Raw genomic sequence first — 342,326 nt, forward strand, 5'->3', positions numbered from 1 at the left:
ATCACCGCCGCGGCCAGCATTCTCGTGGCTAGTCTGGTGGGGAGCGTGCATTGCGCCGGCATGTGCGGTGGCTTTGTCTGCTTCTACGCCGGATCGGCCAAGGGCAATGAACCGGCCGCGCTGCGGGCCCATGTGATGTACAACGCCGGTCGCCTGGGCTCGTACCTGCTGCTGGGGGCCCTGGCCGGACTGGCGGGGGCACAGGTTACGCAGGCTGGCACCCTGGTCGGGATCAGTCACGCCGCCGCCATAGTGGCCGGAGTGCTCATGGTGGGGTGGGCCCTCAGCACCATCGCGGCGCAACGTGGCGTCACCATTGGCACGCTGCACGCGCCGCAAGCGTGGCAGCGCGCTCTCGGGCGTGTGCTGCACTCGGTGCGGGAACAGCCCATTGGCGTGCGCGCCCTGCTCACGGGCCTTTTTACCACCCTGCTCCCCTGCGGCTGGTTGTATGTCTTCGTCGCCACGGCCGGCGGGACCGGCAGTGTGCAGGAGGCCATGCTGCTGATGGCCATCTTCTGGGCCGGTACGGTCCCGGCACTGATTGCTGTTGGTCTTGGGGCCCAAACGCTGCTGGCACCGTTCCGACGCCGCTTGCCGGCCTTCAGCGCCGCGGTGGTCCTTGTGATGGGGCTGCTCTCCATGTCCGGTCGGCTCACGCCGTCGTTGCACACCACCATGTCACACGACCGGCCCACGCCGATGTCATCCGCCGAAGCGTCGCATGTCCACTGAGGCGCTGCGCTTTGCGGCGGCGGCACCGACGGCCACGGACACTGCCTGTACGCACTGCGGCCTCGCCGTACCGGAAGGACTGGTCGATGCGCAGAGCGACCGACAGTTCTGCTGTACCGGTTGCCACACGGCGTTCACCATTCTGCACGAGCACGGGCTCGATTCGTATTACGGATTCGCCGAGCGTCGCGAGGCGCCCGTCCGCGCATCCGGACGCAGTTACGAGGAATTCGATCATCCGGCCTTCGCACAGTTGTATGTGACGACCACCGCCGAAGGGCTCGCGCGCACGGAACTGTATCTCGAAGGCGTGCACTGCGCCTCGTGCGTGTGGCTGGTGGAGCGCATTCCGTTACTGCAGTCGGGGGTGGTTCGCGCCGAGCTCGATGTGCGACGGTCACTGGCCGTGGTGGAATGGGACGCCAGCGTGGTGCCGTTGTCCACGGTGGCCCGTTCCCTCGACCTGCTGGGCTATCCGCCGCATCCATTTCGCGGCGTAGCCCGCGACGACATGCGGCGGCGCGAAGATCGCGCCATGCTGGTGCGTATCGGTATGGCCGGCGCCATTGCAATCAATGTGATGCTGGCCGCACTCGCGCTCTACGCCGGCGAAGTGAACGGCATGGAGTCGCGCTTCACCACCTTCTTCCGGTGGGTGAGCTTCGCCATCACGGTACCGGCGTTCATCTGGCCCGGGCGTGTGTTTTTCACCGGGGCGTGGGCTTCGCTCCGCACGAAGTCGCTGCACATGGACCTGCCCATCGCCATCGCGCTGGCGGCAGGGCTGGTGCGCGGGTCCATCAACACCTTCACGGGCGAAGGCCCCATCTATTTCGATGGCCTCGCGATCCTGATTTTTGCGTTGCTGGTGGGACGGTTCCTGCAACAGCGGGGGCAGCGCATGGCGGCGGACGCCGCGGAACTGTTGCACGCCATTGCGCCATCGACCGCGCGCATCGTTGAGCAGGACATCATTCGGGAAGTTCCGGCCGAAGCGTTGCTGCCCGGCATGGTGCTGGATGTGCGCGCCGGCGAAACGTTCGCCGCCGACGGCCTGGTGCAGGCTGGCGCCTCCAGCGTGAACGCCGCCCTGCTCACCGGGGAGTCGCGCCCCACCTCCGTCGTGGTGGGCATGCCCGTGTTCGCCGGCACGCTCAACATCGAAGCGCCGCTGCGCATTCTGGTGGAGCAGGCAGGAGAAACGAGCCGCATTGCCAAACTGCTGCGGCAGGTGGAAGACAGCGCCAAGCGGCGCGCGCCCATTGTGCAGATGGCCAACCGGCTCGCCGGCATCTTTACGGCGGTGGTGCTGGTGGCGGCGCTGGCCACCTTTGTCATCAAGACGCAACTCAACGCACCGGCTGCGTTGGATGACGCCATTGCGCTGCTCATTGTGACCTGCCCCTGCGCACTCGCGCTGGCGACCCCGCTGGCCATTACCGTGGCGGTGGGACGCGCGGCCGGCAATGGGATGCTGATCAAGGGAGGCGACGCGTTGGAGTTGCTGGCCACCCCGGGGACGCTGGTGCTCGACAAGACCGGCACCATTACGGAGGGGCGCACGGCGCTCACGTCGTGGGTGGGGCCGGAGTGGGTAAAACCGCTGGTGCTCGCTCTCGAAGAGGGCTCGTCGCATCCCCTCGCGGATGGCTTCCGCCGCGCCTGGCCCGGGCTGGACACCCCTCCGGTGGAGCGCTCACAGCATGTGGTGGGGGGCGGACTGGAAGGCGTGATCAACGGGCAGATCATTCGTGTGGGCTCGCCGCGCTTTGTGGCGCAGACCCTCACGGAAACGCCCGACCACCTGCTCGCCGCGATCACGGCGCTCGACCCCACACACACCCCAGTGCACATCGCAATCGATGGCGTGCTCGTTGCACTGGCTGGTCTTGGCGATCAGATCCGCGAGGATGCACTCGCCTCACTGCAGCAGTTACGGGCACGCGGGTGGCGGACCGTAATGCTGAGTGGAGATGCAACGGATGTCGTGGCGTCGGTGGGTCGGGTGCTTCAGTTTGATGCGCAAGATGCCATCGGCGTCGCGTCGCCGGAGGACAAGCTGGCGTTCATTGAGCGGTGCAAAAAGGCCGGAACGGTCGTCATGGTCGGCGACGGTGTGAACGACGCCGCCGCGATTGCCGCCGCCAGTGTGGGCATTGGCGTCCACGGCGGCGCTGAGGCGTGTCTCGCCACGGCCGATATCTACCTCACTCGGCCGGGGCTGTCCGCACTGGTGGAGCTCACCGAAGGCGCGCGCCGCACCATGCGGGTCATCCGTCGCAACATCGCGTTTTCGATCGGCTATAATCTCATTGGCGCCGGCATGGCGATGGTGGGGCTGTTGACCCCGCTCATTGCCGCCGTGCTCATGCCCACCAGCTCCATTACGGTCGTGTTGGGAAGCTGGTACGGTCACACTTTTGCCCGTCGCCCCCGGGGCGCTGCGGCTATTTCGGAGAACGTGGCATGAGCGTGCTGTTCCTGGTCCTCCCGCTGGCCCTCATCGTGGTCGGCGCCGCCGTGGCCGCCTTTGTCTGGAGCGCCCGCAGCGGGCAGTACGACGACCTCGATACCCCGGCCGTCCGCATGCTGCGGGACGAAGGGCGGTAATAGTCAGAGTTGTTGAACGGCGACGAGCCTCGAAATAACTGCATAACGAGGACTGCTCCGATTGGGCGGACGTGTCGTTCAAACGAGGACTGTCTCCGGCATGGGCGGGCCGCGTACCGCTGCGTCGGAGCTGTTCATTTCTTTGATTTTTCGATCCTGCGGTGGTGGTGAGTGTGTGTCGTATTCACCGTCGCAGTCCTCGTCCAGACGCCCTATCGTACTCCACGGGCCAGTCCTCGTAATGCTGTTCCCGCCAAGCTCGCTGCCGTTCAACAACGCTGGCCCCTTGAACACCGCAGCAGCGCACGCTTCGGTATGGCCTCCATCAACTGCGCGAACACCGTTCGTGCAACGTGCACAGGCCCCCCGCCGGTATGGGATAGCCTTGGGCTTAGCGCCCCGATTTCAAATGGATGTACGCCAGAAACACCGTTAAGAGCGTATCGGCAACAACTTCCCGACCTTCTGCCGGTGGGTAACCGGACACGCCTGCCCCGAAACTGATCAGTTCCGGGTCGTGAGGTTGGGTAACGAGTTCGGGTTTTCGTGATTTCCACGGGGCGGGATCAAATCCGCCCCTTTCGCTGTGAGCCGATCTGGCTGACATTTTCCCCCATGACCGGATCAGCCCGCATACCCAGTGGCGTGGAGCGTCGCGCCAACCCACGCCTGCGCGAGCTTGTGGACGAAATGCTTGCGTCCATTCGCATTGCGGCGAATGCCGAACTCTGGACCCCGGATGAACGGGCCCGCTACGAAGCGGAGATGGCGCGCATCATGGATAGCGTGCGGCAGCAGGCCATTGGCGGCCCGGCCGCCCGCGCGCGCCTCGAATAGCCGTCGGCGCCCCTGTCCCGGCGCAATCTGTATCGCTTGCTCCATGTACAACCGGATGCCCCACTCGAGGTCATCCGGGCGGCGTATCGTGCCCTGATTGTGCTGCATCACCCCGATGCCGGGGGGAGCCATGAGCGTGCCGTACTCATCAATTCGGCATGGAGCGTCCTGAGCGACCCGGACGCCCGGGCCCGCTACGACGCCACCTTGCCCCCCAGGCGAGGGGTACCCGTCTGGCCATCGAGCATGGCCGCCCCACCGGATGCGGGGCCGCTCAACCGCTGCCTGTTCTGCCACGACACGGTTCCAACGGACACTGTGCGTTGCCCGCGCTGCCAGGCACCACTGGCGCGAGTGGCCCCCGTGCCACGCCCGGCGCACACCCCTGCCAACCCGGACGAACGGCGTCGGTTACGACGCATCGACCGGGCCGACTGGGGACGCCTGTACCTCTCGCCCGCCGATGAGGGCATCGATATCCGCTTGCGCGATCTCTCCCTCGATGGCGTCAGCCTGTACATCGGTCAGCCGCTGACGGTTGGCCAGCGGCTCCGGGTAACGGCCGCACGATTCGACGCCGTGCTCGACATCGTCGGCTGCTGGGCACGTGCGAACATCTGGGTCGCCAGCGGGCGCTTTGTCACGGTGGATCTGAGCGGCGCCCACTAGCCCACTCGGCTACTCCAGCAGCACCCAGGTCTGCCCTCCCTCATGGGCAATACGCAGCAGCTGGTCGTGTCCCTGGCCATCCTGAACCAACTCCACCAGCTGGCACCCCTGCACCTGGTGCGACAGGTGCCGACCCGCCTCTGACGACGGGCCGAACATGAGCGTGATGACGTGCCCCTCGCGTTCGTACGTCAGCCCCGCCAGCGCAAGGTGATGGCCGATGACATGCGCACCGACATCGCGCTGATTCACCTCTACGGAACAGGCCCGTCCACGGTGCCGGGCGCTGAACGCCCCCAGTTCCGCATCGAGTGTGGCCATCGGCAGCTGCCGCGTGCTGTCGTGAAGCGCGGCAGCCTGCGCCCGCGCCGCCGCCAGCGTGCGCGCCGACCCGGGCACGCAGAGCACCGAACACGGGGCCGACCGCACCAGCTCCGCCGTCACACTCCCCAGCATCATGCGACGCAGGAAACCGTAGCCGTGTGTGGCCGAGACCACCAGATCCGCCGGATGTGTTCGCAGATGATCCACCAGACGCGTGGACGCGTTCCCTTCCAGCAGGGTCGTCTCGAAGACCAGCCCGGGACGCTGCAACCGATCCACCAGCGCCGCGAAGCTGACCTTCACCTGCTGACGGTACTCCGCCGCGAAGTCGCGCATCACCGGCCCCACCTCGCTCAGACTGGGCGCCACGTGCACGAGTTCAATGGTGGCCTGCGGCGCCACCAGCCCCAGCGCGACCTGCGCCGCGTACACGCTGAACACGCTGAAGTCCGTGGCTACCACCACGCGCTTCGGCAGCGACTCCAGCGTGGACTCCACCGCCAGCACCGGCGTGTCTCCGAGCTGCAGCATGCGCAGCACCGACTCGCCGCCCAACACGCGCTCCAGCATGCCGTGACGACCGCGGCCCACAACTACCAGCCGCGCATCCAGCGCCTTGGCCCGCTCCACGATCTCGCGCACCGGATCACCGGTGCGCACCACCACCGGCCACGGGGCCACGGCGGGGACCAGGCGCTGCATCTGCTGCGACACCAAGGACGCCCGACCGTCCAGCATGTCGGGGGTGGGGGCCACCGGGTACGGCACGGCGTCAAACGCGTAGGTCGGCATCGCGTTGGGCCGCAGCGCGCTGATGACCTGCACCGCCGCACTCGTCTGCCCCGCCAGGACACGCGCCATGGGGAAGGCCGCGTCGGAGGCCGGACTCGTATCACTGGCGACCAGAATGGGACCACTGGGCACCTGCACGGGCGCGAAACCGCTCAGCAACTCACTCATGGTGTGGCTGGCAGACATGGCAAGATCCTGTGAAGAGGATGCCTGTAGTGTGGGGTGAATGGTGGAGGTCAGCAAGACGGAAACTCCCGACATGGTGTGGGGAGTCGTCCGGCTAGCGGTCTCTGCGTTCAGGGCGCCAGTCGGCAACCTCGTAGGTCGTGGAGACCCCCAGCGCGGCGAGAAAACGGGCATCGTGCGACACCACCAGCAGCGCGCCGCGCCATGATGTCAGCGCCTGTTCCAGCGCCGCCAGGCTCTCGAGATCCAGGTGGTTGGTTGGCTCATCCAGCACCAGACAGCGAGGCGCGTCATCACCGCTCAAGGTCCCCAGCGCGCACGCGAGTGCCGCGCGAACGCGTTCGCCGCCGCTCAGGGTATCGATGCGCCGCCCCACCAGATCGCCGCGAAAACCGAAATGAGCCAGCAACGCCCGCGCCTGGCCCTTGGCATGCTCTCCGGTCCACTGCTGCGCCGCCGCGTGCGCCTCCAGCACGGTGTGCTCCGGGTTGAGCAGCCACGTGTGTTGATCCAGCCAGGCCCAGTCAGCACGCGGGACGCCACGGTACACCGTACCCGCCACCACGGGATGCTCACCGACGAGCATGCGCAGCAGCGTGCTTTTCCCCACGCCGTTCGGACCGCGGAAGGCCACCCGTGCGGCGCCACGTACCGCGAACGTCACCTGACGCAGCAGCGGGACCCCAGGGGCTGCATCAATGGCGACGTCGGTGCACTGCACCACACAGCTCCCCTCGGCGATACGCCCTGCCGGCATGACGATCTGTATGGGATCGCGCTCATCCAGCGCAGCACGGGCCTGCCGCCACCCCTCACGGGCCTCCTGCTGCAAACGAGCCGTGGTATCGCGTAGTCGTGCACTGGTGCCTTCGCTGCGCTCGCGCTGCGCATTCAGCAACAGTTTGGATTGACTGCCCGTGTCACGTTCCCGGACGCCGTGCGCATCACGCCGAGCCTGTCGCTCGCGGACCACCTGCGCGTGTCGGGTAACGCGTGCCAATTCCGCCTTGGCCTGATTGGCGTGGGACCGTCGGCGCTGGGCGTCCGCTTCCTCAGCCTCTGCCCACGCGGCATACCCGCCACCAAACGCGCGCAGCTGCGTCCGCTCTATGATGAGCAACCGATCCATACGGTGCAGCAAATCGCGATCATGCGACGCCACCAGTACGCCACCACGCCATTGGGCGAGCAGATCGTACAGTGCACCGCGCCCCTGACTATCCAGGTCGTTCGTGGGCTCATCCAGCAGCAGCACATCAGGGGCCGTGAGCAGCTGCGCCGCCAGCCGCAGGCGGGAGCGCTCTCCACCGCTGAGTGAAGTCTGTTCGCGTTGCAGAACCGCCGGAGCGAACGCCAGTGATGCCAGCAGCTCGTCGAGCTGCTGGCGCAGCTGCCACCGATCGCCAATGCACGTGAGATCCTGCGCGGTACACTCGCCCCGGTCGCACCGTTCGAGCGCCTGAAGCACGTCCGCGACCCCCAGCAGCTCGGCGACAGTTCCACCCGGGGCAGAAGGCCGGTGCTGTTCGAGAAGCGCCACTCGACCACGGGACACGACCTCGCCGCGGGCGGGACGTTCGCGATGAGCGAGGACCCGCAGCAAGGTACTTTTGCCGGCCCCGTTGGGACCAATCAGGCCAACGCGCTCCGCGCCAAGGCTCAGCGAAATGCGTTGAAGGAGCGGTGTGCCGTCAGGGGTGGTGACGGTGAGATCGTGCGCCGCCAGCAGGGGCGGAATTGCCGATGGCAGAGGCATAAGCACTCCGGACAGAGACCGGCGCGTACCCGAGTGGCCGCGCGCATGCAGAAGTCCGGTCGTGCTCCATGTCGTCCTCTCTTCCAGTGTCAGCGGGGTCGCCGGCGGTGTGTACTGACCACGCGGGCGACAGGATAGTACTGCGTACGATACCGCCGGCGCGCGCTTAGTTCGCCGACTTCTTACCGGCGTTCATGCTGAGATATTCCACGGCCACACTCGCCATGGTGCGCACACCAGTCACAAGCGCCCCTTCGTCGGCAAAGAACAGCGGCGAATGATTCACCGCCACCTTGGACAGGTCAGTGCCCTTGGGAGTCACCCCGAGAAAGAAGAACACGCCGGGAATCTTCTGCGCGAAGACCGGGAAGTCTTCCGAGCCCATGACCGGATTGATGAACGCCACGTTGCCGTTGGCAGCCCGGCGCAGCGTGGGCAGCATGCGATCGGTGAGCGACGAATCATTCGACGTGACCAGCCCACCCTTGTCGATTTCCACAATGGCCGTGGCGCCGCCTGAGCGGGCAATGTCTTCCGCCGTACGCTTGATGCGCATGGCAATGTCTGCCCGCATGTTGTCGTCGAACGTGCGCAACGTGCCCACCATCACCACACTGTCGGGAATGATGTTGCTGCGATTGCCACCGGCGATCTGCCCCACCGTGAGCACGCTGGGCAGATACGCCACGTTCACCTGACGGCTGGCAATCGTCTGCAGTCCCAGCACGATCTGCGAGGACACCACAATGGGATCGACGCCCGACCACGGCTGTGAGCCGTGCGTCTGCCGGCCCTTCACAATGATCTTGAAGTTTCCGGCCGCCGCCATGATGGGGCCCTGACGGATGGCAATCTGCCCCACTTCGTTGGGCCAAACGTGCAAGCCGAACACCGCGCTCGGCGCCGGGTTCGCGAGTGCGCCATCGGCCACCATGGCTGCCGCTCCACCCAGCCCTTCTTCGGCGGGCTGAAAGAGAAACTTGATCGTGCCGGGAATCTGTGCCTTCATGCCGGCCAGCACTTCAGCGGCGCCCATGAGAATGGCCACATGATTGTCATGCCCGCAGGCGTGCATGACACCGACCTCCTGCCCCTGCCACTGCGTACGCACCTTGCTCTTGAAGGGCAAGTCAACAAGTTCCGTCACGGGAAGACCATCCATATCGGCGCGCAACGCCACGACCGGACCCGGCTTCCCTCCACGCAGAATGCCCACGACGCCTGTTTTGCCAATCGGCGCCTGCACTTCAATCCCGAGAGCACGCAAATGTTCAGCGACCAGCGCGGCCGTGCGCTTTTCTTCAAAGCTCAGCTCCGGATGCTCATGGATATCCCGACGCCACGCCACGACCTTGGGCATCACGGCGGTCAGCTTGGTTTCAATGAGCTTGGACAGTTCCGTCGCGGGTGTCGTCTGGGCCGAGGCCGACTGGCTGAGCAGCAAGGACGCTGCCGTGACGGCAAAGAGAGAAAGGCGCATGGGATCCTGAGAGATGGAGTGGTGGGCGCACGTGACCGGCGCGCATTCCGCAAAAGTACGGCGAAACTCCGTGATGTGCTGCTTTTCACTGTCTGCAGCGTGCTGCTCCTTGCCTGCGACCGTTCATCAGGCACCAGCACAGCCGCCGCCGCGCCCGCGGCCCCCGCCAAGTACCTGTACGTCTTTGCCGGCTTTGGCGACCACTCCCACGGCCTTGCCGGGCACGCCGCCGATTCCACCGTGCCCGGTGACTTTCTGGCCGTGATCGACGTGGACAGCAGCAGCCCGAGGTACGCACAGATCGTGGCACACATGACCACCGGCGCCTCGGCAGGCATGCCGCACCACACCGAAATGATCATGCCCGATGGCGGATATCCCTTTGTGGCCAACGCCTACATGGCCAATAGGTCGTACCTGATTGACGTGTCGTCTCCGACCGCACCGACCGTCGCCGGGCGTGTGGACAGCGTGTCAGGGTACGAGTTGGCGCACAGTTTCGCGCGCCTGCCGAATGGGGACGTGATCGGCACACTGCAATACAGTACCACTGGCGAGGCCGGCCGCCCCGGCGCGATTGCACGCTTTGCGCGCGACGGGAAGCTCCTCAAGGTGGGCAGTGCTGCCGACCCGGCATTCCCGGGCGGCAACATGCGCACCTATTCCCTCGATGTCAGTCCGGTCGCCGATCGCGTGCTCACCACCAGCGTGGCCATGGACCCGGCCGAAACCAACTCGGCTGACGTGATTCAGTTGTGGCGGCTTTCCGATCTCTCCCTGCTGCGCACACTGCCGCTGCCGCCAACCACCACCGATTCCACGTCGCGCTATCCGTTCGAAGTGCGCTTTCTGCCGGATGGACGGTCGGCGTTGTTGAATACCAACTACTGCGGCTTTTATCTGGCGTCAGGGCTGGACACCGACACACCTGCGCTGGAGTCCGTGCTCGCGCTCTCGCACCCGCGCCATGTCGGATGCGGTGTGCCGCTCCTTATTGGGCGGTGGTGGATCATGCCCATCGCCTCGACGTTCGAGTTCGTGGTGTACGACGTATCGAACCCGCGCACCCCCCGTCGCGTCGGCGCGTTGCACGCCGACAGTTCTTTTGTGCCACACTGGATCTCGCGTGATCCCGGCAGCGACCGACTAGTGTTCACCGCCGAGGGCCCTGAGCCGGCGGTGCGGCTGGCCCGCTTTGATACCACCAGTGGTGCACTGCGCTGGGATGAGCGCTTCCGCGAGCGCGCCGGCGGACCGTTGGGGGTGTCGTTCAATCGTGAGGACTGGCCCGGTGGCGTTCAAGGGCGAACCGCGCCGCATGGCGCCATCTTCTCGCGGCAGTAACGCTGCGGAACAGCACCAGCGGAACAACACCAGCACCGCGGATAGTAACAGAGGGATCCGTGTTCCATCTGTGCCCCCTCAGTTCCTATCCGTGGTGCTGTTATCTCACGTCGGCGACCGCAAAACGACTACCGCCGCTGTGTCCCGGCCGTATCGGTTAGGGCCCGCATAAAGACCACCAGCGCACGCTGTTCCGTTGCTGACAGATTGAGCGGGTCAGGCGGCAACGTCTGGTTATCCAGCGTTATGCCAATGCCGGCGCCACCACCACGATTGTAGAAGTCCACAACCTGCTCCAGCGTCTGATACACACCGTTGTGCATGTACGGCGCCGTGAGCGCTACGTTGCGTATGGACGGCGTGCGGAAGGCGTATTTATGCGGTGCCGCGCGCGACAGGCGATACCGACCCACATCCGGATCTACCGTGGCGCGTCGTGTCACCGCCTGCACCGGGGTTCCGAGCACCTCCACGTCTGACTTCTGATAGAACGGCGGGACGGTACCGTTGGTTAACGGCAGGAAGTGGCAGGTGGCACATTTGCCCTTTCCGACAAACACGTTGAAGCCAATGCGGGCGCTGTCATTCAAGACGGCCACGTTGCCTCGCAAGGCCTGGTCGACCGGTGAATCAAGTCGAGTCAGACTACGCTGGTACGCGGCCAACGCTGTCCGAATCCGCGCCGCGGAAACCATTGTGTCGCCACGCGCGGGCTCGTCGAAGAACGCCATTCGGAACTGCGCCGCCAGCGACGAATCGCGCCCGAGCGAGAGTGCAATCGCATCCAGACTCCCGTGCATCTCGTCGACATTCTCGACGACATCGGTCACCTGATCTTCGAGATAGGTGGTGCGCAGATCGGAAAAGACGCCAAGCTGCAGCCCGCTGTTGATGACGGTAGGCGTGTTGCGCGCCAACGGCGCGCCGCCGCGGGACCGATTGACCTTCAGGCCATCGGTAAACGCCTTCTCGGGCAAGTGGCAGGTGCTGCAAGCACGTCGATCATCACCCGAAAGGCGCGTGTCATGAAATAGCCGACGACCAAGCTCCACCTGTGCGGCGGTCGCCATCTTGGCGTCCAGCGGAGCGAAGGCCAGAAGGTCAAACGCCGCTGAATCGAAGAGCGTTACGGCGTCCATGCGGAAAGCCCGCCGCTCGATGGGCGTACCAATCCCAAGCGAGGTCCGAACGGCGCGCACCGCGCGAGCGAGCGGGTTGGCGTGGTCGACAATGAAGGTGAAGTGATCGAACGACTCCCGATCCGTTGTCGTCCGCAGCATGACCCTCGCGTCAGTCAGCGCGGAATCAAGCGTGCCCCATGCTGATGCCGACGTACGATACGGCGTGAGTGATCGTGCCACCCCTTCAAGCGCGTCGTCCGCTTCGGCCAGTGAGAGCCCCGCCACCGGCGAATCGAAGCCGGTGATACCGAGCGATACGATACGGGCAATCTCGAGCTTGATGGCATCCCAGACACGGTCGTCGGTCACGACTTGTGTCCGCATGAGTGTCTGGACGCGCGCAAGGATCTGGCGCAATGTGCGCGTTTCCTGCACCAGCGCGTCACGCTCAGCAAGTGGCTCGTCACCAAAGAGCCCTTCTTCGATGACCTGGAAGCCGGTAGGCGCAAACACTGCCTCAGGCCCGTCGTTCTCCTCGACTTCAGGGAGCGCCGGGCCGTTCATCTCACGTGTCGACGTGGCGGCGTAGTATTCAAGGCCGAGCTCGGCGTGCTTGAACGCCCGTCGGGCATCCACGAATACCGCGCGGGCCTGCGCAATCGATGCCGGTGACGACATGGCAGCGAGCGCGGAGTCGAGCTGCTCGACGCGTGAGGCCAAGGAGTCGAGATCGGCGCGCCAGATGGCGGCGACTTGCATGGCTCGCGGATCGCCGGACGTTGTCGTCGCCTGGTCGGAAGTGGAGTCGGCGCAGGCGGTCAACAGCAGCCCGGCGAACAAGAGTGAGGTTACGCGATTCGTGTACATGGGTATTGGAACGACGCCGGCCCGGAACGCTGTCCCGGGCCGGCGTGCTGTTTCAGAGGGTGGCGCTTAGCGGGGCAATCCCTTCACGATGACCATCATGCTGGCCTGGTTTTCGTTCGGACGGAGAGTGCCGCCGTCAATGCCGCGGTACTTGTCGGCGCGCCACGAGTGCGGCTGCAACGCAATCACGAACGTATTGTTCTGCCCAAGCTCCGTTGACACATCAAGCATCGCACCGAACTCCCAGCCGGCCTTGCCCGCGGGACGAGCGCCCACCGCGTTGTACAGCGCGGCATCGGCCTCCGTGCGGCGGTGGTCCATTTCCAGTACCGGCTTCAGCTCACGCGTCGCGATGTTGTACTGGTAGATGTACGCGTCGTGCGTCTCGTCGCCGTAGCCGTTGTCGTCTTCCTGGAAGTACGCGAAATTGGTGCCAACATACACGTTATCGAGGTTCTGGAAGATACGCGCAGCGTTCGTGGGCGACTTGTCATCGCCATCAGCAATCACTTCCAGCGTTCCCACCAGCGGATTGTTGGCGTCGAGGCGCAAGCGGTACGCGCGGCCGTACTTGCTGCGGCTATAGTCGGCGTTCACGCCAGTGTTGTTCTGGCCCGTGGCCACGAAGTAGATCTCGCGATTGTTGGCCGCTGACCCCTTGCGGTAGTCGAGGTCTTCAACACGAGCAAAGCGGATGGCATTGAGCGTGACGCTGGCCTGCTGAATCTGACGGCCGCTGAGCGACTTCTGGTTCTCCACCTGCCGAAACTGCACCTGATACGTCTGGCCAACCACCATATCACGCTCGCGGATGTTGTTGTCCGTGCGCGCCAGCACATACAGGTTGCCGTTGTCCAGATCGCCAACGGTGTTCGACAGGTACATCGCGACCTGTCCGCCTTCCGTGCCCGAGTCGTCATCACCAATCACCACCACGGTGCGATTCGGGAAGGCTGCTTTGGAAAGTGGTACAGCGTTCTCCGCACTCCAACGGCCCATACCCGTAAGGTACCGCGGCGTATTGGCCGGGCCCGTCGGATCCACGGCGAGAATCTGTGACTCTTCACCACTTTCACCAGCGGTGAGGAAGGCACTGAAGCCATGCTCTTCCACGGTCGCCAGCGAGGCTGAGCAGAGGCGGTACCGGCCAGCAGTGGAGTTCACGACATAGTCGCCGGAGATCGGCTTCAAGTCCTTGTCAAAGCGGATGCGAGATACCGCAAAGTTGTCTTCGTGATTCGTCAGCATGGTAAACGTGCCGTCTACATTGCGGATGAATCCCGCGCCATCGGCCGAGCCACCGAAACGGAACGAAGGAGAGCCCGTGAGCTGGTCGTCAGAGCTGACGAGGCTATAGATCTCCACACCCGACACCAGCGACTTGAGCAGCGCCGGCGTGACGGACTGATTCTTGAGCGCCACCGGAGCAATCACGGGCGCTTCAGTAGACGAGGAGTCATCGCCGCAGGCGGCGAGCAACGCACAGCTGGCGGCGGCCAGCAATGCAGACGAAAAGCGGACAGTACGCATGGAATGGTCTTGCGTCGATGTGAATGGAGCACGGCGGCGTGCCGTGGACGCAGGACATACGCGGGACATCATGACGGAACGCGCACCGCACGGTCACCGCCATGTCACGTCGACGCAACAGAACGGCTCGTCGTCTACGGTCTGGACCGTGTTGGTCGATACTCACGTGATTCACTTCGCTATCCGTGACCGTCCAGTGACAGTCGGCGTCTTGGTACGCGCTTTGCGGCGACACACGTTGCCATCATGACATCCGTTCATCGTCGCGAGGCGCTTACCCTTGTCGCCGCGTGCTGCATCTGCCCCGGGCTACTGGCCTGTGCGGCCTCGCAGGATGCCCCAACCCAACCGGCGCCGACCGACGACAATGACGACGCCCTGACCATTACCCCCACTACGGTACAGGTGCGGGTAGATCTCGTGCCACGGCTTACCCAACCTGAAGGCGTCGCCATCTTTCTCGTGGCCGGAGTGATTGTGGTGCGCGAACGCATTGACAGCTTTCAGGCGTTCTCATCTGTATGTCCGCATGCCGGCTGTGGCGTCTCTGTACTCAATGGGCGGCGTCTGGAATGCCCCTGCCACGGTTCCGCGTTCGATCTGGCGGGCGCCCGACTCGAGGGGCCCGCCCCGTCGGGTCTTGCGCGGCTCGCCAGCTCGTTCGACCCAGCACGGCAGGTGCTTTCGATAGACCGTCGTATCCTGTAGCCGCCCAGTGCTGGGTCCGGTCAGTCGAATTCACCGTCCCCTGTCAGGTTTTCTCCGTTTGCGGGGCGGGAGTCCGGGGCGCACCGTCAGGCAGTCGCAAAAGACACCCACCACCCAGGCTGGTCCGCTCGCTTCCCGTCCGGGAAGAGGAGGAAGTACATGTCGGTCGTAATGCCCACCCCGGAGCCCGGAGTCGTAACCCGGCTTGCCAGCGGCGATGAAGACGCGCTCGTAACGCTGTATCGACAGGAATACGATACCCTGCTCGCCGCCGCGGGCGAGACGCTGGGGCACGAGCTCGCCCACTTCCGCGGCCGCGTGACGCATAAGGCGATGCTTGATGCCTGGCAGGCACGGGCGCGCTTCCTCAATCCAACGGCGTTCACCGCCTTTCTTGAAGAAGCCATTCGTCAGGAGTCGGATATCCAGCGGCGAAAGCATGCCGCCCTGCATCGACGGGAGGGGCAAGGACAGGCCCATGTGACGATAGCGACCGTGGATGAGGCCGTGCGGGCACTGCTGGACGAACTGCATGCGCCGGCCGCTGATCATGCGAAGGCCGCCGAGGAAGCACGGGCCGTCAAGCGGGCCCACACCATGGAGCACGTGGAACGCGTGGCACAAAAACCCAAATGGCTGCTATACGGTGCCATTGGCGTGGTGGCCGTCATTGCCATCGTGGGCGCGCAGCGTATGCTCGACAAAGCCGGCACCGAAGTCGCCGTGGATCGCGCCTTCAAGGGTGACGACGTACAGAACCTGTCATCCAACAAGGGGCAGCGCGGTACCCTCACGCTGCGTGATGGCACCAAGGCCACCATGGGCAGTGAGACACGGATGCGCGTGCCGGCCGAGTTCAGTACCACGCAGCGGACCATTGAGTTGGAAGGCACCGCCACCTTTGTGGTGGCACCGTCCACCAATCCGCAGGGGCCGGCGTTTGCGGTTCGTGCCGGGAATACCACCGTCACTGCCACCGGCACCGTCTTTACCGTACGCAACTACCCCGAAGATTCGGCGGTCGTTGTGCAGGTCACCGAGGGCGTCGTCGAGTTCAAAGATCGCACCACCGATGCCGTGCAGTCGGTCAAGGCCGGAGAGGCGGTGCGGTATGCCAACGGAGCCATGAGCCCGCTGGAAGGGGTGGCGCGCGACGTGGCGCTGGCCTGGACCCGTGACAGCATCGTCTTTGACAACGCGCCGCTCAAACGGGTGATCCCCGAGCTCGTCCGGTGGTTTGGTCTCAACGCCGCCCTCGTTGACGAGTCGGCCGGCGACCGCCCGGTGTCCATGCGCATAGCGCTCAATTCGTCGGGGGAGGCCACGCAGGCGCTGACCAAGGCAGCCAACCTGTCGCTGTCGTTCGGCAAGGATGATCGACTGGAGTTCAGCGCGGCACCGGAGACGGCGACGACGAAGAAATAGCGCCGCTTACCGGATCACGACCGATACGCCGACGGGGACATACGTGTACAACCACGACAAGTCTCCGTCGGCAAGTCGTATGCACCCGTGCGTGGTATTGGAGCCAATGGACAACTGATCCGTGGTGCCATGCAGCATGTATCCGTTCCCGAGATCCAGCGCGTGGCGCCCCAGTTCTCCCTGCAGTCGTCGATTGCGCGTGGCGATGGGCGGAATGAAGAGCGTCCCGTCGAAGACCAGATGTTCGTTCACCGGCAACGGCAAAAACGCCGTCCGGCCGCGCCGGATGACGCCCACTACGGAATCCCGGACCAGTAAACGGTCTCCGTTGCGCAACGGGACCGCCGTCCGCAGCTGGGCCAATCGGAGCCCGTGCTGCTGTGCGACTTCGGCGTAATGCCAGTCGGGGGGGAGCCACACGGGGTTGGCGCGTTTTCCCAGGACCACGAGCCGCCCCCGCGGTGTCGCGAAGCGCCATGTCCGTCCGGCGTACACCAGATCCCGGCCGGACGCGACGGACACCGGCGCCGTATGCAGGGTGTCGGGACCGGCAATGACCCACAGCCGCCGCGCCGCCACCGAGATGACGAGCCGTACGTTGCGCGGGGTCAGCACGAAACGCGGCGCGCTGATGACCGGGACCGTGGCCGATGGCAGCAGCGCAGATGCCGCCGCCATGTGCGGCGGCGGCGGGGCAAGGGTATTGACACTCGGTACGCTGGCGGCGGTGGCGCACCCGGAGGTGGCCACCACCAGCAGCAGACAGTATCGCATCAACACCTTCAGCGGATTTTCACACCGAGTACAATCGGTACCCAGCGCAACGATCCACTGCGGTCACCAAAGAAATCACGGAAGGCCACGTTGTCGTCGCGATCCGCAAAGACATTCACCACGCGCGACTCCAGATAGATGGAGGAGGTGCCCACCGTCCAATCAAGACCGGCGCCACCCTGCGCGCCCAGCTTGTTGCGCGTGGATTTGTTGCTGGCTTCGTTGTTCTCCAGCACATCGTTCCCCAGGAAGGCCCCGAGCGCCGAATTGCCGCCGAACGACCGGAAGTGATACAGGCCGGCACCGGCCACTCCGTACAGCCGCACATTCCGCAGCAGCGAGAGCGGCGTGGCCAACGTCACGTTCATCGTCGCACTCAACACCTGCGGATTCGGGTTCTGCAGCGTTACCGCCGAGCCCACCGGGGCATCATTGGTGAAGGTGCGCCCGCTGAAGCGGTTGTACGACAGATCCATCCGCAGCCCCAGCGCCGAATTGGGACGGTGCCAGCCAATGGGCACGTGCACGTTCAGACCGCTGTTGTAGCCGAGATGCTTGAAATCGTTGGTGGGCACGGAAAGACCACCGCCAATGCCGACGTACCACCCGTTGTTGCCCAGGCGATAGCGCTCCTGTTCCTTGCGCCAGGCTTCCGCAGCGGCGGTAATGGAATCGGCCCGCGTGACGCTGTCGCGACGGAATGCTTCGGCACGAGCTACGGAATCGGCCCGGAGGCGTGCAACGGCAGCCATGGAATCCATTCGTGCGCGATCTGCGGTGATCAGGGAGTCACGGGTGTATTGCTGGGCGCGGCTGACCGAGTCCGCCCGGGCCCGCTCCGCGGCCGCGAGGGAATCGGCGCGCAGATCCAGCGTGCCGGCCGCTTCTCCCTTTTGCACCCGAATGCGTTGCTGGGACGTGGCGCGGGCCTGTCGGGCCGCATTGGCGCGTTGCGTGGAGTCCTGCGCGCTCGTCGATGAACGCATCGGCATCCGCATGCTCGTGTCTGTCTGCGCCAGCAGGAACTGCGGAGATATGAGGGCCGCTGAGCAGGCTGCGGTAATGATTACTCGTCGTATGGTCATGGTACTCCTGGACGGTGGCGTGAGCCGTATGGCGCGCCCCAAGGGCGCTCCCTGCATGCAGTGCAAGAGCCGTGCGCCAACTGGCGTGCTCAGCCCACACCGTGTGACCTGCGGCGCGAACCGTTTTCCCTACTTGTGCGTAGAGCTTTTCGGACGCCGTGCTCATGCGGCGTCGGCTGTGCTCGTCATTTCAGGTCGCGTCCCTCCGTATCCGGCTGCCCTCCGCGGCTGGTCCCGTATTTCATACAGCATCAACATGTCTTTTCCTTTACTCGCCGCGGCGCGCCATATGGCGTATGCCGTGGCTGTGGCCGCCCTCTCCGTCTCCTCGGTTGTGCACGCGCAGCCGGTGGGCCAACCGCCAGTGGGCGGTGGGCGTGGTCGCCCCGGGGCGCCGCCGGTGGCACCCACCGTGCTTCCCGACAGCCTGCTCCAGACCTCGCTCCGGGTGTTTCTCGACTGTCAAGGTGGCGTCCGGGGATGCGACCGCACGTTTTTTGTGCAGGAGATGGGGTACGTGAACTGGGTGCGCGATCGCTTTGACAGTGATGTGCATCTGCTGCTCACGTCGCTCAATGCCGCCAACGGCGGACGCCAGATTACTGTCAACTTCCTTGGACAGAAGGCGTACACCACCAAGGTTGACACGCTCACCATCACCACGCTCCCCAACGATGCGGATGATGTGGTGCGACGCGAATTGCTGCGCACCTTTCAGCTCGGGTTGGCGCCGTATGTGGCCCGCACGCCCATCGCGTCGCGGTTGCGGGTGGGGCTCATGAATGGCCTGGTGGCGCCACAGATGAACTCGCGCGCCGTCAAGGATCGCTGGAACCTCTGGCTCTATCGGATCGACGGCAATCTCAATGCATCAGGTGAACAGCTGGTCAAGACCACCAACCTGTCCACCTCACTCTCGGCGGCGCGCACCACGGAAAAGTGGAAGATCAATCTGGGCGGCACCGGCAGCTACAACGAACGGGATTTCAAGGTGTTCGTGGCCAATCAAGCCAACCCGGCCATCCGCGACACGGTATCGGTGGTGGTGCTGCAGCGGGCGGCCAACACCAATGCGCTGTTCGGGCGCACCATCAACGCTCATTGGACGGCGGGGCTCAAGGTCTCGGCCGGGTTCAGCGAAGTCCTCAACCAGAAGATGGCGCTGCGGGTCTCGCCGGCGCTGGAGTACAACTACTTCCCCTGGAGCGAGGCCACGCGGCGGCAGCTCACCGCCCTGTATTACGTGGGTCCCAACTACTACCGCTATTACAACACCACCGTCTTCGAACGGGATGAGGAGACGCGGGTCAACCACACGCTGCTGTTGGCGCTCACGCAGCGGCAGAAGTGGGGCAACACCAACCTCACACTCGAAGGCTCGCAGTACCTGCACGACATGCAGCGCAACCACGTCACCCTGTCGGGGTTCGTGGACCTGCGCCTGGGACGTGGGTTCTCGCTCAACTTCCGCGGCTCGGCCTCACGCGTGCGCGACCAGATCTACATTGCCGCCAACGCGCAGTCGGAGCGGGATATCCTCACGCAGCGTCAGCAGCTGCAGACGAACTTCCGCTACAACGTGAATGTGGGCATGGGTTATACCTTCGGCTCCATCTACAACACCGTCGTCAACCAGCGCTTCGGCAATCTGGGCGAGCTCGGACGCCGCTTCGGTTTCTTCGGCGGGTAATGTCCGGCGCACGTGTGGGCTTCGGCGGCGCTGTCCCTACGCGGTCAGCGCCGCCGTGTCATTTGTCCGGGCCCGGTGGCGCGCAAAGGCCGCCACCAGCTGATCGCGCAGTGCACAGAGCAGATCACGTGAGGTGTCCGTGGTCTCCACCGATTCCATGGTGCTGTCAAAGTACAGACAGCCAATGAGCTTTGCCTCCAGCACCAACGGCAGCAGCGCAAAGTGACTGGGGGCCAGCTCCTTCACCAGACGATCGCGCCCATACAATCGCGCATCGGCCCCGGTGAGCTCGATGAACAGATCACTGCGCAAATGCAACGCGGCTCCCAACGGGCCGAACGCCGGCGTCGGACGCAGGAGAAAGTTGCGCGCCAGCTCCGTACTGCCGCGCCCAATGCCCATCCGGCCACGAATGAGCTTGAAGTCTTCGCTGCTGATCCCCAGCACGCCACGCTCGTAACCAGCGGCACAGGCCGCCCGCAGGGTGGAGTCGGTGACACTCCCCACGCTGAAACCGGACGTCTCCTGCTGACGGTGGTTGACCAGTTGGCGCACCGCCTCGCGCAACTGCGCCTCGCGCGGCGTGTCATGGTCGTATACCGCAAGGCGGTCGCGAATGCCCTGCAGAACCTCCTGCTCCACATCTTCAGGCGATTGCGCCACCAGCGGAACGGCGTGGAACACGCCGTGCTGCGTATCCGTCTGGCGCGCACGCGCCGCGGCCATGGAGTCCGCATGCCCCGCCAGCCACGCCTCGAGATCCACCTGCATGCTGGAGAGCGTGGGACGGGCCTCCGTGAGTGCCGGCGCCACGCATTCCGTCATCCCTTGCACATCGAGGCCAATGGCCTTGGCGTACTGTTCGCGGATGCTCTCCACGGTCACACCGCGGGGCGCGGGAACGGCACCGTACAGGCAGCGGGCGATATCGACACTGCACTGCGTAATGGCATGCAGCGGATCGCCTTCCAGCGATACGCCGCGAAAGGCGCGCATGGTGCGCACCACGCCGTTGGGCATTCCCCACCGACGGGCCAGCGCGCCCCCCACTTCCTCAAAGGTGAACTGGAAGTGCGCCGCTTCCGCGCCGTCGTGGGCTGAGCCCCCGGCGAGTACATGCTGCAGCCAGGTGTGATAGGGGCGCGGCCGATAGCAGGCCACCACCACTTCGCCCAGTCGGCGAAAGAGCGCACACAAATACGCCTGTTCCGGGCGATCGTAGCCGACCGCCAGCGCCAGCTGCAGACCATGGTTGGCCGCCAGCACACTCTCCACCATCAAGTCCCGCACCGACGGCGCGTCCTGTTCGAGCTTCTCGAACACACTCGATGCCATCGAGAGATGCTGCACCCGATCGTACCCGAGCAGCATGATGGCCTGCTTGATGGACTCGATGGAGGCCCCCGGGCCAGCCGTGGCGAGCGCGACGGAATTGGCAATGCGCAGGATGCGCGCCGTCAGGGCCACGTCCTGGATAATGGCGTCTTCCAGCAGCGCCACGCGCGCATCCAGATTCTGCGCGACCGACCCAATAGCCCGCACATTCCGCACAAAGGCCGGCAGATCGGTGGCCGCCCCCACGGAATTGACGAAGGCTTCTGCTTCCGGCGAAAGGCTTCCTGCGGGCGCCGTGGGGCTATCTCCGGAGACGGTCACGAATGCCCCGCCACCTGATCGAAAAGCAGCTGGCGCAGCGGATGCACGCCCTTGCGGCGCAGAAAGGTGGCCACGGGCGAACTGGCCTCAAACCAGCCAAGCACGGTTGCCAGCGACACATCGCTCCACACCCGCGGCTCCTGCCCGAAATAGCGGGCAAAGACCAGCCCGGCATCAACCCGGACCTCCAGGGGGCCCCCAGCCACGCCGCTCACGCGAAGGACATCTCCGCGCTCGTCAAAAGTGGCACCCGTCGTGGGCACGGCAATATCGATGGGCATTCCCAGCATGACCAATCCGAAGACCGAAGGACCGCAGGAAGGCCGCAGCGCCATCCGTGCCTTCAGAAGCATCGGCTGATCCCAGCCAACACTCAAACGTCGGAGCGCTAGCTGAGCCCGAACTCCTCGCGGGCCTGTCGGCGGGCCATCGCTTCCGCCGCCGTCTCGGGGAGCCCGCCCTGCCCCGTGTGCACCAGCGCCAGCGCATCCTCGCGGCGCTTGAGCAATGTCCAGAACTCGCCCGCGTCCGGATCGGCACCCTCGTCGGCGGGGAGCAGCGCGTACATGGCCTTGTACATCATGCTGAACGCAAAAAACAACGCCAGCATGTCGGGGAGCACCAGTACGATGCGCGTGATGGCGTTCACATTGGCCACCTGATCATTGAACGCCGGCGTGTTGAAGGGCGCCGTGACCATGCGGTAGTTGATCAGGTAGTTCACACCACCGGCCGCCAGGTTGGTGATGCCAATGAGCAGCGCCGATTGCTTCATGGCGCGCACGACGCTCGACTCATCGAGCAATCGCTGCATCTGCTCCGTACGCTCGGGGGTATCCGGATCAAGCCCCTGCAGCGCAATACTGCGGGTGACCGGTGTGCCCACCAGCGCCGTCAGTCCGAAAATGATGAAGGCCAGCAGATAACTGGCGCTGTCCTTGAACGCGAAGAGGGCACCGTCCACATACCAGAACGCCAGCGCGCCGCGCATGATGGCGGAGGCGCCGCCGTAGGTGGTAATGAAGTTGAAGCGACGACTGATGACGAACAGGTCGATCAACACCCACGCCACGGGCACCAACGCCGCGGCCAGGTACGCAGGAAGCGTCCCCAGAGGCGCGGTGCCGTACTTCAGGATCAGGACCGGGGCGGCAGCCCCGATCAGGATATCCAGCGTGAGTTTGAGCGACTTCGACATGGGCGGAATCTACACGAGGCCTACAACCGGCTCGTATGGGGCCTGAGCCCGAGCGCCAGGTTGAGCCAGCGCACAAACGGGGTCATGGCACGAAAGTGCCTGGCCAGAAGTATCGGCAGCTTGGGGCTCAGCACCTCATCATCCGTGAGCGGCGTCCCGGCAGTAAACGACTGGTAGCGCAGCCAGTCCCCAGCGGGATGATCCACCGCATAGCCGCGGGGGAGCCGTGTGAGCATCCCCTCCTCATCCAGGTCGCCAAAACGCCGGCGAAAGGCCTTGTCGCCCACGATGGCCTCCCACCCCTCCAGATCGTCCACCAGCGCCTGCCGGATCTTGTTCAGTGCCGGCCGCGGGGGCATCCAGATGCCGCCCCCGCAAAAGCACTCGCCCGGTGAGACATGCAAATAGAAACCGGCGCCCCCGTGCACCGCATCGCTCTGCATGCGGGTGCCGATATCCCGGTGAAAGAACCAGCACGCCACATGAGTTTTGTACGGCGACTTGTCCTTGCTGAAGCGCACATCGCGGTGAATGCGAAACGCCGATTTCTTGGGCGACCCCACAATCTCCGGGGCCACCGTAGCCAGCTGCACGTCCATCTCCTCAATCAGCGCCGCCAACGGCGCCTTGAGCTCCTGTTCGTACTGCGCACGATGCGCCTCAAACCATTCCTTGCGGTTGTTCTTCTTGATGCCGCGCAGAAAGGTGAACGCCTTGGGCGTAAACTGCGTGAAGCTGTCCATGGGTATGCAAGCCAGACGTGAAACAGCAGGACCGGTCAGCGCGAGGCCGGAAAAAGAAAACGCAAAAACAACCCGGTCCGTTCGCCCCACGCCCGTTCGTCGTGCAGGGCCCCCTCGGCTTCCATGTAGTGCAGGTCGGCCCCCACCCGCCACCCCTGCCGCAGCAGCATGCGATAGAGCAGACGTGTGCCCTTGAGCATGCGCTTCTCGCCGGTACCCACATCCAGCCAGATCTTCAAATCAGGACGGCGATGCCCGTCCACGAGCAATTGCCGGACAATCCAGCGGTCGTCCCACCAGACGCTCGGACTCAGCAGCCCGATCTTGCCAAAGACCGCGGCATGAGTGAGCCCCAGATGCAGACTGAGCAACCCGCCGAGCGAACTGCCCGCCACCGCGGTGTCCGTCGCGCCCCGACGGGTGCGCCACGTGTGATCAATCCACGGCTTGATCTCGTAGACGAGCATCTGGCCGTACCGATCGGCCATCCCGCCCGCGTCATGCATGTTGTCGCGGGTGGGCGTGTACTCGTCAATGCGATCACGCCCGGCATTGCCAATGGCCACGATGATCAGCGGCTCGATCACCCGGGCGTACATCAGAGCGCGCGCCGTCGTGTCTACCCCCCACTGCACGCCAAAAGGCGACAGCGGCAGGTCATCAAACACATTCTGCCCGTCGTGCAGATAGAGGACGGGGTACCGCCGGGTGGGCGACTCGTGATACTCGGGCGGCAGGCACACCATGACGTCGTGCGCATGCGGCAAAAAACGCGAGCGGATATCCGGGAAATGCAGAATCGACCCCGCTGGCGTGGCAACGGGAGGGACGGCATGCAGCGTGGGGTCGAGACCGGCGGTGAGCACCTGTGCAGTCTAACGACCTCCGGGGAGCCTCGGCCACCGTCACCATACGGTGGCCCAAGGTCCCGGGTGTTACACCACGCGGTCAGGGAGCGGCAGCCCGGCCACAAACGCATCCACGTTCTGCAGCGCGCGCATCCCCATGTTGGTGCGCGTTTCAATGGTGGCACTGCCCAGATGCGGCACCAGTACCACGTTTTCCAGTTCCTTCAACTCCGCCGACACGCTGGGCTCAAACTCGTAGACATCCAGCCCCGCCCCGGCAATGGCGCGTGCCTTGAGCGCTTCGGCCAGCGCGGCCTCATGAACCACATCACCGCGAGCGGTGTTGATGAGGTAGGCGTGCTCCGGCATGAGCGCGAGCGTCTCGGCGTTGATGAGATGGCGCGTTTCCGGCGTCGCCGGACAGTGCAGCGAGACGACATCGGCCCGCTGGAGCAATTCCTCCAGCGTACCGGCGCGCTCCGCACTGACCGGTCCGGCCGTGGCCGGATCGTCGATTTTCGGATCGCGCGGCGCGTGCCACAGGATCTTCATGCCGAACGCGTCGTGCGCAATGCGCGCCACGGCACGACCAATGCGCCCGTAGCCAACGATGCCCAGCGTCTTGCCACGCAAGGTACGCCCCAGCATGAACGTGGGACGCAATCCGCCCCACGCACCACTGCGCAAATGCCGCTCCCCTTCGCCCAGCCGCCGCATGGCCATGAGCATCAGGGCAATGGCCACATCGGCGGTGTCGTCGGTCACCACATCGGGCGTATTGCTTACTGCAATGCCGGCCCGGCGCGCCGCTTCCAGCGCAATGTGATTCACTCCCACACCCACGTTGGCCAACAGCTTGGTCCGAATGCTGGTGGTGTCAAAAATGCCGGGGTGCCACTTGTCGGTCACGGTGGTGATCACCACGTCCGCCTGCTGCAGCACCTGCACCAGCTGATCGGAGGTGAGTGCGACATCGGTGCGATTGAAGAGCGCGTCGTACCGCTCGGAAATCACCGCTTCCACCGGCGCCGGCATCTTGCGCGTCACCACGACGCGCACGTCGCTGGTACTCACGCCTGCACCCGCCACTCAGCCAGCGCCGCGCCCACACCACTGCCCAGCGTGATGGGCACACCCGCGTCGAGCAGCGCCATCTCCACACCGGCCAGTGCACCCGCCAACGTGAGCGCATTCATGTCGCCCAGATGACCAATGCGGAACACCTTCCCCGCCACCTCGCTGAGTCCCGAGCCCAACGCGATATCGTAGCGCGTGAACGCGATCTCGATGACCGTACGAGCATCGATCCCTTCCGGCACCACGATGGCCGTGAGTGAATCGCTGGCAATCTCGGGCCGCTTGGCACACTCGCGCAGCCCCCACGCCTTCACCGCAGCGCGCACACCACGCGCCAGCCGCTTGTGGCGCGCGGCCACGTTGTCCATGCCTTCGTCCAGCAACATCGTGAGCGCTTCATCGAGGCCGTACAACAGCGACAGCGCCGGCGTGCTGGGGAAGTAGCCCTGCGCGTTGTTGGTGCGCATCGCGCGCAGATCGAAGTACGCGCGAGGGGTGGTGCAGCTGTCCACACGCGCCAACGCCTTCTCGCTGGCGAACAGCATGCCCAGCCCGGCCGGCAGCATGAACCCCTTCTGCGAGCCGGTAATGGCGCAATCCACGCCCCACGCATCGAACTGAAAATCCAGACTGGCAATGGAGCTCACCCCATCCACAAACAACAGCGCCGGATGACCAGCCCGATCCATCGCCGCCCGCACGTCGGCCACGTTGCATGTCACACCCGTCGCAGTCTCGTTGTGCACGAGCAGCACACCCTGAATTTGATGCGTGGTGTCGGCCATCAGCGCGGCCTCGATATGCGCCGCGTTGGCCGCTTCACCCCACGGTTCTTCCAGTACGTCCACCTGATACCCCAGGTTGCGCGCGGTTTGGATGAACAGGTGCGAGAACTGCCCAAAGCGCGGGGCCAAAAGACGAGCCCCCGGATTGACCGTGTTTACCAGCGCCGCTTCCCACATGGCCGACCCGGTGGCCGGAAAAACGAACGCCTCACCTTTGGTCTGGTGCACGACCTGCGGCAAGCGCGACAGGATGGACCGGGTGAAGGCCGGGAACGCCGAGGACCGATGATCCTCCATCTGGCGGTGCATCGCCCGCTGGAGCCGATCGGGGACGGGCGTGGGCCCGGGAATTTGCAGGAAGTGACGACCAGCCATACGTGTCGTGGGGGGTGGGCGGTGGGGGAGGGCGTTGGGCTCAGGCCAACGTGTCGGTGACAGGCACTGACGGGTCTACGTCGTCGTCCTCGTCGTCGCTGTCGTCGTCGCTGTCGTCGTGGTCATCGTGGTCGTCATGCTCGTCATGCTCGTCGGCTTCGGCGGTGGAAGGCTCGCCGGACGCCGCTGCGGTGGCCGCCGTCTCCGGCGCCACATCATCGGGGGCCAGCACACGCAGCAGCCTCCCACACAGACGGGAGAGCCGCGACTTCTGCTCGCCGCTCAGCTCGCGCATGAGGGCGACAATGGCGTCGGTGCGGGCCGGCCCCACTTCGGCCAGCAGCACGCGACCAGCTTCAGTGAGATAGACGGAGATAAAGCGCCGATCGACGGCGTGACGCTCCCGGCGCACCAGCTCGCGCGCTTCGAGGGCGTCAATAATGGCCGTCATCTGTGCCTTGCTGCGTCCCAGCGCTTCGGCCAGCTCCTGCTGGTGGACAGGGCCACGCCGCTGCAGCGTGTCGAGCACCCCGTACTGCGATGCCGACAGGCCGAACGGCTGGACCGCGTCATCCACGAGCGCCGCCGACAGCGCCGCCGCGCGCTGGAGTGCGGCATAAGCATCGAGTGCGCGCCGTCGTTTTTTCTCGCCCTTGCTCATCGTCGTGCCAGGATGGAGTAGTGGGTGAATGCGTCGTACTTCAACAACCGGAGATCGCTGCAGGTGACGCGGTTGCTCGCCACGCTAGCGCAGCAGACCGGCGTGTCGTTCGGCCATGCGCTCCGCCAGGACGGTGGAGACCGCCATGATGGTTTCCTGCGGATTGACACCAAGTGCCGTGGGCAACGCAGCGCCATCGGTAATGTACAGGCCCCGAACCCCGTGGCGCTCACCCTCGGGTGTCGCGCCCGATGTGGCCGGATTGGTCCCCATCCGACAGGTCCCGTTGACATGCGCGGAAAACAGCGCCATACGGTTCGGCGCCACACTAACGGTGGCGAGAGCCCCCACATCACGTGGAGACCGGATGGTGACCGGTGTGGCGTGCATCGTACTCACCTCCTGCGCCCCCATGGCAAAATGCAGCCGGGCCAGCGCCGGCAACGACGCCCGCACGCGGCGTTCGTCCTCCAGTGTCAGTCGATAGCGTATGGAGGTCTCACCGCGCCGGTTCACCTGCACGCTCCCGCTCGACACCGTCGTTTCGGCGCCATCACGGGTGAGACTGATGATGACCCCCAGCTGGTTGAACCGCGCCATCTGCTCGGCGTGTCGCCTTCCTGCGCCCGGCAAAGCGGCCGCCGTAAACGACGGATGCATGGGTGGCGTCTCAATCCAGAAGCCGTAGTCGGTGCCCTGCCACCGCAGGAATTGATCACACATGGTGGTGAGCGGAATCCCTGTGCTGGTGGCAATGTCGTGGTCGTAGCGGGCATACACGGCGGTCGTGGGGTGCAACCGCAACCATTGCCCCACGCCGCCCCCGCCCAGCCCCGACTGCTGCAGCAAGACAGGAGTGCCCACCGCACCGCCAGCGACGACCACAATGGGCGCGTCGATGGTGAGCGTGTGCGACGTGCCCTGCTGCCGGTTGCGCACGGTGGCCTGTACCCGCTTGAGCGGCGGGGTACCGGAGCCGGTGTCACGCTCACGCAGCTCAATGCGTTCCGCCCGCGCGTCCGTGTACAACTGCGCGTTGGCCGCCAGCGCGCGCGGAATGTAGGTGAGCAGCGTGCTCTGTTTGGCGTTGTGCCGGCACCCGGTCCCGCAAAAACCGCAGCGCACGCACTGCAGCGCATTGATGCGTCCACGTTCCACCCGCCACCCCAACCGCCGCGCACCATCGAGCAGCAGGCGGTTGTTGGCCGAGTGCGCGTCTTCCGGCACTTCGGCGGCGTGCACTTCCCGTTCGATACGCTCGAACACCGGCGCCATTTCACGTGGCGACATGCCGGCCACCCCACTCTCCCGTGCCCATTGCTCCAGCACATGGTCGGGGGTGCGCAGCATGATCATCCAGTTCACCGTCGTGCTGCCGCCGGCGGTATCGCCCTGCACCAGCGCAATGGAGCCGTCGTCGGTGGTGCGCAGGCAGCCGTCGGCGTACAGCCGCTCAGTGAGTGCGGCTTCGTCGTCGGTGAAATCACTGCGGGTATGCCACCCGCCCGATTCCAGCATCACCACCTGATAGCCCGCCTCGGCCAGCCGGGCGGCGGTCACCGCGCCGCCGGCGCGCGGTACCAATGACCACCACATCGGCGGTGCGCTGTACGTTGCCGGTGACCTGGTGGCCCGGCACCACGCCCACCGGCACGGGGTCCGGGTCGATGATGTTGGGGAGGATGACCCGTCCGCGGGCGACCGGCTCACCGGGCACCGGGGAAGTGCCTTCGGGGAGCGCGCCTTCCCACGGGTGCAGCGACTGCCGCAGCCGAAACGGGCCCCCGTAGCCAATGGCCGCTGCCACTTCGGGGCGGGCATAGTGCACCGACAGCACCAGCCGCCGTACGGATTGCCACGCCGACCGGATGGGCGGCAGCGAAGAGTCGGCCCAGGCGGCGACGCAGCGCGCCTGATCAACGGGCGCGAGCTGGGCAAAGGGGCGGACCCGCTGAATGGCGAGGGCGACTGTGGCACCAGAGCCCAGTACGGAGAGCGCCGTACCGACCAGCTGGCGCCGATGCGGCGGCAGCGACCCCAAACGGGCTTCGCAGCGCGCCGCCAGCTCCGGGATGGACTCGGCGGCCGGAGGCGCCCCATCAATAATGGCCGTGGCCAGGGCGGCCAGTGCGTCGCGTTGGGCGGGAGAGAAGGACACCCCCCAACACTACGCCCCAAACACCAGCGCGGGCAACGCTGCATCATGCAACGTTGCCCGCGCGTGGTCCTGACAGGGTCGCCCGCGTGGCGACCCGAGCCGCGTCAGGAGTTGGCGTTGAACAGGTCCTTGGTTTCCTGGTGGGTAAGCACCCAAATGGAATAGCCACCAAAAAGCGTGCCCCACGGCCACCGGAAGAGACGCAGCGCCGAGACGACCAGCACGACATAGCGGGCCCAATTCTGGTGGTTCAGCAGCGCGACACCGGCAATGAGGCCGAAGATACTCATGGCGCCAATCACAATGCCCATAACCACCCCGGCCACACTCCCCACCACCATGGCGACGGGATTGAGCGTGGCAAGCGATCCGAACACGGTGCCAAAGAGCGCTCCCAAGGCGGCGAGAACGCCCAGAGCACTGTAAAGCAGATTGACCAGGCCAACGACTTTGATATGCGTGCGCACTGACGGACTCCGTGAAGTAAGGGGACACTATCCCGTACGGGTGGGGGTCCGGCGCGTTTCAACAGGGCGTGTGTGGGTGCATTCGACACACGGGCGGGGTCAGCTGGCGATGGCTTTCCGACGAGCGTCCACCAGGCTCACCAGCGCCACGCCGCCCACAATGACGGTCATGGCCACCCAGGCCATTCGGGGTAATCGCTCGCCCCCCAGCGCCACGCCCAGCAGGACCGCAACCAGCGGATTCACGTAGGCGTAGGTACCTACAGCGGCCGGGCTCGCCACCTTGAGCAACCACATATAGGTGGAGAAGCCAATCAGTGACCCGAAAGTGATCAGATACAGTAGCGACAGTAGCGAAGTAAGCGACACCGTAGACGGGTGCACGCGGCTCCATTCGCCCATCACCAGCGACAGTACCGAAAGCAGTGTGCCACCGGTCAGCATCTGCATGGAGATGGCCAGCGCGGCCGGTTTGGCCTGGTGGGCGGTGCGGGAATAGAGCGACCCCACCGTCCAGCTGAGGGAGCCCAGGGCCAGCACGGCGGCGCCCATGGGGTCAACGGCAGCGGTGCGACCGGCGGCCGAGGCGGCCGAACTCGCGGCGGGGAGCACCAGCAGCCCCACACCAACCAGTCCAATGAGCACCCCCACCACCTGCATCACCCGTGGCCGTTTTCCCTGATAGGCTTCGCACAGCACCAGCCAGAGCGGCACGGTGGCCACCAGAACGGAGGTGAGCCCGGAGTTCACCCGCTGGCTGGCCCACGACACGGCGCCATTGCCCACGAACAGCAGCAGCGTGCCTACGATGGCCGAGTCGCGCCACTCGGCGCGGGTGGGTTTGGCCGCCCCGCGCCAGCGCGTGAAGGCGTACAGCGCACTACCGGCAATGAGAAAACGCACCGCGCCCATGAAGAAGGGCGGGATGGTTTGCACCCCCCACTTGATGGCGAGGTACGTGGAGCCCCACACCACATAGATGATGAGAAACGCACCCAGCAGCTGCCACCGGGGGACCGCAGACGGCACAGTGTTGGCGGTGGAAGAAGCGGCGTTCGGGCTCACGACGTCGGGCTGGTGTGGACGGCGTCGGGGCGAATGGCCCGGAGCGCGGCGTTCCCGGCGGCGATGCCGCCAATGAGGATATAGAGATAGAACGTATAGAAGCGCCACCAGAGTAGTGCGGCGGCAAAGATGCCCGCCGGAATGGCGCTGGCGAGCGTGGCGGCAAAGGCCCCTTCAATGAACCCGCCGCCGCCGGGGGCCGGTACGACCACCCCGCCGTAGAAGAGCGCGAGCGGCCAGAGGACGAGCGGCGCCAGCGTGTCCATGGACAGGGCAAAGGTGGGGTCGCCGAGAAACACCAGCAGTGGCAGCGTGGCCACCTTGAAGAGCACATGCAGCACCGAGCCGCCAAAGGCGGCCAGCATGAGCCCCGGGTTGGCCCGGCGCAGCGACTGCACGGCGTCGCGCAACGAGCGCAGCAACCGCTGCACCGCCCGCCAGCGACCGGCGTGCACTCCCAGTTTGGCGAGCCACTGAGGCGCCGGGCCGTTGGCGTTGCGGCGCGACAAGAACCATCCCGCGGCCCCGGCCCCCAGCACCACGGTGCTGTACCCGCCCACCAGGGCCAGCAAGCCGCTCACGCTCGCGCCGCGTCCGCGAAAGGCCACCGCCAGCACCGTGCACACCAGCACCAGCGACCACATCTCGAGAAAGAGCTCGAGAAAAAGCACCAGCACTCGCGCTGCCGCCCCGGTACCGCTTTCAGCGAGCACCAGAAAGCGCGCCGGCTCGGCCCCCGACCGCGCGGGGGTAATGGCAGCGGCAAAGTCGCCGGCCAGGCAGACGCGTAGCGCGGTGCCGAAGCTCAGCGGAATGGCACAGGCCCGAGCCGACAGCTGAATTTTGAGCGCCCGCGTGACGATTTCGGCCGTTACCGTGGCCAACGCCGCGACGTGCACCGGCCAGGCCAGCCAGGGCATGCCCTGCGAAGGCCAGTAGCCCGACACCACCCAGGCGGAGGTGCCGAACATCAGGCTGAATGAAAGAATGGTCACGAGCCAGCGGCGCCAGAACATGGGGGCAAGATAGTTCAGGGGAACTTCATGACGAGGACGGCTCCGTGGACTGGCTTGGGTTGGAACTGCATTACGAGGACTGCTCCGATGTTGCGGACAGGGCGTGCAAGCGAGGACTGGCTCCGGCAAGGGCTGGCGTCGTACTGCTGCCGCCAGACATCTCATTTTTGATTTTTGGATCTCGAAGTAGTGGAGAGTGCCTGTCGCATTCACCGTCGCAGTCCTCGACTGGACGCCCTGTCACAACACACGGGCCAGTCCTCGTAATGCCGTTGCAGTTCCCCAGCCAGTAGTTGGAACAGACTGGCGCCATCGCGTTCTGCATGGTCCATTCATGAGGATTGCTGTACCGAACCTTCCAATAGCCTCGAGGTTCCCGTGAGCACCCTGTCCCGTCGTGAGTGGCTTCGTACAACCGGTGTGGGACTGGGCGCCAGTGTGGCGCTCCCCGGTCTGCTCCCCGCGTCCGAGATGTCACGCGTACTGGGTGGCGGGCTGCCGTATTCGGCGCTGCTCAATCAGATGGAGCGCGACGTGACCACCGCGCGTCGGGCGGCCGGGCCGATACGGCTGAACTTCAACGAAAACCCGTTCGGCATGTCGCCCAAGGCCAAGGATGCGCTCATGGGCAACTGGGCGCAGCACACCTGGTACGTGCCGCCCATCCGCGAAGAGGTCGCGGCCACGTTCGCGAAGCATGTGGGCGTCCCGGTTGATCACGTGCTGGTCACGCAGGGCTCGAGCGAAGTGCTCTCCATTCTCGCGCTGGCCTACAACATGAATGGCGGCGAGATCGTGGCGCCGTGGCCCACGTTCGAAGATCTGCCGCGCTGGGGCGAAACACTCGGCGCCAAGGTGCACAAGGTGCCGCTCGATCACCGTCTGGATCATGACCTCTACCAGATGGACCAGAAGATCAGCGGCAACACCAAGCTGGTGTTCGTGTGCAACCCCAATAACCCCACGTCCAACCTGGCCGACGACCAGGCGCTGCGCGACTTCGTGTCCAACGCCGCCAAACGTACGACCGTGATCGTGGACGAAGCGTATTACGACTTCGTGGATATGCCGGGGTACAAGAGCATGACCGATCTCGTGCTCAAGGGCGAGAACATCATCGTGTCGCGCACCGCGAGCAAGATTCACGGCCTCGCCGGTCTGCGCGTGGGCTTTGCCGTGGCGCGCCCCGACATCATCAAGAAGCTGGGGCAGTACGTGAGTGGCGACCCCAACGTGTTCGGCCTCACCGCCGCCAACGCCTCGCTCATGGACACGGAATATCAGGCGTTCGTGAAAGCCAAGAACACGCAGGGGCGGCAGATGCTGCTCGACGCCGTGGCCAAGCTGGGCAAGAAGGCCGCGCCGTCGCAGACGAACTTCGTGTTCTTCGAAGCTGGCAAGCCCGTGGAGCAGATGCAGAAGCACTTCGCGAGCAAAGGCTTCACGATTGGCCGTGCCTTCCCGCCGTACACCGACTGGTGCCGCGTCTCCATCGGCACGCCGGATGAGATGAAGCAGTTCGTAGAGGTGCTGCCGGGGGCGTTTTAGCTGAGATCTGAGGTCTCAGAGTCCCGATTCGGAAGTGCGAGCGTTGGGACGATCGAGGTGCGATGGATATCGATGTCGGACATCCGATGACAGCGAGTTGAGAGGTCCGAGCACTTCGTCCGCGCGTATGTGCCCCATACGGGCCTCGTTAGGCAGCGGGGACGACCGCTGTTCCAGCGGCGTCCGTGCGGGGCACTCACGTGCCGACGCCAGCACTCGGACCTCTCAACTCGCTGTCATCGGGCCTCTCACACTCGATATCCATCGCAACTCGATCGTCGCAACGCTCTCACCTCAGAGTCGCGATTCTGGGAACTCAGATCTCCCACCGCGGGCACTAGGTGCCTCGCGGTTTCGCCCGTCTCGTCGCCGTTGCCGTGAGCGGGTCGTCTGGCCACGGGTGCCTCGGGTACCGTCCGCGCAGTTCCTTGCGCACCTCGAAGTAGCTCGACTTCCAGAAGCCCGCGAGGTCTCGCGTCACCTGAACCGGTCGCTGCGCCGGTGAGAGCAGATGCAGTGTGAGCGGTACGCGCCCGTCAAAGAGCATGGGGGTGCTGGTCCAGCCGAAGACTTCCTGCAGCTTCACCGCCAACACCGGCGCGGTGGGGTCGGTGTAGTCGAGCGTGATGCGCGAACCGCTGGGCACTTCCATGTGCGTGGGCGCCAAGCGGTCCAGCGCAGCCCGCTGATTCCACGGCACGAGGCTGAGCAGCGCCTCGTGCCAGTCCACCTGCTCCAGCTGCGCCCATGTGCGCACACCATCGAGATACGGCGCCAGCCACTCGGGCAGTGTGGCCACCAGTGCCTCGCTGGACACATTGGGCCACGACGCATCCTGCGCGTGCAGAAACGCCAGGCGCTCCCGCAGGTGCAACGCGCCTTCGCGCCACGGCCATGTGTCGGCGCCGAGGCGCACCAACTGCGCACACAGCGCGGCACGCACGCTCTCCGCATCAGGGGTCCGCTGCGGCTTTTCTTCCAGCGTAATCGCGCCCAGCGACACCCGCTGCACCGCCTTCACACTGCGTGTACGCTCGTCCCACTCTACCACATCCGCACGCACGATCTGCTCACCGAAGTCTGTGCGAATGTCCTCCAGCGACAACGGCGCCCCGCGCACGATGCGATACTCCGGCGGTTGCCCTTCCAGCTCCGCCACGGCCAGATACGGCTCGTCGTACAGACTGTCGCCCTTCACCAGCGCCGCCCCGCTGCCGTTGCGCAGCAGATAGCGCCCCTCGCTCCCCGCACGGCGTTGTGCCACACGATCGGGAAAGGCCAACGCCAGCAGCGCGCCCACATCGTCGGTTGGCTCGCGGCCAGCGGCAGCCTGCACACCCGCGCCGGCCACGCGTCGCTCAATATCGATGGCGCTCTGCTTCACCCGCCGCACACCGTCACGATCGGCGCGCGCACCGTACATGCCCAGCGCTCCGCCATCGCCCCCGCGTTGCAGCAGCTCGGTGCGCAGACGCAAATCGGCCGGTGGACGCGCGAACCCTTCGGCGCGAATCACATCACGCTCCTCCAGCAATGCGGCAATGGCCGCCCCCATGCTCAGCGCACCACGCTCGGCGGCCACCAACACCAGATGCGCCAACCGCGGCGCCAGCGGCAGCGCCGCCATCCGGCGTCCGTGCGCCGTAATGCGGCCGGTGGCATCCAGAGCGCCCAACTGCAAGAGCAACGTACGCGCCTGCGCAAAAGGCCCGGCGCGCGGCACATCGAGCCATCGCAGGACGGTCGGGTCGCTGATGCCGGCGTCGGCCAGCTCCAGCGCCAACCCCGACAGGTCGGCATCAATGATCTCGGGACGCGAACTGGCCAGAAAACCATGTTCTTCGTGTACATCCCACAGTCGGTAGCACACCCCCGGCGCCACACGTCCGGCACGTCCGCGGCGCTGATCAGCCGAGGCACGACTCACGCGAAGGGTGTGCAACCGCGTGAGCCCGGCGGTGACATCATGGCGAGGTACACGCGACAGGCCGCCATCGACCACGACGCGCACGCCTTCCACCGTGAGGCTCGTTTCGGCCACACTGGTACTGAGCACCACTTTGCGCATCCCTGGCGGGGCAGCCGCGAGCGCTGCGTCCTGCTCAGCCAACGGCATGGTACCGTGTAACACATGTACGCGCACATTGCCGGCCACAGAGCCAACAAGACGCTCCTCCACGCGACGCTGTTCCCCCATGCCGGGGAGAAACACCAGCACATCCCCTTCGCATTCGGTGAGCGCATCGCGCACCACCCGACTCACGGTGGCTTCCAGCTTCTCGTCACTTCGTGGTGGCCGGTGATGCGTGACGATGGGGAACATGCGCCCACTGCTGCGCACCACCGGTGCAGGGCCCGCCTCGGTGCGCAGCAGCTCGGCCACGGCATCGCCATCCAGCGTGGCCGACATGACCAGCACACGCAGGTCATCGCGCACCTGCTGCGTTTCCAGCACCAGCGCCAACCCCAGATCGCCCTGCAGTGAGCGCTCGTGATACTCGTCAAAGAGCACGGCGCCGTAGCCGTCGAGTGTGGCGTCGGCCGACAGCAGGCGTGACAACACCCCTTCGGTTACCACTTCAATGCGCGTGCGGGCACTCACCCGCGTCTCGCCGCGCACGCGATAGCCTACGGTGCCACCCACCTGCTCGCCCAGCTGTTGCGCCATGTAGTGCGCGGCGGCGCGCGCCGCCAGACGGCGCGGTTCCAGCATGACCACGCGCTGCCCGTCCATCCACGGCTCCTGGAGCAGCGCGAGCGGCACACGCGTGGTTTTACCGGCACCCGGTGGCGCTTCCAGCACCGCCGACGAGCACGTACGCAACGCCTCCCGCAGCGCGGGAAGCGCGTCATCTATTGGCAACACCATCGAAGTACGGACCAACAGTCGTGCCGGTTAGCGCCGACGTGACGCGCGCCCATCCAACTGCTGCGCCAGCCACTCCTGCGCGCGCTGCAACACTTCGTCGGTACCGTTGCGATAGCTGCGCAGCGTGAGGCGCGCGTCAATGAGTGGGGTGAGCCCCACCCGCTGCCACTGCGAGCCATCGCTGCGCCGCAGCTCGGCAGCCGGCACCGTGACCGTCAATCCACCCGGCAACGGAATACTCACGGCTTCGGCCGGTGAGCCGGCCGATGTGCTGCCCACGAACGTGACGTCGGTGGTGGCTTCCAGCGTGAGCGCCAGCCGTTCCATGGCCCCACTCGTCCGCTCATCAACCAATGCCACCAAACGGCCGGTGTAGCGACCGGTGGTATCCCCTCGCGACACACGTGAGCGCACCTCACGCTCATCGGGACACTGCTGCGCGGCATCGCGCAACGTTTCCACCAGACACGGCGCCGACTGGTAGCGGTGCAACTCACGTGCCACCACCGCCACCGCCCGCGCACGGACCGTACGCAACACGGTGGCTCCCACGACGCCGCTATCTGACAGCGAGCCACGCAAATCAAGCACCCACGCGCGCGCGCTGCGATGCTTCTGCAGCTCGGCGTCTACCGTTTGATCGGTGAGGCGATTGAGATCGAGGTAGGCTATTCCGTTGGGTAGCGACAGCGATGCCGACTGCCACGGCCGCTCCGCCTGCGGTTGCAGCGCGACGTACGCCGCCGAGCGCGGCACATTGAGCTGACGCTCCCGATTGGTCACGTCGCGCAACCGGAACAACGAACTACCCGGTGTACCACGCGCCATGAGCATCGCCAACTGTTGCTGCCGCGACCAATCGTTGGGCGCCGAGATACTGCGCCGATGTTCCTGCATCCAGGCTGGAATGGGATAGCCATCGGCGGCCACGACTTCCTGCCCCGCGACAATGCCCAACGCGCGCGTCGTGGAATCGGCAATGACATCGGTGATGATGGCACGCCCGTCCGCCCAGCGCACCCGAAATGGCACCGTGGCCATGCCTCGCACGGTGTCCACCGTCGCTCCCTGCAGCGACACCTGGGCGTCGTCGAAGGAGCTGGCAAAGCTGAGCATCGTGGATGCGTATTCGGTGGCGTAGCGCGCGGACTCCAGTCGCGGCAACGCCCGCTCGAAGACGGCGTCTATGTCATCGTCGTACAAATCCCGGTGCGCGTGCCGCGCCCGCATGGCGCTCCATAGCCGTGCGCCGCCCAGTACCCGTGATCCCATGTAGGGATACGGATCCGCGTCGTAGTACCCGGGCAATACCGCCCGCGCCCGCACCGGCGCCAGCCGCGAGGCGCGCACGAAGCGCGAGGTCCGCAGCATGGCGAGCGCCGCCTTCACGGCCGGTGCACTGTCGGCGGGAGTGGCGGCACGTGACACCAGCGTGTCAATCACAATGCCGCTACTGCCGTCGGCGTGCAGCAGTTCGCCGGTGCGCAGTCGCACGAAGAGTCCTTCGCCCACCGCAATGCGCACGCTGGGCACTAGCGCATCATCAGGCACCACCTGTTCCGCCACCAGCGTGGCGCGGCCACTGGCCAGCAGCCCCAGTACGCCACGCGGCAATACCGTGTTGGCGTTGGCCAGCACCACCACGCGGCGCGGCGCCGCATTGATGGGCGCCACCAGCGCCCCATCGCGCCCGAGCCAGCTGTCATCGTAGCGCCAGGCGCCAGCCAATTCGCGTGCGCCACCCACCCGTCGTACGCGCACACCACTGAGCGTAAAGGGCACCGACGCCAGTCGCTCCACCAGCTGCGTGCGTGCCACAAAGGCATCTACGCTGTCGGCCAACGCACCGGGAGCACTGGTACGCAGGTCGAGCACCACGCGCGCCGGCACGGCAGCGAGCGCCTGTCGTACGCCCACCGCCGCGCTTTCCTCGTAGCGCGTGGCCGAGGGGACCTGCAGCACCAGAATGCTGTCGCGGGTGCGTTCGGCGTTGATGGTGGTCACCGCCGGGAGCGACGCGCCGCTTGTGGTATCGCCCCGCTCCACGCGGGTGAGCGGATCGTTGAGCGCCGCCAGGAAGCGCGCATACGCCACATCCAGATCGGCGGGGGTGGTGGCACGGCGTACCAGCGTGACCGCGCGGATGAACGCCGAATCGAGGGGCGCGCCGCGGACCGCCACCGCCGGGTGATGCAACGACGCGAGGTGCCACACGTACGACAGCCGCAGCAGGCGGGACACGCCCGCCGAGTCGGAGGCCTCGGGCGGCGGCTCGGAATCGGCGGGTGCCGGCGGCATGGCGACTACCGCACGGGGGGCATCCACTTCCCGCACCGACGGGCCCAAGGGCACCGGCGCCGGCGCAACCGGCACGCAGGAGGCCAGCAGCGCTGCCACGGCGGTGGCCGCCAGCAACGGCGGCAGAACTCGCGTCATATTAGACGTCATGGCGCACAAGATAGCCACGATTCCCCTCTCCACCGAGTCTGGTCTGGCATGAACAGCAATTATTCCGGCGACGACACCGATCGGCTGTACTACGACGACGCCACGTTGGCCCGGTTCAGCGCCACCGTGACCGAGGTCGCCAATGACGGGCGGGTGGTGTATCTCGACCGGTCTGCCTTTTACCCCACCTCTGGCGGACAGCCGCACGACCTGGGGACCATCGCCGACGTCGCCATTACCGATGTGGTGGACGAAGAGGTGCGCATTGCCCATCACCTTGCCCAACCGCTGGGCTTGCCCGCCGGGGCCATGGTGGTGGGACAGGTGGACATGACCCGCCGCGTCGATCACATGCAGCAGCACACCGGCCAGCATCTGCTCTCGGCGCTGCTCGCCGATGAATACGGCTGGCCCACCGTGAGTGTGCATTTTGGCGACGAGAGCAGCACGGTAGACGTGACTGCCGAGGGTGTATCACCCGAACAGCTGGAAGCGATAGAACATCGCGCGAACATGGTGGCGTTGCAGAATCACGCCGTGACCGTGAGCTACGAGGACGCCGCCAGCGCCACGGATTTGCGCAAAGCGAGTGATCGCGACGGTACGTTGCGCATCGTGACCATTGCCGGCCTGGATCGCAGCGCCTGTGGCGGCACTCATGTCTCGCATACCGCCCAGATTGGTGCGGTGTTGCTGCGACGCGCTGAAAAGACCCGTGGTAACGTGCGCATTGAATTTCTGTGCGGGCATCGTGCCGTGACCCGCGCACGCATTGATGCGGATCTTTTATCGCGTACCGCGCGACCGCTGTCGGCAGCACCGGCTGACTTGCCCGTGTTGGTGGAGCAGCAACAGTCGCGACTGGTGGAGCTTGAACGTGAGCGCAAACGGTTGCAGAACGAACTGGCACAGTACGAAGCGCAGCAGCTGTGGCAGGCAGCGCCGGTCGACAGTGCGGGAATTCGCCGCATCACCACGAGCGTGAATAGTCCCGTGAAAGAGGCGGAGGCGCTGGCGCAGCACCTGATGAAGCTCGGCGAATGCGCGGTGCTTGTGACAAATGCCGCCAACGGGGGAGTACTGCTCGCAACGGCCCCTGATACGGGACTTGATGCCGGTCAGCTTTTGCGCGCGGCACTGCACGCAGTGGGTGGCCGCGGCGGAGGTGCACCGCGTCTCGCGCAAGGGGCCGTGTCCACTCCCTCATCGCTCGGTGCACTCGCCGTCGCACTGGGGTTCTGAGGCTCGCCCGAACCCGTGTTGCAATGGAGTTCCTATGCGTCGTCATGCTGTTGTTGCCGGTATTGCGCTGTTGCTCGCCACTTCCGCTGGCGCGCAGGGGCGCGGGCCGATTCGTTTTGGCTTCCTTGCCGGCGCCAATCTCAGTTCCGTTTCGGATATCGATCAGGGCCTCGACGAGGGACTGGGGAACACGCTGCTGGAGACTCAGCACCGCGGTGGGGCGCAGGCGGCGCTCTACGCCACCATTCCCATTACCTCGCGCTTTTCGCTGCAGCCCGAATTGCACTACACGCAAAAGGGCGGCAAAGCCTCATTTTCCGTGGAAGGCGATCCGGAGTCGTTGGCCCTGTTCGCCTCCGATCGCATGACGCTTGGCCTGCGTCTGTCCTACGTGGAAATTCCGGCGCTGGCCCGCATGGATCTGGGCAGCCGCAACTGGCGTCCGTTTGTTCTGGCCGGTCCGTCGCTGGCCCTGCGTACGTCCTGCAAGGCCTCCACCAGCATTGGTGATCTGTCCATTTCTGGCAGCTGCATTAGCGAGTCGTTTCTCCCCGACGAAGATGGGCCCACGGCGGGAGAAGATCCCTTGAACAAAACCGATGTGAGCGCCATTGGCGGCGTGGGTATAGCCGGGGCCTTTGTGGGACGTGCGTTCTCCGCGCAGCTGCGCTACAGTCAGGGACTCACCACCATTGCTCGTGAAGCCACCCCGGGCGTTTCACCCAAGAACCGCGGCTTTTCGCTAGTGCTGGGGCTCGGGTTCTAAGTCACTTTTTCAATCAGGGTCATGTCCATTCGCCGCCCCCTTCCTGATGAACACGCGCCCTACGCGCTGACCTACATCAACGCCACCGATGCCGCGCTCACGGCGCACGGCACAACGGACCTGGTGCAGCTGCTCGCGGCCCAGCGCGGCGAATGGCAGCTGCTGCTGACCAACGTGCCGCAAGCGACCGCGTCGTTCAGGTACGCCCCCGGCAAGTGGACGCTGGCCGAACAGCTGGTGCACGTGAGCGACACGGAGCGGGTCTTTGCCTACCGCCTGCTGCGCGTCGCCCGCGGTGACCGGACCCCGATGCCGGGCTTCGAGCAGGATGATTGGGTCCCCCAAAGCCGCACGTCGCGGCGCAGCCTATCGGACATTTTGTCCGAAATGCTGGCCATTCGGGAGGCCACCCTCACGCTGGTCTCCTCGCTCGACGACGAAGCCCTCGCCCAGCGTGGGGTCGCCAGCGGCGTGGAAGTCTCGGCCCGGGCCCTGATCTGGATGATTGCCGGTCACATGGCCCACCACCTGACGCTGACGCGTGAGAAGTACCTCGGCTGAGGCCCCGATTCGCACGGATTTCGGCTAGATTTCAGGGCTGTGGCGCGCCGATCGCGCCCGCCCTTGCCGACCCTCCCGGAGCGTTTCGTGTCCGCTGCGTCACCCCTTGCTGGTTCCGCGTCGCCCGAGACCGTGCGTCTCGCGATTGATACCGTTCGTACCCTCGCCATGGACGCGGTGCAGGCCGCGGAGTCGGGACACCCCGGCACTCCCATGGCGCTCGCCCCGCTGGCGTACGCGCTGTACACCAAGCACCTGCGCCACGACCCGGCCGCCCCCGATTGGGCCGACCGCGATCGCTTTGTGCTGAGCGTTGGGCACGCGTCCATGCTGCTGTACGGGACGCTGCACTTGGCTGGCTACGATCTCCCGCTCGAAGAGATCAAGAACTTCCGCCAGTGGGAGAGCCTCACGCCGGGGCACCCGGAAGTGCACCACACCAAGGGCGTGGAAACGACCACTGGCCCGCTGGGTCAGGGTGTGGCCAATGCGGTGGGCTTTGCGGTGGCCGAGGCGCATCTCGCCGCCACGTTCAACCGCGACGGGCACAACATCGTCGATCACTACACGTACTTCGTCGCCGGCGACGGCTGCCTCATGGAAGGCATCTCGCACGAAGCGGCGAGCTACGCCGGGCACATGAAGCTCGGCAAGCTCATCGGCTTCTTCGACGACAACGGCATCACGATTGACGGCAGCACCGCGCTCACCTGCAGCGACGACGCCACCAGGCGCTTTGAAGCGTATGGCTGGCAGGTGCTGCATGTGCACGACGTGAACGACATCGCCGCTATCGACGCCGCAATTGCCGAAGCCAAGGCGGATACCGCGCGTCCCACGATGATTGTGACCAAGACGCACATCGGGTTTGGTTCGCCGAACCGGCAGGACACCGCCAAGGCGCACGGCGAACCATTGGGCAAGGACGAGATTGCGCTCACCAAGCAGTCGTACGGGTGGCCGTCCACCGAACCGTTCTTCGTGCCCGACGCCGCGCTGGCGCATTGGCGCGAGCGCACGGCGCAGCGTGCGCAGTCGCACACGGAATGGAACAGCAAGTGGCAGGCGTACGCGAGCGCGCACCCCGAGCTGGCCGCTGAATTCGAGCGGCGCATGAAGGGCGAACTGCCCGCTTCGCTCGACGCAGCGTTCCCGGTGTTCGATGCCAAGAGCGGCAACGTGGCCAGCCGCGCGGCCAGCGGTGTGGTGATCAATGCCATCGCCAACACGGTGCCCGAACTGCTGGGCGGCAGCGCTGACCTCACCGGCAGCAACCTCACCAACGTGAAGGGCGCGTCGGGCTTTGGTGCCGACAATCGCACTGGTCGCAATTTCCACTTTGGTATTCGTGAACACGCCATGGGCGCGATCATGAATGGCATGGGGTTGCACGGCGGTGTCATTCCGTATGGCGGCACCTTCCTGGTGTTCAGCGACTACATGCGTCCCGCGGTGCGCCTCGCGGCGCTCATGGGCGTGCAGGCCATTTACGTGTTCACGCACGACTCCATTGGCCTGGGCGAAGACGGTCCCACGCACCAGCCGGTAGAACACTTGGCGGCATTGCGTTGCATTCCCAACCTGCTTGTGCTTCGCCCCGCCGATGCCGACGAAGTGAGCGAGGCCTGGCGCGTGGCGCTCAGGCATCGCCGTGGGCCGAGTGCCATTGTGCTCACGCGTCAAAAGCTGTCGTACTACAACGAGCCCGCGCGTGCGCGCGAGGGCGTGAAGCATGGCGCGTACATCGTGGCCGATGCGGCCGGTCACGTGCCCAACGTGGTGCTCCTGGCCAGCGGCTCTGAGGTGGAAATTGCGTTGGCCGCCCGCGAGCAGCTGAGTGGTCATGGTATTCACGCGCGTGTGGTGAGCTGCCCCAGCCTCGAGCTGTTTGCGCAGCAGCCGGTGGAATACCGCAACCACATTCTGCCCGCCGGTGTGCCGCGCGTTGCGGTCGAAGCGGCGCACCCCATGTCGTGGTATCGCTGGGTGGGTGAGCACGGCGCCATTGTGGGTATTGAGACCTTCGGTGCGAGTGCGCCGGCACCGGTGCTGTACGAAAAGTTCGGCATCACCGCCGACAAGGTAGCCAAGGCGGCGAAGGGGCTGCTGCAGTAATCGCTCCCTCGCCACTCAGGGCGTTACCAAACAGAGCGGGCCCCGGCAACTGCCGGGGCCCGCTCTGTTTTCACTACCGCCACTGTGTCGAACCGATCACAGGTTCGGGTTCGCGCCAATCTCTTCGAGGCTGATCGGGACACAGGTGCTGCGCCCCTGCAGTGTGGTGTTGCGTCCACTGGCGAGCCAGCGGCGAAGATCCCACAACCGACGCCCTTCCAGCCACAGCACCGCCCCACGCTCACGCATGAGGATGGTCCACGCGGCATCAACCGTGGTGGCGGTCAATGCCGGCAACGTTGACACCGCGCGCGCCTGATTGATGAACAGCATGGCGTTCGTCACGTCGTTGTTGCGCAGCGCCGCCTCGGCACGGAGCAACAGCATCTCGCTCCCACGGGCCAACGCCACCGGATCGCCCAGCGTGGTGTACTTGCGCTGGCGGAAGAAGCGCGTGGCGCCGTCCTGACCGGTCTGGAAACCACCCGACGAGGTACGTACCGTGTCATAGGGTACCCGCGGATCCCGGTCAGCCACCCACACCGTATTGAACACGGTAACTTCACGGCGATTGATCGTCTGGTTGGCCAGATCGAGGTTTTCGCGTGTTGTGTTGATGGAGAATACCGCGTTATGGCGGAAGGCTGCCGGCACGAGCGCCGCATCAGCTACCGCGGCATCCCACTTGTTCTGCCACGCCAAGACCTGCGCTCGGCCAGCCAGTGCGGCGTTTGTCAACGCCGTGTTGTTCTGCGCCCGCGCCAGCGTGAGTGCACGCGTGAACAAACTCTCGGCGCGCACAAAGTGCTCCGAGTTGGGCTGTTTGGCACCGCCATCAATGGTGGTTTCGCACAGATTCTCACCGAGGAAGCGGTTGGCAAACCCTGCATAGAGATACGCCCGGATGGTGAGCGGGTTGGTTTCAAATCCTGCGCCCAACACCGACTTCATGCGCACCAATCCGTTTTCGGCGACCCACCGGGAGGTGTGCATCCGGGCCCAATCGCCATTTACATCTTCCGGGCGGATGACGCCCGTGGCGAACTGACGTTCGGCGGCAAAGTTCCCCGAATGCCGGACCTCAAACGCGGCCAGAGCGCCACGGGTGAGATAGGTACCCATGGCGTTGGAGAGATCGCCACCCATGCCGTTCACCAGTGCGGGCATGGCCGACACGCTATTCAGGTCTTCGTCGAGCAGCGGTCCCGGATTGGTGACCGTGAAGTCGCAGGCACCCAGCACGAGGCTGGCACCTACGGCCGCGCCAATGGCACGTCGGGTTTTCGTGAGGAGTGTAGGCATCAGAAGTTCGTCCTCACACTGAAGAGGAACGTGCGGTAGGGCGGAAAGTTGTAGTAGTCGCGACGCGAGAACGTGCTGGTGGCCTGGTCGGCGACTTCCGGATCGGTGCCGGTGTAGTTCGTGCTGCGGAACAGGTTGCGACCGGCGAAGGTGACAGTCATGCTGCGGGCACCGGGCGTAAAGCGCTTCGGCACGTCGTAGGCAACGGAGATATTGCGCACCTTGAAGAAGTCGGCGCTTTCCACCCAATAGCTGTAGTCGCGTTGCGAAGCGACGATGGAGCAACGCATGCGATCCCTGGCGTTCACCGTGGCCAGCGCCGAGGCGTCACCATTGGCGGCGGCGCGCAGCGCCTTCTGGGCGGCAAAGCACGGCTGCCAGATCCCCAAGCCGGCGTTCTGGAAACCGTTGGCATTCAGCAGATGTCCACCGCGCTGAAACTCACCAACCACTTCGAACGACAGATTGTTGAACAGCGACAGCGTCAGCGAGGGGTTGATGATCTTGTCGGCGAACGTCTGGCCGAGGAACTCCCCTTCCACGATCACCGGTGTTTCAAAGGCGTCCGGGTTCTGCACCTTGCGACCCACGTAGGCGGGCAGCGGCAGCCCTTCCTGCACATAGCTGCGAGACAGCGCGTCGATGGTAATGATGCGTCCACCCAGATCCACAGCTTCGCCCTGCATCTTGGTGAATTGCACACGCGCTTCCAGCTTGGCCCAGCTCGTCAGGTCAAGGTTCGTCGTGGCCTGCACTTCAAAGCCGGTGTTCTTGATCGACCCGACGTTCTCGGGCTGATTGGCGCTAAAGCCATTCGACGGCGGATAGGCGACGTTGATGATCGCGTCGTTGGTCCGCGCGTTGAAGTAGGTGAAGACGAGGCCGAACCGGCCGTTGAGCAGACCGGCATCGAAACCCACTTCCGTTTCGCGTGTGCGCTCGGGGCCGAGGTTGGCGTTGCCCAGCTGTCCCGGCGTGAACGCCGACAGCCCGCCTTCGGCGGCAATCGGGTTCCAGGTCCGGGTCGCGTCGAAGGCGCCTGGCGCCTTGCCCGACTCACCAATCGCGCCGCGCAACTTGAACGTTTCAATGAGCGACGTGGGCCAGAACGATTCTTCGGAGAGCACCCAGGAACCGCTCACCTTGGGATACGTCTGCAACCCGAAGCTCTGTCCGAACGCGCTGTTGCCGTCCACGCGGGCGCCGGCGGTGATGAACACCCGATCGCGCCAGCCGATCATCTGCTGGGCAAACAGACCGGCGTTGATCACGCGCTGCTGATTGACGTCGGTGATCTGACGCAGTGACGCTGACACGAGCGTGGGGATGCCCGGTCCGGCAAAGTTGTCGCCGCGCAACTCGGTGGAGTTGAGACGGCTGTCGAACAGCTGGGCGCCGAACGACGTGGTGCCGACGAAGTTCTTCGAGTACGTCTGCTTCCACGTGGTCGCGTAGTCCACCGTGATGAGCTGACGATTCCACAACGTTTGGAAGTACTGCCCGGTGGGCGTGCGCGGATACCCGAACGGGTTGACCGTGCGCTGGTCGGTGCTGTTGTAGTCAATACCGATGGCGAGACGATTGGTCAGCTTCTCGAACGGCGTCCACGTGGCGGTGCCGCCCACAATGAAGTGATCGCCGCCAATGGTGTTGGCCTTGGAGAACATCGTGTCGTTCACCACGCAGGTCACCGTGGTGGTGCTGCAGCCACTGCCGCGGAAGTTCGATCCGGGGCCGCGCGAGATGTTGAGCAGAATGGCATCGGCGCTGTTGCCGTCGGAGATCATCGCCGTGTTGCGACGCTGCCAGCTGCTGTTGAGGGCCAGCGTGATGGTCTTGGACGGGGCGAACCCGATATTGGTACGGAGGCCACCCGTGCGGTTGCTGCCCACGCGGAGCACACCTTCTTCATTTTCGAGATTGCCCGAAATGGCGTAGTTGATGCCACCGCTGGCGCCGCGCACACCCAGGGAGTAGCGGCCCAGGAAGCCGTTCTGCAACCACGAGCCGCTTTCCGGGCAGGTGGCATCTTCGAAGGGCACACCGGCCGCGTCCACCATGTTGGGGCCACGGCACTGCTTGAGGAACATGCCGGTGGGGTCCGACGCCGGGCCGAACTCGCCCATGCTGTTGATACCGCCCGAGGCATCGAGCGTCCACGACGCCGCGCCATCACGGCCGCGCTTGGTGAAGATCTGGATCACACCACCGGAGGCTTCCGTGCCGTACAGCGTGGTCGCCGCCGGCCCCTTTACCACTTCAATGCGCTCGATGTCCGAGGCCGGGATGTCGTTCAGTGGCGAGACCGACTGACGCGAGGACACGCCCGTGGGAGAATTGCCATTGAAGATACGAATGCCGTCGACGTAGATGAGCGGACGATTGCCCTGCGTAATGGAGTTCACACCACGCAGACGAATCGTGCCGCCGGCGCCCGGTGTGCCGCCGTTCTGCAGCACGGTGACGCCCGTCGAGCGTCCCTGCAGAATCTGCTGCGTGTTGCCAGCGCCCGCCTTTTCGAAATCGGCCGCGCTCACCGTGGTTACCGCATTGCCCACTTCCTTCTTGCGCTCTTCACCGGTTGCCGTCACCACGACACCCGCCAGCGACACGCTGCTGGTGGCCAAGGAGAAGTTCACCGTGACCGGTGCGCTGGCCGACACCGCCACGCTGCGCGATTGCTGCTGATACCCGATGCGGCGGACCACCAGGACCTGTGTCCCCGTCGGGATGGCGGTCAGGGTGAAGCGACCATCTTCACCAGTTGCACGGCCCAGGGTGGTGCCGTTCACGGTGATCTGGGCGGCGGCGATGGGCTGGCCGTTGACGGCGTCGACGACGCGGCCCGTGACCGTGCCGGTCGCCTGCGCGTGCAGAGCAGACGCACTGCTGGTCAGTAAGACGATCGCCGGCACCACAGCATGGGCCAACGATCGCCACGCGCCAGGGCGGCGCATGAACGATGGGATCACAGGAGGAGGGATTGAGAGAAGGGAGGACAGGCTCAACATCAGAGAATCACGCCATACTACCAATGTTGACGTCTCCCGAGCGCGAAGTGAAGCGGCGACCCTAGAATCCATTCAGGCCCCCGTGATGACCGTGTCAGTCGCTGGGGGAGGTCGACCGGACCGATGTCAGGGCCTGGCGGATCGCCACGATGAGCTGGGCTTCACTAAATGGCTTGGCCACAAAGGGCCCTTCCGGGGCATCGGGTTCGTCCGTAAAGGCATCAGCCTCGTACCCCGACATATAGACCACGGCCAGTTGGGGATCCCGGGCGCGGAGCAATCGGGCGAGGGTCCGGCCATTGTCCCCGGGCATCACGATATCCGTCAGCAATAGCTGCACCGGCATGGCTTGCGAGGCATGGAGGCTCAAGGCCTCTTCAACATCCCCGGCGTCCACCACCTTACAGCCGGCCTTTTGCAGCAGACGGACCGCGACTCGGCGAACGAGAGGATCGTCATCAACGACCAGCACACTGATGTTGGCAAAAGACGCCGTCGGGAACAGCACCACGGGATGCTCCGCGGTTTCGCCCGGGTCAACCAGCGGCAATTGCAGCTCAAAACGCGACCCCTTCCCGGGAACGCTGTGGACCTCAATCTCCCCCTGGGCCTGGGTCACAGCACCATACAGGATGGAAAGCCCCAGTCCGGTCCCTTGGTCGGGCCCCTTGGTGGTAAAGAAGGGTTCGAAAATGCGCCCGCGAACGGCATCGTCCATCCCCACCCCGTCGTCCTCCACCGTCAAACGCACCGCCGCTCGGCCGGACAGCAGGACCGGCGATCGCGCCACGGACAACCGAATGCCCCCATCGTCAGGCCGAACGGCGTCGCGGGCGTTGAACACCAGATTGATCACCGCCTGATCCATGCGATCCGGATCTGCCCGGATGAACAACGCCTCGGTGGGGAGTTGCACCTCGAACCGGATGGAAGGGTCCAGCTCGCGGCGCAGATACTCGCTCACCTTGCGCACTCGGGCCACAAGGTCAAAGCGTACGGGCTGGACCCGCTCGCGGCGCGCAATCGCCAGCAATTGTTTGGTCAGTGCCGACGCCCGCGTCGCGGTCGTCTCAATTTCATCGAGTTCTTCGACGGGATCTTCCGCATCGTGTACGCGCATGCGGGCCAGCTGCGCGTTGCCGAGAATGCTGGTAAGCATGTTGTTGAAATCGTGCGCCACTCCACCAGCCAGACGCCCCAGACTATCCAGATGGTCCCGCGCCTGAAGCTCCGCCTCCAGCCGCCGCTGTTCGCGCTCGGCAAGCACCGAGCGCTGGCGGAGTCGATCAAACAGGAGCACAATCGAGCTCATGGCCACCAGAACGAGCACAATGTTCTCGGTGACGGCAGACGCGGCGGCCTCGGGGGGGCCCTCCCGCACGAAGGCCGTAAGGTTCCAGACCTGTTTTATGGCGTAGGCGCCAAACCCCACCGCCGCCAATTGCCGTGCGGACGTGACGTCGTCGGCAGGAAGGCGGACGAGCCGCCAGGCGATGTACCCGAACACCAGGGCAAAGGATACGGTGCTGGAGAAGAGCAACACCGCCAGACGAAGAATGTCTGGTGCACCCGGGGTGGTTGCCAGCAACGACAGCACCATGAAGAGACTGGCGAGACCAAGACTCCAGCGGCTGGGAGAGGCTCCCGCATCTTCGCCTTTTGCCAGTCGAATGGTACCAGCCAATAGGTACGGCAACGTCCCCAAGGCCAACCCAACGCCCATCATGGTCAACAGTCGGCGCTGCGGGGACCCCGGCGGCTCGCCCATCGTTCGTAGGGCCGCGGAGTAGCTCACCACCACCATGCGCATGGTCCACAACCCCCATCCGACGGCCAGATCCCGCATGGCCTGCAACCGGTAGGTACGCCACAGCCGGTAAAGAATGAGTGCCATGAGCGCCGTAAACGGCGCCTGCAGCTGCAGCGTCGTCACGACTGTTGCGAAAAAGGAGGGCATAATAGGAAGTGACACCCGTTATCGCTTCCGCAACGCCTTGCCCGCCATTGCGTTGGTGGCGACCCCCTCTTGCACCGCCGGCACGCCATTCACCAACACCCAGCGCATGCCGCTGGCCAGCTTCCGTGGCTCGGTATAGGTGGCCTCCTCGCGCAGTGCCTGCGGATCAAATACCAGCACATCGGCAAAGGCACCGGCGCGCAGTTCACCACGGTCCACCAGTCCATACGTGGCCGCGACCTGACCGCTTGCTGAGGCAATCATGCGCTCCATGCTGATCACTGGCTTGTCCAACACATAGCGCCGAATTTTGCGCGGATACGTCGCGTACAAGCGTGGATGTCCATCCGACCCGTCGCTGCTGGTCATGATGAACGGGTCACGCATGAACCGTTCAATGTCGGCTTCAATCATGTTGAAGCTGGCCACGCCCATATCAATGCCGCGCAGCACCAGATCGAGGGCCGCATCCACCGCCGGCGTTCCGGCGGCCTGTGCCACCTGCTTGAGCGTCTTGCCAATGTAGGGCGCCGCTTCGGCGTTGCCGTTAATGAGCAACAGCGTGGAGTCTCCCCCGCGACGACGCAGATTTTCGCGCATGTCGGCCAGCAGGCGCGCCCGCTGCACCGGGTCCGCGGCCCTCAGGCGTAGCGAGTCCCGCCCGCCCGCCTGCGCCCAGCGTGGCATGAGTGCGGCACTCAGCCCCGTCCCGCTGGCTGTCCACGGATACTGGTCGCCCACCACCGTACACCCGCGCGCCCGCGCCTCGCGCATGATGTTCAGCACACTGTCCGCCTTGCCCCACATATCCACACCGAGCGCCTTGATGTGGCCAATGTTGGTCGTCAGCCCCGATTCGCAGCCAATACGAATGGCCTCGCGCGTGGACGCGAACAGCCCAATGGAGTAGCTGCTTTCATCACGCTGGTGCGTATCGTACACGCCGCCAAACGGCTTCGCGGCCGACACCACCTGCAACACCTCATCGGTGGTGGCGTACGTCTGCGGCACGTAGAACAACCCGGACCCCACACCAAAGGCCCCTTCTTCCATCGCCTTGGCAATCAGTGCCCGCATCGTCGTAATCTGCTCGGCCGATGCCGGCGCCGACGAGTTGCCCATCACCTTGCTGCGCACCGTGCCAAAGCCGGTAAGGGCGTAGGTGTTGGTGCCCAGTCCTGCCGCCTGCGAGGCCTCCAGCACCGCCTTCACCTCCAGCGGACCGCGACCGTCAGCGCCGAGCACCACGGTGGTGATTCCCTGCATGAGCGACGACAGATTGCGGCGCCGCTCGGTATTGAGTCGCGGCAACCCTTCGTAGGCGTGCGTGTGGGGATCGATGAACCCCGGCGTGACAATCTGCCCGCGCGCATCAATGCGTTGCCGCGCCACGGTGCCCGCCGGCACCTCGCCCACAAACACAATGCGATCGCCGCGAATCCCCACCGCGGCGTCGCGCGGTGTGCCGCCGCGGCCGTCGTACACCCGACCGCCGGTAATGAGCACATCGAGTGAGTCCTGTGCCGTCAGCGCAGGCGCGCAGCAAACCGCGCACAGGAGGCCAGTCATGGCCATGGCGCCGCGCCAGGCTGTCATCATCAGGACGTTCCGGAAGAAGCGTGAGAGGTGTCGTGTATGGACAGCGCGAGCAGCGCGCCGGCCAGATCTTCCAGCGCGTGTCCCACCGACTTGAACAGCGTGATATCGCGGGGGTCCTGTCGCGCCATGATTTCGCCGCGCAACAGCGCCCCCAGTTCGCCCACCACCGCCTCGCGGGTAATCACCCCGTCTGCCAGCGGCTGCACCAGATCGCCCGCCTCCTTGAGCGCGCTGTCCAGCGAATCCACCACAATACGCGAACGGGCCGCCGCCTCGTTGTCCACTTCGCGCATGCCGGGGGTAAACCCGCCCACCAGATCCACATGCACCCCCTCCTGCAACCAGTCCCCGAACACCACCGGGGTACTGGCCGTGGTTACGCAGGACACGATATCGGCGGACTGGACCGCGCCCCGCAGCGCCTCGCCGGGGGAGAATGGCTCACCAAGTACCGGGCTGGCCGGAATGCCCTCCGCGAGCAACGCACCCGCCACACGCGTCGCCAGAAGCGGGTCCCGCCCCCAAATGAGCACGCGCTGCAACGACGGAAACAACGCGCAATACGCCCGGGCCATCCATGGCGCGAGTCGCCCGGTCCCGACCACCAGCAGCGTCGTGGGATTGGCGTTGGCCATCGCCCGCGCCGCCAACGCTGACGTGGCGGCCGTGCGCCGCACGGTAAGCGCTTCGCCGTCCAGCAGCGCGCGCGGTGCACCTGTCTGGCGGTCCATGAGGAGATACGACGCATCCACCGTATGCCCGCCATGGGCGATGGCCGTGGGAATGACGGTGACCAGCTTGATGCCAATGGCGGTGGCGTTCCACGCCGGCATGAGCAGCAGCGTATCGGCCGCCGACATGGCATGGGCGGTGCGCACCGGCGCCACCGGAGGCACGGTAAAGGCCGCGGTGAGCGCCTCAAAAAGGGCCGGCCACGGCAGCGCCGCGTGCACCTGTTCAGCCGAGAGTTGAGGAAGCACGTTTGTCAGCACGGTAAAGGACACGGTTTTCCGACGCGGGCAGCACGGGTGTGCCCCTGCGCAGATTTTACCACCCTCTTGGCAGCTACGCAGGACTCTCTCGCATGCACAGCAGGCAATCGTGGGAAACACGGGAATGGCAGCGGCCCATGCACGTGGTCATTGTGGGGGGTGGCGTCATGGGCGCCGCCACCGCGTGGTTCCTCACCCGCGAGCACGGGGTGCAGGTCACCGTGCTGGAACGCGACGCCTCGTACGCCACGGCATCCAGCGCCCTGTCGGCCTGCGCCATTCGGCAGCAGTTCTCCACGGCCATCAATATCCGCATTTCGCAGGACAGCCTGGCGTTCTATCGGGCCATCGGCACCGAGCTCGCCGTCGGTGACGAGGTGCCGAACATCGGCCTCGTCGAGCCGGGCTACCTCTATCTCGCGGGGACCCCCGCCGGCGCCGCAGTACTGCGCGATCAGCACACGCTGCAGGAAAGCCACGCGGTCCATACGGCGCTGCTGTCGCCCGACGAGCTGACAAAACGCTTTCCCTGGATCAACACCGACGGACTCACCCTCGGCTCACTTGGCCTGTCGACCCCGACCAGCGGCGAAGGGTGGTTTGATGGTTACGCCGCAATGCAGGCGTTCCGCAAAGCCGCCACCGCCATTGGCGTGCGCTTCCTCGAAGAAGAAGCGATCGACTTTGTGGTGGAGCACCACGACGGCCCGCCGCAGGTGCGCGCCGTGCACACGGCCAGTGGGCAATCCATTGCCGCCGATGCCGTGGTCATTGCCGCGGGGGCGTGGTCCGCACGGGTGGCCGACAAACTGGGCATCGCGCTTCCCGTGCACGCGCGCAAGCGGGATGTGTTTGCCATTGAGGCCAACGTGGATGCCGAGAGCGCGCTGCAACAGGCTCCGCTGGTCATCGATACCACAGGCGTCTGGTTCCGGCCAGAGCTGGCCGCCGGCCAGTTCTTGTGTGGGGCACCGCCGCGTGGTGAAGACCGTGACGATGTCCCCCTCGATCAGGTGGACCACGGACTCTTCGAAGAAGTCATCTGGCCGGCGCTCGCCGCGCGTGTGCCGGCCTTTGATGCGCTGCGCGTGACGTCCAGCTGGGCGGGCTACTACGAGATGAACAGCTTTGATCACAATGGCCTTGTGGGGCCGTTGGGCGCGTACACCAACGCCTACACTGCGTGCGGCTTCTCCGGCCATGGCCTGCAGCAGGCGCCGGCGGTGGGACGCGGACTGGCTGAGTACATCGCCACGGGCGAGTACCTCACACTGGATCTGTCGCCGCTGCGAGTGAGCCGGATTGATGAGGGGCGGCCCCTCCTCGAAAAGAACGTCATCTGAGGGAAGGGAGCAGGTGGCAGAAAGCAGGGGGCAGTGGGAGCGCTTCCTGCTCCCTGCTTCCTGCGTCCCGCTACCTCCTCTCGTTTCTCGCCACCACCGCCACCGTCACCGCCCCCGCCACCCCGAGCGCGGCCAGCGTGAGAAACGCCGCGGCCGAGCTTCCAGTCGCGGTGCGAACGCGCCCAATGAGATCCGGCCCAAAGTGGCCGCCAAGGTTCCCAATGCTGTTGATCCACGCAATGCCGGCAGCGGCGGCCGTACCACGCAGATAATTCGTGGGAATGGCCCAGAACGTACTCATGCTGGAGAGTACCCCTGCGGCTACCAGCGAGAGCGCGACCAGCGAGGGCACCACCTGGGTGCCCGTCACGGCAAGCAAGCCGAGCCCCACTGTCGTGACGACCATTCCGCCGGTGACATGCCAGCGACGTTCGCCGGTGCGATCGGAGTGTCCCCCCCACAGCAGCATGGTCACCCCGGCCACTCCCCACGGAATCATGGAGAGCAGGCCGATCTGCAGATACGCGGTGCGGTCGAGCCCGAGCTCCTGGATGATGGTGGGCATCCAGAAGTTCACGCCGTAGAGGGCGACCGCCATGGTGAAGTACACAAAGGCCAACGCCCACACGGTGCCGTTGAGCAGCGCCGCGCGCGCGGTGCGTGGTGCAGTACCACCGTGCACCGCCGCCTCACGCTCCCCCTGCAGATCCGCCAGCACCTGCGCACGATCGCTCTCGGAAAGCCAACGGGCCTGCGCCGGTCCATCGGGGAGAAAGAGCAACACCAGCACCCCCATGACCAGCGACGGCGCGCTCTCCAGCAGAAACAGCCAGCGCCATCCGCTCCATCCGCCACTGCCATTGAACGTGTCCATGATCCATCCGGACAGCGGGGCGCCCAACACATTGGCGACCGCCACCGCCGTCATGAACTTGGCAAAGGCGCGAGCGCGTCGCGTGGAGGGGAACCAGTAGGTGAGATACAGGACGATGCCGGGAAAGAATCCGGCTTCCGCCATCCCCAGCAGCAGACGCAGCGCATAGAAGCTGAACTCGGTGCGCTCGAGCCCGAACCACCCCGGTAACGGCCCCACGGGGAGCACATCCACAAACGCAAAGGCCGCCGAGACCAGCGCCCACGTGATCATGATCCGCGCAATCCAGCGCCGCGCACCCACCCGTTCGAGCAGCAGGTTGCTGGGCACTTCAAACAGGAAGTAGCCCACGAAAAAAATGCCGGCCCCAAAGCCGTACGTGGCATCGGACCAACGCAGCTCCGTCACCATCTGCAGTTTGGCGAACCCCACGTTCACGCGGTCGAGATACGCCACGATGTAGCACACGAAGAGCAGCGGCAGCAGACGCCACGCAATACGGGCGTAGGCCGCGTCCGTCGAGGGGCTGGAGTGGTGAGGCAACGCCGGTGATGTCATGCGGCGAAGATACGCCGCGGCCACCTCGCCGGACACCCGTTTCGCGAACTGGCCCCACCTGCCAACTTGCAGTCATGCCGCGCTCCTCCGTGACCAAAACCACCAAAGCCCTCACGCAATCATTGCGGACCCAGGCCACCACGCTGGGCACCACACTGGGCGCGTTCTGGCTCACCTTCGTGGTCAACAGCGCCCTCGGCGGCGCGCTCACGTCGTTCGGCATCATTCCGCGCTCCATCACGGGATTGCGCGGCATCGTGTTTGCGCCGTTTCTGCACGGCAATCTCAATCATCTCATTGCCAACACCATTCCGTTTGTGGCGTTGGGATGGATGGTCATGCTGCGCGACGCGCGTCACTTTCTGCCGGTCACGCTCTTCTCCATGCTCGGCGCCGGCCTCATGGCCTGGACATTCGGTGCACCGGGATCCGTGCACATTGGCGCCAGCGGCGTGGTCTTCGGGTATCTCGGGTTCCTGCTGCTCGCCGGCGTGTACACCCGCAGCTTCGGGAGCATTCTGCTCAGTCTGGTCACCGCCGGCGTCTGGGGCGGCCTCGTGCTCGGCATCGCCCCCGGTCAGGTGGGGATCAGCTGGCAGGCCCACCTAGGTGGGTTCATCGGGGGCATTCTGGCGGCGCGGTTTTTCCGCAAGCGGTAGGACTGCCGGAAGAACTCACCACTCACAACTCCAACTCAACACCCGAAACCGATCAGTTCCGGGTTCTGAGTGAGAGTTTCGGGGTTGTGAGCTTTTCCGTTTACCCGTGCCGCCGCCGCCCAATCGCGTCCACCACCAAGTCGGCAATCGACTTGGTAAAACGCACGGTGGCCCGGTCGGGCACGGCCCCACTCAGCCGGTCGCAGTAGAGGCAGCCGACAACCTTGCCCAGCACGATGAGCGGAAACACGCCGAACTGCGGAATGCCCATCTGCTGCGTCCAGCGCAACTCGGCGGTGGTGAAGCTGCGGTCGGCCGGCAGATACGCCGCTTGCCGTTGCTGGGTAATGGCGACAATCGGACCACCACGCACACTCACGGGAAACTCGAACTGCGGGATGAGCGCTTCCACGCCCTCCCCCAGTCCGGTACGCGCCACCAGCGATTGACGATCGGCGGTGAGAAAGCAGGCCAGCACGCGCTCGTATGGCCCACCACGCACGATCGCTTCCAGTGACTGCAGCAGCACTGCGCCAATGGAAGCGCCCGACGTCGGATCCACGATCTCTTCCAGTTCGGCCCGCAGCCGCGCCCGTAACGTCATCTCGGTGGGCGCCTGATGTGCCGACTCGGCCTCCGTTTCCTGCGCCGTCACGCTGTCGCCCAATGCAGAACGCGCGGCGGTCGCCAACTGTCGAAAGCGCAGGCGATCAGTGGCGATGGCAGGATTGACGAACAGCTCTCGCGTTTCCTCGAGCGCGTCCGTCACCACGCCGCCCACCTGATCGCGTGTCAGCTTCACCTTGGCGCCATGCTGCGCCAGCAGCGTATCGACCGCGGCGTTGATCTCGGCGGGTGTGGCGTCGAGTTTGTACAGCGCTTGCGTGAGATCATGACTGAAGGCCGTTACCGCTGCCACCTGTGACGCCGACGCGGCAGCACGCGCGCGCATTCCTTGCACCACCGCATCGGGGAGCCCCCAATGACGAGCCACTTCGGCGCCCAGATCGGTGTAGGGAAAGCCGAGCACCATTTTCACGGCCGCCGTCTCGCTGCGGCCGTCATCCTTCATGAGCGAACGAATACGGCGGTAGTCGTCGGGAAAGTGTCCGGCGATGAGCACTTCGCCGAGGTTGCGGAACATGCCGCACAGGTGTGCCTCTTCCGGGTCCTGCAACTGCAATCGCGTGGCCGTGGCGCGCGCGTGATTGGCGGTGAGCAACGACAGCAGCATGAGCTCTTTGAGCTCCGGCGATTTGCGCGAGTAGTTCTCGAACAGCAGCAAGCTGCCTGCCAGCTGCCGTACGGTGCGGGCGCCCAGCATCATCATGGCGTGGGTGGCGCTCTGGATGGGGCGCGCCCCGCGACGGTAGTGCACACTGTTGGCGGTCTTCACCACGCTCAACGTGAGACTGTATTCGCGCAGTACCACGTTGGCCAACCGCTGCAGCGAATTGGCATCATCATCGAGCGCGGACAGCGTGTCGATGATCTGCTTGGAGAGCGCAGGAAACTCCGCCCCTTCCAGGATGCGCGTGAGGCGCGCCCGGACGGGGGGGACATCGGCTGCGGTCGCCGCTGGCGAGAGGTCGGTGGGAGCCATCTCTGTGAATATCGGCCGCCCCCGGCGGTATCTTACCGGGGCGCTGCGCATTTTGGGGCGCCACCACCCTGCCACTCCCACCACACCACACATGCCGCGTTCCACTGCTGCCAGCCCCAACGCCCCCAAGGCCATCGGTCCGTATTCACAGGCCACCTGGGCCGGCGATCTACTCTACTGCTCGGGGCAGACCCCCATTGACCCTGCCGTTGGTCAGTTGATTGATGGCGACGTGGAAGCGCAGACGCACCGCTGCTTCGACAACCTGCAGGCGGTGGTGGAAGCCGCCGGGCTGACCATGGACGATGTCATCAAGTGCAACGTGTATCTCACCGACATGGCCAATTTTCAGGCAATGAACCGGGCCTACGGGACGCGCTTCAGCGAGCCGTATCCGTCGCGGACCACGGTGGCGGTGGCCGGACTGCCGCTCAACGCCGCAGTGGAAATTGAACTCATCGCCAAGCGGTCCTGAGCGATTGGCGACGGCCGGCGCACGCTGTTGGTGCGCCCGGCCGCGTCCAGTCAGGGAACACGGGGCGAAGGATCAACGCTCAACAGCGTTCGTACCGCCGTCAGCAGGCCAGACACGGAAAAAGGCTTGTCCAGAAATCCATCGAGCGGCTCGGCCTTCTCCACCAGATTGTCCTCGTCGGCGTAGCCGCTCATGTAGAGCACGCGCAGGTCGGGGCGCAGCACCCGGGCCGCGTCGGCCAGTGTGCGACCGCCAAAGTCGGCCATCACGACATCGCTCAACAGCAGGTCAATGGGCCCCTCGTGCAGTTCCACCACCGCCAAGGCGTCGGTGCCGCACATCGCTTCCAACACCGTGTACCCGGCATTTTTGAGAATGCGGGTTACTAACTGACGGACCCCCGTTTCGTCTTCCGCGACCAGGATCACTTCTGTGTTGTGTGTGGCACTCAGTCGTGAGACTACGGCTGGCTGGGACACTCTCGGCTCGGGCTGATCCACCACGGGCCACAGGATTTGAAAAGTAGAGCCGTGGCCCAGCTCGCTCTCCACGAGGATTTGTCCGGCCCCCTGCTTCACGATGCCATACACGGTGGACAGCCCCAACCCGGTGCCTTGGTCGGGGAGTTTTGTGGTGAAGAAGGGCTCGAAGATCCGCGCCTGGATCTCGTCGCTCATCCCTACCCCCGTGTCCGTGACCCGCAGCTCCAACCGCTGGCCTTCTGCATGCTCGACATTGCAGGTGCCGATCGTGAGCACTCCACCGTGCGGCATGGCATCCCGGGCGTTCACCGCGAGATTGAGCAACACCTGACGCAGCTGCCCCACGTCGGCCCGAATCCAGGGGTGGGCGGCCCGCAGGTCCACCGAGAGGTGCACCTGCTCTGACAGCAGCCGCTGCAGCATGTTCACGGTCTCACCGATCACCCCGTGCACATCCAGCGGTGCGAGCTCAATGGGGGCGCGCCGGCTGAACGAGAGCAATTGGCGCGTGAGTCCGGCGGCGCGTTCCGCCGCATCGCGTATGGCCTGCACCGTGTGGCGGCGCTCATCCGTGGCGTCGAACGTGTCATGCAGACAGTCGGCGAACCCGCCAATGATGGTGATGAGGTTGTTGAAATCGTGTGCCACCCCACCCGCCAACCGGCCGATCGCTTCCATTTTCTGGGCGTGCCGCAGCTCGTCTTCCGCCTTCCGCTGCGCCGTGATGTCGAGACCGTAGCCCAGCACATGCTGGACGTTCCCGTTGGCGTCGCAGACCGGGGACACCATCCGGCGATAATGTAGGGAAGTCCCGTCGTGAGAACGCAGGGTTTCCTCAAAGGTCAGTGACTCGCCCGACTCGGCAACCTGGCGAATCGTCTGGAGTCGCTGGCTGGCCACCTCCGGGGGAAAGCCCCGACTTTGTGCATACTCCACGTCGGTCTTCCCCACAATCCATTCGCGCACCGCGGGATTGGCAATGGCGCTGGGGGTGACATACTCGTAGTGGCCTTCGGGGGAAAATACCGCCAGCTGCGCCGGCATGGCTTCCAGGATGCGCCGAAAAAACGCCTGTACCACCACCAGATCATCCGCCCTCAGGGGCGGCGGTTCCGTTGGAGCTGCTGCACCTGAAGGAGGAGTGGACGCGGAAGACTGCGGGGTTTTCGTCATGGCATCGTCGCCAAAGAATGAATCAACATGCAGGAGGTTACGGCAGAGCCTGCCGTGCGTCCAGCGATTCCACAATGAAATTCAGTTTTCACATTCTCGTATGTGAAATACGTAAATTATTGCCAATCCACGTGTTATTGGATTCCATCGGCGTGGGAAGCCTGACGCGCGAGCGGAAGCCACACGCGAAAGGTGCTCCCGTGGCCAATGGCTGACTCAACGGAAATGTGCCCGCCGGCGGCGGCGACCCGGTCGTACACAATCGATAATCCGAGCCCGGACCCCTTCCCCACATCCTTTGTGGTATAAAACGGTTCGAAGAGCCGCCGTTGCGTTTCTTCGTTCATGCCGGTGCCGGTGTCACCGACGTGCAGCTCCACCCACGCCGGCGAATCTTCAGCGGTATCCCGATGCGAGTACCGTGTGGCAATGCGCATCTTTCCCCCCGTCGGCATCGCGTCCTGGGCATTGATGATCAGGTTGAACAGCACCTGATCCACCTGCGACGCACTGAGGGAGACCTCGATCTGTTCCGATTCCAGCGTCAGCTCCACTGCGACATCCGAACGCATGAGACGCTGAGCCAATTGCAGGGTCCGCCTGATGCATTGATGCAGATCCGCTGAGCGCTGGGTGGCGGTATGGTCCCGGCGCCCCGATGCCAGCAACGACGCACTCAGCGACCGGGCCCTCCCGGTCGCTTCCAGAATCCCGGCCAGCATGGCCAGGTTCTCCGGGTGCTCGGTGGTCTGCTCCAATTCGGTTACATAGCTCTCAATGACCGTAATGAGATTATTGAAATCGTGCGCCACACTGCTGGTGGCGAGTGTGGAAGAGGACGACCCCGGCTCGACGGCAGGCTCTTCTGACATTCACTTCCCGGTGAGGATGTGATTCACTTCATGTAATAGTTCGCAGCGGCATTGTGATTAGCAACCGAACTTAACTATACGAGACAGTATCAGTTTTATGACGACCGGCGCGCGGTAATGGCGTCCACCACCAGATCCGCCACCGACTTCACGTAGCGCACCGTGGCCCGATCGGGGGAGGTGACCGGACCCGTTCGGTCACAGTAGATGGCGCCGAGCAATTTTCCGTGAACAACCAGCGGAAAGACGCCGAATTGCGAGACCCCGTGTTGTTGCGCCCACCGCAGCTCCTGCGGCAACGGGACCCGGTCGGTGGGGACGTAGATCGGTTGGCGCAGCTGGGTCAGCGCGACCACAGGCCCACCACGCGATGACACGGGGAAAACGAAACGAGGCAGCAGCGCATCAATCCCCTCCCCCAACCCGGTGCGCGCCACGAGTTGCTGACGGTCGGCCGTGAAAAAGCACACCAGCACCCGATCAAATGGCCCTCCCCGCACAACGGCCTCGAGGGCGTGCAACAGAAACGCCCCAATGGTCGCCCCGTGCTGGGGCACCACCATTTCCTGCAGCTCCTGGCGCAATCGTGCCCGCAAGGTGAGATCGAGCGGGGACTCCACCACCGTCACATCGTCGAGGGGGAGTTCCAGTCGCGTCCCGAAGGTCGTCCGCGCCACCTGCGCCAGATCGCTAAGCCGCAGACGTGTTTCTGCGGTGCCGGCGTGCGACAACAGTTCGCGCATTTCCGTCAGGGCGCCCGACACTACCCGCCCCACCACAGGCGCCGTCAGGCGCATGGACGCCGGTGCGGCCGCGAGCAATGCCTCCACCACCTGCCCGGTGGCCGCGCCTTTGGCGGGAAAGTACAACGCGCTGGTCAACGCGTGGGCAAAATGGGTCGCCTGAACGGTGGGAGCCATCCCGTGGGCGGCCGCCAGCGTGTCGGCGGGCGTCCCGCCAGCGGTACGCAGCATGGTGTGCACCGTCTCGGGGAGCCCCCAGGCGCTGGCCACTTCCGCACCAAACTCGTCGTAACTGAAGCCCAACACCATGCGCAGCGCGACTTCCTCGGTGCGTCCATCCTCGGCAATGATGGAGCGGATACGGTCGTAGTCGTCCTGGAAATAGCCGGCCACCAGTACCTCTCCCAGTGACCGGAACATGCCAGCCAGGTAGGCCGCTTCCGGGTCGTCGCAGCCCAGGTGTTCGGCGGTCACGCTGGCATGGTAGGCGGTCAGCAGCGACCGCAGCATGAGCTCGCGTAGCACGGGCGAGCGCTTGCGGAAGTGCTCAAAGAGCACCGTGGCGGCGGCCATCTGCCGCACCACCTGCGCCCCCAGCATCATCATGGCGTGGGTGACGCTCTGGGTGGGGGCCGCCCCACGGCGGTATTGGGCACTGTTGGCCAGCCGGAGCACGCGCAACGTGAGGCCGTACTCGCGCAACACCAGATTGGCCAGTCGCTGCAGCGCGTCCTCATCACCGCTATTGGTGATGGCGTCCACCACGGACTGCGACAAGGCGGGGAAATCGGCCCCGTGCATGATGCGCGCGTACCGTGCGCGCAAGGCAAACGCCTTGTCGGTATCGGTCCCTGCGTCAGGGGGCAGGGCCTCAGGTATCGTGGTGAGCTGGAGCAGCGACATGTCGGGGAGTATCGACCGGACTGCCAGCGAAATGAGCCGGACACGCGAAGGCGGTCGGCCGCAGGGAGTGCGCGCCGACCGCCTTGGAGTAACGGGAGCTTCCGGTGAACGTCAGGTGAAGTTCACATCACCATAAAGGGTCGATCAGATGCTGGCGGGAGGCGCACCGGCCTTCTTGATCCGGTACTCCTTATGTCCATCGCGCTGCTGCCCCTTCATGGCGTCGTAGATGGCGGCTGCCTCGGCGTTTTTTCCGGCCTTGAGCGCCGCACGCATCTTCTCCACGGTCACCAGAAACTCCTTCATCCCCGCCTGGTACCCCGCGATGAACTTGGCCTGCTGCGCAGTCGGCACCTTGGCCTTCTTTTCCGGCTCGAAGGCGAGCGCCGCCTTGGCGTTGGTCTCAATGGTGGCCAGCTGCTCGAGGGTGTTGGCATTCTTGCTCGGGTCTTCGACCTGACGCCCCACCGCCTTGAAGGCCGTGTTCATGGCGCTCATCTTCTTGCCAAGGGGCGTCTTTTCCTCGTCCTGCTGAGCGGACGCGGTGCTTGAAAGAGCAAGCGCCAAGACACACGCGGCACCAAACTGGCGGAGATGCGGAAACGTACGCAGAGACATGGGCGGGAAAGGAGCAGGGGTGGGAAAGAAGGCGCACTTCCGGCTGGCTTACGGAGGCACCCTACCATAAGGCTACGCGAAACGCGGAATGTTCGCTGACATACCACGGAAGAGCCAGCAAAGTGCCGGTCCGGCGCGTACAATCCCCTATCGGCCGTGGCTGCGCGGGGCGGCATCGTCGCCCCCGGCCCTCGCCCCCCGCCTTTTCGCCCATGTCAGACACCAACCACGCGCCCGACCGGCGCAACTTCGTCACCAAGGCCGCCGCGGTTGTTGTGGGCGGCCTCATTTCGGTGGTGGCGCCCGTCGCGGGACTGTTTACCGTTTTTGATCCGCTCCGGCGAAAATCCGATACCCGCGGCCTCGTGCGCGTCGCGTCGCTGGCGTCTCTCCCCGAGAGCGGCGAGCCCCGCAAGTTTCCGGTGCTCGACACCCTCATCGACGCCTGGAACAAGACGGAGAACGTGCCCGTGGGGTCGGTCTACCTGCAGAAAACCGGCGACAATACCGTGCGCGTGCTCAACTCCGTCTGCCCCCATCTGGGGTGCTCGGTGGGGTACAACGCCAGCAGCCACGGCTATTTCTGCCCCTGCCACCGCAGCAGCTTCGCCCTCGACGGCGCCATTGCCGACCCCAAGAGCCCCAGCCCGCGGGGCATGGATGAGCTGGAGGCGATCGTGAAGGACGGCGAGGTCTGGGTGAAGTTCCAGAATTTCCGCAAAGGCTCCCCCGACAAGATCCCCGTCTGATGGCCGAACCGTCGAACAACAGCCGGCCCGGCCTCGGCGCCTGGCTCGACAACCGGACGGGATACAAGGGGCTGCTGCACGAAGTGCTGTTCGAGAACGTCCCCGGCGGAGCGCGCTGGCGCTACGTGTGGGGCAGCACCCTCTCGTTCTTCTTTGTCGTGCAGGTCATCACCGGGCTGTTCCTGTGGATGTCCTACAGCCCCAGCTCGCAGACGGCCTGGGAAAGCGTGTACTACATCCAGCACCAGATGCTGGGTGGCTGGTTCCTGCGCGGCCTGCACCATTTCGTGGCCCAGGCCATGACGGTGTTGCTGGTGCTGCATCTCATGCAGGTCATCATCGACGGCGCCTATAAAGCGCCGCGCGAAGTGAACTACTGGTTTGGCGTGGTCCTGCTGGTGCTGGTGTTGGCGCTCTCGCTCACCGGCTATCTGCTGCCGTGGGATCAGAACGGCTACTGGTCCACCGCCGTCTCCACCAACATCGTGGGCATGAGTCCGGGACTCGGACAGCCCATGCAAACGGTAGTGGTCGGCGGCGCCAGCTACGGGCACCACACCCTCACCCGCTTCTTTGCGCTGCACGCCGGCATCATTCCGGGGCTCATCATCGTGTTCATCGTGGGACACGTGTATCTGTTCCGAAAGCACGGCCTTACCCCCAAGCAGCCGCTCAAGGGCCCTGATCAGGGCTTCTGGCCGGAGCAAGTGCTGCGCGACGCGGTGGCCTGCCTCGCGGTGCTGGTGGTGGTGCTGTTCTTTGTCGTGCGCGAAGGTGGCGCGCCGCTGGGTGCGCCGGCCGATCCGGCCGAACAGTTCTCGGCGGCCCGCCCCGAGTGGTACTTCCTGTTCCTGTATCAGCTGCTCAAGTACTTCCCCGGCAAAACGGAAATCATTGGCGCCATTGTGCTCCCCACCCTGTGCATGGCGGTGCTGGTCGCCATCCCGGTATTGGGGCGCTGGAAGCTGGGGCACCGCTTCAACCTCGGCTTTGTCGGCGCGCTGCTGTTTGGCGCCGCGCTGCTCACCTGGCAGGCCGTGGCCGAAGACAGAAACGACGCCGAGTACCAGGTGGCCAAGGTGGTCTCCAAGCGGGATGCGGAGCGGGCAGTGGTCCTCGCCAATGGCGGCGTGCCCATTACCGGCGCGCTCACGCTCATGCGCGACGATCCGTACACGCAGGGACCGCGCATCTTCTCACGCAACTGCGCCTCCTGTCATCGCTTTGATGGCCACGACGGCATGGGCAATGCGCTGCCGGCCGACTCCATCTCCGCCTCCGACCTGAGCGGCTTCGGGTCACGCGAGTGGGTGCAACGCTTCCTCAACGCCGACTCCATTCTGTCGCGCAAGCATTGGGGCGGCACCATTCACGCCGAAGGCGACATGGCGCTCTGGCTCGCCGATCACATCCCGGAGAGCGACGAAGAAAAGGTCACGCGCCGCAACGTCGTGCTGGCGCTGTCGTCGCAAGCCAAGCTGGCGGCGCAGGCAGAGCTCGACCGCACGGACAGCGTGCAGATTGCGCTCGGCATTCAGTACATGCGCAACACCAGCAGCGGCTGCGCGGAGTGCCACAAGTTTCAGGACGTGGGCACCGACAGCCCTGAGCTCACCGACTGGGGCTCGCGCGAGTGGATGATTGCCTTCGTGAACGACCCCACGCATCCGCGCTTCTTCGGGCGCGACAACGATCGTATGCCCAGCTACGGCACGGAGAAGAGTCTGTCGCAGCGAGAAATCGAGATGGTCGTGGACTGGATCCGGAAGGAGTGGTACAGACCCAAAGTGAAGGCGGAACAACGGTGACGGCGTTGCGCAGTTAGTCAGAACTTCCGGCTGTAACCTACGCGCACCACCTGCGTCTCCAAGTAGTCGGTGCTGACGACGGTGAAGTTGCTCCCGCGAATGGTGCGCTCCACTTGCATGGTGTTCAGCAGGTCGGTGGCGTTGGCCACGATTTCTCCCTTGCCCTGCTGCACGGACTTCTTGAGTCCAAGGTCGAGGGAGAAGCGGCTCCCAATGAATCCCTGCGGCAGCAGGTCGCGGGCGAGATAGATATTGGAGATTTGTGCCTGCCACTCGTACGGCAGCCGGAGCGCCGCATTGAGCTTGGCTGATCCTGAGGTGAGTTGCTGAGGTGCCGCAGTGAAGGTGGTGGGCACCGGGTACTGGTTGACCACCGTGAAGGCATCCTGCGATTTGCGATACACATTGGCGTTCGCGCTGAGCGAGATGCGCGGAGTCAGGGTCTGCTGCCACACCACTTCGGAACCAGTACTGGCGCTGCGCCCGGCGTTCTGAAACACGTTGTACAGCAGCACGCTCCCCGGGACCTGCGTGGCAATGCGGGTGATGGTCCCATCCACGACGCGGTGATAGGCCGCTGCGTACAGATTGCCGCTGGACCAGCTGGTCTTGTATCCCACTTCGGCCGACGTGGAGAATTGGGGCTGCAGCGCCGGATTTCCCACCTTGATGAGCTCCGGTTCGTCGTACTTGGGGAAGATGCGGATATCCACTTCGTTGGGCCGGTCCACCCGTCGATTGAAGAACAATGACAGTTTGTTGGACTCGTTGAGCTTGAGCGCCGCGCGCACGTTGGGAAATGGACGGATATACGTGTACCCGTCGCTCTTGTACGTGTTGTGGTCCGGATTGACCTCGTAGTCCACCTGCACACTCTCCAGGCGCATCCCCCCTTCCAGCTCCACCCGCTCCGTCTCGAAGACGTAGTTGGTGTAGAGTGCCGGAATGGTTTCGCGGTACGTGGCCCAGCCGCCGGCTCCGGTATCGATGGGGGAGTTCTGCCCCGCGAAGAACTGCATGTTCACCGGGATTGAGCGATAGCGTCCCTTGAACCCCGCTTCCACACGCCCGTGTCGCAGCGGCTTGGTGTAGTCGGCATTGAGGTCCACGACGTGTTCATCAGACAGCAGCTTGAACGCATCCTTGCCGGTAAACGCCGGGAGCGTATTGGTGAAAAAGTACTGTTCGTCTTCGCGATGGAACGAGTAGTTGCCGGTAAATGCCAGGACATGCCCGGGCTGTGAAAACCGATGCGTAAACACGGCGGTGCCAAAGGCCGTGTACTTCACTTCGTCTTCGAGGAACTGCCAGAGCCGATAGCGATTCTGCAGCGTGCCATCGAAGTACGGATTGTCGCCGTTATCCAGAATCTTTTCGCGGTTGAAGAGTCCGGAGACATTCAGGGTATTGCGGTCATTGAACGCATGGTCTACCCCCGCACTGATGGTGGCATAGTCGGTGCGCCGGTTCCGCTTGACCTGCTGCACAATGACCTGCCCATCGTCGTAGGTTCGGGTGGCAAATTCATTCTTGTTGAGCGTGGGTGCGTAGAGCCAGTCGGCTTGCACAAAGCTGTTGGTGGCCCCCTCGCGATAGTTGAGCCCCAATGACGGATTGAACTTGGGCGTGCCCTGAAATTGCGGACGAATCGTCGGCAAATTCTCTCGGCGCTCCCATAGTGCGCCTGCTCCGCCCATCAGCCCGACTTTGCCGTTGAAGCCGTTCTGCTCCTGTTTCTTGAACACCAGATTGATGATGCCGGCACTGGCGTTGGCATCAAAGCGGGCCGAGGGATTGTTGATGATTTCAATACGCTCGAGCGCCGACGCGGGCAGGTTATCCAATCCGTTCTGTGAGCCGTAGCCCGTCAGCGCGGTCTGCTTGCCGTCAATCAGAACGACCACCTTGTCGCTGCCCCGCACGAGCACCTTGCCGTCCTGCGACACGGTCACCCCGGGTACGGTGGACATCGCCTGCAGCACCGACCCGCCGGTCTGACTGATGTTGTCCGCCACGGCGAAGGTCTTCTTGTCCAACGTTGCAGCCACGGCATCGGTGGCGGCCGTCACGGTGACCTGCCCCAAGGCCTGTGCTTCCTTGACCATGCCAATCGCGCCAAGATCAAGGAACGTGCTTAGTTCGCCAATCAGGACCCGTTGGCGATTGGGAGCGTAGCCAACGGCGCGCACCAGCAGGATGTAGACCCCCCTCTTGAGGCCGGTAAAGGTGAACGCCCCGACCTCGTTGGTCAGTCGCCCGCTCACAAAGGCTCCGTCTTTGTCCGCCAGCAGCTGCACCGTGAGAAACGGCAGCGGCGCTTTGTTCTGCGCATCCTGTACTCTGCCAAACACGGTTGCACCGGTAGCCGGGGGCTGTGCCGCAGCGACGGCAGCGAGGCACGTCGAGGACACGCACAACAGCAAAGCACTGGCGAGGAGGCGGAAAATCACAAGTGGTGATAAGGGGTTGGTAAACGGAGTACTGGGCGCAGCACAAACGTAGCTGCGGAGTATGCTGGTAGGCTGTATGATGGGACGAGTCGCACGTGGATGGGAAATCATCTTTCGAGAGTCCGGACATGACAACGACACTTCTGGGCAGACGGCTCGGACTGGCAGGGGCACTTGGATTGGTGTTTGCTATGGCAGCCTGCGGCGATGCGCCGCCGGAGGCGGGCAAGCGTGAAGATCCGCGCCCCAACATCGTCTTCGTCCTGCTGGACGATGCGCGCTACGACGATCTCATTGATCATCCGTTTGCCGCGCTCCCCAATCTGAAGCAGCTGGCCGCCGAAGGCGCGTCGTTTCAGCACTTCTATACGGCGGCCCCTCTCTGCTCGCCCAGTCGGGCGGTGTTCATGACCGGGCAGTATCCGTATCACAACGGGATCACCGACAACGGCGAACGGGCCGAGCGCAGTCATCAGATTGTTACCTTCCCCAAGTTGCTGCACGATGTGGGGTATCACACCGGCTTCTTCGGGAAGTGGCACATGGGGCACGAAGATGATTCTCCGCGCCCGGGCTTTGACCGGTGGGTGAGTTTTGTGGGGCAAGGTGTGTACTTCAACCCCGATCTCAACATTGACGGGGTCCCGGCCAAGGCGCAGGGGTACATGACCGACATCCTGACCAACGAAGCCGTGTCGTTCATCAAGGCAGCGCCCGACAGTCAGCCGTTTCTGGTGTTCATGGCGCAGAAGGCGGTGCATCCGGAGATTCACCCCAACTATGTGCGCTCATTTCCGCCGGCGCCGGGTGATGAGCAATTGTATGCGCAGGACACCGTACCGCATGGCCCCAGCTGGCGTGCCCCAACCACCGGCAAGCCGGCGCTCCAGCGACCCCATGATGCCAGCGACCCGCGCAGCCCCAAAGGCGGTCTCCCCGATAGTGTGGTGAAAGATCGCCTGCGCATGCTGAGTGCGATTGATCGCAGTCTGGGCGTACTCATTGCCGCCCTCAAAGCGCGCGGCGTCTACGACCAGACGGTGTTCGTGGTGACAAGTGATCAGGGGTTCTTTTACGGAGAGTTTGGCCTCGCCCAGGAACGCCGGCTGGCGTACGAACCCAGCATTCACATCCCGCTGATTGTCCGACATCCAGCGCTGGCCAAGGCGGGAGCGACACCACGCGCGCTCTCCAGCAACGTGGACATTGCTCCCACCCTGCTGGCCATTGGCGGCGCCGCCATCCCCGCGAGCATGGACGGTCGCTCTCTCCTCCCTGCCCTCGCCGCCGATACCGCCACCATCCGGCAGGACATGCTCATTGAGTATTACTCCGACAAGGAGTTCCCGCGTCTGCAGGGCATGGGCTATCAGGCCGTGCGCACCGATCGCTACAAGTTCATTCGCTACAAGGAACTGCAGGGAATGGACGAACTGTACGACCTGCAGAACGATCCGCATGAACTGGACAACCTACTCCCAAACCGCGCGCCAACCGCAGTACTGCGCGAGATGACGGTCCGGTTGAATGCGCTCACATCGGGGAAACAGCAGTAACGGCGTTATGGGTCATGGGTTATCGGGTGACCGAGTAACTGCGGTAGCTGCAGTTACCGCAGTTACGGGATAACCCGGTAACCCATAACCCATAACGCCTTTACAAAAGAATCCGCCCCTCTGTGCTCGCCGCCAAAAAGCTGTCCACGTCCGCCTCGCTCATGTCGCGCCAGCCTGGGGTCACGTTATCCAGCTTGCCGGCTTTCATCCACGCTTCGAGTGTGCCCACCTGCTCGTACAATTGCTCGAAGTCGTCCACAATGAACAGCAGTGGCTGGTAGTGATCAATTTCGAAGTGCTGATTGATGACCCACTCCAATTGCAGCGGATAGCGCTGCACACTGTCGCTGGTCACGCTGTGCACGATCTCGCCATAGCTGGAGAGCAGTCCTGAGCCGTAGACGGTGATGTCATCATGGGTGCCGCCGCGCATGAGCCCGAATTCCACGGTGAACCAGAAGTAGCGCTGCAGCGCGTTCTGAATGCTCGACAATCGGCGCCGCTGTTCGGCCCGGTCGGTCATGCCACTCACCATCTCGGCGGCCAGATGCGCGCACGCCCCAAAGCGCACCAGCGTTTCGGCAAAGGCCGGGTCGGTGTGCATGGGCACGTGCCCGGCAATGTCGTGAAAGATGTCCGGCTCGGGGAGATAGTCGAGCGACTGCCCGTCACGAATGGTGATCGTGGTGGGAAACTCGCGACGGCTCAGGCAATCGAAGAAGTTGAACGCCGGCACGAACCCACTCACGGCCTTGGCGCGAAAGCCCGTGCGCGGCGCCATGAATCGGTTCACGTCTTCCAAACGCGGCACCTTGGTGGCCTCGAAGCACAACGTATCCAGCCCATCGAGAAAACGGCGATTGGCGTGCCGCTGCCACAACCCCTGCATGCGCGCATACAGCCGCTGCCACGTGTCGTGGTTCTCCGCCGAATACAGCTCGTACGGCTGCGTGATATACATCTCGCCATTGGCCACCGCCTGCTCAATGTACGGAGCCTTGGTCGTAGTGAGCCCGATGCCATCCGCAAGAACCTGAGATACCGCCATAAACCTGCCCTCAATGCAAGGAAAAGCGTAACCGCGTCATGAGTCATGGGCTATCGGCGTACCGAGTAACCGCGGGAACTGCTACCGCAGTTACGGGATGACCCGATAACCCAGGATCCATAACGCCGTTACGCCGTTCCGCCGTTCCAAATGTGATCTCTCCCCGTCACAGCGCCGGTGCGGGTAAACACACTGTGCGAGGACTGCGCACGCCGGGCCTTTGCTGCCGCATCATGCGCGGCACACCATGCCATTCCAACCTCATCGGATTCGTGAATGGCATTCGTCTTGTCCCTCGCTCGCGCGTCGTTTGCGGGCGCGCTGCTGCTGGCGCCGCTGGTCTCCGCCGGTGCGCAATCCCCCCCGTCCGCGCGTTCGTCCGCTCCCGCAGAGCCCACGGTGCGCGGGGCCGTTGCCCATCTCGCCACCAAGCATGGCGCGTGGCTCTCGCTCGGCGGCAGTCGCGGTGGTGCCGACTTGTTCTGCGACGTCTGCACGCAGGACCCGACCTACGCGTGGGGACTCGACGCCGCGGTTGGCGTGCGACTCACGCCGTCGCTGTTGCTGGGCGTGGAGACCGTGGGCTGGTTTGACGTGTTTGGTGACGCCAACCGCACCATGCGCAGCACCACCCTTTTGCTTCGCAGCTACGCCTTTGGGCGATCGCGCCTGTTCGTGCAAGGCGGCGCCGGTCTGGCGCGTTATCGCGTGCGTGACGGAAACGCCGGTTTCCAGACGCAATCGCCAGCGCTCTCCTTTGGCGTCGGACAGGACCTGCGCATTGGTTCGGCCACCGTCACCCCCAACGTGCACGCCGTCGTCGCCGTGGGTGGCAAGCTGCAAAGCCAGCGCACCGACAATGCCATTGATCCCAACGCGCAGGTGGCCATGGTGCGCACCGGGCTCACCCTGTCGTGGTTCCGATGACCCTCGCCCGAGACCTGTCCATGCGCGCATCCGCAACGGCCCTGCTCTTCTCCTTCGCTACGGTGCTGGGCGCGTGTCAGAGCACCACCGATGGCCCCACGCAACCCTCCCGAGACGCCATTGCCGCGGCGGCGCCAGCCAAGGCCTATGGCATCTGGACACCGTCGCGCTCCGATACCTGCTCCCCCGACGTACACAACGCCTTCGCCACGCTGGGGCCGGACGGCAAGAAGTATCCCACCTGGCATCCGCCGGTGGACCCGGTGAGTGGGTGCACCTTTGGCCACGAACACGGCCGAGATCCGCGGGGCTCGGCGCTGTACAAGGAGGTGGGCGATCTTCCGTTCGGGTACGCCAACGAGCAACTCGATGGTGCCAATCTTGGCATGCAGCGCCACGAAGACCATGTGGGGCACAAGGTCGAGTGGGAAAACGACATCCGCATCGTTCCCGGTGGCAGCGGGGGCGTGCTGGAGGTGAGCTGCGATGTGCTGGTGAAGCTGCATCAGGGCACGCATTCGCGTGATGCGTTCACCAACAATCTGCACGAACTCAATTATCACATTCGCTGCAACGATCGTACGGAGATGCATGTCACCATGCTCAGTGCAATCGGACGGGCCGGGGAGTTCCAGAGTACCTGCGGCGGCACCGTGCTCGCTGGCGTGGGCAATCCCGCCAACGCACCGGCCGGTGGCGGACACCGTCGCATTCCCGACGCGGCATGCGTGCTCAATCGCATTCTGGTCGACCCGTCGCGCGGCTCCGACTTTGGCAGTCTGCACGAAAGCTGGGAAACGTCCAACGAAATCAAAACGGCCAATGGCAAACGGTTGGCGTTCTTTAATCCGTACTTCCAGGTCTTCCGCCCGAGCCGCTTCTTCGATCCTGCCAACCCCGCCGTGGTGGGCCGTCCGGTGGCCCTCTGCGCCACCAGTCTGGGCGATCGCCGCGCCCGCGGCAACGAATGCGCCGGTCTCACCAGCACCGTGAACGGCACGCTGCTCAGCGTGGACTTTGATGACCCGCGTTCGCCGTTCAACGGCGCGCGCCGGCAGGTGGATATCAACGACAACATCATCAGCAATACCGGCGGCCCCGAGGTCTGGTACACCGATCCCTTCGGGCGGAACGGTCGCTCTGCTCCGTTTCCCGGCAGCATCAGACAGGTCATTGCCACGATCAACAACAACTACGGGGTAGGGGTGAACGGCCCGGTCATCGGCGGAAACCGGAGCTACGGCGGCACCGGGACGCGCGCGCCCAACTGACCACGGCGGGAACCGCCTCGACCGCACCGCCCGTTTCGCTAGCGTACGTGCGGTGCGTGTCGTTTGGCCCTTTCTCGCGAGTCCCTATGCGTTCCCCCGTTGTGCTGGGTTTGGTGGTGCTGTGTGCCGTTGGCTGTGCCGACAAGACTCCGTCGGCCCAGAAGCCCGTGGGCAAAGCCGGCCTCGTGGCCGTGGCGCCAGGCGGCACAATCACGGGGACGTTGCTCGAGCAGATTCCGGTGGACCCGTACAGCTACGTGCGTCTGGAGACTCCGGGCGGTGAGGTGTGGGCGGCGGTGAATCAGGACTCGCTGACGGTGGGCCAGTCGGTCACGGTGTACAACGTCATGCTCATGGAGCAGTTCGAGTCCAAGACGCTCAAGCGCACCTTCGGGCGCATTTACTTTGGCGCGCTGGAACCCCCTGCCTCCGCGCCTACGGGCCCGGGCGACGCACCGCCCGCTGGTCGTGGCGGCGAATCGGTGGGCGCGCCGCCAGCGTCTGACGCCAACGTGGGCACGGTGGCGCGCGCCACGGGCGCCAACGCCTTCGCCATTGGCGAACTGTGGGCGCAGCAGGCGCAGCGTACCGGCACCACCGTGTCCGTTCGCGGGGTGGTAGTGAAATACAACGCCGGCGTCATGGGGAAGAACTGGATTCACCTGCAGGACGGTACCGGTAGCGCGGCCAGCGGCACGCACGATCTCACAGCCACCTCCATGGGCACCGCCGCGGTAGGTGACACCGTCACCGTGACAGGCGTGGTGCGCCGCAACCGCGACTTCGGCGCGGGTTACACGTACGCGCTGCTGCTCGAAGACGCGACGGTGGTGAAGTAGCACGTACGTGGCGGGGCCTCGCGCAGCGGCCCTGCCACGTAGTCCTCTACTTACTCCGCCACGCGCCCGAAGAGCGCGCGCACCGACGAGAGCCGGAGTTCACCCAGCGCAACAATCAGCGCGCCCAGCGCGGCACTCAACAGCACCAGCTTGGCCACGGTGGGCGCAGCGCCAGTCACCGGCCACTCCCGTGCAACGACGTACGCGACCACGGCGAGCACCGCGCCCACCAGCATGGAGCGCGTTGGGCAGCGTAGTGCCACCACACGCGTCGTGATGATCATCGACGCCGCGGCCCCACCGGTGGCGGCCACCAGCGCGGCCACCGCCGCACCCGTACTGCCGTAGCGCGGAATGAGCACGACCGCCAAAAGGACCAGCCCCGCCAGCATTGGGGTGCTGATGGCCACCACCGACCACCCCCGATCGGCGGCCACCAGAAGCACGGTCGTGACCGACACCACCAGCAACACGCCGGCGCTGACCAGCAACAGGCTGAATGGCACCGCCGCGGCCGCGAAGCCCGTCCCGTAAATCGTTTGCAGAATTTCCGGCGCCGATCCGGCCGCCAGCGCAGTAAAGGGCAACGCCAGAAACGGCAACCGCAGCGCATCGGCGGACACACGGAGCGCCCCGGCTTCATCGCCCTGCAGCCGAAGCTTTGACACCGTGGCCAGCACCGCCGGCGACACCGACGACGCGACAATGGACACGATCACCGTGAGATTCTGCGCCGCACCGTACAGCCCCAGCGACGCCGCATCGGTGCCCATGATCGACAACAGCAGCAAGTCGGCGCGGTCGAAGGTGCGCAGTCCAATCGCCGCCAACGCCACCGGTGCCACCACCGTGAACAGCGCTCGACGAATCCGTGCGGCCTCATCGGCCGACGCCCGCACCAACGCCCCCACCCGCCAGCGCCCCACTACCAGTTCGGCGACATTCGCCGTCATGATCCCCAACACCGCACCCGTTACCGACCAGCCAAGGCTCACAAACCCCACAATAGCCACCAGTCGTATGATCCATCGCGCAGCGGTCGCGGCCGCCCAGGTGCCGTACTCATTGCGCCCAATGAGCACATTGCGGTAGGCAGCGGCCAGCGCGAATACCAGCACATCCAGCGCGAGCAGACGCAGCAAGCCGGTGACCGATGGTTGCTGCAGCACGTGCGCCAGCGGCGAGGCGCCCACGAACAGCGCGGCACCCACCAGCCCGCCCACCTGCACATGCAAGCGCACCACTTCGGCCGCCACCGGGCGCCACGTCGCGGCCCCCGCCACCTGCCGGTGCGCCGCCCGCGCCAGCATGGAGTTGGTAACCCACTGCAACCACCCCACCACGGTGGCGAGCAGCGTAAACACCCCGTACCCTTCGGCGCCCAACTGCCGCGTGAGGAACCCGGCCGTAATCAGCCCGGTGGGCACCAACAGCAGTTCGGCGGCGAACACCAGCGACGAACCAGTCCACACGCGGGGCAGTGACGGGCGCGCGTTCATTGACACGCGCCAGGGAACAGGCCGATCACGCCGATCACGCCGTGGGCGCCGGAATCACGCGCCGTGCCAGACGGCCGGCCAGCCGTCGGGCCACCCACGGGCCAATCATGGGCGACAGCAGCACGGTAGGTGCCAGACACAACGCGTGAACCAGCGGCGCAATGGCCCGCAGCGGCGAACCGGTGGTGCACTGGTCTTCTGCGTCATCCACCAACCGGACCATGTGCCGGATACGCAACGCCCGCCGCCACGAAGACCGGGGGAGCTCGCGAATGGCACGACGCGCCACCGCATCGCGCAGTCGCCGAATGTTGGGCGGACGCCACTGCGCCGGGGTAATGCGGTAGATCACCACTGTCTCCGGACAAAGCACCACCGGACCGTGCTGCGTGACGCGATGCATGAAGTCACGGTCGTCGCAGGGCACCATGTCAGGATGATAGCCATCCACCGCTCGCACGACTGCGGCCCGGAACAACGTCTGGCTGGGAATCGCCGACCATCCCGCCAGCAACGCATCGGTCACATCACGCACGCGGGTGACCCGCGGGTGCACATCGCGCCGCCGATACCCCTGCGCGGTAAACCAGTCCTCACGTGCGCCAACTGCCGCCACGGCCTGCGGCGCCGCATCCAACGCCGCACTCAGCAGCGCGAGCGCGCGTGGGGTCATCTGATCGTCGTCGTCGAGGAACAGCAGGTAGCGGCCACGGGCGAGGGGCACCGCGCGATTGCGCGCCACCGCCTGTCGCTGCGACTGCTCCTGATGCAACGCCGTCACCCGCGGGTCGTTGAGTTGCTGCAGCCATGGCCACGTATCGTCGGTGGACGCATCGTCCACCACGATCGCTTCCCACGTTATCCCTTCCTGCCGCCGCAGACTCTCCAGACACTCGTCCAGCAGCGCTCGCCGGTTATGCGTGGGGATGATGATCGTGACATCGGGCGTACGGTTCACCGCACTGCCCTCGCCAGTCGGGCGTCCGCTTGCGCCATTGCTGTGGCATAGGCGGCCAGATGGGCCTGCATTGCCGGTTCAACGGCAAACCGTTCCGCGACATAGGCGTACCCGGCCTCACCACGAGCACGCCAACGCTCGTCGGCGAGCAACCACGCCAACGCCGATTGCATCTGCCCTTCCTCCGCCCGCGCCCCATAGGCACTGGCAAAGTGGTCAGGGTCCGTGACACTCAGCACGGCCGTGCGATGGGCCGCCGCTTCCAGGAAGGTGGTGGGGAGCCCTTCGCGCAACGAGGTGTTCACCAGCACCCAGCTCTCCCCCATCACCCGGCTCCACGCCGGATTGCTGAACTGATCAAGTACGCCGGGCATCTGCAGGTTGGGCAAACCGCCGTACTGGGCCCGCAATGCCGCATCACGCTGCGCATCGCGCGCACCACCCACCGCAATACAGGTGACGTGCGGGTTGGCAGCCGCGAGTTCGAAGAACTGCTCGATACGCTTGCGCCCTTCCCACCGCCCGACCCAGCAGACCGTGGGACACGAGGCCTTGGGTACGACCACCGGTGGCAAATCCACCGGCGACGGGAGCAATGCCGGTGTGTCAGGCAGCCCGAAAATGACCTGCGCCTTGGGGCCAATGAACTCGGCGGCGCCATAGCGTCCATCAGCCTTCCGCACGGCTCGCGTAACCAACGGATTGCCAATGAACTGTTTGTACGTCCACCACCCGGCTTTCGGCATGCCGGCATGATCCGTTTCAATCTGCCAATCCAGCCGATCCATGGGATCGCGAAACGTCACCACATGCGCGGCCCGGGGACACGCGAGACGTGCCAGCGCCGTCAGCATCGACGTGTCCTGCGAGTGGTAGACATCCGCGCGAATGGTGCGAAAAAGACGGAGCGCCTGGTCCGCGCGGGACGGTGCCACCTGATGCACCGTCATCCCATCCAGCTCATAGCAGTCCGGCCGGTCGGGGGAGCGACGAGACACCACGACCGACACCTGCACGCCACGACGCGCCAGCTCGCGCCCAATGAAGCGCGTCGCGCGCCCGAATCCACCGTAAATCGAATCACCGAAAAACTCGATGCACATAAGACAGATGTGCATCGTCAGCGCTCACTGGTGTTCGAAGACGACAGCGTCTCGACGACGGCCTGCCAGGCAAAGCCCACGGCATTGGCCAGCTGCCATACCCCAAGCAGCGCCACGACCGGCACCCACTCGGTGAATGGCACGCGCGCGAGGGGCGCGCGCACATAGCGTGGCAACCCCGTGTGCAACCGAAGATCGTCTGCCATGCGTCCGCTGCCACGCGCGCGTCGCAGGCGATGATAGCGCCAGGCGCCGCGCCCGTAATTCACATACTGACGCACAAAACCGCGCAGCGAACTGCGGTGATCGTGATGCACGTACGTGCGTGCCACGTATACCAGCGTACCGCCAGCGACCTGCCACCGGTCCACGAAGTCGCGGTCTTCGGCCGCCAGACGACCATAGCGAGCATCGCAGCCACCAAGGGCCAGATACGCCTGTCGGTTGAGGGCGAAATTGAGTCCCGGCAGAAAGCGCGGCGTACTGTGGGGCGCGTTGAAGAATGCATCAACCGCTTCGGTAATCACCTGCCCCGCGGTGGCCACGACCGTGTCTGGCGCCTCGTGTACCACGCGCGCCGCCACCAGTGCGTCAGGGCGCTGCTCCACCACATCCGTGAGCGCCGCCAGCCACTCGTGGTCCGCTCGGCAATCGTCGTCCAAAAACGCCAGCACCGTACCGCGCGCCCGGGCGGCGCCCGCATTGCGATTGGCGGCAACACCGCCATTCGGCACCACGACATGCACGATCTGCAGCTGTGCCGCGAACTCCGCCAGGACATCGGTTACTGGCGGCGTGGATACATCCACGACCACCACTTCGAAGGCGTTCGTGGACAACGTTTGGGCTGCCAGGGAGACCAGACACCGCCGCAATGCCGCCGGTCGGTTGAACGTCATGGTCACAACCGAGACACGCGGCGCTTGTGTACCATCAGCGTCCTGGTCGTGTTGCTCGGTGTCGTTCCCAGCGAACATCAGGATCAGGAAAGCGGTCGTGAGATGAGGTCGCCGGTTATCGTGGCTGAAGTATAGAGGCCCGGCCCTATATTTCCACCATGCCTATCTCACTTGGAATGGGTCGTTCCACGCGCACGCTGCGTGTCGCCCTTGCCGCCGCCAGTCTTTCTGCCGCCGCCACATTATCCGCGCAGAATGCTCCGGCACCGGTAAGCCGAGCGGATCTCGCGTGGCGTTACCTGCTCATGGACGCCAACTACGCAACGGCCGACTCGGCTGGCCGACTCAGCGACAGCACGCGCGCGGCGCTCAACCGCATCTTCGATCGCTCCACGCTGAGTTTCTTTGGTGGGCGGTTTACGATGACGGCGGCCATGATGGATACCGCCATCACCATGGCGTCGCCCTCGTATCGCTACGAGCGACGCGTGCTGCCGGCCGCCGTCATGATCGACCGGCGGCCGGCGCGTGCGGTGCGCGAAGGGCTGACCGCACGACTGAGCCGCCTGGATAGCGCCGGTCCGCTGGCCCAAGCCATTGTCTCCGCAAAGGCGCGCGCCGCGCTCCTGGTGGACACCGTTTCGGCTGAACGCAGCGCCGAGTTTCTTACCGAACCCGCGGCCCTGGCCAAGGCCGTGGGTGCCGAGGTGGCGGCCCTCGAAAAGGGGCGCAATCCGTACGCCAAGGCGGTTGGCGATCTGTGGCGCACGTACAGGGGCGCCAACGGGTCGCTGGTGCCCCTCCGCGTCATTGCGCCGCGCGCGGCCGCAACACAGCCGGTGGGGGTGCTCATTGCGCTCCACGGCGCCGGTGGAGACGAGAACATGTTTGCCAGCGGCTACGGGCAGGGAATCGCCGCACGGCTGGCGCGGGAGAACGATCTGCTGTTCGTGTCACTGGCCACCACGCCATTCATGACGAGCGCGGTGCAGTTCGATTCGCTCATGGCGGTTCTGGGGCGCGACTACCAGCTTGACGCATCACGCGTATACGTCATTGGGCACTCCATGGGTGCCGGCGCCGCGGCGCGACTGGCGCAGGAGCGGCCGCAGGCACTCGCGGCGGTAGTCTGCCTCGCTGGCGGGGCACCGGTCACGGTTGCCGGAGCACCGCCGGTGCTGTTCATTGGCGCGCAACTCGATCCCATTATTCCGGCGGCACGCGTAAAAGCGGCGGCCGCCGCCACGCCAACGGGCAGCTACGAAGAGCGGGCCAACGAAGGACACACGCTCATGGTGCGCGGTGGGGTATTGCGTGGAGTCCCGTGGATGGTGCTCAAGCGACGCCTGCCATCTTCCCCATGAACAACAGAAAGAGCACGAGAAAGAGTAATCCTTCCCAGCGTGATACCCGCTTGTCTTGCGTGAGCAGGTAGAAAAGCAACGAGCTCGCCGCCACGAATGGCAGCGCAAAATTGCGCAGGTCAGGCGGTACCAGAATCCCGCCCGCTACCGCTCCCGCACCCGTAACCGTGAGCGCATTGAACACGCAAGAGCCCAGAATGTTGCCCACCGCCAGCGACGCCATGCCACGACGCGCCGCGGTGACACTCACCGCCAGCTCCGGCAAGGTCGTACCGATGGCCAGAATGGTCACCGAGGCCACGGCGGGGGATATGGCGAGATCGCTGGCGACCCGTTCAAGTGCCGATATGGTTTGATCGCCCGCCAGATAGATGGCGACACCGCCAGCGGCAAGCACCAGCAGATCGCGCCAGATCCTGGTACTCTCATCAGGGAGCCCCTTCTCCACGGCGCTCTCCGCCGTTCCGGTACGGCCTTCAGCCAGCAGATAGGCCACATATACCGCATAGGCCAGCAGGAGCAGCACCCCTTCCACACGCGTGACTTCACCGTCGGCCATGGCGGTCCCCAACGCGAGTGTGGCGCCAAGCAGGAAATGCAGATCAATGAACAGGTATTGTTCACCCAGCAGGAGGCGCCCCGAGGGCACCACCACACTGACGGCGCCCAGGATGAGCAACAGATTGGCGGCATTGGCGCCCAGCACATTGCCCGCCACGATTTCGGACGTGCCATTGGAGACGGCAATCAGCGAGGCCACCAGCTCCGGCAGCGACGTGCCGATCGCGACAATGAAGACCCCAACGACAAATGGGGACATCCCAAACGCGAGACCTAGCCGCTCGGCGGCACCGCTGAAGTAGTGTGCCGCCACCAGCAGGGCAGCGAGAGCAAGGGCAAAGAGCAGGAGCGGAGGGAAAGCCATGGAAGTACAAGATGGGGACGCGGTACACTGGCGGCGATTCCTGCTGGCGCCGTATGCTATCCCAATTCGCGCTCAAAGCACACCTCACCGCGCCCACCCGCCGCCTCATGCGCTCTCTTCGTTCGTGGTGTCTCGTTACTGGACTGCTGGTGGCGATGCCTTTGGCTGCGCAGAAGCAAGACAAGCACTACTACCAGACCGACTTTGCGGCACAAGAGTTCATGGCCCGCCGCTCACAGGTGTACGACGCCATTGGTCGGCAGAGCATTGCCGTGATGCAAGGTGCCAGCGGAGTACCCGGGTTCAGTGTATTCCGACAGTCCAATGATTTCTACTATCTCACCGGCGTTGAGTCGGCCCACGCGTATCTCCTGCTCAATGGGCGTACCCGGTCGGCCACGCTGTACCTGCCGCACCGCGACGAAGGGCGTGAGCGCAATGAAGGCAAAACCCTGTCTGCCGAAGACTCCACACTGGTCAAGCAACTTACCGGGATAGAGCAGGTCCGCGGCATTGAGCATCTCTCCAGCGACTTGATCGGGGCCGATCTCATTCGCCCACCCGCGCTGGCGTTGTACACGCCGCTCAGCCCCATGGAGACAGGCAACGACAGTCGCGACGAACTGCTGGCCGCTCAGGCACGCCGTGCCAGTGACCCGTGGGATGGTCGTCCGTCGCGGGAAGCGGAGCTGGTCCGGCACATTCAGGAACGCTTTCCGCAGTTCGAAGTGCGCGATCTTTCGCCCACGCTCGATGCGATGCGCACCATCAAGAGCCCGGCCGAAATTGCCCTCATCCGCGAAGCCACTCGGCTCGCCGGGCTGGGCATCATGGAGGCCATGCGCTCCACGCGCCCCGGCGTGTACGAGTATCAGCTCGACGCCGCGGCCAAATACGTGTTCTACGTGAACGGTGCGCGCGGTGATGGCTACGCGTCGATTATCGGAGGCGGCACGAACGCCTTTTTGGGGCACTACTTCCGCAAAACCGATGCGCTGCGCAGCGGCGATCTGGTGCTCATGGATTACGCCCCGGACTACCGCTATTACACCAGCGATGTCACGCGCATCTGGCCCGTGAACGGCACGTTCACTCCGGCACAAACCGCCCTGTATGCGTTCATTGTGGCGTACCGTGACGCGCTCTTTCGGTACATCAAGCCGGGTGTGACCGCCGACGAGGTATTGGATCGCGCGGCCGCCGACATGAAGCAGTATCTGATCGGCAAGACATTTGCATCCCCGGCGCATCTGCAGGCGGTCCAAGAGGGGCTGGCTTTCCGCGGCCACTTCCAGCATCCCGTGGGCATGGCCGTGCACGATGTGGGGCGCGTCCGCGGTGTGCCGCTCAAGGCCGGCATGGTGTTTACCATCGACCCCATGATCTGGATTCCCGAGGAACGGCTCTACATTCGCATTGAAGACATGGCGCTGGTCACGGAAACCGGCGTGGAGAATCTCAGCGGCTTTGTACCGTCGGCGGTGGCCGATGTGGAGCGCGTCATTGGCAAGAGTGGCGTTGTGCAATTCCGCCCCCCCGTATCGATCACCCCAACGGTGCCACCGCGCGCGCCGGGAGGCCTCCGTCAATGAAATCGCCATTCCTCACGGCTGCGCTGGTTTGGGGCGGCGCCGTCATGTCGTCGTCCTCGGCGGCTGCGGATACCTACCCCAAGAACCCCAACATCGACGCACTCAACTACGCCTTCACGCTGGAGCTGAGTGATACCACAGACCGTATTGCCGGCGAGCTCGCGCTCGATGTGCGCTTTGTGGGGCCCGGTGTGCGCGCGGTGCGTCTCGATCTCATGGGAGCCACTTCCGCGCTGGCCGGGAAAGGCATGACCGTGTCGGCCGTGACCGTCAACGGCGGCGCCGTGGCATACACGCACACCGACAACGAGTTGCTGGTCCCACTGGCATCGACGCCGGCGGTCAATACGCGGGCCCGCGTGGTGGTACGCTACAGTGGCATTCCGGCCACGGGGCTCAAGATTGGCAATAACCGGTACGGGGAGCGCACCTTCTTCAGCGACAACTGGCCGGACAAGGCGCGGCACTGGCTCCCCACCATCGATCATGTTGGCGACAAGGCCACCAGCGAGTTCATTGTGTCGGCGCCGGCGCACTATCAGGTGGTGTCCAACGGTCTGCAACTGGAGAGCACCGACCTGCCCGGCGGACGCCGCCGCACGCACTGGAAGAACTCGGTGCCCATCTCACCGTGGCTTTATGTACTGGGCGTAGCCCGCTTTGCCATGCAGCGCGTGGACACCTTTGAGGGCAAGCCCATTGAAACGTGGGTCTACGCGAAAGACCGTGACGCCGGCTTTGCCGACTTTGCCACCCCCACCAAAGATGTGTTGGCGTACTACAGCGACTATGTCGGGCCCTTTGCCTACGAGCGACTGGCCAACATTCAGTCCAACAGCGTGAGTGGCGGCATGGAAGCCGCGTCGGCCATTCTCTATAGCGAAGGGTCCGTGTCGGGCACCGGCAGCGTGCGCTGGCGCAACGTGATCATCCACGAAATTGCCCACCAATGGTTCGGCAACGCCGTCACCGAGGCCGACTGGGATGACGTGTGGCTCAGCGAGGGTTTTGCGACGTACTTCACGCTGCTCTACATCGAACACGCGTACGGCCGCGATGAGTTTGTGCGCGGTTTGCAGAGCAGTCAGAACACCGTCCGCAGCTTTGCCGCAAAGAACCCGACGTACACCATCATTCACAAGAATCTGAGTCGCATGGAAGATGTGACCAGCTCCCACACGTATCAGAAGGGGAGCTGGACGTTGCACATGCTGCGCGGTGTGGTGGGCTCGGCGGCGTTTCAGCGTGGCATTCGGGCGTACTATGCCGCGCACTTCAACGGCACCGCCACCACCGCCGATTTCCGTCGCGCCATGGAAGAGGCATCGGGGCAGGAGTTGGGCTGGTTCTTTGACCAGTGGCTCTACAAGCCCGGCAATCTCAAGGTCGACGGTAGCTGGACCTACGATGCCGCGGCGAAACAGGTCCGCATCACGCTCAACCAGACACAGACCGACGGTAGTCTCTTTGCCATGCCCATTGAGGTGGGCGTGTACAGCAAGGGGCAGCCAACACCCGTCGTGGAGCGTGTGCGCATCACCGGCAAGACCAATGTGTTTACGATCCCGGCGCCGGTGGCGCCAGATAGCGTGCGCCTGGACCCGAATATGTGGGTGTTGATGGATGCCACGTTTGCGAAGAAGTAACACCGTGACCATTCACCGTCTTGTCGTACGGCGTTCGCTGCGCGCGCTCCTGCCCGGCGTACTGGCCGCCTGCACGACGGTCAGCGACACCACACCGGCCGCGGATCTCATTCTGCACAATGGCCGCGTCTACTCCATGGCGTGGCCTGAGCCGACCGTGAACGGAGTGCCGTCGGCGCAGGCGCCGTATGATTCCGTCAACGGCTGGCGCCATGACGCAACGGCCGTTGTCGTGCGCGAGGGGCGCGTGGTGTTTGTGGGCAACGATTCGGCAGCGCTCGCGCTGAAGGGGCCTACCACGCGCGTGCTCGATCTCAAAGAGCACGTGGTGCTCCCCGGCCTCGTGGATGCCCACACGCATGTGGCCGAACTGGGGCAGTCGCTGGATCGGGTCAATCTCACCGGCGTCGCCACGGAAGCCGAGGCCGTAGCGCTCATTGCCGCACGCGCCGCCACCACCCCCAAGGGCGAATGGATTCTGGGGTACGGGTGGGACGAAGGCGCGTGGGCCAATCGCTATCCCGACAAGACGCTGCTCACCGCGCGCGTCCCCGATCACCCGGTCATCCTGCGCAGCCTGCACGGCTTTGCGGCATGGGCCAACGAGCGGGCGCTCACACTGGCGGGCATTACGCGGAATACCCCTGTACCCACTGGCGGCGAGATTCGTCTCGACGCGAAGGGTGAGCCTACCGGGCTCGTGCTCAATCGTGCCGTGCCCCTGTTGGACAACGCGGTGCCCCTGCCAACGCCAGCGCAGCGCGACGCACAGGTGCTGCGCGCGTTGCACGTCATGGCGCATGCTGGCTATACCGGCGTGCACGAAGCGGGGGTGGCCCCCGACGTCATGGATAGCTTCGAGCGTCTGGCGCTGCGCGATTCCTTGCCGCTGCGCGTGTACGCCATGCTCAGTGCGCGCGATTCATCGCTGATCAGGCAATGGATTACCCGCGGCCCGTTCACCAGCGCCAACGGCATGTTGTCGGTGCGAGCCGTGAAGGCCTACTACGATGGTGCCCTTGGTTCACGTGGCGCCCAGTTGCTGGCGGACTACGCCGATCAACCCGGGCACCGCGGTGTCAGCGGCGGCTCGTACGGTTTTGATCAACGACTGGTCGCCGACATCATGAGCGTCGGTTTCCAGGTGGGTATTCACGCCATCGGCGACGCCGGCAATCGCGCCACGCTCAACTTTATCGATTCCGTGATGCGTGCCGCCCCCAAAGCGCGTGGGTTGCGCCACCGGGTGGAGCATGCGCAGGTCGTTTCGCCGCCGGATCTCGCGCGCTTTGCCTCTCTGGGGGTGATTGCCTCGGTGCAACCACCACACGCGGTAGAAGACAAAGGCTGGGCCGAGACGCGCCTTGGCGCCAATCGTATTGGTGGCGCCTACGCCTGGCGCACCCTGCGGCAGGCCGGTGCCGGCCTGGTCTTTTCGTCTGACCTGCCCGGGTCTGACTGGAGCCCTTTCTACGGGCTGCACAGCGCCATCACTCGGCAGGACACCAGCGGTACGCCGCCGGGGGGCTGGTATCCGGCGCAGCGCATGACCCCGGAAGAAGCGGTGCGCGGCTATACCGTGTGGAGCGCGACCGCCGGTTTTGATGAAACGCAGGCCGGGGTCATTGCGGTGGGCAAGCGGGCCGACCTGACGGTGATGGATGTGGATCCATTTCGGTCGGAGGGACCGGCCTTGCTGAAGGGACGGATCATGACGACCGTGTCGCGCGGGCGGGTGGTGTACCTTCGGACGCCATAGCGTCCATCATCTCCGCATAGTGATACGTCCCGCTTACCGTCGGCTGCGTCTTCGCCGTTGCGATCATGGCCTGCGCGATCTGCTCCACCGTAATCGAGCGGTAGCGCGCCGGCGTGATGAACGAGAACAGCGGGAGCAGTTGCGCCAGCAGCCATGGCGTATGCCTGGAGCCGAGAATCATGGCGGGACGAAACACACTCACGACCGCTGGGCCCTCGGCGCGAACCGCTTCTTCCGATTCGCCCTTCACCCGATTGTAGCGCGGCATGCCGGCGGCGCCGGAACCGGTGGTTTTTGCCTGCGGGTCCGCACCAGCGGCCGACATGTAGCACAGGTGCCGTACCACGCCCGATGCGCGAAGCCCGCGCGCAAAGGCGGCGTTGAGCGCAACATCGATGGCGCGGTGTTCTTCAAGTGTGATGTTCGCGGTGCCGGCACTAATACCCAGCACACTGAACCCCACCACGTCACCCTCAAAGCCCTGCAGCGCCGCAACGGTGGCGGCCTCGAGTGCGGCGGGGGTCATCTGGGCGACCAGCTGCTCGCGCAGCGCACGCCCCTCTTTACGAGCCAGCGTCACTGCGTCCGGGAGAGAGCGACGGCCGAGGGTGATGACCGTATCAAACGCCGCATCGCACAGCAGCGAATGCAGCAGCGCACCGCCCACTGAGCCGGACGCGCCAAGCACAATGGCGGTGCGCGTCGTCGTCATACGCGCACCCGTTCTTTGCGGAACGCCAGCATGGCCAGGCTCAGGAGGCACGCGAAATCGACGCCATGGCCGCGGCAAGATCCGTCTCATCCGTACTACCCATTACCACTCCACCGCCCTGCAGCAACAGCTCGCTGGCGCGCGAGGTGTGCGGAGCATCGACGAGTGCCACCAGCATTGACGAATTGGTGGTGAGCCCTTCGCCCATCTGCTTCAGTAATGCATCGGGAAAGCCGAGATCGATGAAGTAGGCGGCCAGCGCTCCACCGGCGGCAAGCGTCAGGGAACCAACCCCTGGCAAAATCAGGCCGGCCACGGCGCCAACGAGCGCACTCTTGCCCACGCCCCAGTCCTGCGACTCCGTAAAGTCTACGGTACCGCTTCCATCGCGCGTGATGATGGCGACGTTCCCCAACCCGATAGCGGCGGCCTTGAGCATGTCGGCACCGCTCGTGGCGCCGTTGGGGGTATTGAAGCTGGCGATCAGTATCTGACGGGCAATCGCGTCTGGCATAACGACTCCTGAGGATTGGGGTGACCCGGAAGAATAGGGGCAAGAACAGCGCCACCGGCAATGTGCGCCCGGTTCGCGGGCTTCGACAGGGACTCGCCCGCTGCTCGCGTGGTCGGCGGGCGCATGGTATTCTCCTTTCGTCCCCGAACTCGATTCCTTTCTATTGCGAACATGAACGCGAAGAGTGTGCTGGACCGGCTGTCGTCGTCGCTGGCAGAGCGCTATGCGTTGGAGCGCGAGATCGGGCAGGGGGGGATGGCCACCGTATTTCTCGCGCGCGATCTGCGGCACGAGCGTCGGGTGGCCATCAAGGTGCTCCATCCGGAGCTGTCAGCCATGCTCGGCCCCGATCGCTTCCTCAGCGAGATCAAGCTCACGGCCAGCCTGCAGCATCCGCACATTCTCCCGTTGTTTGATTCCGGGGTCGCCGACGGGCTGCTGTATTATGTCATGCCCTTCGTGGAGGGCGAGACACTGCGCGCGCGATTGGAGCGCGAGCGACAGCTCCCCGTCGCCGACGCGATACGGCTGGCCCGGGAGATTGCCGATGCCCTGCATTACGCGCACGAGCGTGGCGTGGTGCATCGCGACATCAAGCCGGAGAATGTCTTGCTGCAAAGTGGCCGCGCCGTCGTGGCCGACTTTGGTATTGCGTTGGCGGTACAGCAGGCCGGCGGCACGCGCATGACGCAGACCGGCATGTCACTGGGCACTCCGAACTACATGGCCCCCGAGCAGGCCATGGGTGAGCGCAACGTGGATGCGCGGGCCGATGTCTATGCGCTGGGCGCCATGACGTACGAGATGCTGGCCGGTGAACCGCCGTTTTCCGGACCAACGGCACAGGCCATCGTGGCGCGCGTCATGACCGAGCGCCCACGGTCATTGCACACCATTCGCGATACGGTGCCGGAGCAGCTGGAGACGGCTGTCAACACGGCGCTGGAAAAACTGCCCGCTGATCGATTCAGTACCGCCGCGCAGTTTGCCTCGGCGTTGGAAGTGGCCCTGACTGCACCGCACACATCGGGAGCGCGGCAGGCGTCGGTACCGCCATCGCGTACACGGGGGGCGCGGGTGGCGCTCGTAGGTGCCATGGCCCTGGTGGTGGGTGCATTGCTTGGTGCCTTCGGCATGTCGCAGCGCAGTGGCTCTACCGCGCGTGACGCTGCCCCGCCGCTCAAGTTTGCCGTGGTGCCGCCAGACTCGGTGGCGCTCCGGCTCATCTGCTGTGGACAGCTCTTTGCCATATCACCCGATGGGCGTTGGCTGGTCATGCAAGGCACGCAGCAACAGGCCGGCAGCGACAGCGCGAACGCCGTCAGTCGCTATTCCCTGTATCTGCGTGACCTGACGGAGTTGAGCACCCGCAAGCTTCCCGATACGGACAGCGCGACCTCGATATTTTTCTCCCCCGCGGGTGATGAGATTGGATTTGTTCGCGGCCGACAGCTGTACCGGTTAGCGCTGTCGGGCTCAGAAGCACAGCCCGTGGCCGAGGTGCCGGAAGGCTTTGTCGCGGGCGGTAGTTGGGGGAGCGATAACCAGATCGTAGTAGCCGTCAGCAGTCGCATGCTGCAGGTGCCGGTGTCGGGCGGGACCCCCGCTACGCTGTTCACCTCCGAGTCGCCTGACATACAGCTGGGCGGACCGCAGCGGTTCTCGCCCGAGAAAGTCCTGCTGTACACGACTGGTGGCTACAGCCACGAGCCGCAGATCGTGTGGCGATCGCTGGCCACAGGCAAGTCACGTGTGGTGGTCGCTGGCGCGACACCCACCTATCTGCCGGAGCAGCGTGCGCTACTGGCGGTACGGAACGATGGCGCCCTGATGCAGTATCCGTTCAATCTGGCAACGGGCGACACGACCGGCCCCGGGGTGCGCATTGCCTCCAACGTGACGCGCCGTTCGCCCATTGTGATTCACGGCGAGTACAGCGCATCACGAACCGGCACGGTTATCCTGGCCACGCGAGGCGACGAACGGCTCAACGCCGGCGCGATCCTGGTGGATCTGTCACGCGGCGCACCGACCAAACGTATTCTCCCCGAATTCACGGCATTTGGGGATGCCTATGTCGATCCGACCGGAAAGCGGGTCCTGGTTACCGCTTCCACGGAACGGGGCGCACCACGGGTCCCCTACGTCTACGACATCCAACGTAACGTCGCAACGCGTCTTTCCTTCGAAGGGGCGGTCACATCCATCGCCTGGACGCGTGGCGGTGATTCGGTGTTGTATTCCGCCAGTTCCACGGAGATCTTTGCCATGGCGCTCGAAGGCGCTCGTGCTCCGCGATCATTACTGCAATTGCGCGGATGGAGCACGTCCGGGGCGCGCATGAGTGCGTGGGGCCCGTGGATCGCCTTTACCGGGGCCCAGCAGGGCGATTCCAACCGGGTGACCTCAATTGGCATCGTCCATCGCGATTCGTCCGGCGTAGTGCGCCGCCTCGATCCGTCACGATTCACTCAGTATGAACCGTCCATCTCACCGGATGGACGGTGGATTACCTACATCTCCAAAGAGAATGGGCGCGACGATATCTTCGTGAGCCGCTTCCCTGTTGCGGACGGCAAGTATCTGGTCTCGCCACGCGGGGGGACGTACCCCAGCTGGTCCACTGACTCCCGCACGATCTTTTTTCAGTCCGGTACGCAAATCATGGCCGCGACGGTGGCGGCTCCCAGCACATCGCCCAATGCGGCGCCGGTCATTGACGCACCGCGCGTGCTCTACAGTCGGTCGCCGTGGGCGCTCTTCGATATCACACCCGACGGCAAGAGCCTGCTCTTTGTCGATCGGGTTCGCGAGGGCGATCCCAAAACGCTGGTGGTTTCGCTGAACGCGGTGGCGCGGCCGTAGCACGTAGGGCGCTGGTTGGCGGCCTGGGCAAAGGCGCGCGAGATTGAGGGATCTCCAATCCCAGACATTCCAGGAGCATCGATGCGCACCACCCTGATGGCCCTGATCACCATTTCGTTGCTGGCAGCAGGCGCTAACGCCCAGACAACAGGGAGTGGTGGCACTGGCAATGCCGCGCAAGCCGCGCAGCGACAAGCCAACGCGAACAAGCCGCGCACCATTGAGGGCATCAACACAGTGTGGCTTGAGGAACTCACGCAGCCCGAGTTCCGCGACATGATCAAGGACGGCTACACCACCGTACTCATTCTTACCGGAGGCGTCGAGAACAACGACGGCAACCTCCAGATGAACAAGCACAACATCAACAACAAGCTGCTGGGCGAGATGATCGCGCGCAAAATGGGGAAGACGCTCGTGGCGCCGCTGGTCACGCTGGAACCCGGCAATGCGGGCCCAAACATTCAGCCCGGCCGTGCCGGCCCCATGCTGTCACAAGCCACGTATGCCGCGCTGTTGTTCGACATGGGTAATTACCTGCGCAGCATGGGCTTCAAGGAGATCTATTACCTGGGCGACAGCGGCGGCAATGCGCGCGGCATGCAGAGCGCGTCGGATTCACTCACGAAGCTGTACGCCGAGAGTCCCGACAAGGTGGTCTTCAAGCACATCCCGGAGTACTACAACCACACCAGCGTGGTGCAACCGTACATCCAGAACGAGCTCAAGATTCCCGAAGGGATCAAAATTGGTGCGAGCTCCGGCACCAGCGGGCTGCACGAAGAGCTGGGCATTGACGCCACCATGGCGCTCGTCGATCCGCAGTCCATCCGCTTTGCGCAGCGCGTCAAGGCCGGCCAGGCCGAAATCAACGGCATCAAGTTCGAATCACTGGCATGGCTGCAGGAGCTCGGTCGCAAGGTGGCGGAGCTGCGGATGAATACCACCATCAAGGCGATTGAGGCGTATCGGGCGACCTGGCGTTGAGTGCCAACGCGTTGACCGACACATACCCGCCCCCTATGACGTGGGCGGAATGACGGCCTGTGCCATGCCGACGTTGAACGGATCGCACCAGATGATCACGTGGGTGTAGCGCACGCCGGCCGGCACCTGGAAGGTATACCGCTGAGCGCCCGTGCGAGCCCGCAAGGCGGCAACGCGCAGCGGCTGTCCACGATTCGGATTGGCATCGGTGTTGAGATACACAAACGGCCCCGGCGTGCTGGCAATGGTAAAGTCGGGGGAGAAGTCGAGTTGCGCGACGCCTTTGTCAATCACCAGGGTTGCGGTGCCTGTCACGTTGTAGCCGGTTCGCGTGAAGGACGCCGTGACGCCAGTGCCGTTCGGCAGAGAACCATCGGGTGCAACAGGAGTGGCGTTGGGCGCCATGGGAGGTTCCGCGTTGCTGCAGGCGGCCACGACACCGAGTGCCAGCGTACCGATGGAGCGAATCAAACGCATTGATCATGTCCCCGTGTTGAAGTGAGTGCCGTGAAACGGTGCCGGTACGACAACAGTGTGCAGCGGGTCAGTCGCTGGCGCTCGCGCCAGCCGCAGTGGCCCGGGTTACCGCGTCCATCACCTGCCCCGGCGTGAGGACCGCCGACAACACCTCCGCCTGGGAATTGGCCGCCGACGGGTACATCACATACAACGGCACGCCACTCCGCCCGAACGTCGCCAGCAGGCGGGTAATTTCCGCGTTGCGCGAGGTCCAGTCGGCACGCAGCAACACGACCTTCCCATTGGCAAAGGCCTGCTGCACGGCGTCGGTATGCAGTACCACGCGCTCGTTTACCTGACAGCTCAGGCACCAGGCGGCCGTGAAGTCCACGAACACGGCGCGCCCGGCTGCCCGTGCCTCCGCGACCCGCGCCGCCGACCACGGCTCCCACCCAACGGGCGTGGGGGCCGCCACCGGGGCGACCACCGGTTGCGAAGCCACCGCAAAGCCACCGCCCGCAATGGCCAGCCCTGCAAACGCCAAGGACACCACGCTGCGGCGCGCGTGACCGGCCAACTGAGCGCGCCCAGCCATCCATCCGGCAAACGACACCACTACGCCAACCAGCAGGGCCAGCGACAGCTGGTCGGTACCCGCCTGTCGCCCGAGCACCCACAGCAGCCACACCACGGTCGCATACAACGGGAAGGCCAACAGCTGCTTGAATGTTTCGAGCCACGGACCCGGGCGCGGGAGCCGGCGCAGGAGCGATGGATTGCTGGCCAGCACCATGTACGGAGCGGCGAGCCCCAGCCCCAGTGAGGTAAACACGGCAAGACCAATTGCCGCGTGCTGCGTGAGCGCGTAACCAAGCGCGGCGCCCATGAACGGCGCCGTGCAGGGCGTGGCCACTACCACCGCCAGCAGTCCGGTGAGGAACGAGTCAACGTAGCGCTCACCGCCGCCCACAGCGCCCAAACGCGTGAGGCTCATGCCCATGGTGAAGACACCACTCATGTTGAGGGCCAGCGCAAACACGACCAGCGCAAGCACGGTCACCACCGCCGGTGACTGCAAATGGAACCCCCACCCCAACTGTGCCCCGCCAGCCCGGAGGGCATACAGCGACCCGGCCAACACCCAGAAGGTGGTCAGTACACCTGCGGTAAAGACCATCGCGTGCTGCCGACCGGCATTGCCGTTCCCGTCGTCTCCGCCACGCTCAACGAACGACAGGATCTTTATCGACAGGACCGGGAAGACACACGGCATCAAATTGAGCAGCAGCCCGCCAACAAACGCGAGTCCGATGGCCAGCCACATACCAATGCGTGCCCCTTCGGCCAAACCCTCGGACTCCGCAACCGCACTCGTGCCCGTCGTCGCACGGGTGGCAGCATCGGCCACCGCGCCGCCCGTGCCCACCGCTGTGGGGCCGTCCAGACGAGCCAGCACCGTGGCAGCGCCAGCGGGAGGCGCCGAGAGCACGCGGGCATCCAACTGTGTCCCCACCGCGGAGGTGGCCACGTCGTGGACCAGCACACCGGTCACCCGTGACGCCGTGTCGGACAATGACTTGTCAACGGTCATCGCCAGAATCAGCGTGTCGCCCACCAGCACCACGCGCTGTTCCGCGGCGTGTTCCAGTACGCCGGTGGAATCGGGCACCAGATAGGCAGCGCGCAGTGTGCCACGTGCGGCGTCGGGCACTCGCGCCACCAACACCAACCGCGAGCCGTCGCGCCAGATGCGCGTGTCCCATCCAGTAGATGGGGTGGTCAGACGGGCGCGCGTATCCGCAATAGCCGATGCCCAGGTGGAGGGCATCGTGCGCGCAGCGGCTGGAGCGGTCAGGGCGACGTGCCCACTGGCCGGCAAACACACGTCAGCACAGACCAGAAAATCCACGTCGGCGGCGATGTTCAGCGTGGTGCCAACGGGCACCGACGACGCCACCGTCAGGTCGGCCAGCACCAGCACCTCGCGCTCGTAGCCGTAACTCATGAACGGCGGTTGCGGCAACACGTGCGGAACGGGATAGCGCAACGCCGACACCGTGACACCGGACGGCAGCGTCCAACTCGCATGGAGCGGCAGCCCGGCGTCGCCCGGGTTGGTCCAGTAGGTATGCCAGCCGGGCTCCATCGTGATCCGGAACGCGACGGTTGTGCTCGAGCCCGGCTGGAGCCCGCTCCGTTCGGCCACCAACGCAATGTCACTGTTCGGCGACAGGTCCTCAGTGGCGTCTCGACCTTGCGCCTCGACCCGCACTGTCCCAAACAGGACGGCCAGTGAGAGGAGGAACGCGGCAAGGCGTGAGGACATGGGCGGTAACCGGTCGAACGTGAAAGGGTGCAGCGGGGCCATTGCAAGGAAAGAGACCGAACCGCCTGCAAAAGTTCCGCGGGAACCAAATCCGTGTGCATTGTCTAACTCACTCGTGCCCCTTTCCCTTGCCCCAGGTGAATATGTCATTGGACCCCCGCCGTTCCCCGCGCCCGCTGTGGCGCCTGGTGCTCCCCCTCGCTCTTGCCGCCGCCGTTGCCACTCCCACCGGCACCGCCCACGCGCAGGCCGCGATGCTCGGCCCCGTGGATGGGAAGGAGTTGGCCCCCACCGACATCGAACGGATCGTAGTGGGCTCAACGGCCCCCGACTTCGCCCTCGGCAAGTTTGGCGGTGGCACGGTGACGCTGTCGTCACTGCGCGGGGCGAAGAACGTGGTGCTGGTGTTCTATCGTGGCTTCTGGTGCCCGTATTGCGTCGCGCAGCTCAAGGAGATGCGTACGTTGCTCACCAACGAACTCAAGAAGGACACGGAGCTGCTGGTCGTGTCGGTCGACGATGACGCCGGTACCCAGAAGGCCATCGACCGCATTGCGGCCGACGGCACGAAACCGGACTTTACCTTTCTTTCCGACCCCGACCATACCGTCATCGCGCGCTACGGTATCTTGAACCCGGCCGGCACACGGCGTGGCATTCCGCATCCGGCCACGTACGTGATTGACAAGAAGGGCGTCGTGCGCTGGCGCGACCTGCAGACCGATTACAAAATTCGCCCCACCAACGCGGCGGTCCTCACCGCGGTGCAGGCGCTTCGCGCCCGCTGAGTCGGCATCGCGCGGCCGCTCTACCTGGCCGCGCGAAGATTCAATGTCCAGTCGTACTTCGTATCGACCCAGGTAAAGGCACCGCTGCGCAACAGATCGCGCGCGGTGCCTTCGGGTAGGTAGCGCGCCCAGAAGGCCCCCACACCGGCAAGCGTACCGCCAAAGTCGTCACGGTACCAGGTGAAGATGGGCGAGCCGTACACGGTGCGCGCCGGCACATCCACCCGGTTCTTCGTCGTCTGCGCAAGAAAGCGGCGCGCCTGCTCATCAAGCTGCGCGTCAATTCGACTGCCGACATATGCTTCCGTGCGCAGCGGCGGACACCCCTTGGCGGCACACACGAGGGCCACGTGAATGCGTGGATCACGATACGTGGGGCGGATGATGTTGTGCTCCACGTCGTCCAGCGTCAGGGTGCGACCACCGGCTTTTACAATGGGTTCCGCCCAGGGACTCTTGAACGTCACCCCGAAGCGCTTGTTGATGTCGCGAATGGAACGTCGTTCCTTGCGACTGTTGATCAGCGCAATCGTGTAGGCGTTGTAGGTATTGATCCAGAAGGCGAGTTGATCGGCGCGCGCCATGCGTTCAGGGTGTGCGGCGGCGAGCGACGCGAGATACCGTGTGAACTCGGGCGATCGCGCAAAGGCATCATAGTCCACCATGCCGTCGGTTACCCAGGCCTGCAGCATGCGGTCGAAGGGGACATGATCCACCACCTCCCCGGGCGCCGGCGCTCCGCCCTGTGCCTGCAGCGTATCAGGTAAGGGCGACGCAACGCCAAGGAGCGCGGCCGCGGATAACCACCCGACGCGTTTGGCAAGCGCCGGCAGGAAGGAGAGTGCGACCAGCAGCCCGCCGGCAACGGCGACACGCAGCAGCGCCGCTTCGCGTGCGCCGTCAACTCCGGCCAGCAGCGCGTCGGCAAAATAGGTATAGACCATGGTACCGGGAATGATGCCAAGAGCCGTCGCCAGCACGTAAGAACCGGGGCGCACCCCGGCCAGTCCGGCCCCGAAATTGATGCCGTTGAATGGAATGATTGGCAGGAGCCGCAGGCGGAGCAGGGCGCCAAACGCCTGTTCTCCCGCAAAGCTGTCGAGTGCCGCCGCGCGCGCGCCCAGCAACGACCGCACCGCCTCGCGTCCAAGAGCGCGGGCGAGCAGATAGGCACCCGTTGCCCCGAGCGTCGCGCCTATCCAGTTGAACAACGAGCCGAACCACGGCCCGAACACCGCGCCGCCCATCAGCGTCAACGGTGTTGCCGGCAAGCCCACACTTGAGGCAATCGCGTACGTGGCCACGAAGGCAGGCGCCGCCCACGCGAACTGCCGCACCTCGCGCACGAGCCCGGGGAGCCGTTCGATCTGCAGTTGGGCCAATACACCCGTTGAGCGGGCCGTGAACCAGGCACCCAACAGAACCAGCACGAAGAGCGCCAGACGAAACCAGGCGCTGCGCAGGATGGAACTGGTCATATCGATCGCGGGAGAGGACGCGTCGTGAGCAACGTCACGGCAGCGCCGGTAAGGAAGATGAGAGGAATGCCGTAGATCGCCCACGGCCATGTGTAGCCACCCGCCTCACCCACGACGAGATAGCAGCCGGTCCCCCACAGGACGCCCACCGTCATGCTGGCCCATGCGGCCGTCGTATTGGCGCGCGGCCAGTGAAAGCCCGCCAACAGCGCGAAGGAGAGCGCGGCAATGGGGATGTTGGCGAGAATGAGCCGGTCGAGAATGCGATCCACCAGAAACGTGGCGCCCAGCCAACTGGTGAGCGCCAGCACCACCAGCAGCCCGCGCTGTGCGCGTACCGTGCGCCACGACTGCGACCCGAAGTCGGTGGCAAGCATGGTAGCCATGGCGCTCCACACACCAGCGAGTGTCGTCAGCGCAGCGCCAAAGAGCACGGCCAGTCCCAGCCCGCGAACCCCCGCGGGAAACCAGCGTAACATCATGGTGGGAACGGCCAGCTGCGCATCTGGCAGATTGGGCTGATCCACGCGCAAATGCGCCGCCGCCAGCACCACCACGCCGTACAAGACGAACACGAGTACGGCGCTGATTGCCACCGCACGCACTGCGACCCGCGGACTGCGCGCCGCGAAAATTTTTTGCCCGTACCAGGGGGCCGCGATGTACGTGAAGCAGGTGAGCACCACGAGTGTGAGCACGAAGCGCAGCGACAGCGCCGGGTCGTTCCACTGCACCGCCGGATCAAACGACCGCTGTGCCTGCGTAAACACGCTCGCCAATCCGCCCTTGGCGGCAGCGGCCTGCACACCAAACCAGAGCAGCAGCGGCAGCAAGACGATCGTGGCCACAAACCCCACGAGATCTGCCCGCACCACCGAGAGCAACCCGCCCGGGAGTACGGCGGCTAGCACCACGAGTGTGAGCACCAGAGCGAGTAACGGCAAGGGGACCGCGGCTGGCGCGAGCGGTGCAAACAGCAGCGCGAGCGACTTGACATACGTGGCCGTGAAACCGGTCATGGCAAGCAACAGCAGCGCCGACGCCGTCCGGCCCACGGCGGGAGAATACCGTTCCGCGAAAAGCTCGGCCACCGACAAGCGGTCGAATGTTTTCCAGGCGCGTGCGACGGTGAGTGTGTAGAACACGAGCCCAACCAGAAAGACGGCCGGCAGCATGAGCGCCACCGGACCAGCCGCGTACCCGGCAGCGGCAAAGGCCATGAGCGTGCTGGTATTGAACTCTGTCATCACCAGGGTGGCCACCAGCGGCAGCAGCCCAAGGTCGCGCGATGCCACGGTAAACGACGAGGAGGACGTGGTACGCCGCCAGCCCACGACGGCCAGCGTGGTGACCAATCCAAGGAACGCGAACACGTCCAGCACAGCAGGCATGCAGCAGGGAATGAGAGTCAGCGGTGGGTGGGAACTTACGCGCCAGGTCCCGTCTTACTGACCCGGTCGGCGGTTCCTCGTACATCAGCAAGACGGCATGTCCATGAATAGTTTCACCCCCCGCACCTTGCAGCGGGTACTCCTCGTCGTAACGGTTGTCGCCGGTACCGCGACGGCCCACGCTCAGGTGCGCCCCGACTCGGTGGCGCGTGACTCGGTCAGCAAAGCGCGCCCCTTGCTCGACTCGGTGCGCGTGACCGCCAACAAGCCCCGCGCGTTGCTCGATCAGCGGGCAGCGGGACTGGGCGGAGCCATTGAGGCACGGGAGCTCACCGCGCTGCCAACGGACGCGCGCGACCCCATCAGCCTCCTGTACAACATTCCCGGCATTACCCAGGCAACCGGCTTCTTTGGCGATGCCCCGCGCCTTTCCTTTAATGGCGGCAATGCCCTCTACTCGCAGTACCTGCTGGATGGGCTCGACAATAACGAAGGGTTCCTCGGTGGGCCGCGCGTGGAGGTGCCGCTGGGCGCCATTGCCCGAATGGACGCCCTGGTAAACGGGTACACGGCGGAGTTTGGCCGGAGCCCCGACGGCGTGGTCAATGTGACATCACTCCCCGGCAGCAGTACGCGGGGCGGCGACGTGTTCCTCTACCAGCGGCCCGGTCGTCCCCTCGACGCCCGCCTTCCCGTGACCTTTGGCGCCGTTCCGCAGGCGCTCAATCGTCGACAGGAAGGCTTTGAGCGGCTGCAAGCTGGTGGCTCCTACCGCACCGCTGCGCACAATGGGCGCACCCTGGCCGCCACGGCGCTGGAGTACACCAACGAGCAGGAAGACCGGATCGGCTCCACCGCGCTCGCGCAATTTCTGGGCACCGAACGTCGCCAGACAGTAAAGGGCTATCTGCGACTCGATCGCGGCTGGTCGCCAACACAAACCACCACGCTGCGCTTTGCCGGCAGTGGCGTGGATCGGGCCGGCAACGGCAGTGGGGTCGTTACGCCGGAGGCTGACATCAGCACCCGACGCATCGGCACGCTCAGCGCCCTGACCCATCGCTCCACGCTGTCTGGCGGACGGGCGTCGAACACGGCGTCGTTCCAGTACGGCACCTACCACTGGTACTTTCCCCCGGTCCGCAGCGATTTCTCGCAGCCGCAGGTCACCATTGTCGCGCCTGACCGCGCTGTGCAGGCGGTGGTTGGATCCAGCAACTTCGTCTTCGACGAACGCGAAAAGCAGTTCCAGCTGCGCGACCTGTTTGAGCGTGAGCTCTCGACCACGCACCGGCTGCGCGCCGGTGCCGATGTCATTCACGCCCGGTTTGCATTGGCCGCCGCGAGTACGAATCCGAATGGCTCGTACACCGTGGTCAACGAGGGCAACATCAATGCGCCCGTCGGTCGCACACTCTCCATTCGCGATGTGCCCTCAACGGCCCGTGTGCTGTCGTATACCATTGACGCGCGTCCGCAGCAAGTGAATCTCACGCAGACGACGTATGGCGCATTCCTTGAAGACGTGTGGACGCCAACCTCACGCGTGCGTCTTACGACCGGGCTGCGCTGGGACTACGACGACCTCACGTCGCGGGGCGAGAGTGCTCCCGATCTCGACAACATTCAGCCGCGAGTCTCGGCCACGTGGCTGCGGAGCGCGCGCGATGTGGTGCGGGCCAGCGTTGGTCGCTATGCCGGGCGCTTCCCGTATGCCATCTACTCCGATGCCATTCAGCTGGGCGCCGCCGGAAATGCCGTACTCACGTACGAAGGCACGTCGGCCCCGACGTTTGGGGCGGGCAAGTTGCCCTCGCAGATTGATGCGTCGGAAATTCAATCGGTGCCGCGCGAAGTCTTCCGGACCTTTGCCCTGGGCCTTGAACAACCCATGAGCTGGCAGTCCACGGTCGGTTATCAGCGCATCATTGGCAGCCGCTGGTCGGTGAGCGCCGATGTGATCTGGAGCGAGACGCGCAATCTGCCCTGGCTTGCCGACCTCAATCCCATTGGTACACGTCTCACACCGGGCGATACCACACCTGTCGTCTGTGCCAGTGCCTTCAGCTGCCCCGGCGATGCGAGTCGGCCCGCGTCGCCTGCAGCCACCGGGTTTCGGCGCGTAAGTACCGCGCAGTCGGGTGGGGAGGCACGTTATCGAGCGCTCTACGTTGCCGTGCGACGGGCCCTCTCCGACCGCTGGACGGTCGATGGCAACTGGGTATGGTCGCGCGCCGAGAACAATACCGAAGACATCAACTTCTCCGCCACGCAGGGAAACTGCTTCTCGCGCAATCAGATCGACGCGGTGACCGGCGCGGCCTGCACGAGCAACGAATGGGCCGACGCCAACAACGATCGTCGACACCGCGTGACCGTGCGCACCACCATTGCGCCACACCGCAGCGTGTCGTTCGGCGTTGTGGCCGACGCGCAAACCGGCGTCCCCGTCAATCGCCTGGCCGGAAGTGTTGATGCCAACGGCAGCATCACGCGATTCGATCTGCTGGGCAGCGGTCCCATCCGCGGCAATGGCTTCATTGGCAACGGTGATCGCTTTCCCGGTGTGGCCCGCAACGCGGAGCGGTTGCCGGGGAGCGTGACGCTGGGATTGAGCACCATCGTGCGACCGTTACGCTCGCGAGCGCCCGGACTCGAGGCGCGTCTCGATATCTTCAACGCCCTCAACTCGCTCGTGTGGGGCGGCTACGCGAACGGCACAGGTGGTGGTGGCAGCCGCACACAGTTTGGCCGGCCGGGCAGTCCCATCAACCTGTACGCCGCGGCGCCACCACGACAGTTTCAGCTGTCGCTGCGCTACGCATTTGGCAGCAGCACCAGCACGCTCACTCCCTGACCTCCGTGCATGATCGACGAGCCATTCCGGCGGTGGCTGGCGCGCTATGCGGCCGCGCCAGTACCCCTGCTCCACCGCCTCGGCATCACGCCAGGTGCGCTCTCGTGGACCGGAATCGTACTGGCCCTGGCCGCGACCGCTCTGGTCGCGCGCGGCGCGCTGGTGCCGGGGGTGCTCGTCTGGCTGGTCAGTCGTCTGGCCGACGGGTACGACGGCATGCTGGCGCGTCATACCAACGCCAGCTCGCTCTTTGGTGGCTATCTCGATCTCACGCTGGATATGCTGGCGTATGCCGCCATGGCGTGCGGATTTGCGTATGCCATGCCCGACGACCGCATGCTCTGGCTGCTGGTACTCGCCGGCTACATTCTGGCCATCACCACCACGCTGGCGCTCTCGTCGCTGGCCGAGCGAGCCGACCGGCAGCTGGGGGGCAACCGCTCCATCCAATTTACGCCGGGTATTGCGGAGGCTGGCGAAACGACTGTGGTGTACGCCGCCGTGGCGCTAGTGCCGGTCTACAGCCGCGCCATACTCGTGGTGTGGGTGGTGCTTCTGTTCGCAACGTTCGTGCAGCGAACACGGCTGGCGCACCGTATTTTGCGCCCATGACTGAGGAATCGGGTGTTCGCCTCCCCTTCGACGAAGAAGCCATGCACTGGCTATCTGATGTCATGCGTTTTGCGTTGTCGCTCACGCGCGATCGCAGCGAAGCGGAGGATCTCGTGCAGGACACATATCTGACCGCGCAGAAGGCGTGGCATCAGCTTCAACCGGGGACCGACACCAAGGCGTGGCTGTTCACCATCGCCCGGCATCGGTTCTACCGGATTACGGAACGGGCGGAACGCCAGGTGGCCACGGACGCGCCCGAGCTGGAGTCACTCGCCGCCGCCGCGTACACCATCCAGCACGGAAGCACACTGGCCGACGAGTTGGAACGACAGGACATGCGTGACGCTGTACGCGCGAGCATGTATGCCCTGCCGGAGGTGTATCGCGAGGTCGCCATTCTGGTGGATTGGCACGATCAGCCGTACGACTCGGTCGCGCAGATTCTCGGCATCCCGGTCGGCACGGTACGCTCCCGGCTGTTTCGGGCCCGCCGACTGCTGCAGGAGCAATTGACCGCCTACGCGGAAGATCTCGGCATTACGGGTCGTTCCACACCACAGGAGGCTCGCCGGGTATGAGTCCTTCCATGTCCAACGACCCGGGCGCCGGCAACTCCATGGGCGCGATGAACGGCATGAATGGCATGAACGGCATGGACGCCATGCTCGACTGCGAGGCGGTCATGCGGCAGTTGTGGGACTATCTCGATCAGCAACTGACGCCAGACACCATGCAGGCCATCCATGGGCATTTGGAGCAATGTCAGAAGTGTCGTCCTCAGGCGGAGTTCCGGCGGGCGTTCGAGCGCGCCGTCGTCGGTGCGCGCGAGGACGCCGGTGATACCGATGCCCTGCGTGACCGTATTCGCGCTGCCTTGCGCAACGCTGATCGCTCGATCGGGTAGGCTGCACAGTGGCTGATGCCAACACGGTCATGGCCGCCCGGCTACCCATCGCGCTCACGGTACTCGCGCTTCTGGTGCTCTGGGAGTCCGTACACCCGTTCCTGCCACTGTTTCGCGGGGAGCGGGCCGCGCTGATGCGCGTACAACACGGTGCCGCCAATGTTGCGCTCGGTGTGCTGAATGGCCTGGTGGTGCGCTTCGGCTTCCTCGGCGCATGGGCAGCGGTGTCAACATGGAGTGAGACGCAGGCCTTCGGTGTGCGCGTGTGGATCGGGGGCCCGGCGTGGGTACAGTGGGTGGTCGTGCTGCTGTTGCTCGATGCGTGGACCTACACCTGGCATCGACTCAACCATACGGTTCCCATCTTCTGGCGCTTTCACCGTCTCCACCATTCGGATGCACAGATGGATGTGACAACGGCCAGTCGCTTTCATCTCGGGGAAATCGTGCTCTCCTCGATTTTTCGCATTCCGGTGCTGGCGCTGGTTGGTGCCAGCGTTCTGCAGCTCGCCGTCTACGAGACCATTCTCTTTACGGTGGTGCAGTTCCATCACGCCAACATCGCGCTGCCCGAGTCCATCGACCGTGTACTCCGGGCGGTCATTGTCACGCCGCACTTGCACAAGGTGCATCATTCCGTCCGTGTCGATGAGCAGAACGCCAATTTCAGCTCGGTGCTGACCTGGTGGGATCGTGCGGCACGCACGCTTACCGTCTCGCCGCACCTGGCACAGGTGGTGTTTGGCGTCGAGGAGCATTCCTGATGTTGCCGCACGACAGCGCGCCAGGTGACTGGCCGTCCGATATAGCACTCCGGCCGTTTGATGCGGCCAATGCGCAACTGGTGCGCACCGTAGCGCCCAAGGGCTGGCTACCGCCCGTTCCCAAAGATCGCTACCACCTGGTGGTTGTCGGGGCTGGTACGGCCGGACTGGTAAGTGCCGCCATTGCCGCCGGTCTCGGAGCACGGGTCGCGTTGGTCGAGCGGCATCTGTTTGGTGGCGATTGCCTCAACTTTGGCTGCGTACCGTCCAAGGCGGTCATCCGCGCGGCCCGCGCCTGGCATGACGCACGACGGGCCGCGGCGGAATTTGGCGGACCGCAGGTGAGTGGGGACGGAGATTTTGGGGCGGTCATGGCGCGACTGCGTCAGCTGCGCGCCGCAATCAGTCACGTGGACGGGGTTGAGCGCTTTCGTTCGTTGGGGATCGACGTGTTCCTCGGCGAGGCGACGTTTACCAGCCCCGAAACAATCCAGGTGGGAGCGGCCACGCTTCGATTTCGGCGGGCCATCATCGCCACCGGTGCACGAGCAGCACGTCCACCCATTCCCGGACTGTCGGATACGCCATACGACACCAACGAGTCCATCTTTTCCGTGACTGAGCGGCCAGGTCGCCTGGTTGTTGTGGGCGGTGGGCCTATTGGCGTTGAACTGGCGCAGTCGTTTGCGCGCTTCGGGAGCCAGGTGACCATCGTGCATACGCATGCGCACCTGCTCCCCCGTGAAGACCGTGATGCCGCCGCAATCGTCGCCGCCTCGCTGGCGGCAGACGGCGTGCAGCTGGTGAACGAGGCCAGGATTGAACGCATCACGCACAACGGGTCACAGTTTACGGTGCACCTCGCAGGGAACGGTGAGGGCTCACGCATTGAGGCTGACCGTCTGCTCGTTGCCACCGGGCGCACACCCAATGTTGAGGGACTGGGCCTCGAAGCCGCTCAGGTGCAGTACACCCCGCAGGGCGTAACCGTGAACGATCAGCTGCGCACGACGAACCGGCGCGTGTATGCCATTGGTGACGTGTCCTCGAAGCTGCAGTTCACGCACGTTGCCGATGCGCAAGCACGGCTGGTGGTTGCCAATGCGCTCTTCTTCGGCATGGGTGGCGGGCGGGCCAGCACGCTGGTCGTGCCTCGCGTGACGTATACCGATCCCGAAGTTGCGCATGTGGGCATGACCGTCGATGAGGCCGCTGCTGCTGGTCAGGCTGTTGAAACCATTCGGGTCAACCTGGATGACAACGACCGCGCGCGACTCGACGGCGACGCGCATGGCTTTCTCAAGGTGCACCTGGCCGCCGGGAGCGACCGGATTCTCGGGGCAACGCTGGTCGCGTCACATGCGGGGGAGATGATCGGGGAGATGACGGTGGCCATCACCCATCGCCTGGGTCTTGGCGCCATCGGCAAGACCATCCATGCGTATCCCACGCAGGCGGAGCTGTTCCGTCGTGCAGCGGATGCCTGGCGCAAACAGTCATTCACCCCCCGGGTCGGTCGGCTGTTTGCCTGGTGGTTTCGGCTTGTTGGCTAACGGATCGCGCAGAACGCTCAACCGGACGGGAGCAGTTTCGATGAGCGAACGGTGAGAAAGGTCTAATGCAGCGGGGCGAGCGCGTGGCGGCGAGCAGACTACCCGTGTCACCTCCACCGGATGGGTTGGTGATGCCACCATTGCTCTGGAGCCACTCCATGTCACGTTCCGCCACATCCCTGCTCGCGCTGTCGGCGATCCTCCTGGCCGCCTGTGAATCGACCACATCGGTCGCTCCCGTCAGCGAGCCCGTGCTCGCTGCCAGCCCGAATGCGGCCGCAACGCACCGGTACGAAGTCACGGTGACCAACCTCACCACTGGCCAGCCACTCTCGCCGGCGGTTGCAGTGACGCACACGCGCGACTTCCGACTGTTCTCCGCCGGTACAGCGGCCAGCCTCGGCATTCAGGCGATCGCGGAAGATGGCAACCCCGGCGTGTCCGCCGCAGAGCTGCAGGGACGCGCCGGCGTCTTTCAGGTCGTTACGACTGGGGCGCCCATTGGACGCATTGGTGGCATGCCGTTCCCCAGCACCCTCCGCTTTGAGATCGAGGCGGCGGCAAACGCGAACTACTTCTCCTTTGCCACCATGTTGATCTGCACCAACGACGGATTCGGCGGCGTCAACGCCATCCGTTTGCCGCACGGCGCCACCACAACCATGGTGTACGCGGCGGCCTACGATTCGGGGACCGAGGTGAACGACGAGAAAGCCGGGTCCATTGTCCCACCCTGCTTCGGTATCGGTCCGGTGGTGCTCGCGGGTGGTGGTGGGAACCGCACCGCAGAAGGTGGCGTCGTGCGCATGCATCCCGGCGTCGCGGGCGGCATTGGTGACCTGACGGCCGCGCATGCGTGGACCGGCCCCGTTGCCAGCGTCTCCATTCGTCGCATCCGTTAAGTTTCGATATGGCCAGCCGGGTACTCCTCGTCGAAGACGATCGCAACTTGCGCGGATTCCTGCGGAAGGCGCTGCGAGAGGAAGGGTACGTTGTGGACGTTGCCGCAACGGGAGACGAGGGGTTCCCCATGGCCGAGGCGTCGGCCTATGATTGCATCGTGCTCGACCGCATGTTGCCCGGACTCGATGGGCTCTCCTTTGTGCGGGAGTTGCGCCGCAAGGGCCTGTATTCGCCCGTCCTCATGCTGACGGCACGGGGCGAACCGGGTGAACGCGTTCGCGGGCTCGAGTCTGGTGCCGATGATTATCTGCCCAAGCCCTTTGATCTCGCCGAACTGCTGGCGCGTATTCAAGCGCTCATTCGTCGGGCGCGCATGGTGCCCGCCGAACAGCTCCTGACCGTCGGTCCCATCTGCGTCGATCGGGTCAAGCGCCGCGTCACCGTGCACGGACGGGTTCTCGACCTCACGCCACGTGAATACGAACTGCTGGTGTTCATGGCCGAACACCGTGGTCGCACACTGTCTCGCTCGCGAATTGCCGAATCGGTATGGCACTATCAGTTCGACAGTGAAACCAATGTGGTGGACGTGTATATCAACTACCTCCGAAAGAAGCTCGGCGTTCTTGCCGACGGCACGGAGATTGTCACAGTGCGTGGAGTCGGGTATCGACTCGAGGAAGCCTGATGGAGCGTAGTCTTCCGCATGTTCTTACCAGGCACACCAGTGGTGTGCTGTGGCGTTCGCTTGGTGGCTTCGCCGTAATCATGATGGCAGCGGTCGTCGCCGTGTCTTGGTGGTCGGTTCGGCAGACGCTGGAGCGCACGGCAGACGTGGTGGAGTCGTTGCTCGGTTTGTACGCCGATCCCACCGGTGAGCCCACCACCGTAGCGCCGGCCATGCTGGTGGATCAGCTGGCCGGCGTTGGCGCGCGGTTTTTCATCACGCGGCGCATGACAGACGGGAATGCCCAGCGTCGCGCCTACTTCCTGACCCCGCAAATGCCGGCCAGGGAGATCGCCGGGATCTCCCCCAACGCGGATAACGAGGAGATCGCCGGTGCGCTGCGGGCCGGACTGGCCGGTCGGCAGCTGAACTTCGCCATTTTGCATCGCGCTCGTGGCTCCTTCGACATTTTTGTTGCCCTCGATCGCACGCCGTATCTCTTTGCGGTGGGCGGACTCTTGGTCGCCACCGTCGTGCTGCTGCCAATCAGCGTATTGGTGGCGAGGCGCGCCACGCGACAACTTGTGCAGGACAGTCTGGCACCGGTGGAACAACTCCGGGCGGAGATTGCCGCCATTACCCCCGCCGCCTTGCAGGAACGCGTCACGACACCAACCGGGTGGCGCGAGACGACCGAGATTGCCGACACCGTGAACGGGTTGATTGATCAGGTGGATCAGGCCCACCGTGCTCTGGCAGCGTTTACCGCCGATGCAAGCCACGAGTTGCGGACACCCCTCACCTTTGTGCGTGCGCAAGCGCAATGGCTGCTCGACCGTCCCCGTTCCGCGCAGGACATGCGTGAGGCGGTCGCGCTGATGTCGGATGAAGCCGAACGGATGCACCGTCTGGTTGAGCAGCTCCTGCTCCTCGCGCGAGGCGACAACAATGACCTCGAAACGCCCGAGTCACACGTTGATGTGGCCGCCATTGTGCACGAGGTGGCAGAAGTAACCACCGGCCTCGTGGCGCAACGCCCCATTGCAGTCGTGACCGACATCAAGGAACCGCTGCAGGTGCGCGGCGATGCGGGTCAGCTGCGCCAGATTCTGCTCAACCTGGCCTCGAACGCGGCCCGATATACCGACGCGGGGACCATTGCGTTGCGGGGGCGTCAGGTCTCAACGGGCATCGAGTTGGATGTTGCCGATACCGGCATCGGCATCGCACCCGCGCACGTTCCTCGGCTGTTCGAACGCTTCTTTCGCGCCGAATCGTCTCGGAGTCGCGCCTCTGGTGGCGCCGGTCTCGGATTGGCCATCGTGCGCATGCTGGTGGATCATCACGGTGGCGAGATCACAGTATCCAGCGAAGCCGGTCAGGGCAGTTGCTTTACGGTGCGAATCCCGACCGCCTAGCCCCCCTACCGCAGGCGATATAGTTCGCCAGTAGGTTCAAAGGGGCGGTCGTCGAAGACGTGCACCACGTCCCCACGCAGCATCAACGCCTTGGCCACGCCCACGGCGGCGGACTCCGTCAGCATGAACCGGGTACGCAACCACTCATGCAGCGCTCGTCCGGAGAAGCAGCTTTCGTACCAGAGCCCATACCGACGGCATCCGCCAATGAGAATCCCTTCGCGCTCACGGAGCTGTTGAGCGACGGCGTCAAGCTCCGGCAGAGCATCGTTCGAGTGTGCCGTGGCGTCGTGTTCGGCTCCGACAAAGCGAAAGAAGAGATAGGCGTCGGCAAAGTCGTGCTCGGACACCACATGCTCGATGTATCCGAGCGCCGTGAGCCGTTCGCCAAGACGCACCGCGACCGCTCGCGACACTGACCAGCGGTTGACCATCCACGTCACGGCATCCGCGGCAACAAAGCACTGCGGATAGCGACGCAGATGATGATGGCGATCCCGCACTTCGATGCCGTCCAGTCCGCGCATCTCGTCGAGCAGTTGCTCGTTGGTCAGCTGGGGAAGCCCTTCGCCGGGCGATTCGGTCAGTGGCTTGAGCCCCTCGGAGATGCGCGCCGAGCGACGCGGTGTCGGCACGCCGGAGGAGGTGGGCTCCGCGATGTCCGCATGGTAGGCGTCAATCCAGCGGCGAAAGTCCTCGATCGCCATGGGCCGGGCTACAAGATAGCCCTGCACGTATTGCACGCCACGCGTTGCGAGGTAGTCCCATTGGGCATCGGTCTCCACCCCCTCGGCAATCAGGGGAATTTGCAGCGTATGCGCCAGCGCGATGATCGTGTCCAGTACCGGCCGCTCAGTCGTGGAAGCATCGATCTGCCGTACGAACTCCCGATCGATCTTGAGTCGGTCAATGGTGAGACGCTCGATGGAAGCGAGGCTGCTTTGCCCGGTGCCAAAGTCGTCGAGTGCCAACTTGTAGCCAGCCTCCCGCAGGGCATGCAAGACCGCCTCGGAGCGGGCGTCCACCACGTCACGCTCCGTGACCTCCAGCAGCACATACTGCCGGGGAACCGATGCGGCGTCAAAGATCCGGGCGAGCGTTTCGTCGAAGGCTGGAGTACGCAGCTGCGCCGGCGTGATATTGAAGGAGAAGTACAGATCGCGGTGCGTTGCAATGATCGAGGCAAGCCGGTCGCGTGCCTTGGCCATGACCAGGTTGGACATGGGGACAATGAGGCGCGACTCTTCGGCCAGACCGATGAACTCCATTGGCGGGAGTACGCCACGAGCCGGATGCACCCAGCGCATCAGAATTTCCCCGCCTACGCACCGCCCACTTCGGGTATCGACGATCGGTTGTACATACGGCTCGAAACGCCGCTTGCGGAGTGCCACTTCAAGCCGCCGCTGGGGGTTCGCTCGATCGCGAAGCTGCCCTTGAATCCAGCTCATCGCGGCAATGGCGAGCGCGGTGGTCAGCAGCAGCAGCACGAAGAGGTTGCGCCGCACGCGAAACAACAGGTGATCGACCGTGATCGATTGCGTCAGGCTTATGCGACGCTCGGGTGACCACGACGTGCGCTGCCACAGTGCGCCGGCTGGTTCGGCCGGTTGTGGCACATTCATCCATGGCACGGGCGTGCCTCGTCCCGTTCCGACATGGCGGTCCCATCGATTGGCATTGGCCGACACGGGAAGGGCAAGCCGCGACAGCACGTTCGGATCGAGTTCAGCCACCAAGGCCGCGCCTCCCCGAGTGGAGAGCGTGCGCAGACCACGGGATCGGATGGACGGCTCGAGGTACAGGAGTACGTCTCCATCGTTGGGGAGCGGCGGCAACGTATACAGACGCCGCACCCCGAGCGGTCCGCACCACGGGGCGCTGGCGGCCGGGCGCAGGAAGTAGGCGCGAGCCACCTCGCTGGTGAAGCTCACACTGACGATGCGCCGAATCGTCGCCTCGTCACAGCTGGCCGGAGTACGCTCGAGGAGGCGGGAGAAATCCTTCTCAATGGCAAGGATGGTTGAGTCCCAAAGTGCACCAACGAGCTGGGCTTCCTCGCGCATATCACGGTCATCACGGCCCACTTCGATGGCTGACCACGTGGCGGCGACGCACAGGAACGAAATGCCAAAGACCATGCACCAGGCCAGCAGCCCCGGACGGGCATTGCGCGTCCGTGTCCACAACACGGTCGCGCCGGTCGTGTCATTCGATGGGGATGTTCTGCCGAGCCAGGCCTTCAGCATGCTGCGGGCATTGAGGTGCGTTTGAGGTCGCGTGTCAGGCAGCGGTAGACAGTCGTGTTGCTTATTCGCGCCAGACGAATGCACGAATATGGGCTTCCGCTGGCGCTCCCGTCTGATCGGTGTCCTGCATCATTCCCACGGCGAGAATGCGACCCTCGTTCCAGCCACAGTCTCGTGCCGCATCGTTCGCTGGTGATACGACGAACGACTGCCACGTCAGGGTACGGGATTGCGGCACACGAATGTCACACACGGTGTTTGTGCGCTGTACGCGCACACCGCTGTTCACGGTTCCCATTGAGTACATCACCAGACGTGTACCGGGCAGCAGTCGCCGCGGACTTTCCAGCACGAAGTACAGGCGCAACGCCGCATCGGATTGGTCGCGTACCGTGAGGTCGCTACCGGCAGGGACGACGGGGAGGCGGTACTCCAGGTGCGCCGTGCCACCGCGGGCGAGCGGCTGGCGCCTGAGGTCGAGCGCAAACCACGCCGCCTGACGCTCGCCATTGATGGACAGAAACCGACCACTCCCGTCTTCACGAATGGCGGAGGTGGGTGATGTGGATCCTCGAACCGCGCGCCGCTGCCAGAGGGGAGGGAGCGAGTCGCTGGCGGTTGCCGCGGAGAGCGTGAGCAGGTCACGCTCTCCGGGGTTCTGCTGGGCGCCATGCGCCGCCATCGCCACTGAAACCGCCAGGGCAAAGGGAAGCCGAGTCATTGCGAGCGGATGGGATGGGCAAGCCGTTCCGCGATGACGGCCAACGCGGGATAGGCAATGAACGAGGCCTGCTCCTCAAATAAAGAGCAACGGCAACCGTTTGGTTCACGAGAATGCAGCGTGGCCAATTGGAGGAACTCGCCGGATCGCCCGCACCTATGCAGATAGGACGTCTTGCCGTACCTTCTCCCGACGTTGCTCTTCTGCCAGCCCCCTGCAAGGATCGTTGTCATGACCGAATCACAGATGAAGTCAGCGGTGCAGTCGTTCAGGACGATGGACTTTCAGGCCCTCAAGGCCAAGATGGAGTTCATGCTGGACACCCATGCATCGGACCACATCACGCCGACACACACCAATCTGGACGCGGACCGCCCCAAGAGCTTCTACATGAAGCGCAAGATGGTGGACGAACAGCAGGGCACAAAAATGGGCAAGATCAACTGGACCCAGATGGGCGAGGTCAAGAACATCGTGCAGGTACCCGGTGTCGTGGCGGCCACCAAGGAGGATGAAGCCACGATCCTCCAGCTCGCGTTGCGGCAGAGCACCGACTACAAAGTCGTATCGGCCGATGACAGTGTGGGCCAGAAGTGCCTGCTCATCACCGGGATCCCGACAGGCTATGCCGGTTTCAGCTACCCCACGAAAAGAGAATCGGGGCTGGGGGCCTCCGGGGCATCCACTGCGCTGCCCATGGAGGTGTACTACAACGTGATCTGCATACGGGCGGGCGGAAACACCAAGCTGCTCTCCACGTATCCCGCGTCGCAGTCATACATCGACAGCCTGGGGCCAGGGTTCATCGGCTGACGCCTTTCCAGCGTCTGCACTCATAGCCCCGTCGAGCTCAGGCCGCTCGTTCGCTCGATGGCTTTTTTGACGGAAACGCGAGGCGATGCAGATGGTCAGGAGTCCCATATCATGGGGGTTCGCGCGAAACCATCACGCGAACTCAGCCAACGCGTGCGCCGCGCAGGTCAACGGCGAGTGCTTCCTGGCCATCGGGGAGCACGTTGAACATGCGAAACGTGAAGGCGTCCGGGTCGCACCAGTCAAGGACAATGCGCCAGCCCCAATCCGGCGACCCATCCCCCGCGGGATAGGTACCGTACAACGCAACGGCGTGGCCTTGGGTGTGGCCATGCAGAACCATCGGCTTCACCGAATGGAACGTGTCGGTGAAGTCGCCTCGGCACGAGGCCCTTGGTCCGCGAAGCACCAGCTCGCCTTCCTTTGGTGTGCCCTCGTGCGCCCAACTCACGGACACGCGATCTGCGGAAACGACGAGCGTGCCGTCCGAGAGATGGGCCGGTGTGCCCGGCATGAACCAGAGCCGGTTGGGACCGGCGAAACGGCCGTGATGGGAGGTAGGAATCATGCTGCGATCCTACACACCGCTAAAAAGAGCGCAAGCCCATCCATAATCCGGCACGGGGCGTTGCACCAGCGATGGGCACGTGGAGCGGCCACGGAATTGGCCGCACCATGTGGGGCGTGAGCAGAACTACTTCGCTTGTGCGAACACATACGCAACAATCGCGTTGGCATGTCCGTGCCCCAGCCCGTGCTCTGCCTTCAGCCAGCTCACTACCTCCATGTGCTTCATGCCGGTGCGGCTGCGCACAAGATCGAGCCAGAATTCCATTGGCTTTCCGTACTTCTTTTCGATGGAGGGGAAGTAGGACGCCGGGCCCTTGGGGGATTGATCCGATTGGTTCCCACTCATCGATCCATCCCTTCCAGTAATGGCAGCAACCGCGAGTCCTCGATGGCCGCGAGGCGGTGACCAAGGCCCGTCAGGTAGGCCTCATTGGAGGCGAACGCTAGAAACGCCTCCGGGCTGGCCTGCCGCACGAGCATGGCGGCGTCCCAACGTTCATCAGTGGGGCCGATGAGAAACGGTCCCCCTTTGCCGAAGAACAGGAGCTCACCACCTGACGCCTCGAGATAGGGCTGAGTGTGTTGCATGTACAACTGGTAGGCGGCCTCCCCGGAAATTGCGCTCTCCGGTGCCAGCGCAGGCGTGGCCGAATAATCCGCAATGGCGCGAAATCGCAGCAGATTGAGCATCACGACCGGGCCGGTGATGCCACGAGTAAAAAATTCGCGTCCGGCGTCCTGCGTGGGCTCCAGATAGGTTTTCATGCGAGTCTCCTTCGTATGATATGAGAGGGTGGGGGCCAACCAATACGGTCAGTCGCCTGTGTACGAGAATGGCGGGAATGCCACGCGCTCAAACCCCAGCGCGGCGATAGCCCCCGCAGCGTACATGACGAGATCGAGTGGGTCAAAGGTGCGACCGAACACGGCAAGGCCACGGTACTGCATCAGCTAAACGACCGCGCCGAAGAGGATAACGGCTGTTGCCCGTAGCGCCGGCCGGCGAAGCGTTGGCGAATGCTCAGCCCCCACGCCAAGCAGCAATACGAGCGAGAACGGAAGCACCAGATCAATCAGATAGCCGGTAACGAATACGCGCCACGGTCCGCAGTAGTCGGGCCCGGTGATGAGATGCAGCGCCGCTACCGTCAGGCAGATGCCCACGACCACCGGCTTGCGGGGAAGGTTGAGTGAAGGCATCAGAAGCGGCGCTGACCTGTCACCGACGTATGAATTTCTGCACACGACGACCACCACCCACCTCCGACGTGTATACGTTCCCGCGGGAATCGACCGCCACGTTGTGGAGGAATACAAACTGCCCGGCGTACCGGCCTATGCGGCCAAACGATTGAACCTCCTGCAGCGTTTGCCGATCAAACAGGCGGATCCGCCCATTCCCCGCGTCGGCGATATAAAGGTAGCGCTGCTCCGCATCCTCGGAGAATGCGATGGAAAATGCGGTGCCGAGCAACTTCGTGCGCCGCTCAATGAAGAATTCGCGTTCGAACTTCCCCTGCAGTGAGAAAATCTGAATGCGATTGTTCAGGCGATCTGCCACATAGACATGCCCGTCATTTGACACGCGGATGCCATGTACCGTGTTGAACTGCAACGCTCCTGCCCCGGTTGGCTGCTGCATATTCGAGACCTGATCATCGGGACGATTGCCGTAGGCCCCCCACATGCGCTTGAACGTACCCGCGTCGGCGTCGTAGACGATGACGCGACGGTTCACATAGCCATCCGCGACAAACAGTTCGTTCGTTGGCGGATACACGAACATGTCCGCAGCATTGTTGAGATTCACAGTGTCGAGACTCCCCCGACTGGCCCCGCGATGCCCGATTTGCAGCAGGAATTTGCCGTCCCGTGTGAACTTCAGCAGTTGATTCTCGGTCTTCTGGGGGAGCCGGGGCCCGCCGGCCGAGGACAGCCAGACGTTTCCCTTGTAATCGACGTGGAGACCATGCTCGTCGGCTGGCCACTCAAACCCAGTGCCTGAGCCGCCCCACCCACGGACGTACTCCCCCTCCGGCGTGAACTCCATCACTGGTGGCGCGGCCGTACAACACTCAGCCTCAGCATTCAGCGCCACTTCGTCCGTGCCTAGCGACCACGGACGCTGCAGAATCCACACGTGGTCCCGTTCGTCAATAGCAACCCCCGACACTTGTCCAAGGGTCCACTGCTTGGGGATCTTTGGCCAGCTGGGATCGACCTCGTAGGTGGGAGCCCGGGGTCCCGCCGGAGTGACCGCGCGGGCAGCGAGTCGCTCGGCAAGAACGACACTCACGAGGGCCGCAACGTAAAGTGTGGCAGTGGTACGCGATGGCATACGATCTGACGAAAGAGGGGCGTTGTTGAACAGCCGGAGTCACAGCAATGATTGGCACGTCGGGCGTGCGTACACCCCTTGGGGGAACGACCGCCCGACGCACCGCTGAATCCATCCGCAAATGACGCCGTCACACGAGGGGTGGTGCGCTAATATGCGTCGAACGGAAGAGTGGGGGCGAGCCTCGCACTCGCCAGGAACGTGGACCTGATGGTGGGCCATTGGCGCTGGCTCGCTGTAGCTCGCGCGGCGCCTTAGCTTCCTGCCCAATGAGCCCCACCCCCGACCGCCTCGCCGCCGCACTGGCCGACCGCTATCGCCTTGAGCGTGAGCTGGGGCAGGGCGGGATGGCCACGGTGTATCTCGCCGAGGACCTCAAGCACAAGCGCAAGGTCGCGGTGAAGGTGCTCAAGCCAGAACTCGCGGCCGTGCTCGGGGCCGAGCGTTTCGTGGTGGAGATTACGACGACCGCGGCGCTGCAGCATCCGCATATCCTGCCACTCTTCGACAGTGGCGACGCCGACGGGTTCCTGTACTACGTGATGCCGTTCATCGACGGCGAGACGTTGCGCAGCCGCCTCGACCGCGAGCGGCAACTCGGGGTGGAGGAGGCGGTGCGCATCGCTACCGAAGTCGCCGATGCGCTGCACTACGCGCACAGTCGCGGCGTGATTCACCGCGACATCAAGCCGGAGAATATCCTGCTGCAGGGCGGGCGAGCACTGGTGACCGACTTCGGGATCGCCCTCGCCGTCACTGCGGCCGCTGGCGGGCGCATGACCGAGACGGGGCTCTCGCTTGGCACGCCGCAGTACATGAGCCCGGAGCAGGCAACGGCGGAAAAGGAGATCAGCGCGCGCAGCGATCAGTTCGCGTTGGCGATCGTGCTGTACGAGATGCTGACCGGCTCACCGCCGTACGCGGGGGCAAGTGCGCAGCAGACCATCATGAAGGTCATCACCGAGCCGGCGCCTGATGTATCCACGGTGCGGCGCACGGTACCGCCGTCGGTTGCCAATGCAGTAGCGCGCGCGTTGGAGAAGCTGCCGGCTGACCGCTTCGCAAACGTTGCGGCGTTCGCTGCCGCGATGTCGGCGAACGAGGCGGCACCAATGCGCACGCACACTGGTGGCGGCGCACGCAGCGCGCCTGGAACGGGGGCGACCCGCACGTGGCGCGCCGTCGCGATCGCGAGCCTGGTGGTTGCCGCCGGCACAACGGCGTGGGCCTTCCGCGCGTCCACTGCGCACGAGACGGGGATCACCGAGCGCGTTGAGTTCGCCTATCGTCCCATCCTCTCGCAGTCCGACTGGCCAAACGTCGCGATCTCGGCCGACGGTCGCCGCATCGCCCAGGTCGTGCGTGATGATGACGGCGTTGATCGAGTCATCCTGCGCGAGCTCGGCCGGGCGGTAATGGCCCCGGTTGCAGGAATGGAAGGAGCGCGCGACATCGACTTCTCCCCCGATGGCGCCTCGCTCTACTTCAGCTCGCGGGGGAAGTTCCTGCGTGTGCCCGTGGCCGGCGGTCCGCCCACGGTGGTCAGCGACACCGCCAGTCCTCTGGGCTTCACCATCCTGCCCGACGGTAGCGCAATCGTTGTGCGGAATCGCGTCGGGCTGCAGCTCATTGATGCGGCTGGTCGGTCGGTACGTAGGCTGACGACGCTGGATACCGCACGCGGCGAGTTCGGACACTGGTACCCGCAGGCGTTGCCCGGCGGTCGCGCGGTGCTCTTCAACAGCTACGCCACACCACTCGCTCGCTCGCGAATCGAAGTGGTGGACCTCGAGAGCGGCAAGCGCACCGTGCTCGTGGAGGGCGCCATCTTCCCGCGCTACGCCGACAGCGGTCACCTGCTCTACGCGCGCGACAACACCGTCTTCGCCGTGCCGTTCGACGTGAGCTCGCAGCGGGTCACCGGGGCAGAGGTGGTGGTGCTGGAAGACGTCGCCATGAACGTCACGAACGGCACCGCAGGCTATGCTGTTTCGCGCACCGGTACGCTTGCCTACGTACGGGCCTCAGAGTGGCGCGCGGAGAGCCGCGTAGTATGGGCCGACCGCGCCGGGCGCATCGAGCCCGCCATCGCCGAGGTGGGCGGCTGGGCAGAACCTCGCCTCTCCCCCGATGGCCGCTGGCTGGCCGTCACACGTCTTGATCCACAGCGTCAGGTGTGGCTGCATGACAACGCGCGACGTGTGCTCTCGCAGCTGACCCGTGCGGAGGGGGTGTCGTTTTCGCCGGTGTGGATGGCGGACAGCCGGTCGCTGCTGCTCGCACGCGAAGTGCCGCAGTACGATCTGTACCGGCAGCCGATTGACGGAACGGCGGCCTCGGTTGCGCTGACGTCACCCAACGACAAGGTCCCTCTCGCCGTGTCGCCCGACGGGCGCACGGTCGCCTACGCACAGATCGGCATGAACAGTCAGCTCCTGCTCGGCGATCTGATGCGCGGCACGGAGCGGCCCGTCGAGACAGGCGCCGTCGAGCAGCGCACGGCAGATATCTCTCCAAACGGCCGCTGGCTCGCCTGGGGCGAAATGAATCCCACCGGCACCTTCGACGTCTTTGTTCGAGCACTCGACGGCAGTGGCGGTCGCCGCCAGGTGTCGGCCAACGGCGGCGACCAGCCGCGCTTCACGAAGGGTGGGCGTGAGCTCGTGTACCGTAAAGGCTCGGCCGTGTACGCGGTGCCGTTCGAACCCGCCAGCGGTGAGGCGGGCGCTCCGGTGCTGCTCTTCCGCCTCGCCGACGCCGGGCGCACATCACAGGGGCGCACGGTGGGCTACGACGTGGCGCCCGATGGCTCGCGCTTCCTGCTGGTCACCCCGATCGAGCGCCTGGAGGCGACGCCCAACGTGGTGGTGCTGAACTGGTTCGACGAGCTGCGCCGGCGTGCGCCCAAGTGATGTGGCTCCCATGCGATTTCACTTGCCAAGGGCAAGCGCCAACCACTCCGCCGTCTCTGGTGTTGTTGTAGCCGCAATCATCGCAAGCACCGCAGGCGTTGTGCGCAGCGGACGTGTCATGAACTGCACCAGAATTTGCTCCATGGCCGGCGTACCAATGCGCTCTTCGAGTGTGGCAAGCAGCAGCGGCGCCTTGCCGTACGCCGCGTTGGCTGTTGGACGCTCCCTGGCGGAGGGGCTCCATACCACGCCGGCACGCGCCGCTCGCGTTCGCCACTGCGCCTGCACCAGCGCATACGCGCTGTCGCCACGCAGTGTCCGCACGGCTCGCCCTGATACGAATTCGGCGAACCCTTCATTCAGCCAGTTCTCGGGGCCGTTGGCCACTGCACCGGAGCTCCAGTAGTGCGCCAACTCGTGGCAGACAAAGCTGGTCTGCCGCTCAGCACGCGCGGCCGCCTCGCTGGCGGCACCCTGCCACTCGCCCACCGGCACCACGATATAGTGCTTGCGCGCGTAGCCAGGCCCGATCCTCGGCGGGAGCACGATGGTCACTGCGGGCATGGTCTGCCCGGCACCGTAGCGCGACACCAGGTAGTCGGCACAGTCGGTTGTCACGTTGAGCAGGGCCCGCACCAGCGACGTGTCGGCCGTCGAGGTAACCGCGCGCGCTCGCGTGGCACTTACTATTGCCAGTGACTTCGCCGCGACAAACGCGAAGTCGGGCAGCGGTACTGTGCTGGTGATGGACGTGGTGCGCCACCCACGGCGCGCGGAAGCTGCCCGCAACACCGTACCGCTAGCCACGATCTCCAGTGATGCCGGCAGCGTGAGCTGCAGTTCGCCGGTGATGTCGGGAAAGCCATCGAGCACCGGAAACCAGAAGCTGTCGAGGCTGAGCTCCGTATAGCTGGTGGATACTGAATTGATTCCGTCGTCGTCCAGCTGCAGTGTGCCGTCCGCCACCACGTCGAGGCGGACATCACGGGGTGTTGGCGATGAACGCAGCGCCACGTGCAGACGGCGCAGCCCGCGCGCCGTGTCAACGGTGAATCGTACCACGTCATCTCCGGTTACGCGAAGCGTACCGAACCCCGAATTGAAGAGGAGCACCACACTGTCAGCCGCATGCCGCGTGAGGTGCAGCGCCCAGCGACTGCTCAGGGCCCCTGAGGACGGGTCCAGTTGAACAGCGCCCCGGTACGTCGCAGCCACCACCGGCGGCGATCCTGAGTGGGCGGTCTGCGACGAGACGGACGTGGACCAGATCGAAATCAGGGCAACGGCGGCGAACCGGCGGACGGGGCAGAGGGTGGCGTGCATCCCGGGTAGACACCACGTGGCGTCGAATGGTTGTGCAGGCATCAGCGACGGCGTCCTTGTTCATCTGATGTGATATGCTACTCCTTGGCTACGACGGGTATCGAATCGGCAAGCCGTATGGGCTCGCGTCAGCCTTCGGAGTTGCAAGCAGCAGGCCATTGGATGCCAGCTGAGCCCTCGTGTATCACCATAGCCGGTACCAATCACACCGCCGTCATGTCGTACGCGAGGTCGTAGAGCATGACATCGACCAGCGCAATGAATACCTGCAGAAAGAGCGCCCCGCTAAAGGCGAGTCCGCCAGCGAGCCCCACCAGCGGCATCGTGCTCGAAATGGGGATACGCAATAGCGACGTCACACCAAGGGTGGTCAGGATGGCGGCGGCTGGCAGAAGCGCCAACGCGGCAAGCTGCGCAATGGCCATCGTCGCAAAGGCACGTTTGGGCATTATCTCTGCCATGGCATCCAGCCGCTCGGCTGGGGTGCGCACACCGCCGTGCCGGAAGTGATCGACAAAGGTGAGCATGTTCTTCACGCCGTTGCCTTTGGTGCTGCGACTGGTGGCGAGATACAGGCGAACCGCCGTTGCAACCCACGCCAGATAGAGCGCGACGTTCCCGCGGAGCTCACGATGCTTGACATCGCCGATGACGCCGCGTGCCACACCCTGCCACGTTACGGTGACAAAGGGCCGCTCGCGGAGATCGCCGAAGATGGCTGCAATGCCCGCCATCGCCACTGGCGTCGCGAGAAGCATCGCTGCGAGCAGTACCATTGTCCAAAGCAGGGGCTGTACGAAAATCAGCAGTGGCGTTCCAAGCAGACCAATCGCAGTCGCGGCCAATCCGGGGAGCGCAAAGCAGCCACCAAGCACGGAAAGCTCCGGCATTCGTTCGGCGAACATGACCAGCGCTCGGCGCATGCTCTCGCCAAATCCGGACGCGTGCGCGCGGAGTGCGGCGGCAAACGGTAGCGCCGACGCAAAGCGCTGCGTCGGATCTTTGGCCAGCGCACGCCGCACCACCGCTTCCACCTCTGCTGGTACCCCCGCCTCGGCTGGAAACGGTGGGATTTCCGCGACAAAGTGTTGCCGAAGCAACGCCATGGTGTCCCCGCGAAATGGCAGGGCACCAGCCAGCATCTGGTAGACGACCACCCCGAGGCTGTAGATGTCGCTGCGCTGGTCTACGTCATCACCAACGCACTGCTCGGGCGACATGTACGCGGGGGTCCCAATGGACTCGCCAACTTGTGTGGCTGTACTTCCCGGCTCGTGCGACGCCGCGACCGGTGACAGGCTCGGCTCGCGTTTCGCGAATGTATCGTCGCGCAGCTTCGCAATCCCGAAATCGAGCAGCGTCACGTGGAAGCCGCCCCGCGCATCTGGCGTCAACCAGATATTGGCCGGTTTGAGATCGCGGTGCACCACACCGCGCCCGTGAGCGGCCGCGAGCGCAGCCGCAACTTGTTCGACAATATCCACCACCTGTGGCAGCGGGAGACGACGGCGCGCCTCAAGGACCGCCTCCAGAGTTTCGCCGTGGAGCTGCTCCATGACGAGATACGCCACGTCGTGACCATCCACTCGGTCAACCCCAAAGTCGGTCACGTTGACCACGTGGCGATGCTGAATACCACCGGCCGCCCGCGCCTCGCGGACGAATCGTTCGGCGGCGGCAGGATCGGCCAGCAGGTCCGGACGGACTACCTTGAGCGCGACCGCGCGTCCGATGCCCACATGTTCGGCGAGAAACACCGCCCCCATGCCGCCTTCGCCAAGCTGTGCCCCGACACGATACTTGCCATGAAGTACCGCGCCAGTCAGCCATTCCCCCTGCCATGCGTTTTGTGACATGCGCAAAGCTAAGTCGGCGCGCCACCATTATCTTGGCCCCGTGCCCCACACCCCCACGCCCTCGCGCACCATCCGCGTTACCTACCCCGCCTCGCAGGGCCAAATCGCCCTCCGCACCGAGGCGGACTGGGACCTCACGCTGCTTCCGGTCCGGGTGGAGCAACACACGTCGTGGTTCACGGTCCCCGCTACCGCCCCCACGTTGGCCATGAAGCCGGTGCTGCTCCGCGACTCGGCGCTGCACTGGGCCAAGGGGGGCAACACCGTGGTGAGTGCCTACGAGCCTGACCCCGAGCTCCGGCCTTACTTTTTTGCCGACGAACGCGGCCGCATTACCGACATCGAGCACGTGACCTTCGAGGGCGGCACGCTGGCCGTGCGCATCTACCTTCCCGCGGGCTACGACGAGAACACCCTGCATCGCTACCCGGTGCTCTACATGCAGGACGGGCAGAATCTCTTCTTCCCCAACGAGGCGTTCAGCGGCAACGAGTGGCGCGTGGACGAAACCATGGATCAGCTCGACCGCATGAACGCGGTGGGCGAAACCATTGTTGTGGGCATCGCCCCGGCCGACCGCATGCGCGACTATACCCACCCCGGGTACGACGCCTACGGACGGTGCGTGGTGGAGCAGCTCAAGCCCCGCATCAATGCCGCTCTGCGCAGCTACACCGATGCGCGGCACACCGCCGTCATGGGCTCCTCACTTGGCGGCGTGGCATCCCTTTATCTCGCCTGGCAATACCCTGAGCACTTCGGCATGGCCGGCTGTCTTTCCAGTACCTTCGGCCTGCTGGACGATCTTTTTGTGCGCATTGCCGAGGAGCCTCGCCGCGACATTGCCATTTACCTCGACAGCGGTTGGCCACGCGATAACTTCGACGCCACCAACGCCATGCGTGATCTGCTGCTGCAGCGCGGCTATCAGCTGGGGGTCGATCTGCTGCAATTCAGCTTCCCCGATGGCGTGCACCACGAACACTCGTGGGCGGCGCGCCTGCACCTGCCGCTGCAGTTCTTCTTCGGGAGCGCGTGGGCGGCGCCGCGACACCGTATCCCCAACGATTCCCGGCTCACAGACAGCTGAGCCGCTGTTCGAACACCACGCATTCCGCTCCTGCCACCTTTTGGCCAGCTCACACGAACATCGGGAAACAGGTGCTGCACTACTGGTTCACCATCGGGCGCATGCTTGTGTCGCGGTACACACTGCCGCGGGTGCGCTTTCACGACACCATTCGGCGCACCTTCCGTGTGCGCCTGTTCGACTGCGACGGCCTCCGGGTCATGACCGCGGCGAAGTACCCCATGTACATGGACTTCATCCGCTGGGAAATGATCGCGCGCTCGGCGCTCTTCGAGGCCATGATGCGCCGAGGACTGGCGCCCACGCTGGGTTCACAGAAGCTCATTTACCGCAAGCCGCTCAAGGTGTGGACGCGCTTTTCGGTGGAGCTCGAGCTGGCCGGGTACGACGACAAGTGGATCTACCACATCCACCGCTTCGAACAGCGTGGCGAGCTGCGCGCGCTGGGCATTACGCGGGCACTCATCTGGAAGCGTGACGTACCCATGGCGTTGGCGGAGCTGCTGCAGGAGATGGGCGCCACCGGCCCCATGCCCGCGCCCGAGTGGGTCACCGCACTCTTCGTGAACGACAAGGCGTTGCTGGAAGCCAACGCGGCCGGAGCGTAAACGGGCCGTTCAGTCAGCCCGCACGTCGAGGCCCATGGCCTGCACCAACGACAGCGCTTGCTGCAGGTCGATGATGGCCCCCTTGAGCCGGACGCGGGCGGGATCAAGGGTACTCACATCGCTGCCACGCAAATCGCAGTCGGTGAAATCAGCGCCGTCAAAATCGGCCCCCGACAGATCGGCGTCGCGGATGGAGCCCTCCTGACAGCGCACGCGCGAGAAGTCGGCTTCGCGCAACCGCGTGCCGCGCACGATCGCGCGCGTGAGGTCGGCGCCGGACAGCCCCACATGCGACCAATTGCCGCCCACCACCTGCATGAGGTCAAAGGTGCAGCGGTCGAAATTGCTGCCCACGAATTTGCACTCGGTGAAGCGCGTGTCGAAAAACGAGCAACCGGTGAACGTGCAGTTCACGAACGCCGCGTCGGTGTGCACCGAGCAGTTGAAGGTGGACCGCTGGAAGGTGCAGTCGGTGAAGGTGGCACCGCGATTCACTACTTCGGTGCAGTCGAGGTCCGTGAACGTCACGCCGCTGTGGGTCTGCCCGGAGATGTCGTGTCCTTCCCAGTCGGTTTTGGCCATGTCGAGTGAGAATAGCGCGGGGTAACGCGCGAGTCCATGCGGCGGGAGGAGGCCGCACAGTGGCACACGAGCAAATCTGGCCCCACATTCGGTACATGCGCACTCGCCCCTATACCCTCCTGTTCGCCCTGCTCGCCGTCACCGGCGTGCCCGTCGCATCGGCGCAGTCGGCCGACTCGCTCCGCGCGCGCATCGAATCGCCCCGCATCGCGGGCGATACCGGTGTTGCCGGACTCACGCTGGACGAACTGCTCGCGCGTGCCAATACGCCGGGCATCAGCGTTGCGGTTATCCACAACTTTGCCGTGCACTGGGCCCGCGGGTACGGCGTGGCTGATGCCGCCACTGGCCGGCGTGTCGATGCGCGCACGCGTTTTCAGGCGGCCTCGATCAGCAAGCCGGTGACCGCACTCGCCGTCATGCGACTGGTGCAGGACGGGAAAGTCTCGCTCGATGACGACATCAACGCCACGCTCCGGTCGTGGCGTGTCCCCGATTCGGAGTTCACGCGCTCACAGAAGGTCACGTGGCGCTCGCTCCTGTCGCACACGTCGGGCGCCGACGATGGGTTGGGATTTCCCGGCTACGATCCCGGCGCGCCGCGCCCCACGTTGGTGCAGATCCTCAAGGGTGAAGGGCCCACGAATGTCCGTGCCGTTACCTTCGCGCGGGCGCCGTACGCGCGCTTCAAGTACTCCGGGGGCGGAAGCACCATCGTGCAGCTCGCCCTCACGGACCTCACGCAGCGCGACTTCGCCGGGTGGATGCGCGACATGGTGCTCGCCCCCCTGGGTATGAACAACAGCGGCTTTGAACAACCCGCCCCCGATTCCCTGCACGCTCGGCTCGCGCATGCGCACAGTGCGCAGGGCCGCCGCATGGGTGACGTTCCGTGGCATGTATATCCCGAACAGTCGGCGGCGGGACTCTGGACCACCGCGGAGGATCTCGCGCGATTCGTCATCGAAATTCAGCGCGCCGCGCGCGGACCTCAAGGAGCGGTACTCACTCAGGCGGCGGCTCGCGAGATGCTGACGCCAGTCGGCACCGGCGCGTTCGGCGTCGGTCCAATGCTGAGCTACCGCGGTGAGGGCTGGTACTTCCACCACAGCGGCGGCAACTGGGGGTTCACCGCCAACGTCGAGGGACACGTGCGCCACGGCTATGGCCTCGTGGTGATGACGAACGGGGGTGTCGGTGGCCGGGTCATCGCCGAGCTCACGGAACGCGTGGCGCGGGCGTACGGGTGGGACCGCGTAGTGGAGCCGCTGCGGCGCTAGGAACCCGATTCCCCAGCTAGCGGGCTCTTCAATTTTGAATGCGGTTTGATTCGGTATGACCAAGGCCGCCAAGATCGCCATTACCATTCCGCCGGAGGAGCTCGCGGCGGCCGATGCGCTGGCCACCACGCTGGGGCGGTCGCGGAGCTGGATCCTGAGCGAAGCGCTCCGGCGTTTCGTGGCACACGAACGGCTCAGCCACGACCTCGACGCCTCGCGGGCGGCCCAGCTGCGTCGGGACCTCGCACTCACCGCCGAGGAGCGCCTGCGTGAGGCGGAGCGTGAGCTGACCGCCCATGGTGATGTCGCACCCGTGCGCATGGAGCAGCCCCTGCGTTCTGCGAGCTACGACGATTTTGTTGCCTGGCGACGCGAGCGGGCCAGTGGTGACTGAACCCACCACGGTGGAGGGCATTCCCATCCCGACCGCCTCGCTGCAGACGCTGATTGCATCGAAGCGCACCGGACGCCCTCAGGACGCCGCCGATATCCTCGTGCTGGAAGCGATGCCACAAACGCGCGACGAAGCATGAGAACCCGCGTGCGATGACGCGACACACACGCCCACTCGCATCACGACGGACTCCGTCGAGTGGCGACGAGACGATAACCGCCCGGCCTCCAGGTGATGGCCCCGTCAAGCGACACCTCGGTGCGGATCTCGAATCGTCGGGTTTCAATAGCGAAGTAGATCTCCCGCTTGACAATGGGCGCACCATCGGGCGCGCGAGACTGGGTCGTCACCACCATGTTGTCGCCTGCACGCACCGATTCGTTCACATACCAGGCGCCTGGTGTCGGTACGTACAGGTTGTGACCATCCCACGTGCGAGTTTCGGGGTTGAACGATCGCAGTTCGATGCCGGTGGAATATGGGTCGCGCCACTCCTGCATGAGCACGTAGCCGTTGGCAATCCAGCAATTGCGCCACGTCGCCTGGTATACCAGCGGTTGACCACCCGACCTCGGCATCGTGACCGTCACGTCCCAGTCGCCCACGAGAAAGTCGTACTGCGACAGTTCGGTAGGGCCGGCGGCGCTGCGACCGACGCACTCACGGTCCGCCGAGACTCGACTCGCTGCGCCTTGCGCGTACGCCTGCGGGCCAAGCAAGAGACCACCCAAGGGCACGGCCAAAGCGGCCGTTGCAATCATCAGCAACCAGCGGTGAGTGTGGCATCTGGTCATACAAGAGTTCTCGAATGCCGATGGCACGGGAAATCGCCGGAATGAGAAGACGGAGTCACCGCTGCGCCATCGAATCGCGCAGGTGCGCGACGTATCGCTCGCTGACCGGAACGCGAGCGCCGCTCATCAGCTTGAGCGAGTAGGTTCCGTCGCCGGTGACCGACAACGACTTACACTCACTGCGCCGCACGATCGCGCGACGATGTACCCGAAGGAACACGGACGGATCGAGCCGCGCCTCAAGCGCCGCAAGTGTCACGCGGTGCAGCAGACTTCGCCCCTCCAGATGCAACTCCACATAGTTGCCCGCGGCAGTGATCCAGCGCACGTCCAATACCCGGACCAGATCGAGACGACCGACCGACTTGACGCTGAACTGCTGCAGGTACCGCTCACCGGCAAGTACGCCATCGGTCGGAAGCGGTGAGTCAGGTCCTTCGTCCGCAAGAAAGCCGCGGAGCGCGACGGCATACGCCGCCTCGGCCCGGAGATCGAGCAGTGATTCAATGCGTTGCAGTCCCATCGACAGTCGAGCATCGTCAAACGGCTTGATCAGGTAGTCAAGCGCGTGAAGCTCGAATGCCGCCACCGCGTAGTTCTCGTAGGCCGTCACAAAGACGACTAGCGGTGGCGCAGGAAACTCCGAAAGCCGCCGTGCCAGGACCAGCCCCGAGGTGCGCGGCATGCGGATGTCGAGAAAGACGACATGCGGCATCTCGCGAGCGACTTCCGTGAGGGCACTCTCCGCGTCTGCGCAGGCTGCCTGAACACGCCAGCGGGGGAACGCCGCCAACGCACGTAGCAGGTTGAGCCGCGCGAGTGGCTCATCATCCACAATCAGTGCCCGAAGTGGCGTGCTCGATGCCCCGACAGCGTCCAGTCGCGCGTCAGTCATCGTGGGGAACTGGCAGGGTCAAGCACACGTCAAAGCGGTCGGGCATTACCGTGGTCTTCATGGATGCGCGCCCCTTGTACCCAACGTCGAGGCGGTCGCGGAGCGTGCGCAGCCCTACGCCGAGACCCGGATTGGGCGGGGCGCCAGCCGGCACGCTGTTGGATACGAGCACCGTCGTTCCGCCAGTGTCCCCGGCAACGCGGACGAGTATCTCCGACACTGTGTCGCTCCGCTCCACCCCGTGGCGAATGGCATTCTCGGCGAGTGGCTGCAGCAACAACGCCAGCGATTCGTGATCAGCGCTCACGCTCTCAAGACCATCGTAGGTGACCACCAGTCGGTCGCCGAAGCGCAACTGTTGCAAGGCGAGATATTCCTGCAAGAATCCGATTTCGTCGCTGAGCGGGACCCAGTCGCGCGATACGGCGGTGGTTGCGTATCGAAGCAGACGGCTGAGCTGCTGGAGCGCGGTAAGCGCGAGCCCCCGGTCGTCGCCGCGCACCAGACCGCTGATGGCATTCAGCGCGTTGTAGAGAAAGTGCGGCTCGAGCTGCGCGCGTAGTCCGTTCAGGCGCTGCTCCTCGAGCGCCAGACGGAGGCGAAGGTTATCGGCTAGCAGGCGTTGCTCCTGAGCGTCCGCCTCGCGTTGCGTGCGAATGGCCACGATGGCGTACACCACGGCGTTCGTCGCCAGGAGCAGGGCCAGGTCAATCAGGCGAAAGATCATGGGCATCTCCCAGAGCGCTGCCGCAACGCTCGCTGGCCTGAGGTCTGCATCCCGCGCGATCAACCACGCCTGATATACGAGCTCAACGCCGAAGAACGTGCACGACAGGAGCAGGACCCCTCGCCACGGCGGTCGCACGCGTTTGTGCAGGATATGGAGCGTAGCGCTGAACAGCACCCACGGTGCATACGCCAGCACATAGTCTCCGAACAGCTGCGACAGATCCGGCGTGCGACTGCGACGCAACGCGTCACTCCATACCGAGGCGGCGTGCACCGTCGCGACGGCAGCCCACGCCGCGAGGTGCACCGGCAAGGCTCGGAGCACTGCGGCGAATGAGGCAGACATCGTGGTCGGCGGCAGCGAGGAGGCGGAGGTCATGGGCTGTGCGGATAAATATGCGCTCAGCGCCTCCGCAGGCGCGCGAGGGCCGAGTCCAGCGCCATCGCTGCTGGCATCGCTTTGGTCGGCGCAATTCCGACCCCTTCGATGCGTCCCATACGCGTCGAGTGATAGTCGGCGATTGGGACCCACAGCTGCGAACCTGGCAACACATCGAACACCCGCTGCGACAGCATCGCCCCGGCCGTTCGTTCGCCGAGAACGGTGACCCTGTCGGCGGCCAGCATGGCATCGACCGCCATCTCGGTCGCGCTGGCGCTGCGGCGGCTCGTCAGGACCATGACCGGCCCCCCGAAGCGCGGGGCCATGGGCGCGAAGCGGATACGCAGAATGCCCGACGACTCAATGTCACCCCAGAACCGCGCGAGTGACCACCCTGTCCACGCTTCGATTGCAGCGAGCTCCACTTTCGTGGGAACTCGGTCGTGTTTGTCGGTCCAGAGTCGGCCGAGGAACACCCCGCCCTCTACCGGTGCGGAGAGCAGGTGCCCGACGAGCGGCACGACCGCAAACGCCCCACCATCATTCTGTCGCAGGTCGATGATCAGCCCCTCGGCACCGCGTGCCACGATCTCCGCAAACGCTTCACTGATGCGCTCGCGCGTGTCCTGGCCATTCATCGTGCGAACCTCGAGGATGGCAATGCGACCATCCCAGCGCAGCGCCATACCCTGGGCGCCGACCCGCATGGTGTCAACAAACGCTGTCATTGCCGCCGCGCTCATCGTTGCCGGGGCGAGTCGCACGTGCGACGTCGGTCCACTCGCCCAGAGACGGTTGAACCCCGTGAAGAACTCGCGGCGAGAAGTTACGACCCGTGCCAGCGAGTCCACGGCACGCGACGTCGCCAGACCCGCCGGTGATGCGAGGACGCGCGGGTCGAACAGGTGCGTGCGCAGCGTTGCGGTAATGGCCGCTGGTGCTTGGCGGATGTCGGCGAGCGAGTCGGTCTGCGCCTCAGCGAACACCGGAACGAGCGTAGCGAGCACCAGGGAAATAACACGGAGCGCCCTCATGACAGCGGCCGCCGGCACATCTGCTGCTCCAACGGCTGCGTCCACTCACCGCTGCCGCGACCGGTCTCCACCACCCACATCCAGCAACCTTCCTGCTTGGGCGTGAAACGCATGCGATTGAAGACTTTGGCACCCGCCGCGTCCAAGTAGTGCGTGCCCGGCTCCACATTCGAAAGGACCAGCGATCCGTCGGCCTCGAGCGCGCCCACAAAGACGTCGAGGAGTCCGGAGATCTGATCGCGGGACACGACCCGATAGCGCCGTTGCACGTGGTCGTACGAGAACGTCAGCTGATAGCGGTAGCGTGATGTCTCCACGGTCGCGTCTAGATAGAGACCACCAAGTCCGACCGTGATGTCGCCGATGTCGTAGTGGCCAGCGAGGAACAGCAACGGACGCATCGCGTCCCGCACGGCGAGGGTCTGCGGCGGCGTGCGGCGGGTCGAGTCGGCAATGAACGCCGCGATCGTGGCGGGCAACTCGAACCGGGCCATCCCAACGGCACCAACGCCGTAGTCACCGCGCTCGGCCGTCTGGAGCGCCGTCAGCAGCAGCAGCTGACGCTTGGCCGGCGGCGTGAGATCCCCGTTGGGTGCGCGATTGGCCGGATCCGAGCCCACGAGCGCAACGGTCGCGTGCAGGCGGCGCACTTGGTCGAGATTGTCGGCAACGGTGCGATCCAGCGGCCGCGGGCCATAGTGACCGGCGTACGCGGTCATCTTCCCGGGATGGTCGGCGAGCACCCGCGGGAGCGCCGTCAACGCATGTTGCGCGTTCTCGGTCCCGACATAGAACGATGCCCCGTGTACGGTTGCGTCGCCGGTGAACACGGCGTTGAGCTCCGGCACGGCGATCACGCTGTTGTTCTGCGCTTCCAACGGCCCGTAGTCGCGGACGATGAACGTGAGGCCTGCCATGCGCAGGGTATCACCGGAGTTCACGATGCGATCGGGGACCAGCAACGTGCTGTCGTATTCGGTGCCGAGCGCCCGGAGCCAGCCGTTGGAGGCCATCCCTTGCTCGTGTACGACGCGCATGCCGTTGCTGGTGGCACGCGTCGCGACAATGGGAACCCCCGGGTACGCGGCACGAACGGTCGAGAGCCCGCCAAAGTGATCGGCGTGTCCGTGCGTGATGAACACCGCGCGCAGCGGCTTTCCCGTGGTCCGGAGCGCAGCCACCAACGCACGTGCATCAGACCGCAGCATCAGCGCGTCGATCAGCACAAGGTCGTGTGCCGTTTCAATCCACCACGCGTTGGCATCGTAGCCGTTCGCTGTCGCCACCGCGCGATGAAGAGTGCCGATTGGCGGAGGTGGCGGCGGCGGCGGGGCGGCAACCGTCTGCGCCATGCTGGGGCGCACATGGGCAGTGAGCAGTGCCAGCGCGATCGTGACGATCGCGCGGCAATTTGACAGGAAGGGAGATGGAACTGACGTCGGCATAGGAGGCATCCCGGCGGTAGAGGTCACATGCGCTGACCTACATTGCGTCCTTCATGGCGCGTGGTGTCGCGCATGGGATGGACGGCCGGAGCGATGACGCCAATGCACGGCTTGACGTTGGGTGAAGCCCTTGTGGGCACGGCGATCGGCTGCCGCACGACGTTCCGGTCGCCAACCTCCTCACCAACGATCGCCACGCGGTCTGGGGACGTCTGCTTTTCGAACGTCTCCGCCTCTCTCGCACATCGTGTCAAAGCCAGAGGATCTCGCGGCGGCCAATGCATTGGCCGCCACGTTGGGGCGGTCACGGAGCTGGATCCTGGGCGAAGCGCTGCGGCGATTCGTGGCGCACGAAGGGTCGTAAAGGCTCCCCCAGTGAGATTCGCTGTACGGCTAGCTCTGGTGGGTAGACGCCAGTACGTGACGACCAAAATTGTCGAGAATCGCCTGCCACCCGGCACGCTGCTGCTCTTCCGAATGCGTGTCTTCGCCATCGAAGGCGACCGTCACGGTCACCCCTTCCGATCCTTCCGTGAATACCACCTGACCGAATCGCCCGCCGAATTCGTATTCGATGAGGTTGGGTGCTTCCACCTTGGTATACTGACCGGCAAAGTCGAAGCCGAAGGATCCATCCTTCGCTTCCATGCGCGATGAGAACGTGCCACCAACGCGAAGGTCCACCGTAGAGGCGGTGGTGTGCCAATCCGGAGACGCGGTGTTCCACACCTTGATGTCTTCGGGTGAGTTGTAGAAGCGCCAGACCTCAGCGATTGGAGCCTTGATGTCGGTGGACACAGTAATCTTCATGGATGCGGTGACTGAGGGTGGAGGTTGATTTATGCGACGTTATTGGGGAGAACGGCAACGCCCCCCTCGACCAGCGTACGATTGCGCGACACCCACGCCAACTGCGCGAGCATGGCCAGCCCCGTCCCCACGAGCAGCCACTCGATACGCACCACTTCGGCCAGGGGACCAAAGAGGAGCATGCCCAGTGGCATCATGGACGTTTGCAGCATGCTGAACACCCCCATCACGCGCCCGATCATGGCTGGGTCCGACTGATCCTGTACCAGCACCATGGCGGCGGTGTTGTAGAACGGCAGCCCGATGCCGAACACACCCATGGGCACGAGATACACCCAGAATGTTGGCATGACGCCGAGTAGCACCGTGCACGTACCCATGATGCCGGTGGCGAGAAACATGGTGTACACGCGGTTGGTGAACCCGCCCCACGTGGCAATGATGGCGCCGCCGGCCATCATGCCCACCGAAAACACCATTTCAATCGCCGTCAGGCGCCACACTTCGGGCCCGAACGTGCGCGTGACCTGCAGCGGCGTGAGAAAGGCCGCCGGCGCCACAAGCACCAGCAGCCCCGCCATGTAGGCGAAGTACGACACGAAGAACTTATGCGCGCGAACGTACGCAAAGCCGGCGCGCAAATCGTCAAAGTACGACACCGTCTGCGTAGTGCCCGCCCGCTCGTGGGGCGGAACCCGCACGAACAACACCAGCAGCGCAATAGCCACCGTGGCTGTACCCACATCCAGCAGGAACACCCACTGCAGGGGCCACACCGACATCAAGAACCCGGCCAGCACCGGCGCGGTAAAGAAGGTGACCGACTGAATGGTGCTGGAAATACCGTTCACCTTCGTGAGCTGGTCGGCCGGGACGAACTGCGGGAGAAAGGCGCCCACTGCCGGCAGCTGAATGGCCTGCCCCACTGCCCGCACGGCCGCCGTGATCATGATGAGCGTGAGTGACTGCCCCCCGGTCTGCAGCACCAACGCCAAGACGAGCGTGACCACGGCAATGCTGCCATCAGACAGCATGAGCACGCGCTTGCGATCATGTCGGTCGGCCCACACCCCCGCAAACGGCGACACCAGAAAGGCCGGCACGAAGCCCGCCAGTATGTACACCGTCATGAGCACGCCCGACTTGGTCGTCAGCGTGACGTGCCACATGAGGGCGTACTGTACCAGCGCCGTGCCAAAGAGCGACAGCGCCTGACTGGTGAGGAAGATCGCCGCTGTCTGTTTCCAAGGCATGGGCAAGAGGATGCTACATCGCTGTCATGTCGTACGCGAGGTCGTAGAGCATGACATCTACCAGCGCAATGAACACTTGCAGAAAGAGCGCCGCCGTAAAGGCGAGCCCGCCAAACAGTCCCAGGACCGGCAATGCGCTGGACGGAGAGATACCTAATGTCGAGGTCACACCAAGCGTCGCCAACACGGCGGCCGCTGGCAGGAGTGCCAACGCGGCAAACTGTGCAACGGCCATGGTTGCAAAGGCGCGCGTTGGCAGGACCTCCGCCATCGCATCCAGCCGCTCGGGTGTATTCCGCGCGCCACCGTGCCGGAAATGGTCGACAAAGGTGAGCATGTTCTTCGTCGCGTTCCCCTTGGTGGCGCGACTCGTGGCCACATACAGCCGAACCGCCGTACCCACCCACGCCAAATAGAGTGCGACTGAACCGCTTGCCTGCTGCCCCCTGTCTTTACCGATGACGGCGCGTGCGACCCCCTGCCACGTAATGGGCACAAAGGGACGCCCACGGACATCGCCAAAGATGGCCGCAATGCCCGCCATCGCCACTGGTGTGGCAAGCAGCAACGCAGACAACAGTACCATGACCCACCACATCGGCTGCACGATTCCAGGGAGTAGTGTACCCAGCACGCCAAGTGCGGTCGCGGCCAACCCGGGAAGCGCAAAGCAAGCACCGAGTACGGACAGTTCCGGCATCCGTTCCGCAAACATGACCAGCGCCCGTCGCATGCTCTCGCCAAAGCTGGACGCGTGTGCGCGCAGTGCTGCGGCAAACGGTGGCGCTGACGCAAAGCGTTGCGATGGATCCTTGGCCAGCGCGCGTCGCACCACCGCTTCCACCTCCACCGGTACCCCCGCCTCGGCAGGGAACGGTGGAATTTCCGCAACGAAGTGTTGCCGCAGCAGCGCCATGGTGTCGCCGCGGAATGGCAGCGTGCCGGCCAGCATCTGGTAGACCACCACGCCGAGGCTATAGATGTCGCTGCGTTGGTCCACGTCATCACCAACGCACTGCTCCGGCGACATATAGGCAGGGGTGCCAATGGATTCGCCAACTTGTGTAGCCGTACTCCCGGCGTCGTGCGTCACGGTCGAGGGTGGCAGACCTGGCTCACGCCGCGCAAAGGTGTCGTCGCGCAGTTTCGCAATCCCGAAGTCGAGCAGGGTGACGTGAAAGCCGCCCCGCGCATCAGGAGTCAACCAGATGTTGGCTGGCTTGAGATCGCGATGCACAACGCCGCGCCCGTGTGCCGCGGCAAGCGCGGCGGCAACCTGTTCAACGATATCCACCACCTGTGGCAGCGGGAGACGGCGCCGCGCCTCAAGCACCGCTTCAAGCGTTTCGCCGTGCAGCTGCTCCATGACGAGATACGCCACATCGTGGCCAGCTACACAATCGATGCCGAAATCCGTGACGTTGACCACGTGGCGATGCTGAATGCCACCAGCGGCGCGGGCCTCGCGTACGAAACGATCCGCTGCCGTGGCGTCCGCCAGCAGATCCGGACGGACCACCTTGAGCGCCACGGCACGCCCGATGCCCACATGTTCGGCGAGATACACCGCGCCCATGCCACCCTCGCCAAGCTGAGAACCGACGCGGTACTTGCCATGAAGCACCGCGCCAGTCAGCCATTCTCCCTGCACTGCGTTTTGTGACATGCGCAAAGCTAACGCGCTGTTGCAGGGCCCATCAACAAAATGCGGGCAGTATGCCCACCGAGAAGTCGGACCGCCCCCGGCGCTACGGCACGATCGCCCTTGGCGGCAGGGTAATCACGTGCGGTGTCCCCGCCAGCAGCTGGTTGATCTTCGCCACCCGCGTGCGCACGATGTTCTCCAATCGACGCTGCGCTACCACCGACTCGTCACGCAGTTCCGTGCTGCGCAGCAGTTCCCCCTCACTCGGTGGGCCGAACGGCTGCGTGATCATGCGCGACACCGACTGCACTTCTTCCCGCAACCGCGGATACTGGCGATACCCGAGCCCCGCCATCGGGCGCGCCATCACGCTGTCGCGGAAATGCTTGAGATCGCCAATCGTCCCCGTGATTTCGGTCAGCACCGGAGCGTACGCCGCGGCCCCTTCGCCACCGGGCAACGCCGGCGCCGCCCGCAGCTGCCCCTGCAGGTTCGTCAGCTGCCGGGCAATGTTATCAATCGCCTCGATCGTCTGATTCACCTCGGCGCTCACCGTGCCCATGCGCTGTGCCGCCTCCGCCTGCGCCACCAGCTGCGCACTCGTCATCTCCGACCGCGGATCGTTGCGCACCTGTACGGTCTTGGTGTGCGTAGTGCCGTTCACGCGAAGCGTCACGGTATACACACCCGGCAACACGGCCGGCGCCCCACCGCCGCCGCCACGACGCCCACCACCGCCAGCGGGCGGACCCCCTGCTCCCTCACCGCGCAGATCCCACGCCACACGGTTCACACCGGCCACGTTGGACGGTCGCGCCAGTCGGCGCACCACCTTCCCGCTCGCGTCGGCAATCTCAATGGCCGGCGCGGTCGCCGCCGCCGCTTTGAGATAGTACGAAATGAGCGCCCCCTCCGGCGGATTATCCCCAGCCCAGATCTGCTGACCAAGATCGCCGTCCTTGCTCCACGTGACCCAGTTGGTGGCTAACCGGATATCAAAGAGCGTCGCGTCGGTGCGCATGGCGGCGCCGAGCTGCTGCAGCGGCGCAAGATCGTCGAGGATGTACACTCCGCGACCATGCGTGGCCACAATGAGATCGTTGTCGCGCAGGTGCACCTTGATGTCACGCACCTGCACCACCGGCAGTTCGTTGCGCAGGCTCACCCAGTGCGCGCCCTTGTCCCACGACGCCCACAGCCCCATCTCCGTGCCCAGGTAGAGCAGGTTGGGGTTCTTGGGGTCCTCGCGAATCACGTGTGCCCATCCCGCGTTCGCCGGCAAGTCGCCACGAATGCTCGTCCACGTTTTGCCGTAATCGGTGGTCATGTACGCGTACGGGGCGTAGTCGTCGTCCTGGTGATGATCGGCCACCACGTACGCGGTGCCCAGGTTGGCGTGTGACGCCTCAATGGTGGGGAGCCACGCGAACGGTGCCAGCCCCGGCACGTTCTTGAACACATTGCTCCAATTCTTTCCACCGTCGCGCGTGACCTGCACGTTGCCGTCGTCGGTGCTCACCCAAATCACATTCTCGTCCAGCCGCGATGGGGCAATGCTCAGCAACGTCGTATGGAACTCGGCGGCCGTATTGTCCACCACAATCTCGCCGCCGCTGTTCTGCTGCTTGCTCGGATCGTTGGTGGTGAGGTCGGGCGAAATCACTTCCCACGACTGCCCGCGGTTGCGGCTCCGAAAGAGCACATTGCCACCGAAGTACACCGTGCCCGGGTTCTGCGGCGAAAGCTCAATGGGGGAGTTCCAGTTGAAGCGATACTTGTGCCCCAGCATCGCGTCACCCACCGACCCAATGCGGTTGGGATACGGGTAGATCATCTTCTGCGACCCCGTGCGACGGTCGGTCACATAGATCATGCCGCCCTGTGCATCGGAGTAGATGATCCACGGCCGTTCGAGATCGGGCACTCCCGAGAATCCGTCGCCGCCGCTCACGTTGTACCAGTCGCGCATCATCACGCCGGCCGGGCTGAGCGAGTTGGAGGGGCCGCACCACGTGCCGTTGTCCTGCAGGCCGCCGCAAATGAAATACGGTTCCTGATTGTCGTAGTGAATGTGATAGAACTGCGTGAACGGAAAGCTCTTGATCACCTCGAAGTTCTTGCCGCCGTCGTAGCTCACCTGCCAGCCGCCATCGGAGCCTTCGAGAATGCGCCGCGGGTCAACCGGGTCAATCCACATGGCCTGGTGATCGCCGTGCACACCACGACCAATGGTGGTGAAGTTGCGGCCGCCATCATCGGAGAAGTACAGCCCGCCCGACAACGTCCACACGCGGTTGGAGTTCTTGGGGTCCACGCGAATGTCCGCGTAGTAGAACGGCCGGAAGTTGATGTTGCGGTCGTTGTTGATCATGCGCCACGACTTGCCGGCATCGTCGGTGCGCCACAGCTCCCCTTCTTCGCGCGTTTCGGTGAGCACATACACCACGTTCGGCTCACTGGGGCTTACGGCAATGCCAATACGGTCCATCGCCGTCTTGGGGAGCCCCAACGTGCGATCCTTCCCCGAGAGACGCTCCCAGGTGGCGCCACCGTTCACCGACTTGTACACCGCCGTGTTGCCGCCGCCGCTGTTCAGGTTCCACGCCTTGCGCAGATACGTGTACATGCCGGCGTAGATGATGTTGCTGTTGTTCGCATCGGTGGAGATGTCGGAGCAGCCGGTCTGCGCATCCACATACAGCACCTTCTTCCACGTGGTGCCGCCGTCGGTGGTCTTGAAGACACCGCGCTCCTCGTTGGGCCCCCATTCGCGGCCAATCGCGCAGGCGTACACAATGTCGGCGTTCTTTCCGTCCACAATGATGCGCGCAATCTTGTCCGACTTGGGGAGCCCAATGTGCGTCCAGTGATCGCCGCCATCCACGGACTTGTACATGCCGTCGCCCACCGACGCGTTGTTGCGCGGATTCCCCTCGCCTGTACCCACGTACACCACGTTGCGGTCGCTCGGGGCCACGGCAATCGCGCCAATCGAAATGGCGGTCTGCCCATCAAAGATGGGTTCGAAGGTGACGCCGCCATTCGTGGTGCGAATCACGCCGCCGTTGGCGCCGCCCACGAAGTACGTGTACGGATCGCCGGGGATGCCGGCGATCGCCGAGATGCGCCCCACCTGATTCACCGGCCCCAGCGATCGCCAGCGCAGGGCCTTGAGCGCCACCGCCTCGGCGCTGGGCGCGGGCGTAGTAGCGGCGGCGCTGTTGGTAGCCGCCACCTGGCGGGCGGGGGTGGCGGCACGCTGACCGGAGGCGGGCGCGGCCAAGGCGGCAGACGCGACCAGCAGCGAAAGCGCAGTGCGGGAGGGGGAGAGGGGCATCACGGCACGTCGGGGTGGAAGGAGGGGGACGCGTTTTGTCCCTCCGGGTTATCCCCAATTCGCGCGGTTCGCAAGGTTTTGGCCCAGCGAGATTGCCCGCACCCCGGGCGTGGGCGACCCCGCGTGAGTCGCCCACGTCGTCAAAATCTCAGCGACCGATCAGAGGTTCAGGTCGAGGGAGAGGTTGCGTGACTTGACCAGCGGGTCCGGGTCGTCGAACAGCACGTTGCACGTAGTTCCAGTCGAGCAGCGACCGGTGGCGTCGAACCAGCGGAATATCGACAACGTTTCCAACTTGAATACGGCCGTCGACCCGCGCCGCTGGCTCACTCGGCACAACACCAACAGGCCAAAGTCTCTGGAGGAGGAATACTCACAGACACCGCCGGTGTCCAAGCGAGTTAATCCCAGCGGGTCGGAGGTGACTTTGGCGACGGTACCCGAGAAGAAATTCACCATCCGGATTTGCACGGTCACGGTGAAGGTCGGTGGACGGACGATGATCGAGAGCACCCTCGTCGCGACTTCCCCTCCGGCGCTCGCTTGAACCGTAAAGGTGAACGTGCCGATCTGCGTCGACTTGCCGGTGAGCTCCCCGATGCTGCTGAGCGATATGCCGTTCGGCAACGCCCCGGACACGATACTCCACGTCGGTGCAGCACTCGCGCCGATCACCCGCAGCCGCTCGTAATACACGGCGCCCGAGTCGGTGGCAGGAAGCCCCGACGAGATGATGGTGAGGGCCGGATCGATCCTGATGCCGTAGCTGCGGAACGTGCTCTCCCCCTCGCTCTCGGCCATGATGCTGACTGAGCGTGATGTGGCGTCGGTGGGCGTACCACTGATCAACCCGGTCCGCGCATTGATCGTGAGCCCGGCCGGCAACGTTGCATTGGGGTTGCTCCAGGTGATCGGGCCGGTGTTGTTGATGGCTGCCATCTGCGCGGAGTACGGCACGCCGATCTTCCCGCGTGGCAGCAGCTCCGTCGTGATGCGGAAAGATACGCAGTCGGTTCGGACGAGGCGGTCGCTGCCGATGGCGAGCTCCACCTTGGAGTCTTTCGCGTCGAGAACCGTGCCGTCCTGCGCGATTTTTGCGAGCTCAACGACGTACTCCGAACGATCTGTAACCGGCACAGTGAGCACGACACGCGCATCGCCTGCCGGGGCGATCACTTCCTTGGTGTAGGCCCCGGCGGTCTGCACGACGCGGATCCGCAATCGCTCGCCGACACCGAGCGTACAAAGATCGGTGGCGATATGAAGATCGGCCGAGCGCACCAACGCGGGGAGTTCCTGCGAGGTGTAGAGTGGGTCGTCGAACAGACGCTGCATCACCTCGAGATCGGTGAGGTTGGCGCGCGCGAGCGAGGCCGGCATCACGGCGCGGTCATTCGGCGAGATGATGCCGTCGCCGTTGAAATCGCCGCGGGCGAAGACATTTTCCTCTGCGGGCGTCTTCACGAGACCATCCCCATTGAGATCGCGCTTGGGATGATCGGCGCGCCCATCCAGCGACAGCCCCGCCGGATTCTCGGCCTGCAGGAGCCAATCGCGCCACCGCCGGAAGTCCTGCATGTCAATGCGGCCATTGCCGCCCATGACACCACCCAGATCTTCCGCACCGTTGGCGAGGTTCACACGCGTATTGCCGTCTTGAGTTCCGTCATCGATGTCGAGCAGCCCACGCAGCGCGCGGGTACCACCCATGACACGATCGGCGTCGAGCGCTGTGGCGAAGGCATCAACGCGTGGCGCCGTGCCGAGGGCGACGGCGACGCTGTTGGCCTGCAGCAGTTCTCGAACGGGATTCGAGGAAGTGGTGGGGGCCGGCAGGGCCGGATAGAGGGAGTAGAGATAGCTCACAATACCCGTTACGAATGGTGCGGCGAACGATGTGCCGGACGCGAAGGCATATCCGTTGGAGTACGTGGCCACGAGTACGCCTGCCCCGGGGGCCGACAGCGCTCCACCAACGGACGAAAAGCTCGAACGGACTATCGCTCCACCAGGTTGCTGCGCGAGCGCTTCGATCGTGAGGATTGCCGCGACGCCATGGACGAGCGAGGCGTTCTTCATTGCCCCGGCATACTGTGAGGGATTCAATACACCATCTTTGCTATAGTTCCCGGCGCTTGCCACGAAGATTGGCAAGCGACGGCCCAGCAACTCCAGCGCAAAGAGTACATCGGAGATCACACGTCCATGCTCGTCGGCAATGGCCGTAATCTCCGGCGCGGTAGACGCTGGTTTCCCTTTCAGGTAGTCCAGCCCCCAGCTGGTGTTCACGACGCGGAGACCTGAGTTCACCCATGTATCAAGTACCGTGGCGGTGAGACTGAGCGGCATCGCATCACTCGCATCACTAAGGCCGTGTGTACCAGTAACGAGCTGGACGAACGGGGAGACGCCGTCCATTCCGCCATTGTTGTGGGTCGCCCCAAGGATTGAGGCGACGGCAGTTGGGTGGTCGTCGTAGTCGCCGTAGGTGGACGGTAGCCATTCGGCAGTTGGAAGGTCATTATGACCCGGTCCGGTATCAATTTCCCAGACGCCAGTGCGTGTCGAAACGCCTTCGCGCGACACGATACCGTTGAAATGCCACATTTGCGGCACACGCGCGACCTCGAGCCCCCAGTTACCACCGCCGGGACCGGTACTCGGTAGCTCCCAGGTCCAGTCTTCCGGGATGGGAAGTTCCCCGCTTCTCGGGAGCGCCTCCGTTTGCTGGAGCACATCCGGACTCACGCCGAGGACAATCGCGTACCCGCGCAGTTGCGCGATGCGCTCGGCCAGTGCGGCGTGGGTCGTTGTCGGGAACCGCAGCACCAGCAGGGCCGGCGCGCGCTCAGCAACACCGCGTGCTCCGCCAATCAGGGAGGCACCAACCTGAGCCAGCATCGCATTGGTCTCGCCCACCGTAGCCGTTGGTGCGAGCCGCAGCATGACCGTGTTGAAAGACACGTCGATACCAACGAGGATTGGATGGCCCTGCGCGAAGTCCTCACGTCGAACGGCTGACTGGCTGTCCGGCACCACATCGGCCGCCGGTGCGTCGGAAGGACCGGACAGCGCGCCCCCTGCCATGCTCGTGATCCGGAACTTGATCAGGATCGGCTTGCCAGCCACGACCGCCACACCGGGCGCAGTAATCCGATTCGCATCCTGCGTGGTGCGTGCCACCAAGAGATCGGCGCGGCCGATGATCTGTGCACCATCGAGCACCTCGAGGCGATACGTGCCACCACCAATCGCCAGTGACGACGGCACGCGCCAGAGCACCGCATAGCTCTCGTCGGCGGCGTCCACGCGAATGCCGTCCGAGCCGGGTCCCATGGCGAACGTGGCCACCGTTGGACACGACGGCCCGCTCGGCGCGGTGCACACCACGCGCACCGTGGGCTTTCGCGTGGCATCGAAGGTGCCAGGCACCGGCGCCGGATTCTTGACCGTCGGCGGCAGGAAGCCAAAGCCGGTGATCGTGGCCGTGCTGGTCGACGTAGCGGAAGTGCGTGCGTCGGGGTCGGGACCGGCGGTGCCAGTCGGTACATCAGAGCAGGCACCCGTGACGAGTGTCAGGAGTGCGAGCAAGCGCAAACGTGATAGCGGTTTCATGAGAGGAGGCGGCAAGAGGTGTGAAATGCCTACGTGCGTGGTTACGCACCGCCTCGCCGGAGATTCTCACCTTCACCAAAACCGCGCCCATTCTGTTGCGTGCAGCCCACACGTTGTACGCAGGGCGGCGTGTTCGCTGCGAGCTTTTGCGCGTCGCGTCAGCGCTGATGGATTACGGCATCTTCACAATGACTTTGCCGCGTGATCGCCCCGCCTCCTGATACGTCACCGCCGCCGGTAGCTCGGCGAACGCATACTCACGATCAATAACCGACCGCAGTGTGCCGCGCTGCATCCAGTCGCGCAGCATGACCAAGTCGGCCTGGTTCTCGTTGGCGGTGAACGTAATGAAGGTGGCTTTGAGCACCGGTGCCGCCAGGATGGCCGCGGCCGAGCGGGTGAGCGGCCCAAGGTACGCGTTGTCATTGGGGCCACCCACGATGATCATGCGCCCACCGGGCGCGAGCACCGCATCGAGTGCGCGCAGCTCATGGTTGCCCACCATATCGATAATGGCATCGTATCGCTCGGCGCCTTTGGTGAAGTCGTCTTTCGTGTAGTCAATCACGCGGTCGGCACCGATACCCTGCACCATGTCTACGTTGCGGGTGCTCGCCACGCCCGTGACGTGGGCGCCGTAGATCTTGGCGATTTGCACGGCAAAGGTGCCCACGCCGCCCGACGCACCGTTGATGAGTACGCGTTGACCTTTGCGCACCAGTGCCTGATCGCGAACCGCCTGCAGCGCCGTGGTGGCCGCCACGCCAATGGCTGCGGCCTGCTCGAACGAGGCGCTGTGTGGCATGCGAGTCATGGCGCCGTGCTCAGGGACCACGACGTGCGTACCAAAGGCGCCGGTGCGCGACCCGAATACCCTGTCGCCAACCTTGAACTCAGTCACGCGCGCGCCCACTGTCTGCACCGTGCCGGCGAAGTCGGCGCCAATACGCTCTTCGGTGGGCGCGCCCATGCCTGAGAGTATGCGCATGATGTAGGGTTTGCCGCGCAGGAAGTGCCAGTCGAGCGGATTCACCGACGCCGCATGCACGCGTACGAGCACTTCGGTATCACCCGGCGTGGGCGTGGCGATAGTCTTGAGGCGCATCACCTCAGGGCCACCGTAGCAGCTGTAGCTGTACACCTGTGCAGCGGTGGTGTCGTTCGCCGCGGGCGTGGCCGCAGCGTCTGAGCACGGCGACTCGTGGCTGAGTGCCAGCGCCCCGCCGGCGCCAGCGGCGCTCACGAGCACCACCAGTATTCCAACCCACTTCGTTTTGCGTCCCACGGTACGCTCCCGGCTGTCAGACAGTGCCTACGCGTTAGCGCGCGCACACGTATGCCGTGGGGGTACGGACGGGCGGGGGTGGGGGTTTCAGGGGCGAGGTTTGGCGGGCATTTACCGCGAGTCGGTTAACGCGCCTGCGGCCACGCCTCTCGGGCTTCGCGGATGCTTGTGTAGCCGTAGTCGAAGAACTGCAGCACACCAGTCGCCTCGTCGCGGCGGGCAATGCAGTACACCGCGCGCAGCGGAGCCCCGTCGGCATCGGACACGCTGATGGTGGCCTCTTGGCCTTCGAAGCTGTCGACTTCGACGATGAAGAGTTCTCGGTCGGTCATGGTTGGTAATGGTCGAAGAGGGGTCTGACATTTCAGGCGCACCTCCCGCGACGACTTCGAAATCCGCTTCGCACGTTTGCAACCGAAGTGCGCACGGTCAGTGCGGCAGAACCCTGGACGAACCCCGCCTAGCGTCGTACCATGCCCGGGAGGAAAGTTTTCCGATTGCTTGAATCCTGCGCCCATTTTTCCGTACGCTAATGACCCGACTTACCCGCGGACTCCACGAGCGACTCGTCACACGTCTGTTGGAGCGCGACCTTGAGACACTCGAGTCCCATCTGAGTGCAGACCGTACCGCTCTACGCGACGCCGACGCGGCCGATCGGCTAGCCCTCCACCTGTCGCGGGTCGTAGAGCGCGCCATCGATACGCTCCCCGAGAAAGAGCGGGCCGCCCTCGGCGCCGATCTTACGCGCCGCCTCATTGCGGAGCTGTCACGAGAAGGTGCACTGGTCGAGTTCGCCGGCGAAGAGCCTCTCACTCCGCCCGAGTCGCTGCGCGCAATCAACGCCGCGCTGCCTGATGGGCGTCCCGAGCAGATCCCGCAGCCACTCATCCCACTGCTTGATACCACGTTGCTCACCAATGCTCCGGGTGAGCCGAATGTGGGGCATCAGTTGCTCGCCGAAGTGGCGTCCGCCGATCGCATTGACCTCGTGATGGCGTTCATTCGCCGTACGGGGGTGCGGCCGCTGCGCGAGGTGCTCAAACGGCACGTCGAGGCGGGACGGGGTCTACGCGTGCTGACCACGGTCTATACCGGTTCCACAGAGGCCGATGCGCTCGAGATGCTGCAGGACCTTGGGGCGGATGTGCGCGTGTCGTACGACACCACCGGCACCCGTTTGCACGCCAAGGCGTGGCTGTTTCACCGGGAGAGCGGCTTCTCCACGGCGTATGTGGGGTCGTCCAACCTCACGCACAGCGCGCAGGTGAGCGGGCTCGAATGGAACGTGCGGGTCTCCGGGGCCCGAAACCGTGGGGTGATTGAGAAACTGTCGGCGGTGTTCGAGAGCTACTGGCAGCAGCCAGACTTTGAGCCGTACGACCGGGCGCGGTTCGATAGTGCGACGAACCACGAGCGCCCTGCTCTCACGCTGCACCTCCCGCCCACAGAGATCCGACTCGAACCCTTCCAGGAGCGTCTGCTAGAGCAGATCGCCCTCGCTCGTGAGGAAGGCCGCCACCGCAACTTGCTCGTTTCGGCTACTGGTACGGGCAAGACCGTGATGGCGGCTGTGGACTTCGCGCGTCTCCGAGCCCGCCTGCCTCGAGCGCGCCTGCTGTTCATCGCCCACCGCGACGAGATTCTGTCGCAAGCGCAGGCCACGTTCGCTCATGCTCTACGGGATCCATCGTTCGGCGAGCGGTGGGTGAGCGGCGAACGTCCCAGTCGGTGGGAGCATGTGTTCGCGTCTATCCAGTCGCTGAATACGAACAGTCTTGAGCAGCTGGACCCAGCGCACTTTGATGTGGTAATTGTGGACGAGTTCCACCACGCCGCGGCGTCGAGTTACGAGCGTGTGCTGGCGCGAATTCAACCGCAGCAGTTACTAGGGCTTACGGCCACTCCTGAGCGAAGCGACGGGCTGTCCATTCTGCACTGGTTCGACAATCGAATATCCGCTGAGCTACGGCTATGGGATGCCATTGATCAGCACCGACTGGTGCCGTTTTCGTACTTCGGAGTCACCGACTCACTTAATCTCACCGACATTCCGTGGACGCGCGGTCGAGGATACGACACGACGGCACTGACTGACGTGATTACCAGCACCGACGTGTGGGCGCGGCAGGTGCTTAAGCAGTGTGCGGAGTACCTCGGCCCGCTCAACAAGGTCCGGGCGCTGGGATTCTGTGTGAGCGTGCAGCACGCGCACTACATGGCGCGGATTTTCGCCGAGCACGGCGTGTCGGCACGCGCCGTTGACGGTACTACACCGGCGGCCGAGCGAGAGGAGGCGCTGCGGGCGCTTGCCAACGGCACCGTGAACGTGGTGTTCTCGGTGGACCTGTTCAACGAAGGCGTGGACGTACCAACCGTTGATACGCTGCTCATGCTGCGACCCACCGACAGTCCGGTGCTGTTCGTACAGCAGCTGGGGCGCGGGCTGCGCAAGGCGATAGGCAAGTCGCTGTGTACGGTGCTCGACTTCGTGGGTCAGCACCGCCGTGAGTTTCGCTTCGACCATCGACTGGGAGCACTGCTCGGCGGGAGCCGTAAGCACATCAAGCAGCAGGTTGAGCTTGGCTTTCCGTTTCTTCCAGCCGGGTGCCAGATGCAGCTCGAGCCCGTGGCGAAAGAGCGTATACTGGCAAGTATCAGTCAGAGCATGCCGACACGTCGCGCCGAGCGGGCGCGTGAGCTGGCAGCGCTGGCCGCGCAGCGTCCGGACATTACGCTGGGTGAGTTTCTCGAGGAGATGGGCCTCGAACTCGAGGAGTTCTACGCCAGCCCGAGTGACTCATGGACCGGGCTCCGCGTGGCTGCTGGACTGCCCATTGGTGAGCCGGGGCCGCAGGAAAATGCGTTGCGCAGAGCTATGGGTCGACTACTGCACGTGGACGATCACGAACGACTCGATGCATGGCGTCGCTGGCTGAGTGCCCCCGATTCGGGCGATGTGGAGGCCGCCACACGTGCTGCCTGTCTGGTACGTATGCTGCTCGCGCAGGTACTGGAAAGCGTAGCGGATGATGCGATGTCGTTCGCCGCCGGCGCTCAGCTGTTGCGCGATCACCCAGCCGTTTGCGCTGAGATCGGAGAGCTATGCGATGTACTGGCGCAGCGCGTAGCTCACCTGTCGGTGCCACTGGATGTCTTTACCGAGGTGCCGCTGCGGGTTCACGCCCGATATACCCGCCGGGAGATTCTAGTGGCCAGCGGCGAGAGCACCGACGTGAAGGGCAGCACCTGGCGGGAAGGCGTTCGTTATGCGGATCACCTGCCGGCTGACCTGTTTGCCTTCACCCTCGACAAAACCGCCGGACAGTTCTCCCCCACGACGCGCTACCGCGACTACGCGATCAGCCGCGAGCTCATTCACTGGGAGAGCCAGTCTACCACGCGCGCTGCAAGCCCCACGGGCCTTCGGTATCAGCAGCATGTGGAGCGTGGCAGCCACGTATGGTTGTTCGCGCGGCTCAACTCCGAAGAACGCGCATTCACGTTTCTCGGCCCGGCGTCCTATGTGTCTCACGCCGGCGAGGCGCCGATGGGGATTACCTGGCGTCTGCAGCACTCGTTGCCTGGAGACTTGTTTCAGGCGTTCGCGGCGGCGGTGGCATAGCGGGACCATTGCCGTTTGTGGTCAGATGACTCGTTCCATTTACGCGGGCTTCTTTAGCGGGCGATCAGATAAATGCGAGCGCAGCGAGCTACCAAGCCGCCCGACTGCAGCAAGTATCGTTATGCTGGCATACTGAGCACGAAGAATGTCGCATCGCGATAGTTTAGAGCGCCAACGCGGTGATCTTACGCAGAGATCTCGAGTCTTTAGTCGATCGGAGTGGGCGGCCCCATTCGTTTTGCGAAGATGATCTTGTCGTCGCCGACGCTGTAAAAGTCCGGCACACGGCCACACTCGACGTAGCCTCTCTTGGCGTAGAACGCTCGCGCGCGGGCAAGAGGGGGGAGCGCGCTCGTCTCAATTACTAAGACTCGACCAGCTTCGGCCATGACGGTCGCTTCCACGGCATCGAGAAGTGAATCGCCCCCGCCGCGACCGTGATCCTCTGGACGGACACCAATCCACCACAGATTCCACACGCCATCGGCGTGTGCATCCGGGGCGTAGTAGACCCACCCAGCGGGTGCGCTTTCGTCGTTGGGCGCCCAAAACTGCGCGGCATGCCCTGGCCCGAGTTCGTCAGCGTGAAGCGCGTCGAGTACTCCCCCTAGAAGTGCACTTGCATCAGCAGGTTCAAAAAGGCCTGTCGCGCACGCGACAGAAAGCAGCGTCGGTGTATCCGAGGGACGGACAGAACGAATCATGCGATACTCTCTCAAGCTTGATGGGCGAGGTACTCACAACTTGGAACCTGTTGGTACACGTAGCCATACAGGCCAAGAATCGTTCCTCCTCACCAATGAGCCCTTATCCTTAACTCGCGCTTCATTGATTGGACCGTCTGATCGGCATAACGCCGCGTTCTGCTTTAAAGGCTCTCATAAATTAGCTGTGAACGAAGCAGGGCGGAGCCCTGCGCAGTTACACAGCGTACCGCCTTGCCTTTGTCTGCAGCAACGCTCGTTATGTGGCGCCCCGCGACGACCCGGTCACTGGCCGGGCGGCTCGTCGAGCAACAGCGCGCGCCACGTCTTGCGACGAATGGCAACTTCGACGGTCGTCACCACGCGACTGCCCTGAAGCACGGATACTCCAAGCGCCTGCGCGTCGGCACCTCGCGGCGGTCGGTCGAACAGAACATACGGCCGGCCGGGAATGTCGCAGACGTAACCGAGCGACCACGGATGCGCGCGATCATAGTCGTAGAATGGTGGATCGTGGTGATACCCATGCGCGAGGACCCATTTTGTGGACGAGTCGGGGCCGACATAGCGTCCCCACCAAAGCACGAGATAGCTCCGGCCGCCGGCAGGCGATAGTGCAAGGACGCGCCAGGCTAACAAATGCGCTTCAACCAGTGCACCGGGCGGCTTAATCGTCGGACCGCAAAACCCAAGCGGCGCCGTGAGCAGAGAACGCGAAGGCTGCCAGTCCCACGCTGGCAGGGTGTCATCAACAGCGAGCACGCTGGCGGTCTGCGCGTGGACCTGACTCGCGCTGCCGAGGTGTGATGCGCCGACGAACAACAATGCCAGAAATGTTCGAGTCATCGAGGCTTTAGATGAAGCCACATAACGCCCGCTAGCATGCAGGAAACTCTTGCAAGGCGGCCGTTATATGGGCAATTCGCTGCAAGATAGCGGAATCATCCCTCTTCGCCGCTAACCGCACAAGTAACTGTTTCACAAGAACTTGCCACAACGCATCGCCACGAAGTTCCAGCTGTTCTCTTGCAAGCGCTGCAAGATAAACGGAAATCGTACAGAGAGACGCGCTGGCGAGGCCGAGCCGCCGCTCGGTAATCCGAGCGCCTGCGACAACCCGCCCCACCAAACCAACGCGGCGCACCCACTCCCATCGAGTGAATGCGCCGCGCTGTTCTACAACCCACGGGTAATCCGCCGCGTTCAGTTCCCCGGCGGCACCACCAGCGTCACGCCGTTCGCCGCCAGCAGCGCGCTCATCGCCCGCGCCTTGGGCATGAACGCCGCCGCCTCGGTCACCGCGGCTTCCAGCGCAGTCTTCGCCGCGGCTGCCTGCTTCACCAGCGCGTCACTCGGCGTTTCCCACACGGCCAGCATGTTGCTCTTGGCGGTGCCCACGCGCCCCAACACGTTCGTATCTGCACCGGCGGCGCCACCACCAAAGCCACCGCCGCCACCAAACCCACCTGCAGCGGGAATGGCGCCCACACCAAACTTGGCGCGCAGTGCGTCGTAGTCCTTACGGAACGCGGCGAACTGCGTCTTCACGCTGTCCGGCAACGTGGGCGTGCTGTCCATCTTGGCCGCCGCAGTCCGCACCCCGGCTACCATAGCTGCCAACGGCGCGGCTGCGGCAGCACCCGCGTTCTGCGCCGCGTGCAGCTCCATCGCCTTGGCGTTGTACGCCACGCGCTGATCAGTCGTGAGCGTTACCGCGGGGTCCATGACAATGGTGAGCGGCTTGCGCGCCACTTCCTTGCCATCCACCACCAGCGCCACGGCATAGCTACCCGGCAGTACCTGCGGCCCCACGTTGCCACCGCCACCAAAGCGGAACCCGCCACCACCACCCGCGCCACCAGCCGGCGCACACGGGTTCTCCGGCAGATACCCCACCGTGGGCAACGGCTCGGGATAACCAGGAATGGCGCGCCGCGGCGCCGGCGGCTGCACACCACCACCAGCCCCGCCGGCCGGCGCAGCGGCGTTCACTTCACGCACCGGCTCCACACGCTGGTCCCAGCACACGGTCTGCATGCCGGCCACGTTCTTTGCCGCCGGCACCGCCAACTCGCGCACCAGCGCCCCGGCCCCGTCAAACACGCGCAGCACCGGGTTCTTCACCGGCGCCTTGAAGTGCAGCTGCAGCACGGTCTCCGTGGGCGGGTTCTCACCGGTAAAGAACTGGTGCCCCCAGAACTCGTCGTTGCGATCGTCCTTGTTCTTCCACTGCAGGCTCAACCCCGGCGTGAACAGCGTCGCATCGGCCTTGAGCGCCGCCGCATACTCCTGGATGGGCTCGAGATGATCGAGAATCCACAGCGAGCGCCCGTGCGTGGCCACAATGAGCGCGTTGTCGCGCGGATGAATGGTGAGCTCGTCCACCCGCACCGTGGGGAAGTTGGCCTTGAGCCGTTTCCACTGCTGCCCACGATTCACACTCACGAAAATGCCGGTCTCCGTACCCACATACAGCACGTCGGCATTCCTGGTGTCTTCGGTGAGCGTCTTGATCACTTCACCCTGCAACCCGTTCACCAGCGACACAAACGTCGCGCCAAAGTCACGCGACATCCACACGTACGGCGCGTAGTCGTTCTGCCGGTGGTTATCCACCGTGATGTACACCGTACCCGCCTCAAACCGGCTCGGCACCACTTCACTTACAAACGCGTACCCCGCCGGAAAGCCGGGCAGGTTCTTCGTGATGTTCTGCCACGTCTTGCCATCGTCACGCGTCACGCTCACCGTGCCGTCGTCGGTGCCGGTGTAGTACACGCCCGCCTGCTTGGGGCTTTCCCCCAACGCCACAATGGCCGGCCACTGCGAAATGCCGTCGTGACGGGCAATGGTGATGTCGCTCCCCTTGAGCCCCATGGTCACGATGCTATCGCGCGAGGCGTTCTGCGTGAGGTCGGGGGAAATGGCTTCCCAGCTGTCACCACGGTCGCGCGAACGGAACACCTTGTTGGCCGCGGCCAGCAGCACACCGGGATCGTTGGGGCTCAGCATGAGCGGCGTGTCCCAATGGAAGCGATACGCCTCACGCGGCTGCGCATTGGTCACGTTCTGCGCCGTGGGGCGAATCTGGCGCGACTCACCGGTCACCTTGTTGCGCCGCACGATGTTGCCGTCCTGCGACTCGGTGTACACAATGCGCGAGTCACGCAGGTCGGGAATGGCCACGAAGCCGTCGCCGCCAAGAATCTGGAACCAGTCGTAGTTGAAGATGCCGCGGTTCATGTGCGACGCGCTGGGGCCACACCAGTCGTAGTTGTCCTGCATGCCGCCGCACACGTTGTACGGGAACTCCATGTCGTAGCTCACATGGTAGAACAACCCCACCGGCAGGTTGGGCAGGAACTGCCACGTACGACTCAAATCGTACGAAACGCCAATGCCACCGTCACCACCAATGAGCACGTGGTCGGGGTTCTTCGGGTTCACCCAGATGGCGTGAATGTCGTCGTGAATGACCAGCGCGGCGTCGGTTTCCCACGAGCGGCCGCCATCGACGGTCATGTGCAACCCCACGCCGCCCATGTACACACGGTCGGGGTTCACCGGGTCCACCTTCAGGTTGCTGAAGTACATGGGGCGCGGATTGGTGCTGCTCATCTTGCTCCACGTCGCGCCGCCATCGGTGCTGCGATACACACCCGTCGCGCCGGCGTTCTGCCCGCCACGCTGTGGGGTGTTGGCCATCTCCGCCGGCGGCACCGGCGCCGCGCCACGCGCCGCCGTAGGTGCTTCCACCGTGGCATACACAATGTTGCCGCTGTTGCGATACACATCCACCGCAATGCGTCCCAGCGAGCCGGTGGGGAAACCCGTGCCCGTCACCTTGGTCCACGTGTCGCCACCGTCGGTGCTCTTGAACAGCGCGCTGCCGGGGCCACCGCCGTTCATGCAGCAGGCCGTGCGACGGCGCTGATACATGCTGGCAAAGAGTACGCTGGGGTTGCTGGCCGAGATGGCGACATCGTTGGCGCCGGTATCGTCGTCGCCCTTGAGCACCTGCTTCCAGGTGAGGCCACCGTCGGTGGTCTTGTACACGCCGCGATCACCGCCCGGGCCAAAGAGCGGCCCCGTAGCCGCCACCCACACGATGTTCTCGTTGGTGGGGTGCAACACAATGCGGTTGATGTGCTTGCTGTTGGGGAGTCCAACGAGCGCAAACGTTTTGCCGCCGTCGGTGCTCTTGTACAACCCGCCGCCCCACGAGGTGCTCTGGCGGTTGTTGCTTTCGCCGGCGCCCACCCACACCACATCGGGGTTGATCTGCGACACGGCCACATCGCCAATGGCAATGAGCCCCTCATTTTGAAACAACGGCGTGAAGGTGGTGCCGTTGTTCACCGTCTTCCACACGCCACCGTGCGCGGTGCCTACGTAATAGATGGCGGGGTTGTTCTCGAACACCGCCAGGTCGGCAATACGCCCCGACATGGTGGCGGGGCCAATGCTGCGGAAGTGCAGCTTGTCGAATTCGGTGGCCACCATGGGGGCCACGGGGCCGGGCTGGCTGGCGACGTTCTTGGCGCGCTGAGCGCTAACGGCCAGCGGCAGCGCCAGCGAGAGCAGGTAGCCCTTGGCCAGGGTACGCAGGGGGAGGGACATAGTCTGTGGGCGGAGGGGGACGTAAAGCGTCACCCCCATAACGTGCGCCACGGCAGAGCGTTGGGCGAGGATCAGCCCACCAAAACTCCCTACCTCTCCACCTCCCCACCTCCATCATTCAGGCACACACCCGCCTGGCGGCACAAACCCACTGGCCACGCACTATACTACAACCACCCTCTCAGGAGACCGCATGAGCGACGACAGCATCACTCGTGAGTACCCCGGCCAGGAGCTGGTCGTGGAATGGCGTCAGGGGCTGTGCGCCCACAGCGGCAACTGCGTGCGCGCCAATCCGCGCGTCTTCAATCCGCGCCGCAGCCCCTGGATTCAAACCGACCAGGCCAGCGACGACGAGATCCGCGAGGCCGTGGGCCGCTGCCCCAGCGGCGCGTTACGCATCCGCTAGGGCGTATCCATTTAGGCCGCGTGCGCTGAGGGTCAGCCTCAGCGCATCCAATGACAGGTGTACCCGCCCGGATTCTTCTTCAGATAGTCCTGATGGTACCCCTCGGCGCTCCACCACGTCGCCTCCGGCACGATTTCGGTGGTGATGGGCCGGTTCCACAACCCGCCCGTCGCCACCCGCGCCTTCACCAGCTCGGCGGTCTCGCGCTGCGCCTCGGTGGTGTAAAAAATGGCGCTGCGGTACTGCGTGCCAATGTCGTTCCCCTGACGGTTGAGCGTCGTGGGGTCGTGCATGCGGAAAAAGTGGTGCTCCAGCAGCGTCTCGAAGCTCACCACCGTGGGGTCGAACTCAATGCGCACACTTTCCGCGTGCCCGCTCTTGCTGTCGTGCGTATCGTCGTAGCGCGGGTGCTCCAGCCAGCCGCCGGTGTACCCCACGTCGGTATCGAGCACCCCGGGGATGGCGCGCAGCAGCTCCTCCATACCCCAGAAGCAGCCGCCGGCAAGAATCGCTACCTCGCGCGTGGGCGTGTTGGCCTCAGCCATGCTTCCCGCCCTCCGCAAACAACGGTAGAAACTCCGCGTACCCCTGCCCTTCCAGCTCGGCCACCGGGACAAAGCGCAGCGACGCCGAATTGATGCAGTAGCGCATGCCGCCCGCATCGCTCGGCCCGTCCGGGAAGAGGTGCCCCAGATGCGAGTCGCCGTGCTTGGAACGCACTTCCACGCGCCGCATGCCGTACGACCGGTCTTCGACTTCCGTGATGTTGGGCGCAATGGGCCGTGTAAAGCTGGGCCAGCCGGTGCCCGACTCGAACTTGTGCACGCTGGCAAAGAGCGGCTCACCGCTCACCACGTCCACGTACAGCCCGGGCTCATGGTTGTCCCAGTAGGCGTTCCGGAACGGTGGTTCGGTACCGCACTGCTGCGTTACGGCGAACTGCTCAGGGGTGAGCGTACTGCGCAGCTCGTCGGCCGCGGGCTTGGTGTAGCTCTTGTCGGTGGAGATGATCGGATCGCTCATGCTAGTACTAGGCACAAACGCCGGGCGGGGTTCCCGTTTCCACTTGAAAAACATCGCCACTCCCTCCGTTACTTGCAGTCGGGATTGGCAGCCGGGCCGATGTACTTCACCACCTCCAGCACATCACGCTCGCGGGCCCCTTCCATATCATCCGGGCGAGCCAGGAAGCGCGCCTGCACCTCCACCTGCTGGGCGCTGCCGGGCGGCAGCTTGGCCGACGTGAAAGCCTTTTCGAGCGCCTTGTAGCCTCCCTTCATGAGCACCGGGTACGTCTGCCCCGACGCGCACTCGCGGAAGGTGGGGGCGTCGGCCATGTACATGAAGGCGCCGGTAAACGTGGACGGCTCGCGCAGCGCGTTCACACTGGCGTCACGCACCAGGGCATGGTTCTGGGCCGAATCAATGGGCTTGCCGCTCTGGTTCAGCAGTCGCAGCGTATCGCTCCCCGCAGCGGCAAAGCGCACCGTGCGTCCCAGCCCCTCCAGCACAATGGCGCCCCCGTCCTGCTTCCAGCGCCCCATGCTCACCGCCGGGGCGCCGCCCTTGCCCTCGTACACTTCGCGCAGGCGATACGTGGTGTCCGAGAAGAGCGCCACCGTGGTGGCAATGCCACCGCAGTCGGCGCAGGGGAGCGTTCCGGTGTACGAATTGGGGGCGAACGCCGCCACCGTAATGGTGGGGACCGACGGAATGGTCACGACACTGTCCTTGAGCGGGCCCGACTTGCCGTCGGCCGCATCCTTGTTGCCACCGCACGCCGCCAGCACGGCCAGCGACGCGGAGACCATCAGCGCCGCACCGGCGCGCCGCCCTGCATACTCAACAAAGCTCATGGGGGTCGACCTGTTGGACGGGGATCTATGTTTCACGATGTGACCATGTTCATTGCCCAGAACGAAGCACCGGATGTCACCTTCGACAACCGCTTCGTCGCCGAGCTTCCCGGGGATGGTGAATCCTCGAATACCCGAAGACAAGTGCTGCGCGCCGCCTGGAGTGCCGTGCAGCCCACCCCCGTGGCCAATCCACAGCTGCTGGCCCACGCCGCCGACGTGGCCTCGCAGGTAGGGTTCACCGAGGCCTTTGTGCAGTCGCCCGCCTTTGCCAACGTGTTTGGTGGCAACGCGCTACTGCCGGGCATGCACCCCTACGCCGCCTGCTACGGCGGCCACCAGTTTGGCAACTGGGCCGGTCAGCTGGGCGACGGCCGTGCCATGACGCTGGGCGAAGTGGTGAATGCGGAGGGGGAACGGTGGGAGCTACAGCTCAAGGGCGCCGGCCCCACGCCGTACTCCCGCACCGCCGACGGCCGCGCCGTGCTGCGCTCGAGTATCCGCGAGTTTCTGTGCAGTGAAGCCATGCACCACCTGGGGGTGCCCACCACGCGCGCGCTCAGTTTGGTGAGCACCGGCGACATGGTGGTGCGCGACATGTTCTACAACGGCAACGCCGCCCCCGAGCCCGGCGCCATTGTCTGTCGCGTAGCGCCCAGCTTCATCCGCTTCGGCAACTTCGAGATTTTTACGGCGCGCAACGATATCGCCAATCTCGAGCGCCTCGTGGACTTCACCATATCGCGCGACTTCGCGCACTTGGTTGATGCCCACGCCGACGTGACGGCACGTCGCGCCGCGTGGTACGCCGAGGTGTGTGAGCGTACCGCGCAGATGATTGTGCACTGGATGCGCGTGGGCTTTGTACACGGCGTGATGAACACCGACAACATGTCCATTCTCGGGCTCACCATCGACTACGGCCCGTACGGCTGGCTCGATAATTTCGACCCGCACTGGACCCCCAACACCACCGACGCGCAGGGGCGTCGGTATCGCTTTGGGCAGCAGCCCGCCATTGCGCAGTGGAATCTCACGCGACTGGCCGACGCCATTGCGCCGCTCTTTGCCAACGAAGCCGATCTGCAAGCAGGGCTCGACAGGTTTTCGCAGGTTTACATTGCCGAATACGAAGCCATGAACGCCGCTAAGTTCGGCTTCGTGCAGCGCGGCGACGCCGAGCAGCAGCTCATTCGTGAATGCTTCAAGCTGCTCTACGACGCCGAGGTGGATTACACGCGCTTTTTCAGGGCGTTGGGGGACATTCCCGATGCGCTCCCCGAGCACGATATGCTCTGGCTGCTGGGCGATGTGTTCTACGACAACGCCAAGCGCGACACGCACGCCGACGCGCTACGCGCGTGGCTGCTCCGCTGGCATGTGCAGGTGCTGCAGCACGGCCGAGGCTTCGAAGCGCGCCGCGCCGCCATGCACGCCGTGAACCCGTGGTTCGTGCTGCGCAATTACGTGGCGCAGCAGGCCATCGATGCCGCCACCGCCGGTGATCCGTCGCTGGTGCGTACGCTGCTCACGGTGCTGCGGGATCCGTATACCGAGCAGCCGGAGTATGCCGAGTTTGCCGGGCGGCGCCCGGAGTGGGCGCGGCACAAGGCCGGGTGCTCGATGCTGAGTTGTAGTTCGTGAGGAGAAACTGAAAACTGAAAACTCCAACTGACGACTGAAAACTTGTACTGAGAACTGAGAACTTCTTGGCAGCTCAGGAGTTGTCAGTTTTCAGTTGGAGTTGTCAGTTCTCAGTCGGAGTTGTCAGTAATCAGTCGGAGTTGTCCGTGGAATAACTGAAAACTGAAAACTCCAACTGACGACTGAAAACTTGTACTGAGAACTGAGAACTTCTTGGCGGCTCAGGAGTTGTCAGTTTTCAGTTGGAGTTGTCAGTACTCAGTTCAAGTTTTCAGTGCTCAGTTCAACGGCTCAGCGGGCCGCAGACTCAAGCCTATTCTGCCGCGACACCACCGCCTGCACAAACTGCAGTGCGTCGACCTGCGTAAACACCGCGCCGTCCCGGCCGTCGCCGACCTCGAACATCTTCATGCCGAAGCCTTTGATATCAAAGCGCAGTCGGCCTTCGGCGTACTTCACATTTTCCACGTAGGTCACCGGCACACTGATCGTGCTGTTGGCCATGAAGACGTGTACGGAGTCCGACACCACCTCAATGGCGACGGTCCGGTCGAGACTCACCATCTGCACGTCGTCGGGCCCCAGGGTTCGGGTAGCGCGGGCCACCTTGGCCGCCGCTTCGGCCACCTTGGACTCAGCGTCCTGCGCACATCCGGCCAGGAGCAGGGTAGCAACCAGGGAGACGGCGGCGGAGGCAACGGGGGCGAGGCGCACGGAGACCATGACGGAGCGGGGGAGGAGAAGAGGGTGCTGCCGCCGCCTGTCTCGGCGTGGCATCTTGGAAATATGAGACGTCGGACCTTCCTCTTGGCAGGGCTGGGGGCCACTGGTGCCCTTTTTGTGGGCTGGTCGCTCCGCGCTCCGCGCCAGCGGCTGCACCCCTCCCTGCGACTGGACGTTGACCCCGGCAGCGTGCCCCTCAACGGCTGGCTGGCCATCCACCCCAACGACCGGGTCACCATCATCTCCCCCAAGGCGGAGATGGGTCAGGGCATTCATACGGCCCTGGCCATGCTCGTGGCCGAGGAGCTGGACTGCGACTGGGCGCAGGTGGACGTGGTGTACAGCGGGATCGACAAGATCTACAACAACGTGGCGGCCGTGGTGCACGGGCTCCCCTTTCATGAGGACCTCGAAGATCACCCCGGCGTGCGCGGCGTGCGTTGGTTCACCGCCAAGGCCATGCGAGAGGTGGGGGTGATGCTCACCGGCGGGTCCTCCAGTGTGCGCGATGTGTGGGAGGTGGCCCGCGAAGCCGGCGCCACCGCCCGCGCCGCACTGGTAGCCGCCGCGGCCGCACGGGCCCGCGTTGAACCATCATCGTGCACCACCGAACGGGGCATGGTGATTGCTGGTGGGCGGGAGTACCGCTATGGCGCGCTGGTGCGCGAGGCCGCACAGCAGCGCGTCTCCAACGTGACGCTCAAGACGCCCGATCGCTTTGTCATCATTGGCAAAGACCGCTCGCGTCTCGATACCGACGCCATCATTACCGGCGTGCCGCGCTTCAGCATGGATGTATCGCTGGATGGCCTGCTGTACGCGGCCGTGCTTATGCCGCCCACACTGGAAAGCACGGTCACGCGGTTTGACCGCGCGGCGGCGCTGAAAAAGCCCGGCGTGCGTGCGGTGGTGGAGCTCACGGGCAGTCGATTTGGTGATCCACCAGGACTGGCCATTGTGGCGGATAAGTGGTGGCAGGCCAGGCAGGCGCTACCGGCACTGAACGCGCAGTGGAGTGTCAGTCCGCACGCCACGCTCTCCACCAACGGCATCATGCAGACGCTGCGCACTGCGGCGGCGGGCAATGACGGCATACCGTTTCGCAGTGATGGCGATGCCGAAAAGGTGTTGGCGGCTTCTGCGCGCACGCTGGAGCGCACATACGAGTCGCCGTATCTCGCGCACGCCACCATGGAGCCCATGAACGCGACGGTGCGCGTGAATGTATCGGGTGCGGAGTTGTGGGTGGGCACGCAGGTCCCGGGGTTTGCGCGCGCGGCCGTGGCCATGGCCGTTGACGTCCCCGACGATCTCGTCACCGTGCACCAAACGCCGCTGGGTGGTGGCTTTGGGCGCCGGCTTGAAGCCGACTACGTGGCGCAGGCGGCGGCCATTGCGAACGCGTTGCCCGGTGTGCCGGTGCAAACCATCTGGAGTCGTGAAGACGATATGCGTCACGACTTCTATCGACCGGCCGGCGTATCGCGCATGCGCGCGGGGCTCAACGCCGCCAATGAAGTCACGAGCGTGGTGGTGCACTCCGCTGGCCAAGCTCCCTTCCGCGCGCTTGGCGCTCGACTGGGGGTCAGTCTCGTGACGGATGGCCCCGACAAGAGTACCGTCGAAGGCACCTTCGATCAGCCGTATGAGTTTCCGGCCATGCGTGTGTCGAACGCCGATGTGGAGTTGCCGGTGCCGGTGGGGTCGTGGCGCAGTGTGGGGCACTCGTTCAAAGGCTTCGCCATGGAAAGTTTTGTGGACGAGCTGGCGTACGAAGCCAAGGTGGATCCGCTGCGCTACCGACAGCTGCTGCTGCAGAAGCATCCCCGCGCACGCGCGGTGCTGGACCTGCTGGCCACGCAGAGCAGCTGGTACACACCGTTGGAGCCACTCCCCAACGGGCGAACGCGCGCGCGTGGTGTAGCGCTGCACTGGAGCTTCGGGTCGGTGGTGGGGATGGTGGCGGAGGTCTCACTCAACGATGCAGGCACCATTGCGGTGGAGCGGGTGGTGTGCGCCGTGGACGCCGGCCTGGTGGTGAATCCGTTGGGCGCGCGGCAGCAGATCGAGAGCGCGGTGGTGTACGGATTGTCGGCCGCGCTGTACGGCGAAGTGCTGGTGGACAACGGCCGCATTCGCCCCGGCAACTTTCACGAGTATCGACCACTGCGCTTCAGCGAGTGCCCGGTGATTGAAACGCATTTTGTGCCCAGCACACGTCCGCCCTCGGGACTGGGCGAGCCCGGGGTGCCCGTGGTAGCACCCACAGTAGCCAACGCCCTGTTTGCCCTTACCGGCACACGCCTGCGCACCTTGCCGCTGCGCGCGGAGGCACTGGCATGAGTGCATCACAACCGGGGGGCGTGCTCCCCAGTCAGCCCAACCGAGTGCAGCGCGGCACCACCCCCGCCGATGGTGATCTGCCCACGCTCGAGGTGAACGGTACCGTGGTGGAAGTAACCGACAGTACCGACACGCCCCTGCTCTGGGTACTGCGGCAGAGTCTGGGCATGCCGGGCACACGCTTTGGCTGCGGCATGGCGCTGTGCGGCGCCTGCACCGTGCATGTGAACGGCGAACCGGTGCGCTCGTGCGTGACGCCGCTGTCGGCGGTGATGGGCAAAAGCGTCACGACCATTGAAGGGATCAACGGCGCCGTCGTGGACGCGCTGCGTGGCGCCTGGACCTCGGTGGATGTGCCGCAGTGTGGCTACTGTCAGTCGGGACAGCTCATGAGTGCCGCCGCGTTGCTGGCGAGCAACACATCGCCTACCGACGACGAGGTCGCAACAGCGATGGATGGGAACATCTGTCGGTGCGGCACGTATCCGCGCATCAAGGCCGCCATCCGGGCGGCCGCCGCGCAGCTGAACGCGGCCCGCGCTGCCGGAGCCAATTAGTCCCGTCTGCCCGGCACCGTGTACCACTTGGTAGATTGCAGATGTTCCCCACCTCATCCCCCACCGCTCCGCGCATGTCTATCGCAACTCAGCTGCTGCGCCGCTCCCTGCTCGCACTGGTTCCGGCGCTCGTCTCTGCCACCACCGTGTCGGCGCAGGCCGGTGCGCCCATCATTGGCCGCTGGGATCTCACGGTGCAGGGCACCGATCGCAGCTATCCGTCGTGGATGGAGGTGTATCTCTCCGGTCACAGGACGCTGGTGGGCAAGTTTGTGGGCGGCGGCGGCAGTGCCCGCCCCATTGCCAAGGTCACCTATGCCAACGGCACCGTGAGCTTTGCCATTCCACCGCAGTGGGAAATTGAGCAGAGCGACATGCAGTTCACGGGCACGCTGACCAACGATGCGCTCACGGGTACCATCACCACGCCCAAAGGCGAGAAGCACAGCTTCACGGGCAAGCGCGCGCCCACCATGCGTCGCGCTGCGGCGCCGGTGTGGGGCGCGCCCATCGCGCTCTTTGCCGGCACCAGCATGAGCGAGTGGGAGCCGCTCCCCGGTGGCGAGAGTCAGTGGAAGGTGATCAACGGTCTGCTCACCAACGTGAAGTCGGGTGCCAACCTCGCCACCAAGCAGAAGTTCAGCGACTTCAAGCTGCACCTCGAATTCCGTGTCCCCAAGGGTGGCAACAGCGGCGTCTATCTGCGTGGGCGCCACGAAGTGCAGGTCGAAGACAGCCCGCTGGGCGAGCCGCTCTCCACGCATCTGGGTGGCGTATACGGCTTTTTGGTGCCCAACGAGCAGGCGCACAAGGGCGCCGGCGTCTGGCAGACGTTCGACATCACGCTCATTGGTCGTCGCGTTACGGTGGTGCTGAACGGCAAGACCATCATTGCCGACCAGACCATCCCCGGGATCACCGGTGGGGCACTCGACAGCGATGAAGGCGCGCCGGGCCCCATCTATCTGCAGGGCGACCACACCGCCGTGGAGTATCGCAACATTCGCATTACGCCGGCCAAGGCGCCGTAATCGTTTGGACCGGTGTCGTCGGTGATGATCGATTCCCTGCTCAAGACGGCGCACATACTCGGCGCCATCCTGTTCGTGGGGAATGTGATTGTCACCGGCATCTGGAGCGCGATCTTTTTTCGTGCCCGGCACACGCATGATTTTCAGCGCGCCGCTCGCGCCATCGTGATCACCGACTGGTGGTTCACCGTGGGGGGCGGCGCGCTGCTTTCCACGACGGGCATTGTGCTGGCGCTACGCCGCGGCCTGCCGCTCTGGGAGACCACGTGGATTCGCTGGGCGATACTCGCCCTCACGCTGAGTACCGTGATGTGGCTGGTGGTGCTGGTGCCGGCGCAGCGGCGCATGGTACGCTACGACCGTGCTGTGCATTCCGACGCCGAGCTCGTCGGGGCCTACACTCGCTGGAATGTGGTGGGGTGGCTGGCTACGGTGCCGCTGGTGTTCAGTGTGTGGTGTATGGTGGCGAAGCCGGTGTAGACCTTTGGTGGGGTTGAACAACTCTCACAGAGGTCACAGAGGATATGGAGGTCACAAAGCCTACTCGGCGAGCACTGAGGAGTAGGCTCTGTGGCCTTTGTCTTTCTTGGCTGCCTCTGTGAGAGCTTTTCAACCCAAGCCAGCCATCACGTGCCGCCAAACCACTCGTATCCCTTGCTGCTCCAGTAGCCGCCATTGGGCGCCGACATGAAGGTGATGCGCGTGAGATACTTGGTATTCTTGTACCCCAACTTGATGGGGGAATGCACACGCGCCGGCGCACCGTACGCTGGCGACAGCGCCTGACCATCCTTGGCCACCACGACCAGCGTTTGTGGATGCATCGTGCTCTCCACATCCCAGCTCTCGTGGTAACCACTGTCGAATGACGAGAAGTCGACAAAGCCCGCGTCGGCCGTGGGCTTTACCAACCGCGCCAGTTGTGTGAAGGGAATGCCCTGAAACTGCGCGGCAGCGTTCCACCCCTCTACGCAGTAGTGCTGCACCGTATGACTGCGCGTGGACAGCCGGCGCACCTCATCCCACGTAAAGGTGCGCGGCGCTTGCACGGCACCATCCACGGTGAGCGTCCAGTTGCCCATGGTGGCAGCGTCCCACACCGGCATCTGGCGCGACACGAAGTACGACGGAAAAGCGTTGCCGGCAATGGGCACACCGCGCGGCACGCGGTCTGACGCGTTGGCCGTTTTTAGCAGCCAACGCTCCAGCCGTTCGTTGTTCTTTTCCGCACTCTTGAGCAAACGTTGCGCGCCCTCGCTCCCCGGCAAACCGCAGGCAGTCACCAGCGGCGCCACCACGCCAAGCGACATCAGCCGCATAAACCCACGACGGTCCAACGCGCCGCTCTCCCGCAACTGCTCGGCCGCCTGCTCTACCCGTTGGGTAAGGATACGCTTCACCATCCGGTTCATTGATCCTTCCGCGGCCAGAGGTTGAACAACGGGCGCGCGTTGCGCGCTTCGGGAGACCAATGCTCGTCGTCGTACTTGCCGGTGGTCATGGCGCGTATGGCGTAGGGATCGACGGTGAACACCATGATCACATGCACCAGTACCAGCAGGGCGAGCAGCAGCATGGCACTGAAGTGCCACCAGCGCGCGTAGGCATAGCCACCCAACAGTCGCGTGATCCATCCCAGCGTGACCGGCTTCCAGATGGCGAGGCCGGAGACGACGAGCAGCGCTCCGCAGGCCAGCATGGTGGTGTAGGCGTACTGCTGCAGCGCGTTGTGCTTGCCCTGAATGGGGTGATCCTTGCGCACGAACAGATAGAAGCGCGCCATCTCGATGGCATCACGCCAGGTGTTCACCCGCGGCACAATCGTGCGCCAGCGCCCGCGGTGATACAGGTGCACCAGGTACACCAATGCGTTGATCACCAGCACCCACATCATGGCAAAGTGCCAGTGGCGTGCGCCGCCCAGCCAACCACCAAAGGTGGCCCAGGCAGGCGCACGCATGCCCTCGAAGGGCCACCAGGGCCACGCACCGGCGCCCTTGGGTGAGAAGGCGGGGAAGGCATTGAAGATGCGCAACCCGGACATGGCCATCACCGTGACTGCGATGGCACTGATCCAATGCGTCGCGCGGGCGATGGGGTGGTGGCGGGGAGAAGCGGAGGGAGTGGTCATGCCGCCACGTAGACACGAACCCGTGCATGAGTTCCCGAGTGTCAATCTCGGGTCATCGGGAACTCTTTGACGACATGCTGTCTAGGTGGGGCAAGCGTTGCATACACCGCTGTGTGTCACGCTGCCATCCACGATCTCCGCCGGGTCTCCATGCCGCTACCTGATGTCGCCGAGCTGCTCAAGTCCAATCCGCTGCTGGCGTATCCGGTAGTCTTTGCCGGTGGATTGCTCACCAGTTTGACGCCCTGCATCTACCCCATGATTCCCATTACGGCAGCCGTCGTGGGTGGGCAGCAAACAGCGCCGTCTGGTGCACGCTCCAGCGCCCCGGCGTGGCTCATGACCGGCGCATATGTGACCGGGCTGGCGCTGGCCTACGCCATGCTGGGCCTTATTGCCGGATTGAGCGGCGAAATCTTCGGCAGCATCAGCACCAACAAATGGATGTTGTTGGGCATGGCCAATCTGCTGCTGCTCTTCGCGCTCATGATGTTCGATGTCATTCCCGTGCCGGTACCGCAGGCACTCATGGCGCGTGCGGCGGGAATGAACACCGGCGGTCGTGTGCTGGGCGCGTTGGGCATGGGCGCCGCCTCGGGTCTCGTGGCCGCTCCCTGTGGTGCGCCGGTCATGGCCACCCTGCTCACCTGGGTGGCGGCCACCCACAGCGCGTGGCGCGGCTTCTCCTATCTGTTCGTCTTCTCGCTCGGCATGTCGGCGCTGCTGGTCGCTGTTGGTCTGACCGCCGGCAATCTCTCCAAACTGCCGCGCGCCGGTCTTTGGATGGTTCGGGTGAAAACGTTCTTTGCTGTCGTGATGCTCGGCGCCGCTGAGTACTACCTGCTCCAGGCCGGACAGGTCTGGTTCTAATACTGCCATCATTCAGGAGATACTTATGTCGTTCTCTCGAACACTGAAGCACACCGCCGCTGCCGTTGCCGTGGCCCTCGCGCTCCCCGTGGTCGGCGTACAACAGGTGCAGGCGCAGGTTGGTGGCATTGCCGTGGGGTCCATGGCGCCGACCGCCATGACGGTCCCCACGTTGGACAATACGTCGTTCGACTTTGCCGGGGTGGTGGGCAAGCAACCGGTCGTCATGGAGTTTTGGGCCACCTGGTGCCCGCTCTGTCGCAAGCTGGAGCCGGCCATGGAAGCGGCCAAGGCCAAGTATGGCAACCGCATTTCGTTCATTCATGTGGGCGTCCCCGAGAATCAGTCGGCCGAGCGTCAGAAGGCGTATGTGCAGCAGAAGGGACTCAAGGGCATGTTTCTGTTTGATCAGGACAACAAGGTGAGCAAGGCGTATCAGGTTCCGCATACCTCATTCATCGTCGTTCTCGATGCCAAGGGTGCGGTGGTGTACACTGGTGTTGGTGCCGAGCAGGACGTGGATGCCGCCATTCGCAGAGCGCTGCCCAATTCATGACCGCAGACAGCTTCTCTGACGGGTTGGTGCCTGGCTCGCCTGAACGTGACGCCGCGTTCGAGCGGGAAGCGCTGGCGTGTCTACCGCATGTGGCTCGCTTTGCGCAGTCGCTTACGCGCAACGCGTCGGAAGCGGATGATCTCACCCAGGAAACATTCCTGCTGGCGTACCGCGGCTATGCTACGTTTCAGCCTGGTGGCGATGTGAAGCGCTGGCTGTTCAGCATTTGTCACCATGCGTGGCTGCGCATCTCACAGCGTCAGCAGCGCATGGTACTCACCGCGGAGGGCGATGATGCGGAACTCGAAACGATGGGTGCGGTCATGGGCCACGTGGCCGCGCAGCGCAGCGGGATTGACCGCTTTGTGACCAGCATTGACCTGGGTCCCGCCATTCGGGAGGCGGTGTCCCAGTTGGAACCGAACTACCGGGCTGTGGTGCAGCTGGTCGATGTGGACGGATACGCGTACGACGAAGCCGCCGCCGTGCTGGAGATTCCGGTTGGTACGGTACGGTCCCGTCTGTTCAGAGCCCGTCGGTTGTTGCAGGAGGCTTTACTGGAGTTTGCGCGCGACGCTGGCGTTGCGCGGGTGCCATCCATTTCGCGTCAGGATCAGTCCTCATGAATACATCATCCGGTACGCCCATTCGTGCCATCGACTGCGACACCACTGTGCGTCGGCTCTGGGATTATCTCGATGAAGAACTCGAGAGCATGCCGTACGCCGAGGTGGAGGCGCATCTGCGCGACTGCGTGCACTGCGCCGAGCACTTTTCGTTCGCGCAGGCGTTCCTGGGGGCGGTGAATACGTCGCTGCAGCAGCCACAAGAAGCCGGTTCGCTGCGTGAGCAGGTACTGCAGACGCTCAAAGCCGAGGGGTTCCGGGCGGCGTGAGGCTTTGCGGCCGCTTAGGCAGGTGTGTTGGCTGGCTTGGTATGAACCGATAGCACGAAGGCATCCAAGACATCAAAGGCATCCGAGGGAGCAGTGCTCCTATGCATGCTTCAGAGCGTACCGCAATCTCTGTCAAGTTCTTGGATGCCTTGGCTGCCTCGGTTGCCTTCGTGTAATCGGTTCAGACCAACTCGATCAATCACCGGTGGCAGTCGCGTACATCCGTTCACGGCCCACGTGGCACTTTCGGCGGCCCGCCCGCGGCAACGCCGGCCACTCGCGCGGCGCGGCGGCCAAAGAAGATGCCGTGCACTCGACGCGTGAAGAAGACGAAGAGCAGCAGTACCGCGACCAGTGTGAGCACGGGCACGAATATCGCCAAGGCACTCGTTGCCACGGCGGCAACCAGTTCTGCCGTACTCACCACCGGGTTGCCTACGCCACCGGTGAGCGTGGTGCTCTTGAAGCGGGTGAACACCGTGGCCCCCTGCGTGACGCCGGCCGCGCCACCGGCCAGCAAGACCGCGCCCCACTTGAGCACGGGCGGCAAATCCACCACCACGCTCGCCGCGGCCAGCATGCCGGCCAGCATGGCCGCCGGCGTGGCGATGATATCCAGCAGCTGGTCGAGCCACGGTACAGAATAGGCGCCCACTTCCAGCACCGTGGCCGTGCCCAGCGCCGCGAGCGCCGGGGTGGTGGCCAGCCAGCTGAATCCTGGGGAAAGCGTCAGCACCCCCGTCTTGGCAGCAATCGCGGCGGCCAGCAACGGGACGAACACGCGGAAACCCGCCGCGGCGGCCAGCCCGAAGCCCACAGCAATGCCCAAGAGGGCCTCGGCAGTCACAGGGAACAGCTCCATGCCACAGAGATAGCGCCTTCCCGTTCCGCATGCGAACGCCGGGCGCTACCCTGTGAGTATGTCGCGCGCCCTTTCCTGGCTCTTTGTGGCCACCCTGTCACTGATTCTCCTGCTGCAGTTGCGAGGCCTTGATGCCCCGCTGGCGGCGGTGACGCCGGGGGGGATTGTCGCCTACGAACTCGCCTTTACCGTCGAACGTGCCCGCGGGATCCTCGACATCTGGCGGAGTGCCGGCGTCACCGAACAGGCGCGGGTCAGTCTTGGTGTAGATGTGGGCTTCCTGCTCGTCTACCCGTGGTTCTTCTGGCATACCGTACGCCTGCTGCGTCGCCCAGGGTTCAGTACCCCGGGAACGGCGTTTGATCGTGTCGGCCACCTGCTCGGTGTTGCGGTGCTGGCCTGCATGCCGCTGGACGCGCTCGAGAACTGGCTGCTCTGGCGCATGCTGGAAACCGGCGCCTCCAGCTCCGGCGCTGCGCTTGCTGGCGGGGCGGCAACGCTCAAGTTCCTGTTGGTGCTCCTCACCACCCTGTGGTGTCTCGCCGCACTCTCCCGTCGGCTCACCCGTTCCTCCAGCTCTCCCTCGCATGGCTAATGGCCCAGGATTTGGCGGCATCGCGGCGCGCACAGTTGCCGCGCTCGTGCTCGTGTTCGCGACCTACAACCCCGAGCGCTGGTCGTATTTCCACTGGGCTGTCGCGCCGCTGCGTAGCGGAGAACCCACCGCCGGACCGGCCTCGCTCAAGTTCCTGTTGGGGCTCGCGCTGCTGGGGGGGTGGGCCATCTTCCTCAACGCCACCCGTCGTTCCATTGGACTCGGGGGCGCCTTGCTCGTGCTCGCGATGTCCGGAGGGCTGGTCTGGTTGCTCATCGACTTTGGCGTCGTGAGCGCCGGGTCCGCGCGGGGCATCAGCTACGTGGTGCTGGTGTGCACGGCGCTGTTGCTCGCCGTGGGGATGAACTGGTCGCACCTGTCCCGCAAGCTGAGTGGACAGGTAGACATCGACCCCACCGACTGACCCAGTCGGTCACGGGAGTAGCACGACGAGCGGCGCGTGCACAGGAACCGCGCCGCTCGCCCACCCGTTTCGCCAGCGTGACAGCAACGACACTGGCGTTTGTAGCGCCCTGGGAATGTTCTCGCGCGGTGGCCAATATCCCGCGTGAGCCACGCGAAGATGTGGTCGTGGTGCTCCTCGAGTCGGTCGCCAAGGGCGCCTCGCTGCCGTGGCACCGGCAGAAGCTGGTGCTCATTCTCTCCGCCATGCGCCACTTTGCGGCGTCGCTGGAGAAGGCCGGCCACCGCGTGGTGCTTCGCAAGGCGCCCACCTATGCCGAGGGGCTGGCCACGCTGGCGCAGGAGTTTGGCGCCACGCGCGTGGTGGCCACCGAAGGGCGCGAGCAGGATATGGTGGACGAGCTCGAGCGCGCACGCACGCAACTCGACGCGCTGGGGGTGTCGCTCGTATTGCGCGAAGACCGCGGCTTTCTGGCGACGCGCGAGGAGTTCGCCACCTGGGCGCGCGGGCGCAAGGAACATCGCATGGAGTGGTTCTACCGTGAGATGCGGCGCAAGCACAACATTCTCATGGAGCCCGACGGCACGCCCAGCGGCGGCGACTGGAACTTCGACGCCGACAACCGCAAGCCGTGGCCCAAGGGACGGGAGGTGCCACCACTCTGGCGCACCGAGCCCGACGCCATCACACGCGAACAGATGGAACGCGTACGTGGCTGGTCGAACCGTTGGGGCACGGTAGACACCTTCGCACTGCCCGTCTCACGCGCCGACGCCAAGGCGTGGCTGGAACGGTTCATCGTCGAACGATTGCCCGAGTTTGGCCCGTACGAAGACGCGCTGGTACACGGCGCGCCCGACTTGCTGCATTCGTCGCTGTCGTCGCTCATCAACGTGGGGCTGCTGCACCCGCTCGAAGTGGTGAAGCGCGCCGAACGTGCGTACCGCGAGGGGCACGTGCCCATCGCCTCCGCCGAAGGCTTCATTCGACAAATACTCGGCTGGCGCGAATACATTCGCGGCATGTACTGGCACCTCATGCCTGGGCTGCGCACCGCCAACGCGCTCAACGCGCCCCTGCCGCTGCCGCAGTGGTTCTGGGCCCCCGATGGCGAGGCGTACAACGGCACCACCGGCGGCGCCTGTGAGATGCGCTGCTTGTCGGACACCATTCGCCAGGTGCGCGACTACGGGCGCACGCACCACATTGGCCGTCTCATGGTGCAGTGCAACTTTGCCACCATGCTCGGCGTGCAGCCGGCCGCGTTGTCGCGCTGGTTCTGGGCCGGCTTTACCGACGCCTACGAATGGGTGGAGCTCCCCAACGTGGCCGGTATGGGCACCTGGGGCGACGGTGGTGCGCTGGCCAGCAAGCCCTACGTAGCCAGTGGTGCGTATGTGAACCGCATGAGCAACTACTGCGGCGGCTGTCGCTACAACGTCAAGCAGCGCACGGGGCCCGATGCCTGTCCCATGAACTTTCTGTACTGGGATTTCATGGACCGCCATCGTGAGCGCTTCGCCAAACACCCGCGCATGCGCATGATGACCAAACATCTCGACGGCATGGACGCCGACGAACTGGTTCAGATCCGTACCCAGGCCCAACAGTTCCGCGAGTCGCTGTCGTACGACGGCTAGATCGTGTTTTGGGTGCGCGCGAGACGCCCCCGGCTGGCTCCCGCCTCCCCGCCGCGAGTCTGTTCGGGGGTGGCCGAGCGCTGCGCGCCGGCGTCACCCCCTCACGGACTCGCTTGCGCTGAGGCGGGGCCGCCGGAGGCTGCAACGGTGCGGGGATTGCCGCGCGCAGTACTCCGCGTCGGGCTTCACCCGCGCTTGTAGGAGCGCGTAAGAGCGTGCACCTAGGCGCAGTTACCCGCAGTTGAGCGCAGTTACCCGCAGTTGAGCGCAGTTACCCGCAGTTACAGTGCGCGCCCACACGCGATGCAGCCCGGGCGGCCCCGCCGCCTCGTGAGCGGATCCCTGAGGCGGTGACGCCGGCGCGCCAGCGCACGGCCACCGCCGAAGAGAGCAGCGAACGAGGTGAGCGGGGCAGAGCGGGCGTGTTCACAGCCCCAACACCGCGTCCACCGCCGAAGAGAGCAGCGAACGAGGTGAGCGGGGCAGACAGGGCGTGTTAAACCGCCGAGCCCAACCCGCGGGTACATTTGACGCATGAGTTTGGAGCCCGCACCCCGGTTACATACGAAGCCGCCGCAAACCACGCCTGCGCATCGCAAGCAGTTGCGCGCGCTCGTGCGGGCCGGGGTGGAGAACAGGCCCGGGGTGTACCGCATGCTTGGCCCCACCGGCACCGTGATTTATGTGGGGCAGTCGCGCGTATTGCGCACCAGACTGCTCAGTTACTTCCGGGCCACCGGACGCCGCAACAAAGCCGCGCGCATTTTGCGGCACGCGTTCCAGATCGAGTGGGAGTACACCAACACCGAGTTTGGAGCGCTGCTGCGCGAACTGCGGCTCATCAAGCAGTACCGGCCCCACTTCAACACCATGATGGTCATGGACGAGTGGCCGCGAGCCTACGTAGCGCTCACCGGCGGCACCGTGCCCGGGCTGCGTGTGGTGGCCCGCTCCGACGACCCCGGCGCCGTGGCGCTCTTTGGTCCCTTCCGTCGCGTGGCCCATTTGCGTGAGGCCGTGCGTGCGCTCGCCGAAGCCACTGGCCTTCGCGACTGCACGCTCGAGGATACCGTGCGCGGCAGTGGCAGTCAGCGCGGCAGCGCGCTCTGGTTCAGCGACGATCCCGCCACCCGACCCAAAGCTGTGCCCCGTTCGCGTGCCCCCGGCTGCTTGCGCCACGACCTCGGCACCTGCGCCGGCCCCTGCATTGGCCAGGGACAGTCGGCAGCGTACCGCACCGCTGCGCTCACCCTGCGCGAATTTCTGGACGGGCGCAGCGACGGGCCGGTACAGCAGCTCGAGCAGGCCATGCAGCAGGCGGCCGCCGAGCTCGCCTTTGAAAAGGCCGGCATTCTGCGCGATCGGTTGGCCCTCGTGCGCTGGCTGCATGAGCGCGTGCAGCACTTTCACGCCAACGTGGACCGGCTCACCTTCCGCTATCACGCGGTGGGACACGCCGACGCCGAATGGGTATATCTCATTCGACGCGGCACCGTGCGCGCTGAAGTACGGGCGCCGCGCACCGCTGAGGAGCAGGAAGCGTTCGAAGCGCTGGTGACGCGCATTTACGACGGCACCGATCCCACCGGCGCCGACATTCCCACGCACGACCTCGACGAGTTCTATCTCGTGGCCAGCTGGTTCCGCCGGCGCGCCGAAGAAAAGAAACGGACCCGCCATGCGCATACTCGTCGTTGAAGATGATCCGCGGCTGCAGGCACTCATCGCGCGTGGGCTGCGCGAAGAGTCGTACGCCGTGGACACCGTGGAGAATGGCCACGAGGCCATCACGCAGGCGGCGGTGAACAGCTACGACGCCATTGTGCTGGATGTCATGCTCCCCGGGCTCGATGGACTGCAGGTGGTGCAGCGGTTGCGCGAGCGACGCATTCATACGCCCGTACTCATGCTCACCGCCCGCGACACCGTGGCCGACCGCATTGCCGGGCTCGATGCAGGCGCCGACGATTATCTCGTCAAGCCATTCGATTTTGGTGAACTGCTGGCTCGACTCCGCGCCCTGTTGCGTCGGCCGGAAGCGGTACAGCCCATGCGCGTGCAGGTGGCCGACCTCGAAATCGATATGCAGGCGCACAGCGTGCACCGCAGCGGCGTGGCCCTCACGCTCACCGCCAAGGAATACGCACTGCTGGAGTTGCTGGCGCGACACGCTGGGCACGTGGTGTCGCGGGCGGACATTGTCGCGCATGTCTGGGACGACAATCACGATCCGTTCAGCAACGCCGTAGAGGTGTATGTGAACCGGCTGCGTGGCAAAATCGATCGCGAGCCGTTCACGCCGTTGCTGCACACACGCCGCGGCGCCGGGTATATCCTCACCGACACGCCTCCGGTCTGAGACGCGCATGACGACCCCGGTGCGCATGTCCATCCTGCTGCGCTTCACGCTCTGGAACGCGAGTGTGGTGGCGCTCATACTCGTCACCTTCGCGGCGGCGGGGTGGTTCACGTTCGAGCGCGTGGTGCAGCAGCGGGCCGCCACGGTGGTCCGTGAATCGGCACGGGCTGTTGCGGGAGCCATTCTCGCCGAGCGGCGCGCCGCGGCCGCACGTGGTGAAGTGGAATCGGTGCGCGGTGAACATGAGCAAGCCGTCCTGCGCGAACTGCGCGTGGGCGACCTCGACATCATCATTACCGACGAGGCCGAGCAACTCATGGCCGCGCAGTCGGATGTTGTCTTGCCCGCGGCGGTGCGCACTCTCATGGCCGAGGTCCGTGCCGCGCGCGACGCGGGTCGGCTGACCGACTCGGCGGTGGTGGTACGTCCGGTGACACTGCCAGCGGGCCCGGCACGCGCCGCCCTGCTGCGCATTGAGCCGGAAGCAAATGACGAAGAAGAACCGGCGTTGCTCATTACCGCCATTCGTCCGGATATGGACGACCTCCAGCTGCTTCGGCAGGTGCGGACGACCATCTTCTTTGCCATTCCCATGGCCCTGCTGGTGTCGATCGTAGCCGGATTTCTGCTGGCGCGGCGTAGTCTGGCGCCGCTGGAAGCCATTGTGAGTCGCACGGCGTCCATTACCGCGCAGAATCTCGACAGCCGACTGAAGGTGGTGAATCCGCACGACGAGCTTGGCCGTCTCGCGCAGATCATCAATGACCTGCTGGGGCGCGTGGACGATGCGTTTCGCACCCAGCGGCAGTTTGTGGCCGACGCGTCGCACGAGTTGCGCACACCCATTGCCATCATTCGCGGCGAAGCCGACGTGACGCTCCGGCGGGCCGAGCGGTCGCCGCAGGAGTATCGTGAATCACTTGGCGTCATTCACGAGGAGTCCATTCGACTTTCGCGCATTGTGGACGACCTGTTCCTCCTGGCCCGTGTGGATGCCGCCGGTCACGCCGTACGCCGCGAAGATGTAAACATCTCCGACCTGGTGACGGATGCGGTGCGCAGCGTGCGTACCCTCGCCGATTCGCAGCAGGTGACGCTGCTGGCAGCGGAACAGCCCACGGCAACCGTGCGCGGCGACGCCGTCTTGCTGCGCCGGCTGCTGCTGAATCTGCTGGACAACGCGCTCAAGCATGCGCCCCCGGGAAGTACCGTGCAGGTGCAGCAACAGCGGGTGGGGAACGTCGTGCATGTCTCCGTGGGCGATCAGGGACCCGGTATCCCGGCCGACCAACGGGAGCGGGTCTTTGAGCGTTTTGTGCATGGTGTTCAGGGCAGCGGAAACGGTGGCCCCGGGGCGGCACACAGCTCGGCCACTGGTGCTTCCGGTGTGACCGGTACCGGCGCCGGACTCGGGCTCGCCATTGCGCAGGCCATTGCCCACGCTCACGAGGGACAGATCACGTTGCTCGATGCACCGCTGGGTGCCACGTTTGATGTCGCGTTGCCGCTCCTTCCCGTTTCCGGAGATGCTGTATGATGCCGCCGCTTTCACGCTGGTCGCGCACAGGTGCTGCCCTTGTTGCGCTGAGTGTCCCCGCGCTGCCGGCTGTGCTGCCGGCGCAGGCACGTGCCGCCACCGCCGATACCGTGGCGCTGACCGAATGGGATGTGCCATGGGGCGCCGCAACCCGACCACGCGATCCTTCGGTGGACCCGCAAGGGCGCGTCTGGTTTGTGGGACAGGAAGGCAATTATGTGGCACGCTTCGATCCCAAAACCAAGAAGTTCGAACGGTTTGAGATTGACCCCGGCACCAATCCGCACACCGTGAATGTGGACCCCACGGGTGACGCGTGGTACGCCGGCAATCGCAACGGCATGATAGGGCGCATCGATGGTAAGACGGGCAAAATCACGCGCTATCCCATGCCCGAAGCGGCGGCGAAAGATCCGCACACCATCACCTTCACGCCCAAGGGCGATCTGTGGTTCACGCTGCAGAACAGCAACATGGTGGGCTTTCTCGACAAGCAGAGCGGCGCGGTGAAAGTCATTCCCATGCCCACGCCGCGCTCGCGCCCTTATGGAATAGTTCTCGACAAGAGTGGCCGCCCCTGGTTCAATCTCTTCGGCACCAACAAGCTGGGCACCATCGATCCCACGTCGCTGCGCGTGCGCGAGTATGTGCTTCCCGATGAGCGTGCCCGCGGCCGTCGCATTGCGCTCACCACCGATGGCGCCGTGTGGTACGGCGACTACTCACGCGGCTACGTGGGTCGCCTCGACCCGGTGAGCGGCGCCGTAAAAGAGTGGCCTCTCCCCGGTGGCGGCACCAGCATGCCCTACGCCATGACCGTCGACGACGCCGACCGCCTCTGGCTCGTGGAAACCGGACGCCAGCCCAATCGCCTCGTCGCCTTTGATCCGCGCAGCAACAGCTTTGTCGCCCAGATCGACCTCGGCCCCGCCGTACCCAACACCGTGCGACACATGGTGTTCGACAAGACCACACGCAGCATCTGGTTCGGCTCGGACCGCGGGACCATCGGGAGAGCGGCCGTGCCCGCGCCGGGAAGGAAGCCAATTGGGTGACGTCTGGCCTCTGGTGACTGAGATCTGCGATCGCCGATCTCAGATCTGGACGGTGAGAGCGTTGCGATGCCCGAGGTGCGATGGATATCGAGGGTGAGAGGCCCGATGACAGCGAGTTGAGAGGTCCGAGCAGTTCCTCCGCATGGGGAGTGCCCCCCACGGACGCCGCTGGAACAGCGGTCGTCCCCGCTGTTTCCCAATGCCTGTGTGGGGCACGGCAGCGCAGACGCCAGCACTCGGACCTCTCATCGTCGTGGTTATCGGATGTCTCACCCTCGATATCCATCGCACCTCGATAGTCACAACGCTCTCACCTCCAAGTCCCGCCTCGGCAATCGCAGATCTCAGATGTCAGATAGCAGATAGCAACGCTCAGCTGACCTCGCTCGGCCATGTGCATTCTCGTCCTATTGCCCGCGCCACCGCCTGCACCTGCTGCATCAACTGCGTGAATGCACTGAATTCGAGACTCTGCTCGCCGTCGCTCTTGGCGCATTTGGGGTCGGGGTGCACTTCTACAATGAGGCCGTCGGCACCCGCCGCCACGGCCGCGAGCGCCAGTGGCGTGACCAAGTGCGCACGACCGCCGGCGTGTGAGGGATCCACAATCACCGGCAAATGCGTCTCGCGCTTGAGCACGGGAATGGCCGCCACGTCCATCGTGTTACGCGTCGCGGTTTCGTAGGTGCGAATACCACGCTCACACAACATCACATCGCCGTTTCCCTGCGCCAGCACATACTCGGCGGCCATCAGTAACTCGGTAATGGTGCCGCTGAGTCCGCGCTTGAGCAGCACCGGGCGCTGCACTTTTCCCACTTCACTCAGCAGCGGAAAGTTCTGCATGTTGCGCGCGCCAATCTGCATCACGTCGGCGTAGCTCGCGACCAGCTCCACCTGCCGCGGGTCCATCACTTCCGTCACAATGGGCATGCCGGTTTCCGCGCGCACATCGGCGAGAATCTTGAGGCCGTCTTCGCCCATCCCCTGAAACGCGTACGGGCTCGAGCGCGGCTTGAACGCCCCGCCGCGCAACAGTCGCGCGCCCGCCTGCTGCACCGCCCGCGCGGTATCGAACATCATCTCGCGCCCTTCCACGCTGCACGGCCCCGCCATTACCACCACATCGCGGCCGCCAATCACCGTGTCGGCCGGGTCGCCCAGTCGAATGGCGGTATTCCCCACCGAGAACTCGCGCGACGCAATCTTGTAGGGCTTGAGCACGGGCATCACGCGTTCCACGCCGTCCAGCTGCGTAAGCCCATGTTCGCTGAGCGCCCCTTCGTCGCCAATGCACCCCACAATGGTGCGTTGCTCGCCGCGGGACACGTGGGTGCGCAGCCCCGCCGCCTCCACATGTTCAATGATGCGGTCGAGCGCTTCGGGGGTGATGCCGGCGGTAGTGACGATGATCATGTGCGGTCCTCAGGAGTGGTGGTCAATGAGCCACCGAGGAACCCGCCCCGCCCAGCCCCCGGAAACAACCGAGGCCCGTGCGGTTGCACGGGCCTCTCGGTTGGTCGGGAGCGTCAGCCTGTCAGCTGCGCATGCCAATCATGCCGGAGCCCATGCGGGTCGGCACGTAATAAAATCGGCAGGCGAAGAAGTGACGCGTCATACCACGGAGGCTACGCCAGGGCGTTCTGTGTGTCAATATGTATGTCACCATGACTGGGACAGCCTCCGAAACCGTGACCGAATCCGACTCACCGCGCGTCGCTTTTCAGGGCGAACTTGGCGCGTTCAGCGAAATGGCCATCCGGCAGCAGTGGCCCAGCGGCGCGGTAGCCGTGCCCTGCCTCACCTTCCCGGAGGCGGTGGCTCAGGTCATGGATGGACGGGCCCATTTCGGCATCATCCCCGTGGAAAACGCCATCGTCGGCCCCGTCAAAGTGGCCATGGACGCGCTCGCCGCCGCGGGGGACGCCCTGGTTGTGCGGGCCGAAACCCGGGTGCCGGTGCACCTCTGTCTGATGGCGCCGGCGGGAGCCACCCTGGCCGAGCTGCGGGAGATTCACAGTCACCCCGTCGCCCTCGCCCAGTGCCGCATCTTCTTCGCGCGTCACGGCTGGCTGCAAAGTGCTCCCCACGCCGACACCGCCGGCGCCGCTCGCGACGTGGCCCAGCGGGGTGACCGCACCCAAGGGGCCGTCGCCAGCGAAATGGCCGCCGAACGGTACGGCCTCGAAGTCATTGCCCGCCGCATCGAAGACGTGGCCGCCAACTGGACGCGGTTCGTGGTGGTGAGCCGGGCGGGGTGATGAACCACGGCCCTCGGGGCCGGCACCGCAGAACAGCATTACGAGGACTGGCCCGTGTGTTCTGACAGGGCGTCTGACGAGGACTGCGACGGTGCAGGCGACGAGCAACGCCCACCTCCGCGAGTTCAACATTAAGGAATGGAAGGGCCTGTCCGCAGCTGTACGCCGCTAGCCCATGCCGGAGCCAGTCCTCGTTTGCACGCCCTGTCCGCCACATCGGAGCAGTCCTCGTAATGCTGTTCCAACCCAAGCCGGCAACACAAACCGAACTCTTGAGTCGCCCAACGCGGCTGTACAGAACGCCCCCCACCCCCGAAGTTCGGGCATGACTCTGCCCGTGACCCCTCGCCGCGTGCTAGCAGCCGCCGCCGCCACGCTGTTCGCCACCGAACTGACCGCGCAGTCGGCCGCCACGCCCGCCCCGTTTGCCCCCATCACGCAGGCGGTGCACCGCGACGTCAACGGCGACCGCGCATTCACCACGGTGGACTTCGTGCAGCGCCGCTTCCGGCTCCCCGGCAACGAGGGGTTCGATCTCGCCATCGATACCGTCGCCGCACTGCTGCGCGCCGCTGGCTATGTCAATGAGACGGAGGCCAAGCCCACCGATCGCCTGGTCTATCGCATTGAATCGCGCGACATGCCCAACGAGGCGTGGACGCCGCACGATGCGCGCATCACCATCGCCGGCCGCTCGACGCCACTGCAGACGCTCGCCGGCAACCTCAACATGATTGCCATCAACTCGGTCTCCACGCCGCCCAATGGCGTAACCGCCGAGCTGGTGGATGTGGGCGCCGGGTCTGATTCGGCCTTCAAGGCCAACACCGTGGCCGGGCGCATCGTGCTCTCCACCGGCAACGCCCGCCTCGTACTCCCACGCGCGCAGCGCTACGGCGCCCTCGGCGTACTCAACACGCAAACGCTCCCCGCCTACAACCAGCAAGGCAAACATCCGCGCGCCATTCAGTTCACCGGCATCGCGCGCGACACCATCCGCCCGGGGTGGGTGCTGTTTGTGTCGTCGGTAACACGCGATTCACTGCAGGCCGCGCTCAAGCAGGGCGCGGTGCAGCTGCACGTCCTGATCAACACCAGCTTCGCCCGTCGCCCCGAACGTACCCTCGTGGCAGAAATCCGCGGCACCACCGCCCCCAATGAACGCTTCGTCTACTCGGCGCACGTGCAGGAACCCGGCGCCAACGACAATGCGTCTGGTGTGGGCACCCTCGCCGAAATGGCGCGCGTCGCCGCCTCACTTGTACAGCGTGGCATCGCCCAGCCCAGGCGCACCCTCACCTTTCTGTGGGGCGACGAGATTCGCAGCACCGACCGCTATCTCAAGGAAGACAGCACTCGGCGCGCCGGCGTGAAGTGGGGCATGTCCCTCGACATGGTAGGTGAGAATACCGCCCTCACCGGCGGCACGTTTCTCATTGAGAAAATGCCCGACCCCTCTGCCGTGTGGGTTCGCGGCGACGATCAGCACAGCGAATGGGGCGGCAAGCCTATCCCCGAGAATGAGATCAAGGCGTACTGGTTCAACGATTTCGTGCGCAACCGCTGCCTTGATCGCGCCCGCACCACCAAATGGGTGGTAAAGGCCAATCCGTTCGAAGGCGGCAGCGATCACACCCCGTTCCTGAATGCCGACATCCCCGCCGTGCTGCTCTGGCACTTCACCGATGTGTTCTATCACACCGATCTCGATCGCATTGAGAACGTGAGTGCCACCACGCTCGCCAACGTGGGCGCTTGTGCACTCACCACGGGACTCTTGCTCACGCAGGGCACCCCGGTCATTGCCCGCGCCGCGCTCGAAGAGCTCACCGTCACCGCTCAACAGGCGCTGCGAACGCAAGCGGCGCTCAGCCGCGATACGCTCGCCCGCGGCGGCAATGTGCAGTACGAGCAGCACATTCTGAATGTGTGGCGCGACTATTACCTCGCGGCCCTCGACCGCGTGGCCGACATCGCGGTAGGTCCCGTAGACCTGCGTACCGCGCTGGCCAACGCGAAGCGCCGAGTACGCGCCGCGACGGTCACGCTGCAGTGAATCCCGCCAACCCCCCTATTCACATGCGTATAGGTATGTAAAGCAATTCCCGACCAGCCCGACGCATTTTGCCGACTGTAGGGCGATGTCCCCATCGGCACCCTGTGAGTGTCTTTTTACCCATTCACAGCGGGAGCGGCGATGAAGCTGGTCTTTGTACAGCCCAATTATCATGCAGGTGGTGCGGAAATCGCCGGCAACTGGCCCCCGGGCTGGGTCGCTTACATTGGCGGTGCCCTCAAGCACGCCGGCTTCACGGACATCACGTTCGTGGACGCGATGACCAACCACATCGATGATGAGTCGCTGCGCCAGCGTCTCATTGAGCTCAAGCCTGATGCGGTGCTGGCCACGGCCATCACCCCCATGATCTATCAGGCGCAGCGCACCCTGCAGATTGCGCGCGAAGTCGCGCCGCAGGCGCATACGATTCTGGGTGGCATCCACCCCACCTTCATGTATCAGCAGGTGTTCAACGAAGCGCCGTGGATTGACTACATCGTGCGCGGCGAAGGCGAAGAAATCATCGTTGAGCTCATGCAGCACCTGCGCGACGGCACCGCGCTCGCCACCCGTCGCGACATCCGCGGCATTGCCTTCGTGGAAGATGGCCAGGTGGTGGCCACACCGGCGCGCCCTCCCATTGCCAACCTCGACGACCTCACGCCCGACTGGTCGCTGCTGGAGTGGAACAAGTACATCTACATTCCGCTAAACTGCCGGGTGGCGGTGCCCAACTTTGCGCGCGGCTGCCCGTTTACCTGCCGCTTCTGCTCGCAGTGGAAGTTCTGGCGCAAGTATCGCACGCGCGATCCCAAGAAGTTCGTCGACGAAATTGAAACGCTGGTGCGCGATCACAAGGTGGGCTTCTTCATTCTGGCCGACGAAGAACCCACCATCAACAAGAAGAAGTTCATCGCGCTCTGCGAAGAGCTCATTGCCCGCGACCTGCCGGTACACTGGGGTATCAACACCCGCGTGACCGACATTCTACGCGACGAGAAGGAACTGCCCCTCTACCGCAAAGCCGGTCTGGTGCACGTATCGCTGGGTACCGAAGCCGCGGCGCAGCTCAAGCTCGATCGCTTCCGCAAGCAGACCACGCTCGAGCAGAACAAGCGCGCCATCAAGATGCTGAAAGACGCCGGCATGATTGCCGAAGCGCAGTTCATCATTGGGCTCGAAAACGAAACGCAGGAAACTATCGAGGAGACGTACAAGTACTCCCAGGACTGGCAGCCCGATATGGCCAACTGGAACATGTACACCCCGTGGCCCTTCGCCGAACTGTTCCAGGAACTCGGCGAGCGCGTGGAAGTACGCGACTACGCCAAGTACAACTTCGTCACGCCCATCATTCAGCCTGACGAGATGACACGCGATCAGGTGCTGAAAGGCGTTCTGCGCAACTACGCCCGCTTCTACGCCAAGAAAGCGTTCCTGTCGTATCCGTGGCAAAAGGATCCGTTCAAGCGCAAATACCTGCGCGGTTGTCTGCGCGCCTTCGCCAAGACCACCATCAACAAGAAGTTCTACGACCTGGAGCGGCTCAAGTTCAACGGCACCGGCCTCGAGTCGGACTTCGGCTTCGACGAAGACAAGGTGTTCACGCGCGAAGAGCTGCGCACCATGTCCGAAGCGCGCCCCGAGTTTGCCGCCGATGTGGACTTCTCCGGTAGCGTCCCCGTACTCGGCCATGCCGCCGTTCGGCCGCAGGAAGAGGAAGCCGTCCGTGCCTGTTGACCTGCAGGTCCCTGATGTGTCGCCGGCGCTGCTGGCGAAGTACGACATTCCCGGTCCGCGCTACACGAGCTACCCCGCCGTCCCCGACTGGCGGGGGGCCTTCGATGCCGATGCCTGGGCCGGGCACCTCGGGGTGCTCGGCACCACCGACGCGCCGCTCGCGCTGTACGTCCACCTCCCCTTCTGCGCGTCACGCTGCTTGTACTGTGGCTGCAACGCCACCGTGACCACGCGCAGCGAAATTGTCGATCGCTATCTCACACGGCTCTACCGCGAGCTGGAGATGCTCGCGCAGGCTATTGGCAGCGCTCCGCGTGTGGTGGAGATGCACTGGGGAGGCGGCACTCCGAACTTCCTCACTGATATGCAGGTGGAACGGTTGTTCAGCCGCCTGCAACAGACGTTCGGCATAGATGCGCGCACGGAATGCTCGGTGGAAGCAGACCCGCGGCTCGTGACGCGCGACCAGCTGCGCACCTTCCGGCAGTTGGGCTTCTCGCGCATCAGCTACGGCGTGCAGGATGTGGATACAGAAGTGCAGGAGGCCATTGGCCGAGTGCAGCCCGTGGACATGGTGCGCAACTGTGTGGAGATGGCGCGGGAGGAAGGCTTCGCCGGACTCAATCTCGATCTCATCTATGGGCTCCCCCAGCAGACGCCCTCCAGCTTTGCCAACTCCATTGAGACGGCGCTTTCGTTCAACCCCGATCGGGTGGCCTGCTTTGGCTATGCGCATGTCCCATGGATGAAGTCGCACCAGAAGCGCATTGACGAAAACGCACTCCCACGCGCGTGGGACCGTTTCAGACTCTTCCAGCAGGCCGTGCAGCGGTTCACCGACGACGGCTATCGCTGGATTGGCATCGATCACTTCGCGCGCCCTGAAGATCCGCTTGCGCTGGCCGCTGACGCCGGGCGCCTGCATCGCAACTTCATGGGCTATACCACCCGCAGTGGCGATCATCTGCTGGGCATTGGGACCAGCTCCATCTCCGAAGTGGACGGGTGGTTCGGGCAGAACGCCGCCGACCTGGGACCGTGGCAGCGGGATATTGATGCCAACCGGCTGCCACTGTCCCGCGGGCATGTCCTGAGCGACGACGATCGTGCGCGAGGTGCCGCGGTCTCGCACCTCATGTGCAACGCCGAACTGCCCTTCGACCTGTTCGTGGGCGACATCGATGACTTGGTGGACCGCTACGAGCAGTTCGCCGCCGATGGACTGGTGATGTTCGAAACCGACCGGATTACCGTGACGCCGTTGGGTCGGTTCTTCCTTCGCAATCTTGCCTTCCCCCTCGATGCTTATCGTGGAGCCACCGACGGCCCTCGTCGGTTCTCGCGGGCTGTCTAATACCGCTGGTCTTGCCGCCATGCGCGCCGTCCAGCCGGCACGCATTGGTCCCAACACCATCATTCAGATCGCGCAGGTGCTGCGTGACCGGTTTGGCGAGAGCACCGCAGCAACCCTGCTCTTTGAAAGCACCGGCTACGCCATGGGCGCCCTGCCGGCGGCCATGGTGGACGAACGTGAGGCGCAGGCGTTCGTCCAGACCGTCATGCGCTCGCTGGGGGAGGATCGTGGAGCACGGGTCCTCCACGAGGCTGGTCATCGCACGGCCACCTATCTCATGGCCAACCGCATTCCGCATGCAGCGCAGTGGGTCATGAAGCTGCTGCCAAAGCGGGCCGGGCTGGCGGTGCTGCTCAAGGCCATGCAGGCCAACGCCTGGACCTTTGCCGGCAGTGGCTCCTTTGGCGTGAAGCGCACCCCCAAGGGGGCGGAGCTCACCTTCCATGCCTGCGCCATGTGCCGTGACATGCACAGTCACGGGCCAGTCTGTGACTTTTATGCTGGCACCTTTGAGCATCTCATCCGCTCACTGGTCTCGCCGCGGGCCACAGTACGCGAGGTGGAGTGCCAGGCACTGGGCGCACACTGCTGTCGCTTTGAGGTCCTCGCGATACATTAGGCGGCATGGCTGCCTACTATCTCTGGATCAAAGCGTTTCACGTTATCGCTGTCATTGCCTGGTACGCCGGGCTGTTCTACATCTTCCGTCTGTACGTGTACCACGTGCAGAAGCGCGGTGAACCGTCGGTCACCGCCACACTGGAGGTCATGGAGCGGCGGCTGCTGCGCGGCATCATGATGCCCGCCATGGTCGTCTCCATCGGCCTTGGCTCGTGGATGGTGTACCTCAATCCGTCGCTGCTGCAGATGCCGTGGATGCACATGAAGCTCGGCGCCATTGCGCTGCTCCTGGGCTACCACGGCTTCGCGTCGCACACGCGCAAGCGCTTTCTCGCCGGCGACTACTTTTTGAGCGAAACCGCCTGCCGCTGGATCAACGAAGCGCCCACTGTTCTGCTCTTCTTCATCGTCATTGGTGTCATTGTGCGCAAACCATGACCGCGTTCATTTCGGAGCAGCACATCGATGGGGTTCTCCAGCAGCTGGGGGGAACCACCGCCCCCGTACGGCGCGCAGGCGTACGCGAGGCCCTCACCTTCTTCGAGCGCTTTATGCCGGAGAAGAGCGCTGCCAACCGAGTGAGCTACCTCAAGGCCATGGACCTCAGCAAGCCGGTGTCCATGGTCGATTTGCTTCCGGGGGAAATCGTGGTGGCCTTCCGCCACCATAGTGCGGACTGGGGCGAATTTCACACCCGCGCCGGCAGCGACCCGGGCAAACTCGGCATCACGCTCGACGACCGGCAGTACCGCAAGTTCGAGGTCGTTCAGCGCTGCGTGGCGCTGCAGTCCACCACATCGGCCTTCATGAGCATGTCCCGTGGCAGCGGCGGTGCGCTGCAACTGGTCATCCCGCAGGCGTTTCGTTTTTTGCGCGTGACGCAGCGCGGAACCACGACCTGGTGAGTTGTGGTGAGTGGAAATGAACAGATTGCAGGAAGGCATCCGAGGCATCTAAGGCATCCCCGAGTGTTTAGCCAAACGGCTGAATCACTTCGAGAATTGCTCGAACGTCTTGGATGCCTTGGTTGCCTCGGATGCCTTTGTGTGGTCGGTTCTCCACACCATCCACTGATCAGTTTCGAGTCTTGAGTGAGAACTTCGGGTTGTGAGTTGAACAACCCTTACCGCAGTACGCGTACCTGCCGCAGCATCGTCGTCTCGCCGAGCATCGTTTCTATTTGCAGCACCACGCCGGTCTGCTTGCTCACCCACACCACGGATTCACGGTTGCGGGCGAGGGTGAGAATCACCACGTGCGTCTCCTCGCCCTGTACCGTGGTGCTTCCGGTAACCGCCAGGCGATACTCACGCAGCCCGCCGTCCAGGTCGTAGACCGGAAAGCGCACACTGAATCCCTTCTCCAGCGGGAGCGCGCGCATGAGCAGCTCCCAGTTGCCGGCGTCAAAGGGCACCACGCGCAGTGTGGTGTCAAAGGGTACCGGCGGCGCATCGAGCGGAGCGAGTGCGCCTTTGATGCGGGCGCCATTGAATTCCAGCAGTACGCGGCGGTTCTGCTGCAGGGCGCGGCGCACGCGCGGCGCCAGGGTCCGCGCATCGGTAACGGTGGAATCCACCAGCTGCATGGTACCCCGCTGCAGTTTCAGCACACGGCGCACCACCGGTACGCCATTGATCGTGTCCGCGCGCAACGCCTCCACCAGACGCCCCACCGGGATCTCGTCGGCGTCGCGAAACATCGTGAGCGCGTAGCGCACCGAATCACCGGTGACAACCAAGGGGCGCAACAGGGTATCGCCCGGGAGCAGCAAGCGGGGGAGCACCGATGCTGGCGCCGAAGGCGGTGGAACGACGGTCTGTGCCTGCACGGATCGTGGGGCCCAGAGCAACATCGCGGCTAGTCCCACATTGCGTAACACCGTCCAGCGGCTTCGTCCCTGCAATCGGTTCATGCTGAATGCTCGCGTATTCCCGCAGCCGGTGTCAATCCGCAACAGCATGGGAGAAATGCCCGCCATGCTGCAACCATTTTTGCCCAACCAACGTCGTATTCGGCATGTCTCACACCCCAAAACTCTTGCTATACGTCTGCGCGGCGGTGCGCCACACGACGCGTCGTTATCTCACCTGTGCCGTGCTCCCCGCTGCGATTGCCCTGCTCGGACTTCCACGGCTGCTCTTCGCGCAAACCGCCGACATCGTACGCGGTCGCGTCATTGACGACTCCGCCCGCGTGGTCGTGGGCGCCGCCGTGAACATCACCCGCGGCCCCGACCGGCTGGTCCTCAGTACCGTGACCGACTCCACCGGGCGCTACAGTCTGCGCTTCGACCCCGGCACCGGCGACTACCTCGTGCACGTGGCCTTTGCCGGATTCCGACCGGCTCGCCGCCGCGTAGAGCGCGCCGGCAGTGAGCGCGAACTGGTGGCCGACTTTACCCTCGGCCGCGACCTCACTCTGCTCGCCGCCGTGAAGGTGAAGGCCAGCAAACCCGAACGGGCCGAGGCGCAGGTGGCCAGCCCCTATGAACGTGAAGTGGGGGCCACCGAACAATACGATCAGGGGGTGGAGGGGCGCGTGAGCCCCAACGCCGCTGGTAACCTCAGCATGATTGCCGGTACCATGCCGGGCGTGACCATGACGGCCAGTGGCCCCAGCATGCTCGGCGCGAGCCCCAGCTCCAACCTCACCACGCTGAACGGCATGGCGCTGCCGGCAGGCGGATTGCCGCGCGCCGCCCGCGCCGATGTACGCGTGAGTGGCGCTACCTTCGACGCCACCCGCGGTGGCTTTGCCGGCGCCAACATTGACGTGCGGCTCGGGGCCGGTGATCGCAACTACCAGAATCGTCGTGCGTATCTCACGCTCAATGCCCCACAGCTGCAGGCCACCGATGCCGTAGGTCGCTCGCTGGGCATTACCAACCAGGGGTTCCGCGCCAGCGTGGGCGCCGACGGCGAGCTCATTCGGCAGGCGCTTACCTATAACACCGCGCTCGATGTGAGCCGTACCACCAGCGATCCCGCGTCACTGGTTGGCAGCAACGCCGATGCCTTGCTCCGTGCCGGCCTCGCGCCCGACTCCGCCCGGCGTGCGCAGGATATTGCCGCCAGCGTGGGGCTGCCGTTGACCGGTGCCGGCATTCCCGCGTCGCGCGTGCAGAACAATCTCACCTGGCTGGGCCGTCTGGACGATGTGCGTGACACCCTGCGCACCTTCACCCTTACCACCTTTGCCTCGCGCAGCAACGAAGGCGCGCTGGGCTTCGGTCCACTCAGTGCCCCCGGCAACGGTGGCGAGCAGTCGCAGAACACCATGGGCGCGCAGCTGCTGCAGAGTCGGTACGTTGGCCCCGGCTTTTTCACGCTCATGCAGAACCGGCTCGCGGCCAGCCGGGTGCGTGATCGCACGACGCCGTATCTGAACATTCCCGGCGCCACCGTGCTGGCACGATCGGCCAGTGATGCGGCCACCAGCGATGTGGTGGCGCTACAGCTGGGCGGCAATCCGTTCATGGCGACCGACGACTCGCGGTGGACCGTCGAGGGCGCCAACGAAATGGTCTGGAATGCCGGTGGCCGCAAGCATCGCTTCAAGACGTCAGCATGGGTGCGTGGCGACGGCCTCACGCAAGAGGGACTCCCCAACGCGCAGGGGTCGTACACGTTCAACTCGCTGGCCGATCTCGCGGCCAATCGCCCCGCGTCCTATCAGCGCACCATCACGCAGCCCGCGCGGAGTGCCACGTCGTACAACGGCGCGCTGGCGTTCGCGCATCAGTGGAACCCCACCCGCTACTTCAGCATGCTTTCCGGTGCGCGTGTGGAGGGGAGCATGTTTGGCGAAGCACCGCCGGAGAATGCGGCGCTGGAGCAGGCGTTGGGCGTGGAGACCGGTGTCGCTCCACGTCGTCTGCGAGTGTCACCACGGGTAGGCTTTACCTACACCTATTCGCGCTCTCGTGAAAACGGCAACGGGCAGATGAGCACCAACACGGGCTCGTGGTATCGCAACACCATGGGCATCATCAAGGGGGGCATTGGCGAATTCCGCGATCTGTATCGCCCCGGTACACTGGCCGATGCCATGGTGGGCGCCGGCATCCCCGGCAGTACGCTCGCCCTGTCGTGCGTGGGTGCTACCGTGCCCACCCCCAACTGGAGTGGCTTTGCCGCCGGTTCGGCCCCTATTCCCAGTAGCTGCGCTGACGGTAACGGCGCGCTGGTAGAGCGCGCGCCGAGTGTGACGCTGGTGGACCCCAGCTTCGATGTCCCGCGCAGCTGGCGTGCCGCACTGGGCTGGGCCTCCAGCATGAAGGGGGTCATGCTCAAGGTGGATGGGCTCGCGTCGTACGACCTGTCGCAGCCCAGTACACTCGACGCCAACTTCCGCGGAGCTACCGTTTTTCGCTTGGCATCGGAGGGTAACCGCCCAGTGTTCATGCAGCCGCTCTCCGTTGATGCCGCCTCCGGCGCCGTATCTCCGCGTGATTCGCGCATTGCCAGTGACTTTGGGCGGGTGTCACTGCGCACCAGCGATCTGCGCGGCTATGGCAGTCAGCTCACGACCACCATTCAGCCAGAGATCTTCCGGGGAGCCAAAGGGCCGCCACCGGTGATGTTCTCGGTGGGCTACACCATTCAGCAGGTGCGTCAGCAGTACCGCGGTTTTGACGGCGGCAACTTTGGTGACCCGCGCGACAAGGAGTGGGCGGCCGGCATGAACGACGCACGCCATGCCTTCGTGATGCAGGCCGGCGTAGGCATCCCCAAGGTGGGCACACTCACCCTGTTCACGCGCCTGCAGTCTGGGATGCCGTTCACCCCGCTCGTGCGCAGCGACATCAATGGTGACGGTCGCGCCAACGACCGGGCGTACGTGCCCAATGTCGCCGCCGAATCCAACGCCGCCACGCGCGCACAGATGCAGGCGCTGCTGGCATCAGCACCGGCCAACGTGCGCGACTGTCTGTCCTCGCAAGCCGGTCAGGTGGCCAGCCGCATGAGCTGCCGTGGCCCGTGGACACAGCAGATGAATCTCGCGCTGCAGCCCAACATTGGTCGCGTTCGCGGACGCAACGCGCAGGTGAACGTGGTGTTCGAGAATCCGCTGGCCGGTATCGATCAGATGCTGCACGGTGCCAACGGGCTGCGCGGCTGGGGCTCGCAGGCTCAGCCCGATCCGGTACTGCTCATTCCCAACGGCTTTGATGTCAACGCCCAGGCGTTCCGCTACGACGTCAACCCGCGCTTCGGTGATACCCGCGCCTTCCGCACGCTGTCGCGTATTCCCTTCCGCGTCGTCATTGATGTCCAGATGGACCTGTCGGTGCCGTATGACCTGCAAACGCTGCGTCGTGCCCTCGAACCGGTGAAGTCGCGCGACAGGGACTCCCGCAAGATCACCTGGGCGCGTCGTGGGGCCGACTCCATTGCCGCACTGTATCTGAGCCGCACCTCCAACCTGCACCGCATGCTGTTGGCCGAGAGCGATTCGCTGTTCCTGACCAAGGAGCAGATTGGTCAGCTCCTTGCCGCCGACAGCCTGTATTCGGCCAAGGTACGTGCGCTGTACAAGCCGCTTGCCGAGTTCCTCGCGGCCCAGGAAGACGGTGTGGCGGGTAAGGCGGCGCTGGACAGCGTGAAGGCCACCACCAAGTTGTACTGGCCGCTCTTCTGGGAGCAGGTGGATGCCGTGCAACCTATTGTGCAGCCGCAGCAGCGCGAGCTGCTGCCGTTCCTCGTGAGCATCAGCGGCGTGAGCAAGGAACAGCGCAAGAACAGTCAGTGGCAGTTCGGCTTCCCGGTGCCGCTGGTGCACAACAGGCCGCGCGTGGGTGGTCAGCCGGAGGGGTCGTCGCAGCGGTCCATCAGTGTTGACGGGTAAGTGAAAAACCCGAGCCCGTTACTCTAGCCCACGACCCGGAACTGATCAGTTCCGGGTCGTGGGTCGTGCGTTGTCGCTACTTCCGCGGTCCTGTCCAAAACAGAATCACCCCGCAGCCACTCAATGACGTGAACTGGGCCGGAACCGTCTGCGGGTTGGCGTACACTTCCACCGCCCGCATCTCGTCCGGCTGCACCATGTTCTCCACGCTGTTGAATCCCTGCATGCGAATGCCATCCACCCATACATCGGGCGTGCACCAGGCGTTGAAGTTCAGCCCGCGCATCTGAATGCGCTCACCGTAGGTGGCGGGCACCACACGAACCCCCGGCACCATGCGCAGTATGTCACCCGTGCGCGTGGGGGGCCGCTTGGCGAGATCCTCCGGACCGAAGAACCGACCCGTTGCACCGGTACGTCGTCGCTCTTCAAAGTCCGCCAGCTGGCGCTGCATCACGGTCGTACGCCCAGCCTGCACCCGCACCGTGTCGAGCGTCATGGTCCGCACCATGGACACCGTCACCGCGCCACTGTCCCCCGGCACAATGTCCACCACCTGACGGGCAGCGCGATATCCCAGCACGCGCACATCCAGCATATGCGTACCCGTGGGCATCGTGGGAAGCACAAAGCGGCCGCTGTCCGACGTCGTGGCCTGCACACCAGTACCCCACACCGTGATCTGGGCATTGCTCAAGGGACGCCCACCGGCGCCGTCAATGCGCCCGCGCACCACGCCCGGTCCGCGCAGCACGTCAACGGCGAGACTCGTGGTATCCCCACCACTGTCAGGCGCCATCACGATGCGTTCGCGACGGACCCGCCCGGTGTACAAATCGCGCAGCACGATCCCCAGCTCGGTGGTCAGCAGCTCGGCAATTCCGGTAGAATCGGCGCCGCTCCACGCGCGCACCTGCACATTGTCGTTGGCTGGCACTCCGCACAGTACATACACCCCCGCCGAGTCGGTGCGCGCCTGAATCGTTTGCATCTCGCGCTTCACCGCGAGCCCATCCATGCTCAACGCCTGCCACTCGGCTTGCACCGTGCCGACGCGCGTTGCTCCCGGTTGTTCAGCATCGCGCAGCATGCCGCGCAGATACCCAACTCCGCGCGCGGCGCTCTCCGCGCCGCACACCTGCGACACCAGCGTACGAGCAGAAGGGATAGCCAGCGAGACGCGCTCGTTGTCCGTGCCCACACTGGCCCCGCGCGAGAGCTGCTGAATACCCAGCGAATCAAGGCGCGGGTGATACACCACCACGGCGTAGTCGCCCGACTCCAGTGAATCGAGCCGGAAGTTGCCGCGCGCGTCAGTGGTTGCCGTGCGCAACCGCGTCGGATCGTCGGCGCGCACCGCCTGAACACTCGCGCCGGCCAGTGGCGCCGCCAGCGTGCTGTCCCACACCGCGCCGTTCAGGCGGAGGCGCGCGGTTGATGACGCAGCCTGTGCCGCCCCTTCACGCGCCAACCCCAAGCCCAGCATTCCCACGAGCAGATGTTTCCACATAGCCGAGCGAAGCGAAAGGTGACGGATTCCCGAACTCAAAACCCGGAACTCCAACCCATAACCCGAAACTGATCAGTAAAAGCCCGTCACCGCCGCCCCACCCCCTCCGGCGTACGCGGCCCGGTCCAAATCACCACCACACCACACCCCGAGACCGTCGCGTACATCGGTGGCACACTTCCGGCGCTGGCATAGATCTCCACCGCGCGGATCTGTTGCGGCTGCACAAAGGAATCCATGGTGCCGTCGTCAGAGATACGATAGCCATCAAGCCAGATATCCGGAGTGCAGAACTGGCTGAAGCCAATGCCTCGCATCAGAATGCGGTCGCCAGACACTCCATTTGACACCACGCGAACGCCAGGTATCCGCTCCATGAGCGTGGCTACGCGCAGCGGGTCCAGCGCGATCATGTCTTCGGGTCCAAAGTAGCGCCCGGAGCCCGTCTTTCGCCGTTGCTCGAAGTCGATCATGTCCTGACCCATGGCGATGGCGCGAAACGCCCGGATCTCCACTTTATCCAATACGACCGCTTTGGACATGGCGAAGGTCGTTACCGGAGCTTCGTTCTCGAAGATGTTGATCGGAATGCGCAGCGGTTCAAAGCCAATGGCGCGCACATCGAGGAGTTGGGTACCGGTGGCCACGCCGTTCAGATCAAATCGACCGGTCGCGCCGGTTCGCTGTGTCTGTCCACTTCCCAAAATGGCCACCACCGCACCGCTGATCGGCTTGTTCTGCGCATCGGAGATCACGCCACTCACCCGCCCTTCACCGCGGCGCAACACCACCGTCGCCAGGCTATCACCCACCGCCGCGCTATCCAGCGTCTGTTGCACGTATTGGGTGCGACCAACGTAGAAGTCGAGCCTGGCAATCGGCGCCGCTGAAAACGCCACGTCTATAACGCCGGTGGAATCGGTACCACTCCATGCCTGCACGACCGCTGCGGTCGAGGTCGGAATACCGCACAGCAGGTATTGCCCGGAGGGGGAGGTCCGGCCAACAACCGAGACAGCCTGTCGGACCAGACGACCGTCGTTCACCGCCAGTTCAGTCCACGTAATGCGGACAGCCCCAACCGCGGGGCCTCGATCACCATCGGCACGTCGCAGGTGGCCGCTGAGATACCCGGTCGAGTCCCGCGCATTCACGCCACACAGTTGACGACTCAGGCTGCCCAGCGAGGGAAGCGTCAGGTTGGCCCGTGACGTCCCACCCGGCGCAACGGGCACGCGCAGGACCAGCTCATCAACGCCCAACGTATCGAGTCGCGGATGCACCGCCGCCAGCACCCACACGCCCGCCTCGACCGTGTCGAAATTGAACCGCCCAGCGCTGTCCGCCACCGTCGATCGCGGTGTCGCCAGCCCTTCCGCGTGCACCATCTGCACCACACTGCGTTTCAGAGGTGCCGCACGCGTACTGTCCCACACGGTCCCCACGACCCGCCCACGCTCGGAGGAGCCTGCGCCCTGCGCAAGGCACTCACGCGACCACCCGCAGCACAGCACTCCCAATAGCAGAATCTTCCACATGGTCGCATGGTAACGCGGGAAACGCAAAACGCGCCAGCACGATCTCCGTGCCAGCGCGTTCCGCTTCCTGCTCCCTGCAACCCGCAACCTGTCGTTTAGTACTTGTAGTGGCTCGCCTTGTACGGCCCTTCCAGCGGCACGCCAATGTACGACGCCTGATCCGCCGACAGCACCGTCAGCTTCACGCCCAGCTTCTCAAGGTGCAAACGCGCCACCTTTTCGTCGAGGTGCTTGGGGAGCGTGTAGACCTTCTTCTCGTACTGTTCGGCGTTGGCGTGCAGCTCGAGCTGCGCCAGCACCTGGTTGCTGAAGCTCGCGCTCATCACGAAGCTCGGGTGGCCCGTGGCGCAGCCAAGGTTCATGAGACGGCCTTCGGCCAGAATGAGAATGGAGCGGCCGTTCGGCAGTACGAACTCGTCGTACTGCGGCTTGATGTTGATGCGCTTCATCCCTTCGACCTTCTTGAGACCGGCCATGTCGATCTCGTTGTCGAAGTGACCGATGTTGGACACGATCGCCTTGTCCTTCATGCGGCTCATGTGCTCAACCGTAATCACGTTCTTGTTGCCCGTGGCCGACACGAAGATGTCCGCCTGGTCCACGATGTCTTCGAGCGTGGTGACCTGGTAGCCTTCGAGCGCCGCCTGCAACGCGCAGATGGGATCGATTTCGGTGATCACGACACGCGCGCCCTGACCCTTGAGCGCCTGCGCGCACCCCTTGCCCACGTCGCCGTAGCCCAGCACCACGACAATCTTGCCGGCGAGCATCACGTCGGTCGCGCGGTTCAAGCCGTCGACGACCGAGTGACGGCAGCCGTACAGGTTGTCGAACTTCGACTTGGTGACGGCGTCGTTCACGTTGATGGCCGGGAAGGCCAGCGTGCCAGCGCGCTCCATTTCGTAGAGGCGATGCACACCCGTGGTGGTCTCTTCCGACACACCACGAATGCCGGCCAGCACCTTCGTCCAGCGTCCCGGGTTCTTCGCCTGCTCGGCGCGCAGCAGATCGAGAATCACGCCCCACTCTTCCGGCTCGTTGTCGCTATCGAAGCCCGGGATTTCGCCGGACAGTTCGTACTCGGTGCCCTTGTGCACGAGCAACGTGGCGTCACCGCCGTCATCGAGCAACAGATTGGGACCCGTGCCGTCGCTCCACATGAGCGCCTGCTCCGTGCACCACCAGTACTCTTCCAGCGTTTCGCCCTTCCAGGCAAAAACCGGCGTGCCGTTCGGCTTCTCCACCGTGCCCGTCGGGCCAACGGCGACAGCCGCCGCCGCATGATCCTGCGTGGAGAAGATGTTGCACGACACCCAGCGCACGTCGGCGCCCAGTGCGACGAGCGTTTCAATGAGCACCGCCGTCTGCACGGTCATGTGCAGCGAGCCCATGATCTTGGCGCCCTTGAGCGGGAACTTGCCCGCATGTTCCGCGCGAAGCGCCATGAGGCCCGGCATTTCCTGCTCGGCCAGACGGATTTCCTTGCGCCCCCACTCCGCGAGCGACAGATCGCGCACGGCAAAGGCGGGACGTTCGGCAGAGGTCAGATCGACGACGCCGTGCTCGGTCATGATTGAAGTTGCCATACAGTTGGTCTCGGAGAGTCTGTTGTGAGGCTGCAAGAAGTTTTCAGTTTTCAGTCTGAGTTTTCAGTTTTCAGTTTGAGTAATCAGTACTCAGTTCGGGTTGTCAGTTTTCAGTTACTGTTTACTGAATACTTCAACTGACAACTGGGTACTCCAACTCACAACTGAAAACTCACCCGGTACTGCCACCATGTCCGCCGTAGCTGACATCACACCACCATCAACGGCCGCGGCATCGCCACCGCCGTACAACTGAACAACGCGGGCCCGCTGGCCTCTGCATCCACGGGTATCGGCACATAGCGCACGCGATCAAAGCCGGCCTCGTGCAGCCACGCGCTCAGCACCGCTTCGGAGAAGCCCAGCCACACATGCCCCATCTGCTCGCGATACCGTTCGTGCGTGTGCGGGCGCATGTCGGTAATGAGCAAGCGCCCCGCCGGACGCAGCACCCGATGCACTTCCCGCAACGCGCGCGCCGGGTCGGCCACGTGATGCAGCACCAGCGTGAGCAGGGCCACGTCGAGCACGCCAGTCTCCAGGGGCAGCGCTTCGAGCGTGCCTTCGGTGACGGACACGTTGTCAAACGCACCCAGACGTGTGGCAGCGGCATCCAGCATGGCCGGCGACGCGTCAATGGCGTGCACGTGGCCCACATGAGGCGCGAGCGCGGCCGAGAGCGAGCCGGTGCCGCACCCCAGATCGCCTACCACGAGGTCGGGATCGAGCAGCGCAAAGGTGGCGGCAAGATCCGCGCGCGCGCCAAACATGTCGGTGCGTAGCGCATCCCACTCGGCGCTGGCCGTCGCAAAGAACGCCTGCGTCACCGACCGACGGGTGGCAATCACCGCGTCGATGCGCGCGTCATCCTGCAGCGCCGCCGGAGTGTTGGCCATGGCGCCACGCACCAGCTCCCACAGCCCCAGCATATCGGCATCGAGCAACGGATTCCGCCGGTACCACCGGCTGCTCCCTTCCGCGCGCGACGACACCCAGTCCTGATCGGCCAGAATGCGAAGATGCCGGCTCACCGTGCTCTGCGGCAGCTGCAGCGCCGCGGCGAGCTCCCCCACCGTGAGCTCTTGCCGCTCCAACGCCGCTAGCAGCCGACACCTGGAGGTGTCGGCGAGCTCAACCATACGGTCGTGAATAGACAGGCGAGGGGCGGTCATGGAATTAATATATCCGCTCATCCGGATGAATGGATAGTCCCCCTTCGTCAACCAGACGTTTAGGTACTCGGAATGTGCCGTCAAGCAGCATTACGAGGACTGCTCCGATGTGGCGGACAGGGTGTCAAGACGAGGACTGGCTCCGGCATTGGCCAACATCGTTCTGCTGCGGCCAGGCTGTTCATTTCTTGAATTATTGAACGTGAGGAGGTGGAGAGTATTCGTCGTATTCACCGTCACAGTCCTCGCCTGGACGCCCTGTCCGACACCACGTCCAGTCCTCGTAATGCAGTTGCAGTTTGCCCCCCAGCCATTCCCCGCGAATCGCCCCATATCCCCTCAGGCTGTGCGGTTTTCCCTCTCGCGGGAGGCCCCGGAGGCGATACCATTCCTTGTACATGCTCTCCTATACGTTGGCGCTCGATCTCCTGGTGGCCGCACTCGTCGGGATGGCGGTGGGAGTGGAGCGCGAGTGGTCGGGGCACACCTCCGGGCCCGATGGCCGGTTCGCCGGCGCCCGGACGTTTACCCTGCTCGGCGCCATTGGCGGGTTCGCCGGCTGGTTCATGCGGCTCGACCAGCCAGTGCTGGCGGCGATCATCGCCGCCGGTGGGATTCTCATGCCCGTCGTCGCCTACTGGACCGCCATGAAGCGCCCAGGCACCACCACCGACAGCACCACCGAAGTGGCGGCCGTGCTGGTGGTTGTCCTTGGTATGGTCTCCGGGCTCGGACACCGCACCCCCGCCGCCGCTGCGGTAGCGGTCATGGTGATCCTGCTAGCCGAAAAGAGCTGGGTTCAGCAAACCCTGCAGCGAGTAGACGCCAGGGAACTGCGCGCTGCCGCCCAGTTTGCCGTCCTGGCGCTGGTCGTTCTCCCCATTCTCCCCGACACCGCCTACGGTCCCTACGAGGCCTTTCGGCCGCGGCAGCTGTGGGTGGTGGTGCTCATTTTTTCGGCGCTCAACTTCGCCGGCTACATCGCGCGCCGGCTGGTGGGCGAAACCCGCGGACTCGGCGTCACCGGCCTGCTGGGCGGGATGGTCTCATCCACCGCAGTGGCGCTCACCTTCAGCCGGCGCAGTCGCGAGGAGCCGCTGCTCGCTTTGCCGCTGGCCCTCGGGGTGGTTGCCGCGTGCACGGTGCTCATTCCGCGCATCCTGACGGTCACCGCCATGCTGCGCCCCGCCCTCGCGTGGGCTACGGTCCCCTTTTTGCTCCCGCCTCTGCTCGCCGGACTCTCGCTCATGGCGGTGGCCCTCTGGCATGAACGCGATACCCGTCCCTCCAGCAGCGGCGACTTTCTAGCCGTTGCGCCCGCCGACACGCAGAACGGATTGGGCACCAACCCGCTGGGACTCGCCTCCTCTCTGCAGATGGCAATCGCCTTCCAGGTCGTGCTTTTTGCCATTGCCTGGGTACAGCGCAACGCTGGTGACACCGGGGTGATTGCGTCCGCCACGCTGCTGGGACTTACCGACATGGATGCCCTGACGCTTTCAATGACCCGCTACGGCGCCGAGCCCGCGACACAGCAGATTGCCGCCGCCGCCATTGGCGTAGGCGTGCTCTCCAACACCGCCCTCAAGGCAGCGCTGGTGCTGGGCATTGGTGCCCCACGCTTTCGCCTGCGCGCCGCCGGCGGTCTTGGCGTTCTGGCCCTCGGCAGCGCGGTAGGACTGCTGATTGGATGGCCCCGGTAACGCCCGCACCCATGAACCAGATCATCAGCAGCATTGGCCGCGTCACGCGGAGACTCTTTGAACCCGTCGGCACCGGCGCGCGCTTTGTGGCCGATGTGGCGCACGCGGCGCGCGACGTGCGCAGCTGGATGCCCGAGGTCAGCACGCACGCGCGCATTCTGGGTGTCGAGTCGTTGCCCATTGGCATCTTCATCGCCCTCTTCACCGGTATCGTGCTCGCGTTGTTGGCCAGCTACAGCGTGGGCAGCATCGTACCGCCGTATTTCGTGGGCACCCTGGTGCAGAAAACCGTGACACTCGAGCTGGCGCCGGTGCTCACCGGCCTCGCGCTCGCCGGCCGGGTAGGGGCCAACATTGCCGCCGAGCTGGGCACGATGCGCGTGACAGAGCAGATCGACGCGTTGGAAACGCTCACCTTCGATCCCATGAGTTATCTCGTGGTGCCGCGCGTGGTGGCATCGGCGGCCATGTTTCCGGTTGTCGTGGGCATGGCCATGCTGGTGGGCATGCTCTCCGGATGGGGCGCGTCGGTCTTTCTGCTCGACATCAGTACGCCGCAGTTTCTCAAAGGGGTGCGCATTTTCTTCACCTCGTTCGACGTGCGCTACGGGCTCGTGAAATCGGCCAGCTTTGGCGCCGCGGTGGCCCTCATTGGGTGCCGAGCGGGTCTCAGCACGTCCGGGGGCGCGCAGGGGGTGGGACGCGGCGCCACCCGCGCCGTGGTGATTTCAGCCGTGATGATTCTCGTGCTCGACGCCTTCTGGGCCATGGTTTGGCTCACCAACCGCACGATCAAGTGATGCCCTCATGACACGCATTCGTTTGCGGCGTTCACAGGAAAGCCCGCTATGACCACCACCAAACGCACCAGCGATTTTGTTGTCGGCCTCACCGTCATTGTGGTGACCGTCGTACTCATTGCCGGGACGCTCTGGCTGAACCAGGCCGATCTCGGCGGACGCACGCGTCATCTCGTGGTCCGCTCGCGCGACGTGGGGGGCGTGGCGCTGGGCAACCCGGTCGTCATTCGTGGTGTACGCGCCGGTCGGGTGGAAGCCATTGCGCTGGGCGACAACAACTGGGTGGTCCTCAAGCTGGGGCTCGACCGCGAGGTGGAGCTCCCCAATGATCCCGTGGTGCTGTTGGCCGCCTCGAGTCTCTTTGGTGAGTGGCAGGCCACCGTGACCAGTCGCGATGGCGTGCCCGGCGACCGCGAACTGCGTGCCGCGGTAGACGAAGCGCGCACTACCGGCGACACGCTGGCCGGCGCGGTGCTCCCCGACATTGCCCAGCTGACCGCCGTGGCGGGGCGCATCAGTGGTGACGTGGCCGAAGTGGCGGAGCGCGTGCAGGTAGCCTTTGACGATCAGGCCGCCAAGGAGCTGCGCGAAAGCATTCGCAACTTTGCCACCCTGTCGGCGGATCTGGCGCGCACGGTGAATGCGCAATCGAAGAACCTCGATCGCATCAGCACCAATGTGCAGACCGGTCTCACCACCATCAACGCGGCCGCGGCGCGGCTCAATACGTTTTCCGGTCGGGTGGACTCCGCCACCAGTCGTGGTGAGCTGCAAACCATTGTGACCAACTCACAAACCGCCGCTCGCGAACTGGTGGATGCCGCGCACAACCTCCGCGAACTCACCGATCGACTGGACAAGACCGAGATCAATCTCTCCCGCGCCGTGGCGCGCGCCGATTCGGTGTTTGCGAAAGCCAACAGCCGCAGCGGGACGCTCGGTCTGATGATCAACGATCCTGCGCTCTATCAGCAGAGCGACTCGCTGGTGCGGGAACTGCGCGCGCTGGTGGCGGATATCAAGAAGAATCCGCGGCGGTATGTGAATGTTCGGGTGTTTTGAAGCAGGGAGCAGAAGGCAGGGAGCAGGGAGCAGGAGGCAGAAAAGCGAAGCAGGCCGCATCACTGCGACCTGCCCCCTGCTTCCTGCCTCCCGCCTGTTTCTAGTGCTCTCCCTGCCCCGGCACCGCCAACACGCCCACGCGCGCGGTCCGCAACACCCGGGTGGCGACCGAGCCCACCACCAGCCGCTCAAACAGTGAATGCCGCTGGGTGCCCACCGCAATCAGTTCGGCGTTGACCTGCTGCGCGTACGCCAGCAGCGCCGGCGCCGGATCGCCACGCACCGTCACGGTATCCACCGTGAGGCCGGCCGGGACATCGAGCTGCGAGACCACCTGATCGAACAGCGGCGGCAGCGTGCGGCCGTAGTCCGCATCCCAGGACTGCCAGTCGGCGCTGGGATGTTCAAAGCGGGGGCGCACGTGCACCAGCGTGAGATGCCCCCCCGGACCGAGCAACCGCATGGCTAGATGCGCCGCCTGAATACTGGCCAGGCTGAAGTCGAGCCCCACCACTGCCCGCGACGGGGCAGCGGGGAAATGCGGTCCCACCGCCAACACCGGCACGTGGGATTCGCGCAGGGTGGACAGCGTGGTTTCGGTACCGAACAATCGATCCAACGGATTGTGTCGACCAATGCCCATGACAATCATCGCCGCGCCCCGCTGCTCCGCCTCCGCCGCAATGGTGCGTGGCGGCGAGCCAATCACCACCGTAATGGGCCACTGCAGATCGCCCGCCGCCGCAATGCTCACGGTGCGACGTAGATCGTCGAGCATGGCGGCGCGGCGCGACTCATCCAGCTCCGCGGGAACCGGTAGGACATCCATCCCGGCTGCCACCCCGGGGATGGGTTCACAGACGCCTATCACCTCGAGCGCGCCCCCCAGCGCCGACGACACCAGACGGCCGGCGTTGAAGAGCGCTTCGTGGGACACCGCTGAGCCGTCGCTGGCCACGATGACGGGCCCGCCGACAGCCAGTGAGAAATGGCTCGATGTGGACAATGGACTGTGAGCGATGGCAGACATATACGACCTCCGGGCGAAGCGCGCCGGTTCCAGTGTCGGCGGTATCGGTGTTCAACCTTCGAACCCGATGTGGCGCGTGCCGCGACACAGGAAAAAGGGTCGCACAGTGAGAGCGTCTACTCTATCGGGGAGGACTCCCGTTGGAGTCAGGGAATCCCGCACATCGAGATGCGGAACTTTACGCCCCGTCATTCCGCAAAGGGGAAGCCTCGCGCCTTACAGAGCCCAGCGTAACGCACGGGCCAGACGGTCCAGCAGACGATGTCCAATCGTGCGCTGGCGCCACGACTCGGCGGTGATTTCAACACTCCCCTCGAGGTCCGTTTTGAATGCGCGCTCCAGTGCCGCACTACTCGCCTCATCGAACAGCAACACATTGCATTCCGCATTCAGCCAAAATGAACGGAAATCGAGGTTGGACGACCCTACTATACCCGCGTAGCCGTCGACCACCACGGTTTTGGCGTGCAGCGTGGCGCGCTGGTATTCGTACACGCGGACTCCGTGCTGCAACAGCCGCTGATAGGTCCCATGCGCCGCGTGACGCACCAGCGGCACATCGGTACGCGCGCTGGGAAGCAACAGGCGTACATCCACGCCGCGACGGGCCGCCGCCGCCAGCAGCTCCAGCGCCCGCGTGGGCGGTGCGAAATAGGGCGTGGTAATCCAGAGCCGTTCGCGCGCGGCCCCCACCAGGGCCACCAGCACCGACAGCATTTCCCGCTGTCCTCGCCCCGGACGCGGGTCCAGCACCGCGACCCCGGGCATGTCATCCCCCGCCGGCTCGGCCTCGCGGCGTACCTGGCGTCCACGCTTCCGATCGCGGCGTCGCCCCAGCCGCCTGGTGAGCTGCGCTTCCAAGCGCAGCGGCAGCGCAAACGCGCGGCGCGTGGTTGGTGGGTGCACGACTCCCTCGCTCCAACTCACATACTCCAACCCCGGCAACGCCGGCCCGCGCGCCCTATCCCACCCTTCCGCGAAGACCGCGGCCAACTCCCGCGCCACGGAGCCGCGCAGCTCGATGAACGTGTCGCGCCACGCGTCTCGGTGCCGACGAATACTCGACCCGTATTCGTTGCCGATGTTCATGCCGCCGGTAAAGCTCACCGTGCGGTCAATCACCAGCAGTTTGCGGTGATCACGCCGCAACGCTTCAAAGGGATGGTGCCAAAACCGATGGAAGTGGCGCACCGTAACGCCCCCCGCTTCCAGCGTCTCCCAGAACTCATCCCGCGTAAAGAGGGAGCCTACCGCGTCGGCCAGCACACTCACCCGCACCCCGCGCTGCGCGGCGGCAATAAGCGCCCCCTGCATGGACTCCCCGAGGGTATCGTCGCGCAGGATGTACGTCTCCAGCAGCACCTCCTCGCGCGCGTCGCCAATAGCCTGCTGCATCCGCGCAAAGGCCTCCGGGCCGTCGGGGAGAAGCCGAGCCGGCGGCAGCAGATGCACCGGGCTGCCATCGATACGCTGCACCAGCGCCCGGAACCCCGGGTCACGCACCCCGTCGGCAAGCCCCCGGGCCAGGCCATACGCCCGCCGCGGCCGAATGGCCGGCGGCCGGTCGTTCCCGGCCGCGGGACCAGGTCCCACGGAAGTTTCCCTGAACGTTGACACGCCGCACGTTGGCAGCTCCCACGGGCTTCCGCCAGCCGTACCCCGCATGCATCGTGTGGGCATGCATCTGCTGCTGCGCTTGCTCATCAATGCCGTCGCCCTCTGGTGCGCGGCCCGATTCATTGACGGAATTCAATACACCGGCAGCACCATGGGGCTGCTGGGGCTCTCGCTGGTCTTTGGCGTGGTCAACGCCTTCATCCGCCCCATACTCGAGTTCTTCTCGCTCCCGGTGCTCATTCTCACGCTGGGACTGTTTGCGCTGGTACTGAACGCCGGCATGCTGCTCATCACCAGCGCCGCCGCCACCCGTCTCGACATCCCGTTCCACGTGGATGGCTTTGGCGCCGCCATCCTGGGCGCCCTGCTCGTGAGTATCGTGGGCACCGTCCTGGGATGGGTGCTCATTCCCAGCGAACAGGACAACGACTGAACGCTGGTCGATGGTTGTGCGACCTCACACCGGGAGGTCGCTCGCCAGCAACTCATCCAGCACCGCCACCACCCGGTCGCGAATGTGGGCGGGCCGTACCACCACCGCGTCGGGGCCGTACTGCAGCACCTGGCGCACCGCCCACGCTTCATCGGCCAGCGGATACGTCACCTCCAGCCAGCCATCGTCGCCCACCGTGAGCGACAGGCGCTCCGCAATCCAGCGCGCCACCTGCGGCGAATAGCGCACCACCAGCGTCTCGTCTACGCGCTCCTCGCGCTGGAACACATGCCCCTGCTGCAGGACGTGCGCGATGGAGAAATCGGCCGGTACCGTATAGCGATCGGTCGTGGCCGTGGCCTGCACCACGCGGTCCAGCCGGAAGACACGCAGCGCTGTGGCCCGCTCGCAGTACGCCACCAGATACACGTTGGCGTCGGCCCGCAACAGCGCGTACGGACGCACCCGACGCTCCCCCGGTGCCGCTTCGTTGGGACGCTGATACACCAGCGTCACCACGCAACACTGCTCGAGCGCCTGTTGCAGCACCGCCAGCGAGGCCAGCTCGGGTTCACGCGCCGCTTCCACCGCCAGCGCATCATCACGCCGGGCAACGTCACCTTTGTGGGCATCGGTGACACTCACCGCCCGTCGCACCGCCAGCGCCTGCAGCTGCGTGCGGGTGCGCGCTATGAGCTCCCGCTCGTCAATCGGCAGTTCATGCTGCAGCATCCCCAACCCCAAATCGAGCGCGAGCATCTCCGGGCGATTGAGCTTCTGCGGGCGTTTGAAGTGCGACGATTGCATGGAGGCGCGTGTGCCATCGATGAGCACCTGCACCGTATCCACCCACCCCGCCGGCGTATCGTACCGCTCAAGCGAGGCGAAATCCTTGCGCAAGATCTTCGTTGTGGTGCCAACGCGCTCGGCCACATCATCCAACGTGAGCTGCGGTTCGTCGGCCATGAGCGGGAAGGCCAGGAGCAACCGCTGCAGTCGTTCGTCGGCGCGAATCATGCTACGTCTCCGGTGGAGCTCACGGCCTGCTGCGCGGCACGCGCCGAGGTAAGGAGCGCGCGCCATTCGGCCACCGCCTCCGGTGGGGAGACCGGTCGCGCGTCGCCCGCAAATGACAGCAACCAGCGCAAAAACGTATCGCGACGGCGCACGCGAAAAGTGCGCAACGCGTGCGTGGCGGTGAGCGCCTGCAACGCCGCATCCAGCGGCGCCGGTGCATCCTCCCCCAGCTGGCGCCCCTGCGCCACCAATCCGGAATCCCCGCGGAACGCGACCAGCACATGCGCATGATCGCCGTTGCCAATGTCCCACGCCTGACGGGACGCGGCATACGCCGACAAGTCGAACCCGGCGGGGATCTCAAAATCCGGATGCTGTCGCTTGGTGTTGCCCATGGCCGCCTGACGGATGCGACTGACGCGAAATTGCCGTAACGCATTGGCCGGTACATCGCGCGCCACGAGATACCAATGCCCCGTCAGAAACACGAGCCCGTACGGATCCACTTCACGCGCGGCCGTTTCGTCGCGCCCCATGCTGTGGTACGTGAAGTGCAATCGCTTGCGCAGCGCCACCGCGTCACTCACCACATCAAACACGTCGCCGTCCACGCGCAGCACCGCCGCGGCCGGCAAACCGCTGGCAAAATCTTCGATATCAAACTGCAGTTTGCGCAATGCCGCCGATGCATCCTGCGTAAGCTCCGGATGCCCCAGCACCGACACCCGCGCCGCCGCCCGTCGCAACGCATGACATTCATCGGGGGTGAGCACCAGCGCCGGAATGCCACTGCTGCCCGTGAGCGCACCGCGCCGCGGCTGTTGCCGCAACTCCGCCTGCGCCGGCAGCAACGCTTCACACACCGACAACAGCGGCAAATAAAAGTCCGCCTTCTTGAGCTGATACTTCACCACCCCGTCGCTCTCGGCCACGGTATCAATCACCACGCCCAGCTCACGCAGTTCGTCCTTGTCGCGCTCGAACATGCGCAGGATGCTCCCCTCGTTTACATCGGGGTCATCGTATCCGGGCACATCACGGCGCAGATCGGTGAGCGAGACGGCGTAGCGCCGTCCCAACAGCGCGGCCAGCAGATCGAGCCAGCGGTGGAGTTTATCAGTGGCAGACATGAGCGGGATTCTATGAGCACCCGCTGACAATTGCGGGTGAACGGGAAGGCATTCGGCGCGGCGGGGAACGCGCTACACCACAAAGAAGGGCACAAGAAACTGCGCGAACAGGGCGCCGGCAATACTCATGGCAAAGCCCCACAGCAGCAGCTGCCGGAACAGCACCTTGGTGTTCTCCCCCTTGGGGACGGCGGCAATACACAGCCCCCCAATGGTGGAGAGCGGAGACACGTCCACCAGCGCCGCGCCTACGTTCACACTCAGCGCAATCTCCAAGGGATTTCCTCCCCCCAGCTTGGCCACCAACCCCGGAATGGCAGGGAGAAAGGCCGGATACACCACCCCCGACGTGGAGCTGTAGGTGGAGATGAGACCGGTCACCCCGGCAATCACGCCGTTCACGGTGGCGGGGGTCGCCAGCTGCGACAGCAACGTGGTGAACAGCTCCATGCCGCCGGTTTTGTCGAGCACGCCAATCAACACGCTCACGCCGCACACCATGGTGAGCACCGGCCACGGTACCTGACGCAGCATCTCGCCATCGTTCCCCAGCCCGGCCAGCACCAGCACGGTGGCGGCCGCAAAGGCGGTGAGCCCCGGAGGTGCCTTGAACACCAATACGCCCAACACCCACACCGCGAGCACCGCCAACGTGATCAGGTGCGCACGGGTCAAGCGCACCAGCGATACACTCTCCGCGCTCAACGGCCGCGCGTGGCGCAGTGCCGGCCCGCCAAAGAGCGCCCACGCTCCGGCCGCCACCAACGCATGCGCCACGAAATTGGCCCCAAACACGGCCAGCTCGTGGCCACCCAGCCCCGCTTTGTCCATGAGCGACAGCACCAGCACCCCAATGGCGCTGATGGGCGAGAGATTCCCGGCGTTGGCCCCGTTGCCAATCATGAGCGCCGCCAGCAGCATGGGCACCCGCGCCTGATGGGCGAGTCCCATGGCCAGCGGGGCCAGCAACGCGGTGGTGGCAATGGCCCCCGGTCCGGTGGTGCTGATCACACACGCCAGGGCAAAGAGCAATACCGGTAGCAACGCCACACGCCCGTGCAAGACGCGCAGCCCGCCGTGCGTGAGCGCTTCCATGGTGCCGTTGGATTGCGCCACGCCAAAGAGCAACGTCACGCCCAGCAAGGTGAGAAAGAGCGACGACGGAAACACGGCCATGACCTGATCGACCTTCCACCCTGCCGCGAAGACACCAATGGCCCAAGCCAGGGCCACCGCCAACACCCCCACGTTGAGACGCGAGGTGAGGCTCACTGCCACCACCAGCAACAGTGCCAGCAACGACAGCGCGGCCGCACTCATGCGCGAATATCCCGTAGCCTACTCATCAGGCCGGCGTCCACGGTGGCAACAGATGGCGCTGCACCTTGCCCAGCGCCGTGCGCGGCAGGGCATCCACGCGCACCACACCACGTGGCACCTTGAACGAAGCGAGCTGCGTCCGCACTTGTGCCACGACCTCGTCCAGCACGACGCGTTCGTCGCACACCACGTACGCCACCGGGACCTCGCCCCGCACCGCGTCTTTCACGCCCACGACGGCGGCTTCCCGAATGCCGGGCAGCTCCGCCAGCAGCTCTTCAATTTCGCGCGGGTAAATATTGAATCCCCCCGAAATAATCAGATCACTGCGGCGTCCTTCCAGCGTGATATATCCATCGGGTCCCCGCACACCTACATCCCCTGTGCGGAACCAGCCCTGTACAAACGCCGAGGCCTCGGCGTCAGGGCGCTTCCAGTAGCCCGCGCACACGTTGGGGCCACGCACCAGCAGTTCACCGCTGGTACCATCGGCCACGTCTTCCAGTGCGTCGTTCACAATGCGCACGCTGGTCATGGGCATCGGAAAGCCCACGGTGCCGGCGCGACGTTCACCATGATACGGATTGCTCACGTTCATGAGCGTTTCCGTCATGCCGTAGCGCTCGAGAATGACGTGCCCGAAGCGTTGCGCAAACGCGTCCATGACCGGGGCCGGCAGGGGCGCGGATCCGGAGACGAACAGTCGCATGGAGGCGCCAATGCGCTGCGCGTCGTCGGGCGGCAGTTCCAGCAGCCGCACGTACATGGTGGGGACCCCGAAGAACAGCGTGGGGCCATACGTGGTGAACCAGTGCGGCGCGCGTTCCTGCTCAAAGCGCTCCACCAGCTTCATGTGACAGCCACTCAGCAGCCAGACATGCAACCCGTTACCCAGGCCGTGCACGTGAAAGAGTGGCAGTACGGCGAGGTAGCGGTCGGCGGCGGTGATTTCCCATGCCTGCACCAGCGCCAGCGCATTGGCGGCGAAGTTCCCATGCGTCAGAATCGCGCCTTTGGACGTGCCGGTGGTCCCCGAGGTATACACCAGCGCCATGGGGGTGTCGGCGTGCGCGGGCACCGTCACCCGGTGCGGGGACGCGGCGGACATGTCGGCGGCCAGCGTCTGCACATCCCACCACGGCGTCCCGGTGGGGAGCAGCGCCGACTGCGCGTGTGTGGTAATCACCGCCACCGGCGCCGCGTCCTGCACGATGTGCGCAATTTCGCGCTCACGGTACAGCACATTGATGGGCACCACGATCACGCCGCGCTTCACGCAGGCCAGCCAGAGATCCACGATGGCCGGCTGGTTGACCAGGTAGAAGGCCAGCCGATCGCCGGCGCGCACGCCACGCGCATCAAGCACGGCGCCCAGCTGATTGCTGCGGGTTTCGAGCGTCCCGAAGTCGTAGCGGGTGACCGTCCCGGTCGCCTCTTCAAATTCGAGCGCCGGGTGCGTGGCGCGCCCCAGCAGCGAGCGGTCGAACAGTCCAAGCAGTGACATGGCGCGGAAGGTACCGATGGGGGTACCCCCGCGCCATGTATCGCCGGGCTCGCTCACCCGGCGATGTGCATCGCTCTGCTCAGTGCGTCACCAACGCCAGCAGGACCGATTCGTCAAATCCTTCACGGCGAAGGTCGTCCAACGAACAGCCGGTGTTCGAGACGACATCCTGCAACAACGTGACCAGCCGCGAAAAGCGATCGAGCTCACAGGTGGGACGCTGCAGGTTCAGCAACGGCGCATAAGTGCCGCCGCCGGGCTGCACGGCACGGGCCAGCGTAGAGAGCGCCAGCGCATGCTCCAATCCACCGGCAAAAGCGCCGAAGGGGGTGCGAAGAGCAAGGGACATCGTATGCCTCCTGAGAACCCGTTGGCGGATTCGGTGGTGACTGCGCCAGGATGACGTGCTGCCGTGTCGCTCAACCTCTGCATCATCGGTGCCGATACCAATTCAGCGGAAGTGTGTCCGTCGTCACGCCTTGGTCACGGTCACCCCCCGCCTACCGGAGGCCGAACTCCTGCGTGAGCGCGCGCACGCCGGCCAGCGAGAGTCCGTCTTCTTCAAAGACGATGACGCCCATCAGCGCCCGGCTGACATCGTCGGGGAGGCGGTCGGTACGAAAGACCTGAATGACCGGTCCCGTGCTCATGGCATCGCCCAGTCGGGTACAGGCCCATCCGGCGGCCAGCGTGGGTTCACTGTCGTAGCCATGGGCGAGGACGGCCTGCAGACGCACCGCCGACACGCCGCGATAGGCCAGCGCAGGGTGCTTCGGCCCCAAACTGCGCTCAAACAGCGCCTGCCACGCCATGGGACGGGCGCCCTGATCCCGTCGCCCGCTGGCCACAATCACCTGTGGCGAACGGGAAAGCACATGCATGCGTTCTACGGCATCCTGTAGATCTTCGAGGATGCGTGCCTGTCGGTCCGGCGCGCCGGTCCCTGTGGTATCCATGGGATCGTTCATGCTTCAATCTTCGTGTGCACACGCCCCCCGGCCACCCCCACGTGTTTACGCTTTTTCTCGTCGTTTTTCTCGATCTGGTCGGCTTTGGCATGATCATCCCGGTGTTTCCGTTCTACGCGGAGCGCATCGGGGTCTCGCCATCGTCGGTGATCTTCTTTCTGGGGTTGTATTCGGCCGGTCAGCTCGTTGGCGCCCCGCTCTGGGGAAGCCTCTCCGACCGCATCGGGCGGCGGCCGGTACTGCTCTTCACCCTGCTGGCCAACGCCGCCTCCACCTGGATGCTGGCCTACGCTGATACCGGGGTGACGCTCGCACTCTCACGTGTGCTCGCAGGGCTCGCGGCTGGCAATATCTCTACCGCCTACGCCTACACGACCGACATCACCACCGACGCCACCCGCCCCAAAGCCCTCGGGTTGCTGGGATCGGCCTTTGGGATGGGCTTCATTTTGGGCCCGGCGCTCGGTGGCCTGCTGGCCGGGACTGACGGAGAGAACGGCTCGTCGCTCGTGCAGGTCGCCCACGCGGCGGCCGTGCTGTCGCTGGTGGCATTCGTGCTCACCTTCCTCCGCCTCCCCGAATCGCTTCCGCCCGAAAAGCGCCGTCAGGCCAATACAAAGCGCACCAGCATGAAGGTGTTCTTTTCCCGTCCGGTGCTGCGCGGCTTGCTTGTGGCCACGATTGTGGTGGTGGCTGCCGTCTCCCTGCTGCAAAGCACGCTGGCACTGTTCTCCGCCGAACGATTAGCCGTTGGCCCCCGGACGTTGGGGTGGATTTACGGCTTCACCGGGGTCATTTCGGTGGCGGTCCAGGTGGGGGGCATTGGCAAACTCACGGCGCGGTTTGGCGCTCGGCAGCTGGCCATGGTGGGCATTGTTCTCACCGCCATCGGCATGGCCGGCGTACCATTTGCTCACGGCATGGGGTTCCTGCTCGCCACGCTGTCGGTCTTTGCCGTGGGGTCGGCGCTTTTCAACCCCAGCATGAGCGGGCTGGTGGCCGCCTCGGCCGACCCGCACGAACGGGGCGGCGTCCTGGGCGCCTACCAGGGCGCCGCGTCGCTGGGCCGAGTGATTGGCCCGGTGGTGGGGAGCGGCGTGGCGAGCGTGGTGGGCCTCAGTGGCCCTTTCGCCGTGGGCGCCGCCGTCTGTCTGGTGGGCACCCTGCTGCTCTCCCAGAAGCGGCGCTGACTGCAGCCGCAGGCACCGCTGTCGAGGCGGGCACCGCTGAACTGCGTGACGAGGACTGGCCCGTGTGTTCGGACAGGGCGTCCAGACGAGGACTGCGACGGTGGAGGCGACGGGCACTCTCCACCTCCGCGAGATTCAAAATCAAAAAAATGTACGACCTCACCGCAGCAGTACGCCGCTCGACGCATGCCGGAGCCAGTCCTCGTTGGACGCCCTGTCCGCCTCATCGGAGCAGTCCTCGTAAGGCCGTTGCAGTGCAACCCAGCCAGTCACTGGCTCCGGCATAAGGCGGGCACCGCTGAACGGCATGACGAGGACTGGCCCGTGTGTTCGGACAGGGCGTCCAGACGAGGACTGCGACGGTGGAGGCGACGGGCACTCTCCACCTCCGCGAGATTCAAAATCAAAAAAATGTACGACCTCACCGCAGCAGTACGCCGCTCGACGCATGCCGGAGCCAGTCCTCGGTGGACGCCCTGTACGCCCGCACGGAGCAGTCCTCGTCATGCAGTTCCAACCCGACCCGCCACAGGCACTGATGTTGGGTGCAACTCGAGAGCCGCCCTACCGTCCCAGCCCCCCCACCACGCGCTTGACCAGCATCCCCTTGGGCAGGGTGGTGCCCGCCTCGATCCCGTTGATCACGTAAATCGTTTCCGCCGACACCGAGCTCGGGTACCGCTGTACGAACTGCTGCCCGGTCATGGCCTGCTCGAGCGTCACCAGCTGCACCCGCGCCGGCTGCACTCCCAGCGCCGCGGCCTCGGTAAGCGGACGGAATGACCGCAACGACGCTTCAACGGCCGGACCCTGCTGCGCGGCAACTTGCGGCACCGTCAACCCCAGCAGCAGATACGTGGAATTGCCGTACGACAACGCCAGCGCCAGCCCGTTCAACGTGCCCTGCTGCAGCTGCGCATCGAACGACGCGATGACCGCCGGTATGCCGTTCACTGTCGTCTGCCCCGACTGCCGTACCGTAATGCCCTGCTGCTGCAGCAACCCCTGCAGCGCCTGCGCCGGCGTACCCTGCCCCGGCACCAGCTGAATCTGCGCGCCGTTGTCGGGACTCACCGCCACCACGGCGTCCGGCTGATTGGCCGTCTTCCATCCCTGCGGGAAGTCCAGCTGGAAGCGCAAATCCGGATGCAGAAACCGGGTGCCCGTGAAGTAGCCGTTGCGGGGATTCTCCCCGAACACCATGCCGTTCACGATGCGTAGATACGCGTCACGATTCACACGGCTCGCCGCCAGGGCACTGGCCGGGACCTGCGTCAGCCGTTGCTCTGCGCGCTGGATGCGGTTGCCCGGATCCGGGTGCGTACTCTGCCACTCCGGAACACGGCCGCTCCCGCCGCTCAAGCGACCCAGCGTGGTGAACACCTTGGGGGCCTCGCGCACGTCATATCCCTGCGCCAGCGAGTACTGAAACCCCAGCGCATCCGACTGCAACTCATCGTCACGGCCAAACTTGAGGAAGAGCAACGAGGCACCGCCGCCCAACAGATCACCGTATTTCGCAATCGTCGGCGACAGGATGCTGGCGCCCACCAGACCAATCTGCGCCAGCTGCTGCTGACTCATGGCCGCCACCGTGTGCTTGGCCGTGACATGACCAATCTCGTGGCCCACGACTTCGGCCAGCTCCGCTTCGCTGTTCAGATACGTCATGAGCCCGCGCGTTACGAAAATGAATCCGCCGGGGTACGCGAACGCGTTCACCGCCGCATCATCGAGCACGTGGAACTCCCACGGCAACGACGGACGCTCCGACTTTGCCGCCATCTGGCTGCCCATGCGCCGCACCAGCGCCTGCGCCTCGGCACTCGGGGCCGCCCCCACCCGCCGCAGATCGTTCTGCGACGCCTCACGTCCCATCTGAATTTCCTGCGCCTCGGAGATGAGCGACAGCTCCCGTCGCCCCGTCACCGGGTTCGTGGCACAGGCCGTCAGGGCGGCGACGGTGACCATGGTCACCAGAAAATGGACGCGCATACGCATGGACTCTCCAGAAGACAGTGTGACCCTCTGGTCACAGTCTGGGCAAAGGGTGTGCCCCATGAAGGCAGCTTTGCTTGATTCTACTTCATACACACCACACATTCGCCGGCACGCACGCTGTTTTGAGCGTTGGTCATCATAGCGCGTGTGTCTGTCCGTGGTGCCCAGCTCGTCACCACCTCCCCCGACCGTGCTCTCAATGACCATGCGCCCCCTGCGCATATCCGCCCACCGCTCGCCGCACTGGCCAGTGGCGGTCCCCGTGCTCGCCTGGCTGCTCGGTGCCTGCAGCAGCGCCCGTCCAACACCCGGCCCGGTCTCTGCGGCCGATAGCGCCAGGGTCGCGGCACTCGCCGCCGAACAGGGGGGCACCGCCGTGCGGGGCACCGTGGGCATTCCCCCCTTTGCCACCGTGGGCAATCGTGACACCACGCTCACGCAGCTCGCCTACGCCCTCGCCGACCTGGTCTCCACCGACCTCTCGCGCAGCAAGCAGGTAAAGGTGGTGGAGCGTGCGCGCTTCAGTGAAGTGCTCCGCGAACTCAACCTCGCCTCCACCGGTCGCGTGGACTCGGCGACCGCGCCGCGCGTGGGCCGATTGGTGAGTGCAGAACGCCTGGTGTTCGGCAGTGTGCAGTCCATGCCCGACGGCCGCACGCTGCGACTCGGCGCGCGCGTGGGCGATGTGGAACGCTCCACCCTCTCGCGTCCCATCGACGCCAGCGCACCGCTGGCCGAAATCCTTGCCGCCGAAAAGGCCCTCGTGCTGCGCCTCTTTGAATCGCTGGGCGTGCAACTCACGCCGGCGGAGCGCGCCGAGGTGGAGCAGCAACCCACCAAGAGCATTGGCGCGCTGCTGGCGTATGGGCGCGGCGTGCAACGGTACTACGAAGGCGATTTCAAGGGCGCTTCGCGCTCGTTCCGCGACGCCACGCGCCTCGATCCCAACTTCCGCGCGGCTCGCAGCCGAGAACTCAATGTGCGCTCCCTCAGCGCCATTGGCACCGCCACGCCCGTCATGATTCCCGGGGTGCGGGCCATTGATGGGGCCATCTCCAGTACCATCGATCGCCTCAATCGACCGCTCGATCTCGTGACCAATGTGTCGCGCGCCGTGAGCACCACGCTCGATCCGTCGTTCCCCACATCGCAGTCGGGGACCATCATCATCACCATTATCAAGCCATGATGACACCGCGTCGCTTCGCCGGCCGCGTGACATCGCTGGCCGCTCTTGCTCTCACGGTGCCGTCTGCCCTCGCGGCCCAGGACCGTCTCATTGGCACCGGCGCTGCCGGCGCCGGACTCACCGTGGAAACCGTGCGCTTCGGTGGCGACGGATTCCGTCAGCCCAGTCTGGTGGGCGGCGACTCGGTCAAACTGCGTAGTATCCGGCAGTACTCCGTGCCGCTCACCGTGGCCATTCCCTTGGGCACGTCGTGGACGGTAGACCTGCAGTCGGCGTGGGCCTCGTCGGAAATCACCTTCGACGATCGCACCGGCGCCAAGCGCACCGCCTCACTCTCCGGCCCCACCGATGTGCGTCTGCGGGCCACCGGCCGCCTCTTCAATGATGGCGTCGTGCTCACGGCCGGCGTGAATGCGCCCTCGGGGAAAACCGAACTCACCGTGCGAGAGCTTACGGCGCTGCGTGCGGTCGCCGCGCCCGCGCTCGGCCTGGGTGCCCCGCCGGTTGGCGCCGGCCCCAGCGGCACCATGGGCATGGTGCTCGCGCGCCAAGTGGGCGGGTGGGCCGTGGCGCTGGGCGGGTCGTACGAACTGCGAGGCACCTACCAGCCCGTTGCGGCCATTACCGCCGGCTCGCCATCCACCGACTTCCAGCCCGGCAATGTCGTGCGTGGCTCGTTGGGTCTGGACCGACTGGTGGGCGCCAACCGTCTCAGTATCACGGCCGCCGCCGATTTCTATTCCGACGACGTACTGCAGGCGCCGGGTGCCAGCACGCGTATTGCCACCATCAAGCTGGGCCCCATTTACACGACAGACGTGCAGCTGCAGGTGGCGGCCCCGCGCGTGAAGGAACTCGCCTTCTGGGTCTCCAACCGCTTTCGCACCAACTATACGCGTGATGGAAACGAAGTTGACGGTACCAGCGGCGTGTATGTGGACGGTGGGGTGCGTACCAGCGTACCGCTGTCGTCGGTGACCGATCTGTTCATCACCGGTGATGGCCGGTATCACTCCGGGCTCGAGATAAACCAGGGCATTGCCACTGCTGGCGTTGTGAGTGCCGGTGCGACTTTGGGGCTGTCGCACACCGCTGGCAGCTTTTCGCTGCAACCCTACTTCCGCGCGCAGGCCGGTTCCCTTCGGCCGCGCACGTCGGGCACTGCCTCGTCCACATCGTTTGTGGGCGGATCGGCGGGTCTCGTCATCGTGACCCGCTTTTGAGGCCCCTCATCATGACTTCCCCAGTATTCACACGGGCGCGCCGAGTGGCGGCCGCCGCCGGTACCGCCCTGCTCGCCCTCGTTGGTGCCTGCAGCAGCGATACCCCCACCGACGCCTTCGCCCCGTTGGCGCCGGCACGCCTCGCGCTCGACGCCAGTGTGCGTTTCCAGACCACCGGTTCCGCGTCGCTGCGCGTGCGCTCCAGTTACGTACGCACCGATCTCACCCGACCACCGCTGGACTCGCAGAACATCAGCCTCACCGATGCGCCGTCGCAGCAGGTACCCATCACCATTGACCTCGGGCCCTGTCTCAGCGATCCGCTCCGTGGCAGCGCTACCGGTGGCACCCCCGCCGCCGATGAGTGTCTGGTGTGGGTTGAGCTCGCGTTGCTCACCAACGGCGTCGTGGTCGATCGCGATACGCTCAAGAACATCTCCATGCGCCCGGGGCAAACGGCATCCGCCCCGGCCAGCATCACCCTCGACGAAGTGGGCACGGTGCGCCTGCTGCCTCCGAGCGCCAATGTCGTCTCGCCGGGCGCTCCGCTGCGCCTCGAGGCCACGCGCACCATGACCATTGGGGCCGAGGTGCTTGACGGGGCCAACCGCCCGCTCACGCGCCCCGTCACTTGGAGCACGGCCAGCGCCACCATTGCCACCGTCACGAACGCCGGGGTGGTTACCGGCGTGGCGCCCGGCACGGTGCGCCTCACCGCGACCGTGGGGTCCAGCACAGCCTCGGTTGACGTTCGCGTGGTGCCCCTGCCGCAAGCCGTCACCATTACGGCCGGCACCGGCTCGTCGGGCACCGGCACCGTGGTATCGGTACCGGCCGGGCTCAATTGCGCCATCTCGGGGACCACCACCAGCGGCACCTGCACCGCCAGCTTCCCTGGTGATGCCAGTGTGAGCCTCACCATGACCACCGGCAGCAGCACGTCGTTTGTGGGCTGGGGCGGCGATTGCAGCGGCGCGAGCGCCTGCACCTTTGCCACCTCGCAGCCACGCGCCGTGAGCGCCACGCTGCGCGCGTTCCGCACGCTCACGGTCACCGGCATTGGTCCCGGCAACGGCAGCATTACAGCGCCCGGTAACGTGATCAACTGCACGTGGCAGTTCGGCTCAACCAGCAGCGGCCCCTGCACCGCGCAAATTCCCGACGGCACGCAGATCACGCTCACCGCCGCGGCACAGGCCAACAGTCGCTTTGCCGGCTGGCGTGGAGACTGCGCCGCCGCCACGGGCCTCACCTGTACGCTCACCATGTCCGCCAACCGATCCGTGCAGGCGGACTTCGGACAGCTCGCGGTGTATCGCATCTCCGCCGGGACGGGCACCGGGAACGGCTCCGTGCTGTCGTCGCCGGCGGGGATCAACTGCACCGTCACCGGCACCGCGGTGTCCGGCACCTGCTCCATGGCTGTGCTCCCCGGCACTGTGGTGTCACTGAGCGCACAGGGGAGCGGTGGCAGCACCTTCCGTCAGTGGGGCGGCACCTGCGGTGGCGCCACGGCGGTGTGCGTGCGCAGCAATACCAACGGCGGTGACTTCCCCAGCACGGTAGCCTTTGACAATGCCGTCGCGCTGAACATCACCCCCGACCCGCGCTCCACGGGTACCGGTCAGCTCAACGGCACCTCGTTCTTCTTCTGTACGATCTCGGCGACAACCGTCACGTCGGCGCCCTGTGCCAACACCTATCCCATCGGGACGACGGTCACCATCGACGCCTTCACCACGGGCTTCACCGATTTCGTCGCCTGGGGCGGCGCCTGTGCCAGCTTCATCGCGTCGCGCTGCACGCTCACCATGAACAGCAGCACTGCGGCCACCGTGCGCTTCGAAGCGGTACCCACCGCACGCTTGCGCCTCCAGCTGGACTCTGACCGGGGATCGGTCCAGGTGTCGCAAGCGCCGTATCTGGGACAGCAAACGTGCGTGCGGAGCACGGCGAACCAAGCACCCACCATCTGCGACATTACGGTCGCCCGCAATCGTCAGATGGTCATCACCATCGTGGACAGCCCTCCCATTTTCGGGTCCTTCAACGAGATCGGCGTCTGCGCCCTTGCCTCCTCGCCCTGCGTCACATCCATCAACGCGGACGCTCAGGCCGACATCTTCTTCTTCGACAGCCAAGCTTTGATCATGAATCGGTCAACCGGCTCGCAGCCGGCCGCGCAGCCATCACGACCAAGCCCCGTGAAGCGAAAAGGCGCCGCGCGCCAATAGCGCGCGAACCGTCTCGGTGATCTCCGCAGAAAACGGGGGCGCGATCATCAGATCGCGCCCCCGTTTCCTGCTTCCTCTGTTGCCCTACTTCGTCCCCCGCTCCAAACTCGCCAGCAGCGTCTTCGCTCTCGCGTTGTCGGGATTGGCCACCAGCGATTCCTTGTACAGCGCAATCGCCTGCGTGGGGTTCTTGCGGTCCTGCTGCTCCAGCGCCCGGCTCAGCAGCATCATGCTCTTGAGCTGGTTGGGCCCCTTGGCACCCACCGACGCCCCTTCGCGGACCCCCGCCGGCACCGCCGGCAACTTGAGCCCCTCGTTGAGCTTGGTCCCCAGCTGCGACAGCAGCTCCAGCATGTTGTCGGCCTTGCCACTCACCGTGGTGGCAAACTCCAATTCCGACGTCTCGGTGTTGATGGCGCGGACATCCATGCGCATGCGCTCCTTGGGATCAATCACAAAGCTGCCCATGAGCATGTGCAGGGCACCCAGCACCTTCCCCGCCTTCACCGCCGTCGCCTGATCCACCCGCCCCGCCGTGGCCAGGTTCTGCTCTTCCAGCAGCGCCTGTACCCGGTCACGCTCCACGACGCGGATGTTGGTGTTGGCCGACAGCTCCGTAATGAGCATCTCGGCCAGCCCCTTGCTCAGTGGGGCATATTCCTCCGCCTTGCCCAGCGCCCCGTTGGTGAAGTACATGATGGCCACGGTCGGCTTGGAAGACGCGGTGCCCTGCGCCTTCAGCGCGGCCGGGAGCAGGCAGAGCGCCGCCACCGGACCAGCCACCAGCGTGGCGGTCAGGGTCCGGCGGGTACGGCGGACAAGCGAAGCAACAGGCATTCGGGTATTCTCCGGAGGGTGTTAGTCCGGGAAGATACCGCCAACACCCCCATTTCGTTCAGTTCCAAGCCGGCCCCGTTCGTTTCACGTCTCGTTCCGCCCTGATCCGCATGCCCAAAGTTTGTCCCGTCTGTGGCGCAAGCTATTCCGACGCCAACGTCTTCTGTCCGGCCGACGGCAGCACCTTGCGTGCGGCCGACTCCGACGGTGACCTCATTGGCTCCGTCGTCGCCGACCGATACCTCGTGACCGACCTGCTCGGGGAAGGGGGTATGGGCAAAGTGTATCTCGCGCGCCATGTGCGACTGCCACAGCAGGCCGCCATCAAGGTGCTGCGCGCCGAAATGCTCAAAGACCCAGCCGCCGTGGCGCGCTTCAACCGCGAAGCTGCCAACGCCTGCCGCATTGAACATGAACGCGTGGCGCGTGTCTTCGACTTCGGTGAAACGAGTGAAGGGCTCGTGTACCTCGCCATGGAGTACGTCCCCGGCGATGCCCTCAAGGATGTGCTCCGTAAAGACGGGCCGCTCCCGCTCGCGCGTACCGCCACCATCGTACGGCAGATCGCCGACGGGCTCGACGCCGCGCATCGACTCGGCATTGTGCACCGCGATCTCAAGCCCGACAACATCCTTGTCACCAAAGACGAGGTGGACGGCAGCGACAAATGCAAAGTGGTGGACTTCGGTATCGCGAAAGCCATGGGCGGCAACGAAAAGGAGTCGGGGCTCACCAAGACCGGCTTTGTGGTGGGCACGCCCGAGTTCATGAGTCCCGAACAGCTGCTCGGCACCGAACTCGATCAGCGCAGCGATGTGTACGCACTGGCACTGGTGGCGTATCAGTGCCTCACCTGCGATCTGCCGTTCGACACCAACACCCCTGATCGCGGGATGACCGCACGCCTCATGTCGGCGCCGCGGACGCTCGAAACCGTCAAGCCCAATCTCTCCTGGCCCCGGGAGCTGCAACGCGTCTTTGACCGGGCGCTCGACAAGACGCCGGCCAAGCGCACTGCCACCGCCGGCACCTTTGCGCGGGAGTTTGAAGCGGCCATCACGACGCCGGCGGCGCAAGCCACTCCGGCGGCGGCGACACCGGCGCTCGACCCGTCAACGCCCGGTGCAGCGCGCATGATTTCGACCTTCGACAAGTCGTTGGCTCCCAAACCGGCCAAACCCACGCCGTCGAAGCCCAAGAAGGTCACGGCACCTACGCCCAGACCCTCCAAGGGCACGCCGGCGGTGACCGCTCCCGTGGACGATGAGCCGCGCGCCACGCGCAGCTTTCGCCTGCCGAGGATTCCGCTCCCCAGCCTCGGTCTCGTGCTGGTGGCGGCCGCCGGCTGGTGGTGGTTTACCAAGCAGCGCGCACCACGGCCCAGTGACCTGAACAGGCTGCTCAACAGTGCGACGCAGACCGCTGGGTCGGTCATGAACAGTGCGCAGAACGCTGCCGACGCCGCCTCCAATGCGGTAAGCACCGTGGGCAGCGAACAGGCCGGTACCATACCTGCCGGCACCACGCCCGTACCAGGAGCACCTGCGGCCGGCGGGTCGCCGGCCGCGCCTGCTGGCCCTGCGGCCGGTGCGACCACCGCCCCGGCGCCAACAGGATCGACACCCGCCGGCACACCGTCTGGCGGCGCCGTATCACCAGGCGCGGCGTCGGCCCGTACGACGCTCGACAGCATCACCAAGTCGCTCGATCCCACCGACTCCAGCGATGAACAGGCGCGCGCCGCCATCAGCACGCTGCGCTCCATCATACTGCGGCTCCCCACGTCCACCGACAGCACGTGGGCGTACATCCGCATTGCCGAAGCCTATCTCATTGTCGATGAACTCAAGCCGGCGTGTGCCGCGTTACGCTCCGCGCGCGGCGTGGCCCGCAGCATGAACCAGGCGGAAGTCATCAATCGCTACTTCGGTACGATGGGCTGCGCCCAACAGTAATCACGTGCACCACCCCGCACGCACGAGGCCCCGTTCGACGTCCTGTCGAACGGGGCCTCGTGACGTACCGACCGCTCCGGTTACTTCGTGACCTGCGAGACGCAGCTCATGCGGCCCATCCAGCCGCGCGTCAAGACATTCGCCGCCTCACGACGCAAGGCTTCAAACTTCAGCATCACCGGCTGTGCGTCCTTGCCAGTGGCGTTCCACGTCACGTTCTGCCCTTCAAACTGGTCGGCGTTCGCCACCAACCGGAAGATGGCCCAATCGCCAACGGCCGAACGGACCTTGATCGGCTTGTTCTTCTTGAATTGGGCCTGCAGTTCCGCGTCGCGGCCGTTGGTCGCTGGCCACACCACTTCGTTCTTGAACGACCGCTTGTCAAAGCGCGCTTCCTTGCCGTTGTTGCGCAGAATGAGCAAGGGGGTGTTGTCGGTAATCACCCCGCTCGCCAGCCAACGCACCATGGGCGTAGCGGGGTCTTCGGCAAAGAGCGCGTTCGAGACATCGGCGGCGCGATTGAAGAAGTCCACGAAGCTCTTCGAGAGCTCCACCTTGCCGCCCCCTTTCGCCACCCAGGCGTTCCCCTGCTTCTCAAGGTACGGCGCCAGACGCTCCTGCTGGAACACCCAGAGTTCGCCGTTCCCCGGAGCCAGGATGGCTTTGATATCGGCCACGCTGGCGTCGCTGGTGGCTTCCGGATTGAACGGGAAACGCGAGGTGAGCTGATCAACACGCGAGCACAAGGCGCGGCCCCGTTCGTTCAGGATGGCCGCTTCCGCCGCCGTTCCCGCCGCCGCACCACCACCGCCACCGCCACCGGCCGCTACCGGAGCTGCCACCGGCGGCGCGGGCAGCCGCTTGGCCGGGGGACGCTGCGACGCGACCGTCTTCAGTACGGCTTCCGCCCCGGTTATGGGGGCCAGCAACAGCTGCTCTACCGGCGTGGCCAGCGCTCCGCCGGCGCCGCTCACATCAAAACTCTGCGACACCCGCTTGGCGGCCACGCGCGCCTTCGTCACATCGCCCGCGGCAAGCTGCGCCGCCTGCACCAATGCCTGCGTGCTGGGCGTATCCACCGCCGGCGGCATGTTGGCCACCTGCAGCAACACGCCCTGCAGCCCCAGCAGGCCATCCATGTACGGCTGGTTCTTTTCCGACACGAACTTGTCGGTGATCTCCGGCGGCGTCACGGCATGCACTGGCTGGAAGTCCATGCGCATGGTGGAATCCACCGCCGTGTTCATGGCCACCGTCCGCAGCACCTGCAGCAACGGACTTTGCACACCAGCCAGCACATCCAGCTTGGTAGCGGCATCCTTCACCGTCGAGCCGTTGATCACCTTGGCGCTTTGTACCACCTGCGTCCACGTGCGGCCGTAATCGTCGCGATAGCGGGCCCGCAGCGACGCCACCACCGAATCGCGGTTCAACGACTTCGCGGCCGTCACGTCACCCACCACCCAGGTTTCGCCCTGGAAATACCGGTCGGCGTTGCGGAACGCATCGCTCATGAATGCAGCACCCTTGCTGCTGAAGGCGCCCTGCACTTCGGCGGTCGCCATCAGAATGCCTGGCGACTGCGGAATCTTGACCGGCGGCACCGCCGCGTTGGCCGCGCCCAGCATGTTGAGGTAGATCTGCTCGGCCCCGGTAAAGCGGGAAAGAAAGTCCCGCGCGTGCGACACCACCGCGGCATCGGCGGCTCGCGGATACGGATTCACCGTGGGCAATGCCGAGGCGTAGTACTCGAACTGGCGACGCGCCAACGCCGTGACATCGGCGTCAGTGGTCATCCCCCGCTGCCAGCTTGAGAGCAGCACCGGCGCCAGAAAGGCACTCGTGCTGCTGTCGGGCGACGTGGTGGTAATCAGATAGGCCTTCAGCCAACCATACGATTCGCCGTAGTCATTGCTGGCACTCGGCACATCGGGCAGCGACTTGAGCGAATCGCTCATTGCCGTCCAGGCATCGGTGAAGAGCTGCTTGCGGAAGCCGTCAAACCACACCGGTCGCGCGGCATCCAGCAGTGCCGCGCCGCGCCACAATCCGAAGCGCAGGCGCAGCGGTGGCCCCTCGCGTTCGTAGGCGCCCAGCGTATCCAGCTGCGACCGCAACGCGTCGAGCCGCGACAACGCTTCCACACTGGGAAACGCCACCGTACCGGGAGCCGACTGTACGGTGGGCAGCGCCGACACTGCCTGCGCGGCTTCCTGCACGCGCGACTGCAACGCGCGATTCCCCAGCCACGACACCGTCACCATGATGAGCGCCAGCACGCTGGCCGCAATCCCGCTGCCAAACATCACGCGACGGGCGCGCTGCACCCGCACCCCACCGCGCGCCACCGACGCCGCCCCGGTATCGGCCAGCACCACGTCGCGCAAAAAGCGATCGAGGAACACCCACTCCGGTACCTTGCGCGACACGGCCGCCGACGCCACGGGCGCGCTGGGCATCGCCGCCTGACGGAAAAGCCCCGTCGCGTCCGACGTCACCGCCTGTGCGGCGGCGGCCGGGGCCGCGCCCACGTCCGTAACCACGACCGGACGTGCACCGGTGAAATAGAAACCGCGCAGCTGCGGGCTGGCCCCCAACTGCGTGGGGCGACACAGCTCCACCAGAAACTGCGAGACGGCCGCCTGGACCTTGCGGAATTCCCGCGGCAGTTCGTAGGCGCTGTACCGTCGATCCAGCTGCGTCTCACGACCCAGCACTTCGACGCGCCGTGCCCCCAGCGTTTCACTGATCTCGCTGAACGCCTGAGTGAGCCGCGGCGCGAGGCGTTCGGCGTAGTTCCCCGTGTCAGCCTGCGTATCGAACGCCAGCGTAGCACCCAGCGGCGCCCGTAATTCGTCCTTCGTGAAAACACTGGCCCACGCTTCGAAGTACGGCACGCGGTCCATCTTGGTGAACATCACATACACCGGGACCGCGAGCCCCAACTCCTTGGCCGCTTCGGCCAGACGCAGCCGCATCGCTTGCGCCAGCGTCTGCAGCTGTTCACCGTTGGCGCCCGCATAGAACAAGTCGCAGGGGACGCACACCACCACCGCGCGTGCGGCCGCCTCCCCCTTGCCAACCGCCGCCGCCACGCGCGGCGCGCGCAACGCCCGGACCACCTTGGCAAAGCGAGGCGCATCGGTGAGCAGCTTGCTCGACAGTTCGGCGATCACGCCGTGCTGCATGGCCCACACATTGGCCGTCTTGGTGCTTGGTGGCACGTCGTTGGCCCCGGCGGGCACATCACCGGCCAGCAGCTCGGGATCGCCTCCCGAGCGTGCCACCATCGTGGACTTGGCACTCCCTTCCGGCCCCAGCACCAGCACCAGCGTGCGCGAGGCGAATCCGCCACGCGGCAACCGCGTGCGCGCCGATCCAATGGCCAGCAGCACATCGTCACCCGGGTCGAGCACCGGCTCGGCGTCCTGCGGACGCAAGTACCAGAGCACGGCCCCCGCGGCAATGAGCCCCAGCAGCAGGAAGCCGATACGCACCACCCACGTGGCGGTCGTATCGAGCGTCATCGTCTTTTCCAGCACGACAATGAGCGCCACGGACACGAGGAGAATGACCGCGGCGATGATCCACCGGAGTGACTTATTCTGAATTGCCATAGTGGTGGTCCTCAGCGCGTGGTGGCGGTGGCCGTGACGGCTGGCGCCAGCGCGCGCACCGAGTCCGTGCCACTGCGAAGCGTGAACGCGTAGGTGCCCCAGAGCGCGAAGAGCAGGATGACCGCGCCAATCGCCCCGATGGCCAGCGGCTTGAGCAGCGGATCCGTGGCATCCACGCGGTCGGCCGGTGGCTGCCAGTGCGGCGCCAGATCAGCCCCCAGCCGACGGATGCGCCCCAGACGTTCCGCAATGCGTTGCGTGGTGGCCTGCAACTGCCCGTTGTCTACCGCGCCGTACTTGCCGCGGAAACCCAGCAGCAGACAGAGCTGATAGACCTCCAGCAGCTCCGGCAATTCCGGGCCGTCGGGGCGGGCGAGCAACTGATCCACATGCTGAAAGAACCACTCGCCGCCCATGTGGCCGCCAAAGAGTTCGTCCTGCAACGGACGGCGCGCCCACTCGGCCAGCACCGGATTCCGTGCGTTCAGCACGGATTCATCGAGAAAGGCCACCACGGCAAAGATGGCCAGCCGGGCGTCGGCGGTACTGAACCCCAGTTGCAACGCATCCTGTTCGGCACGGGCCAGCAGTTGCATGATCTGCGCGCGAAAGGCCGTCGCGTCGGACACCGTCTGCCGTTCGGCCCGAAGGCGAACCACGGCGGTGAGTGATTCCTGCAGGGCACTGGCCAGACGACCCGGAATGGCAGGCGTCGATACGGACACAGTAAGTCCTCGGCGGGGAGCGAGAAGAGAAAACGCTGTCGTGACGCGTCAGGCATGTCACGATAGCGGGAGCTGGCAGAACGATTACTTCGGGAGCAGGATGGCCAATTCGAGATAGGCCCCGGGCAACGCATCGGGGACATACACCCCGACCTCACGACTCTCCTGAATGCTGAGCGCGCACGGGCCGGACATGGTGAGCTCGAAGTAGGTAAAGTCGGGCTTGGGCGCGAGCGCCGAAGGCGGCATGGGCAGATGCTCCGTGGGCAACCCGTTGAAGGCGCGCCGCACCAGTTCCAGCACGAACTTCGTGGCGCAGGTCTTGGTGAGCCGTTGCACCCGGTCCACCAGATCCGCCGCGCCAACGTCGGCCCGCACGGCGAGGAACCAGCGAACACCTGGTTCAAAGCAACGCGGATCGGCAATGGGCGACGCATGCAGCACATCACTCACCCGCTGCAACGGCACAATAAGCGCCCGCGCGGAGATGACGACATCCAGATGCTGCCGCAATTGCCGCTCGAGGGTGTCGAAGGTGTCGGTCGCGGCGTCGTGCGCGTAGAGCGGTACATCGCGCGGGTGACTGGTCATGGAGAAGGTGCACAATGCCCCGGCAAGGCGGGCCAGCTCCGTGTACAGCCGTTCCGGTGTCGCCTTGCGTGTCAGCAGCAGGTGGCGGAGGGGCGCATCGGATGAACGCACCGCATGCAACAGCCAGCGCGTGGCCAGTTCATTGCCAACGTACCCGGCCGCTCCTCCGGTGGCGGTGGCCGTGGCCTGCGACAACGAGGCCACCAGCGAACTGCCTTTGGCCTCCAGCAGGCTCACGACCTGTCGCGTGAGATCGAGCAACCGTTCACTGGCGCCAATGTGCAGCACGGGGGGAACGAACGACGCATCAAGGCCGAACTGCCCACGACCGTCTCGACGAACGCGGGCAATCGGCATTGCAATCACCTGATCGGTGAGCTCTTCATCGAACAGCAGCTGCAGGTTGCTGGCCGCCAGTTTGACGGTCAACGGATCGGCGCCGGTGGATTCATCAACCAGCACTTCTTCCCGCACCTGAAAGCGGGCCGCGATCCCATACGTGGTATCGGTGAGGTTGCTGGCGTCGGCGCGCCAGGGTGGCACTGCGAGGTACAGCACCTGCCCGTCGCGGGAGGGCGAGAAGCGATCCGCCACCACCATCGGCTCGGGGCAGGGATCCGCGTCGGGGCAGGAGAAGACCATTCCATCGGGCAGCACCCCGCGCGCCTGCATGATGACCAGGGTACCGTTGCGCAGCGCGTCTTCGTCTATGGCGAGCGAGGAGAGCCCGTACGAAAAGGGGGCGAGCAAGCCGAGCGTGCGCGCCGTCTGTTCTTCGTGATAGCGGCGTTGGGCCTGGAAGTGTTGCGGCGTGAGGTGCATGCCGTCTTCCCATACCACGCGGCGCGACGGCGGCGACATCAGACGCACAGGAACTCCAGAGGCAGAAGCAGAACGGAAGGCAGACGCATACGAGCCAGATCGTCCGGAGGATGGGTCGGCGATTGCGCCCAACGGCTGGGGCATGAACAATTGAACACTTCAACATTACATTCGCGATCTGCCCACGGTGTCATGTTGGATGCATCATTCAAGGGCTGTGCTGTCACGGTTTCCCAGTGACGGCCGTTTCCGACCGCATCCTGCACCCGCTGATCTTCCGGACATGAGCGACGATTTCAACGCGCGATACCGCCTCCTCAAGTGTGTGGCGGTGGACGACGGTATCCGATCCCACAACGCGCAAGAGATGGCGACTGGCCGCGTGGTGATGGTCCATCTGGCCGATGCGGCGGGCCCCGACGAAGTGGAGCGGCTGCGCGGGCTGTTGGGTCGGCTACCGGCGCCGGACAAGAATCGCGTGCTCGAAACCGCGGTGCTCCCCTCAGGCTATGCCATTGTCACCGAATTTCTGGCCGGGCTGAGCTCATTTCCCGGCTGGTTGGCCACCAAGGCCGGCGCGTCACCGGCCACGGGACAGGCACTAGCCGCCCCGGCTCCGGTGGCTGCGGTACCGGCGGCCCCGGTGGTCCCAGTAGTCATAGAGACGCCGGTGGCCGCGCCCGTACCCATTGCACCGGCCGCGATGGCGCCGTTGCCGCCGGTCATGGACCTGCCACCAGCCCCGGCCGCGACGTCTGCCGGTGCTCCCGCCGCGGGCGCCTTTACGCTCATGTTCGGCAAGCCGGAGGTTCCGGCACCGGAGCCTACGGCGGCCACCGCCACCCCGGCACTGCCGGTCCCGCTCGGCGTGGCGCTCACGGCGACTCCTATGGAAGCGCCGGCTGTCCCCCCCGTGAGCGCGCCAATCGCGGCAGCGCCTGTCGCACCAGCCCCTGTCGCACCTGCGCCTGTCGCACCAGCGCCAGAGGCCCCCAAGGCGCCGGGCGCTTTCACCCAGATGTTTGGCGCCCCGCCGGTGCCGGCCACTCCTGCTGCCGATGATGTTCCCCCGGTTGATAGCGATGATTTACGGCCACGATACGAACAGCTTCAAGTCACACAAGCGTCAGTACCTACGCCAGTGCAGCCTGTGGCGGCCGTGCCGGTCCCGCCAGTAGCCCCGCCAGTAGCCGCTCCGGGGGCGTTTACCCAGATGTTCGGAGCGCCCTCCGTCCCGGCCTCGGAGCCAGCGCCGCCGCCCGCGCCGCTGTCCCCGCCCGCGGCCCCGGCCGCCGCCCCCGCCGCCCCCGCCGCCCCCGCCGCCCCGGGTGACTTCACGCGGATGTTTTCCGCCCCGGCCACCGCGGCGCCGCTGCCCCAGTCCATGCCCCCGTCGCCGGTCGCGCCACCGGTGTTCGCGCCGGTGATGCCGCCGGTGGCCACGCCGCCTGTCCTGACTCCGCCGGTCATGACCCCGCCGGTCATGACCCCGCCGGTCGCAACACCGCCGGTCTGGCCGCCCGCCAACGCCTCGCCGCCGGCGCCGCTCTTTGGCTCGTCAGCGCCGGCCGGTGCCCCCCAGGGCTACGCTGCCGCGCCGCTGCAACCGCCCCCGCCAGCCCCAACCCCGCCGCCGGTCGCGCCCATGACCGCGGGCGGCAGCCCCTTCGGCGGGGGGCCGTCCGTTGTCCCGCCCCCAATCTTTGCGCAGGGGCTGAGCACCACCTCGCTCTCGCCGCTCGGCGGCGCAGCCGCGCCGTCCAATGCGGCGGGCCCCAGCGATTTCACGCGCATGATCAGCAAGGCGCCGGCCCCCGTGGTGCCCGAGGCCGCCCCTCCCGGCTCCCGCCACACCGGCCAAGGCAACCGCTGCCCCAACAAAGGGCATCCCGGCCGGCCTGGCCGCCATCATTGGCGTGGTCGTAATCATTGCCGTGCTCATCCTGGTGTTCGTGCTGCGGCAGCCCGTCCCGACCGTTCCGACCAAACCCGCGGTGCCCACGGCACCCCAAGTAGCACTCCCCAAACCGTAGCGGCGTGAGAGGTGAGACCGCCGAATCGCGAATCGGAGGTCTGAGGTCTGAGGTCAGAGCCTGCGATGGATATCGAAGGTGAGAGTGTCGAGACAACAACGATGGTGAGAGGTGCGAGTGCTGGCGTTCGCTCTACCGTGCCCTCCCACGGACGCCGCTGGAACAGCGGTCGTCCCCGCCGTTACCCCAAGCCCGTGTGGGGCACATCAGTGCGGAGGGACTACTCGCACCTCTCAATGTCGTAGTTGTCTCAACACTCTCACCTTCGATATCCATCGCACATTCCCGACTCTCACGTCCGAATTCGGATTCCCGACTCGGCCGTCTCCCCTCTCTCATCTCAACACGATGACGAGTTCGAAGCGGGCTTCGACTAGTTCCGCCGGCACATACACGGCGAGGTTGCGCGCGCGGGCAATCGCGTCCCATGCCGCGCCACTCTTCCGAATGGCGAAGTACTGAAAATCGAGCTTCACCGGCACGGCCGGCGGCGGAGCGGTCACGTGCGCCATTTCGAGGCCCGGCAGGGCCTGACGAATAAGCGTGTCCACCACATCGGCGGAGCCCAGCTTGCACCCTTGCAGCACCTTGGGGATGAGCTCCTGCTGGCGCACCGGCGCACTCACCGCGAGGAACCACTGCGGCGCGTCCAGCCATGTGCTCTGATCCACCGCCGTGGCGTGCAGCGTGGGACGCACGGCCTTGAGCGGAATCGACACGGCGGCATCGACCACCGCCCCATCGAGCAATTCGTACAGCCGGCGCTCCAGTTCCTGAAACCCGTCCGTCAATCGCAGGTGATCGTACGACGGGAGCGTGCGCGCATCGGCGCTAGTGGCAAACGAGGACAACGCGCCGACCAACGCCACCATGGCCTCCCACAACGCCGACGGGTGCCCACGACGCACCTCGGCCAGATGCCGGATGGTGGGCAGGTGCGTGTTCACCGTATACAACAACCAGAACGCGCCCACGTCGGCCACGGAAAAGTCAGCCAGATCCTGGTTCCGCTGACGACGACTGCCGGCCAGCGACGCACTGCGCGCCGAGAGGCGTTCCACCAACCGACGCGCCATCGCTTCCAGCCCGTCGCTCGCTGCGATATCCAACAGCGGCGGGATGAAGGAGCGGTCGAGGGTGAGATCGCCACCGGCTCCGCGGCGCACCCGCGCCAATGGCATGGCCGTGTACCCTTCGAGGCTTTCCCCTTCGAGCACCAGACGCAACGTAGGTGGTGCCACCTGGATAGGACGTTCCGTCAATCCCGTCGTCTCGTCACGCGTGAGCTGCTCGTCAGCATGCCATCGCGTCAGTTGAGCGTCCGCCACGCGCGCCACGTTGCGAGCCCCCACGCGATACTCGGGGACCGCGAGGGACACCACCAGCGTGCTCTGATCAGGACCAAACGCCGTCGCACACGGCTTCGGCGGCGGCGTGGGGCCTGACACTGGCGCATCGAAGAGCAATCCATCGGAGAAGCGACCGGAGACGGCATTCACCACCAGCGTCCCGCTGGCGAGCGCGTCCGTATCGACGTCCAATTGAGAGAAGCCCCAAGGGCAAAACGAAATCGCTCCCACCTGAAACGCGAGAGCATCTTCGTGGTGTCGATCCTGCGCCTGCAAATGCTGTGGCGTCAGGAGCACGCCTTTGGTCCACAAAACCGGTGGCAAGTGTCGCATGCCCTAACGTATCACCAGAACCGGCGCGCGGGCGAGCGGCGTCGTTTCGCTGCGTGACGTTTTCGTCACTTGACGGAATCACGCCGGTATCCCTGCTTGCACATTGCTTGACATTGCTGCCGCAGGGGCGAAAGCTTGGTCCTCCGCACTTGGCGGCTCCCACCCAGATGTTTCACCAGTAAGGTCTCTCGCCGGAGCACTGCATGGCCGACAGTACCCAGAAGAAACTGGAACGCGTTCGCCCCCCCCGCATCCAGATCTCCTATGAAGTGGAGACCGGTGGCGCCATTGAAATGAAGGAGCTGCCGTTCCTCATGGGGGTGCTTGGTGATTTCAGTGGCAACCCCACCGAACCACTCGCGCGGCTCAAGGATCGCCAGTTCGTTGAAATCACGCCGGACAACTTCGACGACACGTTGGCCAGCATGAAGCCCCGTCTGCAGTTCGCCGTGGAGAACAAGCTGAGTGACGATGCCGACGCAGCCAAACTCGGCATTGAGCTCAACTTTCGCAGCATGGACGACTTCACCCCCGACGCTGTGGCGCGTCAGGTGAAGCCCCTGCGCGAGCTGCTCGAACTGCGCACCGAACTCGCCAACCTGCGGGCCAACCTGCAGACCAACGAGAAGCTCGACGAAGTGCTGCAGGACACTCTGGGCGATGCCGACAAGATGGCGAAGCTCAAGGCTGAACTTGGCCTGGAGAGCTGACCATGGCTGATCCGACCAAAGCCGCCGCACAGGCCGTCACCACCGACGCCGAACTCACGCTGCTCGACCAGATCGTCGAACAGGGCAAGATGGGCAAGGATGCCGACAGCAAGAGCAAGGGCAAGGACCTGCTCAAGCGGTTCGTGGGTGAGGTCCTCGAAGGGGCCATTACGTTCAACCGCGACACTGAGACCATGATCAATGCGCGTATCGCGCAAATCGATCATCTCCTGTCGTTGCAGCTCAACGAGATCCTGCACCACCCCGAGTTCCAGAAGCTCGAAGGGTCGTGGCGCGGCCTGCAGTATCTGCTCAAGCAGAGCGAGACCGGCGCCGGCCTCAAGATCAAAGTGCTCAACGTGTCCAAGAAGGACCTGTTGCGCGATCTCCAGCGTGCCCCGGAGTTCGACCAGAGCGCGTTGTTCAAGAAGATCTACGAAGAAGAGTATGGCGTCTTCGGCGGTACGCCGTTTGGTGCCATGGTCGGTGACTACTACTTCGACAAGAGTGGTCAGGACATCGAGCTGCTCGAGAAGATCTCCAACGTGGCGGCCGCGGCGCACGCGCCGTTCATCAGCGCCACCGATCCCTCGATGCTCAACCTCGAGAGCTGGACCGATCTCGATCAGCCGCGCGACCTCGCCAAGATCTTCGACAGCACCGAGTACGCGAAGTGGAAGGGCTTCCGCGCCAGTGAAGACTCGCGCTATGTGGCCCTTACGGCGCCGCGTGTGCTCGCCCGCGAACCGTACGGCAGCGCCACCGTGCCGGTGGAAACGTTCGGCTACGAAGAGCGGGTCGATGGCACCAACCACGGGCACTACACGTGGATGAACGCGGCCTACGCGATGGCGGCCAACATCAACAAGGCGTTCGCCATGTACGGCTGGTGCGCGTCCATTCGCGGCGTGGAAAGCGGCGGGCTGGTGGAGCAGCTCCCGGTGCACAACTTCCGCACCGAGTCGGGCGAGATCGCCATGAAGTGCCCCACCGAAGTGCAGATCACCGATCGCCGCGAAAAGGAACTGGCCGACCTCGGCTTCGCCCCGCTCGTGCACCAGAAGGGCACGGCCAACGCCGCCTTCTTCTCGGTGCAGTCGGCCCAGAAGCCCAAGGTGTACGACGACCCCAACGCGTCCAGCAGCTCACGCATGTCCGCGCAGCTGCCGTACATCTTCGCGACGTCCCGCTTTGCGCACTACCTCAAGGTCATGATGCGGGACAAGATCGGCGGCTACACCAGCCGCGATCAGATCGACGTGTTCCTCAACCGGTGGATCGGCGAATACGTCGCGGCCCCGGGCTCCAGCCCCAGCATCATGCAGAAGCGGCCGCTCTCGGCGGCCCGCATCGACGTCGTGGAAGTCGCGGGCAAGCCCGGCGCCTACCGAGCCGTCGCGTTCCTGAAGCCGCATTACCAGCTCGACGAGCTGGGGGTCTCCATGCGTCTCGTGGCAGATCTTCCGCAACCGGCGAAGTAATCCGCCGGCCCGTTCCCGCACGTACCTGCTCGTTCTGTCTACTCTAACAAATTCAGGAGATCTGTATGGCGATTTACATGAAGCTCACCCCGCTGGTGGCAGGCGAAGCCACGTCGGCCAAGGCCAAGGGGTACATCGTACTCCAAAGCTTCCAGTTCGGCGTGGGCGTGGGCGTCTCCATGGCCGTTGGGTCGGGCAATCGCGAAACCTCGCTCCCCTCCCTCTCGGAAATCACGGTCACGAAGATGACGGACATCGCGTCCACCACGATCTTCGAGTCCGTCTGCAAGCGCACGAACTACAAGTCCGCCGAAATCATCTTCACCACCATGATCGGCGCCGGCAATGAAGAAACGTTCCTCAAGTACAACCTCGACAACGTGATCTTCAGCGGCTACAGCCTGTCGAGCGGCGGCGATCGTCCGTCCGAGTCGCTGTCGCTGAACTTCACGAAGGTATCCGTGCAGTACATGCTCGACCAGAACAACCAGCTCAAGACGGATTCCCCGATCAAGTCGTGGAACCTCGAAACGAACGCCGCGTGATGCTGCTGGCCTGACATCTGCGCCCGTGCGGGAATCCCCCGCGCGGGCGCAGGTGTGCGTTTCCCCCGTTCACTCCCTGTTTATGACCGCGCACGCCCTCTATGCCGACGGCCGGCTCGACGCCGCAATCGAGCAGCTCATTGAGGAGCTGCGGTCGCACCCCACCGACGACGCACGACGCAGTTTCCTCTTCGAACTGGCCAGCTGTGCCGGTCAGTGGGATCGCGCGCTGCGTCAGCTCGACGTCCTGGCCAAGTCCGGCCACATGGCGGAAGCCGGCACCCTGCTGTACAGGGCAGCCATCCTCAACGAACGCGTGCGCGAACACATGTTCGACACCGGCGACCTGCCCAGGGGAGAAGCACCCGAGCCGGTATCCGGGACGCTGAACGGCACGCCGTTCTCCTCGCTGCGCGATGCCGACCCCCGCATTGGTGCCCGCCTCGAAATCATGGCCGGTGGCCGCTACCTCTGGATTCCGTTCGCGCACCTCGCGGCGGTCACCATGTCTGCCCCCGCACGCCTGCGCGACTTGCACTGGGCGCCCGCGCGCGTTGTCGTTGGCCCCGCCATTCGCGACCAGGAACTCGGCGAAGTCCTGCTCCCCGCCCTCACGGCCGGCGCCTGGCGTCACGCCGACGATGCGATCCGACTTGGCCGCGCCACCGACTGGCTCGACCTCCCCGATGGCGACTTCGCCCCCGTCGGACAGAAAATTCTGCTCGTCGATGACCGCCCTGTCCCGTTGGTCGACGTGCGCGAGTTGCACATCGCAACGCCCGCTTGATGACCCACTGATCCAGAGTCCGCCGCATGCCGCTCAACGCTGACCTTCTCGCCGCCTGTCTGACCCCGATCCCCGGTGAGCAACCGGCCGGTGTCGAACTGCGGTATGATCCTCGTCTCAATGCCATCAAGGAGGCGCGGCGCGAAGAACTGGTGCCAGGCCCCGATGCCAAAGCGGCCGACTGGGCCACCGTGGTCACACTCTGCTCGGGGTATCTGCAGAAGGAAACCAAGGATCTCCAGTTGGCGGCGTGGCTCACGGAGGCCCTTATGCGCCGGCAGGGGTTTGGTGGACTGCTCACTGGCGTCGCCATTAACCGCGGCCTCCTTGAGTCGTTCTGGGACACCGTCTATCCGCTCCCCGAAGACGACGATCTGGAACTGCGCGCCGGCCCCATTGAGTGGATCGGCAGCAAACTCGCCTTGCCGGTGCGACTCACCCCGGTCATTGGCCGCTTCTCCTGCGCCGATCTCGATACGGCCCGCAGCGTGCCCGACGAGCAAAAGGCCCAGCAGAACGAGGAACAGGCGGCGCTGCGCGAACAGGCCGTGGCGGCGGGGAAGCCCACCCCCGAAGACGTCGAGTCAGCGTCGGAAGCGCTTTCCAAGGTGCAGGTGCGCGCCGTCATCGCGGATATCGACGCCACCCTGCTGGAAATCCAATCGCTGGAGAAGGTCACCGACGATCGGTTCGGGCGGGACAGCCCCTCCCTCCTGCCTTTGCGCAACGCCCTCGATGAGCCGCGCCGCATTCTCGCGTCACTGCTCGCGCGCAAACTCGAGACCGACCCCGACCCCGTCGAGGAAATCCCCGCCGAAGGCGAAGGCGCCGGCGAAGGCGCGGGCGACGTGGACGGCGACGGCACACAGTCCCCCGAACCCGTCAGCGCCGCCGACGCCGGCCGCCGCATTGGCGTGATTGCCCGCTGGCTGCGCCAGCAGCAGCGCACCAGTCCGTCGGCGTACCGACTCGTGCGCGGGTATCGGTGGGGCGAACTGCTGGCCCAGGGGACGGAATTGGAACTCCGCCTGCTGGAAGCACCGCCCACCGCGGTGCGCTCCCGGCTGCGCGCGTTCATGCTCGACGCCAAGTGGGCCGAACTGCTCGAACAGGGAGAAGTGCTCATGGCCACGGCCGCTGGTCGTGGCTGGCTCGATCTGCAGCGCTATGCCTGGACGGCGGCCACCAATCTGGGCGCTGAGTATGCGCCCGTGGCCGCCGCGATTCGCTCTGAACTGCGCACGCTCCTGGCGGCCTTTCCTCAGTTACCCCGGCTCACCCTCATGGACGAAACACCCACTGCCAACGAGGAGACCCGCGCCTGGATCGCGGAGGAAATCCTGGAGGAAGCCGCGCCGTTGGCCGAGGTCGGCGAGGCGCAGGACGCCATGCCCTCCGACGGAACCGAACTGCTCGCGGTGGCGCTCGACGCCGACCACCGGACCGCGGAACAAGGTGGTCTCGCCCGCGCCCGCACGCGGCATCCAGCCGCCCCCACAGCCGGTGACAGCTTCGATCTCGCTCTCGCGGAACTGCGCGGTGGCCGGCCTCAGCGCGCCATCGAGCTTCTCACCGTCGAGCTGCAGCGCGAACGGTCGCCCCGCGGACGGTTTCTCCGGCAAACCCAACTGGCCTTCGTCATGGTCGAGGCCGGCCTTACCGCCGTCGCGTTTCCCATCCTGCAGCAACTGCTCGAGCAGGTCGATGAACAGAAGCTCGATCAGTGGGAATCCGGCCCGCTTGTGGCCCAGCCGCTGGCGCTCATGTATCGCGTGCTGAGAGCCCGCAACGAGAACGAGTCGGAGCAGGAACAACTGTATCTTCGCATCTGTCGCCTCGATCCGATCCAGGCGCTGGCCTTGCGGTCCTGACGCAGGCCATCGCTATTCATGGCACGCACTGAACTCGACCGCGCCGTCCAGCCGTCGCTGCTCGATCGGCTGACCGACGACGATCCGCGGGTCGGCAGCGATCTGCCGATCTCGCGGGAGGAGTCGGCGCGCCGGTTCCGCCGCAGCGTGCAGCGCGATCTGGACTGGCTCTTCAACACGCGCACCACTGCGGTTACGCCCGGACCCCATAGTCTCGTGGCCGCTTCAGTACACCAGTATGGTCTGCGCGACTTTACCGGGCTCACCACATCCATCGCCGACTGGCGACAGCTGCTCGTGGAGAGCATGGAGATCATGATCCGGCGATTCGAACCACGCCTCGCCAACGTATCCGTCTCCCTCGCCGAAGATGTCAATCCGGCGCTGCAACAGGTGCGCTTTACCATCTCGGCCCTGCTGATCATGGACCCGAGCCCGGAACAGGTCGTCTTCGATACGATCTTCGAAGTGTCCAACGGCACCTACGAAGTCGAGGACAAGTCGTAAGTCATGTCCAACGACCTGCTACTGTACTACGAACGCGAACTCACGTACCTCCGCAAGCTCGGCGCGGAGTTTGCCCGGCAGTACCCCAAGGTGGCCGCGCGCCTGCAGCTCGAAGCCGGCCGCTGCGATGACCCGCATGTCGAGCGCCTTCTCGAAGGGTTTGCGTTTCTCGCCGCGCGCATCCATCGACGACTCGACAGTGACTTCCCCGAGATGTCGCAGGCGCTGCTGGAAATGCTGCACCCGCAGCTCATCCGGCCGCTGCCCGCCATGACCGTCGTCGAAATGGAGCTCGACCGCGCTCAGGGACGGCTGCCGGAAGGTTTCCAGGTCAAACGGGGGAGTGCACTGCATACCCGGCCAGTCAACGGTATGCCCTGCGCTTTCCGCACGACCTACGACACGACGCTCTGGCCCATCAGCGTGGAAGCGGCTGAGTGGACCACCCCCGATCGCGTGGGGGCCGCCGCGCGTGGACGCGATGCCGTTGCAGCCATCCGGATCGAGCTGCGCGCTTTTGAGGGCGTCAAGCTGAGTGGGCTGACGCTCGAGGCACTGCGCGTACACCTCGCCGGCGACGGCGGCGTGGTCGATACGCTCTACGAGCTCCTCGCCAACCACACCATCGACATCGTGGTGCGCAACCCGGATCGCCCCGCGACGCCGGCGATCTCGCTCGGCGCACGGGCGCTTACGCCGGTCGGATTTGGCGAGAACGAAAGCATGCTCCCGCACCCCGATCGCACGTTTGCCGGGTTTTCGCTGCTGCAGGAGCTCTTCGCTTTCCCCGAGAAATTCCACTTCTTCGATATCGGTGGGCTGGGGGACGCGATGCGTCGCCTCCAGGCCACCGATCGGGTCGAAGTCGGATTCCTGATCAGCAGTTTTGAACGCACAGAGCGTCGGCAGGCCGTGGAAGTGGGACTCTCCCCGCGCACCTTCCGACTCGGTTGTGCGCCGGCCGTCAACCTGTTTTCGCAGTCGGCCGAACCCATCCTGCTCACCGAACGCAGTCACGAGTATCTCGTCATTCCCGATGCCCGGCGCCGCGTTGAAGTGGAAGTGTGGTCGGTGGACGACGTCACGCTCATTGAACACGCCGAGCAGCGCAGTCAGACGATTCGCCCGCTGTATTCCCACCAGCGCCTCGATGGGAACGAAGCCGACCATCTGTACTGGACGGCAACGCGTCGCCCCTCCGTCTGGCGCACCGACGACGGCATGGATGTCTTCCTCACCTTTACCGATCTGTCGGGAACGGTGCGGGCGCCGGATGTGGATGTCGCGTCGCTGCACATTACCGGCTACAACGGGGAGTTGCCCAGTCGTCTCCCCTTCGGAGCGGACAGCCACAGTGACTTCGAGCTGGTGAGCGGCGGGCCGGTGCCGCGCATCATGGCCGTCACCACACCCACGCGCGCCACGCAACCCACGCTCGGCTCGGCGCTGCTCTGGCGAATGATTTCTTCGCTGTCACTCAATCATCTGTCGCTCACCGACGGCACCGCCGATGCGTTGCGCGAAATTCTGCGGCTGCACGACTTCACCAATTCGTTGAGCGCCGAACGGCAGATTGATGGCCTGGTGGGGGTAAAGAGCAGCGCCGCCTTTGCCCGCGTGGCCGCACCGCACGGCATTGCCTTCGCGCGCGGGCGCCGCATTGAGCTGGAGTTCGACGAAGATCAGTTCCCGGGCGGGGGCATGTTCCTCATGGCCAGTGTCCTCGACCGCTTTCTGGCGTTGTACGCCAACATGAACAGCTTCACGCAAGTCGCGGTGCGCTCGCGGCAGCGACGGCGGCCCGTAGTGGATTGGCCGGCACGCGCCGGATGGCGGGCCCTCCTGTGAGCACGGCGCCATGACGACCGTGCGAGCCGACACACGGCTGCGCCAGTTGGAGCAGGACGCGACGGGGTACGAGTTCGCGCAACTGGTCCGGCTGTTGGCGCGCGCCCGGTCGGGACGCGCCACCATTGGCGGCTGGGCCGATCCCGGCGCTGAGGTGGTGCGAATTGGTGTGCCTCCGTCATTGGCGTTTCCCGTTGGGGAGGTCGCCGAACTGGACGTGCCAGAGGCCGCAGACACGCCCATTCGCCTGTCGGTCAACTTCTTCGGCCTGACCGGGCCGCAGGGAGTGCTGCCGCATGCCTATACCTCGCATGTCGCCGCCCGTGCCCGCGCGCGCGACACGGCATTTCGCGACTTCCTCGACCTCTTTCACCACCGGGCGCTGTCGCTGTTCCACCGGGCGTGGGAGCACCACCGGCCTCAGCTGGCCGCCGAACATGGCGAGCCGGATCGACTGCACCAACACCTCGATGACATCGCTGGGGTCGGGACCGACGCCACGCGACGCGCCGCCGGACCGCTCGCCGATACCGTTGCCTATTACGCCGGGCTGTTCGCGATGCGCACGCGACCGGCCACCGGGTTGGCCCAGTTGATCAGCGACCACTTCGGCGTCCCCGCCACGGTCGAACAATTCGTTGGCGAGTGGCGTCCGCTGGTCGGCGACGGACAAGTATGCCTCGATGACGATGGCCCGGCCGGTTGCCTCGGCAGTGCCGTCATAGGCAACGCGGTCTATGACCCGCAGGCGCGGGTCCGGCTGCGGCTGGGGCCACTCACCCGTGCCCAGTTCGATGCCTTTCTTCCCGCCGGGCGCCTCTTCGACTCCCTCTGCCAGCTGGCGCGGCTGTACGCCGATGACCAGGTGGGAATCGACGCCCAATTGGTTTTGGCCAAAACCGATGTCCCCAGCCTCCACCTGGGAGCGGCCGATACCCCGCCGCTGGGGTTCGGCAACTGGCTGCGAACCCGCCCGGCCACGCACGACGCTGATGATGTAATGCTGTCGCTCTGTAGCTGACCACGGTCAGCGCCGTTCGTTTCATACCTCCCCCTCCCCGTTCCTCCCCCGGAGTCCAAGATGTCCGTGAATCTTCGTGGCCTGATCGCCAAGCTCAATGCCCCCGTGCGCAGCGCCGTCGAAGGTGCCGCCGGCTTGTGCCTCTCGCGCACCAACTACGACGTCGAGCTTGAGCACCTGCTCGTCAAACTGCTCGATGCCACCGATAGCGACCTGGCCATCATCCTCAAGCACTTCGGGGTCAACCGCACCCGCTTTGCCGATGATCTCGCCCGCGCACTCGATCGCCTGAAGACCGGCAACGGTCGCACGCCGTCGCTCAGCACGTCGCTCGTTAACGCCTTGCGTGAAGGGTGGGTGATCGGGTCCGTGGAATACGGTGCACCGCGCGTACGCACCGGGCATGTGGTGTTGGCCATGCTGTCGGTCACCGAACTGACTCGCATGGCGATCGACATCAGCAAGGAGTTCGAAAAGATTCCGGTTGATGTGCTCAAGAAGGACTTCGTCACCATCACCTCCGCCTCCGCCGAAGCGTCGGCCGAAGTGGGCAGTATCGACTCCGTGGCCGCCGGCGCCAGTGCCTCCTCGGGTGGGTCGGGGCCGGCCAAGGCCGGTGGACGCACGCCGAATCTCGACCAGTACACCGTTGACCTCACCGAGAATGCCCGCAAGGGCAAGATTGATCAGGTCCTCGGCCGCGACTTCGAAGTGCGGCAGGTGGTGGACATTCTCACGCGGCGCCGGCAGAACAATCCCATCCTCGTGGGTGAGGCGGGCGTTGGCAAAACGGCTGTCGTGGAAGGCTTCGCGCGACGCATTGCTGATGGTGACGTCCCGCCGCCGCTGCGGAATGTCCGGCTGTTGTCGCTCGATCTCGCCATGTTGCAGGCCGGAGCCGGCGTAAAGGGTGAATTCGAGAATCGCCTCAAGGGACTCATTGAAGAGGTGAAGAACTCGCCCACGCCCATCATTCTGTTCATCGACGAAGCACACACCATGATTGGGGCCGGTGGTGCGGCCGGACAGAACGACGCGGCCAATCTCCTCAAGCCCGCGCTCGCCCGTGGTGAGCTGCGCACGATTGCCGCTACCACATGGAGCGAGTACAAGAAGTTCTTCGAAAAGGACCCGGCACTGTCACGGCGTTTCCAGCTGGTCAAAGTGGAAGAGCCCACCGAAGACGTGTGCTGCGTGATGATGCGCGCCGTTGTGCCGGCGCTCGAGAAGCACCACACCGTGCACATTTTGGACAGCGGCATGGAGGCCGGCGTGCGCCTCTCGCATCGCTATCTCCCCGATCGCCAGCTTCCGGACAAGGCGGTGAGCGTGCTCGATACCGCCTGTGCCCGTCTGGCCCTCGGCCAGAGCGCCACACCCGGACCCATTGAAGATCTCAAGCGGATTCTTGACGATCTGGCGCTGCAGGAGCGTGTGCTGAACCGTGAGCAGTCGGCCGGTATGGACCACCAAGAGCGGCTCGCCGGCATTGCCGAGCGCCGTACGCAGGTGGAAGCGCAGCTGGCGGTGCTGGAGGCACGTTGGGGCAGCGAAAAGGCGCTCGTATCGCGTATTCTCGAAGTGCGCGCCCAGTTGGTGGCCGAAGGCACCGATCCGGCGTCCATCGATACGCTTCGTGCTGACTACGCCGCCGCGATGACCGAGCTGGAAGCGTTGCAGGGCGATACACCGCTGGTGCGCCCGTTTGTGGATGCGTCCATCGTGGGCGAGGTGATCTCCGGCTGGACGGGCATTCCGGTCGGGAAGATGCTGAGCGACGAGCTGGGCACCATGCTCGAACTCGAGAAGCACCTCGGCGCGCGCGTTATTGGTCAGAGCCACGCCCTGGTTGACATTTCGCGCCGCGTGCGGACGTCCAAGGCCGGTATCGAAGACCCGAACAAGCCCAAGGGCGTGTTCATGCTCGTGGGACCGTCGGGCGTCGGCAAAACCGAAACGGCGCTGGCGCTTTCCGATCTGTTGTATGGTGGAGAACGCAACATCATCACGATCAACATGTCGGAGTTCCAGGAAGCGCACACAGTCTCGACGCTCAAGGGGTCGCCCCCGGGCTACGTGGGCTACGGCGAAGGTGGTGTGCTCACCGAAGCCGTTCGCCGGCGGCCGTACAGCGTGGTGCTGCTCGACGAAGTCGAGAAGGCCCACCCCGATGTGCTGGAGCTCTTCTTCCAGGTGTTCGACAAGGGCGTCATGGAAGACGGGGAAGGACGACAGATCGACTTCAAGAACTCGATCATCATCCTCACCACGAATGCCGGCACCGAGACGATCATGAAGCTCACCGCCGATCCGGATACCATGCCGTTGCCGGAAGCCCTGGCCAAGGCACTCAAGCCGGAACTCGATGCGGTGTTCAAGCCGGCCTTCCTCGGCCGCATGGTCATCGTGCCGTTCTTCCCGGTGCGCGACGAAAACCTCAAGCAGATCGTGCGCCTCAAGGTGGGCAAGATCGCCCGCCGTCTGCGCGAGACGCACAAGCTCGAAATGCAGCACGACGAGACGCTCATCGCCCAGGTCGCCGCGCGGTGCACCGAGGTGGAAAGCGGAGCGCGCAACGTGGACAACATTCTGTCCAACACGTTGCTCCCCGAAATCTCACGGATGTTGCTGTCAGCCATGGCCGAAGGGCGGCGACCCACGGCACTCGTAGTGGGGGTCGGCGAAACGGGCGACTTCACCTACGACATCGTGGCCGCGTGATTCAGTATACACCAGGCAATTCCAGCAGTACGCGGAGGTACGTCGCATGAATTACACGCAGGACAACCGCCCCTTTCGACTGACAACGCCACTGGGGAAGGATACCCTTCTCCTCACGGCGTTCTCCGGCGAAGAGCACGTGTCGACGTTCTTTCGCTTCGTGGTGCACGCCTGGAGCAATACCCCGACCATCCAGCCCAAGCAGCTGCTCCTCAAGGCCGTCAGTATCGACATGACACTGCCCGACGGCAGCAGTCGTACGGTGCACGGCATCGTCAGTCGCTTCGCCCTCACCGGCGAAGCGCGTGATGGGCTGGCCGGCTACGAACTGGAAATCGTTCCGCCGCACTGGGCGCTATCGCTCGACGAGGGGTACGAGATTTTTCAGAACAAGAGCGCCCGCGATGTGTGCGGCGATCTGCTCAAGGGCACGCCGTTCGAGTGGAAGTTGGTGCGAACACTGGATCCTCGCCCGTACTGTTTCCGGTATGGGGAGAGCCGGTGGCGCACGGTGGCCCGCCTGCTGGAGCAGGAAGGGATCTGGTATCGGTTTGATCACGCCGGCGGCGCCGCCAAGCTGGTGATGGGCGACACGTCGGCGTCAGCGCAGGCCGCGTGGGGCGTCAGCACCTTGGTCTACGATACCGACGGTCGGCGCGAAGGCCGGTTGACCGGCCTCACCATGTCGGCGGCGCCGTACGTTGCGGAAACGCGCGTGCGCACGGCCAGCGAATTTCTGGCCACACGCAACGTGGGTAATCTGGTCAGTGGTGGGGGCTCGTTTCAGGCCCCCGCCGATATCAAGGCGTACCGCTTTGAGCAGCAGCTGACCGCGCACCGCAGTGGCATCAGCCACAGCGGTGGCGATACGGCGAGCGATGCTGGCAAATTGCCCGATGACACCAAAGTGTACGCGCGGCTCCGCCAGGAGGCCGCGGAAGCAGAGGCCGTGGTGTACAGCGGGCAGTCCAATTATGTCGGGCTGCAGAGTGGTGCGAAGGTCAAGGTGGACGAGCATCCCAGTACCGCGCTCAACGTGGAGCTGTTTGTGCTGGGGGTGCAGCACCAGGGGGCCAACGGCTCGTATTTTGCCGACGCCAGCGATCCGAGCTACGGCAATTCGTTTACCGCCATTCCGGCCACGACCCCCTATCGTCCTCCGCGCGTTACCGCGTGGCCACGGGTGGGCGGCGCCCACATAGGCATCGTGGTGGGTCCGGAAGGCGAGGAGATCTATCCCGACAAGCACGGGCGGGTACAGGTCGTCTTCAAGTGGGATGTCGACGACTCCAAGAAGCTCGATCGCTCCTGCTGGATACGGGTGGCGCAGTCGTTTGCCGGCCAGAACTTCGGGGCGGTGTTCCTGCCGCGCATTGGTCACGAAGTCATCGTGGACTTCCTCGATGGCAACCCGGACAATCCGGTCATCGTTGGCAGCCTGTACAACAGTGCCAACCTGCCGCCGTGGAAGCTCCCCGACAACAAGACGCAAAGTGGCGTGCGCACCAAGAGCACGCTCAAGGGCGGCGCCGACGACTTCAATGAACTGCGCTTTGAGGACAAGAAGGGCGAGGAACTGATTTACCATCAGGCCCAGAAAGACCTGGAGACGCTCGTGAAGAACGACGAGCGTCGCACGGTTCAGCACGACCGCACCACCATCATCAAGAACAACGATGAGCGCACGGTGCAGGAAGGCTTCGACAAGCACACGATTGAAAAAGGCGAACAGATCATCAAGGTCGCCGACAACAATCGGTCGCTGCACGTGGAGAAGAACCACACCGTTACGGTGAACGGCGAAGAGTCCATTACCGTCACGAAAGATCGCAAGCTGGTGCTGAAGGCCAACCAGTCGCATGAAGTCACCAGCGACGACACCACCAAGGTGGAAGGCAAGCGCGCGGCGACGATCACCCAGGACGACACGATCAATGTGAAAACGGGGAACTACAAGCTCACCGTGGACACCGGCAACATCGATTTGCACGCCAAGATGGGCAATATCACCATCAAGGCCGACATGGGAGCCATCAATCTCGAGGCAATGTCAAAGGTGGAGATCAAGGTGGGCGGCAATACCATCACGGTCGACCAGAGCGGTGTGAAGGTGCAGGGCATCAACGTCAAGATTGAAGGCAGTGTCGCTGCCGAGGTCTCGTCGGGCGCTGCCACGCAGATCAAGGGCGCCGCGATGGTGAAGATTCAGGGCGGCATGACCATGATCAATTGAGACGGCCATCATGACGACACCGCTCACGATCGCCCCCGATCCGCTCGCCGCCTGCCCACCGCTGTTGCGCTGGCTGCTGGAGCGCACCGCGCCCGAAGACGGCGCGTTGGCCCTGCTCGACCCTTCACGTCCGCTCGACGTGATCTACGCCACCTGGGTTCAGGGCGGGCAGCTCCCCTCCGCCCTGCGGCTCATTGCCGGCGTCCTGCCGGCGCGCGAAAGCATCTGGTGGGCCTGGGTCTCCGCGAAGTACGCCGCGCAGTCGTCTGGTGGCAAACCGCCATCAGCCGCGGTGCATAAAGCGCTCACCGCCGTTGAACAGTGGATTGTACGCCCTGACGACGACGCACGGCGTGCCGCGTGGGAGGCCGGCGATGCCGCCGGATTGGACACCCCCATCGGGATGGCGGCAGCGGCCGTCTTTTTGAGTGGGATCACCGTTGGGCCTGCCAATCTGCCGCCGATCCCCCCACCGCCTGGCGTCGCGCTACCGCTGGTGAGCGGCGCTCTGCTGGTCGCCGCAACTGCAGGCGCCGATCCCAAGCAGATCGAACCGACCATGACGGCCTTTGCCGCTCAGGGCATTGAAATCGTCAAGCGACTGGGTGGCTGGGATACCGCGCTCCAGCTGGCCTACGATACGCAGCATCGGCTCAAGCAGGAGTACGATCGCGCCACCGCACCACCACCGGCGAGGTAACGCATCATGCCCCCAGCTGCCCGCATTACTGATATGCACGTCTGTCCCATGATGACCCCCGGTGTGCCCCCTATTCCGCACGTTGGAGGACCCGTGGTGGTGCCTGGTGCCCCCACGGTCATCATTGCCTTCATGCCATCCGCCACCATTGGCAGCATGTGCGTCTGCGTGGGACCGCCCGACAGCGTCGTCAAGGGCTCGGCCACGGTGATGCTCATGAACAAACCGGCTGCGCGCATGGGAGATACCACCGCGCACGGCGGGTCGATTGTGATGGGAGCGCCAACGGTAATGATCGGCGGCTGACGGCACCGAAGGAAACGCGGAATGATAAAAGGTTCACGCCATGATCATCTGGTGCTGTGCTACCCTGATAGCGCGTCCGTCTGTTCCCCCCAGACCGTCCCAACGGAGAAGCGATGAGCACCACGAACAAAAAGCTGTCGGACTTTCCGGGTTTTGCGATCTGCTACGATCCCAAGTCGAAGCCCTTTTTTCAGTCGCAGGTGGTCGAAGCCATGCGCATGCTCGCCTCGGTCGATCTGGGCAAGCAGCTCCTTAAAGGAATCGCCGATGCCAAGCCCAAGGTGCGCAAGCATCACGCGAGCCTCACCCCCGCCGCCAAAAAGATCAGCTTTTCGTCGGGTATCAACGTGGTCATCACCCCGGCCGCCGACATCAACTTCATCCAGAGCGGGTTCAAGGCCGACAAGGTCTACGGCGACCACGGCGCCATGAGCATTACGGGACTGAAGCCGTCTGCTGCGGCCTCCCACAACATCGCGGGCTGCCCGTTCCATATTGATGGTGGCAGTGCGGCCATGGCTATCGATCCAACCGCCGCCGACAACGGGCGTGGCACCTGCTCCATCATGTACTTCACCAATGCGCAGGTCATGACGCGCAAGGGAGAAGCTGCCAATCCGGTCGTCGTGCTGGCGCATGAGCTCATTCACAGCCTGCACCATGTCACCGGTACGGTGCACAAGGACGAAGAGCTGGTCACGTCGGGTATTGGGAAGTACGCCGACCTGCCCATGACGGAAAACGCTTTCCGCAAAGCGTTTGGCATCAAGCTGCGCGTCGAGTACTGATTACCATGTCACAGTTCACCAACGACATCGGCAAGCTGACCTTCAAGTTCGAATCGGCGATCGGTGCAGCTCCACCGGTTGCCACCGCGATGTCAGACTTCAAAGCCGCCCTTCAGGTGTACCGGGGCAAGCAGCAGCCGGGGCTCGAGCTCAATTATGTCAGCGCGTTAATCAACTTCATCATGGGCGTCATGCTGCTTCCGCGCGAGGAACGAACGGAACAGCTCAACCACGCCCTGGCATTGCGCGAGCAGTTTTTTGCCTTCACCCAGAAGAAAGCCGCCTTGGCGCAAAAAGCGCAGAACGGCTCAAACTTCATCGTGCGAAAGATTGCGCTGAAGAAGTATCAGAACCTGGCGCGAGACACTGGGGGAAGCAAAGGCGTGCAGACTATTGGCGCGCACAACGAAAGAGTGCACTCGAGAGCCATCGCCGACATCAGAACCGGCATCGATCAGAAGCTGCAGGGTATGCCCGGCTTCGCCGACCTGGATACGGCGTACGACCAGCTCATCAGAGCTGGTGACGCGTCGGGGAATCTGTCGGATATGCACACCACGGTAATGATGAACCTGTCCAAAGCGCTCCTGCCGAACGGCTGACCGCCGGTCGGTAAGGGCAACCCTGCCAACACTTTGGCCGGCGGGCGGTAGTATTGAAGGGTGCCTATGCCAACACCCTCGCCCATGTTGCCCCCGGCCGCCCTTGGGGCCGCGTCTCGGACCACCCTGACGCGGCGACTGGGGATCTGGCTCACGCTGGTGATTGCCCTCTGCATGGTAGCGGCAATCACCAGCTACAGGCGCTACGCCGCCGGCGTGCGCAATAGCACCGAAGCGCTGCTCGAATCGCTCGCCCGCGCCCGCGCCACGGCCATTCGCTCCCATCTTGATGAGCGTATCGCGGATGCCTGGGTCTTCGCCCGCCGTGACAAACTCATACAGGCCTTCGGTGACGGGCGCGGGGTCCCGACCGAACCGTATGCCGGCGAGCTCCGCCAAGCCCTCGACGATGTTGCCGGCGCATACGGCTACCACAACCTCATGGTGTTTGGTCGCAACGGGCAAACCATGGCTCAGTTGCGGACCGATACACTGGAGGCCCGTGAAAAGCAGGCGTTGGCCAACGCCATGACCAGCGGTCGGGCCCAGCCCATTCTGCTCCACGTCTCTCCGGAAGGAATCATGGAGTACGGCGTGGTCGCACCCATCTGGGCCGGCCGCGAGAACGTCGGTCCAGCCGACGGCGCCCTGTATCTCGTGCTCGATGTCGACACCCGACTCGTGCCGTTGCTCAAAGACGGGGTCCCCAGTGCATCGTACCAGAGTCTGCTGCTCCAGTTGGACGGAGACTCCGCTATCGCCTTTGTGACCGGGAACCGGCAGACAGACCGAATGACACGCCCCATTCAGGTCTCAGCAGCAGCCTCCGATCGTCTGCGGCGCAGCATCGACGCTGAAGATTTTGCCGGCGTCCCCGTCATCCGCGGCCTCGCGCCCGTGCTGCGCACACCGTGGACTGTCGTGGCCAAAATTGACCGCGAGGAAGCCGAAGCGCCCATCCGCGTAGCCGCCACCGCCATTGCGTTGGCGTTCCTGCTGCTCATCGCGCTCGCCACCGCGGTCACCAGCAGTGTAGGACGAAGCCAACGGCTCAAAGTCATCGAAGACAACGAACGGCTCGCCCTGCGGACGCTGCGCGTGGTGCAGACATCCACCGATGGCTTCGTCGTGCTCGACATCAACGGGCGCTTCATGGATGTGAACGACGCCCTCTGTGCCATCACCGGGTACAGTCGCAGCGAACTGCTGGCCCTGTCGCTCGCCGATGTCAAAGTGGTGGACGACCCGAGAGAGGTCGGCGCGGCCCTCGATCGCATTCGGAACGGGATCAATGAGCGATACGTCACGCGCTGGCGGCACAAAAATGGACAGGTGATCGATCTGGATGTGAGCGCCACCTTCATCGACGACGAGACTGGTGGCCGCTATTACGCGTTCGTGCGCGACATTACGGAGTCTCTGGCCTCCCGCCGGCGCCTGGAACGTGTCAATCAGCTCTACGCATTTCTGAATCACGCCAGCGAAGCGCTCTTCAAAACCCGCGATCGCCAGGACGCCCTCAAACTCGTCTGCGACATCTCCGTCAACGAAGGCGGGTTTCCGCTCGCCTGGGTGGGAGCGGTGGATGAGCAGCGGCAGGTAGTCACCCCGGTGGTCGCCGCCGGCAACGCCGCTGAGTATGCCGAGTCCATCACGATCACGCTCGATCCGGCCCTGTCCACCAGTCACGGACCTACCGGCCGGTGTATCACGGAACGGCGCTCCGTTGTGGTGGACGAGTACGGTGCCGACGACTCCACCAGACCATGGTCCAAGGTGGCCGCATCGTACGGTCTGCGCTCCGCGGCGGCGCTTCCCGTGTTTGTGGACGGCAAGCCCGTGGCGGCGCTCATGCTGTACCACAGCGTGCCGGGAGCCTTTGACGCCGAGATGGTCACGTTGCTGGAGGAGATCTCCCGCATCCTCGGGCTGGTGTTGCAGGGCATCGATACCGAACAGCGGCGCGTCGCCGAACAGGATCGTCGGCGGCGGAGTGAGGAACGATTTCGTAATCACTTTGAATCGCTCCCCATTGCCACGTACGTCGTGCAGGAAGCCACCGGAAAGGTGCAACGCGTCAACCGCGCCTTCCTGAATCTCTTTGGCTACGAGTCCTACGAAATCCCGACCCTCGAAGCCAGCTTCGAGCGGTTCTTTGTGGACCCGGTATATCGAGCCCAGAGCTTTGAAGTGTTCCGTCGCGATTTCAGTGAGCTCACACCAGGCAGCACACCACGTCGGTCTCGTGAGTATACCATTCGCTGTCGCGATGGCAGCGAACGCGTGGTACAGGCCATCGTCACCCGCGCCGCTGATGAGCTCATCATCGGGTGGGTGGATCTCAGCGAGCTCCGCCACAGCCAGGACATGCTGCGCGAAGCGCAGCGCATTGCCCGCCTCGGCAGTTGGAGCTACGACTTCCGCACACGCGTACGCGAGTTGTCCGACGATACCATTGACCTGTTTGACCTCGACCGCGCCGGCAACAACACCGAAGACATGATGCGACGGGCCTTCACGCCTGACGATCTCGACCGGTTGCAGTCCGAATTCTTCCGGGCGATCCGGGAGCATGATGTCTACGAGGTTACCGTCCCGGTCCTTACCCGCAAGCAGGAACGGCGGTACGCGCTCATTCGGGCCCGCGTCGCGTACGACGACCGCAGCGTTCCCATACGCGCCACCGGCTCCGCACAGGACGTGACGGCGCAGATGGAAGCGTCCAATGAACTCACCCGCTACCGCGAACTCCTCGAAGAGCGGGTCGCACAACGCACCGAAGCCCTGGCGGCCGCCAACAGCAAACTCGAGAAGGCGCTGGGGGAAGCCGACACCGCCAATCGGGCCAAGTCAGCGTTTCTGGCCGTCATGAGCCACGAAATCCGCACGCCACTCAATGGTGTGATCGGCATGGCCGAAGTCCTGACGCAAAGCCCCCTTCCACCACGCGATGCCGAGGCGGTACGGGTCATCCGGGGATCCGCGATCAATCTGCTGGGCATTATCGATGACATTCTCGACTTTTCCAAGATCGAGGCCGGACGGATTGAGCTGGAACGAGTGGAAACCTCGATCGGCGAGATGCTCGACAGCCTGCAGACGGCGCTCACGCCCATGGCAGACGCCCGCGGCGTGGATGTCATGATCTACCAGGCGCCCGACGTGCCAGACCGAATCTTCACCGACGCCGTCCGCCTTCGGCAGATCTGCTACAACCTGGTGGGGAATGCCATCAAGTTCAGTGGTGGGCGACCGGAGCGGCGTGGCCGTGTGGCAGTCCGCGTGAGTCTGGCACAGGAGTCGCCGCTGCGGCTGCAGTTTGCCGTCCTCGACAATGGCATCGGCATGTCTCCCGACACCATTTCGCACCTCTTCACCTCCTTTACGCAGGCCGAACTCTCCACCACTCGGCGTTTTGGCGGAACCGGCTTGGGACTCGCCATCTGCAAGCGGTTGACCGAGCTGTTTGACGGCGACATTACGGTGAAAAGTGCCGAGGGTGTGGGCTCGACCTTTACCGTCACCCTCCCCTCAGACGCGGCGCCTGCGCTCCCCGACCGCATTCCTATCGATATCCGCGGCGTGGCGTGCGTCATCCTGCAGGACAGCGATACGCTGCACGAAGCTGACGATGTGGCCGCCTATCTGCGACACGCCGGCGCCGTGGTGACGATCGCGAAGGATTTCGCCGCCGCGCATGCCGCGCTGCAGCAGGCCCCCAAGCCGGCCGTGTTCCTCCGTCATGCCGCACTCCACACACCACCTCAGGTGGAAGGCTTCAGCGACCGCGACGTACGCGCCTTGCACCTCACGGAAGGACGGCGACGCACAGCCCGTATCGTCGCCTCCAATCTCGTCACGCTCGATCGATATTTCCTGCGTGCGCGCAGCCTGCTCCGCGGCGTGGCCATTGCCGCCGGGCGGGCGTCTCCGGAGTTGCTGAAGGAAGATCTGCCCGTGCTACCGGTAACGCCGCGACGTGCCAATCCGCTCAGTGTGGAACAGGCGCGGGCGGCGGGGCGGCTCATTCTCGTGGCCGAGGATGATGAAGTGAATCAGAAGGTCATCCTGCAACAACTGGAGCTGCTGGGTTATACCGCCGAGATCGCCCGGCACGGGGTGGAGGCCATGAAGATGATGGAAGGGCAGCACTATGCGTTGCTGCTGACAGATCTTCACATGCCGCAAATGGATGGCTACGAACTCACGCGGCGCGTGCGCGAACGCGAACAACGGAGCGGCGAGGAGCGCCACATCCCCATTGTGGCCCTCACCGCCAATGCGCTGCGTGGGGAAGAACTGCGCGCACGCGACCTGGGGATGGATGACTTTCTCACCAAGCCGGTGCTGCTCTCGGTGCTGAAAACCGCGCTGGCCCAGTATGTGGCCCCGGCCACGGAGCTTGCAGAAGGCGCATCCGGAACACCGCAACACACCCCCGCCGTCAGCGCCAGCTTACCTTCCCGGGCACAACTGCCGACACTCGATATTGCCGTCCTGCAAGGACTCGTTGGGGAAGATCCACACGTAACAACGGATTTTCTGACGGAGTATCGGGGGAACACCAATCGGTTAGCTTCCGAAATCCGTCTGGCGCTCACGCAGGGAGACCTCGCCACGGTGAGCGCGGCCTGTCACAAGCTCAAGTCTTCGTCGCGGGCGGTTGGCGCTTTGTCGCTCGGTGAATTCAGCCACCGAATGGAACAGGCGGCACGGAATCGCGATGTGGATTTGGTCCACCGGCTCGCCACGGACTTCGAACCGGAAGTTGGCGCCGTCATGTTCGCCCTGACTCAGGCACTCCCGTGAAGTTGCTGCTCCTCGACGACGAATCCTTCGCCCTGCGATTGCTGACACACCAGCTGACCAAGCTGGGGTTCACGGAAATCGTGTCGTTTGACGAGCCCGCGCGGGCACTCGACGTGCTGGAGCAGGATGTCCACTGCGCGGATATGGTGCTGCTCGACCTGCAGATGCCCGGGATCGACGGCATCGAATTCATCCGACACCTCGCCCGTTTGCGTTTCCACGGCGGGTTGGTGCTGGTCAGCGGCGAAGATGAACGCATTCTGCAGACCGCGCGTCGCCTGGCCGAAGCGCACCAGCTGGATGTGCGGGGGGCCGTCCACAAACCGGTGGCCCCGGCGGCGCTGTCAGCCATGCTGGGGCCGGCCGAGAGCACGCGTCGTGGCCCCACACCGGTGCACAATCCCGCCGTACCGGCGACCGCCTATACACCCGAGCGCATCGCCGCCGGGATTGCCGCCGGTGAATTCGTCAACGTGTACCAACCCAAGGTCCGTCTCGCCGACGGCGAAGTGACCGGGGTCGAAACGCTGGTGCGCTGGCAGCACCCCACCGACGGATTGGTGATGCCATCGCAGTTCATTGAGCTGGCCGAAGAGCACGGGCTCATTGATCCGCTCACCCGTACGATTCTCGTCAACGCCCTGGAACAAGGCAAACGCTGGCGACTGGAGGGACGCGAACTGCACGTCGCCGTCAATATCTCCATGGAAAGCCTGTCCACGCTGGAATTCCCGGATTTCGTCGCCGCCATGGTGCGGGCCGCTGGTATCCCGCCGCATTTGCTGGTCCTCGAAGTCACCGAAAGCCGACTCATGAAGAATCCGCTCGCGGTGCTCGATGTCCTCACGCGCATGCGCCTCAAGCACGTGGGGCTCTCCATTGACGATTTCGGCACCGGCCATTCGTCGTTGGCCCAGTTGCGCGATATCCCCTTCGATGAACTCAAGGTGGATCGTCGTTTTGTGCACCAGGCCCACGCCGATAGCGCGACCCGCACCATTCTGGAAGCAAGCCTCGGCATTGCCCGGCAACTTGGCATGCGGTCCGTCGCCGAAGGCGTCGAACTGCAGTCGGACTGGGATCTCCTGCGCGAACTGGGATGTGATGTCGCGCAGGGATACTTCGTGGCCAGACCCATGCCCGCCGCCGCCTTCACCAAATGGTTCGGTGAATGGGAAACTCGGCGGCAGGCGCTGCGCCCGTCGGTGGCCTGAGCGCCTTACGGCGCGATCGTGAAGGCGAACGACACGTCGATGTCCGTCTCGCCGGTGCACGACGTGGCCGAGGCCACCTTGGGGGCGTCGTCATAGTGGCAGAGCACCACGCGCGTGGTGCCGGCGGTCGCCGTGCCACCCACGACCTTGCTGAACCGCAGTCCCAACGGACGGTTCTGGCCATCCACATCCGTCGTCGTCACCGTCACGCCGGTACCGGTCACGGTGAAGAACACCCGGTGCTCCTCGGCCTCTTCCTCTACTTCTTCGGTGATGTCCTCCACGGGGTTCGCGAGCCGATTCTCGAACTTCACCGTGCCCGTATAGGTCACGCCACGCGCGAGCGCGGGAATGGCCACCTGTGCGCTGGGCGCCGTGGGGCCATTGCCATCGGCATCGTCAATGTAGGTCGTAAGCGCCGTGCCACCCGCCGCCGGCGTCAGGGTGAGACTGACGCGGGAAATGACTTCAGACTCTCCGCCGGGCGCCGTGGTGGAATCACCGCAGGCAGCAAGGGACACCAGAACACCGGAACCAAGCGCCATCCAACGGCGAGTCGAGAGCTTCAACATGCTGTTCTCCAGGAAGAGAGAGGAAGGCCCGTTCAGAAGGGCATGGTGACACGGAACACGACATCGCGCCCCGCATCGTTGACAAACAGCCGATAGCGGCTGAGGTAATCCCGGTAGCGGGTGTTGAGCGCGTTGTTCACCGAGAGCGAGACATCGGTGCGGCGCCCCAGCAGCATGAAGGACCGTGTACCGGCCTCCAGCTGCAGCACCCCGTATCCGGCGGTGGGGAGTGTATAAATGGTGCCGTTGGGCACCCCGTCCTGTTCACGGACCAGCAACGCGCCGGCCCCCACAAACCACTGTCCCAGCGACGGGCGCGTTCCCATCAGCCGCGCGGACAGATTGATGCGATCGGCCGGCATGTCGAACAGCGGTTCGCCAGAAGCCACATTCGTCCCGCGTACCACGGTGCCATTGGCGAGCAACTGCACGCGCGCGTGCGGCGCATACGACGACGACAGTTCCACGCCTCGCAGTCGTGAATCCGCCTGCGTGTACCGATACCCCGGAAATGCCCCGCGAATGGTGAGCACGGGTTGTGTGGGCTGCAGATAGATGAAGCCGGACACGGTGTTCGAATACGCCGCCGCATCGAACTGCAGCTGCGATCCGCGATAGCGCAGCGCGCCCTCTATACCCTGCGACACTTCGGCGTTCAGTCGTGCGTCGCCAAGCTCGTACTGCGCCGTTCCGTGGTGCACACCCTGCGCATAGCGCTCGTTGACCGTTGGCGGACGCCATGCGCGCGCCACACGCACCGACACATCCAACCCGTCGCGCACCAGATAGGCGGCGCCCAGCGAGCCGGCCATGTTGCGCCACGAGCGTGTGCCCGCCGCGCTCCGGATCCCCGCATCGGCAAAGGGCAGCGTGGTTTGCGAGATGAGATCGCCGCGCACACCAGTCAGCAGCGTGAAACGACCCAGCCCCAGCTCCTCCTGCGCGTACACCGCGCCCTGCCAGAGATCGTAGCCGGGAATGAGAAACGCCTTCCCCAACGTCTGATTGCCTTGCGCGAGGGCACTGGTGCCCACCGTGCCGCGCCATCCCTTTACGCGCGCGTGTGTCCAGCGCACATCCAGGGAATTGCTGAACAGCTTGAGATTGAACGCCGCCTCATCGCGAAAGCGCAGCGGCCCGTGATTGTCGTATTCGCGGCGGTGGTTGTACTGCAACCCGTACACCACTTCCAGCGACGCATCATTGGCCAGCGTGCGCACGGTGCGCAGGCGCATGGTGGTGTGCGCCACTCGCTGATTGGGACGCCCGATGTCGTAGCTGAACGCCGAGTCGCGGGGCGCGGTGGTCATGGCGCGCTGGAGATCGTCGGCGTTCCCCACGTGCGCCTGACGCAGCACGCCCAGCTCCGTCGCAAAGCGCGTCAGCGACAGTTCGGCGCGCCCCCAATCGCGACGTACGCCCAGCGCCACGCTGCCGTTCAGCTCCCGAAAGCCCGTATTGGACAGGAAGTAGTCGGGCGCGCCACCGTTGCCCGCCACCCGTGACGTCAATCGCACGCGGTAGCCCACGGCGCCAATCGCGGGCAATGGGAGATTGGCCCCCTGCGCTCCCAGCGACAGGGCGCCCTGTCGGCTGTTGGAGAAGGTATTGAGAGCGACCGTGCCGTGCAGGCCGCCCGTGTCGGGGAGGGTGGGCGTATCCACACGGACCACGCCGCCCAAGGCATCCGCGCCGTAAAGCACCGTGGCAGCACCGCGTACCACGCTCACCGCATCGGCTTCAAAGCTGTCGATGTTGGGCGCATGCTCCGTGCCCCACTGCTGGTCTTCCTGACGCAGTCCGCTGTTCATCACCAGCACGCGCTGCGAGTTGAGCCCGCGAATGACCGGCTTGGCGATGCTGGGACCAAACTGAATGACGGCAACGCCAGGCAGGTTCTTGATCGTCTCGCCCAACGTCTGTCCGCGCGTGGCCGCCAGCGCCTGCGCATCCAGCGTGGTGGTCGCCGTCACGCGCGCCAGCGGTTCTCGCACGGTATCAGCCCGTACCGCCACCTCCTGCAGCACGGTGGCAGCCAGTTCGAGATGCACAGTGATGAGGCGATCGGCCTGTCGCAGGTCAACGTCTTGCATGAAGGGCGCAAAGCCCAGCGCGCGCACGTTGAGCGTCACCATCTGGGCCGGCAGGTCGCGCATGTCAAAGCGCCCGTTGCCGTCGCTGCGCTGACGCGCCGTGCGCGCCTGCCAGGTGACCACCACCTCGGCGTCGCGCACCGGTTTCCCCGAGGCCGCCGACTCCACCACCCCGTGGATGTGGCGCAGTTCGCCGTGCGTGTCCTGGGCACGCGCCGCGCGGACCACCAGAAGACTGGGGGCCGCAAGCAACAACCGGGCGAGTGCTCGATAAGGGATTCTCATTACCCTCGAAGGATAATGAGAATGACGCATCATGTAAGGGGGGAATCCCCCCAAGCCTACCGGGCCCCGCGGTACTCGCACCCTGAGGTACAGGTCTCCCGAACCACGACCGCGCTCAGCAATGGCAACACGGGGTGGAGGCGTTCCCAGATCCAGACCGCCAGCACTTCGCTGGTGGGATTCTCGAGTCCGGGGATGTCATTGAGGTAGTGATGATCCAGCTGATCATACAGTGGCTTGAAGGCCGCTTTGATATCGGCAAAGTCCATCACCCATCCCAGCGTGGGATCGAGCGGCCCCCGCACGCGGATTTCCAGCCGAAATGAATGCCCATGCAGGCGGGCACACTTATGCCCCGGTGGCACATGGGGGAGCCGATGGGCCGCCTCAATGGTGAACTCCTTGTACAGCTCCATGGGGGCAGTAGGGGGCGTCGACATGCCGAAACATAACGCGGGCCCGCGACGGCCAGACAGCAGGTAAGTTGCACCCTCGTCCCGCCTCCCGAGCTCCAAGCGGGGGCCGCCCGTCGCGCTTTCAGTGGTCTCTCTTCATGTCGCGTTTCCGTGTTGTCCTCTCCGGCCTGCTCCTGGGGCTCGCCGCCTGCGCCGGCTCCACCGCTGCCCCGGCACCTGATGTCACGCCGGTGCAGCTCGCACCAGCGGACACCGCACCACTGCGCCCCGCCGATGGCTTGCCCGCCACATTCCACGACGCCTTCGCCGCCGCAGATGCGCGCGCGCGCGCGGTCGCGTACTGGATGCAGTGCGTCCCCACCGTCGCACGTCTGCGCGCCGGCGGCACCTTTGGCCCCGCCGCCCGGGCGCCGCGTGGCATCATCTGTGTGCGCACTACTGAGGGCGTGCCCATTGGTGGCGTGTACAATGTGGACAGCAACTTCACGGCGCTGCGCGGCGTGCGATTCATTCGCCTCACCGATCGCGCCCCGCACACCGACGCATTGGATACCGTGCCGCTGCTCCGTGCACTTCATCTGGCGCGCAATGTCAGTGCGCAGGTTGCGCCCGCCTGGCGTCAGCGCAACCGGCCGTACACGGTCGTTCCGCTCGTGCTGGCGGGCCCACGCCTTGAAGCCTGGGTCATTCCGCGGGCCACCAAGGCGCGCAGCCTCGTCACCGGTGGCGACATGGGCTTCAGCGCCACCGTTACGTCCACACTGACGCCGCTGCTGCTCGACGATCGCAGCGCCACCTGGACGCAGCTCAACCTCGCCCCCACGGGCCCGGTGCGGATCTACAGCAGCACTCGCGAGGTACCCGCCGTGACCGATCTCGCCTCCGTGCGATACCACGCCGAACTCGGACGCACCGTCACCGTCAGCACCCCCGCGGCCATCAGCACCCTCGCACGAGGATTCGATCCGGGAACGGGATCATCGTTCACCTGGACACACCGGCCGGTGGCGAGAGAGTGAGAGACTGAGATCTCCGAATCGCACCTCAGACTCGCGATTCGGAGATCTCAGTCTCTCAGTTCACCGCCGTCAGCCAGCTCGCAAATCTCGCAAACAGGTCTGATGTCGCCAGCGGTCCCATGATCCCCTGCCAGAGCACGAAGAACACCAATGTGCCTGCGTAGGGCCACTCGCGAATCCCCGCCCGACGGTCGCTCAGGTACAGCGCCAGCAGGCTCGCCTCCACCAGCACCATGGTGGCATGCACGGCGGCAAAGGGCGACATGCCCATCCCCCACATGAAGAACCGCCCCAGGCCCGGGGCGAGCCCCAGAAACGCGGTGGAGGCCAGACAACGGCCGTGCATCGCCGGGCGACGCACATTGGCCAGCGCCACACTGAACAGCACCACAAACCAGAACAGCGCGCCCACGTCGTACGCCCCCAGAAACGCCACCACCGGTCGCGCCTCGGGCACCGCCATCGCCTTCAGCATCACCCGCATCATGGGAATCGCGGTCAGCACCATCAGCAACGCCAGCGGAATCCCCAGCATCGCCACGCGCCGGTGCCACGCGCGCTGCTTCCGCTCTATCAGCCACGCCTGACCTATCAGCAACAGCAACCAGCCAAACGACACCATGCCGTGGGCCGTATGTGCCAGATCATGCGTGCCCAGACGCGTCACGAATGAGGGCCAGAACCCCAGGGTCGTCAGCAGCAGCAGCCCCGTGATCCACCACATCGCATATCGATGCAGCGGCACCGGCGCCCCCGGCGCCGTCAAAGGCAGCGTCGCAGTGGTCATGGAGAGCGTAGACGGGAGTGAGGGGAGAGGAAGCCGCCGAACAAGGCACATGCCCTGCGACAACAAGAAAAAGCTACTGGAAAATTGCCATACCTGTCATATGTGGCTGTCCGCATATAAGTTTCCCGTAGTAGCTGCGCCAGCACACCGCACACCCGGAGTCCCGATGTCCCGCGCTCTTCCGCTCGCCCCGGCCGCGCTGCCCGAACCGACACCCAGCGAGACCACTTCGGCCTCCGCCACGATGCTCACGGGCACCGTCGCCGTGTTTGACCCGGCCATGTGCTGCCCCACCGGACTCTGCGGCCCCGGGGTCGATCCCGCCCTGCTCACCATTTCGCGCGACCTGCGCTGGCTGGAAAAACAGGGCGCCACCGTGTCGCGCAACGGCCTCTCCACCGCCCCCGACGCCTTTGTGGCCAACCCCCGCATCCAGGGACTGCTGCAGGCCTTCGGCGACGACGCGCTCCCGGCAACGCTCATCAATGACAAAGTGCTGGTGCACGGGCGCTATCCCACCCGCGAGGAACTGGTCGCCGCGCTCACCGTTGTCCCCCCCAACAGCGCCTGTGCCCCCGGCAGCGGCTGCTGCTGATCATGGCCACACCCGACGCGCTGGAGCGGCTGGCGACCAACGCCACCCGGCACCTCTTCTTCACCGGCAAGGGGGGCGTTGGCAAAACCACCGTCGCCAGTGCGCTGGCGCTGCGGCTCGCTGAACTGGGCCGCCCCACACTGCTGGTCAGCACCGACCCGGCGTCGAACCTCGACGATGTCTTCACCATGGCGGTTGGAGAACAGCCAACGCCGGTCCCGCGCACCGAAGACGCCAGCGGCCAGACGCAGCTCAGCGTCATGAATCTCGATCCCGTACGGGAAGCCGCCGCCTATCGCGAGCGCATGATTGCCCCGTATCGCGGTGCGCTCCCCGACGCCGCGCTGCGCAGCCTCGAAGAGCAGCTTTCCGGCGCCTGCACCGTGGAAATCGCCGCCTTCAACGCCTTCACCACGCTGCTCACCGATGCGGCCCTGGCGCGCTTCGCGCACATCGTGTTCGACACGGCGCCAACAGGACATACGCTGCGGCTGCTGAGTCTCCCCAGCGCGTGGAGTGGCTTCATCAGCACCAACAGCAGCGGGGCCAGCTGTCTTGGCCCGCTCGCCGGACTCGGCGAGCAGCAGCAGCAGTACGCCAGCGCCGTGCAGACGCTCTGCGACCCCCACCGCACCACGCTGGTGCTCGTCGCGCGCGCCGAACCAAGTGCCTTGCACGAAGCGGCGCGCGCCGCGGGCGAGCTCCATGCGCTGGGCATGCACGAGCAACAGCTGGTGGTGAACGGACTGCTGCGCTCCAGCGGTTCGGATGCCGTGGCCACGGCGTTCATCACGCGACAAACCGCGGCCATGGCCGCCATGCCGGAACAGCTCACCAGCCTGCCCCGCGTGGAACTCCCGCTGGTGGCATCGGAGTGCACCGGACTGGCCGCCCTGCGCGCCGTTGGACGGGCCGCAGCGGACACACCCTCGACGCCCGCCGGGCTCCACAGCGCTCCCACGCCACACACCGCTGCCTACAACCCCTTTGGCACCTTCGACGAGTTGGTGCAGCAACTCGCCGCGGCCGGTCGGGGGGTCATCATGACCATGGGCAAAGGTGGCGTCGGGAAGACCACCATGGCGGCCCGCATTGCCCAGGCGCTCGCCCGCGCCGGCCACGCGGTGCATCTCACCACGACCGACCCGGCCGCACATGTGGAAGCCGCGGTCCATGCCGTGACGCTGGCCTCCGGCAGCAACGCGCAGCCGTCGTTGCTCACCGTCAGTCGCATCGACCCGGCGCTGGAAACAGATCGCTATGCCAGTGAAGTGCTCGCCGATGCCGAGCACTCGTCGGGTGGGCTCGAGCCCGAAGAGCGGGCGCTGCTGGAAGAAGACCTTCGCTCTCCCTGCACCGAAGAAATCGCCGTCTTCCGGGCCTTTGCCCGCACGGTCGCCGACGCCGCCGACCGGTTCGTCGTGCTCGATACCGCGCCCACCGGTCACACGTTGCTGCTGCTCGACGCCGCGGAGAGCTATCACCGCGAAGTCGCTCGCACGGCGGGATCACACATCCCCGAATCGGTGCGCACGCTGTTGCCGCGACTGCGCGATGCCAGCTACACGCGCCTGCTCATCGTAACGCTCGCCGAGTCCACCCCGGTGCACGAAGCGGAGCGGCTGCAGCAGGACTTGGCGCGCGCAGAGATTGTCCCGTTCGGGTGGATCGTGAACGGCAGCCTCGCCGCCAGCGGCACGCAGCATCCGGTGCTCGCCGCTCGCGGACGCTTGGAGGCCCCGCACCTGCAACGGGTGGCCACCTCGCTGGCGCAGCGCGCCTGGCTCATTCCCTGGGACGCCGCCCGCTAGGCGTCATTCGCGTTTGCAGTATCCGGACGATCCGGTCCGTCCGCCCAATCCGTGGCGCGGCCAATCCGTGGCGCGGCCATGCCGCTCCGCACGGTCCAGCCTGTACGGTACAGCCCTCCTGTGTCGGGGAACGACCCACACCACGTCGGGTATTTATCCGCTTATGGCTATATACAGTTACCTGTATATTTACGTCGTACGGGGAAATCCGCTCACGCACAAAAGCCGGAGGGCTGTATGACATATTCTCGCCTGCTCCTCACCGCCACTCTCGCCGCCGCCGCCTGGTCCGCGCCGGCCATCGCGCAGGGCGGCATGATGGGCCGTGGTATGGGTGGTGGCATGGGTGGCGGCATGATGGGTCGGGGAGACTCCACGAATCAGGCGGTCATGCGCGTGGTGCACGAGCTGGTCATGAACCACGACAAGCTGCGCCGCACCGTCACCAACTTGCCCAACGGCATCCGCACCGTGACCGAATCAGACGACTCCACCATGGCCGCCATGATCAAAAAGCATGTGGCCACCACGGGAGAGTTTGTCACCAAGGGCTACGATCCCAACCTGCCCATGGCCTCGCCCGCACTGCACGGTGTGCTGCAGAACGGCACCCGCATCGTCCGGCAGACGGAAATCACGGCCAAGGGCGTCATTCTGGTCGAGACTTCAGATGATCCCGCCACGGTGAAGCTGCTCCAGACGCACGCTGCGGAAGTCACCGACCTGGTGAAGCGCGGTCGCGAAGCCATGCACGAAAACATGATGAAGCGCCGCGGGATGTATCCGGATACCACATCGGGGAGGAACCAGCACTGAATCAGCACGGCACCACCCCGTCCCCCGCGCCTCTCAGTGTGGCGCGGGGGACTAGGTGGCTCGCACGAACACGCACCCCTGTTCCTGCGCCACATTGGCAGCAAACACGCCCGACGGCTGCATGAGGATGCCGGGAATGAGCATCCCGTTCGCCTTGGTGGTGGCCGCCGCCGCGCTCACGTTGTCCTTGGCGGCAATGAGATCCACGACATCGCGAAAGGCCAGCGCACACGCCAGCACCACCACTCCGCGCGCGAGTTGCTTGTCCAACGTGTGCTGCTCAATCCCCGCCGGCAGGCCATCACCCGGGCCCAGCAGGGCGGGGTTTTTGCTGAGCGGCACCCCCGTCCACGGGTGCGTGACCTTGAACTGGGCGCCAATACCATACGCATCCCAGAACGCCTGATTCATGGCCAGCATGATGCCATCGTGCCGCAGCACAATCACGTTCGAGATGGCCGATGCCGGCACCTTGAGCACGTCCATGTATTGCCTGGCCACAATGCCACTGCGCAACACTCCCAACCCGCCGCCAATGTCGGGACAGTCGTACACCGCCTTGTGCTTGCCGGTCAGTCGCGTCGTCCAGCGCATGTCGTAGTCCTGCACCATCTCCGCATCGGCCTGCTCCTGTTGATCACCCGCCGCGTGCACGAATCGCTCGAGCGCCGGCAACGCCGTCGGCACACCCGTAATGGCCAGACCAGTGGCACTGAGCTGCTGCAGCAGCGTTCGGCGATCAAGAGACATGGACAGGGACCGGTGGTGTGGACTGGGTTGGCGCGGGCGTTCACCGCGCGGGCAATCACCACACTACAGTCGGAAATCGCCCGTCGCTATCATGGCGAACTGTTCACTGAACCACACGGCCCAGGCCGGTGCACGAGGTGCTACTTCCGCGTGGCCAATTGAATGCCGCTCAGCACCGCGACCAGCGCCAGCACCAGTCGCGGCGTGAGCGGTTCGCCCAGCAACAGCACCCCCAGCGCAATGGCGGTAATGGGATTGAGCGCCAGAAACACCGCCACCCGCGACGGCGTGGAGCGGCGGAGCGCATAGCCCCACAACCCGAAGCCCACCGCCCCGCCCAGCGTCCCCAGAAAGAACACCGCCCCCCAACCACTCGTCGTAATGGTGCGTGTGTGTGTCAGCAGCCCCTGCATCAGCGCCAGCGGCGCCAGCGCCAGTGTGCCGGCCACCATTGCGTAACCCGTCACCACGGCCGACGGATATTTGAGCAGCATGGGGCGCGACCAGACGTTGTACACGGCACCGCATAACACCGTCGTGGCCACCTCGGCGTAGCCAATCCACAGGCCGCTCCCTTCGGAAGCGCCAGTGCCCAGCGTCACGGGAGGCAGCGCCAGCACGATCCCCGCCAACGCCAGCAGCTGCCCCGTGATGGCGCGCGCCGACAGGCGTTCCGTTCCGCGCAGCGCCGACAGCGCGAGCGTTACCAGCGGGTTGGTCGCCACCACCAGCGCCACCGTGGCCGATGGCAAATGTGTGAGTGACGCGCTGAAGCTCCACGGAAACACGCCGAAGAAGAGCACACCCAGCAGCGCCACCTGCACGCGATCACGCGCGGCCATGGGCATGAAGGCCGAGCGACGCAGCAGCGCGAACATGCACACCGTGGCAATGACGTAGCGCATGAAGGCCAGCACTACTGGCGTGGTTTGCGGCACCACGTATCGCGTCGCCACCACCGACGCGCCGAAGCAAATGCACGCTACCGTCGCCGCAATGGCCGCGCGGCGCTCGGCGTGGGGATCTGCGTGCTCGGTCACCGCCTCACCGTCAACGGCTGCACCACCGTCAGCAGCTGCTGCAGAAATTGCCCCGGTTCTTCAAGCATGGGGACATGCGCCGACCACTCCAGCGTAATGAACGCTTTGTGTGGTGCTCGCAAACGTTCCACATACGCCCGCGCCGGTTCGTACGGCGTATGCAGATCGTGTTTCCCCTGCATCACCACCACGGGCACCGCCAGCGAATCCGGCAGCGTAGCACCATCGCGCCCTACCAGCGTCCGGGTCGTCCATTGGGTGGCTGCTGTTTGTCGAGCCACATCGGCCGCCGTGTACTCCGGAGCCCAGGCGGGTAAGGCAAACAGCAAATCAAAGGTGGGCTTGCCGTACCATCCCCCGTTGAAATAGCGAGCCCACTTTCGCGTAAGCAGTACCGTACTCACCGGGGCACCGGGGCGTGGATAGGGCGCAATGGAATCGAGTTCGCGCATCGCATCGCGCTGTCCTGCGGCCTGCGCCAGCATACGCAGTCGCTGGTACAGATAGGCATCGCCGCTCCCACTCACCTGCCCCACCCCCACATACGCGTGCAGCCACTCAGGGCGGCGCTGCGCCAGCGCCATGCCAATCATGGTGCCATAGGAGTAGCCCATGACCACCACGCGCTGCACGCCCAATTTGGCCCGCACCCATCCCACCATCAGTTCGGCGTCGCGAACCAGTTGGTTGAAGGTGAGCGTCGGGGTCAGCGCCGCCGTGTCCGCCGTGGCGGCGTTCTTCCCTACACCGCGCTGGTCGTAGTGCACCACGGTAAAGAAATCTTCCCACGGTGACTGATACGCCCAGGCCATCGGCATGGTCGGTGACCCTGGACCGCCGTGTATCATCACGATGACCGGATTCTCCCGGTGCTTGCCGCGCACACTCACCCACTGCGTCGTGCCATCAATCGCCACGGGCTCCAGCAGCTCAATCCCGTCTGGCGTGTGAATACGGCGCAGCTCGGCGAGGCGGGCCACCACGGAGTCGCGGAGCAGCGGAGGCGCTGTTTGCGCCGTGACGGCAAGCGGCGCACTGAGCAGCCCGAGGATGGGCGCGAGCCTGCGGCGCCATCCCGCGATACGAGGTGGACGAAAGATCATGCCGCAAATACTACGCGGCGTCTGCTAAATCTGCGCCCCTGCGTGTTCGGTGTCGCCCATTGTGCACTTTTTCCATTGTGTCGGCGCCGAGTCACAGAAAATCTGGATCGGTGGTGGCGTGCGGACTACGCCATGCATTGCGCGCATGGAGTATCTCTCAACGCAGTCACCATGCCTCGCCCTTACGGCCTCGGCACGCGGAAGCGGAACACATTCGATCGCGTACCGTCCGTATCCTCGAACTGCAGTTCGTAGTCAATGAAGCCCGCCGGTCCACCCCAGCAGAACCCAGCCTCGTGCTCGTACTCGCGATCCCCGACCTGTCGCATCGCGGTGACCGGAACGAAACCGAACGGAGTGGATCCCCCGACAAAGAACGCACGGTCGTGCAGCCCTCGTCCTGGTGGCACCGGTTCCGAAAGGCGCACCCGAATACGCGCACGGCCGTTGGTCCCCTGCGGGAAGGCCCCATTGCAGAACGGGTCCTGCCCGATCGCGGCCCAGCCGCTCACCGACGCACTCTCGATCTGCGGTGTCCCGGCACGCAACACGACAGGCACGTCGCGACGGACGATGCCGAACTCCGCGTTGGTGGTCTCCAGCGTCACCGTGAAGACGGCGCCGGCGCTGGACGGGCCGGTGAGGCGGAGGCCGATGTCGTTCCCCAGATCGACCAGCGTAGCCACCACACCGGGGCGGCTCACGCCGGCGATACGTACTTCTGACAGCAGCGCGCCGGTCACGACGCTGTTCAACTGGCCGGTGGGCGGTCTTGGTACCTCCGGCTCGAAGGCCACCTTTGATTCGGTGGCGAGTGTACGCCACAGGGTATCCACCCGCGCGTATTCGCCGAGCAGTTCTACGGCAACCGGCACAGCAGCATCGCTCGGTAACGGATTGCTGGCAGCAATGGCCAGTCCCAGCGGCTGGGCAATCCCGGAGTTCAGGACAAGTGGCGTTTCGTTGGCCTGCGCGACCCATGCCCCAGCACTTTGCGGCGCCATGAGACCGCGAACACCGATCGCCGTACTTCTGCGCAACTCACGCTGCACCGCCGGCAACTGTCCCGCTGGTGCCGGTCGCTCCTTGATCGCCAGCCAACGTATGTAATCGTAAATCGCGCCCATAAAGGTACGGGTGTCTTCCGGAAGCGCTGGGTCGACGAAGTTCGTCGAGCGACGGGCCCAGTCGGCATCGTTCTTCCTGCGCAGTTCACGGAGCGCAAGGTGGCAGTCCCGCACTTGCCGTCGCGTAAGCTCCGGACTCCAGCATCCGTTCGGCACAGGTTCACAGCCACCATTGGTGCGATCCAGACAGGCAGCGGGCGCCACGAAACGCGGCGACGCCACGCTCGAAGCGGCCGCCGTCGACGAGAAGCCCGGCACTGGAACGCCGAGTCGCACCAGGGCGCGCGCCGCGGCGCTCTTTTCGCTGTCGGGGAGCTGAGCAAAAACCCTTTCGGCGACCGCCAGTAGTGAATCGGCGCGCGCGAGGTTCCGGCGATGAATCGCCGTATCCACACCGGCCAGCGGCACCGTCACTTCGGATGACCCGCGGCTGGAGCGCACGACGCCCATGAAACCGGCCACGTAGGCCGACGGATCAACACTTACGCTGGCCGTGGCTTCGCCGGTCCCCCACGTGGCGGTGATCGTCGCTGAGCCGCGGCCCATGGCCGTGATCACACCGGCGCTGGACACCGTGGCCACTGCGAGATCAGAGCTGCGCCACGCCGGCACCGCGCCGCCAACCACGGCCCCGTTGCGTCGCACCGTGACCGCGAAGTTCGCCGTGTCGCCGACGGCCCCCAAACGCATCGTGCTCGGCGCCAGCTCGACGGTCGCCGCAACCGGTGCGCCGCCATCGCTGACCGCGACCTCGTACGCGAATGGTGCCGGCAGCGCCCAGTTGTTTTCAGAGGAGCCAGCGGCCGATGCTTCGATGACATAGGTGCCGTCGCTGGGCGGGGTGATCTGCAACGTGCGCACGAGGCGCGACTGATCCTGGATATCCTGCCCCACGACACCGCCGCGATACACCGTCAGCGCCGCCCCACCGTAGGCAGCGCGCGACGGGAGTGTGTAGGTGATGGTGTACGTGCGGCCGGCGAGCAGTCTCGCCTGATAGAAGTCGATGACGAGCGGCTTCCCGAGCGCCTCGGGGAAGGGGGTGAACTGGATGGTCGAGCGGCAGTCACCGGCCGCCGAGTCGAGCACCGCCCCGGCTACGCGAGTACCCGGCACCAGCCACGTGGCCCGCGAACAACCCAGCCCGTTGGTCAGAGCCGGTACCGAGGGCGTACCGCCGGCAAATGTGAATGCACCGCGGGCACTGGTGTCGCGAGTGGACACGAAGAGCTGGTAGCGCGCCGGTGCGAGTACGGCGCGCAGCACGGTGGAATCGCCGGCGTTCCCCGCTACCGATCCCCAGACCGTGCCTTCGGACGTGTTGGTCGTGGCCTGCTTGATTCCCACCACGTGGGCAAATTCCGGCCGCACCCGCCACTCGAAGGTACTCTGGCTGGTGACTTCAAACTCCCAATAGCGCGACCAGCGAGACACGGAGCCGGACGCAAAGAGGCAACTGAAAGTGTTCAGCGTGCCGGCTCCCGTAAACGCCGCGCCAAAGGACACCACCCCTGGTGCACAGGGGTCGCTCACTACCCCCCAGGTGCTGAAGCTACGTACCTGACCGCGTACTTCCCGGGTGGCCGGATCGACCGACACCTGCTCGGCGCGCGGCACCCACGCGCCATTCTCGAGGCGCGCCAAGGTGAGGCGCGACAGATCCACATCCGCGGCAAACGCATTGGCGGGAAAGCGGAGCCGCATGGTCACGGGTGCGGCGAACTGCGTGCCGCTCGGGCCGAATTCCCACGCCGCCCCCACGTTGGGATTCGCACTCATGTCCGTGCGGGGCGTGACGGCGATCCGCGTGCTCGCTGATACGGCACCGGCTGGTACCTGCAACGTGACCGCGCCATTTTCTGCGGTCACCGTGCCCCCCGTCGCGCCCACCACATTCGGATCGACAGGAGCCGGCGGAGGGGTAACGGGTGACGGGGTGTCGCTGCCGCTGCAGGCGGAGACACCGATCGCGGCCACGCCGAGCATTACGCTCCGAAAACGTTTCATGGTACCCTGAACCAATCGTTCATCGACAATGGAAATCCGGCCGCGGCGATGGAGCTGCCGTGACGGCCGAGTCCGCTACGTTCCGAAGGTACCCACCGCGACTTGGGGACGGCAAGCGGGAAGGAGGAGAAGTACCTGCTGGGGAGCGCAGGGTCCCTCGGTGGAGGGGTTTGGGGTCCCTCAGTCAGAACGTCCAACCACTAACGGGGCCGCGGAGACATCATCTGCCGTTTAAGGAGCGCTCGTCGCCCACTCGAGACAGCGTGGCAATCGAGGCGACCAGCTGCTCCCGGTGCTCCGCACTCGATGTCTGGATATACACATCGAAGTCCCGATGCTCGTTGAGTAACCCCCGCACGAACGCGACGTATCGGGGGAGCGTTGCGTGCTGATCAAGCGTGACGCCCATCGGCACTGACAGCACATCGAGCCGGAAGTGCTGGCCCGACGAGGGAGGCATGAACAGCGTGAACGTCGACTCCAAGAGACGGCTGAACAATTGTACGCGGCTGCCGTCCGGGAACGTGCACACGTAGGTGTACGGGTCAGCCTCCCTGACCTCTGGTGTTCCAACTTCAGCGTGAAGCACGAAGTGATAACGCTGATCACCGAATCGAAAGTCAATCAGTTCGCCCTTGCATTCGGTCGGTAGCGTGAGCGAATCGAGCGTGGCGATCCACGCCTCGAGGGCGCGGCGCTGTTCGGGAACGGAGATCGGTGGAGGAGTGTCGTCGCCCAACGTGACCGAATACAGGCCAGGTATGTATTCCATTGAGTCTCCAAATGAGTATCCGTCGGCTGTCGACGAGAGAGCCGAGCTGCTTCGCAGGTCTCAGGTGGAAACCACGAGCCGCCCATTCCGGTGTGCCGAGTGGCACGAGGAAGTCCTCGCGTAGCACCTCACCCGGATACGCCGGCGGCTCCGCCATCCGCTTCGTCTCCTTGCATTTATGGTAACGAAGCTCGGGGCGACTCGCCCGATTCCAGTTTCTCGACCAAATCGAGTAGGCCTGTCGCTTCCCACCATCGGTTGCGCTGACCGCTTGACAGCGGGATCAGCACTCCCGCGGCAGTCAACTGTTCGATGGCTTCGTACACGCGGCTCTTCGATCGATGCGTCACCGCTGTTGCGACTGGTGCTGAGATCATGGGATGCGCCGGAAGGTGGTCGATGATCGCCCACGCCGCTGCATCGGCGCGTGGCACCGTTGGGAGCGCCCGGAGCTTCGTGCGCCACACCTCCTGCAGCAGACGCACCTGCGCGATATACGCTCGGGCGAGCTGCGACGCCCGTCGAGTGGCCATGGCAAAGTGTTCGATCCAGGCGAGCACGCCGTCATCACCGTCGTTCCGGAAGCGGGTGAGCCCCCCGATGTATTGCTCTCGGGCGCCGGCGAACACGACACTGATTGGTGGGACGAACTCGCGCGCGATGCCGCGCCGCTTGAACACGACATGCACGAGGGCTCGCCCCGTTCTGCCATTGCCATCGTCGAACGGATGAATGGTCTCGAACTGCGCGTGCACGAGCGCCGCCTGCACCAGTGGCGACAGGAGGTCGGTATTGATCGTCTCACACAGGTCGCGCAGGAGCGGCGCGATGAGGTCGGGCGGTGGCGGAACGAAGTCCGCACCACACGGGGTGTAGTCGTTCCCCCCAATCCAGTTTTGGGATTCACGGAATTGCCCAGCGATGTGCTGGTGTGCCGCGTGCTCGAGCAGACGACGATGGATGGCGAGGATCCCGTCTTCGTCGAAGTCTGCGCGCTCGGCGGCGCCTTCGACGGCCAGCACCATCGCGTCGATGTTGGCCAATACCTCCTGTGCCGTCGCTCCCGGCGGCGTCCCCGATTCTGCCTTGGCCTCAGCGCGCGCCAGGTCTCGGACGCCCAACTGCAGCCCTTCAACCTTCGATGACGCGATGGACTCCGTGCGCAGGAGCAGCCGCGCCAGCCGGGCGAGCGCGGGGCCACCTTCATGGTTCAGTGCGATCAGTGCCTGCTCGGCTTCCGACACTAGTGCAGCGAGCGCGCCGTCGAGGCGAATCTCCAAGCCACTGAGCAGCGTGGGGAGATGCACGTCGTAGCGGCAGGCCCGCCGGTGGCGGGGTGGCGCATCGCGGATCGGATCGGATGGCCAAATTCGCGACTCGTATCGGCCGGGCATCGGATAGGGGATGGAAGTGAAACTTGGCGCACCCTATAGTTTCATTTATAATCTAAATGAAACTATGGATCTTCGCTATTCCCAGATGTCGCCCGCTCCTCGGGCCTCCGGAACGCAAAACGGCGCCCCGACCGAGTCAGGGCGCCGCATTGTTTTTTGCAGTGGCTTGGGACGGAATCGAACCGCCGACACGCGGATTTTCAGGTCCTGTGCCACTTGGGCGTACTGAGGCGTACTCCAGAGGAGAGCGCCCCGTTTGGGATCGCAGGATCCCTCAGTTGAGCGTGCAAGGTCCCTCAGTCCGAAGGGCCAGCCCCAAGCAGCGGCTGTATCGCCAGCTCTCCGACGGATCGGAACTCCACCTCGGAAATCCCGTCTCCGTCGAGAATCACGGGCCGGATCGGCGCTGTTTAAAAGAGGAAACCTGGTACCTAGTCGTATGTCTCGTGTTGTGAGAACAACGCGCTCAGCACAGACGGCGGCTCCAGAGACGTTGATGGGCTCACATGCAGCTCAACCTTCCAGGCAGACGGCAATCGGATCAAATGTCCCATCACTTGACAGTCGTTTGCCGTGCAACGTACCGACAGGACGTCAAATCGATCCGCTGAAGAGCGCGATGGCGTCTTGCATGTCGAGGCTTCTACGCGGACTGGTTTGCCAAGTCCTCCCAGACGCGCTCCCACCGAATGTGCGACAGCGGTATCTCCATCACACAGGCGCAACTCGAGTTCAGTCCCGGCAATCTCGTTCACGTAGTGAAACGCCGTGTAGACCGCGCCGGGCTTCGGCGAGAGGGTGACACTATCACTTGTGGATTTCTCTGTCGCTGGCTTCGCCCGCACGGCTTCGCCAGAGCAACCCGCGACCGCCATTAGGGCAAATGCGAGCAGTGTTGAGCGGAGCACCCCGAATTCACGCATTCACTCACTCCGAAACGATTCGATTGACGTCCACAGTGTACACTTTCGACGGCAGTCGTAGCCTTTTCTATCAAGCGGACGCCACAAGCCGCCCATCCCGGTCATGCTGCAGTGGCTCGAGCTTCTCGATCTCTTTCGCATTAGGACCGTGCACGGCGTCCCACAACTCGCGCGCGTCCTGCAGGTTGATCCAGAACTGCGCCGACGTGCCCAACACGCGCGCCAAGCGGAGCGCGGTGTCCACCGTCACCCCGCGACGGCCGCACAACAGGTCGTTCAGGCGCTGCAACGAGATCCCCAGCCGCGCGGCGAAGGCCGTCTGCGTGATGCCGAGCGGCACCAGGAAGTCCTCGCGCAGCACCTCACCTGCGTGCGCTGGCGGCTCCACCATCTGCTCGATGGACGGGCGCGGGATGAGCGTCGGGATTGGCTTGGTGCTCATGGGTTCCTCGTGGAGCTACGACGTGAATGGCGCGAATGCGATGCGGTGGTCATCGGTGGTAGTCCGTGAACTCCACACGGGCGGGACCTTCCGCGGTCCACACGAAACACAGCCGATACTGATCGTTCACGCGAATCGAGTGTTGTCCCTTCCGGTCTCCCTTGAGCGGCTCCAGCTGATTACCGGGTGGGCTTCGGAGATCGCCGAGTATCACTGCCGCGTCCAGCGCCGAAAGCTTACGCCGGGCCACCGACCACAGCGCCACCGCGTGACGGTTGGCCTTGGTCCGTTTTCCCGCGAAGAGGTCGGCGGTGGCTTGGTCGAGGAACGACTGGATCACGCTGTAGTTTATATGGTACACATATAGCATGCAACAGGATCCGCCCAGCCGGAACGCGAAACGGCGCCCCGACCGAGTCGGGGCGCCGCATTGTTTTTTGCAGTGGCTTGGGACGGAATCGAACCGCCGACACGCGGATTTTCAGGTCCTGTGCCACTTGGTCTTACTGAGGCGTACTCCAGAAGAGATTGCCCTGCTTGGGACGGCAGGGTCCCTCAGTGGAGTGATCAAGGTCCCTCAGTCTGTCAGCTAGGCAAGTCCATCACCGGTTGCTGAGCCATTTACATCCACGGCTTCACCATCACGAAGTTTGAGTCCGTAACGAAGAATGTGGCGCCAGTCCACGGATGGAAGATCGCCAGCGCGAGTGCGTAGCGATTCGCTGTGAGTCGAAGCAGTAGACCGCCCGTCGTCTCTGCCGCAAGTTGCGCCTGCGCCGGTCCGTACGACGGGTAAAACGCCTTTCAGGCATCGAGTGCACGCCGACACAAAACCGTATCGGTGACAACCATGACATCCTCGATCCGAACGCCAGCGATGCCAAGTGTATCGAGAACCTCGGCGAAATCGAGCGCCGCTTTGCCTGTATCGGTGAGCACTCTGCGTAGGCGCCGGAACGCCGCCGTATCGAATCGCTCGCCTTCGATCTGGCACGGAAAGCTCGGTGGTTGCGCCGATCTCTTTGACGAACTCACAGCAAATGTTCCCGCGAAAGAGCAGAAGAATACGGCGAGAACCTGCAAGAAGGCGGGTCGGAGCATTCTTAACTCACCGAATGAAGCGCGCCGGGTTCTGAGGAGACCGCAGCGTCTCCGCATTACAGCCGATCTTCTCCGCGATAGGGCGGATGGCTTCCTATTGCGTCGGATGTGCGTCCTGCTGCTAGTGTACCAGCCCTACCGCGCGCTCCTGGACTTCCGGGGAGAATGGCTGACTCGGCTTCCGACCCGTTCCGTTGTCTCGTGCAGGGAGCCTCCTCCAAACCCGGCGTACTTCAGTTAAAGATTGTTTCGGATCACCACTGCATTTGAATCAAGCGCCAGGTACGTCAACCCCGAGTATTTGTTGATCATAGGCGTTGCGAGAATGAACCGGTTGGGAGTGAGGCGGAACAACATACCGTTGTCAAAGAGGGCCGCTTCAGCCCCTAGGTCTCCTCGGAATGACGCATATAAAAGCTTCCAAGAATTTATCGCCGCGCGGCACTTGAGCGTGTCCTGAACGACGGACACTTGATCATAACGAACACCGACAACCCCGAGCTCAAGACGCGTCGCTGCATACATCTCCCCGATCTCGCCCGTATCCGTCAGGAATAGGGCCATGTGTGTTCGGGCCATCGATGTGCTTCTCCCATCCATTTCACATGCACTTTCGATGGAGGCTCTTGAAGGCTCGGACACTGCGACAATGGGACAGAGCGCGGCCCCCAAACTCGTTGCCGCAATTCCCAGAAGTAGTGCTGCGCGCATGGCTTAAACTCCCGTTATCTGAGGATGGACGGCACGTCATTCACTTTGAGGACGCAGCTATTTCTGTTCAGCGGCGTCTGGCGCCGCCATCCTTGAAGGTTGTCTCCGATCACTACAGTATCTGCCATCTTGTAAGTCCTAGATCCGACCACCTTTGGGGTATACGGAATGTTGCTCCGTGGATTCATGAGCCACACAAAGTCTGGCTCAATGATCAGCGGTTGAAAGTCCGGGGAGAATAGGTCAAAGTTCGTATCGTTTTTGTGCCATGTGTTGAGACTATCCAAATCATTCCGAAGAATGTGCCAGTCGGGGTAACTTGGTCCCTTCCCAGCGGCCATGCCTTGAAACTCCTTTGGGCAATTGGACGGAAGGCGGTCGTTTGGCTTGAACGGATGCGTGTGCAAGACGCTAACTATTTTCATTGTTCCTGCTATCCAATGTGGAGGAATAAATTGGCTCGATTCCGACGTTGCAGGAGCCGTCGTGCACGGAGTTGCACTGGTATCAGGAGCGTAATATCGCGTAATGAGCACACCACCGGAGTCAATCAGCATCGCAGCTCGCTCTCTTCGAGTGGATGCATTTCCTTGATTTCCTCCCAATTTCCACAAGCTGTCGATCAGTACGCGCATTTCTTTACTGTCCATAACCGTATTTCCGGTCGGGCATGGCAGCGAGTCGATCTCAACCGTAGTCACAAGGAGGACGCCCTGCGTCGTTGTAGCCGTGACCGTCAGCGACGCGGGTGCCAGGCCACCACTCAGTTCACACTCGCCTGCCGCCGCATTACACGCGGCGGACATGGCCCCTGAACTGAGAAGACTTGCTCGCCGAAGCGCTGTGGGGGCCGGAATCGGGTTCACCGTGATTGATGAAAAGGCGCGCTCAGGAACTGTGCGCACGAGCAGGCGGACGGAGTCGAGCGTTCCGTTCACCCCACGCGGCGTCGGCGTGGCGATCAGCTTGATCGGCTTGACCACGACCTTCGCAAACGCCTGCTCACCGATGGTCGCCGGATTCAGATTCGCGCGCAGATACATGTTCCCCGTGCGATAGACCCGCACTCGGCACGTCACGGTCCCGTTGGCGCACTCGCCGGTCTGCATATCCGGCGGATCCGTTTGCACCTGACCACCGATAGCCCGCTTGTGCGGCACCCACGTCCACCGCTGCGACCCCGCAATCATGGTCATGCCGCCGCTCACGCTAGGCGTGAAGCTCACGGAATCCCCTTCAAACACCTCCGCCGACGACGCGGTGAGCGCGAGCTTGTCCATCCACGGATGCATGGTGATCGACTGCTGCGCTTCGGCGGCGATCACACACGGACCGTTGAGGCAGTTAAACCAGCCCGGCCACGTGGGCTGGTTCATGCCCGTGCGCAGGACGGTGCCGCTCCCCCGCAAGCGTCCGACCGTGACCTTCTCCGCCACGATCAGATTGTCCGCGTCATTGTTGGTGTTCGATAGCGTGCACGAGCGCAGCGTGTGCTCGACGAAACCAAACACCCGGAAGTTGGTCCGGATTTCGCCGAAGCAGAAACTGCCGGAGAACGCGCCGTCCGCGTCGATGGACTTGTAGGGGGTCCCCTGCAGATACGCGAACGACGGCGACATGGAGCCGACGTACGCCCGTGGGATTACGCCGTTCACCCGCATCAGCATCATGGTGGCGTTGGGCAGCGTGTCCGGCCACACCACACTGTTCTCCGCCGTGTAGCGATTCGGCCCCGTGCTCAGCGGACGCGTATGCGTGCCGGGCACATTACCGGGCACCAGCACGCAGTCCACCCCGCAGCTGGTCGGGGTCGGGTCCAATACCACCGACCGGCGCGACACCCCGAGGTCGGCGTCGGTCGCGCGATCCGGCACATCGGTCGGGAAGGAGCCCTGCTCTCGACAAGCCGCCAGGATGACGACGGCGCCAATTCGTAAAGCGTGCTTGCCAAGGGCTGCCGAAGCGGCTGGCGTTCGCAGCCTATAATGGCCGCGGTAATGCATGGATTACTCCCAATGAAAGGGGGCAATGGGCGGGGATTCAAGCCAATTCGACGCGGTAGGATAGCGCGCGGCGTCATCTCATCGTCATCTGGCCGGTGCTGCCCGTTTCGCCCGTGGCCTGAAGCCCGTGGAGCAGGGACGCGCAGCCGTTTCGCACATCCGCGTCGCCGGACCTGCCCCCGCCGAGTCCCTCAGTCGGCGTCGCAATGTCCCTCAGTCACGCACAAACGCCGCGCGGCACGCTCGATTCGAGGCGTGCCGCGCGGCGGAAGTCGTTGATTTTCTTAGTGGCTTGGGACGGAATCGAACCGCCGACACGCGGATTTTCAGTCCGCTGCTCTACCAACTGAGCTACCAAGCCCGTCATCTCCCAACCACGCGTGAACGCTGCCGGGAGCCCTTCAATATAGCCAACCCACCCGGGAAGGGAACCCGGTCCGCCAAGGCCGACCGTCGTGACCGGACGCAGCGCCTGGCGGAGGGCAGCCTCGACCGTCGGATCTGGGTCGATCCCAAACTCCTGACGGACCAACGTGGCAATCACGTGGCAATCAACCGGCCACACGATCATGCGGGAGCGCATCCATTCGTCACCCGTTGCGCCAATCCCCGGCTGCGGTCGGCGCGACCCCGCACACACGGCATGTTTCGTAAGTGTATGAATAAAATGAAGTTATGCCGTAGACGTTCCGGTGAGAATGCGGAGGCCTTTATCCGTAGCGTGGAGCGGATGCACGACGCCAAAACCGGCGCTGCCCGATGCCCCCAGTCTCCTCGTTTCCCGGACATTCCCTTTCATGCTCAAGCGCGTTCTTTCTGCCACCCTGCTTTCGCTGACGCTCGCGACCGGCGCGCAGGCGCAAACCGACCTCACCGTTTCGTCGTTCGTCCCGCTGGGCGGCCGATCGGTGATCAGCTTCGATGTCACGACCGCCGGCACATTCGACCTCTGGACGACATCCATTGCAGGCCCGAATGGGACGACGCCCTTTGATTCGTATATGACCCTGTTCGAAGGACGTCCCGATGCCACTGGATACATCAGCGGGGCATACGTCACGAACGACGACGACAGCTGCGGGACCTTTGGATTCGATGCGCCAGGCGCCCAGTGCGGTCCGGCGGTATTTGCATTTAATGCGCTGATCAACAACCGCTTTCTGACCGTCGGACAGTATACCGTCGTCGTGCAGGGGTGCTGTGGCCCAACCCTGGAGGCAGTTCGATCGGGAACGGGTATTCAGGAGAATGGCTTCGGCGACTTCAATTTCCGCATCGCTTCTGAAGCGTTCGAAGGGAGAAACGGCGTAGCGAACATCGTCGGCACCGTCGTCCCCGAGCCGTCCACGTACATGCTGATGGTCGCCGGTCTCACCGGCCTTGGCCTCGTGGCCCGGCGGCGGCGCCTGAGCTGAATCAGCCCGGCATGACGGCAATGCGCCCGTGAGCGGAAGGTCAGCACCACCGCACACGGGCGCACCTCGCGCTTCTTACCGTCCTCGCTGGACGCTGGACACGTGGGCGTTCACGGCGTGATTCATCCGCACCCCGAACACCCCGTCGGGCTGCACCTGGGCCCGCGGCAACGTCGCCGCCACCGCCCCGTTCACCAGAAAGCGCACCGTGGCCCCAGTGGCTTCCACCCGCAGGACGTTCTTGGCCGCCTCCTCGCCGCTCTGCAGCGCGATGGCCGGCAGCGCCGTCCAGTCGGCCAGCGTCGTGGTCTGCGCCCCCACCCGCTGCTTCACCAGAAACCGGCCGTCGTTGCGCAGCAGAAAGTAGGTGTACCGCTGCCCCGCCCCGCTCAGGTCGGCCCCGCCCACAAACACACCGTATCCCTCCTTGTCCCGCCCCTTGGTGGGAAAGAGGAACTGCGTGCTTTCCACCACGTAGTCACCGCGCGCCGCGCTATCAGGGTGCCACAGAATGGCCGCACTCCCCGTGGTCGTCGCATGAAAGCCCGGCGTCATCTGCGCAAAGCTCATGCTGTCCGCCCCGTGCGCCGCATGCTCGCCCTTGTCGTACCGCACCTGCCAACCCAGAGGGCGCTTGCCCTCATTCCCACCCGTCAGATGCTGTTGCGCCGCAATCGAGGACACGGGAAGTAGCACCAGAGCACACGCCAGTACCAAGCGAACCATGGGAAACTCCGGGAGGAGGGTAGGACGACAGACCGCCGACTGCAGACGACGAGGTGAGAACGTTGCGACTATCGAATGTCCGACATCGATATCCATCACACCTCGCGACTCGCAACGCTCGCGGATCCGAGTCGCGATTCTCCGAACTCAGATCTCAGTCTCTCGTGTACGAGGCCGTGATGATGCTTTTGAGACCCCCGCGCACGTTGAAGTCGCCCACGACCGTCAACGCGTGCGGCTGACAGGCGGCCACCAGGTCGTCCATGATGTGGTTCACCGCGCGCTCGTAAAAAATGCCGTCGTTGCGGAAGCTCCAGAAGTACAACTTCAGGCTCTTCAGCTCGAGGCACTTCTCGGCCGGCGTATACGTGATCTTGATCGTCGCAAAATCGGGCGCGCCACCTTCCAGCAGCTTGAGCTCCGCCGCGTCGGTCTCCACGCCACCCAGCGGACACAACGAGGTGAACTCGTTGGTCTCCATGTAGATCTCATACTTCCGGTCCGCATACGGATTCGGAAACGTTTCCAGCAGTTGTGGTTTGGGCATGACTGAAGACTAAACGAAAAAACAACGGGCGCCCACTCGGACGCCCGCACGCTCACTTGCCAAACGCCACCGCGCTCACGAAAGCTCCCGCAGCCGCTTCGACCACTCGTCCAGCATCATCCGCTCGGCCTGCGTGAGGCTTTCAATGCCCTCGGCCGCAATCTTGTCCAGCACCGCGTCCAGCGCCGTGCTGGGCGCCGGGGCCACGGTAGCCACGGTGGCCGGCTGCGGCTGCGGCTTGGGCGAGGGACGCACGCGCGCAATGGCGGCCTTGCTCTGCGCCACAATGTCGTCGGTATCGCGCTCGCGCTCACGCGGACGCCCCGACTTGGGCACCGCCCGCGGCGGCTCGTCACCGTAATCGGGCGCCGGCGCAATACGGCTGCGGAAACGATCGAGGCTGCCCACGTTGGGCGCGCGCAGATACAGCCAACCGGCCATCATACCGCCAAAGTGCGCCGCGTACGCCGTGCCGCCCATGCTGCCGCTGTCCAACACGGTCATCGTGATGTTGATGAGCGCCATGAACGCCACCAGCCACTTCACCTTCATGGGCACCACACCAAAGAACAGCACTTCATCGTCCGGCCAACGCGACGCGTACGCCACCGCCACACCGAGAATGGCCGCCGACGCGCCCACCAGAATGCCGCCGTTGGGCTGGAACATGTAGTGAAAGGCCCAGCCACCCAGTCCGCACCACAGATAGTACCAGGTGAAGGTGCTCGCCCCCCACGCCCGCTCCACCCGCGGCCCAAACAGCCACAGCGTCCACATGTTCAGCAGCAGATGCAGCAAGCCGCCGTGCACGAACATGTACGTGCCCACCGTCCACAATGAGCGCGACGCCAGATCACCGGGCGCGTAGCCCAGCCACCGCGCCATGTTGTCGTCGCCCACCAACGTGGCTTGCACGAAATACACGGCCACACACAACCCGATCAGCCAGTACACGGCACTCGGGGAGCGTGACGTCTCAAACTCGTCGTAGGTGACGTAACTCATGGGAAATGAACGATGTCGACGCGACTACCGATCCCGCTGCTTCGCGAGCGCCAGATTGACGATGCGCTCACACAGATCGGGAAACAAGACACCAGCGGCGGCCGCCGCCTGTGGGATGAGACTGGTAGGTGTCATACCGGGCAACGTGTTGGCCTCCAGACACCACGGCTGCCCCTGGGGGTCCAGCCGGAAATCAATGCGCGCGTAGCCGCCCAGCTTGAGGGCGTCAAACGCCTTCCGGGCCTGATCCGCCAGCTTCGACTGCACCTCATCCGATAGTTCGGCCACGAACTCCTTGGCCATCCCCGGCGTGTACTTGCACTCGTAGTCGTACAGCTCCTTCATCGGCACAATCTCGATCGTGGGCAGTACCTGATCGCCCAGAATGCCCACCGTGAGCTCCTGCCCCGGCACGAAGCGCTCCACCATCACTTCGTCGTCGTACTTGAACGCCTCGGTCACCGCCGCGGCCAGCGCCTCCGGTTCCCGGACAATGCTGAGCCCCACCGTGCTCCCCTGCTTGGACGGCTTCACCACCACCGGCCAATCCAGGTGCCGCCCCACCTCGTGGGGGTCGAGCACCGAGCCGTCGGTCGGGGCCATCATCCAGTTGGCCGTCGCCACCCCGGCCGCCCGCAACACCACCTTGCTCAGGTGCTTGTCCATGGCCAGCGCGCTCGCCAGGTGACCGCTCCCCGTATAGGGCACCCCCACCATATCGAGCAGCGCCTGCACGGTGCCGTCTTCCCCCTGGCCGCCGTGCAACGCCAGAAACACGCAGTCGGCCTCGGTCACCTCCGGCAGCGTCCCCAGCGTGGGCGACAATGATTGGGCCGCCATCCCCGCCAAGGCGGCCAGCGACGGTGGCGCACTCCCCACACCGGTCGCCAGCAACCCCCGCTCCGTCTCCCGCGTCAGCACCCCCTCCGCGGGGTCCAGGCAAATGACCTCATGCCCCTTCTCGCGGAGCGCCGCGGCTATGCGCAGCCCGCTCGACAGCGAGACATCACGTTCGGCGGAAACGCCGCCAAGGAGGACCGTAATTTTCAGGGGGGTGGGCATGCTGCAAAGTACCCCGAAAACCCGGTTCGTGGCACACGCAGAAACCCGCTACTGCCCCGCCGTCTGCCCCAGCACAAACCGCACGATCTCCCCGAGCATCTCCACATCCGGGACCCGCTCCCATTCCCGCACCACCTGCACCCGATCGTAAGCGTCGATGGTCACATGCCGCCCTTCCCGCGGCGCCTCCGGATCAATCGCAATCCAGGCCTGCCAGAGCGTCAGCCCCTGAGCGTTCAGCACCACCCCATGGGCGTCTTCCCAGGTGGAGGCCCGGGGGTCTGCCATTAACGCCGCCAGGCGGCCTTTGCTGAAATCCCGGAGGGGAGCGCCTAGAGCGTCGGTGAACTGGTCGAAAGCGTAGATCATGAAGCGGCATGCGGAGGGAACGCAGCGCAGGACTTTGCGCTGGGAATGGTACAGGGGAGACGGCGCTCGGCGTCGATCGTAACGGATGAGCTTGGCCTCACGTCCCGGCCCTCCGGGACGCCGGGTCGCTGTGACAAAGTCGACGGCCGGGGAGTAGGGCTGGGTGAATCCGTGATCACACTCCAGCTTTCAGAATCCGCCATGCGTTACCCCGCCGCCGCGCTGTCGTAAGGCTTCACCATGGACGCCGCTCACCTCCACCTCGTGCTGCAGCAGGCGCGTCAAGGCGAACGCTCCGCCTTCGCGCAGCTTGTGGAGCACTATTATCCCCGCGCGTTGCGCTTTGCGTTGCAGATGCTGCGCAGCCGCGAAGACGCCGAGGAAGCGGTGCAGGATACGTTCCTGCGGGTGCACGACAACCTGGCGCGCTTTCGCGAGGATGCGCCGTTTGATCCGTGGTTCTTTCGCATTCTGGGTAATCGCTGCCGCACGCTGCTCAGCAAGCGCAAACGGCATCATGAGCTCGTGGAGTACGGCGACCTGCCCATCGATGCGGCCAGCGAAGAGAGCGCGGATATCCCCAATGACGGCTTTGCCCGCGAGGTGCATCGCGCCCTCGCCGAACTGCCGCCGGAACAACGCGAAGCGTTTCTGCTCCGTCATGTAAACGATATGGACTACGAAGAGATGACCATCGTGACCGGAGCGAAGGGGTCTACCCTCCGCATGCGCGTCAAGCGCGCCATTGATACGCTGCGCGGCACGCTCCAGGTGCCGATGACCGAAGGAGCCCTGCATGAGTGACCTCCAACCGGGTGCCCCGCGCAACGAGCCGCGCGATTCGCTCGCGCTCGACGACGACCTGATGCTCGCTCAGGTGAAGGCGGTACTCACACCGCTGCCGCCGGTAGACCGACGTCATATCGCGCACATTCTGGCCGCCACGCAGGAGCGGAAACGTACGCCGTGGCAGCGCCTGTTTGGCCGGCTGGAAGACGTGCTCGAGTGGTGGCGGTTCAACACCCCGCCCGTGGCCCGCGGTGCCACGCTCGCAGCGGCCGCACTCACGATTGGCTTTGTGGCCAGAGGGTACATCATGAATCCCGGCGCCGCGTCTTCCAACGCGGCGGCGGGGCGTGTGGCGTTGCCGCCGTCCGCCACGTCGCCGGCGGCGTCGCCGACGGCAGCGCCGGCCATGCTGCGCGCGGTGGAAGGGCCGGTCGAACCGAGTGAACAGCGCCTGCCCACGCAGTTCGTACTCGACGCCCGCGATCTCCCCACCGCCCGCAGCGTGTCGCTGGTGGGTGACTTCAACGACTGGAACGTCACGGCCACCCCACTCACCCTCGAGAACGGGGCGTGGGTGGCCACGATGCCCTTACTTCCCGGTCGCCACGTCTATGCGTTTGTGGTGAACGGCGAAACGTGGATCGCCGACCCGCGAGCGCCGCAGGCCACCGACAGCGATTTCGGCCGCCCCGGCTCCGTCATCATCATCCAGGCGCCATAACATGTCGCTGCGCATCGCTGCTCTTCTGCTCGTCCTTTTCACGGCGCCGTCTCTGCTGCACGCGCAGGACGCGTCGCCCTTCGACGCCATCGCCGACGAGTCCGCCCGCGCGTCATTGCGCACCATCATTGCCGATGCCGCCGCGCGTGGGCTGCCCACCGCGCCGCTCGTGACCAAGGTGCGTGAAGGGCTCGCCAAGCGTGCCACCCCCGACCGCATTCGCAGCGCCACCGCGTTGCTCGCCGACCGTCTTGCCGTGGCGTCCAAAGCCATTGCGCCCACAAAGAGCGCCGAGGAACTCACTGCCGCCGCCGACGCCCTGCAGGCTGGGATCCCCACCGCCACGCTCCGCGACATGCGTCAGCTCTGGCCGCAGCGACCACTCACGGTTCCCCTTGGCGTACTCGCCGAAATGGTGGCCAGCGGGGTGTCGCGATCCGTGGCCACCCGCCGCGTTCGCGAGCTGCTCGTGAAGGGCGCCAACACCACCCAGTTTGCCTCGCTCGGCTCCACCGTGAGCAGCGACATTGCCGCCGGACTCGCGCCGGACGCCGCCATGGAGCTCCGCTCCAAGGGCGTGCTGTCGCTCATCGAGTCCAATTCGCGGGCAGGACTCACCACGACAGGAGCCCCCATTCGTCCGCCGGTCAAACGCTGAATGCCGGGGTGACACCGCGCGCTCCGTGTAACAAACGGGCAACCGTCTCGTGACATGACTGGCTCAGATCGCCGGCTGGCCCATCATGCAAAATGACTCAGGACGTGGACACCTTCACCATGATCGACTTTGTCGCGAATGTGGTGAAGTTCTGGCAGATCATCATTTTCGTCTTCGGCGCGTACCAGTTCTGGGCGAGCCGACGCGAGCGGCTGGCCTCCGATAAAGTGCGCAACGAGCAGGCACTGACCGACTCGAACTATCAGGCCTGGCAGGTCGTCAACAGTGCGCAGGGAAAAGGTGGCAGTGGAGGCCGCATTGATGCCTTGGCCAATCTGGTGCGCAACGGGCAGTCACTGGCCGGGGTGAACGTGGACGGTGCCTGGCTGGAAGGAATCAACCTCAAAGGGGCCAACCTCCAGCACGCCAGCTTTCGCAACGCCAATCTGCAGGGCGCCCTTCTGGACGGGGCGAATCTCAAGCATGCCTCGTTCGAAGGCGCCAACCTCACGGCGGCATCGCTTGAAGGGGCCTACCTGCAGGCGGTGCACGTGGCAGGGGCGCGGATGTCCGCGGCCAATCTCATGAAGGCCGATCTCGCCGATCTTGTGGGCTGGCGGGACATTCAGAGCATCAGTTACGCGCGCATCAACGACATCCAGCGCGCCCCCAGTGGGTTCCGCGATTGGGCGCGCACCAACGGGGCCGAAGACGCGGAATCCCAAGCAGCGGCGCCCGACGACGACCACGGCTACTCCACACAGTTTCGCGCCGTGTAGTTCGTCCCGGCACCCTCGCGCCACCCCCGGCGAGGGCGCTAGCCTACACGTGTGCTACGCCCACGTTTTCTCCGCGCGATCTCCTGCCTTGGCAGTCTCTCGAGCGTATTGACCACATCGGTGCTGTCGGCCCAGTCACCAGCCGGTGAAACATTGGCCTGGCTCGATGTGGGCGGCGCTCGCGTGCAGCAACCCACCAGCACCCCACGATCGGCCGGATCGCTGGGCGGTGGCCTCTGGTATGGACGCGACCGCATCGCCCTGGCCGGCGAAGGCAGTTTCACCGTCGCCAGCGATAGTGTGATGGCCGCGCAGTACGTGATACGCACCACGGTGCTGCCGCGCCGGTGGTCGCGCACCGACGTCGATCTCAGCGCTACCACCAACGGTCTCGTCTTCCCCGGCCACAACGGCAATCTGTCGGCATTGGTGCGCCAGACGGTCGCCGTGGGCGCAGTGGAGTTCGTGGGCACGGCCGGCGGCGGACGCACGTCACGCCTGGGGCTCAACACCACCGGGCACGCATACGGCGTGGGTGCCGATATCCAGCGCACCTTGCGCACGGGCACCTGGCGCGGCGGGCTCACCATGCAGCGCAGTGTCACCAATGACTATCAGCTCATGGAAGCCTCGGGCATTGCCCTGGGCGAGATTGCGCCCAACTACACACTCGGCGATGCCGTGGTGCAGCTGTCGTGGCAGCGCGGTAGCTGGTGGCTGCAGGCCAATCGCGGCTGGCGCGAAGGACGGCGCGCCACCGTGGGGACGGCGTCGAGCTACAATGTCGCGCTCGCGGTGAACGTGAACGCCAGCACCACCCTTATTGCGCAGGGGGGCGAACAGATGGCCGATGTGCTGCGCGGCGTGCCGCAAGCACGCTACACCGGTCTCGCCGTGCGCTGGAATCCGGTACGTCCGCGCGCCCTGCGACGCGATGCGCGCGCGCTGGCCGATGTGCGCGGCACCACGGGCTCCGGAGTGTTCGTCGTGCCCGATGTGCGGGGCGACGAAATACTGCTGCAGCGTACCGAAGGTCAGGGGATCATCACCATCACCATCAACGCCCCGGCCAACGCCGTGGTAGATATCGCCGTCAGCTCAGCCAACTGGACGCCCGTGCGGATGGCGCGCACGGGGGACGCCTTTGTGCATCAGCTGACCCTGTCCTCTGGTCCGCACCGCATTGCCGTGCGCATCAACGGCGGTGCCTGGCGCGCGCCGCGTGGTCTCGCGCCAGTGGACGACGAATTTGGCGGAAAGGCCGGGATCGTGGTGATTCCATAGCGGTCCGGACCCGCCGGTATCACTTGACCCTCACAGCCCCCTCGGTCAGCGTTCAGTAGTGAACCCCATGACCGACCTCGGACTCCCCGACGCGCTCCCGACGCGTGACCGCATCGCACTCCGCCGCTGGATGTTGGCCTCGATTGTTGCCGTGTTCGTTGCGGTCGCCGTCGGTGGCATTACCCGCCTTACCGAGAGCGGGCTCTCCATTACCGAGTGGAAACCGGTGTCCGGCGCGCTGCCGCCGTCAGGTGACGCCGCATGGGCTCTTGAACTTGAGAAGTTCCGCCAGATTCCGCAGGCCAGTGCCACACACGCCGGCATTACCATGGCGCAGTTCAAGTGGATCTACTGGTGGGAGTGGTTTCATCGCAACGTCGCCCGCACGGTAGGATTGGTCTTCGCCATCCCGTGGCTGATGTTCATGGTACAACGGCGCATTCCGCGCTCCTTGCAGCTGCGCCTCACCGCGCTCCCACTGCTCACACTCGGCCAGGGCGCCCTTGGCTGGTACATGGTGAAGAGCGGGCTGGTAGAGCGCATCAGCGTGAGCGCATACCGGCTCACGGCACACCTTGGGCTCGCGCTTGGCATTCTCGCCGTGGCGGTGTGGACCTACAGCGAGCTGCGCGAGCGATCAGCCGAGGAGCGCAGCGAACCGGTGCGCACATCCCGGCAGTGGCGCCTGGCGCTGGTGAGTACCGCGACGCTGCTGGGCGTCACCGTGTTGTCCGGCGGCTTTGTCGCCGGCCTGCGCGGTGGGAAGATCTTCAACGAGTTCCCGCTCATGGGCGGCCAGGTGGTGCCACCGGGGTACGCCACGCTCACCCCGTGGTGGAGCAATGCCTTTGAAAATCCGGCGGCGGCACAGTTTCATCACCGTCTGCTCGCGCTGACGGTAACAGCGTTTGTCCTCACCCTCGCGTGGCGTGCGCGACAGGCGGCGTTGCCTCAAGCCGTGCGGCGCGCGGTGATGGCCTTTGGTGCCGTCATCACAGTGCAGCTGGTTGTGGGCATTACCACGCTGCTGCTGGCCGTACCGGTTCCGCTTGGCGTGTTGCATCAGTTCACCGGAGTGCTTGCGCTCACGGCCGCACTTATTGCCACGCAACGCGCGCAGGTGTGATTCCCTTCTCGCCTGCGCCACCTGCTGCTGAGTGGCCGGCGCGCTTTCCTACGCCGTTCGATCGCCGTGCCGTGCACCCGCTCGCGCATCGCGCCGCCATGGAGCTCGTGGACACGGTGCAGTCGCAGTATGCGCACGCATGGCGTCTGCACGAACCGGGGAACGGCAAGATGTTTGGCGTGCTGGTGGTGGCGGCACCCAACGGCGACGTCGGATATCTGCGCGGCTTCTCCGGCATGATGAACGGCCAGTGGGACATTGAGGGTTGGGTACCCGCAGCGTTCGACAAAGCCGTGCGCGACCACACGTGGATTCCCGGCGAAGCGGAGATGCTCGACTTCGCCGCGCAGCGCGCCGGTCTGTGCGCTGCCATGCCGGAGCAGACCGACAGTGCGGAGGCACAGCGCATTGCGGCGGCCATTCGCGCGCTCGACGAAGCGCGCACCGCGCGTTCGCGGACGCTGATGGCGCTCATTCAGGACAGCTATCACTTCGTCAATGCGCGTGGCGAGGTGCGTCCGCTCCGGTCGCTCTTTGCTCCCGCCGAACCGCCCGCCGGTTCGGGTGATTGCGCGGCCCCCAAACTGCTGGCCCACGCCTATCGATTGGGGCTGCGGCCGCTTGCCCTGGCCGAACTCTGGTGGGGCGCGCCTTCGGCCACCGGTGACCGTCGGGCGGGGGTGTTCTATGCCGCCTGTCGTGGTAAGTGTCTGCCTATCCTCACGCATATGCTGGAGGGGCTGCCAGCCGATCCACCACCACTGTTTGGCTCGGCGGCCATTCCCGCGCACGAACCGGTCGTCGTGTACGAAGACGACTATGTGGTGGTGGTGAACAAACCCAGCGGACTGCTCACCGTCCCGGGGCGCAGCGCGGCGCTGCAGGATTGCGTGGTGTCGCGCCTCAAGGAGCGCTATCCCGACGCCACGGGGCCGTTGGTGGTGCATCGTCTCGATATGGATACGTCGGGACTGCTGCTGGTGGCCAAACAGTTGGAAACCGCCAAGGCACTCCAGCGGCTCTTTTCGCGGCGCGAGATTCACAAGCACTATGTGGCGTGGCTGGACGGTACCGTCATCGCAGACCACGGGCACATCGCCTTGCCGCTGCGGCAGGATGTTGATGACCGCCCGCGCAATATTCACGACCCGGAGTTTGGCAAACCCGCGGAAACCGAATGGCGCGTTCTCGCCCGCGACGGCGAACGCTCGCGGGTGCAATTCATTCCGCACACCGGTCGCACGCATCAGCTCCGCGTGCATGCGGCGCATCCGCAGGGGCTCGATGCGCCCATTGTTGGTGACCGGCTGTACGGGCGCACCGCACCGCACGACGACGAACGGCTGCTGCTGCACGCCGAACATCTGGAATTTGTGCATCCGGTAACGGGCGACGTGGTGGTGGTTGACCAACCGGCGCCGTTCTAATCGTGAACACGCCGGTGATTTTGACCACCAGCGAGTGGCAGGCGCGCAGCGCCGCGCACCGTGCTCGAGTGGGGCAGTATACGCAACCGCGTCGGGAGCGGCGTTCGCGCGGTGCCGTGCATCCGGTGTACGACTTTCTCTTCCAGTACTACAGCTACTCCGCCGGCAAGTTGGAAGCATGGCACCCCGCCCCGCACGAGCAGCTGGTTGACAGCCCGCAGGCCCGCGCGTGCTTGGATGGCACGGCGTACGACGTGCACGACGGCGTCATTCGCCGCGATATCAGCGCCCTCACCACGGCGGAACGCGACACATTTACGCAGGTGGTGCAGCTGCTGCGCGCCACGCAGGGCCGCGCCCCCAACTTCGGCTGTTACGGCATGCACGAGTGGGCCATGGTGTACGGCGGGCACGATGTGCGTCATGCGCAGATCACGCCACTGCGGCTCTCGCAACAGGAGATCAACACCCTGGTGGAGAGTCGTCCGGTGGCGTGCAGTCACTTCGACGCCTTCCGGTTCTTTGCGCCGGATGCCAAGCCATTCAACCGCGTCCCGCTGGCGTGGGCGTCGCGTTACGACGCCGAACAGCCCGGCTGCATTCACGCCAACATGGATCTCTACCGCTGGGCGTACACGGTCATGCCGTGGATTGGCAGCGATCTGCTATGGCACTGCTTTGCCCTCGCGGTCGATCTGCGTGTGCTTGATATGCAAGCCAGCCCGTACGATCTCAGCGCCATGGGATTCCCACCGGTACGCATTGAAACCGCTGAGGGACGCGACGAATATCAGCAGCGTCAGCGGGAGCTGAGTGCGCGCGGCAGCACCCTGCGCTCCACGCTCATTGCCACCTTGGACGGCTTGCTGCTGTAGCGGAGCCTGCGAGTCACGACGCGGCCACCGCCAGCTGCCCGCAGCCGGCGGCGATATCAATTCCGCGCCGCTGACGCACGGTACTGGGTATACCAAACTCCTGCGCCAGAATCTCCTGAAACCGTTTTGCCGCCTCGCTGCGGGTTGGAGCGCCGTCGTAGCCGGTCGTGGGATTGAGCGGAATGAGATTCACCTGCGCGGGCAAACCACGCAACAATTCGCCCACCGCGCGCGCCTGCTCCACACTGTCGTTCTGCCCCGCTATGAGGGTCCACTCGTAGAAGATGCGCCGACCGGTGGACTCGCTGTACGTGCGGCACGCCGCCATCAGTTCTTCCAATGGCCATTTGCGCGCGGCGGGTACCAGTGCCGCGCGCTCGGCTTGCGTAGCGGCATGCAGCGACACCGCCAGATGCATGGGACGCTGCTCCGCAGCCAGCCGCAGAATGCCCGGCACCACCCCCACCGTACTGAGCGTAATGCGTTCGGCTGCCAGCGACGGGCCGTGCGGATCACGCAGAATATCAATGGCCTGCATCACCGCATCGTAGTTGTGCAGCGGCTCGCCCATGCCCATCAGCACCACGTTGCGCAGTCGCGTGCCCAAGGTGTGGCGAGTCGCCCGCACGGCGGCTCCCGGCGGCGTCTCAAAACGCAGCACGCGCGCCACGTGCACCACCTGCGCCACAATCTCGCCCGCGGTGAGATGGCGGGTGTACCCCATTTGCCCCGTCGCACAGAACACACACCCCATGGCGCACCCCACCTGCGAACTCACACAGGCCGTGACGCGCCCGGTGAAGCGCATGAGCACGGTTTCAATGCGCGCACTGTCCGGCAGTGACAGCAGATATTTGCGGGTAAAGCCATCGCTGGACGCAGTCTCGAGCGCCGTAGGCAATACCCCCAGCGTGGTGTGCGCGCGCAGCTGTTGTGCGAGCTTGGGCAACAGCTCCGGCATCTCGTCGAACGACGACACGAGGTCGATGTACAGATACTTCCACAGCCGTTCGGCGTGCAGCGGCTTGATATCCCACTCCACAAGCTGTTGCTGCAGCTCGGCTCGTGTGAGGCTGTAGAGGTTGAGGGGTTCGTGACGCATCACGAAACAATACTCGGAATTCGCACTGGAAGGGGGGCGCGATTGGGCAATTAACCCCCTGCCCTTTCCGTATACATCGCACTCGCCAGCTCTTTCACGATCTTCGCGGCCACCATGGCAGTACGCCCCGACTCATCACGGTGTGGGTTGAACTCCACCACATCGGCGCCGACAATGTGACCGGCACACTGCTGAATCATGGTGAGTACCTCTCGCGTGGTCAGTCCGCCCGGCTCCCAGTGAGATACGCCTGGCGCATATGCCGGGTCGAGTCCGTCCAGATCCACCGAGATGTACACCGGCTCCTCAATCACTGGCCGCACACCGGCCACCCACGCGCGCATGTCGATCACTTCCACGCCAAAGCGATCGGCCTGCGCGCGCTGGTGTGGCGTGAGCGTCCGAATACCCACCTGCACCAGCCGCGAAGCCAGCCCTTCTTCCATGATGCGGGCAAACGGACAGGCGTGCGAGTAGCGGTCACCCTCGAACTCGTCGTACAGATCGGCGTGCGCATCAATGTGCAAAATGGCAGGACGCGGGTACCTGTGGTTTATGGCGCGCAGCACCGGATAGGTCACGGAATGATCGCCGCCAAGCGCCAGGGGCCGCGTATGGAGGTCGAGCAGGGCGGTGATGCCCCGTTCAATCTCGGCACGGGCGCTGGCATCAGGCTGGAGCACCAGGTCACCGGCATCGCGCAGCCATTGCGGGTCCAACACGTCGTGCAGCGACTCCGACCACCGATTACCCGAGGGCGAATGCAAAGCCTCGCGAATGCGCTGCGGGGCGTCCGCAGCACCGCGCAGAAACGAGGAGCTGGCGTCGTACGGCAGGCCGATGAGGGAAACGTCCATCATATCCGGGTGGGCACCTAACGCCAATGAGTCCGTTGCGGAGAGTTCATGACCTTCCAACAGGAGCTGTCCGTGAAACTCACCGAAAACGCGAAGGTTCCGCAAGGAGTGGTCGGTCCTTGTCGAACGCAACGCGGCACGTGACTACTTTGCCCAGTTCAGCTTGATCAGCGTGCCGCTGGCGAACGGCACCGCGCTGCCAACGCCGGCGACAGACAGTTTGACGGTGGCTGTCCCGTTCGTGAACGCCCCGCTCGCGGGCACCATGAACGCGCTCCAGAGCGCGGTACCGTTCACGCACGTAGACAGCACGTTGGCGCCTTCGAGCATGATCGACGCGCCCAACCCGCGCCTAGGACCGAATTACGCACCGACCGCTGCGGATCACCACGCCACCATGCGCGTGACCTTGAGTGCCACCGACCGTTCGTTGCGCACGTTGGTCAGGGTGTTCTGCCGATCGGTGTAGACGAGGAACACGTCGCTCAACGGAGCATAGCGCCACGCCACGCGGGCATTGGTCACGAAGCTGCGCGACTGCGTGTTGTACTGCACGAACGCACTGCCGAAGAGCGTGGTGGAACGGGCGTACTTGAGACGAACTCCCGCGAGGTCCGCATTGAAGGCACCACTTGGCAGCGTTACATCGTTGTGCTGATAGGTAGCCTCGAAGCTCATGTCATAGCGCGGCCGCCAGGTGAGCCCTCCGCTCACTGTCTGATTGGTGCCGTTGTAGAACTCGCCCACCTGCACGCTGGCGTTTCCGTACAACGGATAGCGCTGCGTGGACGTGTAGGTGGCTCTCGCATTGCGAAACGCGTAGCTCCCCACGGGGATGGTACGCCCGGCAAAGGGTGTGAACGGCCGGTCGAGGCGATCGAACCAGTCGTTCACCTCGATTTTGAGATCACCATCGGGCTGGAAGAACAAATTCAGTCCACCCACTACGCGTCGCGACTGCAGTGACCCATCAATGCCCGCGAAGCGTTCCGCCTCGATGTAGGGATTCACCTCCTGCAGCAGCGTCACCGTGGGGCGGGCATGGATGCCAGTGGTGGCGTACCACTGCTCAAAGCCGCGCCGGTTCACGAAGCCAATCCCCGGATCGAAATGATCGGAGATGCGTTTGTACATCGCCGAGCTGTTCCAGAGACGTCCGCGATAGGCCACCGAGACGCGCCCCGCGCTGCCGTTCGACGTCGAGGTGTCGGCGCGACTGCCGGCGAGATAGGTATTGATGATGAGGTTGCCAAGCAGGCGGATGTTGGCATCGACACCGTAGCTGCGGTTGAAGGCATCGCTGCCGTCAGTGGCCTGTCGGTTGGCACCGAGCACGCCGATATCCGAGTTGCCCCACACGTTCCGACGCAGGCGCACCACGCCGAAATTTTCGGCGGCACTCGCTCCGGTGCGCTGCGTCTGCATGTCGAGCATCCCCACTTCCCATCCCGCCACGCGACCCGTGAGACGGCCACCGCCGGCAATCGGAATGGGGAGACCGTCGCCGGTGAGGCCGATCTGCCGCGAATTGAAAAGCGTGAAGTCGCGGAGCTCCGCGCCCATGCGGTAGTTGCGCTCGGAGACGTCTCCGAAGGTGAAAGAGCCGCTGTTCTCAATGAAGAACTCACGGCGCTCGGGGAACAGAATGCCGAAGCGGGTGAGGTTGACCACTTGCTGGTCCACCTCGACCTGCGAGAAGTCGGTGTTGTAGGTGAGATCGAGGGTGAGCGACGGGGTCACTCCATACTTGATGTCGCCGCCGAGGTCGGCCTTGCTGCCGAGCGACGCGGCAGGAACCTGCGCGCCACGTGAATTGCCGGCGAGCACGTACGGTTTGATCTGCAGGTTGCGTCCCTGCTGCAGCCCGGAGATGCCCTCGATGGTGCCGGCCTTCGACATGCGATGCAGGCGATACTGGCGTTCGAGTGGAGCCCAGTAGCTCGTTTCGTTTACGCGGCGCACGCGGCGGATGAAGTTGATCCCCCAGTCCTGCGGTTCACGCGAGGCGTCGAAGCGCAGCGTCTTGAGGGGGATGACCATCTCCACCGTCCAACTGCTGTCCTGCTGCGTGGTGCGCACGGTGTAAATGCCGTCCCACGCCTCCACGATGGTGCGCGAATCGTTGAAGGTCTGTTCGTCGCGCACGGCCCCCTTGGGATTCACGATGAACAGGAACGAATTACGGCGGTCGTGGAAGGTGTCCAGCACCAGGCCGAAGATATCGCTGTTGCTCGAGACGAAGTCGCGTTCGAGCCCCACCGTAATGGCCTTCTCCGGCTCGGGATCGAAGTTCACGCCCGAGACGTACAAGTTCTTCGTGTCATACAGCAGGCGCACTTCAGTGCGGAAGCGCGACGGATATCCCGTGTTGGGGAGCTGCTGCACGAAGTCGGTAAGCACCGGCGCTGTGGACCATGCGGCTTCCTCCAGTTTTCCGTCGATCACGATGGGTGCGGTCGTGCGTACGGCGCGGAACGTTGGACGCGGTACCGTTTCGGGATTGACCGGGGCTGCGGCGCGTTCGGCAACGGCGCCGTCCTGCGCCCTGACGGCTCCGGGCGTTGCCGCCAGAGTGCCTGCGACAAGCAGGCAGACAGTACCCCAGAGGACGAAGCGGCGCGACGGCAGGATGGCAAGCGGCATACCTCACTGTACGCGCCCCGGGCGGCGGATGCTGGAATGGCATGTCACCTCGCGACCTGCGTTCATCAGCGGCACGTGTCGTTAGGTGGCGCCCGTCTGGATGCTCGCGAAGCGACGCTGGACGTTCTCCAGATGATGCCGATTGTGATAGAGCGTGAAGAACAGCATTTCGCGGACGGTGAGGCGCCCGAGGAGGGGATGCGGGAGCCGGCGTGCATCGAGCGCTCGTTCGGGCCAGCGTTCAACGGCGTCGCAGAGACTCGCGACGGCCGCCGCGTGAGCCGCCATGGTTCGGGCGCGCGCGTCTTCGGGATTGCTCGGGGCGGCGTGTGGCCTCGGAGCGAATCGGCCAGCACTTGCTCCCTGTGCCAAGCGGGCCCGGTACACCTCGCGCACGGCGGCGTAGGGGCGCGATGGCGCGGTCGCTCGACCAAACGCCACCAACAGGACGACGCGCGGCAATTGTAGCCCTTGGGTCACGGCGCGCATCGACTTCGTGAGGTGGCGGACGTTTTCGGCGGGCGACCACGCGGTGCCGATGGGCGCGAGAAACGTCGCCGTGTTGAGCGCATCCCAGTACGCCACGCTCTCGCGGTGCAGCGCGTGTAGAGCCGTTCGGATGTCGGAGCCGCTGGAACGTGCCGAGTCACTCAAAGCCGAGTCGTCCATGAATTTGCGCGCATCCACCTAACGCCTCAGCGTTCTGCTGTTGCGCACCAAACAAAATGCGGCCGGACGGGCGACCTGCGCCAGCACGGCGACCGCCTGTCGCACACCGCATGGCCCTGTCAGCAGCACCGGTTCGTTAGATGTCACTCGGGGTGCGCCACGGGCCCAGGTACTCGCGCCGGAAAGCCTCATGATTCACGGCGACAGCCGGGGGCCCCAGCTCGTACGTCGTACCGCTCGTGCACCAGGTGATGTGATCGGCCGCGTCCATGAGTGTGGGCACCTCGTGGCCCGTGACCAGCACCGCCACCCCGTCCGCGGCCAGGGCGCGCAGGACCATCGTGAGGAGCTCCGCGTCCTGTGGCGCGAGTCCACGATACGGCTCATCGGCCAGGAGACAGGTCGGCCGTCGCACCAGGACCGCGGCCAGTTCCGCCCGTCGACGCTCGCCGCCGGAGAGCGTGTCCGGACGCTGATCGAGTCGCGCCGAGATGCCGACACGCGCCGCCGCCGCGCCGATATCGCCGCCGCCAAACTGGCGCTGGAAGAGGGTCAGCTGGTGCCGGACGGTAAACGCCGACGACAGGAGATCGGCATCCGGAAGATAGAACAGGCCGGCCGCGGCCAAGCGGTGCGGTCGCGCGTGCAAATAGGCGTGGCCGCCAAAGTGTACCGTCCCGCCGTCGGGCGCCACGCGCCCCGCCGCGATCTTGAGCAGGGTGGATTTGCCGATGCCGTTGCGGCCGAAGAGCACGCGGAGTTCGCCCGGCACCGCGCGCAGCGAGGCGGACGACAAGACGCGACGCCCCGCAAACGACTTCGCCACACTGTCCACGCGCAGCAGGGCGGTCATCCGCGAAGGGTCCCCACCACATGAAGCAGGAGTTCACCCGTGAGCGGCGGGGCGATCACCAGCGCAGCCACGGGGACGGCGCCGACCCCCAGATTGCAAAGGAGATCGTATTCCCGGCGCCGCCGCAGCTCCACGAGGTTCACGGCCGCGGCCAACACGACCACCGCCGCGAGCGTCAGCGGAGGCAAGCGTAGCGGATCGGTCCCGGCGAGGAGGAACACTCCACTCAGTCCCACCCTCAGCAGCGCCCACAGACGGATGTGACGGGTCGCTTACGTGGCGACTAGCGCTCGATTGGGCAGCATTGATCGCCCCGTACCCTCCAGGCCAACGCGAGTGCCATCTCACGCAGATCTGAGACGTTCACCCAAAGTCCGGATATCCGCAGTTTGGGACGTCATCTAGCGCCGGACTGCGCAGCGGGCGATCCTGGAGAACGCGAACACAGCGAGCCATCATATCGTCAGGCTTCAGCACGCATCGTTATGCCGCGTGCGCCTGCTTTCTGCGGCGCCATATGCCAAAGGCAATGAGGGCAACGCTCGGCCAGAAGGTAAGACCGGCGAGCATGCCGAGAAAGACCGGATTCGGATTCGGGTCGTGGTAGAAGCCAAGGCGTGCCGCGACCATGATGCTTACGAGGGGGCCGGAGCCCACTACGAGGCCAACGAGTCCCGCACGAACCCACCAGGATTTCAGATACTCCCACATCGTGAGCTCTCCTATCGGTATTGTCGTCTGCACCAACCTCAATTAGCCCGTACGGGGCACTACACTCCAGCCGACGCCGAGCAGCGGCACACTCGCACAGGCAGGGCCACCGTCCCGACTCGTTCCCGCGATACTGGCGACACCCATAGTACCTGAGGTGTCACCGAATCGCTGAGCGAGCAACGGCCGCAACCCTTCGAGTGACACTTTGGCGCGCCGATCCCAGCACGAACCGAACTGGCCCGCGCGGGTGCCCGAGGTGAGATAGATGAACCGGCCGGCTCGCGGGCCCTGCACCGCCGGGCCTCGAAAGTCGAGCTCCCCGTTCGTGCCAACGACGACCCGCACAGACGCCTCGAACTCAAGGTGCGGTGAGCATCGGGTCGGCGGCGACAACTCCGTGCGCCCCAGTTGGAGCGCCCACGCGACGTCGGGCGGTGGCGATTCAACGCGGATTCGAACTACAAGCTCGCTGGCTGTCATGCTGCCGTCATAAACACGTCACGTGGGCATCGGGTTACCGTCAAGTTGTGCTGCCGATACCCAAAGAAATTGCAGCGACGCAGCCGCCGCTTCAATAACGTGGCCGCCTGCACCAACTGCCGTTAGACCACACCAAGCGTTAGCCCGAGATATCGCGTGCCAGGAACCGGACTCGCGCGATACGCCGGGATATCGACGAAGCCAAACTGCTCGTACAATCGTTGCGCCGACTGCATCGACGGAAGCGTATCCAACACGACTTCCTCGTATCGTGCGGCGCGCGCCTCACGCAGCAGACGAGCGACCAGCGCGCGTCCCACGCCATGGCCTCGGCCGGTGGGACGGACGAACAGGCGCTTCATCTCGGCGCGGCCGCCGCCCGCATCACGAAGCGCTACCATACCAACCGGCTGGTTCTCAAGCGTGGCGAGGAGCAGACGGCCGGACGGCCCTGCGTACGCTCCGGGAAGATGGCGGACCTCGGTCTCGAAATCCTGATACGCCAGATCGACGTCAAGCTGCGCCTGATACTCCATGAGAAGGAGACGCACCGTCTCGATTTCGTGTGCAACCACCGCGTGAGTTATTTCGATCATACTCTCTGTCGGTCTACTGTATGCGCCGGAGTCGGGCGTATGCTTGGCGCTCCTCGGACTCGGAGCGCGCATGCCCGACGCGGCGCCGACCGCGCGCGACTATGGTCAGTGGCGCCCCGTGGTCGCGTTGGTCGCTGACACGTTCTCAACGTGCGGCGTGGCGATCAGACGATGTGATGGTGCACGTCAAGCCAGGCAGGTCGCAACGGCCAGCTGATGGGGCATGCCTACGCCGCGCCCTCGACCAGAATCATGTTGAAGAAGTCCGTCGCCCCCGCGCGCTTCGCGCGCGCGTCGCGATACTGCACCGAGTCATAGAACGCCTGCGCGTCGTCGAAGGCGTCAAACTCGATGACGACGACACGTGACGGCACCCAGTTACCCTCAAGCACCGCCGTGCGGCCGCCCCGGACGATGAACTTGCCGCCGGCCGCAGCGACGGCGGCGGGGGAGAGGGCGACGTATGCCTTGTACTGCTCGGTGTCGCGGACTTTGACGTCGGCGATGATGTAGGCTGGCATGATGGAGCTGTGAGTGCCGGTGTGTCAGTGCCATACATTCCGCAGTGGCGAGACGTTGGCTGGAGCGAGAAAGATGGCGCGCGACGGCCTGCGGGACGAGGGCAACGGTTGGGGGTAAGCCGCTGCAATCAATTGGGGGAGACGCGGGATTCGTCGTTTCGAGCCAGACGGGCAATCTGAGGGTGCCCCCACGGCATGCGGACGGCCCGACGCCTTGCGTTACACCGCGCGCTTTCGACGTGGCGTTGGTGTCGACGCGACCACGTGATCGACGTAGCTGCGCAACACCGCGTTGATCTGTGACTGATACCGAGGCCCCTTGGCGCGAAAGAACTCCACGACGTCGCGGTCCAAGCGAATGGAGATCGCTTGCTTGGACACCGGCGATACCACGCGCGCACTCTGCCACAGCGTATCCGGGAGGTCGCGAAGCTCCGCCGGCGACGTCCGTTGAATTTCCGCCTCCGTGACGCGCCTGAGCCGCGCCAGATCAGCGCGCCCCTTCGTCGGGCTCGTCTTGCTCGCGGATGGCTTCGAGGGCTTCGGCATACAGGCGGCGCTCCTTGCGGTTGCTGAGACGGGCACTGATCAGGCGGCGGACCACGCCGCTGGACGGCTCGACGCGATCGGTGAACACGACCGTGAGCGCGAAGCCGTCGGCGGTGCCGAGCGCCACCACGCGTCGCTCTCCGTAGTCGCGACGCGTATCGTCGAATTCCACGTACGGGCTCGCGAATACCTGCGAGGCGAATTCAAAGTCGAACCCGCGATGCGCGAGATTCCGCAGGCTCTTGGCGGCGTCCCACTCAAAGGTCACAGGTAAAGATACAAATGTATATACACTCGCGCAAGGCCGTTGCGGAGCGAGTCAAGCGGTATAACGCCTCAGCGTTCTGCTGCAGCGCATCATATAAAGTGCGGCCGGACGGGCGGCGTGCGCCAGCACGGCGACCGCCTGCTGCACACCGCTCCGCGCTATCCGCAACAACGCCCAGTTAGGTGGCACTCACGGACTTACTTGGAGTCGAAGCTCACCTCGGTAATCGATGCCCCGAACGCGCTGGTGTGCCGTCAGACGCGTTACGCCGGTCGAGCGTGCGATCACGATACCCGTCGTGCTGCCAACCGTTGCTACCTCAGGATTATCGATGCTGTACTTGAATCCACCCTTTACCAAGCTGAGGCAACGACTTGGTCCGTCCGATACAAAGCCCTGTGCTCTGAACTGTCGCTCTTCTGCAATTCGCATCTGAGCTGTATTTGAGGAGAACGCGTTCCGACGCGCACATTGGCGATCTTCGTCTGACGCTGTGAGCGCTTGGCAACCAATACCGAGCGTTGCGATCACGACGGTGAAGTAGCGGCATTTGATCATGCGAGACCTTCAAGCTGAAAATGGTCGTTGACGCATTAGCTGAACTGGCGGCATTACGAACGGGAATGGAGAATCATGACTCAGATGTTTGAGTCCACCTAATGTTTGCTTCTGCTGCGGACACTCCAATAGAACGCGCGGGCGTAGCCCGCGCCATCCTTAGCGTGGCCGTCGGCAGCAAGCGTCGTTATGGCGCACGGACGATGCCCTGCGTTCGCAACCACGCCATCATCTCGTCCCACACGGCCGGTTGTGGCCCGCCGTCGGCGTCCCGGAGGAAATGGTCGGCGTTCGGAAAGCTCACGACGGTGTGCGTCGGAGTGCCGGCACGCGCCAGCGAGTCCAGCACGCGGCGTGAGGCGAAGGTCGGCACGCTCAGATCCCGGTCCCCGAGCAGCCAGAGGGTCGGGACCGCGGTCTTCGCGAGCAGGGGAGCAGGGTCGTACCCGCGAGGCCCCGCATACGCGAGCACCCGCGCCTCGAGCTCGCGTCGGTCGGTCACCTGGGCGGGCCGTGACCCGTCACCCGAGAGATCGCTGTAGTACTGCTCGACGCCCGTGGAGACGGCGGGACTGGCCAGCAGCACCTGAAAGCGCGGATGGTGTCGTGCGCGTTGCGCCGCGAGGGGAATGATCCACCCGGCCTGGCTCGCGCCGAAGAACCCGACGCGCGTGGCGTCGACGCCGTCGGCGGCGCGGAGTGAATCGAGCGCGACGGCGGCGTCGCCGGCCAGCTGCATGAGGACGGTCTCCGCCGAGTCGCCCCACTGCCGAAGGAAGACGCCCTCGGAGCGTCCTGTGCCACGCTTGTCGTACGTCAGCACCGCGAACCCCAGGCGCACGAGGGCCCGCATGTCGCCGCGGACATCGTCGCGGGTCAGCGGACCGGACCCGTGCACGATGACCACGGCCGGCACGGCGGCGCGTCGCCAGCGCGGCCGCGAGAGCGTGCCCTGCAGGACCACGCCGTCAGCGGCGCGCATGGCGACCGCGCGCTGCTGCATGTACAGCGGACGACTCGGATGGAACGTGAGCAAGCCAGCTCCGAGCGCGATTACCAGGGCAGCAGCGGCGGAGGTCATACGCATCTCAGGCAAGCGGAGTCGTGACGGGTAGCCTTATCGCGAACGGTGCGAGTCGCCATAACGAGTATTAGCCTGCAGGCGATCACTGCAGCCAGCGCGTTAATCAGCGGATTCCTGCAGTCTAATCCACAGCACTTCGCGTCGATGGCATAGTCGGATGTCATTGCCAAGGCGTTGCTTACGCCGCGGAGTTGTGATTTGGCACTCCGAATTAGACTGCAGATAATGCAGTCTAACGTTGTGTCGCGCCGAGAGGCCCGCAAGAGGCGCCCACCTCCGCGACACCCCACCGCAGCCCTCGGCGGGACTGCACGCCTTCACATTTCGGAAGAGCGGTCGCGGCCTGCTTTACCAACGCGTCACTCGGCGTTGCCCTCACCGACAGCATGGTGCTCGTGGCGGCGCCCACAACCGTTCCCTTGCCCCGCCACGCCACGCGTACTACGCTATCCGCCACCCGTCCCCGGAGAAACTTCATGGTGCCGACCCGTCCGCCACAGCGGAAGCCGCTACCGCGACGCTGGCGTCGTTCCCTCGCGTTCTCGTGCGCCGCGGCCCTCATGCTGACCGCGGCACGAAAGGGCACGCCAGCCGCCGAAGCCGGCCGCCGAGCGCCACTCCTGCCACACCGCGCCACCGACTCGTCGCGCATCAGCTTCACCCGCGACGTCGCACCGGTGCTGCAGAAGAACTGCCAGACGTGCCATTCGCCGGGAGGGATCGGGCCCATGCCCCTCCTCACTTACGAACACGCGCGACGCCACGGCCCGCTCATCAAACAGGTCGTGCAGGCGCGCGAGATGCCGCCGTATCAGTACGACACCCACATCGGCATTCAGAAGCTCAAGCACGACTGGCGGCTTTCGGACCAGGACATCGCCATGATTCTCCGGTGGGTGGACGAAGGCATGCCGGAAGGCGACCCGGCCGACATGCCACCCGCGCCCAAACTCCCGGAAGCGGGCCAGTACCAGCTCGCGGCGCAGTACGGCCCACCCGACCTCGTGATCAAGGCGGCCAAGTACACCGTGCCGGCCGTCGGCCAGGACCGCTGGTGGCGCCCTGCCGTGCCGAGCGGGCTCACGACCGACCGCTGCATCAAGGCCATCGAAACCAAGCCGACGGTCGCCGGGCGCAGCGTGACGCACCACGCCAACTCCACCTTCGTCCCCGGCAACGTCACCACGGAACCGGATGCCGTGGGCGGAGGCGGTCCGGGCAGCGTGCGCCTCTCCGAATACGCACTCGGCAAAATCGGCGAGATCGTTCCTGCCGACGCCTGCCGCATCGCGCCTGCGGGCTCCAACGTGCTCTTCGACATTCACTACTTCCCCAATGGGAAGGCCGTCGTTGACGATCAGCTCGAAGTCGGCATCTGGTTCCACGGGCCCGAAGTCACGCCGCAAACGCGGCACCGCCAGACACTCGGGCTCTATGGGCTGCAGAGCGGCTCGGGAGACTTCGAGATCGAGCCACGCGGCACGCTGGTCACCCAGGGCATGCATCGATTCAACACGCCGGTACGCATCGATTCCTGGCAACCGCACGGGCATCTGCGGTTGGTCGCCAAGCGGCTCGAGGTGCTGTACCCCGACGGCCGGCGCGAAACGCTGAGCATGGTGTCGAACTGGAACCCGGGCTGGCACCATAGCCACGTGTATGCCGAAGACGCAGCGCCGCTGCTGCCGGCGGGCTCCGTGATCATCAACACCGCGTGGTACGACAACACCGACAAGAACATCTTCAATCCTGATCCCGATCAATGGGTGGGCATCGGGGATCGCACCACCGACGAAATGAGCCACGCCTGGATCGCCGTCACGCAGCTCGATGAGGCAGCATATCAGCGGCTGCTCGCGCAGCGGGCCAAGAAGTGAGGGTCGCGCTTGTCGCCGTCGCGTGCTGTGTTGCCGTCCCGCTCGCGGTAGTCCCACTGAGGGCGCAACCGCAGCCGGGCGCGCGGTACCCGCTGGGGCCGAGCGCCCCCGCCGGCGCCGGCGTGGCGCCGTACTTCGACGGGTGGTACCCCAATCCCGATGGCAGCACCACGCTCTCGTTTGGATTCATGAATCGCAACGCGAGCGGCGCGGTGGATATCCCCATCGGTCCGGACAATCGGATCGAGCCGGCACAGTTCAATGGGCTGCAACCGACCCATTTCCCGGTCGTACGGTATTCCGCATTTGGTGGCCGGCGCGAACGCGGCGTATTCGCCATTCGGGTGCCCAAGGGGCACAAGGGCGACGTCGTCTGGACGTTGCAACGCAACGGCGTGACCTACTCGGTGCCCGGCCGCGCGACGAGCGAGTACTACAAGCTCTCGTACACGCCGCAGGCCGCCGGATCGATGATGCCGGTCGTGCGCTTCGCCGCCAACGGCCCCGCGTCCGCCGGCCGCGAAGGCGTGACCACCGGACCACTCACGGTCGCGGTGGGCAGCGCCCTCACGATTCGCGTCTGGATGGAGGATCGCGGCGAACGGAAACCGATCCCGGTGAACATGCTCTGGTTCAAGCACCAGGGGCCCGGCGACGTGTCCTTCGAGCCGCGCTCGGCCACCACCGCACCCGGCGGCGGCGACGCGACCACGTCCGTGCGCTTCAGTGCGCCGGGCGAGTACATGCTGCGGGTACGCGTGGACAACTTCGGCATCACCGACAGCGCGCCAGGCCAGCAGTGCTGCTGGACGAACGGCTACGTGCGCGTGAAGGTCAGCGGCTGATCACCGGTTGATCAATGGTTGATCAGCGGTTGATCAGCGGTTGATCAGCGGTTGATCAGCGGTTGATCAGCGGTTGATCAGCGGAGGGACACCGGGGACGCTGATGTGCATCGATGGCCCGTGCAACGACTCGCAGTAGGGGAGCAACGTGGTGGTGCCAACCACCATCCCGGGAACGCGAATGGGAAGCTGGGTGCCGGGATGTCCACGCTGACCGGGGCGCGTGGACTCCTCGATCATCGCGAGGGACTCGCGCACCCAGTGGTCGCGGAGCGTGGACAGCTGCGCGCGCTGCGGCGTGGTGAGCACCCCGAGCGCGTCGCGCCGTGCACGCAGCAGCGCCGTTAGCCACGCCGTCTCTGCGGCGGCCATTGCGTTCATCGCGTCGGGCAGCCCCGACAACGTGGTGAGCGCCGCCTTCGATTCGCGGGAGAGCGAAACGGTGTCAGCAAGGAGCGCGGACATCCGGTCGCGCCACCCGGCGGTACGCTCCACGTACACGGCTTCCGCGTCACAGACCGCGCGCCGCAGTCGCTGCAGGTTGGCCACCTGCCCCTCACCGAGTGCGAGATAGCCGGCGTGATACAGGATCAGGTGCGGACCGCCGAGCACGAGCTGGAGGCGCGCGTCGGAGGCCGGTGCGCTGGCGGCGTGCTCATGGACTTGCGCGGCCAGCCTTGAGGGCGACACCATCGGCGCCACGAGCAGCGCCACGAGGAGCACGACGATCACCATGAAGGGGAATCTGCATTCCCTAGCGAATACGGCAACGGCGGGGCACGTTGTCGCGACGGCTGGATCACCTTTTTCTCGATGGAGCCTCTGATGGGACGGCTTTTTCTCCTCGCCCTGCTGGCGCTCCCCGCCACCGCGAGTTCAACCGCGTCCGCGCAGCGCGGCGCCGGCGCCGAGTGGCCCATTTACGGTGGAGACCCGGGGCACACCCGGTACTCGTCGCTGAACCAGATCGACGCGTCGAATGCGGCGACGCTCGAAGTGGCGTGGCGATGGAGCGCCCGGAATCAGGGTCCCAACCCGGCCGCCGCCAGTCAGACGACGCCCATCTTCGTGAAGGGCCGGCTCTATGCCACCGCCGGTATGCACCGGAATGTGGTGGCGATCGATCCGGCCACTGGCGAAACCATCTGGATGTACCGATTCGACGAGCGTGACCGACTCGCCAAGGCACCGCGCGTGAATTCGGGGCGCGGTGTGTCGTACTGGTCGGATGGGAAAGGCGACGACCGCATTTATGTGGTCACCCCCGGTTATCATCTCATCGCCCTCGACGCTGACAACGGCCAGCCAATCCGTGGCTTCGGACTCAACGGCGTGGTGGACCTGCAGAAGAATCTCCGCGTGCGCGAGGGCGTGTCGGTAGACGGCTCAATTGGCGCAAGCTCACCGGCAGCGGTGATCGGCAATGTGCTGGTCGTGGGAGCGGCGCTGCACGTGGGCATGCAGCCGCCGTCGAAGGTGAACACGCCGGGCGACATTCGCGGCTTCGATGTACGCACGGGGCGTCTGCTCTGGACCTTCCACACCATCCCTTTGCCCGGCGAAGTCGGGAACGACAGCTGGCTCGAGAAGTCGTGGGCGTACACCGGCAATGCGGCCTCGTGGGCGCAGATCTCCTGGGATGCGCAGCTGGGCTACGTGTATCTGCCCACCGAAGCGGCAACCGGCGACTACTACGGTGGCCACCGTCCGGGGAACAACCTGTTTTCGACGAGTATCGTGGCGCTCGACGCGCGCACGGGCAAACGTGTGTGGCACTTCCAGACCATCCATCACGACATCTGGGACTGGGACAACACCACCGCGCCCATCCTCGCCGACCTCACCATTGATGGAAAGCCGCGCCGCATCCTCGCGCAGCTCACCAAGCAGGGCTTCGTGTTCGTGCTCGACCGCGTGACCGGCACACCCGTTTGGCCCATCGAGGAGCGCGCCGTACCCAAGGGGGACGTGCCTGGCGAGTGGTATAGTCCCACGCAGCCGTTCCCCACCAAGCCCGCGCCTTTCGAGCGACAGGGCTTCAGCGAGGACGACCTGCTCGACTTCACGCCGGAAATCCGCGCCCGTGCGCGGGAGATCGCGCGCCAGTACCGCTGGGGGCCGCTCTACACCCCGCCCTCATTGGCGGGCGCCGCCGACGGTACGCGCGGCACGCTCTCGCTCCCCGCGTCTACAGGCGGTGCCAACTGGGAGGGCGGTGCGCTCGACCCCGAGACGGGCTATCTGTATGTGCCGTCGGTCACGGCCCCGTCGTTCCTGGCGCTGCTCCCCGGTGGCAAGGTCTCGGACATGAACTACATCGCGGGCGGCCGGGGCGGTCAACTCGCCCCGGGCGTGCCGTTCGTGAAGCCGCCCTGGGGGCGCATCACCGCGATCGACCTCACGACGGGTAACCATGCGTGGATGGTGCCAAACGGCGACACGCCGGCGTTTGTCGCCGAGCGGCTCAAACTGCCGCCGGCCAGCATTCCCAACACCGGCCGTGCATCACGCGCCGGACTGCTGGTAACGCGTACGCTACTCTTCGCCGGTGAAGGCACAAACGGCAGCAGCAACTTCTGGGTGCTCGACAAGCGCACCGGTGCGCGCATTACGCGACTCGATATTCCGAGCGGTACGCAGACAGGCATTCCCATGACGTACATGCACGACGGGCGGCAGTACGTGGTATTCGCGACCACCGCCGGCGGGCAGGCGTCGGAGATCGTGGCGTATTCGTTGCCGCGGTAGACAAGCCGTGCGGTGGAAGTGTACACGAAGCTGGTGCAAGGGCCCTCGTTAGCAGCAACGCCTGGCCAGGTGGCAGTGCCGGCGACGCCAGGCGCGCGAGTGCTTCGTTCGCGTGCAAAGGCCGGTCAGCGTGAGCGAGGGGTTAACCTCACTCAGTCAACGATGAAGAGCGTGGCACCGATAGCGGTGATGGACTTGTGGGCTTCGGCGTGGTCGGCAACCTGATAGCTCATCCCCGGAGTTAGGGTGAAGACGCGGCCGTCCGCGAGTTCGGTCTTCAGCTCGCCCTCCAGACAGAGCAGAATGTGCCCCTTGTCGCACCAATGGTCCGCTTCATAGCCGGGGGTGTACTCCACCATTCTCACTCTGATGCCGCCAAACTCTTGAGTCCTCCAGTACGCCACACCGGTCTCTCCCTTGTGCTCAGTGCGAGGAACCTGCGACCAGTCTGTGGTCCCAAAAACGATGCCAGTCATCTTCATCATGCTCTCCCGAGTAGGTTTGGCTTCATGGCATCCGGACGGCTTGCCGCCAGAGCAGGTCAGTGCAGTGGGTGGCTCAATGCACTCCCATCACGCAGCGCCACGAATTCGCCAGTACGCGCGCGCAGCGCGCTTCCAAAGACGCCCGCCTGCAGCAAACATTGCTATGCTTGAATGACTCGGAAAGACCGAATGTCTGCTCCATTGTCGATGGCGCGTGGTTCGAGGCCCTGCGAGATAACGAGGCGGGCGAAGCGTTGTTCGTCGATTGCGGGACGATCGTGTCGGACGAGGAGTCGGCGTAACCGACGCCCCTCTTGGCGGGCACCGGCCTAACGCGTCGCCATCAACTCGAGCAGCCGCGTGGCGAGCGGGATTGCCGCGTAGCGCTCCGCGTGGGCCTGCGCAATCGTAAAGGCTGGCGCGACAGCCACATGCTCCCGCCACGCGCGCCAGTACACGTGCGCATGCGCCGTGAACGCGACGTAGGCGTTCCCGAGCTCCACTGAACGGCCGAGCCACTTCACGACGTTCGGCTCGTCATCGAGCGCTGCGAATCCTGCCGCGACGAGCTCCGTGTACTGCCAGTCGTTCCAGAGCACCGCGGCCACCGCCGGCGTCAGTGCCGTCTGCGCGGACGCCGCATCACCGGTGATCGCCGCGACCTGGAATCGCGCCATCTCCACCAGCGGATCGGGAGGAAGCATCCGCACACGCTCGAATACCTTACGGACGTGCTCGGCGTCTCCGAGCGCATAGCCCGCCATGAGCTGGAACAGCAAGTAGGGCAACTCCGGCACATTCCCAAGTTCCGCGCCAAACTCCGAGCGCAGGCGCTCCGGCTCCGCGCGGAAAATGTGCGCTGCGCGTCGGCAGAGCTCCGTGTAGCCGTTGCCGTGCGCCCGCGTCACCGCATCCGCCAAGACCTGCGCGGCATCGACTCGTCCAGAGAACAGCAGGATGATGGAGTACCAGACCCCGACGTCTTCATCGGTGGGCATCGCGTCGTAGGCGGCAGCGAGTCCGCGGAGCGCCCCATCCGTGTCCCCACGCGCGGCGGCTACAAGCCCGCGAATCTCGTTGACATACGGGCTCGTCGGTGCGATACGCTCGATAGCATCAGCGTATCCGAGTGCCTTGTCCAAGTACGTTACGTCACCCGACACACCGTGGTTCACCGCCGCCCAGCAGGCGCGCCCAAGTCCGCGCAACACGAAGACGTTCTGCGGCTCCAGGCGCGATGCCTCAGCGAGGTGTGACATCGCCCGCTGGAATCCAGATACGTTGAACGCCTCGAGCCCCTCGCGCGCCCGGAGGTACTCGTCGTAGGCCGCGCCGCTGGAGATCGGATGCTCAAGCAGCGACGCCTGCTCGGTAGCGGAGAGCCGCAATCGCAACGCGTCCACGATGGCCTGCGCGACACGATCTTGCATGTCAAAGACGTCGTCGAGTGTGCCGTCGAACTTCTCAGTCCAGAGCGTGTGATCACTCTCCGCCTCAAGCAGCGACACCGCGATGCGTATGCGAGCCCCCGCCTTGCGCACACTGCCCTCGAGCAGGTGCGTGACTCCGAGTGCGCGCGCGATCTCCGCCGGTGGCCCGGTACGCTCGCGATACTGTGCGACGCTGGTGCGTGACCGCACGCGCAACGCCGAGACCTTGGACAGCATGAGGATGACTTCCTCGGTCAGCCCGTCGGCAAAGTAGCCGTTGTCCGCATCGGCGCTGAGGTTCGCGAACGGGAGCACCGCCAGCGATGGCCCTTCGGCCACCGGTACAGCGTTCATATCGCCCAAAGCCTCGGCAAATGCAGAAGCCGTGGCGAAGCGCGCCGCGGGATCACGGGCGAGCGCCTTCGCGATGGCCGCATCGCAGCGCGCAGGCGTGTCGGCACGGCGCGAGGAGGCCCGCGGCGCATCCTGGGTGATTCGTTGGACGAGGATAGCCTCATACGTCGCACCCGTGAAGGGCGGCGTGCCCGTGAGCAATTCAAAACAGATTGCGCCCAGCGCATAGATGTCGGAGGACGGGCCCAGCGTGCGCTCTCCGGTGGCCTGCTCCGGCGACATGTAGGCCGGCGTGCCGACCGCCACCCCCGTTTGGGTGAGACGTTGCGCGATCGGGGTGCCGGTGCTCGCGGCGATGCCGAAGTCTGCCAGCAACGCATGCTCGCCGCTCACTAGGATGTTCTCCGGCTTCAAGTCCCGGTGGAGTATGCTGCGATCGTGTGCATACGCGAGTGCATCGGCCACCTCGCGCACATAGCGCAGGGCCTCCGCCACGGGGAGCGGACCACCGCGCTCCATGCGCGCCCGCAGCGTCTCGCCTTCGATGCGCGGCATGACGAAAAACAGATGGCCGCCAGCATCGCCGGAGTCGAACACCGGCACGATGTGCGGATGCTGCAGCTTCGCGGTGATGCGAATCTCGCTGAGGAAGCGTTCGGCGCCTAACGATGCGCTCAGCTCCGGGTTCAGCACCTTGATGGCGACTTCACGATCATGACGCAGGTCCATCGCGTGGTAGACCGTGGCCATGCCGCCGGCGCCAAGTTCACCCTCGATACGGTAGCGGTCGGCCAAGGCGGCAATCAGCCGTTCCGGGATCTGGCTCATGGCGGATGAAGCTACGCTGCCGACGCCCCTCGCGCGACCAAATTGGCCGTGCCGGCCTCGCGCACGCTCAGCACGTGTACGGGGAGCACGAGCAAGTCGCCACGAGCCGAAAGGCAGAAGCGTCGAAAGTAATTCGCATCCAGCCATCACCCTGTCGTTCGAACGCGCGGGTCAGCATCACGCGAGCGTCTGCAGCGGGCATCGTTATGCGCGGCATCGGACGACCGTCAGTCGCACGCCGGCAATCAAAGCATTAGCGGCTGGCGGGCGACTCACCCTTGAGTTGTCGCTGATACTCGTCGTTGTCAAAGTGACCATCGGACTTGAGGATCAGCCCATTCGCACTGAACGTCCACCGCTCGTATCCGGTGAGGTTCACCGCTTTCCCGGTACCACCCGGTCCCGTATTGGTCCCAGTCCACGTCCAGTGGAACACGCTCGCTCCCGACTCCTCGCGGAGTGAGTCCATCCGGACGACCATATCGGGGAAGGCGGCCATGTAGGAGCGAGCCGTTTCGACGATGGCGGCCCGCCCAGCGGACGCCGATCCGTTCACGATGAGCGACCCCGCCTCCTCATAGAACGTACCGAAAGCAACCGGATCCTTTCCGCTCCAAGCGGCCGCGTAGCGAGTGGCAAAGCTCGTGCGATCTTCAGGCACCACCGGCTGCTCCTCCTTGCTGCAGGCAATGAGCGTCGCGACCAAGACGGCGGCTACACAACCAGGGAACCACGTGCTACGTGTGGCGCGCGCTCTGCTCATGGATCTGCTCTTTCCGCTGAATGTGTGACTGTACATGCCGGAATCCTGCATAACGCCAAGTTGTGCTGCGGCCGCGTTCGGAAAATGCCGGTGGACGGCCGCGTGGTACCGAAAGGTACGACAAGGCGCGGCGGCCCACCTGCTCCCCCTCGACGGTCGTCGGTCACCAACTGCGGTTAGGCCAATCTGGCGCAACTGGCGTGCCCCCCGTCCTGCGACCATTTTGAAGATCGGCGTCTATACCTATGTGCCCGATGAACCGTGTCCACGTTGGCCGGCGTTCGAGGCACATTCTCCGTCCTCAAAGGAAGCGCCGCCATGCTATTCGCCGATTTTGCTGCCGAGCTCGCCAAGTTCCCCGAACACGAACTCGTGTTCACGTTCGGCGACACGACCATCGGTCGTGGCTATCACCTGACCGAGGTACTGCGTCTGACCGTGGACGCCGTCGACTGCGGTGGCGCGCAGGACCACTGGAAGGAGACCGTACTGCAGCTGGTGGACTCACCGGCGGTCGAAGGCCGAGCGCCCATGAGCGCCAAGAAGGTTGGTGGCATCCTGCGGCGCTCCCAGGCGATGGTGCCGCTGGTGCCGGATAGTGAGCTGGTACTGGAGTTCCGTCCGGTGGGTGCGCTCGCTGCGCAGCGGTATCACGTCTCGGAGATCGTGAGCGGAGCGGCGGGGTCGCTGCGCGTGGTAACGCACGGGGCTCGCACGCAGTGCAAGGCGGCGGAGCGCAGCGGGACGGTATGTGGCGCGGACAAATCGGCAGGCGGTTCAAGCCGCTGCTGCGCACCGCGCGGAGCGTCCGGACGCCCGCGCGCCGCGGTGCGCTGCTGCGCGTGACGAGCCGCGGCGCGCAGATCGCGAAGACACCGACGACCGCCGAACACGCGACCGCCGAGCAGGCGTTGGCGACTGCCTACCTGGACCTGCACGATGGCCTGTTGGCGTCTATCCGCCGACAGATCAGTGACCCACAGCTTGCCGAGGACCTGCTGCACGACGTGTTCGGCAAGGCGGTGCGCGCGATGCGCGAAGGGCGCGCACCTGGAAACTTGGCGGGATGGCTGCACCAGGTGGTCCGCACCACGATCGTCGATCATTTCCGCGCTCGGCGACCGGACGTCCCGCTAATGGAACACGAACTGGCCGCGCAGGAGCCGCCGGACGTGGCGGCGTTTCAAGCCTTGGCCACCTGCCTCACGCCCCTCGCAGCCACGCTGCCGCCGCTCTATCGCGACGCGCTGGACGCGGCTGACTTCCAGGGACATCGGCTCGCCGCGATCGCCGACGCCGAGGGCGTCACGGTCTCCGCGATCAAGAGTCGGGTCAGTCGGGCGCGCGGCCTACTCCGGCAGCGCGTGCTGACGTGTTGCGCCGTGTTCCTCGATGCGACGGGATACGTGGAAGATTTTCAGGTCCGTGCGTCAGCCGACTGCGCGTGCGAGCCGACGGCGGGAGGTTCGTCGCCTCGTGCGACGCAGGCGCGCTTACCTGGCTGCCTGTGACCATGTAGGGCCTGTTGGCAGGCCGAGACGCTTCAGAGAGCCATGAGAGCAAGGGTAAAGGAGAGTAGGCATACTATCAGGTCTCCAGGTGTCGGTGGGCGGCATAACGCCTCAGCGTTCTGCTGCAGCGCTTCCAACAAAATGCGGCCGGACGGGCGACGTGCGCCAGCACGGCGACCGCCTGCCGCACACCGCTTCGCGCTGACAGCAGCAACGTTTCGTTAGGTGCCCGGCTCGGGCGCGAACTGCGTTCCGACAGGCCGGGTGCAGCCCGCGAGGGTGACTGCAGGACGGCTCTCAACCCATAAAGCGAACTCGTAGTACTGCGGTTCGGTCGTCGACAGATCCAGCACGACATAGGCGAGGCGATCTGGCCAATCGGGATTCTCAATGGGCACGAATCCGCTCCCGTACACGACCCATCCCTTAAGGTCCGCCGCCGCCGCCAATTGTGCCAAGGCATCCTCAGTCGACCCGCGTGGAAGGCGGATCAGTACGGCCGGTCCGCAGGGGAGTGTCGGATAGTCAAATGGCCCAAGCGGACGATATGCAGAGGTCCACGTTTCCTCATTGGCAAGATCCCAATGCTTGGGGATGTCGGGATAAACATCGCGCCAGGTAGCACCGACCGGCAGTGAGCTCACATGCGCTAAGAACTCCACGACGGCTTCTTCACTGCCGGACGCCATTACACCATATGGTGAACTCTCTTCGTCAAGCCCGATGCGACGAAGCTCACGACGAAACCTCTCGACCAAATTAGCAGTGGCCAATTTATCCCTCTGGAAGCGTTGCCGCCTAACGCCTCAGCGTTCTGCTGCAGCGCATCAAATAAAATGCGAGCGCAGCGAGCTTCCGAAACTCGCTCGTCAGCTTCAGCGCACGTTAGGGCGCACGGTCACATGCAGGGCCGGCCCGCGCGAACGGCGGCACGGCACGCCGCCGGTGTGGGAAGGCCGTGTCGCTCCAAGCGAACATACAGCGAGTCCGCGAACCCCGCACGCACGAGGGCGGTCACGTCGGCACGAGCGAACTCCATCCGCGCGAGCCGCAACGCCACCGGTCCCGCCGGAAGCGCGACACGCGCACAGCCGTCCGCTTTCGTACGCGCGGTATCCCCGCCCTTCACGCCTTGCACCAACACATTCGCGACGGCGGTGTCACGAGGGAATGCGGTAGCGCACACGATCAGCAGCCCACGGGCGCCGAGGGCCGGCGTCAGCGTATCGGCGCGTACATATCGTACGGCACTTGCCACCACCGGCACTGGCGACGCGCTCGCGCAGGCGAGGAGGCTGAGCAGGACGGCGATCTTGCCTATCCCCGCTGCCGCAGCACGTGGATCGATCATTTGAGACACGATCTCATAATCGCTGAGAAAATTGAAGTGCGCCCTAACGCCCCACGTTCTGCCGCGGGGCAGGATAACAATGCGGCAGGCGAACGGAGTGAGCCAGCCGCCCTCCTTTGTTTAGCCCCGTCGGCAGCAGCGCCTCGTTAGGCACCAGATCCGTGCGTGATGATTCACTTTGCACTGAGCAGCTCCACCAGAGAGCCACCGTCGGGGAAGCGCACATCGTGTATCCGCCAGCCGTGTGGAGTGACGACCACTTGGTAGGTGAGTCGGACGACCTCTCCGTCCGGCGGCGGATACGACCGGCCGAACGTCACGATGATCTCGGTTGAGTCCGACCCTACCGCGATGCTCAGGCGCTTGGCCTCTGGATCATTCGAGTGCCAGATCGGCGAGCCACTGAGATTGCACACCTCCTTGGTGCGCTCTCTACACCGTCGATCCTGCTCCAGGAGGTCGGCAAGGCGGTCATCGAAGTACCGGGTCAGTACGTCCCGAGGCTCCTCGAGCAGCTTCCGCCGCGCCCGGCCGTCCGCGAAGACGACTTCCCACGCGTAGTCGTGATACAGCTGCGCTACAACCGTTGAGGGGGGCGATGCCGCGGTGCGCGTTGCCCCTGCCGGCGCGCAGTTGACGCCAAGCAAGCACAAGGTGACGAGAGCCAACGTCCGGCGCATTTACCCTCGAGTGTATGTGTGCCTAACGCTGGCATTCTGTTGCAGGGCCCTCCAATAGATTGCAGGCGGCGGCCGGAGGGAGCAAGCCTGTAGTCCTTGAAGGCCCTGGCAACAGCAATGCTATGTTATACCGCTGCCACATGATGCTGCGGACGCTTCACTGCGCCAATATTGACGAGTGAGCCGCCCCGGCTCGTCTTGCCCTCTTTGTGATTGCTTGATGCCTGATCCCCGCACGACCAATCCGCACGCGCAGGCAACCGGCACCGTCTACACGGTCCTCGCTGCCACGGGTTTCGCCGCCGTCAGTATTCTGACCGCGAAAGCGTTGGCTACAGGGCTTACGCTCGCGACGATTCTCGCGTGGCGATACCTCCTGTCCGCGCTCCTCCTGTCGCTTTGGGTCCTCGCCCACACTTACGTGCCCATCCCACGCCGAACGATCCTCGGCTTTGTCGTGGTCGGGGGATTCGGGCAGGCCCTGGTCGTGTACCTCGCGCTCTCGGCGCTTCGCTTCATCCCGGCCGCGACGCTCGCCTTCTTGTTCTACACGTATCCCCTGTGGGTGACAATAGGCCAAGTGCTGCGCGGGGCGGAGCGCGTCGACCGTCGACAACTTGCGGCCCTCACTCTCTCGCTCGCGGGCATCGTCACCATGGTCGGGGGCATCGGGGTGGACGGCACCGATTGGCGGGGCGTTGCGCTCGCCCTCGGGGCGGCCCTCCTCTATGGCGCGTACATCCCGATCTTGCGCACGCTCCAGGCCGATCATCCCGTCGCGCCGTCGTCCGCGCTGGCAAAGCTGGGCGCGGCGACCGCCTTTCTGGTGGGCAGCATCGTGAGCCACTCGTTTTCGTGGCGACTGTCGGGCGAGGCGTGGCTGACGATTTCGGCGCTCGCGGTCGGGAGTACCGTCCTCCCCAGCGTGTTCTTCGTCTTGGGCCTGGTGCGACTCGGTGCGACGCGGACCGCGATCGTGTCCACCGTCGAACCGTTTCTCACCGCACTCCTCGCCGCGATCTTGCTCGCGCAGCCACTCACGGGCCGCACCCTGCTCGGCGGCGCGCTCATCGCGACGGCGATGCTGCTCCTCCAACTCCGTGGCACAGCAGAGGCGTAAGCAGCACGACGCGTAGGGCTCGCGACGCGCACGGAGCGTACGGGCCGTGCCGGACCAGCAAGGCTCAGGGTACGCCATCGCTCGTTAGCGGTATAACGCATGAGTTAAGCTGCGGGCGAATCAATTCGGCGAGCGAAGCGAGCAGTCCATGAATCGCCCGTCAGCTTCAACGTTCGTTAGGCGACGGGGCGCGGCGCCAAACGAGTACGGGGCCAACGGACGTGGGTCGTCCGTTCGCATCTGTAATGACTCGCAACTCAACCTCGTTGGGAGAGATGAACCGGTAGCCGCGGACCAGCTTTCGGCCGACCCAGTCGGGGGACATCGCTCCCTGCACGGTGTGCGTGACCGTGTGTGCCAGAGTGTCGAGCACATAAGTGCCGTAATATGTCGTCAGGCCCGCAAATTGAGTGCGCGCTGCATCTGCGCTTACTGAGTCCCACCGAACGCCGACTGACGGACGGCGTGTGTCATAAAGCTGGGCGGACATGAAGCCGGCTTCCGTGTAAATGATGAGCCCAGCAGGCTTGTCATCCCACCACGGATGCGCGCCACCACTGGAATCGGGCAGCCGGTAGCTGGTCAGCTGCCACTCACCTATCAGTGGCGATTGGAACGGAGCCCGCTCTTTCGCGCAGCCTGCCGCTAGTACCGAACCAATCACAACAGTCTTGAATGCGCGGCGCATGGCAGCTGACTTTGAGAGGGTATACGTGCGTTGCCTAACGAGTATTAGCCTGCAGCCGATCACTGCAGCCAGCGCGTTATACAGCGGATTTCTGCAGTCTAGTCCACAGCACTTCGCGTCGATGGCATAGTCGGATGTCATTGCCAAGGCGTTGCTTACGCCGCACAAACGCAATTGGGTGCCCCGATTTAGACTGCAGAGAATGCAGTCTAACGTTCCGCCGCGCCGAGGATCGCGCAAGCCCATATGACAATCGAGGCAACCAGGGCGTCTCCGCCCGGTTGCCTCGATGGTCTTGCATGCCTCGGTTGCCTCGGCTGCCTTCGTGCGATCGGTTCCCAACCGCTACGACCGCATCACGACCTACCGGTGCATCAAATACTCCAGCACGTCAAAGCGCGTCACGATCCCCTGCACCACGCCATCCTTGCGCATCAGCACCGCGCGGTTCGACTTCGACAACAGCTTCGCCACACTCTCCACCGGCTGATCGCTCTCCACCGTGGGGAATGGCTGGTCCATCACATCGCCCACGCTCTTGTCGAGCGTCTTGGGGTCCGCGAGTGACTGCGAGGTGAGCTGGCTCTCCGCCACGCTCCCCACACACACCGCGCCGTCCATCACCGGCACCTGACTCACGTTGTGCAGCGCCATCAAACGAATGGCCTGCCGCACCGTCGCCCCCGTCGTCACACTCACAATGGCCGGCGCGCTGGCATCCTTGTTCCCCAGCACACTCTCAATGCTCGTGTGCGGCGAATCGAGCAGCTGATTCTCGCGCATCCACTCGTCGTTGAACACCTTGCTCAGATACCGCTCGCCGGTGTCGCACAGGAATGTCACCACTAGCGCCTCAGGATCATCGAGCCGACGCGCCACCGTGAGCGCCGCGTGCGCAATCATCCCCGCGCTGCCGCCCACAAAAATGCCTTCTTCGCGCGTCAGCCGGCGCGCCATCGTGAACGCATCCTTGTCGCTCACCGAGATGAACTCGTCCACCATGGCCATATCGAGCGTGGCCGGCACACAGTCCTGCCCCACCCCTTCCACCTTGTACGGCGCGCCCGTGGGATGGCCTTCCCCCTTGGTCCGCCACAACTCGGCCAGCACGCTCCCCTGCGGGTCGGCGGCGATGATCTTGATCTTGGGGTTCCTGCTCTTGAGGTAGCGCGCTACACCGGTAATGGTGCCACCCGTGCCCGCGCCAGCCACGAAGTGCGTAATGCGCCCCTCCGTCTGCTCCCATAGCTCGGGACCCGTGGTAGCCACATGCGCCGCCGGGTTGGCCGGGTTTTCAAACTGCCCCGCCAGCACCGCGCCCGGCGTTTCGCGCACAATACGCTTCGCCATCTGCACGTAATTCTGCGGATGATCGGGGGGCACGGCGGTGGGCGTAATGATCACTTCGGCCCCGAACGCCTTGAGCAGGCGCACCTTCTCCTGGCTCATCTTGTCGGGCATCGTGAAAATGCAGCGGTACCCCTTGAGCGCGGCGGCAATGGCCAGCCCCACTCCGGTATTGCCGCTGGTGGCTTCCACGATCACGCCGCCCGGCTTGAGCGTGCCCGCCGCCTCGTGGGCCTCAATCATGGGCATGCCAATCCGGTCCTTCACGCTGCCACCCGGATTGAAGAAATCCGCCTTGCCATACAGCGGCGTACGGATTCCACGGGCTACCCGCGACAACCTGATGAGCGGCGTCCAGCCAATCGTGTCGAGGACGCTGTCATAGGGGCGGCGGTGCCGCACGTGTTCCTGCTGAGAAATATCGACGGAGGCCGTCACGTCACTGGGGAGAGAGGTGGGCATAACCGGCGCTGGACCAGCGCCGCTACAACGTATCGCCCGCGGGCATCCGGCCGTCCGGATGCCGAAAATGCACGGGATACAACAGCGAGACGGGAATGGGGGTCCCGGCACGACGCGCCGGGCGGAACCGCAGCTGCGCTGCCCCCGCCACCGCCGCCGAGTCGAGGGCGGTGTGACCCGAAGGCTGCACCACCCGTGTACTGTCAGACACCACACGACCGTCCGCGTCCAGAAACAGCCGCAGCGTCACATTGCCCTCGATCCGCTGCAGATACAACGACACGGGATACCGGAAGGGCACATCCTCGTTCAGCATCTGAGGGCGCTCATCCGGCATGGCTGAGCTGGCACCAAACCACCCACCACCTGGACGGGCGATTCGCGCGCGCTCGGAACAGCCAAGCACCGTGAGGGGAATCAACAGGGCAGGCATCAGAGATGGCAATCGGTGAACGATCCTGCCCGCTCGCATGCCGCAATGTACACCGGCACCCTTCGCATCGCTCCGCACCACCGCCTCCCCTCGCACTTGTCCGCGCAGCCTCCATCTTTCGCCTCCAGCTGCGTTTTCTGCCCGCTCCTTTTTCGCGTCACCCAATGCGCCCGCTGCCTTCCGTAGTCTCCCGCGTCTCACGTCACACCGCCCTGAGCAGTCTTCTGCTCGGCGCGTTGGCCTTTGGCGCCTGCAAGTCCAGCGACGGCAGCACCGGCCCTGGCCCTACGCCCACATTGGTTCGGGCCCAAACGGGTGATCTCCAGACCGGGGTAGCCGGGGCGGCGCTCCCAACCACGCTCAGCGTGCTGGTCACCGACAAGGACAGCAAACCGGTGTCCGGACGACGGGTAGACTGGGATGTGGGCGTAGGATCGGGCACCGTCTCCCCCGCCAGCAGCACCACCGACTCGCGTGGTGTGGCCACCACCACCTGGACGGTAGGCACCACGGCCGGGGTGGCCCGGGTAAGCGCTCAGGTGAACGGGGTGAACCCGGCCAGCTTCACCGCCACCGTCTTGCCCGGCCCGGTCGCCGCCATCATTACCACCCCCGAAGCGGCCTTTCTGGGCGTGGGCGATACGCTCCGCCTGCGCGCGTCGCTGCGTGACCAATTCGGCAACGACATCGTGGGGCAGGCCATTACCTACGCGTCGCTGGATGTCGCCGCCACCGTAAACAGCGGCGGGCTCATTACCGCCGTGGCGCAGGGCAACGCCCGCATTGTCACCAGTGCCTCTGGCCGCGCCGACACGGTGCCGGTGAGCATCGGCCCCGCCGGATCGGCCCCCTGTGGCCCCACCACGCCTCGCACACTCGCCCTGGGCGAAGTGATCAATCCGGTGGCCGGCACCAGCAGCCTCACCGCCTGTCTCGCCTCGCCAGTGGGCGTACTCAGCTCCGAATACGCGCTCACGCTCATCTCCACCGCCACCTCGTTCGGCACCACCACCATTGCCGACGTGCTGGGCATTGGCACCAACGGCCCGCTGTCGGCCGCGCTCGTCAGTCCGCTCCCCGGCTCGGCCACCGTGCCACTCGCCAGTGGCGTCACCTTCAGTAATGTCCTGTCGCCAACCGAACAGTTCGAGCAGACGCGACGGGCCATCGAACGCCGCGAGCTGGAACCCCTCGTTGCCGATGCCCGTGACTGGCTGCCGGTCACCCGGCAGCGCGCCGCCCTCACCGCCGTCAGCGTGGGCGACGAAATCAAGCTCAACGCCAACGCCAATCTCGCCTGCAGCAGTGCCGACACGCGCACGGGTCGTGTTGCCGCCGTGGGCACCCGCGCGCTCGTGGTAGCCGACAAGGAAAATCCCTCCGGCGGCTACACCGACGCCGAGTTTGCGAGCATTGCCGCCACGTTCGATACGCTGGTGTTCCCCATGGACACCGCAGCCTTTGGGGCACCGTCCAACATCTCGCAGTACGGCAAGATCATTCTGTTCTACACGCGTGCCGTGAACGCCCTCACGCCGCAGGGCGCCGGCTTCACCATTGGCGGGTTCTTCTTCGCACGCGACCTGTATCCCAAGACGGCACGCAACGGTCTCCCCGCCTGCGCAGCGTCCAACGAGCAGGAGATGTTCTATCTGCTCGTCCCCGACCCGGACGGCGCCGTGAACGGCAACCGGCGCGCCAAGGATGCGGTGACGCGACTCAACCTCACCACCATCGCGCACGAACTCCAGCACCTCATCAACGCATCGCGCCGCATTTATGTGAACAGCGCCCCCAACAGCACCGAGCAGGTGTGGCTGGACGAAGGGCTGTCACATGTGGCCGAAGAGCTGCTCTACTTCCGCGTGAGCAACTACAACTCGCGCCAAAATCTGGTGCTCACCGACGTCAACGGCACGCGGGCCGAGCAGTTCAGCAACTTCGCGTCGCAAAACTTCTCGCGCTTCTACAACTTCCTCATTGCGCCGGAAACCAACTCACCGTACGCGCCCAACGATTCACTCGGTACGCGCGGCGCCATCTGGAACTTCCTCCGCTTCGCGGCCGCCCGGCAAGGCGCCAGCAACGAAGCGTCGTTCCTGCGACAGCTGGTGAACTCCACCAGCACCGGCGTGAACAATCTGCAGCAGGTGCTCTCAGGCGGTGCCTTCGCCGATTATCTGCGCGACTGGACGATCTCCCTCATTGCCGACGACTACTCGGCAGCCACGCGCGACGGACTGGGCACACAGTACACCAACCCGGCCTGGAGCTTCCGCAGCATTTACCCCGGCCTGCGAATTGGCACCAGCCAGCCACTGGGTGTCTATCCCATTGCCACGCGCTCGCTGCTCAGCAACAACCCGCAACGCATCTCCCTCGCCGGCGGCACCAGCAGCTACATCCGCTTCAGCGTTCCCGCCGGCCAGCGTGCACTCATTTCACTCTCCAGCAACGGCGCGTTGCCACCCGGCACGTTGCGCTACGGCATTGTGCGGTTGCGCTGAACGCTCTTCACCTCCACAGCTCCCCACCTCCCTCGTTCTGGTACGTGCCAGATGGGAGGTGGTGGTGAGGTGAAGAGGTGGAGAGAACTGCCACTAGCGCGCCTTGAGACGGATCTCGTACAGCTTGGGCCACAGCTTGCCGGTCACGTAGATCTTGTCCGTGGTCGGGTGGTACGCGATGCCATTCAACACATCTTCGTTCCCCGCACGATCGAGCGTGGGCAGAATCCCCACCAGATCAATCCAGCCCGTCACGTTGCCGGTGGCCGGATCAATGCGCGCAATGGAATCCTTCTGCCACACGTTGGCCCAGATCTCGCCCTTCACCCACTCCAGCTCGTTGAGCTGTGACACCTGGTTGCCGCGGTCGGTCACCGTAATGGCCTTCTGCGCGGTGAACGTTTTGGGATCGCGATAAATGAGCGTGTTGCTGCCGTTGCTCATGATCAGCGACGTACCGTCGGTGGTGAGCCCCCACCCTTCGCCATCATAGCTGAATTCGCCGGTGCGCTTGAAGGTCTTCCAGTCGTACGTGAACGCCTTGCCACTCGTCCACGTGATCTGGTACAGCGTTTCCCCCAGAATCACGATCCCTTCGCCAAAGTGCGGCTCTTCGAGATCCTGCTGGCGCACCACCTTCCCCGACGTGAGCGAAACCTCGCGAATGTTGGATTGCCCCACCTGCCCCGTGCTCTCAAAGAGCTTGCCGTCGTGCCAGAGCAGCCCCTGCGTGAACGCTTTGGGGTCGTGCGGATATTCGGCCACCACGTCAAAGCCGTAGCCCGGCGTGCGCGGGCCAGACGGCGCTTCCGCAGCGGTCGTTTCAGCCATCGCCGGCTGCTCGCCGTCGCGACAGGCGCCAAAGGCACCAGCCGTGCCAATCAGGCCAGCGGTAGACAACGCGATCATGGCCGCTGAGGTACGCGAGCGCCGACGAGACGAGGGAAAAGACATGGGCATCAGACAACAGGGTTTCTGCCAAAACAGATCGTGCACCAGCCACATGCACCGTTAGCGAGGGGTCTCCACAAACTCGCGCAGCTCCAGCAGCAGCGCCACGAGATCTTTCAGCTGATGGTTCGCATTCAAACCGCTGGGGCTGGGTAACGCCCACAGCCGACTGTTCCCCAACCGCTCCGGCTGCAGCCCCAACGTCGCCTTGGGACGGGCAAAGGCCGAGCGATAGGCGCCAATGCCCAGAAAGGCCACCACCTGCGGGGTGTACTGCTGCACCAGCCGAGCGAGGCGCTGACCGCCCGCTACATACTCTTCGGGCAGCAGCTCCGACGCCGCATTGGTGGTGCGCTCCACCATGTTGGTAATCCCGTACCCCAACGGCAACAGTTCGTGCTCTTCCCACGGCTTGAGCAGCCGCGGCGTAAAGCCGGCCCCGTGCAGCGCCGGCCAGAACCGGTTGCCGGGGCGCGCAAAGTGGTGCCCCAGCGCGGCGGTGTACAACCCGGGGTTGATCCCGCAAAAAAGGACCTTGAGCTGCGGCGCCACCAGATCTGGCACCGTCTTGTGCACGGCGGCAGCGAGGTCGGCTTTGCTGGGTTTGGGCGGCGGTACGATCACGGAGGTAAGCTGAGGGACACCGGGAACCCCGGCAATCCCACTTATATCCCGCCCTCCCATGCGCTTCGCCCGTCTGGTTGGTACGTCACTGCTGACCTTCCTTGGCACCGCCTCTGCCACCGCCACCGTTGCCCAGGCGCAGGAACCGGCCGATTGGCGCGACGGGCTCAACTTTCACACCTTCTCCATTGCGGCCCTCGACCCGCGCACCGGCGAGCTGGGCGTCGCGGTCACCACCCGGGTCTCGTGCGTGGGCAACGGTGTGCCCTGGGTGCGCAAAGGCGTCGGCGCCGTGGCCACGCAGGCCAGCACCCGCACAGAGTACGGCACCGAACTACTGGATGCCCTGCAGCGTGGCGAGGCGCCGCAGGCCGCGCTCACCCGGCTGCTGGCCGCCGACAGCGGCTTTCAGCAGCGACAGGTGGCCGTCATTGCCGCCAACGGCCAGTCGGCGCAGCACACCGGCACCCGCCCCAATGCCTGGGCCGGTCATCGTTCCGGCCCGAACTACGTGACTCAGGGAAACATCCTCGTTGGCCCCGAAGTGCTGGCGGCGGTCGCCAAGAGCTTTGAGGCCAGCGAAGGCACCCCTCGCCATCTGGCCGACCGACTCATCGATGCCATTCAGGCCGGCTTCGACCTGGGCGGTGACAAACGCCATGGTCTCCGCACCTCGGCCGCCGTGGTGGTCACCGACCCGCGCCCCGGCATGTCGCGTCGCACCGACGGCCAAACGGCCAGCATCAACATCTGCGAGCACCCCGACCCGATTGGCGAAATGCGCCGCGTCTACAACACCGTCTCGCAAACGCTGGGCTATCGCACCCTGCAGCAATACGCGGGCGGCGATGTGGTGCAGCTCAAGCTCATGCTGCACACCCTGGGCTTCTACCGCAGCGGCGAACCGTTCAACCTGCGGGCGCCCGACGCGTCGCTCTTTGGTGCCGATGCCGTGGCGGCGGTTGATGCGTTCCGCGCCAGCGAGAAGATGGGGACCCCCACCGTGGGTGGCTCACCGGCCGGTCTGGTCGATATGGAAACCGTGGAGCGCCTGTGGGCCGCGCTCACCCGCGCCGGAAAGGCCGACGCGGTACGTCAGCAACTGCTCGACATCACCATGGTGCGCCGGTAACCACCGGCACCCAGCAGCAGCAACGCCGCTGCGCGCTATTCCTCGGCGCCGCGCTTGAGCGCGGCCAAGGTGGTCAGCGCTTCCAGCGGCGTCATGCTGTCGGTATCGAGCGCCGATACCGCCGCCTTGAGACGCGTGGCCGACGCATCCACCGGCGCCGCCGGTGCCTCGCCAAAGAAGCCCAGCTGATCGGCGTGCAGCTGGTGCTTCATGCGCGGCCCGCGACGCTTGGTGCTCAGGGGCGCCTGCATGCCGTCGGCGGTGAGACGCGCCGCCATCTGCTCTCCCTCGCCTTCCAGCAGCGCCAACACTTCCTTGGCGCGCGTAATGACCGGCGCCGGCAAGCCGGCCAGACGCCCCACTTCAATACCGTACGACCGGTCGGCGCCGCCGGGAATGAGCTTGTGCAGAAAGAGCACCTGGTCACCCACTTCGCGCACCGCCACCGTGAAATTCTTCACGCCGGCCAGTTCGTTCTCCAGCTGCGTGAGTTCGTGATAGTGCGTCGCGAACACCGTCTTGCAGCCAATGGCGTCGTGCAAATGCTCACTCACACTCCACGCAATGGACACGCCGTCGTACGTGCTGGTGCCGCGACCAATTTCGTCGAGCAGCACCAGTGATCGCTTGGTGGCCGTGTGCAGAATGGCACTCGTTTCGCTCATCTCCACCATGAAGGTGGATTGTCCGCGCACCAGATTGTCGCTCGCCCCCACGCGCGTGAACAGCCGGTCCACAATGGGCAGGCGCGCGCGCCGAGCAGGCACGTAGGCCCCCACCTGCGCGAGCAGCTGAATGAGCCCCACCTGACGCAGAATAGTGCTCTTGCCGGCCATGTTGGGCCCCGTGAGCACAATGAGCTGCGCGTCGCTGGTGAGCAGCAAGTCGTTGGGGATGAACTTTTCGCGCGCCATCATGCGCTCCACCACCGGATGCCGACCGGCCACGATTTCCATATCGTAGTCGTCGTGCAGCTCGGGGCGCACATACTGCTCACGTTCGGCCACATCGGCAAAACTCGAGAGCACGTCTATGGTGGCCACCCGTCGCGCCACCACCTGCCAGCGGGCAATGGCCGCGCCGGCGTCGCGCCGCAGCGCCTCGAACAGTTCCCGCTCGCGCGTTTCAATGCGGTCGGCGGCGCTCAGGACCTTTTCTTCGTACTCCTTGAGCGCCGGCGTCACGTACCGTTCAGCGCCGGTCAGCGTCTGCCGACGCTGATAGTCATCGGGGACGAGATGTTTGTTGGCGTTGGAAATTTCGAGGAAATATCCAAACACCTTGTTGAAGCCCACCTTGAGCGAGGCAATGCCGGTGCGTGCCCGCTCCTGCTGCTGAATGGTGGCAATGGCATCTTTGCCACCGTCGCGCAGCGCCCGCAGTTCGTCCAGATCGGCATCTACGCCAGGAGCAATGGTGTCTTCGTCGCCAATCATGAGCGGCGGACGCGCCACCAGCATGTGCGTGAGCTTCGCGGCGCAGTCGGCGCCGTCGTCCCAGTGCTGCAGCATGTGCGCCAGTTCGCCACCCTGCGAGCCCCCCTGATTGGCGTGCGACAAGACATCGCGCACCGCCTTGGCCACCTGCGGCAATCGGGCCAGCGAATCACCCAGCGCGCGCAGTTCGCGCGGCGTAGCCCGACCCGCCGCGGCTTTGCTGGCCAGACGCTCCACATCACGCACGCCATCAAGCGCCTCGCGCAGCGCCGTGCGTCCCACCGGGTCACGCACCAGCACCGTAACCGCATCGAGCCGCTGCTCAATGGCGCCGCGCTCCAGCAGCGGCGCCAGCAACCACGCACGCAACAGACGCTGCCCCATGGGGGTGGCCGTGCGATCGAGCACCGACAGCAACGTGCCCGCCACTTCACCACCGCGCAGCGACTCCACCAACTCCAGATTGCGTCGCGTCATTTCGTCGAGCGGCATGATGCCGCCGGGGCGCTCCACCAGCGGGCGCGCCAAATGCGGCAACCCGCCCGGTTGCAGCTCGCGCAAATAGCGCAGCAACGCACCAGCCGCACCCACCGCGGCCCGGTCGTCGCTCCCCAGTCCGAATCCTTCCAGACTGCGCACGTCGAACTGCCGCGTGAGTTCGTCGGCGGCCAGCTGCGCATCAAACTCCCACCCTTCACGATGCGTGACCAGCGCGTTGTCCACCACACTCAGCGCCGCATCCAGCTCCGGCTGCGTGGCGTTGCGCACCAGCAGCAATTCACGCGGCGCCAAACGGGCCAGCACCGCCGGTGCGTCGGCCAGCGTGACAATGAACAGGCGCAGCTCACCGGTGCTGAGGTCCGCCGCCGCCACACCAATCTGGTCACGCGCCGCATCCCGCGACGTGTCGCGCCCCATGGCCACGGCGCACACGTAGTTGGCCCGCGATCCATCCAGCAGATCGTCGGCAAACACGGCGCCGGGGGTAATGGTCTCCACGACTTCGCGCTTCACCAGCCCCTTGGCCAGCTTGGGGTCTTCCACCTGCTCGCAGATGGCCACGCGATACCCCTGCCCCACCAGCCGGCGCAGATACTCCGCCGCCGCTTTCACCGGAATACCGGCCAGCGGCACTTCGGCGGCGCCGCCGTTGTTGCGCGACGTGAGCGTCAGCCCAATTGCCCGGGATGCCACCTCGGCATCCTCGTAAAACATCTCGTAGAAGTCGCCCATCCGGAAAAACAGAATCGCATCCTGATGACGCGCCTTGATCTCCCGGTACTGCTGCATCAACGGGGTGGCACTCCCACTCACTTCGCGATCTCCGCGACAAAGCCCGCCAGTCCCTGCTTCTTGAGCGTCGCCAGCGCGGCATTCGCCTGCGCGCGCGTGGCGTAGTAGCCGGCACGCACACGGAACGGTTTCACGTCGCCGTCCACGCGCGCCTCAATACCACGCGACTCCAGACGCTTGGCCGATCGCTCCGCTTCGTCGCGCGTGTCGTACGCCGCCAGCTGCACGCTGAACTTGGCGTTCGCGGGCGCCGCGTCTTTGGCGGCCACGTCGGCGTTGGGAGCCGTATCGCTCTTGTTGGCCGCAGCGGGGGTGGCGGCTGGATTGGCGGCCGGCGTGGCTTTTTGCGCTGCACCCGCCGCCGGCTTGGCGCCGGCCTTGGCAATGAGCGCGCGATCGACTGTGGCACACTGCCGCCCCATCTCTTCGGCCTGCAGCCGCAGTTCCCCATCGGGCACACCGGTGGCCGACGCCTCCGCCAACGCCACGCAGGCACGCGGCAGGTCGCGCTCCGCCACGTAGCTCTTGGCAATCCACAACTGGCTGCGCGACGTCGCCGCACCGGCGGGATACTCGCGCACCACACGCGCGAAGTACGTGCGCGCGTCGGCGGGATGGCCACGCAGCATTTCCAACTCGCCAAGTCGCACCAGCGCCTCGGTGGCGCGCGCCGACAGCGGCACCTCAATGATGAGCCGCTTCCAGTCACGCTCGGCGTCGCCCACGCGTTCCGCCAACGTGGCGCGCCAGAAGAGGGCTTCGGCCAGATCGTTGCTGGAGGAACCCGCGGCACTCACGAGCGAATCGAGAATGGCGCGCGCTTCCGCGCCGTTGCCGTTGTCCACGAGCTGACGGGCGCGGCTCACTGCGCCGTCCATGGCGGGCGACACGGTTGCCGGCCCCTGTGCGTGAGCAACGCTTGGCGCACCCAGTAACAGCAACGACGCACCGAGAGCCGCGTGGCGTACCGAACGAGGCGTGAACGAATGCTTCATGCGGCTTTCCGCGTGCGCGTTGCGCACAATGCCAGCACCAACGACATCAACACCTGCTCTTCAGAGGAAACCCGCGAATCCTTCAAGGCCATATCCGTTTCCAGGAGCAGCGCCAGCGCGCGCTGACACGCGTCCGCACTCCATCCGTCAGTGACTTTGGTCCATGCCGAAGAGGCTTCGCTCCACGGACGTCCGGGATAGCCCCCGGTTTCTTTGAGGAAGGTGAAGAACTCCGACGGCAATCGATTGGTGGGAATGCCGGCATCACGACGCGCCCGCCCGAAGCTCAAGGCAAACGCCTGCGTGGTGAGCATCATGACCACCTGCACCGCGCTCATCTTGGGTTGCGCGAGGACGTGCCCCACCAGGCTTACGGCGGTCTTGGCGTCGTGCCGAGCCACAGCGTCCAGCAAGTCGGTCACGGTTTCACCGCGCCGCACCCCCACCACCGCTGATACAGCGTCCACGTCCACCATGGCGCGGGCGCTCTGGCTGGCCTCCGCATCGTGCGCCCCAAGCACGTAGCTGGCGCACTTGTCCAATTCGGCCGCCAGCAAATGGAGATCGTTGCCGACCGCCTGCTGGAGCAGTTGCGCCGCATCGTCGTCGATATCCACCTGCAACGTGGTGGTGGCGTGGTGGGCAATCCAGCGGCGAATGCGCTCCGGAGTGAGTGGCGCAAAATCCAGCGACACCGAGGCGTTCATGAGCGCGGCGTCGGGCTTTGTCCCGGTGGGGCTCAGCAGCAGCAGCAGCGTGTCTGAGGCCGGGTTCTTGAGATAGCGATCAAGCTGTCCGCGCGCTGCTTTCTTGAGCGTTGTGACATCACGCAGCACCACCGCCCGGCGTTCGGCGAGCATGGGCGGCGTGGTGAGCAGACTGGCCACCATTTCGGCGTCCAGATCGGCGGCGCGACGCTGCTCGAGATTGAAGTCGCGCGTGCTGGGGTCGATGGCCGCCGTGAGCAGGTCGCGCACCGCGCCATCCTTCAGATAGTCATCGTCACCGTGCAGGTAATACACCGGTGCAAACTGCCCCGACTGAATCGCGGCCTGAATGACACGCAGTGGTGACGCTTCTTTGGCGGTGGGGGCAGCAGACTTCGGAGGCATCCGGGAAAGATGCGCGGTTCCGGTAACGGCAGCCAAGCCCGATCGCGAAAGGATTCCTTAGCGCAGCTCGGCGAACCGGTATTCCGCGTTCACGAAGCCCACGGGCGCCTCTTCCACGACCATGGCCGCTCCCCACACCGGGTTACCGGTGGCCATGGCCTGCATGAGCGCCGGGTTGATGCGAGGCCGCGGCGAGAAAGCAGCGGGGCGCGAGGCGATCACGGGCTGCATGGCCAGCGTGGGCACGACCTCGTCGCGGAACGCCTGGTAGGCGATAACTCCCAGCACCGCACTCGCGGCAACCGCCACCAGGGCCCGGGTGGGGCGCGGCGAGGCAAAACGGACCGCCGAAGCCGCCGGGGCCATCTCCATCGCCCGAGCTTCACGACATTCGGCCAGACGGGAGCGCAGCTTGGCCTGGAATTCCGCGCTGGGCTCGATGGTTGGCATGCTGTGCACCACCATCAACGAGCGGCGAACGAGTGTATCGTGGGCCGCGCAGCCCTTACACAGCATCACATGATGCTGGGCCTGGGCCATCAGATCACCCGGCAGCGTATCGTCGAGGTACGCGAGGTGGTTTTTGCGGAAGTGCTTGCAGTCCATCGGTCTGTTTCTGAGTCCTGCGAGGGAAGCGTACAGGGCAGCATACCCGTGCTGCCACAGCCGGTTCCGGGGGGTTCCCCGACCGCCAGACGAACTCGGCGATCAGCTACACACAGATACGACGGACTGGACCATTTGGCAATTGGCGGAACGGGCACCGCTAAAAGCACCCCTCAGTTCTTGTCCGTGGTGCTGTTCCGGGAAAACAAAAGGGCACCGCGCAGTCGAGTAGACCACGCGGTGCCCTCTGAAACCCCCAATGGTTCGTTAGCGAACCAACGGCGCAATGATGTCGGCGAAGGCCGTGCGCGCCCGGTTCAGCCGCGACTTCACCGTGCCCAGGTTCACGCCGGTGATGTCGGCGATCTCCTCGTACGACTTCCCTTCCAGCTCGCGCAGCACGAACACCTCGCGGTGGTGCGTAGGCAGCTGCCCCACCGACTGCTCCACCATTTCCCGCAGGTGACGCTTGCGGAAGAGATCGTCGGGGCGCGAGTGCACGTCCTCGAACTGGAGCGGGCGCTCCTCGTCCTCGAACTTGGCCTTGATGGTCTGGAAGAGCACCAGCGGGTTGCGCGAGCGGTTGCGCAGCTCGTTTTTGGCCAGGTTGCTGGCGATCGTGTAAATCCAGGTCGAAAACTTCTTCGACCGGTCAAACCGGCCAATGTGCCGGTAGACACGGATAAACACTTCCTGCACCAGATCTTCGGCACGGTCGCGGTCACCGATGGTGCGGTAGACGAAGTTCAGCAGGCGACCCTGATACCGGTCGACAAGCTCCTCGAACGCCCGCTCCTCGCCACCGAGGAACGCTGACACCACATCTCCATCCTCAAGCGACCGCAGATGCTCGCGCACCGGCACCGCGGGGGTGGTATGGGATGTCAGTTTCGTACGAGCCAGTTCGGCCATGAGTCGAGCCCTCCTCACTACGGTGACGCGAGCCCGAAGACTCACGGTGCCTCGACCAGATGGCCGGACGATCCGGCAGACCATGTCGCTGCACAACAGGGGATAGTGCACGGGGCGTGCCGAAAGGAACCAAATGGAACCTTTCGTCGCAAAACCCTACAGAGCAACTACTTAGGGTTCTGTGCCCCGCGTCACCGCGTCACGCGTATTTTTCTCGACCGTCCAATTTCCGAACATTCTTGTCCGGAAAAGTGGACACCTGTCAGCGTCGTTAGGCGCTGCGCATCCGGAATGCTGCCGTATACAACAGGGCGAGTGCCGTTTTGGCGTCCTGAATCTGCCCCTGCCGAATCATGTCCAGCGCCACCGATAACCGGGTGGGCACCAACTCCATGAATTCATCGGCTTCCCGGTGCGCCTCGCCCGCGACAAGTCCCGTGGCCACAAACAGATGGATCGTTTCATCCGTGAAGCCCGGGGTCGTGAACATGGTGAACAATTGTTCGACACGCTCAGCCGTGTATCCGGTTTCCTCCTGCAATTCCCGCCGAGCACAGGTGGCCGGCGTTTCCCCGGGGTCCAATCGACCGGCCGGAATTTCGTACAAATAGCCCTCGGCGGCGTAGCGGTACTGCCGGATGAGCAGCACCTCCGGGTCCTCCGACGGATCGCCAAGCAGGGGGACCACCGCACTCGCCCCCGGATGCCGAATCATTTCCAGCTTCCCAACCGACCCGTCCGGAAAGCGCACCTCGTCCAGGTCCACCGAAATGATGCGACCGTGGTAGACGCGCTCCCCTCCCACTTTCCCCGTTGTGCTCACCGTGTTTACGCCCGCTTCCTCGTGACCGTCTTGGTCACTGTCTTGGTGGTCTTCTTGACGGTCTTTTTGGTTGCCTTCTTGGTCGCCTTCTTGGTGGCCTTCTTGGCAACCTTGGCCGTGCGCGTCGCATGGCGCTCCGCCACGTGCGGATGTACGACATGCTTTTCGCCAGACGCCTTCTTCTTGCTCGCCCGCACCGGCTTGCGGGGCCGCTTCACATCATTGCCCGCCAGCCATTCACGAATGGTTGGACGCAGATACACCGGAATGCGCAGAATCGTGCCGCGGCACTTCTTCGACCCGCAGCGGCAGGCGTAATAGCGCACATCATCCGGCTCGTACTCGTCCTGCCACTCAAACCGGTAGTCGTACGCGAGCTCCGTTTCCGGCTTGATGGGCTTGATGGCCTTGATGTAGATGTGGCCATTCTCGATTTCCGTTTCGCAGTTGGGCTCGCACGAATGATTGATGAACCGCGCATCGTTGCCGCCAAAGCGCGCGTCCAGCACCGTATCATCGTCGAGCACGAACAGGAACGTGTGATGACGCCCTTCGCTGTCGTCGTAGCGACGGTCGGCTTCCTCGTGCGTGATGCGCTGTCCCCAGTACTCATCCACGATCTGCCCCGTGCGGATGGACTTCACCGCAAAGGCACCGCGCCCCTGAATTTTGGATCGCCGCACTTCGTACAGTTCAGACTTGGGCGGCTTGACCAGCGTCTTGGCGCGGGGAGCTTTTTTCGCAGCAGGCTTGGTCGTGGACTTCTTGGCTGGCGTCACGTAACGAAGGCAGAGAAAGGGTGGCGGCGGAGCAGGGGGGAAGGCACGGCTACCTCACGGTATCACGCCACACGATCGGCGAGATCCTCGTCGAGGGGATCATACACCGTAATGGGCCCCAACCCCAGTGCAGCGATGGGCTCCCGGATGGCCTCCGCGTTGCCCACCACCACCACCTGCAATCGCGCCGGATCCAGGTGGGTCTGCGCCACCCGCAGCACATCGGCCGCCGTGACCGCCGCCACGCGCTCGCGATACGTATCGAAATAGTTGCTCGGTAGCCGGAAGATCTCCACGTTCGCCATGCCACCGGCCACCTCGGCCGTCGTTTCGAACCGAATGGGGAACACGCCCACCAGATACGACACCGCCAGCGAAAGCTCCGCCTCCGACACCGGCGTTTCGCGAATGCGCGTGAACTCGTGCACGATTTCCCGCAGTGCGTCGGCCGTGACCGCGGTCTCCACCGCCGTGCTCACCTCAAACGGACTCGCCGCGCGACGCCAGTCAAACGCCGAGTGGGCCCCGTACGTGTAGGCGTGCTGCTCGCGCAGGTTCAAGTTGAGCCGCGACGAGAAGAGCCCGCCCAGAATGGCATTCATCACCACCACCGGAAAATAATCCGGGTGGAAGCGCGGGATGGCCACGTGGCCCACCCGCACCTCCGACTGCGGCGCGTCGTCCTTGTGCACGAGATGCACGCGCGGCTCCAGATACCGCTGCGCGGCGGGCGGCTCCGTGACCGGCGGTCCCTTGCCACTCCAGTCCCCAAAGTGCGCACTGGCAATGCGCACCGCCTGCTCCACGTCAATGTCTCCCACCAGCATGAGCGCGGTGGCGTCGGGGCGATAGAACGTGTCGTGGTATCGCACCACTTCGTCACGCGACAGCCGTTCAATGCTCTGCTCATCGCCGCCAGCCAGTCGCGCAAACCGCGAGCTGCGCTCGAACAACAGCCGCGAAAAGAATACGTCGGCCAACCCGCGCGGTTCCGCTCGCAGCTGCGCCAGATCCGCGCGGCGTTCCGCCCGCAACCGCTCCAGCTCGTACTCCGGGAAGGCAGGAAAGCGCAACACTTCGGCCAGCACCGCCATGGCATCTTCCACCCGCGAGGACAGCGCCGTCAGCTGCACGATGGCCGAATCCCAGTCGGCGCCGGTATCCAGCGTCGTCCCGAGCATTTCCAGTCGCGTGGTGAGCTCGAGGGCATTCATGGTGCGCGTGCCTTCGCTCAATCCGCGCGTGACCAGCTGCGCCAGCCCTTCGAAGTCCCGCGGATCACGAGTGACGCCCGCTTCCACCACCGCGAGGGTGGTGACCACCGGAAACGCCGGGACGTTCGCCACCATGATGCGCAATCCGTTGGACAGAATGCGCGTTTCGAAATGCGGGAATCGATACGGACGCGGATGACCAGCGCCTGGACGTGGTGGGGCCGGCGGAAATGCGTCGGTTGGTACAGCGGTCATGCAGTGGCCTCGGCGAGTGCCATATCTGTTTCTGCAGGCGGTTCGTCGGCCGGAACAAAGACCAGCAAGACGCGATTGTCGGCACCCAGGCGTTCACGCGCCAGGCGCGACACATCCGCGGCGCTGGTCGCCTGATAACGGGCCACCTGGGTGTTGATCAGCGTGGGATCTCCAAAGTACGTGGCAAAGCGAGACAGTTGATCGGCCCGTTCGGCCGCCGACTGCATGCTCATCACAAAACTCGTTTCAATGAGGGCGCGCGCGCGCGTCACCTCGTCTTCCGTGACACCCGTGGTGGCCATGGCATCCAGTTCGGCCAGCACCGCCGCTTCCAGTTGCTCCACCGTCACCCCAGGGTGCGCGGTGGCATCCACCACGAGCAAGTCGCTCCCCTTGGCCAGATCGTAGGTAAAGGCACTGGCCTGCGACGCCACGCGCTGCCGGCGCACCAGCGACTGCTCCAGACGGCACCCGGTGCGCAGCCCCAGCACCGCCGCTGCCAGACTGGCGGCGTAGTAGCCATCGGTGCCAAACACCGGCGTGCGGCAGGCCACAAACAACCGCGGCAGCGCCACCGCGTCGGGTACCACTTCCCGTCGCGTGTTTCCTAGCGTGGGCGGCACCGACATATCACGCAATGGCGGACGCGCCGTCCCACGCGGAATAGGGCCGTAATACTCCTCGATCAGGCGTACCGCTTCCGCCCGGTCAAAGTCTCCGGCCACCGTCAGCACGGCGTTGTCGGGGGTGTAGTACGTCCGGAAAAAGTCCGCCACGTCATCCAGCGACGCGTCGGTCAGATGCTCCATGGATCCAATCAGCGAGTGATTGAACGGATGTTCCTCGGGAAACGCGAGCGCCGGCAACCGCTCCCACCACGTCCCGTACGGCTGGTTGTCCACCGACCAGCGGCGTTCGTTTTTCACGACGTCGCGTTGCGTGTCCAACTTCTGTTGCGTCATCGCCGGGAGCATGCGCCCCATGCGATCGGCTTCCAGCCAGAGCGCCAACGCCAGTTGGTGCGACGGCAACGTTTCGTAATAGTTGGTGCGGTCCAGCCAGGTGGAGCCGTTCAACGTACCGCCAGCGCGCTGCACCAGCTCAAAGTGTTCGTTGGCCTCAACGTTCGCCGACCCCTGAAACAACATATGCTCAAACAGGTGGGCGAAGCCGGTACGATCCAGTCGCTCGTTGGCCGAGCCGACGTGGTACCACAGATTTACCGCCACGATGGGTGCCGTGTGGTCCTCAGAGAACACCACGTGCAGGCCATTCGGGAGGTGGTAGCTCTCGACGGGGATGTGCATTGGTCAATATTCGGGTGTGTACCAGCAACCCGAAACCCCGGGTGCACGCATTCGCGTTCATGGAGCGTGGCGAATCGGTCACGTTCTGCTCCTCATGCCCGTTCAATTATGTCCACCCGGTCCTATTGCCTTCGTGTCGTCGCCTGCTGTGCCGGCCTCCTGCTGGCGGCGTGCGGCGATGACCCGCAGGTCCCCACCGCCTCCGCGCCGGTGGCAAACGCGACCTTGAGCGGGCGCGTCGCCGTAGTGCTGCAGGAAGCGCCCAGCGTGCGCATTACCGACCAGAAGGGCAAGATCATCAAGGGGCTCCTGGTCCGGTGGCGTGTCACCAGCGGCGGCGGACGTGTCTCCAGCGATACCGCGCGGACTGATGCCAATGGTGTGGCCACATCGGGTGGCTGGGTCCTTGGGACAACGGCGGGCACGCAGACGCTGCAGGCCACCGCCGACGGGATTGCGCCGACCACCTTCACGGCGCAGGCCGCCCCGGGTGCACTGACCAGCCTGCTCGTCGCCGGAAATGCCTCGCCGACGGCACCCGTTGCGACCACACTCAGCACGCTGCCGGCAGTGCGCGCTGAGGATCAATACGGAAATGGCATTCCCGACTTGCCGGTAACCTTCGCCATTACGCAAGGCAACGGCAGCATCACCGGCGCCACGCAAGTCACCAATGCGCTCGGGGTGGCCACCTTGGAGTCGTGGACGCTGGGCACCATCAGTGGCGCGCAGCGTGTGCTGGCCACCGCCGTGGACGCCGGGGCGGGCACCTCGGCGAGTGCCAGCATCAATGCGACGGCGTTGCCGGGTGCCCCAGTGCGCCTCAACAAGATTGCCGGCGACAATCAGCTGGGGACGTTCAACTCGGCGGTGGGTGTGCCGCCGGGTGTGCGCGTCGTGGATGCGTTTGGCAATGGCGTGGGGAATGTGGTGGTGACATTCACCCCCGGGCCCAACTCCGGTACGGTGGCCAACGCCACGGTCACCTCTGATCCCGCCAATGGCACCGCCTTTGTCGGCGCCTGGACCCTCAGCGATGCCACAACACAGACGCTGGTCGCGTCGGCAACGTCGCTCCCCACTGGCGCCGTGACATTCACCGCCACGGCGTCGGCCACGCAGTTTGATATCGACGTACGCTTTGTGGGGAGTGTGGCCAATCCCCTCGTGCGACAGGCGTTCCTGACCGCCGCCGCCAAATGGCGCACCGTCATTGTGGGCGATCTGCAGCGCACCATCGTGAACAGCGCGGCTGGGCTCTGCGACAGCTGGCTCCCCGCTATCAACGAAACCATCAACGACGTGGTGATCTTTGCGCGGGTGGCACCCATCGACAGTGCCGGGGGAGCCAACGGCAACATTCTCGGTCAGGCGGGACCGTGCGCGGTCAACTCCGGAACACGGCTCACCGCGTACGGGCTCATGGAATTCGATGAGTTCGATCTGGACGGGCTGGTCGCTGACGGATCACTCACCGACGTCATTATCCACGAGATGGGGCATGTGCTCGGCATCGGCACGCTCTGGAATTTCAATCGCTCCCTGATGATTGGGGCCGGCGGTAGCGATCCGTTCTTCCAGGGCACGGCGGCACGGGCGCAGTTTGCGGCACTGAACACCGCCACCTATTCCGGGCTCGCCGTCCCCGTGGAAAACTCCGGCGGCGGCGGCACGCGCGACAGTCACTGGCGCGAAAGCATTCTCCGCAGTGAACTCATGACGGGCTTTCTCAACCGCGGCAGCAATCCGCTCAGCCGCATCTCCGTGGGCTCACTGCAGGATCTCGGCTATACCGTCAACTTGGCCGCCGCCGACGGCTATTCGCTCACCGCCGCGTTATACAGCTTCCCTTTTGGCGCCGGCACATCCCGCACCATGCACCGCGACGTCAAAGCGTTACCGCTGTTCTCCATTGACGCCGCTGGTCGCGCATCGCGGGTGCGCCAGGAGTAGCAGCGCCGCGACACGACTCACCCGTCAACTTTTCGCCCGGTCATCTTGAGCCAGAGCATGAGCGCGAGGTCGGTCGGTAACGCCACCGACTCGCGCAGCATGTACTCCAGCACCGCCCCGTTGGCCGAGATGGGGCTGGTGAGCGTGGGCGAGGGCAACGGCGTGAGGCCATTCAGGCGCGCCAGCACTTCCAGACGCAGCATGTGGAAGGGGTCACTCACCAGCAACACGCGCGGGCGGGCACTGCGACCGGCACTGTCCGCCGAAGGCACCAGCGAGTCGCGTCGCGCCAGCAACACCTCTGCCGCGCCCTGAATGGACGCGAGCGACGTTCTCCCCGCCGGCTCGAGCAGCATGGCCGTATTCGGGATGCCCTGTTTCACCAGGTACCGACGCCCGGCGGCGGCTTCGCTGATGAGGTCTCCCGGACGGCGCCCACCGGTGAGCACCACGGCCGGTGCCCGCTCGGCCTGGTAGAGCCCCAGCGCATGATCCAACCGCGACTTGAGCACCGGCGACGGGCGCCCGCCGTACTGCGCCGCACCCAGCACCACAATCGCGTCGGCGTTCTGCGTGGACGCACGGCGTGACCAGCCCGCGATACAGAGCAAGCTGACCAGCCACCCCGCGGCCAGAACCACAACGGCGCGCGAGACGAACTGGACGAAGCGGGGGCGGGGGATTTTGGGTGCCGAGCGTGCCATAGACATCGCCAAACTACGGCATCACACGCCGCAACGGCACCTGAGCCCCCCGACAATTGCCCGGCTACACCGTGACGACCGTGCCGGGTGAAGGGATCTCCACCTGAAAGTTGTCCCCCCGCAGCTGGGTGGCAAACGCTTGCTGGGCTTCAGCTTCGCCGTGAACCAGGTACACCGTTGGCGTGTCCCGTCCGTCGGGGGCGCCAGCGCCGCGGACCTCGCGCAACCAAGTCTGCAACTCGGTACGATCAGCGTGGGCACTGTACCCCAGCAACACTTCCACCTGGGCCGCCAGAGGCACGTCATCCCCGAAAATCCGGAGGGTGGACCGTTCCTCCACGATGCGCCGCCCCAGCGTATGCTCCGCCTGAAAACCCACAATGAGAATCGTGTTGCGCGAGTCGCTGGCCCCGTGCTGCAAGTGATGGAGAATGCGTCCCGACTCACACATCCCCGACGCCGCGATGATGATCATGGGGCCGCGCAAGGTGTTGAGTCGTTTCGACTCCAGAACATCCCGTGTGAACGTCACCATGGGGAAATCGAAGAGATTGGGCGCGGTGCGCACCAGCTCCTCGTTGTGATCGTACGACTCGGGATGCATGGCAAACACCGCCGTGGCATTGGTGGCCAGCGGTGAGTCGATGTAGATGGGGATGTTGGGAATCTTGTCATCCCGACGTAGCGCGTGCAGGTCGTACACCAACTCCTGCGTGCGCCCCACCGCGAAGGCCGGGATGAGCAACCGGCCACCACGAGCCGCCGTTTCGCGTACCACGCGCGCCAGCTGTTCGCGCGCGCCCTCCACGGAGTCGTGATCGCGATTGCCGTAGGTGCTTTCGCAGATCACCACGTCAGCGCCATCGTGCGGCGGCGCCGGATCGCGAATGATGGGGAGCCCCATGCGCCCCACATCGCCCGAAAAGATCAGGCGCTTGAAGTCATCGCCTTCGCGCATTTCCACGACGACCGAGGCACTGCCCAGAATGTGACCGGCCTCGGTGAACCGGGCGCGTACGCCATCGGTGACCTCAAACCACTTGTTGTACGGCATCCCCACCATGCGCTCCTGCGTGCGCGTGGCGTCTTCCATGCGATACAACGGTTCGATGAACTCGTTGCGATGGCGCGCCAGGAAATCCGCGTCCTTTTCCTGGATATGTGCCGAGTCGGCAAGCATGATGGCGCACAGGTCGCGCGTAGCCGCGGTGGCCCAGATGGAGCCCTTGTACCCCTGTGCGACCAGATACGGCAGACGCCCGGCATGGTCAATGTGGGCGTGGCTGAGAATGATGCCGTCAATCTCCTCCACCGGCACCGGCAGGCGACGATTCTTTTCGCGGGATTCACTGCGGCGCCCCTGGTAGAGCCCGCAATCCAACAGCACCGTGCGCTTGCCTACGCGCAGAATATGGCAGGAGCCGGTGACTTCCTGCGCTGCGCCGGAGAATTCGATCTGCATGGATTGATGCTACACCTCCGAATCGTCACTGGCCAGCAATCCCTTTTCTCCGGGCGGTGGTGCCGCCACGCGCAAACACATCGCGTCGCACAACCGCACGACCTGCCGGTCGGCAATGGTGTAGTGCACGAACAGCCCGGTCTTGCGGCGCCGCACAAACCCGTGGTTGTACAACACCTGGAGATGTTTGGAGACATTGGCCTGACCAAAGCCCGTCACTTCCACGAGTTCATTGACCGTGTGTTCGCCACGCATGAGCGTGCGCAACAGATGAAGCCGCGCCGGCTCGGAGAGCGCCTTGAACCGCTCCGCCACCAGCGGAATAACCGCATCGGTCAGATTTTTCCGACCCATAATACCCTCGAAGTCATAGCATCCATTGAGCCGCACCTGCCGGCACACGATTGCGCGACAGACGCAACCGTATCCGAATGTTACTGCAGGGATTGTTTTACCGGCAGAGTCCCCTGACACGCGGCATTCCGTTCACTCGGCATGGAATAGCTGTGGCACGGGCGGCTCCGGGAGGCATTTTCATTCGGTGTGTCCAATGGCGCCTTTTGTCCCAGCCACGGCGGGTTTGGTGGCACGGTTCCCGCATCGGTGAGCAATCAACGCACCTTCGGGTGCTCACGAGCGGTGGTATGTCCGGTGCGGAGGGGTACCGGGGGTACCACCGTTTCGTGCGCGTTCTCTCCGTTTCGCAGATCGCGTCGGGCCAGCAGCTTCTGCAGCGACTGACGATGCAGACCGAGTGCCCGTGCCGTGCGGGCAATGTTTCCGCCATTCCGCGCCAGCGCAGCACTCAGAAACGCCCGATCAAACTCCCGCAGCGCTCGCTCTCGGGCTTCCACAAAGGGCAGGTCCGCGTTGGCCTCGAGAAAGGCGGTGGAGAGACTGACCCGCGGGGCACTGCTTGCCGACAAACCAGCCGGCAGATCGCAGGCCGAGATTTCGGCGCCATCGCACATCACCAGCGCCCCCTCCAGCACGTTGCGCAACTCGCGCACGTTGCCTGGCCAGTCATACTGCATGAGCGTCTCGCGCGCATCGTCGCCAAGGGCGCGTAACGGCAGGTGATGGCGCTCGGCAAACAGGTGCAGAAAGTGCCCCGCCAGCAACGGAATATCGGACGTCCGCTCGCGCAGAGGCGGCAACGCCAGTGAGATCACCTTCAGACGATAGAGCAGATCCTCGCGGAAGCGACCGTCCATCACCATCTCATCGAGCGGACGGTTCGTGGCCGCAATCACGCGCACATCCACGTGCGTGGATTTGGTGCCACCCACCCGCATCACTTCACCGCTCTCCACCGCACGCAGCACCTTGGCCTGGGCCAGTGGCCCCAGATCGCCGATTTCGTCAAGAAACAGCGTGCCGCCATGTGCGGCTTCAAACAGACCGCCGCGATCCTTCACCGCGCCAGTGAACGCACCGCGCATGTGCCCGAAGAGCTCGCTCTCGACCAATTCCGATGGCAGGGCCGAACAGTTCAACGCCACAAACGGCTTGTTGCGACGGGTGCTTTCGTCGTGCAGCGCCCGCGCCACCAGCTCCTTGCCGGTGCCGCTTTCGCCCGTCACCAGAACGGTTACCCCCGTCCGCCCCACCCGCGAAATCATGCGGAACACCGAACGCATGCTTTCCGTCGTGCCGTACATGCCGCGAAACGAGGGCGATTCGTTTTCGCCGCTCGTCAGGCTGGCCGACGGATGCGCCCGCGGGGTATGGTCCGCTCGGCGCAACATCGTGATGGCTTCAGCGGCTACCACCGGCTGCGCGAGATAGTCCGTGGCGCCACGTTCAAACGCGGGCGATGCGGCCGCAGACATGCCCGGTGCCGCCAGCAGCGCTGTGCGCACCCCGGGATGATGCGCTCGCAGCGCCTCCAGCAGTGCATACGCCGACTCGTCGGGAAGCTGCTGGTCGCACAACACCAGATCCACTTCCGCGCGGCTGATCATCTCCTCCACGCCGGCAGACGCCGCCGCCGTCAGCACATCGCGCCCATCCTGCTCGAAAATTTCGCGCAGCGTCTGCCGCACTTCGGCGTTTGGCGAGACCACCAGAATGCGCTGCACGGCGCGCTCCGGCATGGAACCTGCCACCGAGACGGTCGAATCCATGCGCAGGTGACGTTCGCGCCCACCGGAGGAGCGCGAGGGAACAGACGAACCGCGACCCAGAGGGAAGGGCGTCGATGCCTCGGGAGTGTATAGAGCTACGTTGCTCATATCCGGTCCTTGAAGGATGTCGGCCGAAGCCGGCATCGGGTGGGTGTGCGGCGTATCACCACAGACAAAAACAAAAAGGCGCGAGGCCGCACTCGTGGTGAGTGGGCTTCGCGCCTCCAGCTGAGCGGGACCGATGTCCCGTCCGCCAAGGTTGGATCGTTCGAGCGATCCGCTATGTCTTCCTACCAGTAACCTGGTGGAGCGTTCAAGATTGCAGAGAGATCAGTGGACCGCAAGGGTGGAAACTCCCTTGCGGTGATGGAATGCACACTTTGTGCACAACATGTGCACAACTCGTTCGTGTACTGATGCGGATGGTGACCGTTGTCACACGTGCTTGAGGAGCAGCTCAAGCTTGTGCCGCAAATCGCCCAGTGTTTTCGACTTGAACGCGCCCTTTGTTTCCTCCAGTACCGCAATCGTCTCTTCCAGCGCGGCTTGCAACTGCGCACCGCGTGGACAGTTGATGAGCTGGCACGGGTGCGCATCCGGTAGCGGCTGACCGGCCAATGCTCGCCCCAGTTGTTCCAGATCGGTGAGCGAGCCCATCACGTTGCGCAACGTCAAGGCGAGAAACGAATCCACACCAGTGCGGGCGTCTCCCGCGGCCGCTAACGGCAATGCGCCTGGCACCGCCGGCGGCTCAAACTGCTGACGGTATTCGCGCAGTCGGGCCTCCGCCGTCTGCATGGCCTGGTACGAGCGAAACCGGGCCACCGCACTCGACACACGCTTGAGCAGCTCCGGAAAGTGCACGGGTTTTACCAGATACGCCGCGACTGGCAGCTCGATGGACGCCACCGCCGAGCGCACCGACGGAAACCCGGTGATGATGATGATGGGTAACCCGCCACTCACATGCGCCACCTGCTGCACCAGATCAAGATCCGCGTTTCCCGGCATCTCGAGGTCGGTGATCAGCAGATCGTACGTCGCGGCGGTGATCGCCTCCAACGCACCAGCGGCGTCTTCCACGGTATCCACTGTATACCCTTCCCGCCGCAACAGCTCCGCGGTGGATGCGAGATAGGTGGGTTCGTCATCGGCAATCAGAATGCGGCCGCGACTCATCGTAGTACTCCAGTATCCAGAGGGATCATCGGTAATCGCACTTCAAATTCGGTTCCACCCAACGGACGGCCATGCACCACAATGCGGCCGCCCACCGCCAATACCGACTGACGCACCAGCGCCAGCCCAATGCCCATGCCACCGGTCTTCATGCTGCGATCCTTCGTGCTGAAGAAGGGATCGAAGATCCGTTCGAGGAGGGCGGGGGGAATGCCGGGGCCTTCATCAGCCACGCGCAGGACACACTCCTGCTCTTCCTGCACGGCACACACCGTGATCGTACCATGGGCCGGCGACACATCCATGGCGTTCTGCACCAGATTGTAGAGCGTTTGGCGCAGGAGCGCGTCGGGAACCGGTACCATGGTGGGGGCCCGCGACATGTCCGTCACGATGCGCACCTGCCGACCGCGATTCACCTGCTCCAGAAAGCTCACCGCATCACTGACCGCGAGAATGACCGACGATTCGGCCACCATGGTCTGATCCGGGCGATAGGTCTCATACAACTGACGGGTCACGGCGGCGATTCGCGCGATCTCCCGCTCAATGGCGCCCACGAAACGATAGTGCTGGTGATCGGTGGGAATGGCGCCGCGAATCAGCAGAAAAGCGTTCTGAATGCCGGCGAGCGGATTGTTGATTTCGTGGGCAACACGCGCGGCCAGACGCCCCATGGTGGTGAGGGCACTGATTTCGCGCAGCGACTCCTCCGCCCGCTTGCGAATGGTGAGGTCACGCCCTTCGACGATCACCTGCGTCACACGCCGGGCGCTGTCCAGGAGGGGTTTCAGTGAAAAGTCCATCGTGAGCGCCCGGTCGCGTCCGCGGCCCAGCTCCACTTCAAAGCGTTGTGTTTCCCCGGCCAGCGCGCGTTCGAAACGGTCGCGCACCCGCTCGCCGGTCACGGCGTCGTCATCCCACCACGGCGCCCGCCAGAACGTCAGTCCCGTCAAGGCGTCGGGCGCACGGTCGGCCAACTCCCCGGCCGCCCGGTTTGCTTCCAGCACCGTGCCGGTATGGTCCAGCAACAGCTGCACCTGAAAGGCGGTGTCAAAGACCGCGCGAAAACGCTGCCCTTCGTCGAGCGCTTGCTGCCAATTGCGCCGCTGCAACCAGAGCGTCAGCGCGAGCAGCACCGACACCACCAGGCCAAGCGCCAGCACCACATCCGGCAGTGGTGAACGTGCCAGCCCCGTGCGCTCTGACACTTCCACCGACAGTCGGCGAGCACCCAGCACCAAAGGCGCGCGGAAGATCATCGCCGCCGACGCCTCGCTTCCCTGCTGCAGCAACACAGTATCCGCTGCCAGGACGCGGAGAGAAAATTCCCCGCTGGCATCGTCCGTAAACAGGCGGATCATTTCCACTTCGTCGATCAACCCGACCAGGACCGTAGGGCCCCGGAACGGCGAGAGCACCGGTAACCAGAGTGCGAGTCGCCACGGCCCGGCCAGAAGCGTGGTGCTGTGCGCCGTGAACATGCTGTCGCGTCGCACCGTGGAGCGCCGTACGTATGCCTGTAGCGCGGCCAGCACATCCGGGGGAACCACCTTGGGTGACGCCGAGCGCAGCAGCGCGCCGGTGGAATCGAGCCAGAGAATGTGGCGCAACCCATCGGTCTCAGTGATGAGGCGCGGGAGGCTGGTGCTCCACATCGGATCCTCATCCGTCCGCGAGGCCGTGAGATACGCCGCACCGCGCCCCACGGCACGTTGAATGGAGCGGAACTGGCGCTGTGCGGCGCGATCGATGGCCTCGGCCGTGATCGCCGCGCGCGCCCGCAACTGCACCGCTTCGCGAGCCATCAGCGCCTGCCAGAGCACCATCACCACCAGCCCCGAGCTCACGCCGGCAAGCACCGGTGCCCAACGAGGTGGGGCCACACTGAGTTGCTCGCGTCGGGACACACGGTCGAGCAACGCCGTGCCCAAGGCGAGGGCGGCGAGCAGGGAATGCAGTGGTGCCCGCAGCGGCTGTACGGTGGTACCATCCACCAACCCGGCCAGCTGCGCCGTGAAGAGCACACCGGCCGTCGCGACCTGCAGCGAGGCCAGACCGCCAATCATCAGCAGCGTGTGTTCACTCTGCCGGTCACTCGCCAGCAACAGCAGGGCGACGGAATAAAAGACAAAGAGCACCGCCACCGACACGGGCAGTCCGCCGGCGCCGGCCACGAACTCCGGCCCCAGCCGCTGCATGAACATCGCGTCAAACGGCGCTTCCGCTCCCCGGAGCGCAATCCACGCGCCGGCGATGGCCATCACACCGCACAGCACCGCCAACAGCTGCGCCCATCGTCGGTGCCCTGACAACTTGACCAGCAACCCGACAGCCGCGAGCGGAAGAAGCAGCGCGCCGCTTGCCCGCGCCGGCGCAAACGTGGGCAGGGGTTGCACCAACCAGGGCACCCCAAGCACGAGCCCGGCCATCCCCGGGAGGACGAGCAGAATGGCGATGATGGCGAGCCAGCGCGAAATCTCCGAATCCTGACGGCGATTCTGCGACATGGCTCGCGCCCATACCACAGGACGAGACAGCTTCATATACCTGCGGATACTCGGCGAACTCGGGAAGAGACGCCAGATGCAGCCGATCGGCTGCGCGTCGTCAGGTGTCGCTCATACGCAGCCAACGACGAACCTGCGGTGGGGAAAACCCTTCCAGCGCGGTGAGCAGCGTTGCCGGATCGGTCTCGCGCACCAGCCACTCGCGCGGCGTGCCCCGCAGAAACCCTTCGTGCTCCAGCTGATCCAGCAACGTGACGAGCGGATTCCAGAAGCCGTCCACATCAAGCAGCCCCACTGGCTTGCGATGCACGCCCAGCTGCGCCCAGGTCCACGTTTCGAAGAACTCTTCCAGCGTGCCAATGCCACCGGGCATCGTGATGAAGGCATCGGCCATCTCGGCAATCATGGCTTTCCGCTCATGCATGGAATCCACGATTTGCAACGACGTAATGCCCTGATGCGCCACTTCGCGTTGTACCAATCCATGCGGCATCACGCCGATCACTTCGCCACCGGCCGCCAAGGCCGCATCCGCCAGCGCACCCATTAGTCCGGTGCGGCCACCGCCGTACACCACGGTGAGTCCCCGGGCGGCCAGAACCGTACCCAACGCGCGCGCCGTAGCCACATAGGCGGGCTTTATCCCATCATTCGATGCGCAATACACGGCGACGCGCTGCAGTGTGTGTGTTGTCATGCGCTAAAACTGGCGGGTACTGCCCGGCCGGGTAAGCGCACGGGCGTGTGTTGGCACCACGATCCGCTGCGACGCACCATGGAAGGGGGATGTGCTAGGGCGGGAAAATGATTGGCCGTTGCACGGCCAGTGTTCGCAGACGTTGTGCGGCCCCCCACAACACCGGCGTCGCAGCCAGAGGTGCGGCGCCGGCCACCAGCAGCAGCAGCCAGTCGGCCACAGTGTGCATTCGTGGCACATTCCACCAGATCGCTTGCAGCAGCGAGAGCACGGCGTCGAGCGACACCGCCAGTGCCACTCCGGTCGCCGCGCGTGCGACGAGTTGGCGGGCACGATGCGTACGCGCTTGCTGTGTCCGCACCAATCGCAACGCGAGTAGCAGGGCTCCATCAAACGCCACCCATGCCGCATGCACGGCGGTGGAGGGAAACCATGGTGTGGTGGGTACCAGCGCCAGCGCGATGGTCCACGGCACCAGCAGCCACTCCAGCGCCAGCAACAGTGGTGCGGGTCCACGCAGCACGGTGCGCAGCGCAAACCGCCAGAGCGATCCCCCCGCAAAGGCCCGCAATCCATCGCGCAGTGCGCGCCATTCCGTGTCTTGCACCGGCCAGGCGAGATACATGGGCTCCCAATGCGTGGGACGCAATTTCCGCTTGAAAGCGGCGAGCCCTTCAAAGTTGAAGAGCGGTGTGGACCACTGACGAATGCGACGCAGCCACCCGACGACCGGTCCGTGAAGGGGGGCCAGGCCAAGTGTCGCCCACGGCACCTGTTCTGCGGCGAGCGTGCGCATGGCGTGGTCTACCAACAGTTCGAGCGTCCCGTTGGGGGCGTCCGGATCGCGGACCACGTGTTCGAAGACCCACCCTGATCGGGTTGGCACCGGGGCCAGCGACAGCAGCGCGGCCACCCGCCCGTGCTGCACGGCCAGAAATTGTCGGCGGGAGCTGGCCCCACTGTTCAGGTCGATGGTGACCAGAAAGCCCATCTCGGCCATACTGCGTGTAGCACGCCAGCGACGGACGAGCAGCGCCACGGCCCTTTGCACTGCTGGCGTGGCCATCTGAGGTGCGCTGACCTCCCGCGAGTGCACGCCTTTGGCGCGAGCACGCCGGATCTGCTCGCGCAGGGACCGGTGTGTGGCGACATTCGCCGGCCACTGTCGTGGATCCCAGACCGGTTGCTCTCCAATGAGCAACCGGGACAGCGCCGCGGAACTCGCCAGTCGTCCTTCCGTGGCGAAAAAGCTGGCCCGCTTCCCACGCGCGGCCGCATGTGCCAAAAACGATTCGGCTACCGCCACCAGCCCATCCAATGGTGCCACGGGCTCGCCTGCAACCACCATGGCCCCCACCGGCGTTGCGTAGGCCACCAGGGCATCCTCCGGGAGACCTGCCGCTGCCGGCGGGCGCCAGCAGTGCAGGTGATCCCCCACCGCGGCAAAGGCGGTTGATGTGCGGCCGTGGCGGGCCACCGTGTGCTCGCGCGCCGCGCGACTTTCGGTCATACTCGTAGTATGGCTCATTCCCACGATGGAACCGAACTCCCGACGCTCAGTATCGTTGACCACCCGCTGGTGCGTCACAAGATCACGCTGCTGCGCGATCGCGCCACTCCCACCAAGCAGTTCAAGGAGCTGGTGGACGAAATCGCCATGCTGATGGCCTACGAGGCCACCCGTGATCTGGCCCTCGAACCGGCCAGTGTGGATACCCCCCTGGAAACGACCACCGGCTGGGCGGTCCGCGGCAAGAAGCTCACGCTCGTCCCCATTCTCCGTGCCGGGCTGGGGATGGTGGAGGGGATTCTGCGCCTCATGCCATCGGCGCGCGTGGGACACATTGGTCTCTACCGCGATCACGACACGCTCGAGCCGGTGGACTACTACTTCAAGGTGCCGGGGGATGTCGGGGAGCGGGACTTTCTGCTGCTCGACCCCATGCTGGCTACCGGTGGTAGCGCGGCGGCAGCCGTGACCTCACTCAAGCGTGCCGGCGCCACGCGCATCCGGTTTCTCTGTCTCGTCGCCGCGCCGGAAGGGGTCGCCCGACTGGCCCGCGAACACCCCGATGTGATGGTGCTCACCGCCGCCCTCGATCGCGAGCTCAACGAACACGGCTACATTCTGCCGGGCCTTGGCGATGCGGGCGATCGGTTGTTCGGGACGAGGTAAGGAAAAGCGCGGGGCGGCTCGGGCGCCCCGCGCTTTTTTGGCAAGGAAGGGAGCAGGGGGCTGGGAGCAGAAGTCGGGCGGCAGGTGATCCTGCCTCCTGCTCCCTGCTTCCTGTCTCAGGTAAACCACTCGCGTGGTTCGAGCCGCTGCTGTTCCGCCACTTCCAGCACCCAGCTCTGCGCGGCGGGCTCCGTGACTTCGTCGGCTACCCGATTGTACCACAATTCCGATTGCCTGTCGTCGCCAATGCGCCGCCAGAGCTCGCCCACCAGATACGTGATCACCGCCCGCTCGTCCGGCGGTACGCCGTCGTAGGACGCCAGCGCGTCCGCAAAGCGCCACGCCGCATGCCGACGGAAATAGCGCTCGGCTTCGCTGTCGCCTTCGTCCACGCAGCACCACGCCGCGCGCAGATAGAGATCCGCCAGGTAGCGCGGGTCCGCATCCTGCCACGCCGCCACCTTGGCCGCGTGCTCGTACTTGAGCGAGCCTGACGGCAGTGAGGTGCTCAGCGCCGGCGCCAATTCATTCCACACCTGCTCCTTCAGCAGGTCGCTCAACTCCACGTCTTCCCGGAAATCCCGGGCCACGCCCGCATAGCCGCAGTGCGTGCACAGGTGCACGAAATACGGGAGTGGCTGCATACCGGCGGCCCGCTCGTGAAAGTCGGTGCGCTTGCCGCCAAAGCCGTTGGTGGCCACCACGGTCTGCGAGCGAAAGGCGCTGTCGCAAACGGGGCAGGAAAGTTCGATGAGATGGAGCGTCGTCATGGAGACTTCGTGGGCGAGATGTTCCCGATCAGTCTCGGCACGCCCCGTTACGGAGTTGAATGAGTTCTCCACATTCTTGTGAATATCTCCTTGTTGTGACCTCTTCGCGGGGATAACTTGCCGCGTCTCACTTTGCCGGCTTCCCGACCCTGGGTCGTTGATGTTGATCAATCTCGTTCCAGATTTTCTCGCGGTTCTCGAGGCCGAAGATCGGTTTGCGGCGTATCTCGAGTATTTCGAGCGCCATCGTGAACTGCTCACGGCCTATTGGGACAACTATGTCCTTGAGCCGTCCGGCCCGCACTTCGAAGAAGTCGTGCGCGCCACCGTCGCGGCCGACCGCACCGACCTGCTCACCCTGCTGGCCACCACCGACCTCGTGACGCTGGCGCGCCAGACCGAGGACAAGGTGCGCATGCTGCTCGACGTGGACGTGCCCTACGACATCGTCCTCATGGTCGGCGTGGGCGCCGCGAACGCCGGTGAACTGGTGGTGAACGGGCGCGGCATCGCCTTTGTCTGCCTGGAGCATTTCACCGGGGTCACCAACCCTGACACCCAGGCGCTCGGCCTCGATCCGGAACTCATTCCGCTCTGGCTCGCGCACGAAATCACGCACGTCATTCGCTACACCTCCCCCGCCAGTCGCAGCAGCATGCGGGCGCTCGTGCAGGACGCCGGCGGGTACTACTCGTACTGGGAAACCGGCCGTCAGGCCACGCTGCGCGAACTGCTCATGAACGAAGGGCTCGCGGTGCAGGTCTCGCGCGCCATCAGCCCCGGCCACGCGGCCTGGGAGTATTTCGGCTTTGCCCGACGCCAGTACGCGCGCATTCGCGAAATCGAGCCCATCCTCTCCCGCGCCGCCGGCCAGCATCTGGACCGGGCCGGGTTGGGACTGCGCCTGCGCTACCTCTCCGGCGGCATGAGCGACGAAGCGCGCACTGTCGATCGCACGGTGCTGCCGGAACGCGCCGGCTATTTCCTGGGCGCCCGCCAGGTGGAAGCCGCCATCGCGGCCCGCGGTTTTGCCTGGTCCGTGCGCGCCAGCGCCGAAGAACTGGCGTTCGCCGCTGAACCGTATGTGGAGCGGCCACGGCTGACGGTGGTGAGTTAAGGGGCTGGTTACTCACCACCCACAACTCCAACCCATAACCCGAAACTGATCAGTTTCGGGTTTTGCGTTTGGGTACCGAGTTATGGGGCAACGGCACTATTTCCCAATACAGAAGTCCCGAAACACCCGGTCCAGCACATCCTCGGTGTCCACGGTGCCAATGAGCTCACCAATGGCTTCGCGCGCCGTAAGCAGGTGCACTGCTGCCACCGGCGCGGGCAACGCGCCGGTGGCCCACGCCTCCTGAAACGCGGTCACTTCCTCCAGCGCCGCGGTGAGTCCCACCCGGTGGCGTTCGCGAGTGAGCATGGTGTCGCTGGTACCGTCGTCTGGCACGGCCTGCATGGCGGCCGCATCAATGTGCGTGAGCAGCTCGGCCAGTCCATCGCCGCGTTCCGCGCTCACCGGCACCCCAAGCGTTCCCGTGTGCAGGTCACACTTGGTACGCACCGGAACCACCACGCCGTCGGTGCGCGACTGCACCACGCTCATGGTGTGCTGCACATCGGGATCGCTGGCGCCACAGGCCAGCACGACCTGCGCGCGCCCCAGGTAGCGGCTGCTCACTTCAATGCCCAGCCGTTCCACTTCATCATCGGTATCGCGCAGCCCGGCCGTATCCACGAGGCGCAGCGGCAGTGATGGGCGATCGAGCAACGCTTCAATGGCGTCGCGTGTCGTGCCAGGAATGGCCGTCACAATCGCGCGCGCTTCCCCCAACAACGCGTTGAACAGACTCGATTTGCCGGCGTTGGGTGGGCCGGCAATCACCACCAGTACACCATCGCGCACCATGGCACCGCGCGGCGCGGTGCGCAGCAGCGCCGTCAACGCGGCGTGCACGTGGTGGGCCGCCGCCGCAATGCGCGCCGGGGCAATGGGGCCATCGTCTTCTTCAGGGAAATCGATGTCGTACGCCAGCAGCGCTTCCAGATGAATGACGTCGTCGCGCAGCGCCAGCAATCGACGCGACAGTCCACCATCGAGTTGCGCCAACGCCTGACGCTGCATGGCCCGTGTGCGGGCGTCCACCAAATCCGCTACCGCTTCGGCCTGCAGCAGATCCATACGCCCATTTATTACAGCGCGTCGGGTGAACTCACCGGGCAGCGCCTCACGCGCCCCCAGCGCCACGCACGCGCTCAGCACAAGGGCCGGAGACACGGCTCCGCCATGGGTGGCAAACTCCACCACCTCTTCGCCGGTGTACGAATGCGGTGCGGCAAACCAGGTCACCAGCACCTGCTCCAGCGGTTCACCGCTGTGCGGATGCGTCAGCGCCGCGAGCACACTCCGGCGGGGCACCGCCGCGCGCCCGCTGGCTCCACCATACGCGCCGAGGGCGCGAGCGATGGGTATCGCGCGCGCCCCCGAGAGTCGTACCAGCGCCACCGCGCCACGTCCCGGGGCGGTGGCCAGGGCAACGATGGTGTCATCGTCGCCAGCCACCAGCGAGGGTGTGGCACGTGGGCCGTGGGCCATGTTATCCCCGCACGAGCGGAGCCGCCTTGCTCCGTTCCTGCGAAATGAGCCACTGCTGCGGCAGCGACGCGAGATTCTGGATGAAGTAGTACAGGTTGAGTCCCGAGGCCATGCTGAAGAAGAAGATCAGCATCATGGCCGGCATCAGATACATCATCATCTTCTGCTGTTCGTTGGCCTTCATGCCGCGCATGCCAATCCACGACATGAGCAACGTGGTGACCGCCACCAGAATGGGGATGACGTAGTACGGGTCTTTCACCGAGATGTCGGGGAACCACAGGAACGGCACGCCGCGGAACTCGATGGTGTTCTGGAAGACGAAGAACAGCGCGAAGAACACCGGCAACGGAATGAGCATCGGCAAACAGCCCGACAACGAGCTGAAGGGGCTCATGCCGTGATCCTTGTACAGCTGCATCATGGCCTGCTGCAGCTTCTGCGGATCGCCCTTGTAGCGCGTCTGCAGCGCCTGCATCTCAGGCTGAATACGCTGCATCTGCATGCTGCTGCGCATCGCCTTCTGGTTGAGCGGCCAGAGAATGATGCGGATGGCGACGCCGAAGATCACCAGGATCCAGCCGTACGACACGCCGAGCGTGGCCTTCATCCACAACAGCAGGCGAATGACCATGGTGGCAAAGGGCTGCACGATTCCCTGAATCCAGCCGCCATAGGGATTGCTGGTTTCGAAGGCGCGTCCCATGGCCAGCAATCGCTTGAACTCCTGCGGGCCGGCGTACACTTCAAAGGAGGCGTTGCCGGCCTTGAGCGGCGTGACGAGCGTCGCCATGCCGCGCGTGGCTTCCTTCCCGATACGCGCGCCACCGGTCACGTTGATTTCGGCAAAGCCCGGCGCGCCCTTGGGAGCCAGCACGCCAAAAATGAAGTACTTGTTCTTGGCCACGCCCCATGAAATGGGGCCCGCTTCGATTTCGCGTTCACCCGGATCGAGCGAGCGGAACGCAATGCCTTCAGCGCCCGACAGCTCCGGCTTGTACGCGTACGCCAGATGCGAGTGATCTTCCGCCGAGTCAGACTCCGAGCTGCGAAAGCCAGGGGGGAGATCCACCAGCAGATAGCTGTTCTCGGGAATACCGGCCACGGCTGCCGACACGTTCACGCGATAGCTGTCGGGGAGGAACGAGTATTTGATGGAGACCGTCTTCCCCGGCAGGGTGGCGTCGTAGGCGATGACCGTCGCGCCGTTCTCCTCGCTGCGCGTGGAGCGGAACACCTGCTTGGTGAGGTCAATCGTGTCACCCGGCACCACCAGTCGGAACCCCATCATGCGTTCGCCGGGGAGCGCGAGCTCCACCGCGCCGCTGCGCGTGCGTCCGCCGTTGGAGAGCGTCTGGTACTGGGTGAGCGACGCACCAATGAGAGCAGCGCCCTTGTTGGTGGTGCGGTAGTCGGCCTGCTTGGTGTTCACGACGGCCGTATCAATGATCACGGCAGCGGCAGCGGCGACCGCCGTCGAGTCGGTCGGCTGCGCCGCGCTCATGGTGGCGGGCGTGGCGACGGGCGCCGTGGTGGCGCCGATTACCGGCGCCGCGCTATCGGCCGCCAGCGAGTCCACGGCCACCGGCGTGCTCCCCGGTGCCGGCGTGGGCGTCGGGAAGATGTACGGCGTCACGAGCAGGACGGCCGCCATCAGGACGACGGCAAGGACGATACGACGTGGTTCCATGGGAAATTGAGAGAGACGCAGAGACGAGACTACGGCACCGGATCAAAGCCGCCGGGGCGGAACGGATGGCAGCGACCGATTCGGCGCAGCGCCATCCACCCGCCGCGCCAGGCGCCGTGCTTTTCAAGGGCTTCGATGGCGTACGCCGAGCAGGAAGGATAATACCGGCACGCGCCGCCAAAGATGGGCGAGAGCACGAGTTGGTATCCCCGGACTCCGAGAATCAGGGCGGTTCGCGGCCAGCGCTGCCAGGACATGACGGGGGTGTTCACAGCAGGCGCGCGAGCGCCTGTTGGAATTCGGCCCGCAAGGCGTCAAAATCGCGCCCGTACGCCGACGGAAAGACCCGCACGACCACATCGAGCGGCGCCCGTGCCGGGGGCACGTCCAGCTGCTGGAGCATATGGAGTCGTACGATTTCGCGTAGCCGCCGTTTCACGAGATTTCGTTCGACGCCCGAATGTTTGTATTTGGGCACCACAAATCCCACGCGTGGGAACGCATGAAGGGAAGCGGTGGCGCGCACGTCCAACGACGCGGTGCGCACTCGCTTCCCTTCGTGACGGACTCGTTCGAGCTCGGTCCCGCGCGTCAGTCGCTGCTGGCGCGGGAAGGCTCGGGAATCAGGCGCCCGCGTACTTCGACGGGAGCTGAACGGTCAATACCTTGCGCCCCTTCTTGCGGCGACGAGCGAGGACAGCGCGCCCCCACTTCGTCTCCATGCGCGCACGGAAGCCGTGCTTGCGGATGCGACGCGTGTTGCGCGGACGATAGGTGGGCTTGCCCATGGCGAAACTCTAAGAAAAGAACGGAAACGAATAAACCGGACCCGCAGCACCGGTCTGAAACGCGCTGCGGACGCATATGCGAATGAGCCTCAGAATGTATCCGACCAGCCCCCCCGGGGTCAAGGGCATCTGCTCAGCCAATGTGATGTGCAAAGTGGCCT

The 342,326-nt window shown here is 64.8% G+C and carries 290 protein-coding genes, 1 tRNA gene and 1 pseudogene (2 of these 292 running past the window's edge); 124 read left to right on the plus strand and 168 right to left on the minus strand.

Annotation, left to right across the window (positions count from 1 at the left end):
• On the plus strand, position 1 holds a 1-nt sliver of the coding sequence (locus GEMMAAP_RS18435) for a FixH family protein (protein ID WP_026850902.1). 503 nt of this gene lie to the left of the window's left edge; a 1-nt sliver of its 504-nt coding sequence is all that appears in the window; its start codon lies off the left edge, out of view; only part of the stop codon is in view: it crosses the left edge, with 1 base visible at position 1.
• Positions 1-735, plus strand: partial view of a sulfite exporter TauE/SafE family protein gene (locus GEMMAAP_RS18440; RefSeq protein ID WP_026850903.1) — the 3' portion only. The gene continues 3 nt to the left of window position 1, outside the view; 735 of the gene's 738 nt are visible here — the last part of the coding sequence; its start codon lies off the left edge, out of view; it ends in the stop codon at positions 733-735. Before GEMMAAP_RS18435 ends, GEMMAAP_RS18440 begins: the two co-directional genes overlap by 4 nt.
• Positions 725-3,205: a heavy metal translocating P-type ATPase gene (locus GEMMAAP_RS18445; RefSeq protein ID WP_026850904.1), complete on the plus strand. Its 2,481-nt coding sequence runs from the start codon at positions 725-727 to the stop codon at positions 3,203-3,205. Before GEMMAAP_RS18440 ends, GEMMAAP_RS18445 begins: the two co-directional genes overlap by 11 nt.
• Positions 3,202-3,345, plus strand: coding sequence for a cbb3-type cytochrome oxidase assembly protein CcoS (gene ccoS, locus GEMMAAP_RS18450; protein ID WP_026850905.1), 144 nt, complete (start codon positions 3,202-3,204; stop codon positions 3,343-3,345). The genes GEMMAAP_RS18445 and ccoS overlap by 4 nt, the downstream gene beginning before the upstream one ends.
• A gap of 615 nt (positions 3,346-3,960) precedes the next feature.
• Positions 3,961-4,182 (plus strand): hypothetical protein, encoded by a 222-nt coding sequence (locus GEMMAAP_RS18455; protein ID WP_026850906.1) that lies wholly within the window; start codon positions 3,961-3,963, stop codon positions 4,180-4,182.
• Between the two features lie 36 nt (positions 4,183-4,218).
• Entirely contained in the window at positions 4,219-4,851 is a 633-nt protein-coding gene (locus tag GEMMAAP_RS18460; protein ID WP_053334578.1) for a J domain-containing protein, read from the plus strand.
• Positions 4,852-4,860: 9 nt separating this feature from the next.
• On the opposite strand, the gene GEMMAAP_RS18465 is transcribed toward GEMMAAP_RS18460, so the two are convergent.
• The 3 genes from GEMMAAP_RS18465 to GEMMAAP_RS18475 form a co-directional block, all read right to left on the minus strand.
• Complete coding sequence (locus GEMMAAP_RS18465; protein WP_158514926.1) at positions 4,861-6,153, minus strand: universal stress protein; 1,293 nt, start codon at positions 6,151-6,153, stop codon at positions 4,861-4,863.
• A gap of 94 nt (positions 6,154-6,247) precedes the next feature.
• On the minus strand, positions 6,248-7,909 hold the full coding sequence (locus GEMMAAP_RS18470) for an ABC-F family ATP-binding cassette domain-containing protein (protein ID WP_053334579.1): 1,662 nt from the start codon (positions 7,907-7,909) through the stop codon (positions 6,248-6,250).
• A 166-nt stretch (positions 7,910-8,075) separates the two neighbouring features.
• A complete protein-coding gene (locus GEMMAAP_RS18475; protein ID WP_026850910.1) occupies positions 8,076-9,389 on the minus strand; it encodes an amidohydrolase in 1,314 nt (437 codons plus the stop codon).
• 75 nt (positions 9,390-9,464) lie between these two features.
• On the opposite strand from GEMMAAP_RS18475, the gene GEMMAAP_RS18480 reads away from it, so the two are divergent.
• Entirely contained in the window at positions 9,465-10,733 is a 1,269-nt protein-coding gene (locus GEMMAAP_RS18480; RefSeq protein ID WP_026850911.1) for a hypothetical protein, read from the plus strand.
• A gap of 128 nt (positions 10,734-10,861) precedes the next feature.
• Here the strand turns inward: GEMMAAP_RS18480 and GEMMAAP_RS18485 are convergent, their stop codons facing one another.
• Positions 10,862-12,721 carry a cytochrome c peroxidase gene (locus GEMMAAP_RS18485; RefSeq protein WP_053334580.1) on the minus strand — a complete coding sequence of 620 codons (1,860 nt, stop codon included), beginning with the start codon at positions 12,719-12,721 and terminating at the stop codon, positions 10,862-10,864.
• Positions 12,722-12,787: 66 nt separating this feature from the next.
• Positions 12,788-14,251: an alkaline phosphatase PhoX gene (locus GEMMAAP_RS18490; protein ID WP_026850912.1), complete on the minus strand. Its 1,464-nt coding sequence runs from the start codon at positions 14,249-14,251 to the stop codon at positions 12,788-12,790.
• Positions 14,252-14,497: 246 nt separating this feature from the next.
• Between GEMMAAP_RS18490 and GEMMAAP_RS18495 the strand changes: the two genes are divergently transcribed.
• Entirely contained in the window at positions 14,498-14,959 is a 462-nt protein-coding gene (locus tag GEMMAAP_RS18495; protein WP_053334581.1) for a QcrA and Rieske domain-containing protein, read from the plus strand.
• A gap of 159 nt (positions 14,960-15,118) precedes the next feature.
• Positions 15,119-16,384: a FecR domain-containing protein gene (locus GEMMAAP_RS18500; protein WP_082821482.1), complete on the plus strand. Its 1,266-nt coding sequence runs from the start codon at positions 15,119-15,121 to the stop codon at positions 16,382-16,384.
• A 6-nt stretch (positions 16,385-16,390) separates the two neighbouring features.
• On the opposite strand, the gene GEMMAAP_RS18505 is transcribed toward GEMMAAP_RS18500, so the two are convergent.
• Together GEMMAAP_RS18505 and GEMMAAP_RS18510 are read right to left on the minus strand one after the other, a co-directional pair.
• Positions 16,391-17,158 carry a L,D-transpeptidase gene (locus GEMMAAP_RS18505; RefSeq protein WP_026850914.1) on the minus strand — a complete coding sequence of 256 codons (768 nt, stop codon included), beginning with the start codon at positions 17,156-17,158 and terminating at the stop codon, positions 16,391-16,393.
• Between the two features lie 8 nt (positions 17,159-17,166).
• Entirely contained in the window at positions 17,167-18,144 is a 978-nt protein-coding gene (locus GEMMAAP_RS18510; protein ID WP_145979236.1) for a hypothetical protein, read from the minus strand.
• Positions 18,145-18,499: 355 nt separating this feature from the next.
• On the opposite strand from GEMMAAP_RS18510, the gene GEMMAAP_RS18515 reads away from it, so the two are divergent.
• Positions 18,500-19,933, plus strand: coding sequence for a hypothetical protein (locus tag GEMMAAP_RS18515; RefSeq protein ID WP_145979237.1), 1,434 nt, complete (start codon positions 18,500-18,502; stop codon positions 19,931-19,933).
• A 36-nt stretch (positions 19,934-19,969) separates the two neighbouring features.
• Here GEMMAAP_RS18515 and GEMMAAP_RS18520 read toward each other — a convergent pair whose 3' ends face one another.
• The 13 genes from GEMMAAP_RS18520 to GEMMAAP_RS18580 form a co-directional block, all read right to left on the minus strand.
• Positions 19,970-21,589 (minus strand): HDOD domain-containing protein, encoded by a 1,620-nt coding sequence (locus GEMMAAP_RS18520; RefSeq protein ID WP_082821483.1) that lies wholly within the window; start codon positions 21,587-21,589, stop codon positions 19,970-19,972.
• A complete protein-coding gene (locus GEMMAAP_RS18525; RefSeq protein WP_026850918.1) occupies positions 21,586-21,942 on the minus strand; it encodes a hypothetical protein in 357 nt (118 codons plus the stop codon). Before GEMMAAP_RS18525 ends, GEMMAAP_RS18520 begins: the two co-directional genes overlap by 4 nt.
• 35 nt (positions 21,943-21,977) lie before the next feature.
• Positions 21,978-22,787, minus strand: a complete 810-nt coding sequence (locus tag GEMMAAP_RS18530) for a VC0807 family protein (RefSeq protein ID WP_053334583.1) — start codon at positions 22,785-22,787, stop codon at positions 21,978-21,980.
• Positions 22,788-22,807: 20 nt separating this feature from the next.
• Complete coding sequence (locus tag GEMMAAP_RS18535) at positions 22,808-23,530, minus strand: DUF2461 domain-containing protein (RefSeq protein ID WP_053334584.1); 723 nt, start codon at positions 23,528-23,530, stop codon at positions 22,808-22,810.
• A gap of 35 nt (positions 23,531-23,565) precedes the next feature.
• Complete coding sequence (locus GEMMAAP_RS18540; RefSeq protein ID WP_053334585.1) at positions 23,566-24,396, minus strand: alpha/beta hydrolase; 831 nt, start codon at positions 24,394-24,396, stop codon at positions 23,566-23,568.
• A gap of 69 nt (positions 24,397-24,465) precedes the next feature.
• Positions 24,466-25,452: a 2-hydroxyacid dehydrogenase gene (locus GEMMAAP_RS18545; protein WP_026850919.1), complete on the minus strand. Its 987-nt coding sequence runs from the start codon at positions 25,450-25,452 to the stop codon at positions 24,466-24,468.
• Positions 25,449-26,615: an aminotransferase class V-fold PLP-dependent enzyme gene (locus GEMMAAP_RS18550; RefSeq protein ID WP_026850920.1), complete on the minus strand. Its 1,167-nt coding sequence runs from the start codon at positions 26,613-26,615 to the stop codon at positions 25,449-25,451. The genes GEMMAAP_RS18545 and GEMMAAP_RS18550 overlap by 4 nt, the downstream gene beginning before the upstream one ends.
• A gap of 40 nt (positions 26,616-26,655) precedes the next feature.
• Positions 26,656-27,276, minus strand: a complete 621-nt coding sequence (locus GEMMAAP_RS18555) for a MarR family winged helix-turn-helix transcriptional regulator (protein WP_053334586.1) — start codon at positions 27,274-27,276, stop codon at positions 26,656-26,658.
• Between the two features lie 84 nt (positions 27,277-27,360).
• Positions 27,361-28,872 (minus strand): GMC family oxidoreductase, encoded by a 1,512-nt coding sequence (locus tag GEMMAAP_RS18560; protein ID WP_158514927.1) that lies wholly within the window; start codon positions 28,870-28,872, stop codon positions 27,361-27,363.
• Positions 28,760-29,434 (minus strand): hypothetical protein, encoded by a 675-nt coding sequence (locus GEMMAAP_RS20690; RefSeq protein ID WP_075071571.1) that lies wholly within the window; start codon positions 29,432-29,434, stop codon positions 28,760-28,762. The genes GEMMAAP_RS18560 and GEMMAAP_RS20690 overlap by 113 nt, the downstream gene beginning before the upstream one ends.
• Before the next feature lie 104 nt (positions 29,435-29,538).
• Complete coding sequence (locus tag GEMMAAP_RS18570; protein ID WP_026850922.1) at positions 29,539-29,901, minus strand: hypothetical protein; 363 nt, start codon at positions 29,899-29,901, stop codon at positions 29,539-29,541.
• Between the two features lie 99 nt (positions 29,902-30,000).
• Positions 30,001-30,966 carry a drug/metabolite exporter YedA gene (yedA, locus tag GEMMAAP_RS18575; protein ID WP_158514928.1) on the minus strand — a complete coding sequence of 322 codons (966 nt, stop codon included), beginning with the start codon at positions 30,964-30,966 and terminating at the stop codon, positions 30,001-30,003.
• A complete protein-coding gene (locus GEMMAAP_RS18580; protein WP_026850923.1) occupies positions 30,963-31,982 on the minus strand; it encodes a lysylphosphatidylglycerol synthase transmembrane domain-containing protein in 1,020 nt (339 codons plus the stop codon). Before GEMMAAP_RS18580 ends, yedA begins: the two co-directional genes overlap by 4 nt.
• A 378-nt stretch (positions 31,983-32,360) precedes the next feature.
• On the opposite strand from GEMMAAP_RS18580, the gene GEMMAAP_RS18585 reads away from it, so the two are divergent.
• Entirely contained in the window at positions 32,361-33,530 is a 1,170-nt protein-coding gene (locus GEMMAAP_RS18585) for a pyridoxal phosphate-dependent aminotransferase (protein ID WP_053334587.1), read from the plus strand.
• A gap of 337 nt (positions 33,531-33,867) precedes the next feature.
• On the opposite strand, the gene hrpB is transcribed toward GEMMAAP_RS18585, so the two are convergent.
• Both hrpB and GEMMAAP_RS18595 read right to left on the minus strand, forming a co-directional pair.
• On the minus strand, positions 33,868-36,399 hold the full coding sequence (gene hrpB, locus GEMMAAP_RS18590; protein WP_026850924.1) for an ATP-dependent helicase HrpB: 2,532 nt from the start codon (positions 36,397-36,399) through the stop codon (positions 33,868-33,870).
• Positions 36,400-36,426: 27 nt separating this feature from the next.
• Entirely contained in the window at positions 36,427-38,847 is a 2,421-nt protein-coding gene (locus GEMMAAP_RS18595; protein ID WP_145979239.1) for a S41 family peptidase, read from the minus strand.
• A gap of 48 nt (positions 38,848-38,895) precedes the next feature.
• Between GEMMAAP_RS18595 and GEMMAAP_RS18600 the strand changes: the two genes are divergently transcribed.
• From GEMMAAP_RS18600 to tkt, 4 genes are all read left to right on the plus strand, one after another.
• On the plus strand, positions 38,896-40,089 hold the full coding sequence (locus GEMMAAP_RS18600) for an alanyl-tRNA editing protein (protein ID WP_026850926.1): 1,194 nt from the start codon (positions 38,896-38,898) through the stop codon (positions 40,087-40,089).
• 34 nt (positions 40,090-40,123) lie between these two features.
• On the plus strand, positions 40,124-40,855 hold the full coding sequence (locus GEMMAAP_RS18605) for a porin family protein (RefSeq protein WP_026850927.1): 732 nt from the start codon (positions 40,124-40,126) through the stop codon (positions 40,853-40,855).
• Between the two features lie 21 nt (positions 40,856-40,876).
• Positions 40,877-41,416 carry a DinB family protein gene (locus GEMMAAP_RS18610; RefSeq protein ID WP_026850928.1) on the plus strand — a complete coding sequence of 180 codons (540 nt, stop codon included), beginning with the start codon at positions 40,877-40,879 and terminating at the stop codon, positions 41,414-41,416.
• 87 nt (positions 41,417-41,503) lie between these two features.
• Positions 41,504-43,531 carry a transketolase gene (gene tkt, locus GEMMAAP_RS18615; protein ID WP_026850929.1) on the plus strand — a complete coding sequence of 676 codons (2,028 nt, stop codon included), beginning with the start codon at positions 41,504-41,506 and terminating at the stop codon, positions 43,529-43,531.
• Positions 43,532-43,627: 96 nt separating this feature from the next.
• Here the strand turns inward: tkt and GEMMAAP_RS18620 are convergent, their stop codons facing one another.
• The 5 genes from GEMMAAP_RS18620 to lhpI all read right to left on the minus strand — a co-directional run bounded on the left by GEMMAAP_RS18620 (position 43,628) and on the right by lhpI (position 52,380).
• The gene (locus GEMMAAP_RS18620; protein WP_026850930.1) at positions 43,628-44,833 is read right to left on the minus strand and encodes a RagB/SusD family nutrient uptake outer membrane protein; all 1,206 of its coding nucleotides are present in this window, start codon (positions 44,831-44,833) and stop codon (positions 43,628-43,630) included.
• Positions 44,833-47,790, minus strand: a complete 2,958-nt coding sequence (locus tag GEMMAAP_RS21085; RefSeq protein ID WP_026850931.1) for a TonB-dependent receptor domain-containing protein — start codon at positions 47,788-47,790, stop codon at positions 44,833-44,835. The genes GEMMAAP_RS18620 and GEMMAAP_RS21085 overlap by 1 nt, the downstream gene beginning before the upstream one ends.
• Before the next feature lie 148 nt (positions 47,791-47,938).
• A complete protein-coding gene (locus GEMMAAP_RS18630) occupies positions 47,939-49,801 on the minus strand; it encodes a hybrid sensor histidine kinase/response regulator (RefSeq protein ID WP_082821490.1) in 1,863 nt (620 codons plus the stop codon).
• An 18-nt stretch (positions 49,802-49,819) separates the two neighbouring features.
• Positions 49,820-51,400, minus strand: coding sequence for an N-acyl-D-amino-acid deacylase family protein (locus GEMMAAP_RS18635; RefSeq protein WP_082821491.1), 1,581 nt, complete (start codon positions 51,398-51,400; stop codon positions 49,820-49,822).
• Positions 51,400-52,380: a bifunctional Delta(1)-pyrroline-2-carboxylate/Delta(1)-piperideine-2-carboxylate reductase gene (gene lhpI, locus GEMMAAP_RS18640; protein WP_075071702.1), complete on the minus strand. Its 981-nt coding sequence runs from the start codon at positions 52,378-52,380 to the stop codon at positions 51,400-51,402. The genes GEMMAAP_RS18635 and lhpI overlap by 1 nt, the downstream gene beginning before the upstream one ends.
• Before the next feature lie 149 nt (positions 52,381-52,529).
• Here lhpI and GEMMAAP_RS18645 point away from each other — a divergent pair, with 149 nt between their 5' ends.
• On the plus strand, positions 52,530-53,735 hold the full coding sequence (locus GEMMAAP_RS18645; protein ID WP_026850934.1) for an NAD(P)/FAD-dependent oxidoreductase: 1,206 nt from the start codon (positions 52,530-52,532) through the stop codon (positions 53,733-53,735).
• A gap of 70 nt (positions 53,736-53,805) precedes the next feature.
• Here GEMMAAP_RS18645 and GEMMAAP_RS18650 read toward each other — a convergent pair whose 3' ends face one another.
• Complete coding sequence (locus GEMMAAP_RS18650; protein WP_026850935.1) at positions 53,806-55,167, minus strand: MFS transporter; 1,362 nt, start codon at positions 55,165-55,167, stop codon at positions 53,806-53,808.
• A 74-nt stretch (positions 55,168-55,241) separates the two neighbouring features.
• Here GEMMAAP_RS18650 and GEMMAAP_RS18655 point away from each other — a divergent pair, with 74 nt between their 5' ends.
• The gene (locus GEMMAAP_RS18655) at positions 55,242-55,826 is read left to right on the plus strand and encodes a rhomboid family intramembrane serine protease (RefSeq protein WP_053334590.1); all 585 of its coding nucleotides are present in this window, start codon (positions 55,242-55,244) and stop codon (positions 55,824-55,826) included.
• A 100-nt stretch (positions 55,827-55,926) separates the two neighbouring features.
• Here the strand turns inward: GEMMAAP_RS18655 and GEMMAAP_RS18660 are convergent, their stop codons facing one another.
• Positions 55,927-57,429 (minus strand): HDOD domain-containing protein, encoded by a 1,503-nt coding sequence (locus GEMMAAP_RS18660; protein ID WP_026850937.1) that lies wholly within the window; start codon positions 57,427-57,429, stop codon positions 55,927-55,929.
• A 91-nt stretch (positions 57,430-57,520) separates the two neighbouring features.
• Here GEMMAAP_RS18660 and GEMMAAP_RS18665 point away from each other — a divergent pair, with 91 nt between their 5' ends.
• Positions 57,521-57,904 (plus strand): RidA family protein, encoded by a 384-nt coding sequence (locus GEMMAAP_RS18665; protein WP_026850938.1) that lies wholly within the window; start codon positions 57,521-57,523, stop codon positions 57,902-57,904.
• Between the two features lie 50 nt (positions 57,905-57,954).
• Here the strand turns inward: GEMMAAP_RS18665 and GEMMAAP_RS18670 are convergent, their stop codons facing one another.
• From GEMMAAP_RS18670 to GEMMAAP_RS18685, 4 genes are all read right to left on the minus strand, one after another.
• Positions 57,955-59,559: a PAS domain-containing sensor histidine kinase gene (locus tag GEMMAAP_RS18670; protein WP_082821493.1), complete on the minus strand. Its 1,605-nt coding sequence runs from the start codon at positions 59,557-59,559 to the stop codon at positions 57,955-57,957.
• Between the two features lie 134 nt (positions 59,560-59,693).
• On the minus strand, positions 59,694-60,431 hold the full coding sequence (locus GEMMAAP_RS18675; protein ID WP_026850939.1) for a sensor histidine kinase: 738 nt from the start codon (positions 60,429-60,431) through the stop codon (positions 59,694-59,696).
• 95 nt (positions 60,432-60,526) lie between these two features.
• Complete coding sequence (locus GEMMAAP_RS18680; protein ID WP_026850940.1) at positions 60,527-62,077, minus strand: HDOD domain-containing protein; 1,551 nt, start codon at positions 62,075-62,077, stop codon at positions 60,527-60,529.
• A gap of 144 nt (positions 62,078-62,221) precedes the next feature.
• Positions 62,222-62,695, minus strand: a complete 474-nt coding sequence (locus GEMMAAP_RS18685) for a cytochrome b562 (RefSeq protein WP_026850941.1) — start codon at positions 62,693-62,695, stop codon at positions 62,222-62,224.
• A gap of 212 nt (positions 62,696-62,907) precedes the next feature.
• Here GEMMAAP_RS18685 and GEMMAAP_RS18690 point away from each other — a divergent pair, with 212 nt between their 5' ends.
• Positions 62,908-63,444 carry a Rieske (2Fe-2S) protein gene (locus tag GEMMAAP_RS18690; RefSeq protein WP_026850942.1) on the plus strand — a complete coding sequence of 179 codons (537 nt, stop codon included), beginning with the start codon at positions 62,908-62,910 and terminating at the stop codon, positions 63,442-63,444.
• Entirely contained in the window at positions 63,444-65,252 is a 1,809-nt protein-coding gene (locus GEMMAAP_RS18695; RefSeq protein WP_053334592.1) for a cytochrome b N-terminal domain-containing protein, read from the plus strand. Before GEMMAAP_RS18690 ends, GEMMAAP_RS18695 begins: the two co-directional genes overlap by 1 nt.
• A gap of 17 nt (positions 65,253-65,269) precedes the next feature.
• On the opposite strand, the gene GEMMAAP_RS18700 is transcribed toward GEMMAAP_RS18695, so the two are convergent.
• Entirely contained in the window at positions 65,270-67,663 is a 2,394-nt protein-coding gene (locus GEMMAAP_RS18700; protein ID WP_202969165.1) for a TonB-dependent receptor, read from the minus strand.
• 167 nt (positions 67,664-67,830) lie between these two features.
• Here GEMMAAP_RS18700 and GEMMAAP_RS18705 point away from each other — a divergent pair, with 167 nt between their 5' ends.
• Positions 67,831-69,258, plus strand: a complete 1,428-nt coding sequence (locus GEMMAAP_RS18705) for a sulfatase-like hydrolase/transferase (RefSeq protein WP_082821495.1) — start codon at positions 67,831-67,833, stop codon at positions 69,256-69,258.
• A gap of 100 nt (positions 69,259-69,358) precedes the next feature.
• On the opposite strand, the gene GEMMAAP_RS18710 is transcribed toward GEMMAAP_RS18705, so the two are convergent.
• Entirely contained in the window at positions 69,359-70,306 is a 948-nt protein-coding gene (locus tag GEMMAAP_RS18710; RefSeq protein WP_026850945.1) for a phenylalanine 4-monooxygenase, read from the minus strand.
• Between the two features lie 276 nt (positions 70,307-70,582).
• Between GEMMAAP_RS18710 and GEMMAAP_RS18715 the strand changes: the two genes are divergently transcribed.
• From GEMMAAP_RS18715 to GEMMAAP_RS18725, 3 genes are all read left to right on the plus strand, one after another.
• A complete protein-coding gene (locus tag GEMMAAP_RS18715; RefSeq protein WP_026850946.1) occupies positions 70,583-71,233 on the plus strand; it encodes a hypothetical protein in 651 nt (216 codons plus the stop codon).
• Positions 71,230-72,504: a hypothetical protein gene (locus GEMMAAP_RS18720; protein ID WP_026850947.1), complete on the plus strand. Its 1,275-nt coding sequence runs from the start codon at positions 71,230-71,232 to the stop codon at positions 72,502-72,504. Before GEMMAAP_RS18715 ends, GEMMAAP_RS18720 begins: the two co-directional genes overlap by 4 nt.
• Positions 72,505-72,590: 86 nt before the next feature.
• The gene (locus GEMMAAP_RS18725; RefSeq protein ID WP_026850948.1) at positions 72,591-73,343 is read left to right on the plus strand and encodes a hypothetical protein; all 753 of its coding nucleotides are present in this window, start codon (positions 72,591-72,593) and stop codon (positions 73,341-73,343) included.
• 50 nt (positions 73,344-73,393) lie between these two features.
• On the opposite strand, the gene GEMMAAP_RS18730 is transcribed toward GEMMAAP_RS18725, so the two are convergent.
• The 4 genes from GEMMAAP_RS18730 to GEMMAAP_RS18745 are packed head-to-tail and all read right to left on the minus strand — an operon-like array spanning position 73,394 to position 77,880.
• On the minus strand, positions 73,394-74,842 hold the full coding sequence (locus tag GEMMAAP_RS18730; protein WP_026850949.1) for a lipopolysaccharide biosynthesis protein: 1,449 nt from the start codon (positions 74,840-74,842) through the stop codon (positions 73,394-73,396).
• A gap of 34 nt (positions 74,843-74,876) precedes the next feature.
• The gene (locus GEMMAAP_RS18735) at positions 74,877-75,800 is read right to left on the minus strand and encodes a glycosyltransferase family 2 protein (protein ID WP_053334593.1); all 924 of its coding nucleotides are present in this window, start codon (positions 75,798-75,800) and stop codon (positions 74,877-74,879) included.
• Positions 75,797-76,918, minus strand: coding sequence for a glycosyltransferase family 4 protein (locus GEMMAAP_RS18740; RefSeq protein ID WP_075071572.1), 1,122 nt, complete (start codon positions 76,916-76,918; stop codon positions 75,797-75,799). The genes GEMMAAP_RS18735 and GEMMAAP_RS18740 overlap by 4 nt, the downstream gene beginning before the upstream one ends.
• Positions 76,919-76,920: 2 nt before the next feature.
• Positions 76,921-77,880, minus strand: coding sequence for a glycosyltransferase family 2 protein (locus tag GEMMAAP_RS18745; protein WP_026850951.1), 960 nt, complete (start codon positions 77,878-77,880; stop codon positions 76,921-76,923).
• Between the two features lie 80 nt (positions 77,881-77,960).
• Between GEMMAAP_RS18745 and GEMMAAP_RS18750 the strand changes: the two genes are divergently transcribed.
• A complete protein-coding gene (locus GEMMAAP_RS18750; protein WP_145979243.1) occupies positions 77,961-79,166 on the plus strand; it encodes an alpha/beta hydrolase family protein in 1,206 nt (401 codons plus the stop codon).
• Here GEMMAAP_RS18750 and GEMMAAP_RS18755 read toward each other — a convergent pair.
• The gene (locus GEMMAAP_RS18755) at positions 79,138-80,091 is read right to left on the minus strand and encodes a calcium/sodium antiporter (protein WP_026850953.1); all 954 of its coding nucleotides are present in this window, start codon (positions 80,089-80,091) and stop codon (positions 79,138-79,140) included. The genes GEMMAAP_RS18750 and GEMMAAP_RS18755 overlap by 29 nt on opposite strands.
• A 107-nt stretch (positions 80,092-80,198) precedes the next feature.
• Between GEMMAAP_RS18755 and GEMMAAP_RS18760 the strand changes: the two genes are divergently transcribed.
• Genes GEMMAAP_RS18760 through GEMMAAP_RS18770 form a run of 3 tightly spaced genes read left to right on the plus strand, consistent with a single transcriptional unit; the run spans position 80,199 to position 85,088 of the window.
• The gene (locus GEMMAAP_RS18760; protein WP_158514930.1) at positions 80,199-81,683 is read left to right on the plus strand and encodes a M24 family metallopeptidase; all 1,485 of its coding nucleotides are present in this window, start codon (positions 80,199-80,201) and stop codon (positions 81,681-81,683) included.
• Positions 81,680-83,329: a M1 family metallopeptidase gene (locus GEMMAAP_RS18765; RefSeq protein WP_026850954.1), complete on the plus strand. Its 1,650-nt coding sequence runs from the start codon at positions 81,680-81,682 to the stop codon at positions 83,327-83,329. The genes GEMMAAP_RS18760 and GEMMAAP_RS18765 overlap by 4 nt, the downstream gene beginning before the upstream one ends.
• Before the next feature lie 4 nt (positions 83,330-83,333).
• Positions 83,334-85,088, plus strand: a complete 1,755-nt coding sequence (locus GEMMAAP_RS18770) for an amidohydrolase (RefSeq protein ID WP_053334595.1) — start codon at positions 83,334-83,336, stop codon at positions 85,086-85,088.
• Here GEMMAAP_RS18770 and GEMMAAP_RS18775 read toward each other — a convergent pair.
• The gene (locus GEMMAAP_RS18775; protein WP_026850955.1) at positions 85,039-85,800 is read right to left on the minus strand and encodes a Rossmann-fold NAD(P)-binding domain-containing protein; all 762 of its coding nucleotides are present in this window, start codon (positions 85,798-85,800) and stop codon (positions 85,039-85,041) included. The genes GEMMAAP_RS18770 and GEMMAAP_RS18775 overlap by 50 nt on opposite strands.
• A 40-nt stretch (positions 85,801-85,840) precedes the next feature.
• Complete coding sequence (locus GEMMAAP_RS20695; protein ID WP_026850956.1) at positions 85,841-86,314, minus strand: DUF1269 domain-containing protein; 474 nt, start codon at positions 86,312-86,314, stop codon at positions 85,841-85,843.
• Positions 86,315-86,485: 171 nt separating this feature from the next.
• Between GEMMAAP_RS20695 and GEMMAAP_RS18785 the strand changes: the two genes are divergently transcribed.
• The gene (locus GEMMAAP_RS18785) at positions 86,486-89,179 is read left to right on the plus strand and encodes a protein kinase domain-containing protein (RefSeq protein WP_053334596.1); all 2,694 of its coding nucleotides are present in this window, start codon (positions 86,486-86,488) and stop codon (positions 89,177-89,179) included.
• Between the two features lie 81 nt (positions 89,180-89,260).
• Positions 89,261-90,166, plus strand: a complete 906-nt coding sequence (locus GEMMAAP_RS18790) for a creatininase family protein (protein WP_026850957.1) — start codon at positions 89,261-89,263, stop codon at positions 90,164-90,166.
• 33 nt (positions 90,167-90,199) lie between these two features.
• Here the strand turns inward: GEMMAAP_RS18790 and GEMMAAP_RS18795 are convergent, their stop codons facing one another.
• Positions 90,200-90,643: a DM13 domain-containing protein gene (locus GEMMAAP_RS18795; protein WP_026850958.1), complete on the minus strand. Its 444-nt coding sequence runs from the start codon at positions 90,641-90,643 to the stop codon at positions 90,200-90,202.
• A 67-nt stretch (positions 90,644-90,710) separates the two neighbouring features.
• On the minus strand, positions 90,711-92,951 hold the full coding sequence (locus GEMMAAP_RS18800) for a protein-disulfide reductase DsbD family protein (protein ID WP_026850959.1): 2,241 nt from the start codon (positions 92,949-92,951) through the stop codon (positions 90,711-90,713).
• A 143-nt stretch (positions 92,952-93,094) separates the two neighbouring features.
• Here GEMMAAP_RS18800 and GEMMAAP_RS18805 point away from each other — a divergent pair, with 143 nt between their 5' ends.
• Entirely contained in the window at positions 93,095-93,739 is a 645-nt protein-coding gene (locus tag GEMMAAP_RS18805; RefSeq protein WP_026850960.1) for a peroxiredoxin family protein, read from the plus strand.
• Between the two features lie 20 nt (positions 93,740-93,759).
• On the opposite strand, the gene GEMMAAP_RS20145 is transcribed toward GEMMAAP_RS18805, so the two are convergent.
• Positions 93,760-95,217, minus strand: a complete 1,458-nt coding sequence (locus GEMMAAP_RS20145) for a DUF547 domain-containing protein (protein WP_053334597.1) — start codon at positions 95,215-95,217, stop codon at positions 93,760-93,762.
• Positions 95,214-96,608 carry a sodium:solute symporter family protein gene (locus GEMMAAP_RS18820; protein ID WP_075071573.1) on the minus strand — a complete coding sequence of 465 codons (1,395 nt, stop codon included), beginning with the start codon at positions 96,606-96,608 and terminating at the stop codon, positions 95,214-95,216. Before GEMMAAP_RS18820 ends, GEMMAAP_RS20145 begins: the two co-directional genes overlap by 4 nt.
• A 97-nt stretch (positions 96,609-96,705) precedes the next feature.
• Between GEMMAAP_RS18820 and GEMMAAP_RS18825 the strand changes: the two genes are divergently transcribed.
• From GEMMAAP_RS18825 to GEMMAAP_RS18865, 9 genes are all read left to right on the plus strand, one after another.
• Positions 96,706-99,465: a TonB-dependent receptor plug domain-containing protein gene (locus GEMMAAP_RS18825; protein ID WP_026850964.1), complete on the plus strand. Its 2,760-nt coding sequence runs from the start codon at positions 96,706-96,708 to the stop codon at positions 99,463-99,465.
• Between the two features lie 9 nt (positions 99,466-99,474).
• Positions 99,475-100,077 (plus strand): CDP-alcohol phosphatidyltransferase family protein, encoded by a 603-nt coding sequence (locus GEMMAAP_RS18830; RefSeq protein WP_053334598.1) that lies wholly within the window; start codon positions 99,475-99,477, stop codon positions 100,075-100,077.
• A complete protein-coding gene (locus GEMMAAP_RS18835; RefSeq protein WP_053334599.1) occupies positions 100,074-100,658 on the plus strand; it encodes a sigma-70 family RNA polymerase sigma factor in 585 nt (194 codons plus the stop codon). Before GEMMAAP_RS18830 ends, GEMMAAP_RS18835 begins: the two co-directional genes overlap by 4 nt.
• A complete protein-coding gene (locus tag GEMMAAP_RS18840; protein WP_043581770.1) occupies positions 100,655-100,984 on the plus strand; it encodes a zf-HC2 domain-containing protein in 330 nt (109 codons plus the stop codon). The genes GEMMAAP_RS18835 and GEMMAAP_RS18840 overlap by 4 nt, the downstream gene beginning before the upstream one ends.
• 8 nt (positions 100,985-100,992) lie before the next feature.
• Positions 100,993-101,748, plus strand: coding sequence for a sterol desaturase family protein (locus GEMMAAP_RS18845; RefSeq protein ID WP_053334600.1), 756 nt, complete (start codon positions 100,993-100,995; stop codon positions 101,746-101,748).
• Positions 101,748-103,301, plus strand: a complete 1,554-nt coding sequence (locus tag GEMMAAP_RS18850; protein ID WP_053334601.1) for a mercuric reductase — start codon at positions 101,748-101,750, stop codon at positions 103,299-103,301. Before GEMMAAP_RS18845 ends, GEMMAAP_RS18850 begins: the two co-directional genes overlap by 1 nt.
• A 158-nt stretch (positions 103,302-103,459) precedes the next feature.
• On the plus strand, positions 103,460-104,203 hold the full coding sequence (locus GEMMAAP_RS18855) for a spondin domain-containing protein (protein ID WP_026850966.1): 744 nt from the start codon (positions 103,460-103,462) through the stop codon (positions 104,201-104,203).
• A gap of 8 nt (positions 104,204-104,211) precedes the next feature.
• A complete protein-coding gene (locus tag GEMMAAP_RS18860; protein WP_026850967.1) occupies positions 104,212-104,892 on the plus strand; it encodes a response regulator transcription factor in 681 nt (226 codons plus the stop codon).
• Entirely contained in the window at positions 104,892-106,289 is a 1,398-nt protein-coding gene (locus GEMMAAP_RS18865) for a sensor histidine kinase (RefSeq protein WP_082821501.1), read from the plus strand. The genes GEMMAAP_RS18860 and GEMMAAP_RS18865 overlap by 1 nt, the downstream gene beginning before the upstream one ends.
• A gap of 5 nt (positions 106,290-106,294) precedes the next feature.
• Here the strand turns inward: GEMMAAP_RS18865 and GEMMAAP_RS18870 are convergent, their stop codons facing one another.
• Both GEMMAAP_RS18870 and GEMMAAP_RS18875 read right to left on the minus strand, forming a co-directional pair.
• Entirely contained in the window at positions 106,295-108,538 is a 2,244-nt protein-coding gene (locus GEMMAAP_RS18870; protein WP_053334602.1) for an EAL domain-containing protein, read from the minus strand.
• A 61-nt stretch (positions 108,539-108,599) separates the two neighbouring features.
• Positions 108,600-109,259 carry a DUF3047 domain-containing protein gene (locus tag GEMMAAP_RS18875; protein ID WP_082821502.1) on the minus strand — a complete coding sequence of 220 codons (660 nt, stop codon included), beginning with the start codon at positions 109,257-109,259 and terminating at the stop codon, positions 108,600-108,602.
• A 231-nt stretch (positions 109,260-109,490) separates the two neighbouring features.
• Between GEMMAAP_RS18875 and GEMMAAP_RS18880 the strand changes: the two genes are divergently transcribed.
• Positions 109,491-110,072 (plus strand): hypothetical protein, encoded by a 582-nt coding sequence (locus GEMMAAP_RS18880; RefSeq protein ID WP_026850969.1) that lies wholly within the window; start codon positions 109,491-109,493, stop codon positions 110,070-110,072.
• A gap of 142 nt (positions 110,073-110,214) precedes the next feature.
• Here the strand turns inward: GEMMAAP_RS18880 and GEMMAAP_RS18885 are convergent, their stop codons facing one another.
• From GEMMAAP_RS18885 to GEMMAAP_RS18905, 6 genes are all read right to left on the minus strand, one after another.
• A complete protein-coding gene (locus GEMMAAP_RS18885; RefSeq protein WP_053334603.1) occupies positions 110,215-110,640 on the minus strand; it encodes a DUF1579 family protein in 426 nt (141 codons plus the stop codon).
• Between the two features lie 126 nt (positions 110,641-110,766).
• Complete coding sequence (locus GEMMAAP_RS18890) at positions 110,767-110,988, minus strand: DUF4287 domain-containing protein (RefSeq protein WP_026850970.1); 222 nt, start codon at positions 110,986-110,988, stop codon at positions 110,767-110,769.
• Positions 110,985-111,407, minus strand: coding sequence for a hypothetical protein (locus GEMMAAP_RS18895; RefSeq protein WP_026850971.1), 423 nt, complete (start codon positions 111,405-111,407; stop codon positions 110,985-110,987). The genes GEMMAAP_RS18890 and GEMMAAP_RS18895 overlap by 4 nt, the downstream gene beginning before the upstream one ends.
• Positions 111,408-111,455: 48 nt before the next feature.
• Positions 111,456-111,590 (minus strand): hypothetical protein, encoded by a 135-nt coding sequence (locus GEMMAAP_RS21090; protein ID WP_274519026.1) that lies wholly within the window; start codon positions 111,588-111,590, stop codon positions 111,456-111,458.
• Between the two features lie 3 nt (positions 111,591-111,593).
• Positions 111,594-111,842 carry a hypothetical protein gene (locus GEMMAAP_RS18900; protein WP_026850972.1) on the minus strand — a complete coding sequence of 83 codons (249 nt, stop codon included), beginning with the start codon at positions 111,840-111,842 and terminating at the stop codon, positions 111,594-111,596.
• A 19-nt stretch (positions 111,843-111,861) separates the two neighbouring features.
• Positions 111,862-112,938: an NHL repeat-containing protein gene (locus GEMMAAP_RS18905; RefSeq protein WP_026850973.1), complete on the minus strand. Its 1,077-nt coding sequence runs from the start codon at positions 112,936-112,938 to the stop codon at positions 111,862-111,864.
• A 311-nt stretch (positions 112,939-113,249) separates the two neighbouring features.
• Here GEMMAAP_RS18905 and GEMMAAP_RS18910 point away from each other — a divergent pair, with 311 nt between their 5' ends.
• Positions 113,250-115,892, plus strand: a complete 2,643-nt coding sequence (locus GEMMAAP_RS18910; RefSeq protein ID WP_053334604.1) for a protein kinase domain-containing protein — start codon at positions 113,250-113,252, stop codon at positions 115,890-115,892.
• An 18-nt stretch (positions 115,893-115,910) separates the two neighbouring features.
• Here GEMMAAP_RS18910 and GEMMAAP_RS18915 read toward each other — a convergent pair whose 3' ends face one another.
• Positions 115,911-117,257, minus strand: coding sequence for a gluzincin family metallopeptidase (locus tag GEMMAAP_RS18915; RefSeq protein WP_145979245.1), 1,347 nt, complete (start codon positions 117,255-117,257; stop codon positions 115,911-115,913).
• 161 nt (positions 117,258-117,418) lie between these two features.
• A complete protein-coding gene (locus GEMMAAP_RS18920) occupies positions 117,419-119,071 on the minus strand; it encodes a serine/threonine-protein kinase (protein ID WP_053334605.1) in 1,653 nt (550 codons plus the stop codon).
• A gap of 40 nt (positions 119,072-119,111) precedes the next feature.
• Between GEMMAAP_RS18920 and GEMMAAP_RS18925 the strand changes: the two genes are divergently transcribed.
• Both GEMMAAP_RS18925 and GEMMAAP_RS18930 read left to right on the plus strand, forming a co-directional pair.
• Positions 119,112-120,161 (plus strand): alpha/beta hydrolase, encoded by a 1,050-nt coding sequence (locus GEMMAAP_RS18925; protein ID WP_026850975.1) that lies wholly within the window; start codon positions 119,112-119,114, stop codon positions 120,159-120,161.
• Positions 120,162-120,262: 101 nt separating this feature from the next.
• Positions 120,263-120,769 (plus strand): acyl-CoA thioesterase, encoded by a 507-nt coding sequence (locus tag GEMMAAP_RS18930; RefSeq protein ID WP_202969166.1) that lies wholly within the window; start codon positions 120,263-120,265, stop codon positions 120,767-120,769.
• 9 nt (positions 120,770-120,778) lie between these two features.
• On the opposite strand, the gene GEMMAAP_RS18935 is transcribed toward GEMMAAP_RS18930, so the two are convergent.
• Positions 120,779-121,351 carry a pentapeptide repeat-containing protein gene (locus tag GEMMAAP_RS18935; protein WP_043581775.1) on the minus strand — a complete coding sequence of 191 codons (573 nt, stop codon included), beginning with the start codon at positions 121,349-121,351 and terminating at the stop codon, positions 120,779-120,781.
• 95 nt (positions 121,352-121,446) lie between these two features.
• Between GEMMAAP_RS18935 and GEMMAAP_RS18940 the strand changes: the two genes are divergently transcribed.
• The 3 genes from GEMMAAP_RS18940 to GEMMAAP_RS20700 are packed head-to-tail and all read left to right on the plus strand — an operon-like array spanning position 121,447 to position 123,164.
• Entirely contained in the window at positions 121,447-122,631 is a 1,185-nt protein-coding gene (locus tag GEMMAAP_RS18940; protein WP_043581776.1) for a serine hydrolase domain-containing protein, read from the plus strand.
• Positions 122,632-122,686: 55 nt separating this feature from the next.
• A complete protein-coding gene (locus tag GEMMAAP_RS18945; RefSeq protein WP_026850977.1) occupies positions 122,687-123,025 on the plus strand; it encodes a ribbon-helix-helix protein, CopG family in 339 nt (112 codons plus the stop codon).
• The gene (locus GEMMAAP_RS20700) at positions 123,018-123,164 is read left to right on the plus strand and encodes a hypothetical protein (RefSeq protein WP_158514931.1); all 147 of its coding nucleotides are present in this window, start codon (positions 123,018-123,020) and stop codon (positions 123,162-123,164) included. The genes GEMMAAP_RS18945 and GEMMAAP_RS20700 overlap by 8 nt, the downstream gene beginning before the upstream one ends.
• Positions 123,165-123,204: 40 nt before the next feature.
• Here GEMMAAP_RS20700 and GEMMAAP_RS18950 read toward each other — a convergent pair whose 3' ends face one another.
• The 5 genes from GEMMAAP_RS18950 to GEMMAAP_RS18970 are packed head-to-tail and all read right to left on the minus strand — an operon-like array spanning position 123,205 to position 128,304.
• The gene (locus GEMMAAP_RS18950) at positions 123,205-123,819 is read right to left on the minus strand and encodes a hypothetical protein (RefSeq protein ID WP_158514932.1); all 615 of its coding nucleotides are present in this window, start codon (positions 123,817-123,819) and stop codon (positions 123,205-123,207) included.
• Between the two features lie 55 nt (positions 123,820-123,874).
• Positions 123,875-124,714: a LytR/AlgR family response regulator transcription factor gene (locus GEMMAAP_RS18955; RefSeq protein WP_053334606.1), complete on the minus strand. Its 840-nt coding sequence runs from the start codon at positions 124,712-124,714 to the stop codon at positions 123,875-123,877.
• Positions 124,707-125,822 carry a sensor histidine kinase gene (locus GEMMAAP_RS18960; protein ID WP_053334607.1) on the minus strand — a complete coding sequence of 372 codons (1,116 nt, stop codon included), beginning with the start codon at positions 125,820-125,822 and terminating at the stop codon, positions 124,707-124,709. Before GEMMAAP_RS18960 ends, GEMMAAP_RS18955 begins: the two co-directional genes overlap by 8 nt.
• 23 nt (positions 125,823-125,845) lie before the next feature.
• A complete protein-coding gene (locus GEMMAAP_RS18965; protein ID WP_043581777.1) occupies positions 125,846-126,832 on the minus strand; it encodes a S41 family peptidase in 987 nt (328 codons plus the stop codon).
• 23 nt (positions 126,833-126,855) lie between these two features.
• Positions 126,856-128,304 (minus strand): MBL fold metallo-hydrolase, encoded by a 1,449-nt coding sequence (locus GEMMAAP_RS18970; RefSeq protein ID WP_158514933.1) that lies wholly within the window; start codon positions 128,302-128,304, stop codon positions 126,856-126,858.
• A 247-nt stretch (positions 128,305-128,551) separates the two neighbouring features.
• Between GEMMAAP_RS18970 and GEMMAAP_RS20410 the strand changes: the two genes are divergently transcribed.
• Positions 128,552-128,668, plus strand: a complete 117-nt coding sequence (locus tag GEMMAAP_RS20410; RefSeq protein WP_145979248.1) for a ribbon-helix-helix protein, CopG family — start codon at positions 128,552-128,554, stop codon at positions 128,666-128,668.
• A gap of 29 nt (positions 128,669-128,697) precedes the next feature.
• Here the strand turns inward: GEMMAAP_RS20410 and GEMMAAP_RS18975 are convergent, their stop codons facing one another.
• The 7 genes from GEMMAAP_RS18975 to GEMMAAP_RS19005 all read right to left on the minus strand — a co-directional run bounded on the left by GEMMAAP_RS18975 (position 128,698) and on the right by GEMMAAP_RS19005 (position 140,581).
• Positions 128,698-129,114, minus strand: coding sequence for an SRPBCC domain-containing protein (locus GEMMAAP_RS18975; RefSeq protein WP_026850982.1), 417 nt, complete (start codon positions 129,112-129,114; stop codon positions 128,698-128,700).
• Positions 129,115-129,143: 29 nt separating this feature from the next.
• Positions 129,144-130,367, minus strand: coding sequence for an MFS transporter (locus GEMMAAP_RS18980; protein ID WP_043581778.1), 1,224 nt, complete (start codon positions 130,365-130,367; stop codon positions 129,144-129,146).
• A gap of 13 nt (positions 130,368-130,380) precedes the next feature.
• The gene (locus GEMMAAP_RS18985; RefSeq protein WP_053334608.1) at positions 130,381-132,033 is read right to left on the minus strand and encodes a serine/threonine-protein kinase; all 1,653 of its coding nucleotides are present in this window, start codon (positions 132,031-132,033) and stop codon (positions 130,381-130,383) included.
• An 82-nt stretch (positions 132,034-132,115) separates the two neighbouring features.
• Complete coding sequence (locus GEMMAAP_RS18990; RefSeq protein WP_053334609.1) at positions 132,116-135,349, minus strand: WD40/YVTN/BNR-like repeat-containing protein; 3,234 nt, start codon at positions 135,347-135,349, stop codon at positions 132,116-132,118.
• Positions 135,350-135,508: 159 nt separating this feature from the next.
• On the minus strand, positions 135,509-138,940 hold the full coding sequence (locus GEMMAAP_RS18995; RefSeq protein WP_158514934.1) for a S8 family serine peptidase: 3,432 nt from the start codon (positions 138,938-138,940) through the stop codon (positions 135,509-135,511).
• Between the two features lie 196 nt (positions 138,941-139,136).
• Complete coding sequence (locus GEMMAAP_RS19000) at positions 139,137-140,249, minus strand: NAD(P)-dependent alcohol dehydrogenase (RefSeq protein ID WP_202969167.1); 1,113 nt, start codon at positions 140,247-140,249, stop codon at positions 139,137-139,139.
• A 125-nt stretch (positions 140,250-140,374) separates the two neighbouring features.
• On the minus strand, positions 140,375-140,581 hold the full coding sequence (locus GEMMAAP_RS19005) for a hypothetical protein (protein WP_026850986.1): 207 nt from the start codon (positions 140,579-140,581) through the stop codon (positions 140,375-140,377).
• Positions 140,582-140,781: 200 nt separating this feature from the next.
• Here GEMMAAP_RS19005 and GEMMAAP_RS19010 point away from each other — a divergent pair, with 200 nt between their 5' ends.
• The gene (locus tag GEMMAAP_RS19010; protein ID WP_026850987.1) at positions 140,782-143,874 is read left to right on the plus strand and encodes a DUF3427 domain-containing protein; all 3,093 of its coding nucleotides are present in this window, start codon (positions 140,782-140,784) and stop codon (positions 143,872-143,874) included.
• 206 nt (positions 143,875-144,080) lie between these two features.
• On the opposite strand, the gene GEMMAAP_RS19015 is transcribed toward GEMMAAP_RS19010, so the two are convergent.
• The 3 genes from GEMMAAP_RS19015 to GEMMAAP_RS19025 form a co-directional block, all read right to left on the minus strand.
• Entirely contained in the window at positions 144,081-144,578 is a 498-nt protein-coding gene (locus tag GEMMAAP_RS19015; protein ID WP_026850988.1) for a GNAT family N-acetyltransferase, read from the minus strand.
• 285 nt (positions 144,579-144,863) lie between these two features.
• Positions 144,864-145,445 (minus strand): hypothetical protein, encoded by a 582-nt coding sequence (locus GEMMAAP_RS19020; protein WP_158514935.1) that lies wholly within the window; start codon positions 145,443-145,445, stop codon positions 144,864-144,866.
• 336 nt (positions 145,446-145,781) lie between these two features.
• Positions 145,782-149,198: a WD40/YVTN/BNR-like repeat-containing protein gene (locus GEMMAAP_RS19025; protein ID WP_053334611.1), complete on the minus strand. Its 3,417-nt coding sequence runs from the start codon at positions 149,196-149,198 to the stop codon at positions 145,782-145,784.
• A gap of 193 nt (positions 149,199-149,391) precedes the next feature.
• Here GEMMAAP_RS19025 and GEMMAAP_RS19030 point away from each other — a divergent pair, with 193 nt between their 5' ends.
• Entirely contained in the window at positions 149,392-149,607 is a 216-nt protein-coding gene (locus GEMMAAP_RS19030; protein ID WP_026850990.1) for a (4Fe-4S)-binding protein, read from the plus strand.
• Between the two features lie 38 nt (positions 149,608-149,645).
• Here the strand turns inward: GEMMAAP_RS19030 and msrA are convergent, their stop codons facing one another.
• The 3 genes from msrA to GEMMAAP_RS19045 form a co-directional block, all read right to left on the minus strand.
• A complete protein-coding gene (gene msrA / locus GEMMAAP_RS19035; protein WP_026850991.1) occupies positions 149,646-150,152 on the minus strand; it encodes a peptide-methionine (S)-S-oxide reductase MsrA in 507 nt (168 codons plus the stop codon).
• Positions 150,145-150,630, minus strand: coding sequence for a peptide-methionine (R)-S-oxide reductase MsrB (gene msrB / locus GEMMAAP_RS19040; RefSeq protein WP_026850992.1), 486 nt, complete (start codon positions 150,628-150,630; stop codon positions 150,145-150,147). Before msrB ends, msrA begins: the two co-directional genes overlap by 8 nt.
• 68 nt (positions 150,631-150,698) lie before the next feature.
• Positions 150,699-151,463 carry a copper resistance protein NlpE N-terminal domain-containing protein gene (locus tag GEMMAAP_RS19045; RefSeq protein ID WP_026850993.1) on the minus strand — a complete coding sequence of 255 codons (765 nt, stop codon included), beginning with the start codon at positions 151,461-151,463 and terminating at the stop codon, positions 150,699-150,701.
• Positions 151,464-151,508: 45 nt separating this feature from the next.
• Between GEMMAAP_RS19045 and GEMMAAP_RS19050 the strand changes: the two genes are divergently transcribed.
• The gene (locus GEMMAAP_RS19050; RefSeq protein ID WP_026850994.1) at positions 151,509-153,107 is read left to right on the plus strand and encodes a protein adenylyltransferase SelO; all 1,599 of its coding nucleotides are present in this window, start codon (positions 151,509-151,511) and stop codon (positions 153,105-153,107) included.
• 291 nt (positions 153,108-153,398) lie between these two features.
• Here GEMMAAP_RS19050 and GEMMAAP_RS19055 read toward each other — a convergent pair whose 3' ends face one another.
• Positions 153,399-153,830 carry a fimbrillin family protein gene (locus GEMMAAP_RS19055; RefSeq protein WP_026850995.1) on the minus strand — a complete coding sequence of 144 codons (432 nt, stop codon included), beginning with the start codon at positions 153,828-153,830 and terminating at the stop codon, positions 153,399-153,401.
• A gap of 63 nt (positions 153,831-153,893) precedes the next feature.
• Between GEMMAAP_RS19055 and GEMMAAP_RS19060 the strand changes: the two genes are divergently transcribed.
• The 4 genes from GEMMAAP_RS19060 to GEMMAAP_RS19075 all read left to right on the plus strand — a co-directional run bounded on the left by GEMMAAP_RS19060 (position 153,894) and on the right by GEMMAAP_RS19075 (position 158,241).
• Positions 153,894-156,173: a xanthine dehydrogenase family protein molybdopterin-binding subunit gene (locus GEMMAAP_RS19060; protein WP_026850996.1), complete on the plus strand. Its 2,280-nt coding sequence runs from the start codon at positions 153,894-153,896 to the stop codon at positions 156,171-156,173.
• Positions 156,170-156,730 carry a (2Fe-2S)-binding protein gene (locus GEMMAAP_RS19065; protein WP_082821505.1) on the plus strand — a complete coding sequence of 187 codons (561 nt, stop codon included), beginning with the start codon at positions 156,170-156,172 and terminating at the stop codon, positions 156,728-156,730. The genes GEMMAAP_RS19060 and GEMMAAP_RS19065 overlap by 4 nt, the downstream gene beginning before the upstream one ends.
• 74 nt (positions 156,731-156,804) lie before the next feature.
• Positions 156,805-157,761 carry a 3-keto-disaccharide hydrolase gene (locus GEMMAAP_RS19070; protein ID WP_043581780.1) on the plus strand — a complete coding sequence of 319 codons (957 nt, stop codon included), beginning with the start codon at positions 156,805-156,807 and terminating at the stop codon, positions 157,759-157,761.
• A gap of 24 nt (positions 157,762-157,785) precedes the next feature.
• Positions 157,786-158,241 (plus strand): DUF2269 family protein, encoded by a 456-nt coding sequence (locus GEMMAAP_RS19075; protein ID WP_026850998.1) that lies wholly within the window; start codon positions 157,786-157,788, stop codon positions 158,239-158,241.
• 146 nt (positions 158,242-158,387) lie between these two features.
• Here the strand turns inward: GEMMAAP_RS19075 and GEMMAAP_RS19080 are convergent, their stop codons facing one another.
• Positions 158,388-159,164, minus strand: a complete 777-nt coding sequence (locus tag GEMMAAP_RS19080) for a molybdopterin-dependent oxidoreductase (RefSeq protein ID WP_158514936.1) — start codon at positions 159,162-159,164, stop codon at positions 158,388-158,390.
• Positions 159,165-159,169: 5 nt separating this feature from the next.
• On the minus strand, positions 159,170-159,892 hold the full coding sequence (locus tag GEMMAAP_RS19085; protein ID WP_075071575.1) for a cytochrome b/b6 domain-containing protein: 723 nt from the start codon (positions 159,890-159,892) through the stop codon (positions 159,170-159,172).
• Between the two features lie 150 nt (positions 159,893-160,042).
• Between GEMMAAP_RS19085 and GEMMAAP_RS19090 the strand changes: the two genes are divergently transcribed.
• Genes GEMMAAP_RS19090 through GEMMAAP_RS19105 form a run of 4 tightly spaced genes read left to right on the plus strand, consistent with a single transcriptional unit; the run spans position 160,043 to position 162,213 of the window.
• Entirely contained in the window at positions 160,043-160,762 is a 720-nt protein-coding gene (locus tag GEMMAAP_RS19090) for a cytochrome c biogenesis protein CcdA (RefSeq protein ID WP_053334615.1), read from the plus strand.
• Between the two features lie 25 nt (positions 160,763-160,787).
• On the plus strand, positions 160,788-161,318 hold the full coding sequence (locus GEMMAAP_RS19095) for a TlpA family protein disulfide reductase (RefSeq protein WP_026850999.1): 531 nt from the start codon (positions 160,788-160,790) through the stop codon (positions 161,316-161,318).
• The gene (locus GEMMAAP_RS19100; protein WP_026851000.1) at positions 161,315-161,944 is read left to right on the plus strand and encodes an RNA polymerase sigma factor; all 630 of its coding nucleotides are present in this window, start codon (positions 161,315-161,317) and stop codon (positions 161,942-161,944) included. The genes GEMMAAP_RS19095 and GEMMAAP_RS19100 overlap by 4 nt, the downstream gene beginning before the upstream one ends.
• Positions 161,941-162,213 (plus strand): zf-HC2 domain-containing protein, encoded by a 273-nt coding sequence (locus GEMMAAP_RS19105; protein WP_026851001.1) that lies wholly within the window; start codon positions 161,941-161,943, stop codon positions 162,211-162,213. The genes GEMMAAP_RS19100 and GEMMAAP_RS19105 overlap by 4 nt, the downstream gene beginning before the upstream one ends.
• 226 nt (positions 162,214-162,439) lie before the next feature.
• Here GEMMAAP_RS19105 and GEMMAAP_RS19110 read toward each other — a convergent pair whose 3' ends face one another.
• On the minus strand, positions 162,440-163,075 hold the full coding sequence (locus GEMMAAP_RS19110) for a DUF4126 domain-containing protein (RefSeq protein ID WP_238588161.1): 636 nt from the start codon (positions 163,073-163,075) through the stop codon (positions 162,440-162,442).
• Positions 163,076-163,133: 58 nt separating this feature from the next.
• Here GEMMAAP_RS19110 and GEMMAAP_RS19115 point away from each other — a divergent pair, with 58 nt between their 5' ends.
• The 7 genes from GEMMAAP_RS19115 to GEMMAAP_RS19145 all read left to right on the plus strand — a co-directional run bounded on the left by GEMMAAP_RS19115 (position 163,134) and on the right by GEMMAAP_RS19145 (position 170,685).
• The gene (locus GEMMAAP_RS19115; RefSeq protein WP_043581781.1) at positions 163,134-163,670 is read left to right on the plus strand and encodes a hypothetical protein; all 537 of its coding nucleotides are present in this window, start codon (positions 163,134-163,136) and stop codon (positions 163,668-163,670) included.
• The gene (locus GEMMAAP_RS20705; RefSeq protein ID WP_053334616.1) at positions 163,663-164,094 is read left to right on the plus strand and encodes a DUF6524 family protein; all 432 of its coding nucleotides are present in this window, start codon (positions 163,663-163,665) and stop codon (positions 164,092-164,094) included. Before GEMMAAP_RS19115 ends, GEMMAAP_RS20705 begins: the two co-directional genes overlap by 8 nt.
• A 77-nt stretch (positions 164,095-164,171) precedes the next feature.
• Entirely contained in the window at positions 164,172-165,734 is a 1,563-nt protein-coding gene (locus GEMMAAP_RS19125) for a cryptochrome/photolyase family protein (protein WP_075071576.1), read from the plus strand.
• 534 nt (positions 165,735-166,268) lie between these two features.
• Entirely contained in the window at positions 166,269-167,432 is a 1,164-nt protein-coding gene (locus GEMMAAP_RS19130; RefSeq protein WP_053334618.1) for a UvrB/UvrC motif-containing protein, read from the plus strand.
• Positions 167,413-168,093, plus strand: a complete 681-nt coding sequence (locus GEMMAAP_RS19135; RefSeq protein ID WP_026851005.1) for a response regulator — start codon at positions 167,413-167,415, stop codon at positions 168,091-168,093. Before GEMMAAP_RS19130 ends, GEMMAAP_RS19135 begins: the two co-directional genes overlap by 20 nt.
• A gap of 7 nt (positions 168,094-168,100) precedes the next feature.
• Positions 168,101-169,630, plus strand: a complete 1,530-nt coding sequence (locus GEMMAAP_RS19140; protein WP_053334619.1) for an ATP-binding protein — start codon at positions 168,101-168,103, stop codon at positions 169,628-169,630.
• Positions 169,627-170,685 carry a Vgb family protein gene (locus tag GEMMAAP_RS19145; RefSeq protein ID WP_053334620.1) on the plus strand — a complete coding sequence of 353 codons (1,059 nt, stop codon included), beginning with the start codon at positions 169,627-169,629 and terminating at the stop codon, positions 170,683-170,685. The genes GEMMAAP_RS19140 and GEMMAAP_RS19145 overlap by 4 nt, the downstream gene beginning before the upstream one ends.
• Before the next feature lie 372 nt (positions 170,686-171,057).
• Here GEMMAAP_RS19145 and aroF read toward each other — a convergent pair whose 3' ends face one another.
• Entirely contained in the window at positions 171,058-172,101 is a 1,044-nt protein-coding gene (gene aroF, locus GEMMAAP_RS19150) for a 3-deoxy-7-phosphoheptulonate synthase (protein ID WP_026851007.1), read from the minus strand.
• A 275-nt stretch (positions 172,102-172,376) separates the two neighbouring features.
• Between aroF and GEMMAAP_RS19155 the strand changes: the two genes are divergently transcribed.
• The 7 genes from GEMMAAP_RS19155 to GEMMAAP_RS19185 all read left to right on the plus strand — a co-directional run bounded on the left by GEMMAAP_RS19155 (position 172,377) and on the right by GEMMAAP_RS19185 (position 179,625).
• Positions 172,377-172,946: a prephenate dehydratase domain-containing protein gene (locus GEMMAAP_RS19155; RefSeq protein WP_043581848.1), complete on the plus strand. Its 570-nt coding sequence runs from the start codon at positions 172,377-172,379 to the stop codon at positions 172,944-172,946.
• A gap of 325 nt (positions 172,947-173,271) precedes the next feature.
• On the plus strand, positions 173,272-175,002 hold the full coding sequence (locus tag GEMMAAP_RS19160) for a M28 family peptidase (protein WP_043581782.1): 1,731 nt from the start codon (positions 173,272-173,274) through the stop codon (positions 175,000-175,002).
• Positions 175,003-175,143: 141 nt separating this feature from the next.
• Positions 175,144-176,745, plus strand: coding sequence for a magnesium-protoporphyrin IX monomethyl ester anaerobic oxidative cyclase (gene bchE, locus GEMMAAP_RS19165; protein ID WP_026851009.1), 1,602 nt, complete (start codon positions 175,144-175,146; stop codon positions 176,743-176,745).
• Positions 176,735-178,099 (plus strand): oxygen-independent coproporphyrinogen III oxidase, encoded by a 1,365-nt coding sequence (gene hemN, locus GEMMAAP_RS19170; RefSeq protein ID WP_053334623.1) that lies wholly within the window; start codon positions 176,735-176,737, stop codon positions 178,097-178,099. The genes bchE and hemN overlap by 11 nt, the downstream gene beginning before the upstream one ends.
• A gap of 19 nt (positions 178,100-178,118) precedes the next feature.
• Entirely contained in the window at positions 178,119-178,718 is a 600-nt protein-coding gene (gene bchJ / locus GEMMAAP_RS19175) for a bacteriochlorophyll 4-vinyl reductase (RefSeq protein ID WP_026851011.1), read from the plus strand.
• Between the two features lie 5 nt (positions 178,719-178,723).
• Complete coding sequence (hemJ, locus tag GEMMAAP_RS19180; RefSeq protein WP_026851012.1) at positions 178,724-179,158, plus strand: protoporphyrinogen oxidase HemJ; 435 nt, start codon at positions 178,724-178,726, stop codon at positions 179,156-179,158.
• A complete protein-coding gene (locus tag GEMMAAP_RS19185) occupies positions 179,155-179,625 on the plus strand; it encodes a hypothetical protein (RefSeq protein ID WP_026851013.1) in 471 nt (156 codons plus the stop codon). Before hemJ ends, GEMMAAP_RS19185 begins: the two co-directional genes overlap by 4 nt.
• A gap of 218 nt (positions 179,626-179,843) precedes the next feature.
• Here the strand turns inward: GEMMAAP_RS19185 and GEMMAAP_RS19190 are convergent, their stop codons facing one another.
• Positions 179,844-180,632: a DUF3108 domain-containing protein gene (locus GEMMAAP_RS19190; RefSeq protein WP_145979251.1), complete on the minus strand. Its 789-nt coding sequence runs from the start codon at positions 180,630-180,632 to the stop codon at positions 179,844-179,846.
• Positions 180,633-180,736: 104 nt separating this feature from the next.
• Between GEMMAAP_RS19190 and GEMMAAP_RS19195 the strand changes: the two genes are divergently transcribed.
• Entirely contained in the window at positions 180,737-184,567 is a 3,831-nt protein-coding gene (locus tag GEMMAAP_RS19195) for a carboxypeptidase-like regulatory domain-containing protein (protein WP_026851015.1), read from the plus strand.
• A gap of 76 nt (positions 184,568-184,643) precedes the next feature.
• Here GEMMAAP_RS19195 and GEMMAAP_RS19200 read toward each other — a convergent pair whose 3' ends face one another.
• The 4 genes from GEMMAAP_RS19200 to GEMMAAP_RS21095 all read right to left on the minus strand — a co-directional run bounded on the left by GEMMAAP_RS19200 (position 184,644) and on the right by GEMMAAP_RS21095 (position 190,373).
• On the minus strand, positions 184,644-186,077 hold the full coding sequence (locus GEMMAAP_RS19200) for a carboxypeptidase regulatory-like domain-containing protein (RefSeq protein ID WP_026851016.1): 1,434 nt from the start codon (positions 186,075-186,077) through the stop codon (positions 184,644-184,646).
• A gap of 86 nt (positions 186,078-186,163) precedes the next feature.
• Positions 186,164-187,615, minus strand: coding sequence for a carboxypeptidase regulatory-like domain-containing protein (locus GEMMAAP_RS19205; RefSeq protein WP_026851017.1), 1,452 nt, complete (start codon positions 187,613-187,615; stop codon positions 186,164-186,166).
• A gap of 95 nt (positions 187,616-187,710) precedes the next feature.
• Positions 187,711-189,186, minus strand: a complete 1,476-nt coding sequence (gene ahcY / locus GEMMAAP_RS19210; RefSeq protein ID WP_053334624.1) for an adenosylhomocysteinase — start codon at positions 189,184-189,186, stop codon at positions 187,711-187,713.
• 224 nt (positions 189,187-189,410) lie between these two features.
• A complete protein-coding gene (locus GEMMAAP_RS21095) occupies positions 189,411-190,373 on the minus strand; it encodes an ArsR/SmtB family transcription factor (RefSeq protein ID WP_075071578.1) in 963 nt (320 codons plus the stop codon).
• Positions 190,374-190,771: 398 nt separating this feature from the next.
• On the opposite strand from GEMMAAP_RS21095, the gene GEMMAAP_RS19220 reads away from it, so the two are divergent.
• Genes GEMMAAP_RS19220 through GEMMAAP_RS19230 form a run of 3 tightly spaced genes read left to right on the plus strand, consistent with a single transcriptional unit; the run spans position 190,772 to position 193,938 of the window.
• Positions 190,772-192,076 (plus strand): MgtC/SapB family protein, encoded by a 1,305-nt coding sequence (locus tag GEMMAAP_RS19220; RefSeq protein WP_026851020.1) that lies wholly within the window; start codon positions 190,772-190,774, stop codon positions 192,074-192,076.
• 11 nt (positions 192,077-192,087) lie between these two features.
• Positions 192,088-192,876, plus strand: coding sequence for an MlaE family ABC transporter permease (locus GEMMAAP_RS19225; RefSeq protein ID WP_075071708.1), 789 nt, complete (start codon positions 192,088-192,090; stop codon positions 192,874-192,876).
• A gap of 48 nt (positions 192,877-192,924) precedes the next feature.
• Positions 192,925-193,938 (plus strand): MlaD family protein, encoded by a 1,014-nt coding sequence (locus GEMMAAP_RS19230; RefSeq protein WP_026851021.1) that lies wholly within the window; start codon positions 192,925-192,927, stop codon positions 193,936-193,938.
• A gap of 100 nt (positions 193,939-194,038) precedes the next feature.
• On the opposite strand, the gene GEMMAAP_RS19235 is transcribed toward GEMMAAP_RS19230, so the two are convergent.
• Together GEMMAAP_RS19235 and GEMMAAP_RS19240 are read right to left on the minus strand one after the other, a co-directional pair.
• Complete coding sequence (locus GEMMAAP_RS19235; protein WP_075071579.1) at positions 194,039-194,968, minus strand: universal stress protein; 930 nt, start codon at positions 194,966-194,968, stop codon at positions 194,039-194,041.
• 216 nt (positions 194,969-195,184) lie between these two features.
• Positions 195,185-196,561, minus strand: a complete 1,377-nt coding sequence (locus GEMMAAP_RS19240; RefSeq protein ID WP_026851023.1) for a phospholipase D-like domain-containing protein — start codon at positions 196,559-196,561, stop codon at positions 195,185-195,187.
• 85 nt (positions 196,562-196,646) lie between these two features.
• On the opposite strand from GEMMAAP_RS19240, the gene GEMMAAP_RS19245 reads away from it, so the two are divergent.
• Positions 196,647-197,018, plus strand: a complete 372-nt coding sequence (locus GEMMAAP_RS19245; protein ID WP_026851024.1) for a phage holin family protein — start codon at positions 196,647-196,649, stop codon at positions 197,016-197,018.
• 24 nt (positions 197,019-197,042) lie between these two features.
• Here the strand turns inward: GEMMAAP_RS19245 and GEMMAAP_RS19250 are convergent, their stop codons facing one another.
• The 6 genes from GEMMAAP_RS19250 to GEMMAAP_RS19275 form a co-directional block, all read right to left on the minus strand.
• Positions 197,043-198,035, minus strand: a complete 993-nt coding sequence (locus tag GEMMAAP_RS19250; protein WP_026851025.1) for a helix-turn-helix transcriptional regulator — start codon at positions 198,033-198,035, stop codon at positions 197,043-197,045.
• Complete coding sequence (locus GEMMAAP_RS19255; protein WP_026851026.1) at positions 198,032-199,165, minus strand: helix-turn-helix transcriptional regulator; 1,134 nt, start codon at positions 199,163-199,165, stop codon at positions 198,032-198,034. Before GEMMAAP_RS19255 ends, GEMMAAP_RS19250 begins: the two co-directional genes overlap by 4 nt.
• Before the next feature lie 72 nt (positions 199,166-199,237).
• Entirely contained in the window at positions 199,238-200,485 is a 1,248-nt protein-coding gene (locus tag GEMMAAP_RS19260; RefSeq protein WP_053334627.1) for an SLC13 family permease, read from the minus strand.
• A gap of 25 nt (positions 200,486-200,510) precedes the next feature.
• Complete coding sequence (locus tag GEMMAAP_RS19265) at positions 200,511-201,989, minus strand: class I adenylate-forming enzyme family protein (protein ID WP_075071709.1); 1,479 nt, start codon at positions 201,987-201,989, stop codon at positions 200,511-200,513.
• A 79-nt stretch (positions 201,990-202,068) separates the two neighbouring features.
• Complete coding sequence (locus GEMMAAP_RS19270; RefSeq protein WP_043581785.1) at positions 202,069-202,338, minus strand: hypothetical protein; 270 nt, start codon at positions 202,336-202,338, stop codon at positions 202,069-202,071.
• A 151-nt stretch (positions 202,339-202,489) separates the two neighbouring features.
• Positions 202,490-202,957, minus strand: a complete 468-nt coding sequence (locus GEMMAAP_RS19275; RefSeq protein ID WP_026851027.1) for a hypothetical protein — start codon at positions 202,955-202,957, stop codon at positions 202,490-202,492.
• Between the two features lie 14 nt (positions 202,958-202,971).
• Between GEMMAAP_RS19275 and GEMMAAP_RS19280 the strand changes: the two genes are divergently transcribed.
• Positions 202,972-204,147 (plus strand): MFS transporter, encoded by a 1,176-nt coding sequence (locus GEMMAAP_RS19280; RefSeq protein WP_158514937.1) that lies wholly within the window; start codon positions 202,972-202,974, stop codon positions 204,145-204,147.
• A 564-nt stretch (positions 204,148-204,711) separates the two neighbouring features.
• Here GEMMAAP_RS19280 and GEMMAAP_RS19285 read toward each other — a convergent pair.
• Positions 204,712-206,148: a M48 family metalloprotease gene (locus tag GEMMAAP_RS19285; protein ID WP_026851029.1), complete on the minus strand. Its 1,437-nt coding sequence runs from the start codon at positions 206,146-206,148 to the stop codon at positions 204,712-204,714.
• Between the two features lie 199 nt (positions 206,149-206,347).
• On the opposite strand from GEMMAAP_RS19285, the gene GEMMAAP_RS19290 reads away from it, so the two are divergent.
• From GEMMAAP_RS19290 to GEMMAAP_RS19300, 3 genes are read left to right on the plus strand one after another with little or no spacing between them, the layout of a single operon-like run.
• On the plus strand, positions 206,348-207,337 hold the full coding sequence (locus GEMMAAP_RS19290; RefSeq protein ID WP_043581786.1) for a CsgG/HfaB family protein: 990 nt from the start codon (positions 206,348-206,350) through the stop codon (positions 207,335-207,337).
• Positions 207,334-208,560: a hypothetical protein gene (locus GEMMAAP_RS19295; protein ID WP_082821516.1), complete on the plus strand. Its 1,227-nt coding sequence runs from the start codon at positions 207,334-207,336 to the stop codon at positions 208,558-208,560. Before GEMMAAP_RS19290 ends, GEMMAAP_RS19295 begins: the two co-directional genes overlap by 4 nt.
• An 11-nt stretch (positions 208,561-208,571) precedes the next feature.
• Positions 208,572-210,794, plus strand: coding sequence for an InlB B-repeat-containing protein (locus tag GEMMAAP_RS19300; RefSeq protein ID WP_082821517.1), 2,223 nt, complete (start codon positions 208,572-208,574; stop codon positions 210,792-210,794).
• Positions 210,795-210,878: 84 nt separating this feature from the next.
• On the opposite strand, the gene GEMMAAP_RS19305 is transcribed toward GEMMAAP_RS19300, so the two are convergent.
• A complete protein-coding gene (locus tag GEMMAAP_RS19305) occupies positions 210,879-211,631 on the minus strand; it encodes a CsgG/HfaB family protein (protein ID WP_026851033.1) in 753 nt (250 codons plus the stop codon).
• A gap of 110 nt (positions 211,632-211,741) precedes the next feature.
• Here GEMMAAP_RS19305 and GEMMAAP_RS19310 point away from each other — a divergent pair, with 110 nt between their 5' ends.
• Positions 211,742-213,586 (plus strand): serine/threonine-protein kinase, encoded by a 1,845-nt coding sequence (locus GEMMAAP_RS19310; protein ID WP_053334628.1) that lies wholly within the window; start codon positions 211,742-211,744, stop codon positions 213,584-213,586.
• Between the two features lie 80 nt (positions 213,587-213,666).
• On the opposite strand, the gene GEMMAAP_RS19315 is transcribed toward GEMMAAP_RS19310, so the two are convergent.
• The 3 genes from GEMMAAP_RS19315 to tssK (GEMMAAP_RS19325) form a co-directional block, all read right to left on the minus strand.
• Positions 213,667-217,203, minus strand: coding sequence for an ImcF-related family protein (locus GEMMAAP_RS19315; protein WP_026851034.1), 3,537 nt, complete (start codon positions 217,201-217,203; stop codon positions 213,667-213,669).
• 11 nt (positions 217,204-217,214) lie between these two features.
• Entirely contained in the window at positions 217,215-217,928 is a 714-nt protein-coding gene (locus GEMMAAP_RS19320; protein WP_053334629.1) for a DotU family type IV/VI secretion system protein, read from the minus strand.
• 84 nt (positions 217,929-218,012) lie between these two features.
• Positions 218,013-219,380: a type VI secretion system baseplate subunit TssK gene (gene tssK / locus GEMMAAP_RS19325; RefSeq protein WP_026851035.1), complete on the minus strand. Its 1,368-nt coding sequence runs from the start codon at positions 219,378-219,380 to the stop codon at positions 218,013-218,015.
• Between the two features lie 244 nt (positions 219,381-219,624).
• Here tssK (GEMMAAP_RS19325) and GEMMAAP_RS19330 point away from each other — a divergent pair, with 244 nt between their 5' ends.
• Complete coding sequence (locus tag GEMMAAP_RS19330; RefSeq protein ID WP_075071580.1) at positions 219,625-221,382, plus strand: hypothetical protein; 1,758 nt, start codon at positions 219,625-219,627, stop codon at positions 221,380-221,382.
• Between the two features lie 327 nt (positions 221,383-221,709).
• Here the strand turns inward: GEMMAAP_RS19330 and tssK (GEMMAAP_RS19335) are convergent, their stop codons facing one another.
• Entirely contained in the window at positions 221,710-223,056 is a 1,347-nt protein-coding gene (gene tssK, locus GEMMAAP_RS19335; protein WP_026848842.1) for a type VI secretion system baseplate subunit TssK, read from the minus strand.
• Between the two features lie 203 nt (positions 223,057-223,259).
• Between tssK (GEMMAAP_RS19335) and tssB the strand changes: the two genes are divergently transcribed.
• From tssB to GEMMAAP_RS19415, 16 genes are all read left to right on the plus strand, one after another.
• A complete protein-coding gene (gene tssB, locus GEMMAAP_RS19340) occupies positions 223,260-223,766 on the plus strand; it encodes a type VI secretion system contractile sheath small subunit (RefSeq protein WP_026848843.1) in 507 nt (168 codons plus the stop codon).
• A 2-nt stretch (positions 223,767-223,768) separates the two neighbouring features.
• Complete coding sequence (tssC, locus tag GEMMAAP_RS19345) at positions 223,769-225,247, plus strand: type VI secretion system contractile sheath large subunit (protein ID WP_026848844.1); 1,479 nt, start codon at positions 223,769-223,771, stop codon at positions 225,245-225,247.
• 77 nt (positions 225,248-225,324) lie between these two features.
• On the plus strand, positions 225,325-225,792 hold the full coding sequence (locus GEMMAAP_RS19350; protein ID WP_158514938.1) for an Hcp family type VI secretion system effector: 468 nt from the start codon (positions 225,325-225,327) through the stop codon (positions 225,790-225,792).
• An 82-nt stretch (positions 225,793-225,874) separates the two neighbouring features.
• Entirely contained in the window at positions 225,875-226,579 is a 705-nt protein-coding gene (locus GEMMAAP_RS19355; RefSeq protein WP_026848846.1) for a type VI secretion system accessory protein TagJ, read from the plus strand.
• Between the two features lie 26 nt (positions 226,580-226,605).
• A complete protein-coding gene (tssA, locus tag GEMMAAP_RS19360) occupies positions 226,606-228,450 on the plus strand; it encodes a type VI secretion system protein TssA (protein WP_026848847.1) in 1,845 nt (614 codons plus the stop codon).
• A gap of 18 nt (positions 228,451-228,468) precedes the next feature.
• Positions 228,469-228,957, plus strand: a complete 489-nt coding sequence (gene tssE / locus GEMMAAP_RS19365; RefSeq protein ID WP_043580046.1) for a type VI secretion system baseplate subunit TssE — start codon at positions 228,469-228,471, stop codon at positions 228,955-228,957.
• Positions 228,958-228,960: 3 nt separating this feature from the next.
• The gene (tssF, locus tag GEMMAAP_RS19370) at positions 228,961-230,805 is read left to right on the plus strand and encodes a type VI secretion system baseplate subunit TssF (RefSeq protein WP_026848848.1); all 1,845 of its coding nucleotides are present in this window, start codon (positions 228,961-228,963) and stop codon (positions 230,803-230,805) included.
• A gap of 10 nt (positions 230,806-230,815) precedes the next feature.
• Positions 230,816-231,826 (plus strand): type VI secretion system baseplate subunit TssG, encoded by a 1,011-nt coding sequence (tssG, locus tag GEMMAAP_RS19375; RefSeq protein ID WP_053333817.1) that lies wholly within the window; start codon positions 230,816-230,818, stop codon positions 231,824-231,826.
• Between the two features lie 60 nt (positions 231,827-231,886).
• Complete coding sequence (gene tssH / locus GEMMAAP_RS19380) at positions 231,887-234,547, plus strand: type VI secretion system ATPase TssH (RefSeq protein WP_026848850.1); 2,661 nt, start codon at positions 231,887-231,889, stop codon at positions 234,545-234,547.
• Between the two features lie 46 nt (positions 234,548-234,593).
• Positions 234,594-236,780, plus strand: coding sequence for a type VI secretion system Vgr family protein (locus tag GEMMAAP_RS19385; RefSeq protein ID WP_026848851.1), 2,187 nt, complete (start codon positions 234,594-234,596; stop codon positions 236,778-236,780).
• 10 nt (positions 236,781-236,790) lie between these two features.
• The gene (locus GEMMAAP_RS19390) at positions 236,791-237,480 is read left to right on the plus strand and encodes a DUF6931 family protein (protein ID WP_026848852.1); all 690 of its coding nucleotides are present in this window, start codon (positions 236,791-236,793) and stop codon (positions 237,478-237,480) included.
• A 6-nt stretch (positions 237,481-237,486) separates the two neighbouring features.
• Complete coding sequence (locus tag GEMMAAP_RS19395) at positions 237,487-237,786, plus strand: PAAR domain-containing protein (RefSeq protein ID WP_026848853.1); 300 nt, start codon at positions 237,487-237,489, stop codon at positions 237,784-237,786.
• 113 nt (positions 237,787-237,899) lie between these two features.
• Positions 237,900-238,574: a M91 family zinc metallopeptidase gene (locus tag GEMMAAP_RS19400; protein WP_026848854.1), complete on the plus strand. Its 675-nt coding sequence runs from the start codon at positions 237,900-237,902 to the stop codon at positions 238,572-238,574.
• A 5-nt stretch (positions 238,575-238,579) separates the two neighbouring features.
• On the plus strand, positions 238,580-239,176 hold the full coding sequence (locus tag GEMMAAP_RS19405; RefSeq protein ID WP_026848855.1) for a hypothetical protein: 597 nt from the start codon (positions 238,580-238,582) through the stop codon (positions 239,174-239,176).
• A gap of 66 nt (positions 239,177-239,242) precedes the next feature.
• Positions 239,243-243,985: a PAS domain S-box protein gene (locus tag GEMMAAP_RS19410; RefSeq protein ID WP_082821519.1), complete on the plus strand. Its 4,743-nt coding sequence runs from the start codon at positions 239,243-239,245 to the stop codon at positions 243,983-243,985.
• Positions 243,982-245,199, plus strand: coding sequence for an EAL domain-containing response regulator (locus GEMMAAP_RS19415; RefSeq protein WP_043580047.1), 1,218 nt, complete (start codon positions 243,982-243,984; stop codon positions 245,197-245,199). The genes GEMMAAP_RS19410 and GEMMAAP_RS19415 overlap by 4 nt, the downstream gene beginning before the upstream one ends.
• A gap of 5 nt (positions 245,200-245,204) precedes the next feature.
• Here GEMMAAP_RS19415 and GEMMAAP_RS19420 read toward each other — a convergent pair whose 3' ends face one another.
• From GEMMAAP_RS19420 to queD, 3 genes are read right to left on the minus strand one after another with little or no spacing between them, the layout of a single operon-like run.
• The gene (locus GEMMAAP_RS19420) at positions 245,205-245,771 is read right to left on the minus strand and encodes a hypothetical protein (RefSeq protein WP_075071581.1); all 567 of its coding nucleotides are present in this window, start codon (positions 245,769-245,771) and stop codon (positions 245,205-245,207) included.
• A 32-nt stretch (positions 245,772-245,803) separates the two neighbouring features.
• The gene (locus GEMMAAP_RS19425; protein ID WP_158514939.1) at positions 245,804-248,149 is read right to left on the minus strand and encodes a TonB-dependent receptor; all 2,346 of its coding nucleotides are present in this window, start codon (positions 248,147-248,149) and stop codon (positions 245,804-245,806) included.
• 56 nt (positions 248,150-248,205) lie between these two features.
• Positions 248,206-248,565, minus strand: a complete 360-nt coding sequence (gene queD, locus GEMMAAP_RS19430) for a 6-carboxytetrahydropterin synthase QueD (protein WP_026848858.1) — start codon at positions 248,563-248,565, stop codon at positions 248,206-248,208.
• A gap of 137 nt (positions 248,566-248,702) precedes the next feature.
• Here queD and GEMMAAP_RS19435 point away from each other — a divergent pair, with 137 nt between their 5' ends.
• Positions 248,703-249,584, plus strand: coding sequence for a hypothetical protein (locus tag GEMMAAP_RS19435; protein ID WP_026848859.1), 882 nt, complete (start codon positions 248,703-248,705; stop codon positions 249,582-249,584).
• A gap of 55 nt (positions 249,585-249,639) precedes the next feature.
• Here GEMMAAP_RS19435 and GEMMAAP_RS19440 read toward each other — a convergent pair whose 3' ends face one another.
• Positions 249,640-250,371: a hypothetical protein gene (locus tag GEMMAAP_RS19440; protein WP_075071582.1), complete on the minus strand. Its 732-nt coding sequence runs from the start codon at positions 250,369-250,371 to the stop codon at positions 249,640-249,642.
• A 166-nt stretch (positions 250,372-250,537) separates the two neighbouring features.
• On the opposite strand from GEMMAAP_RS19440, the gene arsD reads away from it, so the two are divergent.
• The 3 genes from arsD (at position 250,538) to GEMMAAP_RS19455 (ending at position 253,593) form a co-directional block, all read left to right on the plus strand.
• Positions 250,538-250,966: an arsenite efflux transporter metallochaperone ArsD gene (arsD, locus tag GEMMAAP_RS20710; protein WP_053333819.1), complete on the plus strand. Its 429-nt coding sequence runs from the start codon at positions 250,538-250,540 to the stop codon at positions 250,964-250,966.
• Between the two features lie 2 nt (positions 250,967-250,968).
• Positions 250,969-252,777 (plus strand): arsenical pump-driving ATPase, encoded by a 1,809-nt coding sequence (arsA, locus tag GEMMAAP_RS19450; protein WP_026848861.1) that lies wholly within the window; start codon positions 250,969-250,971, stop codon positions 252,775-252,777.
• A gap of 237 nt (positions 252,778-253,014) precedes the next feature.
• Positions 253,015-253,593, plus strand: a complete 579-nt coding sequence (locus GEMMAAP_RS19455) for a hypothetical protein (RefSeq protein ID WP_053333820.1) — start codon at positions 253,015-253,017, stop codon at positions 253,591-253,593.
• Positions 253,594-253,644: 51 nt separating this feature from the next.
• On the opposite strand, the gene GEMMAAP_RS19460 is transcribed toward GEMMAAP_RS19455, so the two are convergent.
• The 11 genes from GEMMAAP_RS19460 to GEMMAAP_RS19510 all read right to left on the minus strand — a co-directional run bounded on the left by GEMMAAP_RS19460 (position 253,645) and on the right by GEMMAAP_RS19510 (position 267,327).
• Positions 253,645-254,343, minus strand: a complete 699-nt coding sequence (locus GEMMAAP_RS19460; protein WP_026848862.1) for a hypothetical protein — start codon at positions 254,341-254,343, stop codon at positions 253,645-253,647.
• Between the two features lie 140 nt (positions 254,344-254,483).
• Entirely contained in the window at positions 254,484-255,383 is a 900-nt protein-coding gene (locus GEMMAAP_RS19465) for a DMT family transporter (RefSeq protein WP_053333821.1), read from the minus strand.
• Complete coding sequence (locus tag GEMMAAP_RS19470) at positions 255,380-256,486, minus strand: alpha/beta fold hydrolase (protein ID WP_053333822.1); 1,107 nt, start codon at positions 256,484-256,486, stop codon at positions 255,380-255,382. The genes GEMMAAP_RS19465 and GEMMAAP_RS19470 overlap by 4 nt, the downstream gene beginning before the upstream one ends.
• Positions 256,487-256,668: 182 nt before the next feature.
• Positions 256,669-259,620, minus strand: a complete 2,952-nt coding sequence (locus tag GEMMAAP_RS19475) for a hypothetical protein (RefSeq protein ID WP_145979252.1) — start codon at positions 259,618-259,620, stop codon at positions 256,669-256,671.
• 220 nt (positions 259,621-259,840) lie between these two features.
• Positions 259,841-260,359 (minus strand): hypothetical protein, encoded by a 519-nt coding sequence (locus GEMMAAP_RS19480; RefSeq protein WP_145979253.1) that lies wholly within the window; start codon positions 260,357-260,359, stop codon positions 259,841-259,843.
• 209 nt (positions 260,360-260,568) lie between these two features.
• On the minus strand, positions 260,569-261,699 hold the full coding sequence (locus tag GEMMAAP_RS19485; RefSeq protein WP_158514940.1) for a Fic family protein: 1,131 nt from the start codon (positions 261,697-261,699) through the stop codon (positions 260,569-260,571).
• A 1,080-nt stretch (positions 261,700-262,779) separates the two neighbouring features.
• Positions 262,780-263,151: a HigA family addiction module antitoxin gene (locus GEMMAAP_RS19490; protein ID WP_043580048.1), complete on the minus strand. Its 372-nt coding sequence runs from the start codon at positions 263,149-263,151 to the stop codon at positions 262,780-262,782.
• A gap of 49 nt (positions 263,152-263,200) precedes the next feature.
• Positions 263,201-263,491, minus strand: a complete 291-nt coding sequence (locus tag GEMMAAP_RS19495; protein ID WP_026848868.1) for a type II toxin-antitoxin system RelE/ParE family toxin — start codon at positions 263,489-263,491, stop codon at positions 263,201-263,203.
• Between the two features lie 464 nt (positions 263,492-263,955).
• Positions 263,956-264,252, minus strand: a complete 297-nt coding sequence (locus GEMMAAP_RS20415; RefSeq protein WP_145979255.1) for a hypothetical protein — start codon at positions 264,250-264,252, stop codon at positions 263,956-263,958.
• Positions 264,253-264,977: 725 nt separating this feature from the next.
• Positions 264,978-266,966, minus strand: coding sequence for a hypothetical protein (locus GEMMAAP_RS19505; RefSeq protein ID WP_145979257.1), 1,989 nt, complete (start codon positions 266,964-266,966; stop codon positions 264,978-264,980).
• 288 nt (positions 266,967-267,254) lie between these two features.
• A tRNA-Phe gene (locus GEMMAAP_RS19510) sits at positions 267,255-267,327 on the minus strand.
• A gap of 436 nt (positions 267,328-267,763) precedes the next feature.
• Between GEMMAAP_RS19510 and GEMMAAP_RS19515 the strand changes: the two genes are divergently transcribed.
• Entirely contained in the window at positions 267,764-268,381 is a 618-nt protein-coding gene (locus tag GEMMAAP_RS19515; protein WP_026848871.1) for a DVUA0089 family protein, read from the plus strand.
• A 75-nt stretch (positions 268,382-268,456) separates the two neighbouring features.
• Here the strand turns inward: GEMMAAP_RS19515 and GEMMAAP_RS19520 are convergent, their stop codons facing one another.
• From GEMMAAP_RS19520 to GEMMAAP_RS19540, 5 genes are all read right to left on the minus strand, one after another.
• Positions 268,457-269,107, minus strand: a complete 651-nt coding sequence (locus GEMMAAP_RS19520) for a hypothetical protein (protein WP_026848872.1) — start codon at positions 269,105-269,107, stop codon at positions 268,457-268,459.
• 154 nt (positions 269,108-269,261) lie between these two features.
• On the minus strand, positions 269,262-269,654 hold the full coding sequence (gene queF / locus GEMMAAP_RS19525; RefSeq protein ID WP_026848873.1) for a preQ(1) synthase: 393 nt from the start codon (positions 269,652-269,654) through the stop codon (positions 269,262-269,264).
• Between the two features lie 75 nt (positions 269,655-269,729).
• Positions 269,730-270,659 (minus strand): rhomboid family intramembrane serine protease, encoded by a 930-nt coding sequence (locus GEMMAAP_RS19530; RefSeq protein ID WP_026848874.1) that lies wholly within the window; start codon positions 270,657-270,659, stop codon positions 269,730-269,732.
• 24 nt (positions 270,660-270,683) lie between these two features.
• On the minus strand, positions 270,684-271,721 hold the full coding sequence (locus GEMMAAP_RS19535; RefSeq protein WP_043580052.1) for a D-alanine--D-alanine ligase family protein: 1,038 nt from the start codon (positions 271,719-271,721) through the stop codon (positions 270,684-270,686).
• Positions 271,722-271,769: 48 nt separating this feature from the next.
• On the minus strand, positions 271,770-272,090 hold the full coding sequence (locus GEMMAAP_RS19540; RefSeq protein ID WP_026848876.1) for a hypothetical protein: 321 nt from the start codon (positions 272,088-272,090) through the stop codon (positions 271,770-271,772).
• Positions 272,091-272,330: 240 nt separating this feature from the next.
• Between GEMMAAP_RS19540 and GEMMAAP_RS19545 the strand changes: the two genes are divergently transcribed.
• The 8 genes from GEMMAAP_RS19545 (at position 272,331) to GEMMAAP_RS19580 (ending at position 279,749) form a co-directional block, all read left to right on the plus strand.
• Positions 272,331-272,894 (plus strand): RNA polymerase sigma factor, encoded by a 564-nt coding sequence (locus GEMMAAP_RS19545; protein ID WP_053333824.1) that lies wholly within the window; start codon positions 272,331-272,333, stop codon positions 272,892-272,894.
• Positions 272,887-273,600: an isoamylase early set domain-containing protein gene (locus GEMMAAP_RS19550; protein WP_053333825.1), complete on the plus strand. Its 714-nt coding sequence runs from the start codon at positions 272,887-272,889 to the stop codon at positions 273,598-273,600. The genes GEMMAAP_RS19545 and GEMMAAP_RS19550 overlap by 8 nt, the downstream gene beginning before the upstream one ends.
• Position 273,601: 1 nt before the next feature.
• On the plus strand, positions 273,602-274,258 hold the full coding sequence (locus tag GEMMAAP_RS19555) for a hypothetical protein (RefSeq protein ID WP_026848877.1): 657 nt from the start codon (positions 273,602-273,604) through the stop codon (positions 274,256-274,258).
• A 92-nt stretch (positions 274,259-274,350) separates the two neighbouring features.
• Positions 274,351-275,037, plus strand: coding sequence for a pentapeptide repeat-containing protein (locus tag GEMMAAP_RS19560; protein WP_053333826.1), 687 nt, complete (start codon positions 274,351-274,353; stop codon positions 275,035-275,037).
• A gap of 51 nt (positions 275,038-275,088) precedes the next feature.
• The gene (locus GEMMAAP_RS19565) at positions 275,089-276,321 is read left to right on the plus strand and encodes a hypothetical protein (RefSeq protein ID WP_145979259.1); all 1,233 of its coding nucleotides are present in this window, start codon (positions 275,089-275,091) and stop codon (positions 276,319-276,321) included.
• 67 nt (positions 276,322-276,388) lie between these two features.
• A complete protein-coding gene (locus GEMMAAP_RS19570) occupies positions 276,389-277,447 on the plus strand; it encodes a COX15/CtaA family protein (protein WP_043580054.1) in 1,059 nt (352 codons plus the stop codon).
• Positions 277,444-278,874, plus strand: coding sequence for an RluA family pseudouridine synthase (locus tag GEMMAAP_RS19575; RefSeq protein WP_026848880.1), 1,431 nt, complete (start codon positions 277,444-277,446; stop codon positions 278,872-278,874). The genes GEMMAAP_RS19570 and GEMMAAP_RS19575 overlap by 4 nt, the downstream gene beginning before the upstream one ends.
• A 2-nt stretch (positions 278,875-278,876) precedes the next feature.
• Positions 278,877-279,749, plus strand: a complete 873-nt coding sequence (locus tag GEMMAAP_RS19580) for a hypothetical protein (RefSeq protein ID WP_026848881.1) — start codon at positions 278,877-278,879, stop codon at positions 279,747-279,749.
• 13 nt (positions 279,750-279,762) lie between these two features.
• On the opposite strand, the gene rlmN is transcribed toward GEMMAAP_RS19580, so the two are convergent.
• The 14 genes from rlmN to GEMMAAP_RS19650 all read right to left on the minus strand — a co-directional run bounded on the left by rlmN (position 279,763) and on the right by GEMMAAP_RS19650 (position 290,646).
• Positions 279,763-280,851, minus strand: a complete 1,089-nt coding sequence (gene rlmN, locus GEMMAAP_RS19585; protein WP_026848882.1) for a dual-specificity RNA methyltransferase RlmN — start codon at positions 280,849-280,851, stop codon at positions 279,763-279,765.
• Positions 280,852-280,901: 50 nt separating this feature from the next.
• Entirely contained in the window at positions 280,902-281,711 is an 810-nt protein-coding gene (gene speB / locus GEMMAAP_RS19590) for an agmatinase (RefSeq protein WP_026848883.1), read from the minus strand.
• 141 nt (positions 281,712-281,852) lie between these two features.
• Positions 281,853-282,038 carry a hypothetical protein gene (locus tag GEMMAAP_RS19595; RefSeq protein WP_026848884.1) on the minus strand — a complete coding sequence of 62 codons (186 nt, stop codon included), beginning with the start codon at positions 282,036-282,038 and terminating at the stop codon, positions 281,853-281,855.
• A 54-nt stretch (positions 282,039-282,092) separates the two neighbouring features.
• Positions 282,093-284,351: a carbohydrate binding family 9 domain-containing protein gene (locus tag GEMMAAP_RS19600; RefSeq protein ID WP_026848885.1), complete on the minus strand. Its 2,259-nt coding sequence runs from the start codon at positions 284,349-284,351 to the stop codon at positions 282,093-282,095.
• Between the two features lie 81 nt (positions 284,352-284,432).
• A complete protein-coding gene (locus tag GEMMAAP_RS19605) occupies positions 284,433-285,020 on the minus strand; it encodes a DinB family protein (protein WP_145979260.1) in 588 nt (195 codons plus the stop codon).
• A 136-nt stretch (positions 285,021-285,156) separates the two neighbouring features.
• A complete protein-coding gene (locus tag GEMMAAP_RS19610; RefSeq protein ID WP_026848887.1) occupies positions 285,157-285,873 on the minus strand; it encodes an ABC transporter ATP-binding protein in 717 nt (238 codons plus the stop codon).
• Positions 285,870-286,094 carry a hypothetical protein gene (locus GEMMAAP_RS19615; RefSeq protein ID WP_145979261.1) on the minus strand — a complete coding sequence of 75 codons (225 nt, stop codon included), beginning with the start codon at positions 286,092-286,094 and terminating at the stop codon, positions 285,870-285,872. Before GEMMAAP_RS19615 ends, GEMMAAP_RS19610 begins: the two co-directional genes overlap by 4 nt.
• Positions 286,095-286,356: 262 nt before the next feature.
• Positions 286,357-286,584: a hypothetical protein gene (locus GEMMAAP_RS19620; RefSeq protein WP_145979262.1), complete on the minus strand. Its 228-nt coding sequence runs from the start codon at positions 286,582-286,584 to the stop codon at positions 286,357-286,359.
• A gap of 42 nt (positions 286,585-286,626) precedes the next feature.
• Positions 286,627-287,067, minus strand: coding sequence for a DUF5990 family protein (locus GEMMAAP_RS21265; RefSeq protein ID WP_053333828.1), 441 nt, complete (start codon positions 287,065-287,067; stop codon positions 286,627-286,629).
• Between the two features lie 122 nt (positions 287,068-287,189).
• Positions 287,190-287,663, minus strand: a complete 474-nt coding sequence (locus tag GEMMAAP_RS19630) for a GNAT family N-acetyltransferase (RefSeq protein ID WP_026848891.1) — start codon at positions 287,661-287,663, stop codon at positions 287,190-287,192.
• Between the two features lie 227 nt (positions 287,664-287,890).
• The gene (locus GEMMAAP_RS19635; RefSeq protein WP_026848892.1) at positions 287,891-288,184 is read right to left on the minus strand and encodes a DUF1330 domain-containing protein; all 294 of its coding nucleotides are present in this window, start codon (positions 288,182-288,184) and stop codon (positions 287,891-287,893) included.
• Positions 288,185-288,403: 219 nt separating this feature from the next.
• On the minus strand, positions 288,404-288,733 hold the full coding sequence (locus GEMMAAP_RS19640) for a BrnA antitoxin family protein (protein WP_075071583.1): 330 nt from the start codon (positions 288,731-288,733) through the stop codon (positions 288,404-288,406).
• Complete coding sequence (locus tag GEMMAAP_RS19645; protein WP_026848893.1) at positions 288,675-289,001, minus strand: BrnT family toxin; 327 nt, start codon at positions 288,999-289,001, stop codon at positions 288,675-288,677. The genes GEMMAAP_RS19640 and GEMMAAP_RS19645 overlap by 59 nt, the downstream gene beginning before the upstream one ends.
• Before the next feature lie 745 nt (positions 289,002-289,746).
• Positions 289,747-290,646 (minus strand): alpha/beta hydrolase family protein, encoded by a 900-nt coding sequence (locus GEMMAAP_RS19650; protein ID WP_082821524.1) that lies wholly within the window; start codon positions 290,644-290,646, stop codon positions 289,747-289,749.
• 473 nt (positions 290,647-291,119) lie between these two features.
• Here GEMMAAP_RS19650 and GEMMAAP_RS19655 point away from each other — a divergent pair, with 473 nt between their 5' ends.
• Both GEMMAAP_RS19655 and GEMMAAP_RS19660 read left to right on the plus strand, forming a co-directional pair.
• Entirely contained in the window at positions 291,120-292,520 is a 1,401-nt protein-coding gene (locus GEMMAAP_RS19655) for a c-type cytochrome (protein WP_145979263.1), read from the plus strand.
• A 122-nt stretch (positions 292,521-292,642) separates the two neighbouring features.
• Complete coding sequence (locus tag GEMMAAP_RS19660) at positions 292,643-293,365, plus strand: hypothetical protein (RefSeq protein WP_026848895.1); 723 nt, start codon at positions 292,643-292,645, stop codon at positions 293,363-293,365.
• A 66-nt stretch (positions 293,366-293,431) separates the two neighbouring features.
• Here GEMMAAP_RS19660 and GEMMAAP_RS19665 read toward each other — a convergent pair whose 3' ends face one another.
• Positions 293,432-294,100, minus strand: a complete 669-nt coding sequence (locus GEMMAAP_RS19665) for a hypothetical protein (RefSeq protein ID WP_026848896.1) — start codon at positions 294,098-294,100, stop codon at positions 293,432-293,434.
• Between the two features lie 90 nt (positions 294,101-294,190).
• On the opposite strand from GEMMAAP_RS19665, the gene GEMMAAP_RS19670 reads away from it, so the two are divergent.
• Positions 294,191-296,113 (plus strand): pyrroloquinoline quinone-dependent dehydrogenase, encoded by a 1,923-nt coding sequence (locus tag GEMMAAP_RS19670; protein WP_053333830.1) that lies wholly within the window; start codon positions 294,191-294,193, stop codon positions 296,111-296,113.
• A 152-nt stretch (positions 296,114-296,265) separates the two neighbouring features.
• On the opposite strand, the gene GEMMAAP_RS19675 is transcribed toward GEMMAAP_RS19670, so the two are convergent.
• The 3 genes from GEMMAAP_RS19675 to GEMMAAP_RS20155 form a co-directional block, all read right to left on the minus strand.
• Entirely contained in the window at positions 296,266-296,595 is a 330-nt protein-coding gene (locus GEMMAAP_RS19675) for a DHCW motif cupin fold protein (RefSeq protein ID WP_026848898.1), read from the minus strand.
• 332 nt (positions 296,596-296,927) lie between these two features.
• On the minus strand, positions 296,928-299,210 hold the full coding sequence (locus tag GEMMAAP_RS19685; protein ID WP_053333831.1) for a protein kinase domain-containing protein: 2,283 nt from the start codon (positions 299,208-299,210) through the stop codon (positions 296,928-296,930).
• A 253-nt stretch (positions 299,211-299,463) separates the two neighbouring features.
• Positions 299,464-299,973 (minus strand): nuclear transport factor 2 family protein, encoded by a 510-nt coding sequence (locus GEMMAAP_RS20155; RefSeq protein ID WP_158514941.1) that lies wholly within the window; start codon positions 299,971-299,973, stop codon positions 299,464-299,466.
• Positions 299,974-300,291: 318 nt separating this feature from the next.
• Between GEMMAAP_RS20155 and GEMMAAP_RS19695 the strand changes: the two genes are divergently transcribed.
• Complete coding sequence (locus GEMMAAP_RS19695; RefSeq protein WP_026848901.1) at positions 300,292-300,819, plus strand: DUF6428 family protein; 528 nt, start codon at positions 300,292-300,294, stop codon at positions 300,817-300,819.
• On the plus strand, positions 300,816-301,484 hold the full coding sequence (locus GEMMAAP_RS19700) for a sigma-70 family RNA polymerase sigma factor (protein ID WP_053333833.1): 669 nt from the start codon (positions 300,816-300,818) through the stop codon (positions 301,482-301,484). The genes GEMMAAP_RS19695 and GEMMAAP_RS19700 overlap by 4 nt, the downstream gene beginning before the upstream one ends.
• A gap of 221 nt (positions 301,485-301,705) precedes the next feature.
• On the opposite strand, the gene GEMMAAP_RS19705 is transcribed toward GEMMAAP_RS19700, so the two are convergent.
• From GEMMAAP_RS19705 to GEMMAAP_RS19715, 3 genes are all read right to left on the minus strand, one after another.
• Positions 301,706-302,173 (minus strand): hypothetical protein, encoded by a 468-nt coding sequence (locus tag GEMMAAP_RS19705; RefSeq protein WP_026848902.1) that lies wholly within the window; start codon positions 302,171-302,173, stop codon positions 301,706-301,708.
• Positions 302,174-302,382: 209 nt separating this feature from the next.
• Positions 302,383-302,835 carry a hypothetical protein gene (locus GEMMAAP_RS19710; protein WP_026848903.1) on the minus strand — a complete coding sequence of 151 codons (453 nt, stop codon included), beginning with the start codon at positions 302,833-302,835 and terminating at the stop codon, positions 302,383-302,385.
• Positions 302,836-303,008: 173 nt separating this feature from the next.
• A complete protein-coding gene (locus GEMMAAP_RS19715) occupies positions 303,009-303,515 on the minus strand; it encodes a hypothetical protein (protein ID WP_026848904.1) in 507 nt (168 codons plus the stop codon).
• 220 nt (positions 303,516-303,735) lie between these two features.
• On the opposite strand from GEMMAAP_RS19715, the gene GEMMAAP_RS19720 reads away from it, so the two are divergent.
• The gene (locus GEMMAAP_RS19720; RefSeq protein ID WP_026848905.1) at positions 303,736-304,635 is read left to right on the plus strand and encodes a DMT family transporter; all 900 of its coding nucleotides are present in this window, start codon (positions 303,736-303,738) and stop codon (positions 304,633-304,635) included.
• Between the two features lie 166 nt (positions 304,636-304,801).
• Here the strand turns inward: GEMMAAP_RS19720 and GEMMAAP_RS21270 are convergent, their stop codons facing one another.
• The 3 genes from GEMMAAP_RS21270 to GEMMAAP_RS19735 all read right to left on the minus strand — a co-directional run bounded on the left by GEMMAAP_RS21270 (position 304,802) and on the right by GEMMAAP_RS19735 (position 307,565).
• On the minus strand, positions 304,802-305,569 hold the full coding sequence (locus GEMMAAP_RS21270; protein ID WP_082821528.1) for a lipocalin-like domain-containing protein: 768 nt from the start codon (positions 305,567-305,569) through the stop codon (positions 304,802-304,804).
• 117 nt (positions 305,570-305,686) lie between these two features.
• Positions 305,687-307,132 (minus strand): pyridoxal-phosphate dependent enzyme, encoded by a 1,446-nt coding sequence (locus tag GEMMAAP_RS19730; RefSeq protein ID WP_053333834.1) that lies wholly within the window; start codon positions 307,130-307,132, stop codon positions 305,687-305,689.
• A 22-nt stretch (positions 307,133-307,154) separates the two neighbouring features.
• On the minus strand, positions 307,155-307,565 hold the full coding sequence (locus GEMMAAP_RS19735; protein ID WP_053333835.1) for an energy transducer TonB: 411 nt from the start codon (positions 307,563-307,565) through the stop codon (positions 307,155-307,157).
• Positions 307,566-307,729: 164 nt separating this feature from the next.
• Between GEMMAAP_RS19735 and GEMMAAP_RS19740 the strand changes: the two genes are divergently transcribed.
• Positions 307,730-310,072, plus strand: a complete 2,343-nt coding sequence (locus GEMMAAP_RS19740; RefSeq protein WP_026848908.1) for an Ig-like domain-containing protein — start codon at positions 307,730-307,732, stop codon at positions 310,070-310,072.
• Positions 310,073-310,165: 93 nt separating this feature from the next.
• Here GEMMAAP_RS19740 and GEMMAAP_RS19745 read toward each other — a convergent pair whose 3' ends face one another.
• Together GEMMAAP_RS19745 and mug are read right to left on the minus strand one after the other, a co-directional pair.
• A complete protein-coding gene (locus GEMMAAP_RS19745) occupies positions 310,166-310,981 on the minus strand; it encodes a glutaminyl-peptide cyclotransferase (RefSeq protein WP_238588166.1) in 816 nt (271 codons plus the stop codon).
• A 102-nt stretch (positions 310,982-311,083) separates the two neighbouring features.
• On the minus strand, positions 311,084-311,647 hold the full coding sequence (gene mug, locus GEMMAAP_RS19750) for a G/U mismatch-specific DNA glycosylase (RefSeq protein ID WP_238588167.1): 564 nt from the start codon (positions 311,645-311,647) through the stop codon (positions 311,084-311,086).
• A gap of 58 nt (positions 311,648-311,705) precedes the next feature.
• Between mug and GEMMAAP_RS19755 the strand changes: the two genes are divergently transcribed.
• Positions 311,706-312,779 carry a DUF1028 domain-containing protein gene (locus GEMMAAP_RS19755; protein WP_053333836.1) on the plus strand — a complete coding sequence of 358 codons (1,074 nt, stop codon included), beginning with the start codon at positions 311,706-311,708 and terminating at the stop codon, positions 312,777-312,779.
• A 35-nt stretch (positions 312,780-312,814) separates the two neighbouring features.
• Here the strand turns inward: GEMMAAP_RS19755 and mutS are convergent, their stop codons facing one another.
• From mutS to GEMMAAP_RS19800, 9 genes are all read right to left on the minus strand, one after another.
• On the minus strand, positions 312,815-315,529 hold the full coding sequence (gene mutS / locus GEMMAAP_RS19760) for a DNA mismatch repair protein MutS (RefSeq protein WP_026848911.1): 2,715 nt from the start codon (positions 315,527-315,529) through the stop codon (positions 312,815-312,817).
• Positions 315,526-316,503, minus strand: coding sequence for an SPOR domain-containing protein (locus tag GEMMAAP_RS19765; RefSeq protein WP_145979266.1), 978 nt, complete (start codon positions 316,501-316,503; stop codon positions 315,526-315,528). The genes mutS and GEMMAAP_RS19765 overlap by 4 nt, the downstream gene beginning before the upstream one ends.
• On the minus strand, positions 316,500-317,615 hold the full coding sequence (gene holA, locus GEMMAAP_RS19770) for a DNA polymerase III subunit delta (protein WP_026848912.1): 1,116 nt from the start codon (positions 317,613-317,615) through the stop codon (positions 316,500-316,502). Before holA ends, GEMMAAP_RS19765 begins: the two co-directional genes overlap by 4 nt.
• Before the next feature lie 57 nt (positions 317,616-317,672).
• Entirely contained in the window at positions 317,673-318,221 is a 549-nt protein-coding gene (locus GEMMAAP_RS19775) for a zf-HC2 domain-containing protein (protein WP_026848913.1), read from the minus strand.
• 267 nt (positions 318,222-318,488) lie between these two features.
• Positions 318,489-319,133, minus strand: a complete 645-nt coding sequence (locus GEMMAAP_RS19780; protein WP_053333838.1) for a sigma-70 family RNA polymerase sigma factor — start codon at positions 319,131-319,133, stop codon at positions 318,489-318,491.
• Between the two features lie 271 nt (positions 319,134-319,404).
• Positions 319,405-319,956, minus strand: a complete 552-nt coding sequence (locus GEMMAAP_RS19785; RefSeq protein ID WP_026848914.1) for an NUDIX hydrolase — start codon at positions 319,954-319,956, stop codon at positions 319,405-319,407.
• A 5-nt stretch (positions 319,957-319,961) separates the two neighbouring features.
• On the minus strand, positions 319,962-320,735 hold the full coding sequence (locus tag GEMMAAP_RS19790) for an SET domain-containing protein (RefSeq protein ID WP_053333839.1): 774 nt from the start codon (positions 320,733-320,735) through the stop codon (positions 319,962-319,964).
• A 62-nt stretch (positions 320,736-320,797) separates the two neighbouring features.
• Complete coding sequence (locus GEMMAAP_RS19795; protein ID WP_026848916.1) at positions 320,798-322,204, minus strand: M16 family metallopeptidase; 1,407 nt, start codon at positions 322,202-322,204, stop codon at positions 320,798-320,800.
• Positions 322,201-323,511, minus strand: a complete 1,311-nt coding sequence (locus tag GEMMAAP_RS19800) for a M16 family metallopeptidase (protein WP_026848917.1) — start codon at positions 323,509-323,511, stop codon at positions 322,201-322,203. Before GEMMAAP_RS19800 ends, GEMMAAP_RS19795 begins: the two co-directional genes overlap by 4 nt.
• A 108-nt stretch (positions 323,512-323,619) precedes the next feature.
• Here GEMMAAP_RS19800 and GEMMAAP_RS19805 point away from each other — a divergent pair, with 108 nt between their 5' ends.
• A complete protein-coding gene (locus GEMMAAP_RS19805; RefSeq protein WP_053333840.1) occupies positions 323,620-325,464 on the plus strand; it encodes a leishmanolysin-related zinc metalloendopeptidase in 1,845 nt (614 codons plus the stop codon).
• Positions 325,465-325,481: 17 nt separating this feature from the next.
• Here the strand turns inward: GEMMAAP_RS19805 and GEMMAAP_RS19810 are convergent, their stop codons facing one another.
• From GEMMAAP_RS19810 to GEMMAAP_RS19845, 8 genes are all read right to left on the minus strand, one after another.
• On the minus strand, positions 325,482-326,174 hold the full coding sequence (locus GEMMAAP_RS19810) for a YdcF family protein (RefSeq protein WP_082821532.1): 693 nt from the start codon (positions 326,172-326,174) through the stop codon (positions 325,482-325,484).
• Between the two features lie 58 nt (positions 326,175-326,232).
• The gene (locus GEMMAAP_RS19815) at positions 326,233-327,630 is read right to left on the minus strand and encodes an MBL fold metallo-hydrolase (RefSeq protein WP_026848918.1); all 1,398 of its coding nucleotides are present in this window, start codon (positions 327,628-327,630) and stop codon (positions 326,233-326,235) included.
• Positions 327,631-327,639: 9 nt separating this feature from the next.
• Positions 327,640-327,984, minus strand: a complete 345-nt coding sequence (locus GEMMAAP_RS19820; RefSeq protein WP_053334023.1) for an ArsR/SmtB family transcription factor — start codon at positions 327,982-327,984, stop codon at positions 327,640-327,642.
• A 257-nt stretch (positions 327,985-328,241) separates the two neighbouring features.
• A complete protein-coding gene (locus GEMMAAP_RS19825; RefSeq protein WP_053333842.1) occupies positions 328,242-329,756 on the minus strand; it encodes a sigma-54-dependent transcriptional regulator in 1,515 nt (504 codons plus the stop codon).
• Positions 329,757-330,191: 435 nt separating this feature from the next.
• Entirely contained in the window at positions 330,192-330,935 is a 744-nt protein-coding gene (locus GEMMAAP_RS19830) for a response regulator (RefSeq protein ID WP_026848919.1), read from the minus strand.
• The gene (locus tag GEMMAAP_RS19835) at positions 330,932-333,481 is read right to left on the minus strand and encodes an ATP-binding protein (protein WP_026848920.1); all 2,550 of its coding nucleotides are present in this window, start codon (positions 333,479-333,481) and stop codon (positions 330,932-330,934) included. Before GEMMAAP_RS19835 ends, GEMMAAP_RS19830 begins: the two co-directional genes overlap by 4 nt.
• A 64-nt stretch (positions 333,482-333,545) precedes the next feature.
• On the minus strand, positions 333,546-334,142 hold the full coding sequence (locus GEMMAAP_RS19840) for an LOG family protein (protein WP_179947317.1): 597 nt from the start codon (positions 334,140-334,142) through the stop codon (positions 333,546-333,548).
• A 94-nt stretch (positions 334,143-334,236) separates the two neighbouring features.
• On the minus strand, positions 334,237-335,652 hold the full coding sequence (locus GEMMAAP_RS19845) for a DUF2156 domain-containing protein (RefSeq protein WP_053333843.1): 1,416 nt from the start codon (positions 335,650-335,652) through the stop codon (positions 334,237-334,239).
• Between the two features lie 9 nt (positions 335,653-335,661).
• Here GEMMAAP_RS19845 and upp point away from each other — a divergent pair, with 9 nt between their 5' ends.
• Complete coding sequence (gene upp, locus GEMMAAP_RS19850; RefSeq protein WP_053333844.1) at positions 335,662-336,318, plus strand: uracil phosphoribosyltransferase; 657 nt, start codon at positions 335,662-335,664, stop codon at positions 336,316-336,318.
• Positions 336,319-336,434: 116 nt separating this feature from the next.
• Here the strand turns inward: upp and GEMMAAP_RS19855 are convergent, their stop codons facing one another.
• The gene (locus GEMMAAP_RS19855; protein ID WP_026848924.1) at positions 336,435-337,088 is read right to left on the minus strand and encodes a DUF2225 domain-containing protein; all 654 of its coding nucleotides are present in this window, start codon (positions 337,086-337,088) and stop codon (positions 336,435-336,437) included.
• A 160-nt stretch (positions 337,089-337,248) separates the two neighbouring features.
• Between GEMMAAP_RS19855 and GEMMAAP_RS19860 the strand changes: the two genes are divergently transcribed.
• Positions 337,249-338,205 (plus strand): DUF2268 domain-containing putative Zn-dependent protease, encoded by a 957-nt coding sequence (locus GEMMAAP_RS19860; RefSeq protein WP_026848925.1) that lies wholly within the window; start codon positions 337,249-337,251, stop codon positions 338,203-338,205.
• 96 nt (positions 338,206-338,301) lie between these two features.
• Here the strand turns inward: GEMMAAP_RS19860 and mnmE are convergent, their stop codons facing one another.
• From mnmE to rpmH, 5 genes and pseudogenes are all read right to left on the minus strand, one after another.
• Complete coding sequence (mnmE, locus tag GEMMAAP_RS19865; protein ID WP_053333845.1) at positions 338,302-339,687, minus strand: tRNA uridine-5-carboxymethylaminomethyl(34) synthesis GTPase MnmE; 1,386 nt, start codon at positions 339,685-339,687, stop codon at positions 338,302-338,304.
• A 1-nt stretch (position 339,688) separates the two neighbouring features.
• On the minus strand, positions 339,689-341,377 hold the full coding sequence (gene yidC / locus GEMMAAP_RS19870) for a membrane protein insertase YidC (RefSeq protein WP_026848927.1): 1,689 nt from the start codon (positions 341,375-341,377) through the stop codon (positions 339,689-339,691).
• A 29-nt stretch (positions 341,378-341,406) separates the two neighbouring features.
• Positions 341,407-341,634, minus strand: a complete 228-nt coding sequence (gene yidD / locus GEMMAAP_RS19875) for a membrane protein insertion efficiency factor YidD (protein WP_026848928.1) — start codon at positions 341,632-341,634, stop codon at positions 341,407-341,409.
• A gap of 11 nt (positions 341,635-341,645) precedes the next feature.
• Positions 341,646-341,978: pseudogene (gene rnpA / locus GEMMAAP_RS19880) on the minus strand (ribonuclease P protein component); the annotation flags it as partial.
• 22 nt (positions 341,979-342,000) lie between these two features.
• Positions 342,001-342,165 (minus strand): 50S ribosomal protein L34, encoded by a 165-nt coding sequence (rpmH, locus tag GEMMAAP_RS19885; RefSeq protein ID WP_026848929.1) that lies wholly within the window; start codon positions 342,163-342,165, stop codon positions 342,001-342,003.
• Between the last annotated feature and the right edge of the window lie 161 nt (positions 342,166-342,326).

This window comes from Gemmatimonas phototrophica, from assembly GCF_000695095.2.
Lineage (GTDB): Bacteria > Gemmatimonadota > Gemmatimonadetes > Gemmatimonadales > Gemmatimonadaceae > Gemmatimonas > Gemmatimonas phototrophica.

Excerpts from the sequence above, each read along its gene's own strand:
- GEMMAAP_RS18445 (WP_026850904.1), top strand. The coding sequence starts at position 725 with ATGTCCACTGAGGCGCTGCGCTTTGCGGCGGCGGCACCGACGGCCACG.
- ccoS (WP_026850905.1), top strand. The coding sequence starts at position 3,202 with ATGAGCGTGCTGTTCCTGGTCCTCCCGCTGGCCCTCATCGTGGTCGGC.
- GEMMAAP_RS18455 (WP_026850906.1), top strand. The coding sequence starts at position 3,961 with ATGACCGGATCAGCCCGCATACCCAGTGGCGTGGAGCGTCGCGCCAAC.
- GEMMAAP_RS18465 (WP_158514926.1), bottom strand. The coding sequence starts at position 6,153 with ATGTCTGCCAGCCACACCATGAGTGAGTTGCTGAGCGGTTTCGCGCCC.
- GEMMAAP_RS18470 (WP_053334579.1), bottom strand. The coding sequence starts at position 7,909 with ATGCCTCTGCCATCGGCAATTCCGCCCCTGCTGGCGGCGCACGATCTC.
- GEMMAAP_RS18475 (WP_026850910.1), bottom strand. The coding sequence starts at position 9,389 with ATGCGCCTTTCTCTCTTTGCCGTCACGGCAGCGTCCTTGCTGCTCAGC.
- GEMMAAP_RS18485 (WP_053334580.1), bottom strand. The coding sequence starts at position 12,721 with ATGTACACGAATCGCGTAACCTCACTCTTGTTCGCCGGGCTGCTGTTG.
- GEMMAAP_RS18490 (WP_026850912.1), bottom strand. The coding sequence starts at position 14,251 with ATGCGTACTGTCCGCTTTTCGTCTGCATTGCTGGCCGCCGCCAGCTGT.
- GEMMAAP_RS18495 (WP_053334581.1), top strand. The coding sequence starts at position 14,498 with ATGACATCCGTTCATCGTCGCGAGGCGCTTACCCTTGTCGCCGCGTGC.
- GEMMAAP_RS18500 (WP_082821482.1), top strand. The coding sequence starts at position 15,119 with ATGTCGGTCGTAATGCCCACCCCGGAGCCCGGAGTCGTAACCCGGCTT.
- GEMMAAP_RS18505 (WP_026850914.1), bottom strand. The coding sequence starts at position 17,158 with ATGCGATACTGTCTGCTGCTGGTGGTGGCCACCTCCGGGTGCGCCACC.
- GEMMAAP_RS18510 (WP_145979236.1), bottom strand. The coding sequence starts at position 18,144 with ATGCGTTCATCGACGAGCGCGCAGGACTCCACGCAACGCGCCAATGCG.
- GEMMAAP_RS18515 (WP_145979237.1), top strand. The coding sequence starts at position 18,500 with ATGTCTTTTCCTTTACTCGCCGCGGCGCGCCATATGGCGTATGCCGTG.
- GEMMAAP_RS18525 (WP_026850918.1), bottom strand. The coding sequence starts at position 21,942 with ATGCTTCTGAAGGCACGGATGGCGCTGCGGCCTTCCTGCGGTCCTTCG.
- GEMMAAP_RS18530 (WP_053334583.1), bottom strand. The coding sequence starts at position 22,787 with ATGTCGAAGTCGCTCAAACTCACGCTGGATATCCTGATCGGGGCTGCC.
- GEMMAAP_RS18535 (WP_053334584.1), bottom strand. The coding sequence starts at position 23,530 with ATGGACAGCTTCACGCAGTTTACGCCCAAGGCGTTCACCTTTCTGCGC.
- GEMMAAP_RS18550 (WP_026850920.1), bottom strand. The coding sequence starts at position 26,615 with ATGGCTGGTCGTCACTTCCTGCAAATTCCCGGGCCCACGCCCGTCCCC.
- GEMMAAP_RS18555 (WP_053334586.1), bottom strand. The coding sequence starts at position 27,276 with ATGAGCAAGGGCGAGAAAAAACGACGGCGCGCACTCGATGCTTATGCC.
- GEMMAAP_RS18560 (WP_158514927.1), bottom strand. The coding sequence starts at position 28,872 with ATGTGGTGGTCATTGGTACCGCGCGCCGGCGGCGCGGTGACCGCCGCC.
- GEMMAAP_RS18580 (WP_026850923.1), bottom strand. The coding sequence starts at position 31,982 with ATGTTCTGGCGCCGCTGGCTCGTGACCATTCTTTCATTCAGCCTGATG.
- hrpB (WP_026850924.1), bottom strand. The coding sequence starts at position 36,399 with ATGGTGTTGCCAATAGATGACGCGCTTCCCGCGCTGCGGGAGGCGTTG.
- GEMMAAP_RS18595 (WP_145979239.1), bottom strand. The coding sequence starts at position 38,847 with ATGACGTCTAATATGACGCGAGTTCTGCCGCCGTTGCTGGCGGCCACC.
- GEMMAAP_RS18600 (WP_026850926.1), top strand. The coding sequence starts at position 38,896 with ATGAACAGCAATTATTCCGGCGACGACACCGATCGGCTGTACTACGAC.
- GEMMAAP_RS18605 (WP_026850927.1), top strand. The coding sequence starts at position 40,124 with ATGCGTCGTCATGCTGTTGTTGCCGGTATTGCGCTGTTGCTCGCCACT.
- GEMMAAP_RS18610 (WP_026850928.1), top strand. The coding sequence starts at position 40,877 with ATGTCCATTCGCCGCCCCCTTCCTGATGAACACGCGCCCTACGCGCTG.
- GEMMAAP_RS18620 (WP_026850930.1), bottom strand. The coding sequence starts at position 44,833 with ATGCCTACACTCCTCACGAAAACCCGACGTGCCATTGGCGCGGCCGTA.
- GEMMAAP_RS21085 (WP_026850931.1), bottom strand. The coding sequence starts at position 47,790 with ATGCGCCGCCCTGGCGCGTGGCGATCGTTGGCCCATGCTGTGGTGCCG.
- GEMMAAP_RS18630 (WP_082821490.1), bottom strand. The coding sequence starts at position 49,801 with ATGCCCTCCTTTTTCGCAACAGTCGTGACGACGCTGCAGCTGCAGGCG.
- GEMMAAP_RS18635 (WP_082821491.1), bottom strand. The coding sequence starts at position 51,400 with ATGATGACAGCCTGGCGCGGCGCCATGGCCATGACTGGCCTCCTGTGC.
- GEMMAAP_RS18645 (WP_026850934.1), top strand. The coding sequence starts at position 52,530 with ATGCACGTGGTCATTGTGGGGGGTGGCGTCATGGGCGCCGCCACCGCG.
- GEMMAAP_RS18650 (WP_026850935.1), bottom strand. The coding sequence starts at position 55,167 with ATGACATCACCGGCGTTGCCTCACCACTCCAGCCCCTCGACGGACGCG.
- GEMMAAP_RS18655 (WP_053334590.1), top strand. The coding sequence starts at position 55,242 with ATGCCGCGCTCCTCCGTGACCAAAACCACCAAAGCCCTCACGCAATCA.
- GEMMAAP_RS18660 (WP_026850937.1), bottom strand. The coding sequence starts at position 57,429 with ATGGCTCCCACCGACCTCTCGCCAGCGGCGACCGCAGCCGATGTCCCC.
- GEMMAAP_RS18665 (WP_026850938.1), top strand. The coding sequence starts at position 57,521 with ATGCCGCGTTCCACTGCTGCCAGCCCCAACGCCCCCAAGGCCATCGGT.
- GEMMAAP_RS18670 (WP_082821493.1), bottom strand. The coding sequence starts at position 59,559 with ATGACGAAAACCCCGCAGTCTTCCGCGTCCACTCCTCCTTCAGGTGCA.
- GEMMAAP_RS18675 (WP_026850939.1), bottom strand. The coding sequence starts at position 60,431 with ATGTCAGAAGAGCCTGCCGTCGAGCCGGGGTCGTCCTCTTCCACACTC.
- GEMMAAP_RS18680 (WP_026850940.1), bottom strand. The coding sequence starts at position 62,077 with ATGTCGCTGCTCCAGCTCACCACGATACCTGAGGCCCTGCCCCCTGAC.
- GEMMAAP_RS18685 (WP_026850941.1), bottom strand. The coding sequence starts at position 62,695 with ATGTCTCTGCGTACGTTTCCGCATCTCCGCCAGTTTGGTGCCGCGTGT.
- GEMMAAP_RS18690 (WP_026850942.1), top strand. The coding sequence starts at position 62,908 with ATGTCAGACACCAACCACGCGCCCGACCGGCGCAACTTCGTCACCAAG.
- GEMMAAP_RS18695 (WP_053334592.1), top strand. The coding sequence starts at position 63,444 with ATGGCCGAACCGTCGAACAACAGCCGGCCCGGCCTCGGCGCCTGGCTC.
- GEMMAAP_RS18705 (WP_082821495.1), top strand. The coding sequence starts at position 67,831 with ATGACAACGACACTTCTGGGCAGACGGCTCGGACTGGCAGGGGCACTT.
- GEMMAAP_RS18710 (WP_026850945.1), bottom strand. The coding sequence starts at position 70,306 with ATGGCGGTATCTCAGGTTCTTGCGGATGGCATCGGGCTCACTACGACC.
- GEMMAAP_RS18715 (WP_026850946.1), top strand. The coding sequence starts at position 70,583 with ATGGCATTCGTCTTGTCCCTCGCTCGCGCGTCGTTTGCGGGCGCGCTG.
- GEMMAAP_RS18720 (WP_026850947.1), top strand. The coding sequence starts at position 71,230 with ATGACCCTCGCCCGAGACCTGTCCATGCGCGCATCCGCAACGGCCCTG.
- GEMMAAP_RS18725 (WP_026850948.1), top strand. The coding sequence starts at position 72,591 with ATGCGTTCCCCCGTTGTGCTGGGTTTGGTGGTGCTGTGTGCCGTTGGC.
- GEMMAAP_RS18730 (WP_026850949.1), bottom strand. The coding sequence starts at position 74,842 with ATGAACGCGCGCCCGTCACTGCCCCGCGTGTGGACTGGTTCGTCGCTG.
- GEMMAAP_RS18740 (WP_075071572.1), bottom strand. The coding sequence starts at position 76,918 with ATGCACATCTGTCTTATGTGCATCGAGTTTTTCGGTGATTCGATTTAC.
- GEMMAAP_RS18745 (WP_026850951.1), bottom strand. The coding sequence starts at position 77,880 with ATGTTCGCTGGGAACGACACCGAGCAACACGACCAGGACGCTGATGGT.
- GEMMAAP_RS18750 (WP_145979243.1), top strand. The coding sequence starts at position 77,961 with ATGCCTATCTCACTTGGAATGGGTCGTTCCACGCGCACGCTGCGTGTC.
- GEMMAAP_RS18755 (WP_026850953.1), bottom strand. The coding sequence starts at position 80,091 with ATGGCTTTCCCTCCGCTCCTGCTCTTTGCCCTTGCTCTCGCTGCCCTG.
- GEMMAAP_RS18760 (WP_158514930.1), top strand. The coding sequence starts at position 80,199 with ATGCGCTCTCTTCGTTCGTGGTGTCTCGTTACTGGACTGCTGGTGGCG.
- GEMMAAP_RS18765 (WP_026850954.1), top strand. The coding sequence starts at position 81,680 with ATGAAATCGCCATTCCTCACGGCTGCGCTGGTTTGGGGCGGCGCCGTC.
- GEMMAAP_RS18775 (WP_026850955.1), bottom strand. The coding sequence starts at position 85,800 with ATGACGACGACGCGCACCGCCATTGTGCTTGGCGCGTCCGGCTCAGTG.
- GEMMAAP_RS20695 (WP_026850956.1), bottom strand. The coding sequence starts at position 86,314 with ATGCCAGACGCGATTGCCCGTCAGATACTGATCGCCAGCTTCAATACC.
- GEMMAAP_RS18785 (WP_053334596.1), top strand. The coding sequence starts at position 86,486 with ATGAACGCGAAGAGTGTGCTGGACCGGCTGTCGTCGTCGCTGGCAGAG.
- GEMMAAP_RS18790 (WP_026850957.1), top strand. The coding sequence starts at position 89,261 with ATGCGCACCACCCTGATGGCCCTGATCACCATTTCGTTGCTGGCAGCA.
- GEMMAAP_RS18795 (WP_026850958.1), bottom strand. The coding sequence starts at position 90,643 with ATGCGTTTGATTCGCTCCATCGGTACGCTGGCACTCGGTGTCGTGGCC.
- GEMMAAP_RS18800 (WP_026850959.1), bottom strand. The coding sequence starts at position 92,951 with ATGTCCTCACGCCTTGCCGCGTTCCTCCTCTCACTGGCCGTCCTGTTT.
- GEMMAAP_RS18805 (WP_026850960.1), top strand. The coding sequence starts at position 93,095 with ATGTCATTGGACCCCCGCCGTTCCCCGCGCCCGCTGTGGCGCCTGGTG.
- GEMMAAP_RS20145 (WP_053334597.1), bottom strand. The coding sequence starts at position 95,217 with ATGACCAGTTCCATCCTGCGCAGCGCCTGGTTTCGTCTGGCGCTCTTC.
- GEMMAAP_RS18820 (WP_075071573.1), bottom strand. The coding sequence starts at position 96,608 with ATGCCTGCTGTGCTGGACGTGTTCGCGTTCCTTGGATTGGTCACCACG.
- GEMMAAP_RS18825 (WP_026850964.1), top strand. The coding sequence starts at position 96,706 with ATGTCCATGAATAGTTTCACCCCCCGCACCTTGCAGCGGGTACTCCTC.
- GEMMAAP_RS18830 (WP_053334598.1), top strand. The coding sequence starts at position 99,475 with ATGATCGACGAGCCATTCCGGCGGTGGCTGGCGCGCTATGCGGCCGCG.
- GEMMAAP_RS18835 (WP_053334599.1), top strand. The coding sequence starts at position 100,074 with ATGACTGAGGAATCGGGTGTTCGCCTCCCCTTCGACGAAGAAGCCATG.
- GEMMAAP_RS18840 (WP_043581770.1), top strand. The coding sequence starts at position 100,655 with ATGAGTCCTTCCATGTCCAACGACCCGGGCGCCGGCAACTCCATGGGC.
- GEMMAAP_RS18850 (WP_053334601.1), top strand. The coding sequence starts at position 101,748 with ATGTTGCCGCACGACAGCGCGCCAGGTGACTGGCCGTCCGATATAGCA.
- GEMMAAP_RS18855 (WP_026850966.1), top strand. The coding sequence starts at position 103,460 with ATGTCACGTTCCGCCACATCCCTGCTCGCGCTGTCGGCGATCCTCCTG.
- GEMMAAP_RS18860 (WP_026850967.1), top strand. The coding sequence starts at position 104,212 with ATGGCCAGCCGGGTACTCCTCGTCGAAGACGATCGCAACTTGCGCGGA.
- GEMMAAP_RS18865 (WP_082821501.1), top strand. The coding sequence starts at position 104,892 with ATGGAGCGTAGTCTTCCGCATGTTCTTACCAGGCACACCAGTGGTGTG.
- GEMMAAP_RS18870 (WP_053334602.1), bottom strand. The coding sequence starts at position 108,538 with ATGCTGAAGGCCTGGCTCGGCAGAACATCCCCATCGAATGACACGACC.
- GEMMAAP_RS18875 (WP_082821502.1), bottom strand. The coding sequence starts at position 109,259 with ATGACTCGGCTTCCCTTTGCCCTGGCGGTTTCAGTGGCGATGGCGGCG.
- GEMMAAP_RS18880 (WP_026850969.1), top strand. The coding sequence starts at position 109,491 with ATGACCGAATCACAGATGAAGTCAGCGGTGCAGTCGTTCAGGACGATG.
- GEMMAAP_RS18885 (WP_053334603.1), bottom strand. The coding sequence starts at position 110,640 with ATGATTCCTACCTCCCATCACGGCCGTTTCGCCGGTCCCAACCGGCTC.
- GEMMAAP_RS18890 (WP_026850970.1), bottom strand. The coding sequence starts at position 110,988 with ATGAGTGGGAACCAATCGGATCAATCCCCCAAGGGCCCGGCGTCCTAC.
- GEMMAAP_RS18895 (WP_026850971.1), bottom strand. The coding sequence starts at position 111,407 with ATGAAAACCTATCTGGAGCCCACGCAGGACGCCGGACGCGAATTTTTT.
- GEMMAAP_RS21090 (WP_274519026.1), bottom strand. The coding sequence starts at position 111,590 with ATGCAGTACCGTGGCCTTGCCGTGTTCGGTCGCACCTTTGACCCACTC.
- GEMMAAP_RS18900 (WP_026850972.1), bottom strand. The coding sequence starts at position 111,842 with ATGCCTTCACTCAACCTTCCCCGCAAGCCGGTGGTCGTGGGCATCTGC.
- GEMMAAP_RS18910 (WP_053334604.1), top strand. The coding sequence starts at position 113,250 with ATGAGCCCCACCCCCGACCGCCTCGCCGCCGCACTGGCCGACCGCTAT.
- GEMMAAP_RS18915 (WP_145979245.1), bottom strand. The coding sequence starts at position 117,257 with ATGCCTGCACAACCATTCGACGCCACGTGGTGTCTACCCGGGATGCAC.
- GEMMAAP_RS18920 (WP_053334605.1), bottom strand. The coding sequence starts at position 119,071 with ATGTCACAAAACGCATGGCAGGGGGAATGGCTGACTGGCGCGGTACTT.
- GEMMAAP_RS18930 (WP_202969166.1), top strand. The coding sequence starts at position 120,263 with ATGCTTGTGTCGCGGTACACACTGCCGCGGGTGCGCTTTCACGACACC.
- GEMMAAP_RS18935 (WP_043581775.1), bottom strand. The coding sequence starts at position 121,351 with ATGGCCAAAACCGACTGGGAAGGACACGACATCTCCGGGCAGACCCAC.
- GEMMAAP_RS18940 (WP_043581776.1), top strand. The coding sequence starts at position 121,447 with ATGCGCACTCGCCCCTATACCCTCCTGTTCGCCCTGCTCGCCGTCACC.
- GEMMAAP_RS18945 (WP_026850977.1), top strand. The coding sequence starts at position 122,687 with ATGACCAAGGCCGCCAAGATCGCCATTACCATTCCGCCGGAGGAGCTC.
- GEMMAAP_RS18950 (WP_158514932.1), bottom strand. The coding sequence starts at position 123,819 with ATGACCAGATGCCACACTCACCGCTGGTTGCTGATGATTGCAACGGCC.
- GEMMAAP_RS18955 (WP_053334606.1), bottom strand. The coding sequence starts at position 124,714 with ATGACTGACGCGCGACTGGACGCTGTCGGGGCATCGAGCACGCCACTT.
- GEMMAAP_RS18960 (WP_053334607.1), bottom strand. The coding sequence starts at position 125,822 with ATGACCTCCGCCTCCTCGCTGCCGCCGACCACGATGTCTGCCTCATTC.
- GEMMAAP_RS18970 (WP_158514933.1), bottom strand. The coding sequence starts at position 128,304 with ATGCCGACGTCAGTTCCATCTCCCTTCCTGTCAAATTGCCGCGCGATC.
- GEMMAAP_RS18975 (WP_026850982.1), bottom strand. The coding sequence starts at position 129,114 with ATGAAGATTACTGTGTCCACCGACATCAAGGCTCCAATCGCTGAGGTC.
- GEMMAAP_RS18980 (WP_043581778.1), bottom strand. The coding sequence starts at position 130,367 with ATGCCTTGGAAACAGACAGCGGCGATCTTCCTCACCAGTCAGGCGCTG.
- GEMMAAP_RS18985 (WP_053334608.1), bottom strand. The coding sequence starts at position 132,033 with ATGTCACAAAACGCAGTGCAGGGAGAATGGCTGACTGGCGCGGTGCTT.
- GEMMAAP_RS18990 (WP_053334609.1), bottom strand. The coding sequence starts at position 135,349 with ATGCCCCTCTCCCCCTCCCGCACTGCGCTTTCGCTGCTGGTCGCGTCT.
- GEMMAAP_RS19005 (WP_026850986.1), bottom strand. The coding sequence starts at position 140,581 with ATGACCGACCGAGAACTCTTCATCGTCGAAGTCGACAGCTTCGAAGGC.
- GEMMAAP_RS19010 (WP_026850987.1), top strand. The coding sequence starts at position 140,782 with ATGACCCGACTTACCCGCGGACTCCACGAGCGACTCGTCACACGTCTG.
- GEMMAAP_RS19015 (WP_026850988.1), bottom strand. The coding sequence starts at position 144,578 with ATGATTCGTTCTGTCCGTCCCTCGGATACACCGACGCTGCTTTCTGTC.
- GEMMAAP_RS19025 (WP_053334611.1), bottom strand. The coding sequence starts at position 149,198 with ATGTCCCTCCCCCTGCGTACCCTGGCCAAGGGCTACCTGCTCTCGCTG.
- GEMMAAP_RS19030 (WP_026850990.1), top strand. The coding sequence starts at position 149,392 with ATGAGCGACGACAGCATCACTCGTGAGTACCCCGGCCAGGAGCTGGTC.
- msrA (WP_026850991.1), bottom strand. The coding sequence starts at position 150,152 with ATGGCTGAGGCCAACACGCCCACGCGCGAGGTAGCGATTCTTGCCGGC.
- msrB (WP_026850992.1), bottom strand. The coding sequence starts at position 150,630 with ATGAGCGATCCGATCATCTCCACCGACAAGAGCTACACCAAGCCCGCG.
- GEMMAAP_RS19045 (WP_026850993.1), bottom strand. The coding sequence starts at position 151,463 with ATGAGCTTTGTTGAGTATGCAGGGCGGCGCGCCGGTGCGGCGCTGATG.
- GEMMAAP_RS19050 (WP_026850994.1), top strand. The coding sequence starts at position 151,509 with ATGTTCATTGCCCAGAACGAAGCACCGGATGTCACCTTCGACAACCGC.
- GEMMAAP_RS19055 (WP_026850995.1), bottom strand. The coding sequence starts at position 153,830 with ATGGTCTCCGTGCGCCTCGCCCCCGTTGCCTCCGCCGCCGTCTCCCTG.
- GEMMAAP_RS19060 (WP_026850996.1), top strand. The coding sequence starts at position 153,894 with ATGAGACGTCGGACCTTCCTCTTGGCAGGGCTGGGGGCCACTGGTGCC.
- GEMMAAP_RS19065 (WP_082821505.1), top strand. The coding sequence starts at position 156,170 with ATGAGTGCATCACAACCGGGGGGCGTGCTCCCCAGTCAGCCCAACCGA.
- GEMMAAP_RS19070 (WP_043581780.1), top strand. The coding sequence starts at position 156,805 with ATGTCTATCGCAACTCAGCTGCTGCGCCGCTCCCTGCTCGCACTGGTT.
- GEMMAAP_RS19075 (WP_026850998.1), top strand. The coding sequence starts at position 157,786 with ATGATCGATTCCCTGCTCAAGACGGCGCACATACTCGGCGCCATCCTG.
- GEMMAAP_RS19080 (WP_158514936.1), bottom strand. The coding sequence starts at position 159,164 with ATGGTGAAGCGTATCCTTACCCAACGGGTAGAGCAGGCGGCCGAGCAG.
- GEMMAAP_RS19085 (WP_075071575.1), bottom strand. The coding sequence starts at position 159,892 with ATGACCACTCCCTCCGCTTCTCCCCGCCACCACCCCATCGCCCGCGCG.
- GEMMAAP_RS19090 (WP_053334615.1), top strand. The coding sequence starts at position 160,043 with ATGCCGCTACCTGATGTCGCCGAGCTGCTCAAGTCCAATCCGCTGCTG.
- GEMMAAP_RS19095 (WP_026850999.1), top strand. The coding sequence starts at position 160,788 with ATGTCGTTCTCTCGAACACTGAAGCACACCGCCGCTGCCGTTGCCGTG.
- GEMMAAP_RS19100 (WP_026851000.1), top strand. The coding sequence starts at position 161,315 with ATGACCGCAGACAGCTTCTCTGACGGGTTGGTGCCTGGCTCGCCTGAA.
- GEMMAAP_RS19105 (WP_026851001.1), top strand. The coding sequence starts at position 161,941 with ATGAATACATCATCCGGTACGCCCATTCGTGCCATCGACTGCGACACC.
- GEMMAAP_RS19110 (WP_238588161.1), bottom strand. The coding sequence starts at position 163,075 with ATGGAGCTGTTCCCTGTGACTGCCGAGGCCCTCTTGGGCATTGCTGTG.
- GEMMAAP_RS19115 (WP_043581781.1), top strand. The coding sequence starts at position 163,134 with ATGTCGCGCGCCCTTTCCTGGCTCTTTGTGGCCACCCTGTCACTGATT.
- GEMMAAP_RS20705 (WP_053334616.1), top strand. The coding sequence starts at position 163,663 with ATGGCTAATGGCCCAGGATTTGGCGGCATCGCGGCGCGCACAGTTGCC.
- GEMMAAP_RS19130 (WP_053334618.1), top strand. The coding sequence starts at position 166,269 with ATGAGTTTGGAGCCCGCACCCCGGTTACATACGAAGCCGCCGCAAACC.
- GEMMAAP_RS19135 (WP_026851005.1), top strand. The coding sequence starts at position 167,413 with ATGCGCATACTCGTCGTTGAAGATGATCCGCGGCTGCAGGCACTCATC.
- GEMMAAP_RS19140 (WP_053334619.1), top strand. The coding sequence starts at position 168,101 with ATGACGACCCCGGTGCGCATGTCCATCCTGCTGCGCTTCACGCTCTGG.
- GEMMAAP_RS19145 (WP_053334620.1), top strand. The coding sequence starts at position 169,627 with ATGATGCCGCCGCTTTCACGCTGGTCGCGCACAGGTGCTGCCCTTGTT.
- aroF (WP_026851007.1), bottom strand. The coding sequence starts at position 172,101 with ATGATCATCGTCACTACCGCCGGCATCACCCCCGAAGCGCTCGACCGC.
- GEMMAAP_RS19160 (WP_043581782.1), top strand. The coding sequence starts at position 173,272 with ATGACTCTGCCCGTGACCCCTCGCCGCGTGCTAGCAGCCGCCGCCGCC.
- bchE (WP_026851009.1), top strand. The coding sequence starts at position 175,144 with ATGAAGCTGGTCTTTGTACAGCCCAATTATCATGCAGGTGGTGCGGAA.
- bchJ (WP_026851011.1), top strand. The coding sequence starts at position 178,119 with ATGCGCGCCGTCCAGCCGGCACGCATTGGTCCCAACACCATCATTCAG.
- hemJ (WP_026851012.1), top strand. The coding sequence starts at position 178,724 with ATGGCTGCCTACTATCTCTGGATCAAAGCGTTTCACGTTATCGCTGTC.
- GEMMAAP_RS19185 (WP_026851013.1), top strand. The coding sequence starts at position 179,155 with ATGACCGCGTTCATTTCGGAGCAGCACATCGATGGGGTTCTCCAGCAG.
- GEMMAAP_RS19190 (WP_145979251.1), bottom strand. The coding sequence starts at position 180,632 with ATGAACCGATTGCAGGGACGAAGCCGCTGGACGGTGTTACGCAATGTG.
- GEMMAAP_RS19195 (WP_026851015.1), top strand. The coding sequence starts at position 180,737 with ATGTCTCACACCCCAAAACTCTTGCTATACGTCTGCGCGGCGGTGCGC.
- GEMMAAP_RS19200 (WP_026851016.1), bottom strand. The coding sequence starts at position 186,077 with ATGTGGAAACATCTGCTCGTGGGAATGCTGGGCTTGGGGTTGGCGCGT.
- GEMMAAP_RS19205 (WP_026851017.1), bottom strand. The coding sequence starts at position 187,615 with ATGTGGAAGATTCTGCTATTGGGAGTGCTGTGCTGCGGGTGGTCGCGT.
- ahcY (WP_053334624.1), bottom strand. The coding sequence starts at position 189,186 with ATGACCGAGCACGGCGTCGTCGATCTGACCTCTGCCGAACGTCCCGCC.
- GEMMAAP_RS21095 (WP_075071578.1), bottom strand. The coding sequence starts at position 190,373 with ATGACCGCCCCTCGCCTGTCTATTCACGACCGTATGGTTGAGCTCGCC.
- GEMMAAP_RS19220 (WP_026851020.1), top strand. The coding sequence starts at position 190,772 with ATGCTCTCCTATACGTTGGCGCTCGATCTCCTGGTGGCCGCACTCGTC.
- GEMMAAP_RS19225 (WP_075071708.1), top strand. The coding sequence starts at position 192,088 with ATGAACCAGATCATCAGCAGCATTGGCCGCGTCACGCGGAGACTCTTT.
- GEMMAAP_RS19230 (WP_026851021.1), top strand. The coding sequence starts at position 192,925 with ATGACCACCACCAAACGCACCAGCGATTTTGTTGTCGGCCTCACCGTC.
- GEMMAAP_RS19235 (WP_075071579.1), bottom strand. The coding sequence starts at position 194,968 with ATGTCTGCCATCGCTCACAGTCCATTGTCCACATCGAGCCATTTCTCA.
- GEMMAAP_RS19245 (WP_026851024.1), top strand. The coding sequence starts at position 196,647 with ATGCATCTGCTGCTGCGCTTGCTCATCAATGCCGTCGCCCTCTGGTGC.
- GEMMAAP_RS19250 (WP_026851025.1), bottom strand. The coding sequence starts at position 198,035 with ATGATTCGCGCCGACGAACGACTGCAGCGGTTGCTCCTGGCCTTCCCG.
- GEMMAAP_RS19255 (WP_026851026.1), bottom strand. The coding sequence starts at position 199,165 with ATGTCTGCCACTGATAAACTCCACCGCTGGCTCGATCTGCTGGCCGCG.
- GEMMAAP_RS19260 (WP_053334627.1), bottom strand. The coding sequence starts at position 200,485 with ATGAGTGCGGCCGCGCTGTCGTTGCTGGCACTGTTGCTGGTGGTGGCA.
- GEMMAAP_RS19265 (WP_075071709.1), bottom strand. The coding sequence starts at position 201,989 with ATGTCACTGCTTGGACTGTTCGACCGCTCGCTGCTGGGGCGCGCCACG.
- GEMMAAP_RS19270 (WP_043581785.1), bottom strand. The coding sequence starts at position 202,338 with ATGTCCCTTGCTCTTCGCACCCCCTTCGGCGCTTTTGCCGGTGGATTG.
- GEMMAAP_RS19275 (WP_026851027.1), bottom strand. The coding sequence starts at position 202,957 with ATGAACGATCCCATGGATACCACAGGGACCGGCGCGCCGGACCGACAG.
- GEMMAAP_RS19285 (WP_026851029.1), bottom strand. The coding sequence starts at position 206,148 with ATGCGTATGCGCGTCCATTTTCTGGTGACCATGGTCACCGTCGCCGCC.
- GEMMAAP_RS19290 (WP_043581786.1), top strand. The coding sequence starts at position 206,348 with ATGACCATGCGCCCCCTGCGCATATCCGCCCACCGCTCGCCGCACTGG.
- GEMMAAP_RS19295 (WP_082821516.1), top strand. The coding sequence starts at position 207,334 with ATGATGACACCGCGTCGCTTCGCCGGCCGCGTGACATCGCTGGCCGCT.
- GEMMAAP_RS19300 (WP_082821517.1), top strand. The coding sequence starts at position 208,572 with ATGACTTCCCCAGTATTCACACGGGCGCGCCGAGTGGCGGCCGCCGCC.
- GEMMAAP_RS19305 (WP_026851033.1), bottom strand. The coding sequence starts at position 211,631 with ATGCCTGTTGCTTCGCTTGTCCGCCGTACCCGCCGGACCCTGACCGCC.
- GEMMAAP_RS19310 (WP_053334628.1), top strand. The coding sequence starts at position 211,742 with ATGCCCAAAGTTTGTCCCGTCTGTGGCGCAAGCTATTCCGACGCCAAC.
- GEMMAAP_RS19315 (WP_026851034.1), bottom strand. The coding sequence starts at position 217,203 with ATGGCAATTCAGAATAAGTCACTCCGGTGGATCATCGCCGCGGTCATT.
- tssK (WP_026851035.1), bottom strand. The coding sequence starts at position 219,380 with ATGTCGCCGCCGTCGCGCCGCGTGGTATGGGAAGACGGCATGCACCTC.
- GEMMAAP_RS19330 (WP_075071580.1), top strand. The coding sequence starts at position 219,625 with ATGAGCGACGATTTCAACGCGCGATACCGCCTCCTCAAGTGTGTGGCG.
- tssK (WP_026848842.1), bottom strand. The coding sequence starts at position 223,056 with ATGCGACACTTGCCACCGGTTTTGTGGACCAAAGGCGTGCTCCTGACG.
- tssB (WP_026848843.1), top strand. The coding sequence starts at position 223,260 with ATGGCCGACAGTACCCAGAAGAAACTGGAACGCGTTCGCCCCCCCCGC.
- tssC (WP_026848844.1), top strand. The coding sequence starts at position 223,769 with ATGGCTGATCCGACCAAAGCCGCCGCACAGGCCGTCACCACCGACGCC.
- GEMMAAP_RS19350 (WP_158514938.1), top strand. The coding sequence starts at position 225,325 with ATGAAGCTCACCCCGCTGGTGGCAGGCGAAGCCACGTCGGCCAAGGCC.
- GEMMAAP_RS19355 (WP_026848846.1), top strand. The coding sequence starts at position 225,875 with ATGACCGCGCACGCCCTCTATGCCGACGGCCGGCTCGACGCCGCAATC.
- tssA (WP_026848847.1), top strand. The coding sequence starts at position 226,606 with ATGCCGCTCAACGCTGACCTTCTCGCCGCCTGTCTGACCCCGATCCCC.
- tssE (WP_043580046.1), top strand. The coding sequence starts at position 228,469 with ATGGCACGCACTGAACTCGACCGCGCCGTCCAGCCGTCGCTGCTCGAT.
- tssF (WP_026848848.1), top strand. The coding sequence starts at position 228,961 with ATGTCCAACGACCTGCTACTGTACTACGAACGCGAACTCACGTACCTC.
- tssG (WP_053333817.1), top strand. The coding sequence starts at position 230,816 with ATGACGACCGTGCGAGCCGACACACGGCTGCGCCAGTTGGAGCAGGAC.
- tssH (WP_026848850.1), top strand. The coding sequence starts at position 231,887 with ATGTCCGTGAATCTTCGTGGCCTGATCGCCAAGCTCAATGCCCCCGTG.
- GEMMAAP_RS19385 (WP_026848851.1), top strand. The coding sequence starts at position 234,594 with ATGAATTACACGCAGGACAACCGCCCCTTTCGACTGACAACGCCACTG.
- GEMMAAP_RS19390 (WP_026848852.1), top strand. The coding sequence starts at position 236,791 with ATGACGACACCGCTCACGATCGCCCCCGATCCGCTCGCCGCCTGCCCA.
- GEMMAAP_RS19395 (WP_026848853.1), top strand. The coding sequence starts at position 237,487 with ATGCCCCCAGCTGCCCGCATTACTGATATGCACGTCTGTCCCATGATG.
- GEMMAAP_RS19400 (WP_026848854.1), top strand. The coding sequence starts at position 237,900 with ATGAGCACCACGAACAAAAAGCTGTCGGACTTTCCGGGTTTTGCGATC.
- GEMMAAP_RS19405 (WP_026848855.1), top strand. The coding sequence starts at position 238,580 with ATGTCACAGTTCACCAACGACATCGGCAAGCTGACCTTCAAGTTCGAA.
- GEMMAAP_RS19410 (WP_082821519.1), top strand. The coding sequence starts at position 239,243 with ATGCCAACACCCTCGCCCATGTTGCCCCCGGCCGCCCTTGGGGCCGCG.
- GEMMAAP_RS19420 (WP_075071581.1), bottom strand. The coding sequence starts at position 245,771 with ATGTTGAAGCTCTCGACTCGCCGTTGGATGGCGCTTGGTTCCGGTGTT.
- GEMMAAP_RS19425 (WP_158514939.1), bottom strand. The coding sequence starts at position 248,149 with ATGAGAATCCCTTATCGAGCACTCGCCCGGTTGTTGCTTGCGGCCCCC.
- queD (WP_026848858.1), bottom strand. The coding sequence starts at position 248,565 with ATGGAGCTGTACAAGGAGTTCACCATTGAGGCGGCCCATCGGCTCCCC.
- GEMMAAP_RS19435 (WP_026848859.1), top strand. The coding sequence starts at position 248,703 with ATGTCGCGTTTCCGTGTTGTCCTCTCCGGCCTGCTCCTGGGGCTCGCC.
- GEMMAAP_RS19440 (WP_075071582.1), bottom strand. The coding sequence starts at position 250,371 with ATGACCACTGCGACGCTGCCTTTGACGGCGCCGGGGGCGCCGGTGCCG.
- arsD (WP_053333819.1), top strand. The coding sequence starts at position 250,538 with ATGTCCCGCGCTCTTCCGCTCGCCCCGGCCGCGCTGCCCGAACCGACA.
- arsA (WP_026848861.1), top strand. The coding sequence starts at position 250,969 with ATGGCCACACCCGACGCGCTGGAGCGGCTGGCGACCAACGCCACCCGG.
- GEMMAAP_RS19455 (WP_053333820.1), top strand. The coding sequence starts at position 253,015 with ATGACATATTCTCGCCTGCTCCTCACCGCCACTCTCGCCGCCGCCGCC.
- GEMMAAP_RS19460 (WP_026848862.1), bottom strand. The coding sequence starts at position 254,343 with ATGTCTCTTGATCGCCGAACGCTGCTGCAGCAGCTCAGTGCCACTGGT.
- GEMMAAP_RS19470 (WP_053333822.1), bottom strand. The coding sequence starts at position 256,486 with ATGATCTTTCGTCCACCTCGTATCGCGGGATGGCGCCGCAGGCTCGCG.
- GEMMAAP_RS19475 (WP_145979252.1), bottom strand. The coding sequence starts at position 259,620 with ATGAAACGTTTTCGGAGCGTAATGCTCGGCGTGGCCGCGATCGGTGTC.
- GEMMAAP_RS19490 (WP_043580048.1), bottom strand. The coding sequence starts at position 263,151 with ATGAGCACCAAGCCAATCCCGACGCTCATCCCGCGCCCGTCCATCGAG.
- GEMMAAP_RS20415 (WP_145979255.1), bottom strand. The coding sequence starts at position 264,252 with ATGCTCCGACCCGCCTTCTTGCAGGTTCTCGCCGTATTCTTCTGCTCT.
- GEMMAAP_RS19505 (WP_145979257.1), bottom strand. The coding sequence starts at position 266,966 with ATGCATTACCGCGGCCATTATAGGCTGCGAACGCCAGCCGCTTCGGCA.
- GEMMAAP_RS19515 (WP_026848871.1), top strand. The coding sequence starts at position 267,764 with ATGCTCAAGCGCGTTCTTTCTGCCACCCTGCTTTCGCTGACGCTCGCG.
- GEMMAAP_RS19520 (WP_026848872.1), bottom strand. The coding sequence starts at position 269,107 with ATGGTTCGCTTGGTACTGGCGTGTGCTCTGGTGCTACTTCCCGTGTCC.
- queF (WP_026848873.1), bottom strand. The coding sequence starts at position 269,654 with ATGCCCAAACCACAACTGCTGGAAACGTTTCCGAATCCGTATGCGGAC.
- GEMMAAP_RS19530 (WP_026848874.1), bottom strand. The coding sequence starts at position 270,659 with ATGAGTTACGTCACCTACGACGAGTTTGAGACGTCACGCTCCCCGAGT.
- GEMMAAP_RS19535 (WP_043580052.1), bottom strand. The coding sequence starts at position 271,721 with ATGCCCACCCCCCTGAAAATTACGGTCCTCCTTGGCGGCGTTTCCGCC.
- GEMMAAP_RS19540 (WP_026848876.1), bottom strand. The coding sequence starts at position 272,090 with ATGATCTACGCTTTCGACCAGTTCACCGACGCTCTAGGCGCTCCCCTC.
- GEMMAAP_RS19545 (WP_053333824.1), top strand. The coding sequence starts at position 272,331 with ATGGACGCCGCTCACCTCCACCTCGTGCTGCAGCAGGCGCGTCAAGGC.
- GEMMAAP_RS19550 (WP_053333825.1), top strand. The coding sequence starts at position 272,887 with ATGAGTGACCTCCAACCGGGTGCCCCGCGCAACGAGCCGCGCGATTCG.
- GEMMAAP_RS19555 (WP_026848877.1), top strand. The coding sequence starts at position 273,602 with ATGTCGCTGCGCATCGCTGCTCTTCTGCTCGTCCTTTTCACGGCGCCG.
- GEMMAAP_RS19560 (WP_053333826.1), top strand. The coding sequence starts at position 274,351 with ATGACTCAGGACGTGGACACCTTCACCATGATCGACTTTGTCGCGAAT.
- GEMMAAP_RS19570 (WP_043580054.1), top strand. The coding sequence starts at position 276,389 with ATGACCGACCTCGGACTCCCCGACGCGCTCCCGACGCGTGACCGCATC.
- rlmN (WP_026848882.1), bottom strand. The coding sequence starts at position 280,851 with ATGCGTCACGAACCCCTCAACCTCTACAGCCTCACACGAGCCGAGCTG.
- speB (WP_026848883.1), bottom strand. The coding sequence starts at position 281,711 with ATGATGGACGTTTCCCTCATCGGCCTGCCGTACGACGCCAGCTCCTCG.
- GEMMAAP_RS19595 (WP_026848884.1), bottom strand. The coding sequence starts at position 282,038 with ATGCTCGAAGGCGCCAACGTGCTGTCTACGTGCGTGAACGGTACCGCG.
- GEMMAAP_RS19600 (WP_026848885.1), bottom strand. The coding sequence starts at position 284,351 with ATGCCGCTTGCCATCCTGCCGTCGCGCCGCTTCGTCCTCTGGGGTACT.
- GEMMAAP_RS19605 (WP_145979260.1), bottom strand. The coding sequence starts at position 285,020 with ATGGACGACTCGGCTTTGAGTGACTCGGCACGTTCCAGCGGCTCCGAC.
- GEMMAAP_RS19610 (WP_026848887.1), bottom strand. The coding sequence starts at position 285,873 with ATGACCGCCCTGCTGCGCGTGGACAGTGTGGCGAAGTCGTTTGCGGGG.
- GEMMAAP_RS19620 (WP_145979262.1), bottom strand. The coding sequence starts at position 286,584 with ATGTGGGAGTATCTGAAATCCTGGTGGGTTCGTGCGGGACTCGTTGGC.
- GEMMAAP_RS21265 (WP_053333828.1), bottom strand. The coding sequence starts at position 287,067 with ATGACAGCCAGCGAGCTTGTAGTTCGAATCCGCGTTGAATCGCCACCG.
- GEMMAAP_RS19630 (WP_026848891.1), bottom strand. The coding sequence starts at position 287,663 with ATGATCGAAATAACTCACGCGGTGGTTGCACACGAAATCGAGACGGTG.
- GEMMAAP_RS19635 (WP_026848892.1), bottom strand. The coding sequence starts at position 288,184 with ATGCCAGCCTACATCATCGCCGACGTCAAAGTCCGCGACACCGAGCAG.
- GEMMAAP_RS19640 (WP_075071583.1), bottom strand. The coding sequence starts at position 288,733 with ATGCCGAAGCCCTCGAAGCCATCCGCGAGCAAGACGAGCCCGACGAAG.
- GEMMAAP_RS19650 (WP_082821524.1), bottom strand. The coding sequence starts at position 290,646 with ATGCGTATGACCTCCGCCGCTGCTGCCCTGGTAATCGCGCTCGGAGCT.
- GEMMAAP_RS19655 (WP_145979263.1), top strand. The coding sequence starts at position 291,120 with ATGGTGCCGACCCGTCCGCCACAGCGGAAGCCGCTACCGCGACGCTGG.
- GEMMAAP_RS19665 (WP_026848896.1), bottom strand. The coding sequence starts at position 294,100 with ATGGTGATCGTCGTGCTCCTCGTGGCGCTGCTCGTGGCGCCGATGGTG.
- GEMMAAP_RS19670 (WP_053333830.1), top strand. The coding sequence starts at position 294,191 with ATGGGACGGCTTTTTCTCCTCGCCCTGCTGGCGCTCCCCGCCACCGCG.
- GEMMAAP_RS19675 (WP_026848898.1), bottom strand. The coding sequence starts at position 296,595 with ATGAAGATGACTGGCATCGTTTTTGGGACCACAGACTGGTCGCAGGTT.
- GEMMAAP_RS19685 (WP_053333831.1), bottom strand. The coding sequence starts at position 299,210 with ATGAGCCAGATCCCGGAACGGCTGATTGCCGCCTTGGCCGACCGCTAC.
- GEMMAAP_RS20155 (WP_158514941.1), bottom strand. The coding sequence starts at position 299,973 with ATGAGCAGAGCGCGCGCCACACGTAGCACGTGGTTCCCTGGTTGTGTA.
- GEMMAAP_RS19695 (WP_026848901.1), top strand. The coding sequence starts at position 300,292 with ATGCTATTCGCCGATTTTGCTGCCGAGCTCGCCAAGTTCCCCGAACAC.
- GEMMAAP_RS19705 (WP_026848902.1), bottom strand. The coding sequence starts at position 302,173 with ATGGCGTCCGGCAGTGAAGAAGCCGTCGTGGAGTTCTTAGCGCATGTG.
- GEMMAAP_RS19710 (WP_026848903.1), bottom strand. The coding sequence starts at position 302,835 with ATGATCGATCCACGTGCTGCGGCAGCGGGGATAGGCAAGATCGCCGTC.
- GEMMAAP_RS19715 (WP_026848904.1), bottom strand. The coding sequence starts at position 303,515 with ATGCGCCGGACGTTGGCTCTCGTCACCTTGTGCTTGCTTGGCGTCAAC.
- GEMMAAP_RS19720 (WP_026848905.1), top strand. The coding sequence starts at position 303,736 with ATGCCTGATCCCCGCACGACCAATCCGCACGCGCAGGCAACCGGCACC.
- GEMMAAP_RS21270 (WP_082821528.1), bottom strand. The coding sequence starts at position 305,569 with ATGGGCTTGCGCGATCCTCGGCGCGGCGGAACGTTAGACTGCATTCTC.
- GEMMAAP_RS19730 (WP_053333834.1), bottom strand. The coding sequence starts at position 307,132 with ATGCCCACCTCTCTCCCCAGTGACGTGACGGCCTCCGTCGATATTTCT.
- GEMMAAP_RS19735 (WP_053333835.1), bottom strand. The coding sequence starts at position 307,565 with ATGCCTGCCCTGTTGATTCCCCTCACGGTGCTTGGCTGTTCCGAGCGC.
- GEMMAAP_RS19740 (WP_026848908.1), top strand. The coding sequence starts at position 307,730 with ATGCGCCCGCTGCCTTCCGTAGTCTCCCGCGTCTCACGTCACACCGCC.
- GEMMAAP_RS19745 (WP_238588166.1), bottom strand. The coding sequence starts at position 310,981 with ATGATCGCGTTGTCTACCGCTGGCCTGATTGGCACGGCTGGTGCCTTT.
- GEMMAAP_RS19755 (WP_053333836.1), top strand. The coding sequence starts at position 311,706 with ATGCGCTTCGCCCGTCTGGTTGGTACGTCACTGCTGACCTTCCTTGGC.
- GEMMAAP_RS19765 (WP_145979266.1), bottom strand. The coding sequence starts at position 316,503 with ATGAAGCATTCGTTCACGCCTCGTTCGGTACGCCACGCGGCTCTCGGT.
- holA (WP_026848912.1), bottom strand. The coding sequence starts at position 317,615 with ATGCCTCCGAAGTCTGCTGCCCCCACCGCCAAAGAAGCGTCACCACTG.
- GEMMAAP_RS19775 (WP_026848913.1), bottom strand. The coding sequence starts at position 318,221 with ATGGACTGCAAGCACTTCCGCAAAAACCACCTCGCGTACCTCGACGAT.
- GEMMAAP_RS19780 (WP_053333838.1), bottom strand. The coding sequence starts at position 319,133 with ATGGCCGAACTGGCTCGTACGAAACTGACATCCCATACCACCCCCGCG.
- GEMMAAP_RS19795 (WP_026848916.1), bottom strand. The coding sequence starts at position 322,204 with ATGACCGCTGTACCAACCGACGCATTTCCGCCGGCCCCACCACGTCCA.
- GEMMAAP_RS19800 (WP_026848917.1), bottom strand. The coding sequence starts at position 323,511 with ATGCACATCCCCGTCGAGAGCTACCACCTCCCGAATGGCCTGCACGTG.
- GEMMAAP_RS19805 (WP_053333840.1), top strand. The coding sequence starts at position 323,620 with ATGTCCACCCGGTCCTATTGCCTTCGTGTCGTCGCCTGCTGTGCCGGC.
- GEMMAAP_RS19810 (WP_082821532.1), bottom strand. The coding sequence starts at position 326,174 with ATGTCTATGGCACGCTCGGCACCCAAAATCCCCCGCCCCCGCTTCGTC.
- GEMMAAP_RS19815 (WP_026848918.1), bottom strand. The coding sequence starts at position 327,630 with ATGCAGATCGAATTCTCCGGCGCAGCGCAGGAAGTCACCGGCTCCTGC.
- GEMMAAP_RS19820 (WP_053334023.1), bottom strand. The coding sequence starts at position 327,984 with ATGGGTCGGAAAAATCTGACCGATGCGGTTATTCCGCTGGTGGCGGAG.
- GEMMAAP_RS19825 (WP_053333842.1), bottom strand. The coding sequence starts at position 329,756 with ATGGATTCGACCGTCTCGGTGGCAGGTTCCATGCCGGAGCGCGCCGTG.
- GEMMAAP_RS19830 (WP_026848919.1), bottom strand. The coding sequence starts at position 330,935 with ATGAGTCGCGGCCGCATTCTGATTGCCGATGACGAACCCACCTATCTC.
- GEMMAAP_RS19835 (WP_026848920.1), bottom strand. The coding sequence starts at position 333,481 with ATGAAGCTGTCTCGTCCTGTGGTATGGGCGCGAGCCATGTCGCAGAAT.
- GEMMAAP_RS19840 (WP_179947317.1), bottom strand. The coding sequence starts at position 334,142 with ATGACAACACACACACTGCAGCGCGTCGCCGTGTATTGCGCATCGAAT.
- GEMMAAP_RS19845 (WP_053333843.1), bottom strand. The coding sequence starts at position 335,652 with ATGACCGAAAGTCGCGCGGCGCGCGAGCACACGGTGGCCCGCCACGGC.
- upp (WP_053333844.1), top strand. The coding sequence starts at position 335,662 with ATGGCTCATTCCCACGATGGAACCGAACTCCCGACGCTCAGTATCGTT.
- GEMMAAP_RS19855 (WP_026848924.1), bottom strand. The coding sequence starts at position 337,088 with ATGACGACGCTCCATCTCATCGAACTTTCCTGCCCCGTTTGCGACAGC.
- GEMMAAP_RS19860 (WP_026848925.1), top strand. The coding sequence starts at position 337,249 with ATGTTGATCAATCTCGTTCCAGATTTTCTCGCGGTTCTCGAGGCCGAA.
- mnmE (WP_053333845.1), bottom strand. The coding sequence starts at position 339,687 with ATGGCCCACGGCCCACGTGCCACACCCTCGCTGGTGGCTGGCGACGAT.
- yidC (WP_026848927.1), bottom strand. The coding sequence starts at position 341,377 with ATGGAACCACGTCGTATCGTCCTTGCCGTCGTCCTGATGGCGGCCGTC.
- yidD (WP_026848928.1), bottom strand. The coding sequence starts at position 341,634 with ATGTCCTGGCAGCGCTGGCCGCGAACCGCCCTGATTCTCGGAGTCCGG.
- rpmH (WP_026848929.1), bottom strand. The coding sequence starts at position 342,165 with ATGGGCAAGCCCACCTATCGTCCGCGCAACACGCGTCGCATCCGCAAG.